This is a genomic window from Bradyrhizobium sp. SZCCHNGR1005, assembly GCF_032489995.1.
In the GTDB taxonomy this organism is placed as follows: domain Bacteria; phylum Pseudomonadota; class Alphaproteobacteria; order Rhizobiales; family Xanthobacteraceae; genus Bradyrhizobium.
In genome coordinates this window covers 339328-789641 of the sequence record NZ_JAUEZC010000001.1, presented here as the reverse complement: position 1 = coordinate 789641, position 450314 = coordinate 339328, and the positions used below count along the sequence as shown (strand labels likewise).

The window sequence follows — 450314 nt, the reverse complement described above, 5'->3', positions numbered from 1 at the left end:
CCGAAGCTGAACCTCAAGCTGAAGCTTGACCTCAACCGCGAGCAGCTGCTTGCGGCCGGCGCCTTCGGCGCGCTGCTGCTGATCTGCATGCTCACCACTGCCAACGCGCTGCAGACCTGGATCGAAGCGGCGCAAAGCCTTGGCGAGCGCCGCGATCAGCTCGCGAGCCTGCAGTCGCGCGTCGGCGCGACGGTCAAGCAGCGCAAGTCGCAAGCCATGGCGGCGCCTGCGCTCGCCTTTCTCGACGCGCCGACCGGCGGGCTCGCAGCGGCGCAATTCCAGGCCTATCTGTCGCAGCTGATCGCGGATCAGAAGGCGGTCCTGGTTTCATCGGGGATTCAGGCCGCCGAGCGCGACGACAAGAGCGATGCGATCAAGCTCCAGCTCGCACTGACGGCGACGATCCCTGCGCTGCAGGAGCTGCTGTACCGGCTGGAGAGCGGAATGCCCTATGTGTTCGTGGATTCGCTTCTGATGCAGCTCGGTGGCTCGACCGAGCGCAACGCGGCCGATCCGGTGTTGAAGGTCACGCTGACAGTGCATGCGTTCTGGCGCCGCCCGAGCGCTTGAGCGGCGCGCCGCAACCGCCGCACTTACTCTGCCGCTTCGGCCGCCGTGTTCACCAGGCGCCGGAAATAGGCGATGGTCTTCTGCAGGCCCTCGTCGAGCTGGACGCGTGGCATCCAGTCGAGCACGGTGCGGGCCAGCGAAATGTCGGGCTGGCGCTGGCGCGGATCGTCTGCAGGCAGCGGCTTGAAGATCAGCGAGCTGCGCGATCCCGTCAGCGCGATCACGCGCTCGGCCAGCTCGCGGATGGTGAACTCGTTGGGATTGCCGATATTGATCGGGCCGGTGAAGTCGTCCGGCGTGTCCATGGTCTGGATCATGCCCTCGATCAGGTCGTCGACGTAGCAGAAGCTGCGCGTCTGGTTGCCGTCGCCATAGATGGTGATGTCCTCGCCGCGCAGGGCCTGCACGATGAAATTCGACACCACCCGACCATCGTTCGGATGCATTCGCGGCCCGTAGGTGTTGAAGATCCTGACGACCTTGATGCGCAAGCCGTGCTGGCGCCAGTAATCGAAAAACAAGGTCTCGGCGCAGCGTTTGCCTTCGTCGTAACAGGAGCGGATCCCGATCGGATTGACGCGGCCCCAATAGCTTTCGGGCTGCGGGTGGATTTCCGGGTCGCCATAGACCTCGGAGGTCGAGGCCTGCAGGATCTTTGCCTTTACGCGCTTGGCGAGGCCGAGCATGTTGATCGCGCCATGGACGCTGGTCTTGGTCGTCTGCACCGGATCGAACTGATAGTGGACCGGCGAGGCCGGGCAGGCGAGATTATAGATCTGGTCGACCTCGACATAGAGCGGGAACGTCACGTCGTGACGCATCACCTCGAAATACGGATTGCCGATCAGATGCGCGATGTTGGCCCGGCGGCCGGTGAAGTAGTTGTCGACGCAGAGCACGTCGTCGCCGCGATCGAGCAGGCGTTCGCACAGATGCGAGCCGAGAAATCCGGCGCCGCCGGTCACCAGCACCCGGGCCACGTCAGTCCTTCCTTATGATCGGAACGGCGGCGGAATCCGTCGGCCAGGCCCACGGCCGCGGCGTGGTCGGAACGAAACCCGCGATATGCGAGCAATCGCCGCTCTGGGAGCCAAACACGGTCCACTGCGTCACCTTCCAGAGCGTCCGTCGGCGCAGGTTCGCGCCGGCGATGACGCAATTGTTCCAGGGCGCGACAACGAACTGGATGTCGTAACAGCCGGCGGGCAGGTTCGAGACCGTTGCAAGCCGGGACGGCGCAAGCGGCTCGGCGAGCTGGTCGGGGCCCCACTGCCGCACATGACAGGGCGAGACATAGAGGTGCTGCAGATGGACGGGCGATGCGTTGACGATGGAGAATTCGGCCGCCTGCACGCACGACGACGTTGCTGATAGCGACGTGATCGCCGCGACCGATGCCCAGACAAGCGCGCGACACGCCGCGAGCCGGATGCGCATCCCATGTCGTCGGCCTATCATCGCTGCACTGTCCCGCTGCCTTGTTGGACAGCAGTAGCAGCCTGCCATTGCAGATTTGTGGCACCTACAACGTGTGCAGGAATTTCAAACAACTGTCATCGCGTGAAATCGCCGATGTCGGCGCTGCTACGCCGTGACCTCGACGCGGCTTCCGTCAGGCATGGCGATCACCGCCTCGTAGAAGCCGTCGCCGGTCGTGCGTGGCGCCGAGACGAGGACGCCATCGACCGCGCAACGTTCAGCGAGCGCATCGACGTCAGCCGCACTGCCGAGCGCAACGGCGACGTGATCCCAACCGATGCAGTCAGACGCATTCGCACCGGCAAGCCACGGGCCGGTCATGAGTTCGATCCGCGTGCCGCCACCGGGCAGCGTGGCGAAGCGCGAGACGAAGCCGGCGCGGCGCGTGCTGTGATATGCCGGGCTCACGGTTGCATGGAAGTAGCGTTGCCAGAACGCTGCTGCGGCGTCGAGATCGCTGGTCCAGAGCGCGACATGGGCGAGATGCATAGGGAGGTCCGTTCAGTTCTGTTCCGCGCCGGCGCGCTGCGCCGACAACGTCACGATGCCGAGCAGCGCGGCCAGCATCCAGAATGCCGCCTGCAGGCTGACGAACTCGGCGACGAAGCCGATCGCTGCGGGTCCTAACAGAACGCCGGAATAGCCCGTCGTGGTGACCGCTGCGACGGCGAGGCTGACCGGCATGGCGTCCTGCGTGCCTGCCTTACGGAACAGGATCGGGACGAGGTTGGATGCGCCGAGGCCGATCAACAGAAAGCCGGTGATGGCGACGGCGGCAAAGGGAATGGTGAGCAGGACGACGAAGCCCGCGATTGCGATCAGGCTGCCCCAGAACAGGGTGGCGCGGTCGCCGGTGCGGCTCACGATGGCATCGCCGCCGAGCCGGCCCGCCGTCATGGCGATCGAGAACAGCATGTAGCCGAGGCCCGCTTGCGCCTTGGGCAGGTGGTCCGCAGCCGTGAGCAGCAGCGCGCCCCAGTCGAGCATGGCGCCTTCGACCAGAAACATGATGCCGGCCAAGGCGGCCAGCAGCACCACGAAGCCATGTGGGAGAACGAAGAGCGGTCCGGCCTCGGACGGCCGCGCGCGCAGGAGCCGCGGCGTGGTGAGCCCCATGGCTAGGCCCATGAGGCTCGAGCAGACGAGGGTGCTGATCAGCGCATCGGCCCCCATGGCCAGCAACAGCGTCATCATGCCGGCTCCGACGAAGCCGCCGATGCTGAACTGGGCATGAAAGCCTGACATCAGCGGCCGTCCTTCGGCACGCTCGACTTCGATCGCATGAACGTTCACGGCGACGTCGAGCGAGCCCAGCGAGGCGCCGAAGGCGAATAATGCGGCTCCCAGCATTGCCGGCGTGGCTGCAAATGCCAGCAGGGGCAGGATGATTGCGAGCCCAAAGCCGCCCGCGACGATGATCGGCTTGCTGCCAAGGCGGCTCGTCAGCACGCCCGTCAGCAGCATTGCGGCCACCGCGCCGATGCCGAGGCAGAGCAGAAGCAGGCCTAGCGTCGCATCATCGACCGCGAGCCGCTGCTTGGCGAACGGCACCAGCGGTGCCCAGCAAGCGATGCCGAACCCGGCGACGAAGAACCCGAGCCGTGTCGCGAGCTTGGCCGCGCGCTGAACAGAAGACGACATGATGAACTCTCAGGCTAGGGCGCAGGGCGCTCGTCCCGCAAGTGGGGACAGGTGAGCGACGAGCAGGTGCGATCCGCGTTCATCGGGCCGCATGATGGTTTGGCTGTCGTCATGCCGGTGGACCGGCTTTGAGAATGGAGGCGCCGGCCTTCGTAAGGGCCTTGAGCTGAGCGGTGGGCGCGTCATGCTCCACGACGAGGTGTGCGATGTCCTTGATCGCGGCGACGCGATGTGGTGCGCGGGTCTCGAGCTTGTCCGTGGTGGCCAGCACGAGAGTCTCTCGACTGACCGAGAGCAGCGTGCGCTTGAATATCGCGTCGGCAGTGTCGATCGCACTGATCCCGCTCTTGGCTGACACCGCACAGGCGCCGAGAAACAGCCGGTCGACGTTCATCTGCCCGATCGTGAGAACCGCACCGGCATCGACACTGCCGCCGATCACCGGATCGACGGCGCCGCCGATCATGATGAGCTTCAGGTCCTGGCGTTGCAGCACCGCAGTTGCGATGTCGATCGAATTGGTCGCAATCGTGAGCTCGGCATCCTCGGGCAGGAATTCGGTCAGCGCCAGATTGGTGCTGCCGCTGTCGAGAAAAATGAATTCGCCGGTCCTGATCGCCGTAGCCGCAGCACGCGCCAGCGCTTGCTTGCGCTCACGATCTGCGCCGATGCGAGCCGCCATCGGCAACCATCCCGGCGTGATCGGCAGCGCCCCGCCATAGACGCGGCGACAAAGTCCTTCGGCCGCCAGCGCCCGCAGATCGCGCCGGATCGCGTCCTCGGAGACGTCGAATTCGGCCGCCAGCGCTGCTGCAATGACCGATTGTCCCTGTGCCAGGCGTTCGCCGATCAGGTCCCGCCGCGCCATCGGAATTTCGTCTGACATGGCCGAGACCCTATCATGCAAAAACAAGAATAACAACGTGCATAAACGTGCAAACATCCGAAGGTCAGCGCGGATCGTCCTTGCCGGCCTTCGCCGGATCTCCCTGCGTGCCTTGAATATCGATGCGTCAAAAAGCCAAATTTGCTTGAGCTTCCAGGCGGATCACCCCAGTCCAGATGCTCCGCGAAAAATATTTTGATTTCTATTTTTCAGAAATCGTGGTTGTCTAGGGCATCCCGCCTCGATGAAGAGGGACGTGCGCATCGTCGCGATACGTGGAGGCGGGGAGCGGTGGCCGCGAGAGTGTCAGGCGCTGTTGCGCAAGACGACTGACGCTGTTGCGGACGGCCAAGCCGCGTGGTCCTGACACCCCGACGCTGGTGTCCTCGCGCTGATGCGTCTGCATCATGCGCGGATATGGTGGCCAACAAGCCCGGTGCACCAGGGAGAGCGCGGAGCAACCGTTAAACCCATCGCGCAGGGAATGCCGGATCGTTCGGCTGGACCTGTGGTACCTGCCGCCTGCATTTTTTTCGCAGGCGGGCCATGGGTTGCGGCCAGCGCCCGGCATTCCCTGCGCCTCTTTGCTTTCGGAGGCGGCTCACGATCCATAATTCGGGCGCGAACGCGCCGCGAAGGCGAGGAGGCGCGCCTTGCTCGTCCCGGTCCGGGCGGAACTGGCGTGACCGATGCTGCGGATCGTCGGCGTTCGGTCGCTTGACCTTTTGTCGAAATGGGGCTGGATGCGAGATGGATTTACCGGTGCAGGCGCGCGTGAGGAGAAGTGAGTGAGCGCAAAGTCAGTGGACGCCAAGCCCGCCTTTGTTGCTGTCGATTGGGGCACGTCGAGCTTTCGCGGCTGGCTGATATCGGCAGCAGGAGACGTGCTTGCCGAAAGCCGCGGGCCCGAAGGCATGTTGCATTGTGCGGCGACCGGTTTCGCGCCGGTGCTGCGCGATCATCGCGCCAAGCTCGGCGCGCCCGACGATCTGCCGGTGTTGATTTGCGGCATGGCCGGCGCCAAGCAGGGCTGGGTCGAGGCGCCGTATGTGCGGACGCCGACCCGGCTCGACAGCCTGCATGAAGGAGCGGTTCATCTCGAGGCTGGTGGTGACATCCGCATCCTGCCTGGGCTCGCCCAGGCGCGAGCTGATCAGCCGGATGTCATGCGTGGCGAGGAAACGCAGCTGCTCGGCGTCACCGAGCCCGATTTCACCGGGCTGGTCTGCATTCCCGGCACGCACAGCAAGTGGATCGCGATCGAAGCCGGCCGCGTGAGCGAATTCACGACCTACATGACGGGAGAGCTGTTTGCGGTGATCTCACAGCACAGCATCCTCGCCCATGCGGTGGAGCCGTCGGCTGCGCCAGCAGCGGAGAGCACGGCGTTTCGCGACGCGCTTGCCGCCGCGCAAGTCTCTCCGAGCGGATTGACCACGTCGCTGTTTCGGCTGCGGGCCGCGCAGCTGCTCGGCTTCGCGCAGCGCGCCGACGGGGCTGCGACCCTGTCCGGTCTCCTGATCGGCACGGAACTCGCCGATGCGTCCCGACGTTTCCGCGGCGAGCGGGCCGTGCGTCTGATTGGCGCCGGCGCGCTCGGTCTGCTCTATCAGCAGGCGCTGGCGCAGGCCGGCTTTGCCGTCACCGTCGTCGATGCCGAGCAGGCCTCGCGGCAAGGCCTTGCCAAGGCCGCTTTGCAGATTTGGGGAGCTCAGTTCTGAACATGACGCAGTCGATATCCTGGCCCAAGGTGAAACGTTCGCTGGTCGCGATCCTACGCGGCATCAAGCCGGAGGAAGCGGAGGCAATCGTCGGTGTGCTGATCGAGAGCGGCTTCGAGCTGATCGAGGTCCCGCTGAACTCGCCCGATCCCTTCGTGTCCATCGAGCGCCTGTGCAAGCGCTTCGGCGGCGACGTGTTCATCGGCGCCGGCACCGTGCTCAGCGCTGCCGATTGCGCGCGCCTCGCCGATGTCGGCGGCCGCTTGATGGTCAGCCCCAATGTCGATCCCGATGTGCTGGCGACGGCGGGCGCGCGGGGCCTGGTGACCATGCCCGGCGTGTTTTCGCCGACGGAAGCCTTTCTGGCGCTGCGCTCCGGCGCGTCCGCGCTGAAGTTTTTTCCGGCTTCCGTGCTCGGGCCTTCGGGCATCTCGGCGCAGCTCGCCGTGCTTCCGAAGGGCGTGGTGGTCGGCGCCGTCGGCGGTGTGTCGGACAAGAATCTTTCCGATTATGCCGCGGCGGGAGTTCGCGCCTTCGGCTTGGGATCAAGTCTCTACAAGCCGGGCATGACGGCCGCGCAGGTGCGTGACACCGCGCTTGCCTCCGTGCGCGCCTATGATGCCGCAATGGCGCGATGAGCAGGGCGAACCGAGCGGGGAGCAGCGGAACCCGTGCGACGGTTTTGTGAAACTTCTTTGACGCGGGAGCGTTGGAACGGAACCCTTTCATGAAGCTCCAGGATGCCCGTGTTCGACGCGTTGGAGAAGGTGACGCATTCGCCGCTTGCCGGCATGTTCGACAAAGCTCATCCGAAGCCGCTGGTGAGGGTGCAGCCGACGAAACCCGATATCGCCATCGCCGATGCAATCGCACATCACGCAAGGCCCGCACCTGAAAAGCTCGGGCGCGCTCTCTCCTGGGGCGCAGACGAGCATGTGCTGCTTGCACTGGCTGCTCTGGGCTGGGTTGCTACACGCGGTCAGGAGAAATCGGTGCGCCGCGTGGCCGATCACATGCTGCTGCTGACGGCCGCCGCGTCGGTGCTGCCGCATCTCCTCAAGAGGTACATCGATCAAACCCGCCCTGACCGCGAGACCCTGCTCGGTCATATCAACGGGATTTCCTATTCCGGCAAACGCGAGGACGCTTTCCCCTCCGGCCACGCCTTGCACATGGGAGCGGTCGCCTCCGCGGCAGGCCTGCTGCCCTCGCGCCCGCGCGCGCTCATTCGCAGCGTTGCCGTTGGCCTGTCGCTGACACGGGTGCTCATCCTGGCGCATTGGGCCAGCGACGTCGTCGCAGGCTTCGTCATGGGCGTGGCGCTCGACCGCATTCTCCGCCTGGTGACCGGATGTCCGACGCAGCTCTCGCTGGCGCCTGTTCGCGACAAGAAGCCGGAGGGGCGTTCATGAGCGAATATCTGCTTCGCTTCGTCCTCGGCGGCCTCGTGGTCTCCGCTTTCGCCGTGCTTGGCGACGTGCTGCGTCCAAAGACTTTTGCCGGCCTGTTCAGCGCGGCGCCGTCGGTGGCGCTGGCGACACTTGGCATCGCGATCGCCGTCCATGGCGCCGAATATGCCGCCATCCAGAGCCGCTCGATGATGTTCGGTGCCATCGCGCTCGCGATCTACAGCATCGTTGTTTGCCAACTCCTGATGCGGGCGCGCATGCGCGCCTTCTCCGCGACCCTGCTTGCGCTCACGGTCTGGCTGATCGCGGCGCTCGGCCTGCAGGCGCTGTTTCCGGGAGGCGCCTGATGCTGATCGGCTTCTCGCTGTCCTCGCTGAAGGAGGGCCGCTGGTACGAACACGTCGTGCGCTTTGCCCTCGGCGGCGCCGTGACCGTGGTGGCCGGATTGATTGCGCGCGGGTTCGGTCCCGCGCTCGGCGGCCTGTTCTTGGCTCTGCCCGCGATCTTCTGCGCCAGCGCCACGCTGATCGAGGGGGACGAGAAACGGCGCAAGCGCGAGGCCGGCCTCGGTGGGACCAGGCGCGGGCAAGAGGCTGCGGCCCTGGATTCGGTCGGCGCCACGGTTGGCAGTCTTGGCCTGCTGGCCTTTGCAGCTTGTTTTCTGCTGCTGGTCCGTCACAGCATTCCCGCCGCCTTCATTGCAGCCTCCGCTGCATGGCTCGGGGTTTCGGTCGGTGTCTGGTGGGGCCGCCAACAGTGGCGGGCAGCACTTCGCCGACGCGCGACGGAGACCGCGAGCCCCGAACGGATCCGTCCGTCCGGTAAGTCGCTGTCGCATGCCGGAGCGTCGCGGCGAGGTCGATGGCTGCGGGCAGAGACGCGTTCAGGGCGGCGTGGGAAGCAGGGCAGCGTTGCGTGATTTTGTGAGAAAATAGATTGAATTCAAACGATTTTGCTTCAAGTAATTACCCAATGCAAGGCTCCGCTTCAAATGCGCGTCTGCGCTTCGGTTTTGCCCTGGTCGGCCTCGGCCGCCGTTGGCGGCGCGCGCTCGACGCGCGAATGGCCGCGCTCGGCCTGTCGGATGCCGCCTGGCCGCCGCTGGTGCATTTGGATCGGGCCGGCGATGGCATCACCCAGAACGAGCTCGCCGTCCGCTGCGGCATCGACGGGTCGACCTTGGTGCGGCTGCTCGACATTCTCGGCGAGCAGGGGCTGGTCGAGCGGCGGGTGTCGCCGACCGACCGTCGCGCGCGGCTCATCTTTCTCACCGCAAAGGGGCGGCGCGCGCTGACGTCGGTCTATCGCATCCTGCACCAGGCGGAGGTCGCGATGCTGAAGGATGTCGACGACGAGCACCTGCAGGCGACGCTCGAGGTCTTCGCGCAGATCGAGCACCGGCTGGCAAAGGAAGACAAGCCATGACGATCCAAGCGCTCGCGCGCCTCGGCTTCGAGCCGCCGAAGCTCGCCTTCGCCTTGCGCACGGCGATTGCTGCCTCGCTCGGGCTTCTGCTGGCCTGGCTACTCGGGCTCGAACATCCGCAGTGGTCTGCGATGACGGTGTGGGCGGCGTCGCAGCCGCTGCGTGGCCACCTCCTGGAAAAAAGCGCTGCACGGTTCGCCGGCACCATCGTCGGCGCGCTGTTCGGCATGGGCCTGGTGCTGATGTCGCGTGGAGAGCCCTGGGTGCTCGTGATCGGCATCGCCGCGTGGATCGGCCTCTGCGCCTTCATCGGCAATCTGGTTCGCGGCTACGCGTCCTACGCCGCGATGCTGTCCGGTTATTCCGCTGCGATGGTGGCGCTGCTCGATGCCGCCCATCCCGAACATGTGCTGGCATTGGGGATCGACCGGGTGCTCACGGTCGCGGTCGGTATCGTGGCGGCCTTGATCGTAGGCCTGCTGTTCGCAGCTGCCGGCGACGACGTCACGGTGATCGAAAAGGCGCGCAGTCTGAGCGCCCGTATTGTTGGCGATCTCGTCGCGCGACTGCATGGGGCTCCGGTTTCGGAGAACGAGCAGCGGTCGATCCTCTCGGACATTGCCGCCCTGGAAGGCACGCTCGATCTGCACAGTGCCGGCTCGCGCCAGGGGCGCCGGCTGGTCAAGAAGATTCGGGCGCTGCTGGCCGCGCAGGTGGCGGCTGTGCTGTGGCTGCGATCGGATGTGGCCCCAGCGATTATGCTATCCGACCAAATCCTCGAGGGAGCCGAACGGTGCGCGACATCGGATCCGGAGCGGGCGCTTGAATTGCTGCGTCAGGCCATCGGCGCGGCAGATCCGAGGGATGATCTCACGACGGTGCTGGACGAACTGGCGGCCGCAACCTGCGACCTTGGTGACCTCGAAGGCGATTCCGCCGCCGAACTCGATCTGCATCGCGATTGGCTGCTGGCGCGTCGCGCCATGCTGCGGGCCATGATCGGACTGCTTGCGACCGGCGCCATCTGGCTTGCGACCGGCTGGGACATGGGCGGCTTCATGATGCTGGGCACCGCGATCATGCTGTCGATCTTCTCGACCTTCGAGAACCCGGCATCGATGCTGCGCCATGTCCTGGTCGGACAATTGCTCGGTACTGCGTTCGCCCTGATCTGCCGCTGGCTGGTCTGGCCGCTCGCGAACGGCCCGCTCGAGCTGGTCGTCGCCATGATGCCCTTCATTCTGCTCGGCGCGCCCTTGTTTGCGCACCGGCTGACGCAGCGCATGGCGTTCGACTACAATATGGTGCTGCTCTTGATGTTGCAGCCGGCCTGGCCGCAGACGATGACGCTCGAACATTCGTTGATGGCAAGCCTTGCCGTCATCATCGGTCCTGCTGTTGGCCTGGTCGCGTTCCAGCTGATTTATCCTATCGACAGCCGCGGGCGCTACGAGGCCGTCCGCACCGCCATGATCGACGATCTGGAGCACCTTGCGGCAAGCGCGCTTCGGTCGACACGGCGACGGAGATGGCGCGCGCTGCTGCATCATCGCATTCTGCTGGCGACTTATTGGGGCGAGCGCGCCTCATTGCCGGCGTCGCGGCTGGCCGAGGATGCGCTGGCGCTGCTCTGCGTCGCAGAGGCAATCGAGCATCTTGCCGACTTTGCGATCGTCGCCTCCTCGCAGGGGCTCCAGCGGCGACTGACTGCAACGTTGAAGCGCCTGCACCGGGTGGGCGCGGACCCCGCACGCGCGGCGCGGGCCTTACTCGCGGCGGCGCGAGGGTTATCCGTGGAGACCTCCGGCACCGCGCAGGTTCTGGCGCAAGCCGCCGGCAAGCTCATCGAGCGGCCCGCAGCTTTTCGCAAGCTGCGGGCTGCCACTGATTAGCTGGCCGCGGCATGGATCTCCGGCGGCGCGCTGACGGCTTCATCATGCGATCGCGCGAACACCTGCAGAGCCTCGGCCATCTGCATGCGCCCGCTGACGCCGGTGATGATGACGTCGACCATCGTGAACGACGAATGGAAGTGACCATGCGCCTTCAGCTGGCCGACCGGAACGCCGGCGGCCGCCAAAGCCTCGGCATAAGCAATGCCTTCGTCGCGCAACGGATCGAACTCGCAGGTGACGATATAGGCCGGCGGCAGGTCGGCGAGCTTGCCGCGCAGGGGCGAGACGCGCGGATCGGTGCGGTCGGCCGGCGAGCAATAGATGTCCCAGAACCAGTACATCAGCGAGCGGGTCAGGAAGTAGCCGGTCGCGTTCTCGGTATAAGAGGGGCGATCGAAGCTGCAGTCGGTGACCGGACAAATAAGCAGCTGCCCGCCGATAGCAGGTCCGCCACGGTCGCGCGCGAGCTGGCAGGTGGCGGCAGCGATGTTGCCGCCCGCGCTCCAGCCCGCGACCAGCACCGGGCCGTTGCGGCCGCCGAGTTCGGCCGCATGGTCGGCGACCCAGCGCGTCGCCGCGTAGCCGTCTTCCGCTGCGGCCGGGAAACGGTGCTCCGGCGCGTGGCGGTAGTCCACGCTGACGAAGATCATGTTGGAGCGGCGGCACATGTCGCGGCAGAACGGATCATCGGATTGCTCGTCACCAAGCACCCAGCCGCCGCCATGGAAATAGACCACGATCGGATGTGGTCCCGGTGTTGCCGGGCGATACAGCCGATAGCGCAGGGGACCATCGGCGCCTTGCAAGGTGCCGTCCTTGACTTCACCGACCGGCCGGCCCGGCGGCCGCGTTGTATTGAACTGCGCGACGAACTCGCGCGCGCCTTGCGCGCCCATGGATTCGATCGGCGGCAGGTTCATCTCGGCGAGCATGTTCAACACCAGCCGCACGTCCGGCTGCAGCCGCACGATTTCGCCGTCGTTACATTGCGTGGCGCCGTTCGGTCCGCTCAGCTTGAAGCCGAGCATGCCGCGGCTGACAATTTCGTTGCAGATGCTGCGGTAGGGACCGACGCCGCCTGTATAAGGCATCACGCCCTGCGGTTTGCCCGGCACGTTGGCGCCCGTATACCAGGTGTTGGCCAGGCGATGCAGCGTCAGCATCGCGCAGTCGGCCATGTGTCGCGCCCAACCGGCCTGCGCGGTCTCGGTCGCTTCCATGGCAGTGAAGCCGGACTCGCGCATCGCGATCAGCCGATCGACCACCCAGTCGACATGCTGCTCGATCGAGACCGCCATATTGGAGAGCACCGACGGGCTGCCCGGCCCGGTGATCAGGAACAGATTGGGGAAGCCGGTAACGGTCAGGCCGAGATAAGTCTCGGGACCGTGGGCCCAGAGGTCGGACAACGATTTGCCGCCGCGTCCCATGATCGGATGCACCGCCCTGATCGCGCCGGTCATCGCATCGAAGCCGGTTGCGAACACGATGATGTCGATATCGAAGCTGCGCTTCTCCGTCTTGATGCCGTTCGCGGTGATCGCCGTGATCGGCTCCTGGCGCAGGTTGACCAAGGTGACATTCGGCCGGTTGAACGTGGCGTAGTAGTTGGTGTCGAGGCAGGGCCGCTTGGCGCCGAACGGATGATCGTGTGGGGTCAATGCCGCCGCGGTGTCGGGATTCTTGACGATCTCGTGGATCTTCTCGCGGATCAGATCGGCGAGCAGTGCATTGCCGTCGGGGTCGACGCCCTGATCCGCCCAGAGCTGAGTCAGCATGCCGACGAGATCGCCTGCCGCCCACAGCGTCTCGAACCGCGCGCGGCGTTCGGCCTCGTTCATCTGCCAGCTATATTCGGTCGCGGGCGGCAACGGCACGCCGGCGAGCGACCACCGCGCCTGTTCGCGGAAGGTGGCGCGATCCTGCGCCAATTGGGCGGCGCGATCCTGCGGCACCGGGCCGTTATGTGCTGGAAGCGCGAAGTTCGGTGTGCGCTGAAATACGATCAGCTGCGCGGCCTGCTCGGCGATCACGGGTATCGACTGGATCCCGGACGATCCCGTGCCGATGACGGCAACGCGCTTGCCGGCGAATGTCACCTCGTCTTTCGGCCAGCGGCTGGTGAAGTGGATCTCGCCCTTGAAGTCCTGGACGCCATCGATCTCCGGCGGCTTCGGCTGCGACAGGCAGCCGGTCGCCATGATGTAATGGCGGCAGGATACGGCAGGTCCCTTGTCGGTGGTCAGCAGCCAGCGCTCGCTGGTTTCGTCCCAATTTGCCGCGATGACCTTGGTGCCGAAACGGATATCGCGCCTCAGATCGTAGCGGTCGGCGACGAAGCCGAGATAACGCAGGATCTCAGGCTGGGTGGCGTATTTCTCCGACCAATGCCAAGCGCTGTCGAGCTCTGGGTCGAAAGTGTAGCTGTAGTCGACCGTCTGGATGTCGCAGCGCGCGCCGGGATAGCGGTTCCAATACCAAGTGCCCCCGACGTCATCGGCAGTGTCCAGCGCCAGAACCGAAAAACCGGCCTTGCGCAGGCGGTACAGCGCATAGAGGCCGGCGAATCCCGCGCCGACCACCGCAACATCGACCTGTTGCGTCTCGCTGGAGCCCGATTGTGGAGCACTTGCCGTGACCGTTGCGTCTGACATGCGATTCCTCCCGATGATTTTATGGTTGAGACAGGAGGCTAGTTCTGCGCGCGAGATTTGTCATCATGCCAGAAAGCAATCTATGATTGCTGCGCTGCGGTCACATCAGGACGGTGCTGATCTTGCATTGCCGGTGAAAATCCGGCGCGCTGTAGACAACGGCTTGAGAAAGCGACAGAAAGCGCCTTGCGGCAGCGCCGTCCGTGAAGTTTAACGCTTGGCGGGTGTCAGAACCGCTACACTGTCGCAAACCGAAGACTGATTCAGGTACGCCCATGCCGCTATCGCTGCCGAAACAAAAAATTCGTGTCCTGCTCCTGGAGGGCGTGAACGACTCCGCCGTTCGCATGTTCGAGGCCAACGGCTATACCGAGGTGGACCGGCTGCCCAAGGCGCTCGGCGCGGCCGAACTGAAGCGGATGCTGTCCGGCGTGCACATGCTCGGCATTCGCTCGCGGACCCATCTGACCGCCGAAGTGCTGGAGGCTGCCGATCGCCTGATGGTGGTCGGCTGCTTTTCCGTCGGGACCAACCAGGTCGATCTCGACGCGGCGAAGCGGCTCGGCATTCCCGTGTTCAATGCGCCGTATTCGAACACGCGCAGCGTCGCGGAACTCACCATCGCCGAAGTCGTGATGCTGTTCCGCCGCATCTTCCCGCGTTCAGTCTCGGCGCATGCTGGCGGCTGGGACAAGTCGGCGGCGGGCAGCCGTGAGGTCCGCGGCAAGACGCTCGGCATCGTCGGCTACGGCAATATCGGTTCGCAACTATCGAACCTCGCCGAGGCGATGGGCATGCGCGTGATCTTTCACGATCTCACCGACAAGCTTCGTCATGGCAACACCGAGCCGGTCGAGAGCCTCGACGAGCTGTTGGCCATGAGCGATGTGGTCACGCTGCATGTGCCGGAGACGCCGGCCACCGCGAACATGATCGGCGAGCGGCAGATCAGGCACATGAAGGATGGCGCCTATCTGATCAACAATTCGCGCGGTACGGTGGTGGATATCGAGGCGCTTGCAAGCGCGCTGCGCGAAGGCAAGCTCGCCGGTGCCGCGGTCGACGTCTTCCCGGTTGAGCCGGCCTCGAACGCCGATCCATTCGTCTCGCCGCTGCAGGGTCTGCCCAACGTGATCCTCACGCCTCACATCGGTGGTTCCACCGAGGAAGCGCAGGACCGGATCGGCGGCGAGGTCGCGCGCAAGCTGATCGACTATTCCGACGTCGGCTCGACCTTTGGTGCGGTGAATTTTCCGCAGGTGCAGCTGCCGGCGCGCCCGACGGGCACGCGTTTCATCCACGTCCATCGCAACGTTCCGGGCGTGCTCCGCCAGATCAACGAAGCCGTGTCTCGCCACAACATCAATATCCTGGCGCAATATCTGCAGACCGATCCGGAAGTCGGCTATGTCGTGCTGGAAACCGACGTGGTCGGCGGGGAGGGCGAGGCACTGCTCGCCGAGCTGCGGGCGGTCGACGGCACGATCCGGGTGCGTGTGTTGTACGATCACGACCGGCCGTAAGCCGTCCTATCCTTCGGCGGCATATGTAAGGGATCTCTGGCGTCGCGGCGGCCCAGTCCGGAGCAGGGCTTGTTCGACGCCTGGCGTGCGCAACAGCTTCGCCGCGGATTCGAACATCAACGCCTCGTCGTCGCAGGGATGGTTGAGCAGTTCTGCGACGATCCGTCCGGGGCGAGGCGACAGCACAACGATGCGATCGGCGAGACGTACGGCCTCGGCGACGTCGTGAGTAACCAGCAGGGCAGCGATGCCGGCCGTGTCGACCTCGTTTCGGATCAGCCGCTGCATATCTCGCCGCAGGCCAACATCGAGCGCCGAGAACGGCTCGTCCAACAATAACAGATCCGGCGCCACGGCAAGCGCACGCGCGAGGCCAACGCGTTGACGCATGCCGCCGGATAATGCGTGCGGTCGCTTGGCGAGGTCGGCAGTCTCCAGCCCCAGTCGAAGCAGGATGCGAGTCGCGGCGGTTTCGCGCGCGCTCCTCGCCATTCCAGCGGCTTTCAGGCCGAAGCCCGCATTCTCGAGCGCGGTCATCCACCCCGCAAGACGCGCATCTTGGAACACGAACGCGCTGCGCCGGAAGCTGTTGCCGACGGTCCCGGCGCTTGGATGGAGCACGCCGGCTGCAAGCCGCAGCAGCGTGGTTTTGCCGCAACCGGACGGGCCAAGTACGGCAACGAATTCGCCGGATCGCACCGTAAGCGTCAGGCTGTGGATCACGGCCACGTCGGCAAAGTGCATGGCGAGGTTCTCGATCCGGAGCATGCGTCAGCCTGCCTCGAAGCTGGGCGCACGCCGTGTCGCCGCCCACAGACGGAGCGGAGCAACCAATGCGAAATCGCAGGCCAGCACCAGCAGCATCACGAGAATGATCCAGGCCATCGTTTCCGCCAGGTCGAGATGGGCGCGGGCGGTCGCCAGCCGGCCACCAATCCCCGTCCCGCTCCCCATCACCTCCGACATGATGCAGACCTTCCAGGCGAAGCCGAGCGCGGTTGCAGCTGCTGGCACAAGATGGTCGAGCAGTTGCGGCAAGTCGATGTCGATCCATGTCTGCCGGCGCGATGCGTGATAGAGCCGGGCCATTTCGGCAAGGCCCGGATCGCGCGCATCGAGCCCTTGCAAGGCCGAGAGGAAGAGAACCGGGAAAATCGTGATCGCGACCGTGAAGGCCGGCATGAAGCCCGACGCCCCGAACCAGAGAAAGGCGAGCACGAGCCAGGCGACCGGTGGAACGCCGAGAAAGGCTGTCGTAACCGGCCTCAGTGCAAAGCGGAGACGTCGCGATGCTGCCGCGATAGCGGCGAGACCCGTGCCGAGAACGCAGCCGCAGCTCCAACCGGTCAGCGACTGCACGGCCGTGAGCTTCAAGGCCGCGCTAACCTCTCCGCTTTCGGTCAGAGTCAGCAGCTTCCATGCTGCATCCGAAGGTCGAGGCAGCACCAGCGGACCGAATGCACGGGACCCGAACTCCCACGCCACCCACACGGTCGCGAGCCCGGCCGTTCCCCACAGGATGCGTCCCGGAATGGTCACGGTGCCAGATAAAAATCGTCGCCCGGCAGCTTGCCTGCCAGCGCGTCGGGCGCAAGATCGAGGATGGCTTGGTAGAACCGGGTGAGTTCGGTACGTGCGGCTTCCGCCGGAACGATGCTCATGTTGAAATGCTCCAGCGCCTTCTCGAAGATCATCGGGCGCATCTGCATCTTGGCCTCGGCCAGGGCTGCGGCCTCGCTGCGGTTCGCCAGGACCCAATCCTTCGCCTGCGGCAGGCTCTTGCGCAGCGCATTGATCAGCTCCGGCGAATCGTCGAGCAGGCTGGCATGCACGGCGACACCGACCATGGGAATGCCAGTCGTAGCGCCATTCTTGGCGCCGTGCTTGGTCCAGACCTGTTGCAGGCTGATGGCGCGATGAAGCGTGCGGCCCTGTTGAGCGGCCATCATGATCGCGGCGGTGGCTGGCGGCTCCGACAGGATCGCGGCCGTGGCGCGCCCCGCCGCCAGCATTTGTGCCGCCTCCATCCCGGTCTGCACATAAGACAATTTGAGGTCCTCGTCCGGGTCGAGGCCCTCCATCTTGGCACAGGCGCGGAAGACCAGATCCGGCATGTCGTTCCGGAAAAAGCCGAGCACCGGCTGCCCGGCGAGATCGGCGAAGCTCTTGATCCTCTCGTCTTCGGCGACCACCGTGAGGTGCCCCATGCCGAGCAGGCACAACAGCTTCAACGGCATGCCGCGATTGGCGAGGTTGGCGGGTACATGGGTCGGCGTGGAGAACAGTTTGGTATGGCCGCTGACGACAGCGGCGCGCAGATCGTCGGTGTCCCGCCAGAGTCGGAACGTTGCTTCAGGTGCCGCCGATGACAATGCGCCGGAGGCGAGCGCCCGCACCAGCGTAATGGTGGCGCCCGTCGGCGCCCCCAGGATCTCAAGGCCGGGCACCACCTTGGCGAGGCTGCGTCCAAGCGGCAGGGCGGCCAGCGCCGCACCGGCAACGAGGCTGCGACGGGAGAGGAGAGGGAGCGCGGAATGACTCATGGCAGAACTCCGCAAGTTATATCCATGTCAATATAGCATGAGCCGCGCGAAACGGGACGCTGGCGTATTGTCCGGCACATGCCGTGGCGGTGCTCATGGAGCAATCGTCATGCCAGCTGTATTATGGGCGAAACAGCTCAGGAAGCCGCCTGGCCGCTGTCGCCTTCGGGACAGGCCTGTTGATTTGCCTACAGCCTGACAATGCGGCAGAGTGCGTCGATGATATCGCGTTCTGGCTTTGCCTCTGAGAACGACGGCCTCGCGCTGTCGAGATGATGATGACCGGTCAACCGTTGCCTGTGGCGGCTGCTTCCACTGTTCTGAGCACGACAGTGCCGGCGCGGGTGCTGCGACACGACCCACAATACGGGATGTCGACGCTGTTCTTTGCCGACGGCGAGTTGCGGGTGCCGATGGTCGATGCGCCGGTCGACGCGGGTGTGTCGGTGACGATCGAAGCGCGCGACGTCTCGATCGCGTTGTCGCGTCCGATGGACGTTTCCATTACCAACCGCCTGCCCGGGAAAATCGAGGAGATCCTGCCGCTGGAGGCGCCTTACGTCCGAGTCACGCTTGGTCTCGGCGCAACGCGGCTACACGCGTTGGTGACCCTGGAATCGGTCGAGCGCCTGGCGCTCGAGGCCGGCCTGTCGGCCTGGGCGATGATCAAGAGCGTCGCGATCGGACCCGGCGCGGTTCGGCCTTCGGAGCTGCCTCGGCCACGCCGTTGGCCCGCTTCTGATAGTCCGGATCAGTAGCCTTCTGCAGCTCGCCGAGCGCGGCCGTCGTCGCCGTGCGCGTGCGCCGCTCCATCGAGCGGTACAGCGCGATCAGCCGCTCGCCGAACGGCGTGATTTCTGCTCCGCCGCCGCGCCGTCCAGGATGGGTCTCGAACACCGGGGTCTCGAAGGTGCGGTTGAGCGCATCAACCATCAGCCAGCATTTGCGGTAGGAGATGCCGCTTGCGCGCGCTGCCCCGAGAATCGAGCGCTCTCTCCTGATCGTCTCAATCAACAGAAGATCCTCCGGCGTGAGGCGGCCGCCATTGCCGAAATTGATCGTCAGTTCGATCTGTGCCGCGTCCTTCATCCGGTGCCGATCCAGTCGTTGACCGGCCTGATCATGTCACGTGCGTAGGAGGCTGTCACCACCCGGCCCGACCACCCCTCGAGCCAACCGGGGCGCTGTGCGATCTCGGCCTGGACGCATTGGCCAAACTCGCCAGCGAAGTTCCGCCATTCGCTCATCAAGGCCGGCGATACCGATGTGATGATCGGCACCCCCGCGGCAATTGCGGTGCCGAAGGCATCGCTCAGGCCGCGCCCCATCGCCTCCTGCTTGCCGAACTTGCTCAGGATCACGATGTCGGTGCCGCGTGCGATCTGCTCCTGGACCGCGGCGCAGGCGAGCGCAAGTCCTTCGGGGGCGAGACTGCAAGCCTGTGAGCCGGGGCCGAGATCCTGCGAGATCGAGAACACACGGTCGTCATCGAGGCTGCGCAGGACCATGGATTTGCACGGATGGTCATGGTCGGCTGCGCTCTCGACCACGCCGACGACCCGCAGGCCGGTTGCAGAAAGACGCGCCGCGAAGTCGTGCAGCATGCCCTGGATGACTGCGGAGGCGGCACCCTGCAGCGCCACGATCTGACACGTTGCGATCTCGGCAATACCCATGGCAATTCTCCTCATGCGTTGGCGGAGACGCGGCCCGCCTTCCGGTCGGTCTGCATAATGGCGGTGATCGCGGCGATCGCGCTGGTGCCGATGGCATGGCCGCGCTCGTCGATGCCGCTCCAGGATGCGTGCCGACCGCGCGGATCGATCTCCAGCAGCTTGACATCTGCCGGCACGCGCGAGCCGTCACGAGCGATGCCCCGGAGCGCACCGTCCAGCGGCGCAAACACGGGCACTCCGCCGAGCGAGCCGAGCTGAAGTCCCTTGTAGACGCGGGTCCCGATATCGACCGGCGTGTGCCAGATGCCCTCATGATCCGAATAGACGAAGCGTTCGCGGCCGGCACCGCCGAGGCTGCGCGCCTTTCCGTCCGCAAGTTGCGTCGTGCCGTGTGAAATGATCGCCCCCGTTGCGCATGGGTGGGTTTCGATCGCGACGTCGCAGTTGAAGCCGACCGCAAAGTGCGGTCCGATGCCGACTGCGACGCGGGCGACGCCGCGCAGGTCCGGCGTTATGAGGCGCTTCTGCATGCGACCGTCGACGATCACTGCGGGATAGCGGAAGGCGATGATGTCAGTGAGATGCATCTCGGTGACGGCAACGCGGTCGGACTCCCGATGAATCCGGACGATGTCGGCGACCCCCTCGGCACGCTCACCGACAATGCCTGCGAGTTCGCGACGTTCGCCGAACAAGATGTCGTGAAACGCCATGCCGCGGCGGATCACCGGGGGAAAGGGGTCGTGACACATCACCACCGCAAACCGTGCGTCATTGAGCTTGGTCGCGACGGCGGAGGCGATTTCGTTTGTGCCAAGCACAAGCGCGAGGGGTCTTGGTGCGTTGGGGTGCCAGGTGACGGCGGCGGGCTTCATAGGGAGACCTCGTGTTGCGAGATCCTTCATAGCAAGCACCGCGCCAACGGTCGGGAGCGATCTTAAGTATTTGGATTGTCATCAGAAACGGCTGGTCTGGTGTTTTCTCGAGAGTTCCAGCTGTATTGTTTCGTATATAACAACGCATCCTATATTGTCGCGGATATAACAGCGATATGATCGTTTGGATTTGCGGCGCGTCAGACGGACGGCTGTTCGCGGCGTACCAGCGCGACACCTTTGACTTGAGCGTAGACTTCGAGTCCCACCGCGAGATCGAGCTCTTTCCAGGAGCGTTGGGTGACGCGCGAGAGCAGACGTGCGCCGCTGCCGTCGAGGCCGAGGCCGAGCAGCGCGGTCACCCGGTGGTCCGACTGGCTGCGGATGCTCAGGATCTTGGCGCGGAGCACATTGACGATCGTGCTCCGGCTGGGCTGCTCGCGGGCCAGGCTGACGTCGTCGGCCAGGATCCGCAGACGACGATGGTCGCCAATCCGCAGGGGCTCGGCGGGTAAGAGGAATTGGCCGCCGGGCACTGCCAGCGTCGTCATGCCATCGGCTTCGTCTTGGGCGACCACCGTTGCATCGAGGCTGACTGCAGCATCGCGCGATACTGCGAGCGGCAACGCCAGATCAGCCTGCAGGTCGGTGAGCAATCCTGCCGCAATCACACGGCCGCTTTTCATCAGTACCAGCTGATCCGCGAGCCGTTCGACCTCCGCCATATCATGGCTGATATAGAGGATCGGCAGGTCGAGCGCGCCGTGCAGCCGCTCCAGATAGGGCAGGATCTCGTCTTTGGTCATCTGATCGAGTGCCGAGAGCGGCTCGTCCATCAGCAGGAGCTTGGGCTGGCTGAGCAATGCGCGGCCGATCGCGACGCGCTGCCGTTCGCCTCCGGACAGGTTGCGCGGTGAGCGGTCCAAGTGCCGGTCGATCCCGAGCAGCGCCACGACCTCGTCGAAGGCGATCGCGCCGGGATCTGTTTTCGCGGGACGGCCGTACGTCAGGTTGCGGCGGACCGAGAGGTGTGGAAACAGATTGGCTTCCTGGAACACGTAGCCGATCGGACGCTGGTAAACCGGACGGAAGGATTTTTCGTCCTGCCACACATCGCCGGCAACCGAACAGAACCCGGCCTTCATGCGGTTCAGACCCGCGATACAGCGCATCACCGCGGACTTGCCGCAGCCCGACGGACCGAAGATGGCGATCACACCGCGCGCCGGCAGCTCGAATTGGGCGTTCAGTTCGAAGCTTCCAAGGAGCCCGCGAAAATCGACCTTGATGGTGTTGGACGTCATGATGCTAATCGGCTGACCTTCTTCTCGATCAGCATCATGGCGAGGATCACGCAAAAGGAGAAGATCACCATGCCGAGCGCGAGCACCGAGGCCTCGGTCCATTGCGACGTCTCGACATAATCGTAGATCGCGACCGACAGCACCTTCGTCTTGCCGGGGATGTTGCCGCCGATCATCAAGACCACCCCGAACTCGCCGACCGTGTGGGCGAAGCCCAGAATGGCGCCGGTGAGGAAGCCTGGGCTTGCGAGCGGCACCGCGACGGTCCAGAACGCCCGCCAGGGCGAGGCCCGCAAGGTTGCCGCAGCTTCGATGGGCTTATCGCCCATCGCCTCGAACGCGTTGCGGATCGGTTGCACGACAAACGGCATCGAGAACAGCACGGAGCCGATCACCAGCCCTGGGAATGTGAAGGCCAGCGTACGGGCCCCCCATAGCGCCGCAAGCATGCCGCCAGGACCATTCGGCCCCAGCGCCACGAGGAGATAGAATCCGAGCACAGTCGGCGGCAGGACGAGCGGGATCGCCACCAGCGCGGCGATAGCTTCCTTCCACCAGCGTTTCGAGCGCGCGAGCCACCAGGCGATGGGCGTTCCCACGATCATCAGAATGACAGTCGTGAGCGAGGCAAGCTCCAGCGTCAGCCGGACCGGCTGCCAGATATCGCCGGAGAGAGTCATGACGCGCTCAAGCCCAGGGTCTTCCGCTCTCCAACGGGGGCGGCCAACTCTGTGGCCGACATGCGCAGGCGATCAGTATACATCCAACTCCTACGAACCCGACTTCGGATCCAGAGCATAGCCGTATTTCTCGACTACTGCGCGAGCCTCCGGGCTCCTCAGGAAGGTGAGGAACGCGGTGGCGGCTTCGTTACCGGCGGAGGTTTTCAAGAGCACGGCGTCCTGGCGAATCTCCGTATACAGATTTTGCGGCACCAGCCAGCGCGAGCCGCCGGCATTGGGCATCAGCTGCGACAGGGCGACGAAGCCGATCTCGGCATTGCCGGTGTCCACGAACTGAAAGGCCTGCGAGATCGTATTGCCCATCACGATCTTGGGCTGCACCGTGTCGTAGAGTTTGAGCGCCTTCAGGGTCTCGACCGCGGCGGCCCCATAGGGGGCGGCCGTGGGATTGGCGATCGAGAGCTTGTTGAACGCGCCTGCCTTCAGCGTCTCCTCGCCTTTCACGGCATTCGGATCCTTGCTCCAAAGCACGAGCTTGCCGATCGCATAGGTGAAACGGCTGTCCGGCACGCCGAGACCTTCGGCGACCAGTTTTTTCGGCCGTTCATCGTCGGCGGACAGCAGGAGGGCGAAGGGCGCGTTCTCCTTGATCTGGGTGTAGAACTGACCCGACGCGCCGAAGCTCAGCACGACCTCATGGCCGGTCTTGGCCTTGAACAGCGCCGCGATCTCCTTCGCCGGCTCGGTGAAATTGGCGGCAACCGCGACATTGGCGCTGCCGGCAAAGGCGGCCGCGCTGGTGAACAGCCATGTCGTGGCGCAAAGGGCGGCGACCAGTACCGAACGGATCAGTTTCATCACATTAACCTCATTCATCGCGCCGGTCCGGCGCCGCACCCGACAGTTGCCTGCCGCGGCTCGATCGCCTCCGGGCTTCAATGTCTCGAAGCCGACGCTGCCATCGGCGACCCGAAGAGCGGTGCAAGTGCCGTTCCATTGTCGGGGGAGCGTCCAGCTTGATCAGCAGTGAAGCTATATCACTATGTATATACCACGGTAAATGGGATGCGGCGTCATCGTCAACCGCCCTCGGCGGTCGGTGCGCCAGCGGGCGATGTGGACCGTAGCCGCTGGCGCGTCCGCGCCTGTCGGATATCCGACAATCAGGCGGACGAAGCTTTTTGCGAGTGGTCAGGGCTTGGCGGCATCGGGCAAATAGCGCGCACCCTCCCGGCCAAGGAAATCGAGCATGGCCTGGGCGGGGGGCAACAAGAGCTTGTCGGCCCGCCGGATGGCGTGCCACTGGCGAATGATCGGCAGCCCCGGGATTTTCAGCGCGACCAACCGGCCCTCTTCGAGCTCGTGGGAGACCGTATGCTGCGAGATGAAGGCGACGCCGAGGCCTGCGATCACGGCCTGCTTGATGGTTTCGTTGCTGTCCATCTCCATGCTGGTCTTCGGCTGCAATCTGTTCTTCCGGAAAAAGTCCTCCATCAGCATGCGCGTGCCGGAGCCGATCTCGCGAGTGATGAAGACTTCGCTGGCGAGATCGGCTGCAGTAATCCGCCGCTTCTTCGCGAGCCAGTGGTTGGCGGATGCGATCACGACGTGCGGATGCTTGCCGAGCGGCCGCATGTCGACCTGAAGGTCGGCGGGCGGACGTCCCATGATCGCAATGTCGAGATCGTAGCCGCGCAGCGCCTCGCGGATCGTGTCGCGGTTGCCCACTCGCAGCGACACGTCGATCTTCGGGAAGCGGCGGGAGAATTCGGCGATTGCGAACGGCACGAAATATTTTGCGGTGCTGACCGCGCCGATCGACACCCGTCCGCCGCTGCGGCCGGCGATCATCTCGAGCTCCTGCTCGCAATCGAGCAGCGCAGCCTCGACGCGTTCGGTCAAGGCGAGCACGCTGCGCCCGGCATCCGTCAGGACCATGCCGTCGGCGGTGCGTTGGATCAGCGGCAGGCCGGCAAGCTCCTGCAGGTTGCGAATCTGCAGGGTCACCGCGGGCTGGGTCAGGTGAAGCCGGCCGGCCGCGGAGGTCACGGAACCGGAGGTCTGAACCGCGGCGAGCGCACGCAGCTGCCGGATCGTCAGGTCGCGCGAAAATCGCTTCGCCATTGTTCTCCCACCATAAAAAATTCTTTTGTTGTTCCAAAGATAAAGAAATTTCACTAATTATGCAATTCGCGGCTTGATAGGCGGACGGCGATGCCGAGACGCCGCAAGCGTCAAGCCCGAACAACGATGGCTGACGGCACGGGAGGGGCTTTATGGACCGACATCTGACATTGCAGGCACATCTTGCGGCGCAAGGCGCGGAGGCCTCCTGCGCCGCCGTCATCGTGGCGCTGGCTGGAGCGGCGCGCGATCTCTCTCGGCTGATCGCCATCGCGCCATTGTCCGAAGGGAATGGCGGTGTAGCGGGAACCAATTCCGACGGCGACAGCCAGAAGCCGCTCGATCTGATCGCCGATGGACTCATGCGTGAAGCTCTCCGGAACGCACCGGTGGCCGGCATCCTGTCCGAAGAGGTCGATGCGCCGGAAACGCTCGATGCGGCGGCGCCGCTTTGTGTCGCGATCGATCCGCTCGACGGCTCGGCCAACATCGAGAACAACATCTCGGTCGGTACGATCTTCTCGATCAGGCCACGAGGCCGCGATGTCGTTTCGAGCTTCTTCGAGCCGGGCACTGTCCAGCTCGCGGCGGGGTTCTTCATCTATGGACCGCAGACATCGCTGGTGCTCGCAATCGACGGGCGCGTCGATCTGTTCGTGTTCCATCCGTCATTGCGGGAGTTCGTGCTCGCGAAGACCGGCTTGCGGATTCCTCAGGACTCGCCGGAATTCGCGATCAACGCATCGAACAAGCGGCATTGGAATGGTGCGGTGCGCGATTACGTGGACGAATGCCTGTCCGGCGCAGCCGGTCCGCGCGGCCGCGACTTCAACATGCGCTGGGTCGCATCACTGGTCGCGGAAGCCTATCGCATCCTGATGCGCGGCGGAGTGTTCCTCTATCCGGCCGATGCTCGTCCCGCCTATCGCGAAGGCCGCCTGCGGCTGGTCTACGAAGCGCATCCGATGGCGCTGATCATGGAGTGGGCGGGCGGCGCGGCGTCCAACGGGCGATCACGCGTTCTCGAACTCTCGGCGCGCTCGCCGCACCAGCGTGCACCGTTGATGATGGGCGATTCCCGCGCGGTGCGCGATATCGACATCCTGCATGAAGGTGTCGAACCCTTGTTCGAAAGCAGCGACGCGCCTCTGTTCGCGCGCCGCGGCCTGTTCCTCTGAGGGGCCGCCATGTCACGTCGTCATCCCATCATCTCGATCACCGGCTCATCCGGCGCAGGGACCACATCGGTCAAGAAGACGTTCGAGAACATCTTTCGTCGTGAGAATGTCAAAGCTGCCTACATCGAAGGCGACGCCTTCCATCGCTATGACCGCGAGGAAATGCGGCGCAAGATGGTCGAGGAGCAGGAACGCGGCAACAAGCATTTCAGCCACTTCAGCCCCGATACCAATCTGTTCGAGGAACTGGAACGGACGTTTCGCGATTACTCCGAATCCGGCACCGGCATGACCCGCCATTATGTCCATGATGACGAGGAGGCGAGCCTTTATGGGGGAAAGCCAGGAACCTTCACGGACTGGACGCAGCTGCCGGGCGATTCCGATCTGCTATTCTACGAAGGACTCCACGGCGCCGTCGTCACCGAGAAGGTGAACATCGCCAAATATGCCGATCTGAAGATCGGCGTTGTCCCGGTGATGAATCTGGAATGGATCCAGAAGCTGCATCGCGACCGCGCCTCGCGCGGCTATTCCACTGAAGCGGTGACCGACACGATCCTGCGGCGCATGCCGGACTATGTGAACTACATCATTCCGCAGTTCTCGGAGACCGACATCAACTTCCAGCGCGTGCCGACGGTCGACACGTCGAATCCCTTCATCGCGCGCTGGATCCCGACGCCGGACGAATCGATGGTGGTCATCCGCCTGAAGAACCCGCGCGGCATCGACTTTCCCTATCTGCTCTCGATGATCCCGCAGAGCTTCATGTCGCGTGCCAATTCGATCGTGATCCACGGCGCGAAGCTCGATCTTGCGATGCAGCTGATTCTCACGCCGATGATCCTGCAACTGATGGAACGAAAGAGGCGCACGCTATGACCGCAATCGCCCTGCAAACCGTGGCCGCGAAGCCGGAGATCGGCCACGCCGAGATGGCGAACGCAATCCGCTTTCTCGCGATCGACGCCGTCGAGAAGGCGAAATCGGGACACCCTGGCATGCCGATGGGCATGGCCGACGTCGCCACCGTGCTTTTTCGAGAGTTCCTGAGATTCGATCCCACCGATCCGGCCTGGCCAGATCGCGACCGTTTCGTGCTGTCGGCAGGGCACGGCTCGATGTTGCTCTATGCGCTGTTGCATCTGACGGGCTACGAGGCCGTTACGCTGGACGAGCTGAAATCTTTTCGCCAGTGGGGCGCCAAGACGCCGGGACATCCCGAGTATGGCCATACGCCGGGCGTTGAGACCACGACCGGGCCTCTCGGTCAGGGCATTGCGACCGCGGTCGGCATGGCGCTTGCCGAGCGCATGATGAATGCGCGGTATGGCGATGACCTCGTCGATCACTACACCTATGTGATCGCGGGCGATGGCTGCCTGATGGAAGGCATCAGCCACGAGGCGATCTCGCTTGCGGGGCATCTCAAGCTCAGCCGCCTGATCGTGCTGTTCGACGACAATCATATCTCGATCGACGGCTCGACTTCGCTGTCCTGCTCGGATGATCAGTTGGCGCGCTTTGCGGCGTCAGGCTGGGCGACGTGCCGGATTGATGGTCACGATCCAAGTGCGATTTCCAATGCGATTGCGCAGGCGCGGCAAAGTGATCGTCCGAGCCTGATTGCCTGCCGTACCACCATCGGTTTCGGCTCGCCGGGACGACAGGGGTCGGAGAAGGCGCATGGTGCGCCGCTCGGCGCGGAAGAGGTCGAGAAAACGCGGGCTGCGTTGAACTGGCCGCACCCTCCGTTCCAGATTCCGGGCGAAATTCTGGCGAACTGGCGCGCGGCTGGTGCGCGCGGGCGGATCGAACGCCAGGCCTGGAAGGAGCGTGCGCGGCGGCTGTGCGCGGGCGACCGTTCGCCCTGTCACGACGCGCTGAACAAGAAGTTGCCGGCGACCTATGCCGAGCGGATGTCCAGCCTGCTGGCGCAACTGACGACCGAACAGCCGAAGATCGCGACGCGCCAGGCTTCGCAGGTCACCATCGATGCCATCGCGGAAGCGCTGCCAAATCTGCTGGGCGGCTCGGCCGACCTGACCCATTCCAACTTGACCAAAGCGAAGACGCAGAGGCCGGTCACACCCGAGGCAATGGACGGCAACTACATCCACTACGGCGTGCGTGAGCATGCGATGGCGGCTGCGATGAATGGCATTGCGCTGCACGGAGGCTTCATTCCCTACGGCGGTACGTTCCTGGCGTTCGCCGATTATAGCCGGCCGGCGATCCGGCTGGCGGCGCTGATGGGCATCCGCGTCATTCATGTGATGACGCATGACTCGATCGGCCTCGGCGAGGATGGGCCGACGCACCAGCCGGTGGAGCACCTGGCGGCATTGCGCGCCATTCCCAACCTGCTGGTGTTCCGGCCGGCCGATGCTGTCGAGACGGCAGAGGCCTGGGATTGCGCGCTGCGGACCGAGACCGCACCGTCCGTGCTTTGTCTCTCGCGCCAGGCGCTGCCTCCGTTCCGGACCGAGCCATCCGACCTTAATCGCGTCGCGCTCGGTGCCTATGTCGTGGATGAGCCGGAGGGCGGGCGCGACGTCACGCTGATCGCGACCGGCTCCGAAGTTGCCATCGCACGTGACGCGGCCAAGCTGCTTGCCGCCGACGGCGTGCGCGCTGCGGTGGTCTCAGCGCCCTGTTTCGAACTGTTCCGGCAGCAGCCTGCCGCCTATCGCGCCGATGTTCTCGGGGAGGCGCCGCGGATCGGCATTGAAGCTGCGATCGAAGGCGATTGGACGCGCTGGCTCGGCGACAGCGGCGAGTTCGTCGGCATGCAAGGGTTCGGCGCATCGGCGCCGGCCGAGGTGCTCTACCGCGAGTTCGGCATCACGCCCGCGGCGGTAGCCGACGCCGCCTTGCGCTGCATCATCCGCGCGCGTGCATCTTAAGCAATCAGACAACAGGGACGGAGACAGATCATGGCGCGGATCACTTTGAGGCAGCTATTGGATCATGCGGCCGAGCGAGGCTACGGCGTGCCGGCCTTCAACATCAACAATATGGAGCAGGGGCTTGCGATCATGGAGGCGGCGGCGGCTGTCGACGCGCCTGTCATCATCCAGGCTTCGCGCGGCGCGCGTTCCTATGCCGGCGACATCATGCTGTCGAAGATGATCGATGCCTTGGAGGAGATGTATCCGCAGATCCCGCTGTGCCTGCATCAGGACCACGGCAACGACGAGGCCACCTGCGCCACGGCGATCAAGCACGGCTTCACCTCGGTGATGATGGACGGCTCGCTCAAGGCGGACGCCAAGACCGCGGCTGACTACGACTACAATGTCGATATCACGCGGCGCGTGGTCGAGATGGCGCACTGGGTCGGCGCTTCCGTCGAGGGCGAACTCGGCGTGCTCGGCTCGCTCGAGCATGGCGGCGGCGAGCAGGAGGACGGCCACGGCGTTGAGGGCAAGGTCAGCCACGACCAGCTGCTGACCGATCCCGTGCAGGCCGTCGACTTCGTCCGCGCCACCAAGGTCGACGCGCTCGCGATTGCGATGGGCACATCGCATGGCGCTTACAAATTCTCGCGCAAGCCGGACGGCGACATTCTCGCGATGCATGTGATCGAAGAGATCCATCGGCGGCTGCCGAATACGCATCTGGTTATGCACGGCTCGTCTTCGGTCCCGCAGGCACTGCAGGACATGTTTAATGCGTTCGGCGGCGAGATGCCGCAGACCTGGGGCGTGCCGGTGGAAGAGATCGTCCGCGGCATCCGCCACGGTGTGCGCAAGGTCAACATCGATACCGACTGCCGGCTCGCCATGACCGCAATATTCCGCAAGGTGGCGTCGCAGTCGAAGAGCGAATTCGATCCGCGCAAATTCCTGAAGCCGGCGATGGATTCGATGCGGGAGCTGTGCCGCGAGCGGTTCGAGCAGTTCGGTGCTGCCGGAAACGCATCCCGGATCAAGGTCGTCCCGCTGGCGGAGATGGCCAGGCGTTATCGCTCAGGCGCGCTCGATCCACGCATCGGGGGAATGACAGAGGCTGCGTGAGCAGCGGACCAGCATGCAGAAACACGAGGAGGAACACATGAACGACCAGTCGATCACGGTGCGCGGTAAGGATCGTTACAAGTCCGGCGTCATGGAATACAAGCGCATGGGCTATTGGGAGCCGTCCTACCAGCCCAAGGACACCGACGTCATCGCGCTGTTCCGCGTTACCCCGCAGGATGGCGTCGACCCGACCGAGGCCTGTGCTGCGGTTGCGGGCGAATCCTCCACCGCGACCTGGACCGTGGTGTGGACCGACCGGCTCACCGCTGCCGAAAAGTATCGTGCGAAATGCTATCGGGTCGAGCCGGTCCCGAATTCGCCGGGCAGCTATTTCGCCTATATCGCCTACGATCTGGACCTGTTCGAGCCGGGCTCGATCGCCAATCTCACCGCCTCGATCATCGGCAACGTGTTCGGCTTCAAGCCGCTGAAGGCGCTGCGGCTCGAGGACATGCGGCTGCCGATCGCCTATGTTAAGACCTTCCAGGGCCCGGCCACCGGAATCGTGGTCGAACGCGAGCGGCTCGATAAGTTTGGCCGGCCGCTGCTCGGCGCCACGGTGAAGCCGAAGCTCGGCCTTTCCGGCCGCAATTACGGCCGCGTCGTCTATGAGGCGTTGAAGGGCGGCCTCGACTTCACCAAGGACGATGAGAACATCAACTCGCAGCCCTTCATGCATTGGCGCGAGCGCTTCCAATATTGCATGGAGGCGGTGAACAAGGCCCAGGCTGCGACCGGTGAGGTCAAGGGCACCTATCTCAACATCACCGCGGCGACGATGGAAGACATGTATGAACGCGCCGAGTTCGCCAAGGAACTCGGCTCGGTCGTCGTCATGATCGATCTCGTGATCGGCTACACCGCGATCCAGTCGATGGCGAAGTGGGCGCGCAGGAACGACATGATCCTGCACCTGCACCGCGCCGGCCATTCCACCTACACGCGGCAGCGCTCGCATGGCGTCTCGTTCCGCGTGATCGCCAAGTGGATGCGGCTCGCCGGCGTCGACCACATCCATGCCGGCACCGTGGTCGGCAAGCTCGAGGGCGATCCCAACACGACCCGCGGCTACTACGACATCTGCCGCGAGGATTTCAATCCGATGCGGCTCGAGCACGGCGTGTTCTTCGACCAGAATTGGGCGAGCCTCAACAAGATGATGCCGGTCGCCTCCGGCGGCATCCATGCCGGCCAGATGCACCAGCTGCTCGATCTGCTCGGCGAGGATGTCGTGTTGCAGTTCGGCGGCGGCACCATCGGCCATCCGCGCGGCATCGCCGCCGGCGCGACCGCCAACCGCGTCGCATTGGAAGCGATGATCCTGGCCCGTAACGAAGGGCGGGACTACGTGCACGAAGGCCCGGAGATCCTGGCCAAGGCAGCGCAAAGCTGCACGCCGCTGCGCGAGGCGCTCGAGGTCTGGAAGGACGTCACCTTCAACTATGAATCGACCGATACGCCGGATTTTGTGCCGAGCGTCACGGCTGCGGTCTGAGAGGAGATCACAATGCGCGTCACCCAGGGCTGCTTCTCTTTCCTTCCCGATCTGACCGACGAGCAGATCACGGCGCAGGTCCAATACTGTCTCGACAAGGGATGGGCGGTGAACATCGAGTTCACCGACGACCCGCATCCACGCAACATCTATTGGGAAATGTGGGGGCTGCCGATGTTCGATCTGCGCGATGCGGCCGGCATCATGCGCGAGCTTGCCGATTGTCGGAAGATCTATGGCGACCGCTATATCCGCATCTCCGGCTTCGATTCCAGCCACGGCTGGGAATCCGTGCGTATTTCCTTCATTGTCAACCGGCCACAGCATGAGCCGGGCTTCCGGCTCGACCGGCAAGAAGCCGCCGGGCGCAACGTACGCTATGCCACGCATGCGTATGCGACCGGGCGGCCCGAGGGCGAACGGTACTCATGATGCAGACCACGCAGGCGAACGCGGCCCAGGCGACGCCGGTCGACACCATCGACCTGCGTCGCGAATTCGAGGACGTCGACATCGCGCCGGTGCTCGAACAGCTCGATCGCGACTTGGTCGGGCTGGCGCCGGTCAAGACACGGATCCGCGAGATCGCCTCGCTGCTTCTGATGGAACGCATTCGGCAGAAAATGGGGCTTGCGACCACCTTCCCGACCTTGCACATGTCGTTCACCGGAAATCCCGGCACCGGCAAGACGACTGTGGCGCTGCGCATGGCCGGCATCCTGCACCGGCTCGGCTTCGTTCGCCGCGGCCACGTCATCAGCGTGACGCGCGACGACCTGGTCGGGCAGTATATCGGCCACACCGCGCCGAAGACCAAGGAGGTGCTGAAGAAGGCGATGGGCGGCGTCCTGTTCATCGACGAGGCCTATTACCTCTATCGGCCGGAGAACGAGCGCGATTACGGCCAGGAGGCGATCGAAATCCTGCTGCAGATCATGGAACAGCAGCGCGAGGATCTCGTAGTCATTCTCGCCGGCTATGCCGACCGGATGGAGAAGTTCTTCCAGTCCAATCCCGGCTTCCGCTCTCGCATCGCGCATCACATCGACTTTCCCGACTATTCCGAGCCGGAACTCCTCACCATCGCCGAGCTGATGCTGGAAGGACAGAACTATCGTTTCACCCCCGAGGCTCGCGTGGCGTTCGAGAAATATATCGCGGTGCGCAGGACGCAGCCGCTGTTCTCCAATGCGCGCTCGATCCGCAACGCACTGGATCGCGTCCGCCTCCGGCAGGCCAACCGGCTGGTGTCGCGGCTCGACCGGGTGCTGACCTCGAATGACGTCATGTCGATCGAGGCGGCGGATGTGCTGGCGAGCCGGGTGTTTCGCAACGCGGAGCAGCAAGCATGAACCTCGCGCTGGCGACGGCGACCACGCCGCTCGACGAGATCCGATATCGGCTGACTGAAGCTTCCGCGCTGATCTTTGACGTCGACGGCACCTTGGCCGAGACCGAGGAGCTGCATCGCGAGGCCTTCAACGAGGCTTTCGTGCAGCTTGGCCTCGACTGGCATTGGGGACCGCGCATCTACAAGGAGCTGCTGCAGGTGGCCGGCGGCAAGGAGCGCATCCGCGCTTTCGACCAGATGCGGCGGTCCGGTCCACCTTTGACCGATGCCGTGGTCGCCGAGTTGCATGGTGTGAAGACCGCGCGCTTCGCTGCCCTGATGGCGGAGAAGGGCTGTCCGTTGCGGCCTGGAGTTCGGCCGCTGCTCGATGCGGCGCTGGCGCGCGGGCAAACGCTGGCGATTGCGACCACCACGACGCGCGCCAATCTCGACGCATTGCTCGCGCCGGCGCTGAGCCAGGCCTGGGAAGCCAGGTTTGCCGCGGTCGTTGCGGCCGACGATGTCGCGCGCAAGAAGCCGGCGCCTGATGTCTACCTCGAGGTGTTGTCGCAGCTCGACCTCTCGGGAGAACGCTGCTTGGCCATCGAAGATTCCGGCAACGGCCTTCTCGCCGCAAGGCGTGCCGGCATTCCGGTGCTGATCACCCGCAGCCGCTATTTCAGCGATGACGATTTCGACGGCGCGCTTGCTGTTGTCGACGATCTCACCGAACTCGCCATTTGATCGCTTGGTCATAACGGCTCGTTGATATGTTCGCGGCGGATGTGGCGCACCCGCAGCCAGATCGTCAGCGCGGCCAGCGGCACGAACACGGCAATGGCATAGCCCGGTTCGAAATGCAGCGTGCCGGTCTCATGCGCGGCCTTCACGAGATAGGAGAACAGTCCGGTCAAATAGTATGTGATGGCCGCGACCGAAAGACCTTCGACCGTGGTCTGCAGCCGCAGCTGCAGCCGGGTCCGCGCGTTCATCGACTTCAGCAGTTCCTGGTTCTGTTGCTCGAGCTCGACGTCCACGCGTGTGCGCAGCAGATTGGCGGCGCGCGCCAGCCGCAGCGACAGCGCGGCTTGCCTCGCTTCAGCCGTCATGCAGGTCCGGATCGCCGGCGCCATGCGCCGCGCCAGGAACGATGACCAGGTCGGAAAACCCGGCATCTTGCGTTCGCCGATGCTGTCAAGGCGCTGCGTGACGATCTCGTCATAGGCGCGGCTCGCGCCGAAGCGGAACAGGCTCGCGGCGGCACCCGCCTCGACCTCGGCGGCGAGGGCGGTCAACTCGTCGAGCATCTGATTGTTGTCGGACAGGTCAGTGGCGCTGCGCATCCGTTCGGTGACCTCGGCAAGGCGCTTTTCCGCCGCGTTGATCGAGGGCGCCAGCCGTTGCGCCTCGGGCAGGCCGAGCAGCGCGAGCGTCCGATAGGTTTCGATGTCGAGGAGATGCTGGACGGTGCTACCGATCCGCGCCGGACTCATGCCGCGATCGAGCAGCAGGATGCGCACGTAGCCTTCCGGATTGGCCTGGAAGTCGGTGGCGTAGATGCCGGTGCCGTCGGCGATCTCGGCCATGGCGAGACTGACGGAATCGAACATCGCAAGCAGGCTGCTGCTGGCGTCGTCATCGGGCAGCACGTTGAGATCGACCGCGACCAGCAGCGGTCCCGGCTGCGGCACCAGCCGCATCGGCGCGGCAAGCGAAGCAGCCGACGGATGAAAGGCGCCGGCATTCGGGTCGACCGGCACTTCCCAGGTATAGGTCGTGAATTCGGAATGCTGCTCCCAGCGCAGCACGGTGCCGCCGAGCGAAACCCGGAAATGCTTGTCCTGCGGCAGCGGTGGCGGCACGCCGCGCGATCTGCACAATTCGATCAGCTGGGTGCGATCGGCGAGCGCCCGCGGACCGGACGTGTCGAAGCCGAAATGCAGGATGCGCGCCGGCACCGTCACGGGATGCGACGGCCGGGCATGAACCTCGCCGAGAATTGCGGTCCGCAGCGCATGCGGCGCCAGACGCGCCTCTTCGCTGTCCCCGATCAAGACGATATCGCTCATGCCGATCAGCCCACAGATCGCCGTTTCCGCCAGCTATCAACGCATATTCGTCGACGCAAGTCGACATGGAGTTGGCGACGACATGGTGACTGCGCGACGACGACGCGCGCGTGACAGAGCCGGGCGGAGCTTACGGAGACACGGGATGGAAACTTTGCTTCCATCGGTCAGCTCCCGTGCCTCCTTACCATCAAGCGATGGACACCTTTTCTCAAGCGATGGACATCGTCAGCGGCGGCTCGACCTTGTCCGGCAATGGACTGACATAGGGCGTCCGCGCCGTGCGCTGCTTCAAGTCGGCCTTGGCGGCTTCGATCAGCTCAGGTTCGTTCAGCGCCTTGACGCCGAGCGCCGCCATCGCCTTGGCGGCCTGCACCATGGCCTTGTGCGCGGCCGGCGACTTGCCCTGCGCCACCACCTGCCAGGTGTGGAACGGCGTGCCGATCGCGACCGTCGGCGCATGCACCTGGACGGTCGGCACCACCCAACTGACATCGCCGACGTCGGTGGAGCCGATCTGCGGATTGCGCTTGGTATCGAGCGGCACCAGGAAATCCGCAAGCGGCCGGTCGCTCGGCTCCATGCCGATGCTGTAATAGACCGAAGAGATGTCCTTGTCGGTCAGCGTCGCCTGGATCTGGCGCGCGAAATCCTGGTCGGTTTCGTCGAAGCGCGGCGGCCCGAGCTCTTCCATGATCCTGTAGAGCGCCTGCTCCAGCGGCGCATTCGGCAGGATGTTGGAGACGGCCGAGATGATCTTCATCTCGACCTTGGTCTCGGTCATCAATGCCGCGCCTTGCGCGATCTTGTGCACGCGCTCGACCAGCTCGTTCATCCCAGGCAGATCGCGGGCGCGGATCGAATAGCGCACCCGCGCATGCGCCTGCACCACGTTCGGCGCGATGCCGCCGGTGTCGAGCAGCGCGTAATGCACGCGGGCATCGCTCGGCATGTGCTCGCGCATGTAGTTGACGCCGACATTCATCAGCTCGACCGCGTCGAGTGCGCTGCGGCCGAGATGCGGCGAAGCAGCTGCGTGCGAGGTGCGCCCGGTGAAGATGAAATCGGCGCGGGTGTTGGCGAGCGATGGCGTCATCACCACTTCCCAGAAGCTCGATGGATGCCAGGTGAGCGCGATATCGGCATCTTTGAAAGCGCCCGAGCGCACCATAAACGCTTTCGCGGCGCCGCCTTCCTCGGCCGGGCAGCCGTAATAGCGCACGCGCCCCGGCACCTTGTTGGCGGCGAGCCAATCCTTGACGGCGGTGGCGGCAAGCAACGCGGCGGAGCCAAGCAGGTTGTGGCCGCAGCCATGGCCGTGGCCGCCGGTCTCGACCGGCCGGTGTTCGGCGACGCCAGCCTCCTGGCTCAAGCCGGGCAGGGCGTCGTACTCGCCGAGAAACGCGATCACCGGGCCGCCTTCGCCCCATTCGCCCATCAGCGCAGTCGGAATCCCGGCGACATTCTCGGTGATGCGAAAGCCCTGGTGGCGCAGCTCGGTGAGGTGCTCGGCGGCGGAGCGCGCCTCGGTGTAGCAGACTTCCGGCATGCCCCAAACCCTGTCGCTGAGTTCGATGAAGCGGGGCTTGATTGCGTCGACGTCACGCCAGATGTCGCTACGGTTGTCCATCTTAGGTCCCTGAAGTGTGATGTTGGTTGGGATGCTGCATGGTTATCAGCTTCGCTTTCCCGCGCCTAGCACGCTCGCCGTTAGCAGCCATGCGCGGCATCATGAGACCGCCTCTGTGTGCTCGAATCTGAGTGCACGTTGTGCATTGTACTGGGCAACATGCCGCCTTCTGCAGCGCAACGGCGCTGACCGTGATGTCAGGCCGCCTCTCTCCCAGTCGAGGCTCGTTTTCTGGAACTGCTCGGGGGTCTCCTGCGCTTGCAAAAGACGTGAGGACCGCCGCCTTGGCGGCGCGATGGCTCTTCGACGATTCGGCGCATCGTATATAACGATGGGCAACGAAGGCCGGTGAGGGGCGACGAAGGCGCGTACCGACCGTATTCCGCAATCCGACCAGTCGAGCACGCCATGACCGAAAATGCCTGGAACAGAATGTCTGCCGAGCGCCTGCGGGCGCTGGCCACAGCGGACGCAATCGTCCTGCTGCCGGTCGGATCGACCGAGCAGCATGGGCCGCATCTGCCGACCGGCGTCGACGATTTCCTCTGCAGCGAGGTCTGCCGGCGCGTTGCGGTGCAGCTTGCGCCGGACTGTCCGGTCGTAGTCGCGCCGACGCTGTGGTGCGGTCTTGCCGACCATCACGTCGCGTTCGGCGGCACCTTCAGCCTGAGCCTTGCGACCTATTACGCCGTACTCAAGGATCTCTGCCGATCGATCCTCAATGCCGGCTTTCGCCGCATCGTCATCGTCAACGGTCATGGCGGCAACATCCAGGCGCTGGCGACGTTCACCGGCGAGCTGACGCGCGAGCTGAATGCGCCGATCGCAACCGTGACCTATTTCATGGAAGGGCGTGAGACGATGCGTAGCGTCCTGGAAGACCAGGACGGCGTGATGCACGCCTGCGAGGCCGAGACGTCGATGATGATGGCGCTTCATCCTGCCCTCGTCGACGCGGGCCGGCTCGGTGAAGCGCATGGGCCGAAATTCGATATCATGGGCTCCCTGGTGCCTGAGCTGAAGATGTTCCGCTCCTTTGCCGAGCTCACGCCATCCGGCGTGGCCGGGGATGCGCGCAAGGCCTCCGCCGAAAAGGGCAGGCAGCTGCTCGACGCCTGCGCCGCCGCGCTTGCTGCGCGTCTCAGGGCAGGGGAGCCATGGGCGCCGGCTCGCCAGGGGATAAGACAGTGAGTTCTGCTGTGGCGACGATCTCGTGGGGAGCGCCGACGCGGTTGCGGGAATAGGCCGGCGGGAACGATTGCGGCCGCGGTCCGTTCTTGCTCGAAGGAGCGCTGCCTCATGCGAGCAGGATCGATTGCAGCCATCGCGGCAATGTTGGTCATTCTGGCCGGTGCGGTGGCCTTCGCCTATCTCGGGCTGACGACGCCGGGTGAGCCGATGCCGACCCAGGGCTGGATCGCGCTCACGCTCGGCGTCGTGTTCTCACTGATCGTGGGCATTGGACTGATGGCGCTCGTGTTCTACAGCAGCCGTCACGGCTACGACGAGCAGGCGCAGTACAGGGCCCGAGAACCACCACGACTAGGCTGATGGCCGCTGTCGCGGTATCGGTCGCGCGGTCACACCGGCCGCGGCGGATGTTCGGTGCGCGGGTGGCGTTCGTGCAGCAGTCTCGCGAGATCATGGCGCAGTTCGTTGCGATCGCGCATCGCGGTCTCGAACAGCGCTTCCTGAATGTCCCGCGGCATGTCGCCCCAGACGCTGATCGCGGCCTGGCCGAGCAACTGGGCGAATCTTGTTTCGTCCATGTGGCACCTCCGAGGCTCTTACGTCCGGGCACCATAAATGTTCCCAATACCGGAAGTTCCTGTTGATGGGCGAGCAAGACCCCTCTCGCGGCGCCGTGCGCCCGAGTTGATCAGGAGGTTCACCCTGCTCGCATGCGAGAGGGTGCAGGGAATGCCGGGTGAAGGCCTCACCCATGGCTCGCCTGCAGAAAAGAAAGCAGGCGGCAGTTACCACAGGTGCAGCCGATCAACCGGCATTCCCTGCGCGATGGTTTTAACGCTTATACGTGATCTCCCCGGGGACCGGCTTGATTGCCCCCGCTGCGCATGACGCTTTCGCGTCAGCACGACCTCAGCACCGGGAGGTCAGGACCACACGATTTCACGTCCGCATCGGCGTTGTTCGTCGGCGCGATCAGATCACGCTGCAACTCCAACACGGCCATCGCATCCCCGCCTCACGTGTCGTGACGATCGGCCGAAACGTCCCTCTGCTCGAGGCGGGATGCACGGAATGATCGTCGTGATTTGCCCGACGCGGCAAGAGAAAACCTCTGCGGCAGATTGGCACGACGGGCAATCCCGCGATCATTGCGTGGTGAACAGCACGACCGCAATCGCGACCGAGAGCGCGACGGCGGAGACGGTGCCGGTCGTCGACAGCACGCCGATGCGCCGGAGAGCTGCTGCAAAGACGATGATGATGGGTGTGACCGTGATGAGCCCCCATTGCGCTTCGCTCATGACTCCGTCCGCCGTTCCTTGATCCGTTGCTGCGGCTCTTATCGCATCTCTCTGCGCGGCAATTTGCGCCCCAGCAACGATCCGGACCGTTCGCTGCCGTCCCCGTGTTTGTGCTCCGACAAAGAGGCGCCTCGCCACGAGCGCTAGCCTCCTGGCGTCGGGAAGCGGAGAGAGCGATGTCGGCGGTTGACTGCGAACTGGAACAAGAGAGCTGGGGGGGCTTCGACGGGCTGCCCGGCGATCCCATGATGTGGGTGCTGATCGGCAGCGAGCTCGTCGCCTTCGGCCTTTTGCTCGGCGCGTTCGCGGTAGCGCATGTCGTCAATCCCGCATCGTTCGCGTCCGGGCAGGCGGTGCTCGACGTCCGCTTGGCGGGACTCAACACGATCGTGCTGGTCACGAGCGGCTGGGCCGCGGCGCGGGGAACCGCAGCCGCGGGTGCGGCCAGGCCGGGCCGTTCGCGTCGCTTCTTGTTGCTGGCGATGGCGCTTGGCGCCGCCTTCATCGCCATCAAGCTCACCGAATATCGCGGTGAGATCGCCGGCGGCGCTGTGCTGGATAGCGGTCCGTTCTTTACGTTGTACTTCCTGCTGACCGGCTTTCACTTGCTGCATGTGTTGCTCGGCATCGTCATCATCGCCGTCGTCTGCCGCCGCGCGCAGCCCACGCACGTCGAGACCGCGACTGCGTTCTGGCACATGGTCGACCTAGTCTGGGTCGTCATGTTCCCAATGCTCTATCTGGTGCGGTGAGCCATGTTCCGTCTCGATCGGCTGGATGTCGCCTGGATCATGCTGCTCGGCCTCGCGGTCGCAACCATCGCGATCTTCTCGAGCGCCGGCGACGCGCTGCCTGGCAATACGGGCAATGCGCTCGTGCTGACCCTGGCCGCGATCAAGGGCCGCAAGATCATCCTCGACTATCTCGATCTGCGTGCAGCACCGGCGCTGTGGCGCGGCCTGATCACGACCTGGGTCGTCGCGGTGACGGCGTTCGCCTGGGCGACAGCTGCGCTGCGCACCTTCATCTGAGAGACTTCCATCTGAGAGGCTTCCCACGCATCGCCGCGCTGATTGCGCCGCGACAAAGAACCGGCCGGGCGCGTCGGTAGACTGCTTCAGCACCTCGACTCCTCCAACCGGAAAGGACGTGTCATGGCTGAACGCCTGACCAAGTCGGCCGCCAGAAACGTGTTCTATGGCGGTTCGGCCTTCTTCTTCGTGATCTTTCTCGCGCTCACGGCGCACAGCCATTACTACATGGTCACGACCTCGACCAACGCCTCGACGCTGACCGCCTCCGTCGCGCGGGGCAAGCATGTGTGGGAGAGGAATTCCTGCATCAACTGTCACACGCTGCTGGGCGAGGGCGCCTATTTCGCGCCGGAGGTCGGCAATGTCTGGGACCGTTGGGGCGGCAGGGAGGACCCTGCGGCCGCGCGCGAGATGCTGAAATCCTGGATGCAGTCTCAGCCTTCCGGCGCGCCGGGCCGCCGGCAGATGCCGCAGTTCAATCTCTCCGACCAGGAGCTGAACGATCTCGCCGACTTCCTGCAATGGACCGACAGCATCAAGCGCCAGGACTGGCCGCCGAACAAGGCGGGTTGAGTCGGATCCCGTCCTCCCTCCACACAGAGAGCCTCATCGATGAAATACGAAACCCAGAAGGTCGCGATGCTGTATTTCTACGGCGCGCTGACGCTTTTCCTCGCCCAGGTCGCGTTCGGCGTGCTGGCCGGCACCATCTATGTGCTGCCGAATACGCTGTCGGTGATCCTGCCGTTCAACATCGTGCGCATGATCCACACCAACGCGCTGATCGTGTGGTCGCTGATCGGCTTCATGGGCGCGACCTATTTCCTGCTGCCCGAGGAAACCGAGACCGAGCTGTACAGCCCGCTGCTGGCGAAGATCCAGTTCTGGCTGTTCTTCGGCGCCGCGGGCGCCGCCGTGGTCGGCTATCTCTTCCATGTCCACGAGGGGCGCGAATTCCTCGAGCAGCCGTTCCCGATCAAGATCGGCATCGTCGTGGTCTGCCTGATGTTCCTGTTCAACGTCACGATGACGGCGCTGAAGGGACGCAAGACGACGGTGACCAACATCCTGCTGTTCGGCCTGTGGGGCGTTGCGATCTTCTTCCTGTTCGCCTTCTACAACCCGGCCAATCTCGCGGTCGACAAGATGTACTGGTGGTACATCGTCCATCTCTGGGTCGAGGGCGTCTGGGAGCTGATCATGGCCTCGGTGCTGGCCTTCCTGATGATCAAGCTGAACGGCATCGATCGCGAGGTGGTCGAGAAGTGGCTCTACGTCATCATCGGGCTGGCGCTGTTCTCCGGCATCCTCGGCACCGGTCACCACTTCTACTGGATCGGCGCTCCCGGCTATTGGCAATGGATCGGCTCCCTGTTCTCGACGCTCGAGGTCGCGCCCTTCTTCACCATGGTGATCTTCACCGTGCAGATGACCTTGAAGGCGGGGCGCAGGCATCCGAACCGGGCGGCGCTGCTCTGGTCGGTCGGCTGCTCGGTGATGGCCTTCCTCGGCGCCGGCGTCTGGGGCTTCCTGCACACCCTGTCGAGCGTGAACTACTACACCCATGGCACCCAGATCACCGCCGCCCATGGCCATCTCGCCTTCTTCGGCGCCTATGTGATGCTCAACCTCGCGGTCATGGCCTACGCGGTGCCGCAGCTGAGGCAGCGCGCGCCCTATAATCAGTGGCTCTCGATCGCGAGCTTCTGGATCATGTGCACGGCGATGATGGTGATGACCTTCGCGCTTACCTTTGCCGGCATCATCCAGGTGCATCTGCAGCGCGTGCTCGGCCAGAGCTACATGGACGTGCAGGATCAGCTGGCGATGTTCTACTGGGTCCGGCTTGGCTCCGGCGTGTTCGTCGCGATCTCGGCCTTGATGTTCGTCTGGGCCGTACTGGTGCCGGGCCGCGCCAAGCAGCCGGCGATCTCCGGCGCGCTGCAGCCGGCCGAATGACAAGCGGCAGGCGGCCGCATTGCCGCGGCCGCCTGTATCCCCGATCGCGGAGAATGATGATGAAAGCCGCCCTTCACGCCGTCGAAGCCTCGACGCTCGACCTCCCGGCCTACACGCCGAGCGGCAATGAATGTGCATTGTTCGAACACGCCTGGCGGCATCGGCTGCCGGTGCTGTTGAAGGGCCCGACCGGCTGCGGCAAGACCCGCTTCGTCGGCCATATGGCGGCGCGGCTCGGCCTGCCGCTGCATACGGTGGCCTGCCACGACGATCTCACGGCCGCCGATCTCACCGGCCGCTATCTGCTGAAGGGCGGCGACACGGTCTGGACCGATGGACCATTGACCCGGGCGGTGCGCGAAGGCGGCATCTGCTATCTCGATGAGGTCGTGGAGGCGCGCAAGGACGTGACTGTCGTGCTGCATCCCCTGACCGACGACCGCCGCATCCTGCCGCTGGAGCGCACCGGTGAGGAACTGGTCGCGCCTGACGGCTTCATGCTGGTGGTCTCCTACAATCCCGGTTACCAGAGCCTGCACAAGGCGCTGAAGCCATCGACGCGGCAGCGCTTCATCGCGATCGAGTTCGGCTTCCTGCCGGCCGACCAGGAGATTGCGGTAGTGGCGTCGGAGAGCGGGCTGGCGCCTGAGCGGGTGCGGCCGCTGGTTGCGCTTGCTCATCGCCTCCGCGCCCTGCAGGGGCACGACCTGGAGGAGGGGGTCTCGACCCGGCTGCTGGTCTATTGCGCGACGCTGGTGGCGGCGGGAACGTCGGTGAAAGAAGCGGTGCTCGCGGGCATGATCGAGCCGCTGACCGACGATGCCGAGGTCAAGATGGCGCTGCGCGAGGTTGCTCATGCGGTGATTGGGTGAGCCATGCTCGACTTCCTCGAACTGGAGGAGACGGTCGGACGGGCCTGGCACCGCCTCGTCGGCGCGACTGCAAGCTATCCGGTTCACGCCGAGCATGCGGTGGCGCTCGCCGACATCCAGGGCCAGATCGCGGTGATGTTCCGCGCGCTCGGCGGCGAGACGGGCGTGCAGATCGCGCCAGCCAAGGCGCGCAAATCCGGCCACCGACTCGGCTGGCGTCAGCGCATCGGGCTGGGTGACGAATGTCTCGATCAGCCCGGGCGCGACGGCGCCACCATATTTCTTCCGGAGCGCATCGCGCTGTTTCCGGACGCTGATCTCAACGCGATGCTGTATCGCTGGCTCGCCGCGTGGTTTGCGACCGCGCCGGCGCCTGGCCTCGATGCGCTTGATCCGCTGCAGCGTGATCTCTCGACGCTGCGGCGGGCCTGCGGGATCACGGCGCTGGTCATTGCGCGTTTTCCAGGGCTCGCCACGCCGTATGCGCGACTCGCTCAGGCGATGGCGGTTGCGCGGCCGCGTCGGCCGCTGCCTCGCGTCGAACAGGGGGTCGAACACATCGTGATGGCGCTGCTCAGCAGCGGCGGTTCGTCCGAGCGCGCGCTGTGGGACGCCGCAATGCGGTCGCGCGAATTGCCCGGCCGCGCGCCGCCCGGCTATCAGGCGATGCTGCCCTGTCCGCTGTGGGGCGATTGCTGGTCCCGCGAGGCCGTCCCTGTGCAGGCCGACGATGACGATCTCCTCGCACCGAGCGAGGAGGCCACAGCACCGGACCCGCGCAAGCGCTTCGCCACGCGCGAGCGCGACGATGCGGCCAAGCGCGATCCCTTCATCCTCAATCGCTTCGAGAAGATCATGGCCATGGCGGAGATGGTCAATGTCGATCGTCCGTCCGACGACAGCGAAGACGAGGACGCGCGCAAGGCGGCCGATGACCTCGATGAACTCGCGATCTCCAGGTGCAAGGGCAAGCCGGCCACCAAGCTGAAATTCGATCTCGACCTGCCGCCCGAGGCTGTCGATCCCTCCCGGCTCGCCAGCGGCCGGCTCTATCCGGAATGGAACTATCGCAGCGGCAACTACATGGCCGATCATTGCCGCGTGGTCGCCGGCGATGCGCCGGAGACCGGCGAGAGCTGGATGCCGGATGATGCCATGCGCCGCCGCATCCGCCAGGTACGGCGGAGATTTGAGGCGCTCAGGCCGCGACACGAGGTGATGCGCGCCCAGGACGACGGCCATGATCTCGACCTCGATGCGCTGGTCCGCGCACGCTGCGATCTGCGGGCCGGAAGCGGCGCGCTGGATCGGGTGCATCTGGCGATGCGTCCCCGGGGACACGATCTCGCCGTCACCCTGCTGGTCGACGTCTCGCTGTCGACGGATGCCTGGGTCGATGGCCATCGCGTGCTCGACGTCGAGAAGGAGGCACTGCTGGTGCTGGCCCATGGACTTGCGGCCTGCGGCGACACCAACAGCATTCTCACCTTCACCTCGCGCCGGCGCGACTGGGTGCGTGTCGAGACCGTCAAAGGATTCGGCGAGCCGATGAGTGCGCAGGTCGAGCGGCGAATCGGCGCGCTGCGGCCCGGCTATTACACCCGGATCGGTGCCGCCGTGCGTCACGCCGCGGCGGAGCTGTCAGGGCAGCCGCAGCGCAAGCGCCTGCTGCTGGTTCTGACCGACGGCAAGCCGAACGACGTCGATCATTATGAAGGCCGCTTCGCCGTCGAAGACACGCGCAAGGCGGTGCAGGAGGCGCGGCGGCAGGGTGTCTCGGTGTTCGGCGTGACCATCGATGCAGCGGCGCAATCCTATTTTCCGACGCTGTTCGGCCGCGGCGGCTACGCGATCGTCGGCAATATCCGCCGGCTGCCGGCGGCGCTGCCCGCGATCTATCGCCAGGTCGCGCATTGACGGCTCGCTGTGCTTGACATCCAGAAGTCGCTTTGCGGTCATTTACAGGCAGAGAGTGAGTCGCATCTAGCTCGGTTGTGTAGAACGCTTCTCCGCTTGCCCCTGCCGGCAGACTCACCTTAGATCGAGGTCGTTCAAAGCGCTGCCACCGCGTCCCCTCAACTCAATCGACGTCTGCAACGAAATGCCCAAGCCCGCTCAAGAGAAATCTGTCCAAGAGAAATCGGCTCAAGACAAGTCTTCCAAGGATATGTCGAAGGATCTGTCGCAGGGCGGCTACGCCGTCGTTGTCGATGGCCAGGTCAAGACCGAATTCAAGACCAAGGAAGGCGCCCAGAACGGCGCAAGGGACCTGAAGCGGCGCTTCCCGATGCTGCAGATCAAAGTCTATGACGTGGCGACCCGCCAGGAACAGGAGATCGAGCTGGCGAGGGGGTGAGCCCGGTCAAACGCGGCCGGATTCCAGTCTCGGCTGCGCCGAGGACTGGTATGCAGTCTCTGTGGATGTGCAGCCGGTCAATGTCCGGCTGGCGTTGCGCACCTCGCTGCGGAAGGTCTTGGCGAGGTTCGACAGCGGCTTGGCTTCCGACCACAACATATAGGCCGACACAGGCGTTTTCGGCGTGAAGGGACGGACCACGAGATCGTGGCCGCCCTGCTGCGGCGAGAACGGATCGACCACCGCAGCGCCGACGCCGGTCGCGGCGAGCACGCAAGCCGTGTTGCAGTAGCGCACCTCGACGCTGGGCTGGAACGTTGCACCGGCTTGGGCAAAACTTTCGCGCACGGCTTCACCGAGCCGCGTGCCGCGTTCGAGCCCGATCAGCGGAAAGCCGGCAAGATCGGCTGCCGAGATCATCAGCCGCTCCGCCAAAGGATGCTTCGGCGGCAGCACGCAGACCATTTCACCGGTATGCACCACCTCATGGGCGATGCCCGGATGATCGGATAGCCCGAGCGCGAATCCGAGCTCGGCGACATTGCCGAGCACGCCGTCGATGATTCCCTCATAACGCCGCACGTCGAAGAACACGCGCGTCTGCGGGCGCCGGCGCAGGAAGCCCGACAGCGTCGGCGGGATGATGCTGTAGGCGAGTGGCGGCGTCGCCACGATCGAGAGATGGCCGGTACGCTGTTCGCGCAGATCGCGGACGCGGTTCTCCAGCCGCGCATGCAACGTGAAGATCGCCTCGCTCTCCTCATAGAGCGCCATCGCCTCGGCGGTCGGGAACAGCCGGTTGTTGATGCGCTCGAACAGCGTGAAGCCGGCCTGGGCTTCCATCGCCTTCAACGCGTTGCTGATTGCAGGCTGCGACAGCGCGAGCTCCTCGGCGGCGGCGACGGTGGTGCGGTGGCGAATGACCGCACGCAGGATTTCGAGCTGGCGCAGGTTCATGGGATGAACGCCTTATAAGCTGTCGTTATGGTCGCGGGCAAAATATCATAGCGCGAGGCTTTCGTGGCCCGTTGCAAAACTTGCGCCGCTTCCGCGTAATCGCCCCTCTCGCATTGCGCCAAGGGCAAGGCTGTGCCGCCTTGGAATTCAGCAATGCGCACAGATCGGAGGCAATGTTGAGTCGTATTGTCCGCGCCGCCGCTGCCCAGATGGGGCCGACCCAACGGGCCGATTCCCGCGCGCACACGCTGGCGCGCATGATCGCGCTGCTGGAGCAGGCCGCCGGCCAAGGCGCACGGCTCGTAGTGTTCCCGGAGCTGGCGTTCACCACCTTCTTCCCGCGCTGGCTCCTGGAAGACGATGCGCTCGATGCGCATTTCGAGCGCAGCATGCCGAATGCGGATGTGCAGCCCTTGTTCGACCGCGCTCGCGCGCTCGGCGTCGGCTTTTATGTCGGCTACGCCGAACTGACCGCCGAGGGCCGGCGCTTCAATTCCTCCATTCTTGTCGATCGCGAAGGGCAGATCATCAGCAAGTACCGCAAGGTGCATCTGCCGGGCTCGGTCGAGCCGCGGCCGGGCGCCAAGTATCAGCAGCTCGAGAAGCGCTATTTCGGTTATGGCGATCTCGGCTTTCCCGCCGTGCGCACTGGAGCCGATTGGGACCGCGCCATCATCGGCATGATGATCTGCAACGATCGTCGCTGGCCGGAATCCTGGCGCGTGCTCGGAATGCAAGGCGTCGAACTCGTCTGCATCGGCTACAACTCCGCGGCCTATGATCCGAACGGCGGCAACACCGAGGATGCATCGCTGCGCACCTTCCACTCGACGCTGGTCGCACAGGCCAACGCCTATATGAACGCGACCTGGGCCATCGCCGTGGCCAAGGCAGGCGACGAGGACGGCTCCGGGCTGATCGGCGGCTCCTGCATCGTCGATCCCAACGGGCGGATCGTTGCGCAAGCGACATCGCTCGCCGACGAGGTGATCGTGGCCGACATCGATCTCGATCTTTGCCGGCAGGGCAAGGAGAAGATGTTCAACTTCGCGGCGCATCGCCGGCCCGAGCAGTACCGCGTCATCACCGAACGCGCCGGCGCAGTCGAGCCGGCCTAGCGTTGGCGAGGGGAGGGACATGATGCGTCGTTGGTTCGGCATCTGTGTGATGGGGCTGGCTTCGCTGATATCGGCCGCAGCGGCGGCGGAACTCCCGGCCGAGATCAGGCAGTCCGGCATGTTGCGGCTGACGGTCAATTCGACCTACGCGCCGATGGAATATCGCGATCCCGCGACCAACGAGCTGAAGGGGCTCGACATCGATCTCGCCAATGAGTTGGCCAAGCGGCTCAAGCTGAAGATCGTCTGGAGCGAGACGCCGTTCGCGGAATTGATCCCCTCGCTGCAGACGAAGCGCGCCGATTTCATCATCTCAGGGATTTCGGACCGCGCGTCGCGCCGCGGGACCGCCGATTTCGTCGACTATCTCGTCACCGGCCCACAATTCTTCGTGCTCACCGAGAGCGAGGCCAAGATCGCGGCCGATCTCTGCGGCAAGAAGATCGGCACCACGCGCTCGACCAGTTTTCCGGCCGAGATCGAGAAGTGGAGCAAGGCGGTTTGCGAGGCGGCCGGCAAGCCGGCGGCGCAATATGTGCCCGGCGAGAACTCGATCGACGTGCGCAACCAGCTGAAGCAGGGCCGCATCGACGCCGCGGTGCAGGGCAGCGAGACCTTGCCCTATGCGCAGTCGCAGGAGGCCGGCAAGTATCGCATCGTCGGCGAGCCGATCGCGTACGGTTATCAGGGCATCATGGTCCGCAAGGACGACGGCGCGTTGCGCGATGTGGTGACCGAGCAGCTCAAGGCGATGATCGCCGACGGCAGCTACAAGGCGATCCTCGACACATGGGGCCTCGGCGCCAATGCGGTGCGCGAGCCGATGCTGAACGCGGCGCCGCAATGAAACGCGCCGACGCGCTGGCCGACGGCTTCCCCGATCTTACTTCGTTGCCGGTGGCCCGGCAGGCGCATTGGGGCCGCTGGATCACGGCTGCCGTGATCCTCGTCGTGCTGGTGGCGATCGGCCGTGCCTTTGCGCGCGGGCAGATCGAATGGTCCTATGTCAACCGTTTCCTGACCGCGCCGGTGATCCTGCACGGCATCGTCAACACGATGATCATGGCGGTGCTGGCGATGGCGCTCGGCATCGCACTCGGCGTCATCGTCGCGATCATGCGGCTGTCGCCCAACCCGGTGCTGAAGGCGGTCGCCGCGGGATATACGTGGCTGTTCCGCGGCACGCCGCTGATCCTGCAACTGCTGCTGTGGTTCAACCTGGCGCTGGTGTTTCCGACCATCGGCATTCCCGGGCTCTGGAGCGCGCGTGCCGTCGACGTGATGACGCCGTTCCTTGCCGCATTGCTAGGGCTCGGCATCAACCAGGGCGCCTACACGTCGGAGGTGATGCGCGCCGGGCTGCTGTCGGTCGACATCGGACAATATGAGGCGGCGCAGGCGATCGGCATGGGCCGCCTGCAGGCGCTGCGCCGGATCATCCTGCCGCAGGCGATGCGCGTCGTGCTCCCGCCGCTTGGCAACGAGTTCATTGGGCTCGTCAAGGCGACTTCGCTTGCCAGCGTGATCCAATATCCGGAAGTGCTGCACTCGGCGGAGAACATCTACTACGCCAATTCGCGTGTGATCGAGCTCTTGATCGTCGCCGGCCTCTGGTATCTGCTTGTGGTCTCCATCCTCACCCCGCTGCAGATGCTGCTCGAACGGCGCTTCGCCCGCGGCATCGTCCAGGTGGCGCGATGAACACGCCGTTGGTCGCGATCCGCAAGGTCAGCAAGCAGTTCGGCGACTTCCAGGCGCTGAAGCAGGTCTCGCTGGACGTCTGGGCCGGCGAGGTCGTGTGCCTGATCGGCAAGTCCGGCTCGGGCAAGACCACGCTGCTCCGCTGCGTCAATCAGCTGACGGCGATCGATAGCGGCGGCATCTGGCTGGACGGCGAGTTGCTCGGCTGTCGCGAGGATGCTGGCAAACTGCATCGTCTGAACGACCGGGAGATCGGGCGGCAGCGGCTGAAATGCGGCATGGTGTTCCAGCGCTTCAACCTGTTTCCGCATATGACCGCGCTCGAGAACGTCATCGAAGGGCCGGTGCAGGTGCAGCGGCGGAAGGCGGCCGAAGCGAAGCTCGAAGCGATGGAGCTGCTCCGCCGCGTCGGGCTTGCCGAGAAGGCCACATCGTATCCCTCGCAACTCTCGGGCGGCCAGCAGCAGCGTGTCGCGATCGCGCGGGCGCTGGCGATGCGGCCTCAACTCGTGCTGTTCGACGAACCGACCTCGGCGCTCGATCCGGAACTGGTCGGCGAAGTGCTCGCCGTCATGAAGGAGCTTGCGACGTCGGGCATGACTATGCTGGTGGTGACGCACGAGCTCGGCTTCGCGCGCGAGGTGGCCGATCGCGTCGTCTACATGGACCAGGGCGCGATCGTGGAGGCTGGTCCGGCCAAGGACGTGCTCAATGCGCCGCGCGAGGCGCGCACCCGCGCCTTCCTGGCTGCGGAAGTGTGAAGGGGGATCGATGCGACTGACTATGTTTGCCCTGACCGCGTTGCTTGGCGCTGTCGTCACCGGCCCGGCGCTGTCGGCAGAGTTGCCGGCCGAGATCAAGCAGAATGGCCTTCGGATCGCGGTGGTGCCGAACTATCCGCCGATGGAATTCAAGGATCCCGCTACATCAACGCTGACCGGATTCGACGTCGACCTCGGCGAGGCGCTGGCCAGGAAGCTCGGCGTCAAGGCGGTCTGGCAGGAGACCAGCTTCGATCAGCTGATGCCGGGACTCGCGACCCAGCGTTTCGATATCATTCTCTCGGGGATGACGGACACCAAGAGCCGGCAGGATTCTGCGACCTTCATCGATTATCTGCGCAGCGGCCCTCGCTTCTTTGTGCAGGCGTCGCGCGGCGACGAGTTCAAGGACGCACAGGCGCTGTGCGGCAAGAAGGTCGGTGCCAGCAGGCGCACAAAGTTTCCCGAAGAGATCGCAGCCTGGAGCGCAAAGAATTGTGGCTCGAGTCCGATCCAATTCGTCGGCACCGAAGGCTCTGCCGATGCGCGCACGCAGCTGCGGCAGGGCCGTATCGACGCCGCGGTGCAGGGCAACGAGACCTTGCCCTACATCATGGACCAGGAGCCGAACGCCTATGTGCCGGTGGGCGAGATGATCGCGATCCAATATACGGGGCTTGCCACGCCGGTAAAGGCCGCGGAGTTGCGCGAGGCACTGCAGGGCGCGCTGGAGGAGCTGATCACCGAGGGCAGCTACAAGGCGTTGTTGGCGAAATGGAAGTTGAGCGGCAACGGGATCGAGAAGGTGGTGATCAATGCTGGACAGTAAGGCGCTTCGAAGCATCCCGCTCATCCCCGCCAACACGGCGCCGGCGGCCCCGGACTATCCCTGGCCGAAGCCGTTCACCTCGGCGATGTTCCTGTCGTTCGATGTCGATGCCGAGGCCGCCTGGACCTCGAAGGACCCGGCGCACGCGGCGCGGTTGGTCACGATGAGTTATGGCGGCTACGAGGCGCGGGTCGGCACGCCGAAGCTCCTGGAACTGCTCGGCGAGCTCGATCTGAAGGCGACCTTCTTCGTCACCGGCTGGTCGGTCGACGCACACCCGGCGATGGCGGAAGCCATCCTCAAGGCCGGCCACGAGATCGGCCATCACGGCTATCATCATCTGCTGCCGGATCCCGGCGATCCCTACCTCGAAGAGGAATTGGAGAAGGGGTTCGAGGCGATCAAGCGACGGCTCGGTGTCACACCGATCGGCTATCGCGCGCCGTTCGGGGAATTCACGGAAGAGCTGCGCGTCGCACTGATGCGCCATGGCATCGTCTACACGTCCTCGTTCCGCGATGATGTCAGGCCGTACCGCCATCGCCTCGCCGACGGCAGGCCCGGTACGATCGAAATTCCGGTCACCGCAAGCTATGACGACTGGATGCACGGGCTCTCGGCGCGGTTCTCGCCGCGCTCGATCTTCCCGAAGGAGCACGTGCTCTCGATGTGGAAGGACGAACTCGACGAGGTCAGGGAGTGGGGCGCGATGGTCACGACCGTGCTGCATCCGCAGGTCTCCGGCCGTCCGATGCGCTTCCGGCTGCTGCGCGAATTCCTCAGCTACGCCAAGTCCTGCAAGGACGTCTGGATCACGACGGGGGCTGAGATCGCGGCGAATTACCGGCACCACGAGGCGGCCGGGCAGCGGTAGTTCCTCATGGTGAGGAGGTGCGTTAGCGCCGTCTCGAACCATGAGGGCGATGTCGGACCTCATTCCTTCGAGACGCTTGCTTACGCAAGCCCCTCAGGATGAGGGGAAGAAGTCGTTTTCGATGTAGCGGTGTCAAAAGGATGTCCATGCGCATTTCCCGCCGTTCGCTGCTTGGCGCTGCCGCCACGCTTCCCGCGCTGTCGATGCCGGGACTCGTTCGCGCCGAGGCGCAGACCACCTTGCGCTTCATTCCGGTGATCGATCTCGCCTTCCTCGATCCGATCTTCTCGACAGCGCAGGTCACGCGCAATCACGGCTTCATGGTCTACGACACGCTCTATGGCATGGATGCCGCGCTCGACGTGTCGCCGCAGATGGTGGCCGGTCATGCCGTCTCCAACGACGGCAAGCAGTGGGATCTGACCTTGCGCGAGGGCTTGGTCTGGCATGACGGCGAGAAGGTGCTGGCGCGCGACTGCGTCGCCAGCATCAAGCGCTGGGCCGCGCGCGATGGCTTCGGCGCCGAGCTGATCGCGGCGACGGATGAGCTCTCCGCGTTCGACGACAAGACCATCCGCTTCCGGCTGAAGCGGCCGTTTCCGCTGTTGCCGCAGGTGCTCGGCAAAGCCGCGGTACAGCCAGCCTTCATGATGCCCGAACGCCTCGCGAGCCAGGACCCGATGAAGCCGCTCACCGAGGTGGTCGGCAGCGGGCCGTTCCGCTTCGTGAGGGACGAGCGCGTGCAGGGCATCCGCAACGTCTACGCCAAATTCGAGCACTATCGGCCGCGCAGCGACGGCAAGCCGAATTGGACCGCCGGTCCGAAGATCGTGCACTACGACCGCGTGGTGTGGTCGACGATGCCCGATGCCGGCACCGCAGCCGCGGCTTTGCGCACCGGCGAACAGGACTGGCAGGAGACGACCCCACACGATCTTCTTCCGGTGCTGAAGGCCGAGGAGGACATCGTTGTCCGCGTCCTCGATCCGCGCGGCTATGCCTGCATGATGCGTGTCAACCACTTGCATCCGCCGTTCAACAATCCGGCGATCCGCCGCGCGCTGTTGGGGGCGATCGATCAGGCCGCCTTCATGACCGCGGTCGCCGGCAGCGATCCTGCCTATCAGTCCACGCCGATCGGCTTCTTCGCGCCTGGCACCTCGATGGCGAGCGACATCGGCCTCGATGTGTTCCGCGGCCCGCGTAGCATGGAGAAGGTGAAAGCGGACCTGAAGGCCGCCGGCTACGGTGGCGAGAAGGTCGTGCTGCTGGTGCCCGCGAATTCGCAGGCGCAGCGGCCGCTCGGCGAGGTGGCGGCCGACATGATGCGGCGCGCCGGCATGAATGTGGAGTATGTCGCGCTGGATTTCGCTGCCGTCTTGCAGCGCCAGCTGAAGAAGGATCCGATCGAGCAGGGCGGCTGGAGTGCCGCGGTCGGCAATTGGCAGGGCATCGACTGGCTCAATCCGGCCGGGAACACCAATCTGCGCGGCGAGGGCGCGGTGGCCGGCTGGTACAGAAGCGAGAAGATGGGCGCGCTGCGTAGCCAGTGGCTGGCGGCGCCCGATCTTGCCGAGCAGCAGCGCATCTGCCGCGAGATCCAGGCGCTGGCATTCGAGGAGATCCCGTATTATCCGATCGGTCTCTACAAGCAGCCGACGGCGTACCGCAAGAGCATCACCGGTGTTCTCGACGGCACCGCGGTGTTCTGGAATGTGAGGCCCGCATGAGCACGGCGATCTTCGGCAGCTATGTGCTGACGCGCGACGCGGGCGCGCAGAAGGTGCTGCGCGACCATTGGGTGCTGATCGAGGGCAGGCGTGTCGTGGCGATCACGCCAGACAAGCCGGCCGCCGATGAGGTGTTCGACCGCCCCGGCCGCTTCGTGCTGCCGGGCCTGTTGAACCTGCACAACCACATCTTCAGCGAGGCGATCGCGCGGACGTTGACGGAAGACGGCAACGGCCGCCGCAACAACAAGAGCATCGTCTACACGGTGCTGCTGCCGCTCTCCAAGCGCGGCGCCGAGATCCTCTCGGCTGAGGAACGGCGCGCGGTCGGACGTATGGGCATGCTGCAACTGTTGAAAGGTGGGGCGACCACGGTGATGGAGCCGTCGCGCAACACGATCCCCGAGCTGTTCGATGCGGCAGAGGAGATGGGGATCCGGTTCTATGGTGCGCCCTATCTGTTCTCGACCGGCGATGCCAAGGCCGGCGCCGACGGTATCGTGCATTATGCCGGCGACGACGGCGAGGCCGACATGGCGACCTGGAACGCGCTGTATCAGCGCTGGCATGGGCAGGCGCAGGGTCGCATTCGCCTGGCGATGAGCCCGCACGCGACCGACACCTGCGGCCCCGATCTGCTGCGCGCCGCGGCGGCGCGTGCGCGCGAACTGAATGTGCCGATCACGATCCATATGGCGCAGAGTCAGGGTGAAGTCGCCACCATTGCCGCGCGCTATGATGGCCGCACCCCGGCGGAATATCTCGACTGGCTCGGCGTGCTCGGTGACGACCTGCTCGCCGCGCACTGCCACGCCTCGACGGATGCGGACCTTGCGCTGATGGCGGCGCGCGGCACCGGCGTCCTGAACTGTCCGCGGGTGTTCGCGCGCGCCGGGGTCACTGCCGCCTTTGGCCGCTTCGCCGCCCATGGCGTGCGTACCGCCATCGGCACCGACGGCTACAACATGGACCTGCTCGGTGAGCTCAACGCGGCGTCGCTGATCTCCAAGGTTGCGCTGGGCAACGCGGAGACCGCGAGCGCACCGGAACTGATCGATGCGGTCACTGCGACCGCCGCCGCCATGATCAAGCGCGACGATCTCGGCGTGATCGCGCCGGGCGCCACTGCCGATCTCACCGTCGTTGACATGACGCATCCGCATCTCCAGCCATTGCACGATCCCCGCCGCGGCCTGATCGCGCTCGCCAACCGCGCCAACATCGATCAGGTCATGGTCGACGGCCGGCTGCTGATCCACGACGGCCGTTATCTGCATGGCGATGAGGCGGCCATCACTTCGGCCGGCGCTGCTGCGATCGAGAAGATCTGGGCGCTGCCGGAGGCGCAGGCGGCGTTCGCGGGATAAATTCGGGCCGCGGAGCGATACGTCTCGACATCCAGAGATGCCGGCCGTCTCACCGCGTGCCGTAGGCCCGGTCGCCGGCATCGCCGAGGCCGGGCACGATGAAGGCGTTGTCGTCGAGGCCGTCGTCGATCGCAGCGGTCCATAGCGGCACGTCCGGGTGCAGGCCGCGCACCCGCTCGACACCTTCGGGCGCTGCGATCATGCAGACCATGCGGATGTCCTTGGCGCCGCGTTCCTTCAGCCGATCGATGGCGGCGACCGCTGAATTGCCGGTTGCGAGCACCGGCGAGACCACGACGGCCAGCCGCTCGCCGAGGTCAGACGGCGCCTTGAAGAAATATTCGACCGCGACGAAGGTCTGCGGCTCGCGATAGAGCCCGATATGGGCGACGCGCGCCGTCGGCACCAGATCGAGCATGCCGTCGACGAAGGTGACCCCGGCGCGCAGCACCGGCACGAAGACGAGTTTCTTCCCGGCGATCTTGGCCGATTGCATGCGCGCCAGCGGCGTCTCGACTTCGACCTCGGTGAGCGGCAGGTCGCGCGTCACCTCGTAGCAGAGGAGCATGCCGATCTCCTTCAACAACTCGCGGAATGACTTGGTCGAGATCGCCTTGTCGCGGATCAGCGTCAGCTTGTGCTGGACCAGCGGATGATCGACGACCGTGACGCCTTGCATGACCTTCGTGCTCCTGTGTCTCCTGTAACCTCTCCCCGCAGGCGGGGAGAGGGAGCGCACCGCGCCCCGATGCGCGATCCTAACTAGAACACCGTGCCGTCACTGATCACCTTGAGCGGCGGCGAACCGTCGGGGCGACACTCGAAGGCGAGCTTGCGTCCTGCGGCCCAGCTGCCGCCTTCGAGAATCTTGGCGAGTGGCAGGCTCTCGGCATCTTGCCCCATGCGCTGTCGGATGACGATTGCAAGCCGGTCGAGCAGGGCGACGGTAAGCGCTCGCCACTCGACCACCAGCGCGGAGTCGACCGCATGTGCGCGCGTCGCGTCGTTCCCGTCGCGCAATACCAGCACGCCGCCGTCAACGAACAGTCCGCCGTTGCGATATTCGGCGAGCCCGGTGAGGCCGTCGATGTCGGTCACGGTGAAGCCCGCGCGCTGCAGCGGCTCAATCAGCGAATAGGTCAACCATTGCGACAGCTTGTGCAGCGGCACCAACTCGCTCGTCCTATCCTCGGTTTTGAGCGCTGGATGGCGCCAACAATCGCCGAGCGCGACGCCATCGAGCGTGATGCGCGACGGCCAGATCGGTCCGAGCTGAACCAGCACCTCGGCGAGGATCGCGGGCGCGGCGATGCGGCCGCTCTCCGCGCGCGCGGCGAGATGGTCGAACAAGCCGCCGGGCCGGGCGCTGTCTTTCCTCGCGAAGACGTCGGGCTTGCCGCCGATCAGGCCGCCGAGCCGGCGTAACAGGTCGGTCCGTCCTTCAAGTCCGAGCAGCGAATTCTCGGCACTGACCTGGAAGCCGCGTTCGAGATCCGCGACGGTGATCTGCGCAAGCCTTGAAGCGTCTGCGCGCAGGGGAGCTGTGACCTGATCCGAGAATGCGCCGTGCGCGAACATGTCGAGGCTGGCGAGCGCCAGTCCCTCGGACCGGCCGACGCGGGTGCCGCTCACCGCATCATGATAGCGCCATGCGGCGCCGGCGCCGGCATCGAGCAGTACGCTGACGATGGCGAGATCGAATTCCGCCCGCGCCCGCGCCGCCGCATCGGGCCAGCTCACCTTGTCGGCGACCGCTGCCCAGCGATCCTGGCCTGCGATCACGAAATGCCGCCAGCGCGAATGGAACGGCACGTCGCCGCTCGGATAGGCCTTGTGGGTCACCGCGAGCACAAGCTCCGCGACCGCATCGAGCCTGGTCAGATCGATACGGAAATGCGGCAGCTTGTCCTCAAGGCCGAGAGCAAGCAGCCGGTGCGCCCGCTCGCGCACCGCCCGGGCCGACAAGAGGGAGGAGGCATCGACCATCTTGGTTTGCTCAGTACTTCTCGAGTGGGCGCCCGACCGTATCTCCGAGCTCCTGTGGCTTCTGCGGTTCGAGCGAAAAATAGCCCGCCGCCTTCTTGGCCGCGATCTCGACATGGGCGTCGGCCGGAATCAGTTCGTCCGGGATCGGCACGCGTTCGACGATCTCGACGCCCTGGCCCGTCAATGCATCATGCTTCATGTCGCTCATCGAGATGAAGCGGTCGATACGCGTGATGCCGAGCCAGTGGATCACGTCGGGCATCAGTTGCTGGAAGCGCGCATCCTGCACGCCGGCGACGCATTCGGTGCGCTCGAAATAGGCGGCCGCGGCATCGCCATCCTCCTGGCGCTTGCGCGCATTGTAGACCAGGAATTTGGTGACCTCGCCGAGCGCGCGGCCTTCCTTGCGGTTATAGACGATGATGCCGAGACCGCCGGTCTGGCCGGCGCGCACGCATTCCTCGATGCCGTGAATGAGATAGGGACGGCAGGTGCAGATATCCGAGCCGAATACGTCGGAGCCGTTGCATTCGTCGTGGACGCGGCAGGTGATCCTGGTCTTGCCATCGTTCAGCTTGTTGACATCGCCGAACAGATACACGGTGGTGCCGCCGATCGGCGGCAGGAATACCTGCAGGTCCGGCCGCGTCACCAGCTCCGGATACATGCCGCCGGTCTGCTCGAACAGGCCGCGGCGCAGATTGGTCTCGCTGGTGCCGAACCGCGCTGCGACGCCGGGTAGGTACCACACCGGATCGATCGCGATCTTCACCACGGAGACGCTGCCGTTGGCGTGCACGACATCGCCGTCTGTCGTGATGCGTTTTGCCGCCAGCGCTGCGTGAAGCTCCGGCAGGTCGAGCCGCGCCTTGGTCACCGCGATCGTCGGCCTGATATCGATGCCTTCGGCGATCTCGGCGCCGAAATTCTCCGCGACCAGATGCCCCCATGGATCGAGCGCGACGATCTTGGCCGGATCGCGCCATTGCGGGAACGGCCCGATGCTCGCGGCCGGATGGGTGTTGGTGAGGTCGGGGCGGCGGATCGGATCGAGTGCGCCGGAGGAGACCGCGAGCGCCCGATACACCGTGTAGGAGCCGCCATGGCTGCCGATCACGTTGCGGTCCTGCGGACGCGAGACGGTGCCGATGATCGGCCCGCGTTCGCGCGCGCTTGGGGCGCCCCACTGGAGCGGGAAATTGTGCTTGGCGCCCGGAACCGGATGCGAGGTCAGGCGGATATGGTCAGTGCGATTGGAACGCGTCATCTCAGAGTAACCCCATCAGAGCCACCCCCAAAACGGCAACGGCCCGCCGAGACGACGGGCCTGACCGAAAAGAGCTGTTAGTTTCCATGCATCAATATAGCATGTTCCCGGCCCAAAACAAGGGTTCCGGGATGCTGCTCCTGCGAACGCCGCGAGCGCCTTGTTTGTAGGCAAATGGTTACGTGGATGCCGACAGTTCGTTTCATCATGTTGACACATCCGCTTTCGCGATACGCTTTCCAGCTGGCGGTGGCACGGCCCTTGCCTTTGGTGGGCTCTGCGGCCAGCAGGGGCCGCACCCTCGGGGAATGACGTGTTGGACCTGATCATTCGCAATGCTTCGCTGTGGTGCGAGGGCGAGACCCGCTGCACTGACATCGGCATCGGCGATGGCAAGATCGTCGCGATCGAAGCGGCGCTGCAGGCCGGCGCGCGCGAGCGTGACGCCGAAACCTGCCTCGTCGTGCCCGGCCTGATCGAGACGCACATCCATCTCGACAAGACCTGCATTCTCGACCGCTGCCGGATTGCGGAAGGCACCGTCGCCGAAGCCGTGCGCGAGACCGCCGCGGCCAAGCGCAACTTCACCACCGAGGATGTCTACGCCAGGGCGAAGCAGACGGTCGAGCGCTGCATCAGTCATGGCACGATGCGCATGCGCACCCATGTCGAGCTCGATCCCGGCATCGGCATGATCGGCTATGATGCCATCGAGCAGCTCAAGCGCGATTACGCCTGGGCCATGGATATCGAGCTCTGCGTCTTCCCGCAGGAAGGGCTGACGAATTATCCGGGGACCGAGGAGCTGCTGATCGAAGGGCTGCGGCGCGGCGCGCGCACGCTCGGAGCCGCACCGTATTTCGACACCGATCCCGCGGCGCAGATCGATCGCATCTTCGCCATCGCCCGCGAGTTCGATGTCGACATCGACATGCATCTTGATCTCGCCGAGACGCTCGACCGCATGCAGATCGAATATGTCTGCCGCAAGACCGAAGAGTATGGCTGGGGTGGGCGCGTTGCGGTCGGCCATGTCACGCAGCTGTCGCTGCTGCCGCCGGAGCGCTTCAACGCGATCGCGATGCAGCTCGCCAATGCCGGCGTCGCCGTCACCGTGCTGCCGTCGACCGATCTGCACCTGATGGGACGACGGCAGGATCATGCGATTCCCCGCGGCGTGGTGCCGCTCGAGCCGCTCCGCGCCGCCGGCGTCACCTGCTCGATCTCGACCAACAATGTGCTGAATCCGTTCACGCCTTACGGCGACGGCTCGCTCATCCGCATGGCCAACCTCTATGCCAATGTCTGCCATGTCTCGCGTCCCGATCATCTCGCCGGCTGCCTCGACATGATCACAAGCGATGCCGCGCGGCTGATGCGGCTTGGCGACTACGGCGTCAAGCTCGGCGCGCCGGCCGATCTCGTCTGCATCGACGCGCGCAGCCCGACCGAGGCGATCGCAACGCTTGCGCAGCCGCTGTGGGGATTGAAGCGCGGCCGGCCCTCGTTCACGCGCCCGCGGCCGATGCTGCATGGACCGGGGTGATGCGGGCGGGCGACGATGAGATGATTGCTCGTCATTCACCGTCATTGCGAGTAGCGCAGCGACGAGGCAATCCAGAATCCCCGTGCAGCCCTGGATTGCTTCGCTTCGCTCGCAATGACGGATACCGAAGCGTAGGGTGGGCAAAGGCGCGTTGCAACGATGTCTCGACATTCGCAAGTGGACGAAGCGCCGTGCCCACCGTCGGGCGCCGCGCGATATCGCGGTGGGCACGCTTCCGCCGACGCCCTTCGGGCTATGGCGGACAAGTCGCTTTGCCCACCCTACGACGTCAGGTGTCATCGCGAGCGCGGCGATCCGGACTCTCTCCTCGTCTGGATCGCTCGTAATGACGTTGGAGTTTTCGACCAAGGAGTGACACCATGCGCGTGATCAATGTTGCCGCCGCCCAGATGGGGCCGATCCAAAGGGCCGACAGCCGCGAGGTCGTGGTCGCGCGGATGATCGCGCTGATGGACGAGGCCAAAGCCAAAGGCGCCGATCTCATCGTCTATCCGGAGTTGGCGCTGACCACCTTTTTTCCGCGCTGGTATATGGAGGATCAGGCCGAGGTCGACACCTGGTTCGAGCGCGCCATGCCGAATGCGGCCGTGCAGCCGCTGTTCGATCGCGCCAGGCAGCACCGGATGGCGATGAACTTCGGCTATGCCGAGCTGACGCCGGACGGCCATCACTACAACACGGCGATCCTGACCGATCGCGACAGCAACATCGTCGGCAAATATCGCAAGGTGCATCTGCCGGGTCACGAGGAGTACGATCCGACGCGCAGCCACCAGCACCTGGAGAAGCGCTATTTCGAGCCGGGCGATCTCGGCTTTCCGGTGTGGCGCAATCTCGGCGGCATCATCGGCATGGCGGTGTGCAACGACCGCCGCTGGCCCGAGACCTATCGCGTGATGGGCCTGCAGGGCGTCGAGATGGTGCTGATTGGTTACAACACGCCGTCGGTCAACTCGCAGAAGAATGCCGAGGGACCGGAACAGCGGCTGTTCCATAATCGTCTCTCGGTGCAATCAGGCGCGTATCAGAACTCCTGCTGGGTGGTCGCGGTCGCCAAAGCCGGCGTGGAGGACGGTCATCCGCTGATCGGCGGCAGTCTGATTGTCGATCCGGACGGCGGGATCGTCGCTGAAGCGACGACCGAAGGCGATGAGGTGCTGGTCGCGCGTTGCGATCTCGACGCAACCAAGTTCGGCAAGGAGACGATCTTCGATTTTGCGAGCCACCGCCGCATCGAGCATTACGGCCTGATCACCAGCCGCACCGGTGCGATTCCCCCGGAGGAGTGAAGATCAGTGCGCGAACGCCACCGCGCCGAGCGCCATGGTGATAGCCGCCTGAGTCGGGTCGATCACGGGAATGCCGAGCGCATCTTCCAGGCCCTTGCGATGGCGCGCCATGCCGGCGCAGCCCATCACGATCGCGCCGGCGCCATCCTGCTCCTTCAGCGCGCGGCCGACCGCGATCATCCTGGCCAGCGTGCCTTCGCCAGAAGCGGTTTCGGCCACCGTCATGTCGAGCGGCCGCTCGGCGGCGAGCCGGTCCATCAGCCCCATCTGGCGGAGATAGCGTAGATGTCGCCGGATCGAGCGCTGGGCGATCGCGATCACGCCAAAACTGTCGGCGCGGGTCAGTGCGGTCAGCACGCCGCATTCGGCGATGCCGAGCACCGGCCGCGCCGTCGCCTCGCGGCAGACATGCAGGCCGGGATCGCTGTAGCAGGCGATCACGAAGGCGCTCGACGCGTTGTCGGTTTCGACGAACCGCCGCAGCGGCATGGTCACGCTGTCGGCGTCCTTCTGGCTTTCGATTCCGTACGGGCCTTCCTTCAGGGTCTCGCAGACGATCTCCGGTCCGTCGGCAAACATCAGCGGCTTCAGTGCCTCGGCGAGGCCGTCGGTGACTATCTGATTGGAGTTCGGATTGATCACCGTGATGCGCGGGCGGGACATGGGAGCTTCCTGCTTGAGACGTGTTGACGCAGCGTGAAACGCAATCACTATGCCACGTGGCGCATGCGATCGTCATGCGCCGGGCGCAACGGCGCGCCGCGACATCAGCGGTGTTCCATTGGGCAGAACTGATAAGGGGACCGCCATGACCGAGCCAGCCTATGAGTTGATGATCCGGGGAGGGCGCGTCGCCACGACGACCGACATATTCGAGGCCGACGTCGCCATTGCGGGCGAGAGCATCGTCGCGATCGGCCGTGGCCTTGGTCCGGCCAAGCGCGAGATCGATGCGCGGGGCAAGTTGGTATTGCCTGGCGGCGTCGACAGCCATTGCCATATCGAGCAGCTATCGGCAGCCGGCATCGTCAACGCCGATACGTTCGAGAGCGCGACCACTTCGGCCGCCTTTGGCGGCACGACCTCGGTGATCTCCTTTGCCGCCCAGCATATCGGCATGAAACTGCCGCAGGTGTTGGAGGAGTATCATGCGCTCGCGCGCAAAGGTGCCGTGATCGACTACGCCTTCCACATGATCGTCGCGGACCCGACCAAGGAGACGCTGGAGCACGATCTGCCCGCGCTGATCAAGCTGGGGCACGGTTCGATCAAGATCTTCATGACCTATGATCTCCTGAAGATCGACGATGAGCCGTTGCTCGATATTTTGGTTGCGGCGCGCGAGGGCGGCGCGATGCTGTGCGCGCATGCCGAGAACCACGGCATCATCTCGTGGATGGTGAAGCGGCTGCTGGCGCGCGGCTATACCCATCCGAAATACCACGCCATCAGCCACGCGCGCTTCTCCGAAGCGGAAGCTTTCAACCGCCTGATCGGGATGGCTGCGCTGATCGACCAGCCGATCATGATCTTCCACGTCTCGACCGCCGAGGGCGCCAAGGTCATCCGCGACGCGCGCGGCCAGGGGCTGAAGGTGTTCGCCGAGACCTGCCCGCAATACCTGTTCCTCACGGCCGATGATCTCGACAAGCCCGGCGTCGAGGGCGCGAAATGGATGTGCAGCCCGCCGCCGCGCCGCGCCTCCGACCAAGATGCGCTGTGGCAGGCGCTCTCGCTCGGCGACCTGCAGACCATCTCTTCCGACCATGCGCCCTATCGCTTCGATGAGACCGGCAAGCTGCGCGCCGGCCCCAACCCGAACTTCAAGCAGATCGCCAACGGCCTGCCGGGGCTGGAGCTGCGGCTGCCGCTGCTGTTCGACGCGATGGTGTCGAAGGGCCGGCTCGGCCTCAACAAGTTCGTCGAGCTGACCGCGACGGCGCCGGCCAAGATCTACAATCTGCATCCGAAGAAAGGCGCGATCGCGATCGGCGCCGACGCCGACATCGCGATCTGGGATCCGGAGAAGCGTGTCACGATCAGCGACGCGATGATGCACGATCGCGCCGGCTACACGCCGTTCGCCGGCCGCTCCGTGCAGGGCTGGCCGGTGACGGTGCTGTCGCGCGGCCGCGTCATCGTCGAGGACGGCAAGTTGTCGGCGCAGGCCGGCTCAGGCCGCTTCCTGGCCCGCAGCGGCGGCGAGGCAGCGAAGCCGACCGGACGCCTGGTGGCAGACATGGACCCCGAGCAGAATTTTGGCGCGCGGCTGCTGTAGGCTGGACGGAGCGCCATGCACGTCCTGATCTTCGGCGGGTGCGGCTTTGTCGGACTCAATGTCGCGCAAGCGCTGCTCGCGCGCGGCCATCAGGTGACCTTGTTCGACCACGCCGATCTGCCGAACGCCGCGCAGCGTGCCTTTGCGGTCTATGGCAAACAGCTTTGCGTGCTGCAGGGGGATGTAACCAATCATCAGGCCGTTGCCGCCGCGATCGCATCTGGTTGCGATACCCTGGTGCTGGGCGCGGCGATCACGGCCGGTGTCGAGCGCGACGCGGCCGAGCCGGAGCGTATTCTTGCGGTCAACCTGCTGGCGCAGGTGCCCATGCTGCAGGCCGCGCGCCGCGCCAACGTGAAGCGTGTCATCAACCTGTCCTCCGCCGCAGCCTATGGCGCCAGCGGACAGCGCTTTCAGTTCCTGGATGAGACAACGCCTTGCGATCCGGTGTCATTGTATTCCATCACCAAGTTCGCCTCCGAACGCGTCGCCGCGCGCCTGGGCGATCTCTGGCAGACCGATGTGATCAGCGTGCGGCTATCAGCCGTGTTCGGGCCGTTCGAGCGCGCAGGTGGCGTGCGCGATACGCCATCGCCGCAGGCCCTGATCCTCGGTTGCCTTGCGCGTGGCGAGCCGGCGCTCTTGAGCGACGCTGGCGCAAGGGACTGGGTCTATGCGCTCGATGTCGCGGACGCGATTGCGCTGCTGCTGGAGGCGGCTAAGCCGCAGTACACGCTCTACAACATCTCCAGCGGCGTAACCTATACCGTGGAAGCGTGGGGCGACCGCTTTGCTGACCTGCGGCCGGGCTTCGTCTGCCGGCTGGCTGAACAAGGCGAGAGGCCCACAATCGCCGTGCATGGGCCGGCGCGTGCGCCGTTGTCGACGGCGCGACTGGCTGATGAGTTCGGCTGGCGTGCCCAATTCAGCTGCCTGGACTCGGCGGTGCATCTGAGCCGCTGGTTCGATGAGTACCTTGGAGCATAGCATGAGACTCGCGGGAAGGACCGTCATCATCACCGGCGGCGGCTCGGGCATCGGCCGCGCCAGCGCGGTCGCGTTCACGCGCGAGGGCGCCTTCGTTGCCCTTGTGGACCGCGACGCGGCAGGCGCTGAGGCAACGCTGGCGCAGCTGCAGGAGGCTGGCGGCGAGGGCAGCATTCATATCGGCGACGTCGGCGAAATCGATTTTGCCACGACGACGGTCGAAAGCGTGGCCGCAGGCCGCGGCCGGCTCGATGTGCTGCTGTGTGCGGCTGGCTTCTCCTGCGGCGGCACCATCGTCACGACCGCCCCTGCGGATTGGGATGCGGTGTTCCGCGCCAATGTCGGCGGCACCTGGTTGTGGGCCAAGGCCGCGGTGCCGGTCATGCAGCGCCAGCAGAAGGGGGCGATCATCACGCTGGCCTCGCAGCTGGCGATTGCCGGCGGCAAAGGCAACAGCGCCTATATCGCCGCCAAGGGCGCGATCATCAGCCTGACCCGCACCATGGCGGTCGATTTCGCGACCGACGGCATTCGCGTCAATGCGATCGCCCCGGGAGCTATCGATACGCCGATGCTTCGCCGCAGCTTCGCGCGCCATGTCGATCCGGACGTCGTGCGCGACGCCTCGCGCCAGCGCCACGCGATGAAGCGCTTCGGTGAGGCCGAGGAGGTCGCTTCCGCCGTGCTTTACCTCGCCAGCGATGAAGCCTCTTTCGTGACCGGCGTGGTGCTGCCGGTCGATGGCGGCTGGCTCGTGGCCTGAGGCTTCGGTCTATAAGTCCGGTGAATAGTCCCCAGCAAATTGAGATTTCTGCCGCTGAAGATGCTTTGCTAGGCTGCGCCGGCCGGATCAGGAATGCATGGAGTGGGCGTGGGCGAGATCGATCGTGTCGGGCGCGACACTGCAACGCGTCCCGGTGCGCGCCATGAATGACGGGCTCGCCGCGCTTGCCGCTCAGGTCCGGCGCGATCTCGACAGGATCGCCCACCCCAAGATGCCTTGGCTGAAGCCGGTGCCTGGTCCCGACGGTCGCCCCGCGCTGGACGTGCTGATCGTTGGTGGCGGCCAGTCGGGCCTTGCGACGGCCTTCGGGCTCATGCGCTCGCAGGTCACCAACATCATGGTGCTGGACAAAGCGGAGCAGGGGCGCGAGGGGCCGTGGCTGACCTATGCGCGTATGCCGCGCCTGCGCTCGCCCAAAGATTTTACCGGTCCGGATCTCGATATTCCCAGCCTCACCTATCAGTCCTGGCACGAGGCGAAATTCGGCGAACAGAGCTGGCGCGATCTTGATCTCATTCCGCGCGAATATTGGGCAGAGTATCTCGCGTGGTATCGGAGCGTGCTCGACCTTCCGGTGCGCAACGGCTGCGAGGCGATCGATATCGCACCCGCCGCCAATGGCTTGTTGCAGGCGAGCGTTCGGAGCCGCGCCGGCGAAGAGGCGCTCTATGCGCGCAAGATTGTGCTTGCCACCGGCCAGGAGGGGATGGGCGATTGGAGCATTCCGGCGCCGTTGCGCCATCTGCCTGCTACGCGCTGCGTCCACTCCGCTACCGCGATCGATTTCGAGACGCTGCGCGCCAAACGTGTTGCCGTCATCGGCGCCGGCGCCTCGGCCTTCGACAATGCGGCGACGGCACTGGAAGCAGGCGCAGAGCGCGTCGATCTGCTCTGCCGCCGCGCCGAGATCCAGCTGGTGCAGCCCTATCGCTGGCTGACCTTCCGCGGATTCTTGCGGCACTTCTCCGAGCTCGACGATGTCTGGCGCTGGCGTTTCATGCGGGCAGTCCTGGAGCTGCGCGAGGGCTTTCCGCAGCACACCTACGACCGCTGCGCGCGCCATGCGGCCTTCCGTCTGCATGAGGGAGTGCCGGTCGAGGCAGCACGGGAGACGCCCGACGGCGTCGTGTTGCAAACGCCGCGCGGCGAGATCGTTTGTGATTTCGTCGTCAGCGCGACCGGCATCGCGACGGATTTCGCCGGCCGTGCCGAGCTGAAGCGCTTCGCGCACAACATCGCGCGCTGGGGCGACCGCTACACGCCGCCGGCCGAAGAGCGCAACGCGCGGCTTGGCGCATTCCCCTATCTCGCCGACGACTACGCGCTGTGCGAGCGAACATTCGGGGAAACGCCGTGGATCGCCAACATCCACGTGTTCGCGATCGCCTCCACCATGAGCTTCGGCGCGTCCGGCTCGTCGATCAACGCGATGACGACGGCGGTGCCGAAGCTGGTGCATGGGCTGACGCGGGGGCTGTTCCGCGCTGACCTCGACAAGCACTGGGCGGCATTCCAGGCCTATGACGTGCCGCAGGCGGTGGTGCGGCGCGAGCCGGCGAGTGGATCTTCGAAGTGTCCTGCTGGCACATGATTTGCTGCTTTTCGGACTCTCGCAGACCGAGACACGGCCGGGCCGTTGGGCCCAGACAGATGAGGCGAAGGGCATGAGCATGAGCTTTTCGATTTCCAAACGGATATTGGTCGCGGCAGCAGCATTGCTTGCGGTGGCACCAGCCGTGCCAGGCGCACATGCGCAGAGTCGCGCCGAGACGCTGCGCTATGTCACTGGCGCCACCGTCAACACGCTCGATCCCAACATTCCGGGCTCGACCCGCGAGGCCTTCGCGCTCTCGATGAGCAGCTATGACCGGCTGGTGTCGTTCGGCCGCAAGCAGCTCAATGGCAAATGGGTGTTCGATCTCGACACCATTTCCGGCGAGCTCGCGGAGTCCTACAAGGTCAGTCCGGATGGCCTGAAGATCACCTTCAAGCTGCGCCCCGATGCCAAATTCCAGGACGGTTCACCCGTCACCGCCGAGGACGTGAAATGGTCGCTCGACCGCTGCGTCAGCGCGCCGATCCTCGGCAAGGCGCAGCTGCTCACGGGCTCACTGACGTCCCCCGATCAGTTCAAGGTGATCGATCCCCTGACGTTCGAAGTGACCTTGCCGAAGCCGGACAAGCTCGCGCTGCCGAACCTCGCCACGGTCTATCCGATCATCATCAACTCCAAGCTCGCGAAGGCGCATGCGACTGCCGACGATCCGTGGGCGCTGAACTGGACCAAGGAGAATGCCGCGGGCAGCGGCGCCTATATCGTCGAGACCTTCAAGCCAGGCGAGCAGGTGATCGCCAAGCGTAACGAGGCCTGGAATCGTGGCACGCCGGACAAGCCGGCCGGGTTCAAGCGACTGATCATCCAGTCGGTGCCGGAGCCCGCCACACGCGCCAATCTGGTCGAGCGCGGCGATGCCGACCTTGTCATCGATCTGCAGGCGAGCGATGTGCAAGCGTTGGAAGGGAAGGGCAAGCTGAAGGTGATCTCGACGCCGCAGTACAATGCGGTGAACTTCATTTCGATGAACAACAAGATTCCGCCGTTCGACAATGTCAACGTGCGGCGCGCGATCGCCTATGCGTTGCCCTATGACGATATGTTCAAGGCGACGCTGTTCGGCCGTGGCGCGCCGCTGTTCGGCGCGACCTGGGCTGATGGCAAGCCGCCGAGCGGCGCCTATCCGATCCCGCAGCCGGTCAAGCTCGATCTCGACAAGGCGAAGGCCTATCTCAAGGACGCCGGCATGCGGGACGGCTTCTCCACGACGTTCAGCTTCAATGTCGGCCAGGCGGCGACCGCCGAGCCGATGGCGGCGCTGGTCAAGGAATCCTTGGCCAAGATCGGCATCAAGGTCGACATCCAGAAGCTGCCGGACGCGCAGATGTCGACCGCGATCAACGAGAAGAAGCTGCCGTTCTTCACGGAAGGAATCGTCGCCTGGTTGCCGTCGACCGACTATTTCTACCGCAACTTCTACACCGGCAATCAGCGCTGGAACTATTCCTCCACCGACAATGCGGAGTTGGAGAAGATCGCGCAGGCCGCGCGCTTCGAGCCCGATAGGGAGAAGTACGAGGAGGAGGGCAGGGCGCTCAATGCCATCCATTTCGACCAGATGTTCCAGATTCCGATCTGGCAGGCGGCGCAGGATGCGGTGATGCAGCCGAACGTCGAGGGGTATGTCTACCAGTTCACGCGGCAGGTGGATTACCGCAATCTCAGCCGCAAGTAGGCGAGCGAGAACAGCGCGAAGCATGGGCACGATCGGCGCAACTCTGATCCGGGCGGGGCGGCGGTTCATCTCGTCGATGCCGGCGCTGTTCGGCGTGCTGGTCTTCACCTTCCTCTTGATGCGGGTGCTGCCCGGCGATCCCGCCGTGTTCTTCGCATCCGGGCCCAATGCCGGCAAGGAGGAGATCGAGGTGATCCGCAAGCAACTCGGGCTCGACAAGCCGTTGCCGAACCAGCTGGCGATCTATCTCTACGACGTCGGCCGCGGCAATCTCGGGCGCTCGATGATGACCGGGCAGCCGGTCGCCAAGGACCTGCGCGAACGTCTGCCGGCCTCGCTCGAATTGACACTGGCGGCACTGCTCATTGCGCTGGTGTCGGCGGTGCCGCTCGGCGTGATCGCCGCACTTCGACCGGGCTCGCTGGTCGACCATGGCGCGCGGCTGTTCTGCTCGCTCGGTGTCTGCGTGCCGACCTTCGTGTCCGGCCTGCTCCTCATCTACGTATTCTACTATTTGCTCGGCCTCGCGCCGGACCCGACCGGCCGCGTCGACATCTTCACCACGCTGCCGCCGTCGCGCACCGGCTTCCTGATCGTCGACTTCCTGCTCGCCGGCGATCTCGAAGGCTGGTGGGCGGCGGTGCGGCAATTGATGCTGCCGGCCTTCACCATGGCGCTGTTCGTGATCGCGCCGCTGGCGCGCATCACCCGCGCCTCGATGCTGGTCTCGCTCGGCAGCGACTTCGTCCGCACCGCGCGCTCGGTCGGACTGTCCGGGTGGCGCATCGTCGTCACCTATGCGCTGCGCAACGCCATCCTGCCGGTCATTACCATCGCCGGCATCGTCTTCTCCACCATGTTAGGCGCCAACGTGCTGGTCGAGAAGGTGTTCTCCTGGCCGGGCGTCGCCTCCTATGCGCTCGATGCGCTGCTCGTCTCCGACTACGCGCCGGTGCAGGGTTTCGTGCTGCTGATGGCCACGATCTTCGTCATCGTGAATCCGCTCGTCGATGTGCTCTACGGCATCGCCGATCCCCGGGCGACGGTTGCATGAGCACGATGGAAACATCCTCGACGCTCCGTCACACCTCCTGGGTGTTGCGCGGCAATCCGGTGACCGCCGTTGCCGCTTGCGGCGCGCTGCTGCTGGCGATCGTCGCCATCCTTGCGCCCTGGCTCGCGCCTTATGATCCCATTGCGTCGGATGTGCCGCAGGCCTTGCAGGCGCCGAGCGCGGCGCATTGGGCCGGCACCGACCAACTCGGCCGCGACGTCTTCAGCCGCCTGGTCATCGCCACGCGCCTGGATCTGGCGATCGCGGTGAGCGCCGTCGCGGTCTCCTTTGCGATCGGCTCGGTGATCGGTGCGCTGTGCGGCTATGCCGGCGGCCGGCTCGACAAGGCGATCGGCCGCTTCGTCGATGTCTTGATGGCCTTTCCGCTGTTCGTGCTGGCGATGGCGATGGTCGCTGCCCTCGGCAACCGCGTCGAGAACATCGTGATCGCAACCGCGATCATCAACCTACCGTTCTACATCCGCTTCGCCCGCGCCGAGGTCAACATCCGCCGCAATTTGGGCTGGGTCGAGGCCGCGCGCGCTAGCGGCGAAGGCCACGTTGCGGTGGTGTTGCGCTTCCTGCTGCCGAATGTGCTGCCGGCGATGGCCGTCCAGATCTCGCTCAATCTCGGCTGGGCCATCCTCAATGCCGCCGGCCTTTCGTTCATCGGTCTTGGCGTCAAGCCGCCTACACCGGAATGGGGCATCATGGTCGCCGAAGGCGCGCGCTTCATCTCGACAGGGCGTTGGTGGCTGGTGGCGTGTCCGGGTTTTGCACTGATGCTGACGGTGCTGTGCTTCAACCTGCTCGGCGACGGCTTGCGCGACATCCTCGATCCGAGGATGAGAACGTGATAGCATTGGGAAACACCGCGCCGCTGCTCGAGGTCGAGAACCTCAAGGTGACCTTCTCCACCCGTCGCGGCATCGTCGAGGCCGTGCGCGGCGTGTCGCTGTCACTGCAGCCGGGCGAGATGCTGGGCCTGGTTGGCGAGAGCGGCTCCGGCAAGTCGGTCACCGGCTTTGCCATCACCCATCTGCTCGACAAGGCCGGCCGGATCACCGACGGCTTGATACGCTTCAAGGGCCAGGACATCACCCGCGCCGGCGGCGCCGATCTGCGCAGCCTGCACGGCGCCGCGATGGCGATGATCTTCCAGAATCCGCGCGCGGCGCTGAACCCGATCCGCGCCATTGGCGAGCAGATCGCCGACGCCATCCTCGCGCATCGCCGTATCTCGGCGAAGGAAGCGCGCGGCGAGGCCTTGAAGCTGTTGCGCGCCGTGCAGATCCGCGAGCCCGAGCGGCGCATCAATGCCTATCCGCACGAGCTGTCAGGCGGCATGTGCCAGCGCGTGATGATCGCGATCGCGATCTCCTGCAATCCGCAGCTTCTGATCGCCGACGAGCCGACCACCGGCCTCGACGTCACCACGCAGAAGGTGGTGATGGATTTGCTTGCGACCATCGCCGCTGAGCGCGGCATGGCGACCATCTTGATCACGCACGATCTTGGCCTCGCTGCGCGCTACTGCCGCCGAGCCGTGGTGATGGAGCAGGGACGGCTGGTCGAAGAAGCCGAGCCGCTGGCGCTGTTTCAGCGGCCGCAGCATCCGTACACGAAGCGCCTGGTCGCGGCCTCACCGACCGCATCCTCGCGGGTGGAGGACCTGGTGCCGGATGGCGCGCCGGTGCCGCTGGTTCAAGTGAGCGAACTGCCGCCTCCACCGCATGGCACGCCGCTGCTGCTCGACGTCAAGCGCATTGGTAAGCACTTCGACGACGGCACGCTCGGCGTCGCCGATTTCTCGATGACGATGCGTCCCGGTGAGAGCATCGGTCTGGTCGGCGAATCCGGCTCCGGCAAGAGCACGACCTCGCGCATGATCTGCCGGCTGATCGATCCGAGCGCGGGCGAGATCCTGTTCGACGGCCAGGCGATCGGCCAGATTCCGGCGCGCGACTTTCACCGCTCTGAATTCCGCAAGGACATCCAGATCGTCTTTCAGGATCCGAACGACAGCCTCAATCCGCGCTACACCGCGTTCGATTGTATCGCGCATCCTTTGACCCGGCTGATGGCGATGCGATCGGGCGATGCGTTGCGCCGCCGCGTCGAGGAATGTGCCGATCGCGTCGGTCTGCCGAGGGAGCTCTTGTCGCGCTTTCCGCACCAGCTGTCCGGAGGGCAGAAGGCGCGCGTCGGCATTGCGCGGGCGATCGCCTGCAAGCCGCGGCTCCTGGTCCTGGACGAGCCGACCGCCGCGCTCGACGTCTCGGTGCAGGCGGTGGTGCTGCAGCTTCTGAACAGGCTGCGCCGCGAGGACAATCTCGCCTTCCTGTTCGTCAGCCACGACCTCAACGTGGTCCGCATGATGTGCGACCGCACCATCGTGCTGCGCGCAGGCCAGATCGTCGAGCAGGGCGAGAGCCGGGCACTGTTCGCGAATCCGCAGACCGACTACACCCGCGAGCTGGTCGAGGCCGTGCCGCATATCCAGCAGGCAGAATTGGCACCGGCTTAGTGATATGTTTAGTACCACCGTCATTGCGAGCGAAGCGAAGCAATCCAGACTGCCGCCGCGGAAACAGCCTGGATTGCCTCGGCGCAAGGGCGCCTCGCAATGACGATAAGGCTGGCAATAAACTAACAGCCCCGGCAGATGCCGCTCACCTTTCGCCTGGTTTCCTCGTCGTTCCAGATGCTTTTCGGACTGAACACGATGTCTGCCGTGAGCTTCATCGGGACCTTCACTTCGGATGGCGGCTTAGGAAAGGGTTGGAGCTTCCTGAGCCAGGCGAGCGTGTCGTCATTCATGGCTTTGGGGCCGGAGCTCTTCGTGATTCTCGCGTCCAGAAGCGTGCCATCACGATCGATCGAAAATTCGACGATCGAGTGCGCGTCGTTCAGCTTCTGCGTATCATCGGGCAGCTTCAGCGGATGCGCCTGGAGATAATGAAGGATATCCCCGCGGAATGCGATCTCCGGGCCGGAGGTACTGGACGTCATGGTCCACTTCAGATCGACGAAGCCGACGCGCGTCTGCGCAAAAAATGTGAACGGTATCCTGACTCTTAAGGGGACCTGAACGTCGGCAGGAACCTCCGGAAACGCGGACATTCGGCGGAGGCCGGCGAGGACGTTCTGATCGTCTTGCGGCACCCCCGAGCTGCGGGCGATATCGGCACCCAAGAGCTTGCCGTTCCGGTCGATCGTGAGGATGACGTCGATGTCCGCGGGCCGGCCCTTAAGCTCGTTGCGAAATTCCTGGGAGTTTTCCAAGAGGTAGCGGGCCAGCCGCTGCCTGTAAGTGGCTTCGTCCGCACCAGCGGTCGTGAGGCTGGACAACGAAATGAAGAAAATGGCTGCCAAACGTCGCATCGCTAACACTGCCCCTCGGAACGCAGTGTAACCTTCGCTGCTGCCGGCGTCGCGCATTTTCTGGTGAGGCGGTATCCTTCGCGACTTTGCGGATCGCAGAGAAAGCAGGGCGGGCAAAGCGACTTGTCCGCCATAGCCCGAAGGGCGTCGGCGGAAGCGTGGCCGCCCTGTTTGTTGTCGAACTCGCGGCGGTGGGGACGGCGCTGCGCGCCGTTACCCACCCTACAGGTCCCTACACTGCAAATCCGCTCAATCCGCCTCGTAGCCGTAGACCTCCGGCAGGATGAAGATCGCAGCCAGCAGTCCGATCAGCGGGAAAATGGCGACGAACAGCGTCGCGTTGGCCTGGCCGATCGCGGTGAACAGCATCGGGAACAGGAAGATCGCCAGGAACGAGGGCAGCTTCACGAACATGTAGGCGAAGCCGCTGGCGGTGCCGCGATAGCGCGGCCGCGCCACCATGGTCGGGATCGTCATGCAGTTCGAGGCATCCCAATAATGGCCCCACAGCATGCCGGCCGCTGCAAACGGCAGGATGTATTTGTGGTCGGTGTAGAGCGCGGCGGCGGCGACCAGCAGCGACACCAGCACGATGCCGAAGCCGGCGATGCCGATGCCGCGATGGCCGATCTTCGGCGTCAACAGCGGTCCGACCCAGCCCGAGATTGCAGCAAAGCTGAACAGCGCCATGGTGACGAGATTGTTGCCGAGCACGCTGGACACGCCGACCATCGCAAACAGCACCGGCAGATAAAAGGCGAAGGTGGAGAACTCGCTGCCCTGCGCGAAGCAGGCGATCCAGCCGTAGATCGTGGCGCGCCAGCGGATCGGGTCCTTGCGCAAATCGGCGAGGAAATCCCAGGTGCTCGGCTTCTCGACGGCGACGTCGTGGTTCGGCAGCATCGCCAGATCGTCGTTATACATCTGCTGCGCGACCGCCTTGGCCTCCTTGAAGCGGCCATGCTGCACCAGCCACACGGCGGTCTCCGGCACGTCGTGGCGCAGGAACAGGATGATCAGGGCCGGCACGGCGCCGAGCCCCAGCGTGACGCGCCACAGTGTTTCGTGGTTGAGCTCGATCACCAGGAAGATCGCGATCACGCCGAGGGTCAAGACTTCGCCGACGGCGAACATGAACTGCCAGCGATTGCCCATCACCTCGCGCTGGCCCTTGGCCATCGATTCCATGATGTAGGTGTAGCCGGTCGAGATGTCGCTGCCGAGCGGCACGCCGAGCAGGAAGCGGATGACGATCAGCCAGGTCATGCTGGGCACGAAAGCCTGCGCCAGCGCCAGCACCACGAACATGGTCATGGTGCCCAGGAACATCCAGCGGCGGCCGATCTTGTCGGAGAGCCAGCCGCCGAGCAGGGCGCCGATCAGCGCGCCGCCTTGCGTGCCGGCCGCGGCGAGTCCGAGCTCGAGCGGACCGGGGTTATATTGCTCCTTGATGAAGATCAGCACGAAGGCGATGGAATAGAGATCCCACGCCTCGACCAGGATCGAGGCCATCATCAGCCAGCCGACCCGGTTGCCCTTGGGGCTGTAGTTCTGAATGAGATAGCGGACTGCGCTATCGATCTCCGCCCGCTGCGGGACCTCGGTCGTGGCTGCGATACTCATAACTGGTCCTTCCTTGTTGTTATTGGTCTGAAAGCTCAAGCGACCGGCAGCGGCTCGATGCTGCAGTCGAGCAGGCCGGGATCGATCCCCGCCTCCATCTCTTCGAACATCTGATCCATGAACGCGATCAGCGTATCGCTCGCCTTCGCCGCGCTCGCAGCGCGCTGGTTCGCCACGGCATTCAGGATGGCGAGATGGCGATCGATCGTGCCGGTCAGCTCGTGGTCCGGCAGCAGGTGGTGATAGATGTAGCCGATGCGGCGATAGATCGTGTGCAGCGGGCGCATGGTGTGCACCAGGAAAGGCTCGCCGCTCGCGGCAAGGATGAGCCCGTCGATGCGGCGGTCGAGCTGGTTGAACTCGTCGATCGTCAGCGTGTTCCGGCGCTCGCTCAGCACGCGCGCGATGTGCTGCATCTGGTTGCGGTGCGAAAGGCCGGCCCGTTCGGCCGCCAGCCGCACGACGAAGCGCTCCATGTCGCGGCGCAGGCCGAGCAGCAGGCGCTCGCGGGCGAGATCGATCGGCGCGATCTGCAGCCCATGGCGTGGCCGGATGATGATCAGCGTATCGGCGGCGAGGCTGTTGACGGCGGCATGCACCGGTGTGCGGCCGAAGCCGGTCACGCTTTGCAGCTCCTGCACGGTGAGAAACCGGCCGGGCTTCAGCGTGCAATTCACCAGGAGCTCTTCGATCCTGAGATAGGCGGCCTCGAACAGATTGCCCGCGCCGCGCGATGGCGCCGCGTCGTCGGCATCCGGTTTTACGAGAGCGCTTTTGCGGCGCGCCATCTGTGGTGTCCTCGGCATTTCCTCTGGCCGCTTCTTCCTCGGGGCCCGGTGATCAGCAATAAACATATTGTGATATATTACAAGGGGGCGTATGGCTGGGCCGCGCATGTAACACATGCAAGACAGAACCGGTCATTGGGAGGACGGCAGCCGTGAAGATCACCGCGATCGAGACCTTGCGGACAGAGGAATTCGCCAATGTCATCTGGGTCCGCGTCCACACCGACGCCGGCGTGATCGGGCTCGGCGAGACCTTTTATGGTGCAGGCGCGGTCGAGGCCCAGATCCATGACACCTTTGCCGGTCGGCTGCTCGGGCGTGATCCTTTAAGGATCGAGGCGATCCACCGCGATATGCTCAATCTGCCGATGGCGCAGTCTTCGACCGGGGTCGAATATCGCGCGGCCTCGGCCATCGACATTGCGCTGTGGGACCTGTTCGGCAAGGTCTGCGGCCAGCCGGTGCACCAGATGCTCGGCGGGCTCTGCCGCGACAAGCAGCGCATCTACAACACCTGCGCCGGCACCCGCTACGTGCGCTCGACCAATATCAGCCCGGTATCGAACTGGAGCCTGGAGACGCAAAGTCCTTACGAGGACCTCGACGCATTCATGAACTGCGCCGACCAGCTGGCCGAGAGCCTGCTCGAGAGCGGAATCTCTGCGATGAAGATCTGGCCGTTCGATCCGGCGGCACAGGAGAACCAGGGCCTCTACATCACCGCGGCGCAGATGAAGGCGGCGGTCGCGCCGTTCGAGAAGATCAGGAAAGCCGTCGGCGACAGGATGGAGATCATGGTGGAATTCCACAGCTTGTGGAATCTGCCGACCGCCAAGCAGATCGCGCGCGTGCTCGAGGATTACCAGCCGACCTGGTACGAGGATCCGATCCGGATGAACTCGCCGCAGGCGCTCGCCGAATACGCCCGCTCCACCCATGTCTGGGTCACCGCCAGCGAGACGCTCGGCTCGCGCTACCCGTACAAGGACATGCTCGATCGCGACGCCGCTCATGTGGTGATGGCCGATCTGTGCTGGACCGGCGGGCTCACGGAAGGGCGCAAGATCGCGGCCATGGCCGAGACCTATCACCGGCCGTTTGCGCCGCACGACTGCATCGGGCCGGTGGGCTTCATTGCCGCGGTACACATGTCGTTCAGCCAACCCAACACGCTGATTCAGGAATCGGTGCGCGCCTTTTACAAGGGCTGGTACAACGAGCTTGTCACCACCATGCCCGTGATCAAGGATGGCTATGTCTATCCGATGGAAGGGCCGGGGCTCGGCGTCGATCTCTTGCCGGCCGTGTTCGACCGCTCCGACCTGACCGTCCGCCGCAGCAACGTTTGAGTAAAGTGATGTCGATCTCTCTGTTCGATCTGTCCGGCAAGACCGCCCTGGTGACCGGTTCGTCCCGTGGCCTCGGCCGCGCCATTGCCGAAGGTTTTGCACGCGCCGGCGCGCGGCTTGTCATCAACGGCACCGATCCGGCGCGCACGGACGCGGCTGCCGCGGAGTTTCGTGCCACCGGTCATCAGGCGGAGGCGTCTGCCTTCGATGTGACCGACGAAGCCGCCGTGATCGGAGCGTTCGAGCGGCTCGATGCCGCCGGCATTGCGATCGACATCCTCGTCAACAATGCCGGCATTCAGCATCGCAAGCCGCTGGTGGAGTTCACCTCAAGCGAATGGCGCAGGGTGATCGAGACCAATCTCACCAGCGCCTTCATTATCGGCCGCGAGGCGGCGAAACGCATGATCCCGCGTGGCCGCGGCAAAATCATCAATATCGGCTCGCTTGCGAGCGAGCTTGCGCGGCCCACCGTCGGGCCCTATACGGCGGCGAAGGGCGGCATCCGCAATCTCACCCGGGCGATGGCGGTGGAATGGGCTCAGCACGGCGTCCAGGCCAATGCGATCGGTCCGGGCTACATGCTGACCGACATGAACCAGGCTCTGATGCAAAATCCTGATTTCAACAGCTGGCTGATGTCGCGCATACCCTCCAAGCGCTGGGGAAGACCTGACGAGCTGGTAGGCGCAGCCATCTTCCTCGCCTCCGAGGCGTCGGCTTATGTCAACGGCCAGACCATCTATGTCGATGGCGGCATGCTCGCCGCGATGTAATTGGGAAGCGGAGAGAGGCTCATGCGCGCCGTCGTCATTCACGCGCCGAAGGATTTGCGGATCGACTCGTTTCCGGACTCGGCGCCCGCTGCAGGTCAAGTGCGCGTGCAGATCGCCAACGGCGGCATCTGCGGCTCCGATCTGCATTACTATCATCACGGCGGCTTCGGCACCGTCCGGATTCAACAGCCGATGGCGCTGGGCCACGAGATTGCGGGCGTGGTTGTCGCGGTGGGCGCGGGCGCAACTGAGCTTGCGGAAGGGATGCGCGTCGCGGTCAATCCAAGCCTGCCTTGCGGCCACTGCGCCTATTGCCGCGAGGGGCTGCGCAACCAGTGCCTCGATATGCGCTTCATGGGCAGCGCGATGCGCAATCCCCATGTGCAGGGTGGCTTCCGTGAATTCGTCACGGTCGACGCCTCGCAGGTGGTTCCGATCGCCCCGACATTGTCGCTCGCGGAAGCCGCCATGGCAGAGCCGCTGTCGGTATGCCTGCACGCCGCGCATCAGTCCGGATCGCTGCTCGGCAAGCGCGTGCTGGTGACCGGCTGCGGGCCGATCGGCGCGCTGTCGGTTCTGGTCGCGCGTTACGGCGGCGCGGCGGAGATCGTGGTCACCGATATCGCCGATGCGCCGCTCGCGTTCGCCAAAAAGCTCGGCGCAAGTCACGCGCTCAATGTCGCACATGAGCCCGCTGCGCTCGAGCCGTGGCGCGCCGGCAAGGGGACGTTCGACGTGCTGTTCGAGGCCTCCGGCAATCAGGCCGCGCTCCGTAGCGCGCTGGACGTGATGCGGCCCGGCGGCGTGATCGTGCAGCTCGGGCTCGGCGGCGAGATGACCTTGCCGCTGAATACGCTGGTCACTAAGGAACTGCAGTTGCGCGGCACCTTCCGCTTCGACCGCGAATTCGTGCTGGCGCTCAAGCTGATGGGCGAGGGCCTGATCGATGTGAAGCCGCTGATCACGGCGTCGCTGCCGTTCGAGCAGGCGGTTGCAGCGTTCGAGCTCGCCAGCGACCGCGCGCAATCCATGAAGGTTCAGCTCACCTTTTGACGGGTGTTTCGATGAAAATCGCCTGCATCGGCGAGTGCATGGTGGAATTCGCGCAGGCCGACGGCGATCTGTTCCGGCGCGGCTTCGGCGGCGATACACTCAACACCGCGCTCTATCTCTCGCGTCTCGGGATCGACACCTCCTATGTGACGGCGCTCGGCGACGATCCCCTGAGCGAGATGATGCTGGCGGCCTGGCGCGCCGAGGGCATCAAGACCGACGAGGTGATGTGCATCTCCGGCCGCGTGCCCGGGCTCTACATGATCGAGCGCGACGCCAAGGGCGAGCGCAGTTTCCTGTATTGGCGCGACCGCGCGCCGGCGCGGGAGCTCTTCGATCGGGCCGACGATGCGATGCTCGACCGGCTCGCCGGCTTCGATTGGCTCTATTTCTCCGGCATCAGCCTGTCCCTGTATGGCGAGACCGGCAGGGCCAGGCTGCGGGAGCTCTTGGTCGCCACGCGCGAGCGCGGCGGCCGGGTCGCGTTCGACGGCAACTATCGCCCGCGCGGCTGGGCCGACAAGCAAGCCGCGCAGCGGGCGTTCGATGCCATCCTGCCGTTGGTCGATCTCGCGCTGCCGACGCTGGAAGACGAGCAGATGCTGTTCGGCGATGCGACAGCCGACGCCTGCATGGAACGGTTGAAGGCGATCGGCGTCAGCGAGATCGTCGTCAAGCGCGGTCCGCTTGGATGCCTGATCCATGCCGGCGGCAAGAGAACCGAGGTTCCGCCGCATCAGGTGGTGCAGCCGATCGACACGACTGCGGCCGGCGACTCCTTCAATGCGGGCTATCTCGCCGCCCGCATCAACGGCGCTTCACCCGGCGATGCGGCCCATACCGGGCACCGGCTGGCGGCTGCGGTCATCATGGCGCCGGGCGCGGTGATCCCGCGTGCGGCGATGCCGCAGCGTATTTTCGAAAGAGAGCAATGATGAGCATGCAGGACAAGCGCGCGAAGCTCGACGCGATCTTTGCGCTGGCACCGGTGATCCCGGTCATCACCATCGAGGACGCCAAACAGGCCGTGCCGCTCGCACGCGCCCTGGTCAAAGGCGGACTGCGCGCGATCGAGATCACGCTGCGTACCCAAGCCGGTCTCGATGCGGCACGCGCGATCATCGCCGAAGTGCCGGAGGCCTCGGTCGGCATCGGCACCGTGCTGACATCAGCCGACTATGAACGCGCGGCAAAGCTTGGCGCTGCTTTCGCGATCAGTCCCGGCCTGTCGATCGAACTCTTGGAAGCAGGGGCGCAGGGCACGCTGCCGTTCGCGCCGGGCATCCAGACCCCGTCGGATCTGATCGCCTGCGTCACCAGAGGCTATGAGCTGGTGAAATTCTTCCCCGCGGTGCCGGCCGGTGGATTGGCTGCGCTCGATGCGCTCACCGGCCCGTTCCCGACCGTCCGCTTCTGTCCGACCGGCGGCATCAACGCCGGTAACGCCGCGCAATGGCTCGCGCACAAGAAGGTCGTCGCGATCGGCGGTTCCTGGGTGGCACCTGCGGCCGACATCAAGGCAGGTGCGTGGGATGCGATCGAGAGCCGCGCGCGGGCCGCCGCTGCGCTGCGATAGAGCTGTCATGATCCTCAGACTGAAGCCGCTGGCGGTGTCGTGCCGCCAGCAATCTTGCCAAGATTACGGAAACTTCTAAAACTTACGGTTGGTGTTCCGAAGGGCCGCCAGCCAGGCATCCCCCTCTCTTCCGCAAAACGTCTAATAGTAAAATAATATGACTAGTCAGAGTGCCGCTTCCGTGAAATAACGGCCGCGCTGGCCACGAGGCCGGCCGGAAAGGTGCAACAGCACCTGCGACGCGGGATCGAACCCGCCGGATCGTTATTGGGAGAACGCGCCATATGACTCTTAAAGCCCTTCTTCTTGCGGCCTCCGCTACCGCCGCTTTGATGTTCGCGCAGCCGGCGAGCGCCGCCCAGCTCACCATTGGTTTCTCCCAGATCGGATCGGAATCCGGCTGGCGCGCGGCAGAAACCTCGGTTTCCAAGCAGGAGGCGGCCAAGCGGCAGGTCAATCTGAAGATCGCCGACGCGCAGCAGAAGCAGGAGAACCAGATCAAGGCGATCCGCTCGTTCATCGCGCAAGGCGTGGATGCGATCTTCCTTGCTCCCGTGGTCGCGAGCGGCTGGGACGCCGTGCTGAAGGAAGCCAAGGAAGCCAAGATCCCGGTCGTGCTGCTCGACCGCGACATCGATCCCTCGGGGAAGGATCTGTATCTCACCGCCGTCACCTCCGACAGCGTGCATGAGGGCGAAGTTGCCGGCGAGTGGCTCGCCAAGACCGTCGGCGAGAAGGCCTGCAACGTCGTCGAGCTGCAGGGCACGGTCGGCGCCAGTGTCGCCACCAATCGCAAGAAGGGCTTCGACACCGTCGTCGCCAAGCATCCGAACCTGAAGGTGGTGCGCAGCCAGACCGGCGACTTCACCCGCGCCAAGGGCAAGGAGGTGATGGAGAGCTTCATCAAGGCCGAAAACGGCGGCAAGTCGATCTGCGCGGTCTATGCGCATAATGACGACATGATGGTCGGCGCGATCCAGGCGATGAAGGAAGCGGGTCTCAAGCCCGGCAAGGACATCCTCACCATCTCGATCGACGCTGTGCCGGACATCTTCAAAGCGATGGCCGCCGGTGAAGCCAACGCCACGGTCGAGCTGACGCCGAACATGGCCGGACCCGCGCTCGATGCGATCGTTGCCTACAAGGACAAGGGCACCACGCCGCCGAAGTGGATCCAGACCGAGTCCAAGCTCTACACCGCGGCGGACGATCCGCAAAAGGTCTACGACAGCAAGAAGGGCCTCGGCTACTGAGCCGAGAGCTCTGATGGACGTATCACCGTCGTCCTGGCGAAAGCCAGGACCCATAACCACAGACGCTGGCGAGGCGCGCGGTATTGGCCATGTGCCTAATTGAATCGGTCCGCGGTATGGGTCCCGGCTTTCGCCGGGACGACGCAAATACATCGCGCGGCGTCCGTACATGGTGCGGACGCCGGCGTGGTTGACCTTGCGATGCAAACAAATATCGGTCCCATATCGCCGCTGCTTGAAGTGCGCGGACTTGCCAAGAGTTTTGGCACGCTGAAGGCCTTGCAGGAGGTCGATTTCACGTTGCGCGAAGGCGAAATCCACGCGCTGCTCGGCGAGAACGGCGCCGGCAAGTCGACGCTGATTAAGGTTGTCACCGGCGTGTTCGCGCGTGACGCCGGCGTCGTCAGGTTGTCAGGAGTGGAGATCGCGCCGCGCTCGGCCAAGGCCGCGCTCGACGCCGGGATCGCCACGGTCTATCAGGAAGTGAATTTGCTGCCGAACCTGTCGGTGGCGCAAAACCTCTATCTCGGGCGGCAGCCGACGCGCTTCGGCGTGGTGCGCGAGGCCGAGATGCGGCGGCGCGCCAAGGCGCTGCTCAACGGTTTCGGCCTCGATATCGATGTCGGCGCGCCGCTGTCGAGCTATTCGGTCGCGATCCAGCACGTCACCGCGATCGCGCGCGCCGTCGACCTGTCGGCGCGCGTGCTGATCCTGGACGAGCCGACCGCGAGCCTCGACCGTCACGAGGTCGAGATCCTGTTCAAGGTGATGCGCCAGCTTGCGGCTGGTGGCATCGGCATCATCTTCGTCAGCCATTTCCTCGACCAGGTCTATGAGATCTGCGACCGCATCACGGTCTTGCGCAACGGCCGCCTGATCGGTGAGCGCGAAACCGCCGCGCTGCCGCGGCTGGACCTGATCCGGATGATGTTGGGGCGCGAGCTCGCCGAGACCACGGAGACGCGCGCAGCCGAACAATCAGCCAACGCGGGCGAGGTCTGCGCCAGCTTCAAGGGGTACGGTAAGCAGGGGTATGTCGCGCCGTTCGATCTGGATCTGCGTCGCGGCGAGGTCGTCGGCCTCGCCGGCCTGCTCGGTTCCGGGCGCACCGAGACCGCGCGGCTGATCTTCGGCGCCGAGCGCGCCGATACTGGCGAAGCTAATGTCGATGGCAAGCCGGTGCGGCTGAATTCGCCGCGCGATGCCGCGCGCCTCGGCTTCGGCTATTGTCCGGAAGAGCGCAAGACCGAGGGCATCGTCGCCGACCTCACCGTGCGCGAGAACATCGTGCTGGCGTTGCAGGCGCGGCGCGGCCTGCATCGGCCGCTGTCCCGCCGCGAGCAGGACGAAATCGCGATGCGCTTCATCCGTCTGCTCGACATCCGCCCCCCGGACCCGGAGCGACCGATCGGGCTGCTCTCCGGCGGCAATCAGCAGAAGGCGCTGCTGGCGCGCTGGCTCGCCACCGAGCCGCGGCTGTTGCTGCTGGACGAGCCGACCCGCGGCATCGATGTCGGCGCCCATGCCGAGATCATCCGCCTGGTGCGTGAGCTCTGCGACCAGGGCCTCTCGCTGCTCGTCATCTCCTCCGAGCTCGACGAGATCGTCACCTATTCGAACCGCGTCGTGGTGTTGCGCGACCGCGCCCATGTCGAGGAATTGAAGGGCGAGGCGATCGAAGTCTCCAGCATCCTGGCCGCGATCGCCGCCGATGCTGCCTCAGCGCAAGAGGCGGTGTCATGACGCTCCGCCTGCCGCGCCGTGGCCTTGCGCAAGTGCTCGCGCTGCTCGTGATCCTGCTGGTCGATCGTGCGGTGTCGCCGCAATTCTTCAACCTGCATCTGCAGGACGGACGGCTGTTCGGTTCGGTCATCGACGTGCTCAACCGCGGCACGCCGGTGGCGCTGCTTTCGCTCGGCATGGTGCTGGTGATCGCAACCGGCGGCATCGACCTGTCGGTCGGTGCGGTCATGGCGATTGCCGGTGCCACGGCGGCGAGTCTCGCCGATAGCCATTCGTTGCCGGTCGTGCTCGGGGCGGCGCTTGGCGTCGGCCTGCTCTGCGGCCTCTGGAACGGAATCCTTGTTGCGGTGCTGCGCATTCAGCCGATCGTCGCCACGCTGATCCTGATGGTGGCGGGGCGCGGCATCGCGCAGCTGATCACGGAAGGCCGCATCGTCACCTTTACCTCGCCAGATCTGGTCTGGTTCGGCAATGGCGCCGTGCTCGGGCTGCCAGCGCCGGTCGCCATCGCGATCGGCATGCTGCTGCTGACCGCCGGCGTCGTGCGCGGCTCTGCGCTCGGGCTTCTGATCGAGGCGACCGGCGGCAATGCCCGCGCGAGCGAACTCTCGGGCGTAGGCACCCGCGCCATGATCCTCTCGGTCTATGTCTGGTGCGGCATTTGCGCCGCGCTCGCCGGCGTGATCGCGGCCGCCGACATCATGGGCGCGGACGCCAACAATGCCGGGCTTTGGCTCGAGCTCGATGCGATCCTCGCGGTGGTGATCGGGGGGACATCGCTGTTCGGCGGGCGTTTCAGCCTGATCCTCGCCGTCGCCGGCGCGCTGATCATCCAGGCGATGAACACCGGCATCCTGTTGTCGGGCTATCCGCCGGAGCTCAACCTGCTGGTCAAGGCCGTCGTGGTGCTGACCGTCCTGCTCGTGCAATCGCCGCGGCTGGGCGAGTGGTCCGGATTCGTTGCGCGCTGGCGGAGCAGCAAGCCATGAAACGCCTGTCCCCGATCGTCGTCACCGCGCTAGTGCTCGTCGCCGGCTTCGCCCTTTGCGCGCTGCAGTTTCCGAACATCGCCTCGACCCGCGTGGTCGCCAATCTCCTCACCGACAACGCCTTCCTCGGCATCGTCGCAACCGGCATGACCTTCGTGATCATCTCCGGCGGCATCGACCTGTCGGTCGGCTCGGTGATCGGCTTCACCACCGTGTTCGTGGCCCTCGCGATCGAGCGCTGGGGCATTCCGCCTTATCTGGCGTTCGTCATGGTCCTGTTGCTCTGCGCGTTGTTCGGCGCTGCGATGGGGGCCATCATCCATGTCTTCGACCTGCCGCCCTTCATCGTCACTTTGGCCGGCATGTTCCTGGCACGCGGCGTGAGCTTCCTGCTCTCGACCGAATCGATCCCGATCACGGCGCCGATCTATTCCACCGTCTCCGACTTCGCGATCCACCTTCCTGGCGGCGGGCGGCTGACCGCGATCGCCATGGCGATGCTGCTGGTGCTGATCGCGGGCGCGCTGTTGCTGCATCTCACGCGGTTCGGCGCCAATGTCTACGCCCTCGGCGGCAGCCGCGCCACCACGGCGCTGATGGGCATCCAGGTGGGGGCGATGACGGTGCGCATCTACATGCTCTCCAGCGTACTCGCGGGTCTCGCCGGAATCGTCTTCTCCTTCTATACTGCGGCCGGCTACTCACTCTCCGCTGTCGGCGTCGAGCTCGACACCATCGCCGCGGTGGTGATCGGCGGCACGCTGCTCACCGGTGGACAGGGCTCGGTGATCGGCACCTTTTTAGGGGTACTGATCCAGGGCATGATCCAGACCTACATCAATTTTGACGGCACGCTTTCGAGCTGGTGGACCAAGATCGCGACCGGCGTGCTGCTGTTCGCCTTCATTGCACTGCAGCAGGGCTTGATGGCGCTCTCGCGCAGCTCGGCGGCCAAGACGGTGAGGGGCCACGCATGACCTCGAGCATCGTCGTCATCCCGACCCGGCGGGCGCATTCCAACCACGCGGAAGTCGCGCGCAGCATCGGCATCGACATCATCGCCGGGCGCTATTCTGAAGGCACGCGGCTGCCGGGCGATGCCGAGCTGATCGCGATGTTCGGGGTGTCGCGACCGGTGCTCCGCGAAGCCGTGAAGACACTGGTCGCCAAGGGCCTGCTCTCGACCAAGGCCCGCGTCGGCACCGTCGTGCGCGGGCGGGCGGACTGGAACATGTTCGATCCCGACGTGCTGGCCTGGCATCTGGACGCCGGCATCGGCCGGCGCTTCCTTTCCGACCTCGCCGAGATCCGCCTTGCCGTCGAGCCGCGCGCGGCGGCACTTGCGGCGGAACGTCGCACTGAGAACGACCTGTCGGAGATGCGCAAGGCGATGGAGTGGATGCGAAGCGAGCCGTCCACCTCGATCGCTTTTGCGGAAGCCGATCTCAGCCTGCACGTTGCGGTCGCCAACGCCGCCGGCAATCCCTTCATGCGCTCGATCGGCGCCGTCATCGAGGCGGCGCTACGTGCCTCCTTCGTGCTGAGCGCGCCGGTGGAGAGCGCCGATCGCGAGACGGTTCTGATCTGGCACCAGAGCATCGTCGATGCCATCGCCGCGCGGGATGCCGAGGCGGCGTCGGCGGCAATGATCGAAGTCATTCACAACGGCCGGCGGCGCCACGCGCAGTCGGTCGAACAGGCGAATCAGAAATGAGCAACGACACACCCAAGAAACCGCTGCGCAGTCAGGCGTGGTTTGGCCGCCAGGACAAGATGGGCTTCTATTATCGCTCGTTCCTGAAGAACAGCGGCACGCCGCAGGACCGCTTCGAGGGGCGGCCGGTGATCGGCATCTGCAACACCTGGTCGGAGCTCACGCCGTGCAACGCGCATTTTCGCGTGATTGCAGATCACGTGCGGCAGGGCGTGCTCGATGCCGGCGGCTATCCGCTGGAGTTTCCGGTCTCCTCGCTCGGCGAGGTGACGATGCGCCCGACTGCGATGCTGTTCCGCAATCTCGCCTCGATGGACGTGGAGGAGGCGATCCGCGCCCATCCGCTCGACGGCGTCGTGCTCCTGATGGGCTGCGACAAGACCACGCCGGCGCTGTTGATGGGCGCTGCCTCCGCCGACCTGCCGACCATCGGCGTCTCCGGCGGGCCGCAGCTGCGCGGCGTCTATCGCGGCCAGATCATCGGCTCCGGCACCAACATCATCTCGATGAGCGAGCAGCTGCGCGCTGGCGAGATCACCTTGGCGGAGTTCCACGAGGCCGAGGCGGCGATGAACCGCTCCGCCGGCAGCTGCATGACCATGGGCACCGCCTCGACCATGGCCTCGATGGTCGAGGCGCTTGGCATCGGCCTGCCGGAGAATGCCGCCATTCCTGCTGCCGACGCGCGGCGCAACCTGCTGGCACGCATGGCCGGCCGGCGGATCGTCGAAATGGTCGGCGAGGACCTCAAGCCATCGGACATCCTGACCCGTGCCGCTTTCGAGAACGCGATCCGGACCTTGGCTGCGATCGGCGGCTCGACCAATGCGGTGGTGCATCTGCTCGCCATCGCCGGCCGCCTCGGCGTAGAGCTCTCGCTCGATGATTTCGACCGGCTCTGCCGCGACGTGCACTGCCTGGTCGACCTGATGCCGTCCGGCCGCTTCCTGATGGAAGATTTCTACTACGCCGGCGGCCTGCCAGCGGTGCTGCGCGCGCTCGGCGAGCGCGGGCTGCTGCACAAGGATGCGCGCACCGTCAACGGCAAGACGCTGTGGGAGAATGTGGCCTCCGCGCCGAACTGGAATTCCGAAGTGATCACGCCGTTCGAGACGCCGTTCAAGACCGAGGCCGGCATCGCGATCCTCACCGGCAATCTCGCGCCCAATGGTGCCGTGATCAAACCATCGGCCGCCTCGCCGGAGCTGATGCGCCATACCGGCCGCGCCGTCGTGTTCGAGAGCGTCGAGGAAATGCACGACGCGGTCGATGACGAGAGCCTCGACATCGACGCCTCCTGCATCATGGTGCTGAAGAATTGCGGGCCGAAGGGGTATCCGGGCATGGCCGAGGTCGGCAACATGCCGCTGCCGGCCAAGCTGTTGCGCCAGGGTGTGCGCGACATGATCCGCATCTCGGATGCCCGCATGTCCGGCACCGCCTACGGCACCGTGGTGCTGCATGTCGCCCCGGAAGCGACCATCGGCGGGCCTCTGGCGCTGGTGAAGAACGGCGACATGATCACGCTCGACGTCGAGGCGCGCGCGCTGCATCTGCATGTCAGTGACGAGGAGCTCGCGACGCGCCGTGCCGCCTGGACGCCACCGAAGCCGCATGCGGCGCGCGGCTATCAGAAGCTCTACATCGATCACGTGTTGCAGGCCGATCGCGGCGTCGATTTCGATTTCCTGGTCGGCCACAGCGGCTCGCCCGTGCCGCGCGACAATCACTAGAGGTGTTGCATGACCGCATCCGCCACCCCGCGCTATAAAGGCGTCTTCCCGGTCGCGCCGACCGTGTTCGATGCCGACGGACGCCTCGACATCGAAGGCCAGAAGCGCGCGATCGACTTCATGATCGATGCCGGCTCGCACGGCATCTGCATCCTCGCCAATTTCTCCGAGCAGTTCGTGCTGACCGATGACGAGCGCGACGCGGTGATGACGGCGGTGCTGGAGCATGTCGCGGGGCGTGTGCCTGTCATCGTCACGACCACCCATTTCTCGACCTTCGTCTGCGCCGAGCGCTCGCGCCGGGCGCAGGAGCTCGGGGCCGCGATGGTGATGGTGATGCCGCCCTATCATGGCGCGACCTTTCGCGTGCCGGAGGCCGCGATCTACGATTTCTACAAGGGCGTGTCGGACGTGATCTCGATTCCGATCATGGTGCAGGATGCGCCGGTCGCGGGTACGCCGCTGTCGGTCGCCTTCCTTGCCCGCATGGCCAAGGAAATCGAGAACCTCGCTTATTTCAAGGTCGAGGTGCCGCGCGCTGCCGAGAAGCTGCGCGCGCTGATCGAGGCCGGCGGCGCGGCGATCGAAGGCCCGTGGGACGGCGAGGAGGCGATCACCCTGATGGCCGATCTCGACGCCGGCGCGACCGGCGCGATGACCGGCGGCGGCTATCCCGATGGCATCCGCCAGATCACCGATCCTTACTTTGCGGGCGAACGCGACAAGGCCGTCGATGCCTATCAACGCTGGTTGCCGCTGATCAATTACGAGAACCGGCAGTGCGGGCTTGCCGCCTGCAAGGCGTTGATGAAGGAGGGCGGCGTCATCAGGCATGACACGCTGCGCAGCCCCCAGCCGGCGATGCATCCGGCCACTCGCGCCGGCCTGATCGAGCTTGCGCGCCGGCTCGATCCGGTCGTGCTGCGCTGGGGACGCTGAGCATGGGCGAGCTTCGAGTGGCCATTGTCGGCTTCGGCAAGATCGCGCGCGATCAGCATGTGCCGGCGATCGCCGCCACCGATGGCGTGACGCTCGCGGCGGTCGCGAGCCGCAATGCCTCGCTGCCGGGCCTGCCGCATTTCAGCACGATCGAGGATCTGTTGCGCGAGGGACCCGAGATCGATGCGGTGGCGCTCTGCACGCCGCCGCAGGTCCGCCGCGCGCAAGCGGTCGCCGCGCTGCAGGCCGGCAAACATGTGATGCTGGAGAAGCCGCCGGGCGCGGCGGTGAGCGAGCTCGATCCGTTGATCGCGCTCGCCGCCGAGCAGAAGCGCACGCTGTTTGCGACCTGGCATTCCCGCTATGCGCCGGCCGTCGAGCCCGCGCGCGAATGGCTGGCCTCGCGCGAGATCCGCAACGTCAAGATCGAATGGAAGGAAGACGTGCGCGTCTGGCATCCGGGCCAGGGTTGGATCTGGGAGCCCGGCGGGCTCGGGGTGTTCGATCCCGGCATCAATGCGCTCTCCATCCTTACGCGGATATTGCCCGAGCCGGTATTCGTCACCGCGGCCGATTTGTCGTTCCCGTCCAATCGCGCGGCACCGATCGCGGCAACCCTTGAACTCACCGATACCAACGCGCTGCCGATCATAGCCGAATTCGATTTCCGCCAGACCGGCCCGCAGAGCTGGGACATCATCGTCGACACCGACGACGGGTCATTGAAGCTGTCGAAAGGTGGCGCCAGGCTGGTGGCGGGCGACGAGGTGCTGGTGGACGAGAAGGAGGCCGAATATCCCGGACTCTATCGTCGCTTCGTCGAACTGACCGCGCGCGGCGCGATCGACGTCGATCTGGTGCCGTTGCGGCTGGTGGCCGACGCGTTCCTGCTCGGCGGCCGCCGCCTCGTCGAGCCGTTCGAGGATTGACCGCATGACAGGCGCACGGATCAGCGAGGATGTGTTCGGCACCCTGCCTGACGGGCGCGCGGTGGATCGCGTCACGCTGCGCGGCGCGCAGGGCTTCGAGGCGCGGATCATCACCTATGGGGCCGCGCTGCAGGCGCTCGTCGTGCCTGACGCCAATGGCGTTTGCGACGACGTCCTGCTCGGCCATGATGATATCCAGGGCTATCTCGCGCATCGCCAGTTTTTCGGCGCCACCGTCGGCCGCTACGCCAACCGCATCGCCAACGCGCGCTTCGTGCTCGATGGCCAGACCATCCGGCTCAACCCCAATGACGGGCCGCATGCGCTGCATGGCGGACCGGACGGCTTCGATCGCCGGCTGTGGCAAATCACCAAGGTCGAGGAAGGCGCCCAGCCGGCGGTGACTTTGCTTTATGTCAGCGCCGACGGTGAAGAGAACTATCCTGGGCGGCTCGACATTCGCGTCACCTATCGCCTGACCGGGCCGAGCGAGCTGTCGGTGGAGTTCGTGGCCAAGACCAGCCGTCCGACCATCGTCAACCTGACCAATCATAGTTTCTTCAATCTCGACGGCGTGTCGGCGCAGACGGATATCCTCGGCCATCGGTTATCGGTCGCCGCGGATCATTTTCTCGCGATCGACGAGAGCGCGATCCCGCTGCCCGGGCCGCCGCGCCCCGTCGCCGGCACGCCGTTCGACTTCCGCGAAGCGACCGCCATCGGGGCACGCATCCGCGCAGCCGATCTGCAGCTTCGCAGCGGGCGTGGCTATGACCACAATTACTGTCTGCGCGATGCCGGCGGCCTGCGACTCGCCGCGCGATTGGAAGCGCCACGCTGCGGCCGCGTCATGGAGCTCCTGACCAACCAGCCCGGACTGCAGGTCTATTCCGGCAACTACCTCGACGGCACCAAAGGCGGCAAGGGGCGGCTGCATCGCCAGTCCGATGCGATCTGCCTGGAGCCGCAGAACTGGCCCGACGCGCCCAACCGGGCGGATTTTCCGAGCCCGCGGCTTTCGCCGGATCAGACCTACAAGCACACCATTGTATATCGCTTCTCCACCACGGGGGTCCGCGCATGATGGAGCAGGTGCCGACGTCCGTGCTCCACGCCGAGCGCTGCCACCTCGGCGAGGGGCCGACCTATGATCCCTTGACCGACATTGCGTGGTGGTTCGACATCCGCGAAGGCCTGCTGTTCGAGGCGACACTGAGCAGCGGTGAGGTGCGGCGCCATGTGCTGGGCAAGATGGCCAGCGCGCTGGGGCGGATCGATGCCGCGCGCCAGCTGATCGTCGCCGAGGACGGGCTCTATATCCGCGACGTCACCAATGGCGCGCTCTCGCTCTATCTGTCGCTGGAAGCGGATAATCCGGCGACGCGCTCCAACGATTCCCGGGTCCACCCCTCGGGTACGTTCTGGATCGGCACCATGGGCCGCAAGGCGGAGCGCGAGCTGGGCGCGATCTACGCGCTCCATCGCGGCGAGATCGTCCGGCTGTTTCCGAACATCACGATTCCCAACGCGATCTGTTTCAGCGCCGATGGTTCGATCGGCTATTTCACCGACAGTGCCGAGAACGTGCTTTATCGCGTCGAACTCAATCCCGACACCGGCCTGCCGCGCAGCACGCCGACGGTATTGGTCCGGCATCGCGGCGGTGGCGATCTGGACGGTGCGGTGGTCGATGCGGAGGGCAGGATCTGGAATGCGCGCTGGGGCGCCGGCTGTGTCGACGTCTACAGCCCGCAAGGCGTGCACCTGCGCTGCGTCAAGGTGCCGGCGAGCCAAGCCAGCTGCCCGGCCTTCGTTGGCGCCGATCTGTCGCGCCTGCTGGTGACTTCTGCCTGGCAGGACATGGATGAGGCCGCGAAGGCGGCCGATCCCGAGCACGGGCGAACCTTTCTGCTGGAGGTCGGCGCGCGCGGTCGCGCCGAGCCCGACGTCAGGCTCTCGAGCTAAGAGGAGGATCGTTCAGCAAGGCGAGTGGGTGCTACCGAACTATCCAGGAACCGCGATCGCGGATCGCAGGTTTGTTTGTTCAACGTCGAAAAGACAAAGGGAGTGAGACATGTTGAGAGTAAAGACCATCATGGCTGCGGCGCTCGCCGGCCTCGGCGCGATCGCGCTGTCCGGCGCAGCCATGGCGCAGAGCAAGCCGACCATCGGCATCGCCATGCCGACCAAATCGTCCGCGCGTTGGATCGATGACGGCAACAACATGGTGAAGGTGCTGAAGGAGCGCGGCTACAACACCGACCTGCAATATGCCGAGGACGACATCCCGAACCAGCTCTCGCAGGTCGAGAACATGGTCACCAAGGGATCCAAGGTGCTGGTGATCGCCGCGATCGACGGCACCACGCTGTCCGACGTGCTGAAGCAGGCCAAGGCGGCCGGCATCACCGTGATCGCCTATGATCGCCTGATCCGCGATACGCCGAATGTCGATTACTACGCGACCTTCGACAACTTCCAGGTCGGCGTGCTGCAGGCGCAATCGATCGTCGACAAGCTCGGCTTGAAGGACGGCAAGGGGCCGTTCAACATCGAGCTGTTCGGCGGTTCGCCCGACGACAACAACGCCTATTTCTTCTACAACGGCGCGATGTCGGTGCTGAAACCCTATATCGACTCCGGCAAGCTGGTCGTCGCCTCGGGCCAGATGGGCATGGACAAGGTCGCGACGCTCCGCTGGGACGGCGCCACCGCGCAGGCCCGCATGGACAACCTGCTCAGCGCCTATTACGGCAACAAGCGTCTCGACGCCGTGCTGTCGCCCTATGACGGCATCTCGATCGGCATCATCTCGTCCGTGAAGGGCGTCGGCTATGGCAGCGGCAACCAGCCGATGCCGATCATCTCCGGCCAGGATGCCGAGGTGCCGTCGGTCAAGGCGATCCTGCGCGGCGACCAATACTCGACCATCTTCAAGGACACCCGCGACCTCGCCAAGGTGACCGCCGACATGGTCGATGCCGTGCTGAACGGCAAGCAGGTGCAGGTCAACGACACCAAGACCTACAACAACGGCGTCAAGGTCGTGCCCGCCTATCTGCTCAAGCCGGTGGTGGTCGACAAGAGCAATTGGGAGAAGGTCCTGGTCGGCAGCGGCTACTACAAGAAGTCGCAGGTCGAGTGATGCTTCCTTCGATTCCCTCTTCCCGCTTGCGGGGAGAGGGGGCAGGGTGAGGGGGAGGCGCCGCGAACGCGAATGGTTGGGTTCGCAGCGGCTCCCGTTCATCCGTCCCCGCAGGCGGGGAGAGATGAGGTCAAGGACAGGGACACAAGGCGATGACGGCAATCCTGGAGATGCGCAGCGTCAGCAAGAGCTTTGGCAATGTGCAGGCGCTGCGCGACGTTAGCTTTACGGTCGAGGCGGGCGAGATCCACGCCCTCGTCGGCGAGAATGGCGCCGGCAAGTCGACCCTGATGAAGGTGCTGAGCGGCGTGTATCCGCACGGCCGCTATGAGGGCCAGATCATTTTTGAGGGCGAGGAGCGGCGGTTCCGCGACATCAATGATTCCGAGGCGCTCGGCATCATCATCATCCATCAGGAACTCGCGCTGATCCCGCTGATGTCGATTGCCGAGAACATCTTCTTGTCGCATGCACCGTCACGCCTGGGTGTCATCGATCGAGACGAGGTGTACCGGCGCAGCCGGGAGCTGCTGGCGCAGGTGGGCCTGAAGGAATCGCCGGATACGCTGATCACCGATCTCGGCGTCGGCAAGCAGCAACTGGTCGAGATCGCCAAGGCGCTGTCCAAGCGGGTCAAGCTGTTGATCCTGGACGAGCCGACGGCGAGCCTGAACGAAGCCGACAGCCAGGCGCTGCTCGATCGGCTCATCACCTTCCGCGAGCAGGGGATTGCCTCGATCCTGATCACGCACAAGCTGAACGAGGTCGCCCGTGTCGCCGATCGCATCACGGTGCTGCGCGACGGACGGACCGTCGACAGCATCGATTGCCACGCCGAGCCGGTCCTGGAGGACCGGATCATCAAGAGCATGGTCAATCGCGATATGGCGCACCGTTTCCCGGAGCGCCAGCCGAAGATCGGAGAGCCCGTCTTCACGGTCGAGAACTGGTCCGTCTATCATCCGCAGCATCACGACCGCCAGGTGATCAAGAACGTGAATTTCGCGGTGCGCCGCGGCGAGATCGTCGGCATCGCCGGCCTGATGGGGGCCGGCCGCACCGAATTCGCCATGAGCCTGTTCGGCCGCTCCTGGGGCACCCACATCACCGGCCGCGTCCGGCTCGAGGGACACGATGTCGATCTCTCCAGCGTGCCGGCCGCGATCGATGCAGGCCTCGCCTACGTCACCGAGGACCGCAAGCAGCTCGGCCTGATCCTGGCCGACGACGTCCGCAAGAACATCACCTTGGCGAGCTTGGATCAGGTCGCGCCGAAGGGGGTGATCGACGACATCGCGGAACTCAAGGCCGCCGCCGGCTATCGCGGGCGCATGCGCATCCGCTGTTCCGATGTCTATCAGGAGACGGGCCAGCTCTCGGGCGGCAATCAGCAGAAGGTCGTGCTGTCGAAATGGCTGATGACCGACCCCAAGGTGTTGATCTTGGACGAGCCGACGCGAGGCATCGACGTCGGTGCAAAATACGAGATTTATTGTATCATCAACGAACTGGCCGAGGCGGGTCGCGGCGTGGTGGTGATCTCGTCGGAAATGCCGGAACTGCTCGGCATCTGCGACCGGATCTGCGTCATGAACGACGGCGCCTTTGTCGGCGAGTTTCCGGGCCATGAGGCGACGCAGGAGAAGATCATGCGTGCTATCATGCGCAACGAAGCCATTAACAATCAACAGGACGGCCGCCTCGTGGAGCGGGTGGGAGGATAACGATCATGACCGACAAGACGGTTTCGCTTCCCGAGGAGCGGCCGCACGGCGGCTTCCTGAAGAACAATCTGCGCAGCTACGGCATGATGCTGTCGTTGGCTGCAATCATGCTGTTCTTCCAATTCATGACCGACGGCACGTTGCTGCAGCCGCTCAACCTGACCAACCTGGTGCTGCAGAACAGCTACATCGTCATCATGGCGCTGGGCATGCTGCTGGTCATCGTCACCGGGCATATCGATCTGTCGGTCGGATCGGTCGCAGGTTTCGTCGGCGCGGTCGCCGCCGTGCTGATGGTCCGCTACCACGTCGATTTTCCGCTCGCCATTCTGGCCTGTCTCGTGGTCGGGGCTGCGATCGGCGCGGCGCAGGGCTATTGGGTGGCCTATTTCGGCATTCCCTCCTTCATCGTCACGCTGGCGGGCATGCTGGTGTTCAAGGGCCTGGCGCTGGCGCTGCTGCAGGGGCAGTCGGTCGGACCGTTCCCAGGAACCTTCCAGAAACTGTCCTCCGGCTTCATCCCGGAAATGTTCCCGAGCGCGGCGCATCTCTATCCGACCTCGCTCGCGATCGGCGGACTGCTCACCTTGGCGTTGGTCTATGCCAGCGTGAAGGGGCGCTCGCGTGAGCAGGCGCATGGCATCGAGGTCGAGCCTTACGCCTTCTTCGCTGCGAAGAACCTCGTCCTGGCGGCGGTGATCCTGTACTTCACCTTCCTGATCGCCTCGCATCGCGGTTTGCCCAACGTGCTCGTGATCATGACCGTGCTGATCGCGCTCTACGGCTTCATGACGCGGCGAACGGTGGTGGGCCGGCAGATCTATGCGGTCGGCGGCAACGCCAAGGCGGCCAAGCTCTCGGGCATCAAGGCCGAGCGGCTGGTGTTCATGACCTTCGTCAACATGGGGGTACTGGCGGCGCTGGCCGGCCTGGTGTTCGCCGCGCGTCTCAACACCGCGACCCCGAAAGCTGGCCTCGGTTTCGAGCTCGACGTGATCGCGGCCTGCTTCATCGGCGGCGCGTCGGCCTATGGCGGCGTCGGTCGCGTCGGCGGTGCGGTGATCGGCGCCATGATCATGGGCGTGATGAACAATGGCATGTCGATCCTCGGCATCGGCATTGACTATCAGCAGGTGATCAAGGGCCTGGTGTTGCTGGGCGCGGTCTGCATCGACGTCTACAACCAGCGCCGTTAGCGTGGCTCCAAGGCCGTTGCGTGGCGCAGCCGCGCCCGCAACAGGCACCGCACAGGAACGTTCTCCTACTCCGGGGGACTTCGGCGCGGTGTTTGTGCTCCAGATAAGACGAAGAAAAAAATTCTATAAGATTGCCTGCTTGCCCCGACATGGTTTCATAACGCGCGGATTGCAGCGGCTGAGCCGCGCTGGGCGCTGAGGGGATTTTATGTCGGATATTGCGGTGAGACCCGCCACAGGGGTCGTCTCCAAGGGAAGCTTGACGGAGGACTGGCTGGCGCTCGTGATCGGCGTGCTGGTCTTCGCACTCGCTCTGTTCAGCCTAGCCGGCACCGATCTGCTCGGCTGGGCGGTGACGACGTCGGTCTATACCGACATCGGCAAGGCGCTGGCACCGGTCGCCAAGGGCTATGCGGCGCTCGGCGGTCTCGGTGCGCTGATTGCGACCTTTGCATCGCTGCTGGTCGTACTCACAGCCGGGGTTGCGGCGCTGGGCGGCGACGTCAAGCGTTTCGCGCTCGCTTTCACCGTCGTATTCGCGATCGCCTATGCGAGCTGGATCGTCGGCAGCTATGCCTATGTTGCGGCAGTTACGCCGGCGGAGCAGCAGAAATTCGGCATTGCCTGGTCGCTGAAGCTGACCAATGAGGGCGGCTTCGTCGTCGCGCTGCTGTCGGGCCTGGTGATCGCCAATTTCTTCCCGCGTTTTGCCGAGTGGCTGAAGGAGGCGATCCGCCCCGAACTCTACATCAAGATCGCGATCGTGATCCTCGGCGCCACCATCGCGGTCACCGCAGCGGGCCGGCTCAACCTCGCGTCCTCGGTCCTGCTGCGCGGCGTCGCCGCCATCATCGAGGCCTATCTGATCTATTGGTCGGTGGTGTATTTCGTCGCCCGCAGATTCTTCGGCTTCAGCCGCGAATGGTCGGTGCCGCTCGCATCGGGCATCTCGATCTGCGGCGTGGCCGCGGCGATCGCCACCGGCGGCGCCATCCGCGCGCGCCCCTCGGTGCCGATTTTGGTCTCCTCGCTGGTTGTCGTGTTCGCGGTGGTGGAGATCCTGATCCTGCCGTTCCTGGCGCAGACCTTGCTGTGGCAGGAGCCGCTGGTCGCCGGCGCCTGGATGGGCCTTGCGATCAAGACCGATGGCGCGGCGGTGGCCGGCGGCGGCATCACGGAATCGCTGATCATGGCCAAGGCGGCTGCCGAAGGCATCAAATATCAGCCGGGCTGGATTCTCGCGACCACCGCCACCGTGAAGGTGTTCATCGACATCTTCATCGGCATCTGGGCCTTCATCCTCGGCTATATCTGGACCAACTACATCACCCCTCGCGCCGACAAGGCAAAGACCTCCGAGATCTGGGAGCGATTCCCGAAATTCATTCTCGGCTTCGTGGTCGTGTTCGCAATCTCGCTCTGGCTTGCGGTCGGCACCACGCCCGAGATCGCGAAGGCGCTGCCTGCGGCGGCGGGCGAGGCCAATGTGTTCCGGGTGATCTTCTTCATCCTGACCTTCTTCTCGATCGGCGTGCTGTCGGATTTCCGCAAGCTCTGGCAGGACGGTTTCGGCAAGCTCGCCGCGGTCTATGTGGTCAGCCTGTTCGGCTTCGTGATCTGGGTCGGCTTACTGATTTCCTGGCTGTTCTTCAGCGGCATCAAGCCGCCGCTCGCCAGCTGAGTTCGAGGAGAAGTGGCCATGTCAGCCAATGATCTGAATGCGCAGAACAACAATGGGGCCGAGCCGCTGCTGCCGATCGAGAAGAAGCTGATCGGCTACAGCCTCGGCCTCGGCATCGTGCTGTTGGTGATCCTGGTCGCGATCAATCACCTGTATCCGGCACAGCTTTGACAAGCGCGTAGTTCAACCGATCGAGTCATTTGCGAGGCGCCGAATGCGACAAAGCAATCCAGGCTGCTTTCCTGGCCCTGGATTGCTTCGCTTCGCTCGCAATGACGATGTCGAGATCGTGCCTTGAAGTAGATGCGTAGGGTGGGCAAAGGCGCGAATGCGCCGTGCCCACGTTGTGCTCGCTGGTCTCGAAGCGTGGGCACTCTTCGCTTTGCTCACCCTAAGATTCTACGGATCTCGCTGCTACACCACGTGGAAATTCGACACCGAGTCATTGGCGAGCTGTGCCACCAGCTGCAGCTCCCAGTCGATATAGGCCTGCATCGCCGCTGACGCGTTGTCGGTGCCTTCATAGGGACGCTTGTAGACGTCGTTTGCATCCGAGATCCACGACGGCCGATCGCGATCGAGCTCACGGCCGGATGCGGTCCAGGCGCGCGTGCCGCCGCTGAGCACGCGGAACTGGCGTTTCGTCGCCGTTCGTGCGTCGGCCAGCGCAAAGGCGGCCTCGGCTCCATCCTCACTGGTGAGCACGATTCCGCCGTCACCCGGCAGCTTCGCGATGTCCTCGGCAAAGCGGGACGCCAGCACGAAATGCGCGCCGGGAATGTGGCCGGCCTTATAGGTCGGGCTGCGGGTGAGATCGACGATGGTCCAGGCGGAGGGATCGGCGGCAAGCTCATCGGCGCTGATCGCCGCCTCGCCGATATCGGGAAGGCGCGGCCGACGTGGCGGACGAACGCCGGCGTCGTCTGCCGCGATGACATCGGGACCGACGATCGACGCATCCCATCCCATCTGCACCAGCCAGGATGCCGTCATCCGGGCGCGCACGCCGTCATCATCGAACAGCACCAGGCGGGCACCACGTACGCCGATCCATTCGTCGAGGGCCTGCACCAGCTGGCCGCCTGGCGCGGAGACGAAGCCATCTGGATGCGAGGCGGCATATTCCTCGGGCGTGCGAACATCCAGGCAATACAGCGTGCGCTGGCCAGCTTCTGCGCGCAGCCGCTCGAATGCCGTGCGATCGAGGCTCTTGACCCCGACCCGCTCGGCCCAGGCCTTCGCATCCTCCAACGCCGCGGCGTAGCTCGCCTGCGGCCGCTCCAGAAACCGCGCGGTCTTGCCGCGCTCGACCTGATGGCCGGCCAGGGTCCATCCGATGGTGCCGTTGCGCAGCGCGTAGATTCGGTTCGGCAGCCCTGCGTTGATCAGCGACTGGGTGCCGACGATCGAGCGCGTGCGCCCGGCGCAGTTGACGATGATCGTGGTGTCGGATGACGGCGCGATCTCGCGTGCGCGATAGGCGAGCTCGCCGCCGGGCACGCTGATCCCGCGCGGAATGCTCATGGTGCGGTATTCCTCGAAGCGGCGGGCATCGAGCACGACGAGGTTGGACTCCGTCTCGATCAGCGCCTTGGCCTCGTCGGCCGAAAGGGACGGCGTATGCCTGACCGCCTCCACCAATTCGCCAAAGGCCTTGCTCGGCACGTTGACGTCGCGGAACACTTCGCCGACCCACGCGTACCCGGCAAGCCCGCCGTCGAGGATCGCGACGTCCGTATAGCCGAGCGCCTTGATCCGCGGCACCGCGCGCGCGGCATAGCCTTCACCATCGTCATAGACGACGACAGGGGCGGAGAGCCTCGGCACCAGGTCGAGAATCCGTAGCTCGATCTGCGACAGCGGCAGCGAGACCGCGAAGAACGGATGCGACAGCGAGTAGGGGCCTTCCTCGCGCACATCGAGCAGCGCAACTTCATCGCCTGCGCGCCAGCGCAGGCGCAGCTCGGTCGGCGATAACAGCGCTGTCCGTTCAGGCAGGGTGACCGGGCCAGAGGTTTGGTACAGTGTCATTCGAATATCCGGAAATGAAATCGCGGGCAGCGCCAGTCTCCGCGTCGTACACCGCGCGGCGGATACGACCGATATTGCCGCCATAGACGTGTATGCTGATCGAGGACGCGTCCGACAGGCCATTCGAGATCGCGTGGATATCGCCGATTGCAGGCGATACCGCGGCGACTTGGCCGGCCGTCAGCCGTTCGGGTGCGCCGGCACGGAGCGAGCCGTCAGGCTGCTGTTGGTAACGCACCGAAATCTCTTCTCCCCGCAGCACCCCGACCAGGCCCCAGACGCGATGATCATGGATCGGCGTGCCCTGGCCCGGGCCCCAGACAAAGCTCACAATCGAGAAGCGGTCAAGCGGGTCCGCGTAGAGCAGATGCTGCCGATAATGGTCGCCTGCCGTACTCGCGGAGACCTCGGGAAGCCAGTCATCGTGCCGGATCAGGTCTTCCAGCCTTGGCGCCAGCTGCGCGAGGATCGTGGCTTCGCTGGTTTCGTTCTGCAAAAGGCGCGCCGTGTCGACGACGAAGGTGCGCAACCTCGTAATGTCACTCATCCCAAACCTGTTCGTCCCTGAGTGAGCTAAGGATCTGACCACGCGACGCAGTCACGGTCCTCCGGCTCACACGTGAGGGCCGAGCATTGCGATGTAGAAGAGATCCTCGGCCGACAGCTGCGCTGGCATGCCCGGATGTCTCGCGGTCTGCCGCCCTTGCGGGCCGTGCGTCGGAATGAGGCGATAGATCCAGTGACCGAACCACGAGACGTAGCGCACGAGGACCTCCACGCAAGCTTCGGCATCCCGTTTGGATAGCACGAGGCTGCTGCCGTCGAACATAGCCAAATCCGCGCTCGCGCAAGTTTGGCAGGATCATGCCTGCTGGAGTGCGTCCTCAGCTGATTCATTTTGCGTCACGCGCGTTGCGCATCGGTTCGCTTCCGCTGTCTCCTCGGCACGATCCGCGCCTGTCGGCTGCAGCCGCTCCCGCCAATGCGTCCTGAAGGCCAGCCACGACGCGGTGTCCTGGAAGGCGACTTCGGCGAACCATTCGACGGTGAGCGCGCCACTTGGCCACAGGCGTTCCTGGTCGTGCCAGCAGACGACCGGCCAACGCGGATTGCGATAGGCGCGGCCCGAGGCGTCGTGCAGCGACGGGCGGCCGAGGTGATCGATCAGCCAATTCATCACCTCGGGCAGGAAGGTCGCTGCGAAGGAGACGCCGTGGCGGCCGATCCTCTGCGGCATCCGCATCACGCACTGGTCGATGATCGCGAACGCCGGCGGCACCGCGCCGGAGTTGAATTGCCGGATCATCAGCAGGCGGAAGCCGCACTCGCCCAGTTCAGCAGGCTCGGCCTGAATGGCGCTCGGTTGCAGCGGAGCCGTCATGTTCATACCAGTGCTCCCTTTGCCTGCCTGAGCATGTCATCGGATGTCAGCAGCGCGCCGTCGCGCACGACGATCGCGTCGAACTCCCGCATGAAAGCCGCACACACGGCCAGCGCGGCCGCTTCCTCGCGCGGATCGCCGCCCCATTTGCAGGAGATCGCCACGTCGCGGTCGCCGATCGCGCTCTGCAGCGCGGGCGTTGCTGCAAGCTCGGCGGCCGCGTCCTTGAATCGCAGGTCGAAGCCGGCGTCCTCGCCGTCGAGCGTGCAGGGCAGATAGCCGGCCGTTTCGAACGGGGCATAAGCATCGTCGAGCATCAACGCGAATGGCAGGCGATCGATCGCCTGCTGCAGCGCCTTGCGCGCCGGAACGTCAGCGCGTTTCAGATAGGCCGTCAGTGCACGCGCCATCGCATTCCTCCCTCGCGATCTGCACGCTGCCTTCCACAGTGCGCAAACCACCCCAGCGCGGAACCGGACATTGGCCGACATCCGACGCACGACATTCGACAAACCGGTGAATACGGCCGGTTGTATCGTGCAAATCAAATTTCGTGCCAGTTAGTGGATGCTGCGGCCGTGCTCGGTCTGGTCGTCCACGCTCGCGGCGAATTGGGCAATCGCGCTGGATTGGTGATGGACCATGCGCCAGGCTCCGTCGACGCGCCGGAAATAATTGGTGGCTGCGAGCGGCGCACCGTCGACGAGTTCGATGCAGACGACGCGGCCGTGGTCGCCATCGACGATCGCATAGGGGTCCGCGCAGACGATTTGCGGCCGCGCGGCATTCTTCAGGATCTCGCGCCAGCTGCCGATCACGCCGGCGCGGCCGACGATCGCCGGCCAGCCCGGGTGAATGCAGGAGATCGTCTCCTGATCGGACCAGACCGCGGCGAGCGCGACAAAGTCGCCGGCCGCGAAGGCTACGTAGAAGGCCGCATTGGCGGCGATGATCTCGCTGGCGTCGCTCATATCCATGGCCTGGGCCAAGGTGGTGCGGAAATCAAGCAGCAATTGGACGGACGCGCGCCCGTCGGGCATTGCGCGAATCTTGCAAGGCCGTCCTTGCAACGCATCATGCGAGGTCTTGACCATGCTCGAAACGGCCATTGTCGGGGGTGGATTGTGCGGATTGGCACTGGCGCGCAGCCTGCAGCAAAGGGGAACGACGTTCGCGTTGTTCGAAGCCCGACACAGGCTTGGCGGACGGATCCTGTCGGTCGCGGCCGGCTCCGGGCTGGCGCTCGACCTCGGCCCGACCTGGTTCTGGCCGGAGACGCAGCCGCTGCTCACGAGCCTGATCGGCGAACTCGGGCTGGTCCATTTCCCTCAGCATGATGACGGCACGGTGCTGCACCTGACCGACGCCGACAAGGCGGCCCAGCAGATCAGCGGGCCGCCAATCCATCAGGGCGCGCAGCGGGTGCAGGGCGGCATGGCCAGCCTGGTCGCCACGCTGGCGCGCGAGCTGCCGCAGGAGCAAATCCATCTCGGCTATGAGCTGACGCGCATCGTCGATTGCGCGACCCACGTCCGGCTCGTCTTCGCGACCGCGACCGAGTCCGTCGCCATCGATGCCAAGCGGGTCGTCCTGGCCGTGCCGCCGCGTCTCTTGGCCGACCGCGTCAGCTTTTCGCCGGAGCTCGACGAGGCGACGTCGGAGGCGATGCACAATGCCGCGACCTGGATGGCGGCGCAGGCCAAGGTACTGATTGCCTATGACCGCGCACATTGGCGCGACAAGGGCCATTCCGGCAACGCGTTCGTCAGCCATGAACAGGCGGTGGTCGGCGAGATCTTCGACGCCTGCGATGCCGACGGAGCCAAGGCCGCGCTCGGAGGCTTCCTGGCATTCTCACCGGAGCTGCGCGAGACCTTCACAGTCGGGCTTCCGATGCTGATGGCGAGCCAGATGGTGCAGCTGTTCGGATCGGCACTCGACGATGGTGAGCAGCATTATCAGGACTGGGCGAGCGAGCGCTTCACCTGCAGCGCTGCTGACCGTTCCGATCCGCCTGGCGAGCACATCGAGATCGCCAATCCGATGCTGCGCAGGGCGCTGTGGGACGGCCGGCTGCATCTCGGCTCCGCCGAGACCGCAAGTCACGCGGCCGGCTATCTCGAGGGCGCAGTCAACGCCGCCAGGCGGATCGAGCGTGCGCTGGCGCGGAGCAACTCCGCGACGGAAGGCAGCACGGCGCGCCCGCAGATCGCGATCGATTCCGGTTTGTCAGGCAATGCCGCAAGTCTGGCCTGGTTCGCCTCCTGGGTGATCGCGCAGCGCGATCCTGCTTTCGATGATTACCGGCAGCGGCTCACGCGCAGCCTCGCCGCGCAGCAGCGCGAGCAGCTGACGCAGCTGGCTGTTCTGGGCGTCATGGAATCCGTATTCGCCGCTGCACTCAAGGTGCTGGAGGCGCTGAGCCTCGACATGCGCGACGTCGCGGTCGAGCGCGGCCGGTCCGCCCTGACGCCGGAGGTGCAGAAGCCGTTCCGCGACTTCATGCAGTCGCTGCTCGACGATGCCGTCGCCTTCAATCGTACCTCCTGCGCGCTGTCGAACTTCCCGCACGAGCACAAGCCCTCGAAGGACTACGTGCAGGCCATTCTGCGCGACATCGCCGCCGCCTGGCAGGAATTCTCGCTCGCGGCCAATCGGTTGCTGCTGATGAAGGCGGAGGCGGCGGCGCGCCAGCCGAGCGGCGTAGCGTCGTGAGCATGACCCGAACTGACAGGTATGATGTCGCATGAAGCTGCAGATCGAACGGCCCTTCATCGAAACGATGGCCGCGGCGTTTCCGCATCTTGCACCGCTCAAGGAGCAATTGCGGTTCGGGGACAAGGTCGAGGTCGACTTTGCGCAGCTTGCGAGCGCTGAAGTCGACGCGCTGCGCGCGTCCTATCAGCAGGCCGGACCCGAGTTCCACGCCCGCGCCGCCCATCTCGCGACCCTGCAACGCGCCCTCGCCGATACCGGAACGCGCTTCGCAGAGAATGAGCTCGAATCCGTGTTGCCGGCGATCGCCCGCTATCTGATCGCGGACGCGATCCGCGGCTGGATGTTCACCGCCAATGTCGCGAGCCGGCCGCTGCCCTATGTGGTCACTCGGCTCGACTATACGGCGCCATCGAACGACGAGGCGGGCCGCGTCTTTATCGAGCTGAAGGCGAACGCCAAGGGCGCGATCACGACCGCCACGTTGCGGATTTCCGCCGGCGACATCGTCGGCAGGACGGTTGCGGAGATCTTCGCCGCCAAGGGCTTCCTGAAGGAAACGCCCGAGCTGATTGCGGCCTATGACGAGACCACCGAGAGCTATTTCGCTTGGCGCGGCCGCTACGGCGCGCAATTTTCCGGCCGCGGCACCGGCTTCTTCGCCGACGATCCGAACTCGTCGCATCGCGACATCGACTGGTCGCGCAAGGACGTGATCGTGCTGTCGTCCGGCGGCGGCGCGGCGCGGCTGGTCAACGACGAAGGCATTCTGACGGAGCGGGCCCTGACCTTGGAAGTCACCGGAGACATCCTCGGGCAATATCTGCGGAAAGCGGCCAAGAGCAATATCTATGAAGCCGAGGAGGAGGTCGAGCAATCCCGCGCCGCGATTCCGAAGGGCCTGTTCTGCCGCATTCCGGTGCATCCCTACATGCTCATGTTCCATCTCGAACTGCACCATTATATCTGGGTGCACGCCGATGACATGGAGCCTTATGCCTACCAGCCCGACCTGAAGCAGAAGCTGGTGCTTCCGGAGGAGCAGACCGACCTGATCGACATCCTCACGGCCGAGATGGATCTGCTGATGGACGACATCGTCGCCGGCAAATCCGGAGGCACCACGGTGCTGTGTGCGGGCCCGCCCGGCGTCGGTAAGACGCTGACGGCGGAAGTCTATGCCGAGATCATCGGCCGGCCGCTGTACCGGGTGCATTCCGGGCAGCTCGGTCTCAACGTCGCCGCGATGGAGAATGCGCTGAAGGAGGCGCTGACCCGTGCGCAGCGCTGGGGCGCGGTGATGCTGATCGACGAGGCCGACGTCTACATCAAGCGCCGCGAGGACGACATGACCATGAACGCGGTCGTCGGCGTGTTCCTGCGCGTGCTCGAATATTTCAATGGGCTTCTGTTCCTGACCACCAACCGCATCGACGACATCGACGAGGCCATCGTGTCGCGCTGCATCGCGCTGATCAAGTTCACCTCCCCGGACGCCGAGGCGCGCCGCCGCATCTGGCAGGTCATGAGCGAGCAGTTCGGCCTCAAGGTCGAGATCGCGCTGGTCGATGTCCTGGTCGAGACGTTTCCGGGCGCTTCCGGGCGCGACATCAAGGGCCTGGCGAAACTGGTCGCCAAATATTGCCACCACAAAGGCGTTCGGCCGACGATCGAGGTGTTCCGGCGCTGCGCGATCTTCCGCGGCATCGATCTCGGCGACGACGTGGCGCTTGCGGCGGAGTAGGCGCGGTCTACACGGCCTGCCCGAGCGTGGCCGGATTGTAGCCCTCCTCGCGTAGGACTTGCTGAACGACGGGGCGCGCGAGCATCCGCTTGTAATGCGCGGCGAGGTTTGCGGGCAGGGTAATGCCGGTCTTGTCGGCCCAGAATTCGACATAGAACAGGATCGGATCGGCGACGGTGAAGGCGTCGCCCAGATAGGGGCGCTCATCGAGCATCTTGTTCAAGACCGCAAAGCCCTTGATCACGATATTGCGGCCGAGTGCTCGCACCGATTCCTGATCGGCTTCATTGCGGCTGAAGGTAGGGGTGGCGAAGATGCGTGCGAAGCCATGGCCGTGCACCGTGCCGGCGATGTAGCTCATGGCCTCGATCAGCCGGGTTTCGGTCTCGACATCGGCAGGCCAAAGCTTGCCGCACCGTCGCGTCCGCCCGAGCCAATAGGCGATCGCGGGGACCTCGGTGAGCACGCTGCCGTCATCGCGAACCAGAGCGGGGATCGTCGATTTCGGATTGATCGCGACATAGTCCGGCTTGAAATTGTCGCCGGCAGGCAGGTTGACGATGTAGGCCTCGAACACCTCTTCCAGCTCTTCGAGGATGATGTGGATGCCGGTCGAGCACGAGCCCGGCGTCATGTAGAATTTCATGATGGCCATCATTGTCCCCATACCGGATGGCGCACCGGCGCGCCCACCCGGCATGCTTCATGCAAGGATCGGTGCAGTTGTCTCTGTCGTGAGGATTGTGAGAGGGCGAGCCATGACACCCCGCGAACCGGATGTCTTCGTTATTTGTTCCGCGAGGAGCATCGCGCCCGGTGACGCCAAGGCCTTCAGCCTGTCGCGCATCGGCGACAATGGTGAGGCGCGGCCGTTCCCGATCGTGATCGTCCATACGGCCGCTGGTGGCTTCGTCGGTTACGTCAATTCCTGCCCGCATGAGGGCAAGTGGCTCAACATCGGCAGCGGCCAGTTCTTCAATGACGACCGTAGCCTGCTGAAATGCGGCCGCCACGGCGCGACGTTCGAGATCGAGAGCGGCGCCGCTATCGACGGTCCGTGCAAGGGGGAGAGTCTCGAGCCCATCGCGCTTGCAGTGGTGGACGGTGATGTCTGCCTGTGCGGCGTCACGCTGGTCGAGGACGACGGAATTCCGGATCCGTTCGAGGAGCTGGACGATACCATGGAGATCATGATCCATCCGGATTAGTCAACCATTGATGCTGCTGTTGTGGGGCGCCCTTCGAGACGCCGCGCTTTGCGCGGCTCCTCGGGCAAGGTCTTGAATTGGCGGCATGCTAGATCCGTAGGATGGGCAAAGCGAAGCGTGCCCAGCGTAAGCAGCAAACAGATCATTGGCGGGCACGGCGCATTCGCGCCTTTGCCCGCCCTACGCATCTCCAGGTCATGGCGCGCGATATCGACGGTCCCAACTCCGCTAAAACCCGTCCTCCTTCTTTCCCCATGGGTGGCTGCCTGGAACCAGCGGGGCCTTGATGCCGGCCTTCTCGACGTCGGCGACCGTCTTGAAATAGGTGGCTTCGTGCACCAGGGTCCCGGTCTTGGTCGTGATTGCGACATAGCGCGCGACCATATCCGTCTCGCAGAGATACCCCCCGCCCGGATCGGCGGTGCTGCGCAGATTGCCGTCCCAATCCACGAAAAAGCCTGCGGGCTCCGACATTCACCTTATCTCCTATCTTGGGCTGAGCTCAGGGCTCGCTATCATCGGACACGAGGCTGCTGAACGCCGCCGCGACGATCGCTTGGCAGTTCAGCAGCCGTTGATATTCGGCCTTGCCGACCACGACGGTGTCAGCCGGTTCGTCCGTGGTTGGCGTTGCCGCCTGCACCGCCTCGAACAGCGCCTTTTCCAGCTGATAGATTCGTTCGCTGGCGCGCTCGAGATACGGCACCGGGTTGGCCCGCACGTTGGCTTCGTGCAGCGCGTTGAGGCTCAAGAGCTTGCGGAAGCGCCGCTCGGTCTGGCGCAGCTTGAGGCCGAAATCGTGTTCGATGATGCTCATGCGCTCGCCTCGCGCAGGGGGGCAGCGCCTGCTTGCCTCGCGCGGCGCAGCAGCTGCAGGCATTCGAGCGAGGCGGCCATATCGAGTGCCGTGAAACCATCGAGCGTCTCGGTGCCGGTGGCGGCGCCCTTGGCCAACAGGTGTGCGACCACGCCGGCCTTGCCGGATGATGATGCATACATCAGCGCGGTCGCGCCATTGTCGTTGCGGTTGTCGATATCGATGCCCGCCTCGACCAACACATCGATGGCGTCGAGATGGCTGCCGACGCAGGCGAGCCACAACGCGTTGTTGCCGTCGGCATTGGTCGCTGCGATCGCGGCGCCTGCCGCGAGCAGTTCGCGCGTCATGGCCACGTCGCCGAGATGCGCCGCCTTCATCAGCGGCGTCGTGCGGTTGGCGATGGTCGCGTTCACGTCCTGCCCGGGGAAGCCATGGTCTGCGAGCCAGCGCGCCAGCGGCTCGCTGATAGTCACTGCGCGGCCGGCAGGGCTTTGCAGCCGCCAGGCCTCGAAGCCGCCATCGAGGCTGTAGACCTCGGTAAAGCCGAGGTCGGAGAAGGTCTGGGCATATTCCTGGCTGGCGTTGCCGTGATAGCAGTAGATCAGGACGGGTGTGCGCTTAGCCGTCGTTGTGATCAACTCCGACAGGTTGCGCTGGGTGAGATGCTGTGCGCCGTCGATGTGGGCCTGTGCGAATGAGGCCGCATCGCGGACGTCGAAGCGCAGCACGTCGCCGCGCTGCAAGAGCTCCGCTGCGAACCCGACGTCGATGCGTTGAAAGGGAATGCGCGGTCTCATGACAGAACTCCCGCTTCGTTGCGCATGCGGCCGGGATAGGCGGCGAGCGTTGTGATGCGACTGTCGGTCAAGGGCTGGCCGACGGTGAAGTGATAGATCGTCTGGAATTCTTGCGTCGTGATGCCCAGCATCTCGTGCACGGAATCGTCGAAGAAGCAGCCGATGCCGGTGCCGCGCAGGCCCGCCGCTTCGGCCTGCAGATACAGCACCTGGCCGAGCAGCCCGGCTTCCCAATGCAGTTGGCGGTAGCGCCAGGGATTGGCGCGCACGAGGCCTTCGAACTCGGCGAGCATGGCCAGCGCAAAGCAGCTGTCGCCGGCGATCGCCTGGTGGCAGCTTGCGGTGCGGATCACGCCGCGGCAGTCGGTCGGCAGCAGCCGGAACAGCGGAAGATGCGCGGGAGCGCCGTCGACGCGCCGCCAGTCGAAATCGGCGCGTAGCGCTCGGCGCAGCGCATGCTCGGCATCGGCACGCCTCGGCAGCGCATAGACGCCAGGCGCGACGCCCTCGACCCGATGCACGAATAGGATCGGATGCAGCCGGGGCGTGAAGCGCCAGAGATCCCACGGCAGCGTCGGCCGTGGCAGCAGCGCATCGAGGAGGTGATAGAACTGATCGCCGCGCATGGTGAACCTGGCATCGAAGCGCTGTGCGCTGCGGCGCCCGAGGATGATCTCGGCCGCACGTGCGTCCGACGTAGTGTGGAGAGGCGGGCAGGGCGGCGAGGCCTCGGCGTCGCCGTGACCTTCGCCTGTCGTCGCTGCACTGACCTCCGTGATCACCGGCCAGCGATAAAGCGGATGGGGATCGAGCCGGTTGGCTTGCCCACTCCACTGGTCCGCCGCCGCGTGAGCCTCGGGCGCGGCAGGCGGAGCACCAGCCGCATCACGCGGCTCGATCGCGAGCAACAACTCGGCATCTTCCGCTTCGACGCCGGAAAAATCCGAAGCGCGATCGAGTCCCATCGATGCAGCCAGCGCTCGACTGTCGGCATCTTCGACCACACGGCTGCGCCAGCCCAGCGCCGCGGCGGCGTAGGCGATGGCGCCGAGCGCGTGGCCGACGTCGAGCTGGCAATAGCGGAAGGCGCGCTCGCCGTATTTCCAGGCTTCGCGCCAATGGATCGACGAGAGGCCAAGCCAGAGGCGTGACGGTCCTTGCGATGGCGCCGTGCGTCTGCAGCGCTGCTCGAGTACGTGATCGCGGCTCACATAGTGATGGAGTCCGTCAGCGAGACCGCCGACGTTCTCCGCGATGACATAGGCCTCGGTCGGATGCAGATTGCCGCTGGAGGGATTGCAGCGCAGCGCCCAGCGATCGGGGGCGAACTCTTTCCAGGCAGCCAGCCCGAACGAGAGTTCGAGCAGCAAAGCGATGTTGTCGATCGTGAGCGGCGCAGATGGCGTGCCCGCCTCATGGAGCTGCGCGAACGTGGTCGCCAGCCGATCCGAGGTCAGCGGCAGCGCGATGCGTGCGGCGTCGGCGAACTCGCGGAATGGATTGGGCTGTGCGTCCCAATCCAACGTCTCGGGGCCGGCGGCATAGGCTTTGAGGCTATGCTTGGTGCGGACGTGATAGCTCAAGGTGAGCTCGGCGTCCGTCGCAGGCCTTGGAGCAATGGAAGTCGGCACGCAATATTCCTCTCGCAGAGCGGGCGCGCACAGCGCCCGCTCACGGTTGGTGGCCGTAGTCCGGCCGTCTCCGATGTAGCAAGTTCTATTCCCGATTCCGCCGAGGGCCATGGGGCAGAACGGGAGCGCGAATCCGTCTGCGGGCGGGATCAGGATTGTTCGATTCCGGACAGAGCTATGCGCTCTGTCCGATTCAGAACATCGTAATCTTCATTGCGTCACGACAGGCTCGGAGCGTTCCCGCAATGTCAGGGCTTCGACCTTGGCCTTGATCGAGAGCCATGTCCGGTGCGCTTCCAGCTTGTGGCCGATCTTGAAGCTCGATGCCATCTGGTCCGCAAAGGCGGCGCCATCGCTGCCATATTGCTCGGCGATGATCCAGGCGGTCCGCCAATGATCGGCCTCGGAGGTCACAACAGCGCTCCCGTGTCCGGCCTTGTTACAAATCCAACACCAGCGTGTCGCCCTTCGCGCGCGAGACGCAAGGCAGGAAATAGCCCTGCGCGCGTTGCTCGGACGACAGCCGCTTGTCGCGATGATCGATCTCGCCTTCCAGCACCTTGGTCTTGCAGGTGCCGCACATGCCTTGCTCGCACGAGGTCTGGATCTTGACGCCGCTTTCTTCCAGGAAGGCCGTAACTGTCTTGTCGCCGGGGATCTTGAAGGTCGCGCCGGTCGAGGCGATCTTGACCTCGAACACCTTGTCGAGCAGGGCCGCCGCTGCCTTGGCGGTGAAACGCTCGACATGGATGCGCTCCTCGGCGAAGCCCTTCTGCTTGGCGAGCGCGATGATGGGATCCTGCCACCAATCCACCCCGCAGATGAACAGCTGCGTATCCTCGGGGCGATCTGCGAGCACGGTCGTGGGCTTCAGGAGCTGGTTGTCCTCGCTGGATTCCTTGTAAAACGTGGTGTTCTCGGCGAAGGACGACGCTTCGATGGTGCTGCGGAACGAATCCGGCGACATCAGCGCGAATACATAATGCAGCTCGAACGGGATGTTCTTCGCCTTCAAAGCGTCGGCAATGCTGAGCATCGGCGTCACGCCGATGCCGCGGGCAAGCAGCAACGCGCGCGTCGTGGTTTTCGGCACCTTCAGACGGTTGCGCGGACGGCTGACCTGTAGCTTGTCGCCTTCCTGGATGTCGAGATGCAGCGCCTTGGAGCCGCCGCGGCTGTTGGCATCCTTCCACACGCCGATGCAGTAGCGGTTGCGCTCGGATGAGCTATTCCAGAGCGAGTATTGCCGGATCAGCCCGTTCGGCAGGGTGACGTCGATATGGCTGCCCGGGGTGAACCCCGGCAGCGGCTGATCGTCTGCAGGGACCAGTTCGAACGAGGCCATGTTGTAGGCTTCGATGGCCTTCCTGGCCACGACGACTGTGTGCAGGGCGTCTGTCATTGCTCCACTCCATCAAACCAACCTGCTGATGAGGCGATGCAAGGAGGGGGCCAAGCGGAGGACGATTGGAGAGCGAGCCGCGACGCGCGTCGAGACCGCCTTGAGATTGGGCAGAGGAGCGGATCAGCTGGTCCGACGTATCGGGGGCAACTGCTCAGCGCAACGCTGCGCGCTGCAGGGTCAAGGTCGCCGAGAGACCTTCGGGCTGCCAATCATAGCTGATCGTTCCGCCCAGGCTGGTGATCGTGGCCTGGAGCAGGCGCATGCCGAAGCCGGTCGATGCGGGTTCACCGACCGCGGGGCCGCCGGTCTCGTTCCAGACCACGCGAACGAGATGATCGTCCGCGGACCAGTCGATGGATATCTTCCCGCTGTCCTGGCTCAAAGCCCCGTACTTCACGGCGTTCGTCGCCATCTCGTGGAAGATCAATGCGAGGTCGTTGATGGCGCGCTCGCCGACCACGAGCGTCGGCCCATGCGGCACGGGCGTCTCGTTGTGATAGGGCAGCAGGATGCGCTGGATGAGTTCATCGAAGGTGACGCCTTGGGCTTGATCATCTCCGAAGGATCGCCGCACCAGCGCATTGGCAACCGACAGCGCGCGAAAGCGCCCCGACAGATTGGTCTCGAGCTCATCCTTGGTGCTGGCGGCCCGCGCGGTCATGCGGACCAGTCCCTCTGCGATCGCGAAGAAATTCTTGACCCGATGGCTCATCTCGTGTGTGAGCATTTCCTGCTTTGCAAGCGCGGCCTGTAGCCGCTGCTCGCCTTGCACCATGCGCAGCGCCAGACCTGCGAAAGCCGCCAGCTCCGTCATGATGCGGGCATGGCCTTGGTGGAAGTGCCCAGGGGTCTCCGATACGATCCAGAGAGTGCCGATCTGAGCGCCGTTTTCGATCTTGAGCGGAACCAGCAGGACTTCCGGGACGGTGATGTCGGCATCCCGGATCCAATCATAGGCCAGCTCCGGCCGCGCCATCAGGATCGGACCGCCGACATCGAGGCAGACGCCGCACGGGCTGAAATTGCGCGGCGTCGTGGCCCCTTCGAACACGGCCAGCGTACCCGATAGGCCGAACCAGCGGAATTGATCTGTATCCTCTTCCAGAATGCTGATCCCGGCGGATTGCGCTGCGCAGATGTCCCTGGCGAGTTCGACCAGATGGGTCATCACGGCATCCGGCGGCCCGGACATATGCCGTGCCAGTTCGTGGACGGCCAACTTCTCGCGCAGGTAATCTGGAGGCGGCGAGACGCGGTTCGCCAGCTCGTCGGTGATGAACACGCGAGCCACTGCTTCTGGCAGCGGAGAGTGAGAAGCCACGCGGCATACCCCCGTTATGCTGCGATTATGGCAGCTATTTCTCGCGGGGGCCACCCGGAAGAGGAGAACTGTCTTGCCGGATCCGCGCGACACTGGACCGCAGAAGGCCACAAGAGCCGGTCTCGGTAATTGAATGTGTGGAATGGTAATGAGTTATGGCAATGCCGGTCGTTATCCTCAAGGTCGCGGCGTGCTTTTGTCGAACCATGTCCTGGTCCACAGATCGTCAATGGTGCTCTCTATGCAAAGTTCCGAAAGCTTCCTCCCGCCCAGCACCCCGCCGAGCGCGATACGCCCGATGACCGAGCGTGACGTGCCGGAGCTGCTTCGGCTCATGCATGCGATCGTCAGCTTCGAGCGCGGTCAGGATTTCAATCTTACCGAAGCGGAGTTGCTTCGCCGCGGCTTCGGGGAGCGGCCCGAATTCGGCGCTTATGTCGCGGATGCAGGCGGAGGGGCTCTCGCGGGCATGGCGGTGCACTACGAGATCCCGTTCATGCATACGCTGCGACCGCTGCTGATGCTGAAGTGGCTCTACGTCGATCCGCAGTGGCGAGGCGCTCGCGTCGGCCAAAGGCTGCTGCGGCAGATGGCGAGGCACGCCCGCGCGACGGGGCATGAGCGCTTCTGCTGGTTCGTGCTGAACGACAACGCAGCTGCTCAGTCGTTCTATCGCGGCCTCGGCGCGACCGAGGACCCGGAGTGGCGACGCTGGATCATGCCGGCCGAAGCTGTGAGCCGGCTGGCGGAAGGCGTGGAATGACGGCCAGCATGAAATGAAAGAGGCGCCGGCGCGGGCGCCTCAGTCGCTGTGATGATTGCGCTGCTAAAGCTTAGAAACGATCGGTCAGCGCCATGCCGGGGTCGCTCACCGACGCGCGGCCGGTCTCCACATGGCCGGCGACGCGACGATAGAAGCTATCGTCGGTTTCGCAGGTGATGACGAAGTCATACCACAAGCCGGTCTTGCGCAGATTCCAGTACAGTTCCTTGGGACGGCCGTGGACTTCGACTTCCCACGAAGTGCCGGGACCGCCGAGGCCGGGGCCGGGGAAGAAGACCGGCTGACCGAAGCCGAAGCCGGGCGCGCGGAAGTCCGGCGCCCACCGGAAACCAGGCACCTGGCCGAAGCCCACAGGATGGAAGTCGGGACGCGGACCGAAGCCCGGGCACATCGGCTGATCCGCGGCGGCGACCGAAGCGCGGACGCCGAGCAGCGGCCCATAGATCGCGTTGGACTTCACCGTGAACTCCACCTCGCCGTGGCTGTGGCCGTCGTTGCGGAATTGCACGTGCAGACCACCGTCGTGGACGTTGTAGCCGACGAAGATCTCGGGGTTCGGCGCGTTCTTCTGCGCGACCTTGCTGAGGTCGCCCTTGAACTGGCGATGGAAGCCGTTGGGGCCGAGCACCCAGAGATCATAGAGGCCGTCGGCGCCCACCGTCCATTCGTCGTTCAGCATCTTGCCCGCCTCGACCGTGTAGCGGCGCGGGATCAGATCGAGGTGCAGCTTGTCGTAGACGTGGAACACGGCGCCTGCAAAGCCGGTGTTGGCGAACAGCAGCTTGACTTTGTTGTTGCCGGCATCGACCTGCGCGGTGGCGTGCAGGATGTAGGGCAGCGCGCGGGAATAACGCACGCCGGTCTCCTGGAACAGCGGCTGCGGCGTCGCCGGCGCGACGGGGGCCGGCAGCGTCTTCTGATGCGCATCCGAAGCTTGCCAGTTGCTCTGGTCGGGCAGCTCCGGGAAGCTCGGATCGTTCGGGCTCGCGAAATCGAAGGCGGAGGTGAGATCGCCAGAGATGGCGCGGTGCCAGGGGCTGATGGCGTCGACCTTGATGCCGAAGCGCTGCTCGAGGAAACGTCCGATCGAGGTGTGGTCGAACACCTGCGAGTTGACCCAACCCCCCTTGCTCCACGGCGACACCACATACATCGGCACGCGCGCGGAGAGACCCCACGGCCGGATGTTGCCGCTGATGGTGTCGGCGCTGTTCAGGACGTTGCCGACGGTGTTGGAGAAATACTCGCCATCGAGCGGCAGCGTGGCCTTGCCCATCAGGTTGTTGTTGATGTCATAGGACGGCACCGCCGGCGCGGGCAGGTGATCGAAGAAGCCGTCATTCTCGTCGAAGGTGAGGAAGAAGACGGTCTGGCTCCAGACCTCGGGGTTGGCGGTCAGGGCTTCCAGCACCTGGTCGGTGAAATTGCCGGCGCGCGTCGGGCTGCCGCCGCCGGGATGTTCGGAGTTGGCCTGCGTCGGCAGGATCCACGAGACCTGCGGCAGGGTGCCGGCCATCACGTCGGCCTTCAGCCGGTCCAGATAGTCCGGGCCGCCGGTCAGGCCGTGGACGTAGTTGGGATCGCCGGGCTGGGCATGGCGGAAGCTGGAGAACGCCAGACAGCCGTGCATGGCGCCGGTCCAATTGTCGTTCATGTCCTGATAGATGTGCCAGCTGACGCCGGCCTTGTTCAGCAGGTCGGGAAGGGTGTCCCAGGCGAAGTCGCTGCCGACATATTTGTAGTTCGGCTGGGGCTGCGGCAGGCCGTCCACCCAGGTGTGAGGGTTGGGCCAGCAGCGCAGGTTGTTGGGCTCGGAATCGTTGGTCGTGCAGTTGATGCCCTGCGCGCGCAGCGCCGGATTGAAGTTGGAGCCCGACCAGAACACGATCCGGTTGGGGTCGGTGCCGGTGGTGACGGAGGCGTGATAGGCGTCGCACAGCGTGAACGCCTCGGCGAGCGCAAACTGGAACGGGATGTCGTCGCGGCCGAAATAGCCCATCGCGTAGGGAGTCTTGTACTTGGGCCAGTAGCCCATCTTGCCTTGATTCCACGCGGGCTGGCTGTCGCCGAAGGAGTGCGGGGTGCCGTAGCCCACCAGCGCGTTCGAGGTCGAGGAATCGCGGTGATAGGGCGGGATCTCACGGGTGCCGTCGGACTGGAACCACACCGGCTTGCCGCTTTCGAGCGGGATCGGGAAGCGATCGCCGAAACCGCGCACGCCGCGCATCGTACCGAAATAGTGGTCGAACGAGCGGTTCTCCTGCATCAGGATCACGATGTGCTTGACGTCCATGATGGTGCCGGTCCGGCGCCGCGCCGGAATGGCCAGCGCCTGGCGGATGCTGGCAAAGGCAGCCGCCGCGGTGGCGCCCGCCAGAAAATTACGACGTGTAGTCATCCTGTATCGCCCTTCCCTGGGTTGAAACGGTTCGAAACGACGGATCGCGGTGTGCGCGCGTGTGGCGCACTGCGCGTCAGCGGGACGGGGCGTAGCAGCGGGAGTTGACGTGGGTGTGAATTTTTTATTTCTATGAGAATTTGCTATGAGATTTTCTCAGTATCGGGTATTCATAGGGAATTCGCAGGGTGGCAGGAGGAATAGAATGATCGCATCCGTGCGCGACCGGCCGGTGACATCGTCAGACAGGAGAGCGAGCCTTCGCGCGCGGACCGGAGCACAGCGCAGGTCGCGCCGGACACATCCGGCAAACAAGCAGCCATTGACATCACAACCGGCACTGCACTTCGCTCCGGATGATCTACCAAACGGATTCTCACGTGGTACGCGGGGGCGCGGGTGACACTTCCGACCTTGAATGCAGGACCGTCCGTGAACGGTGTCCTCTCCCGCGTGCGTGAATTGCAGACCGACCTTCCGCCGAAGGCGAGGCAGATCGCCGAGCTGATCATCGCGCAGTCCGAATCCTTCATCCACATGTCGATCACCGACGTCGCCGAGACATGTGGCGTCAGCGAAGGCACCATCGTCTCCTTTTGTCGTCGGGTCGGTGTACGCGGGTTTCAGGAGCTGAAGATCCTGCTGGCGCGGGATCTGATCGAGCCGGTGCGCCTGATCCAAGAGGATCTGCATCGTGGTGACGATCCGGCCACCGTCACCGACCACATCTTTGCCGCGCATGCCGCGTCGCTGCATGAGACGCGCCGCCTGCTCTCGATGGAATCCTTGGCGAAGGCGGCGAGCCTGCTGAGGGAAGCGCAGCGGATCGAAATCTACGGCATCGGAAGCTCGGCGCCGATTGCGCAGGATCTCTCCTACCGCCTGCTGCAACTCGGCCTTGCCGCGAGCGCCGTCGTCGATTCCCACGTTCAGGCGGTCAGTGCCGGGATGACCGGCCCGGCCATCACCACGGTCACCGTGTCTCACTCGGGCAGTACGGTCGAGACCGTGCTGGCGACGCGGCTGGCGCGCGAGGCGGGTGCCCGCACCATCGGCATCACGCGGCTCGGCAAGTCGCCGCTCGCCGCGCATTGCGACGTTCTGCTCTATACGGTCGCCAACGAAACCCGATATCGGCCGGAGGCCATGAGCAGCCGAGTCGCGCAGCTCGCCATCATCGACACCCTGGTCAGCTGCTGCGCCCTGACCGACACCGAGCGCTCCGTCGACCGGCTGCAGCACGCCGCGCGGATTCTGTCCGAGAAGCGGTTTTGAACGGCTGCAGCCGCTCCGATCAGTTCTGTGCGACCGCTGTTTTGTCGAGCGCCGCGCGCACGGCTCGCGCCAGTTTCTGAGCGTCGTCATTGGCCCAGAAATGGATGAAGAACATGCGCGGCTGCTCGTCCAGCATATGGCTGTGGATCGCGGTCACCTCGATATCGCCCTCGCGCAAGCTGCGGATCAGCGGATTGACCTCGTCGCCCGTCACCAGGAAGTCGCCGGTGATGGCCGCCTTGCCGTTGCCGGTCGGCTGAAAATTGATGCCGTTGGCGCCGCCCATCGCCGCGCTGACCGTCATGCCGCCCTCGGTGGCGGCTTGCCGGCGCGAGATGCCGAACTGGTAGACGCCGCCGACCGCCTTGCCTTTTGCGTGCATGGTCTCGTCGAGCTTTGCGGTGTCGAGATCAAGCGCCGGTGCGGCGCTGGCCGTCGTGGCCGGCGGCTCGAACGGGGTCTTGCTTCCGGTCGACAGCGCTTCGCGGATCGCCGCCGCCATCTTCTCGGGATCGCCGCGGCCGGCGACATGCATGTAGAACGTGGCGGGCGAGGATCGCAGCAGGTGGTTGTGGATGGCCGTAATCTCGAGGCCGCTGTTCAGAAGCTTGGTCATGACAGGCGTGATCTCGGTATCGAGCAGAACGACATCGCCCATCACCATCGCTTCACCATGCATCGGTGCGAAGGCGACCCAGCCACCGAGCGCGAGAGCCGGTTTGATCTCGACGCCATCGAGGGTGACGTGCAGGTCGGATCGCGGCAGCCCGTAACGGTGGACCTCGCCGCTGACGCTGGCGCTCTTCCCGAGGGCTGCATCCACCTTCTTCCAATCGATCGACTGAGCGGCGGCGCCGGGCAGAAGCGCGGCAACGGCCAAAGCGGCGATCATTCTCGTTATCGTCATCATGTTTCACTCCCGATCCTTGTCAGCCCCTTTCGTCAGATGACACCCGCGAAGCGGAGCAGGATGCCGGTGATGCATGAAGCGGCGAGGACGACGAGCATCCCCGCGTTGAAGCGGAAGATCGCAATTGCGGCCGCGACCGAAAGCGCGAGCGCCGGCAGGTCGACGCTGCGTAGCACCGGCGCATCGAAGGCCAGACCGAAGCTCTGGATCGCAACGGTCTGCCGGAACAGCGTATGCAGCGCGAACCATATCGAGAGGTTCAGGATCACCCCGACCACCGCGGCCGTGATCGCCGACAGCGCGCCTGCGAGCGCCTTGTTGCCGCGCAAGGCTTCGATGTAGGGCGCGCCGACGAAGATCCAGAGAAAGCACGGCGTGAAGGTGACCCAGGTCGCGAGCAGGCCGCCGAGCGTGCCGGCGAGGATCGGTGGCAATCCGCCGGCTTCGCGCAGCGCTGCCATGAAGCCCACGAACTGGACCACCATGATCAGCGGACCGGGCGTGGTCTCCGCCATGCCCAGGCCGTCGAGCATCTCGCGCGGCTGGACCCAATGATAGTATTCGGCGGCCTGCTGCGCGACGTAGGCGAGAACCGCGTAGGCGCCGCCGAACGTCACCAGCGCCATCTTGCTGAAGAAGATCGCGATCTGGCTGAACACGTCGTTGGGCCCGAGGCCGATGAGGAGCGCGAACACCGGAATGAGCCAGAGCGCGAGCCACACGGCCCCGACGCGCAGCGTCCTGGCCGGATTCGGCCTGATGTGATCGGGCACGGCTTCGCCGAGCATGCTGTCGATCGCGGCGGAGCTCTTCCCGCCGTGCTCGACGGGCGCGAACTCCGTCCTGCCGAGCCGCGCGCCGGCAAAGCCGATGGCGGCAGCGGCGATGACGATCACCGGAAATGGCGCAGCGAAGAAGAAGATGGCGACGAAAGCGATCGCCGCGAGGCCGATCATCACCGGGTTGCGCAGCGCCCGCTTGCCGACGCGCACCACTGCCTGGATGACGATGGCGAGCACCGCCGCCTTGAGCCCGAAGAAGAGAGCTTCGACGAAACCGACATTGCCATAGGCCGCATAGATGTAGCTCAGGCCCATGATCGCGAAGATGCCGGGCAGGATGAACAGGCCGCCCGCCACGATGCCGCCGACGGTCCGATGCAGCAGCCAGCCGATATAGGTGGCGAGCTGCTGCGCCTCCGGACCGGGCAGCAGCATGCAGTAGTTGAGCGCATGCAGGAAACGCGCTTCCGAAATCCAGTTCTTCTCTTCGACCAGGATCCGGTGCATCACGGCGATCTGACCGGCCGGCCCGCCGAAGCTGAGGATCGCTACGCGAATCCAGACCACGAGCGCTTCGGTGAAGGCGATCCCGTGAGCTTGGGCCTGCGGGGCGGCCTTTCGGTTTGCCGCGACATCGGTCATGGCATCGCCTTGTTGGTCGGCCAGTTGTGCGTCTCCTTGGTCGCGTCTCGGCACCAGCGATAGAACGCATCATAGAGGAGCAGGCCGGCATTCAGCTGCGCGAGATCGTCGTCGAACATCCGGGAGAGCCCGAGCGAGGCGGCGAGCAGCCCCGGCGCTTCCGGACAGAGCTCGAGCCGCGCAGTGTCCGCCGCGCGGACTATGGTGGCGAGACGTTCAAGGGCTGGCGTCGTCAGGCCGAATTCCTTCACCATGATATCGAAGGTGCAGAGCCCGCCGCGATGGCTCCAGAACACGTTCTCGATGTCGAAGGGCGTCGCCTCGAAGCGCTCGGCAACGGCTGCGACCTCCGACGAGGCCACGAACAGGAAAACAGCAGCAGGGTCGACGAAGCGCCGGATCAGCCACGGGCATGCGATGCGATCGATCTTGGGTCGCGCGCGCGTGACCCAGACGGTGCGGCCGTGCTCGTCCCGTTTGGGAATCTTTGTGATCGGGACGGTCGGGTGCTCGGCCTGGACCCAGCCGGCATGGCCGCCTTCCAGGATCTCGGCGGCGACGCCCGCGTAGCGCAGCCATGCGGCTGTGCCCTCGCTGAGCTTTTGGCCCCTCTCGCAGATGACGACGACGGAGTGCCCAGCAAGGCTTGGAGCCCACGATTGAACGTCGAGGTGCGAGTGCCGGCTCGCACCCGGGATCAGCCGCGGGTGTGCAGCAAAATCCTCGTCGGTGCGGACATCGATCAGCGCCGGCGCGTTGGACGTGCCGATCAGCCGGGACAGTTTTTCCGATGAGATGGAGGTATATGAAGTAGACATGCTGCGCCCTTTCAAAAATCAGGACGCGATACTTGGGCATGTCGCCTCGCGGGGAGATCGCAATCCCCGTGGACCTCATCAAATCGCCTTCGGCCGTCACTGTCAATGCAGTCCGGGCCGATGACGATGTCTTGAGGGATGCGGTTCCGCACGACAGGAGCCGCGGATTGAAACCGCCTGCTTCACATAGGTGAAGCGACGTCCATCACCGTCGGACAGGTGCGCGAACGATGATGGGTTCGCTTTCACCATCGGGCGCGAAGATAAAGCTGCGCCCGTCTGCTGAGCTCTTGCTGGCGCTTCCCGCGTTTCAAATGCGCCGTGCTCGGTGTTCCGGCTGCCTGGAGCGCCGACGCAAGCCGATCACTTGGTTCCGTGGATGAAGGCTTCCATCTCTTCCGGCGTGAGCTTGCCGTCCTTGTTGGTGTCCATGGCCTTGAAGATTCGTTCGTGAGCTGCCTGGAACTCCTGCAGCGAGAGGGTGCCGTCGCTGTCGGTGTCCATCAGGGCAAACATCACCCGCATGATGAGAGGTCGTGCCATCGCGCCGCGCCCCATCATGCCGCGCCCCATCATCTGTCCCATCATGCCGCCGCCCATCATGCTTCCGGGCCCCATCATCCCTCCGCCGTCCTGGCCCATGGGGGATGATTGCGTTTGCTGACCCGGTTGGGGTGTCGTCTGGTTCTGCGCCAAGGCGCCGGCGGTGCCGCACGCCAGCAGGAGAGCAGATGTCGTCAGTCCGAGGATGTGCCGGTACATCGAAGCCTCCTCAAAGGGTGATCACGTCCGATAATTCCATCCAAGTGGGATTGATCCTATCACGTTCCGTCAAGCCGCGCGCTGGGCTCATCGGCTATCGAGCGCTCCGCGTCCGATTTTCGGCCGCCGCGCCGCACAAGTCGCCCAGTCCATCTGCATTCGGGGCGTCTGCCAACGCCTTTCGTAGGAAGACTGCCGTTAGAGGTCGAAATTCGTGGGCATCATCACGACATCGCGAATGGTCATGCCGCGCGGCCGCGTCAGCATGAACATCACGACCTCGGCGACTTCGCCGGCCTCGAGCAGGCTTCCCTGGTCCTTCGCTTCCCGCAGCTTCTCGGCCGGCCAGTCCGCGAGCAGGGCGGTGATGACGGGACCGGGCGAGATCGAGCCGACGCGAATGCCGTGCTTGAAGACCTGGCGCCGGACCGTCTGGACGAAGCAGTTGATGGCCCATTTGGACGAAGCATAGACCGGCTCCCAGGGCGTCGGAAAATGCGCCGCCAGCGAGCTCGTGACGATGATGTCGCCGGTCCGGCGCGCGATCATATGCGGCAGCACGTCGTGCACGTTCTTCATCACGACGTTGACGTTCAGGTTCAGCATCCGGTCGATCGCCGCGCTGTCGGCATCGACCAGGTCGCCGCCGACATAGGTTCCGGCATTGGCATGAAAGATGTCGAGCTGACCGGCCTTCTCCAGGACTCTCGGCAGCAGCGTCGCGCAATCCTTCGCGTCGAGCAGGTCGATGACGAGCGGGATCGCCGCATCGCCATGCTTGGCGCACAGCGCGCTCAGCGCCGCTTCGTCGCGGTCGATCATCACCACGCGCGCGCCTGCAGCCAACATCGCCTCGGTACTGGCCAGCCCGATGCCCGAGGCAGCCCCGGTCACGGCGGCAACCTTGCCTTCCAGTTCTCTCGCCATACGTTTCCGTCCCTTTCCGGTCATCAATAGACCTTGTGCAGTATAGCAGCACCGCAAGGCGCTGTCGGGAGCCGCACTGCCGGCGTCTTGGATGCGGTCGGGCGATGTCTCGCAACAGGCACGTAACCTTTTGGCGCGTGCAGCGAACCACTGAGCAGGCGTGCCGATGGCCGCCAGATCACCTGCATATCCGCAGGCTGAACCCGGAAAATGGAGGAACACGCATGTCCAATCGCACGCTGTCCGCACTCATCGTCAGCGCATTTGCGGTCGCCGCCGGCACGCTCGCCGTCACGTCCGCTTCCGCCGAGATGATGCCCAAGGGCGACATGGAAAAGATGATGAAGGCCAAGCAGGCCGAGACCATGAAGGCGATGAAGGACGGCAAGATGGAGAAGTGCTTCGGCGTTGCGCTCAAGGGACAGAACGACTGTTTTGCCGGGGCTGGCACGACGTGCGCGGGAACGAGCACGGCGGACTATCAGGGCAATGCGTTCAAGCTCGAGCCGAAAGGTACCTGTACGACGATGCAGACGCCGAAGGGGCCGGGAAGCCTCGCCCCGAAGGCCTGAGACGCAGCGGGCGGGCTGTGCACGGCCCGCCTCATCTCTCGATCGGAGTCTGCACGTGTCACGCTCGCAATTCCAGGCGACTGGCCAGATACCTGCCCGCGGAGGCGTCGGTCTGAAGGCCGAGCATTACCGCGGCATCGTCGAAACCTGGCCCGACATCGGCTTCTTCGAAGTCCATGCCGAGAATTACATGGGCGCCGGCGGCCCGCCGCACCGCTATCTCACGGCGATTCGCGAGCGCTATCCGCTGTCGCTTCACGGCGTCGGACTATCGATCGGCGCCGATCGCCCGCTGGATCGCGCGCATCTCAGCCGGCTTCGGCACCTGATCGATCGCTACGAGCCGGGGCTGTTTTCGGAGCATCTGGCCTGGTCGTCGCACGACGCCGCCTTCTTCAATGACCTGCTTCCGGTCCCCTACACGACAGAGACCATGATCCGCATCTGCGCCCATATCGACGAGGTGCAGAGCGCGCTTGGTCGCCGCATGCTGCTCGAAAATCCCTCGACCTATGTCGCGTTCGCCGAGAGCAACTGGTCAGAACCCGCCTTCATTGCCGAAATCGCGCGCCGCACCGGCTGCGGACTGCTGCTCGACGTCAACAACGTTCATGTCGCGGCGACCAATCAGCAGTGGGATCCGCTTGCGTATCTCGACGCCTATCCGCTCACGCAGGTGATGCAGATTCATCTCGCCGGACATGCGCGCGAAGTCGACGAGAACGGGCAGCCGCTGCTCATCGACACGCATGACCGTCCGGTCGACGACATCGTCTGGGCGCTGTACGCACGCGCCGTGCGGTCGACCGGCGCGGTGCCGACGCTGATCGAGTGGGACGCCGATGTGCCGCCATGGCCTGTGCTCGCCGCACAAGCCAGCCGCGCCGAGGCGCTCATGCTTCTCCCTGCGACGGAGGTGGCCTGTGATGCCGCCGCTTGCTGAACGTCTCGACGGCTTTGCGCGCGCGCTGCTCGATCCCGAGCAGCCGGTGCCGGCCGGTCTGGTCGGACCGGACGGCAGGCCGAGCCGGCGACGGTTCGGCGTCTATCGCAACAACGTCGTGGTCGGCTTGACGCACACGCTGAAGGACGCCTATCCGGCGGTGCATCGCATCGTCGGGGCGGAGTTCTTCCAGGCCATGGCGCACCACTATCTGGTCTCCGAGCCGCCGTGCTCTCCGATCCTGCTCGACTATGGCGCCGGCTTTCCCGCCTTCATCAGCGGCTTTGCACCGGCCTCGATACTGCCGTATCTGGCCGATGTCGCACGGCTCGAGCGCGCCTGGATCGAGGCCTACCATGCGGCCGAGGCGGAGCCGATCGCGCCCGCAGCCTTCGCCGCCATCGCGCCGGCCGATCTGCCGGCACTTCGCCTGCGCTTTCACCCGTCGCTGCGGCTCATCGATTCCCGCTTTCCCGTGCTCACGATCTGGCAGATGAATGCGGCCGGAGGTATTCCTGGCTCTGTGGATATTGACGGAGGAGGAGAGGCGGTTCTGATCGTCCGTCCCGACGCCGATGTGGTGGTCCGCTCGATCCCGCCGGGCAGCTTCGATTTCGTCCAGGCGGTCGTGGTCGGCAAATCGATGCTGGCTGCGCTGCAAGGCGCGCTGCGCGCCGATCCCGGTTTCAACCTCGCCGGCACGCTCCACGACCTGATCCAGAGCGGAGCCGCGATCGGCTTCGACCTCGAGCCGATGGCGGGAACAGCATGAGCGCGGCCGCAACCAGCCCGGCGCTCGCGCTCCTCGTGCAGGAGGCTACGGATCGGCTCGCCCGCCTGGCCTGGATCGCGGCCCCGCCGGTGCTGCGCGTTGCGCTGGCGGTCCCGTTCTTCAGATCCGGCCTGACCAAATGGGACGGAGTCCTGTCGCTGTCGCCGGCCGCGATCTATCTGTTTGAGGATGAGTTTAAGCTGCACCTGTTCGGGCGCGCCTACGACTTTCCGTGGCCTGCCGCATTTGCGTATTTCGATGGCGTCGCCGAGATCGTGTTGCCCGTGCTGCTGATGGCCGGGCTCGCAACCCGGATCAGTGCGCTTATGCTGCTTGTCATGACCGCAATCATCCAGCTCGTCGTCCCTGAAGGCTGGGCCAATTTTCATCTGCCCTGGGCTGCAATGATCCTGGCGATCATCGCCTTGGGACCGGGGCCTCTCAGTCTCGATCATCTCGTCGCATCGTTCCGCCGGAAGGCCGAGGCGCTGGATGAGCAGTGACCCGAATGGTCCCGCGCCGCGGCTGAGGCTCGTCACCGCGGATGATCGCATGGGCGTCGAGGTCAAGCCCGGGCGGCGTGCGCTCGATTGGGCGATCCTGATGGCGCATGCCCAGGACGGCGATCGCGTGGCGTATCAGCGACTGCTGCAGGAGATCTCGCCCTATCTGCGCTCGCTTGCCGCCCGGCGCTGCAACGACCGCAGCGACATCGAGGACGCGGTGCAGGACGTCCTGTTGACCATTCATTCGATCCGGCACACCTATGATCCGACAAGGCCTTTCGCGCCATGGCTGGTGACCATCGCAAACCGCCGCCTGATCGACCGGATGCGACGACAGATCCGTCAGCGCGGGCGCGAGATCGCGCTGGCGCCGGAGCATGAGGTCGCTGCCGAGCCCGAGACCGGCGTGGAGGCAACGCCCGATCGCCGCGAGCTCGAGCGTGCGATCGATATTCTCCCGCCGGCGCAGCAACAGGCCGTGCGGCTGCTCAAGCTGAAGGAGCTGTCGCTCAAGGAGGCCTCGGCGGCGACCGGAATGTCCACGACCTCACTGAAGGTGAATATGCACCGCGCTCTGAAGAGCCTTCAGAAGCTGCTCATGCCGCGGGACGAGCCATGATCAAGACGACCGATCTGATCGACTCTCTTGCGACCGACATGCGGCCGGTGAAACGGCTGCGACCGCCGCTGCTGCGCGCGTGCGGCTGGCTGCTCGGGGCGGCCGCCGTCGTGGCGCTGCTTGCAGTCAATCAGGGGATCCGACCTGACCTGGCTCAGCGTCTGCACGATACGCCCTTTGTCATGAGCCTCGCCGGCTCGATCCTGACCGGCGTGCTGGCCGTCATCGCGGCGTTTCTGGTCAGCCTTCCCGACCGCTCACGATTGTGGATGCTTCTGCCGCTGCCCGCCCTCGTGCTTTGGCTGTCCAACATCGGTTATCAGTGCCTCACGGACTGGGTCTCGATCGGCCCCGACGGAATGAGCCCGGGAGAAGCCGCGAGGTGTTTCACGACGCTCCTGGTGACGAGCCTGCCGCTGTCGCTCGCCTTGCTCGTGATGCTGCGTTATGCCGCCCGGCTTCGTCCGACGATGGTCGCCCTTATGGGAAGCCTTGCCGTATCCGCGATCACCTCGACTGCCCTGGCCCTGTTCCATACCATCGATGCCACGGTGATGATCCTGATGTGGAATCTGGGAACGGCGGCCCTGCTAATGGGGGCGGCCGCTCTGTTCGGCCGGCGGATGTTTCTCTGGGTCGCGCCGCGCGCGTTCGCTCAGGATTGAGGTCGCGCGCGGCGCGACCCGCTCTGGCCGGGCAGGTGGCGAGCGTAACCTTTGCCGCGGCCGCAGCGAATAGACAGCGGGCTTCGGCGCGGACAAGCCCCATTCCGGACATGCATCGCACATCGACATTCACTGCCGCCAGGAGAGTGGGATAATGCAACGATCGAAGAACTTGACCTTGTGGGCCGGCGCGGCGCTCATGCTGGCGGCAGTCGCGCCGTTCGGTGCGAGCGTCGCGGCTGATGCAAGCCATCTGACATTCGCCACGCATGCTGCGTTCTTCTCGGCAGAGACGAAGCAGCCCAAGCCGCTCGATCCTCATGCCTTCGTCGCCGATGCCGCGGCGCCGGCCGCTGTCGGACCGCAGAACATTTCGCATGTTGCTGGTTTTCGGCCGGCCTTCATCGATCAGGATCCGAAGACCGCCGCGGTCTCCAATGCGAAGGGGGAACCGATCGGATTCACGCTCGGTGACTGGCTTGCGGCGAGCGGCACCGTGATCCTCACGCCGGTGGCCGGAGGCAAGGTCGAGATTTCACTCAGCTTCGACCATCTGAAGCCGGGCGGCCATTACAGCCTGTTCGAGAACCACTTCGATCAGAAGCCCATCGGCTTCACCCCGCTCGACGGGACCGCGAAGACCAGCGACTTCGTCGCCGCCGCCGATGGCACTGCGAAACTGACGATCGCCGCCCCGCAGCCGCTGACGCACGACAACGCGGTGCTGCTGGTCTATCACAGCGACGGGACGGCGCATGGCGCGCAACGTGGCGAGATCGGCATCGCCGCCCATCATCAGTTGATTGCCAGGATTCCGGAATAGCAGGCGGGATACGGGCACCTCGTCGCAAATTCGTCGAGGTTAGTCCGAGATGTTATCTGCGAGCGTCAGCGCCGCTGGCGCTCGCCCGTAGGGCGCCTCAGTCGCGATGGCGCTTAGACCGGAGGCGGAGGGCAAGGCTGATGCCGCTGATTTCGCCTGCGCCAAACGACGAAGTTCGCAAGCAACTTCAAGGTGGGCGCTCAGTCCGGTCCTGCGGCGAGAAAGATTTTGATTGCTGTTTTTCAGAAATCGTGCTTATCTCTTTGCATCCCGCCTCGTGCAGAGGGACGTACGCGTCGTCACGATACGTGGAGGTGGGCTGCGGTGGACGCGACGCCTGTGCCCGACGAGCGCAGGCCGGCGCGGACGGCGAAGTCGTGTGGTCCTGGCCTCTCGACGCTGAGGTCTGCGCAACGCGCTGAAGGCGCGTTGTCGCAAATGGGGGCAAGAAAGCCCGATCCCCAGGGAGAGCACGAAGGACACCGTTAAAACCATGCGCGCGGGGAAGGCCGGGAGGTCTCGGCCGAACCTGTGGTGACTGCCGCCTGCTTTTCTTTCTGCAGGCGGGCCATGGGGGCGGCGAGCTCCCGGCCTTCCCCGCTCCCTCTCGATTTTCGAAAGGGACATGACCGCCGCATCGCCCGGGCATGACGTGCTGCGGGGTGCAAACGGCTGTTTTCACCTCGGCTGCTTCGACATGGATGGTGGACATCCATGGTCAGCATTTGGACACGTCAGCTTTGCCGCGATCGCAAGATACATGTATTCAGCAGCCGAAAACGAACGAGGAAACGTCGCCATGACCCAGACCGCCGCCGAGATCGAAGACATCAGGCAGATCCGCGAATTGCTGCAGAACTGGGCGATCTGGCGCGATGCCGGCGATTGGGAGCGCTTCCGCACGGTCTGGCATCCCGACGGGCGCATGATGGCGACCTGGACGCAAGGCACCGGCGATGAGTTCATCGAGATCAGCAAGCAGGCCTGGGCCAAGGGCGTCAACATCCTGCATTTCCTGGGCGGCATCTCGGTCGATCTTTCAGGTCCCCGTGCGATCAGCCAGACCAAGATGACGATCTCGCAGCGCGCCGAGGTCGAGGGCGTGTTGTGCGACGTGCTCTGCACCGGGCGCTTTTATGATTTTATCGAGAAGCGCGATGGCAAATGGGGCATCGTGCTGCGCCAGCCGATCTACGAGAAGGACCGCATGGACCCGGTGACACCGGGCGCCGTGCCGGCGCTCGATCGCGCGCTGCTCGAGCAGTTTCCGGTCGGCTACCGCCATCTCGCCTATCTGCAGACCCGGATCGGTTACGCGGTGAAGCGGGATATGCCGGGACTGAAGGGGCCCGAGGTCGAGGCGCTCTACGCGCGTGGCGCCGCTTGGCTCAGAGGCGAGGGGCTCTGAGCCGAAAGCTGTCACGTTGCGGTTTCTTATTACCGTTTTTCGTCGCGACTAGGCCGTACATGTATACATGACGCCCGTTGGTAACGCCTGATTTGCCAGGTCTTGCCTTCAATTGTGGAGTTATTGTATACATACGGCATCCAATAAGGACGACGCGAGGAAATCCCCATGGCCGCCTCCTTTCCCATGAATGCCTGGTACGCTGCCGCCTGGGACGCCGAGGTGAAGCCGGCGCTGCTGCCGCGCACGATCTGCGGCAAACACGTCGTGATGTACCGCAAGGCCGACGGCACGGTGACCGCGTTGGAGGATGCCTGCTGGCACCGCCTGGTGCCGCTGTCCAAGGGCCGGCTCGAAGGCGACACCGTCGTCTGCGGCTATCACGGCCTGAAGTTCAACCCGCAGGGCCGCTGCACCTTCATGCCCTCGCAGGAAACCATCAACCCATCGGCCTGCGTGCGCGCCTATCCGGCTGTCGAGCGGCACCGCTTCATCTGGCTGTGGATGGGCGATCCTGCCTTGGCCGATCCCGCCACCATCCCGGACATGCACTGGAATCATGATCCGGCCTGGGCGGGCGACGGCAAGACCATCCATGTCAAATGCGACTATCGTCTCGTGGTCGACAATCTGATGGACCTCACGCACGAGACCTTCGTGCACGGCTCTTCGATCGGCAATGATGCCGTGGCCGAGGCGCCGTTTGACGTCACCCATGGCGAGCGCACCGCGACCGTGACCCGCTGGATGCGCGGCATCGAGCCGCCGCCGTTCTGGGCCAAGCAGCTCGGCAAGCCGGGCCTTGTCGACCGCTGGCAGATCATCCGCTTCGAGGCGCCGTGCACGGTGGCCATCGATGTCGGCGTCGCGCCGACCGGCACCGGCGCGCCGGAGGGGGACCGCTCGCAGGGCGTCAACGGCATGGTGCTCAACACCATCACGCCGGAGACCGAACGCAGCTGTCATTATTTTTGGGCGTTCGTCCGCAACTACCGCCTCTCCGAGCAGCGGCTGACCACCGAGATCCGCGAGGGCGTCTCCGGCATCTTCCGCGAGGACGAAGTGATCCTGGAGGCACAGCAGCGCGCGATGGATGAGAATCCCGGCCGGGTGTTCTACAATCTCAACATCGATGCGGGAGCGATGTGGTCGCGGCGGATCATCGACCGCCTGATCGCGCGCGAAACGCCGTTGAGGGAAGCTGCGGAGTAATCACCATGACCGAGCGTGACGCCGACCGTTCCGTTTCACAGACCGTGCGGGCGCAGCTCGCCTTGCGTGATCTGATCCTTTCCGGATCGTTGCGGCCCGGTGAGCGCATCAGCGAACTGCAGGCGGTGGAGGCGACCGGTGCATCACGGACGCCGGTGCGCATGGCATTGGTGCGGCTGGAGGAGGAGGGGCTGCTGGAGGCGATCCCCTCCGGCGGGTTCATGGTGAAATCCTTCTCCGAGCGCGACATCCTCGATTCCATCGAGCTGCGCGGCACCCTCGAAGGACTGGCGGCGCGGCTCGCGGCCGAGCGCGGCGTCTCCGTGCGCGATCTCGTGCCTTTGCGCGAGTGCCTGGCGCAGATCGATGAGCTGGTGGCGCAGGACCCGATCTCGATCGAGTCGTTTTCATCCTATGTGGCCCTGAACGCGCGCTTCCACGCGCTGCTCGCCGAGCTCTCGCGCAGCCCGCCGGTGATCCGCCAGGTCGATCGCGCCTGCGCCCTGCCTTTCGCCTCGCCGAGTGGCTTCGTGATGGCGCAATCGGCGCTGCCGGAGGCGCATTTGATCCTCCTGCTGGCGCAGGATCACCATCGCATCGTGCTCGATGCAATCGAGAACCGCGAGGGTGCGCGGGCTGAAGGCATCATGCGCGAGCACGCCCGGCTCGCCGCCCGCAATCTGCGGGCCGCGCTGAAGACGCGCAGCCATTTCGATCTGGTCCCGGCCTCGGTGCTGATCAAGGCGCCGAACGCGAGCTGACAGGAGCCAAGCATGCGGTTTGAAGACAATTGGGAGTCCGCCACGCTGGTCGCGATCCGCGACCTGACACCGGGCATCCGCGAATTCACCCTGCGGCCAGATCGTTACGCCTGCGCGCCCTATCCGCTCGGCAGCCACATCAAGACCGGCGTTCTCGTCGAGGGCCAGCCGGATGTGCGCTCCTATTCGCTGGTCGGCGAAGCCGATCCGGCCGGCTATCGTATCGCGGTCCGGCTCGCCGAGGATTCGCGCGGCGGCTCGCGTTATCTGTGGTCGCTGAAGCCGGGCGCCCGGCTGCAGGTGACGAGTCCGACCTCATTGCTGCAGGTCGACTGGCAGCGTCAGCACTATTGTCTGGTTGCCGGCGGCATCGGCATCACGCCGCTGGTCGGCGTCGCGCAGGCGCTCTTGCGCAAGACGCCGAACGTCTCGCTGCATTATGCGGTGCGGTCGCGCGAGGACGCGGCCTATGCCGAGGAGCTATCCGACGTGCTCGGCGAGCGCGTCGTGCTTTATCCTGCAAATGAAGGCAGGCGGCTCGATCTCGCACAGCTGTTTGCCTCGCTTCCATCCGATGCCGCGGTGCTGTTTTGCGGTCCGATGCGTATGCTGGAGACGGCACGCAGCGCCTGGGCGGCGAGCGGCCGGGCATCGACCGATCTCAGCTACGAGACCTTCGGCTCCTCGGGCCGGTTTGCGGCCGAGCCGTTCCGCGTCCGCCTGAGCGGCAGCGGCGAGGAGATCGATGTGCCGCGTGACCGCTCGATGCTGGACGTCCTGAACGCGGCTGGTCACGAGATCATGGCCGATTGCCGGCGCGGCGAGTGCGGCGTCTGTGCGGTCGACGTGGTCGCGGTCGACGGCGAGCTCGATCATCGCGACGTGTTCTTCAGCGAGCATCAGAAGCAGGAGAGCCGCAAGCTGTGCGCCTGCGTCTCGCGCGCCCATGGTGTGGTCACGATCGATACGCTGGAGCGCGCCGACGCGATCTGAGGCTGATCGGTGTCAGGTCACCGAGTTCACCCACAACACCACCGCCTTGGCCCGCTTGGCGGGATTGCTGAACCGGTGCGGGCGGCGGCTCGCGAAGCGAAAGCTGTCGCCGCTCCTCAGCGTCCAGGTCTCGTCATCGACGGTCAGCGTCATCTCGCCTTCGAGCACGAGCCCGGCCTCTTCGCCGTCATGGGTGTACAGCTCATCGCCGGTCGAGCCGCCGGGCTCCATGTGCACCAGAAACAAATTGAGCTTGCCGTCGGTGCCGGTCGGGTGCAGCAGCTGCTTTGAAATGCCGCTGCGCCAGAGTTTCAGCTCCGCGCGTTCGGTGGCGCGCGTGACGATCCCGGCCGACGCCTCCGCGCCGCCGGTGCCATCGCCGAACAGCGCGGCGATCCCGACGCCGAGCACATCGGCCAGCGTCGCCAGTACCCGTAATGACGGCGAGGACAGGCCGCGCTCGACCTGGCTGAGGAAGCCGACCGAGAGCGCGCTGCGGCTTGCGACTGCCTCCAGCGACAAATTGGCGCCGTGCCGCAGCTCGCGCAGCCGCTGCCCGACTGCCACGTCCATTGCCGGCTCGGCCTGCTTTGCTTTCGCTCTGGATGCCTGTTTGCCCATTCCCGCGTCGTTACCCGGTTCTTTCAGCCTTTTTCATTTGCATGAAAACCGCTTGCCAAGTCCAGCACAAGATGATCAAATTTTCATATAGGTGAAAATGGCCCTGACGATATGCACGCCCTTTCCGAGCGCGCCATCGCAATAGACCCGGGCCAGGAGGAGGCGGAGCCATGCTCGTCAAGCGTTTCACGCAGTTGGTACTGGGAACGTTGCTTCTCGCCAGCCCTGCAACAAGCATTCCGGCTGCGGCGGAGCAGGTGCTCAAGGTCGGCAGCACGCCGACCGGCATTCCCTTCACCTTTCTCGACACCAAGACCAACTCGATCCAGGGCGTGATGGTCGATCTGATCACCGAGGTCGGCAAGGATGCGGGTTTTTCCGTACAGATCGAGCCGATGCAGTTCTCGGCGCTGATCGCTTCGCTCACCTCGAACAAAATCGACATCATCGCGGCTGCGATGTTCATCACCCCGGCCCGCAAGGAGGTGATCGACTTTTCCGACCCGATCTACACTTATGGCGAGGGTTTGGTGGTGCCGAAGAACGACACCAAGGATTACATCGGCCAGGATGATTTCAAGGGCCAGGCGGTCGGCGCGCAGGTCGGCACCGCCTTCGTCGATGCGTTGAAGAAGTCGGGACAGTTCAGCGAGGTGAAGGCCTACGATACGATCCCGGATATTCTGCGCGACGTGAATGCGGGACGGCTGAAGGCCGGCTTCGCCGATTATCCGATCCTCGCCTACAATCTGAAGCAGGGCGCGTTCTCCGATGTTCGCATCGTCGAGAGCTACAAGCCAACGATCATCGGCTCGGTGGGCATCGGGATGCGCAAGGGCGATTCTGAGCTGCTGGGCAGGATCAACACCTCGCTCGCGAAGCTGAAAGCCAACGGCACGATCGCGAAGATCCTCGACAAATGGGGCCTGAAGGCGCAGGCGCTCTGATGGAGAAGTTTGCGCGCGACGCTGCCGAGTTCCTGCCGATCCTGATGCACGGCGTCGCGCTGACGGTCATCGTCACGCTGGGGTCGTTGCTTCTATCGACGCTTCTCGGCCTAGTCTGGGCCATGATGCGGGTCTCGGGCGTCAGCGCATTGGCCTGGCTGAGTGCCGCCTTCATCAACGTGATCCGCGGCATTCCGATCATTGTGCTCCTGTTCTACCTCTATTTCGTGATGCCAGATCTCGGCGTGTCTTTGACGGCCCTGCAGGCCGCTATCATCGGGCTGGGCGTCGCTTATTCGGCCTATCAGGCTGAGAATTTCCGCGCCGGCATCGCTGCGGTCGACAAGGGACAGATCGAGGCGGCGCAGGCGATCGGCATGGGCTGGTGGCTCACCATGCGCCGGGTGATATTGCCGCAGGCGGTGCGCATCGTGCTGCCGCCCTACGGCAACGTCATGATCATGATGCTGAAGGATTCCTCGCAGGCCTCGACCATCACGGTTGCCGAGCTCGCGTTGCAAGGCAAGCTGATCGCGTCCTCGACCTTCAAGAATACCAGCGTGTTCACGCTGGTGGCGTTGATGTATCTGACCATGAGCATTCCGCTGATCCTTCTGGTGCGTCACTTCGAAAAGCGGGCGAGCCACCGATGATCGAGCTCACGGAGGTTCACAAGCGTTTCGGGCGCAACGAGGTGTTGAAGGGGATCTCGATCGCGGTCGAAAAGGGCGAGGTGGTCTGCATCATCGGCCCGTCGGGCTCGGGCAAATCGACCATTCTCCGCTGCATCAACGGTCTGGAGAGCTATGACCGCGGCGACATTCGCGTCGAAGGCTTGCGGGTCGACCGCGCCGCCGCCTCCATCATTGCCGTCCGGACCCAGGTTTCGATGGTGTTTCAACGCTTCAACCTGTTCCCGCATCGCACGGCGCTGGAGAACGTGATCGAAGGGCCGGTGTTCGTGAAGAAAGAGCCGCGCGCGCAAGCCATCGAGCGTGGTCGTACGCTGCTGGCGCAGGTCGGGTTGGTGGACAAGGCCGACGCGCATCCGCCGCAGCTTTCCGGTGGCCAGCAGCAGCGCGTTGCGATCGCCCGCGCGCTCGCGATGCAGCCGAAGGCGATCCTGTTCGACGAGCCGACCTCAGCGCTGGATCCGGAACTCGTCGGCGAGGTGCTGTCGGTGATGCGCAAGCTCGCCGATGACGGCATGACCATGGTCGTCGTGACCCATGAGATGGGCTTTGCCCGCGAGGTCGCCGACCGCGTCTTGTTCATCGACGGTGGTGTCATCGTGGAGCAGGGGGCGGCGAGGAGCCTGCTCAACCAGCCGCAGCATCCGCGCACACAGGATTTTCTGCGTCGCGTGCTGCATCCTTTGTAAGAGATCCCTCGATGGCCACACCCGTGCGGCTTCCTCTGCCCCCGAGCCTTTATGCCGACACCGCGGTCCCGCCGGTGGCCTCACCGCCGCTTGAAGCAGACAAACACGTCCCGGTCGCGATCATCGGCGGCGGCTTCACCGGGCTCTCGACCGCGCTGCATCTGGCCGAGCAGGGCATCGAGGCCACCGTGCTGGAAGCCCAGGAGCCCGGCTGGGGCGCGTCCGGCAACAATGGTGGGCAGATCAATCCAGGCCTGAAGCACGACCCCGACAAGATCGAAGCCGATTTCGGGCCTGAGTTGGGGCGGCGCATGGTCGATTTCGCCTATGGCACCACCAATTTCACCCTGGATCTGATCCGACGCTATCAGATCCCCTGCGAGGCGCGCCAGAACGGCACTCTGCGCGCCGCTTACAACGAGGCGGCCGCGGTCGGCATCCGGACCACCGCCGAGCAGTGCATCGGCCGCGGGATGCCGGTGAAGCTTCTGAACCGCGATGAGGTGCGCGCGATGACCGGCACGGATCGCTATCTCTGCGCGATGTTGGATGTGCGCGGTGGCGACCTGCATCCGTTGAGCTATGCGCGTGGGCTCGCGCGCGCCGCGATCTCGGCGGGAGCTTCCGTCCATGGCGAGACGCGGGCGCTGTCACTCTCCCGCGACGGCGGCCGTTGGCGTATCACCACGCCGCGCGCGACCGTGCATGCAGACAAGGTGCTGCTTGCGACCAACGGCTTCACCGACGATCTCTGGCCAGGCCTGGGCCGCACCATCGTGCCGGTGTTCTCCTCGATCGCAGCGACCGAGCCGCTGCCCGACGAGATCGCGCGCGCGATCATGCCCACGCGCTCGGTGCTTTACGAGAGCGGCCACATCACCGTCTATTACAGGATGGACCAGCGTCACCGTCTGCTGATGGGCGGCCGCGGTCCGATGCGCTGGATCAAGAGTCCAACCGATATCTCCTACCTGATCCACTATGCGGAGCGGCTGTGGCCGCAGCTGAAGAGCGTCGTCTGGACTCATGGCTGGAACAGTCGGCTCGCGATCACGGCCGACCACTATCCGCACGTGCATGAGCCGGCCGACAATCTCCTGGTCTCGCTGGGATGCAATGGCCGCGGCGTCGCCTTGTCGACTGCGATGGGCGCGCAGCTCGCGCGACGGCTGATCGGTGGCGCCAAGGCCGACATCGACATGCCGATCACGGGCATCAAGCCGATGCCGTTTCACGCGTTGTGGCCGGTTGCGGTGACTGCAGCCGTGCTGGCGGGCCGGCTGCGAGATCGACTCGGCGTGTGAACGACTGACGTCGGCGCCGGGCAGCCAGCCTCGCTCTAACCCACGCTGGCGCGCAGCGTTGCGGCCAGGGTCTTCAGCGAGGCGCGAGCCCATGCATCGGCGATCTTCGCATGCATGACGACGTCACGCGCCGGCAACACCGGCAGGCCAAGTTGTGCGCCCACCTCGATTGTGCCGCGCGGAGCCACCCGCCGGCCTAGTGCCGCAACCGCGAGCCCGGCCGCCACCGCGGCGCCAATGGTGCCGATGCCACCACCCACAAACACCTCGCGCCAGGGAATTCGGGCCGCCTTCAGGGCGCCGACAGCCAGGCTCCGCACGCTGCAGGGTTCGGCCTGTGTCGCCAGCGGCAGCGGCTCGCCGGATTGATGAGTGAAGTCCGGGGCGGCGAACCAACCGAATGCTTCCTTGATGATGGCCTCGCCGCCCCGTCGGCGGTTGTCGTGCCGGAACACGATCGCCGCATCGACGAGGCCCCTGTCGAACTCCGCGAGCACCTCGCGCGAGGCCGCGATGCGGATTTCAAGCACCAGGCCGGGCTCAGCGCGCTTCATTCGTCGTAGCAGCAACGGCAGATCAGCACCGACGATGTGATCGCTGATTCCGATGGTCAGGCGACGGCGTGACGCGGCCTGGAACGATTGCAGCGCGGCCTGGTGCGCCGCGATGAGCGTCCGTGCCGGCTCCAGGAACGCGTTGCCATCCGATGATAGCTGGACGTTGCGCGGTGTCCGCTCGAGCAGCCTGCGGCCAAGCTCTTGCTCGAGCCGCCTGATCTTGAGACTGACCGCCGATTGTGCGGTTTCCAGCGCCTCCGCCGCGCGCGTGAAACTTTTCAGATCGGCGGCCAAAACGAACGCCTGCACCGCTTCGATATCCAAGGCCTTCATGCCTGTACCATTTGAAATGAATATCACTGATATACCATAGCATAGCATTTTTAAATGATAGGGCAGCCGCTATCTTCGATCTGTCCAAACATTCGGGAGCCAGCCATGCCTTTCACACGCGTCTCACTTCGGTCCGGTAAGTCGACGGCCTATCGACACGCCATCCTCGAGGGCATTTACCGCGCGCAACGGATGGTCTTTGACGTGCCCGAGGATGACCGATTCATGGTGGTGAACGAGCATGATGGTCCCGACTTCTGGTACGGCGCCGATTATCTTGGCATTCACCGCAGTGACGATCTGGTCATGATCCAGATGACGGTCAGCAATACGCGCCCGCTTGCCAAGAAGAAGGCGCTCTATCGCGAGATCGTCGCACAGCTGAGCCAAGATCCCGGGCTGCGTCCGGAGGACATCTTCATCAATCTTGTCGAAGTCGTGCCGGAGAACTGGTCATTCGGTAACGGTCTCGCGCAGTATGCGTCAGAAAAGGCCTGATGATTTGGTTAGGGAGTAGCGCCTACTTGCGGCAACCTTTCATTGTCCATCGTTGGGTGCTGTCATCGTGCGACCGACGGGCTTTTGCCCGTCGGTTTGCCGGGCTGCTTGCGCGCCGAGGCGCCCTTTTGCCCCCCGGTTCAATTGTCATCGTTTCGTCACTTGCATCCCGTGACTTGCGTGGCATTCGTTGATGCACCGCAAGGTAATATCCGGCGTACGACGTAGCTTCATACCGGCTTCCGAGGCGGGCGTCGCCATGGACGCTTCGACCTTGGGGCGTCGATATGTTTCGCAGGCAATGCGGGTCGACGGGGCGCAGACCAAGCTGAAGCAGCTGTGCACTGAAGGAGAGAGCGCGGCATGATCCGCGAGAACAAGCTGTATGACGAAATGAAGGTGGGTGATACCGCCTCAATCACGCGTGTCTGTACCGCCAACGACCTCTATATCTTTGCGCACGCTTCGGGGAATTTGAACCCGCTGCATCTGCCGGAGCAGAATGGCACGACGTATTCGGATGCCGTTGCACCATCGATGTGGGTCGGCGCGCTGGTGTCGGCCGTCCTCGGCAACATCCTGCCAGGCGCCGGAACGCTCTACAAAGCTCAGAGCTTCACCTTTACCAGCCGTGTCCACATCGGAGACGAGTTGCATGTCGGCGTCACCGTGCGCGAGAAGCTGCCCGATCGTTGTATCCGATTGGATACGACCATTACTCATCGGAACGGTGATCTCGTGGCTGAAGGCGTTGCCGAAGTGCTGGCGCCAGCCCGAAAAATTTGCTGGGACGACAGTTCCGTGCCTGAGTGCCCGATCCAGCGGCATCGGCATTTTGATCGTCTGCTGAAGGCCTGCGAAGGGCTGCCGCCGCTTGTCACGGCTGTCGTCGTGCCTGAAGACAAGAGCTCGCTCGGGGGCGCGATGCTGGCGGCCGAGCATGGCCTGATCCGTCCCATTCTGGTCGGGGCGGCAGCCATCATCTCTGAGGTCGCCAAGGAGATCGGCGTCGACCTGACCGGTGTGGAAATCATCGACGTGAGGGGCGATGATGCGGCCGCGGCCGCGGCCGTGGCGCTGGTGCGGGCCGGGAAGGTAGATGCGCTGATGAAGGGGCACCTGCATACAGATGCGCTTCTGCATCACGTGGTCAAGCACGACGGCGGCTTGCGTACCAGCCGACGCCTCAGCCACGCCTTCGTGATGGACGTGCCGGGGCTCGATCACGTGCTGATCGTCTCGGACGCGGCCATCAATATCACGCCGGATCTGGCGGCCAAGGTCGACATCACCCAGAACGCGATCGACATGGCGCTCGCGCTCGGCATCGACAAGCCGAAGGTCGGGGTGCTCTCCGCGATTGAGACCGTCAACCCGCAAATTCCATCGACACTCGACGCCGCCGCGCTCGCGAAGATGGCGGATCGCGGTCAGATTCGCGGCGCGGTGGTCGATGGGCCGCTCGCGATGGACAACGCCATAGATGTCACCGCTGCCCAGACGAAGGGGATATCTTCGCTCGTTGCCGGCCACGCCGATATTTTGATCGTGCCGAACCTGGAAGCCGGGAACATGCTCGCCAAGGAACTCGTTTTCGTCGCTCAGGCGGAAGCCGCCGGGCTGGCGCTCGGTGCGACCGTTCCGATCATCTTGACCAGTCGCGCCGACGGCGAGAAGGCGCGGCTCGCGTCCTGCGCCATCGCGGCGCTGTATAAAGCGTGGAAGGATGGCGGTCAGGCGCGGGTTCACATCGATGAGGCGGCTCAATAGTGCAGCACATCCTCACTCTGAATTCAGGTTCGTCCTCGATCAAATTCGCGCTGTTCGAGACGGATGCCGAAATCGCCCAGCGCCTTGAAGGCCAGATCGACGGCCTTGGCACTGCGGTTCCTTATTTGAAGGCGAAGCAGGGCGCTGAGACGGTCGCAGACCAGCAGGTCGATGCAGCCAAGGCGGCCGACCATGAAGCTGCGCTTGACCTCATATTGTCGCTTCTGGGCAAGGTGATCGGTAAGACCGCGATCGAGGCGGTCGGACATCGCGTCGTGCACGGCGGGATCGAGTTCTCCGAATCCATCGTGCTCGACGTCGCCAACATCGAGAAGCTGGCAAAACTCATCCCGCTGGCGCCGCTGCACCAGCCGCACAATCTGTCCGGAGTCCAAGCCGCCCACAAGGCGTTTCCCGACGCACTTCAGGTGGCCTGCTTCGATACCGCCTTCCATCGCTCGCATCCGTGGGTCAACGACGTCTATGCTCTGCCGCGTGAGTTCTATGACGAGGGCATCCGACGCTACGGCTTTCACGGCCTGTCCTACGAATTCATCGTCGAGCGAATGAAAGAGATCGCGCCGCTCTATGAGCAGGGGCGGGTGGTCGTCATGCATCTCGGGAACGGTGCTTCGATGTGTGCCATTCGCGATGGCCAGAGCGTCGGCTCGACCATGGGATTCACCGCGCTGGACGGATTGCCGATGGGCACCCGTTGCGGCCAGCTCGACCCTGGCGTCGTGCTCTATCTGCTGCAGGAAAAGGGAATGACGGCCGAGCAGATCACAGACCTGCTCTACAAGCATTCGGGGCTGAAAGGCCTGTCTGGTCTTTCGCAGGACATGCGCGAATTGGAGGCGGCCGGCAGCCGCGAGGCGGCGGAGGCGATCGACTATTTCGTCTTTCGCATCCGGCGCGAGCTCGGTTCGATGGCGGCGATCCTCTCGGGCCTTGATGCCGTCGTGTTCTGCGGCGGCATCGGCGAGCATGCCTGGCGTATTCGCGAGCGCCTGTGTCAGGGCTTCGAATGGCTCGGTATCGAACTCGACGATATCAGGAACCGGGCCGGCGAGTCCGTGATCTCGTCGGATCGCTCGCGCGCCCGCGTCTTCGTCATCAACACCAATGAGGAGATGATGATTGCGCGCCATACCGCGCGACTGTTGGCCGCAAGCCGGTAGCCCGAGCCCATCGCAGAGGACGGCTGTCCGAATTGCCCTTGCCTGCGCCGCCGATTTGGTATCTGCAGGACAGGATAAGAACAGGATAGCTCGGGGGAAACATGAGCAGCCATATGGCGTCGCAGCAGGCGGATTTGGAGTTCGACTACGTCGTGGTCGGTGCGGGGTCGGCCGGCTGCGTGCTAGCAAACAGGCTGAGCGCCGACGGCAAGCACAAGGTGTTGCTGTTGGAAGCAGGTCCCAAGGACACCAATATCTGGATCCATGTGCCGCTCGGCTACGGCAAGCTGTTCAAGGACAAGACGGTCAACTGGATGTACCAGACCGAGCCCGAGCCTGGATTGGATGGCCGCTCGGTATTCCAGCCGCGCGGCAAGGTGCTCGGCGGCTCCAGTTCGATCAACGGACTGCTCTACGTTCGCGGCCAGCATGAGGATTACAATCGGTGGCGTCAGCGGGGCAATGTCGGCTGGGGCTATGACGACGTGCTGCCTTATTTCAAGCGGGCGGAAAATCAGCAGCGCGGCGCCGACGATTACCACGCGGTCAGCGGACCGCTTCCGGTGTCGGATTGGCGGCACGACGACCCGCTCTCGGAGGCCTTCGTGAAGGCGGCTGTCGAGGCCGGCCTTCCCTACAACCCCGATTTCAACGGCGCGACCCAGGAGGGCGCAGGCTTCTTCCAGACCACGACGCTCCGCGGCCGGCGTGCCAGCAGCGCCTTCTGCTATCTGCGTCCGGCGAAGCGTCGGGCCAACCTGCACATCGAGACCGATGCGCTGGCGCAGCGCATCGTTTTCGAAGGCCGCCGTGCCCGTGCGGTCGAATTCCGCCAGCATGGGCGTGTGCGCACCGCGCGCGCCCGCAGGGAAATCCTGGTTGCCAGCGGTGCCTACAATTCGCCGCAGCTCCTGCAACTGTCCGGCGTCGGTCCGGCCGAGCTCCTGAAGCGCCATGGCATCGATATCGTGCTCGACGCGCCCGGCGTCGGCAACGATCTGCAGGACCATATGCAGGTGCGGATCGTCATGCGCTGCAGTCAGCGGATCACGCTGAACGATATCGTCCACCATCCGCTACGCCGGGTGCTGGCCGGCGCTCACTATGTCGCGTTCCGAAAAGGACCGCTGACGATCGCGGCCGGCACCGCAGGTGCCTTCTTCAAGACCGATCCGCGGCTCGCGAGCCCCGACATCCAGATCCATTTCATCCCGTTTTCGACGGATAAAATGGGTGAACAGCTGCATACCTATTCGGGCTTCACCGCCTCCGTCTGCCAGTTGCGGCCCGAAAGCCGCGGCTCGCTCAAGATCAGGAGCGCCGATCCGGCCGCGCCGCCGGAGATCCGCATCAATTATCTGGCCAGCGAAACCGATCGGCGGGCCAATGTCGACGGCCTCCGCATCCTGCGGAAGATCCTGGCCGCGCCGGCGCTGCAGCCCTATGTGACCGATGAGGCCTATCCGGGATCGAAAGTGATTGCCGACGAGGACATCCTGGCCTATTGCCGGCAGACCGGGAGCACGATCTATCATCCGACCTCGACATGCCGGATGGGGAATGATGCGCTGGCCGTGGTCGATGAGCGCTTGCGGGTGCGCGGCATCGAAGGTCTGCGCGTCGTCGACGCTTCGATCATGCCCGATCTGGTCTCGGGTAATACCAACGCGCCGGTGATCATGATTGCGGAAAAGGCCTCCGACATGATCTTGCGGGATGCGCACTGAGCAGGAAGTAGAGTTGTGACTCGTTTTCGGATCGGCACACGCAAGAGCACCATGGCCTTGGCCCAGACCGAGGAGATCGCGCGCCGGCTGAGCGCCGCGATCCCCTCGCTCGACATCGAGATCGTCAGGTTCGAGACGACGGGGGATACCGACCAGACCAGCAAGCTGTTGACCCATGGCGGCAAAGGTGGCGCCTTCGTGGCCGAAATCCGCCGGGCGATGCTTACCGGTGAGTTGCATGCGGCCATGCATTCGCTGAAAGATATGCCAGGCAATGAGGAAACGCCGGCACTGGTGGTCGCCGCGCTGCTTTCGCGGGACCCGCCCGGCGACGTACTGGTGCTGCGGCGGGGGCTGTCGCTGGACGATTTCCGCCGCGAGGGCGGCAGGGGCTTCAAGATCGGCACCAACGCGGTACGGCGAGCGGCCTATGCGCGGCGGCTGTTTCCAAACGCGGACGTGATCCATTTTCGCGGCGCCGCCGACACCCGCATCCGCAAGCTCGATGGTGGCGAGCTGCAGCGTTTGCCCGACGGGGGCGCCGTCGGACCGGCGGACGCACTGATCATGGCCCGGTCCGGACTCGAGCGGGTCGGCCTTGCGGATCGTGCGTCCTACGATTTTCCGATTGCCGACATGCTGCCCGCAGTGGGGCAGGGCATTGTTGCGGTTGAATGCGCGGCTTCCGATTGGGAGACGCGGCGCATTCTGTCGACTATCGACGACCCGGTTGCGCGCGCCTGCGCGGACGCCGAGCGTGAAGTCCTGTGGGTCTTGAACGGTCACTGCAATTCGCCGATCGCCGGATTTGCGACGATCGCCGGCATGCAGATGACGCTGACCGCCTCCGTGCTCGACGAAGCCGGTGACCGCTTCATCGAGGCGCAGCGCACAGGGCCGGCCGATCGTCCCCGCGAGCTTGGCCGCGCGGTCGGGCTCGAACTGCTGGCTCAGGGCGCGGCCGAGCTGATCGAGCGCAGCCGGCCGCGTTAACAGTCAGCCGCGATAGGCGCGCACGCGCGCGAGCATCTGTTCGACATGCGCGATCGGCGTTTCCGGCAGGATGCCGTGGCCGAGATTGAAGATGTGCCGTCCTTGCGCGTAGTTCGCCAGCACATCGTCGACGGCCTGATCGAGCGCTGCGCCGCCGGTGATCAGCGCCAGCGGATCGAGGTTGCCTTGCACCGCGACCTTGCTCTGGACTCGGTCGCGGATCAGGTTCGGCTCTGCTGTCCAGTCGATGCTGACGGCGTCGACGCCGGTTGTTGCCACGTAGTCCGGCAGCAGTGCGCCCGCGCCGCGCGGAAATCCGATGATTTTGGCGTGTGGCCGCGCCTTGCGCACGCCCTCGACGATGCGTCGGGTTGGTTCGATCGACCACCGCGCGAATTGGCGCGGCGAAAGCACGCCGGCCCAGGTGTCGAAGATTTGCAGCGCCTCGGCGCCGGCCTCCAATTGCTTCAGCAAATAGGCAATCGAGGCCTCGACCAGCACGTCGATGATCCTGCTGAAGGCCTCAGGATGCCGATAGGCGAGCAGGCGCGCCGGCGCCTGGTCGGGCGTGCCCTGGCCCGCAACCATGTAAGTCGCAACCGTCCATGGCGCGCCGCAGAAGCCGATCAGCGCGGTCTCCGGCGCCAGCTGGCTGCGGACGCGGCGCAGCGCTTCGAACACCGGCTCGAGCTTGGAAAAATCGGCTTCCGCCGCCAGCGTCGCGATCTTCTCCGGCGTATCCAGCGGGTCGAGGCGCGGACCTTCGCCGACTTCGAACCGCACGCTGCGGCCGAGCGCATGTGGGATGACCAGGATGTCGGAAAAGATGATTGCTGCGTCCAGCCCGAAGCGGCGGATCGGCTGCAAGGTCACTTCGGCCGCAAGCTCGGGCGAAAAGCACAGGTCGAGGAAAGCGCCGGCCTTGGCGCGAACCTCGCGGTATTCCGGCAGATAGCGGCCGGCCTGTCGCATCATCCAGATCGGCGGCACAGCCTGTCGCTGACCGGAGAGCACGGCGATAAAGGGCTTGTTCGTCTCGGTCTGGGTCAAGCTTGAGGCTCCGCAATCATCGGGAACGATTGACCGCTGTGATACATGGGGATGCGGTTCCGGCCAAGGTCAATCCGGCATCCGGACGTGGGCTCGATGCGGCGTTCGTGAGCGATCCCTGTGCCCGTGCAGAGCCCGCGAAATCCGGTCGGAACGCCGGTTTTCCCCCTGCGTTGTCTCACTCAGATTATCGAGCTCAAAGGGAGATGATCATGGCTGAGAAGTTCGATCCCGCCCCGCACGACAAGCATGCCGACGATCCGCGTGAAGCGGCACGGCGCGACCGCGAGACGACGACGCAACTCGACAACGGTTTGATGGACACGTTTCCCGCATCCGATCCGGTCAGCGCGCAACAGCCGTCGGTCGTCACCAAGAGGGGGCGCAGCGTCGATGACGAAAGCGCGGATGCGCACGCCCCATCTTTGTGGGACAAGTTCCGATCCGTCTTCGTGCGCTGAGGTATCGGAAAACGCCGTGCGCCAAAACGTCGCGGCATCCGAGTCCTGACTGGTGCCACGACCCGTAAATATACGGCGATAACAGTAGTCATACGGGAATGTACCCGTCATCCGACCTCGCCGTTCGGCGTCCATTTCAGAGATAAATAAGATGTGCGTGGGATTTTTCCTCGATCTGGAGAGTCCCGCGGAATGGATGTTGTCGCGCATAACCGACTGAGCCGCCTGCCTATGTGGGCGGCTGTCTTTGTCCTGTCTGTTTGCGCAGCCATCGTCGTTTTGAGCGGCGGGAGCGAATGGGCCTCTCGCGACAACACGCTCCGGAGCGCCGAAGTTGAGCTCGGCAATCTGACACGCTCGCTTGCGCAACATGCCGAGGATACGATCGAACTCGCTGAAGCAACCATCCGCGGCGCCGTGAGCGCGCTCGAGACAGACGATGGAAGCATCACGACGGTTTTGCGGCTACAAGCCATTCTCACGAGCGGTAGATCCAGCCTGGGCCGGATCCGGGGCGTTTTTGCCTATGATGAGAATGGGCGCTGTCTCGCGGCGACCGAGGACGTCGCTCTTTCGAACGTCAACAATGCCGACCGCGATTACTTCGGTTATCATCGAAAATCGGCGGACCGCTCGCTCCTGATCGGCGGGCCCGTGCAGAGCAAGTCCGGCCACCAATCGGTGATCAGCTTGTCGCGCCGGTGGAATCATCCTGACGGCCGCTTTGCGGGCGTGGTGCTTGCCACGATCGAGGTCGACTATTTTTCCGATTTCTACCATCAGTTCGATGTCGGCCCGCACGGGACCATCAGCTTGATGCGCCGCGACGGAACGATCCTCGCGCATAGCGTCGATCTGGTGGCCGATGCGGCACCGCAGCCACTCGCCGATGACATTCCCTTTTATCCGAGCTCCGGAAACCTGCATGTGCAGTTCCTGCAGGATGACTCCGAGCGGATCGGCTTCTACCAGCGCGGGCAGCGCTATCCATTCCTGCTGCTGGTGACACGGACGCAGGAGGATGTACTGGCAGAATGGAAAAGGCATTCATTCGTTCGGATCGCGGTCATCGTTGGCCTCGTCCTCCTGATATTGGGAATCGGCCTTTTCCTGGTGCGATTGATACTCCAAGGACGGCGCTTGGCGTCGGCATTGGTTTCCAGCGAAAAGAATTTCCGCCTGCTCGCCGAGGATTCGAGCGATATCGTCGCTCGGATCGGGCCGGACGATCGCATCCGCTACATCTCGCCGTCGGTGGTCCGGGTGCTCGGCTGGAGGCCGGCGCAACTGCTTGGCAAGCGTGCGCTCGCCGGCATCCATCCGCTCGACGCCTCGCCGATCGAAGAGATCATCCTCTCGATCAAGCGCGGTGAAACGGAAGAGGCGCGCGCAACCTATCGTATCCGGCGGCGCGACAAATCGGAGATCTGGGTCGAGACCACATTGAGCGCAAGCCGCAACGATGACGGCTCGCTCGATGGTTTTGTAGCGATCACGCGCGATGTCACCCAGCAGATGACGCTGCAGGGCAAGCTCGAAACCTTGGCAGTCGTGGACGGCCTCACTGGCCTCGCCAATCGCCGCCGTTTCGACGAACGGCTGCTCGAGGAATGGAGCCGGGCCTATCGCGAGAAGACCTCGCTGGGGCTCCTGATGATCGACCTCGACCATTTCAAGGCCTTCAACGATACCTATGGGCATCAGGCCGGTGACGAATGCCTGCACACTGTGGCTGTCGTTCTCGCCGGGGAAGTGCAACGGACCTCCGATCTTGCCGCGCGCTATGGCGGCGAGGAATTTGCGATTCTGCTGCCAAACACCGATGCGGCCGGCTGCGTGCGCATCGGCGAGCGGATTCGCCGCGCGATCCGCGAGAGGGCCATCGCGCATCGGGGTAACGCCCCATTCGGCATCGTGACGGCGAGTATCGGCGGTGCCGTGTGCCGGCCGGGCAGCGAGCGTTCGCTGGAGCGTGCATCGTTGATCGAGGCGGCCGATCGCTCGCTCTATGCGGCGAAGGATGGCGGCCGCGACCGCGTCATCATGGCGGGCGAGTTGATCCCATTGGCGCCGAGCCTAGCCCCCGACGGCGACACCAGCCTAGGCGAACGCACGGGTGTTCGCGCCAGACCCTAATAGTGTGGCGGCGGCTCGTTGGTCGGCCCTTCCGCACCTGCCTGGGCTTCATCGAGCCGCTCACCGAGTGCGGCAATCTGCCGCTTCAGCGCCTCGATCTCGCGCCATTGCATCATGACGGTCTGATTCAGCGTCTCGATCGTGTCGTCCTGGAACATCACGCGCGCTTCCAGCGCGTCGATGCGCTCGCTCAACTCCTTGGTCGCATTCAGCTCTCCGGCTTCACTCATCACCCGCGCCCTCCTGCTGGCGACGTTCGGAATGTTCTCGCAGGCCGTGACCGAGCGCGACGCGTTCATCGAATACGAAGCACTCGCCGCGCCAGCGGCTTTCCCCCTGGGGGATCTGTTCCAGATATTTGAGGATGCCGCCTTTGAGATGGTAGACCTCGGCAAAGCCGCGCGCGAGCAGCAGCGAACTCGCCTTCTCGCAGCGGATGCCGCCGGTGCAGAACATCGCGATCCGCTTATGCTTGGCGGGATCGAGATGGGCGGCCGCGAAATCCTTGAACTGGCCGAAGCTCTTGATGGCGGGATCGACGGCGCCTTCGAAGGTGCCCATCGCCACTTCGAACGCGTTCCGGGTGTCGAGCACGAAAACGTCGGGCGATGATGTCAGCGCGTTCCAATCGGCGGGATCGACATAGGTCCCGACCTGCCGGGTCGGATCGGCCGCGGGATCGCCTAACGTCACGATCTCCTTTTTCATCCGCACCTTCAGCCGCTGGAACGGCATGGCACGCGCGGTCGAGAATTTCAGTTCGAGGTTGTCCAGCCGCCCGCCGAACAGCGGTCCATCGCAGAATTCCCGCATCAGGGCGTCGATGCCGTCGGGGCTGCCGGCCAAGGTCCCGTTGATCCCTTCCTGCGCCAGCAGCAGGCTGCCCCTCACTCCCAGCCGGCCGCACAGCGCCAGCAGCGGCGCACGGAGTGCCCTGAAATCCGGCAGTGCGGTGAACTGATAGAAGGCAGCGACCTTGAAAGCCATGCCGCCGTTTACCAGCAGAACTGCCATCGGAAAAGCTGGTATCCCAGGCCATTGCCCAGGCGGGACAGAATATGTCATGACGGCGGCCAGCGCGGGCTCCTTTGCCCTTCTAGCAGAACGCAGCGAGCAAGAATGAGAAGCTTCCACTTCCCCGGTCGATCCACGGTTCACGCCCTCAACGCCATGGTTGCAACGTCGCATCCGCAGGCCGCCTTGGCCGCGATCGAGGTGCTGCGGGCCGGCGGCACTGCGGCAGATGCGGCCGTGGCAGCTGCCGCGCTGCTCGCGGTGATCGAGCCGCAATCGACCGGCATCGGCGGCGATTGTTTCGCGCTGGTGCAGCCGAAGGGCGATGGCAGGATCACGGCCTATAACGGCTCCGGCCGGGCTCCGATGGCAGCCAATGTCGAGTGGTATCTGGAGCGCAAGATCCACTCGGTGCCGCTCACGTCGGCGCATGCGGTGTCGGTCCCCGGCGCGGTCGATGCCTGGCATCGCATCCTGCAGGATCACGGCCGGCTGGGGCTCGACCGGCTGCTGCAGCCGGCGATTCGTGCGGCAGAAGAAGGCTATGTGGTGGCGCCGCGCATCGCCTTCGACTGGAAGAACCAGTTCGAGAAGCTGAAGAACGGCACCAACACCGAACGGTATCTGTTGCCGCATGGCAAGCCCGCGGTCGCTGGCGATGTGATCCGCCAGCCGGAACTCGGGCAGACCCTGCGCGCGATTGCCAAGGACGGGCCGCGGGCCTTTTACACCGGTCCGATCGCGGACGACATCGTCGAGACGCTGCGCGGCATCGGCGGCCTCCACACCCTGGAGGATTTCGCCAACCACAGGACCGAGGTGACCTCGCCGATCGGCACCATGTACAAGGATTACGACGTCTGGCAGTGCCCGCCGAACGGCCCGGGCATCACCATGCTGGTGATGCTCAACATCCTGTCGCGTTTCGACCTCACCAAGGTTGCGCCGCTCTCGGTCGAACGCATGCATCTCGAAGCCGAGGCAGCGCGCATCGCCTATATGATCCGCGAGCAGCATGTGGCTGATCCGGCGCATATGACGGTCGACGTCGCCGCGATCCTCGCCCGCGAATTCGCCGACGAGTATATCGGCCGTATCAGCATGGACCGTCTGCTCGATCTGCCGAACGTGGCACCGCCGATGAATCCGGATACGGTCTACATCACCGTCGTCGACCGCGACCGCAACGTCTGCTCCTTCATCAATTCGATCGCGCATTCCTTCGGCTCGGCGATCGTCTCCAACAAGACCGGCGTGCTGTTGCAGAACCGCGCCGGCGGTTTCCGCATCCAGGTCGGTCATCCCAACTGCATCGGGCCCGGCAAGCGGCCGCTGCACACGATCATCCCGGCGCTGGTGACGAAAAACGGCCGCGCCCAGATGTCCTATGGCGTGATGGGTGGCCAGTATCAGCCGACCGGCCAGACCCACGTGCTGACCAACATCCTCGACTTTGGCTGCGACGTGCAGGAGGCCATCGATATGGCGCGCGGCCTGCACTACGAGGGCGTCTATCAGCTCGAGGACGGCATTCCGGCCGATGTCGTCGAGGGCTTGCAGAAGATCGGTCACAAGACCACCAAGCTGGTTGCGCCGCTCGGCGGCGGCCAGGCGGTCTGGATCGATTGGGACAAGGGCACGCTCACCGGCGGCTCCGATCCGCGCAAGGACGGCTGCGCGCTGGGCTATTGAGCCGGCTTGAGCGTCATCGCCGCGCGCGCAGCGAAACGATCCAGAGCCTCCGTGCGGTGCTGGATCTGCTTCGCGGCGCAGGCGGAGCGGGATGTGAGCGGCTGGAAACAGGCGCCGCTTTGCGTTAAACAGCGGTCCCTCGAACAAGCCAAGACGGTGACCGATGCGGCGTCCGAAGTTTACGAAGCTTGCGATCACGGCGGCGGCAATTGCGCTGGCCGCCTTGTCCGCGTCTGTCCCGACCTCTGCGTCGGCGCAGAGTGCTGCTCCTCAGACCAAAGGAAAGATCATGACCACGCCCTCCGGACTCGAGATCATCGACATCAAGGAGGGCACAGGACCCTCGCCGAAACCGGGGCAGATCTGCGTGATGCATTACACGGGCTGGCTTTATGAGAACGGCCAGAAGGGCAAGAAGTTCGACTCCTCCGTCGACCGCAACGAGCCGTTCGAATTCCCGATCGGCATGAAGCGCGTGATTGCCGGTTGGGACGAAGGCGTCGCCACGATGAAGGTGGGCGGCAAGCGCACGCTGATCATTCCGCCGCAACTCGGCTATGGCGCACGCGGCGCCGGCGGCGTGATCCCGCCGAACGCGACACTGATGTTCGACGTCGAATTGCTGGGCGTGAAGTAGTCCAAAGCCGCGCCGCCTCGGGTCGGGCGGCGCGGCAGCAAGACCACGGCCGGCGGGTCGTTCGGCATGCCCACGATGCCGAGATGATGTCCCTCATCAAGGTTTGGGCTTGTCGGAAATGCTGCCGGTTGCGGCGTCTGCCTTGCAGGCCGCCCGGCCGGGTTCCGCAGCTTGACATTTGTAGACCCGCCCGGTGAGGCGGTCGACCAGCCAGGCCGTGTCGTCTGCCGGACTCTCAAGGCCGACATAGCGACTGCCCAGGGCCGAGATCAATGTCGACAGCAGGATCGCCGCGGCGATCAAGCCGGCGCCGATCAGGATCGACATGGAACTGGAGCCAGCCTGATCCGAATTGCCCGTGCGGTAGTTTTGATAGTCACGCCGGCGCGGAGAATTGAACACGTCGTCTGCTTTTCTGGTCGTTTCTTGCTGTGGTTGATCGTCGTCGCGCGCTGAAGCCTATCCTGTGATCGAACAACCGCGTAGAGCGGTCTCTGGCCGTTTTCTTGTCCGCAGGCCGGCAGCCTCACGACTGCTTTGCGGCCGGCGCGCAGCAACGCAACTCACTGGCGTTTCAACCTGAGAACGTTCTGCGCGGGCGGCATGTTCCTCGTCCTCTGCGATGTGATCTCCGTCACATCGGTGCGTTTGAACCGGTCCTATCGTTCCGGCATCCAATTGCCGTCAGGCGCGATTTCAAGGATGACGAAGATGACACGTTTCATTGCACCCTTTGGACTGCATGCGATTGCGCTCGGTGCCGCGTTCTCGGTCGGGGGCGGTCTCGCGCTGGCGGGCGAGGGGGCCGTTTCGGCGGAGCAGATCCTGAACGCACTGAAGCCGAAGCCGGTCACGCGCGGCCTTTCAGCCGGCGCGCAAGCGACGACGCCGCAGCCCGACCCAGCCCAGCAAGCCAAGGAGGCGAGCTTTATCGACAGCGTGCGCAACCGCAACACCCGCTCGCTGTCGCTCGGCGAACGCGCGCAACTCGCCGAGCTTGCGGCGAGCAGGCCGAAGATCGATCTGGAGATCCAGTTCGACTACAACTCGGCGCAGATCAGCAAAGCGGCGATGCCGGCGGTGCAGGAGCTTGGAAAGGCGATGTCCGATCCGAGCCTGAAGGGCGCGACCTTCGTCGTCGCCGGTCATACCGACGGCATCGGCGGCGACAGTTTCAATCAGGACCTGTCCGAGCGTCGTGCAGACACCATCAAGCGTTATCTGGCCGATAGATTCGGCATCGTGGGCAAAGATCTCGTCACGGTCGGCTATGGCAGGACCAAGTTGAAGGATCCCGCCAATCCGGCTGCCGCCGTCAACCGTCGTGTCCAGGTGATCAACATGGAGACCAAGACCGCCACGAAATGACGGCTTGCGCGCGCCGTCTGCAATTAGCGGCGCGCTAGCAAAGTTTCAGATCCAGCTCTGAAACAGCATCAGGCGGTTGAAGGTCTGCATCGATGTGCCGATGAAGGCGGCGCTGATCGGCAGCATCGCCACGAAGCCGGCGGCGACGAGAGCCACATAGAGCCACAGGGCCCAGTACCTGCACGACTTCGCTAGAGCATAAGGCAGCGCCAGGCTCGCGAGCGTCGCTGATGGCAGGTAGTAGTAGAGAAAGCTCAGTGCGCGCGGCAGCAGGGCCCACGGCAGGTAGCAGCCCAGATAAAACGCGACGATCAGGAACGGCCCGGCTCGGCGCGCCATCACGACGTCACGCACGCACACGAGGAGCGCCAGCAGCGCCGGCCACAGCACCACGGGATTGCCGAGAAACACCACCGCGGCGATGTGCTGATCATCGGTCTTGTCGAACAGGAACCACACCGGCCGCAGCAGCAGTGGCCAGCTCGGCCAGGCGCTCATATAGGTGTGGCCGGCGATCGCGGTCGTGACGTTGTCGGCGAAGATGCGACGCTGCGCCTCGAGGATGTCGGCGACCGAAGGGCCGTACAGCGGGATGAAGGTCGCGAAGTAGCAAGCGGCGGGAATGACCAGGAAGCAAAGCGCAATCTGATAGGATTTCAGGTTCGCCCAAAGCTCGGGCCGGTACCAGTCGTCCTCGCGCGGCTCGGCAAACGATGTTCGCCAATGCTGCAGCAGTCGGACCAGCGCAACGATGCCGAGCACGGCGACGAGCGGAAACGCGCCGCTCCACTTGCAGGCGGCGGCCAATCCGAAGCCTGCGCCCGCAAGCGCGAAGGCGGCTTGCGGGCTGCGCCGCCTGTAGCCATGCAGGAACGCCGCGATCGCGAGCAGGCTCAAGGCCAGCGCGTAGATGTCGAGCATCGCGGTACGCGCCTGCACATACAGCATCTGATTGAAGACGGCGATCAGGGCTGCAGCGAGCGCGGGGGCTTGCGCGGCAAAGAGGGTAAGTCCGCAGAGGTAGATAGCCACCACCGCAAGCGCGCCGAACAGCGTCCCCGGGTAGCGCCAGGCGAACGCATTGTCACCGAAGCTGCGGATCGAGAGCGCGATCAATTCCTTGGCGAGCGGCGGATGCATCGGGTTGAGCTGCGGCGTAGCCGGCATGAGGCCGAGCATCTGCCGCGCCGCTGGCACGTAGTGCAACTCGTCGAAGACGAATTTCTCCGGTGCGGACAGGCCGATCAGGAGCGCGACATGAGTGCTTACGAAAATAGCGAACGCAATCGCCGCGCACCGAGGAGCCGAGAGGCTCGGCTGAGTTGAAGGGCGCTGAGGCGTGCGGGCACGTCCGGTCGCGACCGAGTCAGGGGCAACTTTTGTGTCCATCGCCTTGAACTGAGTTCGAGCCTGGCGCCACTAACAAGCTACGCGGATGAATCGCCGCTGTTGCGCTTCGACAACATCGCAGCTCGCGGTTTTCGGTTACGATCATAGAGGCAATCCATTGGTATTGAAATGCGTTCGCGTCACCTCATTCTGATGATCGGTTTTTCCTGTATCGCTGCACCGCTTGCAGCGAGCCCTGCATGCGCCGAGACCCGAATCGGGGAGGCCGCCGTCATCCAGAATCAGGTGTTGCGCATTGCAGGCGCTGCAATGAGCCCGATCAATGTCGGCGACCAGGTGGTCCGCGACGAGACGGTGCGGACCGGCAACGAGAGCGCCGCACGTCTTGTGATGATCGACAGTACCAATCTGTCGCTCGGTCCCAATGCGACGCTGACGCTCGATCGGACCGTCTTCAACGGCGAGACGAGCTATCGCGACATTGCCATCCGGCTCGGCACCGGCGTCTTCCGTTTCGTGACCGGTCATTCCGAGAAGGCGGCCTACAAGATCAATACGCAACTTGCGACGATCGGCGTGCGCGGCACCATTCTCGACATCAAGTCGCAGCGCGGCCAGACCATGGTGGTGCTGCAAGAGGGCGCCTCCACCGTCTGTACGCTTACCTTCCAGTGCATCCAGCTGACCCAGCCCGGCGATACCGCGATCGTCACTGCAACGGGCGGAGGCAAGAGCACGATCAAGAAGACCAATAATCCGCCCTGGAGCTTCGCTGCGAGTTGCGCGTCCACGGCGGGACTGTGCACCGTGACGGATCTTGCCAGCAACACGCCGGGCCAGGATTTCACCGGCATCTTGTGCGGGCGCTGATCATGGCGAGATTTGCGTACAGATCCGCAGCATTCCTCATATTCGCCACGGCATTGGCCATTGCCGTGACCCTGCTGCAGGGAGCGCCCGCGGCCGCCCAGGGCTGCTCCGGCACGGCGACCTCCAGTCTCGTCGCCGCGGCATGCCCGACGTCCAGCCCCAGCCCGAGCCCGAGCTCATCACCTTCGCCGACTCCAACGTCGACCCCGACACCGAATCCTTCGCCGAGCCCGACGCCGACCGGCTCGGATTCCAGTGGACGTTCGATCAATAGCCTTGCCGATCAACGCTTCAACCAGATGATCACCAACCGCGTGCTCGGCACCGTGTTGCTCGGTGTCAACGAGCAGGTCAATTGCAGCGACTGTGTCAGCGCGTTCGGTTCGGCCGGCTCGTTCTCAGCCGGCATTCACGGCCGCAAGACGCTGACCAACAATTTGTCGCTGCTCGCCGGCCTCGCCTACACGCAATACAATGAAGGCGGCTATCACGTCACCAGTGCGCCGATCGGCGCGTTCGCCTTGCGCTATGATTTCACCGATTGGGGCTCGTCGCGGCCGTTCTTCGACGTCGGCACCGTCCTGACGCCCTACGAGAAGCTACGCTACGGCCGCAGCTATACGACGAGCCTCGGCACGGTGACGCTGGACAGCAGCACCACAGCCTCGAACTACGCCATCTACGGCCGTGCCGGCTGGATCAACCGGATCTCGCCGCGAGACGAACTCGCCGCCTCGGTCGAACTCTGGCAGCTCTGGCAGCATATCTCCGGCTATCGCGATCCCGCGGTGATCTTCAACCCGTTCGACGCACAGGTCGCCGGTGGCACCGACCGCACCAGCCTGGTCAAGCTCGGCGGGCAGTGGACGCATCTGTTCGGTGCCAGCCTCGAGGCCAATCTCAACGGCGGCTATGTGCAGTCCTTCGCCACCCGCTCCGGCATCGTCGCGACCGTGACCGGCAACGGCACGGTGACACCGACCATGGGCAACCAGGGCTGGTTCGAATATGGCGGCCGTCTCGGTTTTCGCCTCGCCCAGGGCTGGGTTGCCGATCTCTTCGTCAACGGAACGCTGGGACCGCAGCCGGTCGGCAACACCATCCATGGCGGTGTCGGCCTGCGGGTCAATTACTGAGCCCGCTCAAGATTTCATGACCCGTATGCGCTTGTGCCGGCAATCGCTCGGCTATATTGAATGATGAGTATCATCTAATAACCCTGGCCGGGGCGAGGGACGTGAAGCGATGGATATTGACGCCCCCACCACTGCGTCTCGGCCCGGTGTCGCCGAAGCGGCGCGTCCCGTAAGCGGCGCCGCGCGCCAGCCCGCCTCCAACGCCGAGAGGACCCGGGCGGCGCTCCTGACCGGCCCGGTGCTGCCGACGCTGTTCAAGCTGGCGTTGCCGACCATGACGGTGCTGCTGGCGCAGACCGCGGTGAACGTCGCCGAGGTCTATTATGTCGGCTTCCTCGGCACCGACGCGCTGGCGGGCGTTGCGATGGTGTTTCCGCTCTTCATGCTGATGACGATGATGTCGAACGGCGGCATCGGCAGCGGCGTCTCCTCGGCGGTCGCGCGTGCGATCGGGGCTGGTCGGAAGGCGGATGCTGATGCCATCGTGTTTCACGCCATCGTGCTCTCGGTCGTGGCGGGTGCGCTCTTTTCGATCGGCACCGCGCTCGGAGGCCCGGCGCTGTACCACGCGCTCGGCGGACGCGCCGGCGCGCTGGACGCGGCGCTGAAATATTCCAATTACCTGTTCGCGGGCGCGATACCGGTCTGGATCGTCAACCTGCAGGCGGCGGCGCTGCGCGGTTCGGGCAATGTCCGGGTGCCGGCGCTGGTGACCTTGATCGGCGCTGGCGTAATGATCCCGCTGTCGCCGCTCCTGATCTTCGGTCTTGGCCCGATGCCTGGCCTCGGCATCGGCGGCGCCGGCATTGCCTTCGGACTATACTATGCCGGAGCAATGCTGGTCCTGGTGCGCTATATGGCCTCAGGGCGTTCCAGCCTGCATTGCCGCATCGCGCCGCTGCAGTGGCGGCTGTTCGCCGATATCCTCAAGGTTGGACTTCCGACCTCGGCCAGCGCCGTGCTGGTGAACCTCACCGTGATCCTGGTGACCTCCGCGGCCGGCCGCTTCGGCACTTCGGAACTTGCCGCCTACGGCATCGCATCGCGGCTCGACTACATCATGATCCCGATCCTGTTCGGGCTCTGCACCGCGACGCTGACCATGGTCGGCATCAATATCGGCGCCGGCCACGGTGCGCGCGCCCGGCATATCGCAAGGCTCAGCGCGCTGGTCGGCGCCGGTTTCGTCGGTGCGATCGGCTGTGGCGTTGCGCTGTATCCGCCGCTCTGGCTGACGCTGTTCAGCCATCAGCCGGATGTGTTGCGCGAAGGCGCCATCTATCTCCGCTTCGTCGCACCGGCCTATGCCGCGCTCGGCTTTGGCTTCGTGCTGGCCTTTGCCGGACAGGGCGCCGGTCACGTGCTGTGGCCGTTCCTCGCCTCGGTGGTGCGTATCCTGATCGCGGCCGGAGGCGGCTGGCTTGTCGTCGCGCAGTTCGGCGGCGGCATGGCGGCGCTTGCCGCCATGGTGATGCTCTCGCTGCTGGCCTACGCCGCGATCTGCAGCCCAGTGCTGATGTCAGGCCATATCTGGCGCCTTACGCCGCGCTGACGCCTTCATAGGCTTGGCGCAGGACCTCGATATCGAGCTTGACCATCTTCATCATCACCGCCATCGCCCGCTGCGCAGCGGCGCGATCGGGCCCGCCAAGATAGCGCATCATCGCATTGGGCACGATCTGCCAGCGCATGCCCCAGCGGTCCTTGAGCCAGCCGCATTGCACCGGCGCACCGCCGTCGGCGCAGAGCGCATCCCAAAGACGGTCGACCTCGGCCTGGTTCTCGCAGCCGATCTTGAACGACACCGCGTCCGTGTGCTCGACCTTCATCCCGCCGTTGAGCGCCATGAAGCGCTGGCCGGCCAGCGTGAACTCGACCACCAGCACCGCACCCGCCGAGCCCGAGGGGTTGTCCATCGGGCCGCGCATCACCGTCTCGATCCGCGACTCCGGAAGCAGCGAGACGTAGAAATTGGCGGCCTCCTCAGCGTCGCCATTGAACCACAGGCAGGGGACGATCTTGGACATCCATTTTCCTTTCGGGCTTTGCGATGCCCGGAGGACGAACGAGAAGCCACCGGGCCGACAGCGCAGGACATGAAAAGCGCAGAACTTGGTCCGGACGCCGCAGCCATCAAGTCGGTGTGAAGCGTCTCCCGCAGCAACGCCTTGACAGGGAGTGCTGCTCAAGAGATGTTATGTTATAACATAACATATGCAGCCATGCGACACCCGCGACCGATCCCGTTGAAGAGGCTCTTCGATCTCCATGCGCAGACTCCCCGTCACCGTCTTGTCCGGCTTCCTAGGGGCTGGGAAGACCACTTTGCTGAACCACATCCTGAACAATCGTCGCGGCCTAAAAGTCGCGGTGATCGTCAACGACATGAGCGAGGTGAACATCGATGCGGACCTCGTTCGCGATGGCGGTGCCAACCTGTCGCGGACGGATGAGAAACTGGTCGAGATGAGCAATGGCTGCATCTGCTGCACGCTACGCGACGATCTTCTCAAGGAGGTGCGCTCGTTGGCCGAGAGCGGCCGGTTCGACTACCTCCTGATCGAATCCACCGGCATCGCCGAACCGCTCCCGGTGGCAGCGACCTTCGATTTCCGCGACGAGCACGGCGGGAGCCTTTCCGACATCGCGCAACTCGACACGATGGTCACCGTGGTCGATGCCGTGAACCTGCTGAAGGATTATTCCTCCTCGGATTTTCTCGCCCATCGCGGCGAGGCGCTCGAAGGCGACGACCGTGCGCTGGTCGATCTTCTCGTCGAGCAGATCGAGTTCGCCGACGTCATCGTGCTCAACAAGACCGACGACGCGACGCCCGACCAGCGCGATGCTGCGCGCAAGATCATCCGCGCGCTCAATCCGCGTGCCGACCTCATCGAGACCAATCATGGCGTGGTGCCCTTCGATCGCGTACTGGCGACCGGTCGCTTCGATTTCGAGAAGGCCCAGCAGCATCCGCTCTGGTACGACGAACTGTACGGCTTTGCCGATCACGTGCCGGAGACCGATGCCTATGGCGTGGCCAGCTTCGTCTACCGCGCCCGTCGCCCTTTCGTTCCCGAGAAGTTCGATCGCTTCATCAAGCAATCTTGGCCGGGTGTCATTCGCGCCAAAGGCCATTTCTGGCTGGCGACGCGGCCGCAATGGCTCGGCGAAGTCAGCCAGGCAGGCGCCCTGGTACGCACCCATGCGCTCGGCTTCTGGTGGGCCGCTGTGCCGTCCAAGCTTTGGCCGCAGGATCCGGCTTGGCGTTCACGGTTGCTCGAACGTTGGGACGACATCTATGGCGACCGCAGGCAGGAGATCGTCTTCATCGGCACCAACATGGACGAGGCGGCCCTGCGCGCGCGCCTCGATGATTGCCTGCTGCCGGGTCAGCCGTCGATGGATGTTGCGACATGGGCCAAGCTGTCGGACCCGTTTCCGGATTGGCGCCGCGCCGGCCAGCCGGCCTAGCACCGCCGAACGGCCTGTTCACATGCCACTTGCGTAAACGCCGCCCACGGCTTTGCGCGGGAGCCCTGGGGCGCGCCAGAGGTGCCTCAGGGCGATCTCACCCGGGCAGAGCACCAGCCCAGGATCAACAGCCACTCGACCGGGCGCTACGGCTTCCCTTCAGAGGGATCCCGGTGCACGGGATCGATCCACAGCACGGTCTCCGGTTTTTCGACCGGTTCGATGTCGATGTTGACGGCGATCGCCTCGCCGTCCGAGCGCACCAGCACGCATTCCAGCACCTCGTCCGGGCTGGCGTTGATCTCCTGGTGCGGCACGTAAGGCGGCACGAAGATGAAATCGCCGGGGCCGGCTTCGGCGGTGAACTGCAGCTTCTCGCCCCAGCGCATCCGCGCCTTGCCCTTCACGACATAGATGATGCTTTCCAGATGGCCGTGATGATGCGCGCCGGTCTTGGCGTCGGGTTTGATCGTCACCGTGCCGGCCCACAATTTCTGCGCGCCGACGCGGGCGAAATTGATCGCGGCCTTGCGGTCCATGCCGGCGGTCGACGGCACGTTGGGATCGAGCTGATCGCCGGGAATGACGCGGATGCCATCGTGCTTCCAGCGCTCGTCAGCGTGATCGTGAGAATGGCCGTGTGCGTCGTGATGGTGAGAACCGGACATGGATGCTTTTCTTCTTGGATGGAACTACGCGCAGCTTAACGAAAAGGCCGCGGCAACGCCACAAAGGTTCCGCGAACCTTTTGGCATGGCCGGCGTTGTCTGTGGGAGAGCAACACAACGGAGGAGAAATGACCATGGGTGCCACCACTGACAAGATCAAAGGCGCAACCAACGAGGCTGTCGGCAAGGCCAAGCAGGGCATCGGCGAGGCGGTCGGCTCGGATCGCATGCAGGGCGAAGGTGCCATGCAGGAAGTGAAGGGCAAGGGCCAGAAGGCGGTAGGCGACGCCAAGCAGGCCACCAAGGACGCTGCGAACAGCGCGGCTTCAACGGTCAACAAGAATCTCTAAGCGAGGTTCACTCGACGGCTTTGTAATGTGCGCGCGTCGAGAGACCGGCTCCCTCATCCCGGGGGAGCCGGTCTTTTTTCGTCCGTCGGGACGCGGCGAGGTCACGCCCCAGTGATCGCCGGCTGCCCATGCCGGTACGAATCCCGCTACAATCGGTGCGATGGCGCGCGCGATTCCCTCAGTTCATCTGACACAGGTTCAGGCAAGACGCATTTGGCTGCGGGCACAACGGCTGGATGAGGAGACGCCCTTCGGTGCTGGCCCGGAAGCCGTCGCGGCGGCGGTGGCCCATCTCGGTTATGTCCAGATCGACACCATCAACGTCATCGAGCGCTGCCATCATCACATCCTGTTCACGCGCATTCCTGCCTATCGCCGCGCCGATCTCCGCCAGGCCCAGAGCGTCGACAAGAGCGTTTTCGAATACTGGACGCATGCGCTGGCCTATGTGCCGATGCATGATTTCCGCTTCTTCCTGCCGGCGATGCGGCGGCATCGCCGCGATGGCCATCGCTGGCTCAATTCCGTCAAGCCGGAGGACATGCGCAAGGTGATGCGGTTGATCCGCCAGGGCGCGCTGACGATCCGCGACATCGAAGACGACGTCCTGACCGAAAAGGAACATCTGTGGGCGAGCCGCAAGCCGTCGAAGCGCGCGTTGCAGCTCGGCTTCTACCAGGGCACGCTCACGATCTCCGGCCGTGAGGGCATGCTCAAGACCTATGATCTGACCAGCCGGCATTTCGGTTGGGACAAGCCGCCCAAGCCCGCAACCCAGGCTGAGATCACAGCCTATCTGCTCGACCGTGCGCTGCGTGCGCAAGGCGTCGTCAGTCTCGACTCGGCCTGTCATCTCGATGCGCCGGCCAAGCCAGGAGTCCGGCGCTTGATCGAGGCGCGGCAGCGGCGCGGGGAACTTGTGCCGGTCGATATCGAAGGGGCTGGAAAGCTGCAGCATTGGGCCCGGCCGGAGATGCTCGATCGCATCGGCGAACTCGGCTCGGACCGTGTGCATATCCTGTCGCCGTTCGATCCTCTGATCATCCAGCGCAAGCGCACTGAGCTGTTCTTCGACTATGCGCACCGCTTCGAGGCTTATGTACCGAAGGAGAAGCGGCAGTTCGGCTATTTCGCGCTGCCCGTCCTGGTCGGCGAGGACATCGTTGCGGCGCTCGATCTGAAGACCGACCGGCAGAAGCGGAAGCTGTTGATGCAGAAATGGAGCTGGGTCGGGTCCGGCAAAGCGGCACGGGGTGAAGCGCGGAAAGCGCTGAAGCGGCGCATCGAGGAGGAATTGCACCGGTTCGAGCGGTTTCAACTGAGGGATTGATCCGGCGGCGCTACGGCTCAATTGCCGTCATTGCGAGAGGCATCAGCGCAAACCTTCAGATCTACCGCCGCGCCCAGCGCGATCCCCACCGCATAGGCCACGATATTCCATACCGAGAAGATCCTTCCGAGCAGCAGGGCGCCGGCGAGCGTCAGGCGGAAGCTGTCGAGCCAGGGCGTATGCACGAGGCGGATCAGCTCGACCAGGATCGCGACCGTCAGCGCGATGCCCATCAGTCGCGACTTCGGCAGGCGAGGCGCCGTTGCGGCGAGCAGGAAGTACACCATCGTGGCCCACAGGGCCGAGCCGCCATACTTGACGACGAAGATGGGCAAGCCGAACCCGCGGCCGTAGAAGCGCAAGCCGAGGCCGAGCGCGATCACCGTCAGCGCCAGCGCAAGGACCCCGATGGCGCGGCTGTGGCGCTGGGCACCGGCACCACGCTCATGTGCGGGGCAACTCGCAGCGCTCCGTCGATGATGGCTGATATATGCACGATTCCAATTGACTTGCCTCCGCCGATGCTGAAAACCCGGTCCCAACAGAACGACAAGAGTAGTCCGGGAGAAGCGCCATGAGCCTGTCCGCCACTTCATCTGCCGCGCGTGATCGCGCCAGCGACATCGAGACCTCGACCATCCGCGCCATCTCCTGGCGGCTGATCCCGTTCCTGGTGCTCGCCTATTTCTTCTCCTATCTCGACCGCGTCAATCTCGGCTTCGCGGCGCTCACGATGAACGCGGAGCTGAAGTTCACGCCGCTGATCTTCGCCTGGGGCGCCGGCATCTTCTTCATCGGCTATTTCATCTTCGAGGTGCCGAGCAACCTGGCGCTGGAGAAGTTCGGCGCCAGCCGCTGGATCGCCCGCATCATGGTGACCTGGGGCATCATCTCGGCGCTGATGGCCATGGTCTCCGGCGCCACCAGCTTCTATATCCTGCGCTTCCTGCTCGGTGTGGCCGAAGCCGGCTTCTTTCCGGGCATCATCCTCTATCTGACCTATTGGTATCCGGCGCAGTATCGCGCCCGTTTCCTCGCGGCCTTCGCCGTGGCCGTGCCGGTGTCGACCGTGATCGGCGCGCCGATCTCGGGCCTGCTGCTCGGGCTGGACGGTGTCATGGGCCTGCAGGGCTGGCAGTGGCTGTTCATCCTGGAAGGCGTCCCGTCCGTGCTGGTGGGCGTGGTCACCTGGTTCTATCTCACCGATAGACCTGAGCATGCGGACTGGCTCTCGTCCGAGCAGAAGGCGTGGCTCGCGGCACGCCTGGACGCCGAGATCGCCGCCAAGCAGGCGACCCATCAGATGACGCTCGGTGAGGCGCTGTCCTCGCCCAAGGTGATCATGCTGAGCCTGATCTATTTCGGCTTCGTTGGCGCGCTCTATGGCATGCAGTTCTGGCTGCCGCAGATCGTGAAGGCGTTCGGCCTCACCAACGCGCAGACCGGCTTCGTCACCGCGATCCCCTATCTGTTCGGCACCGTGGCGATGATCCTGTGGGCGCGGCATTCGGATGCGAGCCGCGAGCGCGTTTTCCATGTCGGCGCGCCGCTGATGCTGATCGCGGTCGCGCTCGCGCTTTCCAGCTATATCACCGATCCCACCGTCACCATGATCGTGCTGACGGTGGCCGCGATCGGCGTGTTCTGCGTGTTCGGCGTGTTCTGGACGTTACCGACCGCGTGGCTGTCGGGCACGGCTGCCGCCGGCGCGATCGCGCTGATCAATTCAATCGGCAATCTCGCGGGGTTCGGCGGCCCGTATCTGATCGGCTGGATCAAGGATTCCACCGGCTCGACCGCCAACGGCCTGCTGGCGCTTGCCGTGCTGCCCTTGGTCGCGGGCGTGCTCACCTTCCTTGGCGGGCATGAGAGCAAGGTCGAGTTTGCGGGGCAGAGCCCGGCAGAGTGAAGGCCAGTCGCTCGTCTTTCCGGGGCGGCCTCCAAGTGACCGAACCCGGAATTTCGCCGTTGCGACCATCTGGCAAACAAGCTGGAAATCCCGGGGGCGAGCGTGTCACGCGCGCTCCAGAAAGGGCGCTGCACCCCAAAGCCCCCTGCGGCAACATGTCTTAACATTCACGAAGTCATGATCACTGATGATTATTGACATTCGTCAGTCAACATTCGACACTCCGTGCAACTGCAACATGGGAGTGTCGGATGCTGTTCCGATCCTTTTTGCTCAGCGATTCCAAGCTCTTGACCGGCGCTGCGCTGGCCGTCGGCGCGATTGCCCTGGCCGGCTGCAACGATACCGTCGCCCAGAAGGCCGAGCCGATCCGGCCGGTGCTGGTCGCGACCGTGCATTACGAGGCCGAGACGCCCGAGCGCAGCTTCGTCGGTACCGTCAAGCCGCGGATCGAAGCCGATATCGGCTTCCGCGTCGCCGGCAAGGTGGCGAAGCGCCTGGTTGAGGTCGGCCAGACCGTCGACGTGGGGCAGCCGCTCGCCGTCCTCGACGAGGTCGACCTGAAGCTACAGGCCGAGCAGGCGGAAGCCGAACGCCGCGCCGCCACCGGCGTGCTGGCTCAGGCTGCCGCGGCTGAGACCCGCGCCAGGGAACTGCGCGCCAGGGGCTGGACCACGGACGCGCAGATGGACCAGGCGCGGGCGTCGGCCGACGAAGCGCGCGCCCGGCTCAACCGTGCCGAGCGCTCGGTCGAGCTGACCAAGAACTCGCTGTCCTACGCCACGCTCGAATCGGACGCCCGCGGCGTGGTCACGGCGACCATGATCGAGCCCGGCGTGGTCGTTGCGGCCGGCCAGGCCGCGGTCCGGGTCGCGCGCTTTGCCGAGAAGGAAGCGGTCGTGGCGATCCCCGAGACGCTGCTGGAGCGTGCCAAGACCGGTACGGCCAGCGTGACCTTGTGGTCGGACCCCGACAAGAAATACGCGGCGCGCCTGCGCGAGATCGCGCCTGCGGCCGACGCTGCCACGCGCACCTATCTTGCCAAATTCTCGCTGCCCGATGCCGACGACAATGTCTCGCTCGGCATGACCGCAACGCTCACGCTCGCCGATGCCGCCACCACGCGCGTGGCGCGGCTGCCGCTGTCGGCACTGTTCAGCGAGGGCAGGGAGCCGTCGCTCTACGTCGTCAACGACAAGGGCGAGATCAACCTGACACCGGTCACGGTGAAATCCTACGACAGCAAGGACGTGCTGGTCACCGGCGGCGTCGACGAGGGCGCGAAAGTGGTCGCGCTCGGCGTGCAGAAGATCGATCCCGCCCAGAAGGTGCGGGTGGTGTCGGCGCTGTCGTTCTAATTCGCGGTCGTTCCGGGGCGATGCGGAGCATCGAACCCGGACCTCTAGATTCCGGGTTCGCCTCTGCGAGGCGTCCCGGAATGACGGAGACAACAACTTTCGTCATTGCGAGGAGCCGAAGGCGACGAAGCAATCCAGACTATATCTGAGGAAAGATTCTGGATTGCTTCGCTTCGCTCGCAATGACGAACCAAATCGGCAATCGCAAGTGACCAAGCGGATCATCTCTCGGAGCGTGCCATGAAGCGGTTCAATCTCTCGGCCTGGGCGGTCAGCCATCCGCCGCTGGTGCTGTTCTTGATCCTCGCGCTCGGCGTGATGGGTTTCTTCTCCTATCAGAAGCTCGGCCGCGCCGAGGACCCGTTCTTTACGGTGAAGGTGGTCAATGTCTCCGTGATGTGGCCGGGCGCCACGGCCGCCGAGATGCAGAGCCAGGTCGCCGATCCGATCGAGAAGAAGCTGCAGGAGCTGCCCTATTTCGAGAAGGTGCAGACCTATTCGAAGCCGTCGTTCGCGGCGATGCAGGTGACCTTCCGCGACTCCACGCCGCCGAAGGACGTGCCGCATCTGTTCTATCTGCTGCGCAAGAAGCTCGACGACGTCGCCGGCCAGTTGCCGTCGGGCATTCTCGGGCCGTTCGTCAACGACGAGTTCTCCGATGTCGATTCCATCCTGTTCATGATGACCGGCGATGGCGCCGATTATGCGCAGTTGAAGAAGGTCGCCGAAGGCCTGCGTCAGCGGCTGCTGAAGGTCAACGGCGTCAACAAAGTCAATCTCTACGGCACCCAGGACGAGCGCATCTATGTCGAGTTCAGCCACGCCAAGCTCGCCACGCTCGGCATCACGCCCCAGGCCTTGTTCGACTCGCTCGCCAAGCAGAACAATGTGACACCGGCCGGCACGGTCGAGACCTCGGCGCAGCGGGTGCCGCTGCGCGTCACCGGTGCGCTCGACGGCGCCAAGGCGGTGGCCGAGACGCCGGTGGAAAGCAACGGTCGCGTGTTCCGGCTCGGCGACATCGCAACCGTGACCCACGGCTATGTCGATCCGCCGAGCTTCAAGGTGAGCCAGGAGGGCAAGCCGGCGCTCGGCATCGGCGTCGTCACCGCCAAGGGCGCCAACATCCTCGAGCTCGGGAAGGATGTGCATGCCGCGACCGACGATTTCATGAAAGCGGTGCCGCAGGGCATCGAACTCAAGCAGATCGCCGATCAGCCCAACGTGGTCGAGCACGCCGTCGGCGAGTTCGTGCATTCCTTCGTCGAGGCGCTGGTCATCGTGCTGTTCGTCTCGTTCCTGGCGCTCGGCTGGCGCACCGGGATCGTCGTGGCACTGTCGGTACCGCTGGTGCTCGGAATCGTCTTCATCGTCATGAACGCGATCGGGCTCGACCTGCACCGCATTTCTCTTGGTGCCCTCATTATCGCACTCGGACTTCTGGTCGATGACGCCATCATCGCGGTCGAGATGATGGTGGTGAAGATGGAGCAGGGCTGGGACCGGATCCGCGCGGCGTCCTTCGCCTGGGAATCAACCGCTTTCCCGATGTTGACCGGCACCCTGGTGACGGCCGCAGGCTTCCTGCCGATCGGTTTCGCCAATTCGGCGGTCGGCGAATATACCGGCAGCATCTTCTGGATCGTCGCCATCGCGCTGATCGCTTCCTGGTTCGTGGCGGTGATCTTCACCCCCTACATCGGCGTGAAGCTTCTGCCCGACATGAAGGCGCATCACGGTCACGACGAGCACGCGATCTACGACACCCGCATGTATCGCGGTTTGCGCCGTATCGTGCGCTGGTGCGTCGAGCATCGCATCACCACGGTCGCGGCGACCGTCGGCGTCTTCGTCGCCGCGATCGTCGCGTTCGGCCATGTGCAGCAGCAGTTTTTCCCGCTGTCCGAGCGGCCCGAGCTGTTCCTGCAACTGCGGCTGCCGGAGGGCACGGCCTTCAACGTCACCGAAAGGGCGGCGAAGAAGGCGGAAGCGCTGCTGAAGGACGACAAGGACATCGCGACCTACACCGCCTATGTCGGCCAGGGCTCGCCGCGCTTCTGGCTCGGTCTCAACCCGCAGCTGCCGAACGAGGCCTTCGCCGAGATCGTGATCGTCGCCAAGGATGTCGCCGCACGCGAGCGCATCAAGGCGAAGATCGAGAACGCCGCCGCCGATGGCGCGATCAACGAAGCGCGCGTCCGCGTCGACCGCTTCAATTTCGGTCCGCCGGTGGGCTTCCCCGTGCAGTTCCGCGTGATCGGCCCCGACACCGCCAAGGTGCGCGACATCGCCTATCAGGTGCGCGACGTGATGCGGCAGAATCCGAATGTGAGGGATCCGCAGCTCGACTGGAACGAGCAGTCGCCGTACCTCAAGCTGGTCGTCGACCAGGATCGCGCCCGGGCGCTCGGGCTGACGCCGCAGGACGTCTCGCAGTCGCTGGCGATGCTGATCTCGGGCTTGCAGGTCACGACCATCCGCGACGGCATCGAGAAGGTCGGCGTCATTGCCCGCGCGGTCCCGTCGGAGCGGCTCGACCTTGCCCATGTCGGCGACCTCACCATCACCTCGCGCAACGGCCTGGCCGTGCCGCTGCAGCAGATCGCCAAGATCGAGTATTCACATGAGGAGCCGATCCTGTGGCGACGCAACCGCGACATGGCGATCACCGTGCGCTCCGACGTCGCCGACGGCGTGCAGGCGCCTGATGTCACCAACCAGATCTGGCCGAAGCTTGCCGATATCCGCGCGCATCTCGAGCCGGCCTACCGGATCGAGATCGGCGGCGCGGTCGAGGAATCGCAGAAGGGCAATGCCTCGATCTTCGCGCTATTCCCGCTGATGGTCGCCGTGATGCTGACGCTTCTGATGATCCAGCTGCAGAGCTTCTCGCGCCTGATCCTGGTGTTCCTGACCGCGCCGCTCGGCATCGTCGGCGCCTCGCTCGGCCTCAACGTCGCCAACGCGCCGTTCGGCTTCGTCGCGCTGCTCGGCCTGATCGCGCTCGCCGGCATGATCATGCGCAACACGGTCATCCTGGTCGATCAGATCGAGACCGACGTCGCCCATGGCTTGACCCGCAAGGAGGCGATCATCGAGGCCACGGTGCGCCGGGCCCGGCCGGTGGTGCTGACCGCGCTGGCTGCGATCCTCGCCATGATCCCGCTGTCGCGCTCGGCCTTCTGGGGACCGATGGCGATCACCATCATGGGCGGGTTGTTCGTCGCAACCTTCCTCACGCTCTTGTACTTGCCAGGGTTGTATGCTCTCTGGTTCCGCAAGAGCCTCGATCAGCGTGGGACGGACGCTGAAACTGATCCTGCGGCGCAGCATGAGCGGCATGCGGATGAGACCATTCCGCTCGCCGAGGCTGCTGAATAAATCCCGCTGAATGGATCGCGCTGAAAATCGCGTTGGACAGAGGAGAATGATGGCGAGCATGGCGCTGGTTTCCGACCATATCGAGCCCGATACGCGCGAGCGGATTCTCGTGGTGGCGGAGCGGCTGTTCCGGCAGATCGGCTACCAGAAGACCACCGTGGCCGACATCGCCAAGGAGCTCCACATGAGCCCGGCGAATGTCTATCGCTTCTTCGATTCCAAGAAGGCGATCCATCACGGTGTCGCGCGAACGCTGATGGGCCAGGTCGAGGTGGCGGCGGAGGAGATTGCGGCGCGTCCCGGACCGGCGGTGCCGCGCCTTCGTGAACTGCTCGCCACCATCCATATCATGAATACCGAGCGCTATGTCGGCGACGCCAAGTTGCACGAGATGGTTGCGGTCGCCATGGAGGAGAGCTGGGAGGTCTGCGAGGCGCATATGCTTCTGATCACGGAGATTATCGGCCGGGTGATCGGGCAGGGCGCGGCATCGGGCGAGTTCGAGGCGGTCGATCTGCCGCTCTCGGCCCAGTGCGTCACCACCGCGATGCTGCGATTCTTCCACCCGCAGATGATCGCTCAATGCGAGCGGAAGCCTGGACCGACCATCGATCAAATGATCGATTTCGTGCTGGTCGGGCTTGGTTCAAGGAAGGTTGCGAGCTAGTTTCCCGTCATTGCGAGCGAAGCGAAGCAATCCAGGGCCGCAAGGAAGCGCTGGATTGCTTCGTCGCTTGCGCTCCTCGCAATGACGGAAGGGTGAAGGCGTGACCGAGCAGGACTTGCATTTCTACGAACCGAAGAACGGCCACGGCCTCAAGCACGATCCCTTCAACGCCATCATCGCGCCGCGTCCGATCGGTTGGATCTCCTCGCGCGACAAGAGCGGCAACGTCAATCTCGCGCCTTACAGCTTTTTCAACGCCTTCAATTACACCCCGCCGATCGTCGGCTTCTCCTCCACCAACTGGAAGGACTCGGTCGCCAATATCCAGGACACCGGCGAATTCGTCTGGAATCTGGTCACCCGCGACCTGGCCGAACGCATGAACGCGACCGCCGCGCATGTCGCTCGCGACGTCGATGAATTCAAGCTGGCCGGCCTCACCCCCGTACCCTGCAAGTTCGTGAATGTGCCGCGGGTCGGCGAGAGCCCGGTGGCGTTCGAGTGCAAGGTCTCCCAGATCATCCAGCTGCAGGGCGCCGACGGCACCAAGGCCAATGCCTGGCTCACGCTCGGCGAAGTGGTCGGCGTCACGATCGACAGGTCGCTGATCAAGGACGGCGTCTACCAGACCGCGCTCGCGCATCCGATCGTGCGCGCCGGCCGCCGCGGCGACTATTTCGAGATCACGCCGGAGGCGATGTTCGAGATGGCGCGGCCGGATTGAGGCGCTATTCTAGCGCCTGGACCTGCTCTGCGGCGACCGGAACCGCATTGTTCGCTCGCCGTTGATCGGGGGCGCGCGTAACTCACTCGATTCTCATGCGAAAGTGTCAGCTGAGAACTGTCACCTGAATCGCCGGGTGTTGGGCTAAGATGGCGTCGCTCCGGCGCCGGCGCTACCTTCGTCGAAAGAGCGTTCGAGGACAAAACCGTTCGAGGACATGGCTATGAATTCGTTCCGCCGCGATTTCATCACCAAGCCGATCTTCTCCTGGGCCCGCGGTGTCCTGCCGTCGATGTCGGCGACCGAGCGCGAGGCGCTGGAGGCGGGCGATGTCTGGTGGGATGCCGAGCTGTTCACCGGCAACCCCGATTGGACCAAGCTGCTCGCTGTCCCGCCGGCGATCTTGACCGAGGAGGAGCGCGCCTTCCTGGATGGCGAGGTCGACGAGCTCTGCAGAATGCTCGACGACTGGAAGATCAATTGGGAATGGCGCGATCTGCCGCGCGAGGTCTGGGACTTCGTCAAGCGCAAGAAGTTCTTCGGCATGATCATTCCGAAGGAATTCGGCGGGCTCGGCTTCTCGCCCTATGCGCATTCGGAAGTCGTGCGCAAATTGTCCTCACGCTCGATTGCGGCAGCCGTGACTGTGATGGTGCCGAACTCGCTCGGGCCGGGCGAACTCTTGATGCGCTTCGGCACCCGCGAGCAACAGGAGCGGTGGCTGCCGCGACTGGCGGATGGGCGTGACATTCCCTGCTTCGGACTGACCAGCCCGGAGGCCGGCTCGGATGCGGCGGCGATGGTCGATAGCGGCGTCATCTGCAAGGGCGAGTTCGAAGGGCGCGAGGTGATCGGCCTCAGGCTCAACTGGCACAAGCGCTACATCACGCTCGGCCCGGTCGCGACGCTGCTCGGGCTCGCCTTCAAGGCCTATGATCCCGATCACCTCGTGGGCCACCAGGACGAACTCGGCATCACGGTGGCGCTGATCCCGACGCATCTGCCCGGCGTCCGCATCGGCCGCCGTCATCTGCCGTCGATGCAGGTGTTTCAGAACGGTCCGAACTGGGGCGAGGACGTCTTCATCCCGCTCGACTACGTCATCGGCGGCAAGGCGCGGCTCGGGCAAGGCTGGCAGATGCTGATGACGGCGCTGGCTGCCGGGCGCGGCATCTCCTTGCCGTCACTGTCGGCCGCGGGTGCGGCGTTCGCCGCCCGCGCCACCGGCGCCTATGCGCGGATCCGCGAACAGTTCAACATCCCGATCGGCAAGTTCGAAGGCATCGAGGAGCCGTTGGCGCGGATCGCCGCGACGGCCTACCTGCTCGATGCGGCTCGCCGGCTCACCTGTGCCGCGCTCAATGCCGGGCATCATCCTGCCGTGATCTCCGGCATCATGAAGCTGCACGCGACCGAGCGGATGCGGATCGCGATCGACGATGCGATGGACATTCATGGCGGCAAGGCAGTGATCGACGGACCGCAGAACTATCTCGGCAGCATCTATCGCGCCGTGCCGGTCGGCATCACGGTCGAAGGCGCCAATATTCTCACCCGCAACCTGATCGTGTTCGGGCAGGGCGCCATCCGCGCGCATCCTTATCTCTTGCAGGAGATGAATGCGCTTGCGGACAGCGACCGCAAAACCGGGCTCGACGCCTTCGACACCGCGTTCTGGAAGCATGTCGGCCACAGCATCACGACACTGTTTCGTGCCTGGGGCCGCAGCTGGACCTTTGGGATCTTTGCACCGGCGCCCGAAGCGGGGAGTGCGACCGGGCATTATCGTCAGCTCTCGCGTTATGCGGCTGCCTTCGCGCTCTGCGCCGATATGGCGCTGCTCACGCTGGGCGGCGCGTTGAAGCGCAAGGAGATGTTGTCGGCGCGCTTTGGCGACATCCTTTCCGAGCTCTATTTGTTGTCGGCCGCGCTGAAGCGCTGGCAGGATGAAGGCCGTCGAGCCGAAGACCTGCCGCTGCTCGAATGGTGCATGGCATCGGGCTGCAGGACGATCGAGAACCGTTTTGCCGAGATCATCGCCAATCTGCCGAACCGGTTTGTGGCAGGGTTTCTGAAATTCGTGGTGCAGCCGTTCGGCGCGCGGGTGCTCGGACCCTCGGATCGCATAGTTCATCAGTGCGCGCAGATCCTGCTCGCGCCATCAGCAGCGCGCGACCGGCTGACGCCTGACCTCGCCGAGGTCGATGATGACGGGCCGGTGGCGCGACTGGAGAAGGCGCTGCGGCTTGTCGTCGCCGCCGAGGACATCGTGAAGCAGCTGCGCGCCGCGCGGCTGCGCGATCCCGCCGAAGCGGTGAAGAAGGGCGTCATTACGCAGAGTGATGCAGACCGGCTTATCGCGGCCCACGAGGCGGCGGCCAAAGTGATCGAGGTCGACGATTTCGCAGCCGAGGCGCTGTCGCCGATCGCCGGCAAACCGGCCGATGTGCATCAATTCTTTCAGCAGCTCGGCGAACAGAGGGCGGCAAGCTGATGGCACGCGCGGTCTACATCATCGACGGCAGCAGGACGCCGTTCCTGAAGGCGCGTTCCGGGCCGGGGCCTTTCACGCCGGTCGATCTCGCCGTGCAATGCGGCCGGCCGCTGCTCGCGCGCCAACCCTTCGCGCCCGATCGCTTCGACCAGGTGATCCTCGGCTGCGTCAATGTGATCGCCGACGAGATGAATCCGGCTCGTGTCGCTGCGCTCCGGCTCGGGATGGGCGAGCGGATGGTCGCCTTCACCATGCAGATCAATTGCGGCTCCGGCATGCAATCGATCGACACCGCCTACCGCTATATCCGCGAGGGCCACGCCGATCTGATCCTCGCCGGCGGCGCCGAAGCGTTGAGCCATGCGCCGCTGGTCTGGCCGCAGCAGGGCGTGCGCTGGTTCGCGGGGCTTGCCACCGCAAAGACACTGGCCGCCAAGATCGCGGCCGCGTTGAGAGTGAGGCCCAGCTACTTCAAGCCGGTCATCGGGCTGGAGCGCGGGCTCACCGATCCCGTCACCGAGCTCAACATGGGGCAGACCGCGGAGAAGGTCGGCCATCTGTTCGGGATCACCCGGGCGCAGGCGGACGAGTATGCGGCCGAGAGCCACCGACGGCTTGCCCGCGCCCAGGCCGAGGGCTGGCTGAAGGGCGAGGTCGAGACCGCGTTCGCGCGCGACGGCAAGTTCTATGATCACGATGACGGCGTGCGGCCGGACTCGACGGCGGAGTCGCTGGCGAAATTGCGTCCGGTGTTCGAACGTCCCTGGGGCCAGGTGACCGCGGGCAATTCCTCGCAGATCACCGATGGCGCGTCCTGGGTGATCCTGGCCTCGGAAGATGCGGTGGCGAAGCACGGGTTGTCGCCGAAAGCCGTCATTCTCGACAGCCAGTGGTCGGCGCTCGATCCCTCGATCATGGGCCTTGGTCCGGTGCTGTCGGCCACCGCGCTGCTGAAGCGCAACAATTTCGCTTTGCAGGATGTCGAGACCTGGGAGCTGAACGAAGCCTTCGCCGCGCAGGTGCTTGGCTGTCTCGCTGCCTGGCAAGACGAGCGGTTCTGCCGCGAGGTGCTCGGCCTCGACGGCGCGGCCGGATCGATCGATCGCGCCAGGCTCAACGTCGATGGTGGTGCGATCAGTCTCGGTCACCCCGTCGGCACGTCGGGCAACCGGATCGTGCTGCATCTGGTCAATGCGATGAAGCGGCTCGGCACGCGGCGCGGCGTTGCCACCGAATGTATTGGCGGTGGGCTCGGTGGTGCCATGCTGATCGAGGCGGTGTGATCATGAAATCGCAAATCATGGATGTCCTCAGTGATCGCGTGCGCGAGCTTGGGCCGGTGGCTGATGCGGCAGGCCCGTACAAGAACTTCAAGCTGACACGCGATGAGGACGGCATCGCCTGGCTGCTGTTCGACCGGCCCGGGACCAGTGCCAACACCTTGTCTGCGGACGTTCTCGAGGAGTTCGATCGCGTCCTCGCCGAGCTGGAAGCGCACCGGCCGTCCGGGCTCGTCATCCGCTCTGCGAAAGCGTCCGGGTTCATTGCCGGCGCCGACGTCAATGCTTTCCGCGGCGCGAGCGATGCGCGCGCGGTCGGCACCGAGATGCTGCGCGCGCATGCGGTGGTCGACCGGTTGGAGGCGCTGCGCGTCCCGACGGTCGCCGTGATCCACGGCTTCTGTCTCGGCGGCGGGCTCGAAGTGGCGCTTGCCTGTCAGTCACGGATCGCGATCGAGGGAGCCCGCTTCGGTTTCCCCGAGGTGATGCTGGGCCTGCACCCGGGCCTCGGCGGCACCGCGCGCTTTACGCAAGCGGTCAATCCGGTGCAGGCGATGAGCCTGATGCTGACCGGCAAGACCATCGATGCGCGCCGCGCCAAATCGCTCGGACTGGTGGATGCGGTGACGCAGGAGCGCCATGTCCGCGGCGCGGTGAAGGATGCCGTGTTCGGGCGGCTGAAGCGCGCCAAGCCCGGCATGCTGAACGCGCTGCTCAATGCCGGCCCGGTGCGCGGGCTGCTCGCCAATCGCATGCGGAGCGAAGCGGAGAAGAGCGCGCCGCGCGAGCATTATCCTGCGCCTTACGCGCTGATCGATTTGTGGGAACGGCATGGTGGCGACAAGGTCGCGATGCTGCGGGCGGAGCAGACCTCGTTCGCCGGCCTGATGGTGACGCCGACCGCGCAGAACCTGATCCGCGTCTTCTTCCTGCGCGAGCAGATGAAGAAGAGCGCCGGCACCGGCAGCCAGGTCCAGCATGTCCACGTGATCGGTGCCGGCGCGATGGGCGGCGATATCGCGGCCTGGTGCGCCAATCAGGGCTTGCGCGTCACGCTCGCCGACATGAAGCCGGAGCCGATCGCAGGCGCGATCAAGCGCGCCGCCGATCTGTTCAATAAGATCATCCGAACAGGCCCCGAAGTGCGCGATGCGCTCGACCGGCTGATCCCGGACATGGCGGGCGAAGGTGTGCGCAACGCCGACTTGGTTATCGAGGCGGTGCCGGAGAAGCTCGAGCTGAAGCAGAAAGTCTACGCCGCGATCGAGCCTCGCATGAAGGGCGATGCGATCCTTGCCACCAATACGTCGAGCATTCCGCTTCAGGATCTGCGCACCAGCCTGCTGCGGCCGGAACGGCTGCTGGGGCTGCACTTCTTCAATCCCGTGTCGCGGCTGCAGCTCGTCGAGGTGATCCATCACGAGGGCACCGATCAGGCATTGTTCAGCCGTGCACTCGCCTTTGTCGGCGCGATCGATCGGTTGCCGCTACCGGTGAAGAGCTCGCCCGGCTTTCTCGTCAATCGCGCGCTGACGCCCTACATGCTGGAAGCGATGGTGCTCCTGGATGAGAAGATCGACCAGACCGTCATCGATGCCGCCGCGCGCAGGTTCGGCATGCCGATTGGGCCGATCGAACTCGCCGACCAGGTCGGGCTCGACATCTGCCTCGACGTCGGCGACATGCTGCGTACCAAATTCGGCGACGCGCTGCCGCCGACGCCGGCGTGGCTGCGCGAGAAGGTGGCGAGAGGCGAGCTCGGCCGCAAGACCGGCAAAGGCTTCTATAGTTGGCGAGAAGGCAAGCCTCAGCGCATCGCGAGCCAACCGACGGAGCGCGAGCCCTCGCAAGAGATGATCGATCGCCTGATCCTGCCGATCTCCAATGTCTGCGTTGCTGCCCTGCGTGAGGGCATTGTGGATAATGCTGATAGTGTGGATGGAGCGATGATCTTCGGCACAGGTTATGCTCCGTTTCGCGGTGGCCCCTTGAATTATGCGCGCACGCGCGGCATCGAGGATGTCGTGACCACCTTGCGCAGCCTCGCGCAGAAATTCGGTGATCGGTTCACCCCCGATACCGGTTGGGAGACTTTCAGGTGACCGAAGCTTCTGTTCATGCCGCATTCACCACATCGAGCGAGCCGGGTGGCGATCTCTGCATTCGCACGCTTGCGATGCCGGCCGATACCAACGCCAATGGCGATATTTTCGGTGGCTGGCTGTTGAGCCAGATGGATGTCGGCGGCGGCGTGTTCGCTTCCAAGGTCGCGAGATCGCGTACGGTCACGGTGGCGATCGAAGCGATGAATTTTCGTAAAGCTGTCTATGTCGGCGATCTGGTCTCCGTGTATGCCAACCTCGTTCGGCTCGGCCGCACGTCGATGACGGTGCATCTCGAAGCCTGGGTGCTGCGACGCAAAGAGGAGCAGCCGATCCTTGTGACCGACGGTAATTTTACTTACGTCTCGATCGACGATGATGGTCGTCCGCAGATGATCAAACGGGACGGCGCGGCGGCGGCCAGCTAGATAGGCCCAGGAGCGCGTGCAGTTGGACGTATGCAGTTGTTAGCATAATCGTTCTGCTTCTCGCGCTATAGCGAGCCGCTTCTGCTAGGAATTTGCAGGCATGTGGCGGGGTTGAACGCATTGGCATCAGGCGCAATCGATGCGGCCGATCCCGGTGAGCCGATCACTCGGCAAGAATTGCCGTGCGTATTGCGACGGTACTTTTAGCCGCAGCCCGCTACGTTTGTCTGTTCAAGGCGCGAGGTCTTCGTTAGTCATCTTAGCGTAGCGCCATTCGGGTGACGTATTGCGCACCAGTGGTTGTGTAGCTACTATCATGATGATTTGTGGTGTGTAGTCGTGACTTGCTGCTCCAGCAGGACAGAGATTGACGCATCAAGACAACGGCGTCGTCCAGTTCATGACGGTGGCTCGCCATCCGACGAGGCTTCGGCCTCCGCTAAGCGAATACGATGGCGAGCAGCAATGCGACGGGAGTTATGATTGGTGGAGTTGGATATGTCCGATGTTGACGACAGGTTGACTTTGGAAGTTCTTAAAAGGCTTCAGCAGCGGCTTCATCGTGCCGAGAACAAGATTGATGATTATGAGATCGAGCTGAACCTATTTCGAGAGCAGCAGATTTCAGTGCTTCGAGATCTGCACCAGATTTATGAGTTGCTCGGCCAGCACCACGAAAGCTTGATCCATGCGCGCGGGCCATCGAAGCCGACGCTGGTGTCGCGCGATGAATCCCGATGAGAGTGCTCTCCATTGGTTCGACAAGGGCGTGCGTTCGAGCTTATGGGCTGGCCTCGCCGGCGGGTAGAAGCAAAGGACGCCGGTGACCTGCAGGACTGTGGCGGGCGTCGTTGCGGTGCTGGGATCAGCGCCGCCCACCAATAAGGAAGCATGACCAGCCGTGCGGCGAATTTGAAGTTCCGATCAAATCCGCCGGGCCGTCTTCATCGGAACACCGGGGTGCGGCACCTGGTCCCTGGAACTCCTGCCGTCATCCTCCGTTATAGGCCCGGACTTAAGCTGAAGGACTGGGTAATGTCGGACACCTACATCATCGAGGTCAGCAATCAGGCGGCAGGGATCGTCGTGCGCGACTGCGGTGGCTATCGTTTCTTTGCTGCGTCGCATCGCTTCAACCCACTCGAGGGCCAGGTATTTCGCAATGCGCGCGAGGCGGAGCGCGCGGCGATGCGGCTCGTCAACGGTGAATTGTCAGCGGCGGCGTAAGCACGGCAGGCTCTGGACAAAGAGCATGCGGCGGTTCCGGCTGTCATCTCCCGTGAGTGGCGGCCGCTTCGAGGGCTCGGGCGGATTGACGCTTGCGAGAATCCGCCGCACCATGGCGCTCTATCAAGAGGCGTGCCATGGCCCTGCTTTCTCAACGTCAGACCGAGATCCTCAATCTGGCGCGGTCTTCGGGCCGTGTCATGGTCGAAGATCTCGCCCGCCGCTTCGAAGTCTCTGCACAAACCATCCGCAAGGACCTGAACGATCTCTGCGAGCAGCGCGCGCTGACCCGTATCCATGGCGGCGCCATCATCGCCTCCGGCGTTGAGAACCTGGCCTACGAAGCGCGCCGGTTCGTCGCAGCCGAGGAGAAGAAGGCGATTGGAGCGGCGGCTGCGGCGCGAATCCCGAACGGGTGCTCGCTGTTCATCAACATCGGCACCACGACGGAGGAGGTCGCGAGCGCGCTCTCGGCGCACCAGGACCTGCTCGTCATCACCAACAATCTGAACGTCGCGATGCTGCTCTATCGCCATCCGCGCATCGAGGTGATCGTCGCCGGCGGCACAGTGCGCCGTTCCGATGGCGGCGTGGTCGGGTCGACGGCGACGCAACTGATCGGCCAGTTCAAGGTCGACTACGCGATCATCGGCGCCTCAGCGATCGATGAGGAAGGCGCGCTGCTCGACTTCGACTATCGCGAAGTGCAGGTGGCGCAGGCCATCATCGCCAACGCGCGTAGCGTGATGCTGGTGGCCGACTCCACCAAGCTTCATCGTTCCGCGCCGGTGCGTATCGCGCATCTCAGCCAGATCCAGACCTTCGTTACTGATCGTCCTCTGCCCGATGGGCTCGCCGGCCTGTGTCACAGCCGCGGCATCCAGGTCGTCACGGCGATGCCCACTGCCGATTTGGAGGACGGTGGCGATGTGCCCGAGGCTTCAACTTCAACGATACTTCGCCGGGCCTGAGGACACGTTCGCCAGCCCATTTTGCTGCGGCGCATTCGCGACATTCCTGTGAAATTCGGTTTGCTTTCACTTTCGTTTGTGTTTATCTCGCAAACGAAAGCGAAATCGCCGGAGTGAAGGCGATTGCCGGGGGAACGTCGGTTGGAGCGGATTTACGACCTCGCCATTATCGGAGGCGGCGTGAACGGTTGCGGCATCGCCCGCGATGCGGCCGGACGCGGCAATTCGGTATTTTTGTGCGAGATGAATGACCTGGCCAGCGGGACCTCGTCCTGGTCAACCAAGCTGGTGCATGGCGGCCTGCGCTATCTCGAATATTACGAGTTTCGGTTGGTGCGCGAGGCGCTGATCGAGCGCGAAGTTCTCTGGCGGATCGCGCCTCACATCATCAGCCCGCTGCGCTTTGTTCTGCCGCATCACGCGGGCCTGCGGCCGGCTTGGCTGCTGCGCCTCGGGCTTTTCCTTTACGACCATCTCGGCGGCCGCAAGCTGCTGCCGCCGACGCGCTCGGTCGATCTGCGCAGCGACGAGGTCGGCAAGCCGCTGCTTGCGGGGCGGTATTCACGCGCCTTCGAATATTCGGATTGCTTCGTTGACGACGCCCGTCTCGTGGTCCTGACCGCGCGCGACGCCGCCGACCGCGGCGCCGTCATCCGCACCCGCACCCGCGCGACCGAGATCCGGCAGACCGGCGGCGTCTGGCAACTGACCGTCGTGAATACCGAGACCGGCGAGCGCGAAACCATCCGCGCCCGTGCGCTCGTGAATGCCGGCGGCCCCTGGGTCGAGGAGGTGCTGGCGCGCGGCGCCGGCGTGAATGCCAAAGCCAAGGTCCGCCTGGTGCAGGGCTCGCACATCGTCGTGCCGAAGCTCTATGACCACGATCGGGCCTACATCTTCCAGAATGCCGATGGCCGCATCGTCTTCGCGATTCCCTACCAGCAGGACTTCACGCTGATCGGCACTACCGATCGCGACTATCACGGCGATCCGGCCAAGGTGAAGGCGACGGAGGAGGAAATCCGTTATCTCTGCGCGGCGGTCGGCGAGTATCTCGCCAAGCCGGTCCGCCCCGAAGACGTGGTGTGGACCTATTCCGGCGTGCGCCCGCTCTATGACGACGGCGCATCCGAGGCCAAAGCCGCGACGCGCGACTATGTGTTTGAGCTCGACACGCCCGACGGACTGCCGCTGTTGTCGATCTATGGCGGCAAGATCACGACCTATCGGCGGCTCTCCGAGGAGGCGCTGGAGCGCCTGTCGCCATATTTGAAAGGCGGCAAGGCGGGCGCGGGCTGGACGGGCCAGTCGCCCTTGCCCGGCGGTGAGATGGTGGTTTCCGGCGTGCCGGCCCTGGCTGCGGAGTTGCGCAAGGCCTATCCGTTCCTGGCCGAGGCGCATGCGCGCCGGCTTGCCCATGCCTACGGAACGCGCGCTGCAAAAATGCTCGGCAACGCTGCCGCAGCTTCCGATCTCGGCCAGGATTTCGGCGCGACCTTGACGGAGCGCGAAGTCAGGTACCTGATGGCGGAAGAGTGGGCATGCACGGCCGAGGACATCGTGTGGCGTCGATCGAAGCTTGGTTTGCGGATGTCGCCGCAGGAGATCGCGGCGCTCGATCATTGGATCGAGGCCAACCGCGCCTCCGTTGTCGCGCCCGCGCGTGAGGCGGGAGGACGCGCATGAGCGTGACGCTCGACCAGGTCACGCGCGTCGTCGATGGTCTTCCGACCATTCGCGATGTGTCGTTGACGCTGCAGCGCGGCACCTTGAGCGTGCTGCTCGGCCCGACCTTATCGGGCAAGACCTCGATCATGCGGCTGCTTGCCGGGCTCGACAAGCCGACCACCGGTCGCGTGCTGGTCGACGGCAAGGACGTCACCGGCGCCGACGTGCGGCAGCGTTCGGTCGCGATGGTCTATCAGCAGTTCATCAACTATCCGTCGCTGACGGTCTATGAGAACATCGCTTCGCCCCTGCGGGTGCAGGGCAAGCCGCGCGACCAGATCGAAAAGCGCGTCGCGGAGGCGGCGAAGCTGTTGCGGCTCGAGCCTTATCTGCAGCGCACGCCGCTGCAACTCTCCGGCGGTCAGCAGCAGCGCACGGCAATCGCCCGCGCGCTGGTGAAGGGCGCCGACCTGGTGCTGCTCGACGAGCCCCTGGCCAATTTGGACTACAAATTGCGCGAGGAGCTGCGCGCGGAGTTGCCGCGCATCTTCGAGGCCTCGGGCGCGATCTTCGTCTATGCCACCACCGAGCCGTCGGAGGCGTTGCTGCTCGGCGGCCGTACCATCTGCATGTGGGAGGGCAAGGCGCTGCAGGTCGGTGAGACCGCCAGCGTCTACCGCCGCCCGGACACGTTGCGGGTGGGGCAGGTGTTCTCCGATCCGCCGATGAACATCGTCGGCATCGTGAAGCGCGGCGACCAGGTGCATTATGACGGCGACGTTGCTGCGCCGGCGACCGGGCTCTATGCCGGTCTGGCCGACGGGACCTATCGTGTCGGTTTTCGGCCGCATCAGCTCGGGTTGACCAAGAGCGGCGCCAGCCACGGCCGCCACGCTTTCCCGGCGACCGTCTCGGTCACCGAGATCACGGGCTCCGAGAGCTTCGTCCATTTGTCCCGCAACGGCGTGAACTGGGTCGCGGTATTGCACGGCGTGCACGAATACGAACCCGGCGAGGCGCTGGACGCCGTGCTCGACCCCGGCAATATCTTTGTCTTTGATGCCGCCGACCGGCTGGTCGCGGCCCCCAGCGCCTGAGGGAGATGCCGAATGGCCCGCATTGACCTCGTCGACCTCGCCCATGCCTACAACGGCAACGTTGCCGACACCGAAAGCTACGCGCTGAAACCGGTGACGATGACTTGGCGCCAGGGTGGCGCCTATGCGCTGCTCGGCCCCAGCGGCTGCGGCAAGACCACGCTGCTCAACCTGATATCTGGCATTCTGACGCCCTCGCGCGGCAAGATCCTGTTTGACGGGACCGACATCACGCAGCGATCGACCCGTGAGCGCAACATCGCGCAGGTGTTCCAGTTCCCGGTGATCTACGACACCATGACGGTCGGCCAGAATCTCGCATTTCCGCTGAAGAACCGCGGCGTGCCGAGAGCCGAGATCGACAAGCGCGTTGCCGAGATCGCTCATCTCTTGGATCTGACGCAGGATCTCGACCGCAAGGCGACGCGGCTCACGGCGGATGCCAAGCAGAAGATCTCGCTCGGGCGGGGCCTCGTCCGCTCCGACGTCGCCGCCGTGCTGTTTGACGAGCCGCTCACGGTGATCGACCCCGAGCTGAAGTGGCAGCTGCGCTCCAAGCTGAAGGCGCTGCATCGGGAACTCGATCTCACCATGATCTACGTCACCCATGACCAGACCGAGGCGCTGACCTTCGCCGACACGGTCGTGGTGATGCATGACGGCCGCGTCGTGCAGAGCGGCACGCCGGCCGAACTGTTCGAAAAGCCCGCGCACACCTTCGTCGGCTACTTCATCGGCTCGCCCGGCATGAACATCTTGGCGGCTGAGGTCAAAGGGCACGAGGCGCGCATCGACGGTCACACCCTGACGCTGTCGCGCAGCTATGACGCGCTGGCTGCGGCCGGGAAGATCGAGGTCGGCGTGCGTCCCGAATTCGTAGAGGTGGCCGAGCCCGGGCCCGGGCTTCTCGCCGCCAACCTCGAGCGGATCGACGATCTCGGACGTATCCGCTTCGCCCGCGTGCGGGTCGGTGACGTGAAGTTCGCCGCGCGCGTGCCGGCCGGCTTCTCGCCGTCGGGTTCGTCCGTCGGGCTGAAGTTCGATCCGTCGCATGTGCACGTCTACGCCGACAGCCGTCTGGTCGAGGGAGTCGCCTGATGGAGAAGACCATCAACAACAAGGCCTGGCTCCTGGTGTTGCCGGTGTTCCTGCTGGTGGCGTTCTCCGCCATCATCCCGCTGATGACGGTGGTGAATTATTCGCTGCAGGATACCTTCGGCAACAACCAGTTCTTCTGGAACGGCGTCGGCTGGTTCAAGGAGTTGCTCGATCCCTCGACCGATCTCGGCGGCCGCTTCCTCGCCTCGCTCTGGCGCAACCTCATCTTCTCTGCCGTGGTGCTCGCGATCGAGGTGCCGCTCGGCATCGTGGTGGCGCTCTCGATGCCGCGCGCCGGCTGGACCGTCGCTTTCTGCCTGGTGATGCTCGCGCTGCCGCTGCTGATTCCGTGGAACGTGGTCGGCACCATCTGGCAGATCTTCGGCCGCTCGGATATCGGCCTGCTCGGCTACGTGCTGAACCGGATCGGCATCGACTACAACTACGTCTCAAACGACTTCGACGCCTGGGCAACCGTTATCGTCATGGACGTCTGGCATTGGACCAGCCTGGTGGCGCTGCTCTGCTACGCCGGCCTGAAGTCGATTCCGGATGCTTATTACCAGGCGGCGCAGATCGACGGCGCCTCGCGCTGGGCGGTGTTCACCGCGATCCAGCTGCCGAAGATGCATCGGGTGCTCCTGATCGCGGTGCTGCTCCGCTTCATGGACAGCTTCATGATCTACACTGAGCCGTTCGTGGTGACCGGTGGCGGACCCGGCAATTCCACCACCTTCATCTCGATCGAACTCGTCAAGATCGCGCTTGGCCAGTTCGACCTCGGCAAGGCGGCGGCACTGTCGCTGGTCTACAACCTGATCATCCTGATCGTCTGCTGGGTGTTCTACACGATCATGACCAATGCCGGCGCCGATCGCCGGCCGGCGAAGAAGGGAGGCGCGTGATGCATTCGATTCCGGGCCGCCGCATCATCATGTCGGTCTTCCTGGTCTTTCTGCTGTTGCCGATCTACTGGCTCGTCAACATGAGCTTCAAGACCAATGCCGAGATCGTCTCGACCATGACGCTGTGGCCGCATCAGCCGACGATCGCGAATTACAAGCTCATCTTCACCGACGAGAGCTGGTATTCCGGCTACATCAATTCCTTGAAATACGTCATCCTCAACACGGTGATCTCGATCGCCGTGGCGCTGCCGGCGGCTTACGCCTTCTCGCGCTACCGCTTCCTTGGCGACAAGCATCTGTTCTTCTGGCTGTTGTCCAACCGGATGGCGCCGGCCGCGGTCTATGCGCTGCCGTTCTTCAACCTGTATTCCGCGATCGGCCTGTTCGATACGCCGTGGGCGGTGGCGCTGGCGCACTGCATCTTCAATGTCCCGCTCGCGGTCTGGATCCTCGAAGGCTTCGTGTCCTCGGTGCCGCGAGAGATCGACGAGACCGCCTTCCTCGACGGCTATTCGTTTCCGCGCTTCTTCGTGAAGATCCTGGTGCCGCTGATCGCAAGCGGCATCGGGGTGGCCGCCTTCTTCTGCTTCATGTTCTCCTGGGTCGAGCTCCTGCTGGCGCGCACGCTGACCTCGGTCAACGCCAAGCCGATCTCGGCGGTGATGACGCGCACGGTCTCCGCCGCCGGCATGGATTGGGGCCTGCTCGCCGCCGCCGGCGTGCTCACCATCATCCCCGGCGCGCTCGTGATCTGGTTCGTCCGCAACTACATCGCGCGCGGTTTCGCGCTAGGTCGGGTGTGACCATGAACTGGCAAGCCCGCCGAAATGAATTCGGTGCGCTCCCTCCCCGGGGAGGGGAGTGGACCATCCTCGGTGAGAGAGCGTCCAGTTCCTCTCCGTCAATTGTTGCCTGGAGGCATTGAGCCATGGACAGCATCGCCTGGATGGCCTGGACGCTGCCGACCGCGATCTTTTTCGTGGTCCTCGCCTGCATGCTCGGCGTTATGACCTGGCTCGCTGCCGCCTATCCCGAGGCCGAGCGTGTCGGGGTCTTAAGGATCCCGACCACGCGCGGTGACCGCCTGTTCATTTCGCTGATCCTGGCCGCCGTCATCCACCTCGCGTGGATCGGCCTGGTCGGCACCGATACGATTGCGACCTTGCCGATCGGCGAGGATGGCATCGAGGTTTCGGGCCTGTGGCTCGCAACCGTCATTTCACTTGCGTCAGCCTTTGCGATCTTCCGCACGGTCTGAGGCAGGCGAAAAAGAGCAGATCCGGGGGCAACCCGGGCCTGGAGAAGTCTGTCGCTGCAACGGAGGAACACCATGCGATATCTGCCGGAAGGAAAGGGGCCTGCGACGAGGGTTAAGGCTCTCAAGGTCAAGGCCTTGATGATGAGCAGCGCGCTCGCGCTGTTGGCGGCATCCGCCGTAGTTACTGGACCAGCCTATGCGGACGAAGCGGCCGCAAAGAAATGGATCGATTCCGAATTCCAGCCGTCCACGCTCTCCAAGGACGACCAGATGAAGGAAATGGAGTGGTTCATCAAGGCCGCTCAACCCTACAAGGGCATGGAGATCAATATCGTCTCCGAGACCCTGACCACGCACGAATATGAATCCAAGACGCTGGCCAAGGCGTTCGAGGAGATCACGGGCATCAAGGTCAAGCACGACATCATCCAGGAGGGTGACGTCGTCGAGAAGATCCAGACCCAGATGCAGTCCGGCAAGAACCTCTATGACGGCTGGATCAACGATTCCGACTTCATCGGCACGCATTTCCGTTACGGCCAGGCGGTCGACCTGACGGACTGGATGGCGAAGGAAGCGAAGGACGTCACCGATCCCTATCTCGACGTCAACGACTTCATCGGCAAGTCGTTCACCACTGCTCCGAACGGCCATCTCTATCAGCTGCCGGACCAGCAGTTCGCGAACCTCTATTGGTTCCGCTACGACTGGTTCACCAACCCGGAGTACAAGGCCAAGTTCAAGGCCAAGTACGGCTATGATCTCGGCGTGCCCGTGAACTGGTCGGCCTATGAGGACATCGCCGACTTCTTCACCAACGACATCAAGGAGATCAACGGCGTCAAGGTCTATGGCCACATGGACTATGGCAAGAAGGACCCCTCGCTCGGCTGGCGCTTCACCGACGCCTGGCTGTCGATGGCCGGCAACGGCGACAAGGGCCTTCCGAACGGCCTGCCGGTCGACGAATGGGGCATCCGCATGGAAGGCTGCCGTCCGGTCGGCTCCTCGGTCGAGCGCGGTGGTGACGTCAACGGACCGGCTGCGGTCTATTCGATCGTCAAATATCTCGACTGGCTGAAGAAGTACGCTCCGCCGCAGGCGCAGGGTATGACCTTCTCGGAGTCGGGTCCGGTGCCGGCGCAGGGCAACATCGCCCAGCAGATCTTCTGGTACACCGCCTTCACCGCCGACATGGTGAAGCCGGGTCTGGCCGTCATGAACGCCGACGGCACGCCGAAATGGCGCATGGCCCCGTCGCCGCATGGCGCGTATTGGAAGGACGGCATGAAGCTCGGCTATCAGGACGTCGGCTCGCTGACGCTGCTGAAGTCGACCCCGGTCGACCGCCGAAAGGCAGCCTGGCTCTATCAGCAGTTCATCGTGTCGAAGACGGTGAGCTTGAAGAAGAGCCATGTCGGCCTCACCTTCATCCGTGAATCCGACATCTGGGACAAGTCGTTCACGGAGCGTGCGCCGAAGCTCGGCGGCCTGATCGAGTTCTACCGCTCGCCGGCGCGCGTGCAGTGGACCCCGACCGGCAACAACGTGCCTGACTATCCGAAGCTCGCGCAGCTCTGGTGGCAGAACATCGGTGATGCGGCCTCCGGAGCCAAGACGCCGCAACAGGCGATGGACTCGCTCGCTGCGGCCCAGGATTCGGTGCTCGAGCGCCTGGAGAAGTCCAAGGTGCAGGGCGACTGCGGTCCGAAGCTGAACAAGAAGGAGAGCGCCGAGTACTGGTTCAACAAGTCGGCGAAGGACGGCAACATCGCGCCGCAGCGCAAGCTCGCCAACGAGAAGCCGAAGGGCGAAACGATCGACTACGACACCCTGATCAAGTCGTGGCCGGCGACTCCCCCGAAGCGCGCCGAGGCGAAGTGACGGCCGCAGGCCGTCAGGTCGTCCACACTCACGGTCGTCGCCCGGCTTGACCGGGCGATCCGGTACGCCGCGGCGTCCGCGAGGGCCGCTACCGTCTCGGAGTACTGGATGCCCCGCCTGCGCTGGGCATGACGGAGGAGAAAGAATACGAAAGGCCGGGAGCGATCCCGGCCTTTTGCATTGCTCTGTCCTTCGTCATTGCGAGGAGCGGAAGCGACGAAGCAATCCAGATCTTTGGCTGCGCAAGATTGGATTGCTTCGCTTCGCTCGCAATGACGGTTACTATTCGGGCGTGCTCGCCGCATCGCCTTAGAGCATGATCCGGAAAAGTGGAAACCGGTTTTCCGAAAAGATCATGCTCAATCAAACAGATGAGATCATGATGCGGCTTCTTCTAACCGCATCATGATCTAAGGAGCTTGCCATGCGCATGATTTTCCGCTGCGATCCTGCGCTGGAGCCGTATCTGCCGCGACCTGTGCCGGCGCGCACGATGCTGCCGGACTGGCTGCGGCGAATGCCGGCGTCGGCGCATTCCGATCTGCATGGCCGGGACATCCGCACCGTCAAGCAGTGCCCGCCCTTCGTCGATGCGATGGCCCACGGCGTGATGATCCTGCTGCCCTGCGACGTCAATGTCGAACGCGGTGCCTTCTCCTGGGACTGGGACGTTCCGGAGCCTGCGACCGAGGGACACCCCCGTGCGCCGCTCAGCTTTCACGTCGCCGCGCAATTTGCGGGGGCCCCGTTCGCACAAGGCGAACGCTCGGCGATCAAGTTCAACAGCTTCTGGACCATCGAATGTCCCGACGGCTGGTCGCTGTTTGCAACTCATCCCGTCAACCGCGACGATCTGCCGTTCCGCACCGTGACCGGGCTCGTCGATGCCGACCGCTTCCATGATGGCGGCATCAATTTTCCGGCGCTGTGGACGGCGCTCGATTTTTGCGGCGTGCTTGCGAAAGGAACGCCGGTCGCACAATGTTTTCCGGTGCCGCGGGAAACCATCGAACTTGCGTTCGAGCCGTTCGACCCGGCACATGGCGCAGCGTATTCCAAGACCGTCGCGGAGGTGCTGGCTGCGCCGAACGTCTACCGCAAGCGGTTTCGCGCTCGCCGGGGCCGGCTAGTCTAACCAGCTAAAGCGAGCCGCAAGGCGGCCTCGTCGAGCCAGAGCCGGCCGTGCGACGCCGAGGTCAGGGCCATGGCGATCGATCCGAACATTTCAGGCCTGAGATGATAGGCCTGTCGATAGGCCTGCATCGCGGTATCGCGGTCGCCGCTTTCCTGCAGCACGATGCCGAGATTGAGTGCGGCCTCGGCGAAATCGGGTTTGAGCGCGAGCGCCTTCCTGTAGGCTGCGGCCGCGCCGAGGTGGTCGCGCTGATCCTGGCGAACCAGGCCGAGATCGAACCAAGTCGAGGCGGGAGCGTCATCGGATGCGGCAAGCTCGAGATGCGATCTTGCGGATGCAAGATCGCCATCCTCGAAGGCCAGCCGCCCGAGCCGCGCGGCGGCTTCGCCGTGCTGCGGAAGCACTTTGAGGATGGCCTGCCAGGCTTCGCGCGCCTGGGCGCGGCAACCCGCCTGGTCGAGGATGCGCGCCTTCTCGACGAAGGCTTCCCGCTGCGGGGCCAACGCCAGCGCGCGGTCGACATGGTCGAGCGCGGCAGAGAAATCCTTGTCGGCACGCGCGATGCGCGCGGCAAGCAGTTGCGCGGCGGCATTGTCCGGGCGTTGCGCCAGGCTCGCGGCCAAATGGGTGCGGGCGGGTGCAATGTCGTGCAGCGCATACAGCACCGCGGCCAAGAGATGGCTCAGCCTCGGTTCGCCGGGCGTGCGTTTCAGCTCCTGCTCGCAGAGCCGGCGCGCCTCGCCGGCGCGTCCCGCGTTGAAAGCGGCCGCGGCGCGGCGCACGATGTCTTCAGTCGTCGATCCCATGCGGGGACGTTATCGCGTTCCGCGGCGTGCGCCAACGAGAAGCCGAACAGGTACGACCTTCCCGACGCAACGACAGGCGCGGCGATCTTGATGCGCGGCTTCTGGCCGAACTGCTGATCGAGCTGCTCACGTCATGCTGCCGGGAAGGAAGCAGCGGATCTCCACGCGAAGCCACTTGTCGAGCTCCCGATAGTAAATGGGCCAGACCATCGTCCGACCCGACCGGTTCGGCTCGGTGATGACGGCGTCCTCCGGAACGTCCCACCATTGCCCTTCGATCCGCACGCGGTAATGACCTGCCGTCATGTCCCAATCGACATCCGACAGCGCCGTTCCGTCTGCGTCGGAACAGCAGGGCCCTTTGCGCGAACGAAGACTTTCGAACCAGCTTTTCAATGGAGAGTTGGCATAGCGGCCGTCGAGATCTCGAGCCGCGGCGAGATGCAGAGAAGGCGCATTTGTGATCAGGGCGACGGTCCCGGCAAACAGAAGCAGGCTCGCGCGATAGCTGTTACGCATTGAAGCAAAGAGCGTCCGTCGAGCGAGGCCTGCAGTCCCATCAGGAAATTTGTGGTGTGTGGAGAGATCGGTCGGTGTTGATTTGGAAGGTTTTCTGCGCATCACAAGAGGCCTTGCGTTTTTGGGATTGCGAGAAAGCTTCCTTGAGGTCTGTGGCGGAAGTTCGTGATTGTTGCACGAAAGCGCGAACTACATCGGATCGCGACGAAAAAGTCGACGGTGATATCCGTCGAAGGATAATCATCATGGAGCGGGCATGGAGATATCCCGAGATGATGTAGTAATGTTCTACTGATTTTGATCGATTAGTTCACTTGCCAGGTGAAGCTGACGCACTCTCTCAGATGGAGCGTCAAGGCTGTCAGCTCGCACGAAGCGCTCGGAATGCTGGCCGACTTTGAACGAGTGCCAGAGTTAGCCGTGTCCCGTCGGCGACGGAATGCGCTTCGATTCCGAAGTTCGCAAACCAGGTAGCCGCCGTTGGACACGGACTTCTGAGTCCAGGCCCTGGTCCCGAAGCAGATCGGGAATTTTTCCCGTTTGAAACGGGAAATCTTTCCAGGCAAGACCGCCTTGAACTGGTCGAGAACAGTGCGCAATCTCGCGCCAGGCGAGGCAACACAAGATGATAGCCAGATCCCATTGGAACTGGGCATCCGCCGCGACGTCGAACGGCTTGGCCGCGCCTGGAGGACAACATGAGTGATGCGCAGCTTCCACCGCGCAGATTGGTTGCATCCCGGTTTGTCGGCGCCTTTACCGCGGCGTTGCTCGGGCTCATGCCCGCGGCCGTCCTGGCTGAGGAGGCGGGGGCGCCGCCAGCGCCGGTTGCGGGCGTAGGCCTGGTCATGCCGCTACCCCAGGGGCTGTCGCCCTGGAGCATGTTCATGCAGGCCGATATCGTCGTGAAGGCGGTGATGATTGGGCTTGCGCTGGCGTCGGTGGCGACGTGGACCGTGCTGGTCGTCAAGCTGATCCAGCTGCGCAGCGTGCGCGGCGAGGCACGGCGCGCGCTGTCGGTCGTCATTGCCGCCCGCTCCTTGATGGACGCGATTCGCCAGCTCGGTGAGCAGAGCAGTGTCACCGGCCGCTTTCTTAGCATGGCGGATGACGAGATCGAGAAGTCGCGCGGCCTGCCCGCCGATGGCATCAAGGAACGCGTCAGCTGGCAGTTCGAGCGGATCGAGGCGGCGGCTGTGCAGCGCATCGGCCGCGGCATCGGCCTCCTTGCTACGGTCGGCGCGGTCGCGCCGTTCGTCGGGCTGTTCGGGACGGTCTGGGGCATCATGAACAGCTTCATCGGCATCTCGCAGGCGCATACGACCAACCTCGCGGTCGTGGCGCCCGGCATCGCCGAAGCGTTGCTCGCCACCGCCTTCGGTCTTGCCGCAGCGATCCCGGCGGTCGTGATCTACAACGTGTTCGCGCGCGCCACCGGCACGTATCGGGCGGTGCTGGCCGATTCCTCGGTTGCCATTATGCGCCTGTTGAGCCGCGATCTCGATCGCCAGGCAATGCCGCTCGATGTGAGGCGGGGCTTGCGTGCGGCGGATGCGCCTACTCTGTCGATCGCCGATAGCGCGGAGTGAGCCATGGCGATCCGGCTTGCCAAGCGCGACGACGAGTTTGCGGAGACGCACGAGATCAACGTGACGCCGTTCATCGACGTCATGCTGGTGCTGCTCATCATCTTCATGGTCGCGGCGCCCCTTGCGACGGTCGACATTCCGGTCAACCTGCCGTCGGCCTCGGCCGAGCCCGCGGCGCGCCCCGACAAGCCGATCTTCGTCACTTTCCGAGCCGATCACTCGCTGGCTGTCGATGATGGCACAGTTGCGCGCGACGAGCTTGCCGCGGTGCTCGATGCTGCAACCGGCCCAGACCATGGCCAGCGCGTGCTGCTGCGGGCCGACCAGGCGCTGTCCTATGGCGAGGTGATGGATGTGATGAACCTGCTGCGCAACGCGGGCTACACCAAGGTCGCGCTCGTTGCGGTGGAAAATCGAGGCAGCCCGTGAGCGTGCTGACGGTCGATCCGTATCAGCCGGAGCAGGGCCGGGACGCGGCATTGTGGACGGTGAGCGCGCTGGTGGTGGCTGCGCTCCATGTCGGGCTGGCCGCGGCTTATCTGCTGCTCAAGCCCGTGCCGGACGGGCGCGCGGAAGCACCTGCCATCGACGTCGCTTTCGTGCCGGCAGCCGCTCCGCCGGCTGTTGCCGCGCCGGACGCCCCACAGGCCGCGCCGACTCCGCCGGTTGAGCAATCGGCGCTCGAGCCGCCACAGGTCGAGCCGCAAGTTGATCCGGTCGTCCCGCCGGATGCCGTCACTGCGCCCGCACCGGCACCAGCCGAACCGCAGGAGAAGGTCGAACTGCCGCCTGAGCCTTCGCCGCCGCTCGCGTTGACCACGCCGGAGCCGCCGCGCACGGAGGACGCCATTGTCGCTCCGCCTCCGCCGCCCAAGCCTGTCGAGGTGAAGCCGGAGCAGCACAAGCCGGTGACGCCACATGAGCGCGCGGAGCGCAAGCCGGAAGACAAGCACGACAAGCCCGAGCACAAGACGGCGCGTGCGAAGCCTGCAGCCGAAGCGAGCAAGCCGACCCGGATGGCCGCCGCGCCCAATCCCGGTGCGCAGAGCGAAGGCGCACGGGCCGGGCAGGCGTCCTGGAACAGCGAAGTGGTGGCGCAAATCCGCCGTTACGCGGCTTATCCGGCCGATGGCGGGGGAGCGAGCGGCACGGTGATGGTCAGCGTCGTCATCGATCGTGGCGGTCGGCTGCGGTCGCACCGGCTGGCCGGCAGCTCCGGCTCACCGGCGTTGGATCGCGCGGCGCTGGCCATTGTCGAACGCGCGCAGCCGTATCCGCCTTTTGCACCCGGCATGACCGAGGCGCAGGTTACGCGCACTGTTCCGCTGCATCTGCGCCCGCGCTGAGTGGCGTCACCACTTAGCGATCACGGGCTCATACGTCCCGTTACTTCGTGCAATCGGCCAGATCCGTATCGCGCACCACGAACTGCGTGCCTTCCTTGAGGTCGATATTCTTGGCGATGCAGATACGGCCGTTCTTGTCGGCGAGCCTGATGTCGTAACGCCCAGACTTGACGCCGACCAGCGTCATGCGTTCGTTGTGATCGACCTCGCCTTCGTCGTCGTTCTTGCACTGGTCCGGTCCCCAGCTCTTCGAGCCGACCGGCGCGAGCTGCATCTTCACTACGGTCTGCCCAGTGCGGTTGAGGAAACGTGGGCCGTCGTCGGTCCATGCGGCCGAGTTCGCGAGGACAAGCAGAACGCTGATGACGAAAGTCCGGTGCATGGGACGTCTCCTTGTGGTGCGGGATCGGACGAGCTCAGCGCCGTCGCGATGGAGGGGAGGGATGCCTAGAAATCTTTGCCGATGCTGGTCTTGAGCGCGAGGCCGCGCGATGCGTTGGTCAGTCCGTAGCCGATGCCGAAGCTGAGTTCGAAGCCCTTGAACCTGGTGTCGGCGACGGCATAGAGCGTCTGCATCTGCTGATGCCACGGCAGGACGGTGCCGATCGGCCCCAAGTTCGAGAAATGCTCGATCCCGACCGTCCATCTGTCGTTGAGGCGCTTGACGAAGCGAATCGAGGGCTCGAACGCCGAACCGGCGCCATCGATGCCGAACGTCATGTTGGCGTTGAAGATGAGCTGGTAGTCGTTCGGCAGGTTCACGCCGATGATCGGCGTGAACATCTGGGCGACGCGCGGATTGGCTTCCTGCACGAACCGCGGCGCGTTCGGATTGCCGGCGGCCGCCTTGTTCGCAACCCACAGGTCCGGCGTCAATCCGCCCTGCGGCGAGAGGATGGTCCGCGAGACGAGGCCCAGGAATACGGTGCGCTCCAGCCGATCGCCCTGAATGAGAGTCTGGCGGATCGTCACGCCGCCGGATTGGAAGGAATAGCCGGGGATGCCGTTGTCCATGCCGCCCATGGTCATCGGCACGTTGGCGCGCGCGAAGGCGTAAGGCGATGTGAGCGCAATCTCGTACCATTCGGTCGGCGAATAGCCGATTTCGGTTTCGCCTGTCAGTGCGTGCTGAGGTACGCGCTGTCCTCCCGCCTGCGCCGGCGGATTGAAGGTGGTGACGTAGCCGAAGCGCTGCTCGACCTGGAAATGTCCGGGCGAGGCGGGATCGTTGCCCTGGATCTCCTCGGCACTCACGCTGCAAGGCGACGCGAAAAGGGCGACGACGATCAGCCGTCGCAGAAGTTGTATCTGCGGACCAGACGGTTCTTTGCCGATGATCGACCGCATTGCCCTCGCGCTCCCCTCATCGACGGAGCTAATGAGTGCGCAGGGCGAAAAAATGCGTCGGCCTCGGCTGAAAGGTGACCCAATCGAGGAACTACAAACAATCGACGCCGCATTTTACTAAAGATGTGCCGCGATCGGCGTCGATAGGGAGCTTTTGGCAAGGTTGTAGGGGTATTTTGACCGAGGAACATGGCAGGTCCCTGTCACCCGCACGCTGGCCGATATGAGCGAATGTGGCAGCCTGCCAACATATTCCAGCCCAAGACGGATGGCAGACGTCACCTCCGCCACCCGGCAAGTCTTGGTTGATGCGAGGCATTCGATTGTTGGAAGATCCCGTCCGCGCGCGGCGCGGCTGCCGTGAACGGGGCCTGCGAACCGCGGCAGTGGCTATGGCAATGTCGATGATCGTCTCCGGCCATGCCTTTGCTGATAATCTGCAGCGGGTGCGACCAGGCCCGGTCGGTATACATTCGTCCCATCGCAGCACGGTGGCGCGCTCTTGCGCTTCGCATCCTGTCATGCGATGTCGACATGGCGCTGTCGGTGTAGCAAAGCCGACACGGGCTGACGTCCATGACCGTCCCGGCTCCTATTTCCTTCATGGTCCCCGCTTCTGATCTTCGGCCGCAAGTGCAAATCTACCTGATCGTCCCGCCACGGCCGGGCATTCGTCCTTGAAGATCCGGGACATCTGGCATATGCGAAGACTTGTTAGCTCGCGCGGATCGCGTGGCTGAAGGGAAGCGCTCTGCCTCTTCCTTGCGCACGTGGAACGCGAATTTGATCATTTCACCCCCGCGCAGAGCTGATCGCGGTGGGACCAAGAGGGCACATTCGATGAATTGGAAAAAGGCGATCACGGCAGCCGGCTTGTGCGCGGCGGCAATTTTCGGCACGATGACCATTGCAACCGGCGCATCGGCAGCCTCCAGCTTCCTGAAGTCCATCGATCCCGATAATGACGGAACCGTCGATGTCAACGAAGCCAAGGCGGCGGCCTCGCTGCTGTTCGACCGGTTGGACCGCGACCACGATGGCACGCTGGATCGCAAGGAACTGCACGGCCGGGTGTCGGCGAAGGATTTTGCCGCGGCTGATCCGGACAACGACGGCACCCTGACCAAGGACGAGTTCCTCGCCCTGGTCGTGAAGCGCTTCAAGACCGCCGACCCGGACAATGACGGCACGCTCGATGCGAAAGAGCTGAAATCGGTCGCGCGCCTGCTGAAGTGAGGCGTCCGATCAGGGTGATCGGCGCAACCACATGGTTTTGAACATTAAAGTGCGATGCGCTTCGGTCGGAAGCCGTCGCATTTTGCTTGCCGGCAGGAGCACCTGCGGTCGGCGGGGCATCAGCCGAATTTCTGACGCGTGATCTCGACGGCGAGACGGATCAGATCGGAGAGGCCGCGCGCGCCGAGCTTGCGTCGAAGCCGAAAAGTAAGGTTGACGACGGTCTTGTAGCTGATCCCGAGATGATCGGCGATGGCTTGGTAAGGCCTGCCTTCTGCAAGCAGGCGGACGACTTGTTGTTCCCGCGGAGTCAGGGCAGCAAAGCGATCGTTCTCGGTTTCCGCGCGAACCAGCGCGACCCTCCTCGCTAGCTCCAGATCCATATAGCGCTGCCCCGAGCGGACGTGCTCGACGGCTTTGGCCAGTTCTTCCGGCGGCGCGTCCTTGGCAAGGTAGCCGGTCGCGCCGGCCGCGATCGCGGCCCTGACGATGCGCGGATCGAGATGCATGCTGAATACGAGAATGGCCGGTCGGGTGGCATGAGATCGGAGACGCTCGATCAGTGCGAGCCCTCCGAATTCTTCGCCATGCAACCGGAGGTCGATGACGACGACGTTGGGCTGGCGATCGAGAAAGGTCTGGTAGGCGGTTGCAGAGTCGTTGGCGTGAAGGACGGTGGTGACGCCGGCTTGCTCGAGCAGGAGGCGGCAAGCGGCGATGACGATCGGATGATCGTCGACAAGAAGAACTTTGCTCATCGGTGAGAAAGGTGTGGCCAAGACGCATCAGCGGGAAACGATTTATATCGGGTGCCGCGAATGGCGCGATCCTAAGGCGATGCAGCGGCCCTTTAGGCCGGGATCGCAGCCCCTTTCTTGGCGGCGGGAAAAATGTCCCTGGAGGTCGGGGAAAAATCCCTATTGAAGCGGTCGGAACCCGTCTCTAGCAATGTTAATGCATGTAAACACGTAGTTCGACTGATTTGTTCGAAGCTCGGGGCGCCGGGCAGCCGCGGACGGGAATCGTCGAAGATTGAAGTGGGGGACGTCTTGACCAAGCTTGGAGCGCTGAAGCGTGCGCTGCTGTTGACCTGCACGATGCTACCTGGGGCTGCGTTCGCGCAGCAGACCTTGCAGACCATTGAAGTCGTCGGCGTGGCGCCGGTGCCAGGGGGCGGAGAGATCGACAAGGAAAAAGTCCCGTCGAACGTTCAGACGATCGATGCGCACGACCTCGATCATACCAAGACGCCGACGCTGCTGGACGGCATGCTGCAGTCGTTGCCCGGCGTCTCCTTGAGCGATCAGTCCGGCAATCCGTTCCAGCGCAATCTCGACTATCGCGGCTTCACTGCCTCTCCGGTGCCGGGCACGCCGCAGGGCATCGCGGTCTACCAGAACGGCACCCGGATCAACGAAGCCTTCGGCGACGTCGTCAACTGGGATCTGCTCCCCGAGGTCGCGATCGCGCGCATGACCTTGATGCCGAACAACCCGCTGTTCGGCCTGAACGCGACCGGCGGCGCGTTGTCGATCGAGATGAAGAACGGCTTCACCTACCACGGCACCGAGGCGCAGCTGTTCGGCGGCTCCTTCGGTCGCATTTCGGGGAGTGCGCAATCCGGCTATCAGGACGGAAACTTTTCGGCCTATGTCGCCGCCGATAGCACCTACGATCGGGGCTGGCGCGACTATTCGTCGTCGTCCCAGATCAGGCGCATGTATGTCGATCTGGGCGCGCGCGGCGACCAGACCGAATTCCACGTCTCCTTCACGGGCGCCGACAACAAGCTCGGCTCGGTGGCGGCGACGCCGATCGAGATGCTGAACCAGCGCTGGTCGAGCGTCTACACCTGGCCGCAGAGCACCCATCTGCAACTGGTCTTCCTGCAGGCCAACGCGAAATGGACGCCGACGGATACGTTCACCGTGCAGGCCAACTCCTATTTCCGCGCCTATCGTTCCGCCCATGTCGACGGTAATGGTACCGATGCGCAGGCTTGCGATGACAACGGCGCGTTCGCCGGCCAACTCTGCATCGGGGATGGCGCCACGCCGCTCAACCAGAATATGGCGGTTCTCAACACATTGGCCGGCAACACCGCGCTCGGCGAGATCGATCGCAACTGGACGCGCTCGAACAGCTATGGCGGCTCGTTGCAGGCGACGTCGACCAATCAGCTGTTCGAGCATGATAATCACTTCGTCGTCGGCACCAGCGTCGATCATGGCCGGACGCGCTTCCAGGCCAATTCCGAGCTTGGCACGGTCGATCCCAACACTCTTTTCGTGAATGGGACCGGCGTCTACATCGATCAGCCTGCAGCCGACCTGACGCCGGTCAACCTCACCGCCAAGAACACCTATGTCGGTGTTTACGCCACCAACACCTTCGACATCACCTCACAGCTGTCGTTCACCGCCGGCGGCCGCTTCAACTTCGCGCAGATCAATTTGCAGGACGAGACCGGCCTCAATCCGCTGCTCACCAGCCGCAACAACTATTCGCGGTTCAATCCGGTGGTCGGCCTGACTTATCGGGTAACGCCCAATCTAACGGCCTATGCAGGATATTCGGAGGCCAACCGCGCGCCGACGCCGCTCGAGCTCGGCTGCTCCGATCCTGCCACGCCGTGCCAGATCGACAACTTCCTGATTGCCGATCCGCCGCTCAAGCAGGTGGTGTCGCATACGGTCGAGGGCGGGTTGCGCGGTGAGTGGTCGGGCGGCGCCGTTGCCGTCGAGCCGCTGCCGAGCAAGGCGCCGGCCAAGGCCATCGACAATGGCTGGCGGCTGCGCTGGGGCGTGAGCCTGTTCCGCACCCAGAACAGCGACGACATCATCAACATCGCGAGCTTGGCGGTCCCGAATTTCGGTTACTTCGCCAACGCCGGCACCACCTTGCGCCAGGGCGTCGAAGCCAAGGTCGATCTGGCCTGGAATCGCTGGACGGCTTACGCCAACTACACCTTCGTCGACGCGACCTTCCGGAGCAGTTTTATTGCCAACGACCCGAACACGCAGACGACGGTCGACGTGCTGCCGGGCAGCCACATCCCTGCGGTCCCGGCCCATCGCCTCAAGCTCGGTGCGGAATATGCCGTGACCGACGCCTGGAAGATCGGCGGAGATCTCAACTATATTGGCAGCCAATATCTGCTGCGCGACGACTCCAACATCTATCCCAAGGTGCCGGCCTATTGGGTGGTCAACCTGCACACGTCCTATCAGGTGACGAAGAACGTGGAGGTGTTCGGGCTGGTGCAGAACCTGTTCAACAAGCATTATTATTCGGCCGGTACCGTGTTCAGTCCCGCAGGCTTCAACAACTCGACGCCCGGCGGTGCCAACATCCTCAGCTTCAACGATCCGCGCAGCATGCTGCCGGGCGCGCCTCTCGCGGTCTATGCCGGCATCAAGGCGACGTTCTGAGAAAACGGACTGACACGGATCCCAAGGCGCATCTGCGCCGCCACGGCCGCCTCCACCGTGGCAAAAAGGCCGGGAGCGATCCCGGCCTTTTTCTTCGTCATTGCGAGGAGCAGGTCTCTCGCACCTGGATTGCTTCGCTTGCGCTTCGCAATGACGGTGAGAGAGCCTTCCCGATTATTCCGCCGCCTGCGATTGCTTCAGCGTCGGATAATCGATGTAGCCCTTGGCGCCGCCGCCATAGAACGTGGACTTGTCGAACTCGTTGAGCGGCGCACCGGCCTTGAGCCGCTCGACCAGGTCCGGGTTGGAGATGAACAGCTTGCCGAACGCGATCAGGTCGGCCGCATTGGCATCCAGCACCTTGTTGGCGAGCGCGAGGTCATAGCCGTTGTTGGCCATGTAGGCGCCCTTGAAGCGCTTGCGCAAGGATGCGTAGTCGAACGGCGCGATGTCGCGCGGACCGCCGGTCGCGCCCTCGATGACGTGGATATAGACGAGATTCAGCGCGTTGAGTTGATCGACGATGTAGTCGAACAGCGGCTGCGGATTGGAATCGGAGACGTCGTTGGCGGGCGTCACCGGAGAGATGCGGATGCCGGTCTTGTCGGCGCCGATCGCATCTGAGACGACTTTGGAGACTTCGAGCATCAGTCGGGCGCGGTTCTCGATCGAGCCGCCGTAGGCATCGGTGCGCTTGTTGGCGCCGTCCTTCGCGAACTGGTCGAGCAGATAGCCGTTGGCACCATGAATCTCGACGCCGTCGAAGCCGGCCTCGATCGCATTCAGCGCCGCCTGCTTGTAGCTCTCGATGATGCCGGGGATTTCCGACAGTTCGAGCGCACGCGGTGCGGAGACGTCGGTGAAGGCGCCGCCGACAAAGGTCTTGGTCTTCGCCTGTATCGCCGAGGGCGCGACCGGCGCGCCGCCATTCGGCTGCAGCGAGACGTGCGAGATGCGGCCGACATGCCAGAGCTGGATGAAGATGCGGCCGCCGTCGGCGTGCACGCGGTCGGTGACCTTGCGCCAGCCCTCGACCTGCGCCTTGGAATAGATGCCGGGCGTGTCCTGGTAGCCCTGGCCCTGCTGCGAGATCTGGCTGGCTTCGGTGATCAGAAGCCCGGCGGAGGCGCGTTGACCGTAATATTCGGCCGCCAAGGGGCTCGGCACCATGCCTTCGACAGCGCGATTGCGGGTCAATGGCGCCATCACGACGCGGTTGGCCAGCGTGATCGGCCCAAGCTTGAAGGGCTCAAACAGTTTCGACGTGCTCATGTGATCTCCGGATGATGGACTATGAGGGACAATTGTGCGTTGCCGCGTAAGGCACAATTGGGCGAGCCATTCGCGTTACGCAGAGGAGGGCCGCGATCGGTAGCCGCGGGCCTCACCGCATCGGTCAGTTCATGCCCAGGAAATCCCGCTTGCCGATCTCGACGCCGTTGTGGCGCAGGATTCCGTGCGCGATTGCGGCATGGAAATAGAAGTTCGGAAACGAGACGCGGTTGATGAAGTCCTGGCCCTTCAGTGTCGTCGTGACGTTCGGCGCGCTCGGGAAAGTGACGTCCTTGGCCTCGCCGCCCTCGAATTGCGCCGGCTTGAAGGTCTTCAGATAGTCGATGGTCTTCGACAGGCGTTGGTGGAGCTCGGCGAAGCTTGTTTCGGTGTCCGGGGTGCTGGGCACTTCGCTATGGGAGAGCCGCGCGCATCCTTTGGCAGCGAAATCGCAGGCGAGCTGGATCTGGCGCGTGAACGGCAGCATGTCCGGGTAAAGTCGCGCGTTCAGCAGCACCTCGGGCTGGATTTTTTTGGCCTCGCAATGGGCTTCTGCCTTGGCAAGCAGGCCGGTGAGGCTGGTGAGGATCTGCAGATAGGCGGGAACGGTCGAATCGTAGAAAGACATGTGATGCTCTCGTTAAGAGGAGACGTCGCAAGACGCCGCCCTCGGAGATGGGGTTGCCTCCAAGAGAATGCAACTGCATCTTTTTCTATTTTGCGGATCCCGCGCGATCCGCTGCATGGCCCGTGGGGTGGGCTGAGTGGCTTGTCCGCGGATCACTCATCGCATCCTCGGTTGGGCTGCGAGGCCGGGAGTTGTCACACCGATCACGCAGGACACATGTCTGCTTGTCGAACTGCGAACGCGGCGATATCGTCGGGTGCGACTTGTGAGAAAAATCAAAAAGGTCTCGGCCAGAAGAAGTGGCCGTGCAGGGAAGGGAAACGCATGATGTCCGGCATCAGGATCGTGGCTGTTTGCGCCGTTGCTAGCGCAATGGTCACCGGCTCGGCGCTCGCTGACACGAGCGGAAAGAAGATTGCATTTTCAAACAACTATGCGGGCAATTCCTGGCGCCAGGCGATGCTCAAGAGCTATGACATCGTCACCAAGAAGGCGGTCGCCGACAAGATCGTCGCCGCCGCCGATGTCTTCACCACCGCCGACAAGGAGGTGCCCACCCAGGCGGCGCAGATCCAAAATCTCATCCTGCAGGGATATGACGCGATCGTCATCGATGCGGCTTCGCCGGATGCGCTGAACGGCGCCGTTAAGCAGGCCTGCGATGCCGGCATCATCGTCGTGTCGTTCGACGGCATCGTCACCGAGCCCTGCGCCTACCGGGTCGTCGTGGATTTCAAGGCGATGGGGAAGCAGGAAGTCGAGGAGATGGCCAAGTTCCAGCCCAAGGGCGGCAATCTGCTCGAGATTCGCGGCCTTGCCGGGACCTCGATCGACGACGCCATCCACACCGGCATCCTTGAAGGGATCAAGGCGCATCCGGAGTTCAAGATCGTGAGTTCGGTGACCGGCGACTGGGACCAGACCACGGCCCAGAAGGCCGTCGCCACCGTTCTGCCTTCGCTGCCGGACATCGTCGGCGTGGTCGATCAGGGCGGCGACGGCTATGGCGCGGCGCAGGCCTTCGCAGCCGCCGGCAAGCCGCGCCCCACCATCATCATGGGCAACCGGCAGGACGAGTTGCAGTGGTGGAAGGAGCAGAAGGCCAAGGACGGCTATAAGTCCTGGTCCGCCTCGATCGCGCCCGGTGTATCGACGCTGGCATTCTGGGTCGCGCAGCAGGTGCTGGACGGCAACAAGACCATCCCCCACGATCTGCTGGTGCCTTATCTTGCGTTCACGCAGGACAATTTCGAGGCCGAATTGCCCAACATCCCGAAGGGGGGCGTCGCCAGCCACGAATACACGCAAGCGGAATCGATCGCGGCCATCAAAGCCAACATGAAGTAACGGCTGAAGCGGCGGGCGGTTCGCGAAACGCAGGATGGAATGACGGTCACCGGTCCGAAGCTCGTCAAGCTGGACGGCGTCGAAAAGTATTTCGGCGCCGTCCGCGCGCTGGGTGGCGTCGATCTCGCGCTCGACCAGGGCGAATGCCTCGGGTTGGTCGGGCACAATGGTGCAGGCAAATCGACCCTGATGCATGTCCTCGCGGGCACCGCCGTTGCAGATCGCGGGCAGCTGGCGATCCTGGGCGAGGAGCCCACGGGCTATTCGCCCGGGCTGGCGAAGAAGCTCGGGGTCCGCTGCGTCTTCCAGGAGCTTTCGCTCTGCCCCAACCTGACGGTCGCCGAGAACACCCGCGTCTTCCATCCTTCGTTGACCGGCTTCAACTGGCGTCGCAAGGCCGGTCGGCTGATCCTCGAGAAGCTCGACGCCATTTTCCCGGGGCACGGCGTCAGTGCCTCTGACTTGGTACAGGACCTTCCGATCGGGCGGCGTCAAATGGTCGAGGTCGCGCGCGCCTTCACCGCGACCGACGAGCCGGTGCGGCTGATCATCCTCGACGAGCCGACGTCGTCACTCGATGTCCACACCGCGGGGCAACTGCTCGCCTTTATGCGCCGTGCCGTCGCCGAGGGTGTGAGCTTCATCTTCATTTCGCACCTGCTGGGCGAGGTGCTCGAGAATTGCGATCGCATCGTGGTGATGCGCGATGGCCGGACGGTTGCCGACGCCGCCGCGACGACGTTCGATCGCGACGGGTTGGTCGCGGCCATGGGCGACGTCGAGATTCACGGCCGCGAGGCGCGGAGCGGCAACGGGCGTGTCCGCGGCCGGTCGCCCCTCCGCGTCCGCGCCCGCCCCAAGCGACAGAGCGGCATTGCCGAGCTCGTTGCGCATGAGGGCGAGATCATCGGCCTTGCCGGCCTCGCCGGCCATGGCCAGACGGACCTGCTGCTCGGCGTATATTCGGCTGCAACGCGTGCTCAGGCGGGCACGGAGGTCACGGCCAGCGTGGCCTTTGTCGCCGGGGATCGCCAGGCGGACGGTGTGTTCCCGCTCTGGTCGATTGCCGAGAATATCGGGGTGCGTTCCCTCGCCAGCCTACGCCAGGGCCTTTTGATTTCGCCGCGGCGCGAGGACGAACTGGCCAACGTCTGGCGCGACAAGATCGGAATCCGGACGCCCGACGTTCACCACAACATTCTCTCGCTGTCCGGCGGCAATCAGCAGAAGGCGTTGTTCGCCCGCGCGCTCGGTTCGGACGCGCGCATCGTGCTGATGGACGATCCGATGCGTGGCGTCGACGTCGGCACCAAGCTTGAGGTCTACGATCTGATCCGCGAAGAGGCGGACCGGGGGCGGACTTTCCTCTGGTACACGACCGAAACCGACGAATTGAAGCAATGCGACCATGTCTATGTCTTTCGCAACGGCGCGATCGTCGCCGACCTGACCAGCGACGAGGTGACCGAGCAGAAGGTCATCCAGTCCTCCTTCGCGGAGGCGAACTGAGGCCATGAGCGGAGCAAGCGTCGTAGCGAAGGAGGCCGCGCGCGTCCTCGGGAGCGGTAGCACACCGCGGCTCCTGCGGGCATTGCTGCCCGCATTGTCGCTCGCGCTGGTGCTGCTGGCGATCAGCTACCTCAATCCGCGTGCGATCAGCTATTTCGGCTTCACGCTGATGCTCAACCTTGCGGTCCCGATCGCGCTTGCGACGATCGCGCAGATGTTCGTCATCGCCGGTAACGAACTGGACCTGTCGATCGGCGCCTTCGTCGGCTTTGTCGGCTGCGTCACCGCGACGTGGCTGCGCGACGCCCCCCTGATGGGAGTTCTCGTGCTGCTTGGCTGCATTGCGACCTATGCAGGACTTGGAGCATTGATCTATCTGCGCAATCTGCCCTCGATCGTGGTGACGCTCGGCATGAGCTTCGTCTGGCAGGGGCTTGCCATCCTGGTGCTGCCGAAGCCCGGTGGCAAAGCGCCTGACTGGCTGCTCGCCATCATGAGCGTCAAGCCGCCTCTCGTCCCGTTTCCGATCCTGGCCGCGGCTCTGATCGCCGCGCTCGCTTATGTCGGCCTGATGCGGACATCCTACGGCGCCATCCTGCGCGGCTCCGGCGGCAACGCGGTCGCGATCGGCCGCGCCGGCTGGTCGCTGCTGAAGGCCAAGATGGCACTGTTCGCATGCACTGGCCTGTTCGGCGTGCTGTCGGGGCTCGCGCTGATCGGCATCACCACCTCGGCCGATGCAAATATCGGCAACGGCTACACGCTGCTGTCGATTGCCGGAGTCATCCTCGGCGGCGGCGAATTCGTCGGCGGCCGGGTCTCGCCGATCGGCGCTGTCATCGGCGCGCTCACCCTGGCGCTTGCCGCGTCCCCGCTGCTCACCTTCATGCATATCCCGCCGGATTGGCAGGTCGCCGCCAACGGCGCCATTCTGATTGTCGTGCTCGCCGCGCGCGTCCTGATCAGCCGAAGGGAGGCGGAGCGATGAAGGGGACGCTCACCAGAGCTTTCGCCAGACCCTGGATCTGGTCGTTCGCCGGAGCGCTCGCGGTTTGGCTGGCGGCCGTCGTCTTCACCGGCGGCTATGGCGCCGGCGGCATGCTGACCGCGGCGCTCTCGCTCGCCGTGTTCACGGTCATCGTGGGCGTCGGCCAGATGTTTGTCATCACGCTTGGCCCTGGGAATGTCGATCTATCGTTGCCGGCCAATATCGGGCTTGCCAGCGCGGTGGCGATGACGGTGATGGCCGGCGACGACGGCCGCATCGCTCTCGGGCTTGCCGCCGCGCTGGCGTGTGGTCTGGCGATCGGAACGGCCAACTATCTGCTGATCTGGGCCTTGCGGATTCCGCCGATCATCGCGACGCTGTCCGCCAGCTTCGTCATCCAGTCGATCGACATCAGCTATGGCCGCGGGCTGCAGATCAAGCCGCCGCCGGGCTTTGCGGATTTCACCAACATCCAGCTCTTCGGGATTCCGATCCTGGCTGGTCTCACCGTGCTGTTCACGATCGCCGCCGGGCTTGCGCTGCAGCGCACGGTGTTCGGCCGCTCCGTGCTGGCGATCGGACAGAACATGCGGGCCGCGCGGCTGGCTGGTATCAGCGTCAACCGGGTGCGCTTTGCCGCCTATGCGCTGTCAGGAATGCTGGGCGGCATCGACGGCGCGCTGCTGGCCGGCTATTTCCGCGGCGCCAACGTCGATATCGGTAACGAATATCTCTTGGCCTCGATCGCGGTCGTCGTGATCGGCGGCACCTCCGTCGCCGGCGGCAAGGCCAATGTCCCCGGCCTCTGGGGTGCGGCGCTGTTCCTGGTGCTGCTGCTCACAATGCTCAACACCTTCGGCGTCAGCGCCGGCGTCCGCCTGGTGCTGACTGGTCTCGTCATCGTAGCGGTGATTACCGCGGCGGGTGGGGCGGAAGCGGCGCGGTAAGAGCCCGTATTATAGGTAGAGCGGAGCGATATCCACCATCATGGTTGCGAGGATGATGGGTTTCGCGAAGGGCTCAACCCATCCTACGCACATGCGGCGGCGGCTTCCGCAACGGGGCGGAGCGCGGTTGCAAGCACATCACGGTAAAAGCTCTCGCTACTCAACTCCTGCGATCATTGCATTCCAAACGCCTCCTGATTATTGAGATACGTTGGGGAAGAAGAGTATCGGGGGGCGTGATGGTCGGGCGTGGGGCGGGGCTGGGCCTTGCGGCGTTGCTGTTATCAGGATGCGCGACTGACAAGGTCGGGGCGGATTACGCGGCGGCGCCGCAAAGGTTTGGACAGCCCCCGGCGGGAAAGTCCCGTGTCGTCCTGTTGGCCACTCAGAAGAAGGGCCTTCTTTTCCAAGGTACCATCTGTGATGTGACGCTTGACGGTGCGGCCGTGGGGCCGCTGAAGATCGGCACTTACATCCACATGGACGCTCCTGCGGGGCATCATCAGCTTGGCGCCACGCAGACCCTGTTTCCGGGGGAGACGAAGACCGACATCACGACCCAGACCGGTCGCGTGTATTTCTTCCTTGCCCAGCCCAGCCAGCGGTCCAAGGCCGTTTCGACAGGAGCAATGGTCGGTGGCATCGCGGGTGCGCTGGTCACCTCCGCGGTCTCGTCCGGAAGCGACAACCCGGGCCCCATCGATTTTGTGCCCCTGGACGAAGCTGCGGCCCGGAGCAAGATCGAAGAGCTGCAATTGGCGGATGCAGAAGGCGGCCCGTAAAGAGATAGGACGGCGAACGCTGCGCCGTGGGATAAAACCCCGGTCCAATTTAGTTCTCGATTTCGAGTCTGGCGGCAACGTCCTCACCAGTGCGGGCAAGTCGGCGCATTCGCGTCTCCTCCATCGCCGATGAGAGGTCGCGGACCAACTTCTTAAGTTCGGGTGCGAGCTGCTTCGTATTCACGACCTTCAAGGTGTAAGGTGGCTTCAGGGCGTTCATGCCACCTCCAAAGATTGAATCCAAAAAGGCGGCGATCGTGTCGCCATGCCATTCCGGCGCTCCTATTGCTGACTTGAGGACTGCTCGGAAATCGTACGGCGTTTTCCAGCTGCCAGCATCGAGTTGTATGGTGTGCATGGTCTCCTGAGCCCGCTGACCTCTTAGTCGGTTAAAGGAGGTTCTGCGATATCTTGTCTGCCCTTCTGCGACGTATAGCTCTGCAGGAAAGCGCGCTTGCCTAGCGCGTCGCCGTGGCCGCAGGCGCGGCCTGCGCCCGCGGCCCGCCGCGCATCCGCGCCAGCAGCTCCACCGTCGGCCAGGAATCGGCCGGCAAGCCGTACTTCACCTGCATCGCCTTGACCGCGGCTCTGTTGGCCCAGCACCTCGTTGACCTTTGTCGACATCGACAGCGAATCGCAGGGCAGAATTCCAAGTTATCGAACAGGCATGTTGGGGATGGACCGCAGTAGAAGACACGCCGTCAGCCCTAGGGATGTCCACAGACTGTCACGGCCAACGCCGTCTGCTCGGCAATCTCGTCAGCTCGCCAGCACCGGACCGTGTGTCCATCGGGACGCGTCTCAAGCGGTGGGCCAGGCTCGCGATGGCACGCGGCCTCCGCGTAAAGACAGCGTGGGCTGAACGCACATCCATCCGGAGGATTGAGGGGATTGGGAAGCTCGCCCTTTGTCGTCGCGAGCGGTGCGCGACGGAACGGATCGGGAATGGCGCCGATAAGCGTTCGCGTATAGGGGTGTGCCGGCCGTTCGAAGATGTCGCGCCAGTCGCCGGTCTCCACCATGCGTCCGAGATACATGACGGCGACCCTGTCGCTCATATGCTCGACCACGCCGAGGTCATGGCTGATCATGATATAGGAGAGGCCGAGGGTCTCCTTCAATTCCAGCAGCAGGTTGATGATCTGGGCGCGGATCGAGACATCGAGCGCTGATACGGGTTCGTCGCAGATGACGATCCTGGGATTGAGGATCAGCGCGCGCGCAATGCCGATACGCTGGCGCTGGCCACCGGAGAATTCATGCGGATAGCGGTCGGCCTGTTCGGGCCGCAAGCCGACATGTCGCAACATCGTCGCAACGCGATCTTCGATCTCGCTTGCGGCGGTCACGCCATGCACACGCAACGGGCCTGCAAGCGTGTGACGAACGGTCTGGCGTGGATTGAGCGATGCATAGGGATCCTGAAAGACCATCTGCACGATCCGGGCTAATCTCTTTCGATCACCGGACTGCCGTCCTGTGACGACCTGTCCGTCCACCACGATGCGGCCGCGCGTCGGCGTCAACAGACCAAGGATCGAAAGTGCGACGGTCGACTTGCCGGAGCCGGATTCGCCGACCAGGCCGAGGCATTCGCCTCGCTTCAGCTTGAGATCGACACCGTCGACGGCACGCAACAGCCGCCGGCCGCGGCCCAGCAACCCGCCCCCCACGGGAAAATGAACCGCAAGATCCTCGACGCTGAGAATGACGTCGTCGTCCGGCCTTTGCTGGGGGTCATGCATGGTGATGACACCTGACCAGACCGCCGGCCTCCAGCAGCGACGTCTCCGGCGCGCAGGTCCGGCAGATATCGGTCGCTTGGGCACAGCGCGGATTGAACCGGCACCCGTCGGGGAAGCTCGTGATGGCCGGGACCACGCCCGCGATTTCCTTGAGCCGCGTCCGGCCAAGCGCAGCGCGACTGCCCAGCCGCGGCAGCGAGTCGATCAGGCCTTGCGTATAGGGGTGGGAGGGCGTCCGGAAAATGTCCGCCGAGCCGCGCTCCTCGACGATGCGGCCAGCATACATGACGGCAACGCGGCGACACACATTGGCGACCAGGCCGAGATCGTGGCTGATCATCAGGATCGCCGTTCCTTTCTCGGCGCATAAAGTCCGCATCAGCTCGATGATCTCAGCCTGCACGGTGACGTCGAGCGCGGTCGTGGGCTCGTCGGCGATCAGAAGATCCGGGCCGCATGCGAGTGCGATGGCGATCATCACGCGCTGGCGCATGCCGCCCGAAAGCTGGTGCGGGTAATCCTTCGCGCGTCGCTCGGGCGCGGGGATGCGGACGCTCGCCAGCGCCTCGACCGCCAGCTCGTTGGCGTCCCGCCAGCTCTTGCCCTTGTGCAGCACGAACATTTCGGCAATCTGCCGGCCGACCGGTGAGACCGGGTTCAGCGCCGTCATCGGCTCCTGGAAGATCATGGCGATGCGATTGCCGCGCAGCGCCCGTTGCGCGGCGGCTGGAAGTCTCTGGATTTCTCGCCCGTCAAAGCGGATGACGCCGCCGCCGATCGACAAGGGGGGGCGCAACAGGCCGATCAAAGCGAGCGCCGTGATGCTCTTGCCGCAGCCGGATTCGCCGACAAGGCCGAACGTCTCGCCGCGGTCGATGCGGAACGAAACACCCTCCACGGCAGGAGACCGGCTCGCCCCTTGGTCGAGATCGATGCGCAGGTCCTCGATGTCGATCAGCGGCGCGCCCGTCATGTCCGCCGGCTCCGCGATTGTGGATCGAGAATGTCGCGCAGGCCATCGCCGAGCAGGTTCAGGCCGAGCACCGTCAGGAAGATGGCGAGGCCCGGAAAGACCGAGAGCCACGGCGCCGTCGTGATCTGGTCGCGGGCTTCTGACAACATGCTGCCCCAGCTTGGGTAGGGCGGGCGGACGCCGAGGCCGAGGAATGAAAGTGAGGCTTCGGACAGCACCGCACTGCCCATGCCGAGCGTGCCGATGACGACGATGGGTCCCAGCATGTTTGGGAGCAGTTGCGTGATCATGATGCGCAAATCCCCGTAGCCGAGCACGGTTGCAGCCTGCACATAACCCTGGCTCTTGAGCGAGAGCGCGGACGCCCGTGCGATCCGGCAGGTGAACGACCAGTTGGTCAGCCCGAGCGCGATCAGCAGGCTGGTCAGGCCGGGTCCAAGCACCGCCATGATGGCGAGCGCGAAGATCAGCGAGGGGATCGCGAGCATGAGATTGGTCAGGCCGTTGACGACATCGTCCCACCAGCCGCCCCAATAGCCGGCGCTCAGGCCCAGTCCCACGCCGATGACGCTGTTGATCAGCTGCGAGACGATGCCGACCGTCAGCGAGACACGCGCGCCGTACACGACGCGGGAATAGATGTCGCGGCCCTGGCCGTCGGTCCCGAACCACCAGAGCCAGCTCGGGGCCTCTTCCGCATTCATCAGGTTGGCGTCCAGGACCGGGTCCGTGTGCGCCAGCCAGGGCGCGAGCAGGCCGACGAGGACCGCAAGGGTGAACAACGCCCCGCCGATGATGAGATTGGCGCGGAGCTTCATGCGTATCTGATCCTGGGATCGATCACGCCATAGAGCAGGTCGATCAGCAAGTTGATCGCGAGGAAGAACAGCACCACCACCAGAATAGAGCCCTGGACAGCCGGAATGTCGCGCTGCAGGACGCTGTCGACGAGCAGCGAGCCGATGCCCGGCCACGAGAACAATTTCTCGACGACGACCGCCTGTCCCATCAACGCGCCGAATTGCAGGCTGGTCGTCGTGAGAATCAGGACAAGCGCGTTGCGCATCACGTGCCACTTCACGACCCGGGTCTCGCTCATGCCCTTCGAGCGCGCGGTGCGGACAAAATCGGCGGTCATGATCTCGAGGACCGCAGCGCGCGTTGTCCGGGCCAGCAGCGCCATCGGCGAGACGCCGAGGGTCATTGCCGGCAAGATCAGATATTTGAGGCTGCCGTCGCCATAGCCAAAACTCGGCAGCCAGCCGAACTTCAACGCGAACAGGTACATCAGCAGCAGCCCGAGCCAGAATTTGGCCATCGAAAGCCCCGACACCGCCAGGACCATCGCGGCCGTGTCGACGAGACTGCCCGGCCGCAAGGCCGCGACGAAGCCGAGCGGCACGCCGACGACGGTCGCAAACGCCATGGCTGCGAATATCAGTTTCAGCGTCGGCCCCATCCGCTTTGCGATCATGGTCGTGACCGGCTCGTGCGTCCGGAACGAGGTTCCGAGATCACCGGCCGCGAGACCGGCGATGTAGCCGCCGAAGCGGATATAGACGGGCTGGTCGAGGCCGAGCTGTTTCTTCATGCGCGCCTCGACCTGCGGATCGCCGTCGTCGCTCATCGTCGAGACGATGCTGCCGGGAACGACGCTGAACAGCGCAAAGACCAGCAGCGCGACAGCGAGCACGGTCGGAATGGCTTGCAGGATTCGGCGGATCAGGAAGGAGAGCATCGACATTTTTCCTGCCTCCCTCCATCGTTGGTTGCGCTGGAGGGAGCGCGTGAGCGCGGGTCACTTCGCGGGCGAGGTCTCGTCGACCCAGAGCTCCTCGACGTTCTGATGCGTCAACTCCGTCGGATTCAACTGAATCCCCTTGAGCCACGGCTGCACGGCCATGACCGCCTTGTTGTAGTTGAAGAACCAGACCGGCGCCTCGTCATAGAGCAGGGCATTGGCCTTTTGCAGCAGTTGGTCGCGCTTTGCGGCATCATCGGCCTGCCCGGCCTCATCGAGCAGCTTGTCAAAGTCGGCATTTTTGAAGCTCATGTAGTTGCAGGCCGATGGCGGCGTCGAGGAGTGGAAGCATTTGAGCGCGGCCTGGGGATCCGGGCCGGTCGGCTGCGAATAGATGAAGGCCTGGTAGTCGCCGGTGCGAACGACCTCCGCCAGCACCGCGGTCTCGACCTGCTTGACCTTCACCTTGATACCCACCTTGTCGAGCATCGGGATGACGGCCGTGACGATCGGCAAGCCCCAGCTTTCATTCTGGCTGGTGGTCCATTCGAATTCAAAGCCCGTGGGATAGCCCGCGTCGGCGAGCAGCTGCTTGGCCTTGGCGGGGTCGTAGGCATAGGGCTTCATGGTCTTATCGTAGAGAGGAGAGGTCAGCGGCAGCCAGCTGGTGGCGCGATAGGCCTTGCCCTTGACCAGCTTGTTGATGATCAGGTCCGTATCGATCGCATAGTTGATCGCCTGCCGGACGCGCTTGTCGGCGAACGGCTTGAATGCAGGATTCATGCCCATGTAGCGCGTGAAGACCTCGGCGACCTCGACGATGGTGCCCTTGAGATCGGGGTCGGCCTGATAGGCGACATACTGTGCGGGCCCCAGCACCGAGGTATCGATCTCCTTGTTGCGGAAGGCGACATCGCGTGCCGCGGCCTCGCCCATGATCGACACGATGAGGCGGTCGGCGTAGGGCTTGCCCGGCTTGTAGAACCGGTCCCATCGCTCGAGGACGATGCGCGATCCCGGCACGTGCTCGACGAACTTGAATGGTCCAAGGCCGATCGGATGCTGGATGAAGTCCTCCTTGGCGCCCTCGTCGGCGGGATAGATCGACGTGAGCGCGGTGAAGAAGTAGAAGCCCGGATCGACTTTCTCGGTCAGCTTCATTTCGAGCGTGAAGTCGTCGATCTTCCTCAGGCCCGAGATCTCCTTGGCTTGCCCTTTCTCGACCGCGGCCGCGCCTTCGATGATGCGGACGAAACGCGCGCCGGGATAGGCCTTGCTGCCGTCCATGATGCGCGTGTAGGACCAGATGATGTCGTCGGCCGTCATCTTCCGGCCATTGTGGAAATAAGCGTCGTCGCGCAGCTTGAAGATGTGAACGAGACCGCCATCCGAGACGGTGTCCTCCTTGGCCAGCTCCAAGACCGGCCTGCCTTCAGCGGAATTCCAGATGTAGAGCGACCGATGCAGAGCTTTGGCATAGATCTCGTCCTGGGCGCGCTGGGTCGTATGAATGTCCATGCTGGTGAAGCTTGAGCCGTAGGGCGCCGTCATCCGGATGGTCCCGCCCCGGTGCGGTGTCTGGGCCTCCGCCATGACCGAGAGTGCCAGTCCCAAACCGGCCACAATCGCGATCCTCTTGAGCATCATCTCTTCCCCAACGCTGCAGGAACACTCCGATCAGGAGTTGACCACTCGCAGCGCATCTGGCGCAAGGGGGACGTTCTGAATTCGTCGAGCCAGAGTTCTGGCAAGAGCGGCTCAGCATATAAAAAGCGCTCGGTGCACAAATGACCGTCGCTGGTCCTCGCCGGTGCAACGAGCTCATCGCTCGCTGGTCATGGGAATATTCCTGTCTTGAGTGAAGCTTGTCTTGGATGAAGCTTGCGACTTCTCGTCTCAGGACAGGATACTTTGTTGCTCATCTTTCCGGCACTGCTGCCGCGTTCAGTCCCTTGGCCCCTTCTGCGACATCGAGCAAAGTCCGCGTTCGTGCTGCTCTTATGGGACGAACATGGCGCGTTTTTGAGCGCGCCGTCTAGCGCGCCGTCTAGCGCGTCGCCGTAGCGGCAGGCGCGGCTTGCGCCCGCGGCGTGCCGCGCATGCGGGCCAACAGCTCCGCGGTCGGCCAGGAATCCGCCGGCAGGCCGTACTTCACCTGCACCGCCTTGATCGCGGTGCGGCTCTGCTGTCCGAGCACGCCATCGACCTTGCCGACAAGGCCAGTGATTGAACTCAGCCGCTTCGCTGAACACTGAGCATTCGTTGATCTAAATCAACAGCAAGGAGCTTGGAGTTTTGCAATCTTAAATTGTGTAGGGGCGCTACACGGAAAATGTACGGCGCTGCTGCCTCGACGCTGGCAACACTCTTTTCCAACTGCACGCTTTCGCCCTTGTCGCCTCGGAATTCTTGTCGCTGACGAGTCCCGTTCAAGAGATGCGTGAACCGTGTGCCAGGGGCGCCGCCGCTTAAGAACGGGAGCCGATCGATGTCGCTGCCAAAATTCTTCTCCAAACAGTTCCGCGAAGAGATGCTTTGCCATCCCGTCTGGCTGCCGGGCGAAGGCATAGTGCCGGGCGATATCGGCGTGATGCGCGACGGCATCTTCATGCGTGAGGGCAATTTCTCTGATTATACGGCGGTCACGGCGAACATCGTCGAGGAGGAAATCCCAGTCTCTTCCAAGAGCAAGTTCTCGGTCGGCGTCACCGTCTCGCTCGGGCTCGGCGCCGAGGCGAAGATTGACCCGAATGCGAAGATCGGTGGCAAGCTCAGCATCAGGCGCGGCGGTGGCGTGGTGCTGCACATCCCCAATCAGCGCCGGCGCTATATCAGCAACCTGCGCGAGGTACTACGCGCGCTCCCGTGGGGCGGCAAGGATTTCGGCGAAGATACCGTACTGGTTTCGGAGGTCCGGTTGGCAAAGGCGATCGCGCTGGTGCTGTCAGAGACCGGTGACACCAGCGTCGATCTCACCGGCAAGGCGGTGGCACTGCAAGCGCTGGATATCGCCGACGCCTCGATCTCGTTCGGTGCGACTTCGGCTGCGTCCTACACGACCTCGATAGGCGATCCGCAGGGCCAGGCCTTCTATCCCTACGGCCTGCTCCTCTACAAGGCGCGTACCGGCTTTTTTCAGGACGGCAAGGTCGTGCCACTCGAAGCGGCGCCCGGGACAGATGCCGACATGGCACCGTTCGAGGAGGTCTCGCCCTATGACGAAGAGCTTTGAGCCGGCGCTCCAATATGCGGGCGCGGCGGCCGAGGCGCTGATCGCCGGTTACGACCGCTCCAGCGGAAGTTGGGCCTTTCCGCGCTTGGGCCCGTTCTGGGATGCGGTCGCCGAGGTGCATCGACGCGGACAGCGCGGTTTTGGGCGGCGCATCGCGATCCTTGATTCGGCGTTCGACCTTTCGGTGCCCGTGCTCGCGCACGATGCGGCGGCGTGCCTGCCCAACCGCTCTGGCGCCGACCTGTCGCACGGCACTGCGGTCGCGCTGCTGGTGCGCACCGTCGCCCCCGAAGCCACGCTCGACCTCTATGCGATCGGCGGTCCTGGCGGGCCGGATCGTCACGCCGTTCGCTCCGCGCTGCGCAAGGTCGCCGCCTCAGACGCGACGGTGTTGTGCATGAGCTTCGGGGTGCCCGTGCCCATCGCTGACGTCACGCTGGTGGCCGACGCGCGGCGGTTGCTAGCAGCTCGGCCGCGGCAATGCCCCATACCCTCAGGCTGCCTGTGCGAGGCGGTCGGGTCTGTGGGGGATCGCGCGGTGTTCGCCGCGGTCGGGAATGACGCCGGCAGCCTGTTCTGCCCGGCCATGGCGCAAGCCGCCAGCGCGATCGGCTTCCAGCTCGAACGGCGCATCCCCGATCCCGAGCGCGGCGAAAGCGCCTGGGCGTCCCCGCCGAGCGGCTACAGCCAGTCGGACGCCGCCGACTACACGCTGATTCAGCCCGAGGGCGCGCTCGGTAGCAGCTTCGCAACACCCCTCATCGCTGGGGCCGCGGCCTTGCAGGAGGATTCCGCGGCGATTGCGTCAATGCAGAGAGCGTGTCACCTGGGAGCAGTGGCCGACATGTTGCTCGCTGCCTATCGTTCGAAGCGCCTCACCGACCCCGCTGAACTGGCGCCCGCGCTTGCGTTATACAAGGAGGCCCTCGCCACGTTTCCGCATCAGGCGGTTCTACGGGACGGCGCGCATTGGTGCGTAGGGTGTGCGCTGTACGGCGGTACGCTTTTCGTCAATGCAGGCTTGGCGCATCTCGAAGCGGACGATCTATCGAGCGCCGAGTCGCTTCTCCGGATCGCACGTCATATTGCGCCGCGTAGTGCGGACGCTGCCGCCAACCTGGCGACTTGTCTGATGCTACGCGCCGAAGCGATGCCCCACCGTGCCGGCATGCCGCTCTTGCGCGAGGCGGTTGCCGCTTTTGACGAGGCAATCGGGCTGCGCCCCGGCTATCGCGGCTACGACGCCGCACGGGCACGTGCGACGGCGATGCTAGCGTCGTATGGCGGTCCTGAAAACCCACCGCCCGCCATCTTGCCGTGAATGTCGAGGATCTTGTCGGTGACACGATCCCTACCGCCGCGGCGCTGCCGGTCGATCTGAACGATAGGAGCCGCAGAGGCGGCTCATGCGTTGGTTCTAGCGCGTTGCGGTGGCGGAGGCAGGCGCGGCTTGCGCCCGCGGCGTGCCGCGCATGCGGGCCAACAGCTCCGCGGTCGGCCAGGAATCCGCCGGCAGGCCGTACTTCACCTGCATCGCCTTGATCGCGATGCGGCTCTGCTGTCCGAGCACGCCATCGACCTTGCCGACATCGTAGCCGGCGCGGACCAGGAGCTGCTGCAATTCCTTGATCTCGTTGAACGGCAGTTGCGCCACCGGCCCCGTAGCCTTTCGCATCGGCGGCGCGCCGGCGATGCGGGTGGCGAGATAGGCCGCCGTGGTCGAGTAGATCAGCGAGTTGTTCCACTCGGTGTAGGCGGCGAAATTCGCGTAGGCCAGGAAGGCTGGGCCGTTCCGCCCCATCGGCAGCAGCACCGAGGCTTCGAGCGCATCGTTCGGCAGCGGTCGCCCATCGGGATAGGTGATGCCGAGGCTATTCCATTTGCTGCGCGGCGCCTTGACGGTGAGGTCGGCCTGGTCCCAGGGGAAGCTCTGCGGCACCCTGATCTCTTCGAGCCAGGGTTCGCCGCGACGCCATTTCAGCCCCGTCGCGATGTAGTTCGCGGTCGAGCCGATCACATCGGGCGCGCTGCGCAACAGGTTGCGCCGGCCGTCGCCGTCATAGTCCACCGCGTAAGTGACGTAATGCGTCGGCAGGAACTGCGTCTGGCCGAGCTCACCGGCCCAGGAGCCGATCATCTCGGACGGCGACAGATCGCCGCGGTCGATGATCTTCAGCGCGGCGATGGTCTCGTTCTGGAAGCGCTCGGACCGGCGGCAGTCATAGGCCAGCGACACCAGCGAGGGCAGCACCGGGAGCTTGCCCATGTTGGCGCCGAAGTCGCTCTCCAGGCCCCAGAACGCGGCGATCACTGCCGGCGGCACGCCATAATCCTTCTCGGCGCGGGCGAAGGCGGCGGCATAGGTGCGGATGTGCTGCTGGCCGTTCTGCATCCGGTAGTTCGCCGCCATGCGGCCGGCGAATTCGGTGAACAGCTGGCCGAACACGCGCTGGCCGCGGTCGCGGTTGACGATGCCCTGGTCGTAAGTGAGATAGGGCGAGGCTTCCGCGATCGCCCGCTGCGACACGCCCTCGGCGACCGCGCGCTGTTTCAGCTCGGCGAGGAATTGAGCAAAGCTCTGGCCGTTATGGCAGGCCGCCGCGCGCGGCGAGGGCGCTGCGGCACGATGTACGGCCGCGGCAGCCGGGCCGGGAGCCGGGGCGAATTGCGCCGATGCTGCGAAGGGCAGGGCGAGCGATGCTGCGACGGCGGTGAACATGGCTCGCAGAGCGGACGAGAAGCTTCGCATTCGGTCTCACTGATCGCAGGTTAGTCCTTGTGAAACCACAGATATCCGAACCGCGGCGAAAAGGGAAATCGCAAAAGGCGGGCCGCAAAGTCCATGGGCCGCCTGTCTCGCCGACAGGAGGCCCCCTTGGGGTCGGCAAATCGCCGCCTGTCTCATCGCGCCAGCGGCCGACGCGCAGTCTCCGGCGCCAGTGCGATGAAGGGCAGGCCGACGAGATAGATCAGCGACAGCATGGAGATCGCCAGTGGGAAGCTGCCGGTCGCGGCCGCGAGCATGCCGATCAGGGTCGGGCCGGCCGCGCCGAGGATGCGGCCGAGGCTGAACGCGAAGCCTGAGCCTGCGCCGCGCAGCATCGACGGGAACATCTCCGGCAGCCAGATCGTGAACAGGCCGAACACGCCATTGGTGAAGAAGCCGAGCACCGGCAGAGCGATAAAGAAGAGGGTCAGGCTGTCGAGACGGGCGATCGCGACTTCGTAGGCGACGACCACCGAGATCAGCGCACCGACGAAGAACAGCACGGCCGTCTTGCGGCGGCTGCCGAGGCGCTCGGTGATGGCGGGCATCAGCAGGCAGCCGAGCAGGGTGCCGACATTGGTGACGAGACCGGCGACGGCTCCCATGGCCTGCGCATGCGCGTGTGTGGCGCCGGCCGATGTCAGCTTGGTGATGATGACAGTGGGTGCCCAGAAATTCGAGGACCATAGGCCGAAGATGATGCAGGCCATCATCATCGCCGCGGCCCAGGTCGTCTGCGCCTGGCCGGACGCGAACAGCGCCGTGACGGATTGCTGGCTCGGGTCGAGCGGTCGCGAGCGCTGCGGTTCGGGGACGTTGAGGCGCAGATAGGCAATCAGCAGAGCCGGCAGGATGCCGAGGAGGAACATGCCGCGCCAACCCAGCGTTCCGGCCGCCCCGAGCGCGACCAGTGCCGCCAGGAACAATCCCGTTGGCGTCGCCGTATGCAGCCAGCCCGCGTACCGCACGCGGGTTTCTTCCGGCACGGATTCATGCAGCAGCGGCGTGCCGGCGGCCCACTCTCCGCCGATGCCGAAGCCGGCGATGAAGCGGAAGATCGCGAACATCACGATGCCGGTGGAGAGGCCGCATAATGCGGTGAACAGCGAATAGACCAGCACCGTCCAGCACATGATGCGGACGCGACCGTAGCGGTCGGCAGCCCAGCCCCACACCATCGAGCAGGCCCAGCCCAGCATGAAGATCGAGAACAGGATGCCGCCATACAGTCCGATATTGGCAGGGCTTACTGCGATCCCGCTGAGCGGCAGGAGCTCGCTCAGCGCGGCGACCAGGACATAGCCGTAGATCGAGGAATCGAAGCCGTCGAGCATCCATCCGAGCCACGTGACCCAAAAGATCTTGCGGGGCGAAACGGCAGATGGTGCCGTAGCCGCAGACGCGGCGACGCCGGTGATGGTCATGTCTCCTCCCTGGAGCACTTTGTTGTTTGTGGGAGGAGTATGACCGGCTTTACGCGGCGCGACACCCGTCGCAAATGGAATGGAGCGTGGCGAATAGCGAATGGGGCGTAGCGAATTGGAGGAGAGTTCTTCCCTGACGCGCTACTCCCCCTTTTTCACCCCACCCGCGCCAGTGCGGCCTGTGCGTCCTCTTGAATCCGCTTCAGATGCGCGGCGTCGCGAAAGCTTTCGGCGTAGAGCTTGTTGACGTCCTCGGTGCCCGACGGGCGGGCGGCGAACCAGCCATAGTCGGTCTCGACCTTGATGCCGCCGAAGGACTGCCCGTTGCCCGGCGCCTTGGTATGCACCATGCGCACCGGATCGCCGGCGAGCTCCGTCAGGTTGAGCTTGTCCGGCGTCAGCGCCTTCAGCGCGGCCTTCTGCGGCGGCGTGGCCGGCACATCGATCCGCTCATAGACGGGCGCGCCGAGTTCAGCCGTTAGTTCCTTGTAGAGCTCGCTCGGGTCGCGGCCACGCTTGGCCATGATCTCGGCGGCGAGCAGGCCGAGGATGATGCCGTCCTTGTCGGTGGTCCACACCGTGCCGTCGCGCTTGAGGAACGAGGCACCGGCGCTTTCCTCGCCGGCGAAGCCGAACGATCCGGAGCCCAAGCCCTCCACGAACCATTTGAAGCCGACCGGCGTCTCGACCAGCTTGCGGTTCAGCTTGCGCGCGACGCGGTCGATGATCGAGGAGGAGACGACGGTCTTGCCGATCGCCGCGTCGGCGCGCCAGTTCGGCCGATGCGTGAACAGGTAGGCGATCGCGGTCGCGAGGTAATGGTTCGGGTTCATCAGCCCGCCCGTGCGGGTGACGATGCCATGGCGGTCGGCGTCGGTATCGTTGGCGAAGGCGACGTCGAACTTCTCGCGCATGCCGATCAGGCTCGCCATCGCGTAGGGCGAGGAGCAGTCCATCCGGATCTTGCCGTCCCAATCCACGGTCATGAAACGGAAGGTCGGATCGACCAGATCGTTCACGATCTCGGCGTTGATCCCGTATCGCGCGATGATCGGCTGCCAGAAATGCACGGCGGCGCCGCCGAGCGGATCGATGCCGATCCTGACGCCGGCCGATTTGATCGCGGCGAGATCGACGACATTGGCGAGGTCCTCGACATAGGGCGTGACGTAGTCGTGCAGGTGCACCGAGCCCTGCTTGCGGGCCTTCGCGTAGGTGATCCGGGAGATGCCGGCGAGCTCGTTGGCCAGATAGATGTTGGCCTGCCGCTCGATCTCGCCGGTGGCGTCGGTATCGGCCGGCCCGCCATGCGGCGGATTGTATTTGTAGCCGCCGTCCTCGGGCGGATTGTGCGACGGCGTGATGACGACGCCATCGGCGAGATGCTCCGTGCGCCCCTTGTTGTAGGAGATGATCGCGTGCGAGACGACAGGCGTCGGCGTATAGCCGCCATTGGCATCGATCATCACGTCGACGCCATTGGCGGCGAACACCTCCAGCGCGCTCGCCAGCGCCGGCTCGGCCAGCGCATGGGTGTCGATGCCGATGAAGAGAGGACCGTCCAGGCCTTGCTGGCGACGGTAGTCGCAGATCGCTTGGGTGGTGGCGAGGATGTGGTCCTCGTTGAAGCCGGTCTTCAGCGACGAGCCGCGGTGGCCCGAGGTGCCGAAGGCAACGCGCTGGGTGGGCTCGGTGGGATCGGGCTTGAGCGCGTAATAGGCCGTGATCAGCCTCGGAATGTTGGCAAGCGCGGCGCTGGTGGCGGGCTTGCCGGCGGCGGGGTCAATCTTCGGCATCGAACGTCCTTCGCAAGTTCGAAACGGCTGCAGCGGCACTTGGTTCCGCTGACGTTCTGGTAGCGCAGCGAAACAAGGCCGCGCCGTCACGTCATATGCGTGAGCTCATGAGATTACCATGGCTGGCGGCGTCCATTCGATCAACGGAAAACCACCGTGACGCGTCCGTCCGCTGTGCCATGAGGCATCATTAACCACGCCGCCGTACGGCGCCGGCCGCATAAGCCTGGACTTAACGCTTGGTCGAAAAGATTGGGGGCGTAACGCAACACGCGCGCAACGGGACCGGGTGCGTCAACAATTGGGGAGCAGCAAATGAGAGCGCTTATGATAGGCGCCCTGGCCTTGACAGTCGCTGGCTGCAGCCATTCAGCTCCGCAGCAATCCGCTGCGCCATGCGTCAATCTGAATGGCACGGCCTGTGCGCCGGAGCCGCCTGCAGGCCAGCTTGCGGGTGTGGAGCAGGGCACACAGCATCGTTCAGCCGCAGCCCGCCATGCTCCGTCTTCCAACCGCCGTGTTGCTCGACACCGGCCAGCCGTTCATCGCACGATCAAGCCCAAGGTCGCCCATGCGAGCCCGGCCGCGGAGGTTGCCAAGCCGATATCGGTCGCGACGGCCGCACCCGCTCCCCAGGTCGCCGTCCAGCCATCGCAGCCAGCCCAGCCGCAGCCAGCCCAGCCGCAGTCAGCACAGCCACAGCCAGCACAGCCGAGGCAGAGCGGTAGCGGTGAAGCACGCGCGGCCGGCATTGCCAGTCCCGACAAGGTTCAGGAGCAGGTGACGGTTGCGACAGCGCTTGCCGAGCGCATGACCGCGATTGCCTCGGCAACCGCATCGGCCCAGGCGGATGACAAGACGAAGGGACGGCTTGTCGCCGTGCTGCTGGCAGGACCAACCGTCAAGGCGGTCTCGGAGCTGCGCGGCAAGGTGATCGCGATCGATGATCGCTACGTCGCCTCGAACGGGCGGATCACGACGGCCATCGCTGCGGCCGGCGCTCCGGAGGTGCTCGTGCTGGAAGGCCAGTCGACGGCCATCAGCCGGCTGACCAGTGGCGAAGTCGCCGCCGCCGTCGTCGCGCTGGTCACGCCCGAGGTCGCGGAAGCGTTTCCCAAGATCGCGGGTTTGACGTTGTTCGAGGTCCCGCTGCCCACCCGCTAGGCGTGATCACCCCGCGCGGCGTCACGTTGCGCTCGCGCTCGCCGGCTGCGGCAGCGCGACGCCTTGGACGGCGGCAAGGCCGTTCGGGAAGGATGCGGCCGATGCTGGCCGCCTCGAGCGAGTCGCCGCGCGAGACGAGCCGGAAAGTATGAAGCTGTGGTCGGAGGCGCGCGACGCCGTTCAGGCGGCTTTCTTGGAAGCCTTTTTTGTGCCCGTCTTCGTCGTCGGTTTCTTGGCTGCCTTCTTGGCCACCTTGTTGGCGACCTTGGCACCGGCTTGCGACTCAGGGGCCTTCCGGCTCGGCTTCTCCGCCTTCTTCCCGGCGACCTTTTCAGTGGCTTTGGGCAACTCGGCGGCGGCAGCCTGGCGCATGGCGCGGGCATAGGAGTCGGCGGCATTGTCGGCCGAGAGCAGGAGCCGGCGTGCGGCCGAATTGGCCTGCTCGATGACCTCCCGCGCCAGCATCTTGTAACGTTCCTTGGCGTCCTTGTCCTTGGCCTTGACGGCCATGCCGCTGAAGCGGTCGCGCCGCTTCTTCGCCGCCGCCAGAATGGTCTTGTTCTGTTGTTTGGCCAGCTGCCGGATCACGGCATCCAGGTCGGCATCCGCCATAGTCTTCCTCAATCGTCCCTAGGAATCACAAAACACGCGTCATCACGAATCAGCCGAATTCAACGGCTGAAAGCGCGCGGGACTATGCAGTTCTGTCTCCCGATTGGCAATCGGGGGAGGGCCGTGCCGTCCGAGATGGTAAAGCAGCTGTCAGCGGACGCGATCCGCAGTCTGTTCGATGGCGTGCTTGTAAGGAAGCAAGTGCCGTGCGCGCACCGCGCGTTGAGGGGGGGGCTCGCGGGTCGTCGCCGGCACAGGCCCGGCCGTGCGTGACGTCGCGGACAGGTGAACCTCGGCCGGCTTTGCGCGGGCTGCGTCATCCGTTTTCCCTCATCTATGGGTCCGGGAAGCGGACCGCGGCGAAGAAACGCCGCGCTGGGCTCGATTCGAGCTTGCGGCTCTGGATCATTCTCGACGGATACATCAGGACATGATGGGCCGATCGCTTTATCTCGACGATCATGCGCCTAAAAAACTCATTATACCTGCATTTTCAGTCGGATCACCTCTGTCCAGTCCTGCTGCGATTAGATTTCTTATTTTTAGAAATTGTGGTTCCCTGTGTCCATCACGCCGTGCAGCCGCAAGCAGGTGGTAGATTGGTTGACTGACTACCTTCTTGCTTCTTGCGCCGAGTTGTATTCACCTGCCTTAAAAGGGAGAATGACTGTGCGGTGGTTGACGTTGATCGGCTTTGCGTTGGCTCTGGCGTCGGCAGCGCTCTCATCGAAATAGCCCATCAGCGCCATTGCGTATATCGCTCCCGAATAGCCGCAGCTTCAGTTTGGATATTCAGTTGTTCGAGTCGTCGTATCCGCTAAAATAGCCGGTATCTGTCCACGATGGCACTTTTGGCGCTCGGTGGCTCGTTTAGGACCATTGCGCCTAGTGAAACGTTTCGTGCAGCTCGATTTTGCTTTTCACGGCACTTCGTTTTGCTTTCAAGACGAACCACCTCGGCGCAGGAAACATTGCTCGTTCCAGCAAAATTGGTGATCACCTCGGCATGCCTCGGCCGGGCGCAGCTGTTGCGGTCGATCTGCTCGCGCCTAAAAACTAATTTTGCTCGGGATTTCAATCCGATCACCCCTGTCCAGTCTCTAACTGAAAAATATTCCTGTTTCTATTTTTCAGAAATTGTGTTTGTCTATGCGCATCCCGCCTCGATCAAGAGGGGCGTTTCGCGATCGTCACAAACGTTGGGTGCGGGATGCGGTGGGCGTGTCGGGCTGCAGCGTGATCTCATCATGCCGACGAACAGTCCGATGTGCACGGTCAAGCCGCGTGGTCCTGGCATCCCGGTGCTGATGCCAAGTTCGCGCCGACGTTTGCGCGGGCGACAGGGGCAAGAACGCCGGTCCCTGGGGAGAGCGCGGAGTAAGCCGTAAAGCCATCGCGCAGGGAAGGCCGGGATGTCTCGGCCGAACCTGTGGTTCCTGCCCCGTGCTTTTCATTCGCACGGGGGCCATGGGGGCGGCGAGCTCCCGGCCTTCCCTGCGCCCTCGATATTGAAGAGGGCGAAACGAATAGCAAAGCTCGGACGCAGATGCGCCGCGAGAAGATCGAACTCGTCTGCATCAGAGGCAAGGGTGTAGGTGTTACGATGATTGTCGAGCCTTGCTCGTCATGGATCGCGAGGACGAAGCCGCAATCACAGCGTCGTCCCGGGCGTAGACCCGGGACCCATAACCACAAATGGTGTTGGTGTGCGAGAGCTCACCGCGCCTCTGCCACGAACGCATCCTGTGGGTATGGGTCCCCGCGTTCGCGGGGACGACACCGAGTTCTGCGTTACGTGCATTCGGCTTCTCTGCGCACCGAGCCTCGGACCGAGAGGGTGTGATGCAGCGCTCACAACTCCCGTGCATTGCTGAACGCGAACGAGCTGACGCGTCGCGTCGTCTCGTCCAGGATCAAGGTGCGCGTGATCGGCGGCTCGGCCCGCTGGCTGCAGTTCTCGCGCTCGCAGAGCCGGCAGTTGACGCCGATCGGCGTGCCCTCGGTCTTTTCGAGATCCGTGCCGGCGGCATAGACCAGCTTCGCGGCATGGCGGATCTCGCATCCCAAGCCGATCGCAAAGCGCGGTTGCGGATGGGGATGCGGCGCGACCGGGCGCCGGACCATCTGCGCGATCGAGAAATAGCGGGTGCCGTCCGGCAGCTCGATCACCTGCTTGAGCAGCCGGTCCGGCGTGTCGAATGTCGAATGCACGTTCCACAGCGGGCAGGTGCCGCCGAATTTCGAGAACGGGAACGTGCCCGAGGAGAAACGCTTGGAGACGTTGCCGGCGTTGTCCACGCGCAGCATGAAGAAGGGAATGCCGCGCGCGTTCGGCCGCGACAGCGTGGTCAGGCGGTGGCAGACCTGCTCGAACCCGGTCAGGAAGCGCTGCGCCAGCACGTTGATGTCGTAGCTGAGCTGCTCGGCCGCGGCGAGAAAGGCGGGGTAGGGCATCATGACCGCGGCGGCGTAGTAGTTCGCGAGCGTGATGCGGTAGAGCCGGCGCGCGGTGTCGTCGAGGCTGCCGGCACGGCCGACGATGGCCTGGATCTGCTGGCCGCATTCGGCCATGCCGAGCTGGAAGGCGAGCTGGAAGGTGCGGCCGGGGGAATCGATCAGCTCGGAAATCAGCAGCTGGCGGCGGTGGCGGTCGAAGCGCCGCAAGGTCTCGCGCATGACGTCGACCGGCATGATGCGGCTGACGATGCCGTGTTTCTCGCGCAGCCGCGCGGCGAGCGCGGCATAGAGACCCTCGGCCGGGACATTCAGTTCGTCGCGCAACGTCTCCGCCGCCTGCTCGAGCTCGGCGAAGTAGTTGCGGTTGGCCTCGATCAGGTCGCGCACGCGCTCGATCGGGTTGGCCTCGAAGCGGGCGCCGCCCTCGTTGCGATCGGCCATCTGCGCCGCCACCAGGGTCTCGCCGCGCCGCGCCTCGGTATAGGCGGCATAGAGCCGCTGCAGCGCATGGGTCACGCCCGGGCACAGCTCGGCGAGATCGCGCAGCTCCTGCTTCGGCAGGTCGATCTGCCGGAACAGCGGATCGGAGAAGATCTCGTTCAGCTCGGCGAAGAAGCGGTCCTCGTCGGCGGTGGCGAGGTCGCGGAGGTCGAGGTCGTAGGTTTCGGCCAGCCGCAGCAGGATCTGCGCCGTGACCGGGCGCTGGTTGCGCTCGATCAGGTTGACATAGCTCGGCGAGATACCGAGCCCTTCGGCGATCTGGGTCTGCGACAGGCCCAATTGCTGGCGGATCCGCCGAAAGCGGGGCCCAACGAACAGTTTCTTCCCGGATTCAGCTGCCATCGTCCGTCCCGAATGTCAGTCTTGCTGACCTATATTGTGACAAAATTTACAAAATGACATTTGTTACAAGTGGTGATGTTACATGACATCACCATTCGAATACAAGCCATCTATACGAACTTCCTGGATTCGCGTTTAGCTCTGGTCACGTATTTCGCGATGCACTGTCAAAAATGTCGAGAGTGCAAACGGTCGTAACGAAGAGGATCAAGCACATGAATTACCAGCCGCGCGGCATCAATGACCAAGCTGTCCAGGGCCCGATCTCCTATCTGAGCGAGGTCGCAGCCGCCGAGGCGCTGCTCAAGACCCAGCCGACCTGGAACGGCGTCACCGCCGAGGCCGTGGCGCGCATGCGTCTGCAGAACCGCTTCAAGACCGGTCTCGACGTCGCCCGCTACACCGCGGCGCTGATGCGCGCCGACATGGCGGCCTATGACAAAGATCCCACCAAGTACACCCAATCGCTCGGGTGCTGGCATGGCTTCATCGCGCAGCAGAAGCTGATCTCGGTCAAGAAGCACTTCGGCACGACCGATCGGCGCTATATGTATCTGTCCGGCTGGATGATCGCCGCGCTTCGATCGGAATTCGGGCCGCTGCCCGATCAGTCGATGCATGAGAAGACCGCCGTGCCGGCCCTGATCGAGGAGCTCTATACCTTCCTGCGTCAGGCCGACTCGCGCGAACTCAACGACATCTTCCGCAGCCTCGATGCGGCCCGCAAGGCCGGCGACAAGGCGAAGGAAGCGGCGCTGATCGAGAAGATCGACAATTTCCAGACCCATGTCGTCCCCGTCATCGCCGACATCGACGCCGGCTTCGGCAATGCCGAGGCGACCTACCTGCTCGCCAAGAAGATGATCGAGGCGGGCGCCTGCGCCCTGCAGATCGAGAACCAGGTCTCCGACGAGAAGCAGTGCGGTCACCAGGACGGCAAGGTCACCGTGCCGCACGAGGTGTTCCTGGCCAAGATCCGCGCCTGCCGTCACGCCTTCCTCGAACTCGGCGTCGAAGACGGCATCGTCGTGACCCGCACCGACTCGCTCGGCGCCGGCCTCACGCAGCAGATCGCGGTCAGCCACAAGCCCGGCGACCTCGGCGACCAGTACAACAGCTTCCTGGATTGCGAGGACGTGACGCCGGAGACGGCCCGCAACGGCGACGTCATCATCAACCGGAACGGCAAGATGATGCGTCCGAAGCGGCTGGCCTCCAACCTCTACCAGTTCCGTCCCGGCACCGGTGAGGACCGCTGCGTGCTCGACTGCATCACCTCGTTGCAGAACGGCGCCGACCTCTTGTGGATCGAGACCGAGAAGCCGCATATCGAGCAGATCGCCAAGATGGTCGATCGCATTCGCGAGGTCGTGCCGAACGCGAAGCTCGCCTACAACAACTCGCCGTCCTTCAACTGGACCCTCAACTTCCGTTGGCAGGTCTACGACGCGATGAAGGAAGCCGGCAAGGACGTCAGCCAGTACAACCGTGCCGAGCTGATGAAGGCGGAGTACGACAACACGCCGCTGGCGATCGAGGCCGACGAGCGCATCCGCACCTTCCAGGCGGATTCGGCCAAGCGCGCCGGCATCTTCCATCACCTGATCACGCTGCCGACCTATCACACGGCCGCGCTGTCGACCGACAATCTGTCTCGCGAATATTTCGGTGAGCAGGGCATGCTGGGCTACGTGAAGAACGTGCAGCGCGCGGAGATCCGTCAGGGCATCGCCTGCGTCAAGCACCAGAACATGGCCGGCTCCGACATCGGCGACGACCACAAGGAGTACTTCGCCGGCGAAGCCGCTCTGAAGGCGGGCGGCGCCCACAACACGATGAACCAGTTCGGCTAGCAATCCGTTCGGCTACAGGAGACTGACAATGACCAAAGGCAGCAATTTCTGGGTGATTGGCGGCGAGTTCGGCTCGATGAACTTCCACAAGCTCGTGGAAGGGTCGGCCCAGGTCAAAGGCCCTTTCAAGACGCGCAAGGAAGCCGAGGACTGCTGGCGCGAGGTGTCGGAAGAGCACCGCCACAAGGCCGGCGTGCGGTTCTCGATCGTCGAGGAACCGCAGCGCGCCCCCGCCGCTTGATCGGCGTCGGGTATCTGCATCAAGTTAAGCCCAAGGACGGGGCGGTCTCATCCGGTGAACGCCGGGCGGGGCCGCCCACGTCCATTTCGATACATGTAAGTGCTTGGAAATAATAAGCGTTTGCGCAAATTCGCGTAGCTGCTAGGCTGCCGGGCAGAGAGCCTTTGAAAGCCGGAGCTGCGAAGCCAGTCATGTCCCAGGTGCCCGATAGTGGTCACGAAGCCCGTCCCGTGCGGCTGCGCGAGGCGCTGCGGCAGGCGCGGATCGAGGCCGCCGACCGCACCGGCGTCGTGGTCGACCTGCGCGACGCGGAGGTGGCGCGGCTGGAGATCCTGAACGAGGCACTCGACCCGCTGTTCGAACAGGTCCCGGGCGACATCGATCTGTTCGATCGCGGCATCAGCCAAGGCGAGACGCCGCGGCTGTGGATCGACGTGGTCGCCCATGTCACGATGGGCCGCGACAAGCGGCAGTATCGCTTCGTGCAGGACACCCGCAACGGCCGCATCGTGATCGCGGAATCGCATGAGGCGGCGGCGATCGTGCGGGCGGTGACCGACTACGTCGCCCGGCGCATGGTGGAGCGCGAGCGCGCCTTCAGCCTGCCGCGCGAGCCTGCACCGATCGCGGAGGCGCCGCGCCGGCGCCGCGGAGTCTGGCTGTTCCTGCTCGGCTTCCTGCTCGGCGGACTGGCGCTGTTCGGTCTTGCGCTGCTCGCCTCGCTGCAGCTGATCTGATCGCTTCAGAACAGCCGGACCTGCCGGATCTCGCGCACGCGCAGCGCGTCGTTGATCCCGCGCACCGTCATGTCGCAGCGCCAGTGATTACCCTCGCGCGCGATGGCGAAGAGGTTGTAGGCCGCGGCCGGATAATGCCCATGCGCGATGCTCGACGCCGACGGCACGCCGACCACGGGGATCTGGCGCTCGGGCCCGTCGATCCAGACCGTCGAATGGACATGGTCGTGGCCGTGCAGGATCAGCTCGACGCCGTGGCGCTTCAGCAGCGCGATCAGATCGGCGGCGTCCGTCAGCCACTTCATGCGGTTGGTCGAGCGCAGCGGATGATGCACCAGCAGCACCCGGAACACCTGCTCGGTCGACAGTGTCTCCAGTAGCCGCTCCAGTGCGGCCAGTTGTTCGGGTCCAATCCGCCCGGTGGCCATGAAGGGCGCCGTGGGCACGGCGGACGACAGGCTGATCAGCGCCAGCGGCCCCCGCCGGCGCAGGGAAGGAAAGCTGGGCGGGCCGACGGCATTCTCGTCGCCGCAGAAATAGTCGGCGAAGCTCTTGGCAAAGTGCAGCCGGGTCTGGCGCACATAGGCGTCATGATTGCCGGGGATCGCGGTGACGCGATCCGGCGGCCCGATTGTTTTGAGCCACGCCAGCGCCAGCGGAAACTCCGCCTCCATGGCGAAATTGACGAGGTCGCCGGTGACCGCGATCTGGTTCGGCGTCTGCGTGTGCAGGTCCGAGACCAGCACGTCGAGCACGTCGCGGCGGTGATATTTGTAGCGGTTGCGTGTCCAGTTGATGTAGCCGAGCGCGCGCTTGCCGGCGAGCTCGATCAAGCGCGGCCGCGGCAGCGGCGAAAGATGCGGGTCGGAAAGATGCGCCAGCGTGAACGCCGCCATGATCGGTCTGCCTGTCGACGATCGGCACCGGGGCGCCGCGATCGTGAGGTGGTGTCCGGAAGGTCACGGCTCTATTGGCAAGCCTGCGGCGCCGGTGCAAGGATAACCGGCAAACCCTGGATGCGGCGGTGACAAGTCCAAACAATTTGCGCACTCGGCTCGAGCCCTGGTTGCGGCACGTGTTCCACCTGTATTGGCGCTTTGCCCGCGGCATGACGCTCGGTGTCCGCGCGGTCGTGCTCGACGCGGACAATCGGGTCTTCATGGTCCGGCACAGCTATGTCTCCGGCTGGCATCTGCCGGGCGGCGGCGTCGAAGTCGGCGAGACCTTTGCCGAGGCGCTGGAGCGGGAGCTGCTCGAGGAGGGACGGATTGCCCTCGCCGGCGAGCCTGTCCTGCACGGCATCTTCCTCAACAGTCACGTTTCGCGGCGCGACCATGTCGCGGTGTTCATCGTTAAGGATTTCACCCAGGACCGGCTGCCCGAGCCCAACCACGAGATCGTCGAGACCGGCTTTTTTTCCATTGACGGCCTGCCGGAGGGTACCACGCTCGGCACGCTGTCGCGCATCCGCGAGGTGCTACACGGCGTTAAGATCATTCCGACCTGGCGCCCGGGATAACGCGGTGGCCAATCCGCCGTTATGACTTTTTGCACCGAAATGGCTGCAGGCTCTCCCACCAGGGGAGTTGGGCCAATGATACCACCATCGTTACGGATCGCCGTGCTGGTGCCCTGCTACAATGAGGCGGCGGCTGTGGCCTCCGTGGTCAAGGGATTCAAGCAGGCGCTGCCCACGGCGACCGTTTACGTCTACGACAACAATTCGAAGGACCGTACCATCGACATCGCGCGCGAGGCGGGGGCCGAGGTGCGCAGCGAGCGGCGGCAGGGCAAGGGCCACGTGGTCCGCCGCATGTTCGCCGACGTCGATGCTGACATCTACGTGCTGGTCGACGGCGATGCCACCTACGATGCGCCGAGTGCGCCGCGGATGATCGAGCGCCTCGTCAGCGAACATCTCGACATGGTGGTCGGCTTGCGGGTGGACCAGGAGCAGGCGGCCTACCGAATGGGTCACCGTACCGGCAACTGGATGCTGACGCGGTTCCTGGCCGAGGTGTTCGGCCAGGCGTTCAAGGATATCCTGTCGGGCTATCGCGTGTTCTCGCGCCGGTTCGTCAAATCCTTCCCCGTCCTGTCCGACGGCTTCGAGATCGAGACCGAGCTCAGCGTGCATGCGCTGGAGCTGGCGCTGCCGGTCGCGGAAATCGCAACGCCCTATTACGCGCGGCCCGAAGGCTCCGTTTCGAAGCTGAACACCTGGCGGGATGGCTTCCGGATCCTCGGCACGATCCTCAAACTCTACCGCTCGGAGAAGCCTTTACGCTTTTTCGGCGTCATCGGGATCTTCTTCGCGCTGATCTCCATCGGTTTCGCGATCCCTGTGTTCGTCACCTATCTCGAGACCGGGCTCGTTCCACGGCTGCCGACGGCCGTGCTGTCCATGGGCCTGATGATCATGGCGCTGCTGTCGGCCTCGTCGGGCCTGGTGCTGGATACGGTCACGCGCGGCCGGCGCGAGATGAAACTGCTCGCCTATCTGTCACAATCGCCCGTCGTAGGCTGACCTCTCGTGTGAGGTGCTGCCAATGCGAGGCGGAAGCTTGTGTCCGGCCGCCTCTGCGGTCATGGTTCGGGCTGGTCTTTCGCTCACTCCCCACAACGAGAACACCGATCCACATGCCCATTCTCAATAGCATCGCCGCACTCGCCGACGACATGGCCGCCTGGCGCCACGATTTCCACGAGCATCCCGAGTTGCAATACGAGGTGCATCGCACGGCGGGTATCGTCGCCGAGCGCCTGCGTGAATTCGGCTGTGACGAGGTGGTCACCGGCATCGGGCGCACTGGCGTCGTCGGCATCATCCGCGGCCGCAAGGCGACGTCCGGGCGGACCATTGGCCTCCGCGCCGACATGGACGCGCTGCCGATCGAGGAGACCTCGGGCGTGCCCTACGCCTCGAAGACTCCCGGCTTGATGCACGCCTGCGGCCATGACGGCCACACCGCGATGTTGCTCGGCGCCGCCAAACATCTCGCCGAGACGCGCAACTTCGACGGCACCGCGGTGGTGATCTTCCAGCCGGCCGAGGAGGGCGGCGCCGGCGGCAAGGCTATGGTGGATGACGGCCTGATGACCCGCTGGGGCATCCAGGAGGTCTACGGCTTGCACAACATGCCCGGCCTGCCTGAGGGGCATTTTGCACTCCGGCCGGGCGCTCTGCTCGCCTCGTCAGATGATTTGGAGATCACCGTGCACGGCAAGGGCGGTCATGCCGGCGCCGGTCCTCACAAAGCGGTCGATAGCGTGCTGATCGGCGCGCACATCATCACGGCATTGCAGTCGATCGTGTCGCGCAACGTTGACCCGATCAAATCGGCTGTCATCTCGATCTGCGTCTTCGAGGCCGGCAAGGCCCTGAACGTCATTCCCGAGACGGTCGAGCTGAAGGGCACCGTGCGCACGCTCGATCCCGAGGTTCGCGATCTCGTCGAGCGCCGGATCGCCGAGGTCGCCGACAGCGTCGCCCGCGCCTATGGCGGCTCGGCGACGACGAAATACACGAGGCTCTATCCGGTGACGATGAACCATGCGCGCGAGGCCCAGATCGCGGCCGAAGTCGCACGCGACGTGGTTGGGGCCGACCGGGTCGACGACAAGACGATGCCGCTGATGGGCGGCGAGGATTTCGCCTTCATGCTGGAGGCGCGGCCCGGCGCCTTCGTCTTCCTCGGCATGGGCGACGGCAAGGATTGCCATCACCCGGCCTACCGCTTCAACGACAATATTCTCGGCCATGGCGCCTCCTATTGGGTGCGGTTGGTCGAGAAGACGATGCCGGTGGGCTGACGCCGGCGCCTGGACGCGCTGATCGCTGGCAACCGCGATCAGCGGCTGGCGTTCGCTGCGGTGCTACGTGCGGGACATCAGCTGCGGTGTAGCCGCCGGTCGGGACAGCCGGCGCCACTGGCGCGGGCTGCAGCCGGTCCAGCGGGAGAATGCGCGGGAGAAGGCCGACGCTTCCGAATAGCCGAGAAGGAACGCGACGTCGCCGAGCGGCAGATGCGCCTGGCGCAGATAATGGCGGGCGAGATCGAGGCGCGTCGCCTCGATGAGTTCGGAGAACGTGGCGCCGAGATCGCCAAGGCGACGCTGCAGCGTCCAGGACGTCGTGGACAGCGCGTCGGCGATCTGCTCGAGGTGAATGGTGCCGGCAGATAGCCGGCGCCGGATCTCGCCGCGGACCAGATCCAGGAACGCCGGCGTGCCACGCGAGCCGGCGACATCAGCAAGGTCGGTCGTCAGCCGCTGCAGGCGGGACAAGTCGGCATGCGGCATGGCCCGGTCCAGGCCGCGGTCTCGAAACACCAGTGCGTTGGTGCCCTGCGACCACTCCACTTCGGCGTCGAAGGCCGCCTCATGGTCGCGCCACGCGGTGGGCCGTGCATGTTCGAACAATACGATCTCCGGTGCCCAGCCCGACGGAAGACAGGCCCGGAAGACGTTCGCGAACATGCCCATGGTGAGTTCGGCATCCTGCCGGCGGTCGACGATCGAGCCATCGAGAATGCGATATTCGAGCCTGAGAAAACCGTCACGGCGCGCGAGCCTGGTCTCGGTCGCCTGCTGGTGCCATGGAAACCACAGCGCGAGGTGTTCGATCGCGGAGCCGAGAGTCGGTGCGGCGAGCGCGATCTCGCCGATCAGCCCAAGCATATGAGGCTGGTAACGCTGACCGAACCGAAGGCCGAAATTGTCATTGCCGGTCTCGCGCGCCGCCTCTTCCATCATGGCCACGTAATCGGCGAGGTCGAGTGCACTGTGCTTGCGCCCAAGGCAGGTGGGATCGATGCCGACACGCTCGAATACGGCCTCGGGTCTGCCTCCCGTTTGGACGATGAAATCAGCAACACCGGTTGCCGCTGCTGCCAGAATGTTCCGGCTGCGATCCGTTGGACCGCGCTGTTCGATCTCGAAGCCGTTGGACATGGAAGGTCCTCGCCTTGAGGATGTATCATCTAACTCCTGCAGTCACGAGTTATGCAAGTCGTATGCCTGTCTGCCGTCCAACTCCAGCCGGCCGCTCGATCGCGAGGTGCGATCACACGGAAAGGCAATGGAGTTGGCGGCCGATCATCCTCCGGATCGGTTCAATCGACCAGGGCGCGGGCTTCGTTCAGTGCGACGTCGAGCAGACTGTCGCTGGTCGCGGTGCTGCGCTGGCCGGCGGTCAGCCGATAGAGCAGCAGGCCGGCGGCAAAGAGCACCACGAAGACCGCGAACACCTGCAGATTGAACCAGATCATGGTGAGCAGCGAGAGCGTGGCCGTCACCAGCGCGATTGCGGGCAACACGGGATAGAGCGGCGCGTTGAACGGCCGCACCAGGTTCGGTTCGGAGGCGCGCAGACGGAACAGCGCCGCCATGCTCATGATGTACATCACGAGCGCACCGAACACGCTCATGGTCACGATATTGGCGGTCAGCGTCTGACCGGCGAACTGGATCAACTCATCGGAATAGATCGCGGCGATGCCGACCACGCCGCCGGCCAGGATGGCCCAATGCGGCGTGCGGCAGGTCGGATGCAGCGCGGCGAGTTTCGCCGGCAGGAAGCCGGCCCGCGACAGCGCGAAGATCTGCCGCGAATAGCCCATGATGATGCCGTGGAACGAGGCGATCAGGCCGAACAGGCCGATCCACACCAGCATGTGCAGCCAGCCCGAATTCTCGCCGACCACGATCTTCATCGCCTGCGGCAGCGGATCATTGATGTTTGAGAGCTTCGACCAGTCGCCGACGCCGCCCGCCAAGATCATGGTGCCGAAGGCGAGCACGACCAGGGTCAGGATGCCGGCAATGTAGGCGAGCGGAATGGTCCTGGTCGGATTCTTGGTCTCTTCCGCGGCCATGGCGGCGCCCTCGATGGCCAGGAAGAACCAGATCGCGAACGGGATCGCCGCGATGATGCCGCCGACGCTCGTCAGCGAGAAGGAGTTTTCTCCGGCCCAGCCATTCGCGGCGAAATTGGCGAAGGAGAAGCCGGGTGATACCACGCCCATGAATACGAAAAGTTCGATGATCGCCAGGATCGTGACGAAGAGCTCGAAGGTGGCCGCGATCGTCACACCGGCGATGTTGAGCGCCATGAAGACCAGATAGGCGCCGAGTGCGGCCGTCTTCGGGGACAGCGCCGGAAACTGGACGTTGAGATAGGCACCGATCGCGAGCGCGATGGCGGGGGGCGCGAACACGAACTCGATCAATGTCGCAAAGCCGGCAACGAAGCCGCCGAGCGGACCGAAGGCGCGGTACGAATAGGCGAAGGGGCCGCCCGCATGCGGGATCGCGGTGGTGAGTTCAGTGAAGGAGAAGATGAACGTGGTGTACATCACCGCAATGAAGATCGTGGTGATGAGGAAGCCGAGCGTGCCGGCCTTGTCCCAGCCATAGCTCCAGCCGAAATACTCGCCGGAGATCACGAGCCCGACCGCGATTCCCCACAGATGGAGTCCGGTCAGGCTCTTCGAAAGCGTCGGTTGCGTCTCTTCACTCATGTCCACTCTCTCCTGTCGTTTTTGCGATCGGTGACCTCGTGCGAAATGTCGCGGGGCGCCGCCTCCGGCAGCCCGGTCGGCGCGGCCGTGTCGAGCGCGGCGTCCGGCGCCGCCTCCTTGAGCGCGATCCCGGTTAAGCCGCGCCGCAGCGCCTCGTGCGCGAGCCAAGCGAGCTTGTCGGCGGCGCGGTCGGGCGCGAGCCCATGGCCGTGGATGTTCGAGATGCAGTTGCGCGCGCTGTCGCGCAGTCCCGGCGTCGGATTGAATGTGAGATAGATGCCGAGGGAATCGGCGGCCGATAGGCCCGGGCGCTCGCCGATCAGAACGGCAACCAGGCGCGCGCCCATCGTGGCGCCGACCTCGTCGCCCAGTGCAACACGTGCTTGCGAGGCCAGCACGACGGGCCCGATCGCAAGTCCAACGAGCCGCTTTTCGGTTGCGATCACCGCCGCCGCCGCATGGCTTTCGATCGCATCGGCCGACAGGCCGTCGGCAATGACGAACACGAGATCGAACGGGCCGGACGGCAGCTTCGCGGCCTCGCCCTCCGCGAGGCGGCGCCCGAGGTCGGGGCGGCGCAGATAGCTCGCGCGGTCGGCCGCCGCACTCGCGACCCGGATCACCTCGCGCGGCTGGAGCGTGGCCGCGATGCTCGCGAAATTCACTCGTCCCCACACGGCGTCACGTGCGAGTGCATGCGCCATCTGGAATTCCAGCTTCGCCTGGGTCGGAAGCCCGTCGCCGCAACGGCCGAGCGCAACACGGGCGCGCGTCATCCGGCGCAGCATGTCGAGCGCGTCGTCCCTCATGCCCGCGCTCCATGGCCGATCAGCCGGGCCACGGCCGGCGCGCTGCCGGACAGCGGCGGCAGGCGGCCGCTGGCGTCGAGCAGGCCCATCCGTGCCAGCCAGGCTTCGAACTCCGGCGCCGGGCGGCGGCCGAGCAGATGGCGCAGCCGCATCACGTCGTGATGCGACAGGCTCTGATAGTTGAGCATGATGTCGTCGGCGCCGGGCACCGCGATCAGGAAGTTGACGTTCGCCGCCGCGAGCAGCAGCGCCAGATCGTCCATGTCGTCCTGATCGGCCTCGGCGTGATTGGTGTAGCAGACGTCGCAGCCCATGGGCACGCCGAGCAGTTTGGCGCAGAAATGATCCTCAAGGCCCGCGCGCGTGATCTCCTTCGCGTCGTAGAGATATTCCGGCCCGATGAAGCCGACGACCGTGTTGACCAGCAGCGGCGAGAAGGCGCGCGCCACCGCGTAGGCGCGCGCCTCGACCGTCTGCTGATCGATGCCGTGATGGGCATCGGCCGACAGGGCGGCGCCCTGGCCGGTCTCGAAATACATTACGTTGTCGCCGATCGTGCCGCGCTTGAGGGACAAGGCCGCCTGCTGCGCTTCCGCCAGCACAGCGAGGTTCACGCCGAAGCCGGCGTTGGCGGCCTCGGTGCCGGCGATGGACTGGAACACGAGATCGAGCGGCGCGCCCTGTTCGATCGCACGGATCGAGGTCGTGACGTGACTGAGCACGCAGGATTGCGTCGGCACTTCGAATTTGAGCCTGAGCTCGTCCAGCATGGTGAGCAGTCTCATGCAGGCCTCGACGTTGTCCGTCGCCGGGTTGATGCCGATCACGGCATCACCCATGCCGAACAACAGCCCGTCGAGCGTGCCGGCTGCGATCGCGAGCGGATCGTCGGTAGGATCATTGGGCTGCAAGCGAGACGACAGCCGTCCGGGCAGGCCGATGGTGGAGCGGAAGCGCGTCACCACCCGGCATTTGGCGGCGATGGCGACGAGGTCGCCGTTGCCGCACAGTTTGGATACGGCGGCCACCATCTCCGGCGTGAGGCCGGGGGCGAGCGCGGCAAGCCGGTCGGCATCCGCTTCCCACGACATCAGCCACTCGCGCAACTCGCCGACGGTCAGCGAGGCGATGGGCGCGAAGGCGGCGGCATCATGGCTGTCGAAGATGAGACGCGTGACTTCGTCGGTCTCATAGGGCACCAGCGGCTCGTCCAGGAAGCGTCGCAGCGGCACGTCGGCCAGCGCCATGCGCGCCGCCACCCGCCGCGCTGCGCTGTCGGCCGCAATACCCGCGAGCTCATCGCCGGAGCGGCGCGGTGACGCGCAGCCCAGCAGCGTCTTGAGATCGTCGAACACATGGGTTTCGCCACCATGGCGCGACCGGAACGCACCCGCCATCTTCGACCTGCCGCTCGTGCTGCGTCTGAGCGGTCCCGACGGCCGCAATGACGGCCGCAACGCTCATGACCTGGTGCAGGCTAAAGGATACCGACCCCGAAAACTTGACATCTCAGCACAATTTCATGCCACGCTCCTTCTGTGCCCATAATTTCAGCATCGGGTGGTCGCGGTTGGATGTCGCGTGTGGGCTGCGCTCCAGGTGTCTGGGTGGGAAATTCGTGTTTCGCAGAGGAGGGAGCAGATTCCGAGCCGACGTCGTGCTGACGGCTATGGGCGCCTTTCCCGGCGTTCCAATTCGATCTTCGCATCCCGGCCCGGCAACCTTGCTCGTAAACTTCGGAATCGAGGGAGCACGACTTCAAATTCGTTGAACGAGGTGCTATCCCGCGTCCGAATCATGAGTGATCTGTCCATTACGATTGCACCCGAAAAGCCGTCCGACGCGCAGGTGATCGAGCGGCTGCATGAGCGGACCTTTGGGCCGGGCCGTTTCGTGCTCAGCGCCTACCGGCTGCGCGAGCATGTCGACCATCTGCTCGACCTGTCCTTTACCGCCCATATCGGCACCTTGCTGGCCGGCTCGGTGCGGCAGCTTCCGATCTGCATCGGCGATACCAAGGCGCTGCTCCTTGGACCGCTGACGGTCGAGCCGCCGTTCCGCAAGCACGGCATCGGCGGCCGCCTGATGGAGCGGGCGCTGGCGGATGCCAAAGCCAAAGGGCACCGCCTGGTGATCTTGGTCGGCGATGCCCCGTATTACGCGCGCTTCGGTTTCAAGCAGATCGAGAAGGGGCGGGCGGTCATGCCCGGCCCGGTCGACCCCAAGCGCCTGCTGGTGAACGAACTCGTCGCCGGCGCGTTCGACGGCGTCTCCGGTGCGATCCGTCCCGACTGGGATTTCGCGCGCTGACTGCCTCGCAAGAGGCGACGAGACTTGCCGGTTTGAAGGCGGCTTAATCCGCGTGTCTCGTCATTGCGAGCGAAGCTTCCTCGCAATGACGAAGACCAATGGATTGCGCAGGCTTGCCGCGCAATCCACGCAAGTTGGTGATCAGAACTTCAGGTTCGCGAACGCCTTGACCCCGAGGCCGGGCATCAGCACCTGGTCCTTGGTGTAGGACACCGAGTTGCGGATCTGCTCGTTCAACAGGTTGTCGCCGACCAGGCCGACCAGCATCTCGCGTGCGCCGAACATGTTCGGGTCGAGCTTGGTCTTGTAGCTCACCTCGGCCCGCAGAAGATTGTAGCCGGGCGTCGGCGTCTCTGCGATCGGGGCGATGTCGTTCTGCGCGAAAGCGTGCAGCAGGTTGATGCGCGTCAGCCAATGGTCGTTGCGCCAGAACAGGCCGCCGCCGACGCGTAGCGGTGGAATCCGCGGCACGTTGGTCCCGTCGGAAAACGTGGCACGCACCACGTCGAACTGGTTCTCGATGCCCCAGATGCCGGTATAAAGCGGCCCGATATCGAGCTGGCTCTGGAATTCGCCGCCCCGGAAGATGGCGTTGCGCTGCGAATAGATCGCCTGGTTGAGCGTGGCATCGGGCGCGCCGCAGGAGGCGAAATCGTCGTTGCACATCACCCCGGTCAGCCGGCGGTAGATGAAATTGTTGAACTGCGTGTAGTAGGCGGTGACCTCGAACCGGAACGGACCGGTTGCCTTGCGCAGGCCGACCTCGACCGTCTTGGCGGTCTCGATGGTCAGGTTGGGATTGCCGATATCGAAGGTTGCGGTGGCGTCATGCCCGCCGCGGGAGAACAATTCCGCCGGCTTCGGCGCGCGCTCGACATATTGCGCGGTGATGCTCGCCACCAGATCGCCCGGCAGGTCCTGCAGCAGGCCAACGCTCGCGCTCTTCGGCGTGAACGACCGGCTGCGGGCGATGTTGCTCTGCGGATTGCCGTCCGGCAGATAGCCTGCGGGGAAGTCCGGCGTCGATCCCTGCAGCTCGACATGCTCGATGCGCCCGGCGATCTGCGCCTTGGTCGTCGGCGAGAAGGTCAGCTCGTTGAACACATAGGCAGCGCCGCGGTTGTTGGTGTTCGGACCGAACAGGCCGTTGAAGGTCGAGCCGGGATTGTCCGGGCTCGGCGCATCCAGCTCCTGATGGCCGGCCTGCACCCCGATCGCCGTGGTCAGGCTGGCGAAGCGCACATTGAACGGGGCGAGCTGCAGCTCGACCCGCGCCTCCTCCTCGCGATTGCTGAAGGTCTGCCGCACGCCATCGCTGGTCGGAACGGCGGGATCGGCAAGCCCGAGCTCGTTGTGGCGATAGTTGGTGGCGCCGAGCCAGAACCTGACGGCGTCGATCGCCGCCGCATCGGGCCGGTATTCGCCCTTGGCCGTGATCTTGGTCTGATGGGCGTCGATGCGGGTGTTGTTCGCGGCACCGTCGATGCCGGGGATGTGGTAGAGCGCATCGGTCTGCGTCAGCGCGGCACCGACATAACCGCCGTCGAAGAAATAGCTGCCGCCGAGCGACACGCCGTCGTTGCGCAGTGACGAATTCGGCTGGCGACCGTTCACAGGCAGGTTCGGGTTGAAGCGGTAGGGATAGCCAGGAATGGCGTAGTCATCGGCCTTGCGGCCGTAGGCATCGGCGTGGATTGCGTAATTGCCGCCGCCTGCATCGATCAGCACGCCGCCTTCGGCGCCGCGATTGACCGAGTTGAACGAGGTGCGCGTCTCCGCCGTCACGCATGGCGCGCCGTCGATCGCAGGGGCTTTCGCCGGCAGGCCATAAGTCTGGAACGCCGCCGCGGGACAGACCGGCAGCGCCTGCGGAATCCGGTTGTTGGTGGCGCTCACGACGCCGCCGATCGAGGTCGAGCCGTAGCGCAGCGCCGCCGGGCCGCGCACCACCTCGACCTGATCGGTCGATAGCGGATCGATCGGCACGAAGTGATCCTCGCCGAGATCGGAGGCGCCGCCGGCGCCGGTCCCGTTCTCGACGATGCCGACCCGGTTGACATCGAGGCCGCGAATGATCGGCCGGCTGGACGCGCCGGGCGCGAAGCTCGAGCCGGTGATGCCGGGCTTGGAGAACAGGAGGTCGCCGAGGGTCGCAGCGCCGGAGCGCTGGATCTCGTCCTTCGGCACCACGGTGACAGTGGCGAACTGATCGGTGACGATCGGCAGCACGCCTTGTTGTGGGGCGGCTGGTGACGCGGTCTGCGCCTGCTGCGCCGGCGTGGACTGCCGGCTCGGCGTGCCGCGTGCGACATGCGTCGGGTTGGCATGCGGAACGACCGGCCTGCGTGCCCGGATCGGGCTCGGCGCAGTCACCGTGACCGCGGGCAATTCGGCTGCTGGTTTGCTGTCCTCGGCCAGCGCGGGGGCGCCGAGCACGCACACCATGGCTGCGATGCTGCAGCCCGACATCATTCGTTTAGAAAACATGATTTCCAAGTCCTGACCCCTAAGTCAGGCGGCCCAGATCTCCTTCGATCGAACGGGCGCGCCTGCCGTCGACACGCGACGGACCAATTCCAACGAGCTGAGGATCCGGGCGCACCCGCCAGGATCGTTTGCGTCTCAAACGGCGGACGGTCAGGAGAGAGGAGGCGCGCGGGGCTGGAAGGGGAGCTCGATGGCTGCGAGTTCAACGACATCGGCGAGCAGCGCGACGCCGCGATGGAACGCCACAGCCTGCGGCGGTGCGAGCACCGGCGGTGGCGACAGCAGTAGCGTCTGCGCCATCGCCATGACGGCGCAGATCGCGCAGGCGTCAGCCGGCTGCTGATCGCGATCCTGCTTGCTCGGGCTCTGCTCGGTCGTGAGCCTCTGCGCGCCGCTTGCGACACCATCCCCGTTCAGGGCTGCGACGATGGAGGCCGGCGGCGTCTGCGCAGGAGGCCAATGGTTGTGCCCGAACGCGAGCGCGATCTGCACCGCGAGCGCCATGAGCGCCAGCAGGGAGCCCGCCCTGATGTTCGTGCGAAACCAGGTCATCTGAATCAGTTGAACCAACGCCCCTGTTCGGCTGGAGCGAGCCAGCCGATGTTATAGTGTAACATCGCAGGGACGGTTCGAGAGTGTCAATCAGTCGGCTGACGCGGCAGACAAAATCAGCAACGTTGTGACCTTCACGCCACGACGCTGGTGCCGGCTCATCAGATGATCCATGCGGCAAAATGATCGCGGGGCGTGCGATCAGCGGCCCTCGCGTAGCCAGGTTGCGGCGAAGGCGCCGAGCAGGAGCAGCAGGCCGATCAGGCCGGCAAACATCGGCAGCACACCGACGCCCTTCACGATGCTGGCGTCGCGCATGCGCACGCCCATCCAGCCGTCGCCGCTGAACAAGGTGGACGAGCGCACCGGCACGATGCGCGGGATCTCCACGCCGGACCCGTCCGCGATCCGCTTGGCGTCGCCGCCGGTCGCTTGCGTCAGCGGCTTCAAGGTCTCCGTGGTCGAGGTGACCTCGGAGAATTCCTTCGGGTTGGTCGGGCCGACATTGATTAGCGCCTTCAAGGTGCCGTCGGTCGCCTGCCACAGGCCGAGTTCGTTGGCCGGCAGGCTGGCGCGCCATTCGCCGGGCTCGCCCTGGCTCAAGGTCAGTTCGCGGGCAGCGCCGGACGGCGAGGTCACCGTGACCGGCGACACCGTGTCCGCCATGGTCTGCCTGACGACGACGAGATCGTGGCCTTCCACCTTGAGCCGAAGCGCTTCCTCATCGAGGTCTGGCTGTTTCATCAGCCAATGCGACATGCGCCGGAGCAGGTCGAGATGTGGTCCGCCGCCCTCGTAGCCACGCGCCCACAGCCAGATATGGTCGGACAGCAGCAGTGCGACACGACCTTCGCCGAACCGCGACAGGAACAGCAGCGGCTTGCCATCGGGACCGGTCATCACCGGCGGGTTGACCGCGTTGCGGGTGTCGACGGTGCGGAAGAAGCGGCTCCAATGCGGCGGTTCGGCGTCCGAGCCTTCCAGCCCGCGCGTGACCGGGTGGCGTTTGCCGATCTCCGAGAGATGCGCATAGAACGGCTTCTCGGTGACCCCGACCGGCTCAGCCGGCAACACCGAGTCCAGAGGCGTGCGCCAGATGCTGGTGTTGGAAGCGTAGTCCGGACCCGCCGATACCAGCACCGCGCCGCCATTGCGCACATATTGCGCGATGTTCTCGAAATAGCCGATCGGCAGCACGCCCTGGCGCGCATAGCGGTCGAAGATGATCAGCTGGAATTCGTTGATCTTCTGCTGGAACAGCTCGCGGGTCGGAAAGGCGATCAGCGACAATTCGTTGATCGGCGTCCCGTCCTGCTTCTCCGGCGGCCGCAGAATCGTGAAGTGGACGAGGTCGACGCTGGCGTCGGACTTCAGGAGGTTGCGCCAAGTGCGCTCGCCGGAATGCGGCTCGCCCGAGACCAGCAGCACGCGCAGCTTGTCGCGCACACCGTCGATCGAGACGACGGCGCGGTTGTTGACCGGCGTCAGCTCGCCTTCGAGCGGGGAGGCCTCGATCTCGACGATGTTGGCCCCTTCATGCTTGATGTCGACATCGACCTTTCCGCTTTGGCCGCTCGTCATGGAGCGTTCGCTGATCACCTCGCCGTCGCGCCGGATCACTACCTTGGCGCGCTCGCCGCTGACGCCCTGATCGTCGAGGCGGAAGCTGATGGTCTGCGGTTGGCCGACGATGCCGAAGCGCGGGGCTGCGGTGATGGCGATGCGCCGGTCGCGCTCCGCCTTCTGTCCGGTGATCAGCGCCTGTACCGGGGCCTGGAAGCCGAGCGCCGCCGCATTGGCAGGGATGTCGTGCACGCGGCCGTCGGTGATCAGGAAGGCACCCGCCACGCGCTCGACCGGCACGTCGGACAGCGCCGAGGTGAGCGCGCCGAACAGATGGGTGCCGTCGGTCTCGCCGTCGGCCTGTCCGGCCTCGACCACGCGCACCTCAAGTCCCTTGATCTTCTTCAGCGCGTTGACCAGCGCCTCCTGCGCCTGCGCGGTCTGTTTGTTGCGGTCGCCGAAATTCTGACTCGGGCTCTTGTCGACGACGACGGCGGCGACCGACGTCAACGGCTCGCGGTCCTCGCGCGTGAATTGCGGGTTGGCGAGCGCCAACGCGATCAGAGCCAGCGCCGCGATGCGGACCCAGGCACCGCGCGCACGGCCGATCAGCAGCAGCGCTGTGATGACCACGATGGCGCCGATCGCAAGCCACAATACGATCGACGGGACGAGGGGCGTGAACGCGATGCCGTAATTCATAGCGAAGCCTTACTGCCCCAGCCGCTCGATCAGCGCTGGCGCATGCACCTGGTCGGCCTTGTAGTTGCCGGTCAGGGTGTACATCACGATATTGACCCCGGCGCGGAAGGCGAATTCGCGCTGGCGCGGTTCGCCCGGCACCAGCGGCAGCATGGCCTGGCCGTCGGGCCGGATCGCCCAGGCGCCCGCAAGATCGTTTGAAGTGATGATGATCGGGGACACGCCGTCGCCGCCGCGCGCCGGGCGCGCCGCGCTCTCGTCCTCGTCCTCCTTGGGCAGCGCTTCGACCCAGGTCTGGCCGTTGGTGTAGCGCCCCGGAAAGTCGCGCAGCAGGTAGAACGTTTTGGTCAGCACATGCTCGCGCGGCACCGGCTCGAGTTCGGGCACATCCAGCGAGGAGAGGATCTCACGCAGCGCCTGCATGCCGGGAGTTTGCGAGCCGTTGTCGCCGGGCGGCGCCTCGACGGCGTCGCGGGTGTCGAAGATCACGGTGCCGCCCTGCTTCATGTAGGCGTCGATCTTGTTGATCGCGTCCTGCGGCGGCTTCGGCGCGCCCGGCACGATCGGCCAGTAGATCAGCGGAAAGAACGCGAGTTCGTCGTGGGCGGGATCGACGCCGACAGGATCGCCGGCTTCCAGCGCGGTGCGCTGAGCCAGGAACAGGGTGAGTCCCGTCATGCCGGCCTTGACGATCGAATCGACGTCGGCATTGCCGGTCACGACATAAGCGAGCCGGGTCTGCGACACCGCGCGCATCGCGAACTCGTCGCTGGCGGCGTCAGCGCGCGCGGGCGAGGGGACGCCGATCGCGAGTATGGCACCGGTGGCGAGCAGCGCGACGGCGACGGCCGCCGGCGCGGCGCGCCGTCGCACCAGCGCTGCCAAGCCGCCGCCCAGCAACGCCACGATGACAGCGTCGATCAGGAACAGGAGCAACGCGGTCGAGAGCAGGATGCCCCTCAGATCGCGCGGCTCGGCGTTGGTGTAGCTCGCGCGGCGTGCCGTGAGGCTCGACGTATCAAGCGGCAGGATCCGATCGGCGGCGGCAAGCGTATTCACGGCAGTGGGTCCTTCGGCAGGGCCGTAGAAGCCAGGTGGATGGTCCAGCGAGGCGCGGTCCTGGAAGTTCGCGGGCAGCGGTTTGGCGGTCGAAGGCGGCGGCCCGAACGCGCCGAAGCCGTCGAGCACGTGGAGCGGGGCAAGCGTCGCTTTGGCCGTCTCGCCGGCCGGACCTGCACCAGGTGTGCCGGTGTAGCCGGACATGTCGACGATCCGTCGCAGCATCTCGACCATCGCGCCCGACATGGGCAGATCCGACCAGCGCATGTCGGCGCTGACGTGGAACAGCGCGATCACACCCTTGCCGCGGTGTTCGCCGGTGACCAGAGGTGTGCCGTCTTCCAGCGAGGCCCAGCTCTTGGTCGCCAGCACCGCGTCCGGCTCGGCCAGCACCTGCCGGCTGACCGTGACATCCTTCGGGACAGCGAGGCCGGCGAACGGGCCGTCGGCGGCGAAGGCGGCGAGATGCTGCGGCTTCTCCCATGTCAGGCTGCCGCCGAGCGTGCGGCCGCCGCGGCGCAGCTTGACCGGCACGAGGTCGTCGTCGCCCTGCGCCAGCCGCGGCCCGGCGAAGCGGACGAGGACGCCGCCGTTCTCGATCCAGCCGGTGAGCCGGTCGCGCAGTTCCGGCGACAGGGTGCCGACGTCCGCCATCACGATCATCGGCACTTTCTGGTCGAGAAACTGGCTGATCACCTGCTGTGGCGCGCCGCGGTCGCCAAGCCTGAGGTCGGCGAAGGGCGCCAGTGCGCGCGTCAAATAGAAAGTCGGCGCGAGCAGCGGCTGCGCCGTGTCGCTGGTCGAGCCCGACACGATGCCGACTGCACGCCGGCGCCAGCGTTTGTCGAGCAACTGCACGGCGCCGGCGGAGCGTTCGCCCGCGATCTCCAGGCGCGTAATGTCGTTGCGCAGTTCGACCGGCAGGTCGAAGCTCGCTTCGGTGTCGTGCGCACCCGGGGAGAAGCTGAACTGGGCGTCGCCGACCGGCGAGCCCTTGGCGTCGAGCGCGCGAACGATGCCGCCGGGCACGCTCAGATCCGCGCGCAGCACCTTCACCGTCATCTTGGCGGCGGCATTCTCGGCGTCGGCCAGCGCCAGCGGCGACAGGGTGCCGCCTTCGAAGACCGTGAGCGGACGTTCGCCGATGGTCTTGCCGAGACCCGCGACGAACTCGCCGCCGCGGCCGGGGTCGACGCCGTCCGACAGCCAGACAATCTCGGCGTCGCCGGTCGCTTTCAGGAAGCGATCGAGCATCGGCAGCGCGTCGGCACGCTCGGCGGTGAACGGCTTGGGCGCAATCTGCCGCAGCGCGACGCGCGCAGCTCCGGCCGGCATCAGCGTGATGTCACGCGCAGGCTCCGACAGCGGCACCAGCGCGACGCCGCGGCGGTCCGCATCGGCATTGGCGATCGTCTCGTCGGCGGTCCTGAGGCGGGCGTCCCAGCTCGCCGCGGCGCTCCAGCTGTCGTCGATCAGCAGCACCAACGGCGCCTTGCTGCCCGCGGCCTGGTTGCGCGGATTCCAGATGGGACCTGCGGCTGCGAAGATGACGAGCGCGGCTGCGATCAGCCGCAGCAAGGTCAGCCACCAGGGTGAGCGCGAGGGCGTCTCCTCTCGCGGTGTGATATCGAACAACAGCCGCGTCGGCGGAAACTCGATGCGCCGCGGCCGCGGCGGCATCAGCCTGAGCAGCCACCAGAGCACCGGCAGGCTGACCAGTCCGATCAGCAGCAGCGGTTCGGTAAAAGAGAGCGGCAGACCCATCATGCGCCAAATCCTGATGCGCCAAATTCTGATGCGCCAGGTCCCAATGCGCTATGTCCGGCTTTGATGTTGCCACGGATGCCGCCTTTGCTGGTGGTCATCCCGGCGTGCAGGAAAAGCAGCAGCTCAGCCGCCGAACGGCTGGTCGTGTGCGTGCTGAACAGCCAGTCGAGTTTGCCGGTCTCGGCGCGGATCTCCTCACGATGCAGTGCGACGCGGGCGACATAGTCCTCGGCCCAGCGCTCGGCGCGGCCCGCAATGATCATCTGCCCGCCTTCGGGCTCGACGAATTCGACGCGGCCGGAATAGGGGAAGCTCTCCTCGGCGGGGTCGACCACCTGCACCATCGTGCCATGCGCCCCGGAGGCGGAAAGGCCCGCCAGCATGGTCTTGATCTCTCCGATCGGCGACCAGAAATCGGATAGCACGACGATCTCGGCGAGCGCCGAGGGGACGAAGGAGGGTGGCAGGCTCGGCCGGTCCGTCTCGTCGTGCAGCATCGCCTGCGCGATCCGGTCGATCACGCTGCGGCTGGCAGTCGGATTCATCAGGCCGGGAATGCCGACCCGTTCGCCGCCGGCGACGAGCAGCTCGGCGAGCGCAAAGGTCACGATCAATGCGCGCTCGAGCTTGCTGTCGCGCGCGTCCTTCGAGGCAAAGCTCATCGATGGCGAGCGGTCGGGCCAGATCCACACGGTGTGCGCGGCTTCCCATTCCTGCTCGCGGACATAGAGATGATCGTCACGCGCCGAGCGCCGCCAGTCGACGCGCTGCGACGGTTCGCCCGAGACGAAGCGGCGATATTGCCAGAAACTCTCGCCGGGACCCGACCGGCGGCGCCCATGCAGGCCATGGATGACGTTGGCGGCGATCTGGCGGGCCTCCAGCACCAGCCGCGGCAACGATGCGGAAAGCGTGCGACTTTCGCCATCGGCACGCCGGATTGCGACGATCTCCTTGTCGGCGTGCTCTCGCGTTGCGGCCATCAACCGATCCGGCTTTTGAGTTGCCGGATCACGTCCGGAATGGTGCGCCCTTCGGCGCGCGCCGGGAAGGTCAGCGCCATGCGGTGCTTCAGCACGGGCTCGGCCAAATCGAGCACGTCGTCGATCGAGGGCGCAAGGCGGCCGTCGAGCAGCGCGCGGGCGCGCACTGCGAGCATCAGGGACTGGCTGGCGCGCGGGCCCGGGCCCCAGGCGATCAGCTTGCCCGCTTCGCCCGCATCCGGTCCCGGACGCGCCGAGCGGACCAGCGACAGAATCGCTTCCACCACGGAATCACCGACCGGCAGGCGGCGCACCAGCCGTTGCGCCGCGATCAGCGCGTCCGCCGTCATGGCAGTTTTGGCCGCGGCCTCCTCGGCGCCGGTGGTCTCGAACAGAATACGCCGTTCGGCATCGCGGTCGGGGTATTCCACGTCGATTTCCATCAGGAAGCGGTCGAGCTGGGCTTCGGGCAGCGGATAGGTGCCTTCCTGCTCCAGCGGGTTTTGCGTCGCCAGCACGTGGAAGGGCTTGGGCAGATCATGGCGGGCGCCCGCAACCGTGATGTGCTGCTCCTGCATAGCCTGCAGCAGCGCCGACTGGGTGCGCGGGCTGGCGCGGTTGATCTCGTCCGCCATCAGAAGCTGCGCAAACACGGGCCCTGCGATGAAGCGGAAGGAGCGTTTGCCGGCCGAGCTTTCGTCCAGCACTTCGGCGCCCAGAATGTCCGACGGCATCAGGTCCGGGGTGAACTGGATGCGCTTGGCGTCGAGCCCGAGCGTCACGCCCAACGTCTCGACCAGCTTGGTCTTGGCAAGGCCGGGAACGCCGATCAGCAGGGCGTGGCCGCCCGAGAGGATCGTCACCAGGGTGTTTTCCACCACTTTGTCCTGGCCGAAGATGACGGCGGAGATGGCGTCCTTCGCCGCGCGAATCTGCCCCGACACCTGTTCGGCCGACCGGACGATCGCATCTTCGAGCTTCTCGGCACTCTCAGCCATTCCCGCTTCTCCTCTGCCCCGCAGCCTTTAAGTCCCTGACCGCCGATCCGCTCCATTTTTCCAATGAAACCGCGGCCAGATTGCGCGAAGGCTCTGTATTCGTTGAGTTAAACTATCCCCATCTTATCGGCATTCTGGGGTATCGAGCGCATCACGATATGGCGACCTCTGGTCAGGGCGCCCGCATCCGGAACTTTTACCAGTCGTTCTGCGATGACGATTTGCACCAAGACAATTTGCACCAAGATAATCTGCACCAATCGTGCCAAGGCCGATAGCGCAACCTCAGAGGAAACAATGGCGAACCAAGGGCAGAGCACGGATGCCGGGACCGGTCCAGGCCTCGATCGTCTGACCGCCGCCGCCAGCACGGCGAGCGCCTCCGGAAAGCTGCCGCCGGTGCATCTGTGGAATCCGCCATTTTGCGGCGATCTCGACATCCGAATCGGCTCGGACGGTAGCTGGAGCTATATGGGCACGCCGATCGGCCGGCCTGCGCTGGTGCGCCTGTTTTCGACAATTCTCAAGCGCGAGGGCGACAAATATTTCCTTGTCACGCCGGTGGAGAAGGTCGGCATCCGCGTCGACGATGCGCCCTTCATGGCCGTAGAAATGCGGGTCGAACCAGGCCAAGGCGGCCGGCTGCTGCATTTTCGCACCAATGTTGATGATTGGGTGGCCTGCGATGCGGCGCATCGCCTGCGGTTCGAGCCGGGCGAGGGCGGCGGGCTCACCCCCTATCTGCACGTTCGCGCCGGGCTCTGGGCCAAAGTCACGCGGCCGCTCTACTATGAGCTGGTTGACATGGGTGAGGAGCGGATGATCGATGGTCGGGCGGTGTTTGGGTTGGAGTCGGGCGGCGACTTCTTCCCGATGGCGGATGCGGAAGAGGTGAGGGCCGCAGGTTGACCGAGGCCATGGTGAGGAATGGGGCGGCCGTGCTCAGCTCAGCCGATTTTTTTGAGCGTGGCCGGCAGCGACTGCGGTTCGATGTGCCGCCCGCGCTGCTTGATCCGAACATCATTCCCGAGAGCGGGGATTCCGGCACCGATCGCATGCTCGAGATCATCGCGCGCGAGCAGCCGATTCGTCCCGCCGCCGTGCTGATTCCGGTGGTCGAGCATCCCGAGCCGACCGTGCTCCTGACCCAGCGCTCCGCGCATCTGTCCAACCATGCCGGGCAGATCGCCTTTCCCGGCGGCAAGATCGACGTGACCGACGCCTCGCCGCTCGATGCCGCCTTGCGCGAGGCCGAGGAGGAGGTCGGGCTCGACCGCGGCTTCGTCGATCCGATCGGCTATCTCGATGTCTACGGCACCGCTTTCGGCTTCCGTATCCTGCCGACTTTGGCGCGGGTGCGGCCCGGATTTGCGCTCAAGATCAACCAGGGCGAGGTCGACGACGCCTTCGAGGTGCCGCTGTCGTTCCTCATGAACCCTGCCAATCATCAGCTGCATGCGAAGGAATTCCGCGGCATGGAGCGGACCTATTACGCAATGCCGTTTGCCGAGCGCTATATCTGGGGCGCGACGGCCGGGATCCTGCGGCTGTTGTATGAGCGGATCTATCTCTCATGATCCGATCCATTCTGACGGAAATCGGGATCTTCCTCATTCCTTTTGCCGTCTACGCGCTGTTTCTGTTGGCGACCCGCTCCGGCTTGTTCGTGCCGGCCGCCTGGCCGCTCGCCCTGATCGCGAAGCTCACGGTGGCAGCGCTCGTGCTGGTGATCGTGAGCCTCGTTTTGCTCGCTCAGTTCTCCGGCGCGCCGCCGAACTCCACCTACACGCCGGCGCATATCGAGCACGGCAAACTCGTTCCCGGAGTTGAGCGATGACCGACGCGCAGATGCTGGATGCGCCCTGGCTCAGATCCGGTCCGGCTGCCCGCGTGCTGGCGCTCCTGAACTGCGACGGCGAGGAGGCGCGCGTGGTCGGCGGCGCCGTGCGCAACGCGCTGCTCGGCATTCCCATCGGCGACGTCGACATCGCCACCACGGCGCTTCCGGCCGAGGTGGTCCGTCGCGCGAAGGTCGCCGCGATCAAGAGCGTGCCGACCGGCATCGACCACGGCACGGTGACGCTGGTGCTCGAGGGCCATCCGTTCGAGGTGACGACCTTGCGCCTGGACACGGAGACCTTCGGTCGCAAGGCCAAGGTCGAGTTCGGCCGCGACTGGGTCGGCGACGCGCATCGGCGCGATTTCACCATGAACGCGCTGTCGGTGACCGCCGACGGCCTTGTGCACGATTATGTCGGCGGTCTCGCCGACATCGCCGTGCGCAGGGTTCGCTTCATCGGCGATCCGGCCCAGCGCATCGCCGAGGACTATTTGCGCATCCTGCGCTTCTTCCGCATCCATGCCGCCTTCGGCCATGGCGAGCCCGACCGCGAGGGCTATCTCGCCTGTATTGCCGCCCGTGCCGGCCTGGTCACGCTATCGGCCGAGCGAGTGCGCATGGAGATGCTGAAGCTTCTGGTCGCCGACGGCGCGGCCGGCGCGCTGACCGCGATGGTGGATGCCGGCCTCTTGACCTCGATCCTCGGCGGCGTCGCCTATCTCGGTCCGTTCGCCGCAATGGTCGCCGCGGAGCGCGAGCTTGGCCTTTCGCCGAACCCGATCCGCCGGCTCGCCGCGCTCGCGGTCGCCGTCACGGAGGACGCGCGCCGCCTCGGCACGCGGCTGAAGCTCTCCAATGCCGAGACCAAGGCGCTGGATTCGATGGGACATCGCTGGTGGCGGCTCGCCTCGGCCGACGAGGCGCGGGCGCGGCGGCTGCTCTATCGGCTCGGCGAGACCAATTATCGCGACCGGCTGCTGCTTGGCTGGGCGCGGGCCGGGCGCGACCGCGACGCGCCACGCTGGCGCGATCTCGCGCTTCTGCCGCAGCGGTTCTCGCCGCCGAAATTTCCGCTCAAAGCCGCCGACTTCATCGCCCGCGGCATCGCCGAAGGCCCGCTGCTCGGTCACGTGCTGACGCTGGCCGAGGATGCTTGGCTCGCCGCGGATTTTCCGCTCGATGCGCCGCGCCTGCACGCGATCGCCGACCAGGCTGCAGCACGCATCCACCGCGACGGGCGGTCGTGAACGCCTGCCGACGCGGCGCCTGTGAGATCGAACTGCATTGCGACCGCGTCTGGAAGGACATCATCCGATCGCTCGAAGCTGCGCACACCGGGCTGGCGTCCTCCCCGGAGGCCGCATTCGACTAAAGCTTGAGCAAGTTGCCGATCAGTTACGGCAGGATCTCCTGCCGTAGCGCGCCCTGTAACCGGCGCGGCTGGTTGAGGAAGCGTGTCCTGCGGATGTCAATAGAACACGAACGCGATCAGCCGCGGCTTGGTCGGTGGTTGCGCGTCGAAGGTCCAGCCCCGTTTACCCGCGACGTAATCGCGTTGGGGGCCGACGCCGGAGCAAACTCCTGCGACCGCTCCAGGAGTGACGCACATGCCCGACACCATTGCCACCAACCCACAGCCGCTGCCCTGCGCAGACATCGTTGCGACCGACCGCGGCCATCACCTCTATGTTCGTGATTGGGGTTCAGGGCCTCCAGTGGTGCTGCTTGGCGGCTGGGCCACCGAAAGCTCCATCTGGGGCGCGACGATGACGGTCTTGAACGATCGCGGCTTTCGCACCCTCGCCTATGATCGTCGCGGTCACGGCCGCTCCACCGATCCCGGCAACTACACCTACGATGCGCTGGCCGATGATCTTGCCTGCGTGCTGAGCTGTCGCGAGCTGCGTGATGTCGTGCTCGTCGCGCACTCCGGCGCGGCGGGCGAGGCGATCCGCTACGCGACGCGCCATGGCCGGCAGCGTCTGGCGCGATTGGTGCTGGTCGGAGCCACGGGGCCGTGCATGCGGCGCCAGCCGGATAATCCGCTCGGCTTTCCCGATGACGTCGTCGACGCCATCGCACATCAGCTCGCGACCGATCTGCCGGGCTGGATCGATGCCAATGCCGAGCCCTTTGCCCCCGGAGCCACCCGCCGCACACTGGATTGGATCGCGGCGATGATCATGAATACCTCGCGCCGTTCGGCGCTCGGCTTTCAGCGCGAGATCGTCAATGCCGATCTGAGGGCCGAGGTGGCGGCACTTGATCTGCCGGTTACAATGATCCACGGCGACCGGGACGCCTCGGCGCCGCTCGAGCTGACGGCGCGCCGTTATGCCGAGCTCATCCCTGGCGCCGAACTGATCGTCTACCCGGACGTCGCCCACGGCGTGATGGTGACGCATGCTCAGCGTCTGGCAGAGGACATCGCGCGGATCGGTCGCACGCATCACGCGCCGGAACGCTAGTTCGCCGCGGTCCGGACCGGGGTGCCCTTGGCGACTGAGAGGCGGCGGTCCCAGTTCTGGACGCGCGACCACCAGGAGGGCTTGGCTTCGACAGGTTGCGGCGCGCTGGGCGCTCCAAAGGTGGCCGGGTCGTTCGTTCAGGCGTCCGGCACCAGTTCGGTCAGTGAGCGGATGATGCGGTCGGGTTTGACATCGGAGCCTTCCGGGAGGCCGTCGCCGTGGACGTCGATCCAGATCGCGTAGATGCCGAGCTTCTGGGGAGCTGTGATCTCCCATTCCAGATTGTCGCCGACCATCCAGGTGTCCTGCGGCGCAACGCCGAGCGCCTCCATCGCATGCCGATAGGCGCGCTCCTCCGGCTTGCCGAAGCCATGCTCGCCTTCGATCTGGATGTGGTCGAAACGGTGCGCCAGCGCAAAGCGTTCGATCTTGGCGCGCTGCATGTCGGCGGCGCCGTTCGTCACCAGCGCCAGCCTGACGCCGCGCGCCTTCAACTCGTCGATCGCCTCATGCGCGCCGGGGAACACGAACATCTGCTCCTCGCGATAGGCCGTGAAGCGGTCGCCGATGCGCACGGCGAGGTCATCTGGCAACACGCGACCGCTGGATGCGGCCAGCGCGGCAAAGCCGCCCTTCACCACGAGCTGCCGCGCCTCGATCAGCTTCAGCCGCCACTCGGCGCCGGCATTCGACCAGAATTGGCGCGCGGCACCGGTGATGGCCGCCGCGACGACCTGCGGCTCGTAGGGCGCGATCTCGCCGGCAAACTCGGTGGCGATGATGGTCCAGGCGAGCTCGGGCTTGCCATAAGCCGACAGGATGGTGTCATCCATGTCGATCAGCATGGCGCGGGGCAGGGCAGGGATCATCGGGCTCAGGGCCATTTCACCGCGGGCGGCATCGACGACAGGATGGACTCGACATTGCCGCCGGTCTTGAGCCCGAAGGTGGTGCCGCGATCATAGAGCAGGTTGAACTCGACGTAGCGGCCGCGGCGGATCAGCTGCTCCTCGCGATCGGCCTCCGTCCAGGGCGCCCCGAAATTGCGCCGGACCAGGTCGGGATAGACAGCAAGGAACGCGCGGCCGACATCCTGGGTAAAGGCGAAATCCGCCTCCCAGTCGCCGGAATCGTGGTGGTCGTAAAAGATGCCGCCGATGCCGCGCGGCTCCTTCCGGTGCGGCAGATAGAAATACTCGTCGCACCACTTCTTGTATTTGTCGTAAGGCGCCACTGCGTGATGCGCATCGCAGGCCCGTTTCATCGCCGCATGGAAGGCGATCGTATCAGGATCGTCCTGATTGCGCCGCCGGTCGAGCACGGGCGTGAGGTCGGCCCCACCGCCGAACCATGCCTTCGTGGTCACGACGAAGCGGGTGTTCATGTGCACCGCCGGCACATTCGGATTCCACATATGCGCGATCAGCGAGATGCCGGATGCCCAGAACCGCGGGTCTTCGGATGCGCCGGGAATCTGGCTGCGGAATTCGGGGGCGAATTCGCCGTGCACGGTCGAGCAGTGCACGCCGACCTTCTCGAACAGCCGGCCATGCATGATGCCCATCACGCCGCCGCCGCCCTTGGCGCCGGAATGGTCGGTGCGCTCCCACGGCGTGCGCACGAAACGGCCGGGACTACCGGGATAAAGCTCCGCCGGCGCCTCGTCCTCAAGCCGTTCGAAGGCGGCACAGATGTCGTCGCGCAGACGCTCGAACCAGGCCCGCGCGCGTGCCTTGTGATCCTCGATTGCGGCTGTATCCATCGGCTGTCCCCGGTCTACGATTGCGGTCCGAAATAGGTGCAGGTCTCGTGGCAGCTGTCACGATGGACGCTGACCTTGGTGACCTCTCCAATATGCTGGACCCGTTCGTAGATGAAACGCGACAGGTTCTCGAGCGTCGGCAGCCCGATCGCCTCGATCTTGTTGAGGAACTTGTGGTCGAGCATCTTCTGGATCTCGGCAAGGCTCTGCGTCAGTACGCCGAAATCGACCACCATGCCGGTGTCCGGATTGGTCGTGTTGCCGCGTACGGTCACCTCGACGCGAAAGGAATGGCCGTGGATCTCCTGGCTCGCTTCGCCGAGCGTGGTGATCGGCAGCGTGTGCGCGGCCTCGAAGGTGAACGATTTGGTCAATTCCCACATCGTGAAGGTCTAAATCCTCTATCTGATCCCGATCATCTTGTGCGTCTGCAGGCTGAGCCGCCACTGCGGATGCGTCAGGCAGTATTCGGTTGCGCGCGCGGTGTTCTCGGCCGCCTCAGGCCCGTCCATCGGCTGCAGCGAAAAGCGCTCGAAGGCCAGCGTCTCGAAGTCCTCAGGCCGTGCGCCCGCTTGCGGATACACCAGCTTCAATTCGTGGCCGTGACGGAGCTTCAGCTCGGCGCCGGCCTTGGGGCTGACGCAGATCCAGTCGATGCCCTCGGGCGGAAGCAGCGTGCCGTTGGTCTCGAGTCCGACCGCAAAACCGCGCGCGTGCAGGGCCTCGATCAGCGCCGCATCGACCTGCAGCAGCGGCTCGCCGCCGGTCAGGATCGTATAGCGGTTGGCCTCGCCCCCTGTCCATTGCCCCGCGATGGTATCGGCGAGCTCCTCGGCCGGGGCATAGCGCCCGCCCAGCGTGCCGTCGGTGCCGACGAAATCGGTGTCGCAGAACCGGCAGATGGCGTCGGTGCGGTCCTGCTCGCGGCCGCTCCACAGGTTGCAACCGGCAAAACGGCAAAACACGGCGGCGCGGCCGGCATGGGCGCCTTCGCCCTGCAGGGTCATGAAGATTTCTTTCACCGCGTAGCTCACCGTCGTCAGGTCTCCTCGAGCTTCCAGCGCCATGTGGTTGTCACCTCTGCCCGCGTGCGGGAAGAGGGAGCTTGGCAATCGCCTGCGACAATGCTCAGCGCGGGCCGGTCACGACTCGGCGCCCGCCCCGTGCCTCGTCTGCCGCAGCGCCTCGCCGATTGCCATGGCAGCGGCCATGGCCACATTGAGCGAGCGCAATCCCGGCTGCAGCGGGATCAGGAGCCGCGCGTCCGCCGCCTCGCTGACCGCTTCCGGAACACCGGCGCTTTCGCGTCCGAACAGCAGGATATCGTTCGGCCGATAGGCGAAATCCAGGTAGGAGGTTGCACCCTTGGTCGTGAACAGCAGCAGGCGATGACCGCTCTCGGCCCGCCAGGCGTCGAAAGCCGCCCACGAGTCGTGTCGCAGCCACGTCACGCGGTCCAGATAGTCCATTCCCGCGCGGCGGAAAAGCCGGTCGGAGACCGGAAATCCGGCCGGTTCGATGATATGTGCGGCCACACCGAGGCAGGCGCACAGCCGCAGAATCGTGCCCGTGTTCTGCGGAATGTCCGGCTGGTAGAGCGCGATCTGCATGCAAACGAGTCTCAGGGCTTTAAGGAAAATGGTGCCGAAAATCCGCTTGTCCCAGCGGATGTGGTGCATGGCGCACGAACCGGCCGATAGCGGGCTTGCGCTCGTATCGCAAGGGTGCCAATAGATCGATTCTGGACGGGGTGTTCCACCAGGGGCGGTGGAGCGCGCCCATTTCTGCCGCCGCGGGGGTCGCGGGCGCCGGCAGGCATCTCCCGGTCACGTGGTGGACGTCGAACGGGGCGGTTCCTCCGGCTGCAACGATAAGAAAGGGTTGGAATCGTGACAGCGTCTACTGTGGATCACCCGACACGCCGGGACTTCCTGTTCGTCGCCACCGGAGCGGTGGCCGCCGTCGGGGGAGTGGCCACGCTCTGGCCTTTTATTGCCCAGATGAACCCCGATGCCTCGACCATCGCCGCCGGTGCCCCGATCGAGGTGGATCTCGCCCCGATCGCCGAAGGTCAGGACATCAAGGTGTTCTGGCGCGGCAAGCCGATCTACATCTCCCACCGCACCAAGAAGCAGGTGGAGGAGGTGCAAGCGGTGCCGCTGTCGAGCCTGCCCGATCCCGCCACCGACCAGTCCCGCACCAAGGCGGGCCACGAGCAGTGGCTGGTCGTGATCGGCATCTGCACCCATCTCGGCTGCATTCCGATCGCGCATGAGGGCAATTACGACGGCTTCTTCTGCCCCTGCCATGGCTCCCAGTACGACGCCTCCGGCCGCATCCGCCAGGGGCCGGCCCCGGCGAACCTGCCCGTTCCGCCCTACCAGTTCGTTTCCGACACCAAGATCCAGATCGGCTGATCGGGCGTTTGCCCGAGCGGCCCAGCGCTGATCATGCCAAGATAATATTTCTTCAGGAACGCATCATGAGTGGACCTTCCGACTACCAGCCGAGCCATCCTGCCGTGAAATGGCTGGAACAGCGACTTCCCATCATCAGCCTGGTCCACTCATCCTTCATCGCCTATCCGACGCCGCGCAACCTGAACTACTGGTGGACGTTCGGCGCGATCCTCTCGGTGATGCTGGGTCTGCAGATCGTCACCGGCGTGATCCTGGCGATGCACTACACGCCGAACGCCGATCTCGCCTTCCGCTCGGTCGAACTGATCGTGCGCGACGTGAACTACGGCTGGCTGCTGCGCAACATGCACGCAGCCGGCGCCTCGATGTTCTTCTTCGCCGTCTACATCCACATGTTCCGCGGCCTCTATTACGGGTCGTACAAGGCGCCGCGCGAAGTGTTGTGGATCCTCGGCGTCATCATCTACCTCCTGATGATGGCGACCGGCTTCATGGGCTACGTGCTGCCGTGGGGCCAGATGAGCTTCTGGGGCGCCACCGTCATCACCAATCTGTTTTCGGCCGTGCCCTATTTCGGCGAGAGCATCGTGACCCTGCTGTGGGGTGGCTATTCGGTCGGCAACCCGACGCTGAACCGCTTCTTCTCGCTGCACTACCTGTTGCCGTTCCTGATCGCCGGCGTCGTGGTGCTGCACGTCTGGGCGCTGCACGTGGTCGGCCAGAACAACCCGGCCGGCGTCGAGCCGAAGACCGAGAAGGACATGGTGCCGTTCACGCCCTATGCGACGATCAAGGACTTCTTCGGCGTCGCCTGCTTCCTGATCTTCTATTCCTGGTTCATCTTCTACATGCCGAACTATCTCGGCGACGCCGACAACTACATCCCGGCCAATCCGGGCGTGACGCCGGCCCACATCGTGCCCGAATGGTATTACCTGCCGTTCTACGCGATCCTGCGCTCGATCCCGAACAAGCTGGCTGGCGTCATCGCGATGTTCTCGGCGATCATCGTGCTGGTGTTCCTGCCCTGGCTCGATTCCGCCAAGACCCGCTCCAACAAGTACCGGCCGCTGGGCAAGCAGTTCTTCTGGATCTTCGTGATCGTGTGCGTGCTGCTCGGCTATCTCGGCGCCCAGCCGCCGGAGGGCATCTATGTGATCGCCGGCCGCATCCTCACCTTCCTGTACTTCGCCTACTTCCTGATCGTGCTGCCGCTGCTTGCCCGCATCGAGAAGCCGCGTCCGCTGCCGAACTCGATCGCCGACGACGTGCTGGCCAAGTCCGGCCGCGTGCCGATGGTCTCGACGGTGATCGCGCTGTTCGTCGCCGCCACGCTGTTCGCGGGCTCGATTGGCCAGGCCCGCGCCGCGGAGGAGGGCACCCCGCCGTCGCTGAAATGGTCGTTCGCCGGTCCTTTCGGGACCTATGACCGCGGCGCGCTGCAGCGCGGATTGAAGGTCTACAAGGAAGTCTGCTCGAACTGCCACTCGCTGTCCTATGTGGCGTTCCGCAATCTGGCTGAGGACGGTGGACCTGGCTACACGGCGGCGCAGGCCGCGGCCTTCGCCGCCGAGTACAAGATCAAGGACGGCCCCAACGACGCCGGCGACATGTTCGAGCGTCCGGGCCGGGTCGCCGACTATTTCCCCTCGCCGTTCCCGAACGAGCAGGCGGCGCGTGCGGCCAATGGCGGCGCGGCCCCGCCGGACCTGTCGCTGATCGCCAAGGCCCGCTCCTACGAGCGCGGCTTCCCCTGGTTCATCTTCGACTTCTTCACCCAGTTCCAGGAGCAGGGGCCGAACTACATCGACGCGCTGCTGCAGGGCTTCGAGGCTAATCCGCCGGCCGGCTTCTCGCTTCCCGATGGCTCGTACTACAACAAGTACTTCCCGGGGCACGCGATCAAGATGCCGCCGCCGCTGTCCGACGGCCAGGTGACGTTCGACGACGGCTCGCCGGCCACCGTGCAGCAATATGCCCACGACGTCGCGACCTTCCTGATGTGGGCGGCGGAGCCGCACATGGAAGCGCGCAAGAAGCTCGGCTATCAGGTCTTCGTGTTCCTGATCATCTTCGCCGGCCTGATGTACTTCACCAAGAAGAGGGTCTGGGCCGCCGCGCATTGATGCGATCGGACGAGCTTGATGCGATCTGAAAAAGCCCCTTCGGGGGCTTTTTTGTTGTCGCGTCATTTCCTCTCCCGCGACAGGCGGGCTTGGGAGCTAGCCAGAATCCGCGCGAGTCAGATAGAGCGGGGTGATCCAGCTCGCCCGGCGCATCGGAAATGAAGACCGTCTCCCTTACCGTCTCGCAGGTTTTCGATATCGCCCTGAAGGCCTATGCCGCGGGCAAGCTCGGCCAGGCGGAGAAGACCTGCCTCAAGATCCTGTCGGCCGATCCTGCTTCCGCGATCACCCTCAACCTGCTGGGCGTGATCCACATGGCGCGCGGCCGCAACCAGCTGGCGCTTGTGCATTACGACCGTGCTTTGGCGCTGCGGCCCGACTTCGTCGAAGCCTGGAGCAATCGCGGCGCGCTGTTGAAGGCGACGGGGCGGCTTAAGGATGCCCTGGAGAGCTTTGATCGCGCGCTCGCCCTGCGCGCCGATCATGTCAGCGTGCTCAACAACCGCGCCGCCGTCCTCCAGGAGCTCGGGCGGCTCGATGAGGCGCTGGCCGATTACGACCGCGCGCTGGCGCTGCAGGGCGACTATCCCGAGGCACTGAACAATCGTGGCGTCGTGCTGCAGGCCCTGGGCCGCCAGGCCGAGGCGCTGGAGAGCTATGGCCAAGCGCTTGCGCTTCGCCCCGCTTTTGTCGAGGCGCTGGTCAATCGCGGCATGGCCCACAGCGCGCTGGCGCGGTTCGAGGAGGCCGTGGTGGATTACGATGGCGTGCTTGCGCTGCAGCCCAGGCACGTCGATGCACTCAACAACCGCGCGATCGCGCTGCGCCGGCTCGGCCGGCTCGAGGAGGCGCTCGCAAGCCATCAGGCCGCGCTGGCCTTGCGCGCGAACGATCCGAACGCGCTGGTCGAGCGCGGGCTCACGCTGCATGACCTCAAGCGCCCGGACGAGGCGTTGGCGAGCTACGATCGGGCGATCGCGCTCGATTCCCGCCATGCCGAGGCCTACGTGAATCGCGGCGCCTTGCTGCACGAGCTGGGGCGTCTGGATGAGGCCCTGCAAAGCTTCGAGCGCGCGCTCGTCTTGCAACCGAACAATGTCCAGGCGCTGACCAATCGCGGCGTCGTCCTCCACGATCTCGCGCGCTATGGCGAGGCGCTGGCGGACCACGATCAGGCGGTCATCATGCAGCCGGACGATGCGGCCGCTCTCAACAACCGCGGCGTGACTCTGCAAAGGCTGCGGCGGCTGGAGGAGGCGCTGGCCAGCCAGGACCAGGCGATCTCGGCGCGGCCGGACTACGCCGAGGCTCACGCCAATCGCGGCATCATTCTGTCCGATCTCAAACGCTTCGACGAGGCGCTGGCGAGCTACGATCGCGCGCTGGCGCTGCGGCCGGATTACGCCGACGCGCACTTCCTGAAGGGTCTCGCCAGTCTCGTCACCGGCGACCTCGCCAACGGATGGGCCGGCTATGAGTGGCGCCATCGGGCGCCGGTCGCGCGGCTCACGCCGCGGGCGCTGCCGCAGCCGTCATGGCGTGGCGAAGACCTCGCGGGCAAGACGATCCTGCTGCACAGCGAGCAGGGGTTCGGCGACTCCGTCCAGTTCTGCCGCTACGTGCCGCTGGTCGCAGCGCGCGGCGCGCACGTCGTGCTGGAGGTCGAACGGCCGCTCTCTCGCTTGATGCAGACGCTTGCGGGCAGCAGCCAGGTCATCGCCAAGGGCGATCCGATTCCCGATGTCGATCTCCGCTGCCCGCTGCCGAGCCTGCCGCTGGCATTCGGGACCGGGCTGGAGACGATCCCGGCCGACGGAGCTTATCTGTGCGCGCCCGACAATGCCGCGGCGGAGTGGGCGACGCTGCTTGGCAACGGGCGCCCTCTGAAGATCGGGCTCGCCTGGGCCGGCAATCCCAACCATGTCCGCGATCGCGAACGATCGATGGAGCTCCGCCACCTGCTGCCGCTCTCAGGAATCGATGCGAGCTTCGTGAGCCTGCAGAAGCAGTTGCGCGACGGCGAGGCGGAGCTGCTGGCGCAGAGCGGAATTCTCGATGTCAGCGACAGGCTGGGGGATTTCGCCGATACGGCGGCGCTGATCTCCCAGCTCGACCTGGTCATCTCGGTCGACACCGGCGTTGCGCATCTCGCAGGCGCCCTCGGCAAGCCGGTCTGGATCATGCTGACCCACGCGCCGGATTGGCGCTGGCTGCTCGACCGGGACGACAGTCCCTGGTATCGGACCGCGCGCCTGTTCCGGCAGAGCGACAGCCGCGACTGGGACGACGTGATCGCGCGGGTGCGCACGGCGCTCGGCGAACTCAGAGCCCGCAAGGCAAGGATCGCAGCTGCGTGATGATCGGCCGTTGTCGGCCCGTCACATGTGTCCGCTACCCGCCACCTATTGCGGCCGGTCACGATCCGGCGAAGGCCAGTTGCCTGACCTTCGCGCAGCGGCCACAATGGCCATCAATCCCACTTGAACAACAAACCTCACGACGGAGGACATCCATGGGCACCCTCATCACCTTCAAGCGCCCCGACGGCAAGGACGCGAGCGGCTATCTGGCCAACGCAGCCGGCGGCAACGCGCCCGGCGTGGTCGTGATCCAGGAATGGTGGGGCCTGCAGGAGCAGATCAAGGGCATGTGCGACCGCTTTGCGCTGGCCGGCTTCGATGCGCTGGCTCCCGATCTCTACAAGGGCAAGGTGGTGCCCTATCACGACACGGACGCCGCAGGCCGCGAGATGAACTCGCTCGACTTCATGGATGCCACCACGCAGACGGTGCGCGGCGCCGCACAATATCTGTCGCGCACCGGCGCCAAGGTGGGATTGACCGGCTTCTGCCTCGGCGGCGCCGTCACCATCATCGGCGCCACCAAGATCCCGGAACTTGCTGCCGGCGTCGTGTTCTACGGCATCCCGCCGGAGCAGGCGGCCAAGCCCGCCGACGTGAAGATTCCGCTGCAGGCGCATTTCGCCAACAAGGACGATTGGTGCACGCCGGCGCTGGTCGACGGCTTCGAGAAGGCGATGAAGGATGCCGGCAAATCTCTCGAGCTCTATCGCTACGATGCCGAGCATGCCTTCGTGAACGAGCAGCGCGCCTCGGTGCACGACCGCGAGGCCGCCGAGCTCGCCTGGGGCCGCGCGACCGCGTTCTTCCATAAGCATCTGGGGTGAGGCAGTCACGGTTTGTGTAGTTGGCGTGGCAATTTCAACTGTCGTCCCGGCCTTGAGCCGAGACGACACCAATTGTGTGGCGAATGGCGCAGCCCAATGCTCTGCCGTCGTCCTCGCGAAAGCGAGGACCCATAACCACCGGCTTTCGTGAGGACGGGAGCTCTTGGCTCCACAAGGACGCGAGCTACTTCACGCCGCGCGAGATTGCGACATCCTCTGCTCCGCGCGCCTCGGCCGATCCGTCACGACCGACACGCCCCAGATCACGAGCCCCGCGAGCGCCAGCGCGGCGCCGACCCATCCCGTCGCGGGGAAGCCGAAGCCTGCTGAGAGTGCGAGACCGGCGAGCCACGGACCGAGCGCATTGGCCGTGTTGAACGCGGAGTGATTGAGTGCGGCCGCCAAGGTCTGCGCATCCTCCGCGACATCCATCAAGCGGGTCTGCAGGATGGTTCCGAGGCCCCCGCCGCAGCCGATCAGGAACACGACGAGCGCCAACGTCCAGACGTTGCCGGTCGCGAACGGATAGAGGGCGAGCGCCGCCGCGCTCCAGACCAGGGTCGCGCCCGCCGCCCGCATGACGCCGCGATCCGCGGCCCAGGCGCAGGCGAGATTGCCGATCGTCATGCCGAAGCCGAACACCGTCAGCATCACCGGGATCATGGACGGCGGCGCGTGCGTGACCTCGAGCAAGGTCGATGCGAGATAGGTGTACACCGCGAACATGCCGCCGAAGCCGATCGCGCCGGTGGCCAGCGTCAGCCACACCTGGCCGCGCCTGAGCGCGCCAAGCTCGCGCAGCGGGCTCGCGCCTTTCAGCGGCGCGCCATAGGGCGCGTAGAGCCGCACCAAAGTCGCCGTCAACAGGGCGAGGAGCGCGGCGAAGCCGAAGCTCCAGCGCCAGCCGATGAATTGGCCGATCAGATTGGCGAGCGGCACGCCGACCATCGTCGCGACCGTCAGTCCGGCAAGAACGCGCGAGACCGCTTGGCTGCGGCGTTCGCGCGGGACCAGCGATGCCGCTACCAGCGCGGCGACGCCGAAATACGCTCCATGCGGCAGACCGGCCAGAAAGCGGAAAGCCACCAGGAAACCATAGGTCGGTGCAAGCGCGGAGAGCCCGTTGCCGATTGCGAACAGCAGCATCAGCAGCACGAGCAATGTTCGCCGTGCCAACCGTGCCGCGAGCACCGCGATCACAGGCGCGCCGACGACCACGCCCAGGGCATAGGCGCTGATGACATGGCCTGCGGTGGTGGCCCCGATGCCGAGATCGGGCGCGAAATACGGCACCAGGCTCATGGCGGCGAACTCGGTGGTGCCGATGGCGAAGCCGCCGATCGCGAGTGCCAGCAGCACCAGGCCCGGATGATGATGTTTCGAGCCGGCCGCAGTACTCGATGGGGCGTGATCAAAGGACGAGGGATCGGCGATCTGGTTCATGTCCGAGCGTGTCGATCTGGGTGGAAGGCAGTCGAGGTAGGCAGGGGCGGAGAAAGGCGGGCGTCGCGGCGCGAAACAGCCGGGTATCCTCCCAGTCACCCGGCGGTGAAGCAGCACCGACGCGTCGATGTTGATATTGCATTGCAATAGTAGGCGACCTACCCCGGTAGGGGGAGACCCGGGAGGGGGCGCCAGATATGCGCGACAGGCAGGTCCCACAGGGGCTCGGCGGGAAAGAGGAATAAGACCCTCTCCCGGCACCACGCAGGATGGCGATGTGCGCATCCCTCTTGGCGCCGTTGTGCGGAAGTCCGGGAATCGACGCGGGCGTGGCGAATGGTCAGCGGCCCGTTACGTCACTCCGCGGGCTCCTCGCCAGCGATCTTGCGGAGTTCATTCCCGGTAGAGGCGTTGTCCCCAGGCTGGCCTTTACCCGCTCGCGATCCTGCGGGGCGGCGACCGAGCCGCTTGGCCTGCGCCTCGAGGAAGCAATCGAGCAGCGTCTGCTGCTTCTGAAGCGCATGCGACACAGGAGGCTGTTTGCCGCGGGCCATGATGAATTCTTGGTAGCGGAAGATGGTTAATTATTCTTTGCGCTCCTATCGCAAATTGGCAACAGTGTTGCGCAGATATCTCCCTATTTCCGGTGTTTGCCATCTCGTGAGCAACTAGCAGTGTGTGCTCGGCCATAGTTGCATGCGCGCAACATGAGGTTGTCGTACGCTCTCTACAGCCGATGGCTGTATCGGACGCATGCCGTGCTGCATTCGATTCGGAGCCTGCGGCCTGACTGATTCGGGCGGAGGGCGCTCAGCGCCTGCCGGATGTGGGCACTGCCAATCCTATGCTCGAAGCTCCAAATCGCCTCGTTTGTACGGCGAATACAATCTAAGATAGTATTTTTGGCGCGGCAACGGAGGGGCGGAATGAGCGTCGCATTCGCGCTGGCGGGCCTGGGCGGGCTGAATGCACATGGCGCCGGCTTTCTCGACACCGCCCGCGCCTGGGGTGTGACGCCGGATCTGGTGACGGCGACCTCCGGCCAGATCCTGGTGCTGGCGGAATGGCTGCAGGGGCACGACTTACGCGCGCTGCTCGTCTCGCCCGAGGCCGAGAACAATCCGGTCGCTCAGGCCCGCACCGTTCTGTTCGGTTATCCCGGCGTCTTCAGGCCGGCCTATGCCGAGGCCTTGTTCCGCTTGGCGGCGGTGCCGGATTGGAGCGAAGGCCTGCTGAACGTGGTCGCCGATCGCCTGGTTCCGGCGCAGCAATATGTGCCGGTGCGCTCGGATGACGAGCTTGCCCATGTCGCGACGGTGCTGAACGAGAGCGCGACCGGCGTGGTGTTCAACACCTACGATCCGCGGTCGGGCGTCGGCCTGCTTTACGGCAACGACGTCGCGCGCAGGCTGTTGCCCGAGCAGAAATCGATTCCCAACACGCGCGCCGCCGCGGCGCTGCATTCGGCGGCCAAGCGCGACCTGCGTTATGCGTCCGACGTCGTGCAGGAACGCAAGATCCTCCCGATCACGGTTGGGGCGATCAAATCGGCGCTGTGGCTTTCGCTTTACGGCTTCAAGAACCTGCCAGGCGGACAGATGGACGGCGCCTATCATCGCGCCTGCATCGTCTCCGAGTTGCACGGCTTCGAGCGCATCTTCGCGGTCCGGCCGCTGGCGAATGGCTGGCAGGGACAGGCGCCGGCCAACTGGTTCGAGGTGCAGGACTGGACGTACGAGATGTGGTTCTCGGTCGGCTACAAGGCCGAGGTCGACACGCTCAAGCGCATCAACGACCTGATCGCTTCAGGCGCTCTCACCGATCCGAAATATAAGCCGGTCGAGCTGATCGAGATCCAGCCGGCAACGCCGGCCGGCTATTTCAACTACTTCGTCGAGCGCGGCGAAGTCTACGAGAACGCGGTGCAGGCGACGGAGCTGAAGTTCAAGGAGCATGGGCTGACGAAGCCGGGGACGTGACCAAACGGCGCCTCAGATCCGGCTGCGGTCTTGCCTGATGCAGCAGCAGGAGCAAGACCTATCGCCTCGTCGGATCTGAGACTTCCGGGGCGCTTCCCAGCTTGTGCTCGGACGCCTTTTCTCGATTGGCGCGAGCTTCGGCATAATTGGGATCGAGTCTGATTGCCTCATCGAAGTCAGCGATGGCGCGATCGAGATTTCCCTTATGCTCAAAGGCAAGGCCACGGTTGTTGTAGGCCTGCACATATTTTGGATCGAGCCTGATTGCCGCGTCGAAGTCGGCAATCGCGCGGTCATGATCGCCCTTGTCGTCGTAGGCGACGCCCCGGACATTGTAGGCGCGGACGTAGCTTGGATCGATCTTGATCGCTTCGCTCAGGTCCGCGATGGCGCGTTCGTAATCCTTCTTTTCGTAGAACTCGAGGCTACGATTATAATAGTGGATTTTCGTGGATTTGGAATCAAGGCCGATTGCCGTTGTGAAATCGTCTATGGCGCGGTCGTGCTCGTTCTGGTGCCGATAGATGAGACCACGATGCTGATAGGCCAGCGCGTCGCTCGGATCACGTTTGATACTTTCACTAAAGTCTGCGAGAGCATGATCGTCATCTCCCTTGCCTTCATAGGCGAGGGCGCGATCGTAGTAAGATCTGACGTACTGAGGGGCAAGCTCGATCGCTTTTCCGAAGTCTTCAATTGCGCGATCATAGTCTTTTTTGGCGAGGTGCGAGAGGCCGCGACTGTGATATGCTTGGGCATGCCGCGGGTTTAACTCAAGTGTGCGATTGAAGTTACTGATAGCTCGGTCGTAATCATTCTTGAAATTGTAAATGAGGCCACGGTGATAGTAAGCAAGGGCATATTTTGGGTTTAGCCTGATTGCCTCGTCATAGTCGGAAATCGCTCGATCGTAATCAGCTATAGCAGAATACGCGAATCCCCGGTTGTTGAAACTCGGCGCGAAATCCGGATCGAGCCGGATCGCCTCGCTGAGGTCAGCGATGGCCCGATCGTAGTCCTTCTTCTCGAAGTAGGCATTGCCGCGGTTGAAATAGCCCTGGGTCTGATCCTTTCCGGACCATCGGCCGGATTGGATCGCCCATGTGCAGCCCTCGATCCGCAAATCTGGCGAGAAGGCGGAGGCTAGGCACCAGGCGATTTGTCGTTCGGTCTGCGCACCGGCAGGGGCGGTTTGCGCTCCTGCAACGATCGCGGCTCCCAACAGGGCGAACGAAAACTGTTGCAACTTCACCGGCGCTCCACAGGTCCGCAGCAACGGAACAATACAATGGGCGCGGCCTGAGCCACAATTCTGAAGTCTTGCCGGCAAGAGGAGTCGCGATCTGTGTTGGCTGGATGTCCTGAAACGCCAAATTCATCAGCCGCATCAAGCTGATTTGGGCTGTCCAGTCTTCGCCGCGAAAATATTCTTGTTTCTTGTTTTCCGAAATTGTGCTTATGTCGGCGCGTCCCGCCTCGGCACGAGGGGCGTATCGCGATCGTCACGACACGCGGGGTGGGATGCGGTGGGCGCTCTGGGCCGCAGCATGATCTCATCATGCGGACGAACAGCCCGAGGCGCACGGCGAAGTCGTACGGTCCTGGCCTCCCGACGCTGAGGTCTGCGCAACGCGCTGAAGGCGCGTTGTCGCAAACGGGGGCAAGAAAGCCCGGTCCCCGGGGAGAGTACGTATAACCCGTCAGACCATCGTGCAGGGAAGGCCGGGATGTCTCGGCCGAACCTGTGGTACCTGCCGCCTGCATTTTTTTCGCAGGCGGGCCATGGGGGCGGCGAGCTCCCGGCCTTCCCTGCGCCCTCGCCTTTGAGAGGGCGATGTCGATGATCATCACTCGGGCATCAGGTGTCGCGAGAATGCTGCTGCATGTCCCATGCTCATCATCATCCCGGGTCTCGCTTTCAGCTCGGCCGAGGATAGGCTCCAGCGAGGATCCACTACGCCGCGCCACTCGGAGTGGAGCGCCAGCACCTTCCAGAGGAGGGGCTGCGGGAGCAGTTCAGCTCGCAATCTCGGTGGCCGAATGGTGGAGCGGAATCCAACGATGGTTTGCGACCTTCGAGACAGCGGTATCGCCGCGGATGCGCCCTCTCTCCTTGTGGGGGAGGGCATGTCGGACCGATCGGAAAACTCGGTCGGGTGAGGGGTATGCCTCCGCGAGCGCTGTTTGCGGAGAGAGACCCCTCACCCAACCGAGTGCCTGGATGGGCCGGAGATGCCCTCTCCCACAAGGGGAGAGGGTGCTGTATCGCGCAGGCGCTTGCAGCAGCTTGCTAAGGTTGATCGCCCTTGACCTCCGTCCCCTGTCATGGTCTGGTCCCGCCCATGAGCACCGTCCTCCGCCCAGCCCGTCTCTGGTGGCGCACCTTGTAACAAGGTGGCCGGTGCGATTTCCTGACATTCAATCGCTTGAGGCCGCCACCCGGCGGCGGCTCTTCCGTTTGTCCTGTGTGGCGTTCCCTCGGCAAGTTTCGTAAGAGGACGCCAAGAGGACCCCCATGAACAGGACCGTTTTTTCCCTGCCGGCCTTGAGCGAGTACCGCACCCGCGGCGGGCTTGCGATCACGCGCGCCACCGAACAGTTTTCCGGCGGCGCCAGCCGTCTTGACGACCTCATCGACCTGCTGGATCGGCGCCGCGGGGTGGTGCTGTCGTCCGGGACCACCGTCCCCGGGCGGTATGACAGTTTCGACCTCGGCTTTGCCGATCCGCCGCTGGCACTGGAGACGACGGGGACGAATTTCGCCCTGCAGGCGTTGAACCGCCGCGGCGAGGTGCTGATCGCCTTTCTCGGCGCGACCCTGCGCGACTCCGCGGTCGTCATCACCGAGCACACCCCGGCACGGCTGGCGGGACATATCGTTCGCGGCCCAGCACCGGTCGAGGAAGACCAGCGCACCCGCCGCGCCAGCGTGATGTCGCTGGTGCGGGCGCTGATCGCGGCGTTCTCCGCCAGTGACGACCCGCTGCTCGGGCTGTTCGGCGCCTTCGCCTACGATCTCGTGTTCCAGATCGAGGACCTCGTCCAGAAGCGGCCGCGCGCGCAGGATCAGCGCGACATCGTGCTTTACGTGCCGGATCGCCTCCTGGCCTACGACCGCGCCACCGGTCGCGGCGTGATCCTCACTTACGACTTCGCCTGGAACGGCCAGTCGACAGCCGGCCTGCCGCGCGAGACCGATGCCAGCGTCTACCTGAAGGAGCCGCGCCAGGGCTTTGCCGACCACGCGCCCGGCGAATACCAGGCGACTGTGGAATTGGCCCGCGCAGCGTTCGCCCGCGGCGACCTGTTCGAGGCGGTGCCGGGCCAGCTGTTCGGCGAGCCCTGCGAACGCTCGCCGGCCGAAGTTTTCCAACGCCTCTGCCGCATCAACCCGTCGCCCTATGGCGCGCTGATGAATCTCGGGCAGGGCGAATTCCTGGTCTCGGCCTCGCCGGAAATGTTCGTGCGCTCCGACGGCCGCCGGGTCGAGACCTGCCCGATTTCCGGCACCATCGCCCGCGGCCGCGATGCCATCGGCGATGCCGAGCAGATCCGCCAGCTCCTGAACTCGGAGAAGGACGAGTTCGAGCTCAACATGTGCACCGACGTCGACCGCAACGACAAGGCGCGCATCTGCGTGCCCGGCACCATCAAGGTGCTGGCGCGGCGGCAGATCGAAACCTATTCGAAGCTGTTCCACACCGTCGACCACGTCGAGGGCATGCTGCGGCCGGGCTTCGATGCGCTGGATGCCTTTTTGACCCATGCCTGGGCGGTGACCGTGACCGGTGCGCCGAAGCTGTGGGCGATGCAGTTCGTCGAGGACCATGAGCGCTCGCCGCGCCGCTGGTATGCCGGCGCGATCGGCGTGGTCAATTTCGACGGCTCGATCAACACCGGGCTGACCATCCGCACCATCCGGATGAAGGATGGGCTCGCCGAAGTGCGGGTCGGCGCTACCTGCCTGTTCGACTCCGATCCGGCAGCGGAGGATCGCGAATGCCAGGTCAAGGCCGCCGCGCTGTTCCAGGCGCTGCGCGGCGACCCGCCCAAGCCGCTGTCGTCGACGGCGCCGGACGCCACCGGCTCGGGCAAGCAGGTGCTGCTGATCGATCATGACGACAGCTTCGTGCATATGCTGGCCGACTATTTCCGCCAGGTCGGCGCCAGCGTCACCGTGGTCCGCCATGTGCACGCGCTGAAGATGTTGAAGGAGCGGAGCTGGGATCTGGTGGTGCTGTCGCCCGGCCCGGGCCGGCCCGAGGACTTCAAGATATCCAAGACCATCGATGCCGCGCTGGACAGGAAGCTGCCGATCTTCGGCGTCTGCCTGGGGCTTCAAGCGATGGGCGAGTATTTCGGCGGGCGTCTTGGTCAGCTCAGCCAGCCCGCGCACGGCCGGCCCTCGCGGGTGCAGGTGCGCGGCGGGCGGCTGATGCAGGGTCTGCCGAATGAGATCGTGATCGGCCGCTACCACTCGCTCTTCGTCGAGCGCGAGGGCATGCCCGATGTCCTCACCGTCACCGCCTCGACCGAGGACGGGGTGGCGATGGCGATCGAGCATAAGAGCCTGCCCGTCGGTGGCGTGCAATTCCACCCGGAATCGCTGATGTCGCTCGGCGACGAGGTCGGCTTGAAGATCGTGGAGAATGCGTTCCGGCTCAATCGGCCGGGGAATTGATCAATGCCGTCATTGCGAGGAGCGAAGCGACGAAGCAATCCAGTTCTTCTCTCGCGGCCCTGGATTGCTTCGCTTCGCTCGCAATGACGGCAAACACACAGAGTGGATGAGAGCACGATGACGTTCGATCTGGACATCAAGAACACGGTCCGCACCATTCCGGACTATCCGAAGCCCGGAATCCTGTTCCGCGACATCACCACGCTGCTGGCGGATGCGCGCGCGTTCCGCCGCGCGGTGGACGAGCTGGTACACCCTTGGGCCGGCTCCAAGATCGACAAGGTCGCCGGCATCGAGGCGCGCGGCTTCATTCTGGGCGGCGCGGTGGCGCACCAGCTTTCGGCCGGCTTCGTGCCGATCCGGAAGAAGGGCAAGCTGCCGCACAAGACCGTCAGCATGTCCTACGCGCTGGAATACGGCACCGACGAGATGGAGATGCATGTCGATGCGGTGCAGCCGGGCGAGCGGGTGATCCTGGTCGACGATCTGATCGCGACCGGCGGCACGGCAGAGGGCGCGGTGAAACTGCTCAAGCAGATCGGCGCCACGGTGGTGGCGGCCTGTTTCATCATCGACCTGCCGGATCTCGGCGGCGCCGCCAAGTTGCGCGCGATGGACGTGCCGGTTCGCACCCTGATCTCGTTCGAGGGGCATTGAGCGCCGCGGAATGGGGCTCGTCGGACGGAGCTTGGGGGACTTGGTGGGGGACTTGGGCGGACCAGGATCCGCTCACGACCGCTGCATCAGCAGCCCCATTTCGATCTCCCGCAGCGCGTAGTAGTTGCGCCGGATCCACTGATAGAGCTCGGTCGAGGAATCCCGTTCCTGGCGCAGATAGCCGGTAAAGGAGAAGGAGTACCGGTCGATATAGGTCTTGAGGAACAGCGGCAGGGCGGGAATGCGCAGCATGCGGCTATGGCTGAATTGCTGGGGCAACTCTTCACGCAGGACGTGCGCGTTCTCGACGACGATCAGCTGGGAGCTGGGAATTTGGCGTCGCAACTCGTCATAGGCGCGCATCGAGACCCGGTCGCCTTCGGCGCAGAACAGAACGATCGGGACGACATTTCGCCGTGCCGCTTCCTTCAAAAAGCCGATCTCCTCGGACATCTTGAAGAACTCGCCGTAGGAATAGTAGCCGAGGTCGATGACCTTGGCGATCCCGTCGTTCAGGATCACCTGGTCCATCAGCTGGATCTTGCCGTAGGTGTCCTCGATCTCCGCGGTCTCGGTGACCGCAGGCAGAAAATCGACCAGCGAGGGCTCGCGAACCGAGATGTCGAAGGCAAGCACCTGCCCGTTCTTGAGCAGCAGGAATTCGCTCAAAAGGCGCGCAAGCAGCGTCTTGCCGATCTGGGGTCGGGGCGAGCAGACGATGTAGACGGGCGTCGCGGGCATTTGACCTATATCAGGTCAAACGCGCCTCCGATAAAGCCCCCTCGTTTGCGGAGCTGTCATTTTTCCCCTGCGGGCCGCACCGCCGCGACCGGCTTGGTCGACCCGACGATGTCGGTCAGCTTGATCCGGTCGTACTCGCTCCAGACGTTGGCGAGCCAATGCCGGACATAGCCGCGCAGCACGAAGGAGTAGTTGGCCGCCTCGTCATGCGGGCCCTTGTTGGCGACGAATTTCAGGAACGGGACCGAGGCCACCTCGACCTGCTCGTAGGCCATTTCGTTGAGCTTCGGAATCGTGAGTTCGGTCGCATCCTTGATGCGGTTGAAATAGGACGCGTAGGTCGACTGGTCCCACTCGAAGAAGCTCGTGTTGTTGATGAAGTTCTTCACCAGGAAGTACTTTGCGCCGACCATGTAGCTTGCGGTTTCGGCGATTTCGTCGAGCGAGGCGATCGACGAGCCCAGGATGTGGAACACCGCGAAGGTGATCTGGCCGGAGCGGGCCGCGTCGAGGAAGCCGATGTCGCGCAGTGCCGCCAGGGTTGGGGACATCAGGCCGGCGCGGACGTCGATCACGGTCACCGATGGCGCCACCGCGCTCAAGGTGTCGAAGATCTTCATCTGGTCCGAGGTCGCGTTCATGTCGACGATCTCGGTGATCTCCGGGTGAAAGCGCTTCAGCGTTCCGCGGGGATGCTCGGTGTCGAACGCCCGGGTGGGGACGTTATTGGCACTGAAATAATCGAGCAAGGTGCGCGAAACCGTGGTCTTGCCGACCCCGCCTTTGTCCGCACCCACCACAACAACTGCCGGTTTCGCCATGGAATGTCCCTGAAATCTGGGCCGGCGGAGGCCGGCGCTTTGCATTCTGCGTTGCGCGCGACCATGGCAGAAACAACGGAGAATTCAAATTCATTGAAGCGAGGCGTCCGTGAAATTTCCCCATCTGCAGGTGAAGGTGGAGGATGAAGCGGGAAGTCTGCCCGTCTTATGGCCACGCGGCGATGACGGCTGCGAGCGGTTGGCGAAAATGCGTGTACGATCAAGGGTATCGGCAGGCGAATCGATGTGACAGTGAGATGTCAGCGGCGGCCCCAGGGTCCGCTCGCCGGCTCGTCCCACGGACCTCGCGGCGCATCCTGTGCTGGTTGTTCGGACGCGGGCGAGTTGGTTGTACCGTCGGCCGTGCCCCATGGGCCGGAGCGGGGCGGCGCAGGTGGCGCATCGGCATCGGGCGGCTCGGTCGCCGACGGCTGCTCCGCTTCGGAGGGCAGCGCGAGCGGACCGGGGTCGTGGCCGCCGGCGAACTTCACCAGCGCCTGGATGCGCGATTCGACCGAGGGGTGGGTGGCGAACAGGTCGGCGAAGCCTTCGCGGGGATTGTCGACGCACAGCTCCATCACCGCCGAAGTCGCACCCGGCAGTTCGCCGCGGCCCTCGATCTTGCGCAGCGCGGAGATCATCGCGTCCGGATTCTTGGTCAGTTCGACCGAACCGGCGTCCGCCAGATATTCGCGCGTGCGCGACAGCGCGAGCTTGACCACTTGTGACAACAGCCAGGCAAGCAGGATCAGAATCACCGCGATGATGATGACGACGACCGCGGCACCGCCCGACCCTTTGCGATCCGACGAGGAGGACGAGGATGATGAGGAGGAGGACGAGGAACTCCAGGAGCCGCCGCCTCCGCTCCAGCTCAGATTGGTGAAGAGGCGGAAGAACAGTTCACCCAGGAAGCCGACCACGCCGGCGATGATGACCGCGACGACCATCATCTGCACATCGCCGTTGCGGATATGGGTGAGCTCGTGACCGAGCACGGCCTCGATCTCCTGATCGTTCAGGGCGTTCAAAAGCCCCGTGGTCACGGTCACCGCATATTGCTTCTGGTTGAGGCCGGTTGCGAAGGCGTTCAGCGCCTCGCTGTCCATGATCTTCAGCTTCGGCATCGGAATGCCGCGCGAGATACAGAGATTTTCCAAAAGATTGTAGAGCCGCGGCTGCTCCTGCCGGGTCACCGCTTCCCCGCCGGTGACGGCATCGATGATCGACTGGTGGAAGAAATAGGCGATCACGATCCACGCCGCCGCGCCGAGCGTGGCCCAGGGCAGGGCCTTGATCAGGTCGAACAGTGCGGCCCGCAGGTAATCGGCGAGGCTGCCGTCGCTGCTGATCATGACCTCCGCGACCAGCGCGCCGGCATAGACCAGCACGTAGATCAGGAGAAACAGGCCGCCGAGCAGCAACGCCGAACGGAACTTGTTCGATGCGATATGGGTGTAAAGACCGTAGGCGGCCATGCGACGCGGCCTGTCATCGTGGATGGCGTGAGCTTAAAACTTCACGCTGGGCGCAGTCTCGACCTCGGTGCGGCTGGCGCCCAGGTCGAAGAACTCCTTGCGGGTGAAGCCGAACGTAGCGGCGAACAATACGGCCGGCATCTGCTGGATGCTGGTGTTGTATTCCTGTACCGCGTTGTTGAAGAAGCGGCGGCTGGCGGCGATCTTGTTCTCGATGTCGGACAACTCGCTCGCGAGCTGCTGGAAATTGGCGTTGGCCTTGAGATCGGGATAGGCCTCGGACAATGCGATCAGCCGGCCCAGCGCGCCGCTGAGCTGGTTTTCCGCCGCAGAGACCTGCGCAGGGCCCTGCGCGGACATCGCGGCATTGCGGGCCTTGATCACCTCGTCGAGCGTGCCGCGCTCATGGGCGGCATAGCCCTTTACAGTCTCGACCAGATTTGGGATCAGGTCGTGGCGCTGCTTCAGCTGGACGTCGATGTCGGCGAAGGCCTGGTTGACGCGCTGGCTGAGCGCCACCAGCCGATTGTAGGCACCGAGGACGAACAGCACGAGAATGACGATGATGCCGAGGACGATCCAGCCGGACATGAAAGGCTCCGAGGAAGAAGGGAAGAGGGCGCTCGGCACAGACTAGCCGATGCCGCCAGGCGACGGGAGGTCCGCCAGATCCGGCGTGCATTGGTCGTCAAAGTCGATCCGGACGTTCAATGCCTCAGCGTCGACTGCTTTGGCCGATCTCAAATCCGGACCGGGGGTTCCCGTCGCCGAAACCGCCAGGTCCGAGATGGGCGGAGTTCAATACGGGCGCGCGATGTGCCAGGCCTGCGACGGATCGTTGCCGTTGACCTCGCCCGGCGCGCCATCCAGTTGCGAGGTGTACAGCGGGCGATAGCGATAGGCCCACATCTTCTTGCCGTCGCTGCGGGTGATCACGGTGAAATCGCCGGTGGCGACCGCGTTGTCCGGCGCGACCAACGGCGGCCGTTTTTCGGCGCACTTCGCGTCGCAGGTCGAGGCGGTCCCGGTGGTGTCGTGCGCAAACGTGTAGAGCGTCATGCCCTTGAGGTCGACGAGGATCGGACCGTTCTTGCCGATGATGGCCTTGGCCGGCGGACCCTCCTGTTTCGGGGCCGGGGGCGGAGCCGAGGCCTCGTGGCTACCAGCAAAGGCCGTGTCCGCCGTGGCCAACAGAGCCGCAGCTATCATCATCGTCCGAAGCATTCCAAGGGTCCCCGTTTGAGCGGCAAAAGAAAACGCCGGTTGCAGGGCGACACTAGCATGCGCGAATTAGTTGCAGGTTTCGGAAACCCGGAGAATTGATCGTCGAACAGCACCTGTCGTTAACCAACTGCCGCGCTTACGACGGGAGTTGCGGCAGGCTTCCAGGCTCGACAGCGTCGCCCCAATCCCAGCGGCGCGCGGCGGCGAAGGCGCTCTTGTCCCGGCGCGGAATGGTGACGATCCGCGCTGCGCCGTCGGCGCAGCAGAGCTTGGCCGTGACTGCCACCTTGCTCAGAGTCGGCTCCGCCAGCACGCGCGCGGACGGCGAATGCGGGACAGGCCCTCGCGTCAGCGCCACGTAGCTGAACTTCTCATCCTCATAGGGAAGCTCGACATCCTTGACCTGCTTGTGGGCGCGCGAGCGCGACAGGCGCTGGACGAAATGACACCAGTCCGGCGATATGAGCGGACAGGCATGGTCATGCGGACAGGGCGCGACCACGTGGGCCCCCGCGGCGATCAACTGCGCGCGCGCCGCGACGATCCGCTGGTAACCGGCGGGCGTGCCGGGCTCGACGAGCAACAGCGTATCGCGTGTCTTCTTCCACAGCGCTGCGATCAGTGCGCCTCGCTCCGCTTCGGGCACCTCGCCGATCATGTAGCTCGCGACCACGAGATCGGCAGGCGTCGCAGCTCCGAGCTGCGTGCGCGCGGGCCCGAGCGCGTATTCGAGGCGGTTCAGGCCGTCGCTACTGTCGGCAAGCTCCAGCGCAAGCGCCCGCAATGCCGGGTTGGCGTCGAATGCGTAGAACGATGCCAGCGATGCAATCGCCTCGGCTGCGGCAAAGCTCGCCGTGCCCGGTCCGGCGCCGGCATCGAGCAGCGATGTCGGTGCAAAGTCCGGCCTTGCCCGCATGAGCGCATTCAAACAGGCTGCAATGGCGGCGTAGGTCGCGGGCATCCGCACCACGGCATAGGCTACCGCATCGGCTTCGCTGGCGATGGCGCCGGAGGTGCCGCCGCTGCGGTAGGTTTGCGAAATCCGGGCAGCACGCGCCGCGGCATCCTGACGCGACAGGCCGTGCAGCTTCGCTTCCAGCGCGGCTCTCAGCGCGGCGGGGAGATCCGGCGGGATCACGCCACCTGCTGGTCGAGGATCTTCACGGCCTCATCGAGGGCGACCGACACCAGTTGCGACACGCCGCGCTCGGCCATAGTGACGCCGAACAGCCGGTTCATGCGCGCCATCGTGATCGGGTTATGCGTGATGATGATGAAGCGGGTCTCGGTCGAGTTCTTCATCTCGTGCAGCAGGTTGCAGAAGCGTTCGACGTTGTGGTCGTCGAGCGGCGCGTCGACCTCGTCCAGCACGCAGATCGGCGAAGGGTTGGTCAAGAACACCGCGAAGATCAGCGCCATCGCCGTCAGCGCCTGCTCGCCGCCCGAGAGCAGCGAGAGCGATTGCGGCTTCTTGCCCGGCGGCTTGGCGATGATCTCGAGCCCGGCCTCCAGCGGATCGTCGCTCTCGACCAGGTGCAAGGCGGCTTCGCCGCCGCCGAACAGCTCGGTGAACAGCCGCTTGAAGTGGGTGTTGACGCTCTCGAACGAGGCCTGCAGGCGCTCGCGCGCCTCCTTATTCAGGCTCTGGATGCCTTGGCGCAGCCGCTTGATCGCTTCGACCAGATCGTCGCGCTCAGTGGTGAGCGCGGTGTGCTGGCCCTCGACCTCGGTCAGCTCTTCCTCGGCGCGCAGGTTGACGGCGCCGAGCCGCTCACGGTCCCGGCGCAGCTTGTCGAGGCTGTCCTCGATCTCATGGAGCGGCGGCAATTGCGTGTCCGGCCCGATCTCGGCCAGCGCGGCCACCGCCTGCGGCTCGACTTCGAGCATGTCGTGGATTTCGCGCTCGACATCGGCCACGCGTCGTTTGGCGCTTTCGAGCCGCTCCTCGGCCCGGGCCGTGGCCTCGCGGGCACGCGACAGCGATTCCAGCGAAGCCTTGGCGGCACGGTCGGTGTCGCCCATCTCGGTCTCGGCTGCGGCGAGTGCATCGGCCGCGACCTGGCGCTCTCCTTCCGCGATGCCGATCTCGTCGATCAGCGCGCTGCGCTTCTCGGCAAAAACCGTCGGCGCGTTCTCGAGCTCGGCGCGCTCCTCCCGCACCTCGGCGATGCGCTCCTCGATGGTCGCCATCTGCGAGCCGGCGCCGTGAATGCGGCCCAGCCAGTCGTTGCGCTCCTTGATGATCGCCTGCACGCGGCGATCGGCGAGCTCGGCCTCGCGGGCCAGCGCCTGCGCCTCCGCGCGCACCTGGGCGGCAGCGCGTCGCTTGGCCTCGATCTCGGCGCGCACGGCCGACAGCCTGCCTTCGGCATCCGTGTTCGGCGGCAATTCCTCGATGGCTTCGATCGCGCTCTGATGCGCAGCAGCGACCTCCTCGCGGTCCAACGCGAGACGGCTCTGCGCCTCGGTCAGTGCGGACTTGCGCGCCGCGTGACGATTGATCTCGCGCTCGGCATTGGCATGGCGCTCCCGCGCTGCGTTGACTTCGCGCTGGGCCGCGCGCCAGGCCTCGCGCGCAGCGCTTTCGGCGGCGCCGGCAGCTTGCACCTCGCGCTCGGCGGCCTCCAGCTCCTGGCGCCTGTTCGCTGCGTCAACGCGGGCCTGCTCGAGATCCGCCTCGATGTCGATCAGGCGCGCGCGCTCGGCAAGCCGGCGGGCAGCGCCGGTCGGAGCATGCGCAGCCGCGATGAAGCCGTCCCAGCGCCAGACGTCGCCCTCCGGCGACACCAGCCGCTGGCCGGTCTTGAGTTGCGAGACGAGCTGGCCGCCGCGCTCGCGCGGCACCACGCCGATCTGCGCCAAGCGCCGCGCCAATTCCGGCGGCGCCTGGACGTGGGCTGCGAGCGGCTCGACGCCGTCGGGAAGCGCGGGATCGCTGCCTTCCGCGCCGGCGATGGTCCAGCGCATCGGCGCAGACGGATCGACCGGCGCGTCGAGATCGTCGCCAAGCACGGCGCCGAAGGCCTTCTCGTACCCCTTGGCGACGGTCACGCCGTCGATGATCGGGGGCCACAAATTCTTGGTCTCGCTGTTGACCATCTTCGAGATGGTGCGAGCCTCGGTTTCGAGCCGCTGAACGCGCTTGTCGGCTTCTGCGAGTGGCGCGCGCGACGCCTCGAGCTTCTGGCGGGCGGCTGCCTGCGCGGCTTCGCTGGCTTGGGCTGCCCCTTCCGATACGGCGACGGCTTCTTCGGCGGCTTCGAGCGTGGCGGCGAGAGTATCGAGGTCGCCGAGATGGGCGGTCTCCTGCACCAACCGCTGTTCGTCGGCCTGGACCGAGGCGATCTCCTGGTCGAGCCGCGCCAGCCGGTCGCGATGGCTGCGCACATTGGCCTCAAGCTGATTGCGCTTGGCGGTGAGATCGGCCAGCTGCGTGGTCAGCTCGGTGAACTGCCGCTCGGTCTCGGTCAGGCTGGCTTCGGCCTCGGCAACCCGTTCGTCGACGCCGCTGCGCATCTCGACGCGCGCTTTGATCTCTTCCTTCAGCTCGGCGTCTTCGGTCTCCAGGCGCTGCAGCGCCACCCGGGCATCCTGGGTCTGCTGCTGCTCGCGGGCGACGTCTGCGGTCAACTGCATCAGGCGGCGATCGAGCTCGCTTGCGCGCTCCTTGGCGCGCTGCTCCTCACGGTCGAGGATGTCGCGGGCGCTCTTCAGCCGCTGCAACGTCGCAGCGGCGCGGGCCTCGGCATCGCGGAGCGCAGGAAGCTGCGAGGCACGGATTGCCTGGACGCGGGCGGATTCGGCCTGCTCGCGGGTGCGTTCGGCCATTTCGCGCACGCTAACGTCATGCACCTGCGCGGCATCATTGAGGTCGGCATGGGCCCCCATCCAGCGCAGGTGATAGAGCGTGGCTTCGGCCTTGCGGACCTTGGCGGCCACCTCGCGAAAACGGATGGCTTGGCGGGCCTGCTTCTTGAGGCCTTCCATCTGACCGGAGAGCTGGCCGATGACGTCCTCGACGCGGGTGAGGTTGCTCTCGGCCGCCTTCAGGCGCAGCTCGGCCTCGTGCCGGCGCGCATGGAGGCCGGCGACACCGGCAGCATCTTCCAGCACGCGGCGGCGCTGTTCGGGCTTGGCCTGGATGATCTCGCCGATCTTGCCTTGGTGGACGAGGGCCGGCGAGCGGGCGCCGGTCGCGGCATCTGCAAACAGGATCTGCACGTCGCGGGCGCGCACGTCGCGGCCGTTGATGCGATAGACCGAGCCGGCCTCGCGCTCGATCCGGCGCGAGATTTCCAGAATGTCCCGGTCGTTCACGGCGGCGGGTGCGGTGCGATCGGCATTGTCGATCGTCATCACCACTTCGGCGTGGTTACGCGCGGGCCGTGTGTTCGAGCCGGAGAAAATCACCGCGTCCATGTCGGCCGCGCGCAGCGATTTGTGCGAGGTCTCGCCCATTGCCCAGCGCAGCGCTTCGACCAGATTCGACTTGCCGCAGCCGTTCGGTCCGACCACGCCGGTAAGGCCCGGCTCGATCACGAAGTCCGTGGGTTCGACGAACGTCTTGAACCCGTGGAGACGAAGACGCGTGAGTTTCATGCACAGATTCTCTGTTGGCGGGAGACGAATCTCCCTGCCGTGACAATACCATAGAAGGCAATGTCAATGTGGCCCGAGTCGCTTCATGCGCCTCTTGAGGGCGGGACAATGGCGATGGCCGGGCACAAGGGCAACCCGCAGGCCCTGCTTTTCCAAGGCTTTCTGGACGCAAGCTTGGCCCGGGCGAAATCGCCGCGAGCCGGAATGTCTCGGCTCTTCAGAGCCTTGCCGCCGCAATCGATGCGGCCGCGAGAACCATTGGCGGGAATCCCTGGAGAGAAAGATCAGCTCTTGAGGAGCGGGTTGATCTTCTTCTCGAACTCCTCGATCGAGGTCTCGCCCTTGATCTTCTCGCCATTGATGAAGAAGGTCGGCGTCGAATCGACTTTGAGAACTTCGCTGGCGTATTTCTGGTCGGCCGCGATCTTGTCGAGCAAAGTCTGGTCCTTCAGACAAGCCTCGACCTGCTGCTGGCTCAGGCCGGCCTGCTTGCCGATCCGGGTCAGCGTCTCCGTGGTGTTCTTCACGACCCAGTCGTTCTGGGAGCGGAACAGCATATCGGTCACGGCGAAATATTTCTGCGCGTCGCCATTGGCGATGCAGCGGGTCAGCATCGAGCCCGCCGCGGCTTTGATGTCGAGCGGGAATTCGCGGAAGATGTAGCGGATCTTGCCGGTATCGATGTATTCCGCCTTCAGCTTCGGGAACACCTCCTTATTGAAGGCGGCGCAGTGCGGGCAGGTCATCGAGGCATATTCGGTGATGGTCACGGCGGCGTCGGCCGGGCCGAGCACCATGTCCGGCAGCGACACCGGCTTGGCGACGTCAGCGGCGCTCTGCGCCATCGCCCCCGAAATCAGCCGCAGCGGCGAGAATCCCGCAAGTGCGGCGAGACCGGTCAGGGACAAAGCGGCAGTGAAGGCGCGGCGGGTGATGATCAAGGCTCTGCTCCGGACTGGCGCATCTTTGCGCACGAGATACTCTAAAGACGCGGCATGTCGCTAGCTTGAAACCGCTCGACTGGCAATGCCGGCGGGTGAGGACCGATCAGTCGGCCGGCGTCAATTTCGCTTGATGGCGGCGCCGAGCCGGGCGAGCGCGTCACGGAGCGCATCGTCCTCGATTGCCGACAGGCTCTCCGCCACTTTTGCGACCGTCGTCGGATCCGGCGGGGGCGGCCGGCGCCGCCGCGGGCGCCGCGACAACGGTCCCTGGCGCAACGCCAGCTTGCCGACCGCATGCCAGCCGAAGAAGCGGTTGACCCGCTCCAGGATCACATCGGACGAATGCTGGATCTCGAGCGCCATCGGCCCCTCGACCTTGAGCACGAGGGTCGCCGGCTCCTGCGGCTGTCCTTCCACGGGTCGCGGCCATTGCATTTTCAGGGGCTCGGCGTGCAGCGCGATCTCGGGTCCCGCGATCTCGGCCCAGCGGGTGACAAGCTCGCGGGCGGCAAAGCCCTGCTTGGCATAGGCGGCCGAAAATAGGTCCCCCAGCATGACGGACAGAGGCTTGGCGCTGAGTCGTCCGGGCCTGGACATCGTCTACTTTTGCATCGTCGCAGCCTCGGAACCTGCCGCGCGTAAGAAGAAAACCGTGGATGCGTGCAACAAGCACGGATCATGACGGGAGACTGTTTCGTCTGACGTACTAGATTGCAGGCACGATGTCATCCGCCCTTCGCTCCCAACGGAAATCGCCCGAGGCTGATCCTCGGGATGGCCGCCCGGTGCGGCTGCTCGCCTGGTACGACCGCCATCGCCGCCGGCTGCCCTGGCGGGCGCCTGCTGGGGAGCGCGCCGATCCCTACCGGGTCTGGCTGTCGGAGATCATGCTGCAGCAGACCACGGTCAAGGCGGTCGGGCCGTATTTCGAGAAGTTTCTGATCCGATGGCCGGATGTGACGGCGCTCGGCAGCGCAGCGCTCGATGATGTCCTGAGAATGTGGGCCGGGCTTGGCTATTACTCGCGCGCGCGCAACCTGCATGCCTGCGCGGTGGCCGTGGTGCGCGACCATGGCGGCGTGTTTCCGGACACCGAGGAGGGCCTGCGCGCGCTGCCGGGGATCGGGCCCTATACCGCGGCGGCCATTGCGGCGATCGCGTTCGATCGCCGCACCATGCCCGTCGACGGCAATATCGAGCGCGTGGTGTCCCGCCTGTTTGCGGTCGAAGAGACACTTCCGCAGGCCAAGCCGCGGATTCAGCAATTGGCCGCGGGCCTGCTGAGCCCGTCCCTGGCCGGCGACGCGGAGACGCGCGCGGGCGACGCGAAGACGCGCGCCGGGGATAGCGCCCAGGCGCTGATGGATCTGGGGGCCTCGATCTGCACGCCGAAAAAGCCGGCTTGCGCCCTGTGCCCGTTCAGCGAGGATTGCGCGGCTCGCTTGCGCGGCGATCAGGAGACGTTTCCGCGCAAGGCGCCGAAGAAGAGCGGCGCGCTGCGGCGCGGCGCGGCCTTCGTCGTGACCCGGGGCGACGAGCTTCTGGTGCGCTCGCGGCCAGAGAAAGGTCTGCTTGGCGGCATGACCGAGGTGCCCGGCTCGGAGTGGCTGACCGGTCAGGATGATAAATCCGCGCTGGCGCAGGCGCCGCAGCTTGCCGGCTTGTCGCGCTGGCATCGCAAAGCCGGCGTCGTCACCCATGTCTTCACGCATTTTCCGTTGGAACTGGTGGTCTACACGGCGACGGCGCGTGCCCGCACGCGTGCGCCATCCGGCATGCGCTGGGTGCCGATCGCGACCCTCGCGGACGAGGCGTTGCCGAACGTGATGCGCAAGGTGGTCGCCCACGGGCTCGGCGATTGAAGCTTGCATCTGGTCGGGCTGCTGACAGCGCGGTGGCAGCAGCTCCAACTTAGTGAGGGCGCGTGAAAGGGAGACGCGCTCATGATCCAGACCGCACTCGATGACATCCCAGCTCCGCCATCCGCGAAGCTGTTAGGCTGGCGTCTGTTGGATGCGCAGCCCGCCGCAGGCTGGATCCGGGTCGGCTTCGACGGCAAGCACGAGTTCTGCAATCCGGCCGGATTCATCCAGGGCGGCATCCTGTCGGCGATGCTCGACGACACCATGGGCCCGGCCGTATTCGCGATGACGGATGGCCGCCTCTATACGGCAACCGTCACCATGACGGTCAATTTCATGACTCCCGCCGAACCCGGGCCGATCACCGGCGAAGCGCGGGTGACGCAGCTCGGCAAGACGATTGCCTTCATGGAGGGCCGGCTCGCGCGGGCCGATGGTACGCTGATTGCGACCGCAACCGCCAGCGCGCGACTGATCGCGAGCGCGCGAGCGTTGCGCTGACAACGATTAAGGTCATGGAGCTGCCGCTCCCGCCCATTCAGGATGGACGTGAGAGCACAGCCCCGCTAGGCTGGCGGTCCACCGATCAGGATCGCCATGCTCAAGCTCTATTACACACCCGGCACTTGCGCGCTCGCCTCGCATATCGCGCTGGCTGAAGCCGGCGCGGACTACGCGCTGCAGAAGGTCGATTTCAAGGCCAACCAGCAGAACAGCCCGGACTATCTTAAGATCAACCCGAAGGGGCGGGTGCCCGTGCTGGTCACCGACCGCGGTGTCCTGACCGAGACGCCGGCGCTGCTCGCCTACATCGCGCAGAGCTTCCCGCGGGCCAAGCTCGCGCCGGTGGACGATGCCTTTGCGTTCGCCGAGGTGCAGTCGTTCAACTCCTACCTGTGCTCGACCGTTCATGTCGCGCATGCGCATCGGGTACGCGGCTCGCGCTGGGCCAGCGAGGAAACCTCCTTCGCCGACATGAAGCGCAAAGTCCCTGAAACCGTCGGTGGCTGCTTCGCGATGATCGAGCGCGCCATGTTCAGGGGGCCGTGGGTGATGGGCGAGCAGTATACGATCTGCGACCCCTATCTGTTTACGATCGCGCAATGGCTCGAAGGGGACGGCGTCGACATCAAAGCGTTCCCAGGCATCGCTGATCATTTCACTCGCATGTCGGAGCGGCCGGCCGTGAAGAAGGCGCTGGCCGAACAGCGCTAGACGGAACCGCGCTTGCCGTGATCGAGCTCGCGCGCGGTCTCCAGCATCAGCTTGCGCAGCCAGATCGAGCCCGGGTCGACCTGCGCCCGGGTCGGATAGAACATGTATTGCTCATCGATGCCGGGATCGAGCGGCGGTGAGATCGTCAATAGCGACAATGATCTCGTCAGTGCGGCGATCAGGCGTCGTGGCACGAAGGCGACCAGATCGGTGCGGGCCACGACATGGAGCGCCTCGAAATAGCTCGGCACGACCAGCGCAATCCGCCGCTCGATGCCTTTCTCCTGCAGCCAGATATCGATCAGGTCCTCATTCCGGCCGCGCAGCACGACGGCGACGTGGCGGGCCTTCAGGAAGGCGTCGCATTGCTTCAGTTTTGCGCCCACCGGATGGCCGCGACGGACCGCCAGCGCGTCGCTGTCGGTATAAAGCAGCTGGCGGTGAAAGCCTTTGAAGGCGTTGCCGATCGAGATCACCATGTCGATGGTGCGGGCGAATTCAGCGTGGAAGATCGCAGGTCCCCGCCATGGCACCACGTCGATGCGGATGTTGGGTGCGGCTTGCGTCACCTTCGCCATCAGCATCGGCATCAGCAGTTCGACCGCGAGATCCGGCATCATCAGCCGGAACTGGCGTTCGCTGCTCGCCGCGTCGAACGCATCCGACTTGAACAGGCCGCGCACCTGATCCAGCGTCTGTGCCAGAGGTGCGCGCAAGGCAAGCGCCCGCGGCGTCAATTCCATTCGCGCACCGGTGCGCACCAGCAGCGGATCGCCGAACAGATCACGCAGCCGCTGCAGCGCGTGGCTGGTGGCCGGTTGCGACAAGCCGATCCGGAGAGCGGCGCGGCTCACGCTGGCCTCGCGCAGCAGCGCATCCAGCGCGATCAGCAGGTTGAGATCGAGCGCAGTCAAATTCATCAGGCGAATAGATATCATATCGCCTATCGATTGGAAGAATGAGAAGCGCTGCGGCAGCATCCGGCTCCATCCATCAGGAGGACTCGTCATGACCGTCGCCGCCAACAAGCAGTTGCTGCAAGATCTCTTTGCCGACATCACTGCCGGCAACCGCCAACGGTTTGTGGACCATATCGCCGACGACGTGACGATGCAGATCACGGGACACTATTCCTGGTCGCAGACGTTCAGGGGCAAGGAAGCGCTCGTGCGGGATCTCTACGACTATCTCGCGACCATTCTGGCTCACCGGCGAACCATCCCGCTGCGCTTCTACGCAGACGGCGATTACGTCATCGTCGAAGCCAGGGGCGAGATGCGCACCAAGGCCGGTATTCCCTACAACAACGATTATTGCCTGATCTACCGGCTGCAGAGCGGGCGGATCATCGAAATCAGGGAGTACTGCGACTCCGCGCTGACCGAAGCCGTGCTCGGCCCGTTTCCGGCATCGATGAAACAGCGCGGCTGATAAATGGCAGGAGGACGCCGATGACGACGATTGAAAACGATCGCACCGAGAACAAGAAGATCGTTCAGGGCGTGTTCGATGAACTGGCCAAGGGCAATTCGAAGCCCTTGCTGGATCGTCTTGCTGACGATTTCCGCTTCGTGATCATGGGGACCGGATCATGGTCGCGCAGCTTCGACGGCAAGGCCGTCGTGCTCACCGAGCTGTTTGCTCCGCTGCGGGAGAGGATTGCGGGCCGGATCGCCACGATCCCGGTCCGGCTGATCGCGGAAGGCGATCTCGTTGTCGTCGAGGCGCGCGGCCGCAACACGACAACGGAGGGCAGGGCCTATGACAATACTTACTGCAATGTCATCAGGCTCGAGGCAGGGCAGTTCAAGGAATGGATCGAATATTGCGACACCCTGTTGGTCGAAAACGTGCTGGGGCCTCCCCCGATGGCCCCGTCGCATCCGGCCGCGAAGTGCGGGTGATGCGCGCCCGTCCTCACGCCACCTTGGTCTTGAGATGGCCGAACATGATGTTGCGGGCATCCTCGTCCAGTTCGGCTTTGAAGATGAACTTGTCCTTCAAGGCGAGCGCACGCTGTGCGGCCGGACGGCTCGTGACTTCGTCGACCAGACGCTTGAGGTTGGGATATTTCGTCAGCGCGTCGTCGCCGAACGCGAACGGCGCCATGCGGGCCCAACCCCACAGCGCCATGTCGACGATCGTATAGGTGTCCCCGACCATGTAGCGGCGCGTCGCCAGGCGATCGTCGATGATCTTGTAGTGGCGGTGCCCTTCATATTGATAGCGATTATGGGCGTAGTCGTGGTCCTGATCCTTGGGCGCGAAGTGCTTGAAATGGACCGCTTGACCAGAGTAGGGGCCGACGCCGGTCGCGACGAACATCAGCCATGAGAGCAGCTCAGCCCGATTCGCCGGCGTATCGGCAGGCAGGAACTTGCCGGTCTTCTCGGCGAGATAGAGCAGGATCGCGTTGCTGTCGAACACGACGACCCCGTCATCATCGATCGCAGGCACCTTTCCATTCGGATTGATTTGCAGGAACTCCGGCTTGAACTGGTCGCCTTTGCGGGTGTCGATGGCGATGGGCTCGTAAGCCAAGCCGGACTCTTCGAGGAACAGCGCGACCTTGGTCGGATTGGGCGAACCGTTGAAGTAGAATTTGAGCATTGGTGTTTCCCCTGGAGTGTTACTTGCGGCGTTGTGCACGGCGCGCTGCAGATAGACATCTCACGTAGACATTAACGGCGTGGGATCGCCGACCAAGTCGGAATGGATTTTTGTTGGTCCGGGCGGGTCCGAATGAGTTGTCTTGTCTCGGTGCACAGCATTTATCGCATTGCTGCTATTCGCGACGCGGATGGCCGGAACGAGCTCCATCACGTGCCCCGGCATGCCGCGGTTCGACGAATGGTGCAAATCGGCTCCGTTTTGGTGCGTATGCCAAGTGTTGCCGCGACAAAACAGCGCGACAAAATTAGAAACCATCAAAACGAGACCGTGATCCCAACATTCTTTCGACAAATGGAACCTGCGCAGCCTTATTGCGAACGAAGTCCTCGACGAAACGGCGCTGGGGGTTGCACTGAATCGTCGGAGGTCTGATGACGAATCGAGCGACGAGTCTGGTGCCGTGTCTCGCGGCGACCATGTTGGCCAGCGCGGCACTGGTGACGCTCCAGTTCCAACCGGCGTGGAGTGCTGATGACTGCCTGGCGAAGCCGAAGGAAGGCGTTGCAGGAAAGCATTGGTATTACCGGATCGACCGTGCGACGAAGCGTCAGTGTTGGTATTTGCGCGATGATGACCGCGGGCAGGGCGCGTCTCTCGCAGCGCGAAAAACTGCTGCGCAAGATGAACGCGCGAAGCTCTCCTCCGCGACGGCGAATGCGCATGCTGAATATGAGACGCAGGCCAGCTCCGGTAACGATGATGTGAAGCTTGCGCCCTCGCCTGAGTCGGCGAAACCTTCCGGAATGGTCCCATCAGGTGCGGCTCCGGTCGCGGATGCCGGACCGACACAGGGCGCCGCAGACGGCAGCGCCGCGCCGGCCGAAACGTCGACGATCGCGACCCGGTGGCCCGAGCAGACCTCCACCACGCTGCAGGCCCCCGCCGATCCGGTGCAGACTGCGCCGTCCTACAAGCTCGCCGCAGCTTCTGCACCTGCCATTCCTGCTGACGCGAGCGCATCTCCGGCGACGCCTGAGCCGGTGCGCGTGAGCGACACGACCTCTTCTTTCTCCGCCGCGCTGAGCACGGACGACGCCTCTCGGACCCAGTTGTTTGCTTTCCTCAGCGCGATCGCGCTGACCGGCTTTGCCACCAGTGTGCTGTTTGCGCGGGCGCGCGCCCGGCGCCGCATCCAGCTTGCGCCAGCGCAGATGCGGCGCAGCGCGCATTGGCCGGTTGAACCGGAGCTCGATCGGATGCAGCTGGCGCCGATGGATGATTACCCCTCGCTGCCGCAGCCGCGCGATCTCGAACAGCCGCGTCGATCCCGATTGTCGGTGGTCCCGCAGGACGACGTCCACTACGAGGAGCAATATCAGGTCGAAGATCTGCTAGCGCGGTACTCAGGACAGAACCGCCGGAGATCTTAGCCTGTTCAGCTCGCGGCCAGTTCGGAGCGAATTTCGGCGCGTAATTCGTCGATCAGTTTCAACCCGCTCTTGGTCTCGACATGCCAGAAGGTCCAGCCGTTGCACGCGGGCAGGCCTTGCGCCACCGCGCCGATGCGATGGATCGAGCCGACTTTATCGCCGAGCATGATGGCGCCATCGGCGCGCACCAGCGCACCGTACCGACGCTTGGCATCGACGAGCTTCGTCCCCGGCGGGATCATCCCGCGTTCGATCAACTCGGAGAACGCGACGCGCGGTGCCTCGCGCGCAGTCATGAACGGGGCCAGCGTCGCCTCGGGCAGCGGTTCGATCGCCGCGATGCGCGCCTCGGCGGCTTTGGCGTAGGTGCGGTCGCGTTCGAAGCCGACGTAGCGGCGGCCGAGGCGTTTTGCCACAGCCCCGGTGGTGCCGGTGCCGTTGAACGGGTCGATCACGAGATCGCCGGGTCTTGAGGACGAGAGCAGCACCCGCGCCAGCAAGCCTTCCGGCTTCTGGGTGGGATGGATCTTCTTGCCGTCTTCGTCCTTCAGCCGCTCATCGCCGGTGCACAGCGGAATCAGCCAGTCGGAGCGCGCCTGCACGTCTTCATTGGCCGCCTTCAGCGCCTCGTAGTTGAACGTGTAACCTTTGGCCTTCTCGTCGCGCGCCGCCCAGATCATGGTTTCATGCGCATTGGTGAAGCGACGGCCACGGAAGTTCGGCATCGGATTGGATTTGCGCCAGACGATGTCGTTCAGGATCCAGAAGCCGAGATCCTGCATGATGGCGCCGACGCGGAAGATATTGTGATAGGAGCCGATCACCCACAAGGTCGCGCTCGGCTTCATCAGCCGCCGGGCGGCGAGCAGCCAGGCGCGGGTGAAATCGTCGTAGGCGGCAAAGGACGAGAACTTGTCCCAATCGTCGTTGACCGCATCGACATGCGATTCGTCAGGACGCTTGAGCTCGCCCTTGAGCTGCAGATTGTAGGGCGGATCGGCGAACACCAGGTCGACCGATGAGGCCGGCAATTTCGACATCTCGGCGACGCAGTCGCCGACGATGATGCTCGAGCTCTCGAGAGTCTCAAATTTGGTGCGGGGCGCCCTTGCAGACGCCCCGCGACGCGACACAACCATGACTCAAGAACTCTGACTCAGGCGACGCTGTCGGCGACGCGGGACCTAACAACCGACTGGCGCTACCTTGATCGCGCAAAGTAAAAATCGGCTTAACCGGGAAAATTTTTCGCATCATTGCGCGTTGATTCATCACGCGCCGTCCGATGTGCCGCGTGCAGGTGGCATCGGTCCAAGCTCGCTAAGCTGACGATCTGTCGACGGTTTATCCCGACGGCGTGCCGCGTTGCCGTCGCGTGCATGGGCAATCGCGGCGTGATTTGTCGGGCCGGCGCTAGGAAAAACTTGCCGGCCGGGTTATTGATTAACGGAGTGGAAATTCTACCTGTCTGCGGCGTTAGGTATTGCGTTTGCCCGCGTTGGATCAATCGAGGAAAGGCCGCCATGCGTTACGATGATTTTCGCCGCAGCGACGACGTTGAGGATCGTCGCGACGAAGGCGGAATGGGTGGCGGTATGGGTCTGCCGATGGGCGGTGGCGGGCTCGGCATCGGCACCATCATCGTACTCGGCCTGATCGGTTATGCCTTCGGCATCGATCCGCGAATCCTGATCGGTGGCGCCGAGATGGTCAGCCACAGCGGGCAGAGCTATCAGGCCGACCGTCGCTCGCCCGGCAAGACCGGCGCGCCGAAGGACGAGATGGGTGACATGGTCTCCGCGATTCTCGGCGAGATCGACGACCGCTGGAGCGAGATTTTCCAGGCCAGTGGCCAGAGCTACACCGGACCGAAGGTCGTGCTGTTTCGCAACGCCACCAATGGCGGGCGCTGCGGCATGGCGCAGTCGGCAATGGGGCCGTTCTATTGTCCGCCGGATCGCCAGATTTTCCTCGATACCAATTTCTTCCGCCAGGTCGAGACACGCTTCCACGGTTGTTCAGGCAATGCCTGCAAGTTCACCGCGGCCTATATCATCGCGCATGAGGCCGGCCATCACATCCAGAACCTGCTCGGCATCCTGCCGCGGGTGACTCGGCTGCAGCAGCAGTCGGGCAGCAAGGCCGACGCCAATGCGCTGCAGGTGAAGGTCGAACTGCAAGCGGACTGCCTGTCGGGCGTCTGGGCCAATCGCGAGCAGAAGAAGCGTCCCGGCTATCTCGAAGAGGGCGATATCGACGCGGCGCTGACGACCGCTTCGGCTATCGGCGACGATACGCTGCAGCGGCAGGCGACGGGCCGCGTGGTGCCGGACTCGTTCACCCACGGTTCGGCGGCACAGCGCAAGCGTTGGTTCATGACCGGCTTCCAGCAGGGCACGGTGAAAGCCTGCGATACTTTCGGCGCAAATTCGCTGTGATGCGGGTCGGCGCCTGGAGTTGATGAAGGAGGTGACGATGTCATCGGTCGGTGAAGCCAAGCAGTTCATTCCGCTCAACATCGCGGTGCTGACCGTTTCCGATACGCGCTCGCTTGCCGACGACAAATCCGGCACGACGCTGAGCGATCGATTGACCACGGCCGGCCATAAGCTCGCGGCGCGTGAGATCGTCACCGACGATGTCGAGGCGATCCGTGCCGTGGTGAGGCGGTGGATCGCCGATCCCGGCGTCGACGTCGTCATTACCACCGGCGGCACCGGCTTCACCGGTCGCGACGTGACGCCGGAGGCCATCGAGCCGTTGTTCGAGAAACGGATGGACGGCTTCTCGATCGCCTTTCACATGCTGAGCCATGCCAAGATCGGCACCTCGACGATCCAGAGCCGCGCAACGGCGGGCGTTGCCGGCGCGACCTACATCTTCTGCCTGCCTGGGTCGCCCGGCGCGTGCCGCGATGCCTGGGACGGCATCCTGGCCGCGCAGCTCGATTATCGTACGCGCCCCTGCAACTTCGTCGAGATCATGCCGCGGCTCGATGAGCATCTGCGCCGGCCGAAGGCGCAGGGCGCCACGGTGTAGAGCGCGCCTCGTCGACTATAGCTTCAGCTCCCAGGTCTCGCCCATGAGATCTACGCCGAATGAACGATGCGGCTCTTCGGCGACGAGCTGGAAGCCCGCGCGCCGGTAGATGTCGCGTGCGGCAGTGAGGATGCTCTGCGTCCACAGCACGATGGTCCGGTAGTTCTTCTCGCGTGCGAAGCGGATGCACTGCTCGACCAGGGCGCGGCCGACACCGAGCCCGCGGGCCTTTTTCTCGACCAGCAGCAAGCGCAGCTTTGCGACATCATCCGTGCCCTTGACCAGAAAGATCGAACCCACCGGCTCGCCGTCGATCTCCGCGATCCAGCAATGCTCCCGTTCAGCGTCGAAGGCGCGCAGGAATTGCGCGGTGATCTCCGCGACCAAGGCTTCGAATGAGATGTCCCAGCCATATTCGTCGGCATAGACGGCGCCATGGCGTGAGACCACCCAGCCGATATCGCCAGGACGATGGCTGCGGAGGAGAAAGGCCGACCGGGGCATCGCCCTCGGTTCAAGGACATCTTCGATTGTCGCCATCGCCTGCACCAGGCGGTCGCGGTCCCGCCCGGTGAGTTCGTCCAGCATCGCCGCGATCTCGCTCTGCGAACTACGGTCGAGCTTGGCGAAGCTCTGACGTCCCTTTGCGGTCAGGCCGAGCGCCTGCTGTCGTCGGTCCGATGGCAATGGCGTACGGATGATCAATCCCTTCTCGTCGAAGCTCTGGACGATGCGACTGAGATAGCCGGGATCGAGGTCGAGAGTGGCGGCGATCTCCTTGGCGGAGAGACCCTCGCCTTGAGCGAGTTCGTAGAGCACCCGCGCCTCGGAGAGCGAGAAGGGACTCTTCAGCAGGTGCTGGTCGAGCACCCCGAGCTTTTTTGTATAGAAGCGGTTGAAGGCCCGAACGGCGGAGACATGGCTGTCGGACTGCTGACCGTGGGGTGATGGATTGAGCATGGCGCACCTCAATATTTGCCATTGTCAATCGATTGATTGACTTTGGCAAGTATCTTGAAGGCCGCGCTAGATCATGACCATTCGGCTACGCAACAGGGTGCGCGAACGGCCGATCTGACGCAAAAGGCGGGTTTCCGCCCGACGGGCATTCGGGGCGTGGCCGCCGAGCTGCCGGTAATGGTCGCGTGCGATCAGCAGCCCCTGGTCGCCGAGCGGGCCGACCAGGGTGCGTGCGATCGCGCGAAGCCGGTCGCGAAAGCTGATCTCCGCATAGGGCGAGCGGGCGTAACGGAACACGCCGGCGCGGGGACGTCCAGACGCCGCCACGCTCTGGACGAACTGCACGGTCTCGTCGATCCAGCCGGGATCGAGCACGGCGCCGACCGGGAGAAACATCAGCCATGGCGCCTTGGCCTGGGCGGCGCCAGCGGCCAGCGCGGCCGCATGCGAGCCTTCGAATTTCATGAAGTTGCAGCCGGCAACGTCGGCGACCCGCTCGATCACGCTGGTGTCGGATGAGCGATCGACCAGGAGTACGTCGGTGATGACACCGGCTGCTGCGCCGGGGACCAGCGCGGACAACGTCGCCACCGCGGGCTGCTCCGCACCGTCAGTGGGAATGATCACACTCAACATGTCGCAGGCATTTGTTATCTAAGCGGCCACTGCGAACGTTGTTAGCATCTTGTCACAATCAAAACAGCCCTTTCGCTGCAGAATTTTGCGGCAGATGCTCAGGCGCGTCGCGTCGGATCGCGCTCACGCCGAATGACGTTTCAGCTCGTCTTGATCATCACTGCGCCAGCGCGCAATCTCTGCGAGTTCGGCTTCCGGACGGGTGGCGACGACCTCGCGCCGGCCGAGATAGATATCGCCCCGATCACCATCGATGGTGATCCAGTCCCCGCCGACGATCTGCGCTGCGCCAAGGCGCGCGCGGTCAGCCTCGGGCTCGGTCGTCAGGGCGCCGCAGCCGACGATGCACGGCTTTCCGAGCTGGCGGGCCACCAGTGCAGCGTGCGAGGTGCGCGCGCCGACCGACGTGACGATGCCGGCGGCCACCGCAAAGCCCGCGACATCGGCGGTCGATGTATCCGGCCGCATCAGGATGACGGGTTCGCCGCCGGCGGCGAGCCGCTCTGCATTCTCGGCATCGAACGCGGCTCGCCCCGCCGCGATCCCACCGGAGGCGCCGATGCCGGTCAGGACCGGTTCGCCCGCGGCGGCGAGCCGGGTCTCGACCAGTGCAGCGAGATCGACGTCGGCGAGCCGCGCGAGCGCCTCACGCGGCGTGATCAGGCCCTCCGATACGAGATCGATCGCGATCCGCAGCGCTGCACGCGGCGTGCGCTTGGCGGCGCGCGTTTGCAGGATCCAGAGCTCGCCGTCCTCGACCGTGAACTCGACGTCCTGCACGTCGCAGAACGCCTGCTCGAGCCGCTCCAGTATCGCGCCGAGTTCGGTCGTCAGGTTCGGTAGTGCGCGTGCGATAGTTTCCTCGGTGTCGGGCGTGCGGCGGCCGGAGACGACGTCCTCGCCCTGGGCGTCCAGCACCAGATCGATCATCGGCTTGCGCGCACCGGTCGAGGGATCGCGCGAGAACGCGACACCGGCACCGGAGGCGAAGCCGCCATTCCCGAACACCATCGCCTGAACGGTGACGGCCGTGCCGGGCAGATGGTCGAGTTTCTGCAGCTTGCGATAGGTCCGCGCGCGCTCGCTCATCCAGGACTGATAGACGGCGCGTGCGGCTGCCTCGAGTTGCGCGGCGGCGTCTTCCAGCCAGCCGTCGCTGCCGACCTCGACCAGCGCCTGTTCGTCGGTCGCGAGCCGCTCCATTGCGGCACTGTCGAGCTCGCGATCGCTGGCGACGTCTTCGCGCGCGATGAGTTCGGCAAGCTGAGCCGCGAGCGGTGCCGGATCGAGACCGAGCACCGCCTCCGCATAGCTCTCAATGAAGCGGCGGCGGCAATCCCATGCAAGCCGCGGCCGCCCGGTGGTGCGGATCAAGCCACGCACCGCAGCCGACGTGCAGCCGACATTGAGCACGGTGTCGAGCATGCCCGGCATCGAGCGGGCTGCGCCGGAGCGCACCGAAACGAGCAGGGGACGGCGATGGTCGCCGAAGATCTTGCCGGTCGAGTGTTCGAGATAGGCTACGCCGTCCTTCAAACCGTCACGTAGATCATGTTCGGCCTGTGTCTTCCCGGCGATGATGTCGGCACAGAGCTCCACGGGAAGCACGAAGGCGGGTGGCACCGGCAGGCCAAGCGCGGCCATCCGCGCCAGATTGGCGGCTTTGGCGCCGACGATGTCGGCCGAGCGCTGTTCGGTCGCGGTGCCGCCGATGCGGACGATAGACATGGGCTCATCCTTACGCAGAGAGATCGGTCATGATGTGCTGACGCAGAAGATGGCCGAAACCGGCGAGGCGATCGGTCGAGCGCTCGATCGCGCGCGCCAGTTCCAGGAGCGAGAGCGAGGTCGCCACGTCGAAGCCGCCGGTGAAGACCAGGGCGGTGATCGTGCGCTCCTGCGCATCTGCCGCATGTTCGGTATCCATCAGGTGGACCACCGCGGCGAGCGCATCTTCGGCATCGGCCTGGCGGCCCTCGGGCACTTCGACTGCTGCGACGAGGCCGCTGGCCGCAGCCTCGATCGCGGCAATGGCAACGCCGCAGAGATCGCACAGCGCCCCGAGCGGTTTGCCGCCGATGCAGGCCGGCGCCAGCGAGGCGATGAAGGCCGCCTGCTCCAATTCGTCGATCGCCTCCTCGACGCGGTCGACCAACTGGCCGACCAGCGGCTTGGCGTTGAGCCGTGCGACCTCGTGCCGGGCTTCGATCGCGATGCGATCGGCCTTCTGTTCGATCCGGCCAGCGCGGGCCGAGAGCAATTTGCCGTCTGCGGGGCGTCCGGCTTGCAGTGCGGAGAGGTGACGGGCGAGGCCGCCGGCGATGTCGTGGGCGAGCCCAAGCTGCCGCATGACGATGGTCAGCAGGGCGCTATCGGCGCGGTCGAGATGGCGCACCAGATTGGCCTCGATCTGATCGCGGACCAGCCGTACCGAGCGTCCTGCCAAGAGCCCCTCGGTCGAGGCGCGTAGCGCCGCTTTCAGAAAATCGATCGCAGCGTTGCGGCCGAGCGCTTGGTCCAGCCGCTCGCCGAAGCCGATCCGATTGGGGGCGGCATTGCGCACGGCAGCTGCCAGCAGGTCATTGCCGCCGAGCTGGAGAAAGGCGCGATGGCCGACCCGATTGCGCGCAGCCCAATCGAGGATGCGCGCGGCATCGTCCTTGGTGACCCAGCTGCGCAGCAGCTTGCGGGCCTTGTTCCAATCGATCAGGAACACCAGCGCAGCGCCGAGTGCGGCGAGGAAATCGTCGCGCGCTTTGGCGCTGTCGCCGTCGAACTGGCCGGTCACGAGAAAGAAAGCGTTCTCTTCACCAAGACCTGCGGCGTCGTGGCGATCGAGTCCGCTCCAATGCGCGGCAAAGGCATCGAACAGCTGGATGAAGAATTTCGCCCGCACCAGATGCACGTCGGTGTAGGTCACGGTGACCGCGTTATTCCGGACCGAGATCACCATGACATGGGCGTCGGTGGTGCCGATATCGTTCTGAATCAGGAGGCGATCGCCGGAGCGGGTGGCCATCGTGTCCAGGCCCGGGTGATCGAATTTCAGGGCGCGCGTGGCGTTGAGCCCGCGCATGAAGGCCGCGACCGCCGGGCGATCCGCTTCGGTGAGGCCATAGACATGGGCGCCGTCAAGCAGTTCCTCTGCACAGTCGGCAGCCATCCGGTTCAGCGTCTTGTGCAGATCCATCACCAGGAGGTGTAGGCTGTCGGCGCTTTCCTGCGCCTTGGTGAGCCGTGCCACGCGCGCGAATTCGACGTCGTTGCCGCCCTCGAGCAGGCCTGCGCCACGGATGGCGGCGAGCCGCTTCTCGGCGGCGTCACCCTCGGTGGGACGGCCGCCGGCCACGGCGCGGATCATCGCGCGCGCGTCGTCTTCGATATGCCTGATCAATTGCGGTAGCCCTGGCGCCGCCAAGCGTCCCTCCGCAGTCCGATGGGCGCCGCCGATCAAGGTGGAGAGATCGGCCGATGTGATCCCTGCGGCCCGGCTTTCGGCCGACAGATCCGTCAGCCGCCGCTCGGGCGCTCGCGCATGCTGGCTCGCAGCCTGCAGCGCGCTCAGGCGCACCTTGATGCGGTCGTTGGCGGCAAGACCATCCGCAATCAGTTGCGGCAGCAGAATGTCGGCCTGGCCGAGCTCTTTGATGATCTGCGATTTCATGGCGGCGTCTGGTCAGAGACTGATGGTGCCAGTCTGCCTGACCGGGCCGGCCGGCTGTTGCGCTAGATCATTCATCCAGCCGTCACATTGGCGCGCCCCGCCGATCAATCTCCTGCTTCCTGCGGCGTGAGACCGCCGGCACTGTTCGGCCACACCCAGTCGCGGATCTCCGGCATGTCCTCGCCGTGCTGGCGGATGTAGCGGGCGTGCTCGATCAGGGCGTCCCGGAACTTTTGCTTCACATGGGCGGCCGAGATGCAGAGCCCCGGCACGCGCTCGATCGCTTCGATCGCAAGATGAAAGCGGTCGAGCTCGTTCAGCACCACCATGTCGAACGGCGTGGTCGTGGTGCCCTCTTCGATGAAGCCGCGCACGTGCATGCCGTCATGGTTGGTGCGGTTGTAGGTCAGCCGGTGAATGAGATGCGGATAGCCATGATAGGCGAAGATCACCGGCCTATCGATCGTGAACATGCTGTCGAAATCGCGGTCGCTGAGGCCATGCGGATGCTGGTCCTTCGGCTGCAGCGTCATCAGATCGACGACATTGACGACGCGGATGTTCAAATTCGGCAGCGCCTTGCGCAAGAGGTCGACAGCGGCGAGCGTCTCCAACGTAGGGATGTCGCCGGCGCAGGCCATCACGACGTCGGGCTCCTGGTCGGCGGGCCCGGTGCCGGCCCACGGCCAGATGCCGATGCCGGCTTCGCAATGCGTGGCGGCTTCCTTCATGGTCAGCCATTGCGGCGATGGCTGCTTGCCGGCGACGATCACGTTGATGCGGTCATAGGTGCGCAAGCAGTGGTCGGCGATCCATAGCAGCGTATTCGCATCCGGCGGGAAGTAGGTGCGGACGATGTCGGCCTTCTTGTTGGAGACGAGATCGATGAAACCGGGGTCCTGATGGCTGAAGCCGTTATGGTCCTGGCGCCAGACATGCGAGGTCAGGAGGTAGTTCAGCGATGCGATCGGCCGCCGCCAGGGCAGGGCGCGCGAGACCTTCAGCCACTTGGCATGCTGGTTGAACATGGAATCCACGATGTGGATGAAGGCCTCGTAGCAGGAGAACAAGCCGTGGCGGCCGGTGAGCAGATAGCCTTCGAGCCAGCCCTGGCAGAGATGCTCGCTCAACACTTCCATGACGCGGCCATCATGGGCGAGGTGCACGTCGTAAGGCTCGATCCCTTCCATCCAGACCCGGTCGGTGGCGTCGAACACCGCATCGAGCCGGTTGGACGCGGTCTCGTCGGGACCCATGATGCGGAAGTTTCTGTTGTCCGCATTCAGCTTGACGACCTCACGCAGGAACTTGCCGAGCTCGCGAGTGGCCTCGGCGATGACGGCGCCGGGTGAGGACACCTCCACCGCGAAGGCGTGATAGTCCGGCAGTTTCAGCTCGCGCTTGAGGAGTCCGCCATTGGCGTGCGGATTGGCGCCCATCCGGCGCGGACCATGCGGTGCCAACGCCTGCAGCTCCGGCATCAGTCGGCCGTCGCCGTCGAACAGCTTCTCCGGCTCATAGCTCTTCATCCAGGATTCGAGCAAAGCGAGGTGCTCGGGTTTGCCGCGGGGATTGGCGATCGGCACCTGATGCGCGCGCCAGAAGCCCTCGACCTTCAGGCCATCGACCTCCTTTGGCCCGGTCCAGCCCTTGGGGCTACGCAGCACGATCATGGGCCATTTGGGCCGGCGCACATTCGCATCCTGCTGGCGAGCGCTCTGCTGGATCGAGCGAATGCTCGCGAGTGCGACATCGAGCGCGTCGGCCATCGCGCGGTGCATGGCTTCCGGTTCATCGCCCTCGACGAATAATGGCTCGTAGCCATAACCCTCGAATAGCTGCCGGACCTCGGTATCGCTCATGCGGCCGAGCACGGTCGGATTGGCGATCTTGTAGCCGTTGAGATGCAGGATCGGCAGCACCGCGCCGTCATGTGCGGGGTTCAGGAATTTGTTGGAGTGCCAGGAGGTGGCCAACGGCCCGGTCTCGGCCTCGCCATCGCCGACCACGCAGGCGACGATCAGGTCGGGATTGTCGAAGGCTGCGCCATAGGCATGCACCAGCGCGTAGCCGAGCTCGCCGCCCTCGTGGATCGACCCCGGCGTCTCCGGCGCCGCGTGGCTCGGGATGCCGCCGGGGAAGGAGAACTGCCGGAACAGCTTGCGCATGCCGTCCACGTCGCGCGTGATGTCCGGGTAGATCTCGCTGTAGGTGCCTTCCAGATAGGTGTTCGCCACCATGCCCGGGCCGCCATGGCCTGGGCCGCAGATATAGATCACGTCGACGTCCTGCGCGCGGATCGCCCGGTTCAGATGCGCATAGATGAAGTTCAGTCCCGGCGTGGTGCCCCAATGACCGAGCAGCCGCGGCTTGATGTGGTCAGGACGCAGAGGTTCGCGCAGCAGCGGATTGTCGAGCAGGTAGATCTGCCCCACCGAAAGATAGTTGGCCGCACGCCAGTAGCGATCGAGCAGCTCCAGATCGCTGGCCAGCTTGTTCTGCTCTGTGGGGGTGATTTGCATGGGACCTCGCTGACCCGTTCCGTTCAAGGTAGGCGCACGGAAAGAGTGACGGCGAACCCGGCTCGTTCCATCCGGTCGGTAGGATAGAACGGGATTGTGATGGCGAGCTTGCGCTGGCGCAGACCTCGACCATTGGCATTCTTGTTCTTTGTTTGTGCTTTTGTTCTTGCTTTGTTCGTAATGTCTGCTATCTCTTGGCCATGAGCCGAGCATCTTCACATGCCCTCAAGCACCCGCCGGTCAAGGCGCCCTCCGAGCCGGCGGGTGCACCTCCAAGTTCTGCTGATTTTCCCGAGCTCGCTGTCGCCATCGACCAGGGCCGGCGACGCGGCCGGGGTGCACAATCCAACGCCAGCGGCCGCTATGAGGCTGAGGCGCGGGTCGCCTTCGACGACGGCTGGCAGAGTCTGGAGGAGTTACCGCCCTTCAAGACTACGGTCGCGACCGACACCTCACGCAAGGTTATCACCCGCAACGATTCGCCCGATATCGGGTTCGATCGCTCGATCAATCCCTATCGGGGCTGCGAGCATGGCTGCGTCTATTGTTTTGCCCGGCCGACCCATGCCTTTCTCGGCCTGTCGCCGGGGCTCGATTTCGAGTCCAAGCTGTTCGCCAAGCCGGACGCGCCGGCGCTGTTGGAGAAGGAGCTTTCCGCGCCGGGCTACGAACCTCGGATGATCGCGATCGGCACCAATACCGATCCATATCAGCCGATCGAGCGCGAGCGGAAGATCATGCGCGGCATCCTCGAGGTGCTGGAGCGGGTTGGCCATCCCGTCGGGATCGTGACCAAGTCGGCGCTAGTTGTGCGTGACGCCGACATCCTGGCGCGGATGGCCAAGAAGAACCTCGCCAAGGTGGCGATTTCAGTGACGACGCTCGACCCGAAGCTGGCGCGAACCATGGAGCCGCGCGCTTCGACGCCGTCGAAACGGCTGGAGGCGCTGCAGGCCTTGTCCAAGGCCGGCATCCCCACCACGGCGATGGTCGCACCGGTGATCCCTGCGCTCAACGACAGTGAGATCGAGCGCATTCTCGATGCGGCCGCCCATGCCGGCGTCAAGGAAGCCGCCTATGTTTTGCTTCGGCTGCCGCTTGAGGTGCGCGACCTGTTCCGGGAATGGCTGCTCGAGCATTACCCGGACCGCTATCGCCACGTCTTCACTCTGATCCGGGATATGCGCGGTGGCCGCGATTACGACTCGCAATGGGGCACCCGGATGAAGGGTACCGGACCGATGGCCTGGATGATCGGGCGCCGCTTCGAGATTGCCTGTGAAAGATTGGGGCTGAACAAGCGCCGGTCGAAGCTCACCACCGACCATTTCGTTCGCCCGAAGGGGGGCGGACAGCAGCTCAGCCTGTTCTAGGAAACGTCAGTTGCAGGGAGAGTACAATGAGCGCAGGCCTGTTGCCATCGACGCCGCGGCTCACCGTCATCACGCTGGGCGTCGCTGACATGCGCGCCAGCATTTCGTTTTACGAGGCGCTGGGTTTTGCCCGAAAATTTCGGGCAACCGGCGAGGCGGTGGCGTTCTTCGACACAGGCAGCAGCGTGCTCGGACTCTATCCCTGGGACGATCTCGCGCGGGAGGCGGGTCTGTCGGGGAAATCCCGTCCGGAGACGTTTCGTGGCCTGACATTGGCGTGGAATTGCAGGTCGATCGAGGAGGTCGATCGAGCCTTGCAGCTCGCGTTGTCAATCGGAGCCACGCTGCTGAAGCCAGCGCAGAGCACCGATTATGGCGGTTACGCCGGGTATTTTGCCGATCCCGACGGGCATGTTTGGGAGGTGGTCGTCGCGCCCGGAATCGAGGTCGGTCCGGACCAACGGGTCCATCTTCCAGATTAGAGGCGGAGGATAGCGGGAATTTCGGCCGAGTTCCCGGTTGCGTGATTCGGCCGGCTTAAGCACGATCCCGGTCATGATTCGGGATCCAGCCAAAAAGCCTGCCAAGCCTGCGAAAGCCGGGAAGGGCGCCGCCAGGACCGCCGCTAAGACCGCATCCAAGGCGGGCGACGTCGCGTTGGCGAAGCCCGCCAAAGGCGTCATTGCGGTGGCGCTGCCGAGCTTTCGTCGCGAGCGCGCGTTGCTGAAGCAGGGGATCTGGCCGGTCGCCGGCTGCGACGAGGCCGGACGGGGGCCGCTCGCAGGTCCGGTCGTTGCTGCGGCCGTGGTGCTCGACCCCAAGCGGATCCCCAAGGGCCTGGACGATTCGAAGCGGCTCACGGCCGAGCAGCGCGAGGTGCTGTTCGAGAAGATCTGCAAGACCTCAGCCTTTGCGGTGGCCTTCGCCTCACCTCAGCGGATCGATCGCGACAACATCCTGCGGGCCTCGCTGTGGGCGCTCTCGCGCGCCGTCGGTGCGCTGCCGGAGCCGCCGAAGCATGTTTTCGTGGACGGTCGTGACAAGATCGAGGTCGACTGCAATTGCGAGGCTGTGATCGGCGGCGATGGCCTGGTGATGTCGATCGCGGCCGCGTCCATCGTCGCCAAGGTGACCCGCGACCGGCTGATGTGCGCGCTGGCGCAGGATTGTCCGGGTTATGGCTTCGAGCAGCACAAGGGCTACGCCGTCCCGGAGCATTTGGCCGCGCTCGACCGCCTCGGACCCTCGGTCCATCATCGCAGCCTGTTCGCGCCGGTAGTGGCCGCGCGCCGGAAACACCAGCCTTGGACGGTGATGCCCGAGCCTGACCTGTTTGCCGAGACGGCAGTGGTCACATCGGCGGAAGTTGCAGTTGGCTTGTAATGCCGATTGCCTCAGCGGGGCCGCGGTCTTAATAATTTTGGCGTCCAACCAGCACCAAGCGTCACTCCTCGCTACGGGCCGCCGCCCACCTCGGCCTCGCGGTTTCGACCGCCAGATCGACCTAGACGGCTCCAAGTGAATGAGAGACGATCGCCAGCGATCCAGCCTCCCATGCGTTTCACATCCCTGGTCGTCGAACTGATTCGCGCCCGGCCGCGGCTGGTCGTGGTGATCGTGCTGTTGTGCCAGGCGCTGTTGTGGCTGGCGGTCGCGGTCTTGTTCTACCGCAGCCCTCCCGGCAATCTCGCGACGGTCCTCGCCTTCGGCCGGGAATATCAGGTCGGCACCGATCTCGGGCCGCCGCTGTCGTTCTGGCTGGCCGATATCGCCTATCGGCTGGTGGGTAATCACATGATCGGCGTGTACCTGTTGGCGGCGCTCTCGTCGGCGGTGACCTTGTGGGCCGTCTTTGCGCTCGGACGCGCGATCGTTGGAAGCCAGCACGCCGTGCTCGCAGTCCTTCTGACGATGACGGTGACCGCGTTCGGTGCGCCGACACTGGATTTCGGCCCAGACGTTCTCACCCGCCCGCTCTGGGCGCTGCTGCTGCTGCATACTTGGCAGATCCTGGGACAGAACCGGCGCAATGCCTGGTTCGCCTGGTCGATCGAGGCCGGATTGTTGCTGCTGACGACCTCGGCGGCCTTCGGCTTGCTGTTGTTGATCGTCGGCTTTGTCGTGTCCAGCGCGCGAGGGCGGCGCATCCTGAGATCGTTCGATCCCCTGTTTGCTCTGCTGGTCGTGCTGGTCCTGGCGCTGCCTTACCTGATCTTCGTCGTTCGCGCCGATACCGTCACCTGGCCCGCATTGCCTGTGCTGGCCGAACTCGGCGAACGCGCAGTGCTGTGGCTTTGGCTGCTTGGCGGCCTCCTGCTCGCCATGGCGGCGATCTGGCTGCTGGTTGTTCTCAATGCGAGCTGGGTCAGCGGCGATGAGACCGATGCGCCGATCATCTATCGGCCTGCGCTCGTGCCGCTTGCACGGGACTTCGTCTATTGCTTTGCGCTCGCGCCTCCGCTCACCTTCAGCCTGCTGTCGGGCCTGTTCGGCCGTGACACGGTGATCACCGGTCCCGGCGTCGCCCTGTTGATGTCGGGACTGGCCGTCGTGGTTGCGTCTGGCGAGGTGATCCGCCTGCACCGACAGCGGCTGTTGCGCGCGGTATGGGCCGCCGCAATCGCCGCACCGGCGGTGCTCGTGGTCGGTACGACCCTGGTGCTGCCCTGGACCGGCGGCAGCGAGCTTCGGACGGCGATGCCGAGACGGCAGATCGCGCAGTTCTTCGTCGAGAGTTTCACTCGCCGTACCAATCAGCCTTTGCGCGTGGTCGCCGGCGATCCCGAACTTGCGGGCCTGATCGCGCTCGGCCACGGCCGGCCGCATCTGTTCCTGGATGCGACGCCGCAGCGGACGCCGTGGGAGAGCTTCGCCAAGTTCAATGAGACCGGGGGCATCGTCGTCTGGCGCGCTGCAGACACGGTCGGCACGCCGCCCCCCGAGATCGCGCAACGTTTCCCCGGCATCGTGCCGGAGGTGCCGCGCTCTTTCGATTGGCTGATCAACGGCCGTCAGCCGTTATTGCGGATCGGCTGGGCGATCGTGCGCCCGAAGGGGAAGTAGACGAGGAACGCGGGGGGGCGCGGCCTTAAATCGCCAGCACCTTCTCGATGGCGCGCAGATCCTGCCAGGACAATCGCTTATAGGACGGCGAGCGCAACAGATAGGCGGGGTGGAAGGTCGCGATCGCGCGGATTACCCGCTTGCCGGTGTCATATTCGATCCAACGCCCGCGCGTGCGCATGATGCCCTCGCGGGTGCCGAGAATGGCCTGCGTCGAGGGATTGCCGAGCGTGACCAGCACGTCAGGGTCGACCAGTTCGATCTGGCGCTTGATGAAGGGCAGGCAGATCTGCGTCTCCTGCGGCGTCGGCGTCCGGTTGCCCGGTGGCCGCCAGGGGATGACATTGGCGATGTAGACCTTGGTGCGGTCGAGCCCGATGGCGCCGATCATGCGGTCCAGGAGCTTGCCGGAACGCCCGACAAAGGGCAGCCCCTCGATGTCCTCGTCGCGGCCCGGCGCCTCGCCGACGAACATGATGCGGGCCTGCGGGTTGCCGTCGGCGAAGACCAAACGCGTCGCGGTGTTCTTCAGCGCACAGCCGTCGAAGGTTTCGAGCAGGGCGCGGAGTGCCTCCAGGGTCGGGGCGGTGCGCGCCGCTTCCCGCGCCGAGGCGATCGCGGCATCCGGCGGAGGTGGCGGTTCGCCGCGCGGCGGAATAACCGCGGGCGCTGCGCGGAAGGGTTGCGGCGGCGGCGCGTCGCGGGCTACAGGAGCGCTGGCCACGGGCGCAGGCTCGGGCTCGGCCAGCCGGTTGACCGGCGCGTCGTCCAGCGCGCAGTCGACGCCGGCCTCCGAATAGAAGGCGAGCAGTTGCCTGATGTTGGGGAGGGGCTCGGGTGTCATGGGAATGGTCAGTCGAGGCCAGCATACGCCGCATCCGCCCCTGACGGAATGCATTTCCGTGGTTGTCCTTCCCGGAAAAATCGGAAACAAGAGGGCGAATACCCCTTAAACCCAGGGAAGAAACGCTCGCAAAAGGGCTGAGACCGAAAAAACATGAGCATCGAAGAATTACCTCCGCGCGAATCCATGGAGTTCGACGTCGTCATCGTCGGCGCAGGCCCCTCGGGGCTCTCGGCCGCGATCCGGCTCAAGCAGATCAATGCCGACCTCAACATCGTCGTCGTTGAGAAAGGCTCCGAGGTCGGCGCGCACATCCTGTCCGGTGCCGTCATCGATCCGACCGCGCTCGACAAGCTCATTCCGGATTGGCGCACGGACGATGACTGTCCGCTGAAGACCCAGGTCAAGGTCGACAAGTTCTTCTGGATGACCGAGAGCAGTGCGATCTCGCTGCCGGCCTTCATGATGCCGCCGCTGATGGACAATCATCATTGCTACATCGGCTCGCTCGGCAATGTCTGCCGCTGGCTTTCGCGCAAGGCCGAAGCGCTTGGGGTCGAGATCTATCCGGGCTTTGCCGCCACCGAAGTGCTCTATGATGAACACGGTGCCGTGCGCGGCATCGCCACCGGCGACATGGGCATCGCCAAGGACGGCTCGTTGAAGGCGTCCTTCACCCGCGGCATGGAACTGCTCGGCAAGTACACCCTGTTTGCCGAAGGCGCGCGCGGCAGCCTGTCCAAGCAGCTGATCGCGAAGTTTGCGCTCGACGCCAACAGCGAGCCTGCGAAATTCGGTATCGGTCTGAAGGAGGTCTGGCAGATCGATCCGGCCAAGCATCAGAAAGGCCTGATCCAGCATTCCTTCGGCTGGCCGCTCGACACCAGGACCGGCGGCGGCTCGTTCCTTTATCACTACGACGACAATCTGGTCGCGGTCGGCTTCGTCGTGCACTTGAACTACAGCGATCCCTACCTCTCGCCGTTCGAAGAGTTCCAGCGCTTCAAGACGCACCCTGCCATTCGTGCGGTGTTCGAAGGCGGCAAGCGGCTGGCCTATGGTGCCCGCGCGATCACCGAAGGCGGCTATCAGTCGGTGCCGCGGCTGTCCTTTGCCGGCGGCGTGCTGATCGGCTGCGCGGCCGGCTTCGTCAACGTGCCGCGCATCAAGGGCGTGCACAATGCGATGGGCAGCGCCATGCTCGCGGCCGAGCATGTCAGCGCCGCGATCGCGGCGGGGCGTGCCAATGACGAGTTGGGCGAATACGAGAACGCCTGGCGCGGCTCTCCGGTCGGCCAGGATCTCTACAAGGTTCGCAACGTCAAGCCGCTGTGGTCGAAGTTCGGCACCGTGATCGGCGTCGTGCTCGGCGGCCTCGACATGTGGTGCAACACGCTCGGCTTCTCGCTATTCGGCACCCAGTCGCATGGCAAGCCCGATCGCGCCACGCTCGATCCCGCCAGGGCGCACAAGCCGATTCCGGCGGCCAAGCCCGACGGCAAGCTGACCTTTGACCGCCTGTCATCGGTGTTCCTCTCCAACACCAATCATGAGGAAGACCAGCCGGTGCACCTGAAGGTGGCCGACATGGCGCTCCAGAAGAGTTCGGAACGCGACGTCTATGCCGGGCCGTCGGGCCGCTATTGCCCGGCCGGGGTTTACGAATGGGTCGAGGAGGGCGCGAGCTCGCGCTTCGTCATCAACGCCCAGAACTGCGTCCACTGTAAGACCTGCGACATCAAGGATCCGAACGGCAACATCACCTGGGTTCCGCCGGAGGGCGGCGGCGGCCCGAACTACGAGGCGATGTAATGCACGATTGCGTGAGCCGGCTGTCGAATCCCCGACCGCCGGTCACGATACGGCCATAGTAAACGCGTTTCAGGCAGCCACTTTGCCCGTCCCACGGAGGGCTGTTCGATCGAAACGCCCGGCCGTCCTTGCGGTTGGCCGCCAAACGCGGCATTGTCGGCGCTTCGGAGAGCTGCCTATTTGGGTCGTGTCCGCAACGATCTCTCGTGATTTCCACCAACCAGAGCGAACCGTGATGTCATCAACTCGTCGCAACCGCTGGACTGCCGTCGCCCTTGCCGCATTGCTGCTTCCGGTTGCAGCCGCGGCGCAGACGCCGGATCGTCCGAGCGACAGCGCCGCGCAGTTTCCGACCAGCCACGACCTGAAATCGCTCACCACCTCCGGCAGCTATCTCGCCGCGCGCCATGCCAGCGTCGAGCGCGATGCGGCCTCCGCGGCGGCCTTCTATCGCTCCGCGCTGCGCAGCGATCCGAAGAACAACGAACTGCTCGACCGCGCGTTCATCTCATCGGTCGCCGATGGCGACATCGATGAAGCGGTCAAGCTCGCCGAGCGCATCCTGACCGTCGACAAGTCCAACAAGATCGCGCGCCTCGTCGTCGGCGTGCAGGACATCAAGCAGAAGAAATACGCGGCCGCGCAGGCCAACATCAACCAGTCGGTGCGCGGTCCGATCACCGATCTCGTCGCCACGCTGCTGTCCGCCTGGGCGGCCTATGGCGCGGGCGATACCAAGACGGCGGTCGCGAATATCGACAAGCTCGCCGGTCCCGAATGGTATCCGATCTTCAAGGACCTGCATGCGGGCATGATCTATGAGCTCGCCGGCAAGGAGAAGGACGCCGGTGCGCGCTTCGAGCGCGCCTATAAGCTCGACGATTCGATGCTGCGGATCACCGAGGCCTATGCGCATTGGCTCTCGCGCAACAAGGACGCCGCTTCTGCGACCGCCATCTATGAGGCGTTTGACAAGAAGCTCGCGCGGCATCCGCTGGTGATGGAAGGTCTGCGCGAGACCAAGGCCGGCAAGAAGCTGCCACCGCTGGTGGATTCGGCGCAGGCCGGTGCGGCCGAGGCGCTCTATGGAATCGGCGCGACGCTGACCCGCCGCGGCGGCGAGGATCTCGCGCTGGTCTATCTGCAGCTCGCGCTGCATCTGCAGCCGAACCACCCGCTGGCGCTGCTGTCGCTCGCGGATCTCTACGAGACCGTGAAGAAGCCGCAGATGGCGATCAAGGTCTATGAGCGGGTGCCGGCGTCGTCGCCCTTGAAGCGCAATGCGCAGATCCAGCTTGCGACCGATCTCGACCAGGCCGACCGCAGCGACGAGGCGATCAAGATCCTGAAGGACGTGATCGCGCAGGATTCGAAGGACCTCGAAGCCATCATGGCGCTCGGCAATATCGAGCGTGGCCGCAAGAAGTTCGCCGACTGCGCCCAGACCTATTCGCTCGGCATCGACTCGCTGCCGCCGAACAACGACAAGGCCAACAGCATCTATTACTACTATCGCGGCATCTGCGAGGAGCGTTCCAAGCAGTGGCCCAAGGCTGAGGCCGATATGCGCAAGGCGCTGGAGCTGCAGCCCGATCAGCCGCATGTCCTCAACTATCTCGGCTATTCCTGGATCGACCAGGGCACCAACCTCGACGAAGGCATGAAGATGATCAAGCATGCCGTCGAGCAGCGGCCCGACGACGGCTACATCGTCGACTCGCTCGGCTGGGCCTATTACCGCCTCGGCAATTACGAGGAGGCGGTGAAGAACCTCGAGCGTGCGATCGATCTGAAGCCGGAAGATCCGACCATCAACGATCACCTCGGCGATGCCTATTGGCGTATCGGTCGCAAGCTGGAAGCCAAGTTCCAGTGGGCACATGCGCGCGACCTCAAGCCCGAGCCGGACGACCTGCCGAAGATCGAGGCCAAGATCCAGAACGGCCTGCCGGACGAGCCTACGCCGGCGGCGGCTTCCGCCGACAATAAGGACGCCGCTGTTGACAAGAAGAAGGACGACGGCAAGGAAGACGGCAAGGGCGGCTGAGAGCCGCAGCTTGGGGGCTTTCCGCCGATGCCGGCGTCCGGGACAGAGTGCAGCGCAGACTGGCTCAGCGATCAGGCGCGCGCCAAGGTCAATCTGACCTTGCGCGTGGTCGGTCGTCGTGCCGACGGCTATCATGACCTCGAAAGCATCGTGGCGTTTGCAGATTGCGCCGATCAGCTGGGTCTGGCGCCGGGCCCGGAATTGGCCCTGACCGCGGCCGGGCCGCTGGCCGCAGCCTGCGGTGAGACCTCGGACAACCTGGTGCTGAAGGCCGCGCGGCTGTTGTCGGATGCGGTTCCTGATCTGAAGTTCGGTGCGTTCACGCTGGAGAAGGTGTTGCCGGTCGCGGCCGGGATCGGCGGCGGCTCAGCTGACGCGGCGGCGGCGCTGCGGCTGCTGGCGCGGTTGAACGGTCTTGCGCTCGACGATCCCAGGCTCGTGGCGGTGGCCCTGAAGACCGGAGCCGACGTGCCGGTGTGCCTGGCATCGCAGGCCTGCGACATGACCGGTGTCGGTGAGAAGCTGCTGCCGCTCGATATTCCGGTCCTGCCGTGCGTGATGGTCAATCCGCGCGTGCCGGTGGCGACCAAGGACGTGTTCCAGGTGCTGGGGCTGAGGCCGGGAGATCTGCGGGTCGGTGTCACCGATGTGGTGACCGCGCCGGCATGGCCGGAAGCGGGGGCCTCGATAACTGATTGGGTCCATGCCCTCGAGCGGGTGCCGAATGATCTCGAGCAGCCAGCGCTCAAAGTGCAGCCCGTCATCGCCGACGTGCTGGCGACCCTCGGGACCTGCGCAGGCGCGCTGCTGGTGCGGATGTCGGGCTCGGGTGCGACCTGCTTTGCCATCTTCGGCGATGCTGCCGAAGCGCAAACCGCCGGCCGGCGGATCGGCACCGACCACCCGGAGTGGTGGGTGCATGCGGGGACGCTGAGTTAAGTAACGCTCGTCATTGCGAGAGCGCTAGCGACGAAGCAATCCAGAATCTTCAGGTCGGCTCTGGATTGCGTCGCTTCGCTCGCAATGACGGAAACTGCTAATGCGACCTCGCCAGGCAGAACGCGACTACTTGTTCCAGCGCGGTCTTCATGGGCGAGGCCGGGAATAGCGCCAGCGCATCGACCGCCATGGCGCCGTAGTGCTGGGCGCGGCTGATGGTGTCCTCCAGGGCGCGATGCTTGTTCATCAGCCCGATCGCGTGATCGAGATCGGCATCGCCGATCTCGCCGCGCTCCAGCGCGCGGATCCAGAAGGCGCGCTCGCTGTCGCTGCCACGGCGGAACGCCAGCACCACGGGCAGCGTGATCTTGCCCTCGCGGAAATCGTCGCCGATGTTCTTGCCGAGCTTTGCCGACTTGCCGCCATAGTCGAGCACGTCATCAACGAGCTGGAAGGCGATGCCGAGATTCATGCCGACCGACCGGCAGGCGGTCTGCTCGGCCTTGGGCCGGTTGGCCAGCACCGGACCGACTTCGCAGGCGGCTGCGAACAGTTCCGCGGTCTTGCCGCGGATCACGGCGAGATATTCGTCCTCGGTGGTCGCGGTGTTCTTGGCGGCCGCGAGCTGCATCACCTCGCCCTCGGCGATGGTGGCGGCCGCAGCGGAGAGAATGTCGAGCGCGCGCAGCGAGCCGACCTCGACCATCATGCGGAAGGCCTGGCCGAGCAGGAAGTCGCCGACCAGCACGCTCGCCTCGTTGCCCCACAGCATGCGCGCGGACAATTTGCCGCGGCGCATTTCGCTCTCATCGACGACGTCGTCGTGCAGCAACGTCGCGGTGTGCATGAATTCGACGGCGGCGGCGAGCTTGATGTGGCCGTCGCCGGTGTATCCGGCGAGGTTGGCCATGGCGAGCGTCAGCATCGGCCGCAGTCGCTTGCCGCCGGAGGAGATCAGATGGTTGGCGACCTCCGGGATCATCGTCACGTCCGATCCGGTCCGCGAAAGAATCGTGGCGTTGACCCGTTCCATGTCGGCGGCAACCAGCGCGACAAGCCCGTCGATCGAAGCGCTCGATGGGCTCTCGAAAGGTACAATCACCGCCACGCTGGTCTCCGCTCTTGCCAATCTAGTGTCCCGGCTCTGACATTCGTATCATGTTGCGGCGAATGCTTATACGAATGCCGGAGCCGGGACATGAGCTGCACAATAGAAACTGCGGCGCGGCGCGGCAAGGCTTGACACGGAACCTTGACCGGGCCGGACAGGGAGGCAGGACGCTTGCGGGAATTGGTTCGAACCAACGACATCGTGCTGGTTTCGGCGATCGAGGCGCTGCTGCAGGGCGCCAATATCGATCACCTGGTGCTGGACCAGAACATGAGCGTCATCGAGGGCTCGCTCGGCATCCTGCCGCGGCGAATCCTGGTGCATGAGGACGACAATGTTCAGGCCCGCCGGCTGCTGACCGAGGCTGGTCTTGCACATGAGTTGCGCCCTGATGAATGAGGCCGCCGCCTTTTCCGAGGATGCCTTTCTCGGCGGGCGGTTGCGGCTGCGCCAGCCGATTTCAGGTCATCGCGCCGGGCATGATGCGATCCTGCTCGCGGCGGCCACGGCCGTGCGCCCGGACGACCGTGTGGTCGATCTCGGCGCAGGCGTCGGCGCGGCGGGTCTTGCCGTAGCGGCGCGGGTCGGCGGGCTCGCGTTGACGCTGGTCGAGATCGATCCCGGTCTCGCAGCTCTTGCGCGCCACAATGCCGCGGCCAATGCGATTCCGGCTGATGTCGTCGTGTGCGATGTGTCGGGCGAGGCGAGCGCCCTTACCGGCGCAGGGCTGGCGCCGGACAGCGTCGATGTCGTGCTGATGAATCCGCCGTTCAATGACCCCGCCCGGCACCGGCGGTCGCCCGATTCTACACGCGCTATGGCGCACATGTCAGATTCAACAACTTTAGATGCGTGGATTCACGCGGCCCGGCGGATGTTGAAATCCGGCGGCGCGCTCACCCTGATCTGGCGGGCCGATGGGGCGGGCGAGGTGTTGGCGGCACTGTCACGCGGCTTCGGCAGCCTGGTGCTGTTGCCAGTTCATGGCGATGTGGGGAAGCCTGCGATCCGGATCCTGGTGCGCGCCATCAAGGGTGGACGCGCGCCGCTTCAGATCCTGGCTGGTATTGCGCTGAACCCATCCCCGGGCCAGCCAAACGCTGTGATCGAGGCCGCGATGGCGGGGCAGGGCACGTTGCCGCTTGCCCCCATGAATCGCAAGGCGAACGCTTGAGGTAGGCTCGGCGTTATTGCGGCAGCGTTTCCGAGCGGCGCTCGGGGACCGCGGTGAAGCGGATGGCGGTGAGGAGCGTCCCGAGCAGCAGCACCAGCAAATAAATCTTCATATGTTCCTCCGCCGCCCCTGCATCTGCTAACCACGCGATTACATCGCGCGTTCCAGCCGTTTGGATGGCAGCGGCGCGATAAAAAATGGTTAATTCGAGGTAAGTCGATGGTGGACAATTTGACCCAAGCCGACAGCACGCCCACCCTGTTCGAGCGTTGGAAGGCGATGCTGCCGGCGAGGCTCCGGGGGGCGCCTGTCGTCCCTGTCGTCCGCCTGTCGGGTGTGATCGGCGCGGTGACCCCGCTGCGGCCGGGACTGACGCTTGCCGGCGTCGCCAAGATGCTGGAGCGGGCATTCTCGATGCGCAACGCCAAGGCGGTGGCGCTCGTGATCAATTCTCCCGGCGGCTCGCCGGTGCAGTCCCGCCAGATCTACTTGCGCATCCGCCAACTCGCGGCGGAGAAGAAGCTGCCTGTGCTGGTGTTCGTCGAGGATGTCGCCGCCTCCGGCGGCTACATGATCGCCTGCGCCGGCGATGAGATCTTCTGCGATCCGTCGTCGATCCTGGGTTCGATCGGGGTGGTCGGCGGTTCGTTCGGTGTTCATGAGTTGATCAAGAAGATCGGGATCGAGCGCCGGCTCTATACGGCCGGCGAGCACAAGGCGATGCTCGATCCGTTCCTGCCTGAAAACCCGGATGACGTGGCGCGGCTGAAGAAGATCCAGCGCGAGATCCACGCGCTGTTCATCTCGCTGGTGAAGGAAAGCCGTGGCATCCGTCTGAAAGGTCCGGACGACGTGCTGTTCACCGGCGAATATTGGGCCGGCGACAGCGCCATTCAGCTCGGGCTCGCCGATGCGGTCGGCGATCTGCGCGCGACCTTGCGAACCCGGTTCGGCGAAGAGGTCGTAACGCCCGTCGTGGTGCCGCCGGGAGGTATGCTGAGCGGGCTGCTCGGCCGCCGTTCGCCGGGAGCCGGCAGTCTGGCGGGAGCGCTCGGCGGCTGGAGCGGCCTTGCCGAGGAAGTGATCTCAGCGGTCGAAACACGCGCGATTTGGGCCAGATTCGGGCTGTAAACACGCGCCATCCGCGCCATTTGGTCCCAGCGATCCCAATTGCCTGGGGAACCCGGATCGGCGAATATATCAGTGGGGGTGGCTCTCCTCACGAGGATGAAGGAACGACCGATGCCGCCGTTTGTCGCCGTTGCTGGTGTGCTGGGCGGGCTTGCCATGGTCCGCTGGGCCTATAAGACCGCACAAAGGATCAATCGGGAGCTGGAAGAGGTCCGGCTGTCGCGCATGGCGGAAACCGCGCATGCCGGCGAAATCAAGACGCTGCGCCGCGACCCCGTCACCGGCGCCTACCGGCCGGGCTGAGGCTCGCCGTAAGCCTTGCAGTAACCCTTGCAAATGGCGGCGCTAGTCGCCGCCATTGCCTTGATTCCTGGCCCACCCGCCGATACGGTCCGCGCGCTTTTCCCCGCTTTGCGCAAAGACTGATACCGACGATGGATTCGCTGCCCCTGCACATGCGCCCGGAACGCTCGTTCCAGGGCTTCATCCTGGCCCTGCAACGGTTCTGGGCCGAGCAGGGCTGCGTCATCCTGCAGCCCTACGACATGGAGATGGGGGCCGGCACCTTCCATCCCGCCACCACTCTTCGCGCGCTCGGGCCGAAGCCGTGGAATGCGGCCTATGTGCAGCCGTCACGGCGGCCGAAGGACGGCCGGTACGGCGAAAACCCGAACCGGATGCAGCATTATTACCAGTTCCAGGTGATCATGAAGCCGTCGCCGCCAAACCTTCAGGAGCTGTACCTGAAGTCGCTCGGAGCGATCGGCATCGACGCCGCCGTGCACGACATCCGCTTCGTCGAGGACGATTGGGAAAGCCCGACGCTCGGCGCCTGGGGCCTCGGCTGGGAGTGCTGGTGCGACGGCATGGAAGTGTCGCAGTTCACCTATTTCCAGCAGGTCGCCGGCTTCGAATGCGCGCCGGTCGCGGGCGAACTCACCTACGGGCTCGAGCGTCTGGCGATGTATGTGCAGGGCGTCGACCGCGTCTACGATCTCAACTTCAACGGCCGCGACGGCGACGCAAAGGTCACCTATGGCGACGTCTTCCTGCAGGCCGAGCAGGAATATTCGCGGCACAATTTCGAATATGCCGACACCGCGATGCTGTTCGAGCAGTTTCGGATGGCCGAGGACGCCTGCAAGAAATATCTCGCCGCCGGCTGGCAAGACAATTCAAAGCTGGGCAATCGCAAGGAACACCTGATGGCGCTGCCGGCCTATGACCAGTGCATCAAGGCCAGCCACGTATTCAACCTCCTGGATGCGCGCGGCGTCATCTCCGTCACCGAGCGCCAGAGCTACATCCTACGCGTCCGCGAACTCGCCAAGGCCTGCGGCGAAGCCTGGCTGCACACGGAGGCTGGCGGGGTGGGGGCATCGCACACCGGCTAATTCCGGCTCATTCAAGTATTGCTCGGTGCCGCTGCTCCCCTCCCCCTTGCGGGGAGGGGTCGGGGGTGGGGGTCCACAAATGATGGTCTATCTGATTGAATCGTTCGTGATGGATGATCGCCAACGAACATTCGCTCGGCACATGCGGGCGGAGCCGACCGAAGCCGAGCGCATGCTCTGGCTGCGGCTCCGTCATGACATCAATGTGGCCGGTTCGCACTTCCGCCGTCAGGCGGCGATCGGCCCCTTCATCGTTGATTTCGCCAGCCGCAAGGCCAGACTGGTGATCGAACTCGACGGTGGCCAGCATGACTGGCAGCAGGAGGCAGACGCGTCACGTGCGCGCCGCATCGAAGCTGCGGGCTACCGCATTCTTCGCTTTTGGAACAACGACGTCCTCGGAAATATTAACGGCGTCCTCCACGAAATTCAGCGCGCGCTGACCCCCACCCCCGCCCCCTCCCCGCAAGGGGGAGGGGAGGCGCAGCAGCGCAAGCCGCGGCGTCCTCGCAAAGAGCATCACTAATGCCCGATCTCCTTCTTGAACTGTTCTCCGAAGAAATCCCCGCGCGCATGCAGGCGAAGGCGGCCGAGGATCTGCGCCGCATGGTGACGGACAAGCTCGTCGCCGAGGGGCTCGTCTATGAGGGCGCCAAGGCGTTTGCGACGCCGCGGCGGCTGGCGCTGACCGTGCACGGCATCCCCGCGCGGCAGGCCGATCTGAAGGACGAGCGCAAGGGCCCGCGCGTCGGCGGACCTGAGGCCGCGATCCAGGGCTTTCTGAAAGCCACCGGTCTGTCCTCGATCGAGGAAGCCACCGTCCAGCGCGATCCGAAGAAGGGCGATTTCTACGTCGCGCTGATCGAGAAGCCGGGCCGCGCCACGCTCGATGTGCTCGCCGAGATGCTGCCGGTGATCGTGCGCACCTTCCCCTGGCCGAAATCGATGCGCTGGGGCAAGCGCTCGGAACGGCCCGGCGCGCTGAACTGGGTGCGGCCGCTGCACGCGATCGCCGCCACGTTCGGCCTCGAGACCGAGGAGCCCGATGTCGTCACTTTCGCGGTGGACGGCATCGAAGCCGGGCAGACGACGTTCGGCCATCGCTTCATGGCGCCTGCGCCGATCTCCGTGCGCCGCTTCGAGGATTATGAGGCCAAGCTGCTCGATGCCAAGGTCGTGCTCGATCCTGACAGGCGCAAGGACACCATCGTCACCGACGCCAAGCAGCTTGCCTTTGCGCAAGGCTACGAGCTGGTTGAAGATCCGGCGCTGCTCGACGAGGTGTCGGGCCTGGTCGAATGGCCGGTGGTGCTGATGGGCTCGTTCGATCCGGACTTCCTGTCGGTCCCCGGCGAGGTGATCCGCGCCACCATCCGCAACAACCAGAAATGCTTCGTGGTGCGTGATCCCAAGACAGGGGGCCTCGCGCCGAAATTCATCCTCACCGCCAATATCGAGGCCAGCGACGGCGGCAAGACCATCATCGCCGGCAACGAGCGCGTGATCCGCGCGCGGCTGAGCGATGCCAAGTTCTTCTACGAGACCGACCTGAAGACGCGGCTGGAAGATCGCCTGCCGAAATTCGAGCAGATCGTGTTCCACGAGAAGCTCGGCACCCAGGCCGAGCGGATCAAGCGGATCGAGCGCCTCGCCGCCGAGATCGCGCCGCTCGTTGGCGCTGACGTCGAGACAACCAAACGTGCCGCCAAGCTCGCCAAGGCCGATCTCCTGACCGAGGTCGTCGGCGAATTCCCGGAAGTGCAGGGCCTGATGGGCAAGTACTACGCGCTGGCGCAGGGCGAAGACGCATCGGTCGCCGCCGCCTGCGAGGAGCACTACAAGCCTCAGGGCCCGAACGATCGCGTGCCGACCGATCCGGTCTCGGTCGCGGTTGCGCTCGCCGACAAGCTGGACACGCTGGTGGGCTTCTGGGCGATCGACGAGAAGCCGACCGGCTCGAAGGACCCGTATGCATTGCGTCGCGCGGCGTTGGGTGTGATCAGGCTGATTACTGATAACACGCTACGATTGTCACTGCTGCAGGTCGCGAAGTCTGCACTGTCGGGGCTGCAGGGCAAAGGCACCGGCGATCCGGAAAAGCTCGCAGCCGACCTGCTCTCCTTCTTCGCCGACCGCCTCAAGGTGCAGCTGCGCGAGCAGGGCGCGCGGCATGATCTCGTCGATGCCGTCTTTGCGCTCGGTGGCCAGGACGATCTTCTGATGGTGGTCCGCCGCGTCGAGGCGCTCGGCAAGTTCCTCGATACCGATGACGGCAAGAACCTGCTCGCCGGCACCAAGCGTGCGTCCAACATCCTCGCCATCGAGGAGAAGAAGGACAAGCGCAAGTTCGAGGGCGCGCCTGATGCGTCGCTGTACAAGCTCGACGAGGAGAAGGCGCTGGCGAAGGCGATCGGCGAAGTGACCGTGGACGCGAATGCAGCGGTGGCCAGGGAAGACTTCGCCGCGGCCATGACCGCCATGGCCAAGCTGCGGCCTGCGGTCGATGCGTTCTTCGACAAGGTCAAGGTCAATGACGACGATCCAAAAATCCGCGAGAACCGCCTGAAGCTCTTGAACGAGATCCGCAGCGCGACGCGCGCCGTGGCGGATTTCTCCAAGATCGAGGGCTAACGATGGCTGATCCGCAGACGCTCGCAGCGTATGACCAGGCTGCGGCGGCGTTTGCCGCCGATTGGCATACGCAGCCGGCGCCCGAGGATCTGCAGGACATCGTCAGGCGCTTCTTCATCAAGGGCGGCCGCACCGTGGACATCGGCTGCGGCAGCGGCCGCGAGGTCGCCTGGCTCGAGGCCAATGGCTATCCGGCACAGGGCTTCGACGCTTCGGAGGGCCTGCTAGCCGAAGCTCGCGCGCGCTATCCGCAGCTGGTCTTCGATCGCAGCGAACTGCCGGAGTTGCCAGGCATTGCGGACGCCAGCTTCGAGAACGTGCTGTGCGAGACCGTGATCATGCATCTCGACCGCGCCTTGGTGGCGCCTTCGGTGCGGCGCATGTTGGCGATCGCAAGGCCCGGCGGCACCCTGTATCTGAGCTGGCGTGTCACCAAGGGCGATGATGTCCGCGACGGGCAGGGACGCCTCTACGCTGCGGTCGACGTTGCCTCGGTGCGCGCCGAGCTGTCGGCCGCCGTCCTGCTGCTCGATGAGGAGGTGGTCAGTTCGTCGTCAGGCAAGACCATCCATCGGCTGGTTGCAAGAAAGCCCGACTGAACCGCGCAGGCCTTCCGACAGGTCATCCAACGAAAGAGCCCCGCCCGGCGGGGGGAACCGGGCAGGGCCTTCACATCCGGCCACTTGCGGGGGCGTTGGCGACCGAATGCAGCTCATGAGCATGACCAGGAAAGTGGGGATTGCTTCCCGTCCTGACAAGGCCGTTCAAGCCCTTGCGCAGATCATGCTCGGTTCAAGCCTATTCGACGACTTGAATGATCCGCCGTGTGCGCGGCTCGACCAGTACGGTTTCACCGTTCACCACCGTGTAGCGGTACCGCGCTGCACCGAAGCTCGGCGGCACGTCATAATAAGTTACGCCGGTGTCCGGCAGGACGCCGCCAACAACCACGCGATCCGGAATCACATAGTTGGGAACGCGTTCGCGCACCACATATTCGCGGAACGCCGGGCGCTGTTCCACGGCAATCGCCGGCGCATCGTCGTCGACGACCACGCCGTAGGATTGCGCCTGCGCCGCCACCGGCGTCACGACCGCAGCCGTCAGGGCCGCGACGATGAGATGGTTTCGCATTGGACCGAACTCCTTGCATTTCGTGAAGCCGGCACGCGGCCGGCACACGCTTCCCAATGCAGCTCTCCGCGCATCGTTCCGCCGACGCGCGCTTCGATCGGATTTTTGAGCAATTTCAGCGGGCGCGGGAACCAATGTTCCCGGAGGAGTCTTCTATTCCGCCACGATGAGCGAGGATAAAGTCCGAGCCGCTCGAATCGTCCCGCCCGTCAAATCTGCAAAAGCCAGAGTCTTTCGATGACCCTCACCGTCGCCCACGTGTCGCCGATCATGTCTCTCGTTGCCGGAGTGTTGATCCTGATCATGCCACGCCTTCTCAACTTCATCGTCGCGATCTTCCTCATCCTCAATGGCCTGATCGGGCTTGGCCTGTTGAAGTGGATTCACCTCTAAATCGCCTAAACGCCGGATTCCGGAACCCTTTCGCTTGCGCCTGCGCCCCCAAAGTGGTGTAAGGCGCGCGATTTCTCCTCCTTACTTGCGGATCGAAGCACCTCATGGCTAAAGCGGTAGCGAAGTCGAAGAAAGTCGCAGCGAAATCAAGGGCTTCTAAGCAGCCCAAGGCGAAGGCCGCCGCGCTCGCACCGCCACGCAAGGCGCTCAAGTCGTCTGCTGCCAAGCCGGTCGCGAAGGCGCCCGCCAAGGCTGCAGCTAAGGCTGCTCCCAAGTCTGCGCTGAAGTCTGCACCGAAGGGGGCTCCGAAGCCTGCTGCAAAGGTCGCTCCGAAGACGGCGCCCAAAACTGCATCCAAGCCCGCGTCCAAGACTGCACCAAAGGCAGCGTCGAAGCCGGCCGCGAAGCCCGCGGCCAAGAGCGCTGCGAGCGCGATCAAGCCGAACAAGTGGGTCTATACCTTCGGCGACGGCAAGGCCGAGGGCAAAGCGAGCCTGCGCGATCTGTTGGGCGGCAAGGGCGCCAATCTCGCCGAGATGGCCAATCTCGGCCTTCCGGTGCCCCCCGGCTTTACCATTCCGACCTCGGTCTGCACCTACTTCTACGCCAACGACAAGAGCTACCCGAAGGAGCTCGTGTCGCAGGTCGAGAAGGCGCTCGATTATGTCGGCAAGCTGACCGGCAAGAAATTCGGTGATGCCGCGAATCCGCTGCTGGTCTCGGTGCGCTCCGGTGCACGCGCCTCGATGCCGGGCATGATGGACACCGTGCTCAACCTCGGCCTCAACGACGAGACCGTCGAGGCCCTGGCTTCGCTGTCCGGCGATCGCCGCTTCGCTTACGACAGCTATCGTCGTTTCATCACGATGTATTCCGACGTGGTGCTCGGGTTCGAGCATCATCATTTCGAGGACATCCTCGACACCTACAAGGACAGCAAGGGCTACACGCTCGATACCGACCTGACCTCGGAAGACTGGGAGCACTTGGTCGGCAAGTACAAGGAAGCGGTCGCGCACGAGACCGGCAAGGATTTCCCGCAGGATCCGCACGACCAGCTCTGGGGCGCCATCGGCGCGGTGTTCTCATCCTGGATGAATGCGCGCGCAGTGACCTATCGCAAGCTGCATGACATTCCGGAATCCTGGGGCACAGCGGTCAATGTGCAGGCCATGGTGTTCGGCAACATGGGCGATACTTCAGCGACCGGCGTCGCCTTCACCCGTAATCCGTCGACCGGGGAGGCCAAGCTCTACGGCGAATTCCTGATCAACGCGCAGGGCGAGGACGTGGTGGCGGGCATTCGCACGCCGCAGGAAATCACCGAGGAAGCGCGTCGTGAGGCCGGCTCCGACAAGCCGTCGATGGAAACGGCGATGCCGGATGCCTTCGCGGAGCTGACGCGGATCTACACGCTGCTGGAGCAGCATTACCGCGACATGCAGGACATGGAGTTCACGGTCGAGCGCGGCAAGCTTTGGATGCTGCAGACCCGTGGCGGCAAGCGCACGGCGCGCGCCGCGCTGCGCATCGCCGTCGAGCTCGCCAATGAGGGGCTGATCTCCAAGAGCGATGCGGTGCTGCGCGTCGAGCCGGCTTCGCTGGACCAGCTGCTGCACCCGACCATCGATCCCACGGCCAAGCGCGACGTGATCGCGACCGGCCTGCCGGCCTCGCCCGGCGCGGCTTCGGGCGAGATCGTGTTCTCGTCGGAAGAAGCGGCCAAGCTGCAGGCCGACGGCCACAAGGTGATCCTGGTCCGCATCGAGACCTCACCTGAGGACATCCACGGCATGCACGCGGCCGAGGGCATCTTGACCACGCGCGGCGGCATGACGTCGCATGCGGCGGTGGTCGCGCGCGGCATGGGCAAGCCCTGCGTCTCCGGCTGCGGCAACATCCGCGTCGATTACGGCCGCGGCACCATGAGCATCGGTTCGCGCACCTTCAAGACCGGCGACATCATCACCATCGACGGCTCGCTCGGGCAGGTGCTTGCCGGCCGGATGCCGATGATCGAGCCGGAGCTGTCGGGCGAGTTCGGCACGCTGATGGGCTGGGCTGATGCAGTCCGCAAGCTCGGCGTGCGGGTCAACGCCGATACGCCGGACGATGCCCGCACTGCGATCAAGTTCGGTGCCGAGGGCATCGGGCTTTGCCGCACCGAGCACATGTTCTTCGAAGAGACCCGCATCCGCACCGTGCGCGAGATGATCCTCGCCGAAGACGAGCAGGAGCGCCGCGCCGCGCTGGCCAAGCTCCTGCCGATGCAGCGCGCCGACTTCGTCGAGCTGTTCGAGATCATGAAGGGCTTGCCGGTCACGGTGCGCCTGCTCGATCCGCCGCTGCACGAGTTCCTGCCGCACACGCAAGCCGAGGTCGAGGAAGTCGCGCGCGCGATGAACACCGATCCGCGCCGGCTCGCCGACCGCGCCCGCGAGCTCGCGGAGTTCAACCCGATGCTCGGCTTCCGCGGCTGTCGTCTGGCGATCGCCTATCCGGAGATCGCGGAAATGCAGGCGCGCGCCATCTTCGAGGCGGCGGTCGAGGCCGAGAAGCGCACGGGCGAGGCCGTCGGCCTTGAAGTCATGGTCCCGCTGATCGCGACCAAGGCCGAGTTCGACTTGGTCAAGGCGCGCATCGATGCCATGGCCAAGGAAGTCATGCGCGAGACCGGTGCCGAGCTCGAATACCAGGTCGGCACCATGATCGAGCTGCCGCGCGCGGCGCTGATGGCCGGCGAGGTCGCCAAGGCCGCCGAGTTCTTCTCGTTCGGCACCAACGACCTCACCCAGACCACCTTCGGCATCAGCCGCGACGACGCTGCGAGCTTCCTCGGCACCTACATCGCCAAGGGCATTCTCGAAATCGATCCGTTCATCTCGATCGATCGCACCGGCGTCGGCGAACTGGTCAAGATCGGCGTCGAGCGCGGCCGAGCGACTCGCCCGGCGTTGAAGGTCGGCATCTGCGGCGAGCATGGCGGCGATCCCGCCTCCGTCGAGTTCTGCCATCAGATCGGCATGAACTATGTGTCGTGCTCGCCCTATCGCGTGCCTATCGCGCGTCTGGCTGCCGCGCAGGCCGCGCTCGGCAAGGAGATCGCGAGCCAGGCGTAAGGATCGTTGCAGGGAGTTTGGAAAAGGCCGGCATAACTTGCCGGCCTTTTTCGTGAGGGCGTGTGGAACTTGCGAGATGTTCCTGATAGCCGCGTCGTTCCGGCGCAGTGCCATGCGACAAATTCGCGCAGCGATTCGGCGCGAGATGTGTCCGAGGCGGAGTCCCGCAGTTCTCATGGGCGCAATGCGCGCTGCCGTTCGTCACGGGTCTGCGCGAATGGTTCCATCACTGTGTTCGCGCATCGCCCCGAAAATGACGCCGCAATTCAAGCAAGCGCGCTGTGCTGCGCGCGATTCCCGCAGCAATTTATTCACCACGCGCGTTGACCTCGAATTTACTGTTTTCGTCGCCGCCCTGTTTACCAAGCTATTCGATTGCTCCGGTCGGCATGACATGCCGACTTGCGTGTCTCATGACTGCAACGCGCTTTAACGCCTCAGCAACCTAAACCGATTACGAAGGGAAACGATCGAATTGCACGGACGCACCGTGTTCGATCGAAACCAGTAAGCGTTGCGTTGAGCGTATCGATGTTAGTTTTGCGTCCCGGTCCGAAGGGCGCGCGATTTGCGTCCTTCGGACTCGGTCTCTGCGTCTTCGCATTGATGCCGACAGAGACCGGTTACCAAGACATCGCATCACTGCTTGCCCGGCAGCCCGGCGTTGCCGAGCGCTGGCAGAAGCGCGTGTTCTCCGCAGCCGCTTCCATTCAGCTCGCGACCTACAGCTTCAGCCGGCCGATCGGCACGTCCGTGCCGCAGAGCGCGATGGTCCGGCTCGCAAGTTTCGTCAACCGCGACGCGGACGTCACCGGTGCGGTGCCGCGCAATCCTGTGCTGCAGGTACCGCCGCGGTATCAAGCGTCGGATTTCCCGACCGTCGATCGCACCTTGAAGGGCGACCGTCTGGTGGTCACGCCGCCGACTGTGCCGGCTGACAAGATTGAACAGCCCACCCCAGCGGAGTCCGCGTCGCCGCCCGGGCAGCCCGCTAACTCCAATTCCTCGGTGTTCGGCGCAAGGACGGCCGAGGCGCCGACGGACATGCCGGCCGCCTCGCGCGCGCCGCTCGATCCGGAACTGCAGGAGGCGTTGCGCGCGCCGCCGCTCGAGCAATATAGCGCGCCGTCTTCGTCGCAATCGACGAACGAAGCGAAGCTGTCGACTGGTTCGCCCGAAGATAGCGCGGTGTCCTACGACGGCCTCGATATCAAAACGACCAGTCTCTATTTCGGCACGAGTTCGCTCGGCGGCACGGCGGGCAGCATCGAAAGCTGGGAGCCCGGTGAGGCGCCGCTGATCGTGCTGCCGGATCCCGATTTGAAGCCGATGGCGGCACTGTCGCCTTCGTCGAACGATGCGACAGCGCCTTCCGAAAGTGGCGAGAGCATCGCGCATAAGGGCGAGGTCAACGCCGACAATCAGCGCGCCAAGACGCCGGCCGAGCGCCTCGGCCTGTTCGATGGGAAGGCGCGCGCGAAATCCGAGAAATGCCTCGCCGAAGCGGTCTATTTCGAATCACGCGGCGAAGCGGTGCGCGGCCAGATCGCGGTGGCGCAAGTCGTGCTGAACCGTGCCTTCTCCGGCTATTATCCGACCACGGTCTGCGGCGTGGTGTATCAGAACAAGTACCGGCACTATGCCTGTCAGTTCACCTTTGCCTGCGACGGCACGCCTGATGTCATTCGTGAACCCGACATGTGGGAGCGCGCCAGGAAGATCGCCAAAGCCATGCTCGACGGCCTGATCTGGCTGCCCGAGGTCGGCAAGTCGACGCACTACCACGCGTATTGGGTGCGCCCGTCCTGGGTGTCCGAAATGAAGCGGATGTACAAGTTCGGCGTCCACACCTTCTACCGGCCGAAGGCCTGGGGCGACGGTAGCGATGCCCCAAGCTGGGGATCGCCGGCGCAAACCGCGGCGATTTCCGAGGAGCTTGCGGAAGAGGCCAAGAGCGAAGCCGAGATCAATCCGAACTGGACGCGGCGCTGATCTCGGCACAGGCTTCTGACGGTTGATCTAAGTCCTGCAACGTCCCCTGCATTCGGGTGCGATGCGGACGTCGATGCCGGGCGGAGCCGAATTAGTGATGCGTCGCGTTCCACTCGAGAAAGCGGCGGTACAACTCGGGCTGACGCGACTGGTCAGGCGGCGTTGCGGCCGGCGGCTTCGCGGCGACGGGAATGCGCGGGGACGGTGCGGCGGCCGTGACCGGCTTCGACGATCTGATGGTGGTCGGAGCGGTCGCCGCGGGTCCGGAAATCGTCCCATCGAGCCATTCCTGCGCGACCCGCAACCTGGTCCATCCGGCCACCGGCGCACGCGGCGCCATCTCCCGCCATTTTGGATGGAAGGGAGGCCGCTGCAGCTCCGACATCCGCGAGAACAGCGACTTGACCAGCAGCGACAGCCGGCGATAGCGGTCGCTTCCCGGCTGCCAATTATACGACGCCAGGATCGCTTCAGCCGCGATCGTTTCGACCGGCTCGGATCTGGAGATCAGGTTGGGGTAGTCGTCCGCGTCGAGCCGAGAAGGAAGATACTCCTCGCGCAAAGGCTTGTCGTAGCCGACCGGAACGAAATGCAGATTGGTATCCGTGATCTGGCTGAGCCAGGGAACCGGCTTGCCGTCGACCGCAATGATCGCGTCGATCTCGCCCTTGCGCAACATCTCGAGCGCGATGCGCGGCTCGATATAGAGCAGGTGTGGCTTGATCTGGAGCCGCTCGAACACGTTGATCGCGGTCACGAAAGTGCTGCCATCCGGGAGGTCGACGGCAACGGTCTTGCCGTCGAGGTCCTTCATGGTGCGGATCGATCGCGGCGCCAGAACATGCATTTCCTCGTTGAACATCTTGGTGACATAGACCAGCTGATTGCGGATGTTGCTCGCGAAGCCCTTGCGTTCGAGATAATATAAAGTGTCCTTGCGCACAATTCCCGCGTCGACTCCCTTGAGCATCAGGATATCGGCCACCGCCTGAACCGAACCGCTGCCGAGGATCGGCATGACCCGCAGGTTGATCCCGTCGTTGAGCACCGAGGCGACGTCGGCGCCCATCTGGGAATAGGTGCTGCCATAAGAGCCGGTCATCAGGCTCACCGTATTTATGTTGAGCTGACCTGCAAGGTCCCGCTTGGCCGACGCATAGCGGAAGATCGCCTTGAACGAATCGCTGACGGCGCCCGGGTCGATTCCGCTGCGCACCGGTCCGAACCGTTCCCAGTGACCGCCGACGAAACGCTTCATCTGCATCTGCTCGATCGGCGCGTGGTCGCTGGCGCTGGTATTGGCGACGATCCCGGGAATCAGCATCGGAAGCTGCGTCCCTTTCAAGGAACGCGCCTGCTTCATGATATTGTCGCGGGAGAAGTCGTCGCCGCAATTATGCAGGACGGCAACCATCAGGTTGGCGAGCGCGTAGCCCACGATTCCGAGGCTGTTGATCTTGCTGACTGAAGGCGCATAGCGGTCCATGAACGCGGACCACTCGGCGTAGCCGGGATCGCCGCCCTGCACACCGCCCTCGTACAGGATAGTGGCGGAAAGTAGTCCTTCCGCGTTCTGCAGGCCTGCAGGCTGCAGCACGGTGGCGATCGAATCCGAAATCGTCGGGATGATGTGCTCGGGTTTCCAGCCGAGCTCGGCGAGGCGGCGGATCGCGAGCACCGTGAATTTCGGGGTGCTGACGTCGATCAGGATGTTGGCGCCGGCGGCCTTCAGCTTCGCGATCTGCAGATTGATGTCGGTATCGGTGACCGTGTAAGCCGCTTCAGCGACGATCGGCAGCTTGCCGCCGAGCCCGTCCTTCAAGCCCTTGAGATAGTCCTTGCCGAACTCGTCATCCTGATACAGCACACCGATGCGCGCGTCACCGGTATGTTGTTCGAGCAGATATTGCGCGTGGATATGAGCTTCGATCTGGTAGCTGGGCTGCGCTCCCATGGTCCAAGGATAGTCGCGAGGCTGATCCCAGATCGAAGCGCCGGAGCCGACGAACAATTGCGGTATTTTGTTCGCGTTGAGATAAGGCCGCACGGCCGCGCTGGTCGCTGTTCCTACGCTCGCAAAGATGACGTCGACCTTATCTTCCTCCACGAGCCGTCGTGTTAGTTCCACCGTCTTCTGCGGATTATAGCCGTCGTCATAGGAGATGAAGGTGATCTTGCGGCCCCTGATCCCGCCCTCGGCATTCACCTTCTCGAAATAGGCCGAGATGACCTTACCCACGATACCGTAGGCGGCCGCCGGCCCGGTGTAAGGCGTCGTATTGCCGATCCGGATCTCGCCCTCGGCAGCACGCGCCAGGCCTGGCACGGCGACAAGCACGAGGAGCAACGCCACGGTCGGAGAACACGCCGCGCAAAGCAATCGCGGATCCCAGGACGCCGACGACCGGGCCCGCCGCAACAATCGATCAAACATTCCCATCACGACCTCATCACGCAATAAAACACTTTGCAGGGACGCGCATCGCCCGCACGACTCAATCGACCATTGTTCAGCGGTCCGCGGGCCGTCGCAGATGCGGCGCAACGACCGGCATCAGACCGCGCTGGATCACTCGGTCTCGAAGCTCGGGTCACTCGAGGTGCCGCCGGGCCTCGAGTGACCGGAGTTCGGCGGCTCTCGCGTACCAAGCGCGGGCCTGGGCCGGATCGGGCGCGACGCCAACGGTTTTCAGCTTGGACAAGACCGCGGCGTCATAGGTATTGGCCAGCATCAGTGATGCTTCGGCGTCGCCTTCCGCGACATGCGCCAGGATCAGACGGGCACTCGCAATGTCGCCTGCGCCGATGAGATCGCGTCCGCGCTTCAGCATTTCTCTGATCTCGTCCTTGGTCAGCGTAGACGCGGCCGACGGTGCAGGGCTCCCGGTCGCGATCGTGCGAGATGCTTTCGGCGGAATTGACTGTGGGGGCCCGTCCGGAGCCGGCTTGACGATCTGGACCGTCGCTACGACCGAATCGGCCCGTCCGATCGCGTGCGTCGCGGCCTCCGCCGATGCTTGTCCGTCAGATGCTTGGCCGGCATAGGACTTCGATTTCCCCACCAGCCCGAAGCTTTGGGGAGACGGTGAAGCGGTGGCGTCGGAATTCGCAACTGCTTCAATCTTCGGAACCTGCATGATGCTTACAGCAAGGAACGTGAGGCACGAAAGTACAGTCGCAGCGACACCGAACCGGAAAACAGAACTGAATTCGAGTCGTTCGGGCGGAGGCGGAGGCATCACGACCGGATCGAGTGCGCGGATCCGCCGGGATCGGTCCGCCTCTACGGGCGTCAACGGTATCTCCGCATCGTCGACCGCTGAAGCGGTTTGCCACCACGGCGGGGGCAGATCGGTGGTCGCATCCTCATCCGGCGCAGAAGTCGCGTGCGCGAGGCTGTCGAACAAAGCGGCAGGCTTTGCCGGGGGCCAACGTTCGCTCAGCGCATCAGCCGCGGCGATCCGCGATCCGCCACTCCGCAATGCAGAACTCATCCCAACTACTCCTGCGGACCTGCGCCATCACGCCGCCCGCGTCCTTCCTTGGACCCTTTGCCGCCATTTCGCTCGGCGACTCGCCTTGCAGGCCGACCGCGACACCGACGATCGCTTCTATGGCTATGCCAAGCGATGAATCGCGATCTCCTGCTGCCGTGACGTTCTATTCCCTTCGTCATCAGGACGGACAGAAACACGTGCTACTACTTGGGCACCGCTAAATTCCGACCATCTCTTTTTCTTATTTGTACAGGTTCTGCGGTTCTTTTGCCGAAATCATGGCGAGCCTGTACAGCTATTCCGCTACTGCTGGTAAATGTCGCCGGCACGGTGCATCTCCCAAAGGTCGCTTGAAAGTAGTTGCGCGCGTGAAGGGTGTGCTCGATCCGTGCGGCGGGCCGGCCGCACCATCCGCGTCAGCTGCTGATCTGTTCGACGAAATGGCCCCGTCCACCTCATCTAGCGAGGTCCGCCTGGATCGCGCGCGTCATGATGACGAGGACCGGCGCAACGGCACGGCCAATTTGTTCGACGAGCGAACGCGGATCAATTGGATGTTCACGACGGAGACAGGGCGCACTAATTAGGTCGCGCCTTGTCCCCAAATGCCAGCAAGGCGGCAAAAAACAACGAGTCGAATGTCTATATCGACCGGCGAGGGCCGCTTCGCCACGATCACCGTCATTCCGGGGCAAGGCCGCAAGCCTTGAACCTGGAATCTCGAACCTGTCTTGCGTTCGGTCTCAACATCTCGAGATTCCGGTTCAACTGCCAACGCGCAGCCGCGTCGCCCCGACTTGAAGCCGATGGCGGCGTTGCCGCCAGCCTCGAACGATGCGGCAGCGCGTTCCGAAAGCGGCGAGAGCATCGCGCATATGGGCGAGATCAACGCCGACAATCAGCACGCCAAGACGCCGGCCGAGCGGCTCGGCCTGTTCGATGAGAAGGCGCGCGCGAAGTCCGAGAAATGCCTTGCCGAAGCGGTCTATTTCGAATCATGCCGTGAAGCGGTGCGCGGCCAGATCGCGGTGGCACAGGTCGTGCTGAACCGTGCCTTCTCCGGCTACTATCCGACCACGGTCTGCGGCGTGGTGTACCAGAATAAGTATCGGCACTACGCCTGTCAGTTCACCTTTGCCTGCGACGGCACGCCTGATGTCATTCGTGAACCCGACATGTGGGAGCGCGCCAGGAAGATCGCCAAAGCCATGCTCAACGGCCTGATCTGGCTGCCCGAGGTCGGCAAGTCGACGCACTACCACGCGTATTGGGTGCGTCCGTCCTGGGTCTCCGAAATGAAGCGGATGTACAGGTTCGGCGTCCACACCTTCTACCGGCCGAAGGCCTGGGGTGACGGCAGCGATGCCCCGAGCTGGGGCACGCCGGCGCAGACCGCGGCGATTTCCGAGGAGCTTGCGGAAGAGGCCAAGAGCGAAGCCGAGATCAATCCGAACTGGACGCGGCGATAGCTTATCGATCGACTGCTACGCGCTCAGCGTTCGCGGGTTGCGGGTCGGCGGATTGGCGGCAATCTCCGCCGCCACCTGTCGCGCCGCTGCGAGGGTGGTCATCGTGCGCTGGGCCGCAGCCGGGTTGTCGGCCGGATGGTCGGCGCGATAATGCGCGCCGCGGCTCTCGCGTCGGCTCCACGCGCTCGCGGCAATCAGGAGCGCCGCCGTTGCCATGTTGCGCAGTGCCAGGTTTGGCGTTTCTTGTTCGAGCTTGGCGGTCGTCAGCACGGCTTCCGCAAGTCGCTCCTCGTCGCGGACGACTCCGACCTGCGCGGTCATGGTCTCGCGGAGCGCCTTCTCTGCAAAGGGCGGCAATGGTCCGTTCGACTCCGTGATTGCGACGTTGCCGAGAGCAGGTGGGGGCGCCGTCATCTGGCCTCCAATGTCTTCGGCAACCCGCGAGGTCAGCACTACGGTTTCGAGCAGCGCGTGACCGGCAAGACAGTTGGCGCCGTGAATGCCGGTCGCGGCGACTTCGCCGGCTGCCCACAGGCCGTCGAGCGAGCTGCGACCGCGTGCATCGACCGCGATGCCGCCGATATGGAAATGTGCCGCCGGAGACACCGGAATCGGTTGGCGGGTCGGGTCGATGCCCGCTGCACGGCAGCTCGCATCAAGCATCGGATAGGCGCTCCCGACATCGTCGTCGAGCACCTCCCGCGCGTCGAGAAAGGCGCCGCGGCCGGCGGCGATTTCGGCCAGAACGCCACGCGCGACGATGTCGCGCGGCGCGAGGTCGGCGAGCGGATGGCGCGGTAGCATGAACCGCTGTCCGCGGCGGTTGACCAGGATGGCGCCCGCGCCGCGCAAGGCCTCCGTGATCGCAGGCACCGGATCGCGGCCGACCATCATCGCCGTGGGATGAAACTGCACGAACTCCGGATCGGCAATCACGGCGCCCGCGCGCGCGGCGATCGCAAGGCCTGCGCCATTGGCGAGCGGCGCGTTCGTCGTCGCCGCGTAGAGACGGCCGATGCCGCCGGTCGCCAGCACGACCTTGCGCGCGGCCAGGATAGCGGGCGGGGCTGCGGCGTCATCGCATCTGCGCAACTGCAAGCCGGCGACGGCATCGCCATCCATCACCAGCGCTTCTGCCGCATAGCCGTCAACGACGCGGATCGACGGCGTGTTGCGGACCGCCTGCATCAGCGTGGTCAGCATCGTGTGTCCGGTCCTGTCGCCATCGATCGGGACAAGGCGCCGGACCGGCGCGGAGGCCACGCGGACGTGCCCCTGTCGGTCATCGCGGTTGCGATCGAAGCTGATGCCGAAATGGCGCAACTCGTCGATCCGCAGCTCCGCTTCGCGCGCAAACCCGAGCGTCGTCTCTGTGTCGGCCAGGCCGCCGCCGGCAGCGATCACATCGGCCGTGAAGGCCTCCGGACTGTCGACTCTGCCGGGGGCCACGGGGCCGCCTGTCACCCACAAAGAGGAGGCTTGCTCGGCAAAGCGCTGGGCTGAAACCAGGGTCACCGGCCGCGGCGCCAGCTTCAGCGCGCAGAGCAGGCCGGCTATGCCCGCGCCAACGATGACGACGTCACCATTGCTCTCGATCCGATGATGAGCCCGACCATCCATGGGAAACCGCTTCGCCTATCGCCACCTGCGCAGCTTGCGCCAGGCTCGCCATGATTAGGCAGCGCGGGTTACGCTTTCTTCAGAAACAAGCGTCGCTGTTTAAGCGTGTTTGGCGACAAAACGCGGCTTTCCTGAAGGTCGCTCGCGCTACCGGCGAGGATCGCCTCGGAGGTTCGCGTAGGCGGACAGTTTTGAGGTATTATGGTGCATCAAGCGCGCCAAACCGCTCCGATCCGACCGGACTGACCTCACGGTGCGGCATCGAAAATATTAATTGGCCCTTGCCAGGCTTTCCATGCAAATGCATTAACTCGGCGGCGTCGCGGCCGTGACTTGCGACCAGCAGCAGAGGAAACGCATCATGTCGGTCCAGGCAACAGAGCTGGGTTCGCCCTCAACCGCCTCCAATTGGCGCACGCCGCTGGTCATCATCGTCTGTGGCTGCGCCATCGCACTGTTGAGCTTCGGTCCCCGCTCCAGCTTCGGCTTCTTCGTGCAGCCGATGAGCCGCGATTTCTCCTGGGGCAGGGACGTGTTTGGCCTGGCAATCGCCGTGCAGAACCTGCTGTGGGGGCTCGGCCAGCCGCTTGCCGGCGCTATCGCGGACCGGTTCGGCGTGCTGCGCGTGATGTGCGTCGGCGCGCTGCTCTATGCCGGCGGGCTGGTGCTGATGCGCTATGCGGCGACGCCGCTGTCGCTGGACATCGGCGCCGGCGTGCTGGTCGGCTTCGGTTTGTCGGGCTGCTCGTTCAACCTGGTGCTTTCGGCCTTCAGCAAGCTGCTTCCGCCGGAACGTCGCAGCCTCGCGCTCGGGGCCGGCACGGCGGCGGGGTCGCTCGGGCAATTCCTGTTCGCGCCGTTCGGTGTCGCGATGATCGGCCAGTTCGGCTGGCAGACCGCGCTGATGGTGTTTGCCGCGCTGATGCTCCTGATCGTGCCGCTATCGCTTGCGATCTCGACGCCGCCGGCGGCGGAGCCGAAGCCGACGGACGCCGAGCAGCAATCTTTCACGACGGCGCTGATGGAAGCCTTCGGACACCGTTCCTACGTGCTCCTGGTGCTCGGCTTTTTTACCTGCGGTTTCCAGCTCGCCTTCATCACGGTGCATCTGCCGGCGTTTCTGGTCGATCGCGGGCTGTCGGCGCAGGTCGGCGGCTGGGTGATCGCAGCGATCGGCCTGTTCAACATCATCGGTTCGCTCAGCGTCGGCTGGCTGCAGAACCGGCTGCCCAAGCGCTACATTCTGTCCTTCATCTATTTCACCCGCGCGCTTGCGACGCTGGCCTTCATCTCGTTTCCGGTCACCGCATTCACGGCGATCGCCTTCGGCGCCGTCTCCGGGCTCGCCTGGCTGTCGACGGTGCCGCCGACCTCGACGCTGGTCGCGATCATGTTCGGCACCCGCTGGTTGGCAACGCTGTATGGCTTTGCCTTCGTCAGCCACCAGGTGGGCGGCTTCCTCGGCGTCTGGCTCGGCGGCATCGTGTTCGAACGTTTCGGCTCCTACACCCCGATCTGGTGGCTCTCGATCCTGTTCGGCGTGCTCTCCGCCCTGATCAACCTGCCGATCGTGGAAAAACCGGTCGCCCGGCCGGTGCCGGCGACCTGATTGCGCCGGCTGTCCGATCCGCTAAAGATACCGCAAATCTTACAGGGATCGGGAGCGCGGACCGTGGCGATGTTCAAGGCGATCAGGATCGACAAAGCGGATAAAGGCACGACGGCTGCCTTGACCCAGTTCGACGAAGCCGAACTGATGGACGGCGACGTCACGGTTCGGGTCGAATGGTCGACCCTGAACTATAAGGATGGACTGGCGCTGACCGGCAAGGCTCCGGTGGTCCGGCGTTTTCCGATGATCGCCGGCATCGATTTTGCCGGCACAGTCGAGCAGTCGTCGCATCCGCAATGGAAGCCCGGAGATCGGGTGATCTGCACCGGCTGGGGCATGGGTGAGACCCATCTCGGCGCCTATGCAGAAAAGGCCCGCGTCAAAGGCGATTGGCTGGTGGCGCTTCCTGACGGCCTTTCGGCGCGCGAGGCCATGGCGATCGGGACCGCGGGTTTCACGGCCATGCTGGCCGTGATCGCGTTGGAAAAGCACGATTTGACTCCGGATCGTGGCCCGGTGGTGGTCACCGGAGCGGCCGGTGGGGTCGGCTCGGTCGCGATCGCCGTCCTGGCCAAGCTCGGCTATCATGTCATCGCCTCGACCGGCCGATCGGCGGAAGCGGATTATCTCAAGAGCCTCGGGGCCGCCGAGGTAATCGACCGCAACGAGCTGTCCGCCCCGGCCAAGCCGCTAGGCAAGGAGCGCTGGGCGGGCGGCATCGACAGCGTCGGCTCGAACACGCTGGCCAACCTGCTTTCGATGACGAAGTATGGTGGGGTGATCGCGGCGTGCGGGCTGGCGGCCGGCATGGACCTCCCGACCTCGGTGGCGCCCTTCATCCTGCGCGGGGTCTCCCTTGTTGGCATCGATTCGGTGATGTGCCCTCAGCTCGCCAGACAGGCTGCCTGGAAGCGGTTGGCCAGCGATCTGGACCGGGGAAAACTCACTGAAATCACTCACGAAATCGGCTTCGACCAAGTCATCGAAGCGGGCGCACAGATTCTGGCGGGCCAAATTCGGGGCCGTCTAGTGGTAAAAATATCCTGAGGACGTTCAGACTTTGCCAACCAAGCTGCTCCAATGTTGCCACGGTTGGTATGGTAAGCATCGGGTAAAAGTATTATCGCCTGCTCGCTGCATGGTTAGGGTCGGAGTTTCAGCATGCTTGCGCGTCTTATCCTGGGGACCGTTACCGCCGGTGCCATGATCGCGCCCGCAATCGGGGGATCGATGACCGCCGATGAGGCCCGCAAATTTGTGGCCGGCAAGGTGTTCGCCTTCACCTGTGTCGATGGCACGCGCGGCGCGGGCCGTATCCTAGACGACATGGGGGCTGCGGGTGCGGTGCAGTTTGCCGGCTCCGGCCCGGTCCGCCATATCCGCCTGCCCGGCAACACGTTGCAGATCCGCGGCCAGAACGTCTGCGCCTCGCTCAAGGGCCTGCCGTTCGAGCCCTGCTTCAACCTCGACAAAAAAGACGATCGCAGTTTCCGCGGCTCCGTGTCCGGACTCGGCTTTGCTTACTGCGACTTTCAGCACCAAGGCGGCGCCACCATGTTGATGGCGCGCGCGGTGGCGCGCCCGCATGCGCGTAGCACGCGTACTGTCGGCGCGGCCGATAGCTCGCAGGTGACCGCACGGGTCGAGACGCCGCGCGTCGAAAGCAGCAAGATCGAGCCGATCAGGTCCGAGGCGATGAAGCCGGAGCCGGTCAGGGCCAACAGCGCGGCACCGTCCGACAGCAAGTCGGAGGGCGCTCCGGAACTGCGCCGGTCGACAGAGTAATAGCTTCGTCTCGCGGCAACTCCCGACATCTGCAATGCGCGCCTCAGCCGATGGCTGCGGGCAGCAATGTTTCGCAACAAATCTCCTGCTCGCAAAGCGGTTTGAATGATTGCGCCGTAGTCCCACGGCCCCCTAGATTCATGTCCCGATAGCAACTCTCGGTTAGTTTGGGTCGAGGGGGCCATGTGAAAAGGGGCGTTGATGTCGCTTTATTTCTTCCGCATCAGTCACGGTCGTTTTGCGGGCGCGGCTGATCAGCCTTACGAATTCGCCAATCGCGAGTCGGCGTGGAACGAGTTGACGGCGGTCTGCGCCGACCTGATCGGCGGCATCTCGCGTACCCTTCGGGAAGATGCGGAGTGGCGGATGGAATTGCTCGACGAAGCCAAGCAGCCGGTGTTTCGAATTCGCTTGGTCGCGGAGTCCATCGGATAGAGCATGATCCGGAGTCTGATTTAGTCCCGCTGTGCCGCGTCAGCCATGACCACTCCCCCCGATACCGGCGATCTCATCAGTATCGGAGTGTTGTCCGTAGTAGAGCGGAGTTTCCGGTTAAGGAACCCTTTGCGGAACTGCATCAATGTGGCGATCGGAATTTCCGATCGGATCATTTCGCATTCGAGTGCAGTTCGCGCCGCCTACGCGCATGCGCCGTTGTCGCAGCTCGCAGGCTGATTGCACTCCCTGGTGGGGACATCACATGGCCACTCTGTCCATTCGTGCCAAGATCATTGCCGTCATCGTCTTCATGCTCGCAACGACGTCGGGCCTCGGCCTTCTTGCCGTGTACAGCATGCGCGCGATCAATGCGCACACCGTCGACATCGCGGAGAACTGGCTGCCGAGCGTACGCACCATCGGCCAGCTGCGCGCCGATATTAACCTGTTGCGCATTGCGCTCCGCGCCCAGGTGATGTCGGAAACGGAAGAAGCCAAGCAGGCAGCTGACAAGCGGCTCGCGGGCATCTTCGAGGCGATCGCAAACGATCGCAAGAAATACGAGCCTTTGATCACGTCGCCGGAAGAGCGAGCGATCTACGACAATTGGTCGCAGGCCTGGGACAAGTATGTCGTCGGTGTACGGCAGGTCATGGACGAGTCGCACAAGAGCGTTGGCAGAATCCCGCATGAGGCGACCGAGCTTCTGGACAAGCAGGTCGCCGTGATCGCGCGTGCGGCCGACAATTACTTCGTGCAAGATATCCAGCTCAACGACAAGGGGGCGGAACAGGCGACGCAGGCGGCTGCCGAGGGCTATGCCAGAGCTTTCTGGCTGGTGCTGATGATCATCGGCGCCGCCATGATTGCCGGCATCGCGGTCGGAATCTCGCTGGTGCGCAGCGTGTCGCAGGGCATCGCCTCGATCATCACGCCGATGCAGGCGCTGGGGGCTGGCGACTTGAGCGCCGAGGTTCCGCATCGTGGCGAAACGACCGAAATCGGCGCGATGGCCGACACGTTGCAGGTCTTCAAGGAGGCGCTGATCGCGAAGAAAGCCGCGGACGAGGCTGCTGCGCATGATTCCGAAGCCAAGATCGAGCGTGGCCGCCGGGTCGACAACATCACGCGCCAGTTCGAGGCCACGATCGGCGACATCGTCAACACGGTGTCATCGGCCTCGACCGAGCTCGAGCACTCCGCAGCCTCGCTGTCGTCGACCGCAAACCGCTCGCAGCAGATCTCGACGATGGTCGCTGCGGCCTCGGAGGAAGCCTCCACCAACGTTCAGTCCGTCGCATCGGCCACCGAAGAGCTCTCCTCGTCGATCACCGAGATCAGCCGTCAGGTGCAGGACTCCGCGCGCATGGCCCTCGAGGCTGTCGAGCAGGCGCGGATGACCAACGACCGGGTCGGCGAGTTGACCAAGGCCGCCGCTCGCATCGGCGATGTGGTCGAACTGATCAACACGATCGCAGGGCAAACCAACCTGCTGGCGCTGAATGCGACGATCGAGGCGGCGCGGGCCGGCGAAGCCGGCAAGGGCTTTGCGGTGGTTGCCACCGAAGTGAAGGCCCTTGCCGAGCAGACCGCCAGGGCGACCGACGAGATCGGCCAGCAGGTCTCTGGCATCCAGGCGGCGACACAGGAATCGGTCGGCGCCATCAAGGCGATCTCAGGCACGATCGAGAAGCTCTCGGAGATCTCGTCCGCGATCGCCGCCGCCGTCGAAGAGCAGGGGGCCGCAACGCAGGAGATCTCGCGCAACGTTCAGCAGGCGGCGCAGGGCACGGAGCTGGTGTCGTCGAATGTTGTCGACGTGCAGCGCGGCGCGACGGAGACCGGCAGCGCCTCCTCGCAGGTGCTGGGCGCGGCGAAGTCGCTCGCGCAGGACAGCGACCGCCTCAAGCGCGAGGTGGCGCAGTTCCTGCAGTCCGTCCGCGCGGCGTGAGATTTATTGGCTCGGCGCGGCTGCTTCCGGCAGCCGCTTGCGAAACAGGATCTTCTGATACAGCCAGCCGATCGCGACGAGGACGAGGCCGAGGCAGATGAACGACAGCGCGCGGTAGACGCCCGTCAGCGTGGACATGTCGATCAGGAAGGCCTTGGCGATCGTCAGCGCGATCACCACGGCCGAGGCGAGCCGCGCGCGCTGCGACTGAATCAGGATGCCGACCCCGAGCAGAACCACGCCGAAGCCGAGCCATGCGATCGAATAGGTGTATTGCTCGGCTCCGCTGGTCGCGCCCTCGGCCAGGTCGGGGCCGTGATAGAGCCTGCGGATTTCCAGACTGACGTAACTCAACGCAAGGATCAGCGCGCCGGCGGCCAGGCTGTTGGCGTAGACGACTGGGCGTCGGCCTGCGACGGCGTAGGACAACAGCAGCATCAGGATTGCCGGAAACGCATAGGCGAGCAGCAGCAGATTGAGGATGCGGCCTTTGATCTCGACATCCGAGATCATCGGGTTTTCCAGCAGCAACAGCCCGAACACACTGCCGAGCACGGCGAAGACGGTCAACAGCACCGCGCCCGCATCATGGATGACGCTCCCGCTGCGCAGGCGCAGCCGTTCGAGGCCGATGGCGAGCGCGAGCGCGACGCAGACGTCGAGGCCGGCTTCCGCGAGCGAGGGCACCGCCAGCATGTCGCCGCCATTGACGGCGTGTCGGATCTCCAGGAAGGCGAGCAGCACCGTGAACAGGATCGCGGCTGCCTCGACCGCACGCAGCGGCGCATCGTCGCCGCGCGGCCGCATCAGGGAGCTCGCCGCCCAGAATGACGCCGCCGGCAGGCCATAGCCCCACAACAGCCAGTTGAAGATCGGCGTGCTGCCGACATCGTCACCGACGATCCGCGGCTCATAGCCGATCCGCAGCAGCACGAGGCCGGCGAAGACAGCGGAGAGGGTGCGCAGGAACGGGATCGGCCGCTGCGTGGCGATCCAGGCGGTGCCCAGCGACATCAAGGCGAGCGCGATCGTCAACCAGCCCTTCTCCAGGGCGAAGGTCAGTGCGAGCGCCAGCGCGCCGAGTGCGCCGGTCGCAAACAGCGCGACCGAGACGTTCAGCCCTGGCCTGGGCTCGCGGCGCGACAGGGCTTCGGTTGCGGCAGCAAAGGCTGCGGCCAGCAGCACCGCAAGGATCGCGAACGGGATCGAGCGGTCGAGATGGGCGATGCGCGCGTAAAGCGCAACGAGGAGCGCCACGGGCGTGAAGACGCCGGCGCCCGACCAGATGATGGGTACGATGGCATGACGGCTTCGGCCCTGCGCGAGGAAGCCGGTTGCGCCGAAACCGGCGGCAAAGATGGCCGCAATCGTGAGATGCAAGGCGACGGATTCGCCGGTCGGGCTCGATCCCATGCCGGGCAGGGCGCCGCCCGGCAACACCAGCATGTCGGGATTGTCGCGCACCGCCCATTCCGCAAACACGATGAAGACCATCGCCGCCGCCGCGCCGATGGCACCGCTTGCGGCAGGCGCCCGCCAGGCGACCGTCAGGGTGCCCGCGACCAGCGCCGCGAAGGCGATCAGCGCCACGCCGTCATGCAGGCTGGCTAGCACGATCAGCATCGCGCCCAACAAATAGATCGCCAGGGATGCCGAGGAGATCGGCTCGAACTCGTCGCCGGCGGCGTCGGGGCCGAACATGAAGCCACAGACGACGATCAGGGCTGCCAATGCGAAGCCCACGACGACGTGGAAGACGTGCGGTGCCACCATCGACAGCCCGCAATCCAGGCAGGGCAAGGTCCACAGGAAGGCGAGCACGATCGTGGTGATCGCGAGCCAGCGCCACAGCCGGATGCGCGCCAGCGCGAAGGCGGCAGCGGTGACGACCGCCAGATAGATGTAGAGGGCCCAGTAGTTCGGCTCGTCCGACGAGACCAGCACGGGGGTGACGAAGGCGCCGGCAATGCCGAGTCCGGCGAGCGCCGGCCCGTGCAGCAGGGCCGTTGCCAAGGTGCCCAGCGCAACGATCCCGAGCAGCATGAAGGCGGTTGCGGGAGCGAGAAAATCGTAGAGCGCGTAGGCCGCATAGACCGTGGCGAATGCCACCGCCGTCCCCGCCGCGGTCAGGATCGCCGGGATGTTGGCGATGGGTAGCGGCGCGATCTGCGACAGGCTCTCCTTGCGCCGCGCCCATTCGCCGGAACCGAGCAGCGCCAGCGCGAACAGCCCGCCCAGGGTTACGCGCACGGCAGGGCCGACCAGGCCGGCCTCGATCGAATAGCGCACCAGGAAGAAGCCGCCGAGCGCGAGCGCAAGCCCGCCGATCCACACCACCCAGCGCGTGCCGATCCGTTCCTCGAAGCCCTGGGCAGCCGGCTGTGGCGCGGCTGAGGGAAGCGGCGGGGGCAGGTGCCGCGCTTCGTCGCTGGTCTCCCCTGGGCCAGCAGCGGCGCTCGTGCTGGCGATCTCGGGCTGGTCGGGCGGGAGCGCGGCGGACTCTTCCGCTTCCAGCGAGGCCTCTGGCTCCTGCGCGGGCGTGAGCGGCGGCGGCACCGCCACCAATGTCGTGGCTTCGGCTCCCGCTCCTGCCTCCAGGCGATCCAGCCGTGCGCGCAAGCGTGCGGCTTCTCCTGCTGCCTTGCGGGCAAAGACCAGCGCGCCGATCGCGATCAGGAGCGCAATCCAGTCTAGCGGCCAGTCGAACATGCTGCGTCTCGAACTCGGTGCCGGGGTCCGGCGGTTGCCGCAAAGGTCAACCGCACCGCGTCATTCCCCAGCTGGCTGGACCGCGGCCAATGGAGCAGATGGCAGGTTCCCGTAAGTCTCGATCCCGCGGGCAAAAGTTCAAACCGCCCGCAGCGATCTGCTCAGTCGAGCTCGATCCGGAACGGCCGGCCTTCGGTCGACATCGCGCCCGGGCCGATCGCGTCGATGGCGCGGATCATGCGTCCATCCCGCCCCAGCGCCGCGTCGGCAAGGCTGACGATCAGGCGGTTCGGTGCGGCGATGGGCGAAGCCGCGCGGATGGCCCTTGCGATCGCGAACTCATCGCGGTGCGGATTGAGCGCGCAGGCGGCCGCGAAGGCGCTGGCGGTCGAGCGGCTGATGCCGGCATAGCAATGCACCACCAGCGGCGCCTTGCGGTCCCAGCCGCGGACGAAGTCGAGAACCTGCGCCACGTGGTGCTCGCAGGGCGCGACGAAGCCCTCGATCTCCTCGGTGATGTCGTCCACCGACACCTTGAGGTGATTGTGCGGCAGGATGGCCTCGGGCGTCAGCACCTGGTCGACATTGGCCATGACCGTCAGCACGTGGCTGGCGCGGGTGCGACGGACCGTATCGGGCAAGGCGGCGAGAGAGCAGACGTGGATCATCCCGAAAAGATGTCGCGTTCAGGGTTGTCGATGTCGCTTGAGCTGGCGCAGCTGCTGGCGGGCGAGGGAGGCGTTGCCCTCGATCTCGGCATTCAGCCGCTCAAGACGATCGAAGAGACGTTCGCGCCGGGCCGGCGTGGGCTGGGACGGGGCCTCGACGGGCTTCTCGGCCCAGGGGCGGCGGATGAACAGGGCAAGGATCCACACCATGGCCGCGACTGCCAACGGCATGCTCAAAGCATAGATCTGACCGACCGTCATCGGAGGCCTCCCAGAAGCCACTGTGCACCTAAATGTAGGAGCAAACCCGCCGCAAAGCAAACCGGGGCCGAAACGTAGACCAGGGTGGGGTCGGTGCTCTGGGGCAGGAACCCATAGATCTCCTGGCCGATCGGGACGAAGACTCCGACGGAGATGATCGCGGTCGCCAAGGTATTGGCCCAGTTCGCAAGCAGCTTCAGCCGCTCATTGCGGCGTTCGTCCGGCGTCAGCGGCATCGCATCAGGTCCCTAGAACGGCATTGAAGCGCGTCAGGAAGCGTTTCTCGGCCTTCGAGGCGCTCCACGGCGTCAGGTAGTCGACGCGTGTCGCTTCGGGCAGGCCGGGATCGCGGCCGAACAGCCGCTTGGCCTCGCTCTCGGAGAAGCCCGCAAGCTCCGTGGCCTCGAGATAGGCGGCGCCGCGGTCGGCGGCCTTGATCTGCCTCTCGATGTCAGGCGCGAGCTCCGCCGGCAGGCCGAAGCGGATGTGGATCGCGCCCAGCAAGCGTTTCTCGACCGTCTTGTAGTCCGCTCCCAGCACCGCCTTGAACGGCGAGATCATGTCGCCGATGACATATTCCGGTGCGTCATGCAGGAGGGCGGCGAGCCGCAGCCGGTCGTCGATGTTCGGATTGCGCGTGCGCATCACGGCCTCCACCAGCAGCGTGTGTTGCGCCACCGAGAAGATGTGCGCCCCGCGCGTCTGGCCGTTCCAGCGCGCCACGCGCGCGAGCCCATGGGCGATGTCGGCGATCTCGATGTCGAGCGGGGAGGGGTCGATCAGATCGAGCCTGCGGCCCGACAGCATGCGCTGCCAGACGCGGGTCTGGCCGGGTGAAGCCTTCTTGACGCTCATAGGGCTTTGGGGCGCGGGGCTTTGAGGCGCGGGGTGCGGCGTTTGCCGCTGCAGGTCTCGTGGCAGAAGCAGGTGACGAGATGATCGTTGACCATGCCGGTCGCCTGCATGAACGCGTAGACGATCGTGGGCCCGACGAATTTGAAGCCGCGGGTCGATAGTTCCTTGGAGATCTTGATCGAGAGCGGGGTCGAGGCCGGCACGCTCGCGGTGGTCTTGAACTCGTTCACCTTGGGCCGGCCGTCGACGAAGTCCCACAGGAATTTCGAGAAGCCCTCGCCTTGCTCCTGGATCTTGAGCCAAGCCTTGGCGCTCAGAATCGTGCCCTCGACCTTGGCGCGGTTGCGGACGATGCCGGCATCGTTCATCAGCGCGTGGATCTTCTTGTCGGTGTAGCGGGCGATCTTCTCCGGTTGGAAATCGTCGAAGGCGCGACGGAAATTGTCGCGCTTGCGCAGGATCGTGATCCAGGACAGCCCGGCCTGGAAGCCGTCCAGGATCAGCTTTTCATAGAGCGCGCGATCGTCATATTCCGGCACGCCCCATTCGGAGTCGTGATAGGCGACGTAAAACGGATCGTCGCCCGGCCAAGGACATCGCCTCAGACCATCAGGATGAAGGCGCGCAGATCTGCTCATGCCACGGTTTGCTTCGGTGCGCCCTGTAGCGCCTCGAGATCGACCACCCGCAGGGCGAGACCGCCCGCGGTCAGCGGCGTGCCGGTCTCGATCGCCTCGGTCGTGCGGTCGATGCGCAGCAGCGCGATACCCGCCTGCGCCGCCGCCGAGCCCATCGTGCCGACCGTCTTGTCGCCCGCGACCACTGGCGTGCCCGGTTCCGGCGCGGGTCCCTCTAGCGTCACCTGAGCCGCGCGGGTGCGCGTGGTGCCGCGATGATGCATGCGGCTGACGACCTCCTGGCCGACATAGCAGCCCTTGCCGATATCGACGCCGTTCAGGCGGTCCATGTTGGTCTCATGCGGGAAGGCATCGCCATAGGCGAAGTCGAGGCCGCCCTGAGGGACGCTGTGAGCGATCCGTTGGGCATCATAGGCGCCGACATCGGCGATCTCGGCGCCTAGCTCGGCGGCCACGTGCGGCAGCTCGTCCTGCGGCGCGATCGCGCGCCAGCCGAGTTCGGGCCGTCGCGGGTCGGCAAAGCTCAACTCCGGCCGAGCTGCGGGCGTGCCGCCCCAGGCCGCGACGACGCCGAGCCGATCGGACAGGTTTTCGATGCTGATCTTGGCGCGCAGCTTGTACAAGTTGAGCTTGTCGGTCAGCGCCTGGGCCAGTGCCCGCGGGCAGTCGAGCAGGAAGCGCTCGCCAGCCTCGGAGGGCATCTCGGCGATCAGGAAATCGACGATGATCTTGCCCTGCGGCGTCAGCAGGGCGCCGAACCGCGCCTCGCCAGGATGGAGCTTGGTGACATCGGTGGTGACAAGGCCGTTCAGGAACTTGCGTGCGTCGGCGCCGCTGACCTGGACCACGCCCCGGTCGGGGAGAAAGGTCGCTTTCATTCTGCAAAAACCTCTTGCGACACGCCGCACCGAAACGTAAGCCGCCCTGGCACAAACCACAAGGCGGAAACGGTGTCGCAGGGTGGCTTCATTCTCAAGATGAAGTTGAACTGCCTGCAGCAGACTAGCAAATGGGCAGGCGTGTAGCATGATCGCTTGCTGCGCCAAGCCGTGTGGAGAATGAAATCCTACGAGGGATCATGAGCCAGCGCTTCGACCTCATTCTGAAATCCGGCACCGTCGTCAATCAGGACGGCGAGGGCGTGCGCGACGTCGGTATCACCGGCGGCCGGATCGCCGAGATCGGCGCGCTCGGCGGGGCCTCGGCTGCCGAGGTGATCGACTGCAAGGGTCTGCATATCCTGCCCGGCGTCATCGACACCCAGGTGCATTTCCGTGAGCCTGGGCTCACGCATAAGGAAGATCTCGAGACGGGCTCGCGCAGCGCCGTGATGGGCGGCGTCACCGCAGTGTTTGAGATGCCGAACACCAATCCGCTGACGGTGACCGAGCGGGCCTTCACGGAGAAGGTGAGCGCCGGCCGGCATCGCATGCATTGCGATTTCGCCTTCTTCATCGGCGGCACCCGCGAGAATGTCGAGCAGCTTCCGGTGCTGGAGCGCGCCGAAGGCTGCGCCGGGGTGAAGGTGTTCGTCGGCTCGTCCACCGGCTCGCTGCTGGTCGAGGACGACGACAGCCTGCGCCGCATCTTCCAGGTGATCCGCCGCCGCGCGGCCTTCCACGCCGAGGACGAATACCGCCTGAACGATCGCAAGAGCCTGCGCGTCGAGGACGATCCGCGTTCACATCCGGTGTGGCGCGACGAAGAGGCGGCGCTGCTGGCGACGCAGCGGCTGGTCACCCTCGCGCACGAGACGGGAAAGCGCATCCATGTGCTGCACGTCTCGACCAAGCAGGAGATCGCGTTTTTGCGCGACCATAAGGATGTCGCTTCGGTGGAGGCGACGCCGCATCATCTGACGCTCGCCGCGCCCGAATGTTACGAGCGGCTCGGCACCCACGCTCAAATGAACCCACCGGTCCGTTCGGCCGATCATCGCGACGCGATCTGGTGGGGCGTCGAGCAGGGCATCGTGGACATTCTGGGCTCCGACCACGCGCCGCATACGCTGGAGGAGAAGGCGAAGACCTATCCCGCCTCGCCGTCCGGCATGACCGGCGTGCAGACGCTGGTGCCGATCATGCTCGACCACGTCAATGCCGGGCGGCTCTCGCTGCAGCGTTTCGTCGATCTCACCAGCGCCGGCCCCGCGCGGCTCTACGACATCGCCTGCAAGGGCCGGATCGCCGCGGGCTACGACGCCGATCTCACCATCGTCGATTTGAAGCGCAGCGAGACCATCACCAACAAATGGGTCGCTTCGCGCGCCGGCTGGACCCCTTACGACGGCCTGCGCGTGACCGGCTGGCCGGTCGGCACCGTCGTCCGCGGCAGGCGGGTGATGTGGCAGGGCGAGCTGTTGACGCCTGCGACCGGCGAGCCGGTGCGGTTCCTGGAGACGCTGAAGCCCTGATCAAGAATCGTGCAGTGGGCAAAGGCGCGCGCGACGATGTTTTCGCGTTCGCGGTGACGGAAAGCGCCGTGCACCTGCCGTGCCGGAAGGTGGTGGGCACGCTTCGCTTTGCCCACCCTACAAGACTGGCGTCTCTGGAATACCGGCGTGTCCGGTCATGCCGGACGACGATAGCGGAGTGCTGCGGCTACTGCGTCGCGCGCGACAGCGAGAACTCGCCGTGGCGCACCCGGGTCGACAGCGCTTCCACGAAGGTCGCGACGGCGTCCTCCCCATAGGTGCCGACCAGCTCGGCCAAGGCGGCGAACAGGCTCGCCTGGGCCAGGCAATCGCCGTCGACGCCATCATGGCGCGCTTCCGCCCAGGCCTCGTTGAGATAGCTGAGCGCGGCCTGCTTCTGCTCGTGATCGGGCAGGACGGCGTGGACGGTGCTGAAGGGTACGGAATGGCTCATGAAGACTGTCGGTCGGACTGTTGGCGCGATTCTCCGGGCGGGCGCGCCGGACCCGAGCTGTTTACCACGGCCAGGGCGCTCGCCTAGGCAGTTCTTTAGGAAAGGTTAACGGGATCGCATAATCGCGTGGATGGTCTGACCACGATGCGCTGCCACGGGCGCGGCGAACAGAGTGTTCGACCGGATCAGTTGGCGTAGCGCGCCGTGAGGTCGCGCGAGATCTTCGCGCCCTCGTCGATATAGCGGCGGATCGCCACCATCGCTGCCGGCGTGCAGGTGCGATAGGTCTGCTGGAAGCCGTTATAGCCGCGGTTGAAGCCCGCGATCATGCGGGTGCGGCGGTCGCCTGAGGGCGTTTCGGCATCGATCAGCGCCTGCATCTGGTTGCGCCATTTGGCGCCCTCATTGGCGCCGCAGATGCCGCGGAGGTAATGCAGGGCGCCGAGGATTTCGGCGAGCCGCTGCAGGTCGCCGTCGAACGGCGCAGCTGCCTGCTGTGCGCGCGCAGGCGCCGCGGCGCACGCCGCAATGACGAGAAGGACGGCCAGGAGACGTTTCGACATCAGGGGTCCGTGATAGGCCTTCGCAAGGTGCGGAGGCAAGGCGGAACAGGTCGCGCTGACCTTACAGTAGCCGTTGAGACGCCGCGACGATCTCGGGCAGGCCCGCGGTCAGGGCCAGGCCGCCGAGCGCATCCGGTGCCAGCCATTGGAAATCATCCAGCTCGGCGTTGAGCCGGACCTCGCCGGCGCGCCAGCGCGCCGCAAAGGGCAGGATCACGAAATGGCCGCCGCCGGCGGTCTCGGGCAGCACCTCGCGCCAGCCGGCGAGGGCGACGATGTCGATCGACAGAGCGGTTTCCTCCTCGACCTCGCGGCACAAGGCCGCATGGAGCGGCTCGCCGAACTCGACGCGGCCGCCGGGCAGGGTGTAGACGCCCTTGGCAGGGGCGCGGGCGCGCCGGACCAGCAGCAGCTTGTCCGCGCGAAAGATGGCGGCACTGACCGCGAGCTGGGGATGGTTCGGCGTGGCGGTCGGGGACATCGCGGCGAGGCTCCGGAGTGACGGTACCGTCATCTTACGTCAGGCTTGCAGCGGTCCAAATCCGCTTCGATCAGAAGCTCGCCATGATGGCGTCGACGGCATCGACCTCGTCGATCTCGCCCTCGTCGGGAACAGGATCCGGTTCGAGGTCGCCATTGATCAAGCCGCCGGCCTCTGCGATCAAGGGTTTGACCCAGCCTGTGGCCTGGGTGGCCAGCCTGGCGCGGGTCGCATCCTGCTTGGCGTCGCGCATCGCCGTTCCGACAGCGAGCAGGATGTCGGTCATGGTTTTGGTGATGTGATCGAATCGTTCGCGAATCGAAGGATCGGCCGTTTCATAGGCCTCGATGACGAGATCGCGGGCCTTGAAATTGGTCGCGGTGAAATGCTCTGCATAACTGAGCGGCTTCCATGCCAGAAAATCTTCGGCGCATTCCGGCATGTCCGGGATCATTTCCAGCAGCATCACCGCTTCGTTGAAATGATTGAGGTAGTCGGTTGCGAGCCCGGTGCGTGGGTTGATGTTGGCGGCGCGCAGCATTGCGGCACGATCAACGGTGCCCGTCACTTGCTCGTTCGTGCGATCGGTCTGCACGGGTGGTAGGGCCGCTGTGCTCATCCGCTGCAGTGTTGGCGTTTGGAGTTAAAAGGTCCTGAACGGTCAAATAATTTGAGTGGGATTATGTGCGGACGTTTCGTCATTACTTCACCACCCGCAGCATTGCGGCAGATGTTCGGTTACGAGGAGCTGCCGAACTTCCCGCCGCGCCACAACATCGCACCGACGCAACCCATTCCCGTTATCATCCTCGATAACGGCGCGCGACATTTTCGCTTGATGCGCTGGGGCTTGGTTCCGGCCTGGGTCAAGGATCCCCGTAATTTCACGTTGCTGATCAACGCACGCGGCGAGACCGTGCGCGAGAAGCCCGCGTTCAAGAACGCGCTGAAGCGGCGGCGGTGCTTGGTTCCCGCCGACGGCTATTATGAATGGCAGAGCGCGGATGGCCGCAAGCGGCCGTTCTTCATCCATCGTCGCGACGGTGCGCCGATGGGGTTTGCGGCTCTCGCCGAGACCTGGGCCGGGCCCAATGGCGAGGAGGTCGACACGGTGGCGATCGTCACTGCAGCTGCAAGCGCCGAACTCGCCGGTTTGCACCATCGCGTACCCGTCACCATCAGTCCGGCCGATTTTACATTATGGCTGGACTGCAATGCTCATGATGTCGACGAGGCGATGCAGCTGCTCGGGCCGCCGGAGGACGGCGTGTTCAGCTGGTACGAGGTCTCGACACGCGTCAACTCCGTCGCCAATGACGACGCGCAATTGATCCTGCCGATCACGGACGAAGAGCGCGCGGCGCAGGAGGCGCCGAAAAAAGCCCCGAAGAAGGCGGTTGCGCGAAAGGCGCCAGCGCCGCCTCAGGACGACGGGCAGGGCAGTTTGTTTTGAATTCGCTCCTCGCCCGGCGAAAGCGCAGGCCCATGATCACTGGCGTCAATCGTTGCGCGCCAGTGTTGGCCGGGATGCCCGATCGAATCGCGCGATCCGCTCTAGACGAAAATCTTCAGCGCCGCATGTTGCAGCAGCATGATGGTCTTGGCATCGACGATGCGCCCATCGGAGATCATTGCCAGGGCATCTTCAATCAATAGTTGTAAAACTTCGATCTCCTCGCCTTCATGCGCGAGGCCGCCCCCGGCGCTGACGCGCATTTGCGGCTCATATTCGGCGACGAAGAAATGGATCTTCTCGGTCACCGCGCCCGGGCTCATGAAGGCCTCGAACACGAACTTGACGTCATGCAGGCGGTAGCCGGTCTCTTCTTCCGTCTCCAGGCGGATGCGCTCTTCCGGCGTGGCGTCGTCGAGCAGTCCGGCGGCGGCCTCGATCAGGAGATCGTCGTGGCCGTTGACAAAGGCCGGATAGCGGAACTGCTTGACCAGGATGACGCTGCGCTTTTGCAGATTATAAGGCAGGATCGCCGCCGCATTGCCGCGATCGTAGACCTCGCGCTGCTGGGTCTGCCAGCTGCCGTCGTCGCGTCGCCACGCCAGCTTGGTGTTGGTCAGCTTACCGTAGCTCTGCGAGAGCACGCGGACGTCTTCGACGCGGATGCGATCGGAAATGCTCATCGGGATTCCGGAAGGTTACGGTGTCGCCTCGCGACCGTCGAGCCATTTGGCATAGATGACGCGATCCTGCTCAGAATAATCCAGCTTTTCGTAGAACGCCTGCACCTTGCTGTTGTCCGAGCGCACCATCAGCATCAGCTTGGCGACGCCGCGCTGGCGCAGCCAGTCCTCCGCCGCGTTCATGATGCTACGGCCGTGGTCGCGGCCGCGGTGATCGGGATCGACGCTGACGTAATAGACCCAGCCGCGATGGCCGTCATGGCCGACCATGACCGAGGCGACAATCGTGTTGCCGTCGCGGCCGAGCAGGATGGTGGCGTTGTCGCCGTTGCGCGCCAGCGCGATGTCGGAGGCCGGATCGTTCCACGGCCTTGTTAGCCCGCAGCGCTCCCACAAGGCGATCACGGTCGGCACGTCATCGTCGCCGATGGGAGCGATGGCAAGGCTTTGGACGATATCCATTTCGCTACTCTTGATCTCTTCGGAATCGAAGCCGCGTGTTTAGCGCGCGTGTCTGACAGATTTCTGTCAGGTCACGGCCGCGTCGCTTCGGCTACAGCACCTTCCCCGGATTCATGATGCCGAGTGGATCGAGCATCGCCTTCAGCGAGCGCATCAGCGCGATCGCGGTCTTGTCCTTCACGTCGGGCAATTCGTCGCGCTTGAGTACGCCGATGCCGTGTTCGGCCGAGATCGAGCCGCCCATGCGCAGCACGATCTCGAATACAACCGCATTCACCTCGTGCCAGCGCGCCAGATATTGGCTCGTATCGGCACCGACCGGTTGGCTGACATTGTAGTGGATGTTGCCGTCGCCGAGATGGCCGAACGGCACCGGGCGCGCGCCCGGGATCAGCCTCACCACCGCCTCGTTGGCCTCGGCAATGAACGCGGGCACCGCCGCGACCGGCACCGAGATGTCGTGCTTGATCGAGCCGCCCTCGGGCTTCTGTGCCGCCGAGATGTCCTCGCGCAGCTTCCAGAACGCCATGCGCTGCGCCAGGCTGTCGGCGATCGCGGCGTCGTCGACGATGCCGTCCTCGAGGCCCTTTTCGAGGATCGTCTCCAGCGTGGCGCGGGCGTCGTTGCGTGCCGACGACAGCTCCATCAGCACATACCAGGAATGCTTCGACGACAGCGGATCGCGATTGCCGGCGGCATGCCGGATCGAGAAATCGAGCGCGATCGCCGCGATCAGCTCGAAGCTCGTCAGCGCGCCGGCCGCCTCGCTCTGCGCGATGGACAGCAGCTTGAGCGCATCGGCCGGCGATTTCAGCCCGACAAAGGCGGTCTCGATCGCGCGCGGCTTCGGAAACAGTTTCAGGCTGGCCGCGGTGATGATGCCGAGCGTGCCTTCGGCGCCAATGAAGAGGTTGCGCAAATCGTAGCCCGTATTGTCCTTCTTCAACTTCGACAGCGCATTGAGCACGCGGCCGTCCGCCAGCACCACTTCGAGCCCGAGCGCCATTTCGCGCGCCACGCCATAGGCGAGCGCAGCGGTGCCGCCGGCATTGGTGGAGAGATTGCCGCCGATGGTGCAGCTGCCTTCGGCGCCGAGCGAGAGCGGAAACAGCCGGTCGACCTCGGCCGCCTTCTGCTGCGCCACCTGCAGCACCACGCCGGCCTCGCAGGTCATGGTGTTGGAGGCGGTGTCGATCTCGCGGATCTTGTCCAGGCGCTTCAAGGACACCACCACCTCGCCGTGATGCGGTGTCTGGCCGCCGACGAGCCCGGTGTTGCCGCCCTGCGGCACCAACGCGATCCGATGCTCGCTGGCAAGTTTGCAGATCGCCGCGACCTCAGCCGTGGATCCCGGCCGCAGCACCAGCGGCGAGCGGCCGTGGAACAGATTGCGCTCCTCGGTGACGTAGGGCGCGATGTCGCTCGCCTCGGTCAGCGCCTGGCGCTCGCCGACGATGGCGGCGAATTTCGCGATCAGGTCGGGCGGCAATGGCGGCACGGCGGGCTGGCTGATGTTCATCGTGTCTTGCTTCCAGTGTTATCTCGGTGCGGCGGCGCGGCGCAGCCGGTCGTTGATGGCCTCGCCGAGTCCCTCATGCGGGATCGCCATCACGGCGATGGCGCGCGCATCCTTGGCGTCGAGCGCGCGAAGATAGCCGAAAAGATGCGTCGCTGCCTCCGCCAGATCGCCGGTGGGGGACAGGTTCAGCACGGCCGCCGCGCGGTCGGCGCCATGCAGGGTCTGGGAGCCGAACGCGAGCAGCGCCTCGCCCGGGGCAAGCGAGGTCGCTTCGAGCCGCACCGCGGCGCGCGGCGCGTAATGCGAGGCCAGCATGCCCGGTGCGGATGGCGCGGCCGCCTCGGCCGATGGCCGGGCGAGCCTTTCGCCGAGCACGGCCTCGATCGCCTCGCTTGGCACGCCGCCCGGGCGCAGCAGCGTCGGCCGGTCGAAGCAGCCGACGATGGTGGATTCGACCCCGACATGCACCGGGCCGCCATCCAGAATCAGGTCGATCCGGCCGGTTAGGTCGGCCTGCACATGGGCGGCCGTGGTCGGCGACACGTGGCCGGAGATGTTGGCGGATGGCGCCACCACCGGTCCGCCGAAAGCGGCGAGCAGGGCGTGGGCGATGGGGTGCGCCGGCACCCGGATCGCGACCGTGTCGAGGCCGGCCGTCGCGAGCTCCGCGACCGCACAGTCCGCGGTCTTCGGCAGGACCAGGGTCAGCGGCCCCGGCCAGAACGCCGCAGCCAGCTTTTCCGCGGTCGCATCGAATCGCCCGATCCGCCGTGCAGCCGCAAGGTCGGCGACATGGGCGATCAGCGGGTTGAAGGCCGGCCGGCCCTTGGCCGCATAGAGCCTTGCGATCGCGCCGGCATTGGCCGCATCGGCGCCGAGCCCATAGACGGTCTCGGTCGGGAACGCGACCAGCCCGCCGCGGGCCAGCGTCGCCGCGGCCGCATCAATCCCGGCCGAATCGGCTGGCAGGACTTCGGTTCTGGAGGCGATAGTCTCGGGTACGGACATGAATAGCAGCGATCAGCGTGATTTTTGCGGTTTCGGTTCAACTCCCTGATCGGGAGAGCTCGATCGGCCTCCGGCGTGGTTCGCGGGAGCCAATCGGGGTGGGTGGGCTCGGTTTCCGGCCGGACCGTACTCTCTCGCCGCGTCGCCTCCAATGGCCTTGCGGCAAAGCCTCGTTGCGGCAAGGGCTTAACTCGCCGCTGGCGGGAGATGATTTCCTTCAGATTTCGTTGCGCCAGTGCCTTGCGGAGGGCGAAACCCGACGCTATAAGCCGGCTTCCCAAGTCGGAGCGTGGCTCAGCCCGGTAGAGCACTGCGTTCGGGACGCAGGGGTCGCAGGTTCGAATCCTGCCGCTCCGACCAAAATTACGAGTTGTTCAGTAGCTTGCCGTTGGCTTACAGCGCACTGCGTTCAACTATGGGTACTCCTGCGGTACTCCTACGTCAGGCGCAGTGATGGGCCTTAAATTGAGCGCGAAAGCTCAAGTAATCTAGACTTTGCAGGACCGCATGGTGCTCCTACTCCTTGTTGAGGTGCGTAGTTAGGGTGCACTCTCTTTCGGCGTCACGTGAGCGGCGGGTCCAATTTGCCATTTTCCCTCGCCGACCGAAATGATCAGTTCTCGCCCCTTCATTCGATGTAGGATTGTACGAAAAGTACCCTGCTTAAGCGACCCAACGATCAGAGTGGCGTCCATATACAAGGTGTGCGTCCCACGTGGTCGACCGGACGCTTTGAGCGTGTTGATAACCGAGTTCTCTATAAGAATGCGCTTGATGCTGTTTTTTCGCGTGACGTCAGTCCGGCTAATGAGCGCCTGCTGTTCCCGCGACTTGATCAGCATCTTTTCGTAAGCATCTATTTCGCTCAGGAGGGTGGCGATCTGCCGCCTCCGATCCGCAATCTCTTGCAGAATCTTCTTATCCACTTCAGCGGCGACTTGTTGGTCTCGGAAATCGGTCATGTTTCACTTCTATATATTGAAACGCCTCGTGCCAAGTAGAACTCTAAAAAAGCAAGAGATTTCAATGGCTGGTTGAAGGCTTTACATCGACCCTAAAATGTATTAGTGACTGCGATCACTTGATCGCAGTCACTAATACATTTGAATGCGTTTCAGTTCGAGGTGCTGTTGCTCTTCGTCGCAAACTCTGGATAATAACGCGCGGGGGAGTGTGTGGTATTGACCATAACGCTCGTTCTTGTAGATAAAAAGCCCTCTGCGGAAATCATCCGTAGAGGGCTTTTGTCTTAGCGATCCACTACGCCGGGGCCGTAAGACCCGCGACGACAACGGACCTCGTGGTCAGCACACGAGGAATATCCGGAAAGCTGTTAAAGTTCAACCCTGCCCCCAAGGGTTCGCAATATGGCGAGCTTTACGACCCGCATTGAGCTTCACGACGCGGACTGGTCTGACTATGAAAGGCTTCACAAGCAGATGGCCGCGCAAGGTTTCTCGCGCATCATCACCGCAGACGACGGCAGGCGTTACTGGTTGCCTCCGGCCGAGTACAACTATGAGGCTGGCGCAACGCGGGCTGAGGTCTTGGCCAAGGCCAAAGCCGCTGCTTCGCAAGTGAAGACGCGGTTCGCAATCTTCGTCACCGAGGCGGGTGGCCGCACTTGGTACGGTCTTGAGGCCGCATAACGTCGACGACTACCTACGCAGCAAACGATGTAAGGGCGGCTAAACAGCTGCCCTTACTTTTTTGTTTAAACCGCTGAACGACAGCTTGCGCGGAAGATCGAAATGGATCTGGTACTCCTGCGGTACTTCTACCCCCCCCCCGAAATATCCGCGCTTATTCGCGTCGATCTGAGGGTCGAAGTCAAATAAATCAACGATTTAGGAGGGAGCGAAATAGTTCGGGACGCAGGGGGCGCAGGTTCGAATCCTGCCGCTCCGACCAGATTTCCTTGTTGTTTTTCTCCTGCGTTCGAACACGAGAACGCCTCCGTGATATCCCAATCCGGTGCCGTCGGCCGTCCAATCCCCGAGTGCGGTCCCGAGCGTCTGCGAGAACGTGATCGTCACCCAATAGAAGATTTCCACCTTCGGCGTCGCGACCGTCCGGACATTGATCGAGCCGATCATGACGTACCACGCCGCGAGCGAGCACAAGACGCATGCGAACAGGATAGCTGACCCTCCCGTGTAGCCGATGCCCAGTGATCGGTCGAAAAGATCGGCCATTGCCGTGCCCGCTGTCGTGGAGGCCACGATGGCCAGCCAGTAGATCCAGGCATTGAAGCGTCTTGCCGTGAGCTGGGCGATCACCGCCGCTACGAACACCACAAGAAAGATGCCGGTGCCGATCAAATAGCCCCCATTGTGAGCGTCTTGGTCGGCGTGCAGCCAGCTCATCGTCACGGCGTCGCCGCCGGTTTCGCCGAGTGTCGTGGCAAGGATCTTGATAACCCAGAAGCCGAGCGTCACTTCGGGGATTTTGCTCACGATCGCGTCTTCGTCCATCGGCCTCTCTTCAGAGCGGCGGCTTGAGTTGGGCAGAGCCCCGATTAGAACCTTCTCGATCTCAACGCAGGAAGCACGCGAAGGTCTCGGGCAACCCACGCGTTTTGACCTCTGCTTCAGGCTGTCGTGCTCGTAGAGCCTCGCGAACTCGCGAGCATTTGCTTAATGCCATGTAGAACCTCTGCTTGGCAGTGAATCGACGTCTCGATTCGAGCGCGCGGCCCGTCGGGTAGCTCGGAAGGGAGCGAGTTTGACTGGATCGCACGGGTCGTCTTCGGAATGAATAGGCAAGCATCTGCGCCAAAAACCGATTTCGTAAAGCGATTACAGGCGAGCCGTCCTGCCGTGGAGCTCGGAAATTTTTCTATTTCGTTTTTTCGGAAGGCGTGCTATATCTCATCCGTCCCGCCTCATCGAAGGGGCGTACGCGTCGTCACGAACGTGGAGGCGGGATGCGGTGGCCGTGGTGAGCTGCGCGATGACGAGCGCAGCTTGTCGCGGACGGCCAAGCCGTGTGGTCCTGACACCCCGACGCTGGTGTTAAGCTTGCGACGACGCTGACGCGTCGCGCTGGTGATGGTGGCCAGAAAGCCCGGTGCACCAGGGAGATCACGGAGCATCCGTAAAGCCACCGCGCAGGGAAGGCCGGATCATCCGGCTGACCTGTGGTGACTGCCGCCTGCTTTTTTTCTGCAGGCGGGCCACGGGCCTCAGCCGAGGTCCGGCCTTCCCTGTGCCCTCATTGCAAGAGGGCGGACCTGCCGCAAAGCTCGGGCGCATCTGCGCTGCGAGGCCGCGTCGGCGCGTGGATCGTGGTGTCTAATGGTCGCTCAGCGTTGTTGAACCGTCTGCAATGCGAATTCGATGACATGGCGTATGCCGCGCTCATCGAACGATGTCTCGATCCGTCCGGATAAGGGCTTGAGGCATTGGACGATCAGCTTGGTGCCGAATCCTTTTCTCCGGGGATCGGGAGCCGCGCTCGAAACGGCCGTTGCCGTTTCGCTCCAGCGAAGCACGGCCTTCCCGTCCTGGGCCTGCCAGCTGACATGGACCGTTCCTTCCGGCGTCGCCAGCGCGCCATGCTTCACGGCATTGGTGACGAGTTCGTGCACGATCAACACCAGATAGCGAGCGACGTCCGGCGAAACGCTGACCTCGGGACCTTTGAGCAGGTATCGGTCGGACCCGTAAGGCGCGAATTCGTATTTGAGGATCGCATCGATAAAGGCCGCGTGCGCCTGCTGGTTGAGCACGAGGTCATTGGCGTATTTGATCGCCCTGATCCGGCCAAGGATCGCGTCTGCCGCTTCCGGTTGATCGATCAGCGCTTGCTGCACCACGGTCTGGATCACCGCAAAGGTGTTGCGGCCCCGGTGTTCGAGCTCACGCGCGACCAGCTCGTGCTCCTGCTGGCTCGCCCTCATTCGCAGCATGATGAGGCGGCTGTAATGGGTGAACACGAGCAGAAGGGAAACCGAGACCGCCCACGCGAGGAGCGGCCAGGACAGCTTGTCCGCAGTGAATGCGAACCTGGGCGTCATGAACGCCCAGCATGCGATGAGTGTCGATGCGATCGCGGCGCCGAAGGCAGCGGGCGCGCCGGCCAAGAGACCCGTCAGCAGGATTGCCGGGAAATAGGTCGCGAAAGGAACTTCGGTCCCGAGCCAGGGGACCAGCAGGCGAAGCACCGTGGCCGATAATACACAAGCGGCGGCAACGGTCGCGGCTCGCCACGACAGGGGGCGGGTCTCATCGGCAAACCTGATGATCTTGTCGAGGACGGCCTGTTGGTCTCTCCGGGGGCCTCCCGGCGTGCTCTGTCGGGAGAGAGAAGCCGCCAAGCCGACCACACAAAGACCGACTGGAGCTATCGATGATTGCGGCACGAGCATCACCCCATGCGGCCACAGCCGTAGCCGGCCTTGCGGCATACTGAATATAATGCTTCGAGAGTGTCAACGTTTGCGCGCGCCGACCCGGCAGGCGATGGGGATCGTGCCGCGACGCTGCCCGCTGGAACCCCGCCGTGCCACATGGGTTTCAAGTCGTTCAGGTCTGAACAATTGCTGCCTGGAGCAGGCCAGCGGAGAGCCGGAATTGGCGTTGGACATCGCAGGGGAAAAGCCATTGAGCGTCCAGCGTGCCGCATTTGCCGCCACCGTCGGCAACATGCTCGAGTTCTACGATTTCATTACCTACAGCTTCTTCGCGGTCGAGATCGGCCACGCCTTCTTTCCCGCGCATACCGCCTATGGCAGCCTGATGCTGTCGCTCGCGACCTTCGGCGCCGGCTTCATCACCCGGCCGATCGGCGGCATCGTGCTCGGCATCTATTCGGATCGGGTCGGCCGGCGGCCGGCGATGCTGCTCAGCTTCGCGCTGATGGGGATCGCGATCCTCACGATCGCGCTCACGCCGTCCTATGCCACGATCGGCCTCGCGGCGCCGGTCATCGTCATCCTCGCGCGCATGGTGCAGGGCTTTGCGCTCGGCGGCGAGGTCGGGCCGACCACCGCCTATCTGCTGGAGATTGCCGCGCCTGAGCGCCGCGCCCTGGTGGTGGCGTGGCAGCCGACGAGCCAGGAGATCGCCGCGACTGCGGGCGCCCTGGTCGGCGTCATCCTGAGCGGCGTGATGTCGCCGGAGGCGTTGGACGCCTATGGCTGGCGGATCGCGTTCCTGATCGGCGCTGCGTGCCTGCCCTTTGGACTGTGGATGCGGCGGAGCCTGCCGGAAACCATCCGTCGCGGCGAGGATGGATCGAAGGAGATCACGAAGTCGGGTCACCTTGCGCTGTCGCGCCGGCATCTCCGCCTGATCGTGCTGGCGCTGATGATCCTGGCGAGCGGGACGATCTCGACCTACGTCACCCAGTACATGACGACCTACGCCAAGACCACGCTGAACGTCGCCGCGAACCTCGCCTTTGCCGTCTCGGTCGTCAGCAACGGCCTGCAGATCCTGGGCGCGATCCTGGGCGGGTGGCTGGCCGATCGCCATGGTCGCAAGCCCGTGATGATCTGGCCGCAGCTGGTCGTGCTGGTGCTGACCTATCCGATCTTTCTTTGGATCGTGCGTGCCCCCGGCGTCGCCTCCTTGTTGTTCGGCTTCGGCGTGCTGTCGCTGATCGGGTCGCTGCCCTACACTGCGTTCTATGCGAGTTTCACCGAAGCTTTGCCGCAGGAAATCCGCGGCGGCGTGTTCGCCACCATCTATGCCGTCGCAATCGCGACTTTCGGCGGCACCGCGCAGCTCGTGGTGACCTGGCTGCTCCATGTCTCCGGCGATCCGCTGGCGCCGTCCTGGTATCTGTTGTTGGCTGCAGCCGCAGGGCTGGTCGCAATGAGCCTGATCCCCGAGACCGCACCCGCCAAGGTCGGCCTCACGAGAATTGAACCGCATTGAACGAGGATGGCATGAAGCCGCATGTGATCTGCCTGATGGCTGCAAGCGTCGATGGACGCACGCTTCCGAGCCGCTGGCGTCCAAAGGGGGCGGCCGGCGATCTGTTCGAGCGCGTGCATGATCAGCTCGATGGCGACGCATGGCTGATCGGCCGCGTCACCGGACAGGAGTTCGCCAAGGGCAAGCCCTATCCGGCCACAACGGATCAAGTCTTTCCGCGGACCGCCTGGCTGCCCCGGCGCGACGCCGACGCCTATGGCGTCGTGCTCGATGCCAGCGGCAAGATTGCCTGGGGCCGCTCTGACATTGGCGGCGATCCCATCGTGGTGGTGCTCACCGAGGCGGTATCGGATGCGCATCTGGCCGGCCTGCGCAGCGAGGGCGTGTCCTACATCTTCGCCGGACGCACGCAGATCGATCTCGCACTCGCGCTTGAATGTCTCAATCGCGACCTCGGCGTGAAGCGGCTGCTGCTGGAAGGTGGCGGCGGAGCCAATGGCGCTTTCCTGCGCGCCGGGCTGGTCGATGAGCTGAACCTGATCATCTGTCCGGCGGTCGACGGCGCCAAGGGCGCACCGAGTGTGTTCGATTCGACCGAAGCGGAGGCCGATCAACGCGCGCCCGTTACCGAGATGACGCTGGAGAGCAGCCAGCTGCTGGACGGCGGTGCCATCTTGCTGCGATATGAGATCCAGAACGAGGCCTCACGGTAACCTTCATGGCGCGACCGCAGTCTGGGAATATCATCGTCATCGGCGCCGGCGCTGCCGGGTTGATGGCTGCCCGCGAGCTTGCGCGTGCCGGCAGGCGGGTGACGATCCTGGAAGCGCGCGACCGCTGCGGTGGGCGCATTAATCCGCTTGCTGCCGCAAGCTTCGGATACAGAGCTGACGGCGGTGCCGAATTCGTCCACGGCGAAGCGCCGGTGACGCGCGCTCTGTTGCGCGAGGCTGGGCTTTCCCTGGCGCCGGTTCAGGGACAGCGCTGGACAGCTCAAGCCGGACAACTCCATCTGGAGTCATTTGACGATACCGACGATGCCGCGCTTCAGCAGGCATTACGCGATGTGACGGACGATATGCCGATCGCCGAATTCCTGCGGCGATATTTTGCCGGCGCGCAACATGAGCAGCTTCGGCACGCGATCCGGCGCATGGTCGAGGGCTACGACGCGGCCGATCCGGAACGGGCGAGCACGCTCGCTTTGCGTGAGGAGTGGATGGGCGGCGAGCAAAGCCGGCAGGCGCGGCGCATCGGCGGCGGTTATGGTGCGCTGATCGACTTCTTGGCCGCGGAATGCCGCAAACACCAGGTCGCACTGCATCTTGGCTCCGCCGTGGTCGCGATCGAAGCGGGTGATGGAGGTGTTTCGGTCCGCTGCGCCAACGGCGACGCCCACCAAGCTGATGCCATCGTCCTGACCGTGCCTCCGCCTCTCTTGAACCGGATCGCGCTGCCGCTGCCGGAGCGAGAGAAGGTGCTCGCGGCGGCCGACATCGGCTTCGGCAACGTCATCAAGCTCCTGCTGCGCTTCGACAGACGCTGGTGGCTCGATCAGCACGAGGATCTTGCGGATCTCACCTTTCTGATTTCAGAAGCGGAGATCCCGGTGTGGTGGACGCAGCACCCTGCAGATGCGCCTGTGCTCACGGGGTGGCTCGCCGGCCCGAAGACCGCAGCGATGGCTCATCTCGATGAGGATGGCTTGATCGATGCCGGGCTTGCCTCGCTCGCCGCGATCTTCGGCCGCGACCCAAAGCAGCTGAAGCGGATATTGGTGGCCGCGCGGGCGATCGACTGGGGCCGTGATCCGTACGCCGGCGGCGCCTATTCCTATGCGACGCCGGCAACGCGCGCGGCGCAGGCGCGGCTCTCGCACCTCGATGGCCGGCCGGTGTTCTTTTCCGGCGAAGCGCTCTATCAGGGGCGGGACATGGGGACCGTCGAGGCGGCGCTGGCGAGCGGGTTGGAGACGGCGCGGGCCATTGTTGGGACAGGAGATCGAGGTGACTGAGCTGGAAAAGGCCGAGCATTTCCTCGAGGTGCTGAAGTCGGCGCAAGCGGCTGCACCGCAGCCGGCGCTACAGCTTCTGAACGGCCTGATCGGCATGGCCAAAAGCGCCGGCGGCGACCAGGAATTCGAGATCGATGAAGCGCGCTCCAGCGCGTTCATGTCGATCTGTGAGGTCGGCAAGGCGCTGCATCGCGGCCTGCCCACGAGCCCGCTTTGGGACCATGCGCTGGCGGCGACCGAACGCTGGGTAAGCCTGGTCAGATGAAACAGCCAAGCTCCGCCGAACGCAGGGCTGCTTTGGGCGGAGCTCGGATCGTTGCCGCTGAAGCCCGGCATGTCAGCCGAGCTTGCTTTGGGGCTTTATGGCCGTATCGGCTACGAGGCAATCCCTCCCAACATGTCGCGCCGGCGGCCGAAGCGATGGTTGGCATGGAGCATCCAGCCGGAGATCGGCAAGCCGTCACGGTGGCGTCCGCCGCTTTCGGCGCCCGCCCAGGCGGCCACCGCACCGAGCAGCAGCGCCGTCGCAACCGAGAAGGCGAGGATGACGGTGCCAGCACGTGCCCGGCCGATCGCGGTTTTGGACTCCGCGATGATGCTATCGACGCGGCGCTCCGCGTCCGGTCCCGCGAGCCCCGTGGTGGCGGTCACGAGCTGGACGAGATAGGTGCGATCGTCCGAACTGACGCCAGAATGGCTCGACGAGGTCAGCAGGATGCGCCCGGCTTCGGCACGCGCGGGTGCAAGTTCAGCCGTCGGCGGTCGCCGTGGCGAGCGGAACAAATGGTCCAGCTCGGAGCTGAGAACCGACGGTTCGGTGGTCGTAGACGGTTGTCGCCACGCGTTCGGACGGTTCACCGCGGAGGTAAGAGCTGCGGCAAGCGCCGCGCCGAGCACGACCGCGAGGGCCCATGAGGCGACACCGTGAAGGCCGTCACGCCGCTCGGTATCGTCACCCCGGGGCGCTTCGTAGGGTGTGCGAACCCGGCCCGCCATGTAGCCGCCGCAGCCGAAGCTGATCAGGGATTGCAGAACCAGATAGATGCCCGACAGCAGCCAGAGCGCGACCGATGCGTCGCGCCAGGTGGGCGCCGCCGAGCTGACGCCGAGACCGACGGTTGCGGCAAAGGTGATGAGAATGGACGAGACCGCGGCAGCAGTCAGAGCTCCCGCCACGATCGGCGTCCATTGCAGGGTCCAGCTGTCCAGAGCTGGGCGAGCGGGCGGCGCCGTCTCCGGCGAGATTGCTTCGATAGTCATGGCCGCCGCGCCTCAGCGAAGACCGAAGAAAGACAGGATCGCTATGATGACCACGATGAGGCCTATCAGATAGATCAGTCCGTCCATGTTGTCCTCCTCCTCAAGACGGGTTCGGTTCCTATCAGTAAGGTCGGACCACAAGGTTCCGGATTTGATAGCGCCCTGAAGCGCTGTGCACGTCGTCTGCGATGGACGTGCCGCTGGGGCGCTCGCGCGGATTGCTACAATGCACAATTGCGCAGAGCGGCGCGGCGCTCCCGCGCCAAGATCGACAAGGACAAAACTGATAGACGGGGGCTGCACCGACCTCGATGGTGGAAGGTCATCCCTTCTTGCTGTGCTGCTCCATGTAGGCCTTGGTATGGTGATGCACCGTGCCATCGCTGTCGCGGTATTCCCGTTGCTTCAGCGAGCTGTCGTCGTCCGATCCCTGCGCGCGATCTTCGCTCCGGCCGCCGCCGTTTCCATCACCGGAATGCCGGGCTGCACGATGATCGCCATGCTCGCGGCGTTCCGCTGTGTCGCGTCCGACAATCTTGCTGAACAAGCCGCTGGGATCATAGACCAGCGCCAGATTTCGCTCCTCGAACTCGGTGAAGAACTCGTCCCACGAGATCTCGACCAGATTGCCGTGTTCGGAGTTCGGTGCGTTCGGGAACATGATGCGGATGATGCCGACATCGTCGCCCTTGTGCGTGCGATCGACGGCTGCCGGCTTGCCGCCTTGTCGTTCGGCCCATTGGCGGATCGTTTTGTGATCGGTGGTGACTTCGGCCCTGGGAGATCCTCCGCCTGTTTGCGTCTGAGGTGGTGAATGTCCGTGATGGCGCGATGTTCCTGTCGGCACATGCCTGTCGCGAAAAAGCACCGCGATTGTGCCGGTGGTAATTGCCGGCGCAAAGGATCGTCCGCAGCTGCTAGTGGCGTGTTCCATATGTCCGATCGCCGCCACACGTCGGTGACGAAGACGGGAATCCATGGGTTCCATGCCGGCTTGCCGGTTTATCCTTGTTGGGCATGTATCATTGTGGTTGCATAAGAATCGGCTCGTGTAACACGGGGGGTTTTATGGATGGAGCTCTAGGAACCGTCGAGCGCTGCCTCGCAGACGAGCTTACAGATCACGCAGTCGCAAGCATTGGCTCTGCGGACTATTTCGCGGATCCGTTTCCGCACATCGTCTTTCGCGATTTTTTCCCCGCTGCGTTCTACCGCGAGATGGTTCGTTCTTTTCCCACCGTCGGCTACGAGCCCATCACCGCGACCGGCACAAGGGTGGCGCTCCGGCTCTATGGCAATCATCTGGAGAAGATATCGCCCGAGCTACGGGCCATGTGGACCGCCGTCTCGCAGATGCTGACCTCCGAAGCGGTCGCGCGGGCGATCACTCTCATGCTCAAGGATGGACTCGAGGTCCGCGCCAAAGGCGACAAGGTCCGTCTTGAGGAGCTCGATTTGATCGCGAAGCCGGTCATCTACCGCGACAACGACGGATATCGCATCAAGCCGCATCCGGATACGCGCAAGAAGGTGGTGACGATGCAACTCTATTGTCCGGCGGACGCCAGTCAGGAAGCGCTCGGCACCACGCTTTATCGATCCTCGCTGAAGGGGCTCCTGCACGTCGGCTCGTATTGTCTCGAGCCGGTCAAGACGATTCCATTCCTGCCGAACATCGGCTACGCCTTCGTCGTCTTGAAAGCCTATCATTCGCTGCTCGGGATGAGTTGGCACGGGCGGCCCCCCATCGCCACCGCCCGGCCGCGGATGTCGATCCTGAACACGTTCTATCGAAGTGAAACCGAAGGATTCTGAGCCGTCACTGGGGCGCGCGACGCAGCACAACCTCCGCTAATCTTATCGTGCTCGGCTTCCCGCCGAGCGCGGCTCGAACGCCGATCTGCAAGCGTCGCTCAGATATGCCTTGCGCTGTCGCAGGCAGTCTTCGACCCTGCCAGCATCAGGGATCTCGCCGCTGCAGTACCGGAACGCGTCCGAGGTGCATGCCGCCCGTTGCTCGGGCGTGCCTCGATTGTCCGCACGATCGTCTTGAGCCATTGCAGCCGGTCCGCAGACCCAGGCGACCAGGATGGTCGCGGCGACGCTGAATTTCAGCAGGCGCAGCTCGTCCTTTCCTCGTTTCGCTGGGGACCGCCGACCTGCCAAAACCAGGTTCGCGGCTATGTCGTGGGAATCGCAACCTTTGAACCGCGGCATGGCGAACTCGGTCTTGGCAAGTCGAGGAGCGTGGAGTGAAATATACCGTATCGTTTAATACGAGGAGCGCCGTAGGAAGTCAACCTGCGAGGAGCGGGCAAGTATTCTCGACCGCGTTCGATCAGTTGCGGCTGCGTGCCAGTGAGCACGTTCGCTGGAACGCGAGAAGGTGCTGGCAGCCTGCTCGCGCTGTTCATTCACCCGTAACGAGGCTCGGGGTGGGCGTGCGTCGTCTCAGGTGCCGGTGACGCCGGCGCGACAGGTAGAGCAGGACGCCGGTGACGAGGAACAATGGCATCAGGGCCGCGGCAAACATGAACAGCAGTTTACCCGGCCAGCCGAGGATGCTGCCGCGGTGAATATCGAGCACGCGGGCCAGAATCCGCTCGCCGGTCGTCTTGTCGGCATAGCGTTCGGAGGCGACGATTTGGCCGGTTGTTGCATCGATGCGGAATTCGTCGCGTGCACCGTCGAGTCCGTCGTGGTGCCATGATCGGACGCGGATGACCGTGCCCGCGCCCGATGGCAGGATCAGTTGCGCCGTGACGAAGCCGTTCGGCTGCGCGCGCAGCAAGGCCTCCCACGCGCGATCGAGGTTCAGTGGCGCCTCCGGCTTAGCGGCACTGGCGTTCGCATCGGTCGCGCGCGATGTGCGGGACGGTTTGGAGGCGATGGCCGCAGAAGCCGTCTCAGGTCGCGACAGCAGCCAGGTTGCGCCGGCTTTGTACCATTCGAACGAGTACCACAGGCCTGTCAACGCGATCACCAGATAGATCGGCAGGAGCCAGGTGCCGATCACCGCGTGCAGCGACCAATGCAGGCCGCGTCCGCTCAAGGCCAGGTTGGGCTTGAGCCACATCTTGACGCTCGTGACGCGATGCGGCCAGCGCAGCACCAGCCCCGAGATCATAAGGGCGATCAGGCCGAGCACGGTAACGCCGGTGATCTGCCGGCCATAGCCGTTGCCGTCGCCGGGGATCAGTAGCCAGCGGTGCAGTCGGCGCACGGTGGCAAAGAAATCTGCCCCCCTGGGCACGCCGAGCACATGGGCATCATATGGATCGACATAGACCGAGGAGGGCCGCGCTCTGCTTTCGCTGCGTGGAAATCGGACGAGCACTGCGGCCGCCGGGTTGTTCGGGATCGTCAGGCCCGACACCCTGCCGAAGCCATGCTCCGCCTGCAGCCGCGCTAACAACTCGTCCGGTGCGAGCTTCGCTGCGGCGCGCGCTTCGACCTTCATCAGCGGGCGGTTGAGGCTCGCCTGAATCTCATCCTCGAAGCTCATGATCGCGCCGGTGATCCCGATCACCGTCAGCACCAGCGAGAACACCAGACCAATGACCGAATGCAACTCCAGCAGCGCGGCCTTGACGAAAGACTTGACCATGTACGTCGGAATCTGCGGGCGTGGCGATGTCGAGATCAGGAAATGTTCTGCAGGCGCAGATGGTCGCCAGCGGTCGAACCATAGCGACGCGTCCTTCGACCCGCCACCCAATCCGGTACCATCCAGTTTGTAATAGCTCTAGCTTGACGGCTCGTGCGCATGTTCCGCGATGCCTCAGAATTTCACTGTCGCCGAGAGCGACACGCGTCGTGCATCGCCCATCGCGACGGTCAGGATGCTGTTGGCCGACGGATAGTAGACGGTGTCGAACAGGTTCTTGACGTTGAGCTGATAGATCAGCGGCAGGTTTTGATATCTGGTCTCGTAGGTCGCGAAGATGTCGGCGACCACATAGGACGGCAGCACAAAGCTGTTGGCGGCATCGCCCGGTCGATCGCCGACGTAGCGCGCGCCGGCGCCGAGCCGCAGCCGGCCGGGCAGGGCGGTTCCGAAATCGTAGACCAGATACAGCGAAGCCGTGTTGAGGGCGACGTTCTGCAGCTTGTTGCCCGCATAGGTCGGATCGTCGATCACGCGCGCATCGGTATAGCCGTAGCTGCCGATCATGCTCCAATGGTCGGATAGCTTGCCGGTGGCGTCCACCTCGACCCCGCGTGAGCGGACCTTGCCCGCGGCGCTGTACTCGGTGAGACCGGTCGCCGTGTTGAGCTGGGAAACCAGCACGTTTCTCTTGTCGATGTCATAGATGGCCACTGTGCCGGAGAGGCGTTGGTCGATATCGAATTTGAGTCCGGTCTCCCACGATGTGCCCTCTTCAGGAGCGACGTTGGAGCCGATCACGACGCCCCCCGTCAGCGGAGCGATCGTCGAGCTGGGCTTGAGCGATTGAGTATAGCTTGCGTAGAGCGAAAGTTGCTCGTTGAGCTTGAGGATCGCGCCGCCGAGCGGCAGGGCCTTGTCGCCGGCCAGATTGGTATTGGTCACGAATGGCCGGCCTTTGCCGGCCAGTTGTTCGTAGTCCATGTACCTGACGCCTGCGACCAAGGCGAGCCGCTCGGTCAGATGCAGCGTGTCCTGCAGGAATAGCGAGTATTGGCCGAGCTTGTCGGTTTGGTCGCTGTCGCTGGCGGAAACCGTCGTGCCAGGCTGAACCAGGCCGTAAGTCGGATTGTAGAAGTTGAAACTCGCTGTCGCCTGCCGGATCATATCTTGCCGATAGATCGTGCGATACTGCGCATCACCTCCAACCAGGAGGTCGTTGCGCAGGCCGCCGAGCCAAAAGCCGCCCTGCAGGTAGGACGTCCCGTAGCTCACCCTGGAGAGCGCGCCAGAGGTGCCGTCATCGCTGCGCTTCTCGACTCCGGTCCTGGCGTCAACCGAGGTGATCCGGAGCTGGTTCGCGTTGTAGGTCTCGGTGTTGTAGCTGTACGCCGCTGTGACCTTCCAGTCTTCGCTGAGTTTCTGCTCGACCGAGGCCTGGATCAGCTCGGAGCGGCCCCACATGTTGTTGAAGGGCTCGTCGAGGCGGCGGGTTGCCGGAATGGCGAGCGGCGCCTTCGTCGTCGAATCGAACGCTGTGCCGCGGTCGAACGGGTAGATGAATTCGCGATGCTCATAGTTGAGCTGCACCGTGGTGCTGTCGCCGTACCAGGCCAGCGAAGGTGCCACCAGCATCTCGCGGTGGCGTCCGAAATTGCGCCAATAATCCTCGCTGACGCCATAGCCGATGAAGCGGTAGGCGAGGCCACCATTGCCGATCGGGCCGGTGATGTCCATGGTGCCGTCCGCGCCGGTGCGGCTGTTGGCGTAGGCTGATCCGAGCAGGGTGATCGAGCCGTGCTGGTAAAGCTCCGGGCGCTTGCTGATCGTGTTCACGATGCCCCCGGGATCCATGATGCCGTAGAGCAGCGAAGCCGGTCCTTTCAGCACCTCGACGCTTTCGACTGCGGCATTCAGGCTGCGGCCCTGCACCAGCGGCATGCCGTTGCGCATGATCGAGCCGTCGCGGTTGTCGCCGAAGCCGCGGCGTATCACCGCGTCCTGGGTGCCGGCCAGCGTGTTCGTCTGGGTAATGCCACTGACGTTGATGAGCGCGTCATCGAGGTTGCGCGGCAGCTGGTCCTTGAGCACCTGCTCGGGAACGACATTGACTGCTTGCGAGGTGTCGAGTGGTGAGGCGCCGCTGCGCAAGGTCGTCGCGCTGGGCATCGCGCGATAGCCGAGTTTGGCTTCGGTGAGCGCTGCGGCTGCAGCGGCAGCGCGCTCGGAGCGCGTTGGCTCGGCGCGAGCCGGTGGCACGGTGTGCCCCGGCGTCGCAGCCGCTCCGACCTGGCGCGGAGAATCTGCAGTTGTTCGTATCATCTTCCGCTTTGGCGCCGGGGCATCCACCGTCACCGCCGGCAGTGTCGATTGCGCGTTGGCGCTTGAGGTTGGAGAGAGGATATCGGCCAACAATGCGACGGTGCCGGCCACGGCATTCAGTCGCTTGCCGACTCGATCGCATGGGGCGCCAAGCCGGCAATCAGTTCGTCTCGTCACTTCAATTCACTTCCACGTCCACCAAGGCTACCAGGTGCCTCTATCAGTCACCGCGGCTCATGAGAATGTCGCGTGGACTTGAATTGCTCTAAGAGAGACGTGAAGGTCGTTGCATCGATGTTGAGCAGGCGCCGCCGTGCCGGACTTCGGCTCGCCGGCCTCGCGCGCTGCGATCACACGCGTCACGGGAACTTCACTTGATTGCGTGCGCAATTGCAGTCAGCGTTACGACATCAACAGGAGAGCGACATGCGTTTGCCGATTGTTAGCCCGGATGAACTGAGCGACGAACAGAAGCCCCTCTACGAGGATATGAAGAAGGGCATGCGGGATCACTTCAAAGGGTTCGTCAACCTCCGCGCCGATGGCGCATTGCTCGGGCCGTGGAATCCGTGGCTCCGCGAGCCGAAGTTCGGCAAGCCGGTCTGGGAGCTGGTGAAGGCGATGGTCGCAGCGCCATCGTTGCCGGCGGCCGTGCGGGAAGTCGCGATACTCGTGACAGGGGCACACTTCCGCTCGGCGTATGAGCTTTATGCCCACGTTCTCGTCGCCGAGCAGCGCGGATTGACGGACGAGAAGCTGTCAACGATCGTTGCGGGCCAGCGGCCGGTCGACCTGACCAAGCAGGAAGCCGTTGCCTATGATGTCGCCTCGGCCCTGGTCAATGGCGGCGTGCTGCCTGAACTGACCTACCGCGCGGCGGTCGAACAGTTCGGAACGCATGGTGCGGCCGAACTGTCTTATCTCGTCGGAGTCTATTGCATGGTCTCCGTCACGTTGAACACGTTCGACGTGCCGGTCCCCGACTGACGCCGCGCGAGGAGCCGTGGCTCATCAGCGATAATAGCCACGATACGGGCCGCGCTGGCGGGCGTAGGCATGTGCAGGATTGATGCCGCAATAGGCATCGGTTCCGGATGCGGACGCCTGACACTGCTGGTAGGTGGAGAATTGGCAGTTGCCGGGATAGCCCCAGATGCGGCCCTGCAGGCAATAGCGGGCCTGTCCGGCGTCGGCTGGCGACAGCGAGGCGAAGCCCGCGACCAGCGCGAGCGTGGAGAGGGTGGCAAGCAACAGACGGCGCATGGAGTGTCTCCACAGAGGGTGAATATGATGGCCTTTCAACGCGGTGTGCCTCGTCGCCGTTCCTCCCGCCGCGATAGCTTGGGATCTGTTGTGATTGGGCGGTGATCACTTGGCGATTGCACTGCGATCCAATTTGCCGATCTCATTTGGCGGTGGTCGGTCGGCGGCACTGACTCCGCCATGACAGGCGGGTGGTGCCGACAACGGTTTAGTGTCGCTTACGCCTGGTTCAGTTCATCCGTGCGCCGCTCTACGTGGCGTGCGGGAACAATCCAGGATGGGTCCGGTTGCTTCACGCATAAGCACGGACAATCACATGTTCCGACGGTCCAAATCTTCCGGCGCGAGTGAAGTCGCCGCGCAACCCATTCGCTTTCCGGGTACCGGCAGCGTGCTGGCGTTGCTGGGTCTTGCGGTCCTGGTCCAGTATCTCGGTCAGCGCCAGACCGATCGCGGACGCTCCGGCCGGGGACAGGAGCTCGGCCAGGGATATGGCCAAGGATCCGGCCAAGAATCCAACCAAGAACTCGGCCATGGCCGGTTGGCCAATTCGCCGTCGGAGATCCCGCCGCGCGGATGGAAAGACATTCTTGTCCGGCTCTACGAGGACGTCAGCGAGCACCGCGTCCTCGCCTTCGCCGCGGGCATGACGTTTTACAGCCTGCTCGCCATCTTTCCCGGCCTGGCTGCGCTGGTCGCGATCTATGGGCTGTTTGCCGATCCCGCGAGCATCGCTGCGCATCTGGGGCAGATGAACGGCATATTGCCGGGCGGGGCGATCGAGATCGCGCGCGACCAGCTGACACGGGTCGCATCGAAGGGATCGCAGGCGCTCAGCATTACGTTCGTCGTGAGTCTTGCGATTTCCCTGTGGAGCGCCAACGCGGCGATGAAGTCGCTGTTCGACGCTCTCAATGTCGTTTATGGCGAGCGCGAGCGGCGTGGCTTCATCAAGCTGAATGCGATCTCGCTTCTGTTTACGGCGGGTGCCATCCTGTTCGCGATCATCGCGCTCGGTACGATCGTGGTGGTCCCGATTGTCTTGAATTACGTCGGGCAGTCGAGCGCCGCTGATAGTCTGCTTCGCATCGGACGCTGGCCCGCGATCTTCGTCTGCGTCGCGCTGGCACTGGCGCTGATCTACCGCTATGGCCCGGACCGGGAACGGCCGAAATGGCGCTGGATCAGCTGGGGCAGCTCGCTCGCGGCGGCGCTGTGGCTCGTGGCCTCGGTGCTGTTCTCCTGGTACACGGCGAGTTTCGGCAGCTACAATGCCACCTACGGCTCGCTGGGCGCCGTGGTCGGCTTCATGACATGGCTCTGGATCTCCGCCACCGTGATCCTGGTCGGGGCCGAACTGGATGCGGAGCTGGAGCGTCAGACCGCGCGCGACACCACCACCGGTGCGGCCAAGCCGATCGGCACGCGCGGCGCCGTGGCCGATACGATCGGAGCTGCGAGCTGATCCGGCCGAGCTCGTCTTCGCATGGAAGTCGTCTGACCAGAAAACTCAGGAGCCTGGAGTGCGGTGGTCAGACCGAGCGTCCGCAGAGTCTCGGGCCGCGGCGCCAGCGGTAGGAAGACGCCGCGTCGGCCATCGGTCGCTGCCTTGGCGAGCAGCGCCCGCCAGATCGAGGCGATATCCGGGTTGCGCCTCGCTCGTCGCGGAGGGTGCCTAGATGTAGAACTCGGACGCGCCCGAGATCGATGCCGCGCGTGCAAGGTGGTCGCGCCAAGGCGCGATCTGATCTATCAACCTGGTCGATAAAGCCTTCCGCCGCGCCTCAACGGCCAGGTGAAGCGACCAGGAGTTCTCGCGATGTCCCCCATTCCTGACATGCATCCGAACCTTGCATCCGAAGCCGCCGCCCTGCTGACGGCCCTCGGTATCGCAGCCGACAGCATCACAAGCGGTACGCTTGCCGCGCATTCACCGATCACTGGCGAGATCCTTGGCCATGTGCGCGAGAGCAGCGCTGCCGAGGTCGGGCTCGGGATCGAGAAGGCGCATGCGGCCTTCCTGCGCTGGCGCCTGGTGCCGGCACCGCAGCGAGGCGAACTCGTGCGCCTGTTTGGCGAGGAGTTGCGTGCCCACAAGGCTGAACTCGGCCGGCTGGTCTCGATCGAGGCCGGCAAGATCGTGTCCGAAGGCCTTGGCGAGGTCCAGGAGATGATCGACATCTGCGACTTCGCCGTTGGCCTATCGCGCCAGCTCTATGGTCTCACCATCGCGACCGAGCGCGCCGAGCACCGGATGATGGAAACCTGGCATCCGCTCGGGGTGACCGGCATCATCTCGGCATTCAATTTTCCGGTGGCGGTCTGGGCTTGGAATGCGGCGCTGGCTCTGGTCTGCGGCAACAGTGTCGTCTGGAAGCCTTCGGAGAAGACGCCTCTCACGGCGCTTGCGACCGACGCCTTGCTGACGCGCGCGATCGCCCGATATCGGCGCGCGGGCGGCCAGGCACCGGACGGGCTCAGCGCCGTGCTGCTCGGCGGCCGTGAGGTCGGTGAGATGCTGGTCGATCATGCCCGCGTGCCGCTGGTCTCCGCCACGGGGTCCACGGCGATGGGGCGCGTGGTCGGCGCGCGCCTGGCCGGCCGTTTCGCCCGGGCCATTCTGGAGCTCGGCGGCAACAATGCCGCGATCGTGACGCCGTCCGCCGACCTCGACCTGACCTTGCGCGCGGTCGCGTTCGCCGCGATGGGCACAGCCGGACAGCGCTGCACGACGCTGCGCCGGCTGTTCGTGCATGCGGACGTTTACGAGCGGCTTTTGCCGCGGCTGAAGCAGGCCTATACATCGGTGATGATCGGCAATCCCTTGGAGGTGGACACGCTGGTCGGGCCGCTGATCGATGCCAGGGCCTATCAGGCGATGCAGACGGCGCTTGCTGCCGCGCAAGACCACGGCGGTGCCGTGGTCGGCGGCGAGCGCGTCATGGTTGGCGGCTGCGAACAGGCCTATTACGTGCGGCCCGCCTTGGTGGAGATGGCGGCGCAGGCCGAGCCGGTGATGCAGGAGACCTTTGCGCCGATTCTCTATGCGATCCCGTATCGCGATCTCGGCGCGGCGATCGAGATGCACAACGCGGCGCCACAGGGCCTGTCTTCCTCGATCTTCACCAACGATCTGCGCGAGGCCGAGCTGTTTCTGTCCGCATCCGGCTCCGATTGCGGCATCGCCAATGTGAATATCGGCCCGTCCGGAGCGGAGATCGGTGGCGCCTTCGGCGGCGAGAAGGAGACCGGCGGCGGCCGCGAATCCGGCTCGGATGCGTGGAAGGCCTATATGCGCCGCGCCACCAACACCGTGAACTACGGCCGCACCTTGCCGCTCGCACAGGGCGTGAGGTTCGATATCGGGTGAGTTCGGCGCATAGACGGAAGGACGGGCGCCCCGGTCGCTTGCGCCGCCGGGCCATCAGTTCTGGGGAGATAGATCGATTCCAGCGAACGCGGCACGAAATCCGGGATCGGCCCACAACTCGCGCATCGCCTTGCGCATGCCACCCTCGGACAAATGGATGGCATCGACGAAATTGTCCGGATCGTCGTCGATCGGCGAGTGAGCGAGATCGAACAGCGGGACGCCGAGGCGAGCGAGCCACGCCCTGGTCTTCTCGCTTTCGAAGTCTCGCCAGGTGCCCGCTTGCGAATGGTAGGACTCGTCGTGGTCCAGCAGGTCGACCCCGGCACGGATCAGGGGCAGTTGCACGGCAATGAGCTTGATCCCGCGCTCGCGTGCGATTTCGGCAAGCTGCGCGATCGGCGTCTGCAGGCGCGCGGACATTGCGGCGCCGGCCGGGACCGAGCTCGCGAAGAAATCGGCCGAGCGATAGTGCTGATGGGCGGAGTCGATATGTCCTGCCGAATAGACATAGGAACCGTCGCTGCGAAATCCCTCCTCGGCGCGGACGCTTTCGGGGCCGATGAAATTCGTCGGAGCGCTGCGATAAGCCTCGAACGGGACACGATTGGCTGCGGCGTTGCGGAGGAATGTGCCGAGACTCGCCATTGCATAACGGAACGGACGGTCGTGGATCATCGTCCGCGTCGTCGCGAACCAGCGCTCCCATCGCTCGGTGAACAGGAAGTAGTCGAGCTCCAGGATCGCAACGCGTGGCCGGGACTCGCGGGTTGCCCGGTCGAAGACGTCCAGGAGCTGATCGGTGGTCCAGGCGGTGAACGACAGGTTGTAGAAGCGCGCGGGCCGGAACATCTCGGCGCGGAAGCCCCCGGCGCGCGAGCTGCCGAAACACATGATCTCGGGCTGCTGCTCTGCGACCCGGGCGAGCTTGAAGGCGGCATTGTAGCGCAGGTCGACCGGCAGGATAACGGCATCCGGATTGCGGGTCTGGATCGCTGCGAGTTGGGCCGGTGTCGCGAGCGCATGGAATGGATGCGCCACCCAGATCAGCGCCACCGAGAGCGGCAGAACGAGGATGAGGAACAGGACGGTGATCACCACGATATAGCGCCGAACGATGGTCGCGTCGGATCGGACAAGGGGCGTCGTGGCCGCATCGTCGGTGCGCTCGCGGGCGTCGTTCGATCTCATCAGAACCAATATCCTCGGTCCGCTGGGACGCGCAGCTTACGGCGATTCCGGCGGGCGACAAGAGCTCCGCGCGGCGCGCTCACCGGAGCCGGGCGAGGTGAACCCGATGGATTACGCCTTCTTCCGGCAGCAATGATGCTGGAACTGCTTTGGAGATTCGTGCGTTGCGCTCTGACGAAGGCGTCAAGGAGGTCGGTAATAGCCGCAGCAAGGTCGAGCGGCGGCGTTCGCGGTGAACTCAGTGCGGCCGCTTTGGCGGCTGCAGCGATCCTTTGGTCCAGCCGATCGCCTTCGGTGAGTACAGCGGATCGGGACCGTCGCAGGTCGGACAGATCAGCTCCGGCTCTCCGTCGTTCTGCTCGCGCGTGGCGAGCGGCCTGCCGCAGGTCGGACACGGCTTGCGTTGTGGCGGCTCCGGTGGCTTGGCCAAGGCGCGATCTCCCCATCGGGTATCGAGCGTAGGCGAGAGCGGCTCCGTTGTGGAATCACTTATGTGAGTATCCGCGGTGCCGGTCCTTGCAGCCGCCACAGCTGCCGGCTCGGTAGTATTGGACTGCCGTTCGGGTCCTCTGAGTCCGAACCGCGATCATGTCACGTCTTTATCGCAGTCCGGGCATGTGTCTCCGATGGAAGCCAGTACGTCTTCGACAGCAGCGATCGCCACTTCTTTAGAGATTCCCGGTGGCATCTCGTCGCAGGCCATGATGCGTGCGCGCGCACGGGTGTGCGGATCGGCGCGATCCTGCATCCAGCCATGCGTCTCGCATTCACGGATGGCGCCGGCCTCCAGCAACACCGTGATCGCCCAACGCTCCAAACTCTTCATCGCAGAGCGCTTACGATAGGCATCTGCACCTCGCTCCGAAGAGAATCTGCCGTGCCCCTCTGCTGTTCCTCCTCCGCACAGGGCAGGGATTCCCAATTGCAGGCTCCGCTCAGCGCGGGACGGAGCGACCGGTCTTACGAGGCGAAGGCGAGGCCCGCCATCATCAGTCCGATTGCAGCGATCCAGCCGCCCAGCGCCCGGAGCGCGATACCGCGCCAGGCTTTCGAACTGTCGGCGAGCGGTCCACGGAAGGCGAGCGTCAGCGCCATGATCAGGGTGATCGCGGCATAGCCGGCGCAGGCCAGGCCGGACGCAAACAGCAGCCGATCCGTCTTGGGGGCGAGGTCGCTGGCATTGGCCGCACCGCGCAGCACGGCCATCGCGAAGGCCATCACGCACAGCAGGATGGTCGGCACGCGTGCAGCAGCGGCCAGCAGCAGGCCGAGCACGACCGCAATAACGGCGTCAACCGCGGGATTGGCAGCGATCGCTCCGATTCTTTCGCCGAGCGCGAGGCCTGCCAGCAGCCCGATCGGAAACACCAGCACGAGCCAGCGCCCGCGCAGTGCACCTAGCGATCCCGCGAGCAGGCCTATGGCGAGCCAAAGCAAGACGTCCTGCAGGTCGGTAAGAGGGTGCAGCGCGCCGGCATAGAAATCGCCCAGCCGAATCGCGACGATATGGGCGTCCGCCGCCTGCGCCTGCGCGAGCAACAAGGCGGGTGCGATCAGGCCGGGCTTGAGAGCGCGCCTCATGCGAAGGCTCCGAGGCTATGAACGAGAAAATAGCCGCCGAGCAACGCGATGACGGCGCCAAGGCCCTGCACTACGCGCTCGCCGGCCGGCCAGCGCGTCAACGTGCCGATCACGATGCCGCAGAGATGCAACAGGCCGGTGGCGACAACGAAGCCGATGCCATAGGCAAGCGGGTTGGCGGAGCCGGGCAGCTCGGCGCCATGGGCGTGCCCGTGAAACACCGCGAACACTGCGACGACGGCCGCCGCAGCAGCAAATGGCAGCTTCAGCCGCAGCGCGACGACACCGCCAAGCACCAGCGCCGAGAGCGCGATCACGACCTCGGGCATCGGCAGCGCTACATGCATGATGCCGAGCACGCCGCCGAGGGCCATCACCAGCGGGAAGGTGATCGGCAGCACCCAGATGGCGGGCGCGCCGAGCTGCGCGCCCCAGATGCCGACTGCGACCATGGCGATCAGGTGATCGGCGCCGGTCAGCGGGTGCAGCAGTCCGGCGGCAAGGCCGCCGCCGACATCGGCCTGCTCATGCGCCAGCGCGGGTTGGGTGAGGAGAGCGGCAGCCGCGGCGAGCGGCAGCGTGCGGAGATGTCGCAGTGACATGATTCGATCGCGGGTCATGTGGAAAGGACGATGAGGAGGCGGCCGATGAACCAGAACATCGCGACCGATCCGATGGCATAGGCGGGCAGCGCCTCGCCCCAGTTCGGCAGCACCGCATTCAGCCGGCGGTGCGCCCAGATCAGCGCAAGCACCAGGAGCACGAAGGCGAGCTGGCCGATCTCGACGCCGATGTTGAAGAAGAGAAGCGCCGGTGGCAACAGGCGGCGCTCGAGCCCGAGGCCGGCGAGCGCGCTCGCAAAGCCGATGCCGTGCACGAGGCCGAAGGTGAAGGCGACCGCCCATGGGTAGCGCGCGGTCAGGCCGATCTCGCCCCGCTGCTGCTTGATGATCTCGACGCCGACAAAGACGATGCTCAATGCAATGCAGGCGTTGAGCGGGCGTTCCGGCACGCCGATCACGCCAAAGGCAGCGGCGGCGAGCGAGGCAGAGTGGCCGACGGTGAAGGCCGTGATCGTCTTCACCAGGCGCCAGCCGCCCTTCACGATCCAGATCAGGCCGAGCACGAACAGCAGATGGTCGGCGCCGAGCAGGATGTGATCGATGCCGTAATTGATATAGGTCTTGGCCAGCTCGAGCCAGGTGTCGAGCGTCGGCGCGTCGGTGCCGAGCACCGTGACCACCGGGTTCGCCGTCGAGATCGTGTAGCTGCGCGGCTCGCCTTTGAGCGGAATGATCTTGATCAGCGCCGCCGACATGTCGGCGCCGAGATTGCCGATCGTGATCTGGCCGACCAGCCCCTTCTCACCGCAGTTCAATTCGGGCAGGCGCAAGAAACAGTGGGAGGGGACCTTGAGGTCGACATGGTCGGCGCCGGCGGTCGGCTCCATCGTCCAGAGCCCGATGAAGGCGCCGGGCCGGACTTCGCGGAATTCGAGCACGCCCAGCGACGCTTCATGGGCGAAGAGCGCGCGAGGAACGGTCAGGGCCGTGAGAAGCAGCAGCGCGATCCGCAGATACCGAAGGCTGATCACGGCTCGTACCGCACTTTGTAGTTGGCCCTGAGCCGGGTCACCGCCTCCCACGCCTGCTTGCGCGTCTCTTCGGTTTGCCACATCTTCGCAGCATCGTCGCGGACATCGTCGAGTTTCGCCGGCGTGCCGGGCTCGCGCGAATCCAGCCGCACGACATGCCAGCCGTCCTTCGACTGCAAGAGGCTCCACTCGCCGAGCGACAGTTTCTGGAGCCCGTCGCTGAAGCTCTGGCCGAACGCGCCGGCAAGGCTGGCGACCGGGCGGCCGAGGATCGCGCGGGTCTGATCGCGCAGCTCTTCGGATTCGCGCTGTGCGCGGATGTCCTCGAGCTGTCGTTGCGCAATAGCCTGATCGGTCGCGGGCGTCAGGTAGAAGCCGACGCGCTCGGGCGCGTCGAAGCGGGCGTGGTTCTCGGCGAACCAGGCCTGCAACTGCCCTTCGGTCGGCTGCGGCACGCGGACCTGGTCGAAGATCAGAAGTTGCAGCTTGAACGCGACGCGATCACGGATCATCTCGTCACCGCGATCGACGCCGAGAGCCTTGCCCTCGCGATAAAGGATTTCACTGGCGACCCAGGCGTCGACCATCTTCTGAATGTCGGCGTCGCTGGGCTTGCGCTCCTTGTCCTCGTCGAAATTGTCGATGAAGGACTGGCGCATCGCCTTGGTGACGACGATGACCTTATCGTCCTTCGCAGGCGGGTGAAGAACCCTATCCCCCGCGAAGATCAGGCCGCCCAGCACTGCGAAATGCAGCAGCGGCTCGCGAGCGAGTTTCTGCATTGCTGCGTAGAACGTCGAGCGTGTGCTGCGCGCGATTCGCTCATCTTGCTTGCTGCTGCTGTGATCGGAGGGAACGGCAGAGGTGATATCAAAAGTGTGTGTCGCGTTCGACATCGCTGGCGAGGCCATACTTCTTACAATTCCGCGAGGGAGCAAGTGCGGCGCGTATATGCAACGGGCAAGTCGCTGTTGTCACCCGACAATCGGCGCTGTCATAAAAATTTCGCAAGCCCGTTCGGCGGTGCATTTCTCCACGAAGGCGGTCTTCCTAATAAAACCTTCAACAAACTGTCTCGGAGATTTGATTTGGTCCGGCCCGCGAAGAATTGGCGCGCCGCGTCTGCGTGGGCGCTTTCGTTTTGCACTCGTGAAAATACTGTAGGGGCGACTACATGGTTCCATCTTCCAGGAAGATCCTGCTGACAGCGGCCTCGGTCTCGCTGGCCTTGACGCAGGGTGCCAGCGCCGATGAGCGCTGGGGCGAAAAGCATGAAGGGCACAGGGGCAATCCCTATGTTGCCGGCGATATGCACAACCACAATACCTGCACCGACGGTTCGGTGGCGGCCGGCTACTCGATCGATCGTTCAGTCGGCACCGGCACGGCCGCCGCGGGCGGCAACAACTTCAACCTCGACTGGTTCACGCTCGGCAACCACGGCGGTTCGGGCAACCGCGACTGTCGCTTCAGCGATACCAGCGCGAACATCCCGGGCGAAACCACGACCACCTGGAGCCAGACGCTCGGCCAGACCATCGACGGTATCACCATCACCAGTCTGAAGGGCACGCCGAACGGCAGCGGCACCGGTCAAACGATGTGGCGCTGGCAGTCGATCAAGGAGGTCGAGTATCCGATCATCGTCAACCGCACCTCGATGTACGACAAGGTGCTGGTCGAAGGCCTGGAGTGGATCGTTCCCGGTCATGAGCACACCGACGTCGCGGTGATCGCGGGCCAGAATCCGCGCGGCTACGGCAATGCCGACAAGATGGCCGAGTTCGAATACCGCTATGATCGTGCGGACACCGACGCAATCGGCCCTGTCGACGCCAGCAATAAATCGATCTGGAGCGGCAAGGACAACGTCAACAATTCCGGTACTGCCGGACACGGCAAGGCCATCGCCGGCATTCAGTGGTTGCAGGCGAACTACCCGCTGACCTCCTATGCGGTTCCGACGCATACCGAGCGCCAGGGGCCGTTCAATCCGAACAGCTCGGCCGGCTACAACATCGAGCACTTCCGCGACTTCAACAATGCGGGCCCGACGGTGGCGTTCGGCATCGAATCGCCTGGCCATATGGCGCAAGGCGGTCTGAAGGGCGGCTCGGGATCCTACGGCACCGGCGCAGTCGGCGGCGGCACCTACGGCATGGCCGGCGTCTACACGGCCAAGGTCGGCGGTCTCTGGGATGGCATGCTCGGCGAAGGCCGCAACACGTTCGTCTATGTGAGCTCCGACTGGCACAATCGCGGCGCCTTCGGTGCGCGCGACGCTGCGACGACGTCGGACTTCATTCCGGGCGAGTACACCAAGCTCTACGTGCCGAACACGGAGAACTTCCGTGCACAGTCGATCATCGACGGCATGCGCTCGGGCAATTCCTACTCGGTCAATGGCGACATCATCGGACCTGACCTGAAGTTCCGCGCCAAGGGCGAGTGGGATTTCAACTGGAAGACGATGGGTGAAACGCTCCAAGTGTATCCCGGCGAAAAGATCGTCGTCGAGATGCAGCTGACGATCCCGGCCAAGAACAACAGCCCCTACAGCTTCAACAACCCGCTGTTGGCGCAGGTCGGCATCAACCAGCCGCTGAATCAGCCGTCGCTCGATCACGTCGACCTGATCACCAGCGACATCACCGGTGTGATCCAGCCGGGTGCTCCGGGCTACGCGGTGGCGAACGCCGGCGGCACCGCCGGTGCGGCGATCGTCTACAATGCGTCGGCCAAGATCGCCAAGCAGATCAACGCCACCACGATGAAGAGTCAGAAGCTGAAGGACGGGTCCACCCGGCTGAGCTTCACGACGACCTTCACCGCGACCAAGACGCCGTTCTACATCCGTGCACGCGGCACCAACATCCCGGTTGCGACGCCGAACGTCACGGACAGCGCCGGCAACCCGCTGCTCGACGTCAACAATACCAACGTCAGCTGCACGGATGCGGCCTGTCCGGCGCATCTCGACGTCGTCAACGGCGTCAAGAAGGTGACCTACGACGTCCAGGCCTACTCCAATCTCTGGTTCTACGCGAACCCGATCTTCGTCCGGCCCTTCGGCTCGCCGAAGCTTCTGGTCGAGAAGAATGCCGAGCTCGCGCGTAAGTTGGCCGGAGATCACCACCACCATAACGACTGGGATCATTGGGGTCATTCGGGTCAATGGGGTGACTGGGCCTCGAACGACCGGGACGACAACGACCGCGACTGAGTTCTAGAGCGTCGGATCCGGCGGGGCATCGTTGCCGGTGCCTCGCCGGATAGATGGTTTCACTTCCTGCGCCGGATTTGCGTCCGGCGCTTCTCTTTGGAGAGCGTGTCTTGCGAGAGCGTCCCGATATTGTTTGGAGAATACTTGCCGGTATCGTCTTTATGGCCGTCGGCGCAACAGCCTCGGCAGAGGAAGAGCCGACGCGAGAGGCCTGCGACGCGGCCGTATCGGAAGCCCGCGTGCTGGCCGAGACGTTCCCTGCCGAGGATGTGTCGCGCTATTTCGCCGAGCGGCACCTGCATCAGGCGCTGGTCGAGGCCGGCAATGGCGAGTTCGACGATTGCCTGGAGGCGGCCGAACGGGCCACCGTGGAGCTGCGCGAACGCCGCCACAGCCTGAAGCCCGGCGAGCGCCTCAACGTGCTGCAGGCGAACGAAATACCGCCGCGCTGAGAGCAAGGCATCGATGTGCGGCCGGGCTGCACTGTCATTCGGGTGTCATGCTCCTGCGCACATTGTCCGCCCGAGTTCAATCCGCCGGACGCCTTGAATCATGGATCAGATCGAGCCGCTTTTTCCGATTCCCTTGATGCGCTCGCCTGGTCTGTTGAGTGCGGAGCTGAAGGACGCTGCCGTGGCGGCCATCCGCGGCGCCAAGATCGAGACCAATCTGCGGTCCGGGCAGCTGTTCCACACGCAAGTCGCCGATCCCAGTAACAACAACCTGTTTCAGACCATCGCGGAGCTGGCGGTTCCGAAGCTGGTCGACTTTGGCGAGCTGTTGTTCGGCGAGAAGCTGAAATGGACCGTCAAGGAGATGTGGACCAACATGCTGGAGACGGGCGGCAACCAGACTTTGCACGCCCATGCCAACAGCTTCATCTCCGGCATCTTCTATCTGACGCCGTCGCATCCAGCCAGCAATACAGTGTTCGTGCGGCCGCCCGGCGGCTATGACTTCTCCTTCCGGCATCATACGCGGAGTGCGGCAGTCGGTCCGTACAACGCCGGCAAATACATGGTACCGGAGGTCGAGGCGGGCGACCTCGTGCTGTTTCCGAGCTATCTCTATCACGAGGTGCCGCGAAACCAGGGCGACCAGCGGATCACGATCGCCTTCAACGCCATTCCCGATCATCTCGATTGCTGGGGCTATCGGGTCACCTTTGCGCCATAAACCAATGAGCGCTTAGCGGCCGAACTCACGTGCCAGCAGCTCGCGCGCATCGCTGCGCGCCGGCGCAGCCGCGGCGATCGCCTGCAGCAGGTGCTGTGCTGCAACTCGGTCGGAGCCCAGCAATGACCTGGCCATGCCGATCAGCGGTCCATAGGCCGGATCGAATTCAGGGCTGAGGCGGAGCGCCGCCAGGAGACCCGGCGACGCGGCCTCGATCAATGCCTTGCCACGCGGGTCTCCGGGCAGGGCGGCCCCGGCCTCCAGGAAACGATCGCGGGCGCGCCAATAGGCGCGCAGCCTCTCGCCAAGGTCATCGCGCTGCGACTCCGCGAGCAACTCGGCCGGATCGGGCTGGATGGTTCTGATTACCGAGAGCAGCAGCGACCAGGGCGGCGCCGTCAATGCGACGACATTCCGGCGCGCATCAAAGGTCACGAAGGGATAGTCGTCGGTATTGCGCGGACCTTCGCCCGCGAAGGCGGTAAGCGCGCGCGGTCCGCCGACATACTGTCCGAGCAGATCGATCGGCGTCTCGAAGCCGAGCGGCGTCAGCACGGTGCGATGGCCGGGATCGCGCAGTCGCGCAGCTACCGCGGCGAGATCGAGATCACCCGCACCGGCGGGACCGATCAAGGCCAGCATCGGTGTGCGAACGCTGTAATGATTGAGCCAGGCCGATCCGTTCGGATAGATCGCCAGGAAGCTTCTGATGATCGCGCGCAAGGACGGCAGGTCGAGCTGATAGAGCGGCAGCCATTGGCAGAAGATGCCGCCCTGCGCGAGCCGTCGTTTGACAGCTGCAAAATGCTCGGTCGTGTAGAGCGCGCCGCTGCCATCGAGCGCCGGGTGAAACAGGTCGGCGACGATGACGTCATAACTGCGGTTGTCCGCAACAACATAGCGGCGTGCATCCGCGACCGTGATCGGCGGCATGCGATCGTCCGCCGCCAGATTGGCAAAGTAGGGCAACAGCTCCACCACTTCGCGCGACAGCTCGACGCCGTGGACGTTGACGCCCGGCATATGCGCAGCCCCGATCACCGTGGCGCCGGTCCCGATGCCTAGGAACAACGCGCTCTGCGGCGCCGGATGCAGCAGCAGCGGCAACGTCGCCTGGCGATAATCGGAACGGCTCGAACTGGTACCGCCCATCCGGAAGTGGCCGTTGATCTCGAGATAGCGCGTGCCGGAGGCATCATCGACCACGCTTGCGGTGGCCATCGGTCCTTCGCGCATCGCGAGCAGCGAACCGCCCGCGGGAACGCGTGTGAGCAGCGGTGTCGGATGGAGCCCCAGCACCAGCGCGGCGAGGACGGGTGCTGCCGACCACGCCAGTGCCATCCGACGCGGCGGCAGGAGCAGGAGATAGCCGAGCGCGACGGGGAGCAGCGCCGTCCATGCGCCGAGCCCGGGAATCAGGATTTGTGCGGTAACCAGTGGCGCCAACGCCGCCCCAATGCTGTTGATGCCGACCGCCCATCCGAGCGACCCGCGCTGATCGCGCGCATGCTGGGCCAACTGCCCGAACAGCGCGCCCATCGCGGCTGCAGGCAGCAGGAATAGCGCCATCGCCACGGCAAGCTCACCGATGATCCCCAACTCACGCGCTAATTCCGCGATGTACGGGATTGCCGGAATGAGGAACGCCGTGACCAGACAGGTCAACGACGTTAATCCCAGCAGCCGGCCGTCACCGCCGTCGCGCGCGCCGCCGGCCATGCGCTGCCAGATCAGTCCGCCTCCCGCGGCGCCCAGCAGATAGGCCGCAAGCAGGCCGGCAAATGTATAGACCGTATCCTCGAGTACCTGGGCCGCGAGGCGCACCACCAGCACCTCGAATGCGATGCCGAGAAAGCCGGTCGCAAACAGCGTCAGCATGAGCCGCAGATCGCCGATGTTCCGGGGCTGTGTTTGTGCGTCTTTGGGCTCGACCGGCTGTGCGACTCGAGTCAGCGCAAGCACGCCGAATGCACAGAGCAGATTGATGCCGGCGAGAGATAGAAGCGTGCCGGAGAAGCCGACCGTAGGGATCAGCAGGAAGGTGGCGGCCAACGTGCCCGCAACGGCGCCAGCGGTGTTGGCACCGTAGACGCCGGCGCTGACGCGCGGATTGCCCCGCAACTCGCGCGTGATCCGTTCCAGGGCGGCGAGCGTGCCGCCCATCGCGACCGTTGCAGGCAACAGCGCGAGGGTTGGAAGGGCGAAGCTTGCAGCCCACAACAGGGCTGGCGCCGGCTCCGTGCCGAGCAGGGGGGCCAGCGCGCGGCCCGCAGCGGGCAACAGCCAGATTGCGACGACGCCCCACAGCCCGATGACGATTTCGAGTGCGGCATAGGCCAGGGCCGGCGAGCGCGTGCGCCGGATCAGGCCATCCAGCACGAAGGCGCCGAGCGCGAGGCCAGCAAAAAAGCCAGCGATCGCGCCGAGCACGGCCATCATCTCCGTGCCGAGGGCGAGGCTGAGCTGCCGCGTCCACACGATCTCGTAACCGAGCCCGGCAAAGCCCGAAGCAGCGACGATCGGGAGTAGGGCCCAGCTTGCCGGGGCTCCGCGCCTCTCAGATGCCGCAAGATTAAGGCCGGTTGCTTTGAAAGCTTGCGAAGCTGCCGAATTGCGATCGGTATCAGATGAGACGGTCGTCATGGGCGTGCTTGGGAACCTCACAGCGGCACGCTGCAACCCGCTGCGTATCCCGTGCGTCCGTGTCTTATGGGCGCGCCATTTGACAGAAATATTAAACGGCCGCTTGCGGTTGGCTCCTCCGCTCGCCATGCTTGGATATCGACAATAATCAGTGCAGGTTGCGGAGATCATGCAGATACGCCCGAGCGAGGATTTGCTGCTCGTCATCGACATCCAGAATGATTTCTGTCCGGGAGGGGCTTTGGCCGTCGGCGATGGCGATGCCGTGGTGCCCATCGTCAATCGCATCGCTCAGCAATTCGATCACGTGGCGCTGACCCAGGATTGGCACCCGGCAGGCCACGGCTCGTTTGCCTCGAGCCATCCCGGTGCCGCGCCATTCGAGACGACCGCCATGCCTTATGGTCCGCAGACGTTGTGGCCGGATCACTGTGTGCAGGGCACGCCGGGCGCCGCGTTCCACGCCAGGCTCGACACCGATAGAGCGCAGCTGATCATCCGCAAGGGCTTTCGTCGCGCGATCGATTCCTATTCGGCGTTTTTCGAGAACGACAAGATCACCCCGACGGGCCTCGCCGGCTACTTGCGCGAGCGCGGACTCGCGCGCGTGTTTCTGGCCGGGCTCGCCACCGATTTCTGTGTGCACTATTCGGCGATGGATGCACGGCGGCTCGGCTTCGAGGCCGTGGTGATCGACGCCGGCTGCCGGGCAATCGATCTCGGTGGCTCGTTGGCGCGCGCCTATGCCGAGATGGGCGAGGCCGGGGTGCTGCGGATTGCCGATCTTGCCTGATCGAGAAGCGACGGCTTACGCCGCCGCATCGACATTCGGATCGGCGATCGCGCCGGCAACGCGCACACGCACGCGCAGCGCATTGCCAGGGAGATAGGCGATCGGCATGTCCTCGACATCGACCGTCTTCAGGCTCTCGCGCGCGGCGCCGGCCTGCACCGCGCGATCCTCGGCGATGCCGCGCGCCGCCGCAATCGCCTCCTCGCGGGAGAGATCGCGGAATACCTGGTCGGCCTCGCCGCTGACTTGCGCAATCGCCGCGCCCACCGCATTGGCGCAGTCGCCGTGCGGCACCCGCACAATCTCGGAAATGCCGGGCAGCCGATCGGGGACCAGGAAAGCGCCGCCGCCGACCGCGAGCAGCGGCACATCGCCGGCCTCGGTTTTCATGCGGTCGATGTCGTCGGCGAGCTTGCGATGGGCATCGGCGAGCGCGGCCTCGATCAGACCCCTGCCCAGCTGCGCGAGGCGCGTGCGGTCACCGATGTCGACGAGGCCTGCTGCAACCGCGATATCGGTGGCAGTGAGCCTGCCGCCGCCAAACACCAGCGCGTCCTCCGTCAGCCGGTAGCCGACACTGAGCGGGCCGACGCGGACCGGATCCTCATCCACATGGCTGCCGCCACCAAGGCCGATCGAGAGCAGGTCGGGCATGCGGAACAGCGTTCGGACGCCGCCGACCTCGACCACCGCATTGGCTTCGCGGGGAAAGCCGTGGCGCAACTGGCCGATGTCGCTGGTCGTACCGCCGACATCGACCACCATTGCATCGTCGAGGCCCGAGAGATAGGCCGCGCCGCGCATCGAATTCGTGGCGCCTGAGGCGAAGCTCATCACCGGAAAAGCCGTTGCGATCTCCGCCTGCATCACGGTGCCGTCGTTCTGGGTCAGGAACAGCGGCGCATCGATGCCGGAATCGGCGATCGCCTTGCGAAAGGCGGCCACGGTCGTCACCGCGAGATCGTGAAGCGCGGCATTCAAGAGCGCGGCGTTCTCGCGCTCGAGCAGACCGATGCGGCCGAGATCATGCGACAGGGTGACGGCGACGTCCGGACATATCTCAGAAAATATCTCGCGTGCGGTGGTCTCGCAGCTCGGATCGAGCGGCGAGAAGGACGAACTCACCGCGACCGAGCGCAGCCCCCGGTCCTTGACCTTCCGTGCAGCAGCCTTCAATCCGGCGACATCGAGCGGCATGAAGGGGCGGCCGTCATAGTCGTGGCCGCCTTCGAGCATGAACACTTCGCCACTCACCAGCGCGGCGAGATCGGCCGGCCAGTCGCAGAAGGGAGGCAGAGAGGCGGAGGCGGGCATGCCGATGCGGACCGCGCCGATCTTCTGCACGTGCCGACGCTGCACGACCGCATTGATGAAATGCGTGGTGCCGATCACCACCGCATCGACCGGCACCGCTGCCGCGGGCTTCGTGCGCAGCAGCTTCAGCGCGGCGAGAATGCCCGAGGTGACGTCGGCGGTGGTTGGGCATTTGACGGAATGAACCACCTTGTCGTCCGCAATCAGGACGGCGTCGGTGTTGGTGCCACCGACATCGATACCAATACGCTTCATCAATCAAACTCCGGGGGGCGCAAACAGCGACCTAAAATCGAGATCATAACCAAAGGCGCGCGGGCCGACGAATTCGAGCCCGCGAGGGCTGGTCAGCACCGCGGGCGCGGGCAGCGCCACCACGGTGACGCGCTGGCCGTAGCGGACCGTCTCAGTGCCGATGCCGTGGCCATTGACGCTGTCGAGCACGCAGATCAGGTCCGGCGACATCGCGATCGCCTCGCCATCGCGCCAGGCGACGATCCATTCGTTCTGGAACGACAGCTTCAGCTTGGTGCCGCGATCGGCATCACTGCCCTCCACGACCGCGCTGCCACGCAAAAAACCTTCGGTGGTACGGCGCGCCACGTCGACGATCTTGCCGGTGAACAGCCTCTGGCCGCCCTCGCAGGCAAGGACCGCCGCGATGGGATCTTCGTGACGATGATTGGCCTGTTGCACCGCTTGGCCGATGCGGATCGCCTTCGTGGTGGTGAAATGAATGCCCCAATCCTTGACCTCGCGCCCGGTGCGCGGCGCCTTGCTGGTGGAGGCGATCGAGCCCATTTCGACGCAGATCTTGCGGCTCGCACGCTCCATCCACTTCCAGCTCGGGACCTTGGTGACGACGGCCTCGATGCCGCGGGGATCGTAGAGCGTGCAGGGGTAGGGGCGCAGGTCGCCGATTGCAACCGACGTCATCTGCGCCTCTGGGAAGGCGCGGCCCATGCAGTCGGCGTCGACCACAGGAATGCCGAGATGAGCCGCGGCCATCAGCGCCTGCACGCCGTTGCCGCCGCCGATCTCGACCGACATCACCGCACGGAACTTGATATTGTTGATCTCCTCCTGCATCCGCACCGCGCGCGCGATGCTGCGGCTGTCGGCGAGCCGCTCCTGGCCGACCAGCGGCGCGCCCATGTTGGAGACCACCGCGACCCAGTCATCATCATCGAGATCGAGCGGCGACATCAGCTGCACGCGATGGCCTTCGGCATAGAGCCGGCGCAGATTGAGCAAGCCAAGGTAAGGACTGCCGCCGCCGCCGGTGCCGAGAATCCACGCGCCGACCGCCAGCGCCTCGATCTCTTCGAGGCTGATCGTCTTCCGTTCGGCCGCGCTCACGAGATCAGCTCCTCGATAACTCGTGCGGCCGCCGCGATCGACAGGATCACCGGTCCCGGATAGTGCTGACGCACCCGCGCCTTGTTGGCGCTGCTGTAGCTCATGCAGTCGAGCACCACGAGATCGGGCTGTCTGCTCGCCATCTCTTGCGCGGCCGCGTCGACCGCCGCATCGTCCGAGCCGGGCTGCAGCGTAACGCCGACCACCTCGACGCCTTCGCGCTGCCATTTGCCGGCGATCAGCGCGGTCTGCTCCGGCAGTGGCGAGAACACGCCAAGCCGGCCCTTCGGCAGCACGGCTTCGACCATCCGATGCAGCACCGCGGAGGGCAGGATCACCAGGCCATCCGGCGCAAGGTTGGGGAATTTGCCGGTGCAGGCCAGCATCGTCACATCGATGCCCTCCTGTTTGAAGCGTGCGAGCTGCGCGTTGGCGCGACCTTCGACCGCCTTTTTGCTGATACGGACATTGTCGCCATTGGGCAGCAGCGTGAACAGCGAGTCGGCGCCATCAACCGGCGGGATCGCATCGATCTCCTCGCGGCTCATGCCATCGAGCGCACCGCGCAATTCGATCGCAATCCCTGGCGACAACACGGCGGCGATCTCCGCCTGCACCGAGGGCCGGGGGCTCTGTCCGATCACCACGACGCCCATGCGCCGGTGTTGAAGTGGCATGTTCATGTTCAGAACTAATCCTTGAGGATGACGAGATCGGCAGGCGTCCAACCCAGCGTGACCGGAGCGCCGGGTGCATAAAGCTGCGCTGCGCCCGCATTGGGCTGCTGCGCCAGGACGCGATGGCCGCTCTCGAGCGCAATGCGATAGAGCACGGCGCCGCCGAGGAAATTGGTGCTCTCGACCGTGCCGTTCGCCGCTGCGCCTTTGACTGATCCCGTCGCATCGTTTTGCGGAGCGATGCGGATCTTCTCCGGCCGCAGCGCCACCGACAGCACGCCGCCATCAGCGGCGGGGGCGTCGGGCAGCGTCAGCAGCAGGCCGTTGCCGGCCGCAATCCCGGCTTTATCGCCGATCGAGACGCACGGGCCGCGAAAGATATTGGTGTCCCCGATGAAGTCGGCGACGAAGCGCGTCTGCGGGCGATCATAGATCTCGACCGGCGTGCCGACCTGTTCGACCCGGCCCGCATTCATCACGGCGATGCGATCGGACATGGCCAGCGCCTCTTCCTGGTCGTGGGTCACGAAGACGAGCGTCAGTCCCAGGCTCTTCTGCAGCTGCTTGAGCTCGAACTGCATCTGCTGGCGCAGCTTCTTGTCGAGCGCGCCGAGCGGCTCGTCGCAAAGGAGCACGCGCGGCTCAATCACGATGGCGCGGGCCAATGCCACGCGCTGCTGCTGGCCGCCGGACAGCTGCGCCGGCCGGCGATCCTCCATGCCGGAGAGTTCAACCATGGCCAATGCGGCCTTCACCTTGGTCGCGATCGTCGCTTTGTCGACCTTGCGCATGCGCAGGCCGAAGGCGACGTTCTCGGCGACGGTCCGGTGCGGGAACAGCGCATAATTCTGGAACACCATCGCCATGTCGCGCTTGTGCGCAGGCATGTAGGTGATGTCCGTGCCGTCGACGCGAATTTCGCCCGAGCTCGGGGTGTCGAAACCGGCGATCATGCGCAAGGTGGTGGTTTTGCCGCAGCCGGACGGGCCGAGCAGCGAGAAGAATTCGCCCGCCCTGATATCCATCGCGACCGCATCGACGGCGCGGACGCCGCCGTCGTAGACCTTGCTGACCTCGGCGATCTCGATGGCCGCGCTCATGCCCGGAAGATCCGGTTGACGCGGCTGTCGATCGCATCCTTCTGGGCGTTGTACCATTTCCAGTCGACCTGGATCAGCTTGGAAACCTTCTCCGGCGTGGTCAGGAGCTTGGCGTCGTATTTGGCCTCCAGCTTCACCTTCTTGTTCGCGGGCGAATACCAGACGGTCTCGGCAAGCCGCTTCTGTACCTCGGGCCGCAGCATGTAGTTGACGTAGGCGTTGGCGAGCTCCTTCATCTTGCTGCCGGGCGTGATCGTCAGCACCTGCTCCAGCGATAGCACGCCTTCGTTCGGCGTGATGAAATCAATCGGCTGGTTCTGCCCGTCGTAGCGGTAGATGCCGGAATCGTGGATGACGCCGAGACCGACTTCGCCCGACAGGAAGAGCTTCTCCATCGCGCCGGTGAAGTCGACCAGCTTGATCGGCTTCAGCTTTTCCAGTGCCGTATAGGCGGCATCGAGATCGGTCTGCCCCTTGCCATAGAGCGTGCCGCACATCATCAGGAAGGCCTGCCCGAGGCTGTTGACCGGGATCACATACCCGCCGCGGACGCCGTTATACTTCGCGTCCCACAATTCCTTCCAGGAGGTGATGGGACCGTAGCCCTTATCGGTGCGCATTCCGAGCCCGATGGCGCTGGTGAAGATGCAGATTCCGGCGATCTTGTCGCTCACGGCATAGGGGTAGACATCGGCAATGTTCGGCACCAGCTTCGGATCGATCTTGGGTTCGACCAGGCCCATCTCGACCGCGGCCCACTGCTCGTTGGAGTTGGTATGCAGGACGTCATAGATCGGCGCAGAGCGCGAGCTCGCCTGCAGCTTCGGCAGGAACGGCAGCGCCGTGTCGGTCCTCAGCTTGCATTTGAATTCCTTCTCGAACGCCGGTCCGATCTCGGCGCTCATCACGTCGCCCCATTTGCCGCCCCATCCGGTGATGTTGAGCACCGGCTCCTCGGCGCGCGCGACGTAGGGCGCGGCGAGGAGGCCTGCGCCGAGCGAAGCGCCGGCGGCGAGCAGATGGCGACGGCTGAGATGCGGGCGCGATGAGGGCGTCATGTCCAAGATCTCCGTTACAGTTTGACGGTGGAGCGCAGGCCGACGGTACGGTCGAGCGCGATAACGACGAAGAAGGCGAGCAGGATGGAGACAACTGAGGCGGCGCCGATGGTGCCGTCAAGGTCGAACTTCAGATAGTTGAACAGCGTGATCGGCAGCGTCTCGTTGCCTGGCGACACCAGGAACAGCGAGACCGGAAACTGATCGAACGAGACGATGAAGGCGAAGATCGCGCCCGCGAGCACGCCCGGCTTGACCAGCGGCAACGTCACTTCAAAGAACGTGCGCGCTGGGCTCGCGCCGAGATTCTGCGCGGCTTCCTCCAGCCTGATATCGAAATTATGCAGCACGGCGAGCGTGGTGCGGACGACGTAAGGGATGGTGACCAGCGTGTGGCCGGCGACGAGGCCCCAGAGCGGCCGGCCGACATCGAGCAGCACATAGGCCTGGAAGAGGGCGAGTCCGGTAAGGATCGCCGGCAGCATCAAGGGAGACAGCATGGTGGCGATGATGACCCGCGCCCCCGGAATGTTGCCGCGCGCGATCGCGAGCGCGGCAGAGGCGCCGAGCACGGTGGCCGCCACGGTCGTCAAGACCGCAACTTCCAGGCTGAAGATCAGCGCGTGCATGAAGTCGCGTGCCGAGAAGAACTTCTCGAACCAGCGCAGCGAGATGCCGACGGGCGGAAACTGGATGAACGGCGTGGGATTGAGCGCGAACACGAAGACGATTGCGATCGGCGCCAGCAGGAACACCAGGACCGCGATGTTGGCCGCAAGATAGATGGTGCGGCCGGTGCGCCGGGGGACAGGCCGACGGCTTGATGCCCGAACCGCGGGGCTCGCGCTCGCGAGTCCCTGTTGCGCCATGGTCCGCGAGGGCGTCACTGATGTGGTCATCCATCACCCTCCTACTGCAGCTCGCGCTGGCCGGAGACCAGTCCGAGCATATGGTTGTAGGCGATGACGAGCATGAACGAGATCGCGAGCAGCATCATGCCGAGGGCCGCGGCAAAGCCGATGTTGAAGTTCGCCGAAATCTGCTGATAGATCAGGATCGGCAAGGTCATGATCTGGAAGCCGCCGAGCAGGATCGGCGTCACATAGGCGCTGATCGCGAGCGCGAACACCAAGAGCGAGCCTGCGAGAACGCCGGGCAGGCTCAATGGCAAGGTCACCTCGAGGAACGCGCGCAAGGGGCTGGCACCGAGATTTTCCGCCGCCTGTTCGAGCCGCTCGTCGATGCGGCCGATCACGCCGGTCAGGGTCAGCACCATGAACGGCACATAGATGTGGACCAGTCCGATGATGATGCCGGTCTCGTTATACATCAGTTGCAGCGGCTTTCCGATGAGGCCGAGTGAGAGCAGAATCTGGTTGATCACGCCCTTGTCGGACAGCAGCGTCATCCAGGCGAAGGTGCGCACCACGATGCCCGTCAGCATCGGCGCCAGCACCGCCATCAACAGCAGGGCATGCCCGGTCCGGCTCTTGATCCGCGCCATCCAATGCGCCAGCGGATAACCGATCACGAGCGCGATCAAGGTGGTCCAGAGTCCGATCCGGATCGTGGTCCAGACCACGTCGAGATAATAACTGTCTTCGGCGATCCGCGCGTAATGCTTGGTCGTCCAGGCGACGTGCGGCATCACCACCGGATTGCCGGTGAGCAGGCTCATCACGGCCATCAGCCCGATCGGCAGAAAGAAGAACAGCGCGAACAGAAGCGCACTCGGCAGGATCAATAGCGCGAGGCCGTTGATGCGGGGCCCGGCGGTGCGGCGCATCAGGATGCCAATCCGGCGCGGCGCTCCAGGGGCTGTCCGAGCGGATCGCCGGTCAGGCGCCGCAACTTCTCGGCCATGGCGGCAAGCTCGCGGCGGACGATGGCGCGCTCGATTTCCGTCGTTGCCTGGACCGAGTAGGAGATCGCGATACCGATCAGCTCGCGGGTATCGCCGCTCGCCAGCGCGAAGCCCTGCGAGCCCACGCCCTCGATCGCCTCGTCGGCGGCATCGGAGACGCCGGTGCGGCGGATTTCGTTCAGGCGAGCCATTAGCTGTTCGAAATTCTGCGGCGAGTTCGCCGGCACTTTCGGATAATCGAGCGGCACCCGGGCGCGGATCTCGGGGTCCGACAACCGCGCCAGCATCGCGCGGCCGTTCGAGGTGATGATCGCGGGTGTTCGCTGCCCCGGCGGATTGACGACACGCAGCGGATTCGATCCCGGCACGATGCGCAGGACCACCTGCTGGTAGCCGTCAAGCACCGCGATGTAGCCGGTGTGGCCGGTGCGCGCGCAGACCTCGCGGAGCTCGTTCTCCGCCGTGGCGATCAGATCGTCATGGGCGCGGTGCAACCGTCCCAGCTCGAAGGTCAGCAAGCCCGGTCGGTAGCGGCGGCTAATCGGGTCCTGCTCCAGCAATCCGCAGTCCCGCAACGACCGGAGCAGCCGCGAGGTCGAGCTCTTGGGCTTACCGGTCAGCGCCTGGACGTCGGCGAAGGAGAGGTTCGGCCGCTTGGTGGAGAAGCAGCGCAGGATGTCGATAGCGGAGGTGAGGGCGCTCATGGTTGGATCCATTCAGTTCCAAATTCCGGAACGTGGTGCCGAATTCTAGGATTGAGGTAATGCGATCCGCAAGACGAAATATCCAGCAACGGGTGATGCACGATTGCGCAAGCCGCTGAACAACGTCCGCGTGTGGCGTGCGAGGGGCCGGTCAGGGCGGTCGGGTGGACCGGATCCGGCTGATCGTCGCAGCGATGTCCTGCCAGGCCGGCTTGTCGGGCGCGAATTGGCGGCGGAGATAGGAGACAAGATCGGCCAACTGTGCGTCGCTGAGATGCGCGCCGAATGCGGGCATGTAGCCGAGATCGGATGAAGCGGGCTTGGTGATGCCGTGCAGGATCACCTGGATCAGATTGTCGGGCGTTGCACCGTGCAGATTGCTGTTCAGTGACAGCGACGGACGGCTGCCGAATAGCGCCAGGCCACCGACCTCGTGACAGACCGCGCAGGCGCCGAGATAGAGCCGTGCCGCAGGGGAGGAAGCGGAGGTGACCTTGGTTTCGGCCTCGAGCTTCTCGGCGCGCTGCTGGAGTGTGGCGGTCCCGGGTTGCGCCTCCTGGAATGAGGCGAGATAGATCGCCATGGCGCGGATGTCAGCGTCGGGAACGCCGGTCAAATCCTTGACGATCGGGGCCATCGGTCCGGCCGCCACACCATGGAAGCGCGACTGACCGGTGCGCAAATACGCGTAAAGCTCGTCCTCGGTCCACGGGATCGGCGCTGCGGACAGCGAGGTGAGCGCCGGCGCCTCCCAACCCTCGGCAAAGCCGCCGGCAAGATAGGCGTTGCGCTGCTCGGCGCCGAGCGCGTTGCGCGGCGAATGGCAGGCGCTGCAATGGCCGAGGCTCTCGACCAGATAGAAGCCGCGATTCCACTGTTCGGATTTGGTCGGATCGGGCTTGAACGTGGCCGTGTCGTGGAACAGCGCGTTCCAGCCGGCGACCAAGGGGCGCAGATTGAAGGGAAAGCGCAGTTCGTTCTCGCGTGCCTGCTGATGTATCGGCGCCTGTGCCATGAGATAGGCGTAGAGCGCCTGCAGATCGGCCTCGCTGGTCCGGGCGTAATGGGTGTAGGGGAAGGCGGGATAGAGCTGCCGGCCGTCCCGGTGCACACCTTCGCGCATCGCGCGCTCGAAAGCCGGATAGGACCAGGCACCGATGCCAGTCTCGGTATCGGGCGTGATGTTGGTGGTGAAGATGGTGCCGAACGGCGTCTCCAAACCGCGGCCGCCCGCATTGACGATTCCGCCGTCTGCGGTGTGGCAGACCGCGCAATTGCCGAGCGCGGCGAGCTGCTCGCCGCGCGCGATCGTCGCGGCCGAATAAACCGACGGATCGGGCGGTGCGATCGGAGCGATGGCGCGCCAGGGCATGGCCGCGGCGACGATGCTCACCGCCGCCGCACAGGTCGCGGCTATGCTTGCAACGAGCCCAGTGCGTTTGGCGAACGGCTTGGTCCAGATGGGACGTGATTTGTCTGCAGTGGGGCCGGCCAACGATTGACTTGCCGGCGTCTCCGCCGGCGCACCGCGCAGCCCTTGCAGGATGCGCTCCGGCGTGAACGGCGGTTCGCGGAACCGCACGCCGGTCGCATCAAAGATCGCGTTGGCGATCGCAGCTGCGCTCGGCACCGAGGCGGATTCGCCGACGCCGAGTGGCGGCTGATCCGGCCGCGGCAGCATCAACACGTCGATCTCAGGCACGTCGGGGAAAGTAATGATAGGGTAAGCGCCCCATTCCCGCGCCGCTACATGGCCGCGCGCGAACGGCACTTGTTCCATCAGTGCTCGGCTGGTCGACTGGATGACGTTGCCTTCGATCTGATGGCGTACGCCATCCGGATTGATCATCAACCCGGAGTCCTGTCCGGCGACGACGCGGGTGACGCTGACATCGCCGGTCGCGGTATTGACGGCGACGTCCGCGATCCATGCCGACCAGGCTGCGCCGTAGCCCGGAAATTTGCTGTGCACGTAGAGCGCATAGGCAAAGCCGCGTCCGCGCACGACATCGTTTTCAGGCGTCTTCTCTTCCCGTGCCGGCCGCGGCACCCAGCCGGCGCGCTCGGCCACCGCGTTGACCAGCTCTCTGGCGCGCTCGTCCTTCAGATAGCGCAGCCGGTATTCGATGGGGTCGGCGCCGGCTTCCGCCGCGAGCTCGTCGATATAGGATTCATGCGCGAAGGTGTTCGGCAATGCCGAGACGCCGCGAAACCAGGAGGCGCGCACGATCGGCGGCATGTCATGCGCGGTGACGCGCATATGGTCATAATCATAGGGTGGGATCGCGGTGCGGTCGCCCATCTCCGACACGATGGCGTCGGGAGAGACACGGCCGGTCAGCAGCAGCGCCAGCGTCGGGGCGCCGTTCGAGGGATAGCGCGTGGCGAAGTCGTAGGCCGCGACCGAACCGTCGGCGGTGAGGCCGCCGCTGACGTCCATCAGCTGCGCCGTACCTTTGGGCTCCCAGAGATGCTCCTGCTCGCGCGTGAGCTGCACGCGCACCGGCCGACCCACCGCGCGAGAGAGCAGGAGCGCATCGGCGCTGACGTCATCGGCGCAGTTGCGTCCGTAGCAACCGGCCGCCTCGAGCCTGATCACCTCGATGTCGTGCTCCGGCCGCTCGATCAGCCGCGCGAGATCGCTGCGCAAAATGTGCGGGTTCTGGGTGCCGGAGTAGACCTGGACGTGATCCTTGCGATAGTCGGCGACCGCGCAGGATGGCCCGATCGAGCCATGCATCTGATAGGGCCAGAGATAGGTCCGCCGGATCGGCTTCGCCGCAGCGTCGATCGCGCTCTCGACGTCGCCCTTGTCGAGCAGCTTGCGCGGCCGCGAGGGATTGGCGCGCAGCGCGGTTTCGACGTCGCAGAGATCGCGCAAAGCGGGTGTTGGCTTCCAGCTGACCTTCAGCTTTTCAGCGGCGAGAGCCGCATTCTCCTCGCGCTCGGCGACGACGCCGACGAAGTCACCGATCACAACGACATCGATCAGTCCCGGGACGTCGCGGACCGAGTCTCGGTCCACGGCCTGCAGGCTGGTGCCGACGAATGGCCCCGCATCGACGCCGGCGTAGGGCGGCCGGATTACACGGCCATGCAGCATGCCGGGGACGCGCACATCGTGCACATAGGTCAGTTCGCCGGTCGCTTTTGCCGGCAGATCGACGCGCGGCATCGATTTGCCGACGATATTGTAAGCGCCGGCGAGTTTCACCGGCGTGTCATCGGTGAGTTCGAGCCGGATCGTCTCGTCGCCGATCAATTCGCCATAGCTGAGCGTGCGGTTGTTGGGGCCGCGGATCAGGCCATCCTCGACCGCGAGATGATCGACAGCGATGCCGAGCCGTTCGGCGGCGCGCGCCAGCAGGAAATGGCGCGCCTGCGCCGCCGCCTTGCGCAGCGGTACGGCCGTGATCTGGATGGTTTCGCTGGCGATCGTCGCGCCTTGATTGGGCACCCGAGTGGTATCGCCGAGCACCACGACCACGCGCGCAAAGGAGACATCGAGCTCCTCGGCGACGATCTGTCCGAGCGCGGTGCGGATCCCGGTGCCGAGATCCACGTGACCATTATAGGCCGTGACCTCACCGGCGGCCGTGATCCGGATGAAGGTTTCGGACCCATCGCCACCAGCGGCCGAGCGCACCACCGACAGGAAGCCGGCGAGCGCGCCTTTCACGTCTGATCCGCTCTTCGTCATCGATCCAGCGCCTCGAGCGCATAACCGGCGGCGCGCATCGCAGCGCGCATGATCTCGACATGGGCACCGCAGCGGCAGAGATTATAGCGGAGCGCCTCGCGGATCTCGTCTTCCGAGGGCTGCGGGTTGACGGCGAGCAGCGCCTTCGCTGTCATGATCATGCCGTTGAGGCAATAGCCGCATTGCGCAGCCTGCTCGGCGATGAACGCCTGCTGCACGACGTCGGGGTGCTCACGCGAGCCGAGTCCTTCCAGCGTCGTGACGGTGCGGCCGACGCAGCCTTCGACGGGAATCACGCAGGAACGTGCCGCCCGGCCGTCGATCAATACGGTGCAGGCGCCGCATTCGCCGAGACCACAGCCATATTTCGGGCCGTTCAGCGTAAGGTCGTTGCGCAGCACGTAGAGCAAGGGCGTATCGGGCGCGGCCGCGACATCATGCGCTTGGCCGTTGACGGTCAGGCGGAGCGTGACTGGCGTCATCCCTTCGGTCTCAACATCTGCTATCGTTAACAAAGGTTGCGGCGCGGCTCATCTGCCGAGCGTATCGTTTGTATACTAACATGCAAGGGGCGCGTTTCGCACTGCAGCGTGTGCACGATTTCTCGTCATTGGGCGAGGCAAACTGATCGTTTATCCGGCAAAGCGGTTTTTGCGTTGCGGCGGCGCTTGACAGTCGGTCGCTGCGAACATCATCATTCGTATACGAACGAATTTGCCGCGGCAGCTTCGTTCGGTCACGTGACGATATCGCGTGACGACCATGGCTTCGATTGGGCTTTTCGCATGACGATTGAGACGGCGAGCGAGAGTGCTGGCGACAAGATTCGCTGCGATGCCTGCCCGGTGATGTGTTACATCAAGCCGGGCGCGGCGGGCGCCTGCGACCGCTACGCCAATCAGGATGGCGTGCTGGTGCGCGTCGATCCGCATATCCTCTTGGAACGCACGATGTCGCATGGGGGACGGCTAGTGCCGTTTCAGGCGAGCGGCGACTGGGACGGCAAGATCGTGCATCAGCCGGAACTGTTCGTGACCGCGATCGGCGCCGGAACCACCTATCCCGACTACAAGCCGGCGCCGTTCATCGTTTCCTCGGAAGTCGATGGTGTCGACATGGTCACCGTGGTGACCGAGGGCATTTTCAGCTATTGCGGCGTGAAGGTGAAGATCGACACCGACCGCTATCTCGGGCCTGAGGCCGCGACGGTGCGTGTCGATGGCGAGGCGATCGGCCATGTCACGACCAGCGAATATGGCTCGCAGATGCTCTCGCTTGGCGGTGTGCATCATCTGACCGGCGGTTCGAAGAAAGAGGGGCGTGTCACCTGTGACGCGCTGATGGACCTCAGCAACCGCAAGCCGGTCGAACTGGTCATCGACGGCGGTGCCGCGGTCGTGGTGCAGGCGGGCGCTCCGCCGGTCGTCAACGGCGTCAAGGAAGAGCGCATGCGGGTCGGCTGCGGCTCGGCCACGATTGGGATGTTCGCCAAGCAGTGGCAGGGCAAGGTCGACGAGGTTGTCGTGGTCGATGACCACATCACCGGCGTCTTGTCCGAGCATCAAGCCGGCAAGCTGCTCGATATTCCCGGAACGGGAATCAAGATGAAGGGTCGGCGCTCGACGCCGGGCCGCTATTTCCAGGTGGCCCATCCCGGCACCGGCTGGGGCGGCACCGATATTTCCGATCCGCTGTCGATCCTCGGGCCGTTCGATCCGAAGACCGCGCGCCCAGGCACGACCATGCTGATGGTCTCCACGACCGGCGAGCATGCGGGTTATTACGTGTTGGATGACGCGCTGAGGCCGGTCGAACAGGAGATGCCGCCAGACCTTAAATTCTCTGTCGAGCGCATTCAGGAGAATTGCGAGCCGGCGCTCTGCACCGTCCTGTTCATGGCCGGCGCCGGCGGTTCGCTGCGGGCTGGCGTGACTGACAATCCGGTCCGGCTGACGCGCTCGGTCAAGGACGCCCTGACGCGCGTGACCTCGGGCGGCGCGCCGGTCTATGTCTGGCCGGGCGGCGGCATCACCTTCATGGTCGATGTCACGCAGATGCCGGCTGGCGCGTTCGGCTACGTACCGACCCCGGCGATCGTGGCGCCCATCGAATTCACGTTGAAGCTGTCCGATTATGCGGCGCTTGGCGGCCACATGGACTATGTGCAGTCGCTGGCCTCAATGAAAGATGTCTCGAAGGATATCCGTCACTTGCCCTGGCCGGTACGGAGCGCATGATGAGACGGCCACAGATCGCATTGCTGCCCGACGGTTGCCGGCTGCATCTGCAGGATGGGCCGATCGATCTGATCATCGGGGCCGACGGTGACCAGGCCGAGATCGGCCGCGCTTATCAGGCCGCCGTGCTGCGCTTCACTGGCCTGCTCGACGAGCTCTGCACGGAATTGCCGGAGCTGCGCCAGGCTGCCGATCCTGCCTGCTGCAGGCTGCGCGGTGTCGTCGCCCGCCGTATGTACCATGCCGTTGCGCCTTACGCTGCGAACCATTTCATCACGCCGATGGCGGCGGTGGCAGGCTCTGTGGCCGAGGAGATCCTCGGTGCGATGCTTGGCGCTGCGAAAGTTTCGCGTGCCTATGTCAACAATGGCGGTGACATCGCGCTGCATCTTCTGGACCCCGCGTGCTTCAGAGTCGGTCTGATGGACCGCCCGGATAGTCATGGCGTCCTGCGGACGATGACCATTCGTGCCGACGATGCCAGCCGTGGCGTCGCGACGTCCGGCCGCCACGGCCGCAGCTTCTCGCTCGGCATTGCCGATGCGGTCACCGTGCTGGCGCGCACCGCCGCGCAGGCCGATGCCGCGGCCACCATCGTTGCGAATGCGGTCGATCTGCCCGGTCATCCCGCGGTCGTCCGTCGGCCCGCCAATGAGCTGCAGCCGGAGTCCGATCTCGATCACCGTCTCGTCACATGCGAGGTCGGCGCGCTCTGTAATGATGAGATTGCCGCTGCGCTTGCGCACGGCGAGGCCATGGCGCGACAATTGCTGGCAGCCGGGTTGATCGAAGGCGCGGTGCTGCAACTCGGCGGCGAGATGCGCCAGGTCGGTGCGCGGCCGATCGACATCGGCCGTCCGGACCGGTTGCAGGCGGCCGCGGCGTAAGGTTTGATACATGTGGGTTCAGAGGCAGGGTAGCGAACGATGAGTGCCGTCATCCGCAAGATCGTCACCGTAGTCGAGGAGGTCCATCTTGAGATGGGGAAGACGGTTTCGCCGCCGACCCGTCGCGCGGCCGCCGTGGCCGTCATCGAGAACCCGTTTGCCGGGCGTTATGTCGAGGATCTTTCGCCCTTGATCGCGATCGGTGAGGAACTCGGCGAACTGCTGGCGAAAAAGGCGGTTGCCGCGCTCGGCATCGAGGGGGCCTCGGCTCATAGCTATGGCAAAGCCGCTGCGGTCGGTGCCGACGGCGAGTTGGAGCATGCGGCCGCGATCTTGCATCCGAAGATGGGCGCGCCGGTGCGCAAGGTGCTCGGCAAGGGCGCGGCCCTGATTCCGTCGTCCAAGAAGCGCGGCGGGGTCGGCTGCACGCTCGATATTCCGCTCGGGCACAAGGACGCCGCCTTCGTGCGCAGTCATTTCGATGGCATGGAAGTGCAGATCAACGACGCGCCGCGTGCCAACGAGATCATGGTCGCATTGGCAGTGACCGACAGCGGCCGTCCGTTGCCGCGGGTCGGCGGTCTCACGGTCGCCGAGATCAAGGGTGACGACGGGTTGCGTTAATTTCCAAGTTAACAGTTGGAGGCTGAAGGATGCGACGGAGATTTCTGCTTGCGGCGGGCCTGGCCATCGCCGCGGCCGGCACGGCCAGGACGGCCCTTGCCGAGGACGTGATCAAGATCGGCGAGATCAACAGCTATTCGCTGCTGCCGGCCTTCACCGAACCCTATCGCAAGGGCTGGCAGCTCGCCGTCGAGGAAATCAATGCTAGCGGCGGCATCAACGGCAAGAAGCTCGTCGTCGTCTCGAAGGACGACAGCGGCAAGCCGGCGGACGCGCAAACGGCGGCCAACGAGTTGGTGTCGAGCGAGAATGTCGCGATGCTGGCGGGCACCTTCCTCTCCAATATCGGTCTCGCCGTCAGCGACTTCGCCAACCAGAAGAAGGTGTTCTTCCTGGCGGCCGAACCTTTGACCGACGCCATCACCTGGTCGAAGGGCAACCGCTACACGTTCCGCCTGCGGCCGTCGAACTACATGCAGGCGGCCATGCTGGTGGAGGAGGCTGCCAAGCTTCCGGCCAAGCGCTGGGCAACGATTGCGCCGAACTACGAATATGGCCAGTCGGCGGTTGCCGTGTTCAAGAAGCTGCTCTCGGAGAAGCGCCCTGACATCCAGTGGGTGGACGAGCAGTGGCCGCCGCAGGGCAAGATCGACGCGGGTCCGGTGGTGCAGGCGGTGGCTGCGGCCAATCCGGAAGCCATCCTCAACGTCACCTTCGGTGCCGACCTCGTCAAGCTGGTCCGCGAGGGCAACACCCGCGGCCTGTTCAAGGATCGCAAGGTGGTGAGCTTCCTGACCGGCGAACCGGAATATCTCGATCCGCTGAAGGACGAGACGCCGGAGGGCTGGATCGTCACCGGCTATCCCTGGTACAGCATCAAGACGCCGGAACATGATGCGTTCCTGAAGGCCTATCAGGCCAAGTACAACGATTACCCGCGGCTCGGCTCGATCGTCGGCTACGAGACCATCAAGTCGGCGGCGGCGATCCTGAAGAAGGCCGGCTCGACCGATGCGGACAAGCTGGTGGCTGCGGCCGAAGGGCTCTCGGTGCCATCGCCCTTCGGCGAGATCACCTTCCGCAAGATCGATCACCAGTCCACCTTGGGCGCCTTCGTCGGTAAGACGGCGGTGAAGGACGGCAAGGGGATTATGGTCGACACCGCCTATCGCAAGGGCTCGGACTATCTGCCGCCCGATGCGGAAGTCGCGAAGCTCCGGCCGAAAGAGTGAGCGCAGCAAGCTCGGTCGTTCGGGCAAAGCGGGGGCCTCATGGTTCGAGACGCGCGGCGTCGCCGCGCTCCTCACCATGAGGGTTTGAGAGCCTATTTCGTTGATCCTCATCCTGAGGAGGCGCGAAGCGCCGTCTCGAAGGATGAGGCCCGGACTTCAAGATTTCCTGACGCGGACCGCTCATGGCCTTCTACATCGTCCAGTTCCTGACCGGCCTTGCCAGCGCGGCCTCGCTGTTCCTGGTGGCGTCGGGACTGTCGATCATCTTCGGTGTCACGCGCATCGTGAACTTCGCGCATGGCGCCTTCTATATGCTCGGCGCCTACGTCGCCTTCACGCTGACCGAGCATTGGTCCGGCGCGCTCGGCTTCTGGGGCGCTATCGTCGCGGCAGCGCTGGTGGTCGCGGCCGTCGGCGTCGTCGTCGAGATCATCCTGCTCCGCCGCATTTATCACGCGCCGGAATTGTTCCAGCTGCTGGCGACGTTCGGACTTACTTTGATGGTCGAGGACCTCGTGGTTCTGATCTGGGGACCGGACGATCTGTTGGGGCGTCGCGCGCCCGGCCTGAAAGGCGCGGTCGATTTCTTCGGTCAGAATATCCCGAGCTATGATCTGTTCCTGATCGTGCTGGGGCCGGTCGTCCTTGGCGCGCTCTGGCTTTTGTTCCAGCGCACCCGCTGGGGCATCCTGGTGCGCGCGGCCACGCAGGATCGCGACATGGTGGCAGCGCTCGGCGTCAATCAGAAATGGCTGTTCACCAGCGTGTTCGCGGTCGGCGTCTTTCTCGCGGCGCTTGGCGGCGCGCTGCAGATCCCGCGCGACGCGGTGCATCACGCGATGGATCTGCGTATCATCGTCGAGGTGTTCGTCGTCGTCGTGATCGGCGGGCTCGGCAGCATCATTGGCGCGTTCGTGGCCGCCGTGCTGGTCTCCGAGCTCAATGCCTTCGGCATCCTGATTTTCCCGACCATCTCGCTGATCCTGGTGTTCCTGGTCATGGCGGTGGTGCTGGTGGTGCGGCCCTGGGGCCTGTTCGGCAAGAAGGAAGCCCCCGCGCGCCGCACACCGGGGCTCACCGTCATTCCCTGGCATCCGTTGACCCCGGTCGAGCGGCTGGTTGCGCTGGCTGCGCTCGCGCTTCTCGCACTGCTCCCCTTCGTCGGCGGCAACTACCTGCTGACGGTCGGTGCCGAGGTCGCGATCTTCGTGATCTTTGCCGCCAGCCTGCATTTCCTGATGGCGGTCGGCGGGCTCGCTTCGTTCGGCCATGCCGCCTATTTCGGGCTCGGCGCCTATGGCGTCGCCTTTCTGGCCAAGATGGCGGGATTGCCGATGGTCGCGTGTCTGCTGCTGGGGCCGTTGCTCGGAGCGATGGGCGCGATCGTGTTCGGCGCGTTCGCGGTGCAGCTCTCGGGTGTCTATTTCGCGATGCTGACGCTCGCATTCGCCCAGATCGTCTGGTCGATCGCATTTCAGTGGGTGGCCGTGACCGGCGGCGACAACGGCATTTTGGGCCTCTGGCCGGAGAAATGGGCTGCCTCGCCGTCGCACTTCTATTGGCTGGCGCTCGGCGTCGCTGCGCTGGTGGTGAGCGTGCTCAGGCTGATCACCTTCTCGCCGTTCGGCTACGCGCTGCGCGCGATGCGCGACTCGCCGCTGCGTAGCGAGGCGATCGGGATCAACGGCAAGCTGATCCAATGGACCGCGTTCGTCGTCGCGGGCACCACGGCCGGCGTTGGCGGTGCGCTGTTCGCCTATCTCAAGGGCAGCGTCTTCCCCGACAACATGGGCATCTCATTGTCGGTCGATGCGCTGGTGATGGTGCTGCTCGGCGGCGTCGAGACTGTGGCCGGCCCGATCTTCGGTGCCATCGTCTACAAGGCGCTCAACATCTGGCTGGTCAGCCAGACCGACTTGTCCAAGCTCGTGCTCGGCATCTTCATCGTGCTGATCGTCGTCGTCTTCCCGAAGGGCATCGTCGGCATGTTCGAAAGCCTTGCGTATCGGCGCCGCAGGACGGCGGCGAAACCGCCGGTGCTCGCGGCCAAGATGGAGAGCGCGCAATGAGCCTCGGCGTTGCGTTGCTCTCGGTCGAGGGCCTGACCAAATCCTATGGCGGCATTCACGCCGTCCGCGGCGTCTCCTTCATGCTGCAGGCCGGCGAGATCCTGGCGCTGATCGGCCCGAATGGGGCGGGCAAGAGCACCTGCTTCGACATGCTGAATGGGCAGAACGTGCCGGACTCCGGACGCATTTGCGTGATGGGTGAGGACACCACCGGCCGCAAGCCACGCGAGGTGTGGCGGCTCGGGGTCGGCCGCACCTTCCAGATCACCGCGACCTATCCGACCATGACGGTGCGTGAGAACATCCAGGTCGCGCTGGTGTCGTATCATCATCGTTTGTTCGACTTCTGGAGCCCGATGGCTTCGATCGATCGCGGCGAGGCCGACCGGCTGCTCGATCTCGTCGGCATGGCCGGCTATGCGGAACGGCCCTGCGGCGAACTCGCCTATGGCGACCTCAAGCGGCTCGAGCTTGCGATCGCGCTTGCCAACCACCCGAAGCTGCTGTTGATGGACGAGCCGACTGCCGGCATGGCGCCGCGCGAGCGGGTCGAGCTGATGCGGCTGACCGCGAAGATCGCGCGCGAGCAGTCGATCGGCGTGCTGTTTACCGAGCATGACATGGACGTCGTATTCGAGCACGCCGATCGCATCCTGGTGCTCAACCGCGGCACCTTGATTGCGCAAGGCTCGCCGGCGGAGGTGCGCGGCAACCGCGAGGTACAGGCGATCTATCTCGGCGAAGGCCTGCTTTACGATGCGCGCCACCGCGAGGGGGCCTCGGCATGAAGCTCGGCGTCTCCAATCTGAATAGCCACTACGGTCCGGCGCATATCCTGTTCGACATCGGGCTTGAGGTCGGAGAGGGCGAGGTGGTGGCGCTGCTCGGTCGCAACGGCGCCGGCAAGTCGACGACCTTCCGCTCGATCGTCGGCCTGGTCGAGCTGCGCGAGGGGCAGATCATCTTCGAGGGCAATGATATCTCGAAGGCACCGACGCACGAGATCGTGCGCGCAGGTCTCGGCTACGTTCCAGAGGAGCGGCGCATCTTCACCGACCTCTCGGTCGAGGAAAATCTCGAAGTCGGCCGCCAGAAGCAGCGGCCGAATGCGCCATATTGGACCCGCGAGAAGCTCTATCAATTGTTTCCCAATCTCGGCGAAATGAAAAACCGTCCGGGCGGGCGCATGAGCGGCGGCGAGCAGCAAATGCTGACGATCGCCCGCACGTTGATGGGCAATCCTTCGCTGGTGCTGCTGGACGAGCCGTCCGAGGGCCTGTCGCCCAAGATCGTCGAGCAGATGGTGGACGCGATCCTCACCATGAAGAAGGCCGGGGTCTCGATGATCGTGTCCGAGCAGAACCTGCATTTTGCGCGGCTGATCTCCGATCGCGCCTATATCATCGAGCGCGGCCGCATCTGCTTCTCCGGCACCATGGCCGAGCTTGACGCGCGGCCCGACATCCGCGACGCGCATCTGTCGATCTGAGGTAAGAAATCAAATGGCAAAGAGCGCCGCGCCGAAACGACCAGGTAAGGCTTCGACGAAGGTTCTACCTAAGACTGTGGCAAAGTCATCCCGCACGCCGTACGTCCTGGACGAGCAGATCGGCTTCATCCTGCGCCAAGTCTGGCAGCGCCACACCATGATCTTCGCGCGCGACATCGGCACCAATTTGACGCCTACGCAATGGGCGGCGCTGTCGAAGCTCGCCGAGACCGGACCATGCTCGCAGAACCAGCTCGGGCGGCTGACCGCGATGGACGTTGCTACCATCAAGGGCGTGATCGACCGCCTGACCGCGCGCGGCCTCACCGAGACCACGCGCGATCCGCAGGACGGCCGGCGACTTTTGGTGAGCCTCACCCGTGCCGGCCAGCAGCTCGCGGACAAGACCGCGCCGCTCGCGCTGGCAATCTCCAGGGAAACACTGGCGCCGCTCGACCCCAAGGAGCGCGAGACGCTGCTTTCGCTGCTGAACAAGTTGCGCTGAGTCCGTTGCGCCGTCATTGCGAGCGAAGCAATCTAGAGTCCGGTTAGAAATCCGGATTGCTTCGTCGCTTACGCTCCTCGCAATGACGTTGCTCACATCGGGATTTCCGGGTTCGCGCGCGCCCCGGAATGACGGTGCGCGGCGCCGAAGAACTACTTCGCCACGATCTCCGGCACCTTTTCCGCCGGCGGGGTGTTGCGGCTGCGCTGGGTGCGGACGATGCCGTCGATGATGGTCATCCCGACGCCCGGCAGGTCGCCGAGCTGCACGCTGTCGAGCAGCGTCTTGGCCGGCGAGTGCTGTGCCTTATCGAGCAGGACGAAGTCGGCGGAGCGGCCGACCTCGATCAGCCCGCAATCCAGCGCGCGCATCCGCGCCGTGTTGCCGGTGGCGAAGCAGAACGCGATCTCCGCCGGCACCTCGCCCAGCGAGGACAGCATCGAAATCATGCGCAAGATGCCGAGCGGCTGCACGCCGGAGCCGGCCGGCGCATCGGTGCCGAGGATGATCCGGGCGAGGTCGCCCATTTCGCGCGCGGTACGCAGGGTGTACAGCGCCGAGCGCTCGTTGCCGTTATGCACGAGTTCGAGCCCGCGCTTGCAGCCCTCGCAGATGCAGCGGATCTGATCGTCGGGGAGGGCAGTGTGTCCGCCGTTGATGTGGCCGACCACGTCGGTATCGGCCTCCAGCACGACGTCCTTGTCGATCAGGCCCGAGCCCGGGATCGAGGGCCCGCCAGTATGGATCGTGCTCTGGATGCCGTATTTGCGGGCCCAGCCGACCATCTTGCGCGCGGTCGGGCCGTCCTTGACGCCGCCGAGGCCGACCTCGCCGAGCAGCTTGACGCCGGCCGCCGCAAGCTCCTTGAAATCGTCCTCGACCATCTCGCATTCGATCACCGGCGCACCGGCATGCACCTTCACGCCGCCCGGACGCAGCGTCCAGAACGCGCGCTGCGCAAAGATCGCCATCGCCTTCAGCCCGACCACGTCGCGCGGCCGTCCCGGCATATGCACTTCGCCCGCCGAGATCATCGTCGTGACGCCGCCATGGAGATAGGAATCGATCCAGTTGATCTGGTTCTGCCGCGGCGTCCAATCGCCGGCCACCGGGTGCACATGGCTGTCGATCAGGCCCGGCGCCACCGTGGTGCCGTGCGCATCGACGATCGTCGTGGCGCCTTCGGTGTCCACGTCCTTGAAGCGGCCGACCGCGGTGATCTTGCCGCTCTCGGCAACGATGGTGTCGGCGTCCAGAATGGGCCGCTCCAGCGCGCCCGACAGCATCAAGCCGATATTGCGGATCACCAGCTTGCTGGGGCCGGTGGCTTGCGGCGCGTCATGGGCCATCGAACGTTCCTTTCCTCACGAAAGCGGTTGTCTCGGACTCTGCGCCGGGGCGCGGCGCAGCATCAAGCCGGATTGTTCATTCGTACACGAATGAACGTGACCGGCAAGCGGCCGTGCTGCATGAAGAATCGGCGCAGCCCGCCTGTCGGCGCGGCAATTCGTATGGTGCCGCTGGACGGCATTTGCGCGATCCGGCATCAACAGCCGAGACTGGTCATCATGGTGCGGGTAGGGACATGACGGACGACATTCAGACCATCAGTGCGGGCGGCCTCACGGCCAGCATCAAGGCCGATGGCGCCGAGCTGTGCTCGCTGAAGACACCGGAAGGGCTGGAACTGCTCTGGCAGGCCGGGCCGGCCTGGCCGCGTCATGCCCCCTGGCTGTTTCCCATCGTGGGCCGGCTGAAGGGTGACGAGCTGCATCACCGGGGCCGGACCTATCCGATGACCCAGCACGGCTTTGCCCGCGATCTTCGTTTCGCCTGGCGGGAGCGCGAGGCCAGTTCCTGCTCGCTGCTGCTGACCGACAGCGAGACGACGCGAGCGCGCTATCCATTCGCCTTCCGCCTGGCCGTGAGCTACCGGATCGAGGCCGCTAGCCTCGACATCGCCGTCACAATCGAAAATCCCGGCGCCGAGGTGTTGCCGGCCTCGTTCGGCGCCCATCCCGCGTTCAATTGGCCGCTTTCCTCGGAGGCGCCGAAAGACAGCTACCGGCTGATCTTCGCGCAGGATGAGTTGGCCCCGATCCGCCGCCTGGCCGGCGGGCTGACGCGTGTCGCGCCCGAACCCTCACCGGTCCAAGGCCGGGTGCTGCCGCTGCGGGAAGCCCTGTTCGCCGAGGATGCCGTCATCCTGGATCGGGTCGGTAGCCGCTCGCTCCGCTATGCCGGAGACCGCGAACCGGCAATCGGCATCGCCTGGGAGGGCTTCCGCGAGCTCGGCATCTGGTCGAAACCATCCGGCGCACCGTTCCTCTGTGTCGAGCCGTGGCGGGGCTGTGCCAGCCCGGTCGATTTCGACGGCGAATTCGTCGATAAGCCCGGTCTCATGCATATCGCGCCTGGTGCGGCGGAGAGCTTGCGGCTTCGCATCGCGCTCTGCAGCGCGATCTGACGTCCTGTGAGCATCGCGACGACCGTGGGTTAACCCTGATTTTTAATCGCCGTCTGGAAATGGCCGGGGCGCAACTTAGATGAGTTGCGCAGCGGGGCCGTACTGATCGAGGGCGTCCAGAGGGGCCGGCCATCCGGGGGGACTGAGCTGTTACTTGAACAACAGGCTCGGCAGGACCCCATCAGCACGTATGAGTGGCTGCTGCGGTGATCTGATTTCGCGGGGCGGGGCGCGTATTGCGGTACGCGTATTCAGGAGGAAGCGATGGTCCTGAAAATGTTTGCGGTTGTTGCAGGCGTCGCGCTGTTCGCCGGGACGGCGGCGTTGGCGGGCGAGTACCGCCCGGACGATTTCTTGCAGCTCGAACTCTCGAAGGCGGTGCTGTCGCCGACGCCGCTCGGCCCCGAGGCGCATTTCGAGCCGGTTCCGATCGAGGCCAAGGGTGATCACACGGTAGTCGCGGCACAGCCCGACACCAAGGCCGATGTGCCGCGCGCGATTGCCACGCGGCGGATTCACGTAGCCAAATCCCACGACAAGTCCCATGACAAGTCGCTTGCCGCCTCACGCCGTGCCTCGGCCGAGCCGGCGGTAACGCGGCCGCGCGGTGCGGCTCGCGCCCGGCTTGCCCACCGTCGCGGCAACCCATTTGATGCAGAAGCGATGGACACCCGGATCCAGACTTGGCCGTGCAGGCCCGGCAACGGCGCCATCTGCAACTGGAGGTGAGGGCGCATCCCCTGGAAGTGGCTCCGTGATGCCGATTGGAACCCCCTCGCATCATCTTGATTGCTATCTGCTGCACGAGCGCTTGATCTCTCAATCCGCTCGCAGGCAGATTGATCTGCACCCGCCAACACGTTGATTATCCAGCCAGTCGTCATCGCTTGCGCTTTGCACGTTCGGCGCTGCGCTTCCCGAGGGCCTCCATGGACAGCATTGAAACTCAGGGCATCCGCCTGCCGCGGCTTGGGCTCGGCACCTACCGCATGCAGGGCACCGTGTGCCGCGAGGCGGTCGAGAGCGCGCTCGCGCTCGGCTACCGCCATATCGACACCGCCGAGATGTACGCCAATGAGGATGCGGTCGGGGCTGCGCTGGCTGCGGCGGGGGTGCCCCGCCAGGAATTGCACGTCACCACCAAGGTCTGGCCGGAGAATCTCGCACCGGATTCGATCCGCCGTGCGTTCGACACCAGCCTGAAGAAGCTGCGCCTCGATTTCGTCGACCTCTATCTCATCCACTGGCCGGCCCCCGGCATGGATCTTCCGGCCGCGCTCGAGACGCTGATGTCACTGAAGGAGCAGGGACGCACCCGCGCCATCGGCGTCGCCAATTTTACCGTCGCGCTGCTCAAGCAGGCGGTCGAGCAGGTCAAGGCTCCGATCGCCTGCAATCAGATCGAGTATCACGTGATGCTCGATCAGAGTAAGGTCATGCGCTACATGGCCGAGCGCTCGATCCCCTTGGTCGCCTATTGCCCGCTGGCGCAGGGCCGCGCCGCGTCGAACGAGACCTTGATCGCGATCGGCAGGAAACACAATGCAGGTGCGGCTCAGGTTGCGCTGAAATGGCTGTTGGATCAGAAGGGGGTAGCCGCGATTCCGAAGGCTGCGCGCAAGGAGAGCCAAACAGCCAATCTCGACGCCCTCAAGCTTCAACTGGACGATGAGGATCGCAAGACCATCGCCGCGCTGCCCAAGGATCAGCGCTTCGTGAATCCTGGCTTCGCGCCGGAGTGGGACTGAATAGAATAAGTCCGAGGGTTTGCGCGCAAGAGAATGGCCCCTGCAAGGGGCCATTCTGGTTTCGGCGCTCGCGATCAGTAGCCGTGGCGGTGCCTGATGACCACGGTGCGGTCGTGGTGGTGGTAGAACGGCCGATGCCACTCGCGGTGCACGCGGTATTCGGCACGCGCGCCGTCCCAGTGATGACGATGACCGCGCTTGATGACCACGGTCTCCGCGCTGGCAAGTGACGGCAGCGCGATCACCATCGCGCCCAGAGCGGCAAGAGCCAAGCCAAGCTTTTTCATGTCGTCCTCCTCCTCAAGCTTTGGTGGACGATAAACTTCGCGTGTGGAGGAAACGTTCCGCTGGAACTAACAGCAAATTCCTGAACGCTTGTTCAGGCCGAGTGCGGTATTGCTTTAGCTGACGGAAGCCGGCGCGACTTGGTGCGGCGCCTACTCGCACTTGCGCAAGGACGGCGTGGGCTTGCCATTGGCAACGAAGCGGCCGTCGCGGATCGTGTAGCTGCCGTCAGTACTGCGATTGAAGATGGAGCGGATGCTGCCGTCGGCCTCCTTCGTGACGCCGTTCTCGCGCGTCTGCCGATAGCGCGGCATCGTGATCGACAGCACCAGCGTGTGATCGGGTTCGATCCGGGCGCCCGTAACCTCGTTGTTGTCGGAGGAGTCGAGATCCCGCCGGTAGATCAGGTGTCCCTCCGATGTGGCTTCGTAAGAAATCGTACTGCCTTGACCTTGTCTGGGCGGCTTTGCGCAATCGACCGCCCAGGTCCCGAGCAGCCCCCAATCGCGCGCGACCTCGACCGCAGTTTCCGCCGCGACGGGCGGCGCGAAACAGATCAGCAACACTGCGGCGGAGAGCGGTCGGGGATGCAACACGGGCAATCTGCTTCGTAGTGAGGTGAGCGACGAGAGCCAACGTAACGTGCCACGCCAACAGTGCAATGCCTCCGCCTCCGTTCCCGGATCCGACTTCGGTCGGACGCATTGCTGCAAGCGCTGTTGATCGCCTCTAGAGGCGCGTCTTATCCATATTTGCTGATCGGATTGGCACGCCGAACTCCTGGCGGCAGACCTCGGCAAGAATGGCCACGCCGTCGCGGATCTCCTGGTGCGAGGGGCTGGCAAAGCACAGCCGCAGCCGGCTTCCGGCATGAACCGGATCGGTCGACCATTCCGGTCCCGGATTGATCGCGACGCCTGCCTTCAGGGCCGCTTGGGCGAGCCTCATGGCATCGACCTGGTCCGGCAGCTTGACCCAGAGGAAGATGCCGCCGTGCGGCGCTGCGAATTCGGCCGCCGTGCCGAATTCTGCGTTCAGCGCGTCCATCAGGGTTTCCAGCTTGGCGCGCAGGCCACGGACGAGCCCTGGCACGTGGCTGTCGAAATGCGCCGTGCAGTATTCCGCGAGCAGCATCTGCTCCAGCGCGCCCGAGCCGGCGTCGGTCTTCAAGGCCAGCATGATCGACATGAGCTGCCAGGGTGCGACCACGAAGCCGACCCGCAGCGCCGGAGCGACGGATTTCGAGAACGAGCCGATATGAATGACGCCACCATGCTCGGCGAGCGCGTGGATCGCGCGCGGCCGCTGGCCGTCCCAGGTGAGATCGGCGTAGCAGTCGTCCTCGAAGATCGGGACACCATGTTGTTCTGACAGGCGCAGCAGCTCGAGCCGCCGGCTCTCCGGCATGACGGTGCCGGTCGGGTTCTGAACGGTCGGAATGGTATAGATATATTTCGGCCGGATACTGCGGGCCTTGAGCCCGGCGAGCGCCGCTGCCAGCGCGTCCATCCGCATGCCGTGCTGATCGAGCGGGATCCCCACCGCCTCGACGCCGAGCCTGGCGAGCCGGGTCAATGTGCCTTGATAATTGTCCCGCTCGACGATCACGGTATCTCCGCGTGCAAGCAGCGCCTGGTTGATGAGATCGAGCGCCTGCAGTGAGCCCGAAACCATCATGATGTCGTCGGCGCTGCAGGAGATCGCAGCGTCCCGCCGGAGCTTCTCGGCAAGGAAGGCGCGCAGGGGCCGATATCCCTGGGGGCCGTGCCCGAGCCCGTAGGTGGCAAGCCCGCGGCCCTCGCGTACGAGAACGGCGTCCGCCGCTGCGCGGAAATCCTCGACCGGGACGCCATCCGGATCGTTGTTGCCGCCGACAAAGCTGTATTTTGCAAGGCCGTTCCAGCGTGCCGCAGGTGCCGGCAGGCCGGCGGGCAGCAGGGGAGAAAAATCGAATAAGGCCATGTGCGGCGCCTCCCTTGTTCTTGTTTGCCGCCGATCCTAAACAACTCCGCGAAGATTGTCCCGACATGGACGTCGATGCGCGCGTTTCGCATGGCGGAAGCCCTGCCAACAGGCCTCTGGCGCCCCCCGGCGAACCCGGCTAAAGCACCGGGAACCAAGTGAGATCTGTGATGGCCGATTCAATCCAGGAAGTTTTGCAGGCGTTCGCCAGGGGCGAGCTCGTGGTCGTGACTGACGACGATGATCGCGAGGGCGAGGGGGATCTGATCGTCGCGGCGTCGTTCTGCACGTCGGAGAAGATGGCGTTCATCATCCGCCACACCTCCGGCATCGTCTGCGCCCCGATCACCACCGAAGAGGCGCGGCGGCTGCGGCTCGACCCGATGGTGGCGTACAATGATTCCGCGCACACAACCGCCTTTACCGTCTCGATCGACTACAAGCCGGACGGCGGTACCGGCATCTCGGCCGAAGAGCGCGCCTCCTGCTGCCGCGCGTTGGCCAATCCGAACGCGGGCGCCAATGACTTCGCGCGTCCCGGGCACATCTTTCCCTTGATCGCGCGTGATGGCGGCGTGCTGCTGCGCTCGGGCCATACCGAGGCGGCCGTCGATCTCTGCAAGCTCGCAGGGCTGCCGCCGGTCGGCGTCATCTCCGAGTTGATGAATGACGACGGCACCGTGATGAAGGGCGAGCAGGTCGTCCGCTTTGCCGCCGCCCACAAGCTCAAGCACGTCACCATCGCCGATCTGATTGCCTATCGGCAGGCGCGCGAGAAGCTGATCGAGCGGGTCTCGACCTTCACCACCGACAGCCCGATCGGGCCCTTGCAGGGCTATGCCTATCGCTCGCCATTCGACCCGATCATGCACGCAGCCTTCGTGTATAACGGGATCGGCGACGGCAGGAACGTGCTGACCCGGCTGCACAAGCCGAACATCGTCAAGGATCTCATCACCGGTCCGCAGCGGGTCCAGGAGGTGCTGCAGCACTTCAAGAAGGCCGGGCGCGGCGTGCTGGTGTATTTGCGCGACGGAGCGGCCGGCGTGCCCGTCGAGCCGGTCGGCGAGATGCAAACGGCGGAGGCGGATCGTCATCGCCAGTGGCGCGAGGTCGGCGTCGGTGCACAGATCCTGCGCGATCTCGGCATCACCTCGATCCGGAACCTCACCTCGTCGGTGCACGACTACAAAGGCTTGTCCGGATTTGGCATCGAGATCGTCGCCAACGAACGCCTTGAAGGCTGAAACCCGACGATTTAACCTCCATAACTGCCAAGATTAACTGCCAAGATACGCAGTCATGACGCGAAAGGATTTTTCATGAGCGTGCGCCCCCAGGCGAAGGACAAGCCGTCCCAGGCCGGCTTCCAATGGGATGATCCGTTCATGCTGGACGATCAGCTCACCGAAGACGAGCGCATGGTGCGCGACACCGCGCGCGCTTATGCGCAGGACAAGCTGTTGCCGCGCGTGACCAAGGCCTATCTCGAGGAGAAGACCGATCGCGAGATCTTCAACGAGATGGGAGAACTGGGGCTGATCGGCATTACGCTCCCGGAGGAATATGGCTGCGCCAATGCGAGCTACGTCGCTTACGGCCTGGTCGCGCGCGAGATTGAACGGGTCGATTCCGGCTACCGCTCGATGAACTCGGTGCAGTCCTCGCTGGTGATGTACCCGATCTACGCCTATGGCGACGAAAACCAGCGCAAGACATATCTGCCGAAGCTCGCGAGCGGCGAATGGGTCGGCTGTTTCGGCCTGACGGAGCCGGATGCGGGCTCCGATCCCGGTGGCATGAAGACCCGCGCCGAGAAGGTTTCGGACGGCTACCGGCTGACCGGCAGCAAGATGTGGATCTCGAACGCGCCGATCGCCGACGTCTTCGTGGTCTGGGCCAAGTCGGCCGCCCATGACAACCAGATCCGCGGCTTCATTCTCGAGAAGGGCATGAAGGGGCTGTCGGCGCCGAAGATCGGCGGCAAGCTCAGCTTGCGAGCCTCGATCACCGGCGAGATCGTGATGGACGGCGTGGTGGTGCCGGAGAGCGCGCTGCTGCCGAACGTCTCCGGACTGAAGGGGCCGTTCGGCTGTTTGAACCGCGCCCGCTACGGCATCTCCTGGGGCGTGCTCGGTGCGGCCGAGGACTGCATGCACCGCGCCCGGCAATACACGCTCGATCGCAAGCAGTTCGGCCGGCCGCTCGCCGCCACCCAGCTCGTGCAGAAGAAGCTCGCGGACATGGAGACCGAGATCGCGCTCGGCCTGCAGGCCTCGCTCCGCGTGGGCCGGCTGATGGACGAGGGCAAGATGGCCCCGGAGATGATCTCGATCGTCAAGCGCAACAATTGCGGCAAGGCGCTGGACATCGCGCGCATGTCGCGCGACATGCACGGCGGCAACGGCATCCAGATCGAATATCACGTGATGCGCCACACCGCGAACCTCGAGACGGTGAACACCTACGAGGGCACGCATGACGTGCACGCGCTGATCCTGGGCCGCGCCATCACCGGCATCCAGGCATTCGGGTAGGTTGTCGCTATCGCTCCGTTGCTCTTGCTGTCATCGCCCGGCTTGATCGGGCGATCCAGTAAACACCGGCATATCGAGTCTCATGCACGCCGCGGCGTACGGGATATCCCGCTTTCGCGGGATATGACGAGCCGAGAGCGGAGCGCCCGTTTGCCCCTCGCGTAAGAAGGTGCTGCAATGGCCGAGGACGACGTCCCATTCAACCGTAATTTCCCGCTCCAGCCAGGGGTGGTGGAAGAGGTTCGTCCCGGCATCCGCCGCGTCCTCTGCAACAATCCGAGCCCGTTCACCTTCACCGGCACGGTCAGTTACATCGTGGGCAAGGGCAAGGTCGCGATCATCGATCCCGGTCCCGACAACGAGGCCCATGCGGCGGCGCTGCTGAATGCCGTGCGCGGCGAGACCGTCACGCACATCCTCGTCACCCACACCCATCGCGACCACTCGCCGAACACCGGCCGGCTGAAGGCTGCGACCGGTGCAACGGTTTATGCCGAAGGGCCGCACCGGGCCTCGCGGCCGCGCTATGAGAGCGAGAAGCACAGCCCGGAATCCGGCGCCGACCGCGACTTCGATCCGGATGTGCGGGTTGCCCAGGGCGACGTCATCGAAGGTGACGGCTGGCGGCTGGAGGCCGTTGCCACGCCCGGCCACACTGCCAATCATCTCGCTTTTGCCTGGCCTGAGCGAGGTGCGAGCTTCGTCGGCGATCACGTGATGGGCTGGTCGACCTCGATCGTCGCGCCGCCGGATGGTTCCATGGTCGACTACATGGCCTCGCTGGAGCGGCTCGCGGCGCGGCCGGAGGAACTTTATTTCTCAGGTCATGGCCCCGAAATTCCCGAGGCTCCGCGCTACGTCCGGTTCCTGATCCGGCATCGCCAGGCCCGTGAGGCCTCGATCCTGCATCGACTCGGCAAGAGCGAGGCCGACATTCCGAGCATCGTGCGCGCCAGCTATATCGGCATCGATCCGCGGCTGACGACCGCGGCCGGCTATTCAGTGCTCGCGCATCTGGAGGACCTCGTCGCTCGCGGCGTGGTTGCCACGGAAGGCGATCCGGTGATTGGCGGGACGTATCGGTTGGCGAACGATTAGCTCGTCACTTCTTCACCGTCTTCGCCGGCAGCTTGGCAGGCGGCGGCGGGATCACCTTCTTGACCGGCTTCTGCGCCTCGGCGTCGCCGGCCGTGTTGAGATCCTCGATGAATTTCGTCACCCGCGCTGCGTTGCTGCCGAGGTCGGAATCGAAATAGCGTGAGGCCGAGCGGATATCGATCCGGGCATCTTCGCCGTCGGGTTGCACGCGAATGGAGATGTCTTCACGGAAGCCCATGATCGGGGTGCGCGCGATCGCCTCGATCCGCCCGATTCGGCGCGGCGGCTGCGGCGCCCGCTCGTCGACGATGAACCATTTGCGGCGGGTGACCAGCTTCAGCACGATCGCGTAGGCGCGCTCAGGCGACAGTTCGAGCTGCACCGGCTCGATATCGGGATAGGCCTTCTGCTGCTGCTCGGCCGCATAGAGCCCGGCATAGACCGCGGTGTTGGTGCCGTCACCACTGCGCAGAGGCGCGAGCGCCTCGAAGCGCGGGGGATCGATCGGGTCGGTGGTGATGTCGTAGATCTTCGGCAGCTTGCGGTATTGCAGAGTGAGGTAGGCGGGATAGGCGAGCACGGCCGCGTCGATCAGGAAGGCGAGCAGGATGCGTCCCATGCCGCGGCTGCCGTTCTGCCAGATGGCCACGAACGCGGCGAGCCCGACCAGGATCGAGAGCACCGCAAGCCCCAGTGCACCGAAGAAGGTCGCGAGCGCCGGCTTCATCTCGAGGAAGTCGAAGCGGACAATGAGGATCGAGACGAACACAGCCACCACCGAGAACACCGCGAGATTGCGGGTCCAGGTCGCCAGGCTGGAGACGGGCTCCGACAGATAGGGAGCGTGAAATCTGCGGGCCATCTGGGCTCTGGGCTGTTGCGTCGTGACGAAGGCGCTTCGACTGGTGTGAGACCACGTGGATCGGGTAAATTCAAGGGGGCATCAATCCGGCAGGAACTCCTGGCGGGCTGCGGTTGATCCGTACCGCGCTCAGGCGTGCCGGCCGATGCCGGGTTTCAGCGCGGTGAGCATGATCACGATCGTTGCCGCCGAGAATGCCGCACCTGCGGCAAACGTCGCCTGTGGACCGAAGGCGTGCCAGAGCCATCCCGCCAGCAGGCTTGCAACCAGCAGCGCGCCGCCCGTAACCAGATTGAAGATCCCGAAGGCGGTGCCCCGCAGATCGAGCGGCGCAGTGTCGGCGACCAGCGCCGAGAGCAAGCCTTGTGTCAATCCGAGATAGAGGCCCCAAAGTGCGACGCCTGCGGCAGTGCCGGTCAGGCCGGGCGCGAACGCCAATGTGAGGTCCGCCCCGGTGAGTACGACCAGTCCGCAGATCAGCAGGTTGCTCCGCCCGATCCGGTCGGAGAGCACGCCGACCGGCATCGCGACCGCGGCGTAGATCAGGTTCATCAGCACATAGACGAGCGGGATCATCGCGAGGGGCAGGCCGTCGGCCTGCGCCTTCAGCACCAGGAATGCCTCGCTGAAGCGGGCCAGCGCGAATACGGCGCCGGTGGCGACCACGATCCAGTAGAGGTGCGACAGCCGTCGCAGCTCCTCGCGGCGGATCGGCGACCGGCGATGCGGCTGTTCGACGCTCATGCTGGGCTCCCGAACGCCGGCGACGATCAACAGCACCGCGAGTGCAGCCGGCACCGCCGACCACCAGAACACGGCGCGGAAGTCGTCGGTATAAAGCGCCATCAGGGCGACCGCGATCAGGGGACCGGCAACGGCACCGGTCGTATCCAGCGCCTGGCGTAGTCCATAGCTCGCTCCCCGGATCGTTGCGGGAGTGACGTCGGCGATCAGCGCGTCGCGGGGAGCCTCGCGGATGCCCTTGCCGATGCGGTCGACGATTCGTGCCGCCAGCACCTGCCAGGCCGTGCTGGCCAGCGGGAACACGGGTTTGGTCGCGGCGGCAAGTCCGTAGCCGAGCCCAACCAGCAGCTTGCGCTTGCCGATCCAGTCCGACAGCGCGCCCGAGAAGACTTTGGTGATGGCGGCGGTCGCCTCCGCGACGCCCTCGATCAGTCCGACGATGACCGTGCTGGCGCCCATCGTCGTGACCAGAAACGCCGGCAACAGCGCGTGGATCAGCTCGGAGGAGATGTCCATCAGCAACGACACCAGCCCGAGCATCAGCACAGTGGTGGGGACGTCGCGCCAGGTCGCGGGGGCAGGCTGCTTTGCGTTCGTCATCACGGCCTTCTATCGCAACGACAGCCCAGGACGTTGCGCCACGTCAACGCGGTGTTCCGCAAATCATTGCGGCCTCCGATCGCTCGTCGCGAAGGGAGGCCGCCATGACTCGATAGAATTGGCTCGACGAAATTGAGCGCGTATCAGCTCAGTGCTTGACCAGCGGGCAGGCACTGTCGGAAAGCTTGCCGAACGCTTCTTCGCCCGACATGGTCTGCACGATCTTGTAGTAGTCCCACGGATATTTGGATTCCTCCGGCTTCTTGACCTGCATGACGTACATATCGTGCTCCATCAGGCCATCGGCGCGGATCTTGCCGTTGTCCGTGAACATGTCGTCGATCTTGATCTTGCGCAGCTGGTCCATCACCTTGTCGGAATCGGTGGTGCCGGCGGCCTTGACGGCGTTGAGATAGGTCAGGGTGGCCGAGTAATAGGCCGCCTGGTTCATGGTGGGCTCGCGCTTGGTCTTCTCGTAATAGCGCTTGGCGAATGCCCGGGTCTTGTCGTTGAGGTCCCAATACCAGCCGGTGGTGAGATAGAGACCCTGTGCGGTCTTCAGTCCCAGGCTGTGGATGTCGCTGATGAAGGCGAGCAGTGCGGCCGGTTTCATGGTGCTCGCGATGCCGAATTCGTCGGCCGCCTTGATCGAATTGGTGAAGTCGTTGCCGGCATTGGCGAGGCCGAGCACCTGCGCGCCCGAGTTCTGCGCCTGCAGCAGATAGCTCGAGAAGTCCGAGGTCGACAGCGGCACGCGCACCTCGCCCACCACCTTGCCGCCGGCTGCCTCGACCACCTTCGAGGCAGCTTCCTTCAACTGATAGCCGAACGCATAGTCCGCGGTCAGGAAGAACCAGCTCTTGCCGCCCTGTTTCACCATGGTCTTGGCCGTGCCATTGGCCAGCGCAGTCGTGTCATAGGCGTAGTGGACGGTGTAGGGCGTGCAGTCCTTGCCGGTCAGCGAGGCGCCGGCCGCGCCGATCGCGATGAACGGAATCTTCTTCTCCTTGGCGACGTTGTTCATGGCGAGGCTGACGCCGGTATTGGAGCCGCCAAGGATCATGGTCACGCCATCGCGGTCGGCCCATTCGCGGAATTTCTGCGCGCCGATGTCGGGCTTGTTCTGATGGTCGGTCTCCATGAACTCGATCTTGTTGCCGAGCACGCTGCCGCCGAAATCTTCGATCGCCATCTTGGCGGCCTCGACTCCGCCGGGGCCGATGACGTCGGCATAGAGTCCCGACATGTCGTCGATGTCGCCGATGACGACCTTGTTGCCGGCGGCATGAGCCGCGGTTGCCGCGAGCGAGGCGCTCACGAGCCAGGGCAAGAGACGGACGAATTTGGTCATATTGGCGTTTCCTTCCCGATTTTTATCGTTGAATGGCCGGGAACTTAGAAAGCCCCGCCGGCCACTCCTATTCGTCTTTCGTCGTGCATCCGGACGATATGGAACCGACGCTGATACGGTTATACCGGTGAACGCGTCGGCGCATCTCGGAGGCACGGCCTCTTCCGGGAGAGGCCGTGCCTGATACTCAGCACGTCGGAACGCTACGCCGCCGCGTTCGGGAAGCGGTAGCTCTTGAACTGATCGCGCAGCGCCGTCTTCAGGATCTTACCGGTCGCCGTATGCGGAATGCCGTCGACGAAGGCGACGTCATCCGGCATCCACCATTTGGCGATCTTGCCGTCCATATATTTCAGGATGTCCTCGCGCGTGGCCTGCTGGCCCTGCTTGAGCTGGATGATCAGGAGCGGCCGCTCGTCCCATTTCGGGTGCCACACGCCGATCACCGCGGCCTCGGCCACGGCGGGATGGCCGACCGCGAGGTTCTCCAATTCGATCGACGAGATCCATTCGCCGCCGGACTTGATCACGTCCTTGGAGCGGTCGGTGATGCGCATGTAGCCGTGTGGATCGACGGTGGCGACGTCGCCGGTGTCGAAGAAGCCCTCGTCGTCCAGGATATTGCTGTCGACGTGGTAATAGGCCTTGGCGACCGCGGGACCCGATACTTTGAGGCGGCCGAAGGTTTTGCCATCCCAGGGCAGCTCCTGGCCCGCATCGTCGGTGATCTTCATTTCGACGCCGAACGGAGGAAAGCCCTGCGTCTGCAGCACGTCGAGCCTGGCATCGCCCTCGGCGGCGAGGAGCGGCGGCTTCAGCGTGGCGAGCGTGCCGATCGGGCTCATCTCGGTCATGCCCCAGGCATGGCGCACCCCGATGCCCATGCCGAGGAAGGTCTCGATCATCGAGCGCGGCATGGCCGAGCCGCCGCACACCACCATCTTCAGATGCGGCAGCTTCAAATTGTTCGCCTGCATGTGCTGCAGCAGCATCAGCCACACGGTCGGCACGCCCGCGGTGTAGGTCACCTTCTCGGTGTCGAGCAGCTCATAGACCGAGGCGCCGTCTAGCTTCGGGCCTGGCATCACCAGCTTAGTGCCCATCGAGGGCGCCGAGAAGGCGATGCCCCAGCTGTTGGCATGGAACAAGGGAACCACCGGCAGCATTGTATCTGCAGCCGAGGTGCCGAGCGAATCTCTCGAATTGGCCATCAAGGCATGCAGCACGTTGGAACGATGCGAATACAACACGCCCTTGGGATCGCCGGTGGTGCCGGATGTGTAGCACATCGCGGCCGCGGTGTTCTCGTCGAAGGTTTTCCAGGCGAAGTCGCCGTCGCCTTGCGCGATCCAGTCTTCATAGGCGACCGCGTTCTTCAGCGAGGTCTGCGGCATGTGTGCCGCGTCCGTCAGTACGACGTAACGCTCCACGCTCGTAAGCTTGTCGCCGATCTTTTCCAGGATCGGCACGAAGGTCAGATCGGTCATCACGATGCGGTCCTGCGCATGGTTGATGATCCAGGCGATCTGCTCCGGGAACAGGCGCGGATTGACGGTGTGGCAAATCGCGCCGATGCCCATGATGCCGTACCAGGCTTCGAGATGGCGCGCGGTGTTCCAGGCGATGGTGGCGATGCGGTCGCCGAGCTTGATGCCGTCGCGCGTCAGCATCTGTGAGACCTTGAGGGCCCGGTCGTGGATTTGTCGGTAAGTCGTGCGAACGATGGGGCCTTCGACCGACCGCGTCACCACCTCCTGCGCGCCGTGAATCGTGGCGGCATGCTCGATGATCCGGTGACAGAGCAGGGGCCAGTCTTGCATCAAACCAAGCATCAGGTCGTTCCTCCAGGCGGTATTCGCTTGTTGCAGCGAGATATTTTGAAAGGTTCCCCGGAGTTTAGCGCGCGCCGGGCGCAGCGCAAATGGGCTTGTGGACGCAGCAATGCCGCAGGCTCGTCCATGGTTATCGCAGTGGCGTTTGCGTCTCTGATCGGGCTCGCGGCGCTGCCATCCGCCGCCGCCAAATCCCGTCATGCGGACAAAGCGCGCCATGTCACGCCGCCGGTTCATCTGGCCAAGGTGCCGCTGCCGCAGCCGCGTCCGGCCGATGCCCCGCAACGGGATCAGGCCAAAGCTACCCCGGCGTCTGAGCCCGCCAGATCCGGATCAGCCAAGGCTGAACCGGCCAACGAGGAGGCGAAGGCGTCCGTTCCCCCGCCACCTTCGGCCTGTCGGGTTGCCCTGACCGAGGACATCGCGATTGCGCCGTCGGTTCCGGCGATCCACGGGCCTGGCGAGTGCGGCGGCGACGATCTGGTGCGGCTGGAGGCGATCGTGCTGCCGGACAAGAAACGCGTCGCGCTGACGCCGGCCGCGACGATGCGCTGCACGATGGCGACCGAGCTCGCAAACTGGGTGCGCAACGATGTGGCGCCTGAAGTGGTGAAGCTTGGCAGCGAGGTCTCCGCGCTCGACAATTTCGACGCCTATCAATGCCGCGGCCGCAACGGCAAATCCGGCGCGCCGCTCTCCGAGCACGGCCGTGCCAATGCCATCGACGTCCATGGGTTCAAGCTGGCCGACGGCCGCATGATCGAGCTCACCGATCGCACCGAGCCGCGCGAACTGCGCGAGAGCCTGCAGCATTCGGCCTGCACGCGCTTCACCACGGTCCTCGGTCCGGACTCCGATTGGTATCACGAGAACCACATCCACCTAGATCTGATGCAGCGGCACAACGACTATCGGATCTGCCAATGGGATGTGCTCGATCCCATGCCCAAGGTCGCACCGCTGCTGCCGGAAGAACGGCCGCAAGAGGCGCCGCCGCGCGCGGTTGCAGACGCCGGGCAGGGCGGTAACGGCGCCAAGGCTAGGTCCGGCGCCAGCGTGGGAGAGGCCGTCGGAGAGGCCAAGACTGCAAGCGGGAAGACCAGCCCGGACAAACCCCGCGACCAACAGACGGCCGGTAACGGAGTTCAACGACAACAAGCCTCTCCCGAAGCCAACGCCGACAAGTCGGCGGCGCCGAAGCTGACCTCGCCCGCACGCGGTGCCGAGCAGACGACCGGCAGCACGGGCGGGAGCGAGAAATCGATGAACAAGCCTTCGGTTGATTCGGAGCCGCGCAGTGAGGCCATTGCCGATATGGGCCGCCAGGCCAAGCCGCCGGCGCCCGATAAAGCGTCAGCCGAAAAGGTCTCGACGAACAAGGTTGCCATCGAGAAGGCAGGGCGCAGAAAACTGGCTGCCGACCGGGCCGTACCGAGCAAACACCGCCGCCGGGCGCGTATCTGGAATCCGTTCGCGTCGTTCTTTTGATGTCACCCGCGGAAGGCGGTCGCCCGCTTTGCAGCAACCGGCTGCAAACCGGGTTCGCCCCGATGCTCCACACGCAGCCGGAGGCTGAAAAACAAAAAGCGCCGGAACGACCGGCGCTTTCGCAAGGATGGTGTACGCGTTTCTGTGCTTTGATTGGAAGCTTGTTTCTGCCGTCAGGCCGCTTACTGCATCGCGACCGTGTTGCCGCCGCCCTGCAGAGCCATTTGCGAGTTGAACGGCGAGTCGCCCTTGTGCGGCTCCAGCACCACCACGATGGTGCCGACCTTGACGCGGTTGTAAAGGTCGATCGCGTCCTCGTTGGTGAGGCGGATGCAGCCCGAGGAGATCGAGGCGCCGATATATTCCGGCTGGTTGGTGCCGTGGATGCGGAACAGCGTGTCCTTGCCGTTGGAATAAAGATACATAGCGCGCGAGCCCATCGGATTGTCCGGTCCGGGCGGCACAAAGGTCGGCACGCCGAGCCGCTCGATCTCGCCCTTGGTGGGATGCCAAGCCGGCCACTCGGTCATGGCGCCGACCTTGGCGATGCCCGACCAAGCCATGGCCTCTTCGCCGACGGTGATGCCGTAGCGGATCGCCTTGCCGTTATCGAGTACGTAATAGAGGTAATGATTGTCCGAATCGACGACGATCGAGCCCGGCGCTTCCTTGCGGTGATATTCCACGATGGCGCGCCGGAACGGCTCGGCGACCGGTGTGTTGGTGTAGCGGATCTTGGACAAGAGTTCCTTGTCCTTCGGCTTGAAGGCCTGTGCGTTGGTCGCCTCGTAGGTGGTGGCCTGCATGCAACCCGACAGCATCAGGCCCACGGCCAGAAGTCCGAATTTCACCTTCAGCGACATGGTAAATTTCCAGTTAAAGTTTGGGTTGCGCAAGCCCAGGTCGACGCAGCCCCAACGCGACGATTCCGTTGCTCATCATTATCGACAAATCGCATCACAATTCCAGCGCTGGCATGCCGATCGGACGTTGCAGCGCCGCTGTTGTTGCCTTTTTGCCGCAACATTTTCAGGGATGGCGGTGCCAGCTGTGCCGTCCTGGGCACGACCGTTCACAGTCTGAACGATTTTGCTCCAAACCGACCGCAATCACGTTGCGAAAAAGCCGATGGACCGGTCGGCAAGGCTGCGTCACAAGGCAGCAGCTCGAATCACGTTAGAAGCCCTTCAAAGGCCTTGTTTTTCTGGAGACCCGGATGTTCTCGGTGTTTGTTCCTGGCGAATCCGCGCTGAAGAAGGCGGCGATTGGGGATCTCGCGGCGCTGCCGGAGAACGCGGTCTGGATCGATCTGGTCAACCCGACCGGGGCCGAGGACAGGGCGGTGGAAAAGCTCGCGGGGATCGCGGTGCCGACCCGCGAGGACATGCAGGAGATCGAAATCTCCAGCCGGCTCTATATCGAGAGCGGCGCGCGCTACATGACCGCCACGTTGATGTGTCATTCGGACAGCGACATGCCGCGGACCACGGCAGTGACGTTCATCCTGTCGGCCCATCGCCTGGTCACGGTCCGTTACGATCAGCCCAAGCCGTTCGCGGTGGTGGAGGCCAAGCTTGCCCGCGGCTGCCCGTCGACGATCACGGGTGAAATGATCATGATGGAGCTGCTCGACGCGGTGATCGACCGCTGCGCCGATATCCTTGAGCGGATCGGAGCCGATATCGACCAAGTCTCGCACGACATCTTCGAGCCGCATGCCGAGCGGCACGGCCATGCCAAGCAATATTCGCAGATCCTCATCGCCATCGGCCGCAAGGGCGACCTGACTTCGAAGGTGCGCGAGAGCCTGGTCTCGATCGGCCGCCTCGTCACCTTCCTGTCCGCCGCGGTCGAGGGCGTCAAATGGTCGAAGGACATGCGCGAGCAACTCAAGACCATGCAGCGCGACGTCGCCTCGCTGACCGACCATGCATCCTATCTCGCCAGCAAGATCACATTCGTGCTCGACGCCATGCTCGGCGTCGTCAATCTCGAGCAGAACAACATCATCAAGTTGTTCTCGGTGATGGCGGTGGTGTTGATGCCGCCGACCTTGATTGCATCGATCTACGGCATGAACTTCAAGGTGATGCCGGAACTCGATTGGGTGCACGGCTATCCGATGGCGCTGATCATGATGTTGATCGCGGCGGTCGTCCCGTACTACATCTTCAAATTGAAGAAATGGCTATGAGCCCGGCAGAAATTGCCGCGAAGAGTTGGCATCAAAGCTAAGCGCCAAATTGATTGGTGCCCAATGCGCCTTATTCACGCCGGTTTTTCGCAACTAGGATTCACGATCGCTTCACACAGGTCGCATGAGCCCATGCAAATTCGCCTGCGCAGGCATGCCTGCAATCGCTGATCCAAATGCATGCAGCTGCAAAGCCGCCTCAATTCCTCAGGTAAAATTTGAGCGGTACGCTGAACCTTTGAAAGAAACTTCTCTGCGATAAGCCATGCATGAGCACGGCCGTGATGACGCATGCGCGTCTCCTCTGGAGCCCCGCTCACGAGCACGAAGGCGCGGTCACCGCGCCTTAGCCAAGAGGCAGGCAATGATTGAGAAACGCGTAACGGCATCGAACAACGTGGTCGAGCTTGCGGCCTATCAGCGTGGCCGTACCGGCGCGTTTGCCAGCTACGCGTTGTCGCCCCGATCATGCCGCTTTTGCGGCGCCGAACTGGAAGATGGCGAGCGCGAGGAGGAATGTTCCTCCGCGCTCAACGTCGAGACCGCACGCCTGCGCTGGCGCGCCGCCCAGATTTTGCGCGGCTTGGTGTGCGAGGGGTAGATTCTCCCACGCACTTATCGGCACTTCAAATTCAAGGCCGTACGCGATCAACAAGTTTACTGCTGCATCGCTGACGCCGAACTCGCAAACCCGACCTGCGGCCATATGACGCGAAGTTCGGGACCACGGCTGTAACGGTCCAGTATGACAGCCAAGGTATGACGGCCCAAATGTGACCGTCCAAATCAGTCACGTTGCCGTCGCCAGCCGTGCCTCCACGTCGTCCAGCATCGCGGCGACCTCATGTGGCAAAGCGTCCCATCGCGGATGTTCATCCGCCGTTCAATCCGCTGAAGGATAGGATACGACGGAGCATGGAGCGAGTCGTCGCCGATCACGCTTCGGCGCCACGTCCCCAGCCCAAATCGGGAATAGAGGAACTATTATCCGCGATCGCGGTTTTGGTCGCGGGGCGAATACCACATCGGAGAAGACTTTGGACAAGAAGATCGCCGGACTTTTGGGTGCCGCGGCTGCACTCGGCACATTTGCGTCATCCCAGGCTGCACCGCTGCAGGTCCCGGCCGACGCGCTGCGCGCAAACTCCTATGCCGAACTGCTGGAGCCGATCCCGAATGCCGGCGCCATCCTCCAGGCGATGGACCGCGAGCAGGGGGCTGCATCGGACGAAGCACAGGTGATGGAGGTGCAGTATGGCCGCTATTATCATCACCACCATCATCACTGGCGTCGCCCGGTGATCGTGGTGAGGCCGCCGCGCTACCGCCACCACCACCATCATCACCATCACCACCATTTCCGTCGGTACTGATACGGACGAGGTCGTGCAGCGGCGCCGGAGCATACGCTCCGGCGCCGTTCGCTTGCGCGCAGGTTTCGGTCTGGTTGGCCGGGCGAGGGTGCAAGCGCGCGAGGCGATCGCCCGTCTCCGGTTCGAGGGCGGTCAGCCCTCACACATGCTGTCCGCCATTGATGTGGATCTCGGCGCCGTTCACGTAGGAGCTCGTCTCGGTGCAGAGGACGTAAACGATCTTCGCTACCTCGTCGGGGGTGCCGAGCCGATGCATCGGGATCTGCTCGGCGACGATCTTCTCGGTGCCCGGCGACAGGATCGAGGTGTCGATCTCGCCCGGGGCGATCGAGTTGACGCGCACGCCGACGCGGCCGAAGTCGGATGCCATCTCGCGCGTCAGTGCGGCGAGCGCGGCCTTCGAGGTCGCGTAGGCAGCGCCGGCGAATGGATGCACCCGCGAGCCGGCGATCGAGGTGACATTGACGACCGAGCCTTTGACCGCCTTCAACTCCTCGATCAGTCCGCGCGCCATCATGATCGGCGCGAAGAAGTTGACGCGGAAAACGTGATTCCAGGTGTCGAGATCGGTGTCGACGGTGCCGAGCCGCGCGCCGCCGGGCCCCTTCGGCGAGATCGCGGCATTGTTGACCAGCGCATGCAACTCGCCGGTATCGAGCCGGTGTTTGATCTCGGCGATCGCGCGCAAGGTGTCGTCGGGATCGGCAAGGTCGACCTGGATGTGATCCTCGGGTCCTGCCCCCCATGGACATTCCTCCGGAAAGGGGTGCCGCGAGCAGGTGATGACCCGCCAGCCGGCCGAGGAGAATCGAATCACGGTGGCGTGGCCGATGCCGCGGCTTGCGCCCGTCAGGAGCATCGTGCGCCGCGGCTGGTTGGATGAGGGAGCCATGGTACTTTCTTTCGTCTTTCCGCGTCGTCATGCCCGGGCTTGAGCACGCCTGCGGGACCGCAGTCCCTTCGGCGTGGCGGAGGCGCAGTCATCTGCGCCTTGGTGTTCGTGTCTAAGACGTGGATGGCCGGGCTTGATGATCGGTCCGGCCATGACGTTGCGGCTACGGATACATCCTTACCTTCGTCCATCCCTGATCCGGCGCATCGCGGCGGAATTCGATCCGGTCGTGCAGGCGAAATGGACGGTCGTGCCAGAATTCCATCCGCAGCGGCGTGATGCGCCAGCCGCTCCAGCCGGGTGGGCGCGGCACGTCGCCGATGATGTATTGCGTGGCGACCTTGGCGATGGCCTGCTCGAAGGCGAAGCGGCTCTCCAGCGGTTCCGACTGCTTGCTGGCCCACGCGCCGAGCTGCGCCTGCTTCGGGCGGGTGGCGAAATAGGCATCCGCTTCCTGGTCCGTCACCGGTACGACGGGGCCCCGGATCCGCACCTGCCGGCGCAGCGACTTCCAGTGAAACAGTAAAGCCGCCTTAGGGTTTGCGGCGAGTTCGCGGCCTTTCTGGCTGGCCTTGTGGCTGTAGAACACGAAGCCGGCTTCGTCATAGCCCTTCATCAGCACCATGCGGACATCCGGCAGGCCGGTGTCGTCGACGGTGGCGAGCGCCATCGCGTTGGGATCGTTCGGCTCGCTTTTGGCTGCCTCGGCAAACCACCCGGCAAACAGCGCAAATGGCTCGCCCGCCTGCGTGAAATCGGCGGAGTGACCCGATGTTAAGGTTGTCTGGTGTTTGATGGTCGTGGGGTCGGTCATGGAGGGGAGTCCGAGTTTTGCGTTCACTCGCGGCCAAGAGCGCGCAGTGCCGGTCTGTTCCGGCCCTATATAGGGCATCGGCTCGGTTTGGCCTATCGACGATCGGCTCCGCCGGCACCGCGCTTACACTGATTCTGATCGGGCTCTCCGCCGGCGGCTGCGCCATGTCTCGCCCCGAGACCGCATTCGCCAGGATGGAGGAGGCTCCTGTCACGGGATCGATCAGCGCGCCGGCGGCGGTCGAGCCGACCGACGGCGATCTGGCGTTTGCCCGCAATGCCGCCTCCGACGTGCTGACCAAGGGGGACAAGGATTCCAGCCAGCCCTGGCATAATCCGCAGACCGGGGCCCGTGGCTCGGTGACGCCGATTGCGAAGGTCTACACCAGTGATGACGGCCGGACTTGCCGCGATTTCCTGGCAAGCTATGTCAACGGCAGGACGGAGCGCTGGCTGCAGGGGTCCGCCTGCCGGATCGAACGCGGCCGCTGGCGCATCCAAAGCCTGAAGCTCTGGCAGCAAAGTTAGCTCATCTACGGGAACCCGTTGCAAAAATACAACGGAAACCCCAGATGAAATGCAAAGCGGGCGGGGAGCCCATAGGTTAGTATCTGATTTTCTGTAAGGAGACGTGACGGATGCGCGACCCCTATGAGGTCTTGGGGGTGCCGCGGAGCGCTAGCGCTGCGGCCATCAAGAGCGCTTATCGTAAGCTCGCCAAGAAGCACCATCCCGACAGCAACAAGAACGATCCGAAGGCGTCGGCCAAATTTTCCGAGATCAATACCGCGAACGAGATCCTCGGGGATGAGGAGAAGCGCAAGCAGTTCGACCGGGGCGAGATCGATGCCGAAGGCAAGCCGCGCTTCCAGGGCTTTCCGGGCGGTGGAGCCGGGCGGGCCGGACCGGGCGGCTTCGAGAGCTACAGCTTCCGCGGCGGCGGTGGGCCTGGCGGCGGTGCGGGCGGCTTCGAGGACATTCTCAACAGCATGTTCGGCGGCGCCCCGCGCGGTGCGCGCGCCGGCGGCAGTCCGTTTGAGTTCGAACCCGGTGGCGTAGGCCTCGACCTTGACCTCAACGTCGCGATGACCGTGACGCTGGAGGAAGCGGTCAATGGCGGCGAGAAGCGGGTGCGGCTGCCCTCGGGGCGCGAACTGAACGTCAAGATTCCGGCCGGTGTTGCCGCCGGCCAGCAGATCCGGCTCAAGGGGCAGGGCGAGACAGTGCCGGGCCATAAGCCGGGCGACCTTCTGATCTCGATCCAGATCGCGCCGCATCCGTATTTCAAGGTCGAAGGCAGCGACATCCGGCTCGATCTGCCGATCACGCTGTACGAAGCGGTGCTCGGGGCCAAGGTGCGGGTGCCGACGCTGGGCAGCGCGGTCGAATTGTCGATCCCGAAGAATACGTCGAGCGGACGGACCTTCCGCCTCAAGGGCAAGGGCCTGCCGAAGAGCGGCGGAAGCGGCGACCTGTTCGTCACGACCCGCATCATGCTCCCCGACGGCAACGATGCGGATCTCGAGGCCCTGATGACCAAGTGGCGCGATCGCCACCCCTACAACCCGCGTAGCAATCTTTCGTAACACTGGTCGCGGTGCCTGGATGCAGACGCCGCGGCCGCGACGTCTTCGTCAATCAAATGAGATCACCTGCGGGTGCCGCTTTGCTGCGGCGTTCCGCGCGCGTGCCAGCGCACGCGGAACGGTGACAAGGCGATATTGCGAGGGGCAAAAAAAAGTGCGGCCTCGAGAGGGGGACCAGCGCGGTGCAAAACCCCAATCGAGGCCGCTGACGCGTCGATCGGCGGATCGAACGCTCCTCATTTTTTCGTGAGTATTCGGTACGATATTGAGACGCGTCGGTGGCCTCATTCCAGATTTTCGATGACCGAATTTGGACGCGACCTTCGCGTGTCATCCTGCTGTCTTAGTACGCCGATCCCTCCACTTCAGCGATCGCAAGTACGATGCGGGGCAACTGCTTCTCGGAAGCGTCGGAATCGCGAATCGCGATCTCGCTTATCGCGTGTGGATGATAGCTCATGCGCGCTATCCGCCACTGCGTTCGGCTTGATCGTAAACCGCGCGCGCAACCTCTGTTAGACGTCCACGGTCATTGCCGCCGATTACGACATAGCCGACGCCGCGGTCAGCCCAGGACAGTGCGCCGTTAGTGCCCTCGCGGGTGTAGCGCATCTGCGTCGCGTCGGTTGTCGTCCTGGTTGCATAGATGGTGAAACGTTCGCCGGAGGTGCTTTCATACATCAGGAACGACGCAGGTCCCGATGGCCCCGGCAGCAGCCGTCCGCCGACCAGCTTCAACCCGCTGGATTCGAGCTCCGGCGCATGCACCGTCCGCCCGCAGCGGCGGGTCAGCCATTGCTGCAGATGCGCCTTCTCGTCGCCGGGTACTTCGACCGGATGGCGGACCTCGACCACATACAGCCGGTGCGCTTCGAGTGCATCGCCGGTGAACGCCTGGAACGCGGAGGGCGACGCCGTGACGTCATGCGCGATCCAGCCAGTCGCGCCACCCATGGCAAAAGCGGCAAAGCTTGCGGCGATTGCACCATACAGCCATTTGCGTGGCGGCCGCTGCAGCCGCTCCAGTTCGAGCCGCGGCGGCACCGGCTCGTTGGCCACCGCATCGTAGCGCGCATGCAGCGCATCCGCGACCGCGCGCCACGACTGCACCCGCTCGGCGTCCTCCGGATGTGTCGCGAGCCAGGCTTCGACGTCGCCACGGCGTTCCGTCGGCAGCTCGCCATCGACATAGGCATGCAGCTCGTCTTCCGTGATGGGAATCTTCGGATCGGTCATTGTCGTCGTCTCACTTCAGTCGAAGGCGTGGCGATCTTGCAGCCCGGGGCGATCGGCTCCAGGCTGGCCACAGCGATGGCGTCGGCAGTCAGCAGCGCGGCCGTCATTTGATCCTCCGCAGCGCCGGGCGTTCGCCGTCCAGCACCGCGCGCACATGGCCCCGGGCGCGGGCCAGCCGCGACATCACTGTGCCGATCGGAACCCCCTGGATTTCGGCGACCTCGCGATAGCTCAGTCCCTCCAACACCACGAGCACGAGCGCGGCGCGCTGTTCCTCGACCAGGGTCGACAGCGCGCGTTCGATGTCGCGGCCTTCCGCCTCGGTGCCGCTGGCGTCCGGATTATCGTCTTGCAAGGGCAGGAAATACGGCCGCCGCGCTAGCGAGCGGCGCCGGTTCTTGTTGAGGTTGGTCAGGATGGTGTAGAGCCAGCTTCTGATGTCGCCGCCGAGAAACAGCCGTTCAGCGCGCAGCGCGCGCACCAGCGTATCCTGCACCAGGTCGTCGGCGGCATCTGCGTCGCGGGCCAGCGCGCGGGCGTAACGGCGCAGCGCCGGTATCATCGCTTCCACACTCTGGCGAAACGGGCTCATCGCAAAGATCTCTCGGCTGTCGTTCCTGCGGCACAGCCTTCGATCGTGCCGCGCCCCAGCCAGCATAACCCCGGCATGACGGGCCTATTCCGACCGGCAGATCGGGGCAGGACTATGCCGCCGAGCCTTCGAAAGGGGCTATACCGGGCCAAACCGGTGGTGTACGTCCACTGCTTAACCAATTCGATGAGAAGCCGGATGCCGCAAAATTCAGGTCTGATGCAGGGCAAGCGCGGGGTTGTTCTCGGCGTCGCCAATAACCGCTCGATCGCCTGGGGAATCGCCAAAGCGGCGCGCGCGGCGGGCGCGGAGATCGCGCTGACCTACCAGGGGGACGCCTTGAAGAAGCGGGTCGAGCCCTTGGCGCAGGAGCTCGGCGCTCTCATGCTCGGCCATTGCGACGTCACCGATGCGGCCACGATCGATGCGGTGTTCGACGTGGTGAAGGAGAAATGGGGCAAGATCGATTTCGTCGTGCACGCGATCGCCTTCTCCGACAAGGACCAGCTCGACGGCCGCTACATCGAGACCACGGCCGACAATTTCTCCAAGACCATGCTGATCAGCTGCTACTCGCTGACTGCGATCGCCCAGCGCGCCGAGAAGCTGATGACCGACGGCGGCTCGATCATCACGCTGACCTATTACGGCGCCGAGAAGTGGATGCCGCATTACAACGTGATGGGCGTCGCCAAGGCGGCGCTGGAGGCGAGCGTGCGCTATCTTGCCGTGGATCTCGGCGAGAAGAACATACGCGTCAACGCGATCTCGGCCGGCCCGATCAAGACGCTGGCCTTCGCGGGCATCGCGGATTCCCGCTACCTGCTGAAGTGGAACGAGGTCAACGCGCCGCTCCGTCGCAACGTGACGATCGAGGAGGTGGGTGACAGCGCGCTCTATTTCCTCTCGGATCTCGCCCGCGGCGTCACCGGCGAGGTGCATTATGTCGATGCCGGCTACAACGTGCTGGGCATGAAGCGTCCGGACGCGCCGGACATGTCGCTCGCAAAGGACTGACGTCAAGCCGCAATGCCTGCGCCGACGATCTACTACATCCGCCACGGCGAGACGGAATGGAATGCGCTGGGCCGGCTGCAGGGCACGCAGGACATTCCGCTGAACGATCTCGGCCGGGTGCAGGCGGTTCAGGCCGGCAATATCCTCAGCGAGCTCGCCGGGCGGAATGGCCACGAACTCGCGAGGCTGCCCTTCGTGGCGAGCCCGCTGGGCCGGGCCAGGGCGACCATGGAGCTGGTGCGCCGGACGCTGCAGCTTCCCCCGGAAGACTATGCGCTCGATCCGCGGCTGCGCGAGATCGGCTACGGCAAATGGGAAGGCTTCACGCTGCCGGAGATGGAGGCTGCGGATCCCGTCTTCTACGCCCAGCGGCTGACCGAGAAATGGACCCTGGCGCCGGAGGGCGGCGAGACCTATGCTGATGTCGAGCAGCGGGTGCGGCAATGGTACGATACGCTTGACGCCGATACCGTCGCGGTTGCGCACGGCGGCACGGCGCGGGCGCTGATGGTGGCGCTCGGCTTCGCGACGCCGCAGCGCGCGGTCGATCTGCCGATCCAGCAGGGTGCGGTCTATGTGTTCGGCCCGGACGGGTTCGAGAAGTTTAGTTAGTTCATGTCATCCGGAGCGATGCGCAGCATCGAACCCGGAATCTCGAGGTTCCGGGTCTGGTCCTTCGGACCATCCCGGAACGACGGTTTGCTGATTGGTAGATCCGCTCATGTCCTTCAACACCTTCGGCCACATGTTCCGCGTCACCACCTTCGGCGAGAGCCATGGGGTGGCGATCGGCTGCGTCGTCGACGGCTGCCCGCCGCGCATTCCGCTGACCGCTGAGGAGATCCAGCACGATCTCGACCGCCGCCGTCCGGGCCAGTCGCGTTTCACGACCCAGCGCCAGGAGCCGGACCAGGTGAAGATCCTGTCCGGCGTGATGGTTCATCCCGAAACCGGTGTGCAGGTGACCACCGGCACGCCGATTGCGCTGCTGATCGAGAACACCGACCAGCGCTCGAAGGACTATTCCGAGATCAAGGACAAGTTTCGACCGGGCCACGCCGACTTCACCTACGAAGCCAAATACGGCCTGCGCGATTATCGGGGCGGCGGCCGCTCCTCGGCGCGCGAGACGGCGACGCGCGTCGCGGCCGGTGCGATCGCCCGCAAGATCCTGCCCGATGTGAAGGTGCGCGGCGCGCTGGTGCAGATGGGCCCGCACAAGATCGACCGTGCCAAATGGGATTGGGACGAGGTCGCGCGCAATCCGTTCTTCTGCCCCGACAAGGACAAGGCGGCGTTCTTCGAAGATTATCTCGACGGCATCAGGAAGAGCGGCTCCTCGATCGGCGCAGTTCTGGAAATCGTTGCCGAAGGCGTGCCGGCCGGCCTGGGCGCGCCACTCTACGGCAAGCTCGATGCCGACCTCGCGGCGGCGATGATGAGCATCAATGCCGTCAAGGGCGTCGAGATCGGCGCCGGCTTTGCCGCGGCCGAACTCACGGGCGAGGAGAATGCCGACGAGATGCGCTCCGGCAATGACGGCACGCGCTTTCTGTCCAACCATGCCGGCGGCGTCCTCGGCGGCATCGCCACGGGGCAGCCGATCGTGGTGCGCTTTGCGGTGAAGCCGACCTCGTCGATCCTCAACCCCCGCCGCACCGTCGATCGCCAGGGCAACGAGACCGAGATCTTGACCAAGGGCCGGCACGACCCCTGCGTCGGCATCCGCGCGGTGCCGGTGGGCGAAGCGATGATGGCCTGCGTGCTCGCCGACCATCTGCTGCGTCATCGTGGCCAGGTCGGATAGCTGCTCGCGCAGCGACGGCCGTTTGCCGGCAGCTTGTCGCTCGCTTAATGTTCGGCGCATGGACGTATCCAAACTACAGGACATCAAGGACTGGCTGATCGATGGCGCGCACACTTCCGTGACGCCCGAGCAGATGATGTCTGCCTTCTGCGAACGCATGGTGGCTCTGGGCGTGCCGCTATGGCGGACCGGCATCTTCGTCCGCACCCTGCACCCAGAGATTCTCGGCCGCAATCTGATCTGGCGCCCGGGTGCGGAGGTCCAAGTCGGCAGCGTCGACTTCAGCTTCCTGGAATCGCCGATGTTCAGGACGAGCCCGCTCTCGGCGGTGTTCGAGCGCAGCGGCGAATTCAGGATGGATCCGACCTCTCCCGATGCGGAGCGATTTCCTCTTCTGCTGGACCTGCGCGCCGAAGGCGGGACCGACTATATCGCCCTGCCTCTGGCGTTCCACGATGGCTCGGTGAACGCGTCGAGCTGGACCACCAGATGCCCGGGCGGTTTCACCGACGTGCACATGCAGGCGATCCGCGCGGTACTTCCGGCGCTCGCGCGCAACATCGAGATTGTGACACTGCAGCGGACCGCCGCGATGCTGCTCGACACCTATGTCGGTAACCGCGCCGGCGAGCGCATTCTCGGCGGCCAGATCCGTCGTGGCCACGCCGATACGATGCATGCGGCGATCTGGCTGTCGGACCTGCGTGGCTTCACGTCGCTGTCCGACCGGCTGCCGGCCGAGACCGTCGTCGAGATCCTCAATCATTATTTCGATTGCCAGGTCGCCGCGATCGGAGAGCAGGGCGGCGAGGTGCTGAAGTTCATGGGCGATGGTCTGCTCGCGGTGTTTCCGATCGCCGAGCGGGACGGCGATCCTGCGGAGGTCTGCGCTCGCGTGCTTGCCGCCGCGCGTGCCTCGCGCGCAAGCGTCGCCGCGCTCGAATACTCAGTCGGAGATACGATCGAGCGCTTCCGCTTCGGCGTGGCGCTGCACGTCGGCAAATTGCTCTACGGCAATATCGGCGGCGGCAACCGTCTCGATTTTACTTGCATCGGTCCGGCGGTGAACCTCGCTGCACGCCTGGAAAAGCTCACCTCGCGGCTGAAGCGCACCATCGTGGCCTCGGAGACGTTCGCCGGGGTGTCCGGTGAAGACTGGATCGAGCTCGGCGCATTTCCGATCGCTGGCTTCTCGACCGAGCAAAAAGTGTTCGGATTGCGCGAGGAGGCCGCAGCTTAGCTGTTATTCCTCCGGCTCGGTGGTGAACAGCAGCGGATAGCCTTTCGCACGGCCGGCGTCGGTGGCGCGCGTCGCCTTGGTCTCGGCCACGTCCTTGGTGAAGACGGCGACCACGCAGACGCCGCGCTGGTGCGCCGTGATCATCACCTTGTAGGCCTCGTCCTCGGTCATGCGGAATTCCGCCTTCAGCACCGAGACGACGAACTCACGGGGCGTGAAGTCGTCATTGACCAGGATCACCTTGTAGAGACGCGGGCGCTCGACCTTGGTCCGAACCCTGGTCCTGACCTTCGTCTCCGGCTTGGTGACAGCGTCATTCATTCCAGCGGCACCCATCCTGGTGAAAGGACCGGTCGACCATACAGTTTCCGACTCGGCCGGGGAACTACGGGGTTGCAGGTCAGCCCGGCATGCCTGCTTTATTGCCGGCATCCGGTATGACAGAGCTAACTCGAATGTGAATGGGGCCGCTCGTTCCCACCTTGCCGTCGGCGGATTGCATGTCACCATCCCTCCATACGATTGGAGGGCGGCATGCGCTGGTGGATTTCGATCGGAACCCTGTGCGTCATGGGCGTGCTGGACTGGGGGGACGTCGTACAGGTCAGCGCGGCCCCCAGGGCGCAGCCGACCCAGCAACCGCAGCAACTGAATGAGAAAGAAGCGGGCAGCGTCGACGTTGAACTCATTCTTGCGGTCGATGTCTCCTATTCGATGGACCTCGATGAGCTCGCGATCCAGCGCGAAGGCTACGCCCAGGCGATCGCCTCGAAGGAATTCCTGCAGGCGCTGAAGAACGGTCCGAACGGACGCATTGCCATCACCTATTTCGAATGGGCGGCCTCCGGCGACCAGAAGATCATCATTCCCTGGCGCTTGATCGAGGGGCCGGAGAGCGCGGATGCCGTATCAGCGGAGATCATGAAGACGCCGATCCGCCGCGCCTCGCGCACGTCGATCTCGGGGGCGATCAATTTCGCGATGCCGCTGTTCGATGAAGATCCCTATCGGGGATTGCGGCGGGTCATCGACATTTCCGGCGACGGGCCCAACAACAGCGGCGGGCCGGTCACGATCGCGCGCGATGAAGCTGTTTCCAAAGGCATCGTGATCAACGGCTTGCCCGTCATGGTGAAGGAGCCGTCCTTCTCGACGATGGATATCGAGAATCTCGATCTGTACTACAAGGACTGTGTCACCGGCGGCACGGGCTCCTTCGTGATACCGATCAAGAGCCGGGAAGAATTCAAAGAGGCGATCCGCACCAAGCTGTTGATGGAAGTCGCCGGTCGTATACCCGAGCGCCACATCGTGCCGGTCGCCGACGAGCCGAGGGAGCCACGGGTGTCCTGCACCATCGGCGAGAAGATCTGGCAGGACAGGTGGGGGCGGTAGGGGGTCCCCGGCGGAGCTCATGTCAAGGCCGCTTCTGCCACGAACTCGCGGGTGAGCGCCGCGGCCATCGCGCGATCCGGACGTGCGGAAGCTGCGCGCGAGCGCTGGCTCAGCCTTTGGCCCGGAACATGTCACATCAAAGACACACCCAAGGCTAAAAACCGTAGGTTGTGCGGCGGTTCTGTTCTCGTGCCACGATGCTGCCCTGATCTGTTGGCGACCTTGGCCTCGCTGGGGCGGAGGCGCATAGAACATGCGTACTATCGACCGTGACGACAGGAACTTTGGGGTCAACTGTGGCCCAGTGCATGATCTGGAAGGGCGCGATGCGGCTTTCCGAAAGAGATCATGTTCAGTCGACCATCTCGAGCGCGATAGCGGTTCGACCCGATCCGATCGCGCTCCAGCCGGCCGGGCGCCGGATCTCGCTCGCGGCCAGGTCGGCCGCAAGCTGACGCAGGCGGCAGCCGTCGGTCTGCTTGCAGTCTCCCTTGCAGCGTGCGCGCAATCATCGGTCGTCAGCAGGCAGGCGGGGCTTGCTGCTCCCCCCAGGCAGGCCATGCTCGAGCCGCCGCACCGGGAGGTTCGCCACGTTGCCCGGGCTTCGATCGTGCGCCTCCGCGAGCCGGAGAAGCGCACCGTCGTCGCCGCGCCCGGCGGCTTACGCGGCGTTGCGAGCTTCTATACGGAGGAACAGCAGACCGCGAGCGGCGAGAGATTCGATCCGCATGAGCTGACGGCGGCGCATCCCAGCCTGCCGTTCGGCACGCGCCTGCAGGTCACCAACGTCACCACCGGAAAGTCGGTGGTCGTGCGCGTCAATGATCGCGGCCCGTTCGTGAAGGGACGGGTGGTCGACGTGTCCTACTCGGCGGCCGAAGCGCTCGGCATGACCCATTCCGGCGTCGCCAATGTGAAGCTCGACGTGGTGCGGTGAAGCGCCTGGGGCGAGGAGCCCGCGCGCTCAACGCACCAGTCGCGCCACCAGCTCGACGTGCGGCGTATGGCGGAACTGATCGACCGGCATCACGGTCTCGAGCCTGTAGCCGCCGTCGATCAATAGCCTGACGTCGCGCGCGAACGTGGTGACGTTGCAGGACACGGCAACCACCACAGGGACCTTGCTTGCCGCTAGCTGCTTCGCCTGGGCCTGCGCGCCCTGGCGCGGCGGATCGAACACGACGGCGTCGAAATCGCGCAGCTCCTGCGGCATCAGGGGGCGGCGGAACAGGTCCCGTGTCTCGGCTTTGATCGGCTTCAAGCCGGGCGTATTCGCCGACGCTTTCTGCAGCGACATCACCGCAGCGGCATCGCTGTCGAGTGCGGTGACCCGCGCGGTCGACGCCAGCCGCAGCGCGAACGGTCCGACGCCGCAAAACAGGTCAGCGACGTGTTTGGCGCGGCCGATCCGCTCGCCCACCAGCTTCGCCAGGGTCTCTTCGCCGGCCACGGTCGCCTGCAGGAACGAGCCCGGCGGCAGCGTCACCTGCGCCGCGCCGATGCTGATGACCGGTGCATTGCGCATCAGCACCAGTTCGCCATGACGCGTCAGCCGCGCCAGCCGGTGCTGCTCGGCGACGACAGACAGCGCCGTGATCCGCGGCGACGGCAGTGGACCGGAGCCGCGGATGTCGACGTCGAGGCCGTTATTGGTGGCGGTGGCCTGGATGTCGAGCGGCTTGCCGGTCGGCTTGAGCGCTTCGGTCAAGGCCCATGCGGCTTCCAACGCGCCATCGAGGCCAGGATCAAGGATGGGGCAGCGATCGATCGGGATGATGTCGTGGCTGTTGGCGGCCGAGAAGCCGACCCTCAGCACCTCGTGCGTGCCCATCCGCGCATGGAAGGTGGCGCGGCGGCGGCCGGCGCCGTGCGCGTCGACCAAAGCTCCGACGTCGCAATCGACCTTGGCGGCCCTCAACGTCTCGACCACGAGATTGCGCTTCCAAGCCTGATACGCATCCACCTGCCAATGCTGGATGGCGCAGCCGCCACAGACGCCGAAATGTGGGCAGAAGGGGGTGATCCGCTCGGGGCTCGGGGTCTCCACGGCGAGCAGCTTGCGCCGGTCGGGATGGCCGGGGATATCGGCGGCTTCGACCGTTTCGCCTCCCAACGTATAGGGCACGTAAAGCGCTTCACCGTCGGTGAGCGAGACGCCATCGCCGCGATGGCCGACATGATCGATCAGGAGCCGCTCAACCATGGCGCCGCGCTCCAAGGAAGAATTCGGCATTGCCGTCGCCGCCGGTGATCGGCGAAGGAAACACCTCGATCCCGGTGCAGCCGAGCGAGGCGGCGAAGGCGGCGATATCGTCGCAGACCTCTTGGTGTACGGCCGGATCGCGGATGATGCCGCCCTTGCCATGGGCGCCCTTGGCCTCGAATTGCGGCTTGATCAGCGCGAGCAGGCTCATCGGCGAGGCCGCAAGCGACAGCGCGACCGGCAAGACCAGCTTCAGCGAGATGAAGCTGACGTCGATCACGACCACGTCGGGCCGCTGCGGCAGCCGCTTGCCTTCGAAAGAGCGGATGTCGGTCGTCTCCATCGAGACGATCCGCGGATGCTCCCGCAGCGACGGATGTAGCTGATCGCGGCCGACGTCGATGGCGAACACCAGCGCCGCGCCGTTCGCGAGCAAGACCTCGGTGAAGCCGCCGGTCGAGGCGCCGACGTCGAGGCAGACGTGATCCTCGATTTCGATCGGGTAACGCTCCAGCGCGCCGGCGAGCTTCACGCCGCCACGCGAGACGTAAGGATGCGCCGGCTCGGCCTGCAGATCAGCATCGAGCGGAATGGTTTCGGAGGCCTTCGCGACCTGCTTGGCGTTGGCGAAGACGAGGCCGGCCTCGATCGCGGCCTGCGCCCGTGCGCGGCTCTCGAACAGGCCGCGTTCGACCAAGAGGAGATCAGCGCGTTTGCGAGGAGGGGGCATGAGTTGATCGGTCGGCTTTTATGAGTTGTGAAGCTCGCGCACCAAATTCGCTGTCGTCCCGGGCAAGCACCGACGCGCATCGCGCGTCGATGCGCCGACCCGGGACCCATAACCACAGGACGCAGTTGACGGGAAGGGATCTAACCACTCGTCTGCCACAAACAACGTCCTGTGGTTATGGGTCCCTGCGTTCGCAGGGACGACAGCAGGAATCGTGAAGAGCATGATGCCCTACAGTGAGATGCGTTGGTGGGCAAAGGCGCGTGGCTTCCGGCGTTCCCTAGGTCGTATCGCAATTGACGCCTCGCGCCCACCCTACGGATCCGTGCCCAGCAGCCGCTCGGCTGCCAGCTTGACGCAAATCTCGAACGCCGCGAGATCGTGCCAGACATCCTCCGGCGGTTCGCGCGGCGTCACCAGCGGAAAGCCATGCAGGTCGAGCGCGTGGATCATCATCAGATTGTCGCTGAGCCCGAAATCTTCAACCGCCAAGCCTTCGATATCCGTCAGCAAGCTGCCTTGCGTCATCACGGTCGTGAAGCGCTGCGCGCGCTCGGCGTAGACGGAGGGATCGTTGGAATAGCCGAGGCAGAGCTTGCCACGGCCTGCCATGTAGCCGAGCTCATAGACGGTGCCGGCATCGGCGCCAGGGCCGCGAAACGGAGTGAGATTGGCGATGATGGCGTCGGCCTGATGCATCATCGCCGCGTTGCCGTGGAAGATATCGAGCGAGATCGTGGCCGATGCCAGATCGACTGTGTTGTCGAGCGGATAGAGGCCGAAGAGGCCGTGGCGGGCGCAAATTCCGACCTTCTGGCGCCCGACCTCGACTGCATCCGGCAGGAACACGTCGGGACCTGCCAGATAGATCTTCATGGATCACCCAAAGCCGCGCTGCGACAGCGCTCAGGCGAGCTTGACGACCTCGGCCTTGTAGTCCTTGCCGAGCGCCTCGAACACCTTGCGCACGATGCCCTTGGCGTCGAGCCCGGCGTGGGCATACATCGCCGCCGGCGTATCGTGATCAAGGAATTCGTCCGGCAGCACCATGGAGCGCATCTTCAGCCCGCCGTCGAGCATGCCTTGATCGGACAGGAACTGCATCACATGCGAGCCGAAACCGCCGATCGAGCCTTCCTCGATCGTGATCAGGATCTCATGGTCGCGGGCGAGCTTGAGGACCAGCTCCTCGTCGAGCGGCTTCATGAAGCGCGCATCCGCGATCGATGCCGATAGTCCGAGGGCGGCGAGTTCGTCGGCCGCCTTCTCACATTCGGCCAGACGGGTGCCGAACGAGAGCAGCGCAATCTGCTTGCCCTGTCGGATCATGCGGCCCTTGCCGATCTCCAGGGGAACGCCGAACTCCGGCATCTCGACGCCGCGGCCTTCGCCGCGCGGATAGCGCACCGCGCTCGGGCGATCGTTGATCGCGACCTGGGTCGCCACCATGTGCACGAGTTCGGCTTCGTCGCTGGCGGCCATGATCACCATGTTCGGCAGGCAGCCGAGATAGGCGTTGTCGAACGAGCCGGCATGGGTGGCACCGTCGGCGCCGACCAGGCCGGCGCGGTCGATGGCAAAGCGGACCGGCAGGCTCTGGATCGCGACGTCGTGCACGATCTGGTCGTAGCCGCGCTGCAGGAAGGTCGAGTAGATCGCGCAGAACGGTTTGTAGCCTTCAGCCGCAAGACCTGCGGCGAAGGTCACCGCATGCTGCTCGGCGATACCGACGTCGAATGTGCGCTTCGGGAACGCCTTGGCGAAGATGTCGATGCCGGTGCCGGAGGGCATCGCGGCGGTGATGCCGACGACCTTGTCGTCCTTCTCTGCTTCTTTCACCAGGCTCTGGCCAAACACGTTCTGATAGGCCGGCGCGTTCGGCTTGGCCTTCGCCTGGGTGCCGGTGGCGACGTCGAACTTGACCACGGCGTGATATTTGTCGGCGGAGGCCTCCGCCGGCGGATAGCCCTTGCCCTTCTGGGTAACGACGTGGACCAGGATCGGCCCGGTCTCCATGTCGCGGACGTTCTTCAGCACCGGCAGCAGGTGATCGAGATTATGGCCGTCGATCGGGCCGACGTAATAGAAGCCGAGCTCCTCGAACAGTGTGCCGCCGTCCATCATGAAGCCGCGGGAATATTCCTCGACGCGGTTGGCGCGGTTGGCCAGCACCTTCGGCAGGTGCTTGTTGATCTGCTTCGCCGCCTCGCGCAGCGTGCGGTAGGTCTTGCCAGAATAGAGCCGCGACAGATAGGCGGACATGGCGCCGACGGGCGGCGCAATCGACATGTCGTTGTCGTTGAGGATCACGATCAGGCGCGAGTTCATGGCGCCGGCATTGTTCATGGCCTCGTAGGCCATGCCGGCGGACATCGCGCCGTCGCCGATCACGGCAATCACGTTGTTCTTGCCGCCGGAGAGGTCGCGGGCGACCGCCATGCCGAGGCCCGCCGAAATCGAGGTGGAGGAGTGCGCCGCACCGAACGGATCGTAGTCGCTCTCGGCGCGCTTGGTGAAGCCGGAGAGGCCGCCGCCCGTGCGCAGGGTGCGGATGCGGTCGCGGCGGCCGGTCAGGATCTTGTGCGGATAGGCCTGATGGCCGACGTCCCAGATTAGGCGATCGCGCGGGGTATCGAAAACATAATGGATGGCCGTGGTCAGCTCGACCACGCCGAGGCCGGCACCGAAATGGCCGCCCGTCACCGAAACCGCGTCGATCGTCTCCTGACGCAACTCGTCCGCCACCTGCCGGAGCTGCTCCACCTTGAGCCGACGCAGATCGTCCGGTGTCTTGATGGTATCGAGAAGCGGCGTTTTACTAAATGTGGTCACGGCGATATTCCAATTTTGCAGGTCGGGTTCAAGGGCCGACGTGAGACGGGTTCATCGTAGCAGGCGGCGACACCAAGTCGGATCCAGGACGTCGAATCCAGGTCTCATCCGCGCGGGCCGAAGCCGCGGAACAAGCCTAACCGCGCTTCGGATCCCTCTATGTGATGCAAATCACTCTTGGCGGCGTCATTGTCCTCGTCATTTCGCCAAGTCGCGTTCAGCTCATTTTCTCGTGGTTTTTCAGGCAGTTACTTCCGCCATCCCAGCGTGGACGGGGCCTCCAAAAGCCCACAGTTCCGAACCCCTTTACACCAAAGTGCGTCTTAAAGCCAAGCCAGCGGAATATGGCAAGCCCCTCATCGGGTCCTTCCGGCAACACCTAACCCCGGCGGCGTGCGGTGGGTTCCACGTAGCTGCCCAAATCGGCGGCAGCAGGCGGTTCGGACGCGCCGGGCGGGTCCAACACCACCCAGCTGCTGTCGCGGGTCTTGGCGTCGTTTGTCGTGACGACCGCAAGGGCTGCCTCAGGATGAGCCATGCGCTCGCGGAGCGGGACCGGGCCGCAGACGATCATGAAGAAATCGTAGGCGTGGGGCCGTTCGTTGGCCATCACGAACTGGAAGTGCACCCGGAAGAACTGCCAGCGGAACAGCTTGTAGTGGTCCGGCTTGATGATCTCCCGGAAGCGCACCGACACGATGGTCGGATTGCGTCGTTCGGCGCTCAGCTTGATGCCGTGGGCGGCGATCGGATCGAACAGGAAGAAGTTCATCACGTCCTTGCGCGCCTGGCAGTCGATCCAGTCGACCTGCGGCGTGACCGCAAGTTCGGCAAGATGGGCGCGGAAGTCGGCGGCGGCCTTATGGAAGCCGACGATCGGGAAATTACCGCCGAGCGTCAGCAGCATCAGCCGGGCTCTGCCGCGGCCGAGGGCGGGATCGAGCTTCAATGCGCGGGCCAGGATCTCGGCGGCCAGGAACGAGCCGGAGCTGTGGCCGACGATGACGATCTCGTCGGCATCGCTGTTACGCGCCACCTCGGTCAGGTATTGCGCGAAACGGTCGATGCGCCGATCCCATTCGGGACGGCCGCGATGGGCGTATTGCCAAGTCCAGATCGTGTCGCAGAGCAGGTAGAGCACGTAGGTCTGGTTTTCGAAGTAGCGCAGCGCGCCCCACAGCAGGGCGAAGAAAACGGCTGCGCCTGCGGTGAAACTGAGGGGAGAGGGCACGCCGAGCGCGCCCAACCCCTTGCCGAAGACGAAGCCGACCGCCGCCGCGCCCAGCGCTTCCAGCAGCAGGATGATGTGCGGCCAGGTGATGAAGGTCGCAAACCGCCAGTTCGCCCGCCAGAACCGGGCGATGGTGCCGCGGAACATCAGCCGCCAATAGATCCACACCGCCTCCAGCACGATGCGCCAAATCGGCGCGGTGAGGTCGTTCTGAATGAAATCCTCGAAGCGCAGGAAGTCATAGGCGGTGCGGGTCTGCCAGGTCTCGCCCTTGGTCTCGATCGACCAGGAGGCAATGTCGCCATCGGAGCTGGAATGCGGCCGGCTGATCGTCGCGTTGACCCCGTAGAGGCGGCCGAACTTGCGCAGCTCGGTCCGGAACATGCGGTAATATTGCGCAAGCCCGCGCGGGTCGTAGCCCTGCACATAGATGATATGGCGGTTCTGCACGCGCACGCGGGTTGGCAATCCCTTGAATGAACTGGATGAGGACGGGGTCGAAAGCGTCGCTGGTATTGGCCGGCGTTCCAACTTCGCGCGGCTGCCCCGGGCAAACGGCCTGGCGGTCTCCTCCTCGCCGTGGACTATAGCAGCCCGGTCCGCCCTCCAGGACAGATTTGCGAAAGTTTTGGGCTGCTATGCACGATCGAGAGGCGGCTGTCCCGCGGTGAATGCGCGCAGCCCGAAGTGGTCAATCATTCGCAGTTGAAATGCGGCACGGCCGATGCGGCCGGCCCGGAGTGCCCATCTCGCCCTAACGAGAGGGGCTGGAACTCACTGAACGTCGAGCGGCTCGACGCCGACCGGTTGGCCGTTGGCGTCGGTGGTGATCTTCTCGACCCGCGCTTCGGCCTGCCGCAGCAGCTCCTCGCAGCGCCGCTTCAAGGCCTCACCCCGTTCATAGATGGCCACCGACTCCTCCAGCGGCACCTTGCCCTCCTCGAGTCGCTTGACGATCGATTCCAACTCTTCGATCGCACGCTCGAACGACAGTGTCTTGACGTCGGGGAGGGTGTTGTCTGCCATACCGGGTTCCTGCGATTAGCGCTCCGCGGCCGGGATTCGACCGGGGCCGGCTTTTACACCCCGCCGCCGGTCATGTCAGGCCCCCGGCGGGCCGTGGAACCTGCGGATCGAAGGAAGCTGGGGATCATGCCCCGGTCAGCGCCGCGACATGGGCGGCGACCGATTCCTTCAGGCCCTGCAGATCGTAGCCGCCCTCCAGCACCGAGACCACGCGGCCGCCTGCGGTCTTGTCGGCAAGGTCCATCAGCTTGCGGGTGACCCAGCCGAAATCCTCGGCGCGCAGATTGAGCGAGGCCAGCGGATCGCGGTAATGCGCGTCGAAACCTGCGGAGATGAGGATTAGTTCGGGGCTGAACTTGGTGAGCTGCGGCAGGATCAGGTTCTCGAAGGCCGAGCGGAATTCGAGGCTGCCGTCCTCCGAGGCCAGCGGCGCATTCACGATGGTATCGTGGTCGCCGCGCTCGCTGCGCGCCCCGGTGCCGGGAAACAGCGGCATCTGATGCGTCGAGCAGTACATCACGCTCTTGTCGGCCCAGAAGATGTCCTGGGTGCCGTTGCCGTGGTGGACGTCGAAATCGACGATGGCCGCGCGCTCGATGCCGAACTGGCGCTGCGCATAGCGCGCGGCAATCGCGACATTGTCGAAGAAACAGAAGCCCATCGGCTTGCCGATCTCGGCGTGGTGGCCGGGCGGACGCACCGCGACAAACGCGTTGCGGTGGCTGCCGGACATCACGGCGCTGGTCGCGGCGACCGCGCCGCCGACCCCGCGCATCACCGCTTCCCAGGTGCCGGGTGACATCGACGTGTCGCCGTCGAGATAGATCACACCCGAGGTCGGCGCGACGTGCCTCAGCTCGGTGACATAGTGCTCCTGGTGGCACAGCAGCACCAGGTCGAGATCGCCCTCCGGCGCTTCGTCGCGGTCGAGCAGCGCGAAGCGCTCCTCGGTCAGCGCCTCCTCGACGGCGCGCAGCCGGTCGGCGCGCTCCGGATGTCCCGATGGCGTGGCGTGATCGAGGCAGGCGGGATGGGAGAGATACAGCGTGGACATACGGGACCCAGGCCCTCGCGCGTTGCGGTTGAAACCCCTAATCTAGGCGCTGGCGGCAGGCTCGGGAAGAGCCGGGAGCGCTGAGGGACGGGTTTCCCTCATGGCGCCCGGTTGCTGATCCGGTCCCGCGCGGGCGGCGCCAGCGGGCTGTTGTCCTTCAGATAGGCGAACAGCGCCTCGTCGTCATACCGGCCGGTCAGCGCCTCGCGCCCGCGTTTGAACGCGGTAAAATTGTCGCCGCCGAGCGCGAGATAGGTGTTGATGGTCACGCGATACGATGCCGCGGGATCGATCGGCGTGCCGCCCAGCCTCATCGAGGCCGCATCGATCCGTTCGCCATCGGGCTTGGCCGGATCGAAGGCGTAGGAAAATCCCCTCGACACCTGCAGGATGCGCGGCCGCTTCGGATCGTGCCATTGCTGCTCCAAGGCCGCCTTGATGTCGGCGCCCGTCAGCGTCACCGTCACCAGCTGGTTGCGGAAGGGCTGGCTGGCGAACACCTCGGCATAGGTCGCCGGGCCACCGTCCGCGCGTCTGACAAGGTCGGTGCGGATGCCGCCGGGATTGGTCATCGCGAGCACGGCGCCGCCCTTGTCGGCCGCCGCCGTGGCAGCGAGCTGCGCGTCGGCCACGACGTCGCCGAGCACGCTTTCGCCCGATGCATTCGGCAGCCGCGACAAGCTCTCGGTGATGATGCCTGCGGGCCGGTTGGCGATCGGGCTCGCGACCTTGTCGTAAGTCTCGATCAGCGCGGTCTGGTCGGCATCCTTGGGCAGGGTGTTCCGCACGATCACATTGTCGGCCTTGGCGCTGATCACGTCGCGCGTCGCCGGGTCGAGCTTGACGTCGATCGCGGTCACCAGCGTGCCGAACTTGTCGCCCGAGGTCACCAGCCGGCCGTCGATCTCGCAGACATAGGCCTGGTGGGTATGGCCGGAGATGACGAGGTCGACCGCCCGGTCGAGCTTCTTGACGATCGCGACGATCGGGCCCGAGATGCCCGGGCATTCATTATAGCCGCCGCTGGGCCAGCCGCCCTCGTGGATCAGCACCACGATCGCTTCCACGCCCTTGGCCTTCAATTCAGGAACCAGCGCATTCACGGTCTCCGCCTCGTCGCGAAAATCCAATCCGGCCGCCGCGGCCGGCGAGATGATCTCGGACGTCCCCTTCAAGGTCAGGCCGATGAAGGCGACCGGAATGCCCTCGAACGTCCTGATCTCGTAGGGCGGAAATACGGTCTTGCCGGTCTCCGTCACGACCGTCGAAGCGGCGAGATAATGGAAGTCCGCGCCGCGGAACGGATGCGGGCCCTGGCAGCCGTCTTTCGGATGACAGCCGCCGTTCTGCATCCTGAGCAACTCGTCCTTGCCCTCGTCGAATTCGTGGTTACCGACCGAGGCGATCGCGAGCCCCATCAGCGACAGCGATTCGATCGTCGGCTCGTCGTGAAACATGGCCGACAGGAACGGGCTCGCGCCGATCAGATCGCCCGCGGCGACGAAGATGCTGTTGGCGTGGTTGCCGCGCAGCTGCTTCACCAGGCTCGCCATCTGCTCGGCCCCGCCGGCGGGGACGAGCGTGGTCTTGGTCGGGTCGGTGGGATCGCTGATCCGGATGCCCGATGCGGGCGGCTTCAGATTGCCGTGAAAATCGTTGATCGCAAGAATGCGCAGGTCGACCGGCAGACCGCGCTCGGCGCGGGCGGGTGCGAAGCTGATCAGGAGACAGGCGAGGATCGCGCAGCAGCGAAATGTCATGGCGGACTCATAAAGCGGGGAGGCGACACTGTCACGAAGGCGGCTGCGATTGCGTGGCGTTCGCCGTGATGACATAACGAGAGTCAATCAAAGCAAGAAATCGGGAGGTTTCGATGAAAAGGTTGATGGTCGTGGTCGCGGGCATGCTGCTTGCCACCCAGGCCGCAGCGCAGTCGCTGCCGGACTTCATGCGCGACATGATCAAGCACTGGAACACTCCGACCGAGCCGTTCAAGGTCATCGATAACATCTATTACGTCGGCACCGACGGGCTGGCCTCCTATCTCGTGACCACGCCGCAGGGGCACATCCTGATCGACACCGCGATGCCGGAGGCCACCGGGCAGATCGAGGGCAGCATCGCCAAGCTCGGCTTCAAGGTCGCCGATATCAAATACATCATCAACACCCACGCTCATATCGATCACACCGGCGGCCTTGCGCAGATCAAGCAGGAATCCGGCGCGCAGATGGTGGCCGGCGCAAAGGACCAGCCGCTGCTCGAAGGCGGCTATTATCCCGGCCGCGAGGAAGAGAAGCATCTGATGTTTCCGCCGGTGAAGGTCGATCGCGCCGTGCACGAGGGCGATACCATACAGCTCGGCGGCGTCACGCTGACGGCGCACGAAACTCCCGGACACTCGCCCGGCTGCACCAGCTGGACCACGACCGTGAAGGACGGCGAGGCGACACGCAGCGTGATCTTCTTCTGCAGCGCGACGGTGGCGCTGAACCGCCTGGTCGGACGACCGACCTATCCCGGCATCATCGACGACTACAAGAAGACCTTTGCGTGGTCGAAGACCGTGCATCCCGATATCCTGCTGGCGCCGCATCCCGAGATGTACGACATGGCCGGCAAGCGCGCGAAGATCGCCGCGGGCGCGCCGAACCCGTTCGTCAAGCCGGGCGAGTTCAACGCCTATCTCGACAAGCTGGAGACGCAGTTCGCCGACGGCCTCGCCAAGCAGACGGCCGCGGCGGGGGCGGCGAAGTAGGTCGGTCGTCGATGCTGATGGCGTTCTTGGCGTCAGGCTCCGGGCGGCCCGGCCTCAAAGCTTCTTCCGCTCCAGGAACGCCTTGAAGGCGGCCACGGCTTCCTGCGAGCTCATCCGCTCGCCGAAAATATGCGCCTCCTGGTCGATGCGGCGGGTCAGCTCGTCCGGCGGGGTGCGGATGAGCTTGCGCGAGATCGCCACCGCTTCCGCCGGCAGCCGGCAGATCTCGCGCGCGACCTTGTGCGCCTCGACCTCGGTGTGACCCGGCGCCACCACCGTATTGACGAAGCCGGCAATGTGGGCTTCCGCCGCCGTCATGTTTCGTCCCATCACCAGCATGGCGAAAGCGCGCTGATAGCCCATGGTCTGCGGCATCAACAGGCTGGAGGCGCCTTCCGGCACGAGACCGAGCCGCAGGAACGGCGTCGAGAAGGTCGCCGCCGTCGAGGCCAGCACATAGTCGCAGTGAAACAGCATCGTCGTGCCGATGCCGATCGCGACCCCGTCGACGGCGGCGATGATCGGCTTCACGTTATGCGCCAGCGAATACAGGAACTTCACCATGTTGGAAGTGCGCACCGCCTCGCTATTGACGGTGCCGGCATGCAGGAATTCCTCCAGATCGTTGCCGGAGGTGAAGACGCCGGAGCCGCCGGTGATCATCAGGCAGCGGATGTTCGGATTGTTCTGCGCGGTGTCGATCGCATCCGTCATGCCGCGATACATGGCTTGCGTGATCGCGTTCTTCTTCTCCGGGCGGCGGAGCTTGATCACCCGCGCCTCGCCCTCGTCGGTGACGATCAGATGGTCGGTCATGCCAGTCCTGCCTTGCGCCGGCGGCGTGCGCCGCCGCCTGCGCCTGAGTCTTTCCGATCTCCAGCCTACATCATTCGTGCGACAGGCCAAGCGGCGTGCGGGCCTTTGCCGCGGGGCGGGACTTCAATCGGAGCGGCAAATGGCTGTGCGTGGTTAAGAGCCGCTTGCAGCTGCAGCGCAGGGTCGCTCAACATCCCCGGCAGATGCTGGGCACGCCGTATCTCAGCAACCGGTCGTTCTCCTTGACGGTCTGGCGCTCCAGCTTCGCGCGCTGCCGTTTCGACAGATGCCGCCATTGGCGAGCATAGCCAAGGCGCGGCGAATAGACCGGCTGCGTCGAGTTCAAAGGCGCCACGCTCGGCACCGGGACCGGCGCCAGGTTGGGCTGCGGGAGCGGCGGAATCCGCGCCGCATTGCCGATGCCCGAGGGATCACGCACCGAGCCGTTGAGCCCGTTGATGTTGGCCGGTCCGAGCGGAATCCCGCTGGTCCCGGAGTCCTGGGCGTGCGCGGGGCCGCAGAGCAGGAATGACGCCGCAAGGCCGGCCAGCGACGCGCGATGCAGGACGGTTCGGAACGCGGAGGCCGCGGGCGGGCGGGTCATCGAGGCGGGGCTTTCAAAAAGGGCAAGCTGATCAACGCGCGAGACCACCGCCAGTTCCGGCAATGGCGAAGCCTTCGCGGTGCCGTGCGCGGCGCATCACAGCCGCCGGGCAGCGATGTCGGCAAGAAATGGCGCCACACTTGTTACTCCCGCCGTTCGATCGTCCGGTGTCAGAACCATCTCACGACGAACCGCGCGAAGACGCAAATGAATTGCATGTCAGCCGCGTCAGCGGCACCGCGCTTACACCAGGAGGATCGAGCCATGACTGCAACAGCCGAGACCGGACGGATAGGCGCAGAGCCCACGATGAAGCGGCCGGCGATCGTATCGGCGCAAGCCTGGGAGGCGGCGCGCCTTGAGCTGCTCGCGAAGGAGAAGGCCCAGACGCGGGCGCGTGACGCGCTGGCCGCCGAGCGGCGGCGCATGCCGTGGATGGCGGTGGAGAAGGATTATGTGTTCGAGGGGCCGGCGGGCAGGGTCAGCCTGCGCGAGTTGTTCGCCGGCCGGCATCAGCTCATCGTCTACCGCGCCTTCTTCGAGCCGGGCGTGTTCGGCTGGCCCGACCATGCCTGCCGCGGCTGCTCCATGGTGGCCGACCAGGTCGCCCATCTCGCTCATCTGAATGCCCGCGACACCACGCTCGTCTTCGCCTCGCGGGCGCCACAGGCCGACATTGCCAGGCTGAAGGCGAAGATGGGCTGGACCATGCCGTGGGTCACCATCACCGACAGCTTCGATGTCGATTTCGGCGTCGACCAGTGGCACGGCACCAACGTGTTCTTCCGCGACGGTGACCGCGTCTTCCGCACCTATTTCATCAACAATCGCGGCGACGAGCAGATGGGCGGCACCTGGAACTATCTCGACATCACGCCGCTCGGCCGCCAGGAGGTCTGGGAGGATTCGCCGGAAGGCTATCCGCAGACGCCGACCTACAAATGGTGGAATTGGCACGACAGCTATGTCGAAGGCGCCGCACCGGACAAGCGGTGGGTCGAGGTGTCCGACGCCGGCGAAGCGGCGTTCCGCAAGCGGGGCTGATGCTCTCAGCTCCGCGTTCGCAGCTTTCTGCAGCGATCGCGGCGACGACCGGTGAGGAGCGCGACGATGAGGAGTGGCGGCGGGCCGCGCACAGGCACGCCACTCCTCCGCTGTCGGCCCGGGCAAACGCCTCGGCGTCGTCGAAGCGCCGACCCGGGACTTCGACTACGGCGCCGTTGGCCGCTACCGGAAGGCCACTCAGGCGGTGACGCTCTGGCTCGACGTCGCGCTTGCGCCGCTGCTGGCGCCGCTGGCCGTGCCGCCGTTGGTGGTTCCTTGCGCATTGTAGGTCTGGGCGCCCTTGCTGCTGTTGCCGCCAGAGCTGGCGGCCGCGCTCTTGGTCACTTCGGACGAACCGTCGGAATAGGTGATGGTCGTGGTGGTGACGCCGTCGATGGTGATCGAGACCTCGCTGACCACCGTTTTGCTCGACGACGAGCCGCCGCTGCCCGAGGAGCTGCTGGAGGAACTGCTGGACGCGCTGCTGGTCGCGTCGGCGTCGGAGGACGATGCGGCCTGCGATGTCGCGGAAGTCTGAGACGTCGCGGACGTGGATTGCGTGGAGGTGGCGGCCTGGGTCGTGGCGGCCGCGGTGAGTGAATTGACGGAGCTGATCGACATGGGACTCTCGCGTGAAGAAGGATCGGTGTGGGTCATGCCGGATGGCGATTGACCCGCTCCTTCAACGCGGATGTTCCTCAGAGCTGGCGTCACGAGTTGTGTCTGATCGTGTCGCTGGGAGCGTCCTTAACGAAGCCTTAAGGCCGCAAGATTGGCTGTGCCGTCCTCCGTCATTTCGGCGCGCAAGACGGCGAGGTCGGCCTCCGACGCCGTCGTCGCGCCGACAGCGAGCCCGTGACCCGCCACCGAAGTTTCACCGAGCCGCGGTGAGAGGCGGGTAGGGTGCAGCCTTCCGCGGGCCGGGTATCTGCCGATAGGCGGACACGAGCAGCCACGCGCCCATCGTGAGACAGTAGATCTTGATCGCGATCTCGATGAGCTCGTCGACGGTAAGCTCGTAGACGAGGCCCGAGTTGAAGCCGTAGGCGAACGCATAGAGTCCGAGGAAAACCAAGCCGGAACCGGCAGCCGCCATCGCGATCGCGCTCAGGCGCTTATCGAACCTTGCCAGCACCACGGCGAGGAGGGAGGTGATTGCTATCCAGAAGTCCGGAATCGGAAACGACATGAACCAACTGCGGTAGCCCGGCACGAGCTCGATGACAGGAACGGCACCGGAGAAAACCGCTCCCCAGTAGGCGCAGATGCCGGCGGCTGTGAAGCAGAGGGAGGCTTTCAGAAGACGGCTCATCGCGTCACTTCACCCGGACCCAGGTTTCCGTCTGGCAGATCAAGCCGGCCAACGTGCAGCCCTTCAGCTCGAGCTTGGCGGCACTGAGCATCAGAAAGTGTCCCGTGTAGCTCTTGCCATCCAGCGGATTGTAAAGTGTGCCGGTCCAGGTGTTCGGGCTGTTCTCCATCAGGCCCGTAATCATCGTGAGACCGACGAGCGGCTGCTGCCTCAGCGAGGCATCAGGGTTCAGCTTGTCCTGCCATGCCTTGCCTGTCTCGGGATCGATGGGCTCTCGCAGCCAGACGATCTGCCCGCAATCCATGTCGCCGCAGGATTTGAACGTCACATGAGTAGATCCGTCTTCGGTCAACCAGGTGCCGGTCAGGCGTTCGCCTGCCGGCGCCGGTTGTGAGATCGCGATTGATAGTGCGGCCGCGATGCACAATGCGTTTGCTGTTGACACAACTCACCTCAATATAGACATTGTCCATATTGAATACCCTTCGAATATGGACGCTGTCAATATGCGGAATGCCAAAACGGTTCAAAAGGCCTATCATCACGGCAACCTTGCGCAGGTGTTGCTGGACGCCTCGCAGAAGCTGTTGGACGAGGGCGGCATCGACGCGGTCACGGTGCGTGCGGTGGCGCGGGAGGCCGGTGTCGCGCATTCGGCGCCGGCCAACCATTTCAAGGACCGGGACGCATTACTTGGGACGCTAGCCGCCCGGATCTTCGAGGAGCTGGTCAGGCAAGTAAAAAAGGCGCTCGCCGGCGCGCCGTCTTCGTCGCGGGAGGGGCTGCATGCCGTCGCCAAAGTGATCGTCGGCTATGCGCTCCAGCATCCGAACCGTTACCGGCTGCTGTGGCGCAGCGACAATTTCGCATCCGACAGATCGGCTGCGGAAGCTGCCGGCACGGTACTCTACGATCTCGTCAAATCGATCCTGAGTGCCGATGCCGCGACGGCCAAGGCGAGCATCGATTCACAGGTAATTGCCGCCTGGTCCCTCATTCATGGCTATGTGAGTCTCAGACTGGAGGGCACGATCGTCGATGCTCGCGACGAACGTTCAGGAAAATCGCGCGCGACGGCGATCGTCGACGTCCTGATCGAGGGGCTTGGCCGGACATAGGGCACGATCCGAGCATCGCGGACATGAGTTGCGTGGCAGTGGCGGACTGGGACCTGACGGCCGCGTTGAACGGGAACATCGCCGCCGCGCTATTTTGCCGGCCGGGTTGCGATCCAGATCACGTGACGCGCACCGCCGCCGGTGCCGGTGGCGCGGATCTTGACCTCCTCGGCGACGAAGCCGGCCTTGCGCAAACGCACGGTGAACTTGTCGTTCGGGTCCGACGACCACACCGCCAGCACGCCGCCCGGGCGCAAGGCGCCGAATGCGGCCCGCAGGCCCGCCATGTCGTAGAGCGCGTCGTTGGAGGTCCGGGTCAGGCCTTCCGGACCATTGTCGACGTCGAGCAGGATCGCGTCATACGCGCCGCGCCCGGCGGCGATCATCGAACGGACGTCGGCCTCGCGGATGGTGACGCGCGGATCGTCCAGGCTGCCACCGGACAGCTCGGCCATCGGCCCGCGCGCCCAGGCGATCACCGCCGGCACCAGTTCGGCGACGGTGACGCGCGCCTGCGGCCCGAGCACTCTCAGCGCCGCCCGCAGCGTGAAGCCCATGCCCAGCCCGCCGATCAAGAGGTGCGGCGCCGGCCGCTCCTTGATGCGGAAGCAGCTCAGCGTCGCCAGCGCCTCCTCGGACCCGAACAGCCGGCTGCTCATCAATTCGTTCTGGCCGAGCTTGATGCTGAACTCCTTGCCGCGCTGCATCAGGCGCAGCTGTTCACCGCCGCCGGGCACGTCCGCGGTGTCGATCAGCTTCCAGGGAATCACGGGCGTCTCTCGTCGGTTTCGATGGCGCTGCTCTGCGGGGAGCTGCGCGGATTGCGTGGTCGCAGCTGTTGCCCGGCGAGAGATTCGCCGGTTGCCCGCCTGCTTAGCACACGGCGCGCGCCCAAGACCAAACGTCCGTGGTCGGGGCAGGGGCGGTGTTCATTCGAGAGGGCTGCAGGCTTCACGATTGAAGCCGGCGATACGGGATGCCCGGATGAACAACGATGCTGGTATTTTCGTGTGGCATCTTTGCCTCCTTGCACACGTACTGATTAGTTCGGCTGTCTTCGCGGGTCCTGGAGCAGTCTCGTCGCATCGCATCCTGTTAGGTCCGATAGGCTTACGTAGTTAAACTGCGAGTCCATCGGGAGTTCGATTGCAAATACATCCTTAGGTCGATAAGGTTGTCGTGCTGAACCTTGGGAGGGGTCAATGGGAAATCGTGAGATCGTCCTTGAGCAGGTCAGGCGCGCATATGCCGCGCGCGACCGGGGAGCGTTGGACGACTTGATGGCTGAATTCCATTCGGAGGCGGTTTTCACTCTGGCCGGGGACGAGGGATGCGAGGGCGTCGCGGGAAGCGCGTGCGGCGTCCCGCACCTGAAGGAGCGCATGGCTCAACTCATCGACACGTTCCAGTTCAGGGAGCGTCGTGTCTTGACCGAACTTGTCGAGGGAGACCGAGTGGCCGTGCATTCTCGTGTGACCGTGCGGTGCGCTCCCAAGAATATCGAACAGGAGACCGAGATCCTGGACCTGTTCAGGCTGCGCGATGGAAAGATCATCGAGCTGATAGAATTTGCTGACACGGCCGTCGCTGCGAAGATGCTGGCGTAGCGGCCGGGGTAGTCGCGATCCTCGGCCATTGCATCGTGGATGGGCGCTCGCCCAAACGACGCAAATATGAAATACTCAACCTCCGATAACGAGTCGGAGAGCTGTCGCATGGCAACCGTGTTCGTCGAGGCCCGTCCCAAAGGCCGGTCCGAGGGAAGTCCGATCGCTGACTATGTCGTCGAAGACCACGCCGACCACGTGCTCGCGACCTACAGCACCCAGCACGAGGCCATCGCATGGGCCAAGGCCAACGGCCACTCGCCCCACGTCGCCCGGGTCCGGCATCTGAACGACAAGAAGCGGCCGGACCTCTGGCGCGCGGTGTGATCGTTAGCTGCGCCATGCAAGGGCGAGGCGAAGGAGCTAGCGGCTCGCTGTCATATTGCAGAATGAAAGCCTGGTCGCCTACGGCTGAACTGCTAATGTTGGTGGCCATGACGATCAATCTGCTGCAACAGGATTTGGAGAGCCTTGCACGTCACGGCGCGCTCCGCTTGGCCGCGGCGCTCGATATGGCCACGCTGCGCGAGCTTGAAGAGGTGCTGGCCGGATACGCGCCGGAGCAGGCGGGCACGCGGCTGCAGGGCGTTGCCGCGCTCGCGCCATTCCTGGCTGCGTCCGGGCCGGTCGGCAGCGCTGCTGCCGTGGTTCTCGGTGAAGGCGCACGGCCGGTCCGCGCGGTCTATTTCGACAAGACCTCGGAGTCGAACTGGGCGGTGCCGTGGCATCAGGACCGCACCATCGTCATCCGAGAACGCACCGAGGTCGCGGGCTTCGGTCCCTGGACCATCAAGGGCGGCCTGCAACATGTCGCGCCGCCCTATGAGGTGCTCGCGCGCATGGTGACACTCCGCGTGCATCTCGATCCGGTGCCGGAAGGCAATGCGCCGCTCCTGATCGCGCCCGGCTCGCATCGCCTCGGGCGCATCGCGGAAGCCGATGTGCCGGCGGTGGTCGCGCGCTGCGGCACGGCCGTGTGCGATGCCGAGCCCGGCGACATCTGGCTCTATTCCACGCCGATCCTCCACGCCTCCGAGGCTGCAACGCGTCCCGGCCATCGCCGCGTGCTGCAGGTCGATTTTGCGGCGGATGAACTGCCGGGTGGGTTGGAATGGCTGGGGTGTGAGGTGCGTAGGGTGGATTAGTTAGTTAGTCAGCAAACTCGCTCCACGGGCAAACCGAGCGCAGCGTCGCAATCGCAGGAAAATAATATGGTTGCTCGGCGCCAAGTGGGAATGAATGGAGCGTATTACGCAACCTGTAGTTCGGCCGCTGTTCGGCTTAGATCGGGGACGAAAGCAGCGGGTTGGGCTACGCTGCTAGTGGAAGCTAGTTCAATTTTTGCGGGAGCGACGTCATGAATCTGGAAGAGTTCGTAGACGATCTAAACTCGTCCGTTTTTTTTAAGGAATTCACATTCTCCGAGAATACGTTTACTCCGGCCGGAGGATCCGAGTTAGAGCTTGCCGACAATATCGTTTGGATGGCGGACGACCTTACAATTCTTCAGCTGAAAGAACGATCGGCGGCAGACGTTAAAGACGACGCCTCGGAAACCCGCTGGTTTGAAGATAAGGTTCTGGGCAAGGCCACGAAGCAGGTTCGCGACACGCTGAAGTATCTAGAAGCGCATCCTTCGATCACTGTGACGAACGGCCATGGACATCGTTTTGAAATCAGAGGAGAAGAAATTCGTACGAAAACAAAGATTGTTGCTTTTCTTCCCGGTGGTATCGTTCCCGATCGTGCGAAGACAACAAGGCACCATGTCAGCAGGACGGGCGGATTCATCCATGTTTTACATGCTCGCGATTACCTGGATATCTGTCGTGCGCTGCGGGTACCGGCGGATATCCGAGACTATTTTGCTTACAGGCAAATACTTTTCGAACGAAATGAAGGTATGCAGGCTTCGGAGCCTCAGATAATGGGGCAGTACCTGTCTGGAGATACAGCAGTTCTCCCCACGGACGACTCCTTGAAATATCTCTCGAACCTGAAGCAGAACTACAGCGAGTTCGACATTGGGCCGCTCTTGGCGGATATCCACCGTCATATTGAGCATCAAGCGAATCCATACGACTATTACGAGATATTGCGTCAGTTTTCTAGGCTTCCACGCTCGGGCTGGAAGGAAGCTAAGACGCGCTTTTCGTACTGTATTGAGGCGGTACGAAAGCAGGAATTCCGGAGGCCAACGCGCTTTGCTTGGCCGAGTTTGTCAGTCGGCTTTATGTTTGCTGCAGTCGATCCGAAGGTGATGGAGGAGAAGAACTTCGTTGAATTGATGAAACGGGGTCTTCTCAATCTTACCGCTGCGCACAAGTACGATCAAAGGCTGAATTGCTGCGTTGGCGTTGTGATGGCCAAGGATAAGACGGATATCCTGATATACTGGTGCGTCATAACCCAGCCCTGGGAATTTGACGCTGCGATGGATGCGAAATTGAAAGAGAACAATCCGTTCCTGGGCGTTGAGGAGAAGGTTATACCCCGCTTTGAGTTTAGTGAGCAGCGAGGTTGCTCGCCCTCCTCAGGCTAGAACAGTACTATGCGAGCTATGGCGATGTTCATGGCTTTTACGAGAGCCTCGGCATCGCTCCGCGATATACCGACAGCTAGGTCGATGCCGATTTGCAAATCTGCGCCCGTGGTGCTGACAATCGTAAGGGGGGTGCCGGCAGGTTCGGCGACGATCCAGAAGTCGTCGCCTTCTTTGTCCTGCACCTTAAATCGATACGCGCCACGTTGTGGTTCGACACCGTTCGGCATCCATTCGCGCATAGCTCAACTCCAGAAATAGTCCCAGCGGTTTGTCTGCCTCTGAGAGACTCGCGCAAGCGACGAAACAGCAGTTATTCCTACCACTAATACCTATTTACAAACAGTGACGCGCGTTAACCTAGGAGGCTTTCGCGACGGACGCCTTGATCCTGGGGGCGGACGATGGTTCCGCTCCGGTTGTGGATGGACTATCCGACAGGTCCGCCCGCGGGGAGCCGCCGTGGCACGAGGCTTGTATGCCCGGACGAGGACGGCGCGTCGCGGATCGCTCCCTTCGTCGTTGGCGGCCGTTTGAGGATGCGCGCCTGGAGCATCGCCATGGGAGCACGGCCATGTCCGGGCCGAACATGTCTGAGCCAAACATGTCTGAGCCAAACACCAGGGAGTTCTGGGTCGGCACCATCACCGATTGGCTCGCCAGCAATGCAGGTCTCAGGAAAGAACGCATCGACCTGACGCGGAAGTTCACCCAGGAGCCGTACAATTTGAGCGTCGTCAGGGTCTTGACCATGATGGATGAGCTCGTTGCACTTCATAATGAGCTGAACGGCGCTCATTTGGTCCTCTCGCAGAACTGGCGGCTGGCGCATCGGCGCGACACCGTCGGCGACTTCATCGGCGCGTTCGTTCTGATCGTGGCGCCTGGCGAGGCCGCTTCCCCTCAGATCCCTGGGATCCCTGGCGCGTCGGCATCCGGCCAAATGTCGGAAACCGGACAGCGCAAAATGCACAATCAGCGCCTCGAGGCGCTGAGAGCCAATCCGGGTGGCGACTGGAGGCCGGTGGACCTCGAAATCATCGCGTCCCAGCACGCAATCAAGTTTCGCAAGACCACCGGCACGCACGAGGTCTTCCTGCATCCCTCGGTCCCCGATTGCGTCACCGTTCCGCTCACGAGACGGCT

General features: G+C 64.6%; 423 protein-coding genes, 1 tRNA gene and 3 pseudogenes (2 of these 427 only partly in view). 237 read left to right on the top strand and 190 right to left on the bottom strand.

The genetic code is table 11. The annotated features are described in order from the left end of the window. Window positions 1–570 carry the 3' portion of a type II secretion system protein GspM gene (gene gspM / locus QXZ85_RS03700; RefSeq protein ID WP_315700753.1) on the top strand. Its footprint begins 3 nt before the window's first position, so 570 of the gene's 573 nt are visible here — the last part of the coding sequence; its start codon lies beyond the left edge, outside the window; the stop codon is at window positions 568–570. A gap of 23 nt (window positions 571–593) precedes the next feature. Here gspM and QXZ85_RS03695 read toward each other — a convergent pair whose 3' ends face one another. The 5 genes from QXZ85_RS03695 to QXZ85_RS03675 all read right to left on the bottom strand — a co-directional run bounded on the left by QXZ85_RS03695 (window position 594) and on the right by QXZ85_RS03675 (window position 4576). Further along, complete coding sequence (locus tag QXZ85_RS03695) at window positions 594–1550, bottom strand: UDP-glucuronic acid decarboxylase family protein (protein ID WP_315744746.1); 957 nt, start codon at window positions 1548–1550, stop codon at window positions 594–596. Between the two features lies 1 nt (window position 1551). Continuing rightward, window positions 1552–2007, bottom strand: coding sequence for a hypothetical protein (locus QXZ85_RS03690; protein WP_315700751.1), 456 nt, complete (start codon window positions 2005–2007; stop codon window positions 1552–1554). Between the two features lie 147 nt (window positions 2008–2154). Further along, a complete protein-coding gene (locus QXZ85_RS03685; protein ID WP_315700750.1) occupies window positions 2155–2538 on the bottom strand; it encodes a VOC family protein in 384 nt (127 codons plus the stop codon). Window positions 2539–2550: 12 nt separating this feature from the next. Beyond that, on the bottom strand, window positions 2551–3690 hold the full coding sequence (locus QXZ85_RS03680; RefSeq protein ID WP_315700749.1) for an MFS transporter: 1140 nt from the start codon (window positions 3688–3690) through the stop codon (window positions 2551–2553). Between the two features lie 109 nt (window positions 3691–3799). Then, a complete protein-coding gene (locus QXZ85_RS03675; protein WP_315700748.1) occupies window positions 3800–4576 on the bottom strand; it encodes a DeoR/GlpR family DNA-binding transcription regulator in 777 nt (258 codons plus the stop codon). 788 nt (window positions 4577–5364) lie between these two features. Here QXZ85_RS03675 and QXZ85_RS03670 point away from each other — a divergent pair. The 7 genes from QXZ85_RS03670 to QXZ85_RS03640 all read left to right on the top strand — a co-directional run bounded on the left by QXZ85_RS03670 (window position 5365) and on the right by QXZ85_RS03640 (window position 11023). Beyond that, on the top strand, window positions 5365–6297 hold the full coding sequence (locus tag QXZ85_RS03670; RefSeq protein ID WP_315700747.1) for a 2-dehydro-3-deoxygalactonokinase: 933 nt from the start codon (window positions 5365–5367) through the stop codon (window positions 6295–6297). A 2-nt stretch (window positions 6298–6299) separates the two neighbouring features. After that, entirely contained in the window at window positions 6300–6935 is a 636-nt protein-coding gene (locus tag QXZ85_RS03665) for a 2-dehydro-3-deoxy-6-phosphogalactonate aldolase (RefSeq protein WP_315767345.1), read from the top strand. A 102-nt stretch (window positions 6936–7037) separates the two neighbouring features. After that, complete coding sequence (locus tag QXZ85_RS03660) at window positions 7038–7709, top strand: phosphatase PAP2 family protein (RefSeq protein WP_315766643.1); 672 nt, start codon at window positions 7038–7040, stop codon at window positions 7707–7709. Beyond that, window positions 7706–8053, top strand: a complete 348-nt coding sequence (locus QXZ85_RS03655; RefSeq protein WP_315700744.1) for a DUF3147 family protein — start codon at window positions 7706–7708, stop codon at window positions 8051–8053. The genes QXZ85_RS03660 and QXZ85_RS03655 overlap by 4 nt, the downstream gene beginning before the upstream one ends. After that, window positions 8053–8625, top strand: a complete 573-nt coding sequence (locus QXZ85_RS03650; protein ID WP_315700743.1) for a hypothetical protein — start codon at window positions 8053–8055, stop codon at window positions 8623–8625. Before QXZ85_RS03655 ends, QXZ85_RS03650 begins: the two co-directional genes overlap by 1 nt. Window positions 8626–8678: 53 nt before the next feature. Then, complete coding sequence (locus QXZ85_RS03645) at window positions 8679–9131, top strand: MarR family winged helix-turn-helix transcriptional regulator (protein WP_315700742.1); 453 nt, start codon at window positions 8679–8681, stop codon at window positions 9129–9131. Further along, window positions 9128–11023: an FUSC family protein gene (locus QXZ85_RS03640; protein ID WP_315700741.1), complete on the top strand. Its 1896-nt coding sequence runs from the start codon at window positions 9128–9130 to the stop codon at window positions 11021–11023. Before QXZ85_RS03645 ends, QXZ85_RS03640 begins: the two co-directional genes overlap by 4 nt. Here QXZ85_RS03640 and QXZ85_RS03635 read toward each other — a convergent pair. Then, complete coding sequence (locus QXZ85_RS03635; protein WP_315767346.1) at window positions 11020–13680, bottom strand: flavin-containing monooxygenase; 2661 nt, start codon at window positions 13678–13680, stop codon at window positions 11020–11022. The genes QXZ85_RS03640 and QXZ85_RS03635 overlap by 4 nt on opposite strands. A gap of 275 nt (window positions 13681–13955) precedes the next feature. On the opposite strand from QXZ85_RS03635, the gene serA reads away from it, so the two are divergent. Further along, window positions 13956–15203 carry a phosphoglycerate dehydrogenase gene (serA, locus tag QXZ85_RS03630; RefSeq protein ID WP_315700739.1) on the top strand — a complete coding sequence of 416 codons (1248 nt, stop codon included), beginning with the start codon at window positions 13956–13958 and terminating at the stop codon, window positions 15201–15203. 6 nt (window positions 15204–15209) lie between these two features. On the opposite strand, the gene QXZ85_RS03625 is transcribed toward serA, so the two are convergent. Genes QXZ85_RS03625 through QXZ85_RS03615 form a run of 3 tightly spaced genes read right to left on the bottom strand, consistent with a single transcriptional unit; the run spans window position 15210 to window position 17746 of the window. Then, entirely contained in the window at window positions 15210–15971 is a 762-nt protein-coding gene (locus QXZ85_RS03625; RefSeq protein ID WP_315700738.1) for an ABC transporter ATP-binding protein, read from the bottom strand. Between the two features lie 3 nt (window positions 15972–15974). After that, window positions 15975–16742 carry an ABC transporter permease gene (locus tag QXZ85_RS03620; RefSeq protein WP_315700737.1) on the bottom strand — a complete coding sequence of 256 codons (768 nt, stop codon included), beginning with the start codon at window positions 16740–16742 and terminating at the stop codon, window positions 15975–15977. Further along, window positions 16739–17746 (bottom strand): ABC transporter substrate-binding protein, encoded by a 1008-nt coding sequence (locus tag QXZ85_RS03615; protein WP_315700736.1) that lies wholly within the window; start codon window positions 17744–17746, stop codon window positions 16739–16741. Before QXZ85_RS03615 ends, QXZ85_RS03620 begins: the two co-directional genes overlap by 4 nt. 278 nt (window positions 17747–18024) lie before the next feature. Between QXZ85_RS03615 and QXZ85_RS03610 the strand changes: the two genes are divergently transcribed. Then, a complete protein-coding gene (locus QXZ85_RS03610; RefSeq protein ID WP_315700735.1) occupies window positions 18025–18504 on the top strand; it encodes a TOBE domain-containing protein in 480 nt (159 codons plus the stop codon). Here the strand turns inward: QXZ85_RS03610 and QXZ85_RS03605 are convergent. From QXZ85_RS03605 to QXZ85_RS03575, 7 genes are all read right to left on the bottom strand, one after another. Continuing rightward, window positions 18413–18835, bottom strand: coding sequence for a winged helix-turn-helix domain-containing protein (locus QXZ85_RS03605; protein WP_315700734.1), 423 nt, complete (start codon window positions 18833–18835; stop codon window positions 18413–18415). The genes QXZ85_RS03610 and QXZ85_RS03605 overlap by 92 nt on opposite strands. Beyond that, on the bottom strand, window positions 18832–19422 hold the full coding sequence (locus QXZ85_RS03600; RefSeq protein WP_315700733.1) for a DUF2478 domain-containing protein: 591 nt from the start codon (window positions 19420–19422) through the stop codon (window positions 18832–18834). The genes QXZ85_RS03605 and QXZ85_RS03600 overlap by 4 nt, the downstream gene beginning before the upstream one ends. 11 nt (window positions 19423–19433) lie before the next feature. Further along, window positions 19434–20297, bottom strand: coding sequence for a xanthine dehydrogenase (locus QXZ85_RS03595; protein WP_315767347.1), 864 nt, complete (start codon window positions 20295–20297; stop codon window positions 19434–19436). A 200-nt stretch (window positions 20298–20497) separates the two neighbouring features. Next, on the bottom strand, window positions 20498–21601 hold the full coding sequence (gene modC, locus QXZ85_RS03590) for a molybdenum ABC transporter ATP-binding protein (protein WP_315700731.1): 1104 nt from the start codon (window positions 21599–21601) through the stop codon (window positions 20498–20500). After that, window positions 21598–22281 carry a molybdate ABC transporter permease subunit gene (modB, locus tag QXZ85_RS03585; protein ID WP_315700730.1) on the bottom strand — a complete coding sequence of 228 codons (684 nt, stop codon included), beginning with the start codon at window positions 22279–22281 and terminating at the stop codon, window positions 21598–21600. Before modB ends, modC begins: the two co-directional genes overlap by 4 nt. Window positions 22282–22371: 90 nt before the next feature. Continuing rightward, window positions 22372–23142: a molybdate ABC transporter substrate-binding protein gene (gene modA, locus QXZ85_RS03580; protein WP_315728445.1), complete on the bottom strand. Its 771-nt coding sequence runs from the start codon at window positions 23140–23142 to the stop codon at window positions 22372–22374. A gap of 333 nt (window positions 23143–23475) precedes the next feature. Then, window positions 23476–24408: a LysR family transcriptional regulator gene (locus QXZ85_RS03575; RefSeq protein WP_315700728.1), complete on the bottom strand. Its 933-nt coding sequence runs from the start codon at window positions 24406–24408 to the stop codon at window positions 23476–23478. Window positions 24409–24560: 152 nt separating this feature from the next. Between QXZ85_RS03575 and QXZ85_RS03570 the strand changes: the two genes are divergently transcribed. From QXZ85_RS03570 to QXZ85_RS03535, 8 genes are read left to right on the top strand one after another with little or no spacing between them, the layout of a single operon-like run. After that, window positions 24561–25586, top strand: a complete 1026-nt coding sequence (locus QXZ85_RS03570; protein ID WP_315700727.1) for a class 1 fructose-bisphosphatase — start codon at window positions 24561–24563, stop codon at window positions 25584–25586. Between the two features lie 9 nt (window positions 25587–25595). Next, window positions 25596–26471 (top strand): phosphoribulokinase, encoded by an 876-nt coding sequence (locus QXZ85_RS03565; protein ID WP_315700726.1) that lies wholly within the window; start codon window positions 25596–25598, stop codon window positions 26469–26471. Then, entirely contained in the window at window positions 26468–28495 is a 2028-nt protein-coding gene (tkt, locus tag QXZ85_RS03560) for a transketolase (RefSeq protein WP_315744758.1), read from the top strand. The genes QXZ85_RS03565 and tkt overlap by 4 nt, the downstream gene beginning before the upstream one ends. 30 nt (window positions 28496–28525) lie before the next feature. Continuing rightward, window positions 28526–29608 carry a class II fructose-bisphosphate aldolase gene (fba, locus tag QXZ85_RS03555; RefSeq protein ID WP_315700724.1) on the top strand — a complete coding sequence of 361 codons (1083 nt, stop codon included), beginning with the start codon at window positions 28526–28528 and terminating at the stop codon, window positions 29606–29608. Between the two features lie 37 nt (window positions 29609–29645). Then, window positions 29646–31106 (top strand): form I ribulose bisphosphate carboxylase large subunit, encoded by a 1461-nt coding sequence (locus QXZ85_RS03550; protein WP_315700723.1) that lies wholly within the window; start codon window positions 29646–29648, stop codon window positions 31104–31106. A gap of 12 nt (window positions 31107–31118) precedes the next feature. After that, window positions 31119–31538, top strand: coding sequence for a ribulose bisphosphate carboxylase small subunit (locus tag QXZ85_RS03545; protein WP_315700722.1), 420 nt, complete (start codon window positions 31119–31121; stop codon window positions 31536–31538). Further along, the gene (gene cbbX / locus QXZ85_RS03540) at window positions 31538–32458 is read left to right on the top strand and encodes a CbbX protein (protein WP_315703069.1); all 921 of its coding nucleotides are present in this window, start codon (window positions 31538–31540) and stop codon (window positions 32456–32458) included. Before QXZ85_RS03545 ends, cbbX begins: the two co-directional genes overlap by 1 nt. Then, entirely contained in the window at window positions 32455–33180 is a 726-nt protein-coding gene (locus QXZ85_RS03535; protein ID WP_315700721.1) for an HAD-IA family hydrolase, read from the top strand. The genes cbbX and QXZ85_RS03535 overlap by 4 nt, the downstream gene beginning before the upstream one ends. An 8-nt stretch (window positions 33181–33188) precedes the next feature. Here the strand turns inward: QXZ85_RS03535 and QXZ85_RS03530 are convergent, their stop codons facing one another. Further along, the gene (locus tag QXZ85_RS03530) at window positions 33189–34505 is read right to left on the bottom strand and encodes a DUF3422 domain-containing protein (protein ID WP_315700720.1); all 1317 of its coding nucleotides are present in this window, start codon (window positions 34503–34505) and stop codon (window positions 33189–33191) included. A 211-nt stretch (window positions 34506–34716) separates the two neighbouring features. After that, window positions 34717–36135: a M20 family metallopeptidase gene (locus tag QXZ85_RS03525; RefSeq protein WP_315700719.1), complete on the bottom strand. Its 1419-nt coding sequence runs from the start codon at window positions 36133–36135 to the stop codon at window positions 34717–34719. Between the two features lie 408 nt (window positions 36136–36543). Here QXZ85_RS03525 and QXZ85_RS03520 point away from each other — a divergent pair, with 408 nt between their 5' ends. Together QXZ85_RS03520 and QXZ85_RS03515 are read left to right on the top strand one after the other, a co-directional pair. After that, window positions 36544–37326 carry a creatininase family protein gene (locus QXZ85_RS03520; protein ID WP_316173405.1) on the top strand — a complete coding sequence of 261 codons (783 nt, stop codon included), beginning with the start codon at window positions 36544–36546 and terminating at the stop codon, window positions 37324–37326. A gap of 108 nt (window positions 37327–37434) precedes the next feature. Beyond that, window positions 37435–37686 carry a hypothetical protein gene (locus tag QXZ85_RS03515; RefSeq protein WP_316173416.1) on the top strand — a complete coding sequence of 84 codons (252 nt, stop codon included), beginning with the start codon at window positions 37435–37437 and terminating at the stop codon, window positions 37684–37686. A 29-nt stretch (window positions 37687–37715) separates the two neighbouring features. On the opposite strand, the gene QXZ85_RS03510 is transcribed toward QXZ85_RS03515, so the two are convergent. Both QXZ85_RS03510 and QXZ85_RS03505 read right to left on the bottom strand, forming a co-directional pair. Next, window positions 37716–37904: a hypothetical protein gene (locus tag QXZ85_RS03510; RefSeq protein ID WP_315700716.1), complete on the bottom strand. Its 189-nt coding sequence runs from the start codon at window positions 37902–37904 to the stop codon at window positions 37716–37718. 567 nt (window positions 37905–38471) lie between these two features. Then, window positions 38472–38627: a hypothetical protein gene (locus tag QXZ85_RS03505; RefSeq protein ID WP_315700715.1), complete on the bottom strand. Its 156-nt coding sequence runs from the start codon at window positions 38625–38627 to the stop codon at window positions 38472–38474. Window positions 38628–38803: 176 nt separating this feature from the next. On the opposite strand from QXZ85_RS03505, the gene QXZ85_RS03500 reads away from it, so the two are divergent. From QXZ85_RS03500 to QXZ85_RS03470, 7 genes are all read left to right on the top strand, one after another. Continuing rightward, a complete protein-coding gene (locus QXZ85_RS03500) occupies window positions 38804–39379 on the top strand; it encodes a cytochrome c oxidase subunit 3 (RefSeq protein WP_315700714.1) in 576 nt (191 codons plus the stop codon). Window positions 39380–39382: 3 nt separating this feature from the next. After that, the gene (locus QXZ85_RS03495) at window positions 39383–39658 is read left to right on the top strand and encodes a cytochrome C oxidase subunit IV family protein (RefSeq protein ID WP_316173417.1); all 276 of its coding nucleotides are present in this window, start codon (window positions 39383–39385) and stop codon (window positions 39656–39658) included. A gap of 123 nt (window positions 39659–39781) precedes the next feature. Beyond that, entirely contained in the window at window positions 39782–40234 is a 453-nt protein-coding gene (locus QXZ85_RS03490; protein ID WP_315700712.1) for a cytochrome c, read from the top strand. A 39-nt stretch (window positions 40235–40273) separates the two neighbouring features. Further along, a complete protein-coding gene (locus tag QXZ85_RS03485) occupies window positions 40274–41620 on the top strand; it encodes a cbb3-type cytochrome c oxidase subunit I (RefSeq protein WP_315767350.1) in 1347 nt (448 codons plus the stop codon). Between the two features lie 59 nt (window positions 41621–41679). Then, a complete protein-coding gene (locus QXZ85_RS03480; protein ID WP_315700710.1) occupies window positions 41680–42492 on the top strand; it encodes a CbbQ/NirQ/NorQ/GpvN family protein in 813 nt (270 codons plus the stop codon). A 3-nt stretch (window positions 42493–42495) separates the two neighbouring features. Further along, on the top strand, window positions 42496–44409 hold the full coding sequence (locus QXZ85_RS03475) for a nitric oxide reductase activation protein NorD (protein WP_315767351.1): 1914 nt from the start codon (window positions 42496–42498) through the stop codon (window positions 44407–44409). 250 nt (window positions 44410–44659) lie between these two features. Further along, a complete protein-coding gene (locus tag QXZ85_RS03470; protein WP_315700708.1) occupies window positions 44660–44848 on the top strand; it encodes a hypothetical protein in 189 nt (62 codons plus the stop codon). A 6-nt stretch (window positions 44849–44854) separates the two neighbouring features. On the opposite strand, the gene QXZ85_RS03465 is transcribed toward QXZ85_RS03470, so the two are convergent. Further along, window positions 44855–45805, bottom strand: a complete 951-nt coding sequence (locus tag QXZ85_RS03465; protein WP_315700707.1) for a LysR family transcriptional regulator — start codon at window positions 45803–45805, stop codon at window positions 44855–44857. Between the two features lie 173 nt (window positions 45806–45978). Between QXZ85_RS03465 and QXZ85_RS03460 the strand changes: the two genes are divergently transcribed. The 8 genes from QXZ85_RS03460 to QXZ85_RS03425 all read left to right on the top strand — a co-directional run bounded on the left by QXZ85_RS03460 (window position 45979) and on the right by QXZ85_RS03425 (window position 54185). Further along, complete coding sequence (locus QXZ85_RS03460) at window positions 45979–46923, top strand: N-carbamoyl-D-amino-acid hydrolase (RefSeq protein WP_315767352.1); 945 nt, start codon at window positions 45979–45981, stop codon at window positions 46921–46923. Between the two features lie 22 nt (window positions 46924–46945). Then, a complete protein-coding gene (locus QXZ85_RS03455) occupies window positions 46946–47770 on the top strand; it encodes an ABC transporter substrate-binding protein (RefSeq protein WP_315703068.1) in 825 nt (274 codons plus the stop codon). Continuing rightward, window positions 47767–48624: an amino acid ABC transporter permease gene (locus QXZ85_RS03450; protein ID WP_315700705.1), complete on the top strand. Its 858-nt coding sequence runs from the start codon at window positions 47767–47769 to the stop codon at window positions 48622–48624. Before QXZ85_RS03455 ends, QXZ85_RS03450 begins: the two co-directional genes overlap by 4 nt. Continuing rightward, window positions 48621–49385, top strand: coding sequence for an amino acid ABC transporter ATP-binding protein (locus QXZ85_RS03445; RefSeq protein ID WP_315700704.1), 765 nt, complete (start codon window positions 48621–48623; stop codon window positions 49383–49385). Before QXZ85_RS03450 ends, QXZ85_RS03445 begins: the two co-directional genes overlap by 4 nt. Before the next feature lie 10 nt (window positions 49386–49395). Continuing rightward, window positions 49396–50214 (top strand): ABC transporter substrate-binding protein, encoded by an 819-nt coding sequence (locus QXZ85_RS03440; protein ID WP_315700703.1) that lies wholly within the window; start codon window positions 49396–49398, stop codon window positions 50212–50214. Then, on the top strand, window positions 50201–51088 hold the full coding sequence (locus QXZ85_RS03435) for a polysaccharide deacetylase (protein WP_315700702.1): 888 nt from the start codon (window positions 50201–50203) through the stop codon (window positions 51086–51088). The genes QXZ85_RS03440 and QXZ85_RS03435 overlap by 14 nt, the downstream gene beginning before the upstream one ends. Before the next feature lie 146 nt (window positions 51089–51234). Continuing rightward, window positions 51235–52818: an ABC transporter substrate-binding protein gene (locus QXZ85_RS03430; protein ID WP_315767353.1), complete on the top strand. Its 1584-nt coding sequence runs from the start codon at window positions 51235–51237 to the stop codon at window positions 52816–52818. Then, window positions 52815–54185 (top strand): amidohydrolase family protein, encoded by a 1371-nt coding sequence (locus tag QXZ85_RS03425; RefSeq protein ID WP_315767354.1) that lies wholly within the window; start codon window positions 52815–52817, stop codon window positions 54183–54185. Before QXZ85_RS03430 ends, QXZ85_RS03425 begins: the two co-directional genes overlap by 4 nt. Before the next feature lie 49 nt (window positions 54186–54234). Here QXZ85_RS03425 and upp read toward each other — a convergent pair whose 3' ends face one another. From upp to QXZ85_RS03410, 3 genes are all read right to left on the bottom strand, one after another. Continuing rightward, a complete protein-coding gene (upp, locus tag QXZ85_RS03420; protein ID WP_315767355.1) occupies window positions 54235–54864 on the bottom strand; it encodes a uracil phosphoribosyltransferase in 630 nt (209 codons plus the stop codon). A gap of 83 nt (window positions 54865–54947) precedes the next feature. Next, window positions 54948–56171, bottom strand: coding sequence for a URC4/urg3 family protein (locus tag QXZ85_RS03415; protein ID WP_315741778.1), 1224 nt, complete (start codon window positions 56169–56171; stop codon window positions 54948–54950). Between the two features lie 10 nt (window positions 56172–56181). After that, window positions 56182–57438 (bottom strand): GTP cyclohydrolase II, encoded by a 1257-nt coding sequence (locus QXZ85_RS03410; protein WP_315767356.1) that lies wholly within the window; start codon window positions 57436–57438, stop codon window positions 56182–56184. Between the two features lie 316 nt (window positions 57439–57754). On the opposite strand from QXZ85_RS03410, the gene QXZ85_RS03405 reads away from it, so the two are divergent. Next, complete coding sequence (locus QXZ85_RS03405) at window positions 57755–58984, top strand: amidohydrolase family protein (RefSeq protein ID WP_315741777.1); 1230 nt, start codon at window positions 57755–57757, stop codon at window positions 58982–58984. A gap of 380 nt (window positions 58985–59364) precedes the next feature. Then, on the top strand, window positions 59365–60294 hold the full coding sequence (locus tag QXZ85_RS03400; RefSeq protein ID WP_315700695.1) for an N-carbamoyl-D-amino-acid hydrolase: 930 nt from the start codon (window positions 59365–59367) through the stop codon (window positions 60292–60294). Between the two features lie 3 nt (window positions 60295–60297). Here the strand turns inward: QXZ85_RS03400 and QXZ85_RS03395 are convergent, their stop codons facing one another. Beyond that, window positions 60298–60957 carry an aspartate/glutamate racemase family protein gene (locus tag QXZ85_RS03395; RefSeq protein WP_315767357.1) on the bottom strand — a complete coding sequence of 220 codons (660 nt, stop codon included), beginning with the start codon at window positions 60955–60957 and terminating at the stop codon, window positions 60298–60300. A 145-nt stretch (window positions 60958–61102) separates the two neighbouring features. On the opposite strand from QXZ85_RS03395, the gene hydA reads away from it, so the two are divergent. The 8 genes from hydA to nikE all read left to right on the top strand — a co-directional run bounded on the left by hydA (window position 61103) and on the right by nikE (window position 71214). Continuing rightward, window positions 61103–62572: a dihydropyrimidinase gene (gene hydA / locus QXZ85_RS03390; RefSeq protein ID WP_315767358.1), complete on the top strand. Its 1470-nt coding sequence runs from the start codon at window positions 61103–61105 to the stop codon at window positions 62570–62572. A 15-nt stretch (window positions 62573–62587) separates the two neighbouring features. Continuing rightward, window positions 62588–63559 (top strand): NAD(P)-dependent oxidoreductase, encoded by a 972-nt coding sequence (locus QXZ85_RS03385; protein ID WP_315767359.1) that lies wholly within the window; start codon window positions 62588–62590, stop codon window positions 63557–63559. Between the two features lies 1 nt (window position 63560). Then, window positions 63561–64322, top strand: a complete 762-nt coding sequence (locus QXZ85_RS03380; protein WP_316166745.1) for an SDR family oxidoreductase — start codon at window positions 63561–63563, stop codon at window positions 64320–64322. A 163-nt stretch (window positions 64323–64485) separates the two neighbouring features. Beyond that, on the top strand, window positions 64486–65934 hold the full coding sequence (locus QXZ85_RS03375) for an NAD(P)/FAD-dependent oxidoreductase (RefSeq protein ID WP_315765434.1): 1449 nt from the start codon (window positions 64486–64488) through the stop codon (window positions 65932–65934). Between the two features lie 79 nt (window positions 65935–66013). Further along, window positions 66014–67633, top strand: a complete 1620-nt coding sequence (locus QXZ85_RS03370; RefSeq protein ID WP_316173752.1) for an ABC transporter substrate-binding protein — start codon at window positions 66014–66016, stop codon at window positions 67631–67633. Window positions 67634–67655: 22 nt separating this feature from the next. After that, window positions 67656–68687 (top strand): ABC transporter permease, encoded by a 1032-nt coding sequence (locus QXZ85_RS03365; protein WP_316173418.1) that lies wholly within the window; start codon window positions 67656–67658, stop codon window positions 68685–68687. Then, window positions 68684–69544, top strand: coding sequence for an ABC transporter permease (locus tag QXZ85_RS03360; protein WP_315700689.1), 861 nt, complete (start codon window positions 68684–68686; stop codon window positions 69542–69544). The genes QXZ85_RS03365 and QXZ85_RS03360 overlap by 4 nt, the downstream gene beginning before the upstream one ends. A gap of 23 nt (window positions 69545–69567) precedes the next feature. Further along, window positions 69568–71214: a nickel ABC transporter ATP-binding protein NikE gene (gene nikE / locus QXZ85_RS03355; protein WP_409977834.1), complete on the top strand. Its 1647-nt coding sequence runs from the start codon at window positions 69568–69570 to the stop codon at window positions 71212–71214. Window positions 71215–71336: 122 nt separating this feature from the next. Here the strand turns inward: nikE and QXZ85_RS03350 are convergent, their stop codons facing one another. The 3 genes from QXZ85_RS03350 to QXZ85_RS03340 all read right to left on the bottom strand — a co-directional run bounded on the left by QXZ85_RS03350 (window position 71337) and on the right by QXZ85_RS03340 (window position 74482). After that, a complete protein-coding gene (locus QXZ85_RS03350) occupies window positions 71337–72128 on the bottom strand; it encodes an energy transducer TonB (protein ID WP_316166751.1) in 792 nt (263 codons plus the stop codon). Between the two features lie 192 nt (window positions 72129–72320). Then, on the bottom strand, window positions 72321–73694 hold the full coding sequence (locus QXZ85_RS03345) for an MFS transporter (RefSeq protein WP_315700686.1): 1374 nt from the start codon (window positions 73692–73694) through the stop codon (window positions 72321–72323). A 35-nt stretch (window positions 73695–73729) separates the two neighbouring features. After that, window positions 73730–74482 (bottom strand): GntR family transcriptional regulator, encoded by a 753-nt coding sequence (locus QXZ85_RS03340; protein WP_316173419.1) that lies wholly within the window; start codon window positions 74480–74482, stop codon window positions 73730–73732. A 152-nt stretch (window positions 74483–74634) separates the two neighbouring features. On the opposite strand from QXZ85_RS03340, the gene QXZ85_RS03335 reads away from it, so the two are divergent. From QXZ85_RS03335 to QXZ85_RS03240, 20 genes are all read left to right on the top strand, one after another. Next, a complete protein-coding gene (locus tag QXZ85_RS03335) occupies window positions 74635–75831 on the top strand; it encodes a mandelate racemase/muconate lactonizing enzyme family protein (protein WP_316173420.1) in 1197 nt (398 codons plus the stop codon). Window positions 75832–75839: 8 nt separating this feature from the next. Next, window positions 75840–76607, top strand: coding sequence for a glucose 1-dehydrogenase (locus QXZ85_RS03330; RefSeq protein WP_316173423.1), 768 nt, complete (start codon window positions 75840–75842; stop codon window positions 76605–76607). Between the two features lie 21 nt (window positions 76608–76628). After that, window positions 76629–77660, top strand: a complete 1032-nt coding sequence (locus QXZ85_RS03325) for an L-idonate 5-dehydrogenase (RefSeq protein ID WP_316173425.1) — start codon at window positions 76629–76631, stop codon at window positions 77658–77660. Window positions 77661–77671: 11 nt separating this feature from the next. After that, window positions 77672–78595 (top strand): sugar kinase, encoded by a 924-nt coding sequence (locus tag QXZ85_RS03320; protein ID WP_316173426.1) that lies wholly within the window; start codon window positions 77672–77674, stop codon window positions 78593–78595. Beyond that, complete coding sequence (gene eda / locus QXZ85_RS03315; RefSeq protein WP_315765402.1) at window positions 78592–79236, top strand: bifunctional 4-hydroxy-2-oxoglutarate aldolase/2-dehydro-3-deoxy-phosphogluconate aldolase; 645 nt, start codon at window positions 78592–78594, stop codon at window positions 79234–79236. The genes QXZ85_RS03320 and eda overlap by 4 nt, the downstream gene beginning before the upstream one ends. A 284-nt stretch (window positions 79237–79520) precedes the next feature. Continuing rightward, on the top strand, window positions 79521–80489 hold the full coding sequence (gene ytfQ, locus QXZ85_RS03310) for a galactofuranose ABC transporter, galactofuranose-binding protein YtfQ (RefSeq protein ID WP_315700673.1): 969 nt from the start codon (window positions 79521–79523) through the stop codon (window positions 80487–80489). A gap of 201 nt (window positions 80490–80690) precedes the next feature. Beyond that, complete coding sequence (locus QXZ85_RS03305) at window positions 80691–82232, top strand: sugar ABC transporter ATP-binding protein (protein ID WP_316173428.1); 1542 nt, start codon at window positions 80691–80693, stop codon at window positions 82230–82232. Next, entirely contained in the window at window positions 82229–83221 is a 993-nt protein-coding gene (locus QXZ85_RS03300) for an ABC transporter permease (protein ID WP_315700671.1), read from the top strand. The genes QXZ85_RS03305 and QXZ85_RS03300 overlap by 4 nt, the downstream gene beginning before the upstream one ends. Further along, the gene (gene yjfF, locus QXZ85_RS03295) at window positions 83218–84198 is read left to right on the top strand and encodes a galactofuranose ABC transporter, permease protein YjfF (RefSeq protein ID WP_316173430.1); all 981 of its coding nucleotides are present in this window, start codon (window positions 83218–83220) and stop codon (window positions 84196–84198) included. Before QXZ85_RS03300 ends, yjfF begins: the two co-directional genes overlap by 4 nt. Continuing rightward, entirely contained in the window at window positions 84195–84935 is a 741-nt protein-coding gene (locus tag QXZ85_RS03290; protein WP_315700669.1) for a FadR/GntR family transcriptional regulator, read from the top strand. Before yjfF ends, QXZ85_RS03290 begins: the two co-directional genes overlap by 4 nt. Further along, on the top strand, window positions 84932–86668 hold the full coding sequence (locus QXZ85_RS03285; protein ID WP_316173434.1) for an IlvD/Edd family dehydratase: 1737 nt from the start codon (window positions 84932–84934) through the stop codon (window positions 86666–86668). The genes QXZ85_RS03290 and QXZ85_RS03285 overlap by 4 nt, the downstream gene beginning before the upstream one ends. A 9-nt stretch (window positions 86669–86677) precedes the next feature. Then, on the top strand, window positions 86678–87607 hold the full coding sequence (locus QXZ85_RS03280; RefSeq protein ID WP_315728433.1) for a dihydrodipicolinate synthase family protein: 930 nt from the start codon (window positions 86678–86680) through the stop codon (window positions 87605–87607). Window positions 87608–87609: 2 nt separating this feature from the next. Continuing rightward, the gene (locus QXZ85_RS03275) at window positions 87610–88536 is read left to right on the top strand and encodes a Gfo/Idh/MocA family oxidoreductase (protein ID WP_316173435.1); all 927 of its coding nucleotides are present in this window, start codon (window positions 87610–87612) and stop codon (window positions 88534–88536) included. Window positions 88537–88540: 4 nt separating this feature from the next. Continuing rightward, on the top strand, window positions 88541–89620 hold the full coding sequence (locus tag QXZ85_RS03270; RefSeq protein WP_315728429.1) for an aldose epimerase family protein: 1080 nt from the start codon (window positions 88541–88543) through the stop codon (window positions 89618–89620). After that, a complete protein-coding gene (locus QXZ85_RS03265; RefSeq protein ID WP_315767462.1) occupies window positions 89620–90501 on the top strand; it encodes an SMP-30/gluconolactonase/LRE family protein in 882 nt (293 codons plus the stop codon). Before QXZ85_RS03270 ends, QXZ85_RS03265 begins: the two co-directional genes overlap by 1 nt. A 109-nt stretch (window positions 90502–90610) precedes the next feature. After that, window positions 90611–91681: a multiple monosaccharide ABC transporter substrate-binding protein gene (chvE, locus tag QXZ85_RS03260; RefSeq protein ID WP_315700664.1), complete on the top strand. Its 1071-nt coding sequence runs from the start codon at window positions 90611–90613 to the stop codon at window positions 91679–91681. A gap of 152 nt (window positions 91682–91833) precedes the next feature. Next, on the top strand, window positions 91834–93405 hold the full coding sequence (gene mmsA, locus QXZ85_RS03255; protein WP_315700663.1) for a multiple monosaccharide ABC transporter ATP-binding protein: 1572 nt from the start codon (window positions 91834–91836) through the stop codon (window positions 93403–93405). Window positions 93406–93410: 5 nt separating this feature from the next. Continuing rightward, complete coding sequence (gene mmsB, locus QXZ85_RS03250; RefSeq protein WP_315700662.1) at window positions 93411–94601, top strand: multiple monosaccharide ABC transporter permease; 1191 nt, start codon at window positions 93411–93413, stop codon at window positions 94599–94601. A gap of 223 nt (window positions 94602–94824) precedes the next feature. Next, window positions 94825–96282 carry a putative sulfate exporter family transporter gene (locus QXZ85_RS03245; RefSeq protein ID WP_315700661.1) on the top strand — a complete coding sequence of 486 codons (1458 nt, stop codon included), beginning with the start codon at window positions 94825–94827 and terminating at the stop codon, window positions 96280–96282. An 18-nt stretch (window positions 96283–96300) separates the two neighbouring features. After that, a complete protein-coding gene (locus QXZ85_RS03240; RefSeq protein ID WP_315700660.1) occupies window positions 96301–96453 on the top strand; it encodes a hypothetical protein in 153 nt (50 codons plus the stop codon). 243 nt (window positions 96454–96696) lie between these two features. Here the strand turns inward: QXZ85_RS03240 and QXZ85_RS03235 are convergent, their stop codons facing one another. The 6 genes from QXZ85_RS03235 to QXZ85_RS03210 all read right to left on the bottom strand — a co-directional run bounded on the left by QXZ85_RS03235 (window position 96697) and on the right by QXZ85_RS03210 (window position 100665). Beyond that, complete coding sequence (locus QXZ85_RS03235) at window positions 96697–98313, bottom strand: rhodanese-like domain-containing protein (protein ID WP_315700659.1); 1617 nt, start codon at window positions 98311–98313, stop codon at window positions 96697–96699. Continuing rightward, window positions 98273–98860 carry a cysteine dioxygenase gene (locus QXZ85_RS03230; RefSeq protein WP_315700658.1) on the bottom strand — a complete coding sequence of 196 codons (588 nt, stop codon included), beginning with the start codon at window positions 98858–98860 and terminating at the stop codon, window positions 98273–98275. Before QXZ85_RS03230 ends, QXZ85_RS03235 begins: the two co-directional genes overlap by 41 nt. Window positions 98861–98926: 66 nt before the next feature. Next, complete coding sequence (locus QXZ85_RS03225; protein WP_316193612.1) at window positions 98927–99142, bottom strand: hypothetical protein; 216 nt, start codon at window positions 99140–99142, stop codon at window positions 98927–98929. A 33-nt stretch (window positions 99143–99175) separates the two neighbouring features. Beyond that, entirely contained in the window at window positions 99176–99694 is a 519-nt protein-coding gene (locus QXZ85_RS03220; protein ID WP_315767464.1) for a hypothetical protein, read from the bottom strand. Between the two features lie 2 nt (window positions 99695–99696). After that, window positions 99697–100104: a hypothetical protein gene (locus QXZ85_RS03215; RefSeq protein ID WP_315700655.1), complete on the bottom strand. Its 408-nt coding sequence runs from the start codon at window positions 100102–100104 to the stop codon at window positions 99697–99699. Window positions 100105–100254: 150 nt separating this feature from the next. Further along, a complete protein-coding gene (locus tag QXZ85_RS03210) occupies window positions 100255–100665 on the bottom strand; it encodes a nuclear transport factor 2 family protein (protein WP_315703064.1) in 411 nt (136 codons plus the stop codon). Between the two features lie 121 nt (window positions 100666–100786). Between QXZ85_RS03210 and QXZ85_RS03205 the strand changes: the two genes are divergently transcribed. Continuing rightward, the gene (locus QXZ85_RS03205; RefSeq protein WP_315767367.1) at window positions 100787–102409 is read left to right on the top strand and encodes a flavin monoamine oxidase family protein; all 1623 of its coding nucleotides are present in this window, start codon (window positions 100787–100789) and stop codon (window positions 102407–102409) included. Window positions 102410–102440: 31 nt separating this feature from the next. Next, the gene (locus QXZ85_RS03200) at window positions 102441–104153 is read left to right on the top strand and encodes an ATP-binding protein (protein ID WP_315700653.1); all 1713 of its coding nucleotides are present in this window, start codon (window positions 102441–102443) and stop codon (window positions 104151–104153) included. A gap of 7 nt (window positions 104154–104160) precedes the next feature. On the opposite strand, the gene QXZ85_RS03195 is transcribed toward QXZ85_RS03200, so the two are convergent. After that, a complete protein-coding gene (locus tag QXZ85_RS03195) occupies window positions 104161–104799 on the bottom strand; it encodes a glutathione S-transferase family protein (RefSeq protein ID WP_315703063.1) in 639 nt (212 codons plus the stop codon). A gap of 112 nt (window positions 104800–104911) precedes the next feature. Between QXZ85_RS03195 and QXZ85_RS03190 the strand changes: the two genes are divergently transcribed. Continuing rightward, on the top strand, window positions 104912–105361 hold the full coding sequence (locus QXZ85_RS03190) for a Rieske (2Fe-2S) protein (protein WP_315700652.1): 450 nt from the start codon (window positions 104912–104914) through the stop codon (window positions 105359–105361). A gap of 228 nt (window positions 105362–105589) precedes the next feature. Here the strand turns inward: QXZ85_RS03190 and QXZ85_RS03185 are convergent, their stop codons facing one another. The 7 genes from QXZ85_RS03185 to QXZ85_RS03155 form a co-directional block, all read right to left on the bottom strand. Continuing rightward, the gene (locus QXZ85_RS03185; protein WP_315700651.1) at window positions 105590–105835 is read right to left on the bottom strand and encodes a hypothetical protein; all 246 of its coding nucleotides are present in this window, start codon (window positions 105833–105835) and stop codon (window positions 105590–105592) included. A gap of 28 nt (window positions 105836–105863) precedes the next feature. Beyond that, window positions 105864–106178 carry a hypothetical protein gene (locus tag QXZ85_RS03180; RefSeq protein WP_315700650.1) on the bottom strand — a complete coding sequence of 105 codons (315 nt, stop codon included), beginning with the start codon at window positions 106176–106178 and terminating at the stop codon, window positions 105864–105866. Beyond that, window positions 106175–106909 carry an ankyrin repeat domain-containing protein gene (locus QXZ85_RS03175; RefSeq protein WP_315703062.1) on the bottom strand — a complete coding sequence of 245 codons (735 nt, stop codon included), beginning with the start codon at window positions 106907–106909 and terminating at the stop codon, window positions 106175–106177. Before QXZ85_RS03175 ends, QXZ85_RS03180 begins: the two co-directional genes overlap by 4 nt. Window positions 106910–106974: 65 nt before the next feature. Then, the gene (locus QXZ85_RS03170; protein ID WP_315700649.1) at window positions 106975–108609 is read right to left on the bottom strand and encodes a SagB/ThcOx family dehydrogenase; all 1635 of its coding nucleotides are present in this window, start codon (window positions 108607–108609) and stop codon (window positions 106975–106977) included. A 210-nt stretch (window positions 108610–108819) separates the two neighbouring features. After that, complete coding sequence (locus tag QXZ85_RS03165) at window positions 108820–109023, bottom strand: hypothetical protein (RefSeq protein WP_315700648.1); 204 nt, start codon at window positions 109021–109023, stop codon at window positions 108820–108822. 25 nt (window positions 109024–109048) lie between these two features. Further along, window positions 109049–110011: a PDR/VanB family oxidoreductase gene (locus tag QXZ85_RS03160; RefSeq protein ID WP_315700647.1), complete on the bottom strand. Its 963-nt coding sequence runs from the start codon at window positions 110009–110011 to the stop codon at window positions 109049–109051. Window positions 110012–110165: 154 nt separating this feature from the next. After that, window positions 110166–111296 (bottom strand): sensor histidine kinase, encoded by a 1131-nt coding sequence (locus QXZ85_RS03155; protein ID WP_315700646.1) that lies wholly within the window; start codon window positions 111294–111296, stop codon window positions 110166–110168. Between the two features lie 337 nt (window positions 111297–111633). Here QXZ85_RS03155 and QXZ85_RS03150 point away from each other — a divergent pair, with 337 nt between their 5' ends. After that, window positions 111634–112098: a GNAT family N-acetyltransferase gene (locus tag QXZ85_RS03150; protein WP_315700645.1), complete on the top strand. Its 465-nt coding sequence runs from the start codon at window positions 111634–111636 to the stop codon at window positions 112096–112098. 70 nt (window positions 112099–112168) lie between these two features. Here QXZ85_RS03150 and QXZ85_RS03145 read toward each other — a convergent pair whose 3' ends face one another. Further along, window positions 112169–114517, bottom strand: coding sequence for a phosphocholine-specific phospholipase C (locus QXZ85_RS03145; RefSeq protein ID WP_315700644.1), 2349 nt, complete (start codon window positions 114515–114517; stop codon window positions 112169–112171). A 432-nt stretch (window positions 114518–114949) separates the two neighbouring features. Here QXZ85_RS03145 and QXZ85_RS03140 point away from each other — a divergent pair, with 432 nt between their 5' ends. Then, complete coding sequence (locus tag QXZ85_RS03140) at window positions 114950–115792, top strand: MurR/RpiR family transcriptional regulator (protein WP_315700643.1); 843 nt, start codon at window positions 114950–114952, stop codon at window positions 115790–115792. Window positions 115793–115811: 19 nt separating this feature from the next. Here QXZ85_RS03140 and QXZ85_RS03135 read toward each other — a convergent pair whose 3' ends face one another. The 5 genes from QXZ85_RS03135 to QXZ85_RS03115 form a co-directional block, all read right to left on the bottom strand. Beyond that, window positions 115812–116699: a DUF1259 domain-containing protein gene (locus QXZ85_RS03135; RefSeq protein WP_315765438.1), complete on the bottom strand. Its 888-nt coding sequence runs from the start codon at window positions 116697–116699 to the stop codon at window positions 115812–115814. Between the two features lie 35 nt (window positions 116700–116734). Further along, a complete protein-coding gene (gene chrA, locus QXZ85_RS03130; protein WP_316173436.1) occupies window positions 116735–118126 on the bottom strand; it encodes a chromate efflux transporter in 1392 nt (463 codons plus the stop codon). Further along, window positions 118123–118944, bottom strand: coding sequence for a sulfurtransferase/chromate resistance protein (locus QXZ85_RS03125; protein ID WP_315807069.1), 822 nt, complete (start codon window positions 118942–118944; stop codon window positions 118123–118125). Before QXZ85_RS03125 ends, chrA begins: the two co-directional genes overlap by 4 nt. A gap of 363 nt (window positions 118945–119307) precedes the next feature. Then, complete coding sequence (locus QXZ85_RS03120) at window positions 119308–119706, bottom strand: EF-hand domain-containing protein (RefSeq protein WP_315767370.1); 399 nt, start codon at window positions 119704–119706, stop codon at window positions 119308–119310. 198 nt (window positions 119707–119904) lie between these two features. Continuing rightward, window positions 119905–120633 (bottom strand): SDR family oxidoreductase, encoded by a 729-nt coding sequence (locus tag QXZ85_RS03115; RefSeq protein ID WP_315700638.1) that lies wholly within the window; start codon window positions 120631–120633, stop codon window positions 119905–119907. Between the two features lie 224 nt (window positions 120634–120857). Here QXZ85_RS03115 and QXZ85_RS03110 point away from each other — a divergent pair, with 224 nt between their 5' ends. The 11 genes from QXZ85_RS03110 to QXZ85_RS03060 all read left to right on the top strand — a co-directional run bounded on the left by QXZ85_RS03110 (window position 120858) and on the right by QXZ85_RS03060 (window position 129907). Further along, window positions 120858–121205 carry a DUF2282 domain-containing protein gene (locus QXZ85_RS03110; RefSeq protein ID WP_315700637.1) on the top strand — a complete coding sequence of 116 codons (348 nt, stop codon included), beginning with the start codon at window positions 120858–120860 and terminating at the stop codon, window positions 121203–121205. Between the two features lie 55 nt (window positions 121206–121260). After that, window positions 121261–122148, top strand: coding sequence for a DUF692 domain-containing protein (locus tag QXZ85_RS03105; protein WP_315700636.1), 888 nt, complete (start codon window positions 121261–121263; stop codon window positions 122146–122148). Further along, window positions 122132–122920, top strand: a complete 789-nt coding sequence (locus QXZ85_RS03100) for a DNA-binding domain-containing protein (protein ID WP_315700635.1) — start codon at window positions 122132–122134, stop codon at window positions 122918–122920. Before QXZ85_RS03105 ends, QXZ85_RS03100 begins: the two co-directional genes overlap by 17 nt. After that, entirely contained in the window at window positions 122917–123423 is a 507-nt protein-coding gene (locus tag QXZ85_RS03095) for a DoxX family protein (protein WP_315700634.1), read from the top strand. The genes QXZ85_RS03100 and QXZ85_RS03095 overlap by 4 nt, the downstream gene beginning before the upstream one ends. After that, window positions 123413–124045 carry a sigma-70 family RNA polymerase sigma factor gene (locus QXZ85_RS03090; RefSeq protein WP_315700633.1) on the top strand — a complete coding sequence of 211 codons (633 nt, stop codon included), beginning with the start codon at window positions 123413–123415 and terminating at the stop codon, window positions 124043–124045. The genes QXZ85_RS03095 and QXZ85_RS03090 overlap by 11 nt, the downstream gene beginning before the upstream one ends. Further along, window positions 124042–124710, top strand: a complete 669-nt coding sequence (locus QXZ85_RS03085) for a DUF1109 domain-containing protein (protein WP_315700632.1) — start codon at window positions 124042–124044, stop codon at window positions 124708–124710. The genes QXZ85_RS03090 and QXZ85_RS03085 overlap by 4 nt, the downstream gene beginning before the upstream one ends. 154 nt (window positions 124711–124864) lie before the next feature. Further along, window positions 124865–125533 carry a hypothetical protein gene (locus tag QXZ85_RS03080; protein WP_315700631.1) on the top strand — a complete coding sequence of 223 codons (669 nt, stop codon included), beginning with the start codon at window positions 124865–124867 and terminating at the stop codon, window positions 125531–125533. Between the two features lie 799 nt (window positions 125534–126332). Next, the gene (locus tag QXZ85_RS03075; RefSeq protein ID WP_315700630.1) at window positions 126333–126941 is read left to right on the top strand and encodes a nuclear transport factor 2 family protein; all 609 of its coding nucleotides are present in this window, start codon (window positions 126333–126335) and stop codon (window positions 126939–126941) included. A gap of 168 nt (window positions 126942–127109) precedes the next feature. Then, a complete protein-coding gene (locus QXZ85_RS03070) occupies window positions 127110–128153 on the top strand; it encodes an aromatic ring-hydroxylating dioxygenase subunit alpha (protein ID WP_315700629.1) in 1044 nt (347 codons plus the stop codon). 5 nt (window positions 128154–128158) lie between these two features. Next, window positions 128159–128914 (top strand): GntR family transcriptional regulator, encoded by a 756-nt coding sequence (locus QXZ85_RS03065; protein ID WP_315700628.1) that lies wholly within the window; start codon window positions 128159–128161, stop codon window positions 128912–128914. 12 nt (window positions 128915–128926) lie between these two features. Next, window positions 128927–129907 carry a PDR/VanB family oxidoreductase gene (locus tag QXZ85_RS03060; RefSeq protein WP_315700627.1) on the top strand — a complete coding sequence of 327 codons (981 nt, stop codon included), beginning with the start codon at window positions 128927–128929 and terminating at the stop codon, window positions 129905–129907. A 12-nt stretch (window positions 129908–129919) separates the two neighbouring features. Here the strand turns inward: QXZ85_RS03060 and QXZ85_RS03055 are convergent, their stop codons facing one another. Beyond that, window positions 129920–130528 carry a cupin domain-containing protein gene (locus QXZ85_RS03055; RefSeq protein ID WP_315700626.1) on the bottom strand — a complete coding sequence of 203 codons (609 nt, stop codon included), beginning with the start codon at window positions 130526–130528 and terminating at the stop codon, window positions 129920–129922. 170 nt (window positions 130529–130698) lie between these two features. Here QXZ85_RS03055 and QXZ85_RS03050 point away from each other — a divergent pair, with 170 nt between their 5' ends. From QXZ85_RS03050 to QXZ85_RS03035, 4 genes are read left to right on the top strand one after another with little or no spacing between them, the layout of a single operon-like run. After that, window positions 130699–131475 carry an ABC transporter substrate-binding protein gene (locus QXZ85_RS03050; protein WP_315700625.1) on the top strand — a complete coding sequence of 259 codons (777 nt, stop codon included), beginning with the start codon at window positions 130699–130701 and terminating at the stop codon, window positions 131473–131475. Then, window positions 131475–132128 carry an amino acid ABC transporter permease gene (locus QXZ85_RS03045; RefSeq protein ID WP_315700624.1) on the top strand — a complete coding sequence of 218 codons (654 nt, stop codon included), beginning with the start codon at window positions 131475–131477 and terminating at the stop codon, window positions 132126–132128. The genes QXZ85_RS03050 and QXZ85_RS03045 overlap by 1 nt, the downstream gene beginning before the upstream one ends. After that, a complete protein-coding gene (locus QXZ85_RS03040) occupies window positions 132125–132856 on the top strand; it encodes an amino acid ABC transporter ATP-binding protein (RefSeq protein WP_315767376.1) in 732 nt (243 codons plus the stop codon). The genes QXZ85_RS03045 and QXZ85_RS03040 overlap by 4 nt, the downstream gene beginning before the upstream one ends. 11 nt (window positions 132857–132867) lie before the next feature. Continuing rightward, a complete protein-coding gene (locus tag QXZ85_RS03035) occupies window positions 132868–134160 on the top strand; it encodes an FAD-dependent oxidoreductase (protein ID WP_315767377.1) in 1293 nt (430 codons plus the stop codon). Window positions 134161–134195: 35 nt separating this feature from the next. On the opposite strand, the gene QXZ85_RS03030 is transcribed toward QXZ85_RS03035, so the two are convergent. Further along, complete coding sequence (locus QXZ85_RS03030) at window positions 134196–135050, bottom strand: LysR family transcriptional regulator (RefSeq protein WP_315741740.1); 855 nt, start codon at window positions 135048–135050, stop codon at window positions 134196–134198. A gap of 105 nt (window positions 135051–135155) precedes the next feature. Between QXZ85_RS03030 and QXZ85_RS03025 the strand changes: the two genes are divergently transcribed. From QXZ85_RS03025 to hemC, 5 genes are all read left to right on the top strand, one after another. Next, a complete protein-coding gene (locus QXZ85_RS03025) occupies window positions 135156–135548 on the top strand; it encodes a tautomerase family protein (protein ID WP_315700621.1) in 393 nt (130 codons plus the stop codon). 363 nt (window positions 135549–135911) lie between these two features. Further along, entirely contained in the window at window positions 135912–137318 is a 1407-nt protein-coding gene (locus tag QXZ85_RS03020) for a bifunctional enoyl-CoA hydratase/phosphate acetyltransferase (protein WP_315700620.1), read from the top strand. Further along, window positions 137318–138499: an acetate/propionate family kinase gene (locus QXZ85_RS03015; protein ID WP_315700619.1), complete on the top strand. Its 1182-nt coding sequence runs from the start codon at window positions 137318–137320 to the stop codon at window positions 138497–138499. Before QXZ85_RS03020 ends, QXZ85_RS03015 begins: the two co-directional genes overlap by 1 nt. 101 nt (window positions 138500–138600) lie before the next feature. Then, on the top strand, window positions 138601–140226 hold the full coding sequence (locus QXZ85_RS03010; protein WP_316173437.1) for a choline dehydrogenase: 1626 nt from the start codon (window positions 138601–138603) through the stop codon (window positions 140224–140226). A gap of 15 nt (window positions 140227–140241) precedes the next feature. Continuing rightward, a complete protein-coding gene (gene hemC / locus QXZ85_RS03005; RefSeq protein WP_316173438.1) occupies window positions 140242–141219 on the top strand; it encodes a hydroxymethylbilane synthase in 978 nt (325 codons plus the stop codon). Window positions 141220–141222: 3 nt separating this feature from the next. On the opposite strand, the gene hemE is transcribed toward hemC, so the two are convergent. Continuing rightward, window positions 141223–142269 carry a uroporphyrinogen decarboxylase gene (gene hemE, locus QXZ85_RS03000; protein WP_315728421.1) on the bottom strand — a complete coding sequence of 349 codons (1047 nt, stop codon included), beginning with the start codon at window positions 142267–142269 and terminating at the stop codon, window positions 141223–141225. A gap of 212 nt (window positions 142270–142481) precedes the next feature. On the opposite strand from hemE, the gene QXZ85_RS02995 reads away from it, so the two are divergent. Together QXZ85_RS02995 and QXZ85_RS02990 are read left to right on the top strand one after the other, a co-directional pair. Beyond that, entirely contained in the window at window positions 142482–142730 is a 249-nt protein-coding gene (locus QXZ85_RS02995; RefSeq protein ID WP_315700615.1) for a hypothetical protein, read from the top strand. Window positions 142731–142922: 192 nt separating this feature from the next. Next, the gene (locus tag QXZ85_RS02990; protein WP_315767378.1) at window positions 142923–144866 is read left to right on the top strand and encodes a diguanylate cyclase; all 1944 of its coding nucleotides are present in this window, start codon (window positions 142923–142925) and stop codon (window positions 144864–144866) included. Here QXZ85_RS02990 and QXZ85_RS02985 read toward each other — a convergent pair. Together QXZ85_RS02985 and QXZ85_RS02980 are read right to left on the bottom strand one after the other, a co-directional pair. After that, a complete protein-coding gene (locus tag QXZ85_RS02985; RefSeq protein WP_315706836.1) occupies window positions 144863–145096 on the bottom strand; it encodes a SlyX family protein in 234 nt (77 codons plus the stop codon). The genes QXZ85_RS02990 and QXZ85_RS02985 overlap by 4 nt on opposite strands. Continuing rightward, complete coding sequence (locus QXZ85_RS02980) at window positions 145089–145853, bottom strand: rhodanese-related sulfurtransferase (protein ID WP_315765439.1); 765 nt, start codon at window positions 145851–145853, stop codon at window positions 145089–145091. Before QXZ85_RS02980 ends, QXZ85_RS02985 begins: the two co-directional genes overlap by 8 nt. 132 nt (window positions 145854–145985) lie before the next feature. Between QXZ85_RS02980 and ggt the strand changes: the two genes are divergently transcribed. Continuing rightward, a complete protein-coding gene (gene ggt, locus QXZ85_RS02975) occupies window positions 145986–147572 on the top strand; it encodes a gamma-glutamyltransferase (protein ID WP_315706835.1) in 1587 nt (528 codons plus the stop codon). Between the two features lie 163 nt (window positions 147573–147735). Beyond that, complete coding sequence (locus tag QXZ85_RS02970) at window positions 147736–148209, top strand: FKBP-type peptidyl-prolyl cis-trans isomerase (RefSeq protein WP_315706834.1); 474 nt, start codon at window positions 147736–147738, stop codon at window positions 148207–148209. Window positions 148210–148305: 96 nt separating this feature from the next. Here the strand turns inward: QXZ85_RS02970 and QXZ85_RS02965 are convergent, their stop codons facing one another. After that, window positions 148306–148536 carry a hypothetical protein gene (locus QXZ85_RS02965; protein WP_315706833.1) on the bottom strand — a complete coding sequence of 77 codons (231 nt, stop codon included), beginning with the start codon at window positions 148534–148536 and terminating at the stop codon, window positions 148306–148308. 384 nt (window positions 148537–148920) lie between these two features. Here QXZ85_RS02965 and QXZ85_RS02960 point away from each other — a divergent pair, with 384 nt between their 5' ends. After that, entirely contained in the window at window positions 148921–149577 is a 657-nt protein-coding gene (locus QXZ85_RS02960; protein ID WP_315767379.1) for an OmpA family protein, read from the top strand. 45 nt (window positions 149578–149622) lie between these two features. Here the strand turns inward: QXZ85_RS02960 and QXZ85_RS02955 are convergent, their stop codons facing one another. Continuing rightward, complete coding sequence (locus QXZ85_RS02955; RefSeq protein ID WP_315767380.1) at window positions 149623–150966, bottom strand: phospholipid carrier-dependent glycosyltransferase; 1344 nt, start codon at window positions 150964–150966, stop codon at window positions 149623–149625. 153 nt (window positions 150967–151119) lie between these two features. Here QXZ85_RS02955 and QXZ85_RS02950 point away from each other — a divergent pair, with 153 nt between their 5' ends. The 3 genes from QXZ85_RS02950 to QXZ85_RS02940 all read left to right on the top strand — a co-directional run bounded on the left by QXZ85_RS02950 (window position 151120) and on the right by QXZ85_RS02940 (window position 154485). Next, on the top strand, window positions 151120–151797 hold the full coding sequence (locus QXZ85_RS02950; RefSeq protein ID WP_315706849.1) for a FecR domain-containing protein: 678 nt from the start codon (window positions 151120–151122) through the stop codon (window positions 151795–151797). A 2-nt stretch (window positions 151798–151799) separates the two neighbouring features. Continuing rightward, window positions 151800–152933, top strand: a complete 1134-nt coding sequence (locus QXZ85_RS02945) for a hypothetical protein (protein WP_315706831.1) — start codon at window positions 151800–151802, stop codon at window positions 152931–152933. 109 nt (window positions 152934–153042) lie between these two features. After that, window positions 153043–154485: an MATE family efflux transporter gene (locus QXZ85_RS02940; protein WP_315767381.1), complete on the top strand. Its 1443-nt coding sequence runs from the start codon at window positions 153043–153045 to the stop codon at window positions 154483–154485. Here the strand turns inward: QXZ85_RS02940 and QXZ85_RS02935 are convergent. Beyond that, window positions 154472–154960 (bottom strand): VOC family protein, encoded by a 489-nt coding sequence (locus QXZ85_RS02935; protein WP_315767382.1) that lies wholly within the window; start codon window positions 154958–154960, stop codon window positions 154472–154474. The genes QXZ85_RS02940 and QXZ85_RS02935 overlap by 14 nt on opposite strands. 241 nt (window positions 154961–155201) lie before the next feature. Between QXZ85_RS02935 and zigA the strand changes: the two genes are divergently transcribed. Next, the gene (gene zigA, locus QXZ85_RS02930; protein WP_315728409.1) at window positions 155202–156407 is read left to right on the top strand and encodes a zinc metallochaperone GTPase ZigA; all 1206 of its coding nucleotides are present in this window, start codon (window positions 155202–155204) and stop codon (window positions 156405–156407) included. A gap of 146 nt (window positions 156408–156553) precedes the next feature. Here zigA and QXZ85_RS02925 read toward each other — a convergent pair whose 3' ends face one another. Next, window positions 156554–157075, bottom strand: a complete 522-nt coding sequence (locus tag QXZ85_RS02925; protein ID WP_315767383.1) for a cupin domain-containing protein — start codon at window positions 157073–157075, stop codon at window positions 156554–156556. A gap of 134 nt (window positions 157076–157209) precedes the next feature. Between QXZ85_RS02925 and QXZ85_RS02920 the strand changes: the two genes are divergently transcribed. Beyond that, window positions 157210–157425: a CsbD family protein gene (locus tag QXZ85_RS02920; protein WP_315706826.1), complete on the top strand. Its 216-nt coding sequence runs from the start codon at window positions 157210–157212 to the stop codon at window positions 157423–157425. A gap of 160 nt (window positions 157426–157585) precedes the next feature. Continuing rightward, complete coding sequence (locus tag QXZ85_RS02915; RefSeq protein WP_315741730.1) at window positions 157586–158755, top strand: winged helix-turn-helix domain-containing protein; 1170 nt, start codon at window positions 157586–157588, stop codon at window positions 158753–158755. A 17-nt stretch (window positions 158756–158772) separates the two neighbouring features. Here the strand turns inward: QXZ85_RS02915 and QXZ85_RS02910 are convergent, their stop codons facing one another. Next, window positions 158773–159165, bottom strand: coding sequence for a DUF2809 domain-containing protein (locus QXZ85_RS02910; protein ID WP_315767468.1), 393 nt, complete (start codon window positions 159163–159165; stop codon window positions 158773–158775). 164 nt (window positions 159166–159329) lie between these two features. Between QXZ85_RS02910 and QXZ85_RS02905 the strand changes: the two genes are divergently transcribed. The 20 genes from QXZ85_RS02905 (at window position 159330) to QXZ85_RS02810 (ending at window position 184344) form a co-directional block, all read left to right on the top strand. Continuing rightward, the gene (locus tag QXZ85_RS02905; protein WP_315767384.1) at window positions 159330–160664 is read left to right on the top strand and encodes an MFS transporter; all 1335 of its coding nucleotides are present in this window, start codon (window positions 159330–159332) and stop codon (window positions 160662–160664) included. Window positions 160665–160915: 251 nt separating this feature from the next. Further along, a complete protein-coding gene (locus QXZ85_RS02900) occupies window positions 160916–162022 on the top strand; it encodes an efflux RND transporter periplasmic adaptor subunit (RefSeq protein WP_315767385.1) in 1107 nt (368 codons plus the stop codon). 240 nt (window positions 162023–162262) lie between these two features. Beyond that, on the top strand, window positions 162263–165403 hold the full coding sequence (locus QXZ85_RS02895) for an efflux RND transporter permease subunit (protein WP_315767386.1): 3141 nt from the start codon (window positions 162263–162265) through the stop codon (window positions 165401–165403). Between the two features lie 58 nt (window positions 165404–165461). Further along, window positions 165462–166070, top strand: a complete 609-nt coding sequence (locus QXZ85_RS02890; protein WP_315706820.1) for a TetR/AcrR family transcriptional regulator — start codon at window positions 165462–165464, stop codon at window positions 166068–166070. A 100-nt stretch (window positions 166071–166170) separates the two neighbouring features. After that, window positions 166171–166794 (top strand): flavin reductase family protein, encoded by a 624-nt coding sequence (locus QXZ85_RS02885; RefSeq protein ID WP_315706819.1) that lies wholly within the window; start codon window positions 166171–166173, stop codon window positions 166792–166794. 217 nt (window positions 166795–167011) lie between these two features. Continuing rightward, window positions 167012–169288 carry an acyl-CoA dehydrogenase gene (locus tag QXZ85_RS02880; protein WP_315767387.1) on the top strand — a complete coding sequence of 759 codons (2277 nt, stop codon included), beginning with the start codon at window positions 167012–167014 and terminating at the stop codon, window positions 169286–169288. Further along, complete coding sequence (locus tag QXZ85_RS02875; RefSeq protein WP_315706817.1) at window positions 169288–170571, top strand: acetyl-CoA C-acetyltransferase; 1284 nt, start codon at window positions 169288–169290, stop codon at window positions 170569–170571. Before QXZ85_RS02880 ends, QXZ85_RS02875 begins: the two co-directional genes overlap by 1 nt. 2 nt (window positions 170572–170573) lie before the next feature. Further along, window positions 170574–172670: a 3-hydroxyacyl-CoA dehydrogenase NAD-binding domain-containing protein gene (locus tag QXZ85_RS02870; protein ID WP_315767388.1), complete on the top strand. Its 2097-nt coding sequence runs from the start codon at window positions 170574–170576 to the stop codon at window positions 172668–172670. After that, window positions 172667–173098: an acyl-CoA thioesterase gene (locus tag QXZ85_RS02865; protein ID WP_315706815.1), complete on the top strand. Its 432-nt coding sequence runs from the start codon at window positions 172667–172669 to the stop codon at window positions 173096–173098. Before QXZ85_RS02870 ends, QXZ85_RS02865 begins: the two co-directional genes overlap by 4 nt. 498 nt (window positions 173099–173596) lie before the next feature. After that, the gene (locus tag QXZ85_RS02860; RefSeq protein WP_315706814.1) at window positions 173597–173839 is read left to right on the top strand and encodes a hypothetical protein; all 243 of its coding nucleotides are present in this window, start codon (window positions 173597–173599) and stop codon (window positions 173837–173839) included. 294 nt (window positions 173840–174133) lie between these two features. Then, window positions 174134–174325 carry a hypothetical protein gene (locus QXZ85_RS02855; RefSeq protein WP_315706848.1) on the top strand — a complete coding sequence of 64 codons (192 nt, stop codon included), beginning with the start codon at window positions 174134–174136 and terminating at the stop codon, window positions 174323–174325. Between the two features lie 137 nt (window positions 174326–174462). After that, window positions 174463–175296, top strand: a complete 834-nt coding sequence (locus QXZ85_RS02850) for a DeoR/GlpR family DNA-binding transcription regulator (protein ID WP_315706813.1) — start codon at window positions 174463–174465, stop codon at window positions 175294–175296. A gap of 141 nt (window positions 175297–175437) precedes the next feature. Then, window positions 175438–176982: a glycerol-3-phosphate dehydrogenase gene (gene glpD, locus QXZ85_RS02845; protein WP_315706812.1), complete on the top strand. Its 1545-nt coding sequence runs from the start codon at window positions 175438–175440 to the stop codon at window positions 176980–176982. Beyond that, the gene (locus QXZ85_RS02840) at window positions 176979–178061 is read left to right on the top strand and encodes an ABC transporter ATP-binding protein (protein ID WP_315706811.1); all 1083 of its coding nucleotides are present in this window, start codon (window positions 176979–176981) and stop codon (window positions 178059–178061) included. Before glpD ends, QXZ85_RS02840 begins: the two co-directional genes overlap by 4 nt. A gap of 12 nt (window positions 178062–178073) precedes the next feature. Next, window positions 178074–179159 (top strand): ABC transporter ATP-binding protein, encoded by a 1086-nt coding sequence (locus tag QXZ85_RS02835; protein WP_315706810.1) that lies wholly within the window; start codon window positions 178074–178076, stop codon window positions 179157–179159. After that, window positions 179159–180064 (top strand): sugar ABC transporter permease, encoded by a 906-nt coding sequence (locus QXZ85_RS02830; protein WP_315706809.1) that lies wholly within the window; start codon window positions 179159–179161, stop codon window positions 180062–180064. The genes QXZ85_RS02835 and QXZ85_RS02830 overlap by 1 nt, the downstream gene beginning before the upstream one ends. Continuing rightward, window positions 180064–180870 carry a carbohydrate ABC transporter permease gene (locus tag QXZ85_RS02825; RefSeq protein WP_315706808.1) on the top strand — a complete coding sequence of 269 codons (807 nt, stop codon included), beginning with the start codon at window positions 180064–180066 and terminating at the stop codon, window positions 180868–180870. The genes QXZ85_RS02830 and QXZ85_RS02825 overlap by 1 nt, the downstream gene beginning before the upstream one ends. A gap of 125 nt (window positions 180871–180995) precedes the next feature. Then, on the top strand, window positions 180996–181325 hold the full coding sequence (locus QXZ85_RS02820; protein WP_315706807.1) for a DUF2160 domain-containing protein: 330 nt from the start codon (window positions 180996–180998) through the stop codon (window positions 181323–181325). Between the two features lie 141 nt (window positions 181326–181466). Continuing rightward, window positions 181467–183209, top strand: a complete 1743-nt coding sequence (locus QXZ85_RS02815; protein ID WP_315706847.1) for an ABC transporter substrate-binding protein — start codon at window positions 181467–181469, stop codon at window positions 183207–183209. A gap of 424 nt (window positions 183210–183633) precedes the next feature. Continuing rightward, the gene (locus QXZ85_RS02810; protein ID WP_315767389.1) at window positions 183634–184344 is read left to right on the top strand and encodes a hypothetical protein; all 711 of its coding nucleotides are present in this window, start codon (window positions 183634–183636) and stop codon (window positions 184342–184344) included. Here QXZ85_RS02810 and QXZ85_RS02805 read toward each other — a convergent pair. Both QXZ85_RS02805 and QXZ85_RS02800 read right to left on the bottom strand, forming a co-directional pair. Then, window positions 184341–185150: a tetratricopeptide repeat protein gene (locus QXZ85_RS02805; protein WP_315767390.1), complete on the bottom strand. Its 810-nt coding sequence runs from the start codon at window positions 185148–185150 to the stop codon at window positions 184341–184343. The two genes, QXZ85_RS02810 and QXZ85_RS02805, sit on opposite strands and share 4 nt — an antisense overlap. A 126-nt stretch (window positions 185151–185276) precedes the next feature. Then, window positions 185277–185669, bottom strand: coding sequence for a hypothetical protein (locus QXZ85_RS02800; protein ID WP_315767391.1), 393 nt, complete (start codon window positions 185667–185669; stop codon window positions 185277–185279). 848 nt (window positions 185670–186517) lie between these two features. Between QXZ85_RS02800 and exbB the strand changes: the two genes are divergently transcribed. Genes exbB through QXZ85_RS02785 form a run of 3 tightly spaced genes read left to right on the top strand, consistent with a single transcriptional unit; the run spans window position 186518 to window position 188604 of the window. Further along, a complete protein-coding gene (exbB, locus tag QXZ85_RS02795; RefSeq protein ID WP_315706845.1) occupies window positions 186518–187258 on the top strand; it encodes a tonB-system energizer ExbB in 741 nt (246 codons plus the stop codon). Window positions 187259–187261: 3 nt separating this feature from the next. Then, window positions 187262–187687, top strand: a complete 426-nt coding sequence (gene exbD / locus QXZ85_RS02790; protein WP_315765307.1) for a TonB system transport protein ExbD — start codon at window positions 187262–187264, stop codon at window positions 187685–187687. Next, window positions 187684–188604, top strand: coding sequence for a TonB family protein (locus QXZ85_RS02785; RefSeq protein ID WP_315765305.1), 921 nt, complete (start codon window positions 187684–187686; stop codon window positions 188602–188604). Before exbD ends, QXZ85_RS02785 begins: the two co-directional genes overlap by 4 nt. A gap of 40 nt (window positions 188605–188644) precedes the next feature. Here QXZ85_RS02785 and QXZ85_RS02780 read toward each other — a convergent pair whose 3' ends face one another. Both QXZ85_RS02780 and QXZ85_RS02775 read right to left on the bottom strand, forming a co-directional pair. After that, window positions 188645–188986, bottom strand: coding sequence for a hypothetical protein (locus tag QXZ85_RS02780; protein ID WP_315706802.1), 342 nt, complete (start codon window positions 188984–188986; stop codon window positions 188645–188647). A 65-nt stretch (window positions 188987–189051) separates the two neighbouring features. Continuing rightward, window positions 189052–189951, bottom strand: a complete 900-nt coding sequence (locus QXZ85_RS02775; RefSeq protein ID WP_315706801.1) for a hypothetical protein — start codon at window positions 189949–189951, stop codon at window positions 189052–189054. An 840-nt stretch (window positions 189952–190791) separates the two neighbouring features. On the opposite strand from QXZ85_RS02775, the gene QXZ85_RS02770 reads away from it, so the two are divergent. Next, window positions 190792–191187, top strand: coding sequence for an EF-hand domain-containing protein (locus tag QXZ85_RS02770; protein WP_315706800.1), 396 nt, complete (start codon window positions 190792–190794; stop codon window positions 191185–191187). Between the two features lie 119 nt (window positions 191188–191306). Here the strand turns inward: QXZ85_RS02770 and QXZ85_RS02765 are convergent, their stop codons facing one another. After that, complete coding sequence (locus QXZ85_RS02765; protein WP_315706799.1) at window positions 191307–191945, bottom strand: response regulator transcription factor; 639 nt, start codon at window positions 191943–191945, stop codon at window positions 191307–191309. Window positions 191946–192236: 291 nt separating this feature from the next. Between QXZ85_RS02765 and QXZ85_RS02760 the strand changes: the two genes are divergently transcribed. Next, on the top strand, window positions 192237–194618 hold the full coding sequence (locus tag QXZ85_RS02760; RefSeq protein WP_315706798.1) for a TonB-dependent receptor: 2382 nt from the start codon (window positions 192237–192239) through the stop codon (window positions 194616–194618). Between the two features lie 174 nt (window positions 194619–194792). On the opposite strand, the gene QXZ85_RS02755 is transcribed toward QXZ85_RS02760, so the two are convergent. Together QXZ85_RS02755 and QXZ85_RS02750 are read right to left on the bottom strand one after the other, a co-directional pair. Further along, window positions 194793–195890 (bottom strand): alkene reductase, encoded by a 1098-nt coding sequence (locus QXZ85_RS02755; protein ID WP_315706797.1) that lies wholly within the window; start codon window positions 195888–195890, stop codon window positions 194793–194795. A gap of 124 nt (window positions 195891–196014) precedes the next feature. Further along, on the bottom strand, window positions 196015–196518 hold the full coding sequence (locus QXZ85_RS02750) for a DUF1993 domain-containing protein (RefSeq protein ID WP_315706796.1): 504 nt from the start codon (window positions 196516–196518) through the stop codon (window positions 196015–196017). 324 nt (window positions 196519–196842) lie between these two features. On the opposite strand from QXZ85_RS02750, the gene QXZ85_RS02745 reads away from it, so the two are divergent. The 5 genes from QXZ85_RS02745 (at window position 196843) to QXZ85_RS02725 (ending at window position 202091) form a co-directional block, all read left to right on the top strand. Then, window positions 196843–197865 carry an ABC transporter substrate-binding protein gene (locus QXZ85_RS02745; RefSeq protein WP_315706795.1) on the top strand — a complete coding sequence of 341 codons (1023 nt, stop codon included), beginning with the start codon at window positions 196843–196845 and terminating at the stop codon, window positions 197863–197865. A 39-nt stretch (window positions 197866–197904) separates the two neighbouring features. Beyond that, a complete protein-coding gene (locus tag QXZ85_RS02740; protein WP_315767392.1) occupies window positions 197905–199374 on the top strand; it encodes a sugar ABC transporter ATP-binding protein in 1470 nt (489 codons plus the stop codon). 4 nt (window positions 199375–199378) lie between these two features. Beyond that, window positions 199379–200362 carry an ABC transporter permease gene (locus QXZ85_RS02735; protein ID WP_315706793.1) on the top strand — a complete coding sequence of 328 codons (984 nt, stop codon included), beginning with the start codon at window positions 199379–199381 and terminating at the stop codon, window positions 200360–200362. Beyond that, complete coding sequence (locus tag QXZ85_RS02730; protein ID WP_315706792.1) at window positions 200359–201309, top strand: ABC transporter permease; 951 nt, start codon at window positions 200359–200361, stop codon at window positions 201307–201309. The genes QXZ85_RS02735 and QXZ85_RS02730 overlap by 4 nt, the downstream gene beginning before the upstream one ends. A 239-nt stretch (window positions 201310–201548) precedes the next feature. After that, a complete protein-coding gene (locus QXZ85_RS02725) occupies window positions 201549–202091 on the top strand; it encodes a DUF2846 domain-containing protein (protein ID WP_315767470.1) in 543 nt (180 codons plus the stop codon). Window positions 202092–202140: 49 nt separating this feature from the next. Here the strand turns inward: QXZ85_RS02725 and QXZ85_RS02720 are convergent, their stop codons facing one another. The 8 genes and pseudogenes from QXZ85_RS02720 to QXZ85_RS02690 all read right to left on the bottom strand — a co-directional run bounded on the left by QXZ85_RS02720 (window position 202141) and on the right by QXZ85_RS02690 (window position 208786). Beyond that, window positions 202141–202449 (bottom strand): hypothetical protein, encoded by a 309-nt coding sequence (locus tag QXZ85_RS02720; RefSeq protein WP_315741719.1) that lies wholly within the window; start codon window positions 202447–202449, stop codon window positions 202141–202143. A gap of 100 nt (window positions 202450–202549) precedes the next feature. Beyond that, a pseudogene (locus tag QXZ85_RS33710) lies at window positions 202550–202684 on the bottom strand (lytic murein transglycosylase); the annotation flags it as partial. Between the two features lie 114 nt (window positions 202685–202798). Then, the gene (locus tag QXZ85_RS02715) at window positions 202799–203836 is read right to left on the bottom strand and encodes an oligopeptide/dipeptide ABC transporter ATP-binding protein (RefSeq protein ID WP_315767393.1); all 1038 of its coding nucleotides are present in this window, start codon (window positions 203834–203836) and stop codon (window positions 202799–202801) included. Further along, complete coding sequence (locus QXZ85_RS02710; protein WP_315767394.1) at window positions 203829–204809, bottom strand: ABC transporter ATP-binding protein; 981 nt, start codon at window positions 204807–204809, stop codon at window positions 203829–203831. Before QXZ85_RS02710 ends, QXZ85_RS02715 begins: the two co-directional genes overlap by 8 nt. Continuing rightward, window positions 204806–205627 carry an ABC transporter permease gene (locus tag QXZ85_RS02705; protein ID WP_315767395.1) on the bottom strand — a complete coding sequence of 274 codons (822 nt, stop codon included), beginning with the start codon at window positions 205625–205627 and terminating at the stop codon, window positions 204806–204808. Before QXZ85_RS02705 ends, QXZ85_RS02710 begins: the two co-directional genes overlap by 4 nt. Then, window positions 205624–206547 (bottom strand): ABC transporter permease, encoded by a 924-nt coding sequence (locus QXZ85_RS02700; protein WP_315706844.1) that lies wholly within the window; start codon window positions 206545–206547, stop codon window positions 205624–205626. Before QXZ85_RS02700 ends, QXZ85_RS02705 begins: the two co-directional genes overlap by 4 nt. A 60-nt stretch (window positions 206548–206607) precedes the next feature. Next, entirely contained in the window at window positions 206608–208197 is a 1590-nt protein-coding gene (locus tag QXZ85_RS02695) for an ABC transporter substrate-binding protein (RefSeq protein WP_315767396.1), read from the bottom strand. 400 nt (window positions 208198–208597) lie between these two features. After that, on the bottom strand, window positions 208598–208786 hold the full coding sequence (locus QXZ85_RS02690) for a peptidoglycan-binding domain-containing protein (protein ID WP_315706843.1): 189 nt from the start codon (window positions 208784–208786) through the stop codon (window positions 208598–208600). Between the two features lie 252 nt (window positions 208787–209038). On the opposite strand from QXZ85_RS02690, the gene QXZ85_RS02685 reads away from it, so the two are divergent. Both QXZ85_RS02685 and QXZ85_RS02680 read left to right on the top strand, forming a co-directional pair. Continuing rightward, on the top strand, window positions 209039–209782 hold the full coding sequence (locus QXZ85_RS02685; protein ID WP_315767397.1) for a hypothetical protein: 744 nt from the start codon (window positions 209039–209041) through the stop codon (window positions 209780–209782). After that, entirely contained in the window at window positions 209766–211103 is a 1338-nt protein-coding gene (locus QXZ85_RS02680; RefSeq protein WP_315765296.1) for a hypothetical protein, read from the top strand. The genes QXZ85_RS02685 and QXZ85_RS02680 overlap by 17 nt, the downstream gene beginning before the upstream one ends. A gap of 96 nt (window positions 211104–211199) precedes the next feature. Here the strand turns inward: QXZ85_RS02680 and QXZ85_RS02675 are convergent, their stop codons facing one another. From QXZ85_RS02675 to pgm, 3 genes are all read right to left on the bottom strand, one after another. Further along, window positions 211200–212531 (bottom strand): lytic murein transglycosylase, encoded by a 1332-nt coding sequence (locus QXZ85_RS02675; protein ID WP_409977832.1) that lies wholly within the window; start codon window positions 212529–212531, stop codon window positions 211200–211202. Window positions 212532–212683: 152 nt separating this feature from the next. Continuing rightward, window positions 212684–213973, bottom strand: coding sequence for an MFS transporter (locus tag QXZ85_RS02670; protein WP_316173448.1), 1290 nt, complete (start codon window positions 213971–213973; stop codon window positions 212684–212686). 155 nt (window positions 213974–214128) lie between these two features. Beyond that, entirely contained in the window at window positions 214129–215769 is a 1641-nt protein-coding gene (gene pgm / locus QXZ85_RS02665; RefSeq protein ID WP_316173450.1) for a phosphoglucomutase (alpha-D-glucose-1,6-bisphosphate-dependent), read from the bottom strand. Window positions 215770–216096: 327 nt separating this feature from the next. Here pgm and QXZ85_RS02660 point away from each other — a divergent pair, with 327 nt between their 5' ends. Beyond that, window positions 216097–216933: a hypothetical protein gene (locus QXZ85_RS02660; protein ID WP_316190050.1), complete on the top strand. Its 837-nt coding sequence runs from the start codon at window positions 216097–216099 to the stop codon at window positions 216931–216933. Between the two features lie 180 nt (window positions 216934–217113). Here the strand turns inward: QXZ85_RS02660 and QXZ85_RS02655 are convergent, their stop codons facing one another. The 3 genes from QXZ85_RS02655 to QXZ85_RS02645 form a co-directional block, all read right to left on the bottom strand. Next, window positions 217114–217545 (bottom strand): hypothetical protein, encoded by a 432-nt coding sequence (locus QXZ85_RS02655; protein WP_316173452.1) that lies wholly within the window; start codon window positions 217543–217545, stop codon window positions 217114–217116. Window positions 217546–218156: 611 nt separating this feature from the next. Further along, window positions 218157–218294 carry a hypothetical protein gene (locus QXZ85_RS02650; RefSeq protein ID WP_315706780.1) on the bottom strand — a complete coding sequence of 46 codons (138 nt, stop codon included), beginning with the start codon at window positions 218292–218294 and terminating at the stop codon, window positions 218157–218159. 1102 nt (window positions 218295–219396) lie between these two features. After that, on the bottom strand, window positions 219397–220845 hold the full coding sequence (locus QXZ85_RS02645) for a short-chain fatty acyl-CoA regulator family protein (RefSeq protein WP_315706779.1): 1449 nt from the start codon (window positions 220843–220845) through the stop codon (window positions 219397–219399). 215 nt (window positions 220846–221060) lie between these two features. Here QXZ85_RS02645 and QXZ85_RS02640 point away from each other — a divergent pair, with 215 nt between their 5' ends. The 3 genes from QXZ85_RS02640 (at window position 221061) to QXZ85_RS02630 (ending at window position 223676) form a co-directional block, all read left to right on the top strand. Then, window positions 221061–222698, top strand: a complete 1638-nt coding sequence (locus QXZ85_RS02640) for an isocitrate lyase (protein ID WP_315706778.1) — start codon at window positions 221061–221063, stop codon at window positions 222696–222698. A 28-nt stretch (window positions 222699–222726) separates the two neighbouring features. After that, complete coding sequence (locus QXZ85_RS02635) at window positions 222727–222939, top strand: hypothetical protein (RefSeq protein ID WP_315706777.1); 213 nt, start codon at window positions 222727–222729, stop codon at window positions 222937–222939. A 191-nt stretch (window positions 222940–223130) separates the two neighbouring features. Continuing rightward, window positions 223131–223676, top strand: coding sequence for a hypothetical protein (locus QXZ85_RS02630; protein WP_315706776.1), 546 nt, complete (start codon window positions 223131–223133; stop codon window positions 223674–223676). Window positions 223677–223681: 5 nt separating this feature from the next. Here QXZ85_RS02630 and QXZ85_RS02625 read toward each other — a convergent pair whose 3' ends face one another. Next, window positions 223682–224572, bottom strand: coding sequence for a metallophosphoesterase (locus tag QXZ85_RS02625; protein ID WP_315765291.1), 891 nt, complete (start codon window positions 224570–224572; stop codon window positions 223682–223684). A 128-nt stretch (window positions 224573–224700) separates the two neighbouring features. Between QXZ85_RS02625 and QXZ85_RS02620 the strand changes: the two genes are divergently transcribed. The 3 genes from QXZ85_RS02620 to QXZ85_RS02610 all read left to right on the top strand — a co-directional run bounded on the left by QXZ85_RS02620 (window position 224701) and on the right by QXZ85_RS02610 (window position 227489). Continuing rightward, the gene (locus QXZ85_RS02620) at window positions 224701–225195 is read left to right on the top strand and encodes an NUDIX domain-containing protein (protein ID WP_315706774.1); all 495 of its coding nucleotides are present in this window, start codon (window positions 224701–224703) and stop codon (window positions 225193–225195) included. A 75-nt stretch (window positions 225196–225270) separates the two neighbouring features. Continuing rightward, window positions 225271–226203, top strand: a complete 933-nt coding sequence (locus QXZ85_RS02615; protein WP_316173454.1) for a glycosyltransferase family 2 protein — start codon at window positions 225271–225273, stop codon at window positions 226201–226203. Window positions 226204–226316: 113 nt separating this feature from the next. Further along, window positions 226317–227489 carry a M20 aminoacylase family protein gene (locus QXZ85_RS02610; protein ID WP_315706772.1) on the top strand — a complete coding sequence of 391 codons (1173 nt, stop codon included), beginning with the start codon at window positions 226317–226319 and terminating at the stop codon, window positions 227487–227489. Between the two features lie 63 nt (window positions 227490–227552). Here QXZ85_RS02610 and QXZ85_RS02605 read toward each other — a convergent pair whose 3' ends face one another. From QXZ85_RS02605 to QXZ85_RS02590, 4 genes are all read right to left on the bottom strand, one after another. Continuing rightward, complete coding sequence (locus tag QXZ85_RS02605; RefSeq protein ID WP_315706771.1) at window positions 227553–228629, bottom strand: AraC family transcriptional regulator; 1077 nt, start codon at window positions 228627–228629, stop codon at window positions 227553–227555. A 161-nt stretch (window positions 228630–228790) separates the two neighbouring features. Then, window positions 228791–230197 (bottom strand): ethanolamine permease, encoded by a 1407-nt coding sequence (gene eat / locus QXZ85_RS02600; RefSeq protein ID WP_315706770.1) that lies wholly within the window; start codon window positions 230195–230197, stop codon window positions 228791–228793. Beyond that, window positions 230194–231006: an ethanolamine ammonia-lyase subunit EutC gene (gene eutC, locus QXZ85_RS02595; protein WP_315706769.1), complete on the bottom strand. Its 813-nt coding sequence runs from the start codon at window positions 231004–231006 to the stop codon at window positions 230194–230196. The genes eat and eutC overlap by 4 nt, the downstream gene beginning before the upstream one ends. Next, the gene (locus QXZ85_RS02590) at window positions 231003–232403 is read right to left on the bottom strand and encodes an ethanolamine ammonia-lyase subunit EutB (RefSeq protein WP_315706768.1); all 1401 of its coding nucleotides are present in this window, start codon (window positions 232401–232403) and stop codon (window positions 231003–231005) included. Before QXZ85_RS02590 ends, eutC begins: the two co-directional genes overlap by 4 nt. 400 nt (window positions 232404–232803) lie before the next feature. Here QXZ85_RS02590 and QXZ85_RS02585 point away from each other — a divergent pair, with 400 nt between their 5' ends. Further along, window positions 232804–233316: an N-acetyltransferase gene (locus QXZ85_RS02585; RefSeq protein ID WP_315706767.1), complete on the top strand. Its 513-nt coding sequence runs from the start codon at window positions 232804–232806 to the stop codon at window positions 233314–233316. Between the two features lie 141 nt (window positions 233317–233457). On the opposite strand, the gene QXZ85_RS02580 is transcribed toward QXZ85_RS02585, so the two are convergent. The 6 genes from QXZ85_RS02580 to QXZ85_RS02555 all read right to left on the bottom strand — a co-directional run bounded on the left by QXZ85_RS02580 (window position 233458) and on the right by QXZ85_RS02555 (window position 243427). Beyond that, window positions 233458–235785 (bottom strand): TonB-dependent receptor, encoded by a 2328-nt coding sequence (locus QXZ85_RS02580; RefSeq protein ID WP_315706841.1) that lies wholly within the window; start codon window positions 235783–235785, stop codon window positions 233458–233460. Window positions 235786–235953: 168 nt separating this feature from the next. Next, window positions 235954–236355, bottom strand: coding sequence for a hypothetical protein (locus tag QXZ85_RS02575; protein WP_315706766.1), 402 nt, complete (start codon window positions 236353–236355; stop codon window positions 235954–235956). A gap of 201 nt (window positions 236356–236556) precedes the next feature. Beyond that, window positions 236557–238620 (bottom strand): hypothetical protein, encoded by a 2064-nt coding sequence (locus tag QXZ85_RS02570; RefSeq protein WP_315706765.1) that lies wholly within the window; start codon window positions 238618–238620, stop codon window positions 236557–236559. A gap of 9 nt (window positions 238621–238629) precedes the next feature. Beyond that, window positions 238630–241446, bottom strand: a complete 2817-nt coding sequence (locus tag QXZ85_RS02565; RefSeq protein WP_315706764.1) for a DUF4159 domain-containing protein — start codon at window positions 241444–241446, stop codon at window positions 238630–238632. Further along, window positions 241443–242429: a DUF58 domain-containing protein gene (locus QXZ85_RS02560; RefSeq protein WP_315706763.1), complete on the bottom strand. Its 987-nt coding sequence runs from the start codon at window positions 242427–242429 to the stop codon at window positions 241443–241445. The genes QXZ85_RS02565 and QXZ85_RS02560 overlap by 4 nt, the downstream gene beginning before the upstream one ends. Then, on the bottom strand, window positions 242429–243427 hold the full coding sequence (locus tag QXZ85_RS02555) for a MoxR family ATPase (protein WP_315706762.1): 999 nt from the start codon (window positions 243425–243427) through the stop codon (window positions 242429–242431). Before QXZ85_RS02555 ends, QXZ85_RS02560 begins: the two co-directional genes overlap by 1 nt. A gap of 297 nt (window positions 243428–243724) precedes the next feature. Here QXZ85_RS02555 and QXZ85_RS02550 point away from each other — a divergent pair, with 297 nt between their 5' ends. From QXZ85_RS02550 to QXZ85_RS02530, 5 genes are all read left to right on the top strand, one after another. Continuing rightward, window positions 243725–244336 (top strand): DUF1285 domain-containing protein, encoded by a 612-nt coding sequence (locus QXZ85_RS02550; protein ID WP_315706761.1) that lies wholly within the window; start codon window positions 243725–243727, stop codon window positions 244334–244336. A gap of 8 nt (window positions 244337–244344) precedes the next feature. Further along, a complete protein-coding gene (locus QXZ85_RS02545; protein WP_409977542.1) occupies window positions 244345–245004 on the top strand; it encodes a CoA pyrophosphatase in 660 nt (219 codons plus the stop codon). Beyond that, window positions 245001–245264, top strand: coding sequence for a DUF6111 family protein (locus QXZ85_RS02540; RefSeq protein ID WP_315706759.1), 264 nt, complete (start codon window positions 245001–245003; stop codon window positions 245262–245264). The genes QXZ85_RS02545 and QXZ85_RS02540 overlap by 4 nt, the downstream gene beginning before the upstream one ends. After that, window positions 245261–246514, top strand: a complete 1254-nt coding sequence (locus tag QXZ85_RS02535) for a CCA tRNA nucleotidyltransferase (RefSeq protein WP_315706758.1) — start codon at window positions 245261–245263, stop codon at window positions 246512–246514. Before QXZ85_RS02540 ends, QXZ85_RS02535 begins: the two co-directional genes overlap by 4 nt. Before the next feature lie 360 nt (window positions 246515–246874). Continuing rightward, on the top strand, window positions 246875–247735 hold the full coding sequence (locus QXZ85_RS02530; protein WP_315706757.1) for an alpha/beta hydrolase: 861 nt from the start codon (window positions 246875–246877) through the stop codon (window positions 247733–247735). Between the two features lie 137 nt (window positions 247736–247872). Here QXZ85_RS02530 and QXZ85_RS02525 read toward each other — a convergent pair whose 3' ends face one another. The 5 genes from QXZ85_RS02525 to QXZ85_RS02505 form a co-directional block, all read right to left on the bottom strand. Then, window positions 247873–248604, bottom strand: coding sequence for an HAD family hydrolase (locus QXZ85_RS02525; RefSeq protein WP_315706756.1), 732 nt, complete (start codon window positions 248602–248604; stop codon window positions 247873–247875). Between the two features lie 5 nt (window positions 248605–248609). After that, window positions 248610–249497 carry an oxygen-dependent coproporphyrinogen oxidase gene (gene hemF, locus QXZ85_RS02520; RefSeq protein ID WP_315706755.1) on the bottom strand — a complete coding sequence of 296 codons (888 nt, stop codon included), beginning with the start codon at window positions 249495–249497 and terminating at the stop codon, window positions 248610–248612. Window positions 249498–249511: 14 nt separating this feature from the next. Continuing rightward, window positions 249512–249880, bottom strand: coding sequence for a 6-carboxytetrahydropterin synthase (locus QXZ85_RS02515; RefSeq protein WP_315706754.1), 369 nt, complete (start codon window positions 249878–249880; stop codon window positions 249512–249514). Between the two features lie 18 nt (window positions 249881–249898). Further along, complete coding sequence (gene queE, locus QXZ85_RS02510) at window positions 249899–250531, bottom strand: 7-carboxy-7-deazaguanine synthase (RefSeq protein ID WP_316173755.1); 633 nt, start codon at window positions 250529–250531, stop codon at window positions 249899–249901. Window positions 250532–250639: 108 nt separating this feature from the next. Then, a complete protein-coding gene (locus QXZ85_RS02505) occupies window positions 250640–251107 on the bottom strand; it encodes a tRNA (cytidine(34)-2'-O)-methyltransferase (RefSeq protein ID WP_315741806.1) in 468 nt (155 codons plus the stop codon). Window positions 251108–251383: 276 nt separating this feature from the next. Here QXZ85_RS02505 and petA point away from each other — a divergent pair, with 276 nt between their 5' ends. The 4 genes from petA (at window position 251384) to QXZ85_RS02485 (ending at window position 257230) form a co-directional block, all read left to right on the top strand. Further along, on the top strand, window positions 251384–251914 hold the full coding sequence (gene petA, locus QXZ85_RS02500) for a ubiquinol-cytochrome c reductase iron-sulfur subunit (RefSeq protein ID WP_315706838.1): 531 nt from the start codon (window positions 251384–251386) through the stop codon (window positions 251912–251914). Window positions 251915–251979: 65 nt separating this feature from the next. Beyond that, window positions 251980–254043: a cytochrome c1 gene (locus QXZ85_RS02495; protein WP_315706753.1), complete on the top strand. Its 2064-nt coding sequence runs from the start codon at window positions 251980–251982 to the stop codon at window positions 254041–254043. Between the two features lie 158 nt (window positions 254044–254201). Next, window positions 254202–256400, top strand: coding sequence for a tetratricopeptide repeat protein (locus tag QXZ85_RS02490; RefSeq protein ID WP_316173457.1), 2199 nt, complete (start codon window positions 254202–254204; stop codon window positions 256398–256400). Between the two features lie 155 nt (window positions 256401–256555). After that, window positions 256556–257230, top strand: coding sequence for a dienelactone hydrolase family protein (locus QXZ85_RS02485; RefSeq protein WP_315706751.1), 675 nt, complete (start codon window positions 256556–256558; stop codon window positions 257228–257230). Window positions 257231–257419: 189 nt separating this feature from the next. Here QXZ85_RS02485 and QXZ85_RS02480 read toward each other — a convergent pair whose 3' ends face one another. After that, window positions 257420–258673 (bottom strand): MFS transporter, encoded by a 1254-nt coding sequence (locus QXZ85_RS02480; protein ID WP_315751020.1) that lies wholly within the window; start codon window positions 258671–258673, stop codon window positions 257420–257422. A 926-nt stretch (window positions 258674–259599) separates the two neighbouring features. On the opposite strand from QXZ85_RS02480, the gene QXZ85_RS02475 reads away from it, so the two are divergent. Then, window positions 259600–260652 (top strand): hypothetical protein, encoded by a 1053-nt coding sequence (locus QXZ85_RS02475; RefSeq protein ID WP_315751024.1) that lies wholly within the window; start codon window positions 259600–259602, stop codon window positions 260650–260652. 58 nt (window positions 260653–260710) lie between these two features. Here the strand turns inward: QXZ85_RS02475 and QXZ85_RS02470 are convergent, their stop codons facing one another. After that, window positions 260711–261904: a tetratricopeptide repeat protein gene (locus tag QXZ85_RS02470; RefSeq protein ID WP_315706748.1), complete on the bottom strand. Its 1194-nt coding sequence runs from the start codon at window positions 261902–261904 to the stop codon at window positions 260711–260713. Window positions 261905–263167: 1263 nt separating this feature from the next. Between QXZ85_RS02470 and QXZ85_RS02465 the strand changes: the two genes are divergently transcribed. Both QXZ85_RS02465 and QXZ85_RS02460 read left to right on the top strand, forming a co-directional pair. Then, window positions 263168–265333 carry an anthranilate synthase component I gene (locus tag QXZ85_RS02465; RefSeq protein ID WP_315741692.1) on the top strand — a complete coding sequence of 722 codons (2166 nt, stop codon included), beginning with the start codon at window positions 263168–263170 and terminating at the stop codon, window positions 265331–265333. A 117-nt stretch (window positions 265334–265450) separates the two neighbouring features. Beyond that, window positions 265451–265990 (top strand): adenine phosphoribosyltransferase, encoded by a 540-nt coding sequence (locus QXZ85_RS02460; protein WP_315706746.1) that lies wholly within the window; start codon window positions 265451–265453, stop codon window positions 265988–265990. A 72-nt stretch (window positions 265991–266062) separates the two neighbouring features. On the opposite strand, the gene QXZ85_RS02455 is transcribed toward QXZ85_RS02460, so the two are convergent. From QXZ85_RS02455 to QXZ85_RS02415, 9 genes are all read right to left on the bottom strand, one after another. After that, window positions 266063–266731: a hypothetical protein gene (locus QXZ85_RS02455; RefSeq protein ID WP_315706745.1), complete on the bottom strand. Its 669-nt coding sequence runs from the start codon at window positions 266729–266731 to the stop codon at window positions 266063–266065. Between the two features lie 56 nt (window positions 266732–266787). Further along, window positions 266788–267552, bottom strand: coding sequence for a hypothetical protein (locus tag QXZ85_RS02450; RefSeq protein ID WP_315706744.1), 765 nt, complete (start codon window positions 267550–267552; stop codon window positions 266788–266790). Between the two features lie 260 nt (window positions 267553–267812). Beyond that, window positions 267813–269030: a M48 family metallopeptidase gene (locus QXZ85_RS02445; RefSeq protein WP_315765267.1), complete on the bottom strand. Its 1218-nt coding sequence runs from the start codon at window positions 269028–269030 to the stop codon at window positions 267813–267815. A gap of 33 nt (window positions 269031–269063) precedes the next feature. Continuing rightward, window positions 269064–269621, bottom strand: coding sequence for a LemA family protein (locus QXZ85_RS02440; protein ID WP_315741690.1), 558 nt, complete (start codon window positions 269619–269621; stop codon window positions 269064–269066). 207 nt (window positions 269622–269828) lie between these two features. Further along, window positions 269829–270254 carry a hypothetical protein gene (locus QXZ85_RS02435; RefSeq protein WP_315706741.1) on the bottom strand — a complete coding sequence of 142 codons (426 nt, stop codon included), beginning with the start codon at window positions 270252–270254 and terminating at the stop codon, window positions 269829–269831. A 136-nt stretch (window positions 270255–270390) separates the two neighbouring features. Beyond that, complete coding sequence (locus QXZ85_RS02430; protein ID WP_315706740.1) at window positions 270391–271392, bottom strand: small ribosomal subunit Rsm22 family protein; 1002 nt, start codon at window positions 271390–271392, stop codon at window positions 270391–270393. Then, the gene (smc, locus tag QXZ85_RS02425; RefSeq protein WP_315706739.1) at window positions 271389–274853 is read right to left on the bottom strand and encodes a chromosome segregation protein SMC; all 3465 of its coding nucleotides are present in this window, start codon (window positions 274851–274853) and stop codon (window positions 271389–271391) included. The genes QXZ85_RS02430 and smc overlap by 4 nt, the downstream gene beginning before the upstream one ends. Before the next feature lie 284 nt (window positions 274854–275137). Further along, on the bottom strand, window positions 275138–275794 hold the full coding sequence (locus QXZ85_RS02420) for a DsbA family protein (RefSeq protein WP_315706738.1): 657 nt from the start codon (window positions 275792–275794) through the stop codon (window positions 275138–275140). A gap of 120 nt (window positions 275795–275914) precedes the next feature. Further along, on the bottom strand, window positions 275915–276394 hold the full coding sequence (locus QXZ85_RS02415) for a DUF721 domain-containing protein (protein WP_315741689.1): 480 nt from the start codon (window positions 276392–276394) through the stop codon (window positions 275915–275917). 125 nt (window positions 276395–276519) lie between these two features. Here QXZ85_RS02415 and QXZ85_RS02410 point away from each other — a divergent pair, with 125 nt between their 5' ends. The 3 genes from QXZ85_RS02410 to QXZ85_RS02400 all read left to right on the top strand — a co-directional run bounded on the left by QXZ85_RS02410 (window position 276520) and on the right by QXZ85_RS02400 (window position 278874). Then, window positions 276520–277659, top strand: coding sequence for an A/G-specific adenine glycosylase (locus QXZ85_RS02410; RefSeq protein WP_315706736.1), 1140 nt, complete (start codon window positions 276520–276522; stop codon window positions 277657–277659). 81 nt (window positions 277660–277740) lie between these two features. Further along, window positions 277741–278160: a PaaI family thioesterase gene (locus tag QXZ85_RS02405; protein WP_315706735.1), complete on the top strand. Its 420-nt coding sequence runs from the start codon at window positions 277741–277743 to the stop codon at window positions 278158–278160. A gap of 96 nt (window positions 278161–278256) precedes the next feature. Continuing rightward, window positions 278257–278874: a glutathione S-transferase family protein gene (locus QXZ85_RS02400; protein WP_315706734.1), complete on the top strand. Its 618-nt coding sequence runs from the start codon at window positions 278257–278259 to the stop codon at window positions 278872–278874. On the opposite strand, the gene QXZ85_RS02395 is transcribed toward QXZ85_RS02400, so the two are convergent. Next, window positions 278871–279794 (bottom strand): LysR family transcriptional regulator, encoded by a 924-nt coding sequence (locus QXZ85_RS02395; protein ID WP_315706733.1) that lies wholly within the window; start codon window positions 279792–279794, stop codon window positions 278871–278873. The genes QXZ85_RS02400 and QXZ85_RS02395 overlap by 4 nt on opposite strands. 88 nt (window positions 279795–279882) lie before the next feature. On the opposite strand from QXZ85_RS02395, the gene QXZ85_RS02390 reads away from it, so the two are divergent. Together QXZ85_RS02390 and QXZ85_RS02385 are read left to right on the top strand one after the other, a co-directional pair. Then, complete coding sequence (locus QXZ85_RS02390; RefSeq protein ID WP_315706732.1) at window positions 279883–280305, top strand: nuclear transport factor 2 family protein; 423 nt, start codon at window positions 279883–279885, stop codon at window positions 280303–280305. A gap of 20 nt (window positions 280306–280325) precedes the next feature. Beyond that, complete coding sequence (locus QXZ85_RS02385) at window positions 280326–280778, top strand: nuclear transport factor 2 family protein (protein WP_315706731.1); 453 nt, start codon at window positions 280326–280328, stop codon at window positions 280776–280778. 13 nt (window positions 280779–280791) lie between these two features. Here QXZ85_RS02385 and QXZ85_RS02380 read toward each other — a convergent pair whose 3' ends face one another. Then, a complete protein-coding gene (locus QXZ85_RS02380; RefSeq protein WP_315741686.1) occupies window positions 280792–281484 on the bottom strand; it encodes a glutathione S-transferase family protein in 693 nt (230 codons plus the stop codon). A gap of 434 nt (window positions 281485–281918) precedes the next feature. On the opposite strand from QXZ85_RS02380, the gene QXZ85_RS02375 reads away from it, so the two are divergent. After that, window positions 281919–282917, top strand: a complete 999-nt coding sequence (locus QXZ85_RS02375) for a hypothetical protein (protein WP_315706729.1) — start codon at window positions 281919–281921, stop codon at window positions 282915–282917. A gap of 5 nt (window positions 282918–282922) precedes the next feature. Here QXZ85_RS02375 and QXZ85_RS02370 read toward each other — a convergent pair whose 3' ends face one another. Continuing rightward, on the bottom strand, window positions 282923–284056 hold the full coding sequence (locus QXZ85_RS02370; protein WP_315706728.1) for a site-specific DNA-methyltransferase: 1134 nt from the start codon (window positions 284054–284056) through the stop codon (window positions 282923–282925). A gap of 384 nt (window positions 284057–284440) precedes the next feature. On the opposite strand from QXZ85_RS02370, the gene QXZ85_RS02365 reads away from it, so the two are divergent. Further along, a complete protein-coding gene (locus QXZ85_RS02365) occupies window positions 284441–285355 on the top strand; it encodes a neutral zinc metallopeptidase (protein WP_315706727.1) in 915 nt (304 codons plus the stop codon). A gap of 37 nt (window positions 285356–285392) precedes the next feature. After that, window positions 285393–285956 (top strand): molybdenum cofactor biosynthesis protein B, encoded by a 564-nt coding sequence (moaB, locus tag QXZ85_RS02360; protein WP_316173460.1) that lies wholly within the window; start codon window positions 285393–285395, stop codon window positions 285954–285956. 15 nt (window positions 285957–285971) lie between these two features. Here moaB and QXZ85_RS02355 read toward each other — a convergent pair whose 3' ends face one another. The 5 genes from QXZ85_RS02355 to QXZ85_RS02335 form a co-directional block, all read right to left on the bottom strand. Further along, window positions 285972–286916, bottom strand: coding sequence for a helix-turn-helix domain-containing GNAT family N-acetyltransferase (locus QXZ85_RS02355; RefSeq protein WP_316173461.1), 945 nt, complete (start codon window positions 286914–286916; stop codon window positions 285972–285974). A gap of 66 nt (window positions 286917–286982) precedes the next feature. Further along, the gene (locus tag QXZ85_RS02350) at window positions 286983–287552 is read right to left on the bottom strand and encodes a glycosyl transferase (RefSeq protein ID WP_315706724.1); all 570 of its coding nucleotides are present in this window, start codon (window positions 287550–287552) and stop codon (window positions 286983–286985) included. A 123-nt stretch (window positions 287553–287675) separates the two neighbouring features. Continuing rightward, window positions 287676–289280 (bottom strand): PEP/pyruvate-binding domain-containing protein, encoded by a 1605-nt coding sequence (locus QXZ85_RS02345; RefSeq protein WP_315765256.1) that lies wholly within the window; start codon window positions 289278–289280, stop codon window positions 287676–287678. A 10-nt stretch (window positions 289281–289290) separates the two neighbouring features. Then, a complete protein-coding gene (locus QXZ85_RS02340) occupies window positions 289291–291216 on the bottom strand; it encodes a hypothetical protein (RefSeq protein ID WP_316173463.1) in 1926 nt (641 codons plus the stop codon). A 104-nt stretch (window positions 291217–291320) separates the two neighbouring features. After that, window positions 291321–293738 carry a phosphoketolase family protein gene (locus QXZ85_RS02335; RefSeq protein ID WP_315706721.1) on the bottom strand — a complete coding sequence of 806 codons (2418 nt, stop codon included), beginning with the start codon at window positions 293736–293738 and terminating at the stop codon, window positions 291321–291323. 200 nt (window positions 293739–293938) lie between these two features. On the opposite strand from QXZ85_RS02335, the gene QXZ85_RS02330 reads away from it, so the two are divergent. The 4 genes from QXZ85_RS02330 (at window position 293939) to QXZ85_RS02315 (ending at window position 298174) form a co-directional block, all read left to right on the top strand. Further along, window positions 293939–295111, top strand: coding sequence for a PA0069 family radical SAM protein (locus QXZ85_RS02330; protein ID WP_315765250.1), 1173 nt, complete (start codon window positions 293939–293941; stop codon window positions 295109–295111). A 26-nt stretch (window positions 295112–295137) separates the two neighbouring features. Then, window positions 295138–295593, top strand: a complete 456-nt coding sequence (locus tag QXZ85_RS02325) for a VOC family protein (protein ID WP_315706719.1) — start codon at window positions 295138–295140, stop codon at window positions 295591–295593. Window positions 295594–295666: 73 nt separating this feature from the next. Then, on the top strand, window positions 295667–296494 hold the full coding sequence (locus QXZ85_RS02320) for a ribonuclease HII (protein WP_315765246.1): 828 nt from the start codon (window positions 295667–295669) through the stop codon (window positions 296492–296494). Between the two features lie 171 nt (window positions 296495–296665). Further along, on the top strand, window positions 296666–298174 hold the full coding sequence (locus QXZ85_RS02315) for a glycosyltransferase family 39 protein (protein ID WP_316166845.1): 1509 nt from the start codon (window positions 296666–296668) through the stop codon (window positions 298172–298174). Window positions 298175–298199: 25 nt separating this feature from the next. Here QXZ85_RS02315 and QXZ85_RS02310 read toward each other — a convergent pair whose 3' ends face one another. After that, window positions 298200–299018, bottom strand: a complete 819-nt coding sequence (locus tag QXZ85_RS02310; protein WP_315765242.1) for a uracil-DNA glycosylase — start codon at window positions 299016–299018, stop codon at window positions 298200–298202. Between the two features lie 153 nt (window positions 299019–299171). Here QXZ85_RS02310 and QXZ85_RS02305 point away from each other — a divergent pair, with 153 nt between their 5' ends. The 3 genes from QXZ85_RS02305 to QXZ85_RS02295 all read left to right on the top strand — a co-directional run bounded on the left by QXZ85_RS02305 (window position 299172) and on the right by QXZ85_RS02295 (window position 303816). Continuing rightward, window positions 299172–300830 carry an electron transfer flavoprotein-ubiquinone oxidoreductase gene (locus tag QXZ85_RS02305; protein ID WP_315706715.1) on the top strand — a complete coding sequence of 553 codons (1659 nt, stop codon included), beginning with the start codon at window positions 299172–299174 and terminating at the stop codon, window positions 300828–300830. Window positions 300831–301065: 235 nt separating this feature from the next. Further along, window positions 301066–302877 (top strand): tetratricopeptide repeat protein, encoded by a 1812-nt coding sequence (locus QXZ85_RS02300; protein ID WP_315728403.1) that lies wholly within the window; start codon window positions 301066–301068, stop codon window positions 302875–302877. A gap of 27 nt (window positions 302878–302904) precedes the next feature. Beyond that, window positions 302905–303816, top strand: a complete 912-nt coding sequence (locus tag QXZ85_RS02295; protein ID WP_316173466.1) for a 4-(cytidine 5'-diphospho)-2-C-methyl-D-erythritol kinase — start codon at window positions 302905–302907, stop codon at window positions 303814–303816. A gap of 97 nt (window positions 303817–303913) precedes the next feature. On the opposite strand, the gene QXZ85_RS02290 is transcribed toward QXZ85_RS02295, so the two are convergent. After that, on the bottom strand, window positions 303914–304924 hold the full coding sequence (locus QXZ85_RS02290; RefSeq protein ID WP_315706712.1) for a polyprenyl synthetase family protein: 1011 nt from the start codon (window positions 304922–304924) through the stop codon (window positions 303914–303916). Window positions 304925–305098: 174 nt separating this feature from the next. Between QXZ85_RS02290 and QXZ85_RS02285 the strand changes: the two genes are divergently transcribed. From QXZ85_RS02285 to QXZ85_RS02250, 8 genes are all read left to right on the top strand, one after another. Beyond that, complete coding sequence (locus tag QXZ85_RS02285; protein ID WP_315706711.1) at window positions 305099–305326, top strand: DUF2007 domain-containing protein; 228 nt, start codon at window positions 305099–305101, stop codon at window positions 305324–305326. Next, window positions 305319–306101, top strand: coding sequence for a tRNA1(Val) (adenine(37)-N6)-methyltransferase (locus QXZ85_RS02280; RefSeq protein WP_316173468.1), 783 nt, complete (start codon window positions 305319–305321; stop codon window positions 306099–306101). The genes QXZ85_RS02285 and QXZ85_RS02280 overlap by 8 nt, the downstream gene beginning before the upstream one ends. 219 nt (window positions 306102–306320) lie before the next feature. After that, on the top strand, window positions 306321–307232 hold the full coding sequence (locus QXZ85_RS02275) for a S49 family peptidase (RefSeq protein WP_409977541.1): 912 nt from the start codon (window positions 306321–306323) through the stop codon (window positions 307230–307232). Between the two features lie 111 nt (window positions 307233–307343). Continuing rightward, complete coding sequence (locus tag QXZ85_RS02270; RefSeq protein WP_315706709.1) at window positions 307344–307535, top strand: hypothetical protein; 192 nt, start codon at window positions 307344–307346, stop codon at window positions 307533–307535. Between the two features lie 131 nt (window positions 307536–307666). Continuing rightward, window positions 307667–308626 carry a glycine--tRNA ligase subunit alpha gene (locus QXZ85_RS02265; RefSeq protein WP_316166853.1) on the top strand — a complete coding sequence of 320 codons (960 nt, stop codon included), beginning with the start codon at window positions 307667–307669 and terminating at the stop codon, window positions 308624–308626. Window positions 308627–308705: 79 nt separating this feature from the next. After that, window positions 308706–309152, top strand: coding sequence for an endonuclease domain-containing protein (locus QXZ85_RS02260; protein WP_316166855.1), 447 nt, complete (start codon window positions 308706–308708; stop codon window positions 309150–309152). Beyond that, entirely contained in the window at window positions 309152–311257 is a 2106-nt protein-coding gene (glyS, locus tag QXZ85_RS02255) for a glycine--tRNA ligase subunit beta (RefSeq protein WP_315706707.1), read from the top strand. The genes QXZ85_RS02260 and glyS overlap by 1 nt, the downstream gene beginning before the upstream one ends. Before the next feature lie 2 nt (window positions 311258–311259). Continuing rightward, window positions 311260–311856, top strand: coding sequence for a class I SAM-dependent methyltransferase (locus QXZ85_RS02250; protein WP_315741679.1), 597 nt, complete (start codon window positions 311260–311262; stop codon window positions 311854–311856). Window positions 311857–312055: 199 nt separating this feature from the next. Here QXZ85_RS02250 and QXZ85_RS02245 read toward each other — a convergent pair whose 3' ends face one another. Next, window positions 312056–312391, bottom strand: a complete 336-nt coding sequence (locus tag QXZ85_RS02245) for a DUF1236 domain-containing protein (protein WP_315741678.1) — start codon at window positions 312389–312391, stop codon at window positions 312056–312058. Window positions 312392–312628: 237 nt separating this feature from the next. Between QXZ85_RS02245 and QXZ85_RS02240 the strand changes: the two genes are divergently transcribed. The 3 genes from QXZ85_RS02240 to QXZ85_RS02230 all read left to right on the top strand — a co-directional run bounded on the left by QXZ85_RS02240 (window position 312629) and on the right by QXZ85_RS02230 (window position 317895). Beyond that, window positions 312629–312784 (top strand): DUF3096 domain-containing protein, encoded by a 156-nt coding sequence (locus QXZ85_RS02240; RefSeq protein WP_315706704.1) that lies wholly within the window; start codon window positions 312629–312631, stop codon window positions 312782–312784. 104 nt (window positions 312785–312888) lie between these two features. Further along, entirely contained in the window at window positions 312889–315903 is a 3015-nt protein-coding gene (gene ppdK / locus QXZ85_RS02235; protein ID WP_315767420.1) for a pyruvate, phosphate dikinase, read from the top strand. A 531-nt stretch (window positions 315904–316434) separates the two neighbouring features. Continuing rightward, window positions 316435–317895 carry a cell wall hydrolase gene (locus QXZ85_RS02230; RefSeq protein WP_315767421.1) on the top strand — a complete coding sequence of 487 codons (1461 nt, stop codon included), beginning with the start codon at window positions 316435–316437 and terminating at the stop codon, window positions 317893–317895. Window positions 317896–317986: 91 nt separating this feature from the next. Here QXZ85_RS02230 and QXZ85_RS02225 read toward each other — a convergent pair whose 3' ends face one another. Both QXZ85_RS02225 and QXZ85_RS02220 read right to left on the bottom strand, forming a co-directional pair. Further along, window positions 317987–320335: an ABC transporter substrate-binding protein gene (locus QXZ85_RS02225; RefSeq protein ID WP_316173470.1), complete on the bottom strand. Its 2349-nt coding sequence runs from the start codon at window positions 320333–320335 to the stop codon at window positions 317987–317989. A gap of 151 nt (window positions 320336–320486) precedes the next feature. Next, window positions 320487–321389, bottom strand: coding sequence for a hypothetical protein (locus tag QXZ85_RS02220; protein ID WP_316192120.1), 903 nt, complete (start codon window positions 321387–321389; stop codon window positions 320487–320489). A gap of 794 nt (window positions 321390–322183) precedes the next feature. On the opposite strand from QXZ85_RS02220, the pseudogene QXZ85_RS02215 reads away from it, so the two are divergent. Then, window positions 322184–322861: pseudogene (locus QXZ85_RS02215) on the top strand (cell wall hydrolase); the annotation flags it as partial. A gap of 15 nt (window positions 322862–322876) precedes the next feature. Here QXZ85_RS02215 and QXZ85_RS02210 read toward each other — a convergent pair. Further along, window positions 322877–324481 (bottom strand): L-aspartate oxidase, encoded by a 1605-nt coding sequence (locus QXZ85_RS02210; protein ID WP_315741673.1) that lies wholly within the window; start codon window positions 324479–324481, stop codon window positions 322877–322879. A 361-nt stretch (window positions 324482–324842) separates the two neighbouring features. Between QXZ85_RS02210 and QXZ85_RS02205 the strand changes: the two genes are divergently transcribed. From QXZ85_RS02205 to QXZ85_RS02185, 5 genes are all read left to right on the top strand, one after another. After that, window positions 324843–326090 (top strand): MFS transporter, encoded by a 1248-nt coding sequence (locus QXZ85_RS02205; RefSeq protein ID WP_315706857.1) that lies wholly within the window; start codon window positions 324843–324845, stop codon window positions 326088–326090. A gap of 63 nt (window positions 326091–326153) precedes the next feature. Continuing rightward, on the top strand, window positions 326154–327140 hold the full coding sequence (locus tag QXZ85_RS02200; RefSeq protein WP_315767472.1) for an MDR family oxidoreductase: 987 nt from the start codon (window positions 326154–326156) through the stop codon (window positions 327138–327140). 114 nt (window positions 327141–327254) lie between these two features. Beyond that, window positions 327255–327878 carry a hypothetical protein gene (locus tag QXZ85_RS02195; protein WP_315706859.1) on the top strand — a complete coding sequence of 208 codons (624 nt, stop codon included), beginning with the start codon at window positions 327255–327257 and terminating at the stop codon, window positions 327876–327878. A gap of 201 nt (window positions 327879–328079) precedes the next feature. Then, a complete protein-coding gene (locus tag QXZ85_RS02190; protein WP_315706860.1) occupies window positions 328080–328313 on the top strand; it encodes a DUF6894 family protein in 234 nt (77 codons plus the stop codon). 265 nt (window positions 328314–328578) lie between these two features. Then, window positions 328579–330267: a methyl-accepting chemotaxis protein gene (locus QXZ85_RS02185; RefSeq protein WP_316173473.1), complete on the top strand. Its 1689-nt coding sequence runs from the start codon at window positions 328579–328581 to the stop codon at window positions 330265–330267. Between the two features lie 3 nt (window positions 330268–330270). On the opposite strand, the gene QXZ85_RS02180 is transcribed toward QXZ85_RS02185, so the two are convergent. The 7 genes from QXZ85_RS02180 to QXZ85_RS02150 all read right to left on the bottom strand — a co-directional run bounded on the left by QXZ85_RS02180 (window position 330271) and on the right by QXZ85_RS02150 (window position 336276). Beyond that, on the bottom strand, window positions 330271–332976 hold the full coding sequence (locus QXZ85_RS02180) for a DUF2339 domain-containing protein (protein ID WP_316173474.1): 2706 nt from the start codon (window positions 332974–332976) through the stop codon (window positions 330271–330273). A gap of 161 nt (window positions 332977–333137) precedes the next feature. Continuing rightward, entirely contained in the window at window positions 333138–333644 is a 507-nt protein-coding gene (locus QXZ85_RS02175) for a protein tyrosine phosphatase (protein WP_315741670.1), read from the bottom strand. Window positions 333645–333662: 18 nt separating this feature from the next. Beyond that, window positions 333663–333905 (bottom strand): hypothetical protein, encoded by a 243-nt coding sequence (locus QXZ85_RS02170; protein WP_315706864.1) that lies wholly within the window; start codon window positions 333903–333905, stop codon window positions 333663–333665. Further along, entirely contained in the window at window positions 333902–334141 is a 240-nt protein-coding gene (locus tag QXZ85_RS02165; protein ID WP_315706865.1) for a hypothetical protein, read from the bottom strand. Before QXZ85_RS02165 ends, QXZ85_RS02170 begins: the two co-directional genes overlap by 4 nt. Window positions 334142–334145: 4 nt before the next feature. Further along, the gene (locus QXZ85_RS02160) at window positions 334146–334760 is read right to left on the bottom strand and encodes an HD family hydrolase (protein ID WP_316173476.1); all 615 of its coding nucleotides are present in this window, start codon (window positions 334758–334760) and stop codon (window positions 334146–334148) included. Beyond that, window positions 334757–335398 (bottom strand): DNA-3-methyladenine glycosylase I, encoded by a 642-nt coding sequence (locus QXZ85_RS02155; RefSeq protein ID WP_315706867.1) that lies wholly within the window; start codon window positions 335396–335398, stop codon window positions 334757–334759. Before QXZ85_RS02155 ends, QXZ85_RS02160 begins: the two co-directional genes overlap by 4 nt. After that, a complete protein-coding gene (locus QXZ85_RS02150) occupies window positions 335395–336276 on the bottom strand; it encodes a folate-binding protein (protein WP_316173478.1) in 882 nt (293 codons plus the stop codon). Before QXZ85_RS02150 ends, QXZ85_RS02155 begins: the two co-directional genes overlap by 4 nt. Before the next feature lie 200 nt (window positions 336277–336476). Between QXZ85_RS02150 and QXZ85_RS02145 the strand changes: the two genes are divergently transcribed. Beyond that, window positions 336477–337811 (top strand): dihydroorotase, encoded by a 1335-nt coding sequence (locus QXZ85_RS02145; protein WP_315767423.1) that lies wholly within the window; start codon window positions 336477–336479, stop codon window positions 337809–337811. A 187-nt stretch (window positions 337812–337998) separates the two neighbouring features. Here the strand turns inward: QXZ85_RS02145 and QXZ85_RS02140 are convergent, their stop codons facing one another. From QXZ85_RS02140 to QXZ85_RS02125, 4 genes are all read right to left on the bottom strand, one after another. Continuing rightward, window positions 337999–338265: a hypothetical protein gene (locus tag QXZ85_RS02140; RefSeq protein ID WP_315706870.1), complete on the bottom strand. Its 267-nt coding sequence runs from the start codon at window positions 338263–338265 to the stop codon at window positions 337999–338001. A gap of 185 nt (window positions 338266–338450) precedes the next feature. Continuing rightward, a complete protein-coding gene (locus tag QXZ85_RS02135; RefSeq protein ID WP_315706871.1) occupies window positions 338451–338828 on the bottom strand; it encodes a TIGR02301 family protein in 378 nt (125 codons plus the stop codon). Window positions 338829–338889: 61 nt separating this feature from the next. Beyond that, window positions 338890–339309: an NUDIX hydrolase gene (locus QXZ85_RS02130; RefSeq protein WP_316173480.1), complete on the bottom strand. Its 420-nt coding sequence runs from the start codon at window positions 339307–339309 to the stop codon at window positions 338890–338892. Between the two features lie 70 nt (window positions 339310–339379). Further along, window positions 339380–339928 (bottom strand): hypothetical protein, encoded by a 549-nt coding sequence (locus tag QXZ85_RS02125; protein ID WP_315706873.1) that lies wholly within the window; start codon window positions 339926–339928, stop codon window positions 339380–339382. Window positions 339929–339991: 63 nt separating this feature from the next. On the opposite strand from QXZ85_RS02125, the gene QXZ85_RS02120 reads away from it, so the two are divergent. Then, the gene (locus QXZ85_RS02120) at window positions 339992–340762 is read left to right on the top strand and encodes an SOS response-associated peptidase (RefSeq protein WP_315706874.1); all 771 of its coding nucleotides are present in this window, start codon (window positions 339992–339994) and stop codon (window positions 340760–340762) included. Window positions 340763–340863: 101 nt separating this feature from the next. On the opposite strand, the gene QXZ85_RS02115 is transcribed toward QXZ85_RS02120, so the two are convergent. The 4 genes from QXZ85_RS02115 to QXZ85_RS02100 all read right to left on the bottom strand — a co-directional run bounded on the left by QXZ85_RS02115 (window position 340864) and on the right by QXZ85_RS02100 (window position 344434). Then, window positions 340864–341445: an NUDIX domain-containing protein gene (locus tag QXZ85_RS02115; protein WP_315767424.1), complete on the bottom strand. Its 582-nt coding sequence runs from the start codon at window positions 341443–341445 to the stop codon at window positions 340864–340866. 15 nt (window positions 341446–341460) lie between these two features. Beyond that, window positions 341461–341907 carry a GNAT family acetyltransferase gene (locus QXZ85_RS02110; RefSeq protein WP_315706876.1) on the bottom strand — a complete coding sequence of 149 codons (447 nt, stop codon included), beginning with the start codon at window positions 341905–341907 and terminating at the stop codon, window positions 341461–341463. A 91-nt stretch (window positions 341908–341998) separates the two neighbouring features. Next, window positions 341999–343426: an FAD-binding oxidoreductase gene (locus QXZ85_RS02105; protein WP_315706877.1), complete on the bottom strand. Its 1428-nt coding sequence runs from the start codon at window positions 343424–343426 to the stop codon at window positions 341999–342001. 18 nt (window positions 343427–343444) lie between these two features. Then, window positions 343445–344434, bottom strand: coding sequence for an L-threonylcarbamoyladenylate synthase (locus QXZ85_RS02100; RefSeq protein ID WP_315767425.1), 990 nt, complete (start codon window positions 344432–344434; stop codon window positions 343445–343447). Window positions 344435–344717: 283 nt separating this feature from the next. Between QXZ85_RS02100 and QXZ85_RS02095 the strand changes: the two genes are divergently transcribed. Continuing rightward, window positions 344718–344794 (top strand) — tRNA-Pro (locus tag QXZ85_RS02095). 179 nt (window positions 344795–344973) lie between these two features. Here the strand turns inward: QXZ85_RS02095 and QXZ85_RS02090 are convergent. Then, a complete protein-coding gene (locus QXZ85_RS02090) occupies window positions 344974–345396 on the bottom strand; it encodes a hypothetical protein (protein WP_316173483.1) in 423 nt (140 codons plus the stop codon). A 405-nt stretch (window positions 345397–345801) separates the two neighbouring features. Between QXZ85_RS02090 and QXZ85_RS02085 the strand changes: the two genes are divergently transcribed. Beyond that, entirely contained in the window at window positions 345802–346083 is a 282-nt protein-coding gene (locus QXZ85_RS02085; protein ID WP_316173485.1) for a hypothetical protein, read from the top strand. Window positions 346084–346374: 291 nt separating this feature from the next. On the opposite strand, the pseudogene QXZ85_RS02080 reads toward QXZ85_RS02085, so the two are convergent. Then, window positions 346375–346908: pseudogene (locus tag QXZ85_RS02080) on the bottom strand (hypothetical protein); the annotation flags it as partial. A gap of 830 nt (window positions 346909–347738) precedes the next feature. Next, complete coding sequence (locus tag QXZ85_RS02075; protein ID WP_315731443.1) at window positions 347739–348752, bottom strand: sensor histidine kinase; 1014 nt, start codon at window positions 348750–348752, stop codon at window positions 347739–347741. Window positions 348753–349038: 286 nt separating this feature from the next. Here QXZ85_RS02075 and QXZ85_RS02070 point away from each other — a divergent pair, with 286 nt between their 5' ends. The 4 genes from QXZ85_RS02070 to QXZ85_RS02055 are packed head-to-tail and all read left to right on the top strand — an operon-like array spanning window position 349039 to window position 352595. Beyond that, on the top strand, window positions 349039–350316 hold the full coding sequence (locus tag QXZ85_RS02070; RefSeq protein ID WP_315806649.1) for an MFS transporter: 1278 nt from the start codon (window positions 349039–349041) through the stop codon (window positions 350314–350316). An 11-nt stretch (window positions 350317–350327) separates the two neighbouring features. Continuing rightward, window positions 350328–351029, top strand: a complete 702-nt coding sequence (locus QXZ85_RS02065; protein ID WP_315706884.1) for a dihydrofolate reductase family protein — start codon at window positions 350328–350330, stop codon at window positions 351027–351029. A gap of 5 nt (window positions 351030–351034) precedes the next feature. Next, complete coding sequence (locus QXZ85_RS02060) at window positions 351035–352330, top strand: NAD(P)/FAD-dependent oxidoreductase (protein ID WP_315741663.1); 1296 nt, start codon at window positions 351035–351037, stop codon at window positions 352328–352330. Then, window positions 352323–352595 carry a hypothetical protein gene (locus tag QXZ85_RS02055; protein ID WP_315728382.1) on the top strand — a complete coding sequence of 91 codons (273 nt, stop codon included), beginning with the start codon at window positions 352323–352325 and terminating at the stop codon, window positions 352593–352595. The genes QXZ85_RS02060 and QXZ85_RS02055 overlap by 8 nt, the downstream gene beginning before the upstream one ends. Window positions 352596–352705: 110 nt before the next feature. Here QXZ85_RS02055 and QXZ85_RS02050 read toward each other — a convergent pair whose 3' ends face one another. Both QXZ85_RS02050 and QXZ85_RS02045 read right to left on the bottom strand, forming a co-directional pair. Beyond that, window positions 352706–353590, bottom strand: a complete 885-nt coding sequence (locus tag QXZ85_RS02050) for a hypothetical protein (protein WP_316173488.1) — start codon at window positions 353588–353590, stop codon at window positions 352706–352708. A gap of 322 nt (window positions 353591–353912) precedes the next feature. Further along, a complete protein-coding gene (locus QXZ85_RS02045; protein ID WP_316173490.1) occupies window positions 353913–354578 on the bottom strand; it encodes a hypothetical protein in 666 nt (221 codons plus the stop codon). Window positions 354579–354607: 29 nt separating this feature from the next. On the opposite strand from QXZ85_RS02045, the gene QXZ85_RS02040 reads away from it, so the two are divergent. Further along, on the top strand, window positions 354608–355405 hold the full coding sequence (locus QXZ85_RS02040; RefSeq protein ID WP_315767474.1) for a hypothetical protein: 798 nt from the start codon (window positions 354608–354610) through the stop codon (window positions 355403–355405). A gap of 595 nt (window positions 355406–356000) precedes the next feature. Here the strand turns inward: QXZ85_RS02040 and QXZ85_RS02035 are convergent. After that, window positions 356001–357197 carry a PepSY-associated TM helix domain-containing protein gene (locus QXZ85_RS02035; protein ID WP_315741660.1) on the bottom strand — a complete coding sequence of 399 codons (1197 nt, stop codon included), beginning with the start codon at window positions 357195–357197 and terminating at the stop codon, window positions 356001–356003. A gap of 174 nt (window positions 357198–357371) precedes the next feature. Next, window positions 357372–359456: a TonB-dependent siderophore receptor gene (locus QXZ85_RS02030; protein ID WP_315741659.1), complete on the bottom strand. Its 2085-nt coding sequence runs from the start codon at window positions 359454–359456 to the stop codon at window positions 357372–357374. Between the two features lie 489 nt (window positions 359457–359945). On the opposite strand from QXZ85_RS02030, the gene QXZ85_RS02025 reads away from it, so the two are divergent. Next, complete coding sequence (locus QXZ85_RS02025; protein ID WP_315706892.1) at window positions 359946–360506, top strand: carboxymuconolactone decarboxylase family protein; 561 nt, start codon at window positions 359946–359948, stop codon at window positions 360504–360506. A gap of 24 nt (window positions 360507–360530) precedes the next feature. On the opposite strand, the gene QXZ85_RS02020 is transcribed toward QXZ85_RS02025, so the two are convergent. Continuing rightward, window positions 360531–360782, bottom strand: coding sequence for a DUF3551 domain-containing protein (locus tag QXZ85_RS02020; protein WP_315706893.1), 252 nt, complete (start codon window positions 360780–360782; stop codon window positions 360531–360533). 316 nt (window positions 360783–361098) lie between these two features. Between QXZ85_RS02020 and QXZ85_RS02015 the strand changes: the two genes are divergently transcribed. Next, entirely contained in the window at window positions 361099–362247 is a 1149-nt protein-coding gene (locus tag QXZ85_RS02015; RefSeq protein ID WP_315767429.1) for a YihY/virulence factor BrkB family protein, read from the top strand. A gap of 354 nt (window positions 362248–362601) precedes the next feature. After that, window positions 362602–364152 carry an aldehyde dehydrogenase family protein gene (locus QXZ85_RS02010; RefSeq protein WP_316173492.1) on the top strand — a complete coding sequence of 517 codons (1551 nt, stop codon included), beginning with the start codon at window positions 362602–362604 and terminating at the stop codon, window positions 364150–364152. A 54-nt stretch (window positions 364153–364206) separates the two neighbouring features. Here the strand turns inward: QXZ85_RS02010 and QXZ85_RS02005 are convergent, their stop codons facing one another. From QXZ85_RS02005 to QXZ85_RS01975, 7 genes are all read right to left on the bottom strand, one after another. Continuing rightward, the gene (locus tag QXZ85_RS02005) at window positions 364207–365343 is read right to left on the bottom strand and encodes a hydrolase (protein ID WP_315741656.1); all 1137 of its coding nucleotides are present in this window, start codon (window positions 365341–365343) and stop codon (window positions 364207–364209) included. A 238-nt stretch (window positions 365344–365581) separates the two neighbouring features. Next, window positions 365582–365773, bottom strand: a complete 192-nt coding sequence (locus QXZ85_RS02000; protein ID WP_315706897.1) for a hypothetical protein — start codon at window positions 365771–365773, stop codon at window positions 365582–365584. A 156-nt stretch (window positions 365774–365929) separates the two neighbouring features. Beyond that, a complete protein-coding gene (locus QXZ85_RS01995; RefSeq protein ID WP_315706898.1) occupies window positions 365930–366169 on the bottom strand; it encodes a hypothetical protein in 240 nt (79 codons plus the stop codon). Between the two features lie 134 nt (window positions 366170–366303). Then, complete coding sequence (locus tag QXZ85_RS01990; RefSeq protein WP_315706899.1) at window positions 366304–366924, bottom strand: HupE/UreJ family protein; 621 nt, start codon at window positions 366922–366924, stop codon at window positions 366304–366306. Beyond that, window positions 366921–367526, bottom strand: a complete 606-nt coding sequence (locus QXZ85_RS01985) for a HupE/UreJ family protein (RefSeq protein WP_315706900.1) — start codon at window positions 367524–367526, stop codon at window positions 366921–366923. Before QXZ85_RS01985 ends, QXZ85_RS01990 begins: the two co-directional genes overlap by 4 nt. 14 nt (window positions 367527–367540) lie before the next feature. Beyond that, window positions 367541–368515 (bottom strand): HupE/UreJ family protein, encoded by a 975-nt coding sequence (locus tag QXZ85_RS01980; protein WP_409977612.1) that lies wholly within the window; start codon window positions 368513–368515, stop codon window positions 367541–367543. Continuing rightward, on the bottom strand, window positions 368515–369300 hold the full coding sequence (locus QXZ85_RS01975) for a peptidyl-prolyl cis-trans isomerase (protein WP_409998175.1): 786 nt from the start codon (window positions 369298–369300) through the stop codon (window positions 368515–368517). Before QXZ85_RS01975 ends, QXZ85_RS01980 begins: the two co-directional genes overlap by 1 nt. A gap of 392 nt (window positions 369301–369692) precedes the next feature. Between QXZ85_RS01975 and QXZ85_RS01970 the strand changes: the two genes are divergently transcribed. From QXZ85_RS01970 to QXZ85_RS01960, 3 genes are all read left to right on the top strand, one after another. Then, complete coding sequence (locus QXZ85_RS01970; protein ID WP_315706903.1) at window positions 369693–371741, top strand: hypothetical protein; 2049 nt, start codon at window positions 369693–369695, stop codon at window positions 371739–371741. A gap of 161 nt (window positions 371742–371902) precedes the next feature. Further along, window positions 371903–372193, top strand: a complete 291-nt coding sequence (locus QXZ85_RS01965) for a hypothetical protein (protein ID WP_315706904.1) — start codon at window positions 371903–371905, stop codon at window positions 372191–372193. Between the two features lie 100 nt (window positions 372194–372293). Then, window positions 372294–372917, top strand: coding sequence for a 2OG-Fe(II) oxygenase family protein (locus QXZ85_RS01960; RefSeq protein WP_315706905.1), 624 nt, complete (start codon window positions 372294–372296; stop codon window positions 372915–372917). A 12-nt stretch (window positions 372918–372929) separates the two neighbouring features. Here the strand turns inward: QXZ85_RS01960 and QXZ85_RS01955 are convergent, their stop codons facing one another. After that, entirely contained in the window at window positions 372930–375560 is a 2631-nt protein-coding gene (locus tag QXZ85_RS01955) for a spermidine synthase (RefSeq protein ID WP_316173495.1), read from the bottom strand. Between the two features lie 169 nt (window positions 375561–375729). Here QXZ85_RS01955 and pncA point away from each other — a divergent pair, with 169 nt between their 5' ends. Further along, window positions 375730–376353: a bifunctional nicotinamidase/pyrazinamidase gene (pncA, locus tag QXZ85_RS01950; protein ID WP_315706907.1), complete on the top strand. Its 624-nt coding sequence runs from the start codon at window positions 375730–375732 to the stop codon at window positions 376351–376353. A gap of 15 nt (window positions 376354–376368) precedes the next feature. Here pncA and QXZ85_RS01945 read toward each other — a convergent pair whose 3' ends face one another. The 10 genes from QXZ85_RS01945 to QXZ85_RS01900 form a co-directional block, all read right to left on the bottom strand. Then, complete coding sequence (locus tag QXZ85_RS01945) at window positions 376369–377922, bottom strand: hydantoinase/oxoprolinase family protein (protein ID WP_316168316.1); 1554 nt, start codon at window positions 377920–377922, stop codon at window positions 376369–376371. A gap of 3 nt (window positions 377923–377925) precedes the next feature. Further along, window positions 377926–379026 (bottom strand): DUF917 domain-containing protein, encoded by a 1101-nt coding sequence (locus QXZ85_RS01940; RefSeq protein ID WP_315766816.1) that lies wholly within the window; start codon window positions 379024–379026, stop codon window positions 377926–377928. After that, window positions 379023–379709 carry an AroM family protein gene (locus QXZ85_RS01935; protein ID WP_315706910.1) on the bottom strand — a complete coding sequence of 229 codons (687 nt, stop codon included), beginning with the start codon at window positions 379707–379709 and terminating at the stop codon, window positions 379023–379025. The genes QXZ85_RS01940 and QXZ85_RS01935 overlap by 4 nt, the downstream gene beginning before the upstream one ends. 8 nt (window positions 379710–379717) lie before the next feature. Next, the gene (locus QXZ85_RS01930) at window positions 379718–380803 is read right to left on the bottom strand and encodes an ABC transporter ATP-binding protein (RefSeq protein ID WP_316168315.1); all 1086 of its coding nucleotides are present in this window, start codon (window positions 380801–380803) and stop codon (window positions 379718–379720) included. Beyond that, window positions 380800–381861 (bottom strand): extracellular solute-binding protein, encoded by a 1062-nt coding sequence (locus QXZ85_RS01925; protein ID WP_315706912.1) that lies wholly within the window; start codon window positions 381859–381861, stop codon window positions 380800–380802. Before QXZ85_RS01925 ends, QXZ85_RS01930 begins: the two co-directional genes overlap by 4 nt. 14 nt (window positions 381862–381875) lie before the next feature. Continuing rightward, window positions 381876–382760: an ABC transporter permease gene (locus QXZ85_RS01920; protein ID WP_316173497.1), complete on the bottom strand. Its 885-nt coding sequence runs from the start codon at window positions 382758–382760 to the stop codon at window positions 381876–381878. A gap of 11 nt (window positions 382761–382771) precedes the next feature. After that, complete coding sequence (locus tag QXZ85_RS01915) at window positions 382772–383647, bottom strand: ABC transporter permease (RefSeq protein WP_315765096.1); 876 nt, start codon at window positions 383645–383647, stop codon at window positions 382772–382774. After that, window positions 383647–384429, bottom strand: a complete 783-nt coding sequence (locus tag QXZ85_RS01910; RefSeq protein ID WP_315706915.1) for an IclR family transcriptional regulator — start codon at window positions 384427–384429, stop codon at window positions 383647–383649. The genes QXZ85_RS01915 and QXZ85_RS01910 overlap by 1 nt, the downstream gene beginning before the upstream one ends. 151 nt (window positions 384430–384580) lie before the next feature. Further along, the gene (locus tag QXZ85_RS01905) at window positions 384581–388129 is read right to left on the bottom strand and encodes a molybdopterin cofactor-binding domain-containing protein (protein WP_316173500.1); all 3549 of its coding nucleotides are present in this window, start codon (window positions 388127–388129) and stop codon (window positions 384581–384583) included. Continuing rightward, window positions 388126–388611, bottom strand: a complete 486-nt coding sequence (locus tag QXZ85_RS01900) for a (2Fe-2S)-binding protein (protein ID WP_315706917.1) — start codon at window positions 388609–388611, stop codon at window positions 388126–388128. Before QXZ85_RS01900 ends, QXZ85_RS01905 begins: the two co-directional genes overlap by 4 nt. Window positions 388612–388914: 303 nt before the next feature. Between QXZ85_RS01900 and QXZ85_RS01895 the strand changes: the two genes are divergently transcribed. The 8 genes from QXZ85_RS01895 to QXZ85_RS01860 all read left to right on the top strand — a co-directional run bounded on the left by QXZ85_RS01895 (window position 388915) and on the right by QXZ85_RS01860 (window position 397172). Then, complete coding sequence (locus QXZ85_RS01895) at window positions 388915–390366, top strand: 6-hydroxynicotinate reductase (RefSeq protein WP_315706918.1); 1452 nt, start codon at window positions 388915–388917, stop codon at window positions 390364–390366. Then, window positions 390363–391253 carry a UPF0280 family protein gene (locus QXZ85_RS01890; protein WP_315728376.1) on the top strand — a complete coding sequence of 297 codons (891 nt, stop codon included), beginning with the start codon at window positions 390363–390365 and terminating at the stop codon, window positions 391251–391253. The genes QXZ85_RS01895 and QXZ85_RS01890 overlap by 4 nt, the downstream gene beginning before the upstream one ends. A gap of 39 nt (window positions 391254–391292) precedes the next feature. Further along, window positions 391293–391877, top strand: a complete 585-nt coding sequence (locus tag QXZ85_RS01885) for an amino acid synthesis family protein (RefSeq protein WP_315706920.1) — start codon at window positions 391293–391295, stop codon at window positions 391875–391877. A gap of 29 nt (window positions 391878–391906) precedes the next feature. After that, window positions 391907–393109, top strand: coding sequence for an ABC transporter substrate-binding protein (locus tag QXZ85_RS01880; RefSeq protein ID WP_315706921.1), 1203 nt, complete (start codon window positions 391907–391909; stop codon window positions 393107–393109). 182 nt (window positions 393110–393291) lie between these two features. Next, window positions 393292–395178, top strand: a complete 1887-nt coding sequence (locus tag QXZ85_RS01875; protein WP_315706922.1) for an ABC transporter permease — start codon at window positions 393292–393294, stop codon at window positions 395176–395178. Then, window positions 395175–395966 (top strand): ABC transporter ATP-binding protein, encoded by a 792-nt coding sequence (locus QXZ85_RS01870; RefSeq protein ID WP_315706923.1) that lies wholly within the window; start codon window positions 395175–395177, stop codon window positions 395964–395966. The genes QXZ85_RS01875 and QXZ85_RS01870 overlap by 4 nt, the downstream gene beginning before the upstream one ends. After that, window positions 395963–396667, top strand: a complete 705-nt coding sequence (locus QXZ85_RS01865) for an ABC transporter ATP-binding protein (RefSeq protein WP_315706924.1) — start codon at window positions 395963–395965, stop codon at window positions 396665–396667. Before QXZ85_RS01870 ends, QXZ85_RS01865 begins: the two co-directional genes overlap by 4 nt. A 13-nt stretch (window positions 396668–396680) precedes the next feature. Beyond that, window positions 396681–397172, top strand: a complete 492-nt coding sequence (locus QXZ85_RS01860) for a MarR family winged helix-turn-helix transcriptional regulator (RefSeq protein WP_315706925.1) — start codon at window positions 396681–396683, stop codon at window positions 397170–397172. A 152-nt stretch (window positions 397173–397324) separates the two neighbouring features. On the opposite strand, the gene QXZ85_RS01855 is transcribed toward QXZ85_RS01860, so the two are convergent. Beyond that, window positions 397325–398521: an amidohydrolase family protein gene (locus tag QXZ85_RS01855; RefSeq protein WP_315706926.1), complete on the bottom strand. Its 1197-nt coding sequence runs from the start codon at window positions 398519–398521 to the stop codon at window positions 397325–397327. A gap of 236 nt (window positions 398522–398757) precedes the next feature. On the opposite strand from QXZ85_RS01855, the gene QXZ85_RS01850 reads away from it, so the two are divergent. The 3 genes from QXZ85_RS01850 to QXZ85_RS01840 all read left to right on the top strand — a co-directional run bounded on the left by QXZ85_RS01850 (window position 398758) and on the right by QXZ85_RS01840 (window position 401387). Next, window positions 398758–399639 (top strand): aldose 1-epimerase family protein, encoded by an 882-nt coding sequence (locus QXZ85_RS01850; protein WP_315767438.1) that lies wholly within the window; start codon window positions 398758–398760, stop codon window positions 399637–399639. A 264-nt stretch (window positions 399640–399903) separates the two neighbouring features. Continuing rightward, window positions 399904–400368 (top strand): hypothetical protein, encoded by a 465-nt coding sequence (locus QXZ85_RS01845; RefSeq protein ID WP_315706928.1) that lies wholly within the window; start codon window positions 399904–399906, stop codon window positions 400366–400368. 200 nt (window positions 400369–400568) lie between these two features. Further along, the gene (locus QXZ85_RS01840) at window positions 400569–401387 is read left to right on the top strand and encodes an aldo/keto reductase (protein WP_315706929.1); all 819 of its coding nucleotides are present in this window, start codon (window positions 400569–400571) and stop codon (window positions 401385–401387) included. 74 nt (window positions 401388–401461) lie between these two features. On the opposite strand, the gene QXZ85_RS01835 is transcribed toward QXZ85_RS01840, so the two are convergent. From QXZ85_RS01835 to QXZ85_RS01825, 3 genes are all read right to left on the bottom strand, one after another. Beyond that, window positions 401462–401674, bottom strand: coding sequence for a hypothetical protein (locus QXZ85_RS01835; protein WP_315706930.1), 213 nt, complete (start codon window positions 401672–401674; stop codon window positions 401462–401464). A gap of 150 nt (window positions 401675–401824) precedes the next feature. Continuing rightward, entirely contained in the window at window positions 401825–402268 is a 444-nt protein-coding gene (locus tag QXZ85_RS01830; protein WP_315765090.1) for a hypothetical protein, read from the bottom strand. A gap of 133 nt (window positions 402269–402401) precedes the next feature. Beyond that, window positions 402402–403634, bottom strand: coding sequence for a PLP-dependent aminotransferase family protein (locus QXZ85_RS01825; protein ID WP_315728370.1), 1233 nt, complete (start codon window positions 403632–403634; stop codon window positions 402402–402404). 170 nt (window positions 403635–403804) lie between these two features. Here QXZ85_RS01825 and ribB point away from each other — a divergent pair, with 170 nt between their 5' ends. The 3 genes from ribB to QXZ85_RS01810 all read left to right on the top strand — a co-directional run bounded on the left by ribB (window position 403805) and on the right by QXZ85_RS01810 (window position 407269). Next, window positions 403805–404881 (top strand): 3,4-dihydroxy-2-butanone-4-phosphate synthase, encoded by a 1077-nt coding sequence (ribB, locus tag QXZ85_RS01820; RefSeq protein WP_315706933.1) that lies wholly within the window; start codon window positions 403805–403807, stop codon window positions 404879–404881. A 75-nt stretch (window positions 404882–404956) separates the two neighbouring features. Continuing rightward, on the top strand, window positions 404957–406171 hold the full coding sequence (locus QXZ85_RS01815) for an acyl-CoA dehydrogenase (RefSeq protein WP_315706934.1): 1215 nt from the start codon (window positions 404957–404959) through the stop codon (window positions 406169–406171). Window positions 406172–406348: 177 nt separating this feature from the next. Next, entirely contained in the window at window positions 406349–407269 is a 921-nt protein-coding gene (locus tag QXZ85_RS01810; protein WP_315728368.1) for an MBL fold metallo-hydrolase, read from the top strand. Window positions 407270–407273: 4 nt separating this feature from the next. On the opposite strand, the gene QXZ85_RS01805 is transcribed toward QXZ85_RS01810, so the two are convergent. From QXZ85_RS01805 to QXZ85_RS01790, 4 genes are all read right to left on the bottom strand, one after another. Then, complete coding sequence (locus QXZ85_RS01805; RefSeq protein ID WP_315706936.1) at window positions 407274–408131, bottom strand: DUF1499 domain-containing protein; 858 nt, start codon at window positions 408129–408131, stop codon at window positions 407274–407276. 129 nt (window positions 408132–408260) lie between these two features. Beyond that, complete coding sequence (locus QXZ85_RS01800) at window positions 408261–409475, bottom strand: MFS transporter (protein ID WP_315706937.1); 1215 nt, start codon at window positions 409473–409475, stop codon at window positions 408261–408263. Between the two features lie 148 nt (window positions 409476–409623). Continuing rightward, window positions 409624–410826, bottom strand: a complete 1203-nt coding sequence (locus QXZ85_RS01795; protein WP_315706938.1) for an ABC transporter substrate-binding protein — start codon at window positions 410824–410826, stop codon at window positions 409624–409626. Between the two features lie 203 nt (window positions 410827–411029). After that, the gene (locus tag QXZ85_RS01790; RefSeq protein WP_315767439.1) at window positions 411030–412658 is read right to left on the bottom strand and encodes a fatty-acid--CoA ligase; all 1629 of its coding nucleotides are present in this window, start codon (window positions 412656–412658) and stop codon (window positions 411030–411032) included. Between the two features lie 126 nt (window positions 412659–412784). Between QXZ85_RS01790 and QXZ85_RS01785 the strand changes: the two genes are divergently transcribed. Continuing rightward, the gene (locus QXZ85_RS01785; protein WP_315767440.1) at window positions 412785–414146 is read left to right on the top strand and encodes an extensin family protein; all 1362 of its coding nucleotides are present in this window, start codon (window positions 412785–412787) and stop codon (window positions 414144–414146) included. A 182-nt stretch (window positions 414147–414328) separates the two neighbouring features. Here the strand turns inward: QXZ85_RS01785 and QXZ85_RS01780 are convergent, their stop codons facing one another. Continuing rightward, complete coding sequence (locus QXZ85_RS01780; RefSeq protein ID WP_315706941.1) at window positions 414329–415009, bottom strand: L,D-transpeptidase; 681 nt, start codon at window positions 415007–415009, stop codon at window positions 414329–414331. 353 nt (window positions 415010–415362) lie between these two features. Between QXZ85_RS01780 and QXZ85_RS01775 the strand changes: the two genes are divergently transcribed. From QXZ85_RS01775 to QXZ85_RS01765, 3 genes are all read left to right on the top strand, one after another. Then, window positions 415363–416340: a magnesium transporter CorA family protein gene (locus tag QXZ85_RS01775; RefSeq protein ID WP_315706942.1), complete on the top strand. Its 978-nt coding sequence runs from the start codon at window positions 415363–415365 to the stop codon at window positions 416338–416340. Between the two features lie 364 nt (window positions 416341–416704). Continuing rightward, a complete protein-coding gene (locus tag QXZ85_RS01770) occupies window positions 416705–416941 on the top strand; it encodes a hypothetical protein (protein WP_315706943.1) in 237 nt (78 codons plus the stop codon). A gap of 436 nt (window positions 416942–417377) precedes the next feature. Next, window positions 417378–417713: a hypothetical protein gene (locus QXZ85_RS01765; protein WP_315766823.1), complete on the top strand. Its 336-nt coding sequence runs from the start codon at window positions 417378–417380 to the stop codon at window positions 417711–417713. A 139-nt stretch (window positions 417714–417852) separates the two neighbouring features. Here QXZ85_RS01765 and QXZ85_RS01760 read toward each other — a convergent pair whose 3' ends face one another. Next, the gene (locus tag QXZ85_RS01760) at window positions 417853–418605 is read right to left on the bottom strand and encodes an SDR family oxidoreductase (RefSeq protein WP_315706945.1); all 753 of its coding nucleotides are present in this window, start codon (window positions 418603–418605) and stop codon (window positions 417853–417855) included. A gap of 163 nt (window positions 418606–418768) precedes the next feature. Continuing rightward, window positions 418769–419419 carry a pyridoxamine 5'-phosphate oxidase gene (gene pdxH, locus QXZ85_RS01755; RefSeq protein WP_315766847.1) on the bottom strand — a complete coding sequence of 217 codons (651 nt, stop codon included), beginning with the start codon at window positions 419417–419419 and terminating at the stop codon, window positions 418769–418771. A 164-nt stretch (window positions 419420–419583) separates the two neighbouring features. On the opposite strand from pdxH, the gene QXZ85_RS01750 reads away from it, so the two are divergent. After that, a complete protein-coding gene (locus QXZ85_RS01750) occupies window positions 419584–419946 on the top strand; it encodes an RT0821/Lpp0805 family surface protein (protein WP_315706946.1) in 363 nt (120 codons plus the stop codon). 110 nt (window positions 419947–420056) lie between these two features. After that, entirely contained in the window at window positions 420057–421004 is a 948-nt protein-coding gene (locus tag QXZ85_RS01745) for a DnaJ C-terminal domain-containing protein (protein ID WP_315706947.1), read from the top strand. A 465-nt stretch (window positions 421005–421469) separates the two neighbouring features. Here QXZ85_RS01745 and QXZ85_RS01740 read toward each other — a convergent pair whose 3' ends face one another. Then, entirely contained in the window at window positions 421470–422240 is a 771-nt protein-coding gene (locus QXZ85_RS01740) for an anti-sigma factor (RefSeq protein WP_315766824.1), read from the bottom strand. A 103-nt stretch (window positions 422241–422343) separates the two neighbouring features. Continuing rightward, window positions 422344–422832, bottom strand: a complete 489-nt coding sequence (locus QXZ85_RS01735) for a sigma-70 family RNA polymerase sigma factor (protein ID WP_315706949.1) — start codon at window positions 422830–422832, stop codon at window positions 422344–422346. 198 nt (window positions 422833–423030) lie between these two features. On the opposite strand from QXZ85_RS01735, the gene fabI reads away from it, so the two are divergent. From fabI to QXZ85_RS01715, 4 genes are all read left to right on the top strand, one after another. Continuing rightward, the gene (gene fabI, locus QXZ85_RS01730) at window positions 423031–423849 is read left to right on the top strand and encodes an enoyl-ACP reductase FabI (RefSeq protein ID WP_315706950.1); all 819 of its coding nucleotides are present in this window, start codon (window positions 423031–423033) and stop codon (window positions 423847–423849) included. 12 nt (window positions 423850–423861) lie between these two features. Beyond that, window positions 423862–424461, top strand: a complete 600-nt coding sequence (locus QXZ85_RS01725; protein ID WP_315706951.1) for a histidine phosphatase family protein — start codon at window positions 423862–423864, stop codon at window positions 424459–424461. A gap of 109 nt (window positions 424462–424570) precedes the next feature. Continuing rightward, entirely contained in the window at window positions 424571–425656 is a 1086-nt protein-coding gene (gene aroC, locus QXZ85_RS01720; protein ID WP_315741640.1) for a chorismate synthase, read from the top strand. Between the two features lie 58 nt (window positions 425657–425714). Beyond that, a complete protein-coding gene (locus tag QXZ85_RS01715; protein WP_315706953.1) occupies window positions 425715–426896 on the top strand; it encodes an adenylate/guanylate cyclase domain-containing protein in 1182 nt (393 codons plus the stop codon). Between the two features lie 3 nt (window positions 426897–426899). Here QXZ85_RS01715 and clpS read toward each other — a convergent pair whose 3' ends face one another. Next, entirely contained in the window at window positions 426900–427217 is a 318-nt protein-coding gene (clpS, locus tag QXZ85_RS01710) for an ATP-dependent Clp protease adapter ClpS (RefSeq protein WP_315765078.1), read from the bottom strand. Between the two features lie 213 nt (window positions 427218–427430). Between clpS and QXZ85_RS01705 the strand changes: the two genes are divergently transcribed. Further along, the gene (locus tag QXZ85_RS01705; RefSeq protein ID WP_315706955.1) at window positions 427431–428291 is read left to right on the top strand and encodes a DUF1194 domain-containing protein; all 861 of its coding nucleotides are present in this window, start codon (window positions 427431–427433) and stop codon (window positions 428289–428291) included. 559 nt (window positions 428292–428850) lie between these two features. Further along, window positions 428851–429228 (top strand): septal ring lytic transglycosylase RlpA family protein, encoded by a 378-nt coding sequence (locus tag QXZ85_RS01700; RefSeq protein ID WP_315706956.1) that lies wholly within the window; start codon window positions 428851–428853, stop codon window positions 429226–429228. Between the two features lie 27 nt (window positions 429229–429255). On the opposite strand, the gene QXZ85_RS01695 is transcribed toward QXZ85_RS01700, so the two are convergent. The 8 genes from QXZ85_RS01695 to QXZ85_RS01660 all read right to left on the bottom strand — a co-directional run bounded on the left by QXZ85_RS01695 (window position 429256) and on the right by QXZ85_RS01660 (window position 439127). Beyond that, entirely contained in the window at window positions 429256–430494 is a 1239-nt protein-coding gene (locus tag QXZ85_RS01695; protein WP_315767441.1) for a class I SAM-dependent RNA methyltransferase, read from the bottom strand. Beyond that, window positions 430487–431224, bottom strand: coding sequence for a TlyA family RNA methyltransferase (locus QXZ85_RS01690; RefSeq protein WP_315741636.1), 738 nt, complete (start codon window positions 431222–431224; stop codon window positions 430487–430489). Before QXZ85_RS01690 ends, QXZ85_RS01695 begins: the two co-directional genes overlap by 8 nt. A 315-nt stretch (window positions 431225–431539) precedes the next feature. Beyond that, complete coding sequence (locus QXZ85_RS01685) at window positions 431540–432100, bottom strand: nucleoside 2-deoxyribosyltransferase (RefSeq protein WP_315706959.1); 561 nt, start codon at window positions 432098–432100, stop codon at window positions 431540–431542. A gap of 30 nt (window positions 432101–432130) precedes the next feature. Then, window positions 432131–434056 (bottom strand): 1-deoxy-D-xylulose-5-phosphate synthase, encoded by a 1926-nt coding sequence (gene dxs / locus QXZ85_RS01680; protein ID WP_315706960.1) that lies wholly within the window; start codon window positions 434054–434056, stop codon window positions 432131–432133. Between the two features lie 379 nt (window positions 434057–434435). Next, window positions 434436–435743: a hypothetical protein gene (locus tag QXZ85_RS01675; protein WP_315766827.1), complete on the bottom strand. Its 1308-nt coding sequence runs from the start codon at window positions 435741–435743 to the stop codon at window positions 434436–434438. A gap of 318 nt (window positions 435744–436061) precedes the next feature. Continuing rightward, complete coding sequence (locus QXZ85_RS01670; RefSeq protein ID WP_315706962.1) at window positions 436062–436313, bottom strand: exodeoxyribonuclease VII small subunit; 252 nt, start codon at window positions 436311–436313, stop codon at window positions 436062–436064. Window positions 436314–436437: 124 nt separating this feature from the next. Next, window positions 436438–437367, bottom strand: coding sequence for a histone deacetylase family protein (locus tag QXZ85_RS01665; protein WP_315706963.1), 930 nt, complete (start codon window positions 437365–437367; stop codon window positions 436438–436440). 98 nt (window positions 437368–437465) lie between these two features. Next, on the bottom strand, window positions 437466–439127 hold the full coding sequence (locus QXZ85_RS01660; protein ID WP_316173507.1) for a bifunctional metallophosphatase/5'-nucleotidase: 1662 nt from the start codon (window positions 439125–439127) through the stop codon (window positions 437466–437468). Window positions 439128–439240: 113 nt separating this feature from the next. Here QXZ85_RS01660 and bla point away from each other — a divergent pair, with 113 nt between their 5' ends. Beyond that, window positions 439241–440125: a subclass B3 metallo-beta-lactamase gene (gene bla / locus QXZ85_RS01655; protein ID WP_315706965.1), complete on the top strand. Its 885-nt coding sequence runs from the start codon at window positions 439241–439243 to the stop codon at window positions 440123–440125. 54 nt (window positions 440126–440179) lie between these two features. On the opposite strand, the gene QXZ85_RS01650 is transcribed toward bla, so the two are convergent. After that, complete coding sequence (locus QXZ85_RS01650; RefSeq protein WP_315767443.1) at window positions 440180–440941, bottom strand: crotonase/enoyl-CoA hydratase family protein; 762 nt, start codon at window positions 440939–440941, stop codon at window positions 440180–440182. Between the two features lie 187 nt (window positions 440942–441128). Continuing rightward, complete coding sequence (locus QXZ85_RS01645; RefSeq protein WP_315706967.1) at window positions 441129–441608, bottom strand: hypothetical protein; 480 nt, start codon at window positions 441606–441608, stop codon at window positions 441129–441131. Window positions 441609–441809: 201 nt separating this feature from the next. Here QXZ85_RS01645 and QXZ85_RS01640 point away from each other — a divergent pair, with 201 nt between their 5' ends. After that, on the top strand, window positions 441810–442589 hold the full coding sequence (locus QXZ85_RS01640) for a thioredoxin family protein (protein WP_315706968.1): 780 nt from the start codon (window positions 441810–441812) through the stop codon (window positions 442587–442589). Window positions 442590–442787: 198 nt separating this feature from the next. Here QXZ85_RS01640 and QXZ85_RS01635 read toward each other — a convergent pair whose 3' ends face one another. Next, window positions 442788–443009, bottom strand: a complete 222-nt coding sequence (locus QXZ85_RS01635; RefSeq protein WP_316168301.1) for a hypothetical protein — start codon at window positions 443007–443009, stop codon at window positions 442788–442790. On the opposite strand from QXZ85_RS01635, the gene QXZ85_RS01630 reads away from it, so the two are divergent. Then, on the top strand, window positions 442984–443127 hold the full coding sequence (locus QXZ85_RS01630) for a hypothetical protein (RefSeq protein ID WP_315741629.1): 144 nt from the start codon (window positions 442984–442986) through the stop codon (window positions 443125–443127). The genes QXZ85_RS01635 and QXZ85_RS01630 overlap by 26 nt on opposite strands. 12 nt (window positions 443128–443139) lie before the next feature. Next, complete coding sequence (locus QXZ85_RS01625) at window positions 443140–443262, top strand: hypothetical protein (protein ID WP_315741628.1); 123 nt, start codon at window positions 443140–443142, stop codon at window positions 443260–443262. A gap of 201 nt (window positions 443263–443463) precedes the next feature. Here the strand turns inward: QXZ85_RS01625 and QXZ85_RS01620 are convergent, their stop codons facing one another. Next, window positions 443464–443901 (bottom strand): hypothetical protein, encoded by a 438-nt coding sequence (locus QXZ85_RS01620; protein WP_316173510.1) that lies wholly within the window; start codon window positions 443899–443901, stop codon window positions 443464–443466. Between the two features lie 4 nt (window positions 443902–443905). Next, on the bottom strand, window positions 443906–444229 hold the full coding sequence (locus QXZ85_RS01615; protein WP_316173512.1) for a DUF2147 domain-containing protein: 324 nt from the start codon (window positions 444227–444229) through the stop codon (window positions 443906–443908). Window positions 444230–444257: 28 nt separating this feature from the next. On the opposite strand from QXZ85_RS01615, the gene QXZ85_RS01610 reads away from it, so the two are divergent. Next, window positions 444258–445019: a TetR/AcrR family transcriptional regulator gene (locus QXZ85_RS01610; protein WP_316173514.1), complete on the top strand. Its 762-nt coding sequence runs from the start codon at window positions 444258–444260 to the stop codon at window positions 445017–445019. Between the two features lie 89 nt (window positions 445020–445108). On the opposite strand, the gene QXZ85_RS01605 is transcribed toward QXZ85_RS01610, so the two are convergent. Next, the gene (locus QXZ85_RS01605) at window positions 445109–445789 is read right to left on the bottom strand and encodes a spermidine synthase (protein ID WP_316173516.1); all 681 of its coding nucleotides are present in this window, start codon (window positions 445787–445789) and stop codon (window positions 445109–445111) included. Window positions 445790–446221: 432 nt separating this feature from the next. On the opposite strand from QXZ85_RS01605, the gene QXZ85_RS01600 reads away from it, so the two are divergent. From QXZ85_RS01600 to QXZ85_RS01585, 4 genes are all read left to right on the top strand, one after another. Continuing rightward, the gene (locus QXZ85_RS01600; RefSeq protein ID WP_316173518.1) at window positions 446222–446626 is read left to right on the top strand and encodes a nuclear transport factor 2 family protein; all 405 of its coding nucleotides are present in this window, start codon (window positions 446222–446224) and stop codon (window positions 446624–446626) included. Window positions 446627–446734: 108 nt separating this feature from the next. Next, a complete protein-coding gene (locus tag QXZ85_RS01595) occupies window positions 446735–446953 on the top strand; it encodes a hypothetical protein (protein WP_316173520.1) in 219 nt (72 codons plus the stop codon). A 107-nt stretch (window positions 446954–447060) separates the two neighbouring features. Further along, entirely contained in the window at window positions 447061–447771 is a 711-nt protein-coding gene (locus QXZ85_RS01590) for a phytanoyl-CoA dioxygenase family protein (protein WP_315741622.1), read from the top strand. 212 nt (window positions 447772–447983) lie between these two features. Continuing rightward, on the top strand, window positions 447984–449168 hold the full coding sequence (locus QXZ85_RS01585; protein WP_315741621.1) for a hypothetical protein: 1185 nt from the start codon (window positions 447984–447986) through the stop codon (window positions 449166–449168). On the opposite strand, the gene QXZ85_RS01580 is transcribed toward QXZ85_RS01585, so the two are convergent. Beyond that, the gene (locus QXZ85_RS01580) at window positions 449165–449410 is read right to left on the bottom strand and encodes a hypothetical protein (RefSeq protein WP_315741620.1); all 246 of its coding nucleotides are present in this window, start codon (window positions 449408–449410) and stop codon (window positions 449165–449167) included. The two genes, QXZ85_RS01585 and QXZ85_RS01580, sit on opposite strands and share 4 nt — an antisense overlap. Window positions 449411–449772: 362 nt before the next feature. On the opposite strand from QXZ85_RS01580, the gene QXZ85_RS01575 reads away from it, so the two are divergent. Beyond that, window positions 449773–450314, top strand: partial view of a hypothetical protein gene (locus QXZ85_RS01575; protein WP_316173524.1) — the 5' portion only. Its footprint extends 64 nt past the window's final position; the window shows 542 of its 606 coding nt (coding positions 1–542); its start codon is at window positions 449773–449775; its stop codon lies off the right edge, out of view.

Coding starts and splice junctions, on each gene's coding strand:
- QXZ85_RS03690 (WP_315700751.1), bottom strand. CDS start 2,007: ATGCGCATCCGGCTCGCGGCGTGTCGCGCGCTTGTCTGGGCATCGGTC.
- QXZ85_RS03685 (WP_315700750.1), bottom strand. CDS start 2,538: ATGCATCTCGCCCATGTCGCGCTCTGGACCAGCGATCTCGACGCCGCA.
- QXZ85_RS03680 (WP_315700749.1), bottom strand. CDS start 3,690: ATGTCGTCTTCTGTTCAGCGCGCGGCCAAGCTCGCGACACGGCTCGGG.
- QXZ85_RS03675 (WP_315700748.1), bottom strand. CDS start 4,576: ATGTCAGACGAAATTCCGATGGCGCGGCGGGACCTGATCGGCGAACGC.
- QXZ85_RS03665 (WP_315767345.1), top strand. CDS start 6,300: ATGACGCAGTCGATATCCTGGCCCAAGGTGAAACGTTCGCTGGTCGCG.
- QXZ85_RS03660 (WP_315766643.1), top strand. CDS start 7,038: ATGCCCGTGTTCGACGCGTTGGAGAAGGTGACGCATTCGCCGCTTGCC.
- QXZ85_RS03655 (WP_315700744.1), top strand. CDS start 7,706: ATGAGCGAATATCTGCTTCGCTTCGTCCTCGGCGGCCTCGTGGTCTCC.
- QXZ85_RS03650 (WP_315700743.1), top strand. CDS start 8,053: ATGCTGATCGGCTTCTCGCTGTCCTCGCTGAAGGAGGGCCGCTGGTAC.
- QXZ85_RS03645 (WP_315700742.1), top strand. CDS start 8,679: ATGCAAGGCTCCGCTTCAAATGCGCGTCTGCGCTTCGGTTTTGCCCTG.
- QXZ85_RS03640 (WP_315700741.1), top strand. CDS start 9,128: ATGACGATCCAAGCGCTCGCGCGCCTCGGCTTCGAGCCGCCGAAGCTC.
- QXZ85_RS03635 (WP_315767346.1), bottom strand. CDS start 13,680: ATGTCAGACGCAACGGTCACGGCAAGTGCTCCACAATCGGGCTCCAGC.
- serA (WP_315700739.1), top strand. CDS start 13,956: ATGCCGCTATCGCTGCCGAAACAAAAAATTCGTGTCCTGCTCCTGGAG.
- QXZ85_RS03625 (WP_315700738.1), bottom strand. CDS start 15,971: ATGCTCCGGATCGAGAACCTCGCCATGCACTTTGCCGACGTGGCCGTG.
- QXZ85_RS03615 (WP_315700736.1), bottom strand. CDS start 17,746: ATGAGTCATTCCGCGCTCCCTCTCCTCTCCCGTCGCAGCCTCGTTGCC.
- QXZ85_RS03610 (WP_315700735.1), top strand. CDS start 18,025: ATGACCGGTCAACCGTTGCCTGTGGCGGCTGCTTCCACTGTTCTGAGC.
- QXZ85_RS03605 (WP_315700734.1), bottom strand. CDS start 18,835: ATGAAGGACGCGGCACAGATCGAACTGACGATCAATTTCGGCAATGGC.
- QXZ85_RS03600 (WP_315700733.1), bottom strand. CDS start 19,422: ATGGGTATTGCCGAGATCGCAACGTGTCAGATCGTGGCGCTGCAGGGT.
- QXZ85_RS03595 (WP_315767347.1), bottom strand. CDS start 20,297: ATGAAGCCCGCCGCCGTCACCTGGCACCCCAACGCACCAAGACCCCTC.
- modC (WP_315700731.1), bottom strand. CDS start 21,601: ATGACGTCCAACACCATCAAGGTCGATTTTCGCGGGCTCCTTGGAAGC.
- modB (WP_315700730.1), bottom strand. CDS start 22,281: ATGACTCTCTCCGGCGATATCTGGCAGCCGGTCCGGCTGACGCTGGAG.
- modA (WP_315728445.1), bottom strand. CDS start 23,142: ATGAAACTGATCCGTTCGGTACTGGTCGCCGCCCTTTGCGCCACGACA.
- QXZ85_RS03575 (WP_315700728.1), bottom strand. CDS start 24,408: ATGGCGAAGCGATTTTCGCGCGACCTGACGATCCGGCAGCTGCGTGCG.
- QXZ85_RS03570 (WP_315700727.1), top strand. CDS start 24,561: ATGGACCGACATCTGACATTGCAGGCACATCTTGCGGCGCAAGGCGCG.
- QXZ85_RS03565 (WP_315700726.1), top strand. CDS start 25,596: ATGTCACGTCGTCATCCCATCATCTCGATCACCGGCTCATCCGGCGCA.
- tkt (WP_315744758.1), top strand. CDS start 26,468: ATGACCGCAATCGCCCTGCAAACCGTGGCCGCGAAGCCGGAGATCGGC.
- fba (WP_315700724.1), top strand. CDS start 28,526: ATGGCGCGGATCACTTTGAGGCAGCTATTGGATCATGCGGCCGAGCGA.
- QXZ85_RS03550 (WP_315700723.1), top strand. CDS start 29,646: ATGAACGACCAGTCGATCACGGTGCGCGGTAAGGATCGTTACAAGTCC.
- QXZ85_RS03545 (WP_315700722.1), top strand. CDS start 31,119: ATGCGCGTCACCCAGGGCTGCTTCTCTTTCCTTCCCGATCTGACCGAC.
- cbbX (WP_315703069.1), top strand. CDS start 31,538: ATGCAGACCACGCAGGCGAACGCGGCCCAGGCGACGCCGGTCGACACC.
- QXZ85_RS03535 (WP_315700721.1), top strand. CDS start 32,455: ATGAACCTCGCGCTGGCGACGGCGACCACGCCGCTCGACGAGATCCGA.
- QXZ85_RS03530 (WP_315700720.1), bottom strand. CDS start 34,505: ATGAGCGATATCGTCTTGATCGGGGACAGCGAAGAGGCGCGTCTGGCG.
- QXZ85_RS03525 (WP_315700719.1), bottom strand. CDS start 36,135: ATGGACAACCGTAGCGACATCTGGCGTGACGTCGACGCAATCAAGCCC.
- QXZ85_RS03520 (WP_316173405.1), top strand. CDS start 36,544: ATGACCGAAAATGCCTGGAACAGAATGTCTGCCGAGCGCCTGCGGGCG.
- QXZ85_RS03515 (WP_316173416.1), top strand. CDS start 37,435: ATGCGAGCAGGATCGATTGCAGCCATCGCGGCAATGTTGGTCATTCTG.
- QXZ85_RS03510 (WP_315700716.1), bottom strand. CDS start 37,904: ATGGACGAAACAAGATTCGCCCAGTTGCTCGGCCAGGCCGCGATCAGC.
- QXZ85_RS03505 (WP_315700715.1), bottom strand. CDS start 38,627: ATGAGCGAAGCGCAATGGGGGCTCATCACGGTCACACCCATCATCATC.
- QXZ85_RS03500 (WP_315700714.1), top strand. CDS start 38,804: ATGTCGGCGGTTGACTGCGAACTGGAACAAGAGAGCTGGGGGGGCTTC.
- QXZ85_RS03495 (WP_316173417.1), top strand. CDS start 39,383: ATGTTCCGTCTCGATCGGCTGGATGTCGCCTGGATCATGCTGCTCGGC.
- QXZ85_RS03490 (WP_315700712.1), top strand. CDS start 39,782: ATGGCTGAACGCCTGACCAAGTCGGCCGCCAGAAACGTGTTCTATGGC.
- QXZ85_RS03485 (WP_315767350.1), top strand. CDS start 40,274: ATGAAATACGAAACCCAGAAGGTCGCGATGCTGTATTTCTACGGCGCG.
- QXZ85_RS03480 (WP_315700710.1), top strand. CDS start 41,680: ATGAAAGCCGCCCTTCACGCCGTCGAAGCCTCGACGCTCGACCTCCCG.
- QXZ85_RS03475 (WP_315767351.1), top strand. CDS start 42,496: ATGCTCGACTTCCTCGAACTGGAGGAGACGGTCGGACGGGCCTGGCAC.
- QXZ85_RS03470 (WP_315700708.1), top strand. CDS start 44,660: ATGTCGAAGGATCTGTCGCAGGGCGGCTACGCCGTCGTTGTCGATGGC.
- QXZ85_RS03465 (WP_315700707.1), bottom strand. CDS start 45,805: ATGAACCTGCGCCAGCTCGAAATCCTGCGTGCGGTCATTCGCCACCGC.
- QXZ85_RS03460 (WP_315767352.1), top strand. CDS start 45,979: ATGTTGAGTCGTATTGTCCGCGCCGCCGCTGCCCAGATGGGGCCGACC.
- QXZ85_RS03455 (WP_315703068.1), top strand. CDS start 46,946: ATGCGTCGTTGGTTCGGCATCTGTGTGATGGGGCTGGCTTCGCTGATA.
- QXZ85_RS03450 (WP_315700705.1), top strand. CDS start 47,767: ATGAAACGCGCCGACGCGCTGGCCGACGGCTTCCCCGATCTTACTTCG.
- QXZ85_RS03445 (WP_315700704.1), top strand. CDS start 48,621: ATGAACACGCCGTTGGTCGCGATCCGCAAGGTCAGCAAGCAGTTCGGC.
- QXZ85_RS03440 (WP_315700703.1), top strand. CDS start 49,396: ATGCGACTGACTATGTTTGCCCTGACCGCGTTGCTTGGCGCTGTCGTC.
- QXZ85_RS03435 (WP_315700702.1), top strand. CDS start 50,201: ATGCTGGACAGTAAGGCGCTTCGAAGCATCCCGCTCATCCCCGCCAAC.
- QXZ85_RS03430 (WP_315767353.1), top strand. CDS start 51,235: ATGCGCATTTCCCGCCGTTCGCTGCTTGGCGCTGCCGCCACGCTTCCC.
- QXZ85_RS03425 (WP_315767354.1), top strand. CDS start 52,815: ATGAGCACGGCGATCTTCGGCAGCTATGTGCTGACGCGCGACGCGGGC.
- upp (WP_315767355.1), bottom strand. CDS start 54,864: ATGCAAGGCGTCACGGTCGTCGATCATCCGCTGGTCCAGCACAAGCTG.
- QXZ85_RS03415 (WP_315741778.1), bottom strand. CDS start 56,171: ATGGTCGATGCCTCCTCCCTCTTGTCGGCCCGGGCGGTGCGCGAGCGG.
- QXZ85_RS03410 (WP_315767356.1), bottom strand. CDS start 57,438: ATGACGCGTTCCAATCGCACTGACCATATCCGCCTGACCTCGCATCCG.
- QXZ85_RS03400 (WP_315700695.1), top strand. CDS start 59,365: ATGCGCGTGATCAATGTTGCCGCCGCCCAGATGGGGCCGATCCAAAGG.
- QXZ85_RS03395 (WP_315767357.1), bottom strand. CDS start 60,957: ATGTCCCGCCCGCGCATCACGGTGATCAATCCGAACTCCAATCAGATA.
- hydA (WP_315767358.1), top strand. CDS start 61,103: ATGACCGAGCCAGCCTATGAGTTGATGATCCGGGGAGGGCGCGTCGCC.
- QXZ85_RS03385 (WP_315767359.1), top strand. CDS start 62,588: ATGCACGTCCTGATCTTCGGCGGGTGCGGCTTTGTCGGACTCAATGTC.
- QXZ85_RS03380 (WP_316166745.1), top strand. CDS start 63,561: ATGAGACTCGCGGGAAGGACCGTCATCATCACCGGCGGCGGCTCGGGC.
- QXZ85_RS03375 (WP_315765434.1), top strand. CDS start 64,486: ATGAATGACGGGCTCGCCGCGCTTGCCGCTCAGGTCCGGCGCGATCTC.
- QXZ85_RS03370 (WP_316173752.1), top strand. CDS start 66,014: ATGAGCTTTTCGATTTCCAAACGGATATTGGTCGCGGCAGCAGCATTG.
- QXZ85_RS03365 (WP_316173418.1), top strand. CDS start 67,656: ATGGGCACGATCGGCGCAACTCTGATCCGGGCGGGGCGGCGGTTCATC.
- QXZ85_RS03360 (WP_315700689.1), top strand. CDS start 68,684: ATGAGCACGATGGAAACATCCTCGACGCTCCGTCACACCTCCTGGGTG.
- QXZ85_RS03350 (WP_316166751.1), bottom strand. CDS start 72,128: ATGCGCGACGCCGGCAGCAGCGAAGGTTACACTGCGTTCCGAGGGGCA.
- QXZ85_RS03345 (WP_315700686.1), bottom strand. CDS start 73,694: ATGAGTATCGCAGCCACGACCGAGGTCCCGCAGCGGGCGGAGATCGAT.
- QXZ85_RS03340 (WP_316173419.1), bottom strand. CDS start 74,482: ATGGCGCGCCGCAAAAGCGCTCTCGTAAAACCGGATGCCGACGACGCG.
- QXZ85_RS03330 (WP_316173423.1), top strand. CDS start 75,840: ATGTCGATCTCTCTGTTCGATCTGTCCGGCAAGACCGCCCTGGTGACC.
- QXZ85_RS03325 (WP_316173425.1), top strand. CDS start 76,629: ATGCGCGCCGTCGTCATTCACGCGCCGAAGGATTTGCGGATCGACTCG.
- QXZ85_RS03320 (WP_316173426.1), top strand. CDS start 77,672: ATGAAAATCGCCTGCATCGGCGAGTGCATGGTGGAATTCGCGCAGGCC.
- eda (WP_315765402.1), top strand. CDS start 78,592: ATGATGAGCATGCAGGACAAGCGCGCGAAGCTCGACGCGATCTTTGCG.
- ytfQ (WP_315700673.1), top strand. CDS start 79,521: ATGACTCTTAAAGCCCTTCTTCTTGCGGCCTCCGCTACCGCCGCTTTG.
- QXZ85_RS03305 (WP_316173428.1), top strand. CDS start 80,691: ATGCAAACAAATATCGGTCCCATATCGCCGCTGCTTGAAGTGCGCGGA.
- QXZ85_RS03300 (WP_315700671.1), top strand. CDS start 82,229: ATGACGCTCCGCCTGCCGCGCCGTGGCCTTGCGCAAGTGCTCGCGCTG.
- yjfF (WP_316173430.1), top strand. CDS start 83,218: ATGAAACGCCTGTCCCCGATCGTCGTCACCGCGCTAGTGCTCGTCGCC.
- QXZ85_RS03290 (WP_315700669.1), top strand. CDS start 84,195: ATGACCTCGAGCATCGTCGTCATCCCGACCCGGCGGGCGCATTCCAAC.
- QXZ85_RS03285 (WP_316173434.1), top strand. CDS start 84,932: ATGAGCAACGACACACCCAAGAAACCGCTGCGCAGTCAGGCGTGGTTT.
- QXZ85_RS03280 (WP_315728433.1), top strand. CDS start 86,678: ATGACCGCATCCGCCACCCCGCGCTATAAAGGCGTCTTCCCGGTCGCG.
- QXZ85_RS03275 (WP_316173435.1), top strand. CDS start 87,610: ATGGGCGAGCTTCGAGTGGCCATTGTCGGCTTCGGCAAGATCGCGCGC.
- QXZ85_RS03270 (WP_315728429.1), top strand. CDS start 88,541: ATGACAGGCGCACGGATCAGCGAGGATGTGTTCGGCACCCTGCCTGAC.
- QXZ85_RS03265 (WP_315767462.1), top strand. CDS start 89,620: ATGGAGCAGGTGCCGACGTCCGTGCTCCACGCCGAGCGCTGCCACCTC.
- chvE (WP_315700664.1), top strand. CDS start 90,611: ATGTTGAGAGTAAAGACCATCATGGCTGCGGCGCTCGCCGGCCTCGGC.
- mmsA (WP_315700663.1), top strand. CDS start 91,834: ATGACGGCAATCCTGGAGATGCGCAGCGTCAGCAAGAGCTTTGGCAAT.
- mmsB (WP_315700662.1), top strand. CDS start 93,411: ATGACCGACAAGACGGTTTCGCTTCCCGAGGAGCGGCCGCACGGCGGC.
- QXZ85_RS03240 (WP_315700660.1), top strand. CDS start 96,301: ATGTCAGCCAATGATCTGAATGCGCAGAACAACAATGGGGCCGAGCCG.
- QXZ85_RS03235 (WP_315700659.1), bottom strand. CDS start 98,313: ATGACACTGTACCAAACCTCTGGCCCGGTCACCCTGCCTGAACGGACA.
- QXZ85_RS03230 (WP_315700658.1), bottom strand. CDS start 98,860: ATGAGTGACATTACGAGGTTGCGCACCTTCGTCGTCGACACGGCGCGC.
- QXZ85_RS03225 (WP_316193612.1), bottom strand. CDS start 99,142: ATGTTCGACGGCAGCAGCCTCGTGCTATCCAAACGGGATGCCGAAGCT.
- QXZ85_RS03220 (WP_315767464.1), bottom strand. CDS start 99,694: ATGACGGCTCCGCTGCAACCGAGCGCCATTCAGGCCGAGCCTGCTGAA.
- QXZ85_RS03215 (WP_315700655.1), bottom strand. CDS start 100,104: ATGGCGCGTGCACTGACGGCCTATCTGAAACGCGCTGACGTTCCGGCG.
- QXZ85_RS03210 (WP_315703064.1), bottom strand. CDS start 100,665: ATGAGCGACGCCAGCGAGATCATCGCCGCCAATGCGGCCTTCTACGTA.
- QXZ85_RS03205 (WP_315767367.1), top strand. CDS start 100,787: ATGCTCGAAACGGCCATTGTCGGGGGTGGATTGTGCGGATTGGCACTG.
- QXZ85_RS03200 (WP_315700653.1), top strand. CDS start 102,441: ATGAAGCTGCAGATCGAACGGCCCTTCATCGAAACGATGGCCGCGGCG.
- QXZ85_RS03195 (WP_315703063.1), bottom strand. CDS start 104,799: ATGAAATTCTACATGACGCCGGGCTCGTGCTCGACCGGCATCCACATC.
- QXZ85_RS03190 (WP_315700652.1), top strand. CDS start 104,912: ATGACACCCCGCGAACCGGATGTCTTCGTTATTTGTTCCGCGAGGAGC.
- QXZ85_RS03185 (WP_315700651.1), bottom strand. CDS start 105,835: ATGTCGGAGCCCGCAGGCTTTTTCGTGGATTGGGACGGCAATCTGCGC.
- QXZ85_RS03180 (WP_315700650.1), bottom strand. CDS start 106,178: ATGAGCATCATCGAACACGATTTCGGCCTCAAGCTGCGCCAGACCGAG.
- QXZ85_RS03160 (WP_315700647.1), bottom strand. CDS start 110,011: ATGACAGACGCCCTGCACACAGTCGTCGTGGCCAGGAAGGCCATCGAA.
- QXZ85_RS03150 (WP_315700645.1), top strand. CDS start 111,634: ATGACCGAGCGTGACGTGCCGGAGCTGCTTCGGCTCATGCATGCGATC.
- QXZ85_RS03145 (WP_315700644.1), bottom strand. CDS start 114,517: ATGACTACACGTCGTAATTTTCTGGCGGGCGCCACCGCGGCGGCTGCC.
- QXZ85_RS03135 (WP_315765438.1), bottom strand. CDS start 116,699: ATGACGATAACGAGAATGATCGCCGCTTTGGCCGTTGCCGCGCTTCTG.
- chrA (WP_316173436.1), bottom strand. CDS start 118,126: ATGACCGATGTCGCGGCAAACCGAAAGGCCGCCCCGCAGGCCCAAGCT.
- QXZ85_RS03125 (WP_315807069.1), bottom strand. CDS start 118,944: ATGTCTACTTCATATACCTCCATCTCATCGGAAAAACTGTCCCGGCTG.
- QXZ85_RS03120 (WP_315767370.1), bottom strand. CDS start 119,706: ATGTACCGGCACATCCTCGGACTGACGACATCTGCTCTCCTGCTGGCG.
- QXZ85_RS03115 (WP_315700638.1), bottom strand. CDS start 120,633: ATGGCGAGAGAACTGGAAGGCAAGGTTGCCGCCGTGACCGGGGCTGCC.
- QXZ85_RS03110 (WP_315700637.1), top strand. CDS start 120,858: ATGTCCAATCGCACGCTGTCCGCACTCATCGTCAGCGCATTTGCGGTC.
- QXZ85_RS03100 (WP_315700635.1), top strand. CDS start 122,132: ATGCCGCCGCTTGCTGAACGTCTCGACGGCTTTGCGCGCGCGCTGCTC.
- QXZ85_RS03095 (WP_315700634.1), top strand. CDS start 122,917: ATGAGCGCGGCCGCAACCAGCCCGGCGCTCGCGCTCCTCGTGCAGGAG.
- QXZ85_RS03090 (WP_315700633.1), top strand. CDS start 123,413: ATGAGCAGTGACCCGAATGGTCCCGCGCCGCGGCTGAGGCTCGTCACC.
- QXZ85_RS03085 (WP_315700632.1), top strand. CDS start 124,042: ATGATCAAGACGACCGATCTGATCGACTCTCTTGCGACCGACATGCGG.
- QXZ85_RS03080 (WP_315700631.1), top strand. CDS start 124,865: ATGCAACGATCGAAGAACTTGACCTTGTGGGCCGGCGCGGCGCTCATG.
- QXZ85_RS03075 (WP_315700630.1), top strand. CDS start 126,333: ATGACCCAGACCGCCGCCGAGATCGAAGACATCAGGCAGATCCGCGAA.
- QXZ85_RS03070 (WP_315700629.1), top strand. CDS start 127,110: ATGGCCGCCTCCTTTCCCATGAATGCCTGGTACGCTGCCGCCTGGGAC.
- QXZ85_RS03065 (WP_315700628.1), top strand. CDS start 128,159: ATGACCGAGCGTGACGCCGACCGTTCCGTTTCACAGACCGTGCGGGCG.
- QXZ85_RS03060 (WP_315700627.1), top strand. CDS start 128,927: ATGCGGTTTGAAGACAATTGGGAGTCCGCCACGCTGGTCGCGATCCGC.
- QXZ85_RS03055 (WP_315700626.1), bottom strand. CDS start 130,528: ATGGGCAAACAGGCATCCAGAGCGAAAGCAAAGCAGGCCGAGCCGGCA.
- QXZ85_RS03050 (WP_315700625.1), top strand. CDS start 130,699: ATGCTCGTCAAGCGTTTCACGCAGTTGGTACTGGGAACGTTGCTTCTC.
- QXZ85_RS03045 (WP_315700624.1), top strand. CDS start 131,475: ATGGAGAAGTTTGCGCGCGACGCTGCCGAGTTCCTGCCGATCCTGATG.
- QXZ85_RS03040 (WP_315767376.1), top strand. CDS start 132,125: ATGATCGAGCTCACGGAGGTTCACAAGCGTTTCGGGCGCAACGAGGTG.
- QXZ85_RS03035 (WP_315767377.1), top strand. CDS start 132,868: ATGGCCACACCCGTGCGGCTTCCTCTGCCCCCGAGCCTTTATGCCGAC.
- QXZ85_RS03030 (WP_315741740.1), bottom strand. CDS start 135,050: ATGAAGGCCTTGGATATCGAAGCGGTGCAGGCGTTCGTTTTGGCCGCC.
- QXZ85_RS03025 (WP_315700621.1), top strand. CDS start 135,156: ATGCCTTTCACACGCGTCTCACTTCGGTCCGGTAAGTCGACGGCCTAT.
- QXZ85_RS03020 (WP_315700620.1), top strand. CDS start 135,912: ATGATCCGCGAGAACAAGCTGTATGACGAAATGAAGGTGGGTGATACC.
- QXZ85_RS03010 (WP_316173437.1), top strand. CDS start 138,601: ATGAGCAGCCATATGGCGTCGCAGCAGGCGGATTTGGAGTTCGACTAC.
- QXZ85_RS02995 (WP_315700615.1), top strand. CDS start 142,482: ATGGCTGAGAAGTTCGATCCCGCCCCGCACGACAAGCATGCCGACGAT.
- QXZ85_RS02990 (WP_315767378.1), top strand. CDS start 142,923: ATGGATGTTGTCGCGCATAACCGACTGAGCCGCCTGCCTATGTGGGCG.
- QXZ85_RS02985 (WP_315706836.1), bottom strand. CDS start 145,096: ATGAGTGAAGCCGGAGAGCTGAATGCGACCAAGGAGTTGAGCGAGCGC.
- QXZ85_RS02980 (WP_315765439.1), bottom strand. CDS start 145,853: ATGGCTTTCAAGGTCGCTGCCTTCTATCAGTTCACCGCACTGCCGGAT.
- ggt (WP_315706835.1), top strand. CDS start 145,986: ATGAGAAGCTTCCACTTCCCCGGTCGATCCACGGTTCACGCCCTCAAC.
- QXZ85_RS02970 (WP_315706834.1), top strand. CDS start 147,736: ATGCGGCGTCCGAAGTTTACGAAGCTTGCGATCACGGCGGCGGCAATT.
- QXZ85_RS02965 (WP_315706833.1), bottom strand. CDS start 148,536: ATGTCGATCCTGATCGGCGCCGGCTTGATCGCCGCGGCGATCCTGCTG.
- QXZ85_RS02960 (WP_315767379.1), top strand. CDS start 148,921: ATGACACGTTTCATTGCACCCTTTGGACTGCATGCGATTGCGCTCGGT.
- QXZ85_RS02955 (WP_315767380.1), bottom strand. CDS start 150,966: ATGGACACAAAAGTTGCCCCTGACTCGGTCGCGACCGGACGTGCCCGC.
- QXZ85_RS02950 (WP_315706849.1), top strand. CDS start 151,120: ATGATCGGTTTTTCCTGTATCGCTGCACCGCTTGCAGCGAGCCCTGCA.
- QXZ85_RS02945 (WP_315706831.1), top strand. CDS start 151,800: ATGGCGAGATTTGCGTACAGATCCGCAGCATTCCTCATATTCGCCACG.
- QXZ85_RS02940 (WP_315767381.1), top strand. CDS start 153,043: ATGGATATTGACGCCCCCACCACTGCGTCTCGGCCCGGTGTCGCCGAA.
- QXZ85_RS02935 (WP_315767382.1), bottom strand. CDS start 154,960: ATGTCCAAGATCGTCCCCTGCCTGTGGTTCAATGGCGACGCTGAGGAG.
- zigA (WP_315728409.1), top strand. CDS start 155,202: ATGCGCAGACTCCCCGTCACCGTCTTGTCCGGCTTCCTAGGGGCTGGG.
- QXZ85_RS02925 (WP_315767383.1), bottom strand. CDS start 157,075: ATGTCCGGTTCTCACCATCACGACGCACACGGCCATTCTCACGATCAC.
- QXZ85_RS02920 (WP_315706826.1), top strand. CDS start 157,210: ATGGGTGCCACCACTGACAAGATCAAAGGCGCAACCAACGAGGCTGTC.
- QXZ85_RS02915 (WP_315741730.1), top strand. CDS start 157,586: ATGGCGCGCGCGATTCCCTCAGTTCATCTGACACAGGTTCAGGCAAGA.
- QXZ85_RS02905 (WP_315767384.1), top strand. CDS start 159,330: ATGAGCCTGTCCGCCACTTCATCTGCCGCGCGTGATCGCGCCAGCGAC.
- QXZ85_RS02900 (WP_315767385.1), top strand. CDS start 160,916: ATGCTGTTCCGATCCTTTTTGCTCAGCGATTCCAAGCTCTTGACCGGC.
- QXZ85_RS02895 (WP_315767386.1), top strand. CDS start 162,263: ATGAAGCGGTTCAATCTCTCGGCCTGGGCGGTCAGCCATCCGCCGCTG.
- QXZ85_RS02890 (WP_315706820.1), top strand. CDS start 165,462: ATGGCGCTGGTTTCCGACCATATCGAGCCCGATACGCGCGAGCGGATT.
- QXZ85_RS02880 (WP_315767387.1), top strand. CDS start 167,012: ATGGCTATGAATTCGTTCCGCCGCGATTTCATCACCAAGCCGATCTTC.
- QXZ85_RS02875 (WP_315706817.1), top strand. CDS start 169,288: ATGGCACGCGCGGTCTACATCATCGACGGCAGCAGGACGCCGTTCCTG.
- QXZ85_RS02870 (WP_315767388.1), top strand. CDS start 170,574: ATGAAATCGCAAATCATGGATGTCCTCAGTGATCGCGTGCGCGAGCTT.
- QXZ85_RS02860 (WP_315706814.1), top strand. CDS start 173,597: ATGTCCGATGTTGACGACAGGTTGACTTTGGAAGTTCTTAAAAGGCTT.
- QXZ85_RS02855 (WP_315706848.1), top strand. CDS start 174,134: ATGTCGGACACCTACATCATCGAGGTCAGCAATCAGGCGGCAGGGATC.
- QXZ85_RS02850 (WP_315706813.1), top strand. CDS start 174,463: ATGGCCCTGCTTTCTCAACGTCAGACCGAGATCCTCAATCTGGCGCGG.
- QXZ85_RS02840 (WP_315706811.1), top strand. CDS start 176,979: ATGAGCGTGACGCTCGACCAGGTCACGCGCGTCGTCGATGGTCTTCCG.
- QXZ85_RS02835 (WP_315706810.1), top strand. CDS start 178,074: ATGGCCCGCATTGACCTCGTCGACCTCGCCCATGCCTACAACGGCAAC.
- QXZ85_RS02830 (WP_315706809.1), top strand. CDS start 179,159: ATGGAGAAGACCATCAACAACAAGGCCTGGCTCCTGGTGTTGCCGGTG.
- QXZ85_RS02825 (WP_315706808.1), top strand. CDS start 180,064: ATGCATTCGATTCCGGGCCGCCGCATCATCATGTCGGTCTTCCTGGTC.
- QXZ85_RS02820 (WP_315706807.1), top strand. CDS start 180,996: ATGGACAGCATCGCCTGGATGGCCTGGACGCTGCCGACCGCGATCTTT.
- QXZ85_RS02815 (WP_315706847.1), top strand. CDS start 181,467: ATGAGCAGCGCGCTCGCGCTGTTGGCGGCATCCGCCGTAGTTACTGGA.
- QXZ85_RS02810 (WP_315767389.1), top strand. CDS start 183,634: ATGCGCATGATTTTCCGCTGCGATCCTGCGCTGGAGCCGTATCTGCCG.
- QXZ85_RS02805 (WP_315767390.1), bottom strand. CDS start 185,150: ATGGGATCGACGACTGAAGACATCGTGCGCCGCGCCGCGGCCGCTTTC.
- QXZ85_RS02800 (WP_315767391.1), bottom strand. CDS start 185,669: ATGCGTAACAGCTATCGCGCGAGCCTGCTTCTGTTTGCCGGGACCGTC.
- exbB (WP_315706845.1), top strand. CDS start 186,518: ATGCCGCTACCCCAGGGGCTGTCGCCCTGGAGCATGTTCATGCAGGCC.
- exbD (WP_315765307.1), top strand. CDS start 187,262: ATGGCGATCCGGCTTGCCAAGCGCGACGACGAGTTTGCGGAGACGCAC.
- QXZ85_RS02780 (WP_315706802.1), bottom strand. CDS start 188,986: ATGCACCGGACTTTCGTCATCAGCGTTCTGCTTGTCCTCGCGAACTCG.
- QXZ85_RS02775 (WP_315706801.1), bottom strand. CDS start 189,951: ATGCGGTCGATCATCGGCAAAGAACCGTCTGGTCCGCAGATACAACTT.
- QXZ85_RS02770 (WP_315706800.1), top strand. CDS start 190,792: ATGAATTGGAAAAAGGCGATCACGGCAGCCGGCTTGTGCGCGGCGGCA.
- QXZ85_RS02765 (WP_315706799.1), bottom strand. CDS start 191,945: ATGAGCAAAGTTCTTCTTGTCGACGATCATCCGATCGTCATCGCCGCT.
- QXZ85_RS02755 (WP_315706797.1), bottom strand. CDS start 195,890: ATGAGCACGTCGAAACTGTTTGAGCCCTTCAAGCTTGGGCCGATCACG.
- QXZ85_RS02750 (WP_315706796.1), bottom strand. CDS start 196,518: ATGTCTTTCTACGATTCGACCGTTCCCGCCTATCTGCAGATCCTCACC.
- QXZ85_RS02745 (WP_315706795.1), top strand. CDS start 196,843: ATGATGTCCGGCATCAGGATCGTGGCTGTTTGCGCCGTTGCTAGCGCA.
- QXZ85_RS02740 (WP_315767392.1), top strand. CDS start 197,905: ATGACGGTCACCGGTCCGAAGCTCGTCAAGCTGGACGGCGTCGAAAAG.
- QXZ85_RS02735 (WP_315706793.1), top strand. CDS start 199,379: ATGAGCGGAGCAAGCGTCGTAGCGAAGGAGGCCGCGCGCGTCCTCGGG.
- QXZ85_RS02730 (WP_315706792.1), top strand. CDS start 200,359: ATGAAGGGGACGCTCACCAGAGCTTTCGCCAGACCCTGGATCTGGTCG.
- QXZ85_RS02725 (WP_315767470.1), top strand. CDS start 201,549: ATGGTCGGGCGTGGGGCGGGGCTGGGCCTTGCGGCGTTGCTGTTATCA.
- QXZ85_RS02720 (WP_315741719.1), bottom strand. CDS start 202,449: ATGCACACCATACAACTCGATGCTGGCAGCTGGAAAACGCCGTACGAT.
- QXZ85_RS02715 (WP_315767393.1), bottom strand. CDS start 203,836: ATGCATGACCCCCAGCAAAGGCCGGACGACGACGTCATTCTCAGCGTC.
- QXZ85_RS02710 (WP_315767394.1), bottom strand. CDS start 204,809: ATGACGGGCGCGCCGCTGATCGACATCGAGGACCTGCGCATCGATCTC.
- QXZ85_RS02705 (WP_315767395.1), bottom strand. CDS start 205,627: ATGAAGCTCCGCGCCAATCTCATCATCGGCGGGGCGTTGTTCACCCTT.
- QXZ85_RS02700 (WP_315706844.1), bottom strand. CDS start 206,547: ATGCTCTCCTTCCTGATCCGCCGAATCCTGCAAGCCATTCCGACCGTG.
- QXZ85_RS02695 (WP_315767396.1), bottom strand. CDS start 208,197: ATGATGCTCAAGAGGATCGCGATTGTGGCCGGTTTGGGACTGGCACTC.
- QXZ85_RS02685 (WP_315767397.1), top strand. CDS start 209,039: ATGTCGCTGCCAAAATTCTTCTCCAAACAGTTCCGCGAAGAGATGCTT.
- QXZ85_RS02680 (WP_315765296.1), top strand. CDS start 209,766: ATGACGAAGAGCTTTGAGCCGGCGCTCCAATATGCGGGCGCGGCGGCC.
- QXZ85_RS02675 (WP_409977832.1), bottom strand. CDS start 212,531: ATGCGAAGCTTCTCGTCCGCTCTGCGAGCCATGTTCACCGCCGTCGCA.
- QXZ85_RS02670 (WP_316173448.1), bottom strand. CDS start 213,973: ATGACCATCACCGGCGTCGCCGCGTCTGCGGCTACGGCACCATCTGCC.
- pgm (WP_316173450.1), bottom strand. CDS start 215,769: ATGCCGAAGATTGACCCCGCCGCCGGCAAGCCCGCCACCAGCGCCGCG.
- QXZ85_RS02660 (WP_316190050.1), top strand. CDS start 216,097: ATGATAGGCGCCCTGGCCTTGACAGTCGCTGGCTGCAGCCATTCAGCT.
- QXZ85_RS02655 (WP_316173452.1), bottom strand. CDS start 217,545: ATGGCGGATGCCGACCTGGATGCCGTGATCCGGCAGCTGGCCAAACAA.
- QXZ85_RS02650 (WP_315706780.1), bottom strand. CDS start 218,294: ATGGCGCTGATGGGCTATTTCGATGAGAGCGCTGCCGACGCCAGAGCC.
- QXZ85_RS02645 (WP_315706779.1), bottom strand. CDS start 220,845: ATGGCAGCTGAATCCGGGAAGAAACTGTTCGTTGGGCCCCGCTTTCGG.
- QXZ85_RS02640 (WP_315706778.1), top strand. CDS start 221,061: ATGAATTACCAGCCGCGCGGCATCAATGACCAAGCTGTCCAGGGCCCG.
- QXZ85_RS02635 (WP_315706777.1), top strand. CDS start 222,727: ATGACCAAAGGCAGCAATTTCTGGGTGATTGGCGGCGAGTTCGGCTCG.
- QXZ85_RS02630 (WP_315706776.1), top strand. CDS start 223,131: ATGTCCCAGGTGCCCGATAGTGGTCACGAAGCCCGTCCCGTGCGGCTG.
- QXZ85_RS02625 (WP_315765291.1), bottom strand. CDS start 224,572: ATGGCGGCGTTCACGCTGGCGCATCTTTCCGACCCGCATCTTTCGCCG.
- QXZ85_RS02615 (WP_316173454.1), top strand. CDS start 225,271: ATGATACCACCATCGTTACGGATCGCCGTGCTGGTGCCCTGCTACAAT.
- QXZ85_RS02610 (WP_315706772.1), top strand. CDS start 226,317: ATGCCCATTCTCAATAGCATCGCCGCACTCGCCGACGACATGGCCGCC.
- QXZ85_RS02605 (WP_315706771.1), bottom strand. CDS start 228,629: ATGTCCAACGGCTTCGAGATCGAACAGCGCGGTCCAACGGATCGCAGC.
- eat (WP_315706770.1), bottom strand. CDS start 230,197: ATGAGTGAAGAGACGCAACCGACGCTTTCGAAGAGCCTGACCGGACTC.
- eutC (WP_315706769.1), bottom strand. CDS start 231,006: ATGAGGGACGACGCGCTCGACATGCTGCGCCGGATGACGCGCGCCCGT.
- QXZ85_RS02590 (WP_315706768.1), bottom strand. CDS start 232,403: ATGGCGGGTGCGTTCCGGTCGCGCCATGGTGGCGAAACCCATGTGTTC.
- QXZ85_RS02585 (WP_315706767.1), top strand. CDS start 232,804: ATGAGTGATCTGTCCATTACGATTGCACCCGAAAAGCCGTCCGACGCG.
- QXZ85_RS02580 (WP_315706841.1), bottom strand. CDS start 235,785: ATGTCGGGCTGCAGCATCGCAGCCATGGTGTGCGTGCTCGGCGCCCCC.
- QXZ85_RS02575 (WP_315706766.1), bottom strand. CDS start 236,355: ATGACCTGGTTTCGCACGAACATCAGGGCGGGCTCCCTGCTGGCGCTC.
- QXZ85_RS02570 (WP_315706765.1), bottom strand. CDS start 238,620: ATGAATTACGGCATCGCGTTCACGCCCCTCGTCCCGTCGATCGTATTG.
- QXZ85_RS02565 (WP_315706764.1), bottom strand. CDS start 241,446: ATGATGGGTCTGCCGCTCTCTTTTACCGAACCGCTGCTGCTGATCGGA.
- QXZ85_RS02560 (WP_315706763.1), bottom strand. CDS start 242,429: ATGGCCGCAACGCGAGAGCACGCCGACAAGGAGATCGTCGCAATCCGG.
- QXZ85_RS02555 (WP_315706762.1), bottom strand. CDS start 243,427: ATGGCTGAGAGTGCCGAGAAGCTCGAAGATGCGATCGTCCGGTCGGCC.
- QXZ85_RS02550 (WP_315706761.1), top strand. CDS start 243,725: ATGGCGAACCAAGGGCAGAGCACGGATGCCGGGACCGGTCCAGGCCTC.
- QXZ85_RS02545 (WP_409977542.1), top strand. CDS start 244,345: ATGGTGAGGAATGGGGCGGCCGTGCTCAGCTCAGCCGATTTTTTTGAG.
- QXZ85_RS02540 (WP_315706759.1), top strand. CDS start 245,001: ATGATCCGATCCATTCTGACGGAAATCGGGATCTTCCTCATTCCTTTT.
- QXZ85_RS02535 (WP_315706758.1), top strand. CDS start 245,261: ATGACCGACGCGCAGATGCTGGATGCGCCCTGGCTCAGATCCGGTCCG.
- QXZ85_RS02530 (WP_315706757.1), top strand. CDS start 246,875: ATGCCCGACACCATTGCCACCAACCCACAGCCGCTGCCCTGCGCAGAC.
- QXZ85_RS02525 (WP_315706756.1), bottom strand. CDS start 248,604: ATGATCCCTGCCCTGCCCCGCGCCATGCTGATCGACATGGATGACACC.
- hemF (WP_315706755.1), bottom strand. CDS start 249,497: ATGGATACAGCCGCAATCGAGGATCACAAGGCACGCGCGCGGGCCTGG.
- QXZ85_RS02515 (WP_315706754.1), bottom strand. CDS start 249,880: ATGTGGGAATTGACCAAATCGTTCACCTTCGAGGCCGCGCACACGCTG.
- QXZ85_RS02505 (WP_315741806.1), bottom strand. CDS start 251,107: ATGCAGATCGCGCTCTACCAGCCGGACATTCCGCAGAACACGGGCACG.
- QXZ85_RS02495 (WP_315706753.1), top strand. CDS start 251,980: ATGAGTGGACCTTCCGACTACCAGCCGAGCCATCCTGCCGTGAAATGG.
- QXZ85_RS02490 (WP_316173457.1), top strand. CDS start 254,202: ATGAAGACCGTCTCCCTTACCGTCTCGCAGGTTTTCGATATCGCCCTG.
- QXZ85_RS02485 (WP_315706751.1), top strand. CDS start 256,556: ATGGGCACCCTCATCACCTTCAAGCGCCCCGACGGCAAGGACGCGAGC.
- QXZ85_RS02480 (WP_315751020.1), bottom strand. CDS start 258,673: ATGAACCAGATCGCCGATCCCTCGTCCTTTGATCACGCCCCATCGAGT.
- QXZ85_RS02475 (WP_315751024.1), top strand. CDS start 259,600: ATGAGCGTCGCATTCGCGCTGGCGGGCCTGGGCGGGCTGAATGCACAT.
- QXZ85_RS02465 (WP_315741692.1), top strand. CDS start 263,168: ATGAACAGGACCGTTTTTTCCCTGCCGGCCTTGAGCGAGTACCGCACC.
- QXZ85_RS02460 (WP_315706746.1), top strand. CDS start 265,451: ATGACGTTCGATCTGGACATCAAGAACACGGTCCGCACCATTCCGGAC.
- QXZ85_RS02455 (WP_315706745.1), bottom strand. CDS start 266,731: ATGCCCGCGACGCCCGTCTACATCGTCTGCTCGCCCCGACCCCAGATC.
- QXZ85_RS02450 (WP_315706744.1), bottom strand. CDS start 267,552: ATGGCGAAACCGGCAGTTGTTGTGGTGGGTGCGGACAAAGGCGGGGTC.
- QXZ85_RS02445 (WP_315765267.1), bottom strand. CDS start 269,030: ATGGCCGCCTACGGTCTTTACACCCATATCGCATCGAACAAGTTCCGT.
- QXZ85_RS02440 (WP_315741690.1), bottom strand. CDS start 269,621: ATGTCCGGCTGGATCGTCCTCGGCATCATCGTCATTCTCGTGCTGTTC.
- QXZ85_RS02435 (WP_315706741.1), bottom strand. CDS start 270,254: ATGCTTCGGACGATGATGATAGCTGCGGCTCTGTTGGCCACGGCGGAC.
- smc (WP_315706739.1), bottom strand. CDS start 274,853: ATGAAACTCACGCGTCTTCGTCTCCACGGGTTCAAGACGTTCGTCGAA.
- QXZ85_RS02415 (WP_315741689.1), bottom strand. CDS start 276,394: ATGTCCAGGCCCGGACGACTCAGCGCCAAGCCTCTGTCCGTCATGCTG.
- QXZ85_RS02410 (WP_315706736.1), top strand. CDS start 276,520: ATGTCATCCGCCCTTCGCTCCCAACGGAAATCGCCCGAGGCTGATCCT.
- QXZ85_RS02405 (WP_315706735.1), top strand. CDS start 277,741: ATGATCCAGACCGCACTCGATGACATCCCAGCTCCGCCATCCGCGAAG.
- QXZ85_RS02400 (WP_315706734.1), top strand. CDS start 278,257: ATGCTCAAGCTCTATTACACACCCGGCACTTGCGCGCTCGCCTCGCAT.
- QXZ85_RS02395 (WP_315706733.1), bottom strand. CDS start 279,794: ATGAATTTGACTGCGCTCGATCTCAACCTGCTGATCGCGCTGGATGCG.
- QXZ85_RS02390 (WP_315706732.1), top strand. CDS start 279,883: ATGACCGTCGCCGCCAACAAGCAGTTGCTGCAAGATCTCTTTGCCGAC.
- QXZ85_RS02385 (WP_315706731.1), top strand. CDS start 280,326: ATGACGACGATTGAAAACGATCGCACCGAGAACAAGAAGATCGTTCAG.
- QXZ85_RS02380 (WP_315741686.1), bottom strand. CDS start 281,484: ATGCTCAAATTCTACTTCAACGGTTCGCCCAATCCGACCAAGGTCGCG.
- QXZ85_RS02375 (WP_315706729.1), top strand. CDS start 281,919: ATGACGAATCGAGCGACGAGTCTGGTGCCGTGTCTCGCGGCGACCATG.
- QXZ85_RS02370 (WP_315706728.1), bottom strand. CDS start 284,056: ATGGTTGTGTCGCGTCGCGGGGCGTCTGCAAGGGCGCCCCGCACCAAA.
- QXZ85_RS02365 (WP_315706727.1), top strand. CDS start 284,441: ATGCGTTACGATGATTTTCGCCGCAGCGACGACGTTGAGGATCGTCGC.
- moaB (WP_316173460.1), top strand. CDS start 285,393: ATGTCATCGGTCGGTGAAGCCAAGCAGTTCATTCCGCTCAACATCGCG.
- QXZ85_RS02355 (WP_316173461.1), bottom strand. CDS start 286,916: ATGCTCAATCCATCACCCCACGGTCAGCAGTCCGACAGCCATGTCTCC.
- QXZ85_RS02350 (WP_315706724.1), bottom strand. CDS start 287,552: ATGTTGAGTGTGATCATTCCCACTGACGGTGCGGAGCAGCCCGCGGTG.
- QXZ85_RS02345 (WP_315765256.1), bottom strand. CDS start 289,280: ATGTCTATCGTCCGCATCGGCGGCACCGCGACCGAACAGCGCTCGGCC.
- QXZ85_RS02340 (WP_316173463.1), bottom strand. CDS start 291,216: ATGAAATCGCAGATCATCAAAGAGCTCGGCCAGGCCGACATTCTGCTG.
- QXZ85_RS02335 (WP_315706721.1), bottom strand. CDS start 293,738: ATGCAAATCACCCCCACAGAGCAGAACAAGCTGGCCAGCGATCTGGAG.
- QXZ85_RS02330 (WP_315765250.1), top strand. CDS start 293,939: ATGAGCCGAGCATCTTCACATGCCCTCAAGCACCCGCCGGTCAAGGCG.
- QXZ85_RS02325 (WP_315706719.1), top strand. CDS start 295,138: ATGAGCGCAGGCCTGTTGCCATCGACGCCGCGGCTCACCGTCATCACG.
- QXZ85_RS02320 (WP_315765246.1), top strand. CDS start 295,667: ATGATTCGGGATCCAGCCAAAAAGCCTGCCAAGCCTGCGAAAGCCGGG.
- QXZ85_RS02315 (WP_316166845.1), top strand. CDS start 296,666: ATGCGTTTCACATCCCTGGTCGTCGAACTGATTCGCGCCCGGCCGCGG.
- QXZ85_RS02310 (WP_315765242.1), bottom strand. CDS start 299,018: ATGACACCCGAGCCCCTCCCCAACATCAGGCAACTGCTCGCCTTCTAT.
- QXZ85_RS02305 (WP_315706715.1), top strand. CDS start 299,172: ATGAGCATCGAAGAATTACCTCCGCGCGAATCCATGGAGTTCGACGTC.
- QXZ85_RS02300 (WP_315728403.1), top strand. CDS start 301,066: ATGTCATCAACTCGTCGCAACCGCTGGACTGCCGTCGCCCTTGCCGCA.
- QXZ85_RS02295 (WP_316173466.1), top strand. CDS start 302,905: ATGCCGGCGTCCGGGACAGAGTGCAGCGCAGACTGGCTCAGCGATCAG.
- QXZ85_RS02280 (WP_316173468.1), top strand. CDS start 305,319: ATGAATGAGGCCGCCGCCTTTTCCGAGGATGCCTTTCTCGGCGGGCGG.
- QXZ85_RS02275 (WP_409977541.1), top strand. CDS start 306,321: ATGGTGGACAATTTGACCCAAGCCGACAGCACGCCCACCCTGTTCGAG.
- QXZ85_RS02270 (WP_315706709.1), top strand. CDS start 307,344: ATGCCGCCGTTTGTCGCCGTTGCTGGTGTGCTGGGCGGGCTTGCCATG.
- QXZ85_RS02265 (WP_316166853.1), top strand. CDS start 307,667: ATGGATTCGCTGCCCCTGCACATGCGCCCGGAACGCTCGTTCCAGGGC.
- QXZ85_RS02260 (WP_316166855.1), top strand. CDS start 308,706: ATGATGGTCTATCTGATTGAATCGTTCGTGATGGATGATCGCCAACGA.
- glyS (WP_315706707.1), top strand. CDS start 309,152: ATGCCCGATCTCCTTCTTGAACTGTTCTCCGAAGAAATCCCCGCGCGC.
- QXZ85_RS02250 (WP_315741679.1), top strand. CDS start 311,260: ATGGCTGATCCGCAGACGCTCGCAGCGTATGACCAGGCTGCGGCGGCG.
- QXZ85_RS02245 (WP_315741678.1), bottom strand. CDS start 312,391: ATGCGAAACCATCTCATCGTCGCGGCCCTGACGGCTGCGGTCGTGACG.
- QXZ85_RS02240 (WP_315706704.1), top strand. CDS start 312,629: ATGACCCTCACCGTCGCCCACGTGTCGCCGATCATGTCTCTCGTTGCC.
- ppdK (WP_315767420.1), top strand. CDS start 312,889: ATGGCTAAAGCGGTAGCGAAGTCGAAGAAAGTCGCAGCGAAATCAAGG.
- QXZ85_RS02230 (WP_315767421.1), top strand. CDS start 316,435: ATGTTAGTTTTGCGTCCCGGTCCGAAGGGCGCGCGATTTGCGTCCTTC.
- QXZ85_RS02225 (WP_316173470.1), bottom strand. CDS start 320,335: ATGGGAATGTTTGATCGATTGTTGCGGCGGGCCCGGTCGTCGGCGTCC.
- QXZ85_RS02220 (WP_316192120.1), bottom strand. CDS start 321,389: ATGAGTTCTGCATTGCGGAGTGGCGGATCGCGGATCGCCGCGGCTGAT.
- QXZ85_RS02210 (WP_315741673.1), bottom strand. CDS start 324,481: ATGGATGGTCGGGCTCATCATCGGATCGAGAGCAATGGTGACGTCGTC.
- QXZ85_RS02205 (WP_315706857.1), top strand. CDS start 324,843: ATGTCGGTCCAGGCAACAGAGCTGGGTTCGCCCTCAACCGCCTCCAAT.
- QXZ85_RS02195 (WP_315706859.1), top strand. CDS start 327,255: ATGCTTGCGCGTCTTATCCTGGGGACCGTTACCGCCGGTGCCATGATC.
- QXZ85_RS02190 (WP_315706860.1), top strand. CDS start 328,080: ATGTCGCTTTATTTCTTCCGCATCAGTCACGGTCGTTTTGCGGGCGCG.
- QXZ85_RS02185 (WP_316173473.1), top strand. CDS start 328,579: ATGGCCACTCTGTCCATTCGTGCCAAGATCATTGCCGTCATCGTCTTC.
- QXZ85_RS02180 (WP_316173474.1), bottom strand. CDS start 332,976: ATGTTCGACTGGCCGCTAGACTGGATTGCGCTCCTGATCGCGATCGGC.
- QXZ85_RS02175 (WP_315741670.1), bottom strand. CDS start 333,644: ATGATCCACGTCTGCTCTCTCGCCGCCTTGCCCGATACGGTCCGTCGC.
- QXZ85_RS02170 (WP_315706864.1), bottom strand. CDS start 333,905: ATGACGGTCGGTCAGATCTATGCTTTGAGCATGCCGTTGGCAGTCGCG.
- QXZ85_RS02165 (WP_315706865.1), bottom strand. CDS start 334,141: ATGCCGCTGACGCCGGACGAACGCCGCAATGAGCGGCTGAAGCTGCTT.
- QXZ85_RS02160 (WP_316173476.1), bottom strand. CDS start 334,760: ATGAGCGTCAAGAAGGCTTCACCCGGCCAGACCCGCGTCTGGCAGCGC.
- QXZ85_RS02155 (WP_315706867.1), bottom strand. CDS start 335,398: ATGAGCAGATCTGCGCGCCTTCATCCTGATGGTCTGAGGCGATGTCCT.
- QXZ85_RS02150 (WP_316173478.1), bottom strand. CDS start 336,276: ATGAAAGCGACCTTTCTCCCCGACCGGGGCGTGGTCCAGGTCAGCGGC.
- QXZ85_RS02145 (WP_315767423.1), top strand. CDS start 336,477: ATGAGCCAGCGCTTCGACCTCATTCTGAAATCCGGCACCGTCGTCAAT.
- QXZ85_RS02140 (WP_315706870.1), bottom strand. CDS start 338,265: ATGAGCCATTCCGTACCCTTCAGCACCGTCCACGCCGTCCTGCCCGAT.
- QXZ85_RS02135 (WP_315706871.1), bottom strand. CDS start 338,828: ATGTCGAAACGTCTCCTGGCCGTCCTTCTCGTCATTGCGGCGTGCGCC.
- QXZ85_RS02130 (WP_316173480.1), bottom strand. CDS start 339,309: ATGTCCCCGACCGCCACGCCGAACCATCCCCAGCTCGCGGTCAGTGCC.
- QXZ85_RS02125 (WP_315706873.1), bottom strand. CDS start 339,928: ATGAGCACAGCGGCCCTACCACCCGTGCAGACCGATCGCACGAACGAG.
- QXZ85_RS02120 (WP_315706874.1), top strand. CDS start 339,992: ATGTGCGGACGTTTCGTCATTACTTCACCACCCGCAGCATTGCGGCAG.
- QXZ85_RS02115 (WP_315767424.1), bottom strand. CDS start 341,445: ATGAGCATTTCCGATCGCATCCGCGTCGAAGACGTCCGCGTGCTCTCG.
- QXZ85_RS02110 (WP_315706876.1), bottom strand. CDS start 341,907: ATGGATATCGTCCAAAGCCTTGCCATCGCTCCCATCGGCGACGATGAC.
- QXZ85_RS02105 (WP_315706877.1), bottom strand. CDS start 343,426: ATGAACATCAGCCAGCCCGCCGTGCCGCCATTGCCGCCCGACCTGATC.
- QXZ85_RS02100 (WP_315767425.1), bottom strand. CDS start 344,434: ATGTCCGTACCCGAGACTATCGCCTCCAGAACCGAAGTCCTGCCAGCC.
- QXZ85_RS02090 (WP_316173483.1), bottom strand. CDS start 345,396: ATGACCGATTTCCGAGACCAACAAGTCGCCGCTGAAGTGGATAAGAAG.
- QXZ85_RS02085 (WP_316173485.1), top strand. CDS start 345,802: ATGGCGAGCTTTACGACCCGCATTGAGCTTCACGACGCGGACTGGTCT.
- QXZ85_RS02065 (WP_315706884.1), top strand. CDS start 350,328: ATGAAGCCGCATGTGATCTGCCTGATGGCTGCAAGCGTCGATGGACGC.
- QXZ85_RS02060 (WP_315741663.1), top strand. CDS start 351,035: ATGGCGCGACCGCAGTCTGGGAATATCATCGTCATCGGCGCCGGCGCT.
- QXZ85_RS02050 (WP_316173488.1), bottom strand. CDS start 353,590: ATGACTATCGAAGCAATCTCGCCGGAGACGGCGCCGCCCGCTCGCCCA.
- QXZ85_RS02045 (WP_316173490.1), bottom strand. CDS start 354,578: ATGGAACCCATGGATTCCCGTCTTCGTCACCGACGTGTGGCGGCGATC.
- QXZ85_RS02040 (WP_315767474.1), top strand. CDS start 354,608: ATGTATCATTGTGGTTGCATAAGAATCGGCTCGTGTAACACGGGGGGT.
- QXZ85_RS02035 (WP_315741660.1), bottom strand. CDS start 357,197: ATGGTCAAGTCTTTCGTCAAGGCCGCGCTGCTGGAGTTGCATTCGGTC.
- QXZ85_RS02025 (WP_315706892.1), top strand. CDS start 359,946: ATGCGTTTGCCGATTGTTAGCCCGGATGAACTGAGCGACGAACAGAAG.
- QXZ85_RS02020 (WP_315706893.1), bottom strand. CDS start 360,782: ATGCGCCGTCTGTTGCTTGCCACCCTCTCCACGCTCGCGCTGGTCGCG.
- QXZ85_RS02015 (WP_315767429.1), top strand. CDS start 361,099: ATGTTCCGACGGTCCAAATCTTCCGGCGCGAGTGAAGTCGCCGCGCAA.
- QXZ85_RS02010 (WP_316173492.1), top strand. CDS start 362,602: ATGTCCCCCATTCCTGACATGCATCCGAACCTTGCATCCGAAGCCGCC.
- QXZ85_RS02005 (WP_315741656.1), bottom strand. CDS start 365,343: ATGAGATCGAACGACGCCCGCGAGCGCACCGACGATGCGGCCACGACG.
- QXZ85_RS01995 (WP_315706898.1), bottom strand. CDS start 366,169: ATGAAGAGTTTGGAGCGTTGGGCGATCACGGTGTTGCTGGAGGCCGGC.
- QXZ85_RS01990 (WP_315706899.1), bottom strand. CDS start 366,924: ATGAGGCGCGCTCTCAAGCCCGGCCTGATCGCACCCGCCTTGTTGCTC.
- QXZ85_RS01985 (WP_315706900.1), bottom strand. CDS start 367,526: ATGTCACTGCGACATCTCCGCACGCTGCCGCTCGCCGCGGCTGCCGCT.
- QXZ85_RS01975 (WP_409998175.1), bottom strand. CDS start 369,300: ATGCAGAAACTCGCTCGCGAGCCGCTGCTGCATTTCGCAGTGCTGGGC.
- QXZ85_RS01970 (WP_315706903.1), top strand. CDS start 369,693: ATGGTTCCATCTTCCAGGAAGATCCTGCTGACAGCGGCCTCGGTCTCG.
- QXZ85_RS01965 (WP_315706904.1), top strand. CDS start 371,903: ATGGCCGTCGGCGCAACAGCCTCGGCAGAGGAAGAGCCGACGCGAGAG.
- QXZ85_RS01960 (WP_315706905.1), top strand. CDS start 372,294: ATGGATCAGATCGAGCCGCTTTTTCCGATTCCCTTGATGCGCTCGCCT.
- QXZ85_RS01955 (WP_316173495.1), bottom strand. CDS start 375,560: ATGACGACCGTCTCATCTGATACCGATCGCAATTCGGCAGCTTCGCAA.
- pncA (WP_315706907.1), top strand. CDS start 375,730: ATGCAGATACGCCCGAGCGAGGATTTGCTGCTCGTCATCGACATCCAG.
- QXZ85_RS01945 (WP_316168316.1), bottom strand. CDS start 377,922: ATGAAGCGTATTGGTATCGATGTCGGTGGCACCAACACCGACGCCGTC.
- QXZ85_RS01935 (WP_315706910.1), bottom strand. CDS start 379,709: ATGAACATGCCACTTCAACACCGGCGCATGGGCGTCGTGGTGATCGGA.
- QXZ85_RS01930 (WP_316168315.1), bottom strand. CDS start 380,803: ATGAGCGCGGCCATCGAGATCGCCGAGGTCAGCAAGGTCTACGACGGC.
- QXZ85_RS01925 (WP_315706912.1), bottom strand. CDS start 381,861: ATGACGCCCTCATCGCGCCCGCATCTCAGCCGTCGCCATCTGCTCGCC.
- QXZ85_RS01920 (WP_316173497.1), bottom strand. CDS start 382,760: ATGACCACATCAGTGACGCCCTCGCGGACCATGGCGCAACAGGGACTC.
- QXZ85_RS01915 (WP_315765096.1), bottom strand. CDS start 383,647: ATGCGCCGCACCGCCGGGCCCCGCATCAACGGCCTCGCGCTATTGATC.
- QXZ85_RS01910 (WP_315706915.1), bottom strand. CDS start 384,429: ATGAGCGCCCTCACCTCCGCTATCGACATCCTGCGCTGCTTCTCCACC.
- QXZ85_RS01905 (WP_316173500.1), bottom strand. CDS start 388,129: ATGACGAAGAGCGGATCAGACGTGAAAGGCGCGCTCGCCGGCTTCCTG.
- QXZ85_RS01900 (WP_315706917.1), bottom strand. CDS start 388,611: ATGACGCCAGTCACGCTCCGCCTGACCGTCAACGGCCAAGCGCATGAT.
- QXZ85_RS01895 (WP_315706918.1), top strand. CDS start 388,915: ATGACGATTGAGACGGCGAGCGAGAGTGCTGGCGACAAGATTCGCTGC.
- QXZ85_RS01890 (WP_315728376.1), top strand. CDS start 390,363: ATGATGAGACGGCCACAGATCGCATTGCTGCCCGACGGTTGCCGGCTG.
- QXZ85_RS01885 (WP_315706920.1), top strand. CDS start 391,293: ATGAGTGCCGTCATCCGCAAGATCGTCACCGTAGTCGAGGAGGTCCAT.
- QXZ85_RS01880 (WP_315706921.1), top strand. CDS start 391,907: ATGCGACGGAGATTTCTGCTTGCGGCGGGCCTGGCCATCGCCGCGGCC.
- QXZ85_RS01875 (WP_315706922.1), top strand. CDS start 393,292: ATGGCCTTCTACATCGTCCAGTTCCTGACCGGCCTTGCCAGCGCGGCC.
- QXZ85_RS01870 (WP_315706923.1), top strand. CDS start 395,175: ATGAGCCTCGGCGTTGCGTTGCTCTCGGTCGAGGGCCTGACCAAATCC.
- QXZ85_RS01865 (WP_315706924.1), top strand. CDS start 395,963: ATGAAGCTCGGCGTCTCCAATCTGAATAGCCACTACGGTCCGGCGCAT.
- QXZ85_RS01860 (WP_315706925.1), top strand. CDS start 396,681: ATGGCAAAGAGCGCCGCGCCGAAACGACCAGGTAAGGCTTCGACGAAG.
- QXZ85_RS01855 (WP_315706926.1), bottom strand. CDS start 398,521: ATGGCCCATGACGCGCCGCAAGCCACCGGCCCCAGCAAGCTGGTGATC.
- QXZ85_RS01850 (WP_315767438.1), top strand. CDS start 398,758: ATGACGGACGACATTCAGACCATCAGTGCGGGCGGCCTCACGGCCAGC.
- QXZ85_RS01845 (WP_315706928.1), top strand. CDS start 399,904: ATGGTCCTGAAAATGTTTGCGGTTGTTGCAGGCGTCGCGCTGTTCGCC.
- QXZ85_RS01840 (WP_315706929.1), top strand. CDS start 400,569: ATGGACAGCATTGAAACTCAGGGCATCCGCCTGCCGCGGCTTGGGCTC.
- QXZ85_RS01835 (WP_315706930.1), bottom strand. CDS start 401,674: ATGAAAAAGCTTGGCTTGGCTCTTGCCGCTCTGGGCGCGATGGTGATC.
- QXZ85_RS01825 (WP_315728370.1), bottom strand. CDS start 403,634: ATGGCCTTATTCGATTTTTCTCCCCTGCTGCCCGCCGGCCTGCCGGCA.
- ribB (WP_315706933.1), top strand. CDS start 403,805: ATGGCCGATTCAATCCAGGAAGTTTTGCAGGCGTTCGCCAGGGGCGAG.
- QXZ85_RS01815 (WP_315706934.1), top strand. CDS start 404,957: ATGAGCGTGCGCCCCCAGGCGAAGGACAAGCCGTCCCAGGCCGGCTTC.
- QXZ85_RS01810 (WP_315728368.1), top strand. CDS start 406,349: ATGGCCGAGGACGACGTCCCATTCAACCGTAATTTCCCGCTCCAGCCA.
- QXZ85_RS01805 (WP_315706936.1), bottom strand. CDS start 408,131: ATGGCCCGCAGATTTCACGCTCCCTATCTGTCGGAGCCCGTCTCCAGC.
- QXZ85_RS01800 (WP_315706937.1), bottom strand. CDS start 409,475: ATGACGAACGCAAAGCAGCCTGCCCCCGCGACCTGGCGCGACGTCCCC.
- QXZ85_RS01795 (WP_315706938.1), bottom strand. CDS start 410,826: ATGACCAAATTCGTCCGTCTCTTGCCCTGGCTCGTGAGCGCCTCGCTC.
- QXZ85_RS01790 (WP_315767439.1), bottom strand. CDS start 412,658: ATGCTTGGTTTGATGCAAGACTGGCCCCTGCTCTGTCACCGGATCATC.
- QXZ85_RS01785 (WP_315767440.1), top strand. CDS start 412,785: ATGGTTATCGCAGTGGCGTTTGCGTCTCTGATCGGGCTCGCGGCGCTG.
- QXZ85_RS01780 (WP_315706941.1), bottom strand. CDS start 415,009: ATGTCGCTGAAGGTGAAATTCGGACTTCTGGCCGTGGGCCTGATGCTG.
- QXZ85_RS01775 (WP_315706942.1), top strand. CDS start 415,363: ATGTTCTCGGTGTTTGTTCCTGGCGAATCCGCGCTGAAGAAGGCGGCG.
- QXZ85_RS01770 (WP_315706943.1), top strand. CDS start 416,705: ATGATTGAGAAACGCGTAACGGCATCGAACAACGTGGTCGAGCTTGCG.
- QXZ85_RS01760 (WP_315706945.1), bottom strand. CDS start 418,605: ATGGCTCCCTCATCCAACCAGCCGCGGCGCACGATGCTCCTGACGGGC.
- pdxH (WP_315766847.1), bottom strand. CDS start 419,419: ATGACCGACCCCACGACCATCAAACACCAGACAACCTTAACATCGGGT.
- QXZ85_RS01750 (WP_315706946.1), top strand. CDS start 419,584: ATGTCTCGCCCCGAGACCGCATTCGCCAGGATGGAGGAGGCTCCTGTC.
- QXZ85_RS01745 (WP_315706947.1), top strand. CDS start 420,057: ATGCGCGACCCCTATGAGGTCTTGGGGGTGCCGCGGAGCGCTAGCGCT.
- QXZ85_RS01740 (WP_315766824.1), bottom strand. CDS start 422,240: ATGACCGATCCGAAGATTCCCATCACGGAAGACGAGCTGCATGCCTAT.
- QXZ85_RS01735 (WP_315706949.1), bottom strand. CDS start 422,832: ATGAGCCCGTTTCGCCAGAGTGTGGAAGCGATGATACCGGCGCTGCGC.
- fabI (WP_315706950.1), top strand. CDS start 423,031: ATGCCGCAAAATTCAGGTCTGATGCAGGGCAAGCGCGGGGTTGTTCTC.
- QXZ85_RS01725 (WP_315706951.1), top strand. CDS start 423,862: ATGCCTGCGCCGACGATCTACTACATCCGCCACGGCGAGACGGAATGG.
- aroC (WP_315741640.1), top strand. CDS start 424,571: ATGTCCTTCAACACCTTCGGCCACATGTTCCGCGTCACCACCTTCGGC.
- QXZ85_RS01715 (WP_315706953.1), top strand. CDS start 425,715: ATGGACGTATCCAAACTACAGGACATCAAGGACTGGCTGATCGATGGC.
- clpS (WP_315765078.1), bottom strand. CDS start 427,217: ATGAATGACGCTGTCACCAAGCCGGAGACGAAGGTCAGGACCAGGGTT.
- QXZ85_RS01705 (WP_315706955.1), top strand. CDS start 427,431: ATGCGCTGGTGGATTTCGATCGGAACCCTGTGCGTCATGGGCGTGCTG.
- QXZ85_RS01700 (WP_315706956.1), top strand. CDS start 428,851: ATGCTCGAGCCGCCGCACCGGGAGGTTCGCCACGTTGCCCGGGCTTCG.
- QXZ85_RS01695 (WP_315767441.1), bottom strand. CDS start 430,494: ATGGTTGAGCGGCTCCTGATCGATCATGTCGGCCATCGCGGCGATGGC.
- QXZ85_RS01690 (WP_315741636.1), bottom strand. CDS start 431,224: ATGCCCCCTCCTCGCAAACGCGCTGATCTCCTCTTGGTCGAACGCGGC.
- QXZ85_RS01685 (WP_315706959.1), bottom strand. CDS start 432,100: ATGAAGATCTATCTGGCAGGTCCCGACGTGTTCCTGCCGGATGCAGTC.
- QXZ85_RS01670 (WP_315706962.1), bottom strand. CDS start 436,313: ATGGCAGACAACACCCTCCCCGACGTCAAGACACTGTCGTTCGAGCGT.
- QXZ85_RS01665 (WP_315706963.1), bottom strand. CDS start 437,367: ATGTCCACGCTGTATCTCTCCCATCCCGCCTGCCTCGATCACGCCACG.
- QXZ85_RS01660 (WP_316173507.1), bottom strand. CDS start 439,127: ATGACATTTCGCTGCTGCGCGATCCTCGCCTGTCTCCTGATCAGCTTC.
- bla (WP_315706965.1), top strand. CDS start 439,241: ATGAAAAGGTTGATGGTCGTGGTCGCGGGCATGCTGCTTGCCACCCAG.
- QXZ85_RS01650 (WP_315767443.1), bottom strand. CDS start 440,941: ATGACCGACCATCTGATCGTCACCGACGAGGGCGAGGCGCGGGTGATC.
- QXZ85_RS01640 (WP_315706968.1), top strand. CDS start 441,810: ATGACTGCAACAGCCGAGACCGGACGGATAGGCGCAGAGCCCACGATG.
- QXZ85_RS01630 (WP_315741629.1), top strand. CDS start 442,984: ATGGTGATCGAGACCTCGCTGACCACCGTTTTGCTCGACGACGAGCCG.
- QXZ85_RS01620 (WP_316173510.1), bottom strand. CDS start 443,901: ATGAGCCGTCTTCTGAAAGCCTCCCTCTGCTTCACAGCCGCCGGCATC.
- QXZ85_RS01600 (WP_316173518.1), top strand. CDS start 446,222: ATGGGAAATCGTGAGATCGTCCTTGAGCAGGTCAGGCGCGCATATGCC.
- QXZ85_RS01595 (WP_316173520.1), top strand. CDS start 446,735: ATGGCAACCGTGTTCGTCGAGGCCCGTCCCAAAGGCCGGTCCGAGGGA.
- QXZ85_RS01590 (WP_315741622.1), top strand. CDS start 447,061: ATGACGATCAATCTGCTGCAACAGGATTTGGAGAGCCTTGCACGTCAC.
- QXZ85_RS01585 (WP_315741621.1), top strand. CDS start 447,984: ATGAATCTGGAAGAGTTCGTAGACGATCTAAACTCGTCCGTTTTTTTT.
- QXZ85_RS01580 (WP_315741620.1), bottom strand. CDS start 449,410: ATGCGCGAATGGATGCCGAACGGTGTCGAACCACAACGTGGCGCGTAT.